The organism is Mucilaginibacter sp. cycad4 (assembly GCF_034263275.1).
Taxonomy (GTDB): domain Bacteria; phylum Bacteroidota; class Bacteroidia; order Sphingobacteriales; family Sphingobacteriaceae; genus Mucilaginibacter.
The window spans coordinates 4,439,535-4,900,907 of record NZ_CP139559.1 but is presented as its reverse complement, the minus strand read 5'-3'; the positions used below and the strand labels follow the sequence as shown (position 1 = coordinate 4,900,907).

The following is a 461,373-nucleotide window of genomic DNA, read 5'->3' as shown; positions in this document are numbered from 1 at the left end:
TCATACAAACAGGCCTGGGATTTGGTTAACCACATGAACGATGGTTTTAAACAGCCATTGGTAATTTCAAAAAGAGGGGGAAAGGGTGGTGGAGTAGCCTTGCTTACACCATTCGGACTGGAAATTATCGGGGAGTTTAAAGATCTGCAGCAGAAATTTCTTCAGTTTTTAGAATCAAATAGCAAAAAGTAAAAGTTTTTCTTGTTTTATCATCAACGAATCAAAATTCAGCATTGATAGCGGATTGATTTATCGAATCTATTCTGCATTTTTGCGTTATGTTTTTTAAAATATAACGATAATTATCATATGAAGAAACAATTACCCATTTTAGTTCTGTTTTTTAGTGTTTTAATAATGTTTGGTCCTGATATAGCTGCTGCTCAATCAGCAGATACCGGCAAACGTGTTTTTAATCTCGGGCAGGTAAATATCGTTGGCCTAAAAGACAGCGTAAGATCAAGCAAGCTCAATATCCACACCCTTAATCTGTATAACCGGTATGATGTTTCTCATGCGTTGAACCTGTTACCTGGTGTTATCCTAACAGCCGTTGGCCCAAGAAACGAATCGGCCATTAATGTACGTGGTTTTGATATCAGGCAGGTCCCGGTTTACCTTGATGGTGTGCCGCTTTATGTGCCTTACGATGGCTATGTAGACCTTGCGCGGTACAATACCTTCAACTTATCGGAAATCAACGTATCAAAAGGATATTCATCGGTACTGTTTGGCCCGAATGCCGAAGGCGGCGCTATCAACCTCATCAGTCGTAAATCAGTAAAGTCATTTGAATTGAATGCTGTTGCCGGCTACCTGAGCGGTGGCTACCGGCTCAATACCAACATAGGCGGAACTTTTGGCAAGTTTTATTACCAGGTATCGGCTTCACAATTAAAACGCGACTACTTTCCATTATCATCAAAGTTTATACCCGTTAAAAATGAAGATGGCGGTCACCGTGATAACTCATATAGTAATGATGTTGACCTGAGCGGAAAAATTGGTTTTACCCCTACAGCGTCACAGGAATATGCAATAGGTTATACCTATCATCATGGTACAAAAGGTACACCTGTTTATGCTGGCGATGATACACAAAACTCATTATTTAAAAGCCCGCGTTACTGGAAATGGCCAAACTGGGACACTCGCGGCTTGTACCTGTTAAGCAACAACAAGATCAACAGTACCAACGTGATCAAAAGCCGTTGGTATTATGACCAATTTAAGAACGAGATTGACAGTTATGATAACGCATCATACAACACCATAACCAAACCCTACGCTTTCAGAAGTATTTATGACGATTATACTTTAGGCGGCAACGTAACATTTGAAAATACCGACCTCAAGAATAACAACTTCAGTGTGGCAGCCCATTTTAAGCAGGATGTGCACCGGGAGCATAACATAGGCGAGCCGACCCGCCGCGATGCTGATAACAATTTTTACATAGGTGCCGAAGATACTTACCATATAACATCAGCCTTAAAGGTAAACGCAGGCGTAGCCTATAACGACAGGCGCAGCACCCAGGCACAACAATATACCAATAGCACTATAAGCGATTTGCCGGCTAATAGCAACGGCGCCTGGAATGTTCAGGGCTTGATACAATATGATATTGACAATGCCAACTCTTTAAGCTTTTCGGTAGCACGTAAAACCAGGTTCGCGACTATTAAAGACCGCTATTCCTTTAAATTTGGCACTGCCATTCCTAACCCGGATTTGAAAGCAGAAGACGCACTGAATTATGACTTGAGCTATCACTCGCTCATTGGCGGCAAACTTTCGGTGCAGGCATCTGGTTTTTACAGCAAGATCAACAATAGTATCCAAACAGTAAATAACGTAGCAGTTGATCCGGTGACTAAAACTAATCAATCGCAGGTGCAGAATGTTGGCCGTGCTGAATACTATGGTGCCGAGTTTGCAGTTGGTTATCCTATTATTCGGCAGCTAAGGGTTGACGCTAATTACACTTTGATAGTGCGCAATAACCTTTCGGCCCCGCAGATCCGTTTTACTGATGTGCCAAAAAACAAGGTTTTTGCATCCTTGCAATATTCGCCGCTTGCCAAGTTGTATATCCTGGCATCTGAAGAGTATAACTCAAAAAGGTACAGCACCAGCTACGGTACAATCTCCGGAGCGTTTTATTTAACCAATGTAAAAGCACATATCACATTAGTTAAAGGGTTTGCTGTTGAAGGCGGTGTTAACAACCTTTTCGACAGGAATTACACATTGGTTGAAGGCTACCCGGAAATAGGCAGAAATTACTTTGCCAACGTGATTTTTAACTACTAATTTTAAGGTACAACAGTTAATCCCACGTCATTGCGAGGTACGAAGCAATCCCCGATTAGCAGATCCGCCCTGTATAGTTTGGGATTGCTGCGTACCTGGCAACGACGGTTTTGTAAAATCAACGTGAAAAATAATCGAAAGGCAAAGCATAAACTACCATTTTTCCTGCGCAAGGGCAAAGTCTGGTTCGTGCTTTGCCTTTTACTTATTGTTGCCGGTTTAACAGCATATACCGGCACCGGGCCGGTTGTCCCCATGGGCGATTATGTATTTAATTACCCTGCCAATTTCGGCAATCGCATCAATGTACCTGCCAATAATCCCACCACGCAGCAGGGTGTTTATTTAGGTCGTTTACTTTTTTACGAACCTAAACTATCCGCAACCAACACTATATCGTGTGGCAGTTGTCACCAGCAATCAAAAGCATTTACTGATGGCCGGGCTTTAAGCGTAGGTGTTAATAATGGATTGGCAACACGTAATTCCATGTCGCTGGCTAACCTGCTATGGACCCGTAAATTCTTTTGGGATGGCCGGGCTGCCAGTTTGGAAGAGCAGGCTGCTTTTCCGCTGACCAACCCGCATGAAATGGGGCAATCCATACAGGTGTCTGTACAAAAACTGAGCAACACCAAGCTATATCCCACCCTTTTTAAAATTGTTTATGGCGATAGTACCATAACCGGCGAACGTATAGTAAAAGCAATTTCGCAATTTGAGCGGACATTGATTTCGGCGGATTCGCGTTATGATCGCTATCTGCGCAATGCTTATAAACCAACCAGCGATGAACTGAAAGGAATGGAGCTTTTTAACCGGGGCCCTGATCCGGAAAAAGGGATCCGCGGCGCTAATTGTACTCATTGCCACGGCGGACCAAAAACCTATCTCGAGCTTTTTCATAATAACGGCCTTGATAGCATTTCAAAAGATGAAGGCATGGCCGCGTTTACCGGCTTGGTTACCGATAGGGGCCGTTTTAAAGTACCAACACTGCGTAATATTGCCTTAACTGCACCGTATATGCACGACGGTCGTTTTAAAACACTTGATGAAGTTGTAGACCATTACAGCGAACATATTAAGCAATCGGTATCGCTAAGTGCTTTTTTACAGGGCGAATCAAACGAAGTTGGAGGGCATTCGCTGAAACTGTTGCCTGAAGAAAAAAAACAACTGATAGCCTTTCTGAATATGCTTACCGATTCTACCTTTATAACCGATAAGCGGTTTGCAGATCCGCATCAGTCAACAAAAAATTAAACATCATACACATGAAAAAATATACCCTTATATTGTTGTTACTGATAGCCGGTTTAGCGACCCGGGCCCAAACAAAAGAAGCAGTAGTAAAAGTAACCGGAGAAGTAACAAATCCGCTAACCATTGGCAGGGCGGATCTGCAACAATACAAGCAAACAACAGTAACCCGTAAAGATCGCGATGGAAAAGACCATACTTATTTGGGCGTGACAGTATCTGAAATATTAGCAAAAGCAGGTGTTACTTTAGGCCCCGAATTACGCGGCGAAAACCTGGCTAAATACCTTTTAGTAGAAGCCAGTGACGGTTACCAGGTGCTATTTGCCCTCGCCGAACTGGACAAGGGTTTTACCGACCGTGCCATCATTCTTGCTGATAAAATTGATGGACAGCCCTTAGCCCCGGCTGACGGCCCCTTCCGCATTATTGTTCAGGATGAAAAGAAGCCGGCACGTTGTATAAAACAGGTAACTGCAATGAAGGTTATGTTTGCGAAGTAGAATGTGTAGGGGCAATCTATTTGAAAATAATAGAGAAAAATTTATACACGAATGTCGTGTAAACGAACGACAATTAATCGAATTATACGAATTTGGAATTATTGCCAAATTATCGTGGTCATTAAGAAGTAATCCTATTAAATGGATTGATAAGCAGCACCAGAGGTGCTAAAGGTTTGTAGAAAATAAAATAAAAGGATTTTTTTAGTGTGCCAGAGGTCAATGTCATTAAGTTAAGGGTTAATAAGCTGGTTTAAAGTTAGAATAAGTTCGGTGTTTACTATTTGTTTGCCTGTTTTTTCTGACTCGTGGAAAGGTTCTATCTTTTCTCACGGGCAATATATCTCTGATAAAATGTTTGTGTAATACCTCTAAAATGTGATCGGCATTATTGTCGTTGAAAATAGCCACTAAATTAATCTTTAACTTTCCAAAGGACTTATTTTTATTCACTTTCATGGGATATTTTCTATTTATCAGATTATTATCTACCGATGCTTGAGCATCTTTTATTAAAACAGCATGTAGGTTGGTCATGAATACAGTTGCATAAAAGTCCTGCTCAACCGATTCAACGGTTAGGCCGCTGAAAGCTTCCAATTGCAGGATATTTTTCTGAATCGATATATTAGTTTCTACGCCCCATCTCAAAAAGTAAAGCGCCTTAAATTCACTATTGGGATAACCTTCTTCTTCCCAAAGATTGGTTACCAGCACCTCTACCGCGTTTTCCAGTTCTACCCGTACCAATCTCAGTTTTAATAATGTTTTATTGGTTGTGATAAACCCACTCTCTTTTAATGATTTGATAGCTGTAGTTACAGGGGCTAAGTAAACAATGGCCGTGTGTTTACCTCCTGCTATGAAATCCTTTATCATATTCTGATCATTCTTTCCCCTGATGACAAATTTGATTTCCTCTTCAGCCCACAGATGCAAGGCAAACATCTTATAACTGCAAAAATTCCGGTCATAAATAACCAGCATATCTTTTTTCAGTTGTTCTATCGCATCATAAGCCATTGGTACCTCACCATAACGATAAGGCATGATCCGGGACATCAGAACAAGCTCATTCAGCACGTCATAGTGGTAAAATGTCTTTGCTTGTACGAAACACCCACTCTGATTGCTTGCACCTCCAAAATAATTGCTTAGCACAGGTGTGTTTACTAAACTGACGTTAGAACCATCTGCGGAAACTACCCGAAAACCCTTCCAACGTTTTATATCCCCCTGCTTCGCATGATGGTAATAACTGCTTAATAGAACATTGTTCCACCAGTAAAAGAAAGATGCTTTTAATTTTATACGTTGTTGGGTAAAGGCGCTTACTGAGCAGGGACTCTGACCTCCTAATTCTTCAAAAAACTTTTCAAGTTCTATGCTAAGTGTTTTCTTACAGAGCTTAACTATAAGTAAAACAAGTCGTTCAAAGGGGAGTTTTCTATTTCGGGTGAAGTCTTTTTCAGACTTTCTGAAATTATTCAACAGAGGTTCGTTCTGGACAATTAAAGAAACAAAGCTTTTTAGTTCGGAAATAATTTTTATTCCTATTTTTATCTCGGTCCTGGCCATTAAGGTTGTAGTGGTGTTTTGTGTTTTAGTCGATTCAAAACTACTTACTACAATCCTTTTTATTCCCTTTTTCTTCCTTAAGAATACTAACCCTCAACTATTTTCCCTTAACTTAATGACATTGGCCAGAGGTACACGACGTCAGCGCACTGAATCTCTGGCACAATTAATTTACTCCACCTCTTCCATCAGGGTGTTGAACATCACAAACTTTTCGTTGAATTTTTCCTGGTGGGTAGCCTGGAACTTGTGCAGGTGGTTCATGTAAAACTGCTGAAAATGATCAATGCTATCTGCATTGTACTGGATGCAATAAGTAACCCCTTCATTAGGCGAATCAATAACAGTCAGGATGCGGTACGAGCTGAAATGCCCGGTAGCCATTATAGCCGGAATATGGATGGTTTTGATATAGTTAAGCCATTCGTCGTGAATGCTTTCGTCAATTATTATGGTATCGTTGTATACAATCATGCTGTAAAATTAGTTATTTAAGTTGATTGAGTGAGTAGTTGATTAGGTGAATGGTTGGCCGACTCAAAGTAATTAGAAAACCACTCTCTACTTAACTTAATCAACTACTCACTAAACTTAAGACGCATCCGGTTTATCGCCCCTTAACAATCTGAAACGTTTACGGGCTTCATTGATCCAGAGGCTGCCTGGGTAATCGGTTATGATTTTCTGGTAGTAGTTTTTAGCTGTGGTTTTATCATTTAACCTGTTTTCATAAATATCGCCTAACATAAATACGGCATCGTCGGCCCACAGGTCGGCAGGGTGTTGTTCAAGTATCTTTTTCAGCAGGGGCACCGCGCCGGCATAATCTTTTTGCTGGATCAGAATGCGCGATTTCGACATCATGATATCATCTTCTAAAGCATTATTGGGGAACTTTTTGCCAATGCTGTCCAGTATCATTACTGCTTTTTCTGTGTTTTGGGCAAAGATCTGAAGATCGGCCCGGGCGTACATTTTAAGCGCCGCCCCGCTGCTATCGGCAGCAAGATTATCCTGGATCAGCAACAGCAGGTTAAGCGCATCGTTTGCTATTAACTGCGACGTTGCAACTTTTAGCACATCCAATTGCCCTTTTGCCCAGGTAAAATCACCTGTATAATAGGCCATTTTCGCATTTCTGAATAAAGCATCCTGCCCGATGGCAGTGGCCGGAAAATCCTTTTCAACCTGACTGTAAAGCAGGGTAGCTTCCCATGGCTGGTTGTTGAGCAGGTAAATGTCTCCTAAATCGAGTTTGCAATCGGCTAACAGGGTAGGCCTGATATCGCTGATTTTTGTCGCATCTTCCAGCAGTTTTTGGGCATCCTTTAGTTTGTGCAGTTTAAAAGCCTGCAGGTTGGCCAGCTTTTGCATAGCGAAAGCAGTACTGCTGTTGCGGCCAAATTCGGTAAGCAGATCGTTATAATCCTTTTCAAGTCCAAGTAAATCTTCGGGCAGGTATTTGCCAGATGTTACTTTCAGATTTTTAGTGTTGATTAACTCAATCTTTGACGGGATGTATAAGGACGTTGTTTTTCCTTTGCTGATAATGTATTCATACCCGCGGATGGCTTCGTCATAAGCTTCGTTGCCAATAAAAGTACGGCACAGCTCATAAATGCTGTTACCATCATCGTTTTGCCGGCGGCTCAGGGCCAGCGCCTGGTTTAGGGCCAGGTCAAACTCTTTTTGCTGCAGGTATTGCCAGGTGAGCAGATCGGCATAGATGGTTTGTTGCGGATCTTTCTGAATGCGCCTCAGCAAAGCTGTTTTAAGCATATCATAATCAGCACTACCCTCGTATACGTTTGAAAAAGCATTTTCGGCCTGGTTTATGAAATTGGGGTTTTGAGGTAAAAAGTTCAGGTATTCGTCGGTGAGTGATATTTTGTCGCGCTTAAAACGGTAAAGGTTAATAAGCTCATAAGTAAACATGTTATCATTTTTAAGCAGTTTCCGTCCCTGCTGAAAAATTTTGATCGCATAATCAATATTAGCGCTTTGGTAAAATTGTGATGCTAAGGCTGATATCTCGCCCTGATCGGCAGGGAGACTTTTGATCAGGTCATCATAAATAGCGTCAGCCTTGCCCATATTGCCCTGCTGCGTATAAATATTGCCCAGCATTATAGCATATTGGTGGTCATCAGGATGGCGGCGGATCAGCTTTTTAGTGATGCTTTCGGCTTCGTCAAATTTCTTAAGATTGAGCAGTGTATTTACGTATACACTGTAATAATTTTCGTTGTTTTGCTTGTATAGTTTTTGGTAAATTTCGAGTGCTTTTTGCGGTTCGCCATTTGCGTTGTATTGCTTGGCCAGCAGCAGCTCATTGTCCTGCGCAAGCAGCCGTGTGCTAAAGCAAAAAGCAAGAATAATAACAATATATAAAGCCCTCATCTGTTCAAAAATAATCAATTAATAGGATTGATTAAGCTGGTTTACCGTATTATTTATATAACGGCATATAAGGGTAAAATTGTAGTGACATCTTGATAACATCGAACTTATTTATCTAATTTGACTCAATTAATAAAATAGGGTAATTGTAGCTATGCTTGGCCGGGTCAGATTTTTTCTTATTGTGAGTTGCATCATCGCCTTCTTTTCCTGCAACAGGAACAAGATAAGGCAAATTCCTATTATTGACTTTTTTAAAACACCCGAAAGAAGTTTCTACCGCATTTCACCCGATGGTAAATATGTATCATACCTAAAGCCATTTAAGGACAAACAGAATATTTTTATACAATCATTAGCCGATGGTAAGGAGCGGATGGTTACCCAATTTGAGGATTACTCTATCCGCGGTGATTATTTCTGGACCTATAATAACCAGCTTGTTTTTTCGCAGGACCTGATAGCTACCGATTCGGTAAAGATGTACGCTTTTGATGTAGCTACCGACAAAAGTCGCACTATATTATCGCTTGGCAACGTGAGGATAGGCCTGGTTAACCGCAACCGGCAGCAGCCCGATATCATCACCATTAAAACCAATGAACGTGATCCAGGCAATTTTGACGTTTACCGGCTTAACGTAAAAACAGGCGAAATGAAGACTTACCTGCTCAACCCGGGTAATATTACCGAATGGTTTGCCGATGCCGATGGCAGGATCAGGTTGGAAAGGGCATCAGACGGGGTTAATGAAACCATTTTATTTCGCCCGGATGAGGATAAACCTTTTAAGCCCATTATCGAAAATAATTTTAAGAATGCAGTAAAACCCATAGCTTTTACCGGAGTTAAAAATTACTTCTATGCACTCTCAAACGTAAACCGCGACAAGATGGCCCTGGTTGAGATCAATGCCGAGGATGGCAAAGAAGAGCGGACAATTTTTAGCTGCAGCAAAGCGGACATTACCAGTTTTGAATACTCAAAAAATAAGCGCCGGATAGAGTTTACCGGATGGGATGAATCTATGCCGCGCAAGCATTTTCTTGCGGCTGATGTTGAGCAAATGTACAAAACCATTCAGCAACAGCTTAAGGATAATGAGATCAGGGTGGTTGATCGCGATAGTTCGGAGAACAAATTTATATTGAATACCTATACCGACCGTAACCCCGGCTCGTATTATCTTTTTGAAAAAAACAGTGGTAAGCTAACCAAGTTAAGCGACATAAACTCGAGCCTGGTGCCCGCAGAACTGTGTGCTATGAAGCCTATATCATACCATGCACGTGATGGCTTGCTGATAAATGGTTATTTAACCCTGCCCCGGGGTAACAAAAGTGAAAACTACCCGGTAGTAGTGATGCCGCATGACGGCCCGTGGGGACGGGATACTTGGGGATATGATGACCAGGTGCAGTTTTTAGCCAATCGTGGTTATGCAGTTTTCCAGGTTAACTACCGCGGTTCAACAGGATATGGAAAAGCATTCCGTAGTGCGGGCTATAAACAGGTAGGCGGCAAAATCCAGGATGATATTACCGATGGGGTACACTGGCTCATCGATACTAAAGTTGCAAATCCTAAAAAGATTGCCATTTTTGGCGGTCGTTTTGGTGGTTTTTCGGCACTTTACGGCGTTTCATTTCATCCGGAGTTATATAACTGCGCCGTAGTTCAATACGGGCTTATTAACTTTTTTACCTATATCAAAGACGCCCCGCCATTTGTTAAGCCATATTTAAAAATGACTTACGAAATGGTTGGTAACCCTGAAACAGACGCCGACCAGTTAAGGGCAATCTCACCGGTTTTTCATACCGATAAAATTAAGGTGCCTTTAATCATATTCCAGGGTGCTAAAGACCAGCGGGCAAATATCAGTGAGCTTAACCAGTTTGTGCGCGAGCTGCGCAAGCGGAACGTTGATGTGAAATACTTTTTAAAACCCAATGAACGTGCATATTTCAGGAGCGAACATAACCGTATGGAAATGTATGCCGAAATAGAGAAGTTTTTGGATAAGAATATGCGGGTTAAACCATAAAGCCGATATGGCAGTACAGAAAAACGCTTACCGGCAAAATTTTACGCTGATCACCATATTCCTGGTGTTCATATCCATAACTTTTGTGGTGGCCCTGTTTATATCTTATAATCTCACTGCCAAGTATGTTGAAAATGAGTTTGCCTCAAAAAAGGTAGAGGTATTGGAACAAACCATTAAACCTTATTATGAGTTTTTTCAGAATAAGATCCCTGAGATAACCTCATACCAGGGTTTTCTTGACTCGGCATCGGCAGGTAAATATGCAGCCTCTGTTTTTCATGATTATAATTTTGTGCGCCGGGTTGTCTTTTATGATGCCCTCATTGGCGGCACAACTACTATGACCGTACGCAAAAATAATTTGAATATAGCTGCTAAGGCGGTTTATCAGTATTGGCACGTTAACGATAAGGTTTACGGGGCCGAGCAGCGGCGAACGGTCAATGAAGATGATTTCAGGGAGATGGCCATTAAGCTGAGTAATTATATCGCTTTTTCAGATACGTCACGTGTATCAAGCCAGGATGAACTTTTTAAGGCTTTTTGGGATGTGAAACCCGACAAGATAAGTTATACCAACGTGCTGCGGCGCGAAGATGTACGTATTTATCGTGACATGCAAATGCTGGGTAACAGCAAAGGGGCTTCATACAAGCAAAACATGATGACCTTTTACCTCGACCCATACCTGATGAAGGTAAAAAATACGCACCCCGAGCTGTACGAAAATGTATCCATCCAGCCTGTAGTGTATGATCCTATTGACAGTGAGGGCGATAAACTGATAACGGAAGTACCATTGCCGGTTGCTTTTTCTGATTATAAGCTGTTTTTCAGTTCGGCGCAGGGGTATTTAACTGCCGAGATTAACCGCCGCTTTATGCCCATTGGAGCTATAGTACTGTTAATGACCCTGTTTTTAATGCTGATAGGATGGCTTATTTACCGCAACCTGAACGTGAATATGAAGCTGTTTAAGCTTCAGTATGATTTTATTAACAACTTTACTCATGAGTTTAAGACTCCTGTAAGTGTAATTAAGATAGCCGGATCAAACTTGCGCAGCGATGGTGAGCTTACCGAAAGGCAGCGCCGCCATTATGGTAAAATACTGGATGAAGAAGCTGATAAGCTGAACGAGCTGATGAATAAACTGCTTTCGTTTACCCAAATTGAAAATAAATCCATTACCCTTAAACAGGAAGAAATTGATATAGAGAACTTTATTAGCCGGTATATTGATACCTTTAAAATAAAGTATGCTGATTTTAATATTAAATTTAAAATCAATAAGGTTGAAACTTTTTATACCGATCCGGTATTATTAGGGAGTGTTTTTCAAAATCTTATTGAAAATGCATACAAGTATTCGCACCCTCAGCAAAAGGAGTTGTTCATCAATATTTCACAGGAAAAACGCAATATTGTGTTTTCATTTGCTGATAAGGGGATAGGGATACCAAAAAATGAACTGAATAACGTTTTTAAGAAGTTTTACAGGATAGAGAACCAATACAATCAAAACGGGAGCGTTGGCCTGGGTTTGGCATTTTGTAAAGAACTGGTTAATTTTATGAACGGCGATATAACTGTTTACAGTAAGGTTAACGAAGGCTCGGAATTTTTAGTTACGCTTCCATACGAACATTAAGATATGAACAAAGAAATTAAAATAGCGCTGGTTGAAGATGATGAGAACCTGCGTTTCCTGGTTGCAGAGCGTTTGCAGTCGGAAGGTTACAAAGTACTGGAAGCCGGCAACGGTAATGAAGCTGAAGCCATGATACTGGCCGAACAGCCTGACATTGTATTGCTTGACTGGATGCTGCCCGGTAAGCCCGGCTCGGAAGTTTGCGCAAATATCCGCGAAAAAGGTTTTGATAGCCTCATCATCATGATGACCGCCAAAGCCCAGGATGTTGATAAAATAGAGGCTTATAACTTTGGGGTATCTGATTATATCACCAAGCCTTATAATATGGACGTGCTGGTGGCCATGATTGAAAATAAGATCAAGTTTTCCCTGAATAGCGAAAAGCCAGAATCATACCGTTTTGCCAACATGGAGCACCTGCCCAACACGCACCTCCTCATTCGCGACGGAAGGAAGATCGAGCTGACCATTCTCGAAAACAGGATCCTCCTTTACTTCCTTAAAAACAAGAACAAGGTAATAAACCGCGAGGAACTGATGATGGAAGTTTGGGGCTACAACGCTGACGTAAATACCCGCACATTGGATATGCACATCGTTCGCCTGCGTAAAAAGATAGAAACCAATGCCGATTCGCCGCAGTATTTACAAACCGTAAGAGGCATTGGGTATAAGTTTGTTTATAACCAGTAATCGACAATAATCTAAAATACCCGTCATTACGAGTACCCATCACCGTCCCATCAGGGTCTCTCGGAGAGGACCCTGATATATACGTCATGCCGGTTCGCTGTTCTTATTATCCTGGTAGATGTGTCTTGTCCTGAAATGAGTTTACACAAAAATAAACTACATGGAAAAGATCATTATTGATGGAAAAGGACATTATTCACTTGAATTTAAGCATTCAGTTATCAAAGAGTATTTGGCTGGCAGTGTTAGTCAAAAGGCGTTGTTGAGGAAATATGATATCAAGATACATAGTGGCATAACGCGTTGGATGCAGAAGTTAGGTTATGCAGAAGTTTCGGAAAAAGACAGATATTTGTCATCAGTAAAACCACTATCCTTGCCCGCAAAGAAGCCCCATAAAGATCCGCCTACAGGTGCCTTGTCGCAAGAACAACAACGCATCAAAGAACTCGAACGTCAGCTTGAAGATGAGCAGCTTCGCAGTGAAATGTACAAGCGTATGATCGAGATTGCTGAACGTGATCTTAATATTCCTATCCGAAAAAAGTCGGATACCAAGTGATCCATGAGATGAAAGACATGTATACAAGGATCAGCCTTGTACGATTATGTCGGTTACTTGGTATTACCCGTCAGGCCTATTATCAGCACTTTTGGCAACAAGAAGCATCTGGAATAGAGGATACACTTATATTGCAGGAGGTTGTCAGCATTCGCCAAGACCACCGGGCAATGGGTGGCAGGAAGCTTTATGAAAAGCTGCACCCTTTTTTGCTTGATCATGGCATTAAAATGGGACGGGATGCACTGTTCGACCTGTTGTCAGCTAATGGACTGTTAGTAAAGAAACGCCGCAGGCGGCATGTGACGACCTGGTCGGGTCACCGGTTCAACAGATGGCCGAATATCATACGCAGCCTGGAGGTCGTCAGGCCTAACCAACTGTGGGTAAGCGATATCACCTACTGGAAAGTAAAAGAAGAACATTTGTACATCAGTTTGATAACGGACGCTTATTCGCACAAAGTAGTTGGCTATCATTTGGCTGATACCTTAGAAACGATCGAAACGATACAGGCCTTGAAAATGGCTTTAAAAGACCTGCCTGAACAATTGCCGGAGGCACTTATACATCACTCGGACCGGGGAGTGCAATATTGCACAGAAAGCTATGTAAAGCTATTACAGGACAGATACATCAAGATCAGTATGACCGAGAACGGTGACCCATTAGAGAATGCCGTTGCTGAACGAATGAACGGCATTCTTAAAGAAGAATATCTTAAGCATCACCGGCCTGAGAATAAGCAACAAGCAAAACAATTACTGGATAGAGCTATCGAGTTGTATAACAAACACCGGCCACACTTCAGTATCGGTCTGCTAACGCCCCAACATGTGCATGATAAAAGCTTGCTACCTCAAAAATTGTGGAAGAACTATTATCGCAAAAACACTAACATTGTAAACGTATCACAGGACATCACTACACTTGTAAATACATAACAGGACTATCTCATAAAATGTAAACTTTTTTTAGGACGAGACAATGTTTAGAAGGCGGTGTCCCTCAGGGTCCTCTGCGAGAGACCCTGAGGGACAGGACGCACATAATATCGGCTACTTACAATCATGTCATTATAAGAAACGAAGCAATCCTCATGGAGCAGAGCGGTAATGCAAATCCTCTCTGTAAAGTAGGGGATTGCTTTGCTTCTCGCAATGACGCTTGAAAGGAAGGGTCAAGCTTTCTCATACACCCTCGCCACAATAAAATCTCCAAAGAAGGTTTTATCTTCAATTACACTGTATCCTGCGGCATCAAAATGCTTTTCAATGGCGGGCAACCTGCTGGCTTCTATCCCGCAAAGCAACCTGAAAAAAACAAACATGCTTTTGAGCAACACATTTTGCCACCAATGGCCGGTAAGCTGAAAATCGGCATTGAGCCAGAGGCGGCCGGGTTTAAGCAGGTGATGCAAATGATCGAAAACATTATCCACGGTTTCATCCACAAAATTATCGAACAAAAAAGGGGTGATTACGACATCGAAGTCAGGTGGCAGCTTTACGTTTTCAACAGCGTCGTTTATAAACGCAACTTCATTTTGGCCGGTTTGCCTTTTTTGCGAGAGGCTAATCATATTGGTCGAAATTTCAACATAAGTGACGTTTAAACCTGCCGGGTGTATTTTGGCAAGCTCTTCCAGGATCCAACCGGTGCCGCCGCCAACTATGAGTATTTTACTTTCCGGCCGAATAAAGCCTAATAAATAAACTTGCGCGGTTATCAACGCTTTGCCATAAACTATTCTTGAAAGCCGGTCATAAAACCATGCCGAGTTATTATAATTGGCAGCCATGGTTTAGTGAAGAAAATATTTAACAGCGTTAAATACTACTACAATTACATACTGTAAAATCAGTACGCCATCCATGTAAAAAAAATAATAGTACTCGTTTTTTTCCCAGGCTGATCTGAAGATGAGCCAGCCCGTAAGGAACATGGTAAGTGTGAGTGCAAAGAAATCAAGGCTAAAGCCATTTTGCCTGAACAGGAACATGAGCACAATGTAGCCGGTGAGCAATACCTGGCAAAACAGATAAGCATTTTTTTCGCCCCAAACTACCGGGATGGTCTTTAGGCCCACTTTACGATCGTCGAAAAGGTCCCGGATATCAAAGGGAATGGTCAGCGCTCCTATAAACAAAAAACGTTTGGCTATGAGTATGGTAGTATCGCGCATGGTGATGTCGGTGAGATGGTTATGTATCGACTCTAATACCGGGAATAATACACAACTCATTGTCCAGACCAGGGTTATTAAAAAGGGCTTTAAACCTGGAATGTTTCGTAAGCCAAACTTGTGATCGCCTACACTAAACAAGGGCAAACCATAGCCAAATGATAAAACGCTGAGAAATATAAGCAGGATCTTTGATTCGGTAGTAATGATAAAGAAAAGTGGGATCAGTGACAGCAGCGAAACAATCGTAAAGGTTACCATCAACCTGTAATGTGCAAAAAACCAGCGTACCCTTCTATAAGGCGATCTTTGCGGCTTGGCCGGCCTGGTGATCAGGATACAAAAATTGTAAATACCCAGTGTTGAAGTGAATAACAAACCCAAAACAGGAAACACTGGCTTTGATCCTATTAAATGAAAGGTAAGTAAAGCTTGTGCTACAGCACAAAGCGACATGAAAATATTACTGAAGAGCAGGAAATCTAAAACTGGTTGTAATAATTTCTTCATCGGTAATGACTGCCGGCCCGTGTCTGATCGTTTAGGAAATGGGTTGCGAAGGATCGATGCCGGCTTTTAGTGTAAATATCGTAATCTCCGGCAATATTCCAACTCTACCGGTTAAACCAACAAAACCAAAGCCTACATTTACATATAATTGTTGTTTGTTTTCCTGGTAATGGCCAGCCCATTCGTTATAAACGTATTTTATAGGGCTATATTGAAAATGTTCGGTACGCACACCAAACTGCATGCCATGAGTATGCCCGGCAAACATCGCATCAATTTGTGGGTACTTAGGTAATACCTCGGCCCGCCAATGCGATGGATCGTGCGAGAGCAGGAGTTTTACCGGCAGGTCATCGGTGTTTTTTACAGCGAGGTCCATGCGGCCGTATTTTGGGAAGCGGCTGTATTCGCTCCAGTTTTCGATACCTAAGATTCCTATTTCCTCTCCATCAATTTTGAGGCGGCGGTTTTCGTTCATGAGCAGGTTCCAACCCATATTTTTGTGGGTGGCTATCAGGTCATCATGGTTTTTCTTTTTATCTGCCAGGGAATTCCAATCGCCGTAGTCGCCATAATCATGATTGCCAAGGGTTGAGAAAACACCAAGGGGAGCTTTTACTTTAGTGAAAATACCCTGGTAGCTGGTCATTTCTGAGGCCTCGTCGTTAACCAGGTCGCCGGTAAAAAATATCAGGTCGGTTTTTTCTTTCAGCAGCATTTCAACACCGCCGAGCACGGCTTTTTTATTATAAAAGCTGCCTGAATGAATATCCGAGATCTGCCCGATCCTTAAGCCATCAAAGGCCTTTGGCAGATTAGGCAGATAGATAGTTTGATACAGTACATGATAATCATACGACCCTCTGGGCATGGCCATTTTAATAGCAGCCAATGGAACAGCTGCGGCAAGTAAACCTGCTTTTAGAAGAAACTCGGAACGGGGAATGGCATCTGTGTTGGCAGCAGGTTCTTTATTAGCGGCAGCGGCAGGAGCAGTTTTCTTCCGTTTTAGAATAATTTTTCGCCTGATATCATCGGCAAAAATGAATAGTATAAAAGTGAATTTACAGATGAGCAGGATAAATGTTATCAGCAAACAGGCAGCACGTACTCCCGTGCCTGCTATGGTAATATAACCGGCAGTTAAAAGCGCGGCTACACATAAAGCCGAAAAGCCCCAATAAAAAATGGCGAATGCTTTTGATCGAAGCAGTCGCCATTTTTTGAATGCGCCGCGGATGCCGTATAAAACGTACCGGTCGGCCAGCAGCTCAATTATAATCCAGAATAATATACTCAGCGCTTTAAAGATCATATAGCGCAATATATTTAGTATCGGTCGTCGTCAATATCAAGGTCATCGTCATCGGGCTGCAAGTTAAATAAACTGTTAAACATATCCGAAAACGCGAAACCATTATCCAGGAAACCTTTGTTCAATTGTGAAAACTCCGACAGGCCGTGAAGTACAAATTCCATCAGCAGCAATTGCTGGCTTTCGCCCAAACGCGGGTGGATCTTTTTTACCAGGTCTTTCAGCCCAACAACCTCTTCCAGGGCTTTTTTGTATTCCTGCATAGGCATATCATCAACCAAAGCTACATTGTTGCCATCGCCAAACCAGTTAATGATAGCTGCATATGGGTTAGGGGCTTTGGCTTTCTTAGCCTTTTCGGGGTCAGGGAAAAATGATAGCAGTAAGCTTTTGATGGCTTTACCTATCAGTATGTTGGCCACTTTACCCGGCCCTTCCAGCTCACCCTCATAAACCAACTCAATTTTACCGGTAATGGCAGGGATTACACCCAAAAAGTCGGTAATGCGCACAAACGTGGTTTTTTCGTGGTTGATGATCATCCTGCGCTCCGCATTACTGATCAGGTTTTCATAGGCCGAAATAGTTAAACGTGCCGAGACGCCCGATTTTTTGTCGATGTATTCGGAGTTACGCGCTTCAAAAGCAATCTGTTCAACCAGGTTTTTCACCAAACCATCTGCCTCAATAGCGATACGCTGATCATCTGTAAGGGATGCTTCCTGTTGGGTGATCTTGCGTGAAATCTCAACCGAACGCGGGTAATGCGTTAAAATCTGGCTCTCAATGCGGTCTTTAAGCGGTGTTACTATCGAACCACGGTTGGTATAATCTTCAGGGTTAGCGGTAAACACAAACTGGATATCCAATGGTAAGCGCAGTTTAAAACCGCGGATCTGGATATCTTTTTCCTGAAGGATATTGAACAGCGATACCTGGATGCGCGCCTGTAGATCGGGCAGCTCATTGATCACGAAAATGCCGCGGTGTGCACGAGGGATCAAACCGAAGTGGATCACACGCTCGTCCGAATAGGTTAATTTTAAAGTAGCAGCCTTGATAGGGTCAACGTCACCAATTAAATCGGCTACGGTAACATCAGGTGTAGCCAGCTTTTCGGTATAACGCTCAGAGCGGTGGATCCAGCCGATAGGGGTATCGTCACCTTTTTGGGTGATGATGCTATGACCGTACCACGAGATAGGGTTATAAGGATCGTCAAACAATTCAGATCCCTCAATATAAGGAATATACTCATCAAGCAGGTTAACCAGCAAACGGGCAATACGGGTTTTTGCCTGGCCGCGTAAGCCTAACAGTAAAATATTGTGACGGGACAGGATAGCAGTTTGCAGATCAGGGATAACAGTATCTTCAAATCCGATGATGCCCTCAAAGCCGCCTTCGCGCTTTTTAAGCTGTTCAATAAGGTTGGCACGTAATTCGTCTTTAACCGAACGGCTCTTGTAGCCTGTTTGCTTTAACTGGCCGAGGGTTTTTATATCTAATAATTTGCTCATTTTTTAAATTTGGAAATTTGATGATTTGAAAATTTGAAAATGGAAGAATTAAAACATCTTCAAATTTTCAAATTGGCCAATCGTCAAATAATAGTATTTATCTGACTGTCTTCCTTCTATTCCTGATATAATCCTCAAAAATGTACTCACCAAGACCGTTAAGGGAACTGTAAAATGCTTTGCCACCATTTGTTTCTGTGAATTTACGCACAAACTGTTGCAAGTATGGGTCTTTAGCTATCATGAATGTGGTGATAGGTATTTTTAACCGTTTACATTGGGCAGCCATGTTAAGGGTTTTGTTAACCACTTTCCTGTCCAAACCAATGCTGTTTTTATAATACCTGGTGCCTTCCTTTAAGCAGGTAGGCTTACCATCGGTGATCATAAAAATTTGCTTGTTGTGCGTTTTACGGCGACGGAGCAGATCGGTAGCCAGTTCCAAACCCGCATAGGTATTGGTATGGTAAGGGCCAACCTGTAAGTAAGGTAAATCCTGCAGGGTTATAGGCCATGCATCGTTGCCAAAAACAACAATATCCAGCGTATCCTTAGGGTATTTGGTGCGGATAAGCTCGGCAAGGGCCATGGCTACTTTTTTGGCTGGGGTGATCCTGTCTTCGCCGTAAAGAATCATGGAGTGCGAAATATCGATCATGAGCACGGTTGAAGTAAGGGTTTTGTAGTCCATTTCCTCTACTTCAAGATCGCGTTCGGTCATCATAAAATCGCCAATACCGTGATTAACCTGGGCGTTGTGGATAGATTGTGTCATGTCTATCTGATCCAGGCTGTCGCCAAATTCAAACTCGCGGCGCTCGGCATTTTTTTCATCGCCCTGGCCTGATTGGGGTGAGCGGTGATTGCCTTTGCCCGATTTTTTTAGCTTGCCGAAGATCTCTTCCAGCGCCGACTGCCTGATGCTTTGCTCTGTTTTTGCCGTGATCTTGAACTCGCCGTTTTGATTGTCTTCATCAAGATAGCCTTTTTGCTTCAGCTCGTCGATGAAATCGCCCATGCCATAATCATCGTTGGTAAGGTTATACTGTTTATCGAGTTCGTTAAGCCAGGCTAAAGCTTCGCCTGCATCGCCCGATGTATAATTGAGCAATTCGAGGAATAATTTCAGTAATTCATCAAATCCGCCTTTAGGGATTTGATTGGGCTTAAATTTGGAAAATCCAAAACCGCGCATATTTTGTCCTTTCTGTACATAAAGGAACGGAATATTTTTAGGAAAAGTTTCGCTGCGGAAGTGATAAAATAAATTGTTAGTTAAGTATGACAATTAGATTTTTGATTTCGGATGTTCAATTTCGGATTTAAAAAAGTCATTTTCCACTTTGAAAATAAATTCGAAATTGAACATCCGAGATCCGAATTTCTAAATATACGCCAAACTATTCAGCAGTTCAGGAGGATATACCGGGTTGGCACCACGCTGGCTGGCTACGTATGAGCCAACAGAACAGGCCCTGTCAACCACTTGCTGCATAGGTTTGCCCGAAAGTAAGCCGGCTACAAAAGTTGCCAGGAATGCATCGCCTGCACCTACGGTATCGGCTACTTTTACGGGGCAGCCGGGACTGTCATAAAATTCATGATCGTGCCATACCAGCGCGCCATGTTCGCCGCGGGTTACACAAATGGTTTGACTATGATATTTGGAACGGAACTCGCCGATTTGATCGCGTAGGGAAGCACTGCTGCCACCTATGAGCAGGTTGGCTTCTTCTTCGTTCATTTTCACTACATCGGCCCGGGCAACCAATGTTTCAATAGTTGATAATGTATAATGCGGCGGGCGAAGGTTAACATCAAATACTTTTAACGCCGGGGTTTCATCAAGCAGGTTTAACAATGTTTCGCGGGTAGTAGCGGTACGGCAGGCTAAACTGCCAAATACAATGGCCCTGGCTGCCTGAGCCGCTTTCGTAAGCGCGGCCGATGGTTCAATATTGTCCCATGAAACAGGTTGGGGAATGATATAAGTGGCGGTGTTATTTTCATCAAGCTGCACGGTAACTTCACAGGTTGGAAATTCATCATCCTGCTGTATCAGGTCCGAATACAGGTCATTGCTTTTTAAAAAGCCTATTAGTGCATCGCCCGAATTATCCATACCCACCGAACTCGCAAACGCTGTTTTTACACCTTGCTGCACCAGATGCCGGGCTACGTTCATGGGGGCACCGCCGGCCTTTTTTCCGTCGCCAAAAGCATCCCATAAAACTTCGCCGAAGCTCAATACCTGATTTCCCATAGTTAATTTGTTTTTTTATCGCCGGTGAAACCCAAATATAATGTAATAAGTTGGATTTTGTTTTTTTGTTGAAAGCAGGATTTTATTGATTTTTCGGATTAATGGATTTACTTTGCCAATGTAACATCAGGTAATCCATTAATCGGCCAAATCGTGGTTCAGAAAATTGTATATCTTTATTATATGAAAAGAATGTTGCTGAGTTTTATGTTTATGCTTGCCGCCGCGTGTTGCTTTGCGCAGAGCAGGCAAGCCATTCTGAAAGTAATGCACACACAGGAAGAGACCTGGAACCGGGGCGATATAGAAGGGTTTATGCAAACCTACTGGAAATCAGACTCGCTGGTTTTTGTAGGTAAAACCGCGCCTGTTTACGGCTGGCAAACAACCCTTGATCATTACAAGCAAACTTATCCGGATAAGGCCGCCATGGGGCAGCTTAGTTTCAATATTATACAGCTAAAGGTATTGGATGCAACCAATGCCTTTGTTTTGGGTGGATGGAAACTAACCCGAGAAAAAGATACGCCTGGTGGCTATTTTACGTTGTGGTTCAGGAAAATCAAAGGCGAATGGAAAATAGTTTGTGATCATACGTCGTGAGTGAGATTAGTAGTTGGAGATAAGGAATTATATGAAGATTTGGAAGCTTAAGGGACGAGCGGTTCCCTTCTCGAAAAGGGAATCGCACAAACCATTGCTTTAATTTAATACTACTGCATGAAGAGAGGTTTGGTAATAGGGAAGTTTTTGCCGCTGCACATAGGGCATATGGCTTTAATTGATTATGCCCTTGCACATTGTGATGAATTGGAAGTTGTTATTGGAGCCAGTGATGATGAGCCGATTCCGGGCGAGGTGAGGCTGGAATGGCTTAAGCAAACATATGCAGGCAACAATAAGGTTAAGCCGATATTATTAAGTTATGACGAGGCCATGCTAACAGGCCACGCCGAATCGATAGAAAACATGTCGCGCCTTTGGGCCAGCTATCTTAAAAAGAGCCTGCCACCCATTGATGTAATATTTGCATCCGAATCATATGGCGCATATATGGGCCGGTTTTTAGATTGCGAAAGCGTTATTTACGAAGAGCCCTGTAAAATTGTACCCGTACCGGCGGCAAAGATCAGGGAGGAGCCGGCTTCATACTGGCATCTTTTGCCTGATGCGGTTCAGGATTACTATAAAAACCAGGCTGAATAATTCTGGCGGCAGTATTTACAGCTATTATTCCCGGTCAATCCTTAACAAGCCAGTCCCGCTTAAAATCAGATGGGTTTTTGCCAACTATTTTATTAAAGAGCTTATTAAAATATGATAAGCTTTCAAATCCTACAGCGTAACAGGTTTCAGTAACGTTTTTATCCTGCATGAGCAGGTTTTTGGCTACATCAACACGGTATTGGTTCACGAAATCGGTGAAGGTCATTTTAGTTTGTTTTTTAAAATAGCGGCAAAAGGCTGCTGTGGTAAAGTTCACTTTAGCCGCCACTACATTTACATCGGGTTTAAGATTGTAATTGCTGCCGATATATTCATAAACGGCCCCCATCCTGATCTTATCTTTTAAAAAGAACTGCAGGTTCGGTTCGTCATTGTTTAAAATCGTAAATTCTTTTGAACCGGCCAGGATATTAAAGATTTCCATTAATCCCAATAATTGCTGAAAAGAATCCATACCAGGTAAAAGTTTCAGTTTTCGCATTGCCGTAGTCCTGGTATCGCCATAAAAAGCAATACCGTTGGCGGCCTTTTTGAAAAGCTGCTCAATGGCCGAAAATTCGGGAGTGATGCCTATTGCAGTTCCCATGAAATCTTCTTTTAGCTGCACCACTATCTGGTGATATTCGCTCCGCAGCCGGTAATCAAAGTTGAGGTGGGGCAGGTTACTGCCTATAAGTACCAGGTCATGTTGGGTATATCCTGAGATATGTGAACCTACGTGCCTGATCCCTGCATCGGCCTCCACATAAACCAATTCATATTCGGGGTGATAATGCCAAAGAAAAGTGTTGCGAAGCCGGGGCGAAAAGAGTTTGAACGATTTACCAGGTTCAAAATTAATCTTCTCTAACTGGATCTTATCCATGCTATATTGAGCATTAAGTTTAGTAAAGGTAAATAAAATGATCAATGTAGAGCAAATTTTGGTCATTGTACAGGATAATCCATCTTCCATGCCAACCTAAATTTGAGTTATAAATCAAAAAGAAAATGATGAAGACCGAAAATGCAACCATGACCATGGCAACCACGCCGGCGAATGCACATAAAGAGATCCCCGGTAATCCGTCGACCGCTAAATCAAGCCAGATCCGCCTGAATGAACGCCTTAACAATGAACCGCTAAAAGTGCTTAGCGAGGCCGATTGGCAATTTTGGATAGAGAATGGTTACGTGATCATCAAAAATGCAGTGCCTAAGGTGCAAGCTGAAAAATTAGCTAATTATCTATGGCAATATGAAGATAAGGATGCCAATGATACAAGTACCTGGTATAAAAGGCCCAATGCGCAAATGCAAATGAGTGAGCTGAACAACACCGGCATGGTTGAAATTTATAACCAGCAGTTTATGTGGGATAACCGGCAATATCCTAAAGTACATGCTGCTTTTGCCGATATCTGGGGTACCGAAAAGCTATGGGTAACTATTGACAGGGCCAATCTGAATTTTCCGCTACGGCCCGGCTTTGAGTATAAAGGTTTTATTCACTGGGATTACGACCCGGAAACCAAACCTCAAAATGTGCAGGGCGTTTTGGCTCTTGCCGATCAGACTGATGAAAACATGGGTGGCTTTCAATGTATCCCGGAACTATATCGTACATACGATACCTGGAAATTAACCCAACCCGGAGGTAGGGATCATTATAAGCCTGATACCACCGGTTTTGAAATCGTAAAAGTAAAACTGGAAGCAGGTGACCTGCTGATATTTAACAGTTTGCAGCCGCATGGTATAAGACCTAATACCAGTACAGATAAAGTGCGTATTGCGCAGTATATATCCATGATGCCCGCCCAGGAAGATAATGAAGAGCTGAGGCAATGGCGCATTAACAGCTGGCAAAGCCGTGAGGCCATGCAGGGCTACGCTTTTCCGGGCGATCCGCTGGAACGGGAAAAGAAAAATCCGGTTGCTGATCTTAGCGACCTGGGTAAAAAGCTTTTGGGATTGGAGAGGTGGTAGTTATTCCGGTTCAATTATTCCCCCGTGCGGATGTCCTCATGTGCATTTGCAAAGCAGGCCGGCCGTGAGGACACGGCCTTCGGGGAAGAAATAAAAAAAGCGATGGATTTTATCCATCGTTTTCAATCTTGACTTAAGGCTTCCGACTCAAAAAGGTTTCCCCGCAGCCAACTCCCGGTTAGCCCATTTAACGGCAAGGCCTTCGCGGTATTTAGCATATTTGCCTTTAAATACCATTTTTAGTGCGCTGTCAACCCCGCCTTTGATGGCCAGATTGTACAGGCTTGCCGCTTTACGGCTTATGCTGGCATCCCATGCGCGAAGGCTTAAAGAGTATGAACCATCAACATATTTCATCCAATGCCAATAGCCGGTGGGCATAAACAGTGTATCGCCATGCTCCAGGAAAACTTCAATGCCTTCTACACCGTCAAGCGCCGGGAACTTTTTAACATCAGGGTTTAATACATCATAATCCTCCAAAGCATACGTTGCATTAGGGATACAGTACAGGCGGCGTTTCCACTTGTTTTCAAACAGGATCACATGCTTACGACCTCCAAAATGAGTGTGGAAAATATGCGGAAGATCGATATCGTAATGTAAAAAGGTAACCGAGTTTGAACCGCCGAAAAACATGGCCGGCATGCTTTCCAAAAAGCCGCCCATCAAGTCCTTGGGTAATACGATATCATCCAAAAGCTGTGGCGCTTGTTTAAATATGTTAAAGAAAAAGATCCTTAACTCGGTTGGTTTACTGCGGATGAGGTCTATATATTCATCAAAGGGCATTTCAGTTGCCGACGAATTGATGGGTTTTGAAGGATCGGCCTTTGAGTTATCATACAGTGGCACTACTTTATTGCCAACAACCTGCTTTAAATATTCGGGTGTCCATTTTTCGCGGGCGGGCCAGCTTTTGGTGAGCCCCTTGATAACCAGCGGGCGACGAGGGTCTAAATAATTCTTCTTAAAGTCTTCGGGAGAAATATTTTCAACCGTATCGATCGGGTTAAGAATGAAGCACATAAATGTTTTATTACTTTAGGGGGGATTACGCTAATTTTAAAATAAAGTTACAATATTGTTTCTTACTTGTTTAAAAGCATTCAAAATAACGAAATAAACCCCAAAGTAGTATAATTATATCTTCAATATTATGGTCTGCCTGCAACAAGGGCATTATTGGCACGTTTGATAGCCAGGTTCTCTTTCCAATCCATATAATCCTTTTTAAAGCGGGCTTTCATCATGTTATCAAACTTGCGCTGTACTGTTAAGTTATACAGGCTTTTAGCTTTTATAGACCATGACTTATCCCAGGCACGCAAGGAAATGGAAAACGAACCCGTGAGGTATTTCATCCAGTGCCAGTAACCGGTTGGCATAAACAGGGTATCGCCATGCTCTAAAATTGCTTCCTGTCCCTGAATGCCGTCAAGTGCCGGGAATTTAGTGAAATCCGGCTTTTCAATGTCATAATCTTCCAATGCATAGGTGGCAAATGGAATGCAATACAGGCGTTCTGTCCATTTCTGATCGAACAGCATTACATGTTTGCGGCCATTAAAATGTGTATGGAAAATGTGTGCAAGGTCGATGTCGTAATGTAAAAATGTTACGGAACCGGCGCCTCCAAAAAACATATTAGGGTATTTATCCAGAAAACCGCCCATTAAATCAGAGGGGGAACGGTAATCTTCCAGCAGTTTTGGGGCATGCTTAATTGGGTCGAACAGGAAAATTCTTAAATCGGTGGGCTGTTTTTGAATAAGATCAATATAATCGCCGAACTTCATTTCGCTGGCCGAGGCGTTGATAGCTTTGGAAGGATCGGCCTTTGAACTATTATAAAGCGGAACGGTTTTATCTCCAACTACCTCTTTCAGGTATTCAAAAGTCCATTTTTGCAGGGCGGGCCAGCGTTCAGTCGCTTTGCGGATAATAAGCGGTTTGCGCGGATTTAAGTAATTGTTAACAAAATCCTCCTTGCTTATATTGTCTACACTGTCAATAGGTGTAAGCGTTATACTCATTTCTACAAATTAATTAACGAGCAAAATTAATTCTTTGTAAATAATATGTAAACGATTTGTACCGATTTTGAAATTATGCTGACAGTTGTATTTTAATGACGTATGAAGCTGCAGTGGCAGCAGGAAGTGCGCTTGCAGTTTTCGCGGTGTGTAATCAAAAAAGAATATTTTGACTACCTCCCTCTGACCAGTGTACTGCTTGTACAACTGCCACTGCATATTGCAGCTGTCTTAATTAGGTTTCAAAACCGCATTAACCACCTGGATAAGGCCGTTGCTTTGGGCAACATCGGCTATGGTGATGAATGACTTGCCGCCTTTTTCGTCAACAAGATAAAGTTTTGCACCCTGCGACATCACAGTAAGCGTGCCACCGCTCAGTGTGTTAAGCTCCAGTTTGCCTTTACCTTCTTTTACTTTGGTTAGCAGATCGGCCGAGCTCAATTTACCGGGTACTACATGATAAGTAAGCAGTTTAATAAGATTAGCCTTGCTTGCGGGTTTCATCAGGTTGTCAACGGTGCCTGCGGGAAGCTGCGCGAAAGCCTCATTAGTAGGTGCAAAAACAGTATACGGACCGGCTGCTGATAGAGTAGGCGCCAACCCGGCAGATTTAATAGCGTTTACCAGCGTAGTATGGTCTTTTGAGCCGGATGCATTTTGTACGATATTTTTAGCGGGCGACATAACAGTACCGCCCACAGTTTTTTGGGCGAAAGCTTTTGGGGCTATGGTAATAGCTATAAACGATAAAGCGATAATAAGTACTTTTTTCATAATTGCAGGTATATAAAACAATACGATTTGATAAATATAAACAGTTTTTAAAACCATTTTGCTTTGTAACAAAGTACTGACTGTAAAAAACCTCAAAGGTTTAGAAAAATAATCCGGAGGCTATATGATCAGCATACAGTTTTCCTGTTGCACTAAGATAAATAACATTATCTTTTTGTATAATCCATTCCCTGTCGAAATATTCAGAGGCAGCTTTGAGTAATTCGTCTGATGCACCTTTGGCTATCTGGTTGAGCCTGGCTAAATCAAGTCCCCAAATGGTGCGTAATGAGGTCATGATATATTCGTTCAGGCGGTTAGCTTCGGTTAGCTCCTCGGTTTCGGCCAATAGTTTTCCGGTTTCAAGCGCCTGCATATATTTCGCGTTGTTAGCGATGTTCCACTGCCGGGTATCGCCGTTATAAGAATGGGCCGAAGGGCCGATGCCTAAATATTTTACCCCTTTCCAGTAGTTAGAATTATGGCGGGAGTATTGACCGGGCTTGCAAAAGTTGGAGATTTCATAATGTTCAAACCCGTGTGCCTGCATGGCATCCATGAGCACCGTAAATTGCTCGGCGCTTTGTTGCTCGTTCATGGGGGGCTGTTTTTTTTTGCTGATAAAAGCCGCCAGCGCGGTTTGAGGTTCAACCGTCATAGAGTAGGTGGATACATGCGGAACGTTAAGCTCAAACACATTATCCAGGTTTTGCTTCCATTTGATATCACTAAGCATGGGATAGCCGTAGATCAGGTCGACGGTAATGTTTTCAAACCCGGCGTCCTGGGCCCGCTTTACAGATGATTCGGCTTCCTGGCCGCGGTGTACACGGTTCATCCAAACCAGGTCCTCATCAAAAAACGACTGGATCCCTATGCTGAAGCGGTTAACCGGCGTTTGTCTAAGGGCTTTTAGTTTGTCGGGTTTCAGGTCATCGGGGTTAGCCTCCAGCGTTATTTCGGCCGCGGATGATACGGTATGGAGTTCGGTAACCGCATTGATGATCCTGCTTATTTCATCGCCATCAAAAACAGAAGGGGTGCCGCCGCCAAAGTAAATGGTTTCGATGGTTTCACCGTTGAGGTAACCTTTTTGCAGTTTGATTTCACTGATCAAAGCACGCAGCATTTCATCTTTGTACTTTAACGATGTGCTGAAATGGAAGTCGCAATAATGGCAAGCTTGCTTGCAAAAGGGGATATGGATGTAAATGCCGGCCATGCGGCAAAGGTAATGCAATTATATTTTTTTGAATAAGGCGGGTTTAGTACAATCGGGATTTCGATTAATCGTGGATGAATAAAATGCCGGGCAGAGGCTTAAAATAAATTCAAAAAATATGAATTCATAAAATTCTGGTTCAGATAATTACCCTACTTTTGCAAAAATAATAAGCCCTGTTTTAAGCTTTGAGGATACATTTGGTTGTTTGGTGCTGCCTGCTTTTTTTGTTGAATTGTGCTGCCGCCTTTGCGCAACAGGATTCAACGGTGGCTGATACGCCTTTAAAATCACCTGTACGCGCTTTCCGCCCCGGTAATTCGGTGCTTGATTCGGTGGCAAACGCCATGCAAAACAGGGATAAATTTATCGCCGACTCTGTTGCTATGCGTTACCTCAGGGTGCCCGATGCAGCCATGCGTGCTGAATATGCCGATAGCGTTTTTGCCCGCGAATTGTACCATGGCTACGGCTTTCTTGACCTTCATTCCCGGTCAAAGAGTAGGGTAATGGAGGGGCATAACCGCCCCTCGCGTGATCCCTGGGTTATAGTGATCATTGTTGCCATGCTGTTATATACAGCCATCCTTAACCTTGCCCTGAGTAAGGATGTAAGTAACGTATTTACCTCTTTTTACAGCAAACGCGTACTTTCAATAGCCGGCAAAGAAGAGAGCCCGGTTAGTTCGTGGGCCTTCCTGGGCTTGTTTTTGTTATTTTGCGCTACGTTCGGTTTGTTTTTATATCAACTGGCTGCGTACAAAGGTGTTTATTATAAAATAGCAGGAAGCGGCCTGTTTACTTTTCTTACCATCGTTATTATTGTATTATTTTCGCTTAAGTTTTTAATACTCAAGTTTTTAGGATTTGTGTTTGATATTAATAAGCTGGTGAGCGAATACCTTAATATCCTGCATCTTACCTATTTTAACATTGCGTTTGTTTTTTTACCGGTGGTTATTTGTTTTAGTCTCCTTGGCGCGCAATACATTCCGGTATTACTTACAGCTACACTTATTATAATCATCATAATTTTTATATGGCAATACATCAGGAGCAGCGTAAATATAATTTCTACCATTCGATTTCATAAGTTTTATTTATTTACGTATCTTTGTGCCCTCGAAATTTGCCCTGTTTTGATTTTAATAAAGGCATTGAATATTAAAATTTAGGTTATTAAAAGCACTGAATTGGAAGATAGAAAGAAAAAGGTTAAAAGCATACTGGTTACTTTGCCTAAGCCCGAAAATGATAAAAATCCTTACGCCGAGCTGGCTAAAAAGCTTAACCTGAAAATTGATTTCAGATCATTTATTCATGTTGAGGGTGTGCCTGCAAAGGATTTCAGAAAAGAGAAGATCAACTTAGCCGATTTTAGCGCTGTGATCTTTACCAGTCGTAATTCGGCCGATCATTTTTTCCGCATATGCGAGGAGATGCGCTTTGAGGTGCCTGTTGAAATGAAATACTTTTGCCTTTCAGAAACCATAGCGCTTTATCTTCAAAAGTATATTCAGTACCGTAAACGTAAGATCTTTTTTGGCAAGCAAACGGCTGCCGATCTGGCAGAGGTGTTGAAAAAGCATTCGTCCGAAAAGTTCCTTTACCCATGCTCGGATGTTGCTGCTGAGGAAACCCAGCGCTTTTTGTTAGAGAACGGTTATAACTTTACCCCTGCAGTGCTTTTCCGCACGGTTTGTAGCGATCTTTCTGATCTCGCCGATGTGTTTTATGATGTTATCGCATTTTTTAGCCCATCGAGCATTCAGTCCCTGTATAAAAACTTTCCCGATTTTAAACAAAATAATACCCGGATAGCCGCTTTTGGGGCAACTACTCACAAGGCAGTGCTTGAGGCCGGCTTGATTTTGGATATACCTGCTCCAACCCCTGGTGCGCCATCAATGACAATGGCTATTGAGCAGTATGTTAAGCTTGTAAATAAGTAAATTAGAAATTTATTTAACCTGGCTGCAACTTTTTGCAGTATTTAACCGTATAACCGCTAACTAATTGTCATATTAACAATTGGTTAGCGGTTTGTTAATTATATAGCGTTTTGTGCGGTATTGAGAAGATAAGTGCACAGTTTATCGATTCATGAAGCCAAATTATCGTTTTTTATAGCTTACATTGCATAAAATGTAATATATTCGGACGTTGCATTGTGTTATAGTTATATAACTGATTTTGAATTGTAAAATGAAGCAGATCTACTTTTTAATAGTTGTTTTAGCAGGTGGTGTATTAAGTGGTTGTGGCCGCGGAGGTGGTGACCGGGGAGAAGTTGTAGGGGTTCCTGCAAGATCATTCAGGGCCGAAGTGCCTTACGGAATGGTTTATATTCCGGGTGGCAGTTTCCTCATGGGGCAAACTGATCAGGATGTAACCTTTGCCCAGATAGCCCAAACTAAACAGGTTACTGTTTCTCCGTTTTTTATGGATCAAACCGAAACCAGCAACAGTCAGTATAAAATGTTTGTGAACTGGGTCCGCGATTCAATAGCCATTACCAATTATATCAACGATAATAAGTATTTCATTCAGCCCAAAGGTGGCGCCGGTAATAATAATGGCGGTAAAAAATTCATCAACTGGGATTTTGTAAAGAAAAACCCTATCTGGAGCAGCAAAGGCAACCAGGCAAACAATACTCAAAAATTGCAGGGTATGTACTACCAGGGCGATGACCGTGTGTTTGACCGCAATGAGGTTGACGTGCGCTTACTTAAATATAACTACGCTTTGTTTACCCTGCGCGATGCTGCGGATCATCATAACGATAAAACAAAACATCGTTCCGATTTCATTGTTCGAGATACCGTAGCGGTATATCCGGATACGCTTGTTTGGTTAAGCGATTTTTCATATGCTGCTAATGAGCCTATGGTTGAAAGTTATTTTTCACATCCTGCATTCCGTAACTACCCTGTTGTAGGGGTAACCTGGCGGCAGGCGAGAGCTTACAGCGTATGGCGTACCCGCTATAATGACGCTTATAAAGATAAACGCCATTTACCTCACCGTGCACCTTACAGCTTGCCTACAGAAGCTGAGTTTGAATACGCGGCACGCGGCGGCAGAATTGGAACTGATTATCCGTGGGGAGGGCCATATATTAAAAATGCAAAAGGCTGCTTATTGGCAAACTTTAAGCCCGGGCGTGGTAACTATACTGATGATGGCGGCGCTTATACTGTGCCGGTCCGTTCATATTTCCCTAACGATTATGGCTTGTATAATATGGCAGGTAACGTAGCCGAATGGACATTATCTGCTTTTGACGAATCAGCGTCGACATTTGTGCATGACCTTGCACCAACATTTAACTACGAAGCCAAATCTACCGACCCCGAAATATTGAAACGTAAAGTTGTACGCGGCGGCTCATGGAAAGATATTGGATATTTTCTTCAAAACTCAACCCGAACCTACGAATATCAGGATACCGCTAAATCATATATCGGTTTCCGCTGCGTTACCAAGTATTTGGGACGCGACATTACAGATAAACGCTAATTAAAAATTAGTTAACTCAAGCAAATCAAATTAAAAAATAAAAGTTTACTTCTGAATTATTATGGCTGGAAAGAAAAAACCTTACGGAATAGGCAACATCGTATCATGGGGTGCTACTGTGGTGATTATAGGGTTGATGTTTAAGATTTTGCATTGGCCCGGTGCTACTTACTGGATAGCAGGGGGACTTATAACCGAGGCTATACTGTTTTTTATATTAGGGTTTCAGAGAGAAGATAAAGAAATTAACTGGGCACGTGTATATCCTGAATTAAATGAGGATTTTCAGGGCGAACTTCCAAAAGCAACTGTAAGAGGCGGTGGTAATGCAGGCCCTTCAACAACTGCTGCCTTGGATAAAATGATGGAAGATGCAAAAATTGGCCCCGAACTGGTACGGAGCCTTGGCGACGGTTTACGTACATTTGGTGATAAGGTAGCCGCTATATCACGCGTAACCGATGCGGGGGAAGCTACTGTAGCTTTTACAAGCAAAGTTAAAGATGCAACTGCAAGCTATGAAAAACTAAGTGTTTCTTTTGAAAAGGCATCGGCTAACTTAACAGAAATGGCTAATTCAAATGTTGATTCAAAAGCTTACCATGACCAGGTTACCCAATTAGCTAAAAACCTGTCGGCACTTAACGCGGTTTACGAATTGGAATTACAGGATTCAAGCGCGCACTTAAAATCAATGAATAAATTTTACCAAAACCTTTCGCTTACCATGAACAACTTTAATGAATCAATGGATGATTCAAAACAGTTTAAGGAAGAGGTAGGGCGTTTGGCTAAAAACCTGGCATCATTAAACGCCATTTATGGTAACATGCTTACAGCTATGAACCAGCCGCGTGTTTAATATAATTAATTAATTGATTACCAGAAAAGATTTATAATAGATGGCCGGAGGTAAGGAAACCCCAAGACAGCGAATGATAGGTATACTATACCTGGTACTATTGGGCCTCATTGCCCTTAACGTACCGGATAGCCTGTTGGACGCGTTTAAGAATATTACAAACAGTTTAGATGCATCAACCAGAAATGTTAATACTGGCTTGCAAAACACATATAGCGCTTTTGAGGCTACAAAATTGAAGGAGCAAGCTGAAAGGGCGAAACCAATTTATGATAAGGCTAAACAGGCAAGTGCTATAGCTGCAGAACTAAATACCTACATTGAACAGCTGAAAGCAAAGCTGATTCAGGAAGGCGGCGGGATTAACCCCGAAATTGATGACGTTGATGCCCGTGATAACCTGGACATATCGCCCCGTATCATGATCAATCAGAGAAATGGCGAAAAGCTGAAAGCTAAAATTGATGAAACCCGCCAAAGGTTATTGGTAGCCTTAGGTAAAGACAGCGTAGGCGTACAGTTTTCACTGAATACCGTAGCTCCTAAACCGCATGGTGATGTTAGAAAATCATGGCAGGAAGCTAACTTTGGCGATGGTATACCTTTAGGCGCGGCCCTCACTACTTTAGCCAAAATTGAAGCTGATAACAAAAACGCCGAAAACGAAGTAGTTAAGAAATTATTAGGTAAAATTGATCAGGCACAGGTTACGCTTGATAAATTCAGTGCAGTAGTGGTGGCTCCAAGCAGCTATGTGATAGCCGGACAACCATACACTGCCCAGATTTTTTTAACTGCTTACGATTCAAAATCAAACCCTGATATTACTGTTAATGGCAGCAGGGTATCTGTTACCGATGGTAAGGGTAATTATACCATTACAGCAAGCGGCGAAGGAAAGCATACTATAGATGGTTTTATCACGGTTAAAAATAACACAACCGGTAAAAATGATTCTTATCCTTTTAAGCAGGAGTACACGGTTGCAAGGCCTTCGGCAGTTATTTCTCCTGATAAAATGAACGTACTTTATATCGGCGTACCAAATCCTATTTCAGTATCTGCGCCTGGTGTAGCAGCCAGCGACTTAAACGTGCATTTTAGCGGCGCCGGTTCTCTTAGCGGTTCGGGCGGGCATTATACGGCTACGGTAAGCAGCATAGGCAGAGCTACGATTTCTGTTAGCGGTGCCAAAGGAGCGGTATTAGGCTCAACGGAGTTCCGTATCAAAAGGATCCCTGACCCTAAGCCGCAGTTTGCAGGTAAAAGCGGTGGTAACACCAGTTCGGCCAATATCAGGGCACAAGACCGGCTTTTTGCCCAGTTGGATAACTTTGACTTTGATGCTAAATTTAATGTAACGCACTTTACTATGCTGGTTGTAAAGCCGCGCCAGGACGCCATTATTTTATCAGGCTCGGGCGGTGAATTAACCGGTGCTATGCATAGTGCTTTAAATACGGTTACACCAGGAACTACTGTTATATTTAAGGATATCGTTGCGGTAGGTCCTGACCATTCACCACGGTCGCTTGACCCGATTGTATTATCCGCAAATTAAACGCGTATGAAAAAGAGAATTTTAGTTGTTATCCTGTGTTTGGCTTGTGTAAGCGCTTATGCGCAAAAAAAACGCGCCAAAAGACCGCCGGCAAAAAAAACAACCACCGCCAGGCAAACAACTCAGAAACCTGTACAGGTTCAGCCAGATAATGTTACCAGCCAGCAGCCCCTTGATACTGCAAGTAAAATTGCTGCAAAACCTTTTGACAGGCCGCTTGATGGATATTACAAAAAGAGCAATATCTTAAACGCCAAGGTTACCCCGTATCCTAACCTGCGTGAAAACGATGTGGCATTTGCCAAACGCGTTTGGCGCGAAATTGATGTACGTGAAAAGATGAACCAGTACCTGGCTTCGCCAAAGGGCCGTTTAATTGATGTATTGCTTGATGCCATTGCCAGGGGCGAGCTTACTGCATATGACCCAACCCCGGGTAAAAAGGATGATCCCAATGGCGATGGTTTTACTACTCCGTTAACAGGTGCACAGGCCCGCGGCCGTTTAGCATCTGACAGCAGCGTGGTTGAAAAGCGCGATAAGGATAACAACGTTATATCATCTACCCTTGTTGCGGGTGATTTTAACCCGGATAGCGTACTTAAATTCCGTATTAAAGAAGATTGGATCTTTGACAAACAACGTTCGGTATTTGAGCCCCGGATTATAGGGATTGCCCCGTTGGTTAAACCTAAAGGTACGGGCACACTTGACATTGATTTTCAGCCTGCTTTTTGGATTTATTTTCCCGAAGCACGCCCGATACTTGCAACCAAAGAGGTAGTTAGCCGTAACAGCGATGCAACCGGCTTAAGCTTTGACGACGTGTTTATAAAACGCATCTTTACCAGTTACATCGTAAAAGAAAGTAACGACAAAGATGAGCGTATAAAAGATTACGCCCAGGGTATTGATAAGCTTTACGAATCAGAAAGGGTTAAAAAGTCCCTGCTTGACTGGGAGCTTAACCTTTGGCAGTATTAAAAAAATTAAAATATGATTTACAAAACAGGCGATGAATTTTCATCGCCTGTTTTGTTTTAAAAGCAGTTTGCCCCCAAAAGCGCAAAGATTTTTTCTTAGCGCCTTTGTTTTTTGCGGGCTTGTTTAGCAATGGACATTTGATAGGACGACTATTATTGTTTGTCCTTCCTGCATATGCGATTTTCACCTCAGGCCTGACCAACCGCTTAATGCTTTCTACCAACTCCCCCCAAATTCCGACGAACACCTGAAACAAGGATAAATAAGGCGTTTTTAGGGTTCGCCGAGTGCTTTTAAGGCTTTGTCTATATATATCAGCAGCTGGTATAACACTTTTTAGCGATCAAAATATATGTTGTTCATTTGATCATTGAAAATAACAACACAACATAATTAAAAACATTAAAACCTTACGATCATGAAAACCTCAATAAAACTATCAGCCTTATTTGTATTATTAACCGCAGGTGTATTTGCTACTACAGCAGCTAAAGCTACCGAAGGTACTATCGATGTTACCCCTAAAGCCAAAGAAGTTGTAACCTTTAAAGCACTTGACCATGACCGCGGCATCAAAATAGACTTTGCAAAATCAGAAAGCGGAAAATCATTTGTAAGGGTTTACAATAAAGATAATGAGCTTTTATTAAAGGACTTTGTGCCAAGCAAAACTGACGTAAGCAAAGGCTACGTATTAACCGGTTTGGAAGACGGTGACTACACCATGGAGATCACTACAAATAACCAGGTAGTTAAAAAATCAATCCACGTTTACCAGGATGGGGATCAAAAATCATTTTTTATAGCCCAATAATAAAATTACTCTCTCATCATATAAATAAGGCCTGGTTCAATGAACCGGGCCTTTGTAATTAAAGCTGTTCAACTTCTGCTCCTGTATTAAAATACGCCAATATGGCTTTGGCCTGTTTAAGGTTTACCACTTCAAGCAGCATTTCCTCGTTAGCTTCGCGGATCTTTTTTACCGATTTAAAGTATTTAAGCAGCTTTTCGGCCGTGGTTTTGCCTATGCCCTCAATTAGCTCAAGCTCGGTTACCAATGTGCCTTTATCGCGTTTTTTACGGTGAAAAGTAATGCCAAAACGGTGTGCCTCATCGCGCAGGTGCTGGATCACTTTAAGCGTTTCCGACTTTTTGTCGAGATACATTGGGTACTGGTCGTTAGGGTAGTAAAGTTCCTCCAGGCGTTTGGCAATACCTATAACGGTTACCTTTTTATCTATACCCAATAACTTAAGGCTGTGCATAGCCGATGATAACTGGCCTTTGCCTCCGTCAATCACAATCAGTTGCGGCAGTTCAGTTCCTTCATCCAGTATGCGGCGGTAACGGCGGTGTACGGCTTCTTCCATCGTGGCAAAGTCGTTAGGGCCTTCAACGGTTTTAACGTTAAAATGGCGGTAGTCCTTTTTGGAGGGTTTACCATCTTTGAATACCACAATGGCCGATACCGGGTATTTACCCTGGAAGTTGGAGTTATCGAAACATTCTATATGGCGCGGCAGCTGGTTCATGCGCAGATCTTTCATCATCTGCGTAAGCAACCGTTCGGTGCGGATCTCGGGGTTCAGTTTCTCGTACTGGTCAATCTTTTCCTTTTTAAAGAACTGCACATTCTTTTGCGAAAGGTCAAGCAATTTGCGTTTTTCGCCCAGTTTAGGCACCGTGAATTTGATGTTTGGGTGGTCTTCCAGATCAATATCAAATGGTACGATGATTTCCTTGCTATCGCTGTTATAACGGCTCCTGAACTCAGATATAGCCAGCGTGAGCAATTCCTCATCGCTTTCATCAAGCCGTTTTTTCAGCTCGATGGTTTGCGTTTGAATGATAGTACCGTTCATAACCTTCAAAAAGTTTACAAAGGCCAGTTTCTCTTCAGATGCAATGCTGAATACATCTACATCCGTAATAGAAGAGTTAACAACGGTTGATTTACTCTGATAATTTTCCAGCAGTTCAAACTTCCGTTTTAGCCGGTGAGCAAGTTCAAAATTCATTTCCATAGCAGCAGCTTCCATCTCGCTTTTTAATCTGCGGAGCACTGCGCCGATTTTCCCGTTCAGGATATCCTTGATCTCTTCAATGCTGTTATCGTAATCATCTTCCGTCTGGAAATTTTGGCAGGGGCCTTTACAATTGCCCAGTTGGTATTCCAGGCAAACCTTAAACTTGCCCTTGTCAATGTTTTCGCGGGTAAGCTGCAGGTTACAGGTACGCAGGGGATAGGTTTCCCTGATCAATCCTAAAATGTTATGCATCATGCTCACCGATGCGTATGGGCCAAGATATTTGGATCCGTCTTTGATGATGCGGCGGGTCCAGAAAATACGCGGGTAATTTTCGTTTTTAATGATAATCCATGGGTAGGTTTTATCATCCTTCAGCATTACGTTGTAGCGCGGCTGATGCTTTTTGATCATGCTGTTTTCCAGCAGCCAGGCATCAACCTCAGTATCAACGATAGTGAAAGTTATAGCGCGGATCTTGGATACCAACACCCGTGTTTTAGCATTGATATGGATATCCTGGTTAAAATATGAACCAACGCGATTACGCAGGTCTTTGGCCTTGCCAATATATATCAGTTCCTGCTCACTATCCCAGTACTGGTAAACCCCGGGTTTGTGAGGGATGTTTTTTAAAGCTGCTCTATAATCGAATTTCTCGCTCACTGAATTATTGGTTTTAAAACGTCAGAAATTTCCTCACTGAAAAGGAAACATTTCTCTAAAACGTCATTGCGAGGAACGAAGCAATCCCAAACTTTACAGAGAGGCTCTGCTAATCGGGGATTGCTTCGTTCCTCGCAATGACGATGGGCATTAACCCTTGAATAAAAATAATTAAAATCCTAATTTCTTATCCACCTCGGTAGTTCCCTGTTGTTGCTGATTGTAGGCTCCGCAATCCAGTATGATGCTTACACCATTTGCAGGGGCATCAAAATCAACATTCTTTTTAATACCTAAAGCTGCATTGGCATATACCTTTTTCATATACATGGCAAATATCGGCAGGGCACTGTTGGCACCTTCGCCCAAACGCGTGCTCTGGAAGGCAATGTCACGATCTTCGCAACCTGTCCATAAGCCGGTAACCAGTTGTGGGGTTATACCTATAAACCAACCGTCTGAATTGTTTTGTGTTGTACCTGTTTTACCGCCGATGGGGTTGCGCAAACCATATTTGTAGCTTAGTCTTGAGCCGGTACCATCTTCAATAACACCTTTAAGCATATAGGTCATTACATAGGCCGTTTGCGGGTTCATGGCTTGTACTACGCGCGGAGTATGGGTATACAGCACGTTCCCGTTTTTATCTTCAATGCGTAAAATATAAGTAGGCTCCGTCCACAGGCCATGATTGGCAAAGGCAGAGTAAGCGGCCGTCATCTCAAAAACAGAGGCATCAAACGTGCCCAGGCAAATTGACGGATAAGGCGGAACAGCGCTTGTGATACCCATTTTCTTGATCAGGTCAACAACTGGCTCAGGCTTAACCTCGCCCATAACGTGAGCGGTAACCCAGTTTTGTGAGTGCGCCAGGGCCTGCCTTAAAGTAATAAAGCCCGGCAAAGTTTCGGATGGCGATGAGCGCGGGCACCATGGCGCGCCATAACCACGAATGGTATCTGGCACGTTGTTAATTTTCATACATGGCGAGTACCCGTTATCAATAGCTACAGCATAGGTAAACGGTTTGGCTGTAGAACCCACCTGGCGTGTGCCGTTCTTTACCTGGTCGTACTTAAAATGCTCGAAGTTGGTACCGCCAACCCAGGCTTTAACATAGCCGGTTGTAGGATCCATACTCATAAGGGCGTTGCGGAGCAGCATTTTGCTGTAAATGATCGAATCGATAGGCCGCATCAGGGTATCGATACTGCCATGCCAGGTAAACAGGTTGATGGTAGTCTTAGTCTTGAAGTTTTCTTCAATTTCCTCGTCAGATTTTTCCTGTTGTTTCAGTTGTTTGTACCTGTCAGATTTTTGCATGCCCTGGTCAAGCAAAAATTTAAAGTTGTGGATGCTTTTGTATAGGTTGCGGCCGTGCCAGTGATTATTGAACTGAGCCTGCAGGTCTTTCATATAATCACGCTGCGCATCCTCGGCATATTGCTGCATGGTGGCATCAATGGTGGTATATATTTTTAAGCCGTCGCGGTCAAGATCGTAAGGTGAGCCATCAGGACGGTTAATGTTTTGTTCTTTAAAGATCTTTTGAAGCTCTTTCTTCAATACCGAACGGAAGTAAGGAGCAAGGCCGTCAAAATGATTGTTCTGGTGAAAATCAAGACCAAGGGGCTTGCGTTTATATTCTTCAACCTGGCCTTCGCTCAGGTAATTTTGTTCGGCCATACGGTTTAGCACCAGGTTGCGCCTTCTAAGTGCATTATCCGGGTGGCGGATAGGCGAATAAATGCCGGGGCCGTTAACCATACCTATTAACAGGGCGGCCTGATCGGGTGTTAGTTTATCGGGCGTAGTGTTAAAATAAGTACGTGCGGCCGATTTGATACCATAAGTGTTGTAAGCGCCAAAGTCAACCGTGTTAAGGTACATGGTCAGGATCTCTTCTTTGGTATAATGACGTTCAAGTTTAACGGCCGTCACCCATTCCTGTAGTTTTTGAATGATCCGCTTAAAGGGATTGGCAGATCGCTCTGAAAAAAGGTTAAGCGCCAGCTGTTGTGTTATGGTACTGCCGCCCTGCTTTTGCCCGATGAGCAAATGCGCGAAAATGGTAAAGCTTCGGCCAAAGTCAATACCCGAATGGTCATAAAAACGTTTATCCTCGGTAGCAACCAAAGCGTTAATCACGTTTGGCGATAGCTCGCGGTAAGTAACATTCGAACGGTTTTGAATATAATAAGTACCCAATACCTGCTTGTCAGACGAGATTATCTCTGTAGCCTGGTTGCTCTTGGGGTTTTCCAGATCGCGGAACGAAGGCAGCTGGCCAAACACATCAAAAATAGTGAGTGTTATCATCATAACCACAAAAGCGAAAAGGGCAAGCACAATACGCCATATGTACCAGTTGTATCTTCTTATATCGGCAGGCTGGAGTTGATTTTTCGAGTTAAACCTTGTGTTAGTGGTTCTCATTTTTTAATAAAATTTCTGATAGTAGTCAAAATAACTATCCAATATACTTTGGGTTGCTAATTTATCCAGATTTTCTTTGGTAATGATAAAAAAGCTGTATTTATCCTTTGGAACCTTCATAATATCAGGTAGCAGGGGTACAATGGTACGTGCATAATCCTTAGCATCGGCAAGGCTGTAAAAACGGCCAACGTATATCAGCTGGTTATTTTCGCCAACGCTTTTAACGTGGTGGATCACTTCGCTGCGGGTGTATCGCGTACGGTTAAACTGCCCTACTCCAAAACGTGTGGAAGCCAGATTAGTTGTACCGCTGGATACATTTATCACAAAGTAATAGTTGCTGCTGTCGCGCTTGCTGAATATATAGTTTACAGCGGGCGTATTGCTGATGGCTGCAGTATGAACTGCGGCCACCGTATCTGTTTGCTTTGGCGCAGGCTGTGTGGCTATATCCCGCGAAGTATCCGGCATTTGATGCTGCGGTAAAGGGATCTGGCCTGCAGCAAGTTGTTTGGGCTGTTGGGTTATTGCCTGCTGAATTTGTGGTGCCGATGTTTTAGCTCCTGCTATTACACGCGTGTCCCGTTCGGGCAGGCGCTCCTGGGGAGTTACGTTTTGCGCCGATGGCGTATATGGCGGACGGTATTCTGTTTGTTTTTGATATGCCACCGGTGGGGTAAAAGGAATCTCGTTAGGATCATCATTAAATAATACCACCGGGCGGGCGGCTATTTCGGCCTTGTTCGAATCGATATAAGCAAGATGCTGGTTAACCAGTGGGGCAATAAGCTTATCCTGCGGATATTTTGCGGCGATTAACTGCAGATCTGCCTGAAAGGGAGGGAGCTTCTCCATATGCCCGGCAGCGATGGCCTTCAGATAATACAGTTGAGCAGCATACCGGTTGTCAGGATATTTATTCAGGAGACCATTAGCTTTCTCAATCACCTTGGTGTATTGCTTTTGAGCATACTGATCGTATACTTCGTTATAAAAGCCGTTAAATTCAGCATCTACATCGGCCAGTTTGCGGGCGTAGTCCGGATCGAGAATAACTTTAGCAAAGATACTTTCGGGGTATTCTTTAAGCAGCCTGTTTTTGTAATCATTTGATTTTGCCACGTCTATATCTGCATAAAGCCTGTACAGGTTATAATAAACTGAAGGCTTATCACTGCTTTGAGGAAAGCGTGTAAGCAGGGTTTCATAACTGGTAATAGCTTCCTTTTTATCTTCCAATACATCGCGATAAAAATTAGCCATTTCAAAATAGGCGTTATAGATCCTGAAGTTTGATTGCTGCAACAGGGCAGGAGTGAGGGGCAGGTTTTTAACAAGGTCCTGCCGGAAGGCACCAGCCGATACATTAGCAGTATTATAGGCAGCGCTGCCAACAGGCGCGTCCGGATCATTAACTTGTGAGTCCATACCCACTGCAGCAGTTGGTACGCCTGTGTTTGAACGCCTGCTGCGGCGCCAGTTATCCTCCAGCTTACGATTGCCCCATAAACGCTTAAAGTCATTATATCCCTGGCTTACGGCGCTGTTATTGTAAAAGTAAAAAGTACTGCCGCTGTTTTTATTTGGGGAAGATGAATTATTATTCCTGTCGAAGGTAGTTGGCATAGCGCCGTTATTGACATTGGCTGCAGCCCCGGTGCCGGCTTCTAAAGCGGCCTGTTGCTGCTGGCGTGTTTTACGGGCTACCATTTCATCTATACGGGCATCACGGGTTTTCTCATCCAAAGCGGCAAGCATTTGCAGGGTATCCTCGCGCGAGATGGTTTCAAGCAGACGGGTAAGGATCTGCAGGTTATCGGCCTTTTTGCGGATGATCCGGTACCCCGGGTAATTTATTGACAAGTTATTAAGGGTACTATCATAATAAAGCCTGGCACTTGCATAGTCGGCCTTATTTTTAAAGTTAATATCGGCAATGCGCAGGTAGGAGAGACCTTTTTGGTTTTGATTTTTGGTGCTTACCCGCACCGATTTCTTGTGGCTTTTCAGGGCGTTGTCGATCTCTCCCGCTTTAAACTGCTGCTCACCAATCTGGTAATAGATTTGGTCGTAAAAATCAGTATTGTCTTCATTTTTAAGCAGGGCGCGTAACAGATCGATCTTACTGGCCTTAACCCCGTTTTGATTGTCGCGGATGCGGATCCGGTTAAGGTTGGCATTAAAGGCCATTTCAAAACTGGCGTTGCTTTTAACTATCCGGGTATAGCTTTCATAGGCGTCGGCTGGCTTAAGGTTAAGCTCTTGTAATTGGCCCAGGATAAATATCCAGCGGAGTTTAAGATTGCTGATATAGCTGTATTTAATGGCCAGTTTAGCCATCTCTTCAGCTTCGGCATAGTTTTGGGTTAGGATATCATATTGCAGTTTGGTAGCATAAACATCGGCAGTAACATTTTTTTTAGGATTGATATCCTGCACTGCCGAGTCGATTACCAGTTTGGCTAAAGACAACTGGTTAAGGTACATAAGCCCGCGGGCCTTCCATACCAAAGCTTCCTGTTTTAGATTGGCTTGCTTGCCGAATGACCTGGTTACATAATTACAATACTCAACAGCATCAAAATAATTTGCTTGCAGGTAGCGCGATTTGCCCAGTACCAGGTAAGCATCACCTAAATAATGGCTTTGTTCCTTAATGCTGATAATCTTGTTGGCTTTTACGATGGCGTCCTCTAGGTCCTTATCGGGCGTGCCGGTTTGTACAGTAGTATCGGGGTAAACATTTAGCAATTCACTATAGGCATCAGGAAAGGATGCCGCGTAGCTTTCCTGCTTAAGCCTTAAAATTTCATTGGCATTAAACAGTATATTATAGTGAGCAGTGAGGTTTTGCATGGTGCGGTTAAAACCGCTTTGTTTTTCAAGCGAACAACCGGCCGCTACCAGTACAAGTGCAGACAGTAAAAAAATGCTGATGTTTGATTTATAGGATGATGATAATCGCCTCAATGCAATACTGTAGTTAAAAAGCCTTGCTAAAATAGCAAAGATTATGCAATAGGTTTAATAAATTTGCGCATGCCCGAAAATGAACAAAATAACGAAGATGAGGTAGGTAAGCCTTTAAGCGCTTATGCTAAATACAGCAGCATCGGTTTTCAGATGGTGGTTATCATAGGCATTTTTACCTTTGCAGGCTATAAGATTGATGAAGCCGGCAAGCATGATGTAAAATGGGCTACTGCCATCCTTGCCCTTGTCGGGGTATTTATTGCTTTGTTCATCGTTATCAGATCAGTTAAAAATTGAAACTATTTACCGCAATTTTATCGTTCCTGCTGTTTGCTGTTATCATAGCTGTACCGCCATTGCTGTTAAGTAAATCAAGCCATGCCGCCTGGCTCGATCCTCATTTCTGGATGATATTTGCTTTTATAACCGGGCTCACGTTTCTAACTATCATTTCGATATTGATCGTAACCAAAATTAACAAGGAGATATATGCTCAAACCTTCCTCGGGGCAACCATGATCAAGCTTTTGACCTGCATGTTTTTTTGCCTGTTTTTTTTAGTTAAAATCAAAGTAAATGGGGTGATATTTATTGCTAATTTTTTTTACGTATATTTCTTTAATCTCGCCTTTGAAATTTACGGTTTGTTACGTACCTTGCGCAACCAAAAATTAAAGTAAAAATCTCTCTGCTAATGGATTTTAGCCATATTTTGAACTCAAAAAAAATCACCTTAGGTATCATTTTAAGCGTTTTTTCGCTGTTTGTAACGTTAAATGCTAACGCTGTACAAGAAAAAAATGAGTCATCAACAACTGTTGAAAGTAAAGAAAAGGAAAAGTTTGACCCTAATGAAGCCATCCTTGAGCACATTGCCGATTCGCACTATTTTCATATAGGTGGTAAGGTTGCTATTGGTTTGCCCGTTATACTTTATACAAACGGCGGACTGGAAGTGTTTTCGGCTTCAGAATTTGAGCATGGTGAAAAAGCCCACCAGGGTAAATACCACAATTATGCTTTAATTAAGGATAAGATTAAAGTTGTTGGCGCCGATGGTACAACTATTGATGAAACCGCAAAGATCTTTGATCTGTCAATTACCCGCAACGTGTTCTCCATGTGGATGTCGGTAATATTGCTGATCATCATATTTGTTAGCGTGGCAGGCTCATACAAAAAACGTGTGGGTAAAGCGCCTAAGGGTTTGCAATCATTATTGGAGCCACTTATCCTGTTTATCCGTGATGAGGTAGCGCTTCCAAACATTGGTTACAAGTACGCTAAATTTATGCCGCTGCTATTGACTATGTTTTTCTTTATCCTGATCAATAACCTGATTGGTATGATCCCGATTTTTCCCGGAGGTTCAAACCTTACAGGTAATATCGCGGTAACGATGGTGCTTGCGGTTATTACCCTTATCGTGGTTAACTTTAATGGTAACAAATATTACTGGAAGCACATTTTTGCTCCGGATGTTCCATTTTGGTTATATCCGATCATGTGGATTGTTGAGCTTGCCGGTATCATTTCAAAGCCTTTTGCGTTAATGGTGCGTTTGTTTGCAAACATCATGGCGGGCCACGTTATCGTATTGGCATTAATCTCTTTGATTTTCATATTCCAGACACTTTGGGTATCACCGGTATCAATAGCCTTTGCTTTGTTTATCGATGTGCTTGAGTTGCTGGTAGCTTTCCTGCAGGCTTTCATCTTTACAATGCTTACTGCGTTGTTTATAGGCAGTGCTGTTGAGGAGCATCATCATTAATAATTTGTAATTAATAATAACACTATATTCATTTAAATTTAAAAACAATGGTTGGAAGTATTGCTGCATTAGGTGCAGGTTTAGCAGTTATCGGTGCAGGTATTGGTATCGGTCAAATCGGTGGTAAAGCGATGGAAGGTATCTCTCGTCAGCCGGAAGCTGCTTCAAAAATTCAGACTGCCATGATCATCGCTGCCGCACTTGTTGAAGGTGTTGCTCTTTTCGGTGTGATCGTTGCACTTTTGGGTAACAAATAATTTTACCCGAAAAAAAATAAAAACCGGGTGGTGTAACGGTTGGTTACACACCGGTTTTTACTTAAATGAATAATGTTAATTAGAACTATAGTCACAACAATAATATAAAAGATGGATTTAGTAATGCCTGATTGGGGTTTGGTTGTATGGACATCCGTAACCTTTTTATTCTTACTTATTTTACTGAGGGCATTTGCCTGGAAACCGATCATGGCTGCCATTGGCGATCGTGAGCGTTCAATTGAAGATGCTTTATTAAAAGCAGAAGCTGCCAAAGAGGAAATGAGCCGTTTAACCAATGAAAACGAATCATTGATTAAACAAGCCCGTGCCGAGCGTGACCTGATCCTGTCTGAAGCCCGAAAAGCCAAAGAGCAAATAGTATCTGATGCTAAAGAGCTTGCACACAAAGAAGGCGCACGTATGATTGAGCTTGCCCGTGTTGAAATTAACAACCAGAAAGCTATCGCTTTGGCCGATGTTAAAAACCAGGTAGCTACCTTATCATTAGAAATTGCCGAGAAGATCCTTCGCAGGCAATTTGAAGATCAACAGCAGCAAGACGAGTTGGTAAGCCAGTTATTAAAAGAAGTGAAGTTGTAAGGATTTCGGATTTGGGATGCTCGATTTCGGATTTATTTTCCGGTTCAGACACCCCGCGTCAATCTCCTTATTCAAATTAAAAATTCCGAAATCGAAAATTCGAAATCCGAAATAAAAGAACATGTCAGAAATCACGGTAGCAACCAGGTATGCCAAATCGATCATTGATCTTGCACAGGAACAAGGAATTGTTTCAGAGATCAAAGCCGATATGGACCTTTTCTTAAAAACCCTGAAGGGAAGCCCCGAACTGGTAGCAGTATTGGCTAATCCAATTGTATCTCACTCTAAAAAGATCAAGATCCTTGATGAGATATTTTTAAATAAGGTTAACAAAGCTACTATCGCTTTCTTTAAGCTAATGGTTAACAAAGGCCGCGGCGAAGTATTATACTTTACCGCCGGTGAGTACATTAACCTGTACAATGTTAAAAATCATATTACTAAAGCTAAGATAACATCGGCTACTGCGCTTTCTGAAGCTAATAAAGCAACATTGGTTGCCGAATTACAACAGTCAGTTGGCGGTACAGTTGTACTGGAAACCAAAGTTGACCCGGCATTGATCGGCGGCTTTGTGTTAACTATAGGCGACAGGCAGGTTGATACCAGCATTGCTGCAAGCCTGAAAAAAATGAAAAAGGAATTTGCTGTTCAGGCATAATTAATAAGTATTAAAAGTAAAACTCTAAATAAATTTTAAACAATGGTAGAGGTAAGACCAGACGAAGTATCAGCAATTTTGCGTCAGCAGTTGGCCGGCTTCAAGTCAGAATCTGAATTAGAAGAAGTGGGTACTGTACTCCAGGTGGGTGACGGTATCGCACGCGTTTATGGATTAACTAAAGTACAGTCGGGTGAGTTGGTTGAGTTTGGCACAGGATTGCAAGGCATCGTACTTAACCTTGAAGAAGATAACGTGGGTGTGGTATTGTTAGGTAAATCTGACGATATTAAAGAAGGTGATACCGTTAAACGTACCAACAGGATTGCATCAATCAACGTAGGCGAAGGTATGCTTGGCCGTGTTGTTGATACCTTAGGTGCCCCTATTGATGGTAAAGGCCCAATCACTGGTCAAACCTATGAGATGCCGCTTGAGCGTAAAGCTCCGGGCGTAATCTACCGTCAGCCGGTAACCGAGCCATTGCAAACCGGTATCAAAGCTATCGACGCGATGATCCCTATCGGCCGTGGCCAGCGTGAGTTGGTTATCGGTGACCGTCAAACCGGTAAAACTGCGGTTTGTATCGATACCATCATCAATCAAAAAGAATTTTACGATGCAGGTAAACCTGTTATCTGTATATATGTAGCCTGCGGACAAAAAGCATCAACTGTTGCTAACATCGTTCGTACGCTTGAAGAGAATGGCGCTATGCCTTACTCTATCGTAGTTGCCGCTAACGCTTCAGACTCTGCTACCATGCAGTTCTTTGCTCCGTTTGCAGGCGCTGCTATCGGCGAGTACTTCCGTGATACAGGTCGCCCTGCTTTGATCATCTATGATGACTTGTCAAAACAGGCGGTTGCTTACCGTGAGGTATCGTTGTTATTACGTCGTCCACCGGGCCGTGAGGCTTATCCGGGTGACGTATTTTACCTGCACAGCCGTTTATTAGAGCGTGCCGCTAAGATCAATTCAAATGATTCTATCGCACAGCAAATGAATGACCTTCCTGAGTCTATCAGGGGCATCGTTAAAGGCGGCGGTTCATTAACAGCGCTTCCGATCATTGAAACACAAGCAGGTGACGTATCTGCATACATCCCAACTAACGTAATTTCGATTACTGACGGTCAGATCTTCCTGGAGTCGAACTTGTTCAACGCGGGTGTTCGTCCGGCTATCAACGTAGGTATTTCGGTATCACGTGTAGGTGGTAACGCACAGATCAAATCAATGAAGAAAGTTGCCGGAACCTTGAAACTTGACCAGGCACAGTTCCGTGAACTTGAGGCTTTCTCAAAATTCGGTTCAGACCTTGACGCTTCAACCAAAAACGTGTTAGACAAAGGTATCCGTAACGTAGAGATCCTTAAACAAGGTCAATATTCGCCGGTAACCGTTGAAAAACAAGTTGCTATCATTTACTTAGGTACTAAAAACCTGATGCGTAATGTACCTGTAAACAAGGTAAGGGAATTTGAAACAGAATTTACCGACCAGTTAGAAGCACGTCACCCGGAAGTTTTAGCTGCCCTTAAAGCAGGTAAATTTGACGACCAGCTTACCGGCGTACTGGAAACAGTGGCTAAAGAACTGGCAGGAAGGTATTAATTTTAGATATGAGATGTTAGATGTGAGATTTGAGAATTCCTCGAATCTTACATTTGGCAGATTAAATTAGATATAGAGAGGAGTAGGAGTATTTGAGATTTATCTCAAATCTCATATCTCAAATCTCACATCTCAATAAAGAATGGCTAATTTAAAAGAAGTAAGAAACAGGATCAAATCTGTATCATCAACCCAGCAGATAACCAAGGCTATGAAAATGGTTTCGGCTGCTAAGTTGAAACGTGCTACCAACGCTATTATTCAGCTGCGCCCTTACGCAAGTAAGTTAAAGGACCTGCTGGCTAATTTATCTGCAAGTTTGGAGGATAATACTTCTCCTTACCTTCAGGAGCGTGAGCCTGTGCGTGTATTGGTGGTTGTGGTATCATCAAACCGTGGTTTGGCCGGTGCTTTTAACGCTAACGTTATTAAAACTGCCAATAACCTGATTGCCGAAAAATATCCTAAACAGCTTGCTGCGGGTAACGTTTCGATTGTTGCTATCGGTAAAAAAAGCCAGGAATTTTATCAAAGGCGCAAGTACAATGTAATTGGTAATAATAACGACCTGTACCTTGACCTTAACTTTGAAAATACTTCAAAAATTACTGAGGCTATTATGCAAGGTTTTGTTAACGGCGATTACGACCGTGTAGAACTGGTGTATAACCATTTCCGTAACGCGGCTGTGCAGTACCTTGTTACTGAACAATTGTTGCCTGTACCAAAAGCTGAGAAAAAAGAAGAGGTTAAGGCAGCTAACGTTGATTACATTCTGGAGCCATCACAACAGGAAATTGTTGAGCAACTGATCCCTAAAAATATCAAGATCCAACTATACCGCGCTGTGTTGGATTCAAATGCATCTGAACATGGTGCCCGTATGACAGCGATGGATAAAGCAACCGAAAATGCCGGTGAACTTTTGAAATCATTGAAACTATCATACAACCAGGCCCGTCAGGCAGCTATCACTACCGAGCTTACCGAGATCGTGAGTGGTGCAGCAGCCCTTTCAGGCGGCAATTAAGTTTAAAATACTTTTATATAGAAAAGGCTTTCCGGGAGGAGGGCCTTTTTTGTTGGGGGGATTTATTAATGTCTGTGGTCGCTTAACGATTATAATTAGGCTAATAAGGATACTTACCTTCGCGTTTAAGTTGTTCTTTGTATTCTTCTAAAAGTTGTTGATCTCTGCCAGCATTTTTGTATGCATCAGGGTCATTTAGATATTTTTCTATATTAAAGTTAGGTGATGAAAAAGTCATTACTTCGTAATGCCTATCAATTAAAAGACTATGTAAATTGATCACTGCATTTACAAATAATTCTCGTGACGTAAAATCTCGTAATGTCTTTCCTTGAGGTAATTTCGCATTAAAGCTTTTACAGATATCAGATACTTTAGGCTCCATAAATGAAAATTTAAAATGAAAATTATGGGCAAATTTGTTTCGAATATTCTTAATCATATTCAATTCATGCTTTTCATCTTTTGTGATATATCCAAGAACGTAACATATATTTATTCGTGCGCTAAAAGTATTCAAACCTCCATTTGCCCCTTCGAGCATATTATCAGTTACTTCGTCCTTTCTTAGTAATTCTGATAAAATCTCTTTAAGCTTAACTTCAAAAAAGGTGGCGGCAAAAATAGAAGCTCCTCTATCTGATTCTTCATTTAGTTCGGTAATGAAATTATCATATCGCTTTTGATTCTCAACGTGCAATTCTCTTGTGAGCTTCTCAAGTTCATCTTTATTCATCGTGGCGGTTGTTTGAAATTACTCTAGATTATGCTCTTCGCCCTTTAAAAACGTCCCGTCTGCTTTGGCAAGTATTAAGTCATAAATCATGTTTCCAAAGAACGCAGGATAGAAAAGGCCGTAGATTAATTTATCAATTTTAATAGCGAAATTTGGGTGCTTTTTTATGATCATTGATAATGTTGGGTCTGCTCTAAGTTACGACTATTATCAATATGCCCAATGGCTTCAGCTTACTATATCATTCTGCCTTTACCAAGCTCACTCAGTTTAATTCTGGTTAACCCTTCGTTTTCGCCCATTAATCAAACTAACTACAGCATACGGTAAAATCACAAAAACTGGTCGAAGTTTAGCTCATTTACTGGTTGAAGTTTAGCGATAGCGTAACTTCGACCTAAACTGTAGTAAGCATTTTGCTTGCGAAATATTGTTGCATTAGGTTTTAGATGATTAGTTTAAATTCTATTGTCGCCTATAAAGTTAAGCTGAAAGCTTAACGCAGTTTAGGAGCCCTTTCAGGCGGTAACTAAGTTTAAAATACTTTTATATAGAAAAGGCTTTCCGGGAGGAGAGCCTTTTTTGTTGTCTGAACCTTGATTATTAGACACTGGTCGAAGTTTAGCGATAGCGTAACTTCGTCCTAAAATGAAGCAAGCATTCTGCTTGCGAAACCAATTACCTAAATCTATATTCGTATCAATTGGCCACAAATACATTTTCTATGAACATGATCAACTTTACTTTGTAAGCTTTGCCACGGTAAACTGGATAGACGTTTTTGTGCGACGAATTTACTGCGACATCGTAGTTGATAGCCTTAAATATTGCATAGAAAATAAAGGACTGGAATTATATGCCTGGTGTATCATGTCGAGCCATGTTCATTTGATTATTAGCACAGAAAGAGGTAATTTATCTGATATCTTACGCGATTTGAAAAGGCACACATCCAAAACAATTTTGAAAGCCATTGCAGAAAACATTCAGGAGAGTAGGCGCGATTGGTTATTATGGATGTTTGAGCGCGCCGGGAAACGTAATGCCAACAATGAGCAATATCAATTTTGGCAGCAAAATAATCATCCCGTGGAATTGTCAACGCACCAAATGCTCATACAACGGTTGGATTATCTGCACAATAATCCGGTTGAATCGGGTGCAGTTGAATATCCGCCTGAATATTTGTATAGCAGTGCTAAGGATTACTATTTGGATCGGGGTGGCTTATTGCCGGTTATTTGGTTAAGCTGAAAGCTTAACCGGTTTTAGGACGAAGTTACGCTGCGCTAAACTTCGACCAGTGTGGATGTTAGGCCTGGCTAATGCTTGGGTATTCATTGCCTTGTTGATGGCTTTATGGATGCTGTACCGCTATTACAAGCGTAAACACCCGGTTTGGTTCGCCGGCGGCATAAAATCATAAAAACTTTGTCGCTTTTTCGGTAAACATTTCTATTTTTGCGCAAACATTAAAAATCGGTACCATGGAATCAATGGAAAATGCTAACGCAGAAGGTCACTACAAATTATTAACTGTAGCTATTATTATCGGTATAGTAGGTGTTTACCTGCGTTTTGCCGGCGATGCCAATTCAGGCTTCATGTACACTTCTATCTCGAATGTTATCATGATCATTGGTATCCTGATTGCTTTGAAATGCGTTTTCTCAATCATGAAGTAATCCCGCAACAGGGAAATTGATATAAAAAAGCGCCTTCATTTTGAAGACGCTTTTTTTGTGCCTTTATTTGGGGTGATATCCCGAGTCATTCAGGAGCTTTTGGGCATCCTTATCGGCCATCAGTTGAGGCAGCGTAACGTCAGGGTGCTTATCCATATATTTTCTTACTATTTGCCAGCCTGTCCAAACGGCAAGCTTTGGTGCCGATTCATTCTTTTCGCCAAGGCCGGGAGTAAAAGGAGCTTCGGTAAGGTATTTCTGAATTTTCTGGTAGTCGGTTTCGTACAGCAGGTTTTGTTCTAAAAAGTATCCCCAGATCTTACCTTCAAATTCATTGCACCATTTTAATTGTTCTGTAGTATAGCGGATCTTGGTGCTATCAGCCATATCGGGCAGCACCCTGTCCATAAAATACATGATCTTGCCGTTATAGATCATTTTATTAAGAAGTGCCTTGTCATTGTCATCTTCCGGGAACATATCCTCGCGTGCCATACCTTCAACTACCCGTGGTGTAATATTATCGGGGGTAAACCACCTGGAAATGTAATGCGGAAAGGTGTTGGTAAGTGAAGGGTAAAAACGCGAATCCGCACCCAGGAAAAGATCTATCCCTACGCCAAAATATCCATCACCAATAGCAGTTTGTGCCTGGAAGCCCGAAATATAGGCATATACCTTTGGCAGGGATTTTTGAGGGTAATAATATTTAATGTATTTAAATGCTTCCGTAAGGCTGGCATTCTGCTGGTCCATATTAGGAAAAGCAGCATCGGCATCGTGTTTCAGGTCATTATAGGCTTTGCCGGCAAATACCTGGTGTAAAGCTTTAAAATAGGTGGTATCCTTAGTCCCGCCAACCTGTAAAATGCGTTCAATAAAATCGGGATAAAAATTGCCATACTGTTTTTGCAGGTACGCAGCCTGTAAAGCCATTGGTTTGCTGCGCATGGCATCAAAGTCATGGTCGAACCGCTCAATTTTAACATCAACATTGATATTGCTTACATCAATTTTTTTGTTGCGGGTACAGCCGCTTAATATCAGGGCGATGGAAAAAATTAAGTAAATTTGCTTTGCTATATACCGGGTAGGGTTCATCTTTATCCTTTAGGCAAAAGTAATTTTATTTGCATAATGTTGCTACTATTGTTAAGTCAATAGTCGGTAGCCCTAAGTCGAAAGCCGCATTTTTTGACTTTGGACTAAAGACTTGCGGCTTAAGACTAAATATACACATACTATGAAAATCGCGTTAGCACAACTTAACTATCACGTAGGTAATTTTGAATCGAACACTAATAAAATCATCGATCATATCATCAAGGCAAAAAATCATGGCGCCGACCTGGTGGTATTTGCCGAGCTATGCGTTTGCGGTTATCCCTCACGTGATTTTTTGGAGTTTGATGAATTTATAGGCTTGTGCGATGAAGCAGCTAAAAAGATAGCCGAAGTATGTGTGGGTATAGCCTGTATCATAGGCCTGCCAACTCCTAACCATAAAACCGAAGGGAAGGACCTGAGCAACTCGGCTTATTTTATTGAAAATGGCGAGGTGAAAGCCGTAGTAAACAAGGCCCTGCTGCCTAATTACGATGTGTTTGATGAGTATCGCTATTTTGAGCCGTCGACCGAGTTTAACTGTATCGAGTTTAAAGGCAAGCGTATAGCCCTTACTATTTGTGAAGATTTGTGGAATACCATCGAGAACCCGCTGTATATTACCCGCCCAATGGATACCCTCATTCATCAGGGCCCGCATATTATGATCAATATAGCTGCGTCTCCATTTGCTTATAACCACGATGAGGAGCGTATCGAGATCCTGAGTGATAATGCCAGTCGTTATAAACTGCCTTTGCTATATGTTAACCATGTAGGAGCTCAAACCGAATTGATATTTGACGGAGGTTCGCTGATATTTGATAATACCGGCAAGCTGATTGACGAAATGCCTTATTTTGAGGAGAGCATGGCTTACTACACTCTGAATGATGATAATACATTAACTTTTGATCACCCCACAACAATAAAAACCGAGCGCCCAGGCGATATCGAACAGATTTACCAGGGGATTATCCTGGGCATTCGTGATTATTTTTATAAATCGGGCTTTAAGCAGGCAATTTTAGGCTTGTCAGGTGGCATTGATTCAGCCGTAGTATGTGCTTTGGCTGCTGAAGCCCTCGGTCCGCAAAATGTGATGGCTGTGTTGCTGCCTTCACGCTTTTCAACAGATCATTCATTGAAAGATGCGCAGGATTTGGTCGATAACCTTGGTTGCAAGCACGAAATAGTGCCCATTAAAAGCATTACCGAAGCGTTTGAAACAGCGTTAAATCCGCAGTTTGATGGCTTGCCTTTTAATATCGCGGAGGAAAACATCCAATCGCGCAGCAGGGCTGTTTTATTAATGGCAATGTGCAATAAGTTCGGATATATTTTGCTGAACACCAGCAACAAAAGCGAAGCTGCCGTAGGTTACGGTACTTTGTATGGCGATATGTGCGGCGGTCTCTCTGTTATTGGCGATGTTTACAAAACCCAGGTTTTTGAGCTTGCGCGATACATTAACCGCGATAAGGAGATCATACCGATCAATTCCATCGTTAAACCGCCATCGGCCGAGTTAAGACCCGATCAAAAAGATACCGACTCATTACCCGAATACGATGTGCTTGACAAGATCCTGGCCGAGTATATCGAAAATCGTTGCTCATCGGCCGAAATTATCAGGATGGGGTATGACGAGGCAACCGTTCGCCGGGTTATCAAGCTTACTAATTCGGCCGAGCATAAGCGTTACCAAACACCACCTATTTTAAGGGTATCGCCAAAAGCATTTGGCATGGGCCGCAGGATGCCTATTGTAGGTAAATACCTGTCGTGACAGCTAAAATTTCACTCTTTAATTGTCAAGTTTACGAATATTGTAAAGCATTGGTTGTTTTGTTTTAGTTGAGGTTGATTTTTCTTAAAATTGCCTATCTTTCAAACCAATGATCAAACTTTACACAATTATTTCTTTTGGCTTTTTGCTGTTGTTTGCAGCAGGCGGTGCTATGGCCCAACAGCCTTTGATAAGCGAAAAGAACAGGCTTCAGCTTAACGACATTTCGCAGCAATCACTCACCAGCTATAAAGCATCGCATAACAGGGCACTCTCTTTGGCTGCAACACATGGATGGACATTATCCCGCCGTACTAAAAATGGGAACCTCGTTACCCTGCAAGGGGTTAATAAATTAGGTTTCCCTGTATATCTTATTACGCATAACAATACTACCGCGGCAGCCACTACAGGTACTAATACTCTGCAGCCCGGTGGTTCATTAGGTTTGAACTTATCAGGATCATCAGATTTTTTAACCAACAAACTGGCTATATGGGATGGCGGCGCGGTTTACAAAGCGCACCAGGAATTTGCGGGTAAAACCATCACCCTAAAAACTACCGAACCGGTAAATGACCATTCATCGCATGTGGCCGGTACCATGATAGCCAAAGGTATTTACGCACCGGCCAAGGGCATGTCATTTGGGGCAACAACGCTTCAGTCATATGATTTTAATAATGACGAAGCCACCATGAGTGCCGCTGCTGCCAATCTTTTACTTTCCAATCACTCATACGGGGTAGTAACAGGTTGGGATTACAACGATTCGGCCGGCCGCTGGGAGTGGAATGGTTTACCGGGCGACACAGTAGATTATAACTTTGGTTTCTATGATTCAAAAACAGCCAACTGGGATAAAATAGCTTATACCGCCCCATATTACCTCATTGTTGAATCGGCAGGTAACGAGCGTACAAGTAATGGCCCGGCGGTAGGCGAAACCTACTACGGTTACAAAAGCAAAACCGATCAAACTTTTGTGAACAAAGGCGCGCGCCCTGCAGGGATCAGTAATAATGATAGCTATGATATTATAAGCACCAGCGGCAACGCCAAAAACATACTTACCGTAGGTGCCGTTTACCCGCTATTGTACGGGCCTAAAAACCGGAGCGATGTAGCCATCGCGCCTTTCAGCAGTTGGGGGCCAACAGATGATGGCCGTATCAAACCCGATATTGTGGGGGATGGTGTTAACGTACTTTCGGTAGGGGTTGATAATACTACCTCATACGCTACTTTATCAGGCACTTCAATGGCTGCCCCTAATGTTACAGGTTCGCTTTATTTGCTGCAGGAGTATTATGCCAAACAAAACGGAGGTACATTCATGCGGTCGGCTACATTGAAAGGCCTGGTTTGCCATACAGCTTTTGATGCCGGTAATGTCGGCCCCGATTATATTTACGGCTGGGGATTACTTAACATGACCGAAGCTGCACAAGCCATAACCAATAATGGCGGTAAAAGCATAGTAAGTGAAAAAACACTTACACAAGGCCAAACACAAACCTATAACGTAATAGCATCCGGTAACCGCTTACTTGCCGCAACCATATCATGGACAGACCCGCAAGGCACGGCAACTACCGAGGGCGTGATCAACAGCCGCACTCCTAAATTGGTGAACGATCTCGATATCAGGGTAAGCGACGGTACAACAACTTTTACTCCCTGGGTACTTGACCCGAATAAGCCTGGATTTGCTGCAACTAAAGGGGATAACATCAGGGATAATATTGAACAGGTATATATCCCTAATTCGGTTCCCGGAAGGGCTTATACCATTACGGTATCACATAAAGGAACCTTGTCATCCGGGTCACAGGCGTATTCGCTTATTGTTACCGGGGTTGGGGGGACTACTTACTGCGCTTCGGCCCTGCTGTCAAATGCCGATTCAAGGGTTGATAATTTAAAACTGGCCAATATTGATAATACCCCGGCTGCAGGCTGCACAAGCTATTCGGACTACACCAATCTTACCGTACAGCTTGAGCAGGCTAAAACGTACCCCTTGGGCATCACCCTTGGCACTTGCGGCAATAATTTTAATAAAGCTGCAAAGGTATTCATTGACTGGAATGCCAACGGTGTTTTTGAAGATAATGAACTGGCTGCAACAACCGGGATCATTAACGGAACCGGCACTTATAATACCAACATCACCGTGCCGGGAACAGTAACTGCCGGTGCTTATAGCCTGATGCGGATTGTACTTACTGAAACCGGCGATGCAGCAACCATTAAAGCCTGCGGCAGCTATGCCAAAGGCGAAACCCAGGATTACCGGGTGCAATTTTTGCAAACCAGTATTGACGCAGGCGTAATTTCAATTGTTAGCCCCGGCAGCAGCGGTTCGTGCTCGGCAAGTACGCCTGTTACGGTGAGGCTTAAAAATTTTGGCAACGCGGCCATAAACAATATCCCGGTAACAGTTACCATTACCAATGCCAATAATGTTACAACTACTTATAACGAAATCTATAAGGCATCATTGCCGGCATTGGCCGAGGATAACTTTACCTTTAGCCAGGAGTTTAACGCGATTGCCGGGGCATCCTATACCATTACTGCAACCAGTAAACTTGCCGGCGACCCGGTTAGCAGCAATAACTCGGTTACAGCCAATATCGTTGTTAATTCGCCGGCAACCATTGGCGACCTGAGTGCTTATTATTGTTCCACTACCAATCAATACGAATTATTTGGCACTGGTGATGGTACTGTATTATGGTATCAGAATGCAACTGATGAATTGCCGATAGCGGCCGGCAGTGAAGCGTTAACAACCCAGGCGCCGGTTAATAGTACTTACTATGCAGGCGTTAATGATTTTAGCGGGACAATCGGCCCTGCTGCTAAAAGCGTATTTACAGCCGGCGGCTATAACCAGTTTACCCCTTATATAACCGTAAATACTAAGGTGCCGGTATTAATTAAGAGCGCACGCCTTTACATTGGTAATTCGGGCAAAATAACATTTAATGTATCCAACGCTAACGGTCAAATAGTATCGTCAACTACTATAAATGCTGTTGCTACCCGCACAACACCGCTTGCAGGCGCACAACCCGATGATCCTAACGATCAGGGACAGGTGTATGATTTAAACCTTTCATTACCGGCCGCCGGCGATTACCAGATCTCGGTTGATTTTGCCGACCAGGCCACTATATATCGTAACAACGGCGGGGTAACAGGTTATCCGTTTAAGATCGGTAATATATTTAGCATTACCGGCAACAGCGCTACTGCAACCAATGGCGATACTACGGCTTATAAAGGTTTCTATTATTACTTTTATGATATGAAGGTGCAAAGCCTTGGTTGTGCATCTGCCACGCGTAAAGCAGTAACGTTGAGCAAGCCGCTTATTACCCAAACCAATAACATCCTTAACTCAAACTTTACCGATGGCAACCAGTGGCTGTTAAATGGCACTGTAATAAGCGGAGCTACCGCTGCAACTTATAACCCGGTACAAAGCGGAAAATACCAGGTGCAGGTTACCCTGGCCAATGGTTGTGTGGCGCAATCGGATAATTACGTTTATGCACGCGAAGGTGGGGCTGGAAATAAAAACGAAATTGGATTAAGCGTGTTCCCTGTACCGGTAAGTGCCGATTTAAACGTAGTATTTGCAGCCAAAGAAGCCACTACGATGAAACTATCCCTGGTTAATGCCTTAGGCGAAGCCGTTTACCAGGGCGGGCAGCAAAATATTGATCAGGGTAATTACAGTACTATTTTGAATGTGAGCAGGCAAACGCCGGGAGTATATGTGCTTAGGGTGTTGCTTGGCCAGAAGGTCTATTCGCAAAAAGTTATCATCACCCGTTAGGCAGGTGATGATAGCTCTTTTTATTTTTTAGAAGGTATATTTTATGCCCAGTCCGGGTGCGATATCAAAAAATGGCCCTCTTGCCAGTTCAAGTCGCGGGTTAAGGTCAAGGCTGATAGCAATTGGCGCCGTAGGAATAACATATTCCAAACCGATAACAGCATCGGCACCTATAAGGATGTGTTTGCCGTTGTAGTATTCGTCGTCGCCGCCAAAACGTTTGTAGTAGCCATTGCCTACCGAACCAAGGTGACCGCCAAAGCCGTAATAGAAGCTTAGTTTATCAACATTAAAGGCTTGCTGGTTTAATTCATATAAACCGGTTAATACCACGCCATGGTCGCGGATGCCTAAGATGCCTTCAAGCGCGGTGCCTTTATCCATAAAATATTTAATAGAGGGGCCAACTTCGTATGCGCCAAATTTTAAACCTACTGCTGTTTTATAGTCTTGAGCCTGTGAGTTTTTGCTGATAAATAAAAAGGATACGGAAAGTAATAAAAGGTACGTTAGTTTTTTCATGCAGATGAATTTAATGATTGACAATAATGTAGCTGTAACAAAAAAGTGACCAGCTTGTTTAGCTCGATTTTAAGCTTTTTTATTTCATGCAAATAAACGCCAGAATTGCCTTTTTATGGTATCAGCGTATAAAAAACATTATCCTTTAGTTTGTATTGATTTGGTTTTCAGTAGAAAAGAATGGTTTCGGATTGTTAAATTAAGTAACCAAATAAGTTATTTTAGTGAAAATTAAATCGCTGTAATGACTATAAACTACCCTAAAATAAGTAATCCGAAATGCCAGGTACTGTTTTTATCCGTAATATTTTTTGTTTTATGGGGATGCGCACCAAAGCAGCTCGGGCTCAACAATAGTGGCCAATACCGCAACGGAATGGTGGTTTGTGCATATCCTGATGCCGCGCAGGTTGGGCTTGATATATTGAAAAAGGGAGGCAATGCGGTTGATGCTGCGGTAGCGGTGCAATTTGCTTTGGCAGTCACTTTACCCGAGGCCGGGAATATAGGCGGTGGCGGTTTTATGGTTTACCGCGCCTGTGATGGTAAAACAAGCACGCTCGATTTTAGGGAAAAAGGCCCGGGTGCCGCTAATGTTAACATGTATCTTGATTCGGCCGGAAATGTGATACCCAATATGAGTTTGTATACCCACAAAGCATCAGGGGTGCCGGGATCGGTAGACGGCATGGTTGAAGCTCATCGTAAATACGGCAAACTGAAATGGGCCGATTTGGTTGAGCCTGCCATTAAACTTGCCCGCAGCGGTTTTAAAATAACCAAACATTTGGCCAGCGACCTCAATCGTACTGCCGAACAATTTAAAAAACTAAACCCGGGTAAAAATTATTTGGTAAAGGATGGGGAATGGAAGGAAGGTGATTTATTGGTACAGGAAGATCTTGCCAAAACATTTGAACAGATCCGGGATAAAGGCCGGGATGGTTTTTATGAGGGCCCGGTTGCCGATTTGATCATTGCCGAAATGAAACAGGGTGACGGCCTCATCACCAAAGCCGATCTCAAAAGCTATCATGCCGTTTGGCGTGATGCGCTCGTTGGTAAATATAAGGACTACAAGATCATCACTATGCCGCCGCCCTCAAGCGGAGGGATTGCTTTATTGCAATTGCTGAAATCGGTTGAGCCTTATCCGCTGAAACGGTGGGGCTATAACCAGGACTCTACTATCAGATTAATTGTTGAAACCGAGCGTCGGGTATATGCCGATCGCTCCAAATATCTTGGCGACCCGGATTTTTATAAAGTGCCGGTTGATAGCCTGCTCCAGCCGGCCTATATCACATCGCGTATGAAAAGCTTTAGCTGGGATGCTGCTACGCCAAGTACCAGTATCCAACCAGGCTCATTTGTTGGTTATGAAAGCGACCAGACCACGCATTACTCCATTGTGGACAGGGACGGCAATGCGGTATCCGTTACCACTACCTTGAATGACAGTTTTGGCTCAAAGATCTTTGTAGGCGGGGCGGGCTTTTTGCTGAATAATGAGATGGATGATTTTAGCTCCAAGCCAGGTGTGCCAAACATGTACGGCCTTATCGGTGGCAAAGCTAACAGCATTCAGCCCGGCAAGCGGATGTTATCGTCCATGACACCCACCATTGTTGAAAAGGACAGCAAACTGTTTATGGTGGTAGGAACCCCCGGCGGCTCAACTATTATTACCTCTGTTTTCCAAACCATACTCAACGTAATTGAATTTAACCAGAACATGCAGCAGGCTGTTGCTTCAAAACGTTTCCATAGCCAGTGGCTGCCCGACGAAGTAACTATTGAAAAGGACGGTGTTGACAGCACTACAGCCGGTAAGCTACAAAGCAAAGGATATAAGATTGTGCCCACACAATCTATTGGTCGTGTTGATGCTATTCTCAAAACCCAATGGGGCTATTACGAAGGCGGAGCTGACCCGAGAGGGGATGATACTAAATTAGGTTTTTAAGACTTAAGTTCTGAGTTTAAAGTCCTAAGTTTTAATTGGTGTCTTTTGCTTTGATTACTGTTCCAAACTTAGAATTTAAGACTTTGGGCTTAGAACTTAAATTTGCGTAATCAATAAGCATTTCTTACGTTTGGTATGCATGCATAACAATGTAAAACACCAGGAAACCATTGACTATTTTATAAAGATAGTGTGGCAAACCATGGCTAACCGTTACAACCAGCTGGTTACTGAGTTTGGCTTTACACAATCAATAGGTTACCTGCTTATTAATATCGACGAAAAGGAAGGCACCACCGTATCGCAGGCTGCTGCCTTGCTGGGGCTTAAATCAACCAGCTTGTCGCGTATGCTTAGTCAGCTGGAAACCACCGGGCTTATATATCGCGAAAGCAACGAAGGAGATAAGCGATCTGTTAAAATTTACCTCACCGCGCTGGGTAAAGAAAAGCGCCACCAGGCCCGCGTAATAGTACGGCAGTTCAATAATTACCTGGATGCCAACATCAGCGAAGCGGATAAACAACATCTCATTGAAACCCTTAAAAAGCTGAACAAGCTTACGGTTAACTATAAACCCTGATTGGTCATTTTGCTTCGCGTCATTGCGCTGCGCTGTCATTTACTCCGTGTCATTGCACTGTGCAGTCATTAAGTCATTTACTTCGCGTCATTGGGGGATTTGCCTGATGTTATGGAATGAACAACAATGACTTAATGACGTGAAATAAATGACTGCGCAGCAAAATGACATCTGTACACTTTTACTTAAAATTGAACGTTTTAGCTTCGAAATATCCCTTGTTGGGTGTTTTGGACGGGGCTTGCTTTTTATTAATTGTTAAAAAGTGTTAAGCTGCCGTTTTTCTATTTTAAAAGAATAAATTTGCCTTTTGAATTGATGAACAGGATTCTGATAGTTTTATTGCTTTTAGGCGTTATTGCAGGCGGTTGTGTCAAATCATCTGTTAGCCCGTTAGTACAATATAACAAACAAAAAGAAATTGACAGTACTATCATAGCTGATTACCTGGCTGCTAATAGCACATTGAAAGCTAAAAAGATAGACACAACGGGTGTTTATTATATAGTAAACGACGGAGAAGAAGGTACCGGCAATGTACTTTATACCAGTTCGACACAGGTTACAGTTGGGTTTACCGGTAAAATCCTAACATCAGGTTTTGTGTTTGCCCAAACGGATCAGTTTCACCCTACCTATATATTGGGGGGGGTAATAAAAGGCTGGCAGTTAGGTATCCCGCAAATCAAACCGGGAGGTAAGGTTCGGTTGCTGATCCCATCGCGTTATGCCTATGGACCATATGCGCAGGATTCGATACATTTGCCGGCAAATTCGGTACTTGATTTTCAAATTCAGCTGTATGGCGTAACCAATTAACAAAGCCTGATCAAACGGACAATATAAGCCAGTAAAGCAAAATGCTTTAGGCGGTTAAAAAGACAAATTATAATAAATGAAACAAACTATTTTTACGCTCTTAGTACTTATCTCTATAGGCCTTATATCATGCCGGAAAGACAGGAACGATCCGGACATCAAGCAATATGACGAAACCCAGATCAAGAATTACATAGCAGCAAACAGCATCACAGGTATGCTGCGTGATACAACCGACGGTGATACAACCGGTATTTACTACAAGATCCTTTCGCAAGGCCGCGGTACACCGATGGATTACTCTGATCAGATCTCATTTGTATTTACAATACGAACACTCGATGGCAAGTTTATCTCCGTTGACTCGCTTAATGCAAACCATTATTACGGTTATTTGGGCCATGTTAGCAGTTCGCTGCCCAAAGGCTTACAGATAGCTATCCACAACCTGATAAAATATAAGGGTACAGCAGCAAGGGTGATCATACCTTCACATTTGGCTTATGGCGTTAACGGTTACGGATCAGGCAGCTCAAGTAATGCCAATACCCACATCGGCGGTAACCAGAGTTTGGATTACTATATCAACGTGGTTTCAAACCAGGAGGTTTATGATGATGCTATCATTAAAAATTATATCAAAACTAAAGGACTTACCGGGTTTGTGCCTACCGCCGACGGCGTATATGTAAAAGTAGTTACCCCCGGTACAGGTGTTGGTGACGCGATTACTGACGGCTCCAATTTTACCTGTACATATTCGGGCAAATATTTAAATGATGTTGTATTTGGCAGCACCACTACAGATGGCAATACTATCTCTTCGTTCACAGTTGATGCCGGACTTAGAGTTGGGGTTAAAGAAGCATTGACCGGGCAAACTGCAGGAGCGGCTGTATCAATGATTATACCCTCAAGGTTTGGTTATGGGACTGCGGGTAGCTCACCGATAGGCTCCAATGTTGTGCTTTATTTTGATTTTACAATAGCTACAGTTACTAATTAATATTACTTAGCCAGCGCTTTTTAAACGCCCGCTAAACACCGGTCACGAGCTTTGCTGTGATCAACGATAGGTTTTGGATATTTGCTGAATTTATCAATGTTCTGGATATTATTATTTAATAATAAATAATATTTTTTTATCTTTGCTTGAAAAAAGCATGAAAAATATGAAAAAGATTTATTTATTTCTATTATTTGCCTTGATATCAGGATTATCTAACACTGTAAAGGCTCAGACAAAGGTAACTATTTACCAGTATTATAATGCAACACATCACAAGCACTTTTATACTAACAACCTAAACGAGCTTGGCCCTAATGGTAGTGGAGGGTTTGTTTATCAAGGTTCTATCGGACAGTTGTATGCGGAATTCCGGAATAGCCCTACCGATCAGACTGTTTATAGATTTGTTAATCCAAATACAGGAGCGCATTATTACACCATTCATGTTAATACATTTCCTTCAGGATTTTCATTAGAAGGCGTTCTTGGATATATATATGGTACTCCATTTGCGGCTCCTCAACGTTCAGTAAAAGAGTCTTATAGTTCAACTTATCAAGATTATTATTACTCACCTAATGACGGTGCACCTACAGGTTATATATTGAACGGTGAAGCTTTTAAAATATATTAAAAATATTACTTAGCCAGCGCATTTTTAAACGCTGCTAAACACCTGTCGCGCGCTTTGCCGTGATCAACAATGGGTTTTGGATATTTGCTGAAATCGGCATATTCCGGAACCCATTTTTTTATGTATTGAAGCCCGGGGTCGAACTTTTTGGTTTGGGCTTCCGGATTAAAGATCCTGAAGTATGGTGCAGCATCTGTACCTGACCCGGCCGCCCATTGCCAGCCTCCTACATTACTGGCCATTTCGTAATCCAGCAGTTTACGGGCAAAATAACGTTCACCCCATCGCCAGTCAATCAGCAGGTCTTTACTTAAAAAGCTTGCCACTATCATGCGCACACGGTTGTGCATAAAACCTGTTGCATTTAACTCACGCATCCCCGCATCAACAATTGGGAAACCGGTTTGGCCTTTGCACCAGGCCTCAAATTGTTTTTCATCATTTACCCAATGGATGCGATCATACTCCGGCCTGAAAGCATGATTTATAGTATGCGGAAAATGATGTAATATCATCATATAAAACTCCCGCCAGATGAGCTCATTAAGCCAGGTTTTATCATGATAACTGTAAGCTGTACCCGCCAGCTCACGGATGCTTACCGTACCAAAGCGCAAGTGCATACCAATATGTGAGGTGCCTTTAACGGCCGGAAAATCGCGCTGTTCCTTGTAGCCGTTAATTATGCTTTCGTAATCTTTATCCGGCAGAAGGGTATTGCTTTTTTCAAAGCCAAAAGATTTTAACGAGGGTATAGGTAACGCGCGGGTTTTATACAGGTTTTTTAAATACCTTTTTGTGGGGTAGGGTTTTAAATAAAACGGTTTTAGCGCACCGTGCCATTTACGCTGGTACGGCGTGTAAACAGTATAGGGTTTGCCGTCATCTTTCACCACTTCATCCTTTTCAAATATGACCTGGTCTTTATAGGTTTTGAAGGAGATGTCATGCTTCTCAAGTTTTACGCGTACCTCATTATCGCGTTTAATAGCATAGGGTTCATAGTCATGGTTGGTATAAACTTCGGCAATATTATATTCTTTGATGAGCTTATCCCAGGCATCTACGGCTTTGTGGTGTAATACCAGGAGGCTGCTACTGTGCTTATGAAGTTGGGTACTTAAGCTTTCTATGGTTTGATGAATGAACGTAACCCGGGCATCGTCTTTGTCTTCAAGTTGATCCAATATTTCTTTATCGAAAATAAAAACAGGTAAAACCGGATTGCCGCTTTTGAGGGCATGATAAAGCCCTGCATTATCATCAAGCCGCAAATCGCGGCGGAACCAGAATAACGTTACCGGTGTTTTATGATCCATATATCGCACTTAAAGCGGCCTCCAGGTTAGTAAATTTAAATTTGAACCCGGCGTTCTCAATTTTTTGTGCCGATACTTTGGTGCTGCCCAATACAATGCTGCTCATTTCACCCAATAAAAGTTTGAGCACAAAGCCCGGTACATTTGGCGCCCACAATGGTTTATGTAATTGTTTGGCCACAGCCTGGGTTAATTGCTTATTGGTAACAGGGTTTGGCGCAACCATATTATAAACACCGTCAAGGTCTTTATTCCCGATCGCTAAAAGGTACATATCCACCACGTCCTGCCAGTGGATCCAGGGCACCCATTGTTTACCGCTGCCAATGGGTGAACCAACAAATAATTTAATGGGTTGCGTGAGTGTCGGCAAGGCCCCGCCATCTTTATCCAGCACAACCCCGGTACGGAATTTCAAAACCCGCATACCCAGCTTTTCGCCCTCATCAACAGCAGCTTCCCATAATACACAGCATTGAGATATAAAGTCGTCGGTAGGTGCATTGGTTTCATACATCAGCTCATCGCCCCGGTCGCTATAATACCCAACTCCCGATGCGGAAATTACCGATGTAACCTGGTGCTGTTTACGTTTCAGCAAATCATACACCATTCCAATTGATTTTACGCGGCTATCTATCAGGTCATTTTTGCGGGCATCTGTCCACCGTTTTTCGGCAATGCCTGAGCCGGCCAGGTGCACGATGGTATCAACCCCCTCTATGCAATGCTCATCAATAATACCGTTGTTAATATCCCATATAAAGGTTTTTACCTTATCATTATTACCCGCCCTGCGGCTTAAATGACTTATGGTATAACCCTTAGCCAGTAAAGCTTTGGTAAGGTGCCCGCCTAATAATCCCGATCCGCCGGTTAATAATATACTTCGTGTCATTTTACTTTGTGTCATTATGCTACGCGTCATTTGCTTTGCGTCATTTACTTCGTGTCATTATGCTGCTGTCATGCTCAAAAATGACTTAATGATTAATGACATGAGGTAAATGATGGGCAGCACAATGATTCAATGACCTTTTTCTGTATAATTAACAATTTCCTTTGCCATGCCGTTAAATATAAACAGGTGAAAGGGCCACATGGCATACCAGTAAATGCGTCCCCACAAACCGCTGGGCCTAAAGGTAGCTACCTGGCTTAAACTTTGTTTACCGTGTCGTTCAATTATTTTAAATTCAAGCCAGGCTTCGCCGGGTAGTTTCATTTCGGCGTATAACAGCAGGCGTTTATTCTCCCGGTCGGCTAATAAAACCCGCCAAAAATCAATCACATCACCCGGACTTATATGAATATTGCTGGTGCGTCCCCTGCGTGAGCCAACACCACCGAAGATCTTATCCAGGAACCCGCGGATGTTCCAGATCCAGTCCCAGTAATACCAGCCACGGTTACCGCCTATGGAGAGTACGTTGGTGAACACTTCAGCAGCCGGGCGTTCAAAGGGCATTTTTACCTTATATTCCTGGGTGCCGTTCTGAGGTACTTTGATCTGGTCCATAAAGCCCGGATTAAGATAGCCCTGGTTAAAAGCATCTTTCCAGCTTGACACAATGGAGTTTTGCTCGATCTTGACAAAGGCAAGCTCAAGGCATTCTTTATAAGTCAGGCACTTTCGCGGTACTACATTATCAATGCTATGATCGTGCATTATAGTTTCGTTCTTCATGCTGTTCACCAGGCTTTGGGCAAGGGTATAGCTTGTTGAGGTAACAAAGTACAGCCAGTATGATGATATTTTGGGTGACAGGAAAGGTATGGTAATCATATACCTTTTCAGCTTACGTACCTTGGCATAGGTAAGCATCATTTGTTTAAAAGAAAGAATATCGGGCCCGCCTATATCAAAAGTTTTATTGAACGATTTTTCGATCAGCATTACCCCTTCCAGGTAGCCCAGCACATCGCGGATGCCAATTGGCTGGCATTTGGTGTTCACCCAGCGCGGTACTGTCATAACCGGAAGTTTTTCGGTAAGATCGCGAATGATCTCGAACGAGGCGCTGCCCGAACCAATGATAATTGCTGCCCGCAAAACAGTTAATGCTGCTTTGCCTTCTTTCAGCACATCCTCCACATGCCGTCGCGATTCCAGATGGCGCGAGAGGTTGCCGTCGTTGGTTATCCCGCTTAAAAATATGGTTTGTTTGCAGCTGGTTTTATCAAGAGCCCGTACAAAGTTATGCGCGGAAAGGGCTTCGAGCGCGGCAAAATCCTGCGTTTGCGCCATGGAATGCACCAGGTAATAGGCTGCATCAAGATCTTCGGGAAATGCTTCTATATTTGATTCTTTAAGCAGATCGCCCGTAATGAGGGTGACCTGTCCGCTAAAATCGCTGTGCTCATGGAAACGCCGTTTATCACGTACCAGGCAAACTACGTCATGGCCTTTCTCCAGCAAAACCGGGATAAGCCTCGTACCAATATAGCCGTTTGCACCAGCAAGTAAAACCTTCATGCTTAGTGAAACAACAAAAAAGGCAGGCGGTTTTAAACAACCGGGCCTGCCTTATAATATGTTTGTAAAATGTTAACGCTATATATTTACGCTGTCAACTACCACCACTTTACTGCATAGCGGTTTGGCATATTCTTCGGCAAAGATGATGTGGGTAGGGTCAACCTGGTAAGCCTCCTGGGCTTTGGGCGAATCAAATAAGATCAATAGTGATAAATCATATGAACGGTCGATCACATCGCGGTTGGTATCGGCTGGCACGCCGATATGTATATCGCGGATGTACGGAATAGGGAGGAGGATGTTAAGCCCTTCAATCAGTTTATCTTTATCGGCTTTGTTTTTTAACCAAAAATGTACGTGGTGGACGAATGTGTTTTGTAGTATTGGCATGGAGGTCAGTATTGTTATATTATAAAATCTTTAAACACCTTTATTAGCTAATTCATAAGCTTCTAAAGGAGCTAGATCATTGTAAATTAATCCAATTATCCCTGGAAGGGAATTGTCCATAACTATTATATTAAACTTTATTAGGTTGTCAACCATTTCCAAATCAGGTTGAATCTTATTATATACCAAACTGGTTTTATATCTAATCTCCCCTGTTTCAAAATCCAACTCGAAATTACCTAAATATTGATCAAAATTTAATCGTGTCAATAATTCAGCCATTTGAATCTTTTTGTTGTCCGGGCAATCACTTCCAACTATCGACAGGAAGATAAATCCACCGTGTGTCTCATCGTTAAAATAACCGGCATGGCACTCAAAACTTCCATTTTCACCATTAATAGTAATATTTAATTTAGTTTCGTCATCTACATACGAGTACTTCCAGTTCTGTTGCTCGAAATATGATTTAAGTAATTCAAGCATGTTTTTTAAGATTAAATTTAGATTTCTTTATACTTGTTACTGCGGCCACATCATATTTGCTTTTATGAGAATCATTAACCGATAAAAATATAAGTCTGAAAGAATCGCTATTCAACGTTTTTTCAATTAAAGTTCTACTTTTTTTTCTGTTATCCACTCGAGTTCGGGTTCGATGGCTATTTATTAAAAAAACGGATGCGTTAGATAAATAAATATTTTCTTGCTTCTTGTTCAGAAGGAATAGCACTATCTTATCAAAACTTGGGCAATCCGCTTTATCAAAATAATCATTTTTATTAGGATAGTATTTATCCGGTACAGTTTCCAAATGGTTGATCTTATAGTTGTTTATATTGTTATTAGCTATATCGGTAAAGTAATATGTACCTCTAACTGCATTTTGAAACAATTGGAGATAGGTTATGCGTTTCTGTATAAACTCTAAAATGTCCTTTGATCTTATTTGGAAAATGATCCATCTATTATATTGTTCTATTCTGTCGACCCAGTCGAATAAATATAAATAGCCGTTTCTTACATCTTCAAATAATGATAGTACTGGACCATCTAAATTTACAAGATCCCCAATTCTTATCAAGGAATTATTTAAGTTGCTATGACTATAATATTGTGTTAATTGTGCCATCTTCTGCAAAAATATTTATTCTGCTTTCAATTTTATTTGCGAGGTCAATTCCTGTATACTCGTGAAAAGTAAAATGACCATTCGTTGAATTAGGTTCATCTCCTAACCCATCATTCTCAATTTTGATAATAGCAATTTGAGTGCCTTTATCATTTTTAAAAATTTCTTTTAAAGAATCTCTTTTTTGTTTGTTATACAATAATCTATATCTATTTAAAGCGTTTTCAGGTGTATCGAAAAAAGAAAGACCATATCCCATGCAAAGCTTGTCAGAGTCGTCTAATAACCTTTGGGGTGGTTCCGTGATTAAATTTACTGGTTTAAAATCATTTTCGTTTCCATCTAAACTAACCCATCGGCTATAATTTCCCGAAATTTCTTTAAATGCGCTGGACGGGCAATCCGAATAATTATCTAAAAACTGTTTGTATTTAAGTATTTTATTTAACATTTACCTTTGGCATTCCTTTTATTTTGCTTAAATATAAGAAAATCTATTATAATCGATAAGATCCTTGGACTGCCAACTGTTTAATATTCCAGCATCACATGCGGCTTAAAAGTATCCGTTTTAACCTCGGCCTTCAGCTCGTGCAAGATATTATATAAACCAAAGTTTGTACGGTTTACATAAATAAAGTGCTTTACGCCGCGGGCCTGTTTAAACTCCGGCATTTTAGAAATACGCTCACCAAAGCCATACAACTGATCAAAAAACGCTGTCTGGCTAAAATCAAAGATATCGGTAATATACGGCAGGGCGAACAGGCTGATCATCTCTTTATACTGGGTATAATAAAATTCGATCTGCGACGGGGTATCACCCTTGTGGATCATATCCAGCTGACGGAATGCCTTAATGGTTTCTTCCTTATTATCCAGTAAATTAGTTGAAGTAAGGGAGAAGAATGGATAATAAAAATCTTCGGGCATTTCCTTAATACAGCCAAAATCAATAACGCCCAGTTTGCCTTCTGGCGTAATCATGAAATTGCCGGGATGCGGGTCGGCATGTACAGCGCGGAGCTCATGTTGCTGAAAGTTGTAGAAATCCCATAAGGCCTGGCCTATTTGATTGCGCAATTCCTGCGATGGATTGGTGGCTAAAAACTCTTTCAGGTGTTTGCCTTCCAGCCAGTCCATCGTAATGATACGCTTGCTGCTTAGCTCCGGGTAATATTTAGGGAAAATAACATTATTAAGATTGGCACAGGCATTGGAAAACTCAACAGAGCGGCGAACTTCCAGCTCATAGTCGGTTTCTTCCAGCAGACGCTCTTCAACCTCTTTCATGTATACATCCAGCTCTTTTTCGCTCATGCCCAGCATCCTGAAGGCAAAAGGCTTTACCAGTTTCAGGTCAGACGAGATTGAATCGCCTACACCAGGGTACTGGATCTTAACAGCAAGCTTTTTGCCGTTTAATTCCGCCTGGTGAACCTGACCTATTGATGCCGCATTGGTTGAACGGATATTGAACTTGTCAAAAATCTGATCCGGGTTTTTACCGAAATACTTTCTGAATGTTTGCACAATAAGCGGCCCTGAAAGCGGCGGCGCATTGTATTGCGATTGGGTGAATTTATCAACATAAGCCTGCGGCAGCAGGTTTTTATCCATGCTGAGCATTTGCGCTACCTTGAGAGCGCTGCCTTTAAGTTCACTTAATGATTGATAAATATCAGCAGCATTATCCTCGTTCAACTCCGATTTATCCAGATCAGGGTTGAATAGCTTTTTGGAGTAATGCTTAATATAGTTGCCGCCAATTTTAATGCCTGTTTTTACAAATTTGGCCGACCGCTGTACTTTAGTAGTAGGTATGCTATTTTGTTCAGGAGCCCCCTCTAAATCTCCCCCGGAAGGGGAGATTTTATCTTTATCTGTCATAATCTTAAAATCCCATCTTATCTTTTATCCCGCCGTTCTGTACCAAAAACTTCCCGTACTCAAAAAGGTTGTCGATAGGCGAACGCTGGAAAAGATCAAAGGTTACATTAATGCCTTTTTCAATAGCCTCATCAGTTTTTTCAAAGCCTGCCGAATTATCGTTGATCCAGAAGTTAAGCACAAATACGAACTGGATCCATAAAGCATCTTTATATTTTTTGGAGAAGTATTTACGGTCGCTTAGTTCTGTGCTTTCAATTCCTTCCTTCAAAATCTCATCTGCAAAGCCCTCAAAAATGTCCTTCAGCGGGCTGAATACCCTGGGTGTTGTAAAACCTTTAGGTTGCTTTTTGATGCTGTAAACCGCAAAGCTGCGGCTGCTTTTCAGCAGCTCAAAAAAGCCGTAAAAAAATGATAAAGCTTTTTCGCGCGCTGTGTAGCCTTCCCAAACTTCCTGGGCGCGGATCTCGGCCAGTGTTTTGGTTGCAAAACCAGCCCAGATGCCCTGTTCAACCGCCTCAAATGAGCCATAGAACTGGTAAAATTCGGCCTCGCTCATTTCATTTTGTTTAGCGAAGATATAAACCGATTTAGGCTGCTCGCCTTCGGTCAACACATAATCAATATACGCGTTCTGGATGCTTTCGATAGTTGCCATGTTGATTGGGATTTAATATGCTTCACCTAAATCCTCTCCAGGGGAGAGGTCTTTTGAATTGATAATTAATGCTAAACAGCCTCATCTAAATTTTTTACTCCCTCTCCAAAGGAGAGGGCCGGGGGAAGTTTACAAAAACTGCTCCATCACCTGTTGCAGCTGCCTGGCCTGCACCACACCGCTTTGGCGCCATTTGCTTTGCCCTTTTTGAAAAATCATAAGCGTAGGTACGCTTTGTATGCGGTAAGCACTGGCTGCTGCAGGGTTTTTGTCGATATCTATTTTGATGATCTTTACCCTATCACCTAACGCTGTTTTAACATCGTGCAGTATAGGCGGCATCATTTTGCAAGGCCCGCACCACTCGGCCGAAAAATCGACCAGCACCGGTGTTTCTGATGCTATTATTTCCTGGAAATTTGCCATAAGTATTTTTGCTAAAGTTCATGGTTCATGGATGATAGTTCATAGTTTTCAGGTTGTTGCTACCGAAGTCTGTTAATTACTATTAATCATTACTATGAACTATGATCCATGAACTAAACGCTACTCAAATTTAACCATTAACTCGTTTAAAGGTTTAGTGTATTAATGATGAACCCTCATCTATGAGTTATATTTACTTTATGCAAACAAAACTGAGCACTTACCTATTCCTGGTGTTCCTTGTACTGCCTTTTGCGGGTTTAGCCCAGGATGCTGTTATACCGCTTTGGCCAAACGGAACGCCGGGCTTTGAAAACCGCCGCAACGAGCCCGAACAAGCTAAGGATTATTGGGTTAAAAATATTCACAACCCATCACTTACTGTTTTCCTGCCGCCGAAGGGTAAAGCCAGTGGCGCCGCGGTGGTGATATGCCCCGGCGGCGGCCATCGCTTGCTGGTATACACCGCCGAGGGTGTTGATCCTGCCAAATACCTTAACACTTTGGGCGTTACGGTTTTTGTGCTGAAATATCGTTTGGGCAGGGATACGCTGTCGCCATACAAAATTGATGTACATGCCAGGCAGGATGGCTATAGGGCCATGCGGCTGGTACGCAGTAAAGCAGCCGAATATGGATTGGATACAAACCGCATAGGGATGATGGGTTTTTCGGCAGGCGGCGAGGTGGTTGATATGGTTGCTTATGGCGAGGGTAAAGGGAACCCGGGAGCTCCCGATCCGGTCGACAGGTTAAATGCCCGCCCCTCGTTTTTGATCCAGATTTATCCGGGCCCGCTTTATATTCCCGATAAATTATCCCATGATGCCCCGCCGGTGTTTTTGTTAGCCGCGAATGATGATGTCTGCTGTTCGCCATCGGTAGTAAAACTATTGCAGTGTTACCGCGAAGCAAAAATACCGGTTGAGGTGCATATTTACACCCAGGGCGATCACGGCTTTAATATGGGTTACCGTTCAAAGCTGCAAAGCATTAGCACCTGGCCCCAGCGTATGGCCGACTGGCTGAGCGATAATAATTACCTGCACCCTGCACCCGCTAAAAGGATGAAACTTCATTAGGTACACGCAGAAAATAGAATTATAAAAAAGAGAGGCATATGCATGACTTAACAGCATAGCCTCTTCTTTTAACAATAGCCCTTATTGTACCCCTACGTTCGGGACTAATGTATCTTGTAACAGCTTTCGGTAAAAGCTGTGCGTTTTGATGCGGCGTAAACTACGCGGTTATGCAGCTGATAGCCACTGATGATGCTTTTCATCATCCGCTCCAGGATTACGCCTGTCTGGTTATCAATTACGTATACGCCGTTGGTATTGCTATTGGTATAACCGCCGGTAATTGCGCTTTCAAAAACAACTGTGATTGTTTTGTCAGTAAGTTTATCTACCCAAAAAGTGTTTTTAGTTTTTTGTCCGTTCACAGTTGTTGAATCGACCCAGGTATAGCCGGGTTTAAGCGATTGGGTTACTACAAAATCGGCCAGCAACCCAAGGGTTGTGCCTTTTGCAATTTGCTCCTGCTGCAAACCGGTAAAGGCTGTCAGTGTATCATTTGTAAATTGAAGCGCCGGATCGGTAACATCAGTTACGATTCCATTTTTATTGATGCTTACCGAAGCCACTTTACCGGCAATGTTGTTTAAGGCCTTTGCTATTACCGAGCTGTCATTAGCTGGCCTGTCTGAACTATACTCCAATTTTTTGCCCATGGCATCAACCGTATCGGCAATATGTTTAGTGGTAACTGCAAGGTTAAAGCCCTGGCCTGTAGCGTCAATAACATCATACACTTTGGTAGTTGATGAAAAGCTGTTGATGTTAAATTGTTGATCGCCGCGCTGCAGTACGGTGTTTGAACTTAAAAAGGCAGTGCGCTGAAACTGATCGCCTTTTTTAAAGGTAAATGTGCGGTGGGCCGTTTGCGCGTTGCTTAAAGCAGATATGCCCGTAAGCAGTACGGCTAAAATGGTCTTAAGCTTTGATATTTGTGGTTTCATGTAATTTTAGTTTAAATGAGGACAAGTTTTTTAATCCACGGCAGTTAAATTTAACTGCCATGGATTGATCCTGATTAATGCAACGGTTTTAAACCCGGTATCGGCGGCACCGGCGGTATTGGAGGTACCGGCGGAATAGGCGGCACTGGTGGTATCGGTGGTACCGGCGGAATAGGCGGCACCGGTGCTATCGGTGGTACTGGTGGAATAGGCGGCACCGGTGGTATTGGAGGTACCGGCGGAATAGGCGGCACCGGCGGTATCGGTGGTACTGGTGGAATAGGCGGCACCGGCGTTATCGGCGGCACCGGCGGTATTGGTGGTACCGGTGGAATTGGCGGCACTGGTGGTATCGGTGGTACCGGAGGAATAGGTGGCACTGGTGGTATCGGCGGTACTGGCGGAATTGGCGGCGGTACATTCCAATCCGATTGATTGTTTCTGCCTTGTGCAGAGGCCCGTTGGTTGCTTATGACCAAAGTTGCGGACGCGACTAATGCTGCTATGATTATCTTCTTCATAGATTTATGTGTTTTAATGAAATAATTAATGCTTTTGCTGAGAACGAGTTATCGTCGGTTTAGGGAGAGCGGGTAACCGATAGAGAATACCATATTGGCCTTGTTATTTGTATACCGTGTAAGGTTTGCAACCCCTACCGCTAAACTTAAAGGCGCAGGGAATGGCCTGATCCCTGCCGAAATACCAAGGTTCATGCCGGTCCATTCGGCATTTACATTTACATGCTGGATAAGCTCATAGGATATGCTGCCAAACACAGCGGTGCCATGTTTCCCTCTGCCCGCAGCAATATCTTTCGGGCTTTTTTCATAAAACCTGCCGTTGCCAATACCGATTGTGTAACTAAGCCTTGAACAGCCTGGTGTTAATGATTTAATAGTTTGCACAGCATGGCTTACAGCCATATAAAAGGTTGAGCCTGATGCATCTGACTGTCTTTTATTTGCAAATACCTGCAATGCGCCGGCCGAGATACTTGTACCCGTAAATAATTTGCGGCTCACAATAAAATTTCCTGAAAAGTCAGTGAACTTGTGTACATCGGTCATATTTAAACTGGCAGCAAAGTTTACCGCTTTTGCAGGGTTACCAACGCATACGCCTGCCGATGTAATCAGATCGGCTTTGTTATCACTATATACTTCGGGATAAGCGGCGCCAAGACCGCCGAAAAGATAAGTGCCGTATCCACCAAAACCTGATGGTATTAAAATGCCGCCGGGGGCATCGCTGGGGTAAAGCTCACTTTGCGCTTGTGTTGTTTGCCGGGTAGTTTGAGGTACAGGCGCCAGGAAATCATCTATTTTTTGCGTAAGCTCTTTTTCGAACTGGTTTTGACTGAAAGCGGCTTGTGCACTTAAACATAGTGCAGTAACAACACAGCCAATAAGTATCCGCATATTGGTTTTGCAAATCATATTAGTAAACAGGTTAGGTAATGGTATTAATGATTGTAGTAAACAGATCAATACTATCCGGCAACGATCTAATGTAGGTAATTTACCTGCAAAAAAACAACGGACAGTTTTTTGTTTTTCAGATAAAATAACCTGTTGAACAACAGGTTTAGGATGACAGTCATAATAAAATTTAACGTACTGCTGTTTGCAGGCGTTACATCAGAGGTACATAATTGTGGCTTTTTCATTGTGGTTTGGATTGTTTTTATATCACAAGTTTACGGAGCCACAGGTGGGTTTACAATACAAAGCAGTTTGTATTTTGAGCTGATTGTGTTGGGAGAATTTTACTGAGATGTTTTTTTCGGGAGATGCAAAGCAATAACGCCCTCTTACATTTTGTGTAAGGAGGCGTTACGAAAATTTCTAAATGGTGATCCTGGTTATTTCTTTTCATCCAATACAACCCACCTGTTTACAGTGTTATTCAATCCTTCGATGGCGATTTTATAAAATTTAGAAGGCATATTTTTAACATCAGCCAATACATGCTCATTGGTAACAGGCACGGTAGCTAACAGTTTATAATCGTCGGCCTTACCTTCTTTAAAAGTATTATCGGCTGCTACCCAAATCTTAACGCTGCCTTTAGGATCAAGCGCTTTCCAGGTGATATCCAAAGAGCCCTGTATATAATTAGCTGCAGGCTCTGCTACTGATAGCGGACCGATAAGAGAAATTCCGTCCATCTCACGTTGTTGTACTTCGGGTACTTTTACATTTAAAAAACTATTGATAGAAGGCGTTATATCAACAATGCCCGGCGTATAGAATTTAGCATAGTTATTAAGCGGACGGTAGCTGGTAACCATCCAGGTTGAGCGCTGGCGGGTGCTTTGACCACCGTGGTTTTTACCGGTTGCTTCGTCGCGGCCATGATCTGTTGTGATAAAAATCAGCCAGTCTTCCTTAAAATGTTGCTTCCGGTATCGTATTGCCGCCCAGATCTTGCCTACCTGGGCATCCATTTTTTCAATGGCATCATAATATTGCGGGCTATCGCCATATTTATGTCCCATATCGTCGGTATATTCCAGGTATACCCATGAAAGGTCGGGAGCTTTATCTTTAATACAATCTGCTGCTGAGGCTGCTACCTGCTCATCTATCAGGTGCATATAATTCCCGGCCTTATCATGCGGAAATTTAACGGTATCCAGTTCATACCCGTCATAAGCATAATCGGGATTAATATTGCCCGCTTCGGGCAGTTTATCGCCGATCAGCTTGGTGCGGTTATCTGTCCAGCTGCTAAATACGGCTGTCTTTTTGTTGGGATAGGCGTTTTTAAACATCCTGAATATATTCCAGTAATTATAGTTTGGTGCCTTAATGTCGTTGCCCCAAACGTTGTGTTTGTTAACCCAGGTAGCTGTAAGCAAACTGTTGTAGCCATTGGCCGATATGGTTGGCGTTTGTGAATAACCACCTTTTTCGCCGCCAACATGTGCACGAAGATAAGTGCCCTGTTTGGCTATCAGTTTCAGGTTAGGGGTATTCAATTTTTCAATAACATCTGCTGGGATGCCATCGGCAATGATAAAAACTGCTTTGCGGGTTTGAGCGGCGGTGTTCAGCCCGGCCGATAACAATAAGGCAAAAGCTGCGGTTTTAAGTAAGTTTCGCATCGGTATAAGTAAGTATTTTAAAGGGCTAAACTACGGTGTTTTAAAAGCACAGGCGTTAAAAAATTGTTATACTTTTTATCGGCCTGTAAATTTTTAACGTGCTGTAGCGTAAGTGATTTACAAACCGTAATATAATAATAAACCTATCAGCTATGATGCGCAAATTGACCTTACTTTGCCTTGGAATTTTAGCAATAACCGCCTGTAAAAAGGGAGGTGTAAGCCCGGTTAACAAGGACCCGGGTAAGGACCTGGTGCTTTCCGCAACCGAACAACAACAGGTTGGGCCGGGTAATGCTTTTACCTTAAAGCTGTTCAACGCTAATGTAAATAGCCTTGCTGCTGATAAAAACCTCATCATTTCACCATTAAGTGTAAGTTTTGCAATTGGCATGACCAGTAACGGCGCCAGCGGGCAAACCCTTACAGATATCCGCAAAACAATGGAGTTTAGCAGTTTTACAGAAGACCAGGTTAACAGTTACTATCATAATCTCATCACAAATCTCCCCGATCTCGATCCGAATACTACATTTAAAATAGCCAATTCCATTTGGTACGCCGATAATTTTACAGTGCTGCCGGCATTCCTGAAAACCAATGCCGATTTTTATAATGCCGATGTGAAAGCCCTCAATTTTAGCAATGAATCGGCATCGTTAAATACCATTAACGGTTGGGTAAGCCAGCAAACTAACAGCAAGATCCCAAAGATCATCGATAAAATTTCGGATGGGGCCCGGATGTACCTCATCAATGCCATTTACTTTAAAAGTACATGGAAAACCCGCTTTGATGCGAAGCAAACCTTCAAGGCGCCATTTCACCTGTCAAATGGTGGCACTGTACAAGCTGATTTTATGACCAATAACCATGCTGAGCTTAAAAGCATGTATTATAATGGAACAAATGTAGTTGAACTGCCTTACAGCAACAGTAAATACAGCATGATATTGATGATGCCTGATGAGGACATAAAAACCTTTGTCCTTGGCCTTGATTCAACTAAATGGAATTTACTGTTGGGTAAGCTCACCGCCGATAAATCGGACATTACCATGCCAAAGTTTAAATTTAGTTATGATGTTACGCTGAATGATATTTTAAAATCATTAGGTATGAGTATAGCGTTTAGTGATATGGCCGATTTTACCCGGATTAACGCAGCAGGCGGCCTTAGTATTAGTGAAGTAAAACATAAAGCTTATATTGACGTAAATGAAGATGGCACCGAAGCTGCGGCAGTAACATCTGTTGGTGTGGGTACTACGGCGGCGGCTCCTACCCATGTTTTTAATAAACCTTTCATTTTTGCCATAAGAGAAATGAAAACAGGGCTGATACTATTTGCAGGGATAGTGAATGACCCGACCAAAAGCGAATAGTATTATAAAATATAATCTGATGGATTCAAGCTATATAAAATAAAAAGCGGGAGCATGTACTCCCGCTTTTTATTTGGCCTTTACTTTATTGCCTTTAGCCTCGTGAGTTAATTCAACCATGCCTAAAGCCTCCATCAGGGGCGGAACATACATGGCAAACCTGCCGCGCAGACCTTTCTTTAATCCATACCAACCGCCAACCGGATTTGTTTCCGAACGGCCCCAGGCCTCAACTGTGCCTTCCTTGGCGGGTTTTTGCTCGTCGGCACTACCAAGTTCCATCCAATCACCGTGGGCGGTTAACATAGCATGCAGATCTGCCAGGCAGCGATAATCATAGTGAAGTACCGTTTTGCCAACGGTACATACCAATATGGGCTTACCATCTTTGGTATCCAGATGCATGGTATAGTCTGAAGTTAATGGTGGCGTTTTCAATGCCATCGGGTTTTCTTTTGTTCCGATATTGTTTTCCATATCGCAATTGAAGTTTATATTGCAAATTAAGGTTTTGTATGTTAATAAATACTACGCACTTGAATTTGAGATGAGTCAATCGGCTTGTATGCTTTACTTTTTCAATTCTTCCTCTTCCGCCAACAAAACATCGGCAGTAGTAAATCCTTCCAGCTTTTTAGCAGGCGAACCATCGGCATAAAAAAAGAACAGGGTTGGGGTGGCCCTAATGGGATATTGCTCCTTTAACTTTTTACCGTCCCTGCTATCTATATCAATAGCCACATTAACTACATTTGGGTTATAAGCCTCACCTAATTCCTGTTTAATCAATACTTCCTGCTCCATTTGTTTACAGGTTGGGCACCATGATGCATGAGCAAATACAAACAGTGGTTTGTTTTCGGCTTTGGCCAATGCCTGCGCATCTGCAAGCGAAATAGTTTTAAAATTGATACCCTGTTGGGAGCTAAGTCTTGGTTTGTACCTGGGGGTACATGATGCGAGGCTAATTACCAAGGTAACCAAAAACACCAATAATATTTGAGCTGATTTTTTCATTTGATTTTTATTTAACTGCATTTGTGCTGCAATGAGTTTATAGGCCTGCACCAGGCCCGTCATTAATAGGGTTAATCCCAATACCCAGTTGATGAGGTTATGCTGCGTTTTAAGTATGTCCATCAGGTAATTACCTGTAAGGGCATAAATAGTAAATGACAACAACGTGCCGGTACTGATGGCTACGATAAAAATGTTGTAAGCGGCGGCGTCGTTGTTTAACACTTTGCGGCTTTTTAAAACGGCTGTCCAGCCCATCCAAAAGGGTAAATGAAGCGGGTTAAGCAGGCTTAGCAATAAGCCCGAATAAAAAGGGTGGATCCCTGCAAAAGGCAGCACATCCTGGAAATTACGCATGCGGAACGCTGCCTCGAGGGTTTTATAAGCCAGCATCAATATAACGATGCAAAATACTATACTTAATATTTTGAACAGCTTTTTTAAACGAACAAGATGCTCAATCGCTACCAGGGCTATCCGAACGATCACTACCTCAACTAAAATAGCAGCAAAGCCAAACCAGGCAGCCCCGGCAAAATCACCGTTGAGGGCAAAGTTAGCCACGTTGGTATTTAATATACCAATGGGCAGCGCCCCAACAAAGCTAATGCTGAATGCTACCCAAAATAGTTTTAACTGCTTCAACATGCTCATGATACCAGTTTTAAGTATTCGGTGTTATTTTTAAGCATGGTGACGCCCTGTTTATAAGTCATATAATTAATGCCTTTGTGTTGTTTATTAAGTTTGCTTACGCGATAAAGGAGCTTCCAATGCCTGATGATCTCGTACCAGGCGAAGAATATAGAATGTTTGGGATCGTAAATATGGGTTGGTTCGCTGCCGGCACCGTTCAGTTCTATGATGGATAGATTTTCGCCCCGGCTTAGCTCAGCCCATGTGTTATACATTACATCCAGCCGGCCAAAATAAAACCCCGGGACCTGGCGGCATATGTCATCTATCGCCTCCGTCAATTCATCGGTAATAAGGTGGCTAAGGTCAATGAATTTAGCACCCCGGGCATGGTTACCATAAGGCACCAGCGTTTTTGATTGGCCAATAGGCAAAACCTGTTTCAGTTTATCACCATAGGCGTTTATCAATACCGGCAATTGCAGCAGGTAGCGGGGTTCTTTAACAATAAGCTCCATCATGGTATGTTTGCCATTGCCGGTAAGGGTCAAAAACTCTTTGCCAACTATACCGGTTACATGGCCTCTGGCTTCGCCGGGCAAGCGGCAGTAAAATATTCCCACTTCGCTTTTGTAGTTAATATATTCCTGCACCAGGAAATCAACCCTGATCTGTTGGGTGTATTCCAGTAATTCGGCTTCGTTATGTACAAGTTTAACCTGTACGCCCCTGCCACCAATATCCGGTTTGGCAATTAAGGGGAAGCCGAAATTTTTATCTTCTATGACCGATTTGATCTGCCCGAAATCTGTTCCTGTTTTAAAGAGGATGGTTTTTGGATAATATTGTTGAGGGATGAGGTTATAGATATTGGCTTTGCTTTCCAACGTAAAACCACCATTTTCAATCAGCGGGTTGGCCGTGCTGAAAAAGAAAAACGAACGCGCCTTAAAACTCAACCAAAACCAATAAAACATGATAGGTGCGTAAAACATATTGAGCGACCAGTATTCCCAGTTGAAAAGCCTGATTAAAAATCTTCTTAAACCAAAAAAGCGCGGCAATGCAACAGGCTTATTGTTATTAGCTTCTATAGCAAGATCATGCACATATTCATTGCCATCCCTCAAATCATGATAAGTCATGGTGATGTTTTGCGGACTGACGTTGATGTTGGTAACGCTTACCGTTTTCATTTTACCCCCCCGGTTTATTACCAATGCATCGTTATCATCACCTTCGCCTGCATAATGGTGAAAGTGCATGATCTCTTCCACCGTATCCCGATTGGCCGATTTATGCCAGTTATTAAACCAATTAATACGTTTGGCAGCCGCTATTTCATCATACAAAGTAACCGACGACCAGATATGTGCTTCCTTGCCATCCAACAAGCTGATGTGTTTTCGCTCACCATCCCATCGGCACTCATGTAGCTTACCAAAGCTGTAAAGCACTATAGTGAAAGGTTCAACACCTTGAAGTAGATAGCTTTTATAAAAAAGGTATGGATCTTCGGCATTGATGATATCCATCAAAACCAGGCCACGGCTTGTTTTATAGAGCGGCATGGCCTTATGTTTTACAAAGGCACCGTTTAGCAGAACAACGGTATCGCCATTGTTTTTTGTGGCTATCCAGCTGCCATTACGGTCGGCATCTTTAGGATACAGCAGCGTGTAATTGCCATTTTGGTACTTACGGGGTGCTATGGCCTGGCCCCGGTTAACATTTTCATCGCGGTTGGAGGTAAGCTGGAACCCGGTTTTTGTGGGGATATAGGTTACTGTGCACATGCCTTACGGTACTTAAGTGTTGACGCGGCGACACCAAATTCATCAGGAATAACTACATCAGATATGGCGTTTACCCCAATACGGATCAGGGCCATATGATGAACGGTATGTTCCAGGTTGTAAACCAGTTCGCGGTAGTAATTTGAAAATACCTGTGCCGAATGTGCTTCGCTTTCGCCGTATTCGGCTTGCAGTATTAATTCTTTATCTGGCTTTTGAATGTTTGCCTCCACCTGGCGAATGGTTGTGATAGCGAAATCTCTATCAGCTTCAATGGCTTTATTGCGGATGCGTTTATCATAATCAACCATGCCGGTTTCGTAACCTTTATTCAGCTCAATAAAAAACTCAAGAATATGACGGGTGTGCTGGCCGATACTTGATTGCGACAGCAGCTTTACCGGTTGGGTGTATTGTAAAGGACTTAATTCGTCAATTACATATTGTAGTTGCTCCAACAGATTGGAGATAGGTTCTTTCAATTGCATAATGCTAATTATTAGCAGTGGTTTTTGATTTTATTAATGAAGAAAAGGGATAAGGTTTAAAACCTCTTTCCTGAAAATGTAAAGTAGTATGGCTGATGTTGTAAACACAATAGTTGCCAGTATAAAAAGCTGACCGCCATCCTCCTGTACTACGATGCCCAGTTTGGTAAGATGAAAAAATATAGCGCCGGCCATCAGACCAACAGCTATCAAGGCGCCTATGCCGGTAGTGCGGGGGATAATGATCAGTATGGCGGCTACCAGTTCCATGCTGCCAATGCCAATCCTGCCCCAGGGCTCCATACCCAGTTTGGTAAATATGTAAACCGACTCGGGCGCGGCGGTGAATTTGAAAAACAAGGTTTGCAGCATGATGATTGCTGCTGCAAGGCGCAGCGCCCAAACCAGTATATTAAATTGTGTGTAAGTCATGATATTGAGTGGTGTGTGTTCTGAAATTATGCTTGTATCGGGATCTCCTGTTTTTGCCTCAATTGAATGGCCGCCATAACAATATCCCTGGCCACCTCTGCTTTGCTTTTAAGCGGATAGGCCTGGAACAGGAAATCGCGGTTAATGATGGTGATCTTGTTGGTATCATGCCCAAATGTTGCGCCTTCGTCCTGTACAGAATTGAGCACCACCAAATCGAGATTTTTACTGTAGAGTTTTTTGAGGGCGTTTTGCTCCTCATCGTTAGTTTCAAGGGCGAAGCCGATTGATACCTGATCATTACGCTTGATCTTCCCAAACTCAAAGGCGATATCGACATTTTTAACCATTGGCAGGTTAAACTCATGGGCCGACTTTTTCATTTTTTGAGCGTGTACCTGTGCCGGTTTATAGTCGGCCACTGCTGCGGCGAAGATTGTAATTTGAGCTACATGGAAATATTGTTGACAGGCCGCATACATTTCATCAGCCGAGTTAACATGGATAACTCTGAGGCAGCTGTGAGATAAACTGATGTTTACCGGCCCGGAAACTAAAATCACCTCAAAGCCCTGATCTAAAAAAGCCCCGGCAATGGCATAACCCATTTTGCCCGACGAATGGTTGCTGATGAAACGTACCGGATCAATGGCTTCGCGGGTGGGGCCGGCGGTGATCAGTACTATAGGTTTGTTTGGAGTTTTCATTTGGTTACGGTGGTGATTTTTTTTTCCGTGGAAGCATGGGCTTTGTGAGATTCCCCTCTTGGGAGCAGGGCTGTTGCATTCTAATTTAATAGTTGTTTTAACCTGTTGATATCGTTGCAAACAAGCCTTTGCGCTTGTGCAAGGTTTGGGTAATCATTTATTCTAAATACATTAATAACTATGTTTCTGAACACAGAAGTATTTTCAGGCGCATTGGATGTTCTAATTCGTGAAGCGTCTTCGTTAAATGTCACGTCCTTTACCCAATGAAGACTGTTTTCTATACTCCAATGGCTTTTAATACCATGGCAGAATGTTTGCGCATTACCGATTAAGCTACTGATGAAAAAGGCGTATTCTTCCCGGATACGTCCTTTTTCTTTTACCCAGCGATGCACTTTAATAAGTTGGCTTACCCCAGCCCATGTGTTACTGATTTCCTCTGTTCCCGGGTACACCCAAACCGTTCTACGTTCTATTCGCCCTTTGTTTTTCAACAACTCAACAAACTTACTACAAACCATTGCCTCGTCCGATGTAATGGTTTCGATCTTTTTGTAAAGGTTCTTTTGATTCTTCTTCACACCTATTATATAATTGTTATCTGTATCAATAATAGCCTCTACCGTTTTTTTTGACAATGTAATGCGTCAAGTGTAAACGTTACCCCCTGTAATCCTAAACTGGAAATAAGCTGCTGAACTACAGAGATTTCACTTTGTTTTGAGTTGTCAACTAAACCATGGCCAACGACTTGATTACTCCTGCTACTATACAGGCTTACCAGGCTTACAAATCGTTGTTTGTCAAGGGAATAATCGCTCATCGTCCCTTTCATTGCCTTACCATCTATATGTAGCCATTCATTTTTAGACAAATCAATATGCTGACTGGCCCATTTATGGAAACTCTCATTTAAGCTGTTAAAGTCTAAATCTTGTATTACACGTCTTATAGTATAAAAGCTTGGAAGGCGGGCTTTATTAGGCTGAAAGAAGGCCAAAAGATCGACTTCATTCCGCTTTATAAAATCACCCATCGAACGATAGCCATGATAACCGCTCATTGTACTCATTAACACAAGCAACAGAATGAAAGTCTGGTCATGTCGCTGGCCTGCCTTTCGCCTTATATCCGGTAACTCTGATAAATACGCTAATATGCTCTTATCCATCCTAACTTTTTTGACCTCAAGTTAACTTATAATATTTAGAATGCAACAGCCCTGCTCTTGGGAGGGGCGGGGTGTTTGTTCACTTGCGTTTTTGTCGCTTGCATAACACACCCCTGCTACCGCTCTTTGGCTTCCGCGCCCCTCTCAAGAGGGGAGTTTTTTATCTTTTACTTTTGTCCCTTTACTTCAGGCCATTTCTCATCAGCCGTTTTAATGAGGTTTGCCTGGTCTTTGGTCCACAGTTCTTTCACCTTATCGTTGTAGTTGAAATAAAGCTTGTCGTTCAATACAGTCCAGGTATCAGTTTGGGTTGGGGCTTTGTGTCCTTGTGAGGTACCATAAGCGCAGTAACCGCCATACTGGGGGGCATACTTTTCAGGGTCGGCTTTAAAAGCTTCGAGGTTTTCATTACTGGAAAAAAACCAGGTAGCATCTTTCCATTTATATTGAAATTTATCTGAGCCTTTTACCGGTTTTGATTCTGTGAAAAAGGCAACCGGGTCATAGCCTTTAATAGCCTTACCACCGGGGGCAAATATTTCTGATTGCTGGGCATAGGCCTGAACTGCGGTAACAAATGCAAGTACCGCGATAATTAAGAAACGTTTCATTTTTATGGTTTTAGATTGGTTTATAATTGATTATTGAAGACTGATCAGCGGATTATTTTAACCCAGTTGGCATCGGCTTTGGCTTTCAGATTGGCCTCGTCCTTGTTCCATGATTTTTTGGTGTTATTAAAAAACTTATTGTAAAACACGTACAGTTTACCATCAACAAGTTTGAAAGTTCCGGGGTCTATCTCTACCTTTTGGCCGGTAGCGCCCATAGCATAAGCACACCAGCCGCCGTATTGCGGTTCATATTTGGCGGGGTTAGCTTTAAACAGATCCCTATCCTGCGTGGACGCGAAGTAATAAGTAACGCCATCGTTAGTAAGGGAGATCTCTTTTTTGCCCTCAACGGCTTTTTGCTGGGTGAAGTAGGCAACCGGGTCGTAGCCTTCAATAGCCAAGCCCGTTTTATCTAAATTGAAGTGTTTTTTGCGAACGTTTGTCTGGCTTTGTGCCGAAGCGATACTTACAACAAATACAATGACTAATAATAAATTGAATAATTTTTTCATGATTGTGTTAAACTTGATGTTTGATTTTTCCTCCTTTGTCGGGATAGATCATCAAACCTTACAGCGAATCAGAAAAAATATTAACCGGGGGGCGAATGGAATTTATAAGAGAGGCAGAACGAATATAACTTGTTGTTTGCCAGCTGTTTTTTCGGGTATTGGCTGATGTTAGCTCTGAAGTTTGTCTATTTTACTTTGTATAATGGCAGTATCGGCAGGTGTTTTTATCAGCGTTAGTGCTTTCTCAAAGTTGAGTTTTGCCTGTTCATTGTCAATGCCGGTGTATAGTTCGCCAAGCAGGGTGTAGTAAAACTGGTTGCCGGTGAGTTTTAATTTTTCGGCTTCAATAATGGCTTCTTCGGGGCTGTTGGCTTTGGCAAGCGCAAAGGTGCGGTTGAGTGCTGCTACAGGTGAGTATGCTACTTGCAGCAGGCGGTTATAAAGCTGCAGTATGTTTTCCCATTTTTGTTTGGAATCGGCTTTTTGGGTATGCCAGTAGGCTATACTGGCTTCAATGTGGTATTTTGATAATTGAGTGCCGGTTGTGGCAAGGTTTAAATAAAAGGCACCTTTGGCTATCAGGTCATAGTTCCAAAGGTTTGTATCCTGATCGTCATATAAAATTAACCCGCCGTTTTGATCTGTGCGGGCCTTAAACCTCGAGGAATGAAAATACATGAGCGAAAGCAATGCATTAACCGGCGGTTTGTTGGTGCCTTCGTTTTCAATAAGCATATGGCAAAGGCGCATGGCCTCAAAGCAAAGATCTTTACGCAAAATTTGGTTATCACTAACCGAATAATAGCCCTCGCTAAACAGCAGGTAAATAGTAGTAAGCACGTTTTCGAGCCGGTTATCAATTTCAGCCGGACCGAGCATTTCGATTTTTATTTTTTCGTTGCGGATCTTTTCCTTAGCCCTGAACAGGCGTTTGTTAATGGTTTCTTTATTGGTAAGGAAAGCTTCAGCCACTTCATCAATTCCGAAACCGCAAAGGATGCGTAATGAAAGCCCGATCTGTGCCTCGGGTGGGATGGCAGGATGGCAAATGGCAAACATCATCTGCAGCTGGCTGTCGGTGATATTTTGGGGCGAAAGGTCGATTTCCGGTTCATAGGTCTCCGCGGTTCGTATTTCCGGGGATACCTTGCTTTCAAAAATGGTATTGCGCTGTAAATGGTTTTTTGCCCTGTTTTTGGCTACGTTATAAAGCCAGGCGGTTGGGTTAGGCGGAATGCCTTTATAACTCCAGGCCTGAGCTGCAGTGAGGAAAGTGTCGCTGGCAATATCCTCGGCAGTTTCCATCTGATCAAACCCAAAGCGGCGGCATAGCACCGACACTATTTTACGATATTCGGTGCGAAATAGGTGGGGGATGATTTCGGGGTTTTGCATAGGTTTTCAAATTTTGAGCGTAGGCTCTCAAATAGGTCCATCGTTGTAAGCGAAGCGTGGCAACCGCATACTACAGGGTGGCCAGGCACGCATGCGATCACCACACTTTCGCTCAATGGCAATGATGTTATGAATGGCATTTATCCTTAATGCACGCCATCGTTCTTTGCAACTTTCCGTACCTCAACGGTATTACCATCACCCTGCAAAACAGGGCAGCCTTTGGCAAACTCCACAGCTTCTTCAACCGATTCGGCTTTTACAGTGAAGAAACCGCCTATCGTTTCTTTGATCTCGCCGAAGGGGCCGTTGGTAACTACGCCGCCGTGGCCTACTATTTTGGCATCGGCAAAGGGCAGACCGGTACCGCTAACAAATTTATTTTGGGCGGCAATGCCGCCAATCCAGTCCATAGTTTGTTTCATCCAAATTTGGATCTGTTCGGGAGAAGCTATTTTATTGCCATCCTCGTGCCTGAAAATTAAAACGAATTCGTCCATCTTTTTAAATTTTAAAGGTTAATAAATATATGAATTACACCTCTATATCAAATGAGAATGGGAGAATAGGACAGGGCGGGAATATTTATTTCGAATTTGAGATGTTCGATTTTGAAATTTTTCTGAACCGGGTAATTTCAAAAATCAGAAAGTTTATGTGATATGGATAATCGCTTTTTAAATTCTTCAAAACTAATGGTTCGCCCTTCGGCAATATCTATCTGACTTTTAGCAATCCTTTCCAAAATCCACAATGGTAAAATTTTATAAACCAAAAAAGACCATCGCTTACGCAAATGGTCTTTTTATTTTTTGATCCCACACCTTTCAGTGGGCCGGTCGTCTATCAAACTTTGATCTCAACCTCAACACCGCTTGGCAATTCAAGCTTCATCAGTGCATCTACAGTTTTTGAGTTAGAGCTGTAAATGTCTAATAAGCGCTTGTATGAGCAAAGTTGGAATTGCTCACGTGCTTTTTTGTTTACGTGTGGTGAACGTAATACGGTGAAGATTTTCTTTTCGGTTGGTAACGGAAGTGGTCCGCTAACTACAGCGCCAGTTGGCTTTACTGTTTTTACGATTTTCTCAGCAGATTTATCTACCAGGTTGTAATCGTAAGATTTTAATTTGATCCTGATTCTTTGGCTCATCTTGATTTTTGTTTTTGTGATTTCATCGATTAAGATGATTTCACCGATTTGATTTTAATCACCCTAAGAGCTATTTATTAGGATGACCGATTATTGTTGTATTTGAAAATTTGGTAATTTGAAGATCTGAAAATTAAAAAAAAGCATCTTCAAAATTTCAAATCACCGAATCTTCAAATTAAATTACGCGTTTTGAGCAGCTTTTTTGCCTTTTGCTTTAGCTACTACTTCGTCCTGTACGTTGCGTGGTGCTTCAGCATAGTGATCAAACTCCATGGTTGAAGTAGCACGGCCAGAAGTGATAGTACGTAACTGGGTTACATAACCAAACATTTCTGAAAGTGGTACAGTTGCTTTAATAACCTGTGCACCGGCACGTGAATCCATACCTAAAAGCTGGCCACGACGACGGTTCATGTCACCGATTACATCACCCATGTTTTCTTCAGGGGTAAGGATCTCGATTTTCATGATCGGCTCAAGTAATACCGGTTTACATTTTGGCAATGCCTCACGGTAAGCCATCTTAGCAGCTAACTCGAAAGATAGCGCGTCCGAATCGACTGCGTGGAATGAACCATCAATTAAACGTACTTTTAAGCTTGTTAACGGATAGCCGGCCAATACACCATTTACCATTGAAGCTTCGAAGCCTTTTTGTACAGATGGGATAAACTCACGAGGGATTGAACCACCGCTAATTTCATTCACAAACTGTAAGCCTTCTTTACCTTCATCGTTAGGTGAAAGAATAACCTGGATATCAGCAAATTTACCACGGCCACCGGTTTGTTTCTTATATGTTTCGCGATGTTGGATAGTACCTGTGATAGATTCTTTGTAAGCTACTTGTGGAGCACCCTGGTTAACCTCAACTTTAAACTCACGTTTTAAGCGGTCCATGATGATATCTAAGTGAAGCTCACCCATACCTGAAATTACAGTCTGGCCGGTTTCTTCGTCAGAGTTTACACGGAAGGTTGGATCCTCTTCGGCTAATTTACCTAAAGCCATACCTAATTTATCAACGTCGGCCTGAGTTTTAGGCTCAATCGCTAAGCCGATAACCGGTTCAGGGAAGTTCATTGACTCCAGGATGATCGGGTGTTTCTCGTCGCAAAGGGTATCACCTGTTTTGATATCTTTAAAGCCTACTACCGCAGCAATATCACCTGCACCTACGTTAGGGATAGGGTTTTGCTTGTTAGCATGCATCTGGAAGATACGAGAGATACGCTCTTTGTTATCTGAACGCATGTTGTGAACGTATGAACCGGCTTCAAGGTTACCTGAGTAAACACGGATAAAGCACAAACGACCTACGAACGGATCGGTTGCAATTTTAAATGCTAAAGCTGCAAATGGCTCTTTAACATCCGGTTTACGTAAAATCTCTTCGCCTGTATCAGGGTTAGTACCAACAATACCTTCAACATCCATAGGTGATGGCAATAATTCCATCACATAGTCAAGCATGGTTTGTACACCTTTGTTTTTGAATGATGAACCGCAAACCATAGGAACGATCTTAGCGTCCAAAACTGCTTTACGTAAAGCGTCAAGCACTTCACGCTCAGTGATAGTTTCAGGAGCATCAAAGAATTTTTCCATCAGGCTTTCGTCATACTCAGCTACTGATTCCAATAATTTCTCTCTCCACTCGGTAGCTTCTTCAAGCATATCATCAGGGATAGGCACTTCAGTAAAGGTCATACCTTTATCATGCTCATTCCAAACGATACCTCTCCAGTTGATCAGGTCAACAACACCTTTAAAGTGTTCTTCGGCACCGATAGGTAACTGAAGCGGAACAGCGTTGCTGCCCAACATGCTTTTAACCTGTTTAACAACGTTTAAGAAATCGGCACCAGAACGGTCCATCTTATTAACGAAACCGATACGGGCAACGTTATAGTTGTTAGCAAGTCTCCAGTTTGTTTCAGATTGAGGCTCAACACCGTCAACCGCGCTGAAAAGGAACACCAAACCGTCAAGTACACGTAATGAACGGTTTACCTCTACGGTAAAGTCCACGTGACCCGGGGTATCAATGATGTTCATATGATAGTTGTGGCCCCTGTATTTCCAGTTAACGGTAGTAGCAGCAGAGGTGATGGTAATACCACGTTCCTGCTCCTGCGCCATCCAGTCCATAGTTGCGGCACCTTCGTGTACTTCACCAATTTTGTGGCTTACACCAGCATAGTAAAGGATACGCTCGGTAGTGGTAGTTTTACCAGCATCAATGTGTGCGGCAATACCTATGTTTCTTGTATATCTTAGATCTCTTGACATGTTAATTATTGAGTTATTGAATTATTGAATTAGTGATTTCAATGAATTATGAGAGTTAATTGATAACTCACTTTTATTAGTATCACTGATTTTTACCAGATGAATTGGCGAAATAATGAATTACTGATTAGCATAATGTTACCTAATCAATAATTCACTAATTCAATAATTCGCTAATTAGAATCTAAAGTGTGAGAACGCTTTGTTGGCTTCAGCCATTTTGTGCGTATCTTCTTTCTTCTTAACAGCAGCACCTTCGCCTTTTGCAGCAGAAATGATTTCACCGGCTAATTTTTCCATCATGGTTTTTTCACCACGACGACGGGCATAGCTGATCAACCATTTCATACCTAAAGCTACCTTACGCTCAGGACGAACCTCGGTAGGTACCTGGAAGTTAGCACCACCTACACGGCGGCTTTTTACTTCAACAGCAGGCATTACGTTGTTTAAAGCTTTTTTCCAGGTTTCTAAACCGTTTTCGCTTGTTTTTTTCTCAACAATATCAACGGCGTTGTAAAATATAGCGTATGCGGTAGATTTTTTACCATCATACATCATGTTGTTTACAAACCTTGTTACCAAAGTATCATTGAACTTTGGATCAGGAAGGATAATTCTCTTTTTTGGTTTTGACTTTCTCATTGCTTTCTATCCTCCTTAATTATTTCTTTTTACCTTTTGTTGGCGCTGCTGCTACCTGACCTGGTTTAGGACGTTTGGTACCATATTTTGAACGACGCTGGTTACGGCCGGCTACACCTGATGTATCCAGTGCACCACGGATGATGTGGTAACGTACACCTGGTAAGTCTTTAACACGACCACCGCGGATCAAAACGATAGAGTGCTCCTGTAAGTTGTGACCTTCACCTGGGATGTAAGCGTTTACTTCTTTTCCGTTGGTTAAGCGCACACGGGCAACTTTACGCATTGCTGAGTTTGGTTTTTTAGGGGTAGTGGTGTACACACGGGTGCACACGCCTCTTCGCTGTGGACAGCTGTCCAACGCTGGTGACTTACTCTTGTCAACCAGAGCTACTCTACCTTTTCTAACTAATTGCTGAATAGTAGGCATTTCTTGCTTTTTTGTCTAATAATTTTATCCCGCATTTCGGGACTGCAAAAGTACGAACATTATTTTTGATTTTCAAGTAGTTGTGTGAAAGTTTTTTTGAGGGGAAGAAGTTGAGGGTGTGATGATTAAAAATTTGTTTTTAGTGAGGGGAACTGTCTGAACTTGAATTTATGGAATGGAGGAATTAGCAGAATATAAAGTAAATTCAATAAATTCTAATAATTTGTTTAATTCGAGTTCAGACAAAAACAAACTAACCTTTAATCTCCAACCTCCAATCACTAATGGGGGCAATGCCTTCGGCCCGGGCTGTACGTTCATACGCCTGCAGGCTTAGCGCTCATTGGCCGGTATCCACTTCCATCCCTATTGCAGGTATTTACGTAATAAAAAGGGCCGGTTACCGATGTGACCTGGTTTAGGAAACAGCGGGCCGGCCCGTAATACTTTATATAATTATTTAATCAGGGAACTTATTCTTTTACCTTGTTCCAGGTATCGCGGTTAAAAGCCAGTACTTTGACGGGGTTGCCGCTTGCATCTTTAGTGAATTTTAAGGGAAAGCCAAAGGCTTGATTTAAAAACAGCACATCTGATAGAGGCTTAAAATTGATCTCCTTGCCATCCCATGATTGCTTAAGCGTTAAACCATCGGGTATAGCGGTGATGGTCAGAAAAAGATCAGCCCTTTCGTCTGATTGGTATTTGCCTGCTAAAACTTTTATTTGCTCGGGTTGCAGCTGTATTTCTTTAGGAGGGGTATAGCTTTTGATCTTTGTCCATATTTGCCTGCCGCCTAAAGTGATCTGGGCTATTTCACCAGCCTCATTTTTTGAAAATACAACCGGGATCTTTTCATCTCCGTCATCATCTAAGAACTCAAACTCAAGATCTGATTTGCGGGTTAAAGTTAGTTTTTGATCTCCCCCCAGCTGTTGTGCAACTAATTTATCGCCATCAGTAACTACTTTGTAAACCCTGAACTCATTTTCTTTTTGCTGATAAATACCCTCAAAAGCTTTAAGCGGAATTTCAGCGGTGATGGCCATGACATGTTTGGCCGGAGCGGCGTTAATTGGTTTAAGAGCAATACTGTTTGTTAAGGTAAATACTGCAATAAATGCTATCTGCCATTTATTATAGTTGAAGATTTTTTTCAGGCCGGTCATTTTTAACAGGTTTATGATGTATGACTCAAACTTAGGAAAAAAGATTTATACAAACCAAATTTAATCAAAATAAAGTTCTGTTATTATTGTATAATGTAATATTTAATTTGTTTTTGTTGTGTATAACCAAATCTTTCGAAATAAAATATCGAAATGAATGCTGGGGATGATCAAGCAAAAAGAGCACCGTTAAAATCCGGCGCCCTCTTTCATCACTCACTAAAACTACTTATAGAAAACTTAAATTAATAGCCGCGGTCGCGATAATGACCGTGGTCGTCACCGTTATGGTAACCATTATTATAACCGTTGTTATATCCGTTACGGTACCTGTGGTGGTGGCCGTATCCTTCACGTACCACGCAACCTGAGGTTACGGATACTACTGCTGATATTAATAGTGCCAAAGCAACAAATTTCCTTTTCATGGTGTAAAAATCTTTAATGCATCATCTATATTGAAGATGTACACATATATGACTGATTTAAATAGAAAAGGATTAATTGGGGTTACTTATTACATTTTTTTTGAATAATTGAGAATAGGTTTCTCAATTATGGTATAAAATAAAGCAGCAAAACATACACAGGCTGATATGGTAAGGCCGAAAAGGACTACCGGATTTGATAAATGAGCTTTGGCAAATTTCAAAAAGAAAAATATAGTTATTGTATGAGTGAGGTATAATGAGTAGGAGATATTACCCAAAAACAGCAAGGGCCTGTAGGGCTTTTTATTAAATAAAAGGATAATTAGTGTAGTAGCAAACGGCAGTATACCGGTTATGATAGAAACTTGCCAAACAACAATGGCGCAAAAAGCTGTAAGATAGATTACTGTGGTTTGCAGCCTGATTTTACCGATCACACACATGAATCCAATATAGCCTGCTGCAAAATCATACCAATACGTAAATACCAAATTACGTACATTTAGTCTGGCGAACATACATATTATACTTATGCCGCAAACTATCAGGATGGAAACTGCAGGCTTGCAGCGCGTTAATAACGAAAAGAACAGGCCCAACAAAATGTAATATTGAAATTCAATTGCTAAAGTCCAAAAGATGGGCGAATACCAGCTGTAATCTTTAAACAACGCAGCAATATGAAATATATTTACCGCAAATTGTTTGATGTTAAAGCTTTGCCAGGGCACAATACCTAATATGAAAAGCAGGGCAATAGTTGCCCAATAAGGGGGCTCAATCCTGAATAACCTTTTTAAGATGAAGTGCGGAAACCCGGAAAGGGTGTAATTGAGCTTACTTAATGAATAAGGAAGAACAAAACCGGATATCACAAAAAATATCGAAACACCGAGTTGCCCGCTCATGAACAGCTGTTTAACAAGTGGACTATATGTTTCAGTATTCATTATGTAATAATGAGTACCGCATACACCTAATGCAGCTAATCCCCGTAATAAAACAATACTTTCTATCTTCCCCTGATATTTAAACACTCCCGAATATCTGATAAATATTTTTGTAATAAAAGGGGGAAATTATATTGAAAAACAAATGGGAAAGTTTGGCTTTGATGGCAATAATAAATTTAATATGCTATCCCGTTAACGGTTTTGGTTATTATATATTGATAGTTTCCCTATACTCCTGCTGAATGATAAGCAAACAATTAGCACACAAACACCCCTCATACAGTTCACTTACATGCTGCACTTCGTTAATAGTAAGCTGCACGGTACTGCACTGGCATTTGGTGAATGAATTGGCTTTACATTCAAAAGGAACCTGGCAGCGTTCGCAACGGATGATTTCGTGTTTGGTCATTTGTTTTTAAGTCCGGAAGCCGGCATGTCCGCAAGTCCGAAAGATGGAGCTGCAAAAGCCGATAGTCAAAAATATCAATTAAACACAAATTGAATGTCAACGAAATCCCACTAAAAACGAAAAAGCCCATAAACCGAAGTTTAAGGGCTCTAAAAATTATCTTACCGACTTACGGACTTCCGACTTAAGCAGAGCAAGTCACGCAGCCTTCTTCCATTGAACAGGTTGGGCCTGCCGGAATTTCGTCGGCAACGGCATCAACAACGGCCGGGATAACCGGATCCATGTTTTTACCCCCCTGGTTTTCAACCGTAAATTTAACCGCTTGCGATGCTGCTTGTGTACGCAGGTAGTACATACCTGTTTTTAGGCCTTTTTTCCAAGCGTAGAAATGCATTGAAGTAAGTTTTGAAGCATTTGGCGAGTTGATGAACAGGTTTAATGATTGCGACTGGCAAATGTATGCACCCCTGTCGGCAGCCATATCAATAATACTGCGCATTTTGATCTCCCAAACAGTTTTGTACAATGCTTTGATATCAGCAGGGATCTCAGGGATCTCCTGGATTGAACCGTTAGCGCTGATGATCTTATCTTTCATGCTGGTGCTCCAAAGGCCAAGGTTAACCAGATCGCGCAGCAGGTATTTATTTACCACGATGAACTCACCGCTTAATACACGGCGGGTGTAAATGTTTGATGTATATGGCTCAAAGCACTCGTTGTTACCCAGGATCTGCGATGTTGAAGCAGTTGGCATAGGCGCAACTAATAAGGAGTTACGTACGCCATGGTTCATTACATCTAAACGCAGGTTTTCCCAATCCCAGCGACCGCTTTCTGGTTTTACTCCCCAAAGGTCGAATTGGAATTTACCTTGCGACAATGGTGAGCCCTTGAATGTTTCATAAGCACCATCTTTAATGGCCATATCTTTTGAAGCTGTCATTGCTGCAAAGTAGATGGTTTCAAAGATCTCGATGTTCAGTTTTTTAGCTTCTTCGCTTTCAAACGGCATACGCAACTGGATGAAAGTATCAGCCAAACCTTGCACACCTAAACCGATAGGGCGGTGACGTAAGTTTGAGTATTCAGCTTCTTTAACCGGGTAGTAGTTACCGTCAATGATCCGGTTAAGGTTGATGGTGGCCTGGTAAGTTACTTCATATAGTTTATCATGATCAAACGTGCCGTTGTTGATGTAACGCGGCAATGCTAATGATGCCAGGTTACAAACAGCTACTTCGTTTGCGTCGGTATACTCAATGATCTCGGTGCAGAGGTTTGAGCTTTTAATGGTACCCAGGTTTTGCTGGTTTGATTTACCATTGGCAGCATCCTTATATAATAAGTATGGCGTACCGGTTTCAACCTGTGCATCTAATACTGCAAACCACAATTCCTGTGCTTTTACCACGCGGCGCTGACGGCCTTCTTTTTCGTATTTGGTGTAAAGTTCTTCAAATTCCTTACCCCAGCAATCGGCCAGGCCGGGTGCTTCATGCGGACAGAATAAGCTCCAGTCTTCATTGGCTTCAACACGCTGCATGAACAGGTCAGATACCCAAAGGGCATAGAACAAATCGCGGGCACGCATCTCTTCCTTACCATGGTTTTTACGCAGATCAAGGAATTCAAAGATATCGGCATGCCATGGCTCTAAATAAACAGCGAAAGCGCCTTTACGTTTACCACCGCCCTGGTCAACATAACGTGCAGTATCATTAAATACGCGCAGCATTGGAATGATACCATTGCTGGTGCCATTAGTGCCGCTGATGTATGAGCCTGTAGCTCTCACATTGTGGATGCTTAAGCCGATACCGCCTGCGCTTTGCGAAATTTTAGCAGTTTGTTTTAATGTATCATAGATACCCTCAATGCTGTCATCCTTCATGGTTAACAGGAAGCATGATGACATTTGTGGTTTTGGTGTGCCTGCATTAAACAAGGTTGGTGTAGCATGTGTAAACCAGCGCTCGCTCATTAAGTGGTAAGTTTTGATAGCGCTTTCAATATCGTGCTTGTGGATCCCTACCGATACACGCATGAACAGGTGCTGAGGACGCTCGGCAATTTTGCCGTCTATTTTTAACAGGTATGATTTTTCAAGGGTTTTAAAGCCGAAGTAATCAAAACCAAAGTCGCGGTCATAAATGATGGTGCTGTCAAGCAGTTCAGCATTTTCCTGGATCACTTCCCACACATCATCGGCAATAAGCGATGCATCTTTACCCGTTTTCTTGTCAACATATTCATGCAGGAGGCGCATGGTTTCAGAAAACGACTTGATGGTGTTTTTGTGCAGGTTTGATACCGCAATGCGCGATGCAAGCAAAGCATAATCAGGGTGCTTGGTGGTTAATGAAGCGGCAGTTTCGGCGGCGAGGTTATCCAGCTCGGAGGTGGTTACGCCGTCAAATAAACCTTCAATTACCTTTTTAGCTACATCAATAGGGTCAACTAATTGAAACCCGTAGCACAGTTTTTCAATACGCGCGGTGATCTTGTCAAATTTTACGGACTCTCTTCTACCGTCTCTTTTTATTACGAACATTTTGCCCCTCCTTTTGCCCCGTTAAAAGCGAAGCTTTTTTAGTTAATATTATAGTGATTTGATTATTTTCTGAACCTTGATTTTCCTGATTTGAGGATTGACCTGAAATTGAAGCTGCTAACTAATCTCTGATCTCTAACCTCTCTCCCTAAAAATCATCATCAAGCGAAAAGCTTTTGCTTTCGGCCGATGCGTTTAATACACCACTTTTTTGATAATCGCCAACGCGTTTTTCAAAAAAGTTGGTTTTGCCCTGCAGCGATATCATTTCCATGAAATCGAACGGATTGGTTGCGTTGTAAAATTTGTCGTAACCAAGCTCGCTTAGCCACCTGTCGGCCACAAATTCAATGTACTGGCTCATCAGTTTGGCGTTCATTCCTATCAGGTTAACCGGCAGTGCGTCGGTTACAAATTCTTTTTCAATTTCAACTGCGTCGGTAATGATCCTGGTAACCTGTTCCTGCGGCAGTTTGTTTTCGAGCATGCCATATAATAAGCAGGCAAATTCGCAGTGCGAGCCTTCATCACGCGAGATCAGCTCATTGCTGAAAGTCAGGCCTGGCATCAAGCCGCGTTTTTTAAGCCAGAATATAGAGCAGAAGCTACCGGAAAAGAAGATTCCTTCTACCGCTGCGAAAGCCACTAAACGTTCGGCAAAATTGCCGTTGTTGATCCATTTCAATGCCCACTCCGCTTTTTTACCTACGCATGGCACAGTTTCAATGGCGTGGAAAAGACGGTCTTTTTCGGTTGGATCTTTTACATAGGTATCTATAAGCAGTGCATAGGTTTCAGAGTGGATGTTTTCCATCATGATCTGGAAACCGTAAAAGCAACGTGCTTCGGGTAATTGTACTTCGCTCATGAAGTTTACCGCCAGGTTTTCGTTCACAATACCGTCACTTGCAGCAAAAAATGCAAGTATGTGTGAAATGAAATGTTTTTCACCCGAATTAAGATTTTCCCAGTGTTTAAGGTCGTCCGAAAGGTCGATTTCCTCAGCGGTCCAGAAGCTGGCTTCCGCTTTTTTATACATCTCCCAAATTGCGGGATACTTAATGGGAAGGATAACAAACCGGTCCTTGTTTTCCCGTAGTAATAATTCGTTTTCCAAACTCATTGGTGTCTACTTTATTAGTTTCTTTCTTCAATCAGGTATTCAGACACGAAAGCAAGCCCTACTTTTCAATAAAGCTTTAAATTTTGATGCCTTCGGATTTACTCCTTAGCAACTGTATTGTGTAACTTTCTGACAGCCAGTTATTTAATTAGAAGTTGACGAATGCGTCTGGCTGCCGGCTGAACGCCTTTTTATTACCTTGCTGAGCAAAGTTAATGTTTGAGTTGTGTAGTTGTGAATGATAGTTTTTCACAAACCCCCGAGTTATCCACACTTTATCGGCACTTGTTATATTGATGAAAAATTAATGGACTTGAAAACAGCTGATTAAAAATTTGATTGAAATTTGCAGGCCTTTATACTTGCGGATTACGATAATTTAACATTATAAATTACTTGACTTAACACCGACAATTATTGCCAATAATGAAATGCTTTTACTTGCAGCAGGTATCAATATTTAAATGCGAAATTAAAAGGTTGCTGCAGGCCGGTATGTGGAAAACAATTACGCCCGTTAATCATAAACTAACGGATGTATTCCTTAAAGTTGTGCGATTTATTTTACTTCCTCAACCGGAACAAATTTCATTGATACTGAATTTACACAATGGCGGGTGTTTTTCGGGGTCATGTATTCACCTTCAAACACATGGCCCAGATGTGCACCACAGTTAGCACACAGGATCTCTACCCTGCGGCCATCAGCGTCTACCTCGCGGCGAACAGCTCCTTCAATTTCATCGTCAAAACTTGGCCAGCCGCAAAACGATTCAAACTTATCTTCCGATCGGTACAACGGCGCATCGCAGCGTTTGCAAACGTATAAACCTTGCGCCTTATTGTTCAATAAAGAGCCGGTGAACGGCCTTTCGGTACCTTTGTATAATATTACCCTTTCTTCATCGGGTGTTAATTGATTGTATTCCATTATAATTATTGATTTATTGAGTTAGTGCGTTAGTGAATTTGCCTTGTTTCACTTATATAAAGATACGACAAATTGAGGCGATGTAATGTTTTGCCGGTTGATGTTTACACTGGTTTGACGGGGAAAACAAGTTAACTGCCGCGGGCTTTCAGCCCGTGGTTAAGCATGCTTTCAGCTTTCAGCTGACGTGATGTAAGCTGAAAGCTTACCGGTAATACCCACGGGCTGGAAGCCCGCGGTAGAGGAGGAGTTCAATGTCCCGCGTCCAGTTTTTTTAACAGCTCAAGGCCTTTATTCCATTCACCATAACCTGCTGATACATTGATATGGCCGGCATCGCCGATATTTACTATCTCACTTCCCCAACTGTCTGCAAATAACAAGGCTCGTTCCCTGCTTACATAGAAATCATTATTGCTAACTACGGTTATTGATTTGAATGGTAGCTTGCCTAATGACATCGGCGTAAAACCACTTGTGCCGGTTGGATAGCTATCCGCTTCGGTATCACTCGGCGCAACCAGTAATACACCCTTTATTCCAATGTTATATTGCTTTGCCCACGAGGCTATGGCAGCACAAGCCAGGCTGTGACCAACTAAGATTACGTTTTCCGGATCATAGCGGTTTACATAATCATTTATAGTTTTTATCCAATCGCTGCAAATCGGCGTGTCCCAATCCTGTTGTTCAATACGGGTAAAATTGAACTGCTTTTCCCAAATGCTTTGCCAGTGTTGCGGGTCTGAATTACCCAATCCCGGGTGTATAAGAATATCAGCGTTGAAAGTCATAATTTCAGTAAGATGTTTAATAACCTCATAATTGAATGTTCAATAATATGATATGGATTTTTAAATAGTTGCCCGTAGGCCAAAGTAGCTAAGCTCCCCCTTTAGGAAGCTGGGGGGCTTCAGCAATTTGTTTGATCACTTCATTCCTCTTCACTAACAATCGTGTCATGTAGTTAGACAGGAACAGAAAGTTCACCGCTTCTCCAAATATTCCACCCGGCGATTCAAAAGTAAAAATATCCCGCATCATGGTTTGGTTAAGGATAGGATAAAAATAATGCTCATGTGTAAAGCTTTTGAAAGCACCCTCAACCTGGATATCGGTAAAGTAATTTGGATATTCCATTTCGGTGATCTTTGAGGTAAGGTTTTGCCATATGCCGAAATGCTTTGCCCTCCAGGTAACGGTTTCGCCAAGCCCGATCAGGCCGCTCGTTCGACCGGCAATAGCCCGTTCGCCGGTATGACTTGTTGATTCCACATGCACATCAATATTGCGGGCAATATCAAAAACTTTTTCAACCGGAGCATTAATATGGGTAGCAAGTAAAATTTGTGACGGCATGTGGTATAAAAAAGGCTATTGAATAACAACAGCCTAAATATAATATTACGCTTTGCAAATAATCAGCGTAATCATCAAAATCAAAAAACAATCAACGGTTAAAATTCCGCATTCTTAGGGAACCTTGGGAAAGGGATCACATCACGGATATTTCCCATGCCCGTAACAAATAGTACCAAACGCTCAAACCCTAAACCAAAGCCGGCATGCGGACAAGAGCCGAAACGGCGGGTATCCAGGTACCACCACAGTTCTTCGGTAGGGATGCCCATTTCGTTCATACGCTGTTCAAGCTTGTCTAAACGTTCCTCGCGCTGTGAGCCGCCAACGATTTCGCCGATGCCCGGGAACAGGATATCCATGGCGCGTACGGTTTTGCCGTCGTCGTTCTGGCGCATGTAAAACGCCTTGATCTCTTTAGGATAATCAGTGAGGATCACCGGCTTTTTGAAATGCTTTTCAACCAGGTAACGCTCATGCTCGCTTTGCAGATCGGTACCCCATCCTTCAACCGGGTAAACAAACTTTTTCTTTTTGTTCGGGGTCGATTCTTTCAGGATGTCGATGGCTTTGGTATAAGTGAGGCGCTCGAAATCGTTATTTAAGCAGAATTGCAATTTTTCAAGCAGTGTCATTTCTGAGCGCTCGTTTTGCGGTTTGGTTTTTTCCTCTTCAGTTAAGCGCTGGGTTAAAAACTCGATGTCATCAGCATTTTTATCCAAAGCGTATTTGATCACATATTTCAACATGTCCTCGGCAAGGTCCATGTTGTCAACCAAATCGTTAAAGGCAACTTCGGGCTCAATCATCCAAAACTCGGCCAGGTGACGTGTCGTATTTGAATTTTCAGCACGGAAAGTTGGGCCGAACGTATAAATATCGCTCAGGGCCATAGCACCAAGTTCACCTTCCAACTGGCCAGATACGGTTAAGTTAGTAGCGCGGCCAAAAAAGTCCTGCTTGAAATCAATCTCGCCGGTATCAGTTTTGGGGATGTTGTCCAGGTCGAAGTTGGTTACGTGGAATGTTTCGCCGGCACCTTCCGCATCTGAGGCGGTAATTACAGGTGTATGCAGATAAACAAAGCCGCGCTCCTGGAAAAACTGGTGCACCGCGAAGGCCAGGCTGTTACGCACCCTGAAAATGGCGCCGAATGTACTGGTACGGAAACGCAGGTGGGCGTTCTCCCTCAAAAACTCAAGGCTATGCTTTTTTGGTTGGATGGGATACTTTTCAGGATCGCTGTCGCCTAAAATCTCAATCTCGGTTGCTACAACTTCAACAGTTTGGCCTTTGCCTAAAGATGCAATGAGTTTACCTTCAACACTTAGTGCTGCCCCAACGGTAATGCGTTTAAGTAAAGCCGGGTCGGTGTTTTCAAAGTCAACAACGATCTGGATGTTATTATTAGTTGAGCCATCATTCAAAGCAATAAAACGATTTGAACGGAATGCACGCACCCATCCTTTAACTGTTACATCAATTTCGGTTTGCTGGCTTTGCAGCAATGCTTTGATCTTAGTTCGCTGACTCATATTATGTATAATTTTTAGAGTCGCAAAAATACAATTAATTATGAAAGCGCACTTTGAAACATGAGCTAAAAAACACAGTGCCGGTTACAATATGAAAAGGAAATATCGGAGGAGAAGGGGAAGCGGGAAAATGAAAACCTGTAAAATTAAAAACACAGCCGGGAACGTCTAAGTTCCCGGCCATTTCTTTTTACGCTTACTTGCCTGATACCATAATGGTGTCACGACGGTTTAAGCTTGGCGCCGCCTGACCGCCAACCATAATCGTGTCTTTGGTTTTATTCACCGACTGATTAAGGCTTTTTTTAGTGCTAATGCTATCCTGTTTAGGAGCAACACTATTTTTTTGACAGCCCGCCAGTAACATGAATGATACTGAGGCGATTAATAATAGAGCTTTTTTCATAAAACAAATTTACAACTAATACGAATAATAAATTCGCTAAGTTACAAAATACGAAAGTTAATACTTGAGTGTTACTTTAAACTTGCCTTCGCTAAAAAAAATCTTATCCGGATGGCTTCCAGGAGAACTATCGCTTACTTTCAGGAATTTGAGCTCAAAAAATCCCTGTAATATCTTATCGGTTTGATTATATGAAATTATAGTTACTGAACTAAGATGAGTAGGGTCGGCAACATAATGGCCCGAATGTGTACCTGACTTTGTAATAAGGTAATAATTTTCGTTGGCTTTGAGGGTGTAGTATCCAACGCCATCAAACACAATTTTAAAACCAACCTGCTCTTCTTCGCCCGCAATGTTACTTTTGGCCGATACAGTAATAGTATCGCCGAGGATATTTGAACCCGCAGGATCGGCCTCCCATTTAGTATTATTTTTTTGCGCAAGTATAAAATCAGGAGCAACCGGAAAATTGCAGCAATCCTTCTTTTTGCAGGCCGAAAAAAGGAGGGCCACGGCTAACATAAACCAGGTATATTTCATTACTTCGGCGATGACAGGTTAACTAATTGTACAGGTAATATAAAGGTATTTAAAAGTAAGGCATATTATGCAGGCTTTCAGTAAGTTTGCCGCTCATTTAATTTTTTGCCCATGAACCCCAGATTGAGCCTTGTTATTGGCATTTTATGCATCTCTTTCTCGCCGATATTTGTAAAGCTTGCCGGGGTATCGCCAATTGGTTCGGCATTTTACAGGGTGTTTGTGGCATGGGTTTGCCTGGCGCCCTTTTGCATAATTAAAAGGAAACTTAAGGTAGATAAAAAACAGCTGTTGATATCTATAGCCGCAGGCATGGTTTTCGCCCTTGATATTGCCGTATGGAATATTTCGCTGTTAAAGATCAGCGCTACCGTATCAACCCTTATTGCCAACCTGGCCCCGGTATGGGTGGGTTTGATGAGCTTCCTGTTTTTAAGAAAGCGGTCGGGCCTGTTATTCTGGATAGGTACGCTTATTGCCATCGCCGGTATGGTTGTTTTGGTAGGTTATGAACACATTTTGCACATGGAGCTTAATGCCGGCATACTGCTGGCCATACTTGCCAGCTTTTTTTATGCCACTTATATCATGATCACCAAAAATATTATGGCAGGTATTGATGTGTTTAGCTTTATGTTTTACAGTATGCTTAGCGCCAGTATTTTTTTATTGATGATCAATGGATATATGCATAACGATATTGTTCATCTGTCGTTAAAAGTGTGGCTTTGCTTTGTTGGTATGGGGCTTATTTGCCAGTTAGCAGGCTGGCTAACCATCAATTACTCGTTACGTTACCTGGAACCAACCAGGGTTTCCATTGCGTTATTGAGCCAAACGGTTTTTGCCGGGTTACTTGCTGCTTTTTTACTTCATGAGCGCCTAGGTTTTAATGAGATTGTTGGCAGCGTCATTGTTTTGGGAGGGATAGCTGTAACTTTTTTAAAGCCAGGTAAAAAACCAGCTAATATCATTTAAAATAGTTTTCCTGTAGTAAACTCTATATCTTTGCTATTCATGAACATTATCACCAGGCGAACGATTCTTTATTACATCAACGAATATCCGCTTGCAGCAAACTCTTTAAAAAACTGGTATGAAGAGATTTCAAAATCCGACTTTAGCAGTTTTAATGAGTTGAAAAATGTTTATGGTAATGCAAGCATCATAGCAAATAACAGGGTTATTTTTAATATAAAAGGGAACTCTTTCAGGCTTATTGTATCATTTAACTTTGAGGTGCAAACTTTATATGTTATATGGTTTGGCACCCATAAAGAATATGATAAAGTGGATGCAGCAAATGTCAGGTATTTTAAAGGCCCGGGAAAGTTATAAAAACATACAAGCAAATGAATTGGAAGGTTTTAAAAACAGAGGATGAATATGATGTAGCTCTTGAAAGGACTATTGAAATATTTCACACCGAAAAAGGTTCTCCTGAATTTGAGGAGCTGGAACTTCTTTTGTTATTGGTGAAAGATTATGAAGACCGGCATTACCCCATACCCGATCCGGATCCGCTTGAGGTGATTAAGCTTAAGTTAGAAGAAAAGGGCCTGAAGCAAAAAGATCTTGAACATATCATTGGGTCAAAAGGATATGTATCACAGGTGTTATCCGGTAAAAAAGAACTTACGCTAAAAATGGTTAAGGGACTGCACCGTTATTTAGGGATATCTGCGGATATACTTTTAGCCGACAGATAATTATAATTCAAAATATTCATGATTCAAAAATCCACTATCGACCGTATTATGGAAGCCACCGACATTGTGGAGGTGATAGGGGAATTTGTGCAGTTAAAAAAGCGCGGGGCTAACTACGTAGGCCTTTCGCCTTTTGCAAATGAGCGTACCCCATCATTCACGGTGTCGCCGGCAAAAGGTATTTTTAAAGATTTCTCGACGGGAAAAGGCGGTTCGGCGGTTACGTTTTTGATGGAGCTGGAAAAATTCAGCTATCCAGAAGCCCTGAAATGGCTGGCCAAAAAGTATGGGATTGAAGTTGAGGAAACCGTTGAGGCTCCTGAAAATAGGGAGGAAGAGCTTCGCCGGGAAAGCCTGATGATCGTATCTGCCTTTGCCGCTAAGTTTTTCCATGAAACCATGCTCGAAACCGAAGAAGGGCAAAGCATTGGTCTCAGTTACTTTAAAGAACGAGGTTTTACTGCCGAAACCATCAAGAAATTTGAGTTAGGCTATTCACCCGATCAGTGGGAAGCTTTTACAGGTGCTGCCATCAGGAATGGCTATAAAGAGCAGTTTTTGGTGGAAAGCGGCTTATCTGTAAAACGCGATAACGGGGCTTTGTTTGACCGGTACCGCGGCCGGGTGATGTTTCCCATCCATAGCTTTACCGGCAGGGTAATTGGCTTTGGCGGCCGTACGCTAAAAAAAGATAAGAACGTAGCTAAATACGTTAACTCGCCCGAGTCGGAGATCTACCATAAATCAAACGTACTTTACGGGCTTTATTTTGCTAAAAAGGCCATTCGTGAGCATGACAACTGTTACCTGGTAGAAGGTTATGCCGATGTACTTTCGGTGCACCAGGCAGGGGTTGAAAATGTGGTGGCTTCATCGGGAACATCGCTTACAACCGAGCAGATTAAGCTTATCGCCCGTTTTACCAAAAACATCACCATATTATATGATGGCGACGCGGCCGGGATCAAAGCATCGCTGCGTGGTTTGGATATGATCCTGGAGGAAGGCCTTAACGTAAAAGTGGTGCTTTTCCCGGATGGGCATGATCCGGATTCGTTTGTACAGTCGAAAGGTTCAAGTGCTTTCAAAAAACATATCGAGGAAAATAAAAAAGACTTTATCCTCTATAAAACCCAGATCCTGCTCAAAGAAGTTGGAAACGACCCGATAAAGAAAGCCGACGTAATCCGTGAAGTTGTTGAAAGTATTGCCAAGATTCCTGACAGCATTAAGGCATCGGTATTTATAAAAGAGTGTAGCGGTTTATTACAGATAGACGAGCGCGCCCTTTTATCCGAGCTTAATAAAATGCGTACGGCCAAGGCTAAAAAGGACGAGCAGCAGCGTCAACAACAAAATAACAGGTTTTCGGAAATGCCCGATGAACCTCATTTTTTTGATGAGCCCGTTGAGCCGGAACAGCCTGCTGTTAAGGAGGAAACCTCGCAGGAAAAGGAAATAGTGCGCCTGCTGTTGCTTTACGGCAATAAGATTATTGACTGGGACGGAAATTCAAATACGTATATAGGCCCATTCATTATTGCCGAATTAAGTGATGTTAACTTTGACAATGCCATTTGTAAGTTGATCGTTGACATTTACAGAAGCGAAGTGGAAAATGGCAACCTGCCGGATGATGCCACATTTATTCATCACGCCGATAAAGATATTGTTAACCTTACAGTAGATATATTGGCGACCAAGTACAGTTTGAGCGAAAACTGGTACGAGATGCACAAAATTAAGGTTAACGAGGAGCAGGAAAATATGAGGGCCACCATATTGGGCGGAATATTTCACCTTAAGCTTCATAAAGTTAAAAAGATATTAGATGAAGTTGTGTCCGAACTGAAAACGGCGCAGAGTGCTGAGGACCAGGATAATCTTCAAATAAAATACATCCGCATGAAAAAGGTGGAGAAATCAATATCAGATTTTTTAGGCACTGTAATTACCCGGTAATGGCGCAGCACCTCGAACTTGGTCGCACCGGCGAAGCATTAGCCAAAACCCACCTCGAAAAAGCGGGCTACGAGATCATTGATGAAAACTGGACTTACGGAAAAGCCGAGATAGATCTTATTGCTTATAAAGACAAGGTTATTATATTTACCGAAGTAAAAACCCGTACGGGCAACAGCTTTGGCGAACCAGAAGATTTTGTTGATAACCGTAAACAAAAACTGCTGGCCGAGGCCGCCGATGAATACATTTACCTCATGAACCACCAGGGCGAAGTGCGGTTTGATATTATCGCCATATTGTTTGACCGTAGCGGAAATTATATACTAAACCATATAGAAGATGCGTTTTGGCCTTCGGCCACATAACACTTATGAATAACAAACTAAAGCTATTTTTTGCCGGCCTTGCCTTAACGGCTTTGGGCTATGGCTGTAAACACAAACCTGATAGCTCGGCTACAGACTATACCATAACCCCCGATGCAGGCGCTAACTATAAAGCCGGCGATAAGATCGACATCAAAGTAGGCTATCCCACAGGCAGTAAAGTTGACTCGGTGGTTTACCTGCTCGATTCGGCAAAGATCACTTCCAGTAAGGATACTGCGGGCATCAGCCTTAAAACAGATACCATTGGTTTAGGGATCAGGATGATCACCGCTAAGGTTTATGCAGATGGTAAAAGCAATGAGGTAACAACAAACATCCTTTTACTGGCTGCAAAAGCCCCGGCCAGGTATACTTATAAAGTAGAGAAGGTTTTTCCGCATGATACCGCTGCCTATACAGAAGGTTTACAATATACTGATGGCGTTTTATATGAAAGCCTTGGCGAAAAAGGACATTCGTCCATTCGTAAGGTTGATTTAAATACAGGAAAGGTATTGCAGGAAACCAAACTGGACACGCAATATTTTGGTGAAGGTCTTTCGGTTGCTGGCGATAAAGTGATACAATTAACCTATAGAGAAAAAGTAGGCTTTGTATATGATAAAAATACCTTGAAGGTACTTAACAACTTCACCAACAATGTTGGCCCTGAAGGCTGGGGGATGTGTTATGACGGTAATAAGTTGTACATGGATGACAGTACCAATCGTCTTTGGTTTCTTGATAAAAAGAACTACCGTCCAATAGGCCATGTTGATGTATGTGACGATAAACAACAGATAGATTCGATAAACGAACTGGAATATATTAATGGTAAAATATACGCCAATGTTTATCAAACTGATAACATACTGGTGATCAATCCTAAAACCGGAGCGGTTGAGCAGGTGATTGATATGAAGGAGATCTATCCGGTAGCCAGCCGTCCGAAAGACAGGGATTGGGATAATAATGTATTGAACGGGATAGCTTGGGATGCAAAAGGTCAGCGCCTGTTTGTTACCGGCAAAAAATGGCCGCATTTGTACCAGGTGAAGTTTGTGCCGGCTCCTTAAGCTCCGCCCCCCTGAAGCTACTGTGTGTACACATCTTTTAAATTCTATCAATAATTGAAAAAAATGTCATTTCGAACGAACCTGGTGGGAGAATTCGCGCGCAGGGGTGAGGAGAAATCTTCTACGCCCTGCTTTTATAAGTATGATTGTAGAGCCTGATGTAGAAGATTTCTCTTTCGCCCCACTTCTTAGCCCGCCCCTGCTCAATCGAAATGACATTTTCTTTTATTTAAAAGATGTGTACACACTGTAGCCCCTGAAGGGGGAATTATAGCTTGAAATGATATTTTAATAAATAGTAATGGCCCGGAATTTCCGGGCCATTACTATTTATTAACGCTACCGCGGGTTTAGCGGTAGTGTAACTCGTGAGAATCATACGGTAAGCTTTCAGCTTACATTCCATCAGCTGAAAGCTGAAACCATATTAAACCACGGGCTACAAGCCCGCGGCAGCTATAGCACATCAAATAATTGGCTTCAGCCGAAATCTGCGCCAGAAAATCTACCCGATTAGTTCTTTGATTTTATATCTAAATAATATCTTTAAGCAATTAATTTATTCCTAACCTAATCATTTAAACATGTTTCAAAATTTGTTTTCTTTTGAAGGCCGCATCCGCAGAACGGAATACGGCATCAGCGCAATTATTTATCTTATTTGTTATTTGGTAATAGTAGGCCTTTCAGAAGCGGGTAGTGGCATAGGGGCCTTACCAATTCTTGGTTTCATTCCGCTGCTTTGGTTCTTTTGGTCGCAGGGCGCAAAGCGCTGCCACGATTTGGGCAACTCCGGCTGGTACCAGATCATTCCATTTTATTTTTTGTGGCTTTTGTTTAAGGAAGGCGATTTAGGCGAAAATGAGTATGGCGATAACCCTAAAGGCTTAGGGCCCTCATTTGATCCGGCCGATTATCAAAGCCCTTTCCCTCCACCGCAAACTCAGGCAACAGAAAGTTATTCAGAAACAAAAGAATAATGTTTCAGCATAACTTCCTGACAATCATATATAGGAAGCGTTTGGCTGTAGTCATCAACTGAAAGCTGAAGTTGTATTTACCCGCGGGCTGCAAGCCCGCGGCAGTGACTTAAACAACAAACGCCCGGGTTTTCCGGGCGTTTGTTGTTTTTAATATAAAACTCCCCCTTTAGGGGGCCGGGGGGCTATTACCTCCACGCTTTATACTGATTGATCAAGCCATTAGTTGATGAATCATGGCTGCTGATCTCTGCATTGTCTTTTAGTTCAGGAAGGATTTTGCCGGCAAGCTGTTTGCCAAGCTCAACACCCCATTGATCAAAACTGTAGATATTCCAGATGATACCCTGGGTAAAAATCTTGTGCTCATATGCGGCTATCAGCGCACCTAAAGTATACGGGGTAATCTTTTTAATCAGGAATGAGTTTGTTGGGCGGTTGCCTTCAAACACTTTAAAAGGAGCGATTTTAGCAATCTCTTCGTCCGATTTTCCGGCTGCTTTCAACTCTTCAATAACTACTTCTTCGGTTTTGCCGTTCATTAAAGCTTCGGTTTGAGCAAAGAAGTTTGAAAGCAGCATGTTGTGGTGTTCACCCAGCGGATTGTGTGATTGTGCCGGGGCAATGAAATCGGCCGGGATCAGTTTGGTGCCCTGGTGAATCAATTGATAAAAGGCATGCTGGCCGTTTGTGCCCGGCTCGCCCCAAATGATCGGACCGGTTGAGTAGTCAACATCTTCACCATTACGGTCGACATGTTTACCATTACTTTCCATATCGCCTTGCTGGAAATAGGCAGAGAAGCGGTGCAGGTATTGATCATAAGGCAAAATAACATTAGTTTCGGCCTCAAAGAAGTTGTTATACCAAATGCCGATCAAACCCATAATAACCGGAATGTTTTGATCAAACTCGGCAGATTTGAAATGATTGTCGGTAGCGTGGGCGCCGGCAAGCAGATCGGCAAAGTTTTCAAAGCCAATGCTCAGGGCAATTGATAAACCGATAGCGCTCCATAAAGAGTAACGGCCGCCAACCCAATCCCAAAACTCAAACATGTTTTTGGTATCGATACCAAATTTTTCAACGGCTGCCGCATTGGTTGAAAGTGCCGCGAAATGTTTAGCAACATCGGCCTCAGTAGCACCGCTGGCCAGGAACCAGTCGCGTGCGCTGTGGGCGTTGCCCATAGTTTCCTGGGTGGTGAAAGTTTTTGAAGCTACCAGGAACAGGGTGGTCTCAGGATCAACCGCTTTCAGGGTTTCAACTATATGTGTGCCATCCACGTTACTTACAAAGTGGAGGTTCAAATGATTTTTGTATGCTTTTAATGCTTCGGTAACCATTACCGGGCCAAGGTCTGAGCCGCCGATACCAATATTCACCACATCAGTAATAGCTTTACCGGTATAACCTTTCCACTCGCCTGAGATAATAGCTTCGCTGAACGATTTCATCTGCTCAAGCACTTTATTTACATCAGGCATAACATCTTTACCATCAACATAAATAGGGGTGTTGCTGCGGTTACGCAATGCAATGTGTAATACCGGCCGGCCTTCCGTAACGTTAATTTTTTCGCCTGAATACATGGCGTCTATAGCCTCTTTTAGTGAACATTCTTTGGCCAGTTGGATCAATAAGGCGATGGTTTCGTCATCGATACGGTTCTTTGAATAATCAAGCAGGATATCCTCAAACTGGATCGAGAATTTATTAAAGCGCTGGTCGTCAGCATCAAACATTTCCTTCAGGTTTTTTGATACAATATCAATGTAATGATCTGTAAGATATTTGTAAGCCTGGGTTGTTGTAAAATCAGTAGTTGGCAGCATAATTGTGTTGTTTTTCAACAAAAGTAAAAAGTTAATTGTTAGATAGTCATTAAATAAATTATTAGCCTGTCTTAGTGTTGTTTAAACACTGCGAGCATAGTGTTTATTTTACACTTGAAAATTATGAGAATTACAAAAGAATTACAAATATATTTTGAAGTTTAAAATTTTTATTTAATATATTTGTGTCGGTGGTAATCAAATGAGGTATTTATCATCAATTTGTAAATTTACTTTAAAAGCACGTATTACTATGTTCGAAAAACTGTTTTTGCTTGTAAAGGATAACGCCGGGACGGCCGTTATCAACAACCCGGTGATCCCTGCTAAATATCATGAGGCGGTGATCAATGAAGCTTCAAGTTCAATCATTGAAGTATTAAAAGGCCAGCTTGAAAGCGGCAAGGTGAAGGAACTTATAAAGTACTTCCAGTTTTCGGGTAGTTACAACAATTCATTAGTATCGAGCATAACAAACCGCTTTGCCAATAAGCTTAACACTTTTTACAGTATCGATCCGGCGCATGCTTTAGAAGCTGCAAAGGCCTTGATCCCAACTGTAATGAATGAGTTGATTAAGGAAACAAAAAGCGGTGAAGCCAAGGAATTTGCTTTGGGCACCATGTTAACTAAACTGAACGGTAACCGTACCGATCTGAACCCGCTTGTGAACGACCTGATGGTTGCCTAACATACTATTACATCTGCCTAATGAACGGGCCTGCCGATTGTTAAACAATTTGCAGGCCTTTTTATTTATGGCAATTTTTCAAATTATATATATTTGCCGCATGACTAAAGAACAAGTTCAGGATTTAAGGGATAGAGTAACTTCCCTGAGGAGGCATCTTTGACATTGATAAGAAGCTGGAATTATTGCAGGCAGAACAGGAAATAACCATTGGTCCGCATTTTTGGGATCACCCTAAAGAAGCCGAAAAGGTACTGGCATCCATCAAAGTGAAAAAAGTATGGACAGATGCCTTTCAAAAAGTGGTTGCTGCTGTTGAGGACACCGGTGTGCTTTTTGAATTTTACCAGGGCGGTGATGCTACCGAGGCCGAAATGCAGGAACAATATAATGCAGCTATAAAAGCAGTTGAAGAGCTTGAGTTTAAAAACATGCTCTCGGCCGAAGAAGATCAGCTGAATGCCGTACTCCAGATTACGGCTGGTGCCGGTGGTACCGAAAGCTGCGACTGGGCCGGTATGCTCATGCGTATGTACATTATGTGGGGCGAAAAGAACGGCTATAAAGTAACCGAGCAGGATTATCAGGAAGGTGACGTAGCCGGCGTAAAAACTGTTACGTTACAGTTGGAAGGTGAATTTGCCTACGGCTATTTAAAGGGTGAAAATGGCGTACACCGTTTGGTGCGCGTATCTCCTTTTGATGCTAATGCCAAGCGTCATACTTCGTTCGCCTCTGTATATGTTTACCCCTTGGTTGACGATACTATTGAAATTGAGGTAAACCCTGCCGATATTGAATTTGAAACCTTTCGCTCAGGCGGTGCCGGTGGTCAAAACGTGAATAAGGTAGAAACTGCCGTACGTTTATACCACAAGCCATCGGGTATCATCATTAAAAACCAGGAATCGCGGTCACAATTACAGAATAAAGATAATGCTATCCGCTTGCTGAAATCGCAGTTGTACGAAATTGAGATGCGCAAACGTATGGAACTAACCAATGCAATCGAGGGTAATAAAAAGAAGATAGAGTGGGGCTCACAGATCCGTAACTATGTTTTACACCCATATAAACTGGTAAAAGACCTGCGTACCGATCATGAAACTTCAAACGCCGCAGCAGTGCTCGACGGTGATTTGGATGATTTCCTGAAAGCTTACCTGATGGAATTTGGCGGGCCAAAGACGTAAAGAAATAAAATATTAAGGTCATGCCGAATTTATTTCGGCATCCCACACGGACGCTATCCCGGCAGTATGGCGCAGACTATGCAAGGGGGATCCTGAAACAAGTTCAGGATGACGGTATGATATAAAAACCGGAGTTATCTTAAATGATACTCCGTTTTTTGTTTTTGGGGGATTAATTGTATTTTGGACACATCCAATTTGTCTTTTAAAAATATGAAAACCATTTTATCTGCCTTTGTATTGACCACTATAACATTTGCCTGCTATGCCCAGGAAAAGCCAATGCCGCTTTATCCTAATGGTGTTCCTAACTCAAAAAAAGCTCCGGCAGCCTATGTTGAAAAAACTGATAACAGAAGCTGGATCTCAATGGTGACGGAGCCAACATTAACGCCATACCTGCCCGAAAAAGGTAAAGCTAACGGCGCGGCAATTGTTGTTTGTCCCGGCGGAGGGTATTCCGGATTGGCTTCGGATCATGAAGGCAAGGCCGTAGCCCAGGCGTTTGCCAATATTGGTGTAACCGCTTTTGTTTTAAAGTACCGTTTACCAAGTGATGATATCATGGCCGATAAGTCCATCGGCCCGTTACAGGATGCTCAAATGGCTATATATACGGTACGCAAAAACGCTGCGGAATGGAATATCAATCCGTCCAAAATAGGTATTATCGGTTTCTCGGCCGGTGGGCACCTGGCTTCAACCGAAGGAACACATTTTGATAAACCGGTTATTGACGTTAAAGAAAATATCAGCGTACGCCCCGATTTTATGATGCTGATCTATCCTGTAATTTCTTTTGGCGAGTATGCTCATGTTGGCTCAAGGGAAAACCTGGTAGGTAAAAACCCTTCAGCCGCACAACTTGATCTTTATTCAAATGAGAAACAAATAACAGCCAATACCCCACCTGCATTTTTAGTTCATGCTGAGGATGACACCGTAGTGCCGGTGCAAAACAGCCTTTTGTTTTATGATGCGCTGTTAAAAAATAAAGTGAAGGCAGAGATGCACCTTTTTCAGGAGGGCGGCCATGGTTTTGGGATGAATAATTCTAAAAATAAAGGCAAATGGTTTGAATGGGCCGCATCATGGCTTGAAGAGAATGGTTTTTTAGGCGGAAAGTAATTGAGAATAACTAATTTTCTTCTGCTGTAAAAACAGTAAGCTGATTTTATTGTTGAGGTAAACAGTCTTTTTTGAAAAGCACAAAGTTCGACCTTAATGATGATTTTATGTTGAAAAAAATACTGTTAGCAGCGTTGCTCGTTGCGGGTGCCTGCTTTGATGTTAATGCACAATCCATTAAATACAAAAGTGTATCCAATCAGGATCTTACTTATGTTTTAAATAACCTGCAAAAGCGTTATGTGTATACCGATCATAAAACGCTTAACATAGCGGTATACCTCGTGGCGGATCAGCAGGGTGATGTTGATGCCCCGGCTGATTGTAAAACACCCGGTTCTATTTACATAGCGGTATCTGAAGTTAAACCTCAACCCCAACAATACGTTTACAAACTGAACCCGGTCTGCGACCCTAAATTCGTCAACTGGATCAAATCAAAAAAGATGTATAAGATAGCATTCAGCTACGGGGCAGCGGTGAAAAGGAAAACAACGACGGTTGGGATTACGTTGAAGAAGCTGGTGGTGGAGTAAATTTGTTGGCGACAATACAAAAATGCTTAACAGTCTCTTAAATTACATGATAGAACCAAAAACCCGTAGCTGAAAAACCACTTTTGCTTATAATATAAGATACAACACTATTTACTTCCGGGTCTTCGTCTAAAACGAGTTCCTCGGTATCCAATCTGTAATCATAACGTACTCGATATAGGGTTGCCCCGTTAAAGCTATTTGTACATCATCCGACTGATCTGTGGTGATAAAAATCAATGGATATCTTCTCCATATATATCCAATGACTTTGCTTGACAGTAATATTGAAGCTACTTTTTCATCATCATCTTCGCAATATGATACCTCATATCCCTTGCTGCCTAAATGTTCGAGGCAGTAAAAGAACTCATATATGCTCCAAAGAACATCATCTTTGCTTATGGCTTTTTTAACAATGTTTGTTATATTTTGCATTATATCGAACAAGTGAATTTAACTAATATCCATTATCCCAACAATATTATCTCCTCCAAAAGTGAAAATTGAATGCCCTTTCAGGTTTAGTTCATCGCCCTTTTTTAAGCCATTGGGCAAATCGACGGCTAAAATCGCATTATAGTCAATTTCTATTTCAGTTTGGTTGCCGGCATGTTTAAACGACCTTATGATTTGCTCCCGGCGTTCAAAAAGCTTAGTTGCCTGTTCGGCCTGAACTTTGAATGCTTCTGTACCGTCAAGTTCCATATTTACATCACCATTTGATATATTTTGAAATTTAACGGATGGGGCAAGGTTTTTAATCATGCCTTCAACATCAAAGTTGTTATAGGCCTTTACATAATTGCTAATGATAAGTTCACGTTGCTGCATATGCTAAAGTTAATAATTATAGGATGGATTTAAGACGAGGCTGTATCATAAATCAAATTGCCCCCCCCCGGTGCTGTGTTAGCTATGAATTGAAATTTAGCCGATAATATTTATACAAAAGGGGGTTAACATATTTTCCAGGGAAAATGCACTCAATTAACTGATTATTAGATATGTAAGTGAATGCTAACCCTGAATTATGTTAACCCTGTTAACCCCCTTTTTGTCAGTAGAGTCAACCCCAAACTATATATATCGCTTAAGTATCCGGATAAGTCAAAAAAAAGCTGTATCACAATTTAGGATACAGCCTCGTTTGCATAGCTTTATAAAATGCCAGAGTGGGGAGCCGCAATCTGAATAATCTATTTAATCATCCCCAAATTCTGTACATAAGCCCCGCCAACAGGCAACATAAACCCGTTAATAGTTACCTGGTGGCGTTCTATCTTATCAATTTTACTTACAGCAGCAATAAACGAACGATGAATGCGAATGAATTTTTCGGCTGGCAGCAGCGCTTCCACCTCGGTAATGGTCATGCGGGTGAGTACCTTGCTATCCTTCAAAATAAAATTTACATAATTGCCGGTAGCCTCCAGGTGATAGATGTCGTCGAAATTAACGCGTACCTGCTCATAGCCGGTTTTTAGGAAAATGTAATCCTTAACATCGGCAGTGTTCCTGAAGTTGTAAAGTTCGTAGGCTTTGTTACAGGCTTTCATGAAGCGGGTAAGCGCGAATGGCTTCAACAGGTAGTCTACAGCATCAAGCTCGAAGCTGGTAACGGCGTGCTCGGTATAGGCGGTAGTAAAGATCACCAGCGGTTTTTTGTTAAGGCAGGTTAACAGGTCGATGCCAGAAATATCGGGCATCTTAATATCCAGGAAAAGCAAGTCTACAGGTTCACGTTGCAGGTAATCCATCGCCTTAAAAGCATCAGTAAATTCGGCCTTCAAATCAAGGAAGGGCACCTTTGCAGCATGCGAGCGAATCACATCAAGTGCTATGGGTTCGTCATCAATGGCTATGGCGGTAATCAAAACTTATTGCAGTTGTATAGTTAAATGTATGAAAAAATCTTTGGCACTTTCGCGAATCACCAGTTCATGTTTATTTGGATATAAAAGTACCAGCCGTTGTTTAACATTCTCCAGGCCTACACCATTGTTATATTTTTCGGTATCGTTGGCAATTTTAGGGTGGATGCTGTTATGCACATCAAAATAAAGTGTACTCTCTTTGGTTTGCAGGCTGATATTGATATGTGATGGTTCGCGTAAGCTGATGCCATGTTTAAATGCGTTTTCAATAAATGGGATCAATAGCATCGGGGCAATTTGCAGGGCGTTTACGTGATCTTCAATTTGCAGTACGATGCTGATATCCGGCGACGTTTGGGTGCGCAATTTTTGCAGGGCGATGTAGTTGTTCAGGTAATCGATCTCGCGCACCAGCAGGATCTTTTCCTGCATGTTTTCCTGCAGCATAAAGCGCATCATATCGCCCAGGCGCTGGATCCCCTCGGCTGTACGTTCGGAGTTTTCCTGCAAGGCAGTTCCGTAAAGGGTATTCAACGCGTTAAACAGAAAGTGCGGATTGATCTGTGAGCGAAGAAAATCCAGATCGGCAGTGGAGCGGCCAAGAGCAGTTTTTAGATAGGTGATTTCCTGGTTGCCGGACATTTTTCGTTTGTAAACTATCCAGGCAAAAGGGGCTGTGATAAGCAGTTGTATGCCGCAATTAAAACCGCCGATAATAAATGTCGGCTCTGATTGTTCAAATATCAAGCTTGTTAAAATGCCTATTGGTATACTGATCAGCAACATTACACCTGCAACTTTGAGCAGATATCTGAAAATGCCGCTATTTTTGGCCAGCGTTTGTGGTATTAAACTATAAAAAGACAAGGCATAAACGCCTATGGCTACAGGCGCAATAATCACAAAAGTAGTGATCAGATCAACCGGGAAATCGGCAAGTGCCATCATGAATGCGATGATCATGAAAATCACAATCGCGATAATACAATCGTGGGTAAGCACACGGTATTTGGCTTGTATTTTATCCACATTACTTAACAGGAAATTTGCCGAATACTTGATCATGCTGTAAAAAGTAAGCATCATCATTACCCATAAAGCATACAATACATTTGTTTTGAAAACGAGGTTATATACATAGTCGGCAGATTTGTGGTAAAAAAGGTAGCCCTTTAACCATGTATCGGTTATACCGAATAACCCCCAAAGGGCAACAAGCAGGGCTGCTGCCAAAATAATATTCCAGGCAATTCGTTTTTTTTCGGCCAGGGCAGGAACGATAACGAAGTTCCAAAGTAAAAAGGCGCCACAATACCCCGTATATCTAAATATTTGCGGAAAAAAGTAAAATTTAGAGTAGGAGTAATGCAGATGGTAGTTGTTGAACATGTACCTGTATGGGGTCCATATTTCTTTGTAATTACTGTCGGCAACTTTAGTTAACAGCAAAATAACAGCAAAAGTATAAATAGTGGCTGCGGCCCAAAATTCAATTTTGCCAAGGTTCAGGTTCTTTTTTAGCAGATTGTTCATAGTGTTTTGAATTATGCCCGCAAGGTATAATGCACAATACTACTGAATAAATAAATGGGATGAAATACAGGATCGGTGGGATAAAGAGCCCCCTAACCCCCTAAAGGGGGAACAATGGTTGACATTTAGGGGTAAAATACCTTGCAAATCAAAAGCACCCCTTTTAGGGGGCGGGGGGGGCATCATCCATAATTTGGAGCAATTCATTCAACTCCCTTACCTTTTCGGCCGAGCCAAGATTTTCATAAGCGCTGATAAGATTACGGAGCACCCGTTTAATGATATCGGTATTGGAGCAGGGCTCGTAAAACTGTTTGTCAAATTTAAGGTTAAGCTGTTTCAGGAACATATCCACATCGCGCCTGCCGAACAAAAAACCTTTGTTAAAGGCGTTAATGTAAAACAGGATGCCGCTTTCAAACTCGCTCTGCATGCTTTCGTCAAGATAGGCGAGGATAAAATGCTGGGGCAGGTTAACGCCATAAACCGGGATATCCAGTTTTTGCGCTATGATGGAATAGATGATGGCTAACGAGATCTGGTTACCTTTTTTGGTTTCCAGCACCTGGCTCAAAAAACTGTTTTGCGGATCGAGGTGATTGGCAGTGTTGCCGCTGAAACCGTAGATATTGTAAAATACATGGTTGATGAGTTTGATCTGTTCTTTCGGACTGGCCTCATTCATCATTTGGATCCATATGTCACGTTTTATGGCTTCTATCTGGTTGATTACCTTTTGCTCATCAAGGTCGGGGTATTGATACCGGTTAATGATCAGGATGCCCTGCAACAAATCGAACGCGCCGCTTTGGTTCCAAAGTTTTAAATCGTTTTTAAGGTTGCTGAACTGAATCTCATGCACCAGGTTAGCTATGCGTTCCTGCTGGATAGGGTCAAAAGCCTGTTCAAAGGCCGATTCGAGATAAGTAATTGCCTCTGCCCCATATGAAAATAATTTGTTATACACATGCTCAAAGATCTCGCTGTCCGGATCATCCAGCAGGCGAATCAATGAATTTACTTCAGTTGGATTTATCATACGCTGTAACGCTAAAATACTAAACCTTTTTTATTTTTACAGCGATGTATAATATAAGGTACGGGCTCAGTTATTTGCTGCACCGGTTTAAGGCCAACAACAGGCATGGCGTACACTCACCATTTGTTTACAAGCTGATTGATACGGTTATTTACGATTATCGCGACCAAAAAGTGTACCGGGAAATTGAAAAGATACTCCACAAACAACATCCTGACAAGCGCGTGATAAAAACCATGCCGCTTAAAGTTTACAAATTGATTTACCGGTTTGCTGTTTATTTTAAGCCCGCAACTGTTTTTTTTGCTGATCATGACGATTATATTATACCATTGATAGTTGGCAACGCTGTCCCCAAGGCTGAGATCACCGATATAAAGGATTCCGCAGGATCCCGACAGGCTGACATGATTTTGGTAGACGCTGCCAGGCATGATGCAACAGAATGCCTGGAAAAAGTAATACCCAATATTAATGATGATACGGTACTGATCTTTTCAGGGATCCATTGCACACAAAATACAAAACGGGCCTGGGAGCGGGTAAAGACTGACAAGCGGGTAAGGGTAACTATTGACCTGTTTTATATCGGCCTGGTATTTTTTAAGCCGGGGATGAGTAAGGAAGATTTTAGGGTGAGGTATTAACCGTTGGTTAGTTCATGGTTAGTAGATCATGGTTCATGGCCGAAGTGCGTTGTATTAAATCACTCAATCCATTTACGATAGGGAGTTTGCCATGAACTATGAACCATCAACTATGAACTCAAAGATCAAAACGACTGACCCAATCCAATATAAAAGCCGGTTAATCTTTTCTCGTTAGGGATCTTCTGACCTACGCCATAATCAATACGTACGGCAAGCCCTTTTTCAACATCAAAAAAATAACGGATGCCACCACCATAGTTTGGCTTTAGTTCGGAAGCGCTGAAGCTGCTTTTAAAAACCTCGCCGCCGCCAACAAAACCTGCAAAGCCTATGCGATTGCTGAGACGGTAACGGAGTTCGGCCTGGCCGGCTAACATATTCCTGTCACGAAAGCGCCCGTTATAATAACCCCGCATGAGCTCATCGCTACCTAAACCAGGCAATAAATAAAACGGCGAAGTGCTGCCGGTAAGGCTTTGTTCCTGTACATCGAGGCCGAGCACCCATTTAGGTGCCAGCAAAAAAAACTGCGAATATTCGATGTTGAAGAAGCCGCCTTTATAATCGTTATTGCCAAACATGCCGTGTATAGCCTGAAAATAGGCGTTTACAATGAGCCCTTTGGTGGTGTAAGTATTATTATTCCTATTATCGAATGTGATGGTTGGGCCTATGTAGGCGCTTGGTCCGCCGCCATGGTCTTCAACGCGAGGGTCGGTATAAAATATGCCTGTTTTATCATCATCCTTGAATTTGTAATCCCAGGCGCCACCTATTATACCGGCGTACAGGTTATTCGAGATCTTTTTTTCGGCAGTAAAATTCACCTTGAACCGTTTTTGACCAATCCTGTCGGAGTTAGCCCTTAATGTATTGTTACCGATGCCATAAAAATTAAAAGGAAAATTGATGTAGCCAATGCCGGCTGTTAGGTGATAATCGTTCCCGGGTGTCCAGTAGCTGGTAGTAAGGCTTAAACGGCTCTGACCTTTTGTGGTAATAGAGGCATATCCAAAAACATTGGATACCCGTGTATTGAGTTTTGAAGTATCGGTATAAAAAGAAAGGAGGCCTGCGCCGCCAACCTCCAGCCCGGTTTCGGGGGCCGAACTTAAAACGGGTAAAATAACAAAGCTGCTTTTGCGCGTGGTGTCTTTATCAAAATACATCCGCTTCACAACGCGGGATATTTGTGAAAAGGCACTGGTTGAAAGAGCGCAGATCAGTATTAAGGTAACAAGTTTCTTCATAGATATTTGCGTTGGCTAATATAATCCATTTTGCTTTATAAGGTTATGTGGACAGTATTTTAAAAATAATGATGACAATACAAGGAGGGGTAGGGGATGGGGGACGTTAATTTTCGAGATGAAATGGTTATAAAAAGATAAAGTTCCATTTAAAATCCAATTTAACTAAAATGTCTACTTTTGCGGCTGAAATTTATTGAAATATTATGAGCACTACAAGAGGACCTATTTCGCAGTTTATTGAAAGAAATTATCTGCACTTTAACGCCGCGGCATTAATGGATGCAGCTAAAGGCTATGAAACACACCTTGAAGAAGGCGGTAAAATGATGGTAACCTTAGCAGGGGCCATGAGTACAGCCGAGCTGGGTATTTCACTGGCTGAGATGATCCGCCAGGATAAAATTGCTATTATATCATGTACAGGCGCCAATTTGGAAGAGGATATCATGAATCTTGTAGCGCACTCACATTACAAAAGGGTACCTAATTACCGCGACCTGAGCCCTCAGGAAGAATGGGATTTACTCGAAAATCACTATAACCGTGTTACAGATACTTGTATCCCGGAAGAGGAAGCTTTCCGTCGTTTGCAAAAACATATCCACAAGATCTGGAAAGATGCTGATGACAGCGGCGAGCGCTATTTCCCTCACGAGTACATGTACAAAATATTATTGAGCGGTGAATTGGAGCAATACTATGAAATTGATCCTAAAAACTCATGGATGCTTGCCGCGGCTGAAAAGAACCTGCCTATCGTTGTACCAGGCTGGGAAGATTCGACCATGGGCAACATCTTTGCTTCATATGTTATTAAAGGCGAGCTTAAAGCGTCAACCATGAAAAGCGGTATCGAATACATGGCATGGCTGGCCGACTGGTATACTAAAAACTCGTCGGGCAAAGGCATCGGCTTTTTCCAGATAGGTGGTGGTATAGCCGGCGACTTCCCGATATGCGTTGTGCCGATGCTTTACCAGGATATGGAGATGCATGATGTTCCTTTCTGGAGCTACTTCTGCCAGATCTCCGATTCAACTACCTCATACGGTTCATACTCGGGCGCAGTTCCAAACGAAAAAATAACCTGGGGCAAGCTTGACATCCACACGCCTAAGTTTATAGTAGAGAGTGATGCAACCATTGTTGCACCGCTTATTTTTGCCTGGTTATTAAAACAATAGATAAAATTTTATAATTAAAGTTGGATAATAATTATTCCCCAAAAATGTCAAATGACATTAATATGCATTTAGCAGCGTTTAAACGCAGTTTTTTGTCTATTTAGAACGATTATAAATTATAGGTTGGTGTCATTTATGTGTCACCGATAGTGTATAAAATTATACTTTTGTGCCTGTAATTATCCGATGAAACATACATCTTACAACAGTTTCAATCATTAATATAAAAATTATTTAGCATAAATACACTGTATGAGAAGTTTCTCATTGATTCTTAAACAATTCTCAAGGTCGGTTTTACTGATTGCCGGGTTTGCTTTTTGGAGTTTATCAACTGCGTACGCGCAAACTGACGCTGCTAAAGGCGAGGCCATTTTCAAATCAAAATGTACTACCTGTCACAAAATCGACACCCGTTTAATTGGTCCGGCATTAGGCCCGCAGCTTACTCAAGAAACCGACGATAAATATCTTATCCAGTGGATTCAGAATAACCAGGCGCTGATTGCTGCTAAAAACCCTAAGGCACTCAAAATTTATAACGAGTACAACCAGTCGGGCATGACCGTTTTCGCTGATCTTAGCGATGCCGATGTAGGTAATATCTTAACCTATGTTCGTACTACCTGGAAAGACATGCAGGCTAAGCCGGCAGGTGGCGGGGCAAATGGCGCTACATCTGTTAAAGTTGAAAGCGGCCCGAGCGATATGGTTGTTTTCGGTTTGATCGGTATCATCGTTATCGCCTTCATCGTTATCCTGGTATTGAACAGGGTAGTAGGTTCTTTAGAGCGCATCCTGCTTAAAAACAAAGACCTTATTATTGAGGACGAAATTGTTACTCCGGAAGGTGCTGTAGCGGTTGACGCTAAAAAGGAATTTATTACCAAAATCCTTAAAAACAAAAAACTGGTATTCTTTATATTGGTTGCAGGTACTGTTGCTATGTGCAGCTGGGGTTGGGTTACTTTATGGAACACCAACGTTCACCAGGGTTACCAGCCGGTGCAGCCAATTAAATACTCGCACGAGTTACACGCAGGTATCATGAAAATTGATTGCCAGTACTGCCACACAGGTGCATACAAGTCAAAAAATGCTTCTATCCCTTCATTAAACGTGTGTATGAACTGCCACAAGGTTGTTAAAACCGAGTCGGAAGAGATCCATAAGATCTATGATGCCTTGGGTTACGATCCAAAAACTCAGAAGTATGACAGCACTGCAGCTAAACCAATTCAGTGGGTACGTATCCACAACCTGCCCGACTTAGCTTACTTTAACCACTCTCAACACGTAAAAGTTGGCGGTATTAAATGTCAGCAGTGCCATGGTCCGGTACAGGAAATGAAAGAGGTTTACCAATACTCTCCGCTTACCATGAAGTGGTGTATCCAGTGCCACAAACGTACCGAAGTTAACGGTAAAGGCAATGCTTACTATGACAGCATCCTGGCTGCACACGATAAGATCAAGAAAGGTGAGAAAGTTACAGCCGCCGTGTTAGGTGGTATCGAGTGCGGTAAGTGTCACTATTAATAAAAAGAATTTAGCATTACAGTTTATACAGCTTAAATGGACAGCAATAAAAAATACTGGAAAGGTTTAGAAGAACTAAACAGAACACCAGAATTTGTTGAGAAAAATAAGAACGAATTTGCAGAGCCAATTCCTATCGAGGAAGTGCTTAGCGGATCTGGTTTATCAGCTAAAACTCCCCGCCGCGACTTTTTAAAGGCGCTTGGCTTTGGTGTTGGAGCAGTTACATTGGCGGCTTGTCAGAAAGTGCCGGTGCATAAATCAATTCCATACCTGATCAAACCTGAAGAGGTTACCCCAGGTGTGGCTAACTACTACTCTTCAAGCTACGAAGGTCAGGCTATTTTGGTTAAAACCCGCGAAGGCCGACCTATCAAAGTTGAAGGTAACCCTAACGACGTGTTTTCAAAAGGCGGTTTAAGCGCACAAGCCCAGGCTTCAGTACTTGACCTGTATGATGTTAACCGTTTAAAAGATCCTAAATTAAAAGGTAACGAAGCTGGTTGGGCCGAGGTTGATGCTTATGTAATGAAAGAGCTTGCAGCTGTTGCTGCAGCAGGTAAAGGCATCCGTTTGGTTACTTCAACTGTATACAGCCCTTCAACTTTAGCAGTTATTGCCGAATTCATCGCTAAATACCCTACTACAAAACATATCAATTATGATGCGGTTTCATATACCGGTATCATCCAGGCCAATCAAAACAGTTTTGGTAAAGCAGTATTGCCTCACTACAACTTTGATAAAGCCGATGTAATTGTAAGTTTCGGTGCGGATTTCTTAGGTACCTGGATCTCTGGCGAAGAATTTACCCGCCAGTATGTTTCAAACCGTAACAGCAAATCTCTGGCAAACAAAAAGATGTCGCGCCACATTCAGTTTGAAACTGGTATGAGCTTAACCGGTACTAACGCCGATGCCCGCATCACTACCAAACCATCAGAAATTGGTGTTGCATTAATAAATCTTTATAACGCTATATCAGGTACTACTTTACCGGGTTCAAAAGCAACCGGCAGCAAAAAAGTTGATACCGCTATCCAGTTAGCCGCCAAAGAATTGGTTGCTGCTAAAGGCAAAGCGTTAGTTGTTTCGGGTTCAAACGATGTTGCTACACAAGTGTTGGTTAATGCTATCAACTCCTTATTAGGCAGCTACGGTACTACCATCGATTTGGATAACCCATCAAAACAATATGCCGGTAACGACGCTGCATTTGTTGAGTTTGTAAGTGAAGTAAAACGCGGTGATGTTGGTGCAGTATTATTCCTGAACGCTAACCCTGCATATGATTACTATAAAAACGATGAGTTTAAAGCAGCGCTTAAAAACGTTCGTTTAACTGTATCATTTGCAGATCATGCTGATGAAACAGCTTTATTAGCTACCGTTAATGCCCCAAATCACCATTATTTGGAAACATGGGGTGATGCAAACGCTGTTGAAGGTTACTACACTGTAATTCAGCCAACCATTAACCCGGTTTATAATACCCGCCAGGCCGAGCACAGCTTATTGGTTTGGATGGAAAACCCAATAAAAGATTATTACACTTACGTACGCAAAACCTGGGATTCAGGTTTGTTGGCAAAAGGTGGCCTGTCTGGTCAAAAAGGATGGGAAACCCTGTTGCAAACAGGTATGGTGATAGTTGCTCCTGTAGCGGCGGCGGCTTACAGCTTTAGCCTTGATCTTGCCGGTGTAACTCAAAAAATATTAACCCAGAGCAAAGCTGTTGCAGCTGATGGTGACAAATTTGAATTGCAGCTTTATGTTAGCCAGGCTATAGGTGATGGTAAACGTGCCAACAATCCATGGTTGCAGGAACTTCCTGATCCGGTTTCAAAAGTTACCTGGGATAACTTTGCTGCTATGTCAATTTCTGATATGAAGAAATTGAAACTGGAAGAAGGTGATGTGATTAAGATCGATGCTAACGGTTATTCAGTTGAGTTACCGGTATTGGCTCAGCCTGGTCAAACACAGGGAACTTTATCAGTAGCTGTAGGTTATGGACGTACAAATGCTGGTCCGGTTGGTAACAATGTTGGTAAAAATGCCTTCCCTTTCTTTAGCTTAAGCAATGGTACTTTCCAAACTGCTGCTGTAGCTTCATTCAAGTCGGCCGGTTACAAATCACCGCTTGCGCAAACACAAACCCACCACTCGTACGAGGGCAGAAGCGTGATCCGCGAGGCAACTTTTGTTGAATACAAAAAGAACCCTGCAGCAGGCAGCGGTAATGAGCACGGCCGTAAAGATTATAATGGCGAATCACTTTGGGATAACCATGACCGCCCAGTTTACGATTGGGTAATGGCTATCGACCTTAACGCTTGTACCGGTTGCGGTGCTTGTGTGGTTGCATGTTCTGCAGAAAATAACATCCCGGTTGTAGGTAAAGATGAGGTTTCACGTCGTCGTGAAATGCACTGGATCCGTATCGACCGTTACTATAGCTACAATGACCATGGCAACAGCGAAGAAGCAGTTACCAAAGAGAAGGAAATTGATAAGCTTGAGAACTTTGACAATGTATCGGTTGTTCACCAGCCAATGCTTTGCCAGCACTGTGACCACGCACCTTGTGAAACAGTATGCCCGGTATTAGCTACCGTTCACTCGTCTGAAGGTTTAAACCACATGGCTTACAACCGTTGCGTAGGTACACGTTATTGCGCTAACAACTGTCCGTTCAAAGTACGCCGCTTTAACTGGTTCAACTACTGGAATGACGCACGTTTTGATAACTACCTGCAAGGCGAACATACACAATTAGTACTTAACCCTGACGTGGTTACACGTTTCCGTGGGGTTATGGAAAAATGCTCAATGTGTATCCAGCGTATCCAGGCCGGTAAACTGAAAGCTAAAATTGAGAAACGTCCGCTTAAAGACGGCGAAATCAAAATGGCTTGTCAGCAAACATGTTCAGCTAACGCTATCGTGTTCGGTAACAGGAATGATCCTAACTCTGAAGTTTCAAAAGCACTTGCAAGTGAAAGAACTTACTACGTGCTTGAAGAACTTAACGTACAACCAGGTATTGGTTACCAGACAAAAGTTAGAAATTTGATTGAAACTGAAGCTCAGGCATAAATTTTTATATACAGAGATTAAGATATATGGCATCTCATAGTGAATCAATAATAAGGGAACCGTTAATTACGGGTAAGGACATCACGTATGGAAAAATTACGGATGATGTATTACGCCCTGTAGAAAATATGCCGGGTAAGGCCTGGTGGATCGGTTTTAGTGTAGCCTCGCTTGGCGCCTCGCTTTGGGTTTTCGCAATCAGCTGGACTTTTTGGTTCGGTTTGGGCGAATGGGGCTTAAACAAAACAGTAGGATGGGCATGGGATATTACCGGTTTCGTATGGTGGGTAGGTATCGGTCACGCCGGTACGCTGATCTCGGCGGTATTGTTGCTGTTCCGTCAAAACTGGCGTAACTCCATCAACCGCTCGGCCGAAGCGATGACAATCTTTGCGGTAATTTGTGCGGCCACTTATATCGCCGCTCACATGGGCCGCCCATGGATGGCCGTTTATTCATTACCGTTGCCAAACCAGTACGGTTCTTTATGGGTAAACTGGAACTCACCGCTTATCTGGGACGTATTTGCGATCTCAACTTACTTCTCGGTTTCATTGGTATTTTGGTACACAGGTTTATTACCTGACATCGCTACTATCCGTGACCGTGCGCAAGGTATCCGCCGCAGGATCTATTCAGTACTATCATTCGGCTGGACAGGTTCAGTTAAAACCTGGCAGCGTTTTGAAACAGTATCGCTGATCCTGGCAGGTGTTTCAACCCCACTGGTACTTTCGGTACATACCATCGTATCAATGGACTTTGCAACTTCACTGGAACCGGGATGGCACACCACCATCTTCCCTCCATACTTCGTTGCAGGTGCGATCTTCTCAGGTTTCGCCATGGTACAAACCCTGTTGCTTATTGCACGTAAGGTTTTAGGCCTGGAAAACTATATCACCATGTTTCACATCGAATCGATGAACAAGATCATCATGTTAACCGGTTCGATTGTAGGTGTGGCTTACTTAACAGAGTTGTTCATCGCTTTCTACTCACAAAACGAGTATGAGCAATATGCTTTCGCAAATCGTATCGCCGGTCCGTACTGGTGGGCTTACTGGAGCATGATGACTTGTAACGTAATTACCCCGCAGCTGTTCTGGTTCAAGAAGATCCGTACCAATATTCCGTTGTCATGGGTATTATCAATCGTGGTTAACATCGGTATGTGGTTTGAGCGTTTCGTAATTATCGTTACCTCACTGCACCGCGACTTTATACCTTCAAGCTGGGCTATGTTCTATCCAACCTGGGTTGACGTAAGCGTGTTCATCGGTTCAATAGGTGTATTCTTTACCATGTTCCTGTTATTCATCAGGGTATTGCCTTCAGTAGCTATGGCCGAGGTTAAATTGCTGCTGAAAAGCTCAAGCGAGCAGGCTAAGAAGAAACTTATGGAAGAAGGCCATGTTGTACCTGCCGAAGCTGAATTTTATATCGCTTCGCTGGAGAAATTTGATAGTGTTGAACAGTCTGAATACTTAAAAGCATAATACTAATGAGTAGCACTAAATATATATTAGGCGTTTTTGATGATCCCGATGATATGATGCATGGGATTGATAAGCTGCAAAAGAACAGCGTACCTATTTATGACGTTTATACGCCTATGCCAATCCACGGTATTGAGGCTAAATTAAACATTAAAGATTCGCGCCTTGGTTATGCAGCATTTATGTTCGGTTGTTTAGGTGGTACTATCATGTTCAGCATGGTTTACTATATGCTGGTTCATGACTGGCCTATCAACATCGGTGGTAAAAACTTTTTTGCTATCCCCGATTTTATCCCGGTTACATTTGAGTGGACTGTATTGTGGACCTCATTCGGTATGACATTTACTTTCTTCTTTGCAAGCCACCTGTTCCCGGGCCGGGCGCCAAGGGTAATGGACCTGCGTGCAACTGATGATAAATTTGTAATAGCAATTAATGCTAAAGGGAATATTCCTCACGACGATATCACTAATTTACTAAAAGAAGCGGGCGCTACAGAAGTTAAGCATAACGACAGAAAATATGTTAGCTATGAATAAAATTAAAATATTAGGAACTATAGTTACTATTATCGCTGCTTCGATAGTTTTTACATCGTGCAAGGATAAAAGGAGTACCGGCTGGGAGTATGCACCTAATATGTACGAGCATTTAGCATACGATCCGGATCAGAAAAATAATAATTTCAAAGATGGTAAAACCGCTCAGTTGCCTCCTGCCGGAACTATACCGGTTGGCTTTACCAAATTTGATTATCCAAATACCAAAGAGGGTTATGAATTAGCCAGTGTTGAGGTTAAATCTGTCCTGGCTCAAACCCAGGCTAACTATGCTGAAGGTAAGATCTTGTTCGAGCATTTCTGCTCTCCTTGCCACGGTGTTAATGGTCAGGGTGATGGCTTAGTGGTACAGCATGGTTATCCGGCCCCTCCATCATATTCAAAAGGCCAGTCATCACGCGGTGGTAACATGAAAGACCTTACAGACGGTAAAATTTATCATACCATTACTTACGGTGTAAATGCTATGGGTTCATACGCTTCTCAGCTTGCTCCCGAAGAACGCTGGAAAGTGATCATGTATGTTCACCATTTACAAACCTTATAAGAAAAAGATATTAATGAAGACTCATAATAATTTTGACGGGCAATACGAATTTGTCGGCAAAGCCAAAACATGGAGCTTGATATGCATCGTGATTGGTTTGGTTGCCATACTTGGTGGCTTTGCGCTTGGCTATACCGAGCGTACATTTGCCAACCTGTTGCTGATGGCCTATTACTTTGCTGCGGTTTGTATGTGCGGAATTTTCTTTTGTGCCGTACAGTACGCAGCGCAAGCCGGCTGGTCTGCATCGATGATCAGGATCCCTCAGGCTTTCGGAAAAGTTCTTTGGATTGCTGCGATTATACTTATTGTAATAGTTGTCGCAGGGTTTTCATTAACGCATACAGTAGCCAACGAAGAAGGTAAAGAGGTTGTGGCCCCTTACTTATATAAAATTTGGGCCGCTGTAGGTGTTACTGATCCGCATAGTGAAAATTACAATGCTGTTATCGCAGGTAAAGCCGGGTACATGAATAAAGTTGGATTTATAATCCGTTTGATTTGTTTCCTCGGTTCATATTGTGTATTCGGTTGGTTATTGGCCAAATACTCAGAAGCAGAAGACGATTTGGGTGGTATGTTCTACTACAAAAAGAGCTTTAACATGTCATGCCTGTTCCTGGTTATCTTTGGATTTACTACGCCGATATATGCTTTTGATACGATCATGTCATTAGAGGCAGAGTGGTTCTCGACCATGTTTGGCTGGTATAACTTTGCTGCCATGTGGGTAAGCGGGTTGTCTGTTATTACACTGGTATTGATCAGGTTGAAACGGATCGGTTACTTTGAGTGGGTTACTGAAGACCATATGCACAGCTTAACCAAACTGATCTTCGGGTTCTCGATTTTCTGGACTTACGTTTGGTTTGCACAGTTCCTGTTGATCTACTATGCCAACATCCCTGAAGAAACCGTTTACTTCTTTAAGAGGTGGGAGCCTGAGTTTAAACCATGGTTTTGGCTTAACATTATCATCAACTTCCTTACCCCTTTATTAGTGTTGATGTCCCGTGATTCTAAACGTATTTATCGTACAGTAGAGATTATGTGTATCATCCTGATTGTTGGTCACTGGCTTGATTACTTTATGATGATTATGCCTGGTACTGTTGGCCCTACTTCATCATGGTTAACTGAAATCAGTTGGATTGAAGTAGGTGTATTTTTAGGCTTCGGAGGTTTATTTACCTTCACAGCAATGACGGCCTTAACCAAGTTTAAGTCGCTCGTTCCTAAAAAACACCCGTTCTTACAGGAAAGCCTTCATCATCACATATAATAATTATTACATTTGCACCAAAATACAGAATACCAAACAGCTTACTAAAATGGGATTCAGAAAACTAATAAATTCTAAAAAACTACTATCGTTCTTCGCTGTGTTTATGCTACTTGGCACAAACCTGCTGATGGCGCAAACTGAGGCCGCCGGTGCGGCTCCGGGTCAGGAAGAGGCTCCTAAGGTTGACTGGACCGGGGTGGCATATTATGTAGCTATCTTTTTCCTGATCTGCTTAGGTGTTGCTATCGTTGGCAAAATCCTTAAGATATATGACCTTACCTTGAAAATGCAGGGCAAAAAAGGTTTGAAATGGAATAACGTAATGGCCGTAATCTGCATCATTTTCCTTGTTCTTGGTCTTTACGGGGCTTATTGGTCGTTTACCGAGCAAGGCAGTATGACCTTACCGGAAGCCGCTTCGGCCCATGGGGTTAAAATAGATGAGATGTTTACCGTCACTACTGTTTTAACAATGATAGTATTTTTTGTTACCCAGATCCTGCTGTTTACATTCCTGTTCCAATACCGTCATTCTGATAAACGCCGCGCACACTTCCTGCCACACAATAATACCATTGAAAAGGTTTGGACAATTGCACCGGCCATTGTGCTGACTATCCTGGTTGTGTTTGGTTTCTTTACCTGGCAGAAGATCATGAACAGTGAAAATCTTAAAGATGATATCAATATCGATGTAACCGGTCACCAGTTTGCCTGGGAATTGCGTTATCCTGGTAAAGATGGTGTATTAGGCCCTAAGGATTTCCGTTTGGTTACAGGTGCTAACCTGTTAGGTGTTAACTTTAAAAAGAAAAGTAGCTTTGATGATTTAAGGGTTGATACCATGTACCTGCCCGTTAATAAATCAATCAGGTTGAATATACTTGCCCAGGATGTGATCCATAGCGTTTATATGCCTCATTTCAGGGTTCAATTGAACGCGGTACCCGGCTTACCAACCTTCTTTAAATTTACCCCTACTATTACTACCGCAGAAATGCGCACCAAATTAGACGACCCTAAATTTGAATATACCCTTTACTGCAACAAAATATGCGGTGGAAGCCACTACAACATGCAAAAAGTTGTACGTGTTGTTTCAGAAGCCGAATATCAGTCATGGCTGTCAAGGCAAAAGCCTTATCTCAATGATGCTTTAAGAAAAGAGCTTCATTTTGCGGCAGCAAACAACGAGCAAAGCGGTGCTTCAACAAATAGGTTAGCGTTAAATAATTAATAAAGATAAGAAATAGAGATATGTCAACATTAGCAGTTCACGACCACGCAGGAGCCCACCACGACGAACACGGTCACGAACACCACCATGACCAATCATTCCTGTCTAAATACGTATTTAGCATGGACCACAAGATGATTGCCAAGCAATTCCTGATTACAGGTATTACTATGGCGGTTATCGCAATGATTTTGTCAATCCTGTTTAGGATCCAGCTTGCTTACCCTGATAAAACATTCCCGCTGTTAACTACCTTGTTAGGCCGTTTTGCTCCTAACGGACGTATCAGCCCCGATTTTTACCTTGCGTTGGTTACCATACACGGTACCATCATGGTATTCTTTGTATTAACTGCAGGCTTGAGCGGTACCTTTGCCAACTTACTGATCCCATTGCAGGTAGGTGCGCGTGATATGGCTTCACCGTTCATGAACATGCTTTCATACTGGTTCTTCTTTTTGGCCAGCGTTATCATGTTGTCATCGTTCTTTGTACAAAAAGGCCCGGCCAGCGGTGGCTGGACGATATACCCTCCATTATCAGCATTGCCTAAAGCGATGCCGGGTTCAGGCGAGGGTATGACCTTGTGGTTGATCAGTATGGTATTGTTCGTAGCGTCATCACTAATGGGTGGTATCAACTACGTGAGTACTGTATTGAACATGCGTACAAAAGGAATGGACCTTTGGAAAATGCCTTTAACTATCTGGGCTTTATTCCTTACTGCAATATTGGGTATCCTTGCATTCCCGGTTTTAGTAGCCGGTGTTGTATTGCTGATATTTGATCGCAGCGTTGGTACAAGCTTCTATTTATCTGATATCGTGTTAAACGGCGTACAGCAACCATTTGAAGGTGGTAGCCCGATCCTGTTCCAGCACTTATTCTGGTTCCTGGGTCACCCGGAAGTATATATCGTAATCATGCCTGCGATGGGGATCTCATCAGAGGTGATGTCGGTAAATTCACGCAAGCCGATCTTCGGTTACCATGCGATGGTTTACTCTTTGATCGGTATCACCGTATTATCGTTCATTGTATGGGGCCACCATATGTTTGTTACCGGTATGAATCCTTTCCTGGGCGGTGTGTTCATGATCACTACGTTGATCATCGCAGTACCATCTGCTGTAAAAACATTTAACTGGTTAGCTACACTTTGGCGCGGTAATATCAGGTTTACGCCTGCTATGCTTTTTGCTATCGGTATGGTGTCGTTCTTTATCTCTGGTGGTTTAACAGGTATTTTCCTGGGTAACGCTGCTTTGGATATCAATTTACACGATACTTACTTTGTGGTTGCCCACTTCCACCTTGTAATGGGTTCTGCAGCTATATTTGGCATGCTTGCCGGTGTTTACCACTGGTTCCCTAAAATGTTCGGCCGTATGATGGACGAAAAATTAGGTTACCTGCACTTCTGGTTAACATTTATCTGTGCTTACCTGGTATTTTTCCCAATGCACTTTATGGGTCTTGACGGTGTACCACGCAGGTACTATGCCTTCACCGAATTTGCTTCAATGCAAAAATGGTTAACCATAAATACATTCGTTACCTGGGCTGCTATTATCGCTGCGCTTACACAATTTGGTTTCCTTTATAACTTCTTTGTATCCATATTCAAAGGACAAAAAGCAACTCAAAATCCATGGGAATCAAATACCCTGGAATGGACTACACCTGTTGAGCACCTGCATGGTAACTGGCCGGGTGAAATCCCAACTGTTTACCGTTGGCCATATGATTACAGCAAACCGGGAGCCGAAGAGGATTACATCCCTCAAACTGTTCCTTACTCGCAAACAATGAGTTCAAACCTTCCTCATGATTTCGAAGATAATCCTGCAGGTTTGGAGGAACTTAATAAGTTTACAAGTACGCTGAAAGCAAACGAACAAGTAAAATAAATTAATACTTATCTGATCTTTTAGGGTACCATCCTAATTTGAAGATTTGAAAATGTGGAAAATTTGAAAATCGATATTTTCAAATCAATAAATTTTCAAATCTTCAAATTCAGAATAGGTACCCTAAATTTTTAGAAACATTTAGATGAGCACAGCCGCAAAAAATAGGTTTCAAAAGATCAATATTACAATCATTGTTCTGCTGTTTGTTTTGATTCTTGCCGGTGGTGTTGTACGTAGCTCAGGTTCAGGTATGGGGTGCCCCGACTGGCCAAAGTGTTTCGGAAGGTATATACCGCCTACTGATATTAGTGATCTGCCCAAAGATTATAAACAGAAGTACGTAGCCAAGCGCGTTGAAAAGAACCAGCGTTTTGCAAAAACACTTGATGTATTCGGGTACAGTGATCTGGCGAAAAGAATCCGCGAAGACCGTTCTATCCTTGTGCCTGAGGAGTTTAACGCAGGCAAAACATGGACTGAATATATAAACCGCCTTATCGGTGCTTTATCGGGCCTTTTCCTCCTGCTTTCGGTGGTATTCTCTTTCAGCTATTGGGAAACGGATAAAAGAATAGCTATCCTGAGTATTTTCAACCTGGTACTTGTTGGTTTCCAGGCCTGGTTAGGCTCAATTGTAGTATCAACTAATTTAATTGCCTGGATAGTTACCGTACATATGCTTTTGGCACTGGCCATTTTAGCAATTTGTATTTACACCTATCATGTGGCAAAAATCTCAGGAAAGAGCACTTCGGGTGCGTCACCTTTGGTTTACATTATAACGCTTGCGGCACTGTTTGTAAGTATTCTGCAGATTGCCTTTGGTACTGAAGTACGTGAAAAGATTGACGCTGTCGCCAATCATTTTCAGGGAGGTTACCGTAAAGATTGGATCACTAATGCCGGCGAAATTTTTCAGCATCACAGGGATGTGGCCGTTTTGGTGCTGGTGCTTAATGTGGCTTTATTTGTTTTGATCCGCAGGGGCTTTAACAGGCATTCAATCCAGCAGCAGCTGATGAGCTTTACTTTTTTAATGATCACGCTGCAAATAGTTACCGGGATTTTATTGTCATATCTTGCTTTACCGCCGATAGCCCAGGCTGCACATATAGTATTGGCGAGTTTAATATTTGGGGCTCAATTTTATTTGCTTTTGAATTTATTTAATGGTGTTAAGAGTAGGGAGGTAAGCAGATGAAATGGGCTGATTTTTCAAAACTAATTAAAACGAGACTTACCTCTTTGGTAGTGTTTTCGGCGTCAATATCATTTTTAATTGGAAGCCGCGCAAATGGATATATCGTTTGGGTTGATTGGGTAAAGCTTATTATAGGCGGTTTCCTGGTTACATCGGCAGCCAATGCTTTTAACGAGATCATCGAAAAAGATCTGGATAAGCTGATGAAGCGCACTATGGACCGGCCAATCCCTTCAGGAAAAATGACTACGGGGCAGGCATTGGTATTAGGCTTAGGCATGGGCATGGCCGGTACTTACTTGTTAGGTAGCTTAAACCTGCTGACCGGCTTACTATCTGTATTTTCGATTTTATTATATGCGTTTGCGTACACACCTTTGAAACGCAAGTCGGGTATAGCAGCGGTTTTTGTTGGTGCTATCCCTGGGGCATTACCACCACTTATTGGTTATGTGGCGTCTCAGCCGCATAGTCATAATCAGGAATACGGACACATTGACCAGATAGCTTTGATCCTGTTTTCCATTCAGTTTATCTGGCAGTTTGTTCATTTTTGGGCTATTGCCTGGGTTTTGGATGATGATTACAAACTGGCAGGTTTTCGCTTGCTGCCATCTGGTAAAAGAGATTTAACAAGTGCGGTAATTACGTTTATATTTGCCGTTGTTTTAGTACCTGTGAGTTTATTGCCAACCTTTTATGGTTACGGTGGTTACTGGGTAGGCGGTGTATCATTGATATGCAGCTTGATATTTTTATACCAGTCATTTATGTTGCTGCGTACCCGGCAGATCCCCGAGGCGCGTAAATTAATGTTCGGCTCGTTTTTTTACCTGCCGTTAGTTCAGATAATGTTTTTAGTTGATTTTATAGTTAAGTGAGATGATGGCAAGGATGGAACAAGATAACGACAGGCTTAACCTTGGTGCCAAAAAGTTTAATATGTGGATCTTTATATTCACATCGTTTATGCTTTTTGCGGCTTTTACCAGTGGTTTTATCGTTTATTCGGGCGGTAGCGGCCACGGTTTAAACGTGATCATGCCCCAATCGTTTTTGTATAGTACTATTGTTATTGTATTAAGCAGCGGCGCCTTGTTTTTGGCCTCGCGGGCTGCTAAGGCGTTGCAATTTGATAAGCAGAAGCTGTATTTATGGATCACATTAGGTTTAGGACTGGCATTTTTTGCCTTACAGATCTACGCCTGCTATGTGTTAACCTACAAAATGCAGATCTATTTTGTTGATCCTAACGCTTCACGTTCCTTTGTTTACGTTTTTGTCGGCGCGCATTTAATACACATTTTTGCCGCCTTGTTATTGCTAATAAATACACTTATAGGTACATACCGTAATATCCCCCAGGTAAAGAACATGTTTAAGATGGAATTAACTTCCATTTTCTGGCATTTTCTCGATATTATATGGATTTATCTCTATGTTTTTTTACTTTTGAATCATAATTAATACACCCATAGATTAGTACAGATGAGTACAACAGTTTCACAAATTGACGAAGTAAAAACTTCGCCCTGGTCGGGAGGAAGATCCCCGTTCAACGTGGAGTACGGAAAAATAATGATGTGGTTTTTCCTCCTTTCGGATGCTTTCACCTTTTCATCATTGTTGATATCCTACGGCTCATTACGTTTCAGCGCGAGCGTATGGCCTGGTGCAGATAAGGTTTTCCAATCGGTACCTGGTGTAGTTGATAGCGGTTACCCATTGGTTTTCGTGGGGATCATGACCTTTATCCTCATTGCAAGTTCTGTTACTATGGTATTGGCTGTAGAGGCTGGCCATCGTAACTCAAAAAAGGAAGTTATTGGGTGGATGATTGCTACTATTATTGGTGGTTTCATGTTCCTGGGTTGCCAGGCTTTAGAGTGGAGTCACTTGCACCACGAAGGTTTTTGGTGGGGCAGCGTTCCTCCGGCAGAAGAGCTGAAGCATTTGTTTACGGGGGGTACCGAAGCAGTACAGCACATGACCTCGCAGGAGTTTGCTAACCTGTTCTTTACTATTACGGGTTTCCATGGTTTTCACGTATTTACCGGGGTTATCATTAATATCATCATCACCGTTAACGTGCTAATGGGTACTTACGAAAAACGCGGAAGCTACCTGATGGTCGAAAAAGTTGGTCTTTACTGGCACTTTGTAGACCTTGTTTGGGTATTCGTATTTACATTCTTTTACTTAGTTTAAAAATATTTACATATGTCAACAGAATCACACGAAGTTCATCATGATGGTGAACACGAAACCATGACCAAGGGTAGAATCTGGAAAGTGTTCTTTATATTGTTAGGTATCACCATTATCGAGTTCGTTATAGCACTTGTATGCGTGCCGAGGAATATACTTCCAATACAATATGCAAATCCCGTTTATATTGTTTTAACCCTGCTTAAAGCGTTTTATATAGTTGCATACTTTATGCACTTAAAATTTGAGAAAATGGGCCTTATATTGTCAATAGCAATTCCGGTAATATTTATAATCGGTTTAATCCTTGTACTTACAAACGAAAGCCACCACTGGGTTGACCTGAGGTAATGAACAAGGCTTCTATATTAAAAAAGATCCTGATCCTGGTGCTCATTTTAGCAGTACCAGGATTTTTATATTATTTACTTACCGCTAAAGGTAAAAACAGGTACAAGCCGCTCGCGGTTTTCGGACCTAAGGTGGTTGCCAAAACAGGCCATAAGTTTCACGGCGAGTACATTCCGGATACCATTTATCATACTATTCCTGATTTTAACCTGACCGACCAGGAAGGAAAACCGGTTACGCTGACGACGCTGAAAGGAAAGATCTTTGTAATTAACTTCTTTTATAAAAACTGCCCTACCGTTTGCCAAACCATCAATAAAAACATGAGCTGGCTGGTGGGTACTTACTATAAAAACAAGATGGTTTATTTTTTAACCATCAGCATAGATCCTGAACGTGATACCCCCGGGGTACTTAATAAATACCTGCAAACATTTAAGCCCGAATCAAATCGATGGCTGATGTGCAGCGGCGATACCTCATCTGTTTACAACTTTGCCCGTAACGGTTTGTATGTTAATGCTGCAAAAGCTGGTGATGACTTTGTTTACAGCGACGACTTTGTACTGGTTGATCAGGAACATCGCATCCGGGGCTACTACAAGGCAGCGGTAACACCCGAGGTAAACCGTCTTAATGACGAAATAAAAGTTTTGATAGCCGAAGAACTTCGTAAAGTTGATAAGGCTCTATATTAATTAGCCATGAGCGATAAATTTATAATCCGCTTTGTAGCGGTTGTTACCATAGTTGTAATAGCACTTGTTGTTCTTTTAAACAGGCATCTTATCCCAGGCCCGCAGGTAGCCCCTGCTTTTACACCTTATCTGCCAATGCTTAATGCTGTGTTGAATGGTACCTGTACTATATTACTGCTTTTTTCACTTTACTATATTAAACAAGGTAATATAACCATACACAAGCGGCTTAATATTATTACATTTTGCCTTTCAGCGCTTTTTCTGGCTTCCTATGTATTATTCCATTACCTGATGCGTAATGAAATTGTTTACGGAGATCTTAATGGCGACGGATATCTGTCGGATGCAGAAAGAGCTTCGGCGGGTTCTTTACGTACAATATACTTAGCCATTTTGACGCCCCATATTATACTTGCCGCAGCCGTTTTACCGTTAATATTATTGAGTTTTCACCGCGGGCTGCAAATGCAGGTTGAAAAACACCGTAAGCTGGTACGCTGGGCATTCCCTATCTGGCTGTATGTTACCGCCAGCGGGGTTGTGGTTTATTTAATGATTCGCCCATATTATCATTTTTAATTTATAATTGGTTAAATTTGTACTTATGAAACAAGGTTTTAAAGTTATCCTTTTTGTAATGGCCCTTGGCTTTATGCTGATTACCCGCCAGCCTGTGAAAGCCCAGTGCGCACAATGCGCTGCTACGGTTGAAACCAATGCGCAAAGCGGTAGTTCAAAAACAAGGGGGTTAAATAACGGCATCCTGTTTTTATTGGGTGCGCCTTATTTTGTTGTTGCTTTAGGTGGTTATATCTGGTATAAAAAATACCGTCGTAAAGATGTAAAGCTTGATATGCGCAGCGAAAAACTTAACCTGAATTAATTAAGCAGGGCTGCGGGGCAGTCGGTGGCCAATTCATTAAAACACTATAAGATCTTTTATCGTGTCCCAAACACCAAAGTCATGGGCTATGCTTAAATGTAAATGTCCGCGCTGCAGGCGGGGTGATATGTTTAAGGGAAGTCCTTACAGTTTCTCCAACAAAATAAATCTTAACTGCCCTCACTGTAATCTTTTTTTTGAGATAGAGCCTGGTTATTTTTACGCGGCAATGTATGTGAGCTATGCGCTAAATGTTGGCGAGGCCCTTGGGATAGCGTGGCTTACCTACCTGGTTACCCATAACCAGGATTCGCCGTGGTTATATCTTGGCGCTATAATTTTAGGCTGTTTTGTGCTTGCTCCCGTAAATTTCAGATATTCGCGTGTGTTTTTGTTGTATTGGTTATCACCCAAAATACATTACCAAAGCTATTTAGATACCGATGATATACCAGGAAAGTCTTGACTTTTTAAAAGAACTCGCTGAGAATAATAACCGTGAATGGTTTGCTGTAAACAAGGAGTGCTATGAAAAGGCCCGTGAAAATGTAATTGATTTTACAGCGAAAGTGCTTGACAGTGTACGTAAAATTGAGGCGGGCATGGATGAGAATCTTGATGCCAAAAAATGTGTGATGAGGATTTACCGCGACATCCGTTTCAGTAAAAATAAAGCGCCTTACAAAAATAATTTCGGGGTAAGCTTACCAACCTCGGGCTTAAAGGGTGGTGGTGTTGAATATTACCTGCACATCCAGCCAGGCAATTCATTTATCGGTGGTGGGTACTGGATGCCAGAAGCACCTCACCTGAAAGCCATTCGCCAGGAAATTGATTATAACGCAAACGATCTGAAAAGGATCATTGACAATAAGGATTTTGTAAAACTGTTTGGCGATTTCCGGAAGCAGGAGCAACTTAAATCCGTGCCGAAGGGATACGAGCCGGATAATGAAAATATCGACCTGCTGAAGCTTAAAAGCTTTATAGCCTGGCATAAGCTGGAAGATAAGGAGCTTACTGCGGCAGGATCTGAAAAGTTGGTTGCTGATGTTTGTGGCATGATCCACCCGCTTAATGTATTTTTAAAGAACGCCCTGGCTTAACACAATATATAACCCTCAATATACAATGAAAATTAGATATACATTTTTAGCCGTTGCTGTATGTTTAACAATGTACTCATGCAAGGTAATGTCTCCAAAAGCATACAAAAGCCTTGTTGCCGAACGCGACTCATTAGCTAACCGTACAACAAATTTGGAAGGACAGCTTGCACAACTACAAGCGGATACAGCCCGTCTTCACCGCCAGCTTGCCGATTTGCGTAATAACAACAATGTGCTGAACAGTAACCTGGATGCAACATCATCAAAAGCTAACGAATTAGCTGCACAAACCAGTAAGCTGGCCGCCGATCTGAAAAAACGTGAAGCCCGCTTAAAGGAAGTGGAGGATATTTTGAAGAAACGCGATGAGGCTACCAACGCCCTGAAAGATAAATTGCAGAAGGCATTATTAGGCTTTCAGCAAAGTGGTTTAACAGTTGATATCAGAAATGGCAAGGTTTATGTGTCATTAACAGATAAGCTATTATTCCCATCGGGCAGTATTATTATTGATGATAAAGGAAAGGCCGCATTGAAGCAACTTGCAGCAGTATTGAATAAGGAACCGGATATTAATATGGCAGTTGAAGGTCATACGGATGATAAGAAAGTGAAGAACCTTGGCCAGATTAAGGACAACTGGGATTTGAGCGTTTTACGCGCTACCTCGGTAACCCGTTACCTGACCGAAACAGAAAATGTTGACCCGCACAGGCTTACTGCAACAGGTAAGAGCGAGTTTCAACCGATAGACGCTAATGCTACCGACGAGGCCCGCGCAAAGAACAGGCGAATAGAGATCGTGCTTACTCCTAAGCTCGATGAATTATATAACCTGATCACTAAATAATGAAGAGGCTCCCGGCTAACCGCCGGGAGTTTTTTTGTTTTAGATGTTTTGCTTTCTATTATCATCAGGCTATTGATATTTATATAGAGTCTATTAATAATTTTCACATAAGGATTGTAAATTGTCTTGATAATCAAATTGTTATCTTTAAGCTTTGTGCATTATGCTTTTTGCTTTTATATAATATATTCATTGCCGTTGGTTTTAACCAACGGTAACAAAACTGAAAAGTCTTGGCTTTAGCCCAATTAAACAAGCGGATTTGGGCTGAAGCCGTCTTGTAGTTGCTTAGTATTCCGTTGGTTAAAACCAACGGCAATGATGTTTTATCTATCCGCAAACAATATTCATTCATTTTTTAACAGCCTCTATAAGATTCCAAAATAAAATTTGCATTTATATAAGCACTTATATAAATTGCATAATGAATTTATATCAAAGCCTGGGGCATTTGGTTTTAGGTAGCCGTTTAAGGCGGTTGAGCGAAGCCTTTTTGTCTGAAATTAATCGTGCCTATAAAACCGCCGGTATCGATTTTGATGCCAGCTGGTTCCCCATATTTTATTTGCTGTCGAAAACCGATGCTTTATCCATTAAAGAATTAAGCGAGCAGATAGAAGTTTCACATCCGGCTGCCAGTCAGCTAATCACCAACCTGAAGAAACGAAGCCTGGTTAGTACCGATGCCTGTACCGACGACGGCAGACGGCAATTGGTTACACTTACAACTGAAGGTCGTGAGTTGTTAAAGCAGGTGATGCCTGTTTGGGATGCAATAAGCTTGTCAATGGCCGAACTTGTGGCCGCAGATGCAACCGCACAAGAATTATTGCCGGCAATAAGCGCGCTTGAAAACGTTTTCAGACAAACTAAACTGGCCGATAATATCGTTGAAAAACTGAATGCAAATTTAAAACCAGCCGGCAATGACTAATACATTTAATTACGGCACCGACCACCTCACTATAGGTATTTGCCTTGATATAGCAGCAGGCAAAACCAGGGGCATCATTAATAACGAAGCCGCAGACATGATCCAATCCTCATGGCGCGAGGTGGAAAAGATTGTGCACAGCCACCACCCGGTTTATGGAATCAATACTGGTTTTGGCCCGCTATGCGATACCCGGATTTCGGAGGAGGATACCAGTTTGCTGCAAAGTAATATCCTTAAAAGCCATAGTGTAGGTGTGGGGAAACCTATTCCGCAGGAAATAGCCAAACTAATGATGATCACCAAAGTGCATGCTTTGGCGCAAGGCTATTCGGGTATAGCACTTATTACGCTTGAGCGGATCATCTGGCATATCGACAATGATATCATCCCTGTTGTGCCTGAAAAAGGTTCGGTAGGCGCTTCAGGCGATCTGGCTCCTTTATCGCACCTGTTTTTACCGTTGATTGGTTTGGGAGAAGTATTTGAGAACGGGGAACGGCAACCTGCCTCGAAGTTATTAAACAAACATGGTTTACAGCCCTTATTGCTCGGCCCGAAAGAAGGCCTTGCCCTTATCAACGGTACGCAATTCATCCTTTCATTCGCTATAAAGGCTGTACAAAGGTTTGATGATGCCCTGAACCGCGCTGATCTGATCGGTGCCATGTCCTTAGAAGGGTTGATGGGTTCTATTCGTCCCTTTGATGAGCGGCTGCACCAGATCCGCCCCTTTAAGGGCACAAGGATGGTAGCACATCGCTTGTTTACTCTGCTGGATGGCTCGGAAATTAATTCCTCGCATATCAATTGCGACAGGGTACAGGATCCATATTCGTTACGTTGTATGCCGCAGGTTCATGGTGCATCGCGTAATGCATGGTTGCACCTGAAAGAACTTACCGAGATTGAACTCAATTCTGTTACAGATAACCCGGTTATTTTTAATGCTGATGATACCATCAGCGGCGGCAATTTCCATGGGCAGCCCCTGGCTTTGCCGCTTGATTATGCAACCACGGCAGCTGCCGAGATAGGTAATATTGCCGACAGGCGTTGCTACCTGATGAGCGAAGGCAGGTATGGTTTGCCTAAATTGCTTACGCATGATGCCGGGCTTAACTCGGGCTTAATGATTCCGCAGTATACTACGGCAGCCCTTGTTACTGAAAATAAAACCCTGTGTTTCCCTGCCAGTGCTGATAGTGTACCTACCTCGCTGGGGCAGGAAGATCATGTATCCATGGGCTCCATTAGCGGGCGCAAGCTGCACCAGGTAATAGATAATATTGAATACATCCAGGCTATAGAGCTGCTTTACGCAGCCCAGGCCATGGATTTCCGCAGGCCGTTAAAATCAACCCCGGTTATTGAAGCCTGCCATGAACTGGTAAGGCAGCATGTGGCGTTTATACAGGATGATCGTGTTTTTGCCAATGATATTAACAGCCTCCACAATTTGATTACAAGTGGCTCTCTGCTTCAAACCGCAGGTGAAGCTGCCATTGCTCACCAAATAGATTTAAGTCATGACGAGTTCGGAATTTATTAACACCTACGCAAACCACCCGGTATATAAAGCGCCGCGTGGCATGCAGCTTCATGCCAAGAGCTGGCAAACCGAAGCCCCGCTCAGGATGCTGCTTAACAACCTTGACGGGCAGGTAGCCGAAAATCCCGATGAATTAGTAGTTTACGGTGGTATTGGCCAGGCAGCCCGTAACCCGGAAGCGCTCCGTAAAATTATTGAACTGCTGCTGGAACTGGACGAATACCACTCATTGCTGATCCAGTCGGGTAAACCGGTGGGGATCATCCGCAGTCACCCCGAAGCGCCAAGGGTTTTGATAGCCAACAGTAACCTCGTACCCGCATGGGCCAACTGGGAACATTTTAATGAGCTGCGCGAAAAGGGATTGATGATGTACGGGCAGATGACCGCCGGTAGCTGGATCTACATAGGTACACAGGGCATTTTGCAGGGTACCTATGAAACTTTTGTGGAATGTGGCAATCAGCATTTTAACGGCGATTTGTCAGGTAAACTCATTGTAAGCGCTGGTTTAGGTGGGATGGGCGGCGCTCAGCCATTGGCGGCAACCATGGCAGGAGCTGTATTTTTAGGTGCCGATGTTGATGCATCCCGGATTCAGAAACGGGTTGATACGAAATATATCGACCGGATCGCCCACTCGTACGATGAAGCTATTGCCTGGATAAAAGAAGCCATCGCAAAAAAAGAAATACTTTCGGTAGGTTTGGTAAGCGATGCAGGTGACTTGCTTGAAAAGCTACTGAGCGACAATATCATTCCTGATATGCTTACCGATCAAACTTCGGCACATGACCCTTTAAATGGGTATATCCCCAATGATCTGTCATTAAACGAGGCGGCGGCTTTAAGGAAAGACGATGCTGTGGAGTACAAACGGCGTTCGCTTAAAAGTATGGCAAGACATGTAGGCTTGATGCTGGAGTTGCAAAAAAGGGGGGCAATTACTTTTGATTATGGCAACAACTTACGCGAGTTTGCCCGGCAGGGTGGCGAGACTGATGCATTTAACTTCCCGGGTTTTACACCGGCCTATATCCGTCCGCTGTTTTGTGAAGGTAAAGGGCCCTTTAGGTGGGTAGCATTATCCGGCGATCCGGAAGATATTTATACTACGGATCAGGCGTTGATCGAAGCCTTCCCCGAAAATAAACCATTAATCACCTGGCTTAAAAAGGCAAGGGAGAAAATAGCATTTCAGGGCCTTCCTGCCCGCATTTGCTGGCTGGGCATGGACGAGCGAGAAAAGGCCGGACTGATATTTAACGAACTTGTAGCATCAGGCAAAGTAAAAGGCCCGATAGTAATTGGTCGTGATCATTTAGATTGCGGCTCGGTAGCATCACCCAACCGCGAAACAGAGGCTATGATTGACGGTTCAGACGCAGTATCCGACTGGCCGCTACTTAACCTGATGGCTAACGCCTCGGGCGGTGCAACCTGGATTTCGTTCCACCACGGCGGCGGTGTAGGTATGGGTTATTCCCAGCACGCCGGCATGGTAGTACTGGCCGATGGTTCCCATCGCGCAGCCACCTGTTTAAAAAGGGTGCTGTATAATGACCCGGCCATGGGGATCTTTAGACATACTGATGCAGGGTATGATAAAGCTGCTGAATGGGCGGATAAGTTTGGGTTAAAAGTGTGGTAAAGTACAAAATATAAAAGCGGCATTGCGAGGTACGAAGCAATCCCCAAAAAGCAGAGCAACTATAAAGGGTACTCTGTACAGTTTGGGATTGCTTCGTACCTCGCAATGACGGTCTAAGATAGAACAATGAAAAAACTAATAGGTCCGTTTACACAGATATTGCCTTTAACTGGGCTCCCGCTTAAGGGGGCTATTAATGATGAGCAATTGCACGTAATAACCAACGGTGGCGTGCTGATTGAAGACGGTGTTATGTTAGCTGTTGATGATTTTGAAAAGCTCCGCAAAAATTATCCATCGGTGCAAATAGAAGAGATTACCGGCGATCATGTATTGCTGCCCGGCTTTGTGGATTGCCATACGCATATTTGTTTCGCCGGCAGCCGGGCTAAGGATTATGCCATGCGCAATGCAGGTAAAAGTTACCTGGAAATTGCGGCCTCGGGTGGGGGGATCTGGGATTCGGTTACACAAACCCGCGCGGCTACTGAAGCCGAATTAAGCGGCCTGTTATTGCAGCACATTAATCGCCATTTGCGAGAGGGGGTAACTACTATCGAAGTAAAAAGCGGCTACGGATTGTCAGTGATGGAAGAGCTAAAACAGCTTAAAGCTATCCGGCAGGCGGCTGATAAAACACGTGCCCATATCGTACCAACTTGCCTTGCTGCACACATCAAACCTAAAGATTTTGACGGTGCTGAAAGTGAGTATCTGAAATATCTGTTAAACGATCTGTTACCTAAAATAAAGCAGCAAGGCCTGGCAAACAGGGTTGATATTTTTATTGAACAAAGCGCATTTAATACCCGCGATGCCCTGTTTTACCTGAGTAAAGCCAGGCAAATGGGTTTTGAAGCGACTGTTCATGCCGATCAGTTTACAACCGGTGGCAGTGAGATTGCCATTAAAGCAAGAGCTGCTTCGGCCGATCACCTGGAAGCCAGCGGCGATTATGAGATAAAATTATTAGCTAATTCAGATACCGTTGCTGTAACTTTACCCGGTGCTTCATTGGGTTTGGGGATGGGTTATGCGCCAGCCCGGAAGTTGCTTGATGCCGGAGCCTGCCACGCTATAGCCAGCGACTGGAACCCCGGCTCGGCGCCAATGGGTGATTTGCTGATGCAGGCCTCGGTAATGGCTGCTGCTGAAAAGCTAAGTACTGCCGAAGTATTTGCAGGCTTAACCTATCGCGCAGCACAAGCGTTAAAACTAAATGACCGCGGAATTTTAACCAAGGGCAAGCTTGCCGATATGCAGGCTTATCCATGTAACGATTACCGTGAGATATTATATCACCAGGGAAAGCTAAAACCGGCTCTCTTTTGGACGGCAGACCATTAACATGAATGATTTTGTGATCTCGTTGATTATCTAAAAAAAACTAACCTCTGATCTCTCCAATGAAACTAATAGAATGCGTACCCAATTTTAGCGAAGGTGTAAACCTTGATATCATTAAACAGATAACAGATGAAGTTGAGTCTGTTGAAGGCGTAAGGTTACTGAATGTTGATCCAGGCAAGGCTACTAACCGTACTGTAGTGACCTTTGTTGGCGAACCGGGGAAAGTAATTGAAGCTGCATATCGTGCCATGAAAAGAGCCGGTGAGCTGATTGATATGAGCAGGCAAAAAGGAGAGCACCCGAGGATGGGTGCAACAGATGTTTGTCCGCTGATACCGATCAGCAACATTACGATGGAGGAAACTGCCGAATATGCAATAAAGCTGGCCAAACGGGTAGGAGAGGAATTGCAGATCCCGGTTTATTTGTACGAGGCTGCACAGCCTGACAAAAGCAGGAGTAACCTGTCAGTGATCCGTGCGGGTGAATATGAAGGTTTTTTTAAGAAGATCAAACAACCGGGATGGGCTCCCGATTTCGGCCCGGCGGAAAATGATGTTAAACGTGGAGCAACTGTTATTGGAGCCCGTGATTTTCTGGTGGCTTATAACGTTAACCTGAACACAACATCTGTTCGAAGGGCAAATTCTATTGCCTTTGATGTGCGTGAGGCCGGTCGCACCCTGCGTGAGGGTGACCCTGTCAACGGCAAAATAGTGTATGATGAAAATGGCAAAGCCAAAACCATCCCCGGTTCTTTAAAGGCCGTAAAAGCTATTGGTTGGTTTATTGAAGAATATGGCGTTGCCCAAATCTCGATGAATTTGACCAATATCAATATCACCCCGGTTCATAAGGCATTTGATGAAGTATGTGATAAAGCTGCTGCACGCGGCATCAGGGTAACCGGCAGTGAGCTGGTTGGATTGATTCCATTAAAAGCGATGCTTGACGCGGGTAGGTACTTTTTGGAAAAGCAGCAACGCTCGGTAGGTGTAAGCGAAAAGGAACTGATCAGGATCGCCATTAAATCGATGGGATTGGATGAGCTTTCGCCTTTTAAGCCCGAAGAGCGGATCATTGAATATTTATTGAAAGACAAAGCCGACAGTAAACTCATTAACATGAGCCTAACCGACCTGGCCGATGAAACCGCCAGTGAAAGTCCGGCACCGGGCGGCGGTTCTATCTCGGCGGCTGTTGGTGCTTTGGGAGCGTCGCTGGCTACCATGGTGGCTAACCTTAGTTCGCACAAAAAAGGATGGGATAACCGCTGGCAGGAATTTAGCGACTGGGCGCAAAAAGGTCAGCAATTTAAAAATGAACTGATGGCATTAGTTGATCTGGATACTACAGCCTTTAACCAGATCATGCAGGCGTTCGCGCTTCCAAAATCAAATGACGAGGAAAAAGCCATCCGCGATAAAGCTGTTCAGGATGCTACCCGTTATGCTATTGAAATCCCTTTTAAAGTAATGGAAGCCGCTTTGGAGAGCATGGAGGTAATTAAAGCAATGACGCTAACCGGCAACCCCAATTCGATAACCGACGCAGGTGTGGCCGCCCTTTGTGCCCGTACAGCTGTATTAGGCGCATTCATGAATGTAAAGATCAACGCCTCAGGTTACAAGGATAAAGGCTATGTAATTGATATTATTTACCGCGGAAATGAAATTGAACGAAAAGCCATAGTGCTTGAAGCGGAGATCATTGAGTTGGTGAACGGGAAGATAGGGTTGGGATAGGCGGCCTTATAAAGGGCGTAAGGGCCTCTCCAAAACGTCATTGCGAGGTACGAAGCAATCGCGAACTATACAGGGCGGACCTGCAAATCGGGGATTGCTTCGTACCTCGCAATGACGGTAAGGTTGAAATTTAGTGGGTCACACCAAATATTCCTAATGGCGCAAGTGTTGTGTGACTGACTGTGGGAATGCTCACTTGTGCCTGGTAAGCTCTTTCTGGGAGGGCTGATGATTTGTAAGAAGCACAAGTCATCTGCCCTCAATCCATCGCACAAGACTTGCGCCAGAAACGGAATGTCTTGTCCTAAAATAGGTTTACACAACAGTAAACAAAAATGGAAAGATATTCAAAAGTGTATGGCAGCAAATGGCAAAGCCAGTACAGCGAGGAGTTTAAGCGTAAAGTTTGTCAAGAATATTTAGAAGGTCAGGAAAGCCGAACAACGATTGAAAGGAAATACAAATTAGGCAATAGCCGTATTGCGTTTTGGCTCAAATCATTCGGATTGGAGATGAAGAAAACAATTTATGTATCTTCGAATGATATGCCAACCAAGAAAGATCAGGATGTCCCGGCCGAAAACAGCGCATCAATTAAGTTATTAAAAAAGCAACTTGAAGATGCATTGCTGGAGAAGGAGCTTTATCGTAAAATGATAGAAGTGGCCGAAAGAGATCTTAAGATCAATATCCGAAAAAAGTCCGATACCAAGTAATCCGTGAGATTAAAGACAGCTACCCTGGGATGAGCCTGGTGAAGTGCTGTTGTTTACTTGGAGTTACCCGGCAGGCCTATTACCAGCATTTTTGGGAGACAGAAGCGATAAGCTTTGAGCAGGAAATATTATTAAATGAGGTCCGGGCAATAAGGGCCATACATCCGATTATTGGCGGTAAAAAACTCTATGTTTTGCTGCAGCCTTTTTTGCTTGAGCACCGGATAAAAATGGGCAGGGATGCGCTTTTTGATCTGCTTGCTGCTCACTACTTGTTAGTTAGAAAGAAAAGGCGGCGCATACATACTACTCAATCTTTTCATTGGCTAAGAAAATATCCTAATTGCATAAGAGAAATTATTCCGACTAAAGTGAACGAAATATGGGTGTCAGATATCACTTACTACAGGACAAAGAAGGGATTCGTTTATATCAGTTTTATAACGGATGCCTATAGTAAAAAGATCGTCGGCTATCATGCCGCTGATACACTGGATGCAGTTCACACACTTAGTGCTTTACAAATGGCCATTAAAGAAAGTGACCAGCCTTTGACTGGCTTAATACATCATTCAGACAGAGGTGTTCAGTACTGTAGCTATGATTATGTAAAGCTATTACAGGACAATGAAATAATCATCAGCATGACCGAAAACGGAGACCCTTTAGAGAACGCAGTAGCGGAACGGATAAATGGAATAATGAAACAGGAGTACCTGGAACATCATATACTTAATGATAAAAACCAGGTTATGGAACTTTTAGCTAAGTCTGTAAACACTTATAATAAGCTAAGGCCTCACATGAGTTGCAATATGCTTACACCTGAGATCGTACATCAAAATAACCTATCTGTACAGCGAAATTGGAAAAGTTATTATAATTCAAAAAATGTCAATCTGTAAACCTATTTTAGGACTAATCAATAATGTAAACCTATAGCAGGATTAATCAATTAAACTGTAAACTTATTTTAGGACGATACAGAAATAATTCAGTCGGAAGTCTAAGTCGGGAGTCGGAAAAGCTTAAAAACATTTGGACTTTCCGACTTCGGACCTCCGGACTTTAATCACACCAAATACTCAAACAAAGTCTGATCCTTATTCAATTCAATAACATTGAAGCGGTGCGCATGCATACGCTGCAGCAAAGCCGGATAATCTTCGGCATTTTTTAGCTCAATACCTACCAGCGCAGGGCCGTTTTCCTTCTCATTCTTTTTGATGAACTCGAAGCGGGTAATATCATCACCAGGCCCTAATACGCTATTCACAAACAATTTCAAAGCACCCGGACGCTGCGGGAAACGAACGATGAAGTAATGTTTCAGGCCTTCGTATAGCAGTGATTTTTCCTTGATCTCCTGCATGCGGGCAATATCGTTATTGCCACCGCTGATGATACAAACTACCTTTTTACCCTTGATCTGCTCTCTGCAAGCGTCAAGCGCTGCTACAGATAGCGCACCGGCAGGTTCAACTACAATGGCATCCTCGTTATACAATTTAAGTATGGTGGTACAAATTTTACCTTCGGGCACCAGCAGCATATCGTTCAGGATGTCTTTGCAGATTTCGTAAGTTAACGCGCCAACACGTTTAACAGCCGCACCATCAACAAAACGGTCTATCTCATCTAATGTAATGGGTTTGCCGTGATTTATGGCGCCCAACATTGATGGGGCCCCTTCAGGTTCAACACCTATCAGGTAAATGTTTGGGTTGTTATTTTTAAGATAAGTGCCTGTACCGGAAGCAAAGCCGCCGCCGCCGATGGGCATAATCGCGACTTCAGCATCTGGCAGGTCCTGCAGTATTTCAACACCTACGGTTCCCTGGCCTTCAATAACGCGGTAGTCATCAAAAGGAGGGATAAAGGTCATCTGGTTTTTTTCGGTATAGGCGAGGGCTTCGGCCAGGCAGTCATCAAAAGTATCGCCGGTGAGCACAATCTCTATATTGCCGTTACCAAACATGGCGGTTTGTTTAACCTTTTGTTTGGGGGTAATTTCGGGCATAAAAATTACGCCTTTAATGTTTTTTTTGTTGCACGAAAAGGCAACGCCCTGGGCATGGTTACCCGCGCTTGCGCAAACCACACCGCGGCTTAACTCATCGTCAGTAAGCTGACTGATCATGTTATAAGCTCCGCGCAGCTTATAGGAGCGAACAACCTGCAGATCTTCGCGTTTTAAATAAACCTCACACTCGTATTTTGCCGAAAGACCGGCGTTGTATTGCAGCGGGGTACGTTTCACAACGTCTTTTATCCGCTGGTATGCAGCTTCAAAATCAAGCTGGCTTTTGGTATCAGTTTCCATTGTTAGTTTTTTACCAGTCGGTGTGCCATAAGGCCTTGCAAATCCTGGTCATTTATGTCAAGCTTACTATCAGCAAGCGTTAAAAAGTTATTGTAAACAAAAGCAAGTTCTTCCTTATCCAGCGTATATCCTAAACGCTCCAGATGGAATTTCAGAGCATGCCTGCCGCTGCGCGCGGTTAGCACTATTGTGGCGCTCGGAAAGCCTACATCTTCAGGACGAATTATCTCGTAGTTTTCGCGCATTTTCAGGAAGCCGTCCTGGTGAATACCTGAACTGTGCGCAAAGGCATTTGCACCTACAATAGCTTTATTAGGCTGTACCGGCATCCGCATTTGCGTGCGGATCATCTGGCTCAACTCATAGAATTTTTTAGAGTCGATTTGAGTATGTAAGCCCAGGGTATGATGCGTTTTCAGGATCATCACTACTTCTTCTATAGAAGTGTTACCTGCGCGTTCGCCAATACCGTTGATCGTACCTTCGATCTGGCGGGCGCCGTTCTGTAGACCGGCGATAGAGTTGGCGGTGGCCAAACCAAGGTCGTTATGGCAATGAACCGAGATAATAGCCTTGTCAATATTTTTAACGTTCTCTTTCAGGAATTTGATCTTGCTGCCATACTGGTCGGGCAGGCAATAGCCATTGGTATCCGGAATGTTCACTACGGTAGCACCGGCTGCGATAACGGCTTCAACCATTTGCGCCAGGTAAACCACATCTGCACGACCGGCATCTTCAGCATAAAACTCGATATCCTCAACCGATTTTTTAGCGTATTTAACGGCTTCAACGGCACGCTCCAAAATTTCTTCGCGGGTGCTGTTGAATTTATGTTTGATGTGCATATCAGACGAACCGATACCCGTATGGATACGCGGGCGTTTTGCATATTGCAGAGATGCTGCAGCTGCATCGATGTCGCCTTTGTTGGCACGGGTAAGTGCGCAAACAGTTGGCTCTTTTACAGCTTTTGAAATTTCAACTACGCTCTGGAAGTCGCCCGGACTTGAAACCGGGAAACCTGCCTCAATGATATCCACGCCCAGTAGTTCCAGTTCCTTAGCTATCTCAATCTTTTCGGGTGTTGTTAACTGGCAACCCGGTACCTGCTCGCCATCGCGAAGCGTGGTATCAAAAACATAAACGCGGTTGGGATCGTGTAACATATCGTTTTATTTAGATTTGAGATGTCAGATATGAGATTTGAGACTCATTACCTTACATCGGTTATATTATTTTTTGTTTTTTACAAGCGAGGATTCAAGCTAAGAAAAAAATCTCAAATCTCACGTCTCGTATCTATTTTTTAACGGCAATAAATCTTAGCCTTTTGTAATCGGCATACCATTGGCCGCCCTCGTTATAAAAAGGTTCAAGCTTTTTGGTGATCTCGGCCAGGATTTGTTGCTTTTCATCCTCGGGGATACCATCTAAAAATTGTGCTCCAAACATGGTTATCCATTTGGCTACACCCTGATCACCGTCCTGCAATGGGGTTTTACGGTCATAGTGAACAACGTAAGTAACCCTGAAACCATGCTCTTCCAGTTTGGTGGCATATTCGCCAACGGAAGGAAAATACCATACTTTGATATCGGCTTTTTCATTGTAACCATGATTGTGCAGCACCAGTTTGGTGGCCTCAATCAAACGTTCAACATTACCTTTGCCACCCATTTCGGCAACAAACCTGCCACCTTGTTTAAGACTGTTGGCTACGCTATGGATAGCACCGTTGGCGTCAAGCACCCAATGAAGGGCCGCGTTTGAAAACACTGCGTCATACTTTTCTTCCGTGTGAAAATCAGCCGCGTTCTCTACTGCAAAATCAACATCCGGGTAAAGCTGTTTAGCCTGTGCTATCATTTCGGGCGAATAATCGGTGCCTTTAACGATAGCGCCTTTGTCCTGTATTTGTTTAGTTAAATGGCCGGTACCACAACCCAGGTCAAGGATGCGCTCACCTGGTTTCACATCCAGCAACTCCAGCACATCCTCTCCGTATTTAAATACAAAGGCGTGCTTTTGGTCGTATAAATCAGCGTTCCATTTCATGTTTTATATGATTACACCGATGCCTTTTGATTGCACCGATTTTGTTTTGCAGGGATATAACCAATGAATTATGATTTCACCTGTTCTGTCATGTCCTGAAAAAAGTAGACATTATTGTTGTTTATTTGAGCTGTTAATAAGTCGGAAACTCGAAGAGTTTTCGACTTATTAACAGCTTTTCTTTTTTTGCTTCTTTTTTTCTTTTAAAAGATGCGTTTCTTTTGTTAATAACTTATGCAGCCATGTGTATCTGCTGCGGTGTTGCCAGGTTTAAGGACCAATGCGGCCTGTTCATATTATATGAGTTTATAGCCTCTTTTACTGCCCTAAGTGCATCCTTTTCGGAAGTGAATGTACTATCAAGACCATATTCTTGTTTTAAGATTCCATTCACCCGTTCCGCCATGGCATTTTCGTAGCAATGGTTCTCTTCTGTCATGCTGATACCGATTTTAGCCTTTTTTAACAGTTTTGTATAATCATTGCTGCAATACTGGATTCCCCGGTCTGAATGATGGATCAGGCTATCCGTAAACTGTCGTTGCCGGATAGCCATTTGAAGGCTACGGATAGCCCCCGCAATTCTAAGACTATCTGACAAATGCCAGCCTACCACTTTTCGCGAAAACGCGTCTGTGATCAAAAACAGGTATACAAAGTCTTTTGATGTACGAATATAGGTAATATCAGATACCCAACACTGATGAGCACTGGTAAGCTGTCTATCCTTCATTAGGTTCCTGTAGACCCTGAAGCGATGATAAGAATCTGTCGTAGAAACATATTTACGGCGTCTTTTTACCAATAGCTTATGCCGGCCCAACAACTCAAAGAACATATCCCTACCCATCCGTATTCCTGCTTTAGTTATATCTTTCTTTAGCAGAAAGTATAACTTCTTGCCTCCCAGACGCGGATGGTTCCTGCGAACCTCATGTACCAATGATAAGATAACTGTCTCATTTAATGCTTTTCTGTCTGCAGCAGATACCGCTTTATAGTAACCACTCCGGCTTACTTCAAAATAGCGGCATAACTCATTTAATCTGTATTTTGACCGGAGCGCTCCGATACTTGACCGCCAAACTTTTTTTTTAAATCCTCCCCGTATAGTTTGCCTGCCTGCTTGACTACCTCTTCTGCGCAATCCCGCGCCAGGTAAGCATCTGCCAAAGCCAGCTTTAACTTTTTAACTTCCTGTTCTAATTCTAATAACCGACCCTTCTCTGCTTTCGTTTCCACTCTGATTACCTTGTTTTGTAAATATTGTTTACCTAATGCACCAAGCCATCTGCTTACTGTCTCTGCTCCACCGATCCCGTAGCGACGGCTTGCTTCTGTCAGGCTCAGACCTTCTTCTTCTATCTCCCTGACTACTTTTTGTTTAAAGCTAATACTGTACCGAACTACTCTTACGCTACTTCTTGTCATGTTTCCTGCCTTTTTGTTAACCTTTTTTTGTCAACCTATTTCAGGACAGGACATTCTTGCCTAATCTCTAACCTCCGGGCTCTAATCTCTACCTACAAATATTCCAGCACTTTTTGGCCCATTGCCGTAGTGCCTAAAATTTTGGCTTTGTCGGTATTCGCATCAGCGATATCGCCTGTGCGGTAGCCTTCTTTAAGCGTTTTGTCAATAGCATCAGTTATCTTTTTAGCTTCGTCTTTTAAGCCGAAACTAATTTCAAGCATTAAAGCTACGGATAATATCGATGCCAGCGGATTTGCTTTATCCTGACCGGCAATGTCATGTGCTGAACCATGGATAGGCTCGAAAAATCCTGTGCCATCACCTACCGAAGCTGAAGCAAGCATGCCCATCGAACCTGCGATTTGTGATGCTTCGTCGGTAAGGATATCGCCAAAAAGGTTAGCGGTTAATACCACATCAAACTTTTTAGGATTTTTAACCAGCTGCATGGCCGCGTTATCAATAAACATGTGCTCGGTTTCAACCTCAGGATATTGTTTAGCAATTTCCTGTACAACCTCGCGCCATAAGCGTGATGCTTCCAGTACGTTGGCCTTATCAACGGAGCAAAGTCTTTTACCGCGTACACGTGCTGCTTCGTAGGCTTTGATAGCAATACGTTCAACTTCATAACGTGAATAGATCATCAGATCGGAAGCGGTGTTGCGGTCTTCGCTGCGTTTTTTCTCGCCGAAGTAAACGTCGCCGGTTAATTCGCGGAAGAAAAGGATATCTGTACCTTTCAATATTTCGGGCTTAAGGCTCGATGCATCCAAAAGCTCATCAAACAACATAATAGGGCGCAGGTTGGCATATAAACCAAGCTCTTTACGGATCTTTAATAATCCCTGCTCCGGACGCACTTTGGCCGATGGATCGTTATCATATTTGATGTGACCGATAGCGCCAAACAGGATAGCATCGCTTGCTTTAGCCTTAGCCAGTGTTTCGTCGGGCAGCGGATTTCCGGTTGCTTCGATGCCTGCATGGCCCATCAGGGCTTCATCAAAAGAAAACTCATGGCCATAATCCTGACCGATTTTTTCTAAAACTGCTTTACCCCAGGTGGTAACCTCAGGGCCTATCCCGTCTCCGGGTATTACTAATATGTGTTTTTTAATTCCCATAAGCCCCCTAACCCCCTAAAGGGGGAATTTATTTTGTTTATTTTTTAGTTCCTCTTACTTCTTTTAGTTTCATGACCATTTGCTCGGCTTCGTTTTCTACCCAGTCGGTATATTCATTAATAGCCAGCAAGCGCGATTCATCATCGATATAGCCTTCTTCAACCATTTGTTTTGATTGCGCTACCTTGGCCCAGATGCCCGCTTTGCCTTCAAAGTTGTATTCGCCTTTTTGGTAAACCTCATCGGCATTAAATACTTCGATACTGGTAAAACCTGCTTCCTGCAAATATCCGTGCAGGTCTTCGGCAATATGGTTGTTCATACCTGCATCACCTCTCCACCTTAAAAAGGTAGCATAAAAACGCTGCATACTTGCGGGCGGTTGCGGCCGCCATTGCAAAGCCTCATGATTATAATCCAAAATGGATACTGTACCACCAGGTTTCAGCAGCGAATACATTTTTTTCAAAGCCTCAACCGGATTGCTCAGCCACTGTAATACCCTTGCCGATACAATAAGGTCGTACTTTTCTTCCGGCTCAAAGCTGAACAGATCAATATAGATCAACTCCATGTTTTTTACCGAAGCATAAGTTTCCTTGCCGCTCTGGATAAAATATTCGGTGTTATCAATGCCCGTTACATGACCGCTTTCACCAACTAATGCAGCTATATCTTTAGAGATAGCGCCCGTACCACAACCCACATCCAGCACCTTCAGGCCCGGCTTAAGCAGGGGAGCGAGGGTAGCATAATCATTCGCTAAACTCCGTTCGTCGAATAATTTGGCTGTACCTTTACCTTCTCTCTGAATGTGCTTGTTTGTTGTTGTCATTACGTTACTCTGTCATTTAGCTGCGCTCTCATTAGGTCATTGAGTCATTTTTTGATCTCTCTTACCTTTTGCCTTTAACCTTTCGCCTTTTACCTCGTCCCTTCAAATTCCGCTATTTCATCCTTTTTGCTCAGGATGTAGTCGATATCGTCATAGCCGTTGGTCATGCAGGCTTTTTTGTAGGGGTTAACCTCAAAGCTTTCCTGTTCGCCTGTTGCTACAATTTTGATGAACTGGTCAACCAGGTCGATCTCTACTACCGCGTGTTCATCGGCATAAACAGCATCGAAGATCTTCTTTAAAAAGCCTTCGCTTACCTGCACCGGTAGCAGGCCATTGTTAAGCGCGTTGCCTTTAAAAATATCGGCGAAGAAGCTGCTCACCACGGCATCAAAGCCATAATCGGCAATGGCCCAGGCAGCATGCTCACGGCTACTGCCGCAACCGAAGTTTTTACCGGCAACCAGGATCTTACCGCTATAGTTTGGGTTGTTAAGCACGAAATCCTGTTTAGGATTATCATCGCCATCAAAACGCCAGTCGCGGAATAAGTTATTACCAAAACCATCGCGGGTAGTGGCCTTCAAAAACCTTGCAGGGATAATTTGATCCGTATCGATGTTCTCGATAGGCAAAGGCACTACGCTGGTTTGAATGTGTTTAAATATTTTAGTTGCCATCTGAATCAGAATTTACAGAATTTAAGAATTTACAGAATGCTTGTATGTTGCAAAATGCGTTGAATCTTAAATTCGGCTTTTTTGTTATTCAATTTATTTTAATGTTATATTTTGGATTGAAGATCAGCTTATATTGAAGGCTTTGACTGCCAAAGTTTATCAATAGGCCGATAGGAAAATCATAGGCGGCTGTATAATTTTTCGCTTGCGCCAGATGCACATCCTCCAAATTAATGAGTGCTTTTATTTCTACCGACAGTTTACCTTCAATTACAAAATCAGCCCTTCTTTTTCCAACCTCGATCCCGTCATAATATATAGGATGTTCGAGTTCTCTTATATAGCTTATTCCTGCTTTTCCAAGTTCGATTGCTAAACACTTTTGATATATCACTTCCTGAAATCCGTTCCCTAATGTGTTATGAACTCTCATTGCACATCCAATGATCTTGTAGGTGAGTTCATCTTTTTCCATTTGGGATTAATTAGATATCTGCAGCGTTATTTTATTTATTCTGTTAATTCTCTAATTCTGATTCAAACAACATTGTCCTGATATCAGTAACCACACCCGTAATTGCACTTGCAGCAGCCGTTAGCGGACTGGCAAGGAATGTGCGGCTGTTGGGCCCTTGTCTTCCTTCAAAGTTTCTGTTTGAGGTCGATACGCAATATTTGCCTGCGGGGATTTTGTCCTCGTTCATGCCAAGGCATGCGCTGCAGCCAGGTTCGCGAAGCGGGAAACCTGCGGCATCAAATATTTTGTCCAGTCCTTCGGCAATGGCCTGTTGCTGTACTTGTTTGGAGCCTGGTACTACCCATACGGTAACATTATCGGCTTTGTGTTTGCCTTTTACAAACTCGGCTACCTGGCGCAGGTCTTCAATGCGCGAGTTGGTGCAGCTGCCGATGAACACATAATCAATTGGTTTACCCAATAGTGTTTCATCATCATGCAGGCCCATGTAGTCGAGGGCTTTTTTGTATGATCCCTGCTCTTTGGCTTCAAATGAAGCAGTTTCAGGAACGTGTTGTGTAACACCGATGCCCATACCCGGATTAGTTCCGTAGGTGATCATCGGTTCAATATCTTCGGCTTTAAAGGATAATACTTCATCAAAAGCTGCATCAGCATCAGAGTATAAAGTTTTCCAGTAAGCTACGGCCTTATCCCAGTCTTCGCCTTTAGGGGCAAACTCGCGGCCTTTTACGTATTCAATAGTTGTTTCGTCGGGCGCAATTAAACCGCAACGGGCACCCATTTCGATGCTCATGTTGCAGATGGTCATGCGGCCTTCCATGCTCAGTGAGCGAATGGTGTCGCCGGCGTATTCAACCGCGTAACCTGTGCCGCCTGCGGCCGAGATCTGCGCGATGATGTAAAGGATAATATCCTTTGCGCCTACGCCTTTTTGCAATTTGCCGTTCACTTCAATCTTCATCCTTTTAGGGCGCGATTGCAGTAAACATTGTGTGGCCAGTACCTGCTCAACCTGCGATGTACCTATACCAAACGCAATAGCACCAAAAGCGCCATGGGTTGAAGTATGGCTGTCGCCGCAAACATATGTACCGCCGGGACGGGTGATGCCCAGCTCGGGGCCTATAACGTGAACGATACCCTGGTATGGATGGCCCAAGCCGTAAAGCTCAATGCCGAATGCCGCACAGTTTTTTGTGAGCATATCAACCTGGTAGCGTGAAAGTTCTTCTTTAATGGGGAGGTGCTGATCAATGGTTGGAACGTTGTGATCGGCAGTGGCCACTGTTTGTTTTGGCCTAAAAACGGGTAAACCTCTTGTACGCAAACCATCAAATGCCTGCGGACTGGTTACCTCGTGAATGAAATGTGTATCGATATACAAAATATCCGGAAAGCCCTCATTGCTGCTGACGACGTGTGCATCCCAGATCTTATCAAATAATGTTTGTCCCATGGTATTATTTTCTTTAGTAACGTCATTGCGAGGAACGAAGCAATCCCCGATTAGCAGATCCGATCTGTAAAGTTTGGGATTGCTTCGTGCCTCGCAATGACGTGTTGGTGAGTTTTATTTTAAGGCTTTCGCCTTTAACCTTTCGGCTTTCACCTAATTTATTACGCTTCTACAACCTGGTTTTCAGGGCGTAGGCTGCGTACTGTTTTGCCTGCTTGCCATAATTCGCTTTCGCGTAATTCTTTCAGTTCGGCATCCAGTTTTTCGCGGTAATCTGGCTGGCTGTTTGAATCAATTGAACGTTGTGATTCTTTACCTGTAGCAACGCTTTCGTAAAGCTCTTCAAATACAGGTTTAGTAGCATCACGGAATTTTTTCCACCAGTCAAGCGCGCCGCGTTGAGCAGTAGTTGAACAGTTTGCATACATCCAGTCCATACCGTTTTCAGCAACAAGCGGCATTAATGATTGGGTAAGCTCTTCAACGGTTTCGTTAAATGCTTCAGATGGTGAGTGACCATTGCTGCGCAATACTTCGTACTGAGCGGCAAAGATACCCTGAACACAGCCCATCAAAGTACCACGCTCGCCGGTTAAATCGCTGTAAACTTCTTTTTTGAAGTTAGTTTCGAACAGGTAACCGCTACCTACGGCAATACCTAAAGCGATAACACGCTCAAATGCTTTACCTGTAGCATCCTGGAAGATAGCGTAGCTTGAGTTTAAGCCACGGCCTTGCAGGAACATACGGCGTAATGAAGTACCTGAACCTTTAGGGGCAACCAGGAATACGTCGACATCAGCAGGAGGGATGATACCTGTTTGCTCGTTGAAAGTGATACCAAAGCCATGAGAGAAATAAAGGGCTTTGCCTGGAGTTAAATGTTTTTTAACAGTTGGCCACAACGCGATTTGGGCTGCATCGCTCAATAAGTAGCAAATTACAGTTCCTTTTTCTAAAGCTTCTTCAATTTCAAAAAGGGTTTCGCCCGGTACAAAGCCATCGCTGATAGCTTTATCCCATGTTTTGGTGCCTTTACGCTGACCAACAATTACGTTGATACCATTGTCCTTTTGGTTCAATGCCTGACCCGGACCTTGTACGCCATAGCCAATTACCGCTACAACTTCATCTTTTAATACTTCCTGAGCTTTTGATAAAGGGAACTCTTCGCGGGTTACTACGTTTTCTTCAGTGCCGCCGAAATTTAGTTTTGCCATTGTTTTTTGATTTTTGGGATTTCACCGATTGATGGTGATCTCGCCGATTTTATTGTATGAGTAATTTAACTTTCTTTTCTTTTATTCCCGTCATTGCGAGGTACGAAGCAATCCCCGATTTGCAGATCCGCTCTGTATAGTTTGGGGTTGCTTCGTACCTCGCAATGACGTTTTTTAGCTTTCGGCTTTCAGCCTTAAGCCTTAAGCTTTGCGCTTTACATCGTAAACACCTTCTGTCCCTGGTTCAGATATTCGTTTTCAATCACGTCCTCACCTGGTTCAAGCCTTTCAAACTCGCGGAGCTTGCGATTAAAGCCATCGCTGTCTTTAATGATAGCAACACGTGCGCTGCGTACAAACTCTATGAGGCCGTAAGGCTGTAAAATGTTGATCAGGTTATCTGTTTCCTCGCGGTGACCGGTGGTTTCAAACACGGTATAGTCCTTACGGATCACTACCGCGCGGGCACCGTTTTCGCGTAATAAACGTTCAACACTAACCTTTTCAGCAATTACATCGGTTGATACCTTATATAACGCTAATTCCTGCCATATCACATCTTCGTTGGTGTGATAATATACTTTTAATACTTCTACCTGCTTTTCAATCTGGCGGGTAAGCTTACGCACCACATCTTCCGACTCGTTGATCACGATATTGAAGCGGTGAATACTGTCAATCTCCGATGGAGAGGTATTCAGGCTGTCGATATTGATTTTTCGGCGTGTAAATATAATAGCTATCCGGCTTAATAAGCCAATTTGGTTTTCTGTATAAACCGTTATGTTAAATTCCTGTTTTTCTTCTGGTTCGCTCATGACTTTGTCTTTTTGTTCCCCCTTTAGGGGGTTAGGGGGCGTTTTACTTTAACCTGATCTCGCTTACACTACATCCTTGTGGTACCATTGGGAACACATTGTTCTCCTTGGTTACCATTACTTCTAAAAGGAATGATCCCGGTGTGCTCAGCATTTCGTTTAATGCTGTAGTTAAATCGGCACGGTCATCAATCAGTTTGCCGGGGATGCGGTATGCAGCAGCCAATGCCACAAAATCGGGGCTTTGAATATCAACAAACGAATAACGGCGCTGGTTGAACAGTTCCTGCCATTGCCTTACCATGCCCAGGAAACGGTTGTTAAGGATAACAATCTTTACATCAACACCGCTTTGCATAATGGTACCCAATTCCTGGCAGGTCATCTGGAAGCCACCATCACCAATAATAGCTACTACAGTACGGTTTGGCGCGCCAAATTTGGCGCCGATAGCGGCTGGGAGCGCAAAGCCCATAGTACCAAGGCCACCGCTGGTTACGTTACTGCGGGTGTTATTAAACTGCGCGTAACGGCAGGCTACCATCTGGTGCTGACCTACGTCGGTAACGATAACAGCTTCACCTTTGGTGATCTCGTTAAGCTGTTTGATCACCTCGCCCATGGTCATTTCCGGGGTGGTTGGGTTAAGCTCGTTATGAATAACTGCTTCAACTTCCTGTTTGGTGTAGTCGTTAAATTTGGCAAGCCATTCAGGGTATTCTTTCTTTGCGATGGCTGCGGTTAGCAATGGCAATGTTTCCTTGCAATCGCCCCAAACAGGTACGGTTGATTTTACGTTTTTGTCGATCTCAGCCGGGTCAATATCCAAATGAACTACTTTAGCTTGTTTGGCATATTTGTCCAGGCGACCGGTTACGCGATCATCAAAACGCATACCTATGGCAATCAGCACATCGCAATCGTTAGTTAAAACGTTAGGGCCATAGTTACCATGCATACCTAACATACCAACGTTTTGAGGATGATCTGTAGGGATTGCGCCGGCGCCAAGGATAGTCCATGCTGCAGGGATGCCGCTTTTTTCAACAAAAGCTTTAAACTCCTGCTCGGCACTACCTAAAATAACACCCTGACCAAACAGGATGAACGGCTTTTTAGCATTGTTGATCAAAGCAGCAGCTTCGTCAATGTATTGCGTACGAACAATAGGTTTTGGCCTGTAGCTACGGATATGATCGCAAGGTTTGTAGCCTGCAAAGTCAAACAGCTGGATCTGCGCGTTTTTGGTAATGTCGATCAATACCGGGCCGGGCCTGCCGCTGCGTGCAATGTAAAATGCTTTGGCAATAACCTCGGGAATTTCGGTAGCATCAGTTACCTGGTAATTCCATTTGGTAACCGGAGTAGTAATGTTGATCACATCAGTTTCCTGGAAGGCATCGGTACCTAAAAGGTGAGCGAATACCTGCCCGGTGATACAAACAAGCGGTGTGCTATCAATCTGGGCATCGGCCAGGCCTGTTACCAGGTTAGTAGCGCCGGGACCGCTGGTAGCAAATACTACGCCCACTTTGCCCGATGTACGCGCATAACCCTGACCGGCATGAATACCGCCCTGTTCATGACGCACCAGTATGTGGTTTAATTTATCATTGTAATCAAACAAAGCATCATAAATGGGCATGATGGCGCCACCTGGGTAACCAAAAATGGTATCGGTACCTTCGGCTATCAATGCTTCCAATAATGCTACCGATCCGGAAACCTGTACGGTCTCGGTGGCAGCGGGTGCGGTTAGTGTTTCTTGTGCAACTTCCATACCTGTAATTTTTTATATTTATAGCCCTTTTTAGGGGCTAAATTGATTTTACGCTATTTCTCTCTAATTTGCTAAAATGAACGCGTAAAGCTTGTGTTCACTTTATTCATGGCAGTTTTTTACGGCCATTTTGTTCAATGTTCTTATTCGTCGGTAACGCAGCCTTCGGCAGCGGTAGTTACGTTTTTAGCGTAACGGTATAACACACCCTTGGTAACCTTCAGCGCCGGTTTTTGCCATGCGGCACGACGTGCGGCTATTTCTTCTTGCGGTAGCGAAACGTTTATAGTATTGGCAACAGCATCAATATGAATTATATCATCATCTTTTACCATCGCTATAAAACCACCATCGTAAGCCTCGGGTGTGATGTGACCGACGACGAAGCCATGCGTACCGCCACTAAAGCGTCCATCTGTAATTAATGCTACCGAACTACCCAAACCGGCACCGAATATAGCTGAGGTTGGTTTCAGCATTTCCGGCATGCCCGGCGCGCCTTTAGGACCTACGTTGCGGATCACCACAACATCGCCTTTTTTAACACGGCCGCTCTGGATGCCTGCAATCAGTTCAAACTCGCCGTCAAATACACGGGCAGGGCCTGTGAAACGCTCACCTTCTTTACCGCTGATCTTGGCAACGCTGCCGCCTTCGGCAAGGTTTCCGTATAGGATTTGTAGGTGGCCTGTAGCTTTGATCGGGTTTTCAACAGGTTTAATGATTTTTTGAGTTTCAAACTCCAGTGCCGGAACTTCGGCAAGGTTTTCGGCAATGGTTTTGCCGGTAACGGTAAGGCAGCTTCCATCTAACCAGCCCTGCTCCAAACAGTATTTCATTACAGCCGGAACACCGCCAATGTTGTGCAGGTCTTCCATCATGTATTTACCGCTTGGCTTCATATCGGCCAGTACCGGGATACGGTTACTTACCGCCTGAAAATCATCCTGAGTTAATTTAACGTCAACGCTTTTGGCCATTGCAATCAGGTGCAATACCGCGTTGGTTGAACCGCCTAATACCATAATCACAACAATAGCATTTTCAAATGCCGCGCGGGTCATGATGTCTGATGGTTTAATATCTTTCTCTAACAATACCTTAATGGCTTTACCGGCCGCAAGGCATTCTGCTTTTTTATCTTCGCTTAATGCCGGGTTTGATGACGAGTACGGCAAGCTCATACCCAATGCCTCAATAGCGGCAGCCATGGTATTGGCTGTATAGATACCACCGCAGGCACCCGCGCTTGGACAGGCATTTTTAATAACGCCCATAAAATCAACGTCATCTATCTGGCCGGCAATCTTTTTGCCCAAAGCCTCAAATGCCGAAACGATGTTCAGGTCTTCACCTTTCCAATGACCGGGTTTAATAGTACCGCCGTAAACCATGATCGACGGGCGGTTTAAACGGCCCATAGCCATGATGGAGCCCGGCATATTTTTATCGCAGCCCGGCAGGGTAATCAAGCCATCATAATACTGAGCGCCGGTTACAGCCTCAATTGAATCGGCAATGATATCACGGCTCACTAATGAGTAACGCATGCCTTCGGTACCGTTGCTCATGCCATCACTTACGCCAATGGTGTGGAAAATCAAACCTACCATGTCTTCATCCCAGATACCTTGTTTAACCAGTTTAGCCAAGTCGTTAAGGTGCATGTTGCAAGTATTGCCATCGTAGCCCATACTGGCCACGCCGACCTGTGCTTTGCGCATATCGTCGTCGGTTAAGCCGATCCCGTAAAGCATAGCCTGTGCGGCCGGCTGCGTTGGGTCTTGGGTAAAGGTTTTGCTATACTTGTTCAATTCTATAGCGTTGGTGGTATCTGATGATGAACTCATTTTATTAGATATGTAGACAGTGTTAGTATTTAATTTTGTCGATGATACTGGTTTACTTGGTATCGAAAATCAATATATGTAAGGTAGCTATCGCGTCATGTAATAGCAATAGTCGCCACTGATTTTTTGAAATAAGTATTTTATTTTAATTATTTGTGTTTTGTAAAATTTAATTCTGTAATTTTTATTTATAAAGATATAAAATTTTTAATGAAATATACCAAAGTTCAAAACGGTATTTGGTATGTTTTTTATGCATGCATAGTAAGTTGTCGATTTTCTGCCTGAAATGGGAGGAAGGGTGGTTATGATTGAAAATAGAGGCCCATTTATAAAGGTGTGTACACGATTAAGAGTGAATGCTTAAACTTATATCTGCAATCAAAATCACCCAACAAAAAAAGCGCCCGGATAATCATACCCGGGCGCTTTATATAAATTTTATAAAGTAGCGCCTATTTGTGCTGAATACCTTCGGCCAAAACAGTTACTTTATTGTTCAATGCTTCAACAACACCGCCTTTAATAAAAAACACTTCTTCTTTAGCTGCACCACCGCGTACGGTAAGTTTGCCATCCTGAAGGGTGGAAATGATAGGGGCGTGGTTGTTCAGTATTTCAAATAATCCCAAAGCACCAGGTAAGGTTACCGAGGTGGCCTCGCCTTCGTAAACTTTTTTATCGGGAGTAAGAATTTCTAATGTCATGCTTTTTGAGATTCAAGATTTAAGAACCAAGAAGCAGGGTTTTCCTGTTCTTGATTCTTGAATCTTATTTTCTTGCTTCTTATTAAGCGTTAGCTTCAGCCAACAGCTTTTTGCCTTTTTCGATAGCGTCGTCGATGTTACCAACTAAGTTGAAAGCTGCTTCAGGATATTCGTCAACTTCACCGTCCATGATCATGTTGAAACCTTTGATGGTATCTTTAATGTCAACCAATACACCTTTTAAACCGGTGAACTGCTCGGCAACGTGGAACGGCTGTGACAAGAAACGCTGAACACGACGGGCGCGTGATACAACTAACTTATCTTCTTCAGAAAGCTCGTCCATACCAAGGATGGCGATGATGTCCTGAAGCTCTTTGTATCGTTGTAAAGTTTCTTTAACGCGTTGAGCTGTATTGTAGTGCTCATCACCTAAAACAGCTGGGCTAAGGATACGTGAGGTTGAATCCAATGGATCCACCGCAGGGTAAATACCAAGCTCGGCAATTTTACGTGAAAGTACGGTAGTAGCATCTAAGTGGGCGAAGGTTGTAGCCGGCGCCGGGTCGGTCAAGTCATCCGCAGGTACGTAAACGGCCTGTACAGATGTGATTGAACCCCGTTTGGTTGAAGTGATACGCTCCTGCATGGTACCCATCTCAGTTGCCAGTGTTGGCTGGTAACCTACTGCTGATGGCATACGGCCTAATAGCGCTGATACCTCTGAACCTGCCTGGGTAAAGCGGAAGATGTTGTCGATAAAGAAAAGGATATCACGGCCTTTACCATCTTCATCGCCATCACGGAAATACTCGGCAATAGTTAAGCCTGAAAGGGCCACACGTGCACGTGCACCAGGAGGCTCGTTCATCTGACCGAACACAAATGTTGCTTTTGAATCTTTCATGGCTTCGGTATCTACTTTAGATAGGTCCCAGCCGCCTTCTTCCATCGAATGCATGAAAGCGTCGCCATATTTTATAATGCCTGATTCAAGCATCTCACGTAAAAGGTCATTACCTTCACGTGTACGCTCACCAACACCTGCAAATACAGATAAACCTGCATAAGCTTTAGCGATGTTGTTGATCAGTTCCTGGATCAATACTGTTTTACCTACACCGGCACCACCAAATAAACCAATTTTACCACCTTTTGCATAAGGCTCTAAAAGGTCGATAACTTTGATACCTGTAAAAAGTACTTCAGTTTCGGTAGACAGGTCTTCAAACCTTGGAGGGGTTGCGTGAATAGGGCGACCATTTGATTTGTCAAGATCAGGGATACCGTCGATAGCATCACCTACCACGTTAAATACGCGGCCTTTGATATTATCGCCTACCGGCATTTTGATAGCAGCTTCGGTATCTAAAACCTTCATTCCGCGCAACAAGCCGTCGGTCGAGTCCATCGCGATAGCACGTACACGATCTTCGCCTAAGTGCTGCTGAACTTCTAAAATAACTTTCTGACCATTGTCTTTCGTGATCTCTAACGCGTCATAAATTTTAGGCAAATGAGCGTCATCAGCGAAACTTACGTCAACTACCGGACCAATGATCCTTGAAATTTTTCCAATGTTTGGCATATATAACCTGGTGTTTTTTAAAAAATGCTTTTACTGAACAGCCACATACATCATTTGTTACAGGAATGTATAAGATGCTATTTCAGAGGCGCAAAGTTAAGATTTCTATCCAATTATTTAAATAGTGTACCAAGTTTTTTAAAGGATAATTTCAACATTGTTAATTGTTTGCCTTTATTGCACAAAAGTCAATACAATTTTGCCTGTATGAGTATTACTTTCCATCAGTTTATGAGCTTCGGCAGCATCGCCGGCATCGAAAGTTTTATACACTATGGGCCTGATTTTTCCTGATGATAGCAATGGCCATATTTTTTGTTCGAGGTTTTGGGCGATAGTTGCTTTGAAAGCTGTTTCTCTGCTGCGTAACATCGATCCGGTAATAATCAGTCTTTTTGCCATCACTTTGCCCAGGTCAAGCTGTACTTCACGGCCATTCATAGCATTGATCATCACCAGGCGCCCTTCAACCGCCAACGAATCTATATTGCCCGGCAGATAATCGCCGCCTATCATATCTAATATTACATTAACACCCTTACTGTTAGTTATTGTTTTAATCTCTTCCTTAAAGTCGGTTGTTTTATAATTGATAGCTTTATCAGCACCTATTTGTTCACAAAAGCTGCATTTATCATTTGAGCTGGCCGTTACATAAACAGTACTGCCCAATGCTTTGGCCATTTGAATAGCCGTAACACCTATACCACTTGATCCACCATGCACCAATAACGATTCACCATGTTTAAGGGCAGCGCGATCAAAAACATTGCTCCATACAGTGAAAAATGTTTCGGGGAGAGAGGCTGCTTCAGGATAGCTTAAGTTTGAAGGAATAGGGAGGCATTGGCCTTCGGGCGCTTTACAATATTCGGCATAACCACCGCCGGTAACCAGTGCGCAAACCTTGTCGCCGATTTTCCAGCGGGAAACTGCTTCGCCAACTTCGGCAATGGTACCGGCCACCTCCAGCCCAGGAATATCCACAGATGCACCGGCAGGCGGCGGATAATTTCCCTTGCGTTGAAATACATCGGGCCGGTTAATGCCCGCTGCCATTACTTTTATTAGCACTTCATCGGGTGCGATAAGCGGCTTTGGCCTGTCGGCAAGCTGCAAAACCCCGGGGCCGCCGGGTTGGGTGATCACTATTGCTTTCATGGATATAACGTTGTTAGCTAAGTTAGGACGAAATAATTTGCATTGAAAATTTTCTGGCGCAAGTATGACAGGGGGATTGGAGTGGTGGCTACTTGTGACTTTCTACGGATATTGCAATTAAGGGTTTTTAAGATATAGCTATGAGTTAAATGTTAATTTCATAAGGCAATAAAAAGACCGTAGCTATCCATCATCTCCATGTCGAAATTGTAACAAGTGGCATTTGCTTTATTTGGCCTGCCTCTCATACTTGCCGGGCCGGAAGTCAATCAACTAGTCCCCGCTCCTCAAACTCTCCACCGGGTTAGCTGTTGCCGCCCTGAACGATTGCAAGCTAATGGTAGCAAAAGCAATAAGCACAGCCCCAGTACCTGCCAGTATCAGTACCCACCAATTAATATTCTGTCGATAGGCAAAGCCCTGCAACCATTTATTCATGATTATCCAGGCCAAAGGGGTAGCTATGACAAACGATACAATCACCAGTTTTATAAAATCTTTCGATAACATACTTACAATACCTGTGATACTTGCACCTAATACTTTACGAATGCCGATCTCCCGGTTGCGCTGCTCGGCAGCGTAAGCTGTAAGGCCAAACAAACCGAGGCAGGCAATTATAATGGCTAAACCTGTAAACGTTATAAAAAGCTGCCCCATGCGCTGTTCTGTACGATACAGCGCATCAAAATCGGCATCCATAAATGAATAGTCGAAATGTTCGTTAGAGGCAATGGTTTTCCATGTTTTTTCTATTTGTGCCATCAGGGCAGGCAGGTTATGGGTATTTACGCGGATGCTTAAGCGCGCCAGCCAATCGTTATCCAGTGTCATCACCAATGGTGTTACGTTATCCCGTAGCGAACTGAAATTGAAATCTTTTACCACGCCAATTACATGATATTTTTTTATGTTATCTCCCGTGCCGGTTGTTATGGTTTTATCAATCGGATTATCGCCATAGCCAAATACTTTAGCTGCGGTTTCATTGATCACCATAGCTGTTGAATCCGTTTTAAACTCCCCCGAGAACCCGCGGCCGGTCTTTATCTGCATGCCCATGGTGTTAATGTAATCTTCATCTATTTTCCAGAACTGGGTTGACTGGCCCTCCTTTTTTTCACCGGGAGATACATAGTTTAATACCTTGTTATTGGCGGTAGGCAGAAAACTGGTTAGCGTTGCATTCGCAACTCCAGGCAGCTGTTTAATATGCTGTTTTAGCAATTCGGGGTGCTCTAATGTATTAACATTATTAAGGATAAGCACCTGGTTTCGGTTAAAACCAAGATCTTTATTCTGGATATAATTAAGCTGGTTATAGATAACCAAAGTGCCAATCACCAGAAATATTGAAATCGAAAATTGGAAAACCACCAACATACTGCGGAAAGCCCCACCCTTGAAACCAGTTGAGATCTTCCCCTTTAAAACATTGATTGGTTGAAAAGCTGAAAGGAAAAATGCAGGGTATGAACCAGCCAAAACTCCAACTATAATAACAATACTTAATAAAGCAGGCAATAGCCAGGTTGCAGTTTGTGTATTTATGACTAATTGTTTATTTGATAAATGATTGAATAAGGGTAGTAAAGCCCAGGCTACCAGCACTGCTATAATGGCCGCCGCAAATGTCACGATCAGTGATTCGGCAAGGAACTGGAAAATGAGGTGGATGCGGGATGAGCCTAACACTTTACGTACACCAACCTCACGAGCGCGATTGGCCGAACGTGCTGTAGACAGGTTCATGAAATTGATGCAGGCCAGCAGCAAGATGAAAACCGCCACCGCTGCAAAAATGTAAACGTACTGACTATTGCCGTTCGCTCCCAGTTCCATCACCCGGTTTGATTTAAGGTGGATATCTGTTACCGGCATCAGGCTCAGCTTAAAATAATTGCCGCCTGCTGTAAATTTGCTGTAGTTCATGGTGCTTGAACCTTTTAACCCTTCCTGCATCGCCGCGTTAAGCTTTGATTCGAGGCGGTTGATGTTTGCGTTGGGTTTAAGCAAGGCATAGGTAGCAAAGGCTGTTAACCTGTTCCATGGGGCATTATTGTCAATAGGGCCTGCCGCCAGCAAAAAGTTTGCCTTAAAATGTGATTGTACCGGGATATCCTTCATTACCCCGGTTATTTTGAGCGATGTGCCGCTGGTTACTAAAAACAAAGTTTGCCCTACAACATTGGTGTGGTTAAAATATTTTTTAGCCATCGACTCGGCAATAACCACTGTGTTAGGTTCCTTTAAAGCTGTTTTCGGATCACCTGAAAGTAAGGGTAGGGTAAATACATCAAAGATATTGGGTTCGCTATAAAATGTAGCGCCGTCTTCGCGCACAATTTCATCGCCTTTTTTAAAGCGAATGTTTAGGGCGGGGGTGATACGTACCGCCGTTTCAACCTCAGGGCATTCGGTTTTTAAGACATTGGCAACCGGGATAGCCGTTGTGGCATATTCAGTTAGTGTACCACTGAACTTTAGATCGGTATTTACCCGATAAATTCTTTCGTGTTTGGTATTGTAACGATCATAGCTCAGCTCATCGATTACGTAAAATGTAATAAGCAGGCAAATGGCCAGTCCCAATGCCAAGCCTAAAATATTGATGAAAGTAAAGCCCTTGTTTTTTAGCAGGCTACGCAACGCAGTTTTAAAATAGTTCCTGATCATAGCATAAAAGGTTTATGCTATAAAGTTAAAACTAATCTTTTAGTTATAAAGCAATGTTAACTAATTTTTTAGTTTTATTGAACCGCCGACCTCAAAACGCAGGACAATGCTTATATCAACATCTCAATGTTAAAAAATGACAAGCTTGTATTTAACTCGTTTTATTTTTATTCATTTGTTAAAAAACAATACTATGTCATTACAGATTGGCCAGCCGGCCCCTCAGTTCATTTTAATTTCATCAGCATTAAAAAGCGTTTCACTGGCCGATTTTAAAGGCCGTAAGGTAATTATCCACTTTTTCCCTTTGGCTTTTACAGGTGTTTGTACAACGCAGCTTTGTACTATGCGCGATAGCTTTGGGTACTATGACGGTTTAAACGCTACTATATTGGGCATCTCTGTTGACTCGCCTTTTACTTTAGGCAAGTTTAAAGAAGAGAACAATTACCAGTTTGATCTCCTTTCTGATTTTAATAAGGAAGTATCAACAGCTTACGGCGCAATTTATGATCAGTTTGTGATGGGCCTTAAAGGTGTATCAAAACGTGCTGCCTTTGTAATTGATGAAGAGCAGAATATCATTTATGCCGAGGTGCTTGAAGATGCCGGTCAACTGCCAAATTTTGAGGCCATTGCCGAAATTGTAAAATAATTTTGAATAAAAGTTTGCAGCGAAAGTTTAAAAATCTATCTTTGCATTCCATTTCGGAAAGCACTCGTAGCTCAATTGGATAGAGCATCTGACTACGGATCAGAAGGTTAGGGGTTCGACTCCCTTCGAGTGCACAACAAAGCACCGCAGCCCGGGATTTTTCCACCGCTGGTGCAAATTAACTGTAAGCCTTTCTGTTGTATTACCGAAAGGCTTTTAATTTATCAAGAGCATGCTAAATCTGGTTTTGTTTGGCCCTCCCGGAGCCGGGAAAGGTACTCAGTCGAAAAAACTTATTGAGAAATACGATTTGATCCACCTTTCAACCGGAGATTTGTTACGTGGTGAAATTGCACAGGGCACAGCCCTCGGCCTGGAAGCTAAAAAGCTGATGGATGATGGTAAACTGGTTCCTGATGAAGTAGTTATCGGCATGATCAGTAATAAGCTTGATGCCAACAAGGAAGCCAAAGGTTTTATTTTCGATGGTTTTCCGCGTACAGTTGCACAAGCCGAAGCTTTGGATCAACTACTTGAATCAAAAGAATCGGCAATTTCAGGCATGATCGCGTTAGAAGTTGGCGATGATGAGCTGGAGCGCCGCCTGCTGGAGCGCGGTAAGGAATCCGGAAGACCGGATGATGCCAACCCCGAAGTAATTCGCAAACGCATTAAAGAATACAATGATAAAACTGCTCCGGTAGCAGGTTTTTATCAAAAGCAAGATAAGTTTACAAGCATTAACGGTGTAGGCTCGGTTGATGAGATATTCGACGCTATTGTTGGTGTAAACGAATCATATAGCTAATAGTCTGTCCAAAAGTCTTCAGTCCGGAAGTCAGTAAAGTCCGCAGGTTAGGAAGATTAAATTCTTAACTTTCGGACTTTACTGACTTTCGGGCTTTCCGTCTAAATCAAAAATTATGTCGCAGGGTTCCAATTTTGTTGATTATGTGAAGATCTGTTGCCGCTCTGGCCACGGAGGTGCTGGTTCTGCCCATTTGCACCGTGATATATTAACTTCAAAAGGCGGCCCCGATGGCGGCGACGGCGGCAGGGGAGGTCATGTTATTGTTAAAGGAAACTCCCAGCTGTGGACTATGCTGCACCTCAAATACCGCAAACACGTAATTGCCGGCGACGGCGATTCGGGTGGCAGCTCACTGCGTTCGGGCAAAACCGGCCGCGACGAAATATTGGAAGTACCCCTCGGTACAACCGTACGAAGTGCCGAAACAGGCGAAGTGCTTTTTGAGATAACCAAAGACGGCGAAACCAAGATCCTGACTCCCGGCGGCCGCGGTGGTTTGGGTAACTGGCATTTTAAAACATCAACCCAGCAAACCCCCCGCTTTGCCCAGCCCGGCGAAGATGGCCGTGAGGACTGGAACATCCTTGAACTTAAAGTGCTGGCCGATGTTGGTTTGGTAGGTTTCCCTAACGCGGGTAAATCAACCCTGCTTTCGGTAGTATCGGCTGCCAAGCCCGAAATTGCCGATTACGCGTTTACCACCCTGGTACCCAATTTGGGTATCGTATCATATCGTGGCGGGCGTTCATTTGTAATGGCCGATATTCCGGGCATTATTGAAGGCGCGTCGCAGGGGAAAGGTTTAGGATTTAGATTTTTGAGGCATATTGAGCGTAATTCGGTATTGCTGTTTATGGTACCTGCAGATACATCCCGCAGTATAAAAGAAGAATACAGCATCCTGCTGCATGAGCTTGAAGAATACAACCCCGAACTGATGCACAAGCCCCGCGTACTGGCCATCACCAAAACTGATATGCTTGACGATGAGCTGCAGGCCGAAATGAAAAAGGAGATCCCGGATGGAATCCCCTCTATATTTATATCATCTGTGGCTCAGAAAAATATCGATCAGCTAAAAGACCTGCTCTGGAAAGAAATCAATGCCGGCGTTATTTAGCCTCCCACAAAATATAGTCATTACTAAGCATCGTCATTTTAAAGCCGCTATAGCCAGGAAAGCATTTGCGCATGATAGTTGATTTTGGACCGATGTAATCTGCGGGCAAAACTATAAACAGCGGCCCGGCGTGGCCTTTGTATACATAATCATCGTAATCAATAGACACTTCAGCGCCAATGGTCTCAACAGTTATAGTACGGTTGCGTTCAATTTCCAGGCTCAGATCAGGGCTGTTAAATACAAAAATGGCATTGGTATTTTGCTTATCCAGGTTACGGATATAGTTTAATGATTGCTGATCGATAAATAACTGTGCTATCCCCGAATATCCCCTTGCGCTTATATTTTTATTTTGAAAGTAGCTTGGCACAAAGTATTTGTAGCTTGAGTAAGCTATTACAAAACATATAAAATAAAACAGGTATTTATAACCAGTTTGCAATCTGCTTACCAGGTAAATGATGCCGGGTGCGGCGATAAGCCCGATGAGCCTCAAATGCCTTGCTTCATAAGAAATGTTGGCCTGCCTTAAAAATGATTGTCCGAAAAACAGCACCGATACCACATAAAAAACCACCAGTAGCAGCGCATAATTTTTGTGAGGCGCCTTTTTTACAATAAACCAAATCAGTAAAATACTTAATACAGCACAGATCAGCACAATTATCACCCCCCAAAAATAAGTAAACATGGGAGGGTCATCATGAAATAAAAGGCCGTTTGTAAGGTCATCTATCGAAAAAGCGGTTAATATTGGCGAGGCCAAAGGAAAGCCAAAAGTTTCCCAAGCCAGCTTTATGCTTCCGGTTATCGATGACGGGTTAGCGCCTTTTGAGAGATAAAAATGATAGATCATAAATAAGGATAATACCGCAGGGATCCCTATCCATATGCCATTTTTTATCCAGCCAATGATGTCTTTTGTCCCCATTGAAAACCTAAGCCATAAAAAACAGCAGGTGGCGGCATACATCCATAAAAATGACGATTTGCAAATGAAGCCTAATATTCCACCTATAAAGAGAAATACGGCCAGTTTCCAGTTAGTTTTTTCAATGGCTATGCATCCGTATAAAAACCAGCCGGTGTATCCAAAAAGCAGCACCTCGCCGCCATTGTAAAATACATAAGGCGTAAAAAAGGACAACTGAATTACGACGAACAGTACGCTTAAAGCCGAGATCATTGGTGTAAACCCTGCTCTTTTAAAGAAATAGTAAAAGCCGAAAATGCCTGATAACGAAAATAGCAGGGTTGCTATTGAAGAAGCGCGACCGGTGTTGACGCCGAAGATAAGCTTAAAAAAGTAAGGTACCAGGTATTGCCCCGGCGACCACCAGAATAAAGGGATCCGTTTAGCAACAGGCGAAATAATAGGTATGCTTAATGCCGACGATTTTTTTGCCGATCAGGAAGTGTTATCAGCAGTGGCACAGGCATTTTCAAACAGTGATGCGGGGATCGTTTACGGAAACCTTGATTATATAAATTCTTCAGGGAAAATTATTCGTAAATGGAAAAGTCGCAGTTGTGGAAAAAATTCCTTTAACCGTGGTTTTATGCCCCCGCACCCTACCTTTTATTGCAAGCGCATTTTGTTTGACAAATACGGTTTTTATAGCCTTGAATACGGTTCCGCAGCGGATTACGAATTAATGGCGAGGTTTATGCATAAATGGCAGGTAAGGAGCTTTCATCTAAACAAGGTTATGGTTAAAATGAAACTCGGCGGGATAAGTAACAGCAATTTAAAGAACCGGGTTAAGGCATGGTCGTTTGATTTGAAAGCAATGCGTGAAAATAATGTGCTTTTACCGGTTTTAGCTGTTGTGTTGAAACCACTAAGGAAAATCTTTCAATTTCTTTAATTTTTAGTTAACCTTTTGTGTTTCATACCGTATAAGTATTTATAAATGAATAAGCCGGTCACTAACACATTTATAGCATATGCTTGAATTTCTACGCTCTTATCATTTTGTTTATAATGTGCTGATAGTTGTATTTTCAACCCTGGTAACATTACTTTGTATCCCCTCAATTTTACATGTTGCACGTGCCCGCCATTTATATGATGATGTCGGCCATTTCAGGAAGCAGCATGATCATGGTATTCCCCGTTTGGGTGGCGTGGCTATTTTTGTAAGCTTTACTATTACAGCCTTGTTATTTAGTATTATTGATAAATCGCTGCCAATTAGTTACCTGCTTACTGCATGTATTATTTTGTTTGCAATGGGATTAAAGGATGATCTTTCGGGGGTTAATTCCAGTACCAAGTTCATGATACAATTTGTGGTTGCCGCTATACTCGTTATCCCCGGAAATATCCGCATCAGCAGCATGTACGGGGTTTTTAATATTTCGGCCTTACCATATATCCCCAGCGTGATATTATCAATTCTGGTTATTATGCTTATCATCAACTCGTTTAACCTTATTGATGGTATTGATGGGCTTGCAGCAACTACAGGTATCATTGCTAACAGCACTTTTGCGGCACTTTTTATTTATATGAACCAGTATGAGCTTGCAGCAATTTCACTTGCTATGGTTGGGGCTGTAGTTGGATTTTTGCGTTTTAACATAACTCCTGCTAAAATATTTATGGGCGATACCGGTGCTCTGCTTATTGGCCTGATATCGGCAGTAATGGCTATTAAGTTTATTGAGCTGAGTAAGGTTTCAACTGTTAAACTGCCTTTTATATATACAGCTCCCGCCTTAATTGTAGCAGTACTTATAGGCCCTGTTTTTGACACGCTCAGGGTTTTCACTATCCGGATCCTGAACAGAAAATCTCCCTTTGATGCAGATCGCAACCACATCCACCATCGTATGTTAAAAATGGGCTTAACGCATTTGCAAACTACCCTTGTTTTAGCATGCCTGAACCTTGTTTCTATAGTGATGGTATTGATGTTGGGTAGTTTAAATAACTCCTGGCTTATTGTTCTTATATTTTTATTGTCGATATCTTTTAATGGGATAATCACTTATTTTATTCGTTCAAAAAAAAGCCAAGCTCTTACAATCCGCAATTGAAAACTAATTGTAAACTACAGGTAGTAATACAGTAAATAAACAAATTAACCATCCATCTTCATTAACTTTGATGCTTTATTCCAGCATACAATGAAGATAGTTATAAACGGGTTTGGCCGCATCGGCCGCATATTTTTAAGGAATATTTTATTGCACCCCGAAATACAGGTGGTGGCTATAAATGACCTTACCGACACACAAACCCTTGCACATTTATTTAAATATGATTCTGTTCACCGGGGTTTTAAGGGCAAGGTGGGTTTTGATGATAACAGTCTTGTTATAAACGGTAACCACATACGGGTGTTTGCCGAACGCGACCCGCTTAACCTGCCCTGGAAAGCAATGGATATTGATATGGTAATAGAATCTACCGGTAAATTTACCTCTAAACAAAGTGCCGAAGCACATCTAACGGCCGGGGCACGGCAGGTTATTATATCGGCGCCATCAGCCGATAAAAATGTACCGACTGTAGTGCTTGCCGTAAACGACGGGCAGGTTGACCTGCAATCGCCTGTGCTGTCAAACGCATCATGTACAACTAATAATGTTGCGGCAATGGTAAAAATATTAGATGAAAACTGGGGCATCATTGATGGTTACATTACAACCGTTCATTCCATGACCGGCGATCAAAACCTGCATGATGCGCCTCATAAGGATTTAAGGCGGGCAAGGGCCGCATCGGCTTCCATTATACCAACCACCACAGGCGCTGCTAAAGCCATTACCGCTATATTTCCGCATTTGGAAGGCCGTTTGGGCGGAGCAGGAATCCGTGTACCGGTACTTAACGGCTCATTAACTGATTTTACCTGCAGCCTGAAAAAGCAGCCTACCATAGCTCAAATTAATGAAGCCTTTAAGCAAGCCGCTGAAGGACCAATGAAAAATGTATTAGAGTATACCGAAGATCCTATTGTATCAACCGACATATTGGATAACCCCCACAGCTGCATTTTTGACGCCAAACTAACCTCCATAGTGGGCGGCCTTGTAAAAGTTGTTGGCTGGTATGATAATGAAATGGGCTACAGCAGCCGGCTGGCCGATTTGGTGGTGCGAATAGCCGAACTTAAAAAGCAACCTGCCTAAACGGTAGCACAAGTTGTTTTCTGTATAGTTTGAATGGCTGACGGATATGCGAAATAAAGCGTTGCTGCCGTAATTTTAACAGGATTAAAATTTCCTGTTCCATGAATTTTTCCAATTTTGCAGCATGATCAGGTTTATAAAAGTTGATGAGCTGCTACATGTGCGTAATGAGGTGCTGCGCGAAGGCAGGCTCACTCTTGATGAATGCCGTTTCCCATCAGATAATAATTCCGGCAATTTTCACCTTGGCTATTTTGTTGATGATGAACTGGCTTGTATAGCTTCGTTTCATCCGCAAGGTTATGGTGAATTTAATGGTACCGGTTACCAGCTCCGGGGCATGGCCACAACCGAAAAATACCGGGGGAAAGGCTTCGGCAATCAGTTGGTTAATTTTGCTTTGGTATACCTGCGGGGGCAAAAAGCAGATTACCTGTGGTGCAATGCCCGTAAAAAAGCGATACGCTTTTACAGCAGCCTTGGCTTCGAGATTGTTTCGCCCGAGTTTGAGGTCCCTGGTATAGGGCCCCACCATGTAATGTATGTTAAAATAAGATGAAATTTAGGCGGATTGAAACAGCTTTTTTCGTTTTTCGTTAATTATTTTGAATTAAAATGCTCAATTTGCGCCCGTTCATTACAAATGACCCTTTAATAGATATGAAAACAGTAGATCAAATTAGTTTTGCCGGGAAAAAAGCCCTCATCAGGGTTGATTTTAACGTGCCTCTTGACGAGAATTACAATATTACCGACGATAACCGCATGACGGCAGCTTTGCCAACCATAAAAAAAATATTGAAAGATGGCGGTAAAGTTATCCTGATGTCGCACTTAGGCAGACCGAAAGATGGCCCTACAGAAAAATATTCATTAAAACATATCGTATCTCATTTATCTGACCTGCTTGGTCAGCAGGTTCAGTTTGCTGATGATTGCATTGGCGAGCAGGCTGTTGAAAAAGCGAAGGCACTTGGTAACGGCGAGGTTTTATTGTTAGAGAACCTTCGTTTTTATAAAGAAGAAGAAAAAGGGGATGTTGCCTTTGCCGAAAAGCTGTCGAAATTAGGTGATGTTTATGTGAACGATGCTTTTGGTACTGCTCACCGCGCGCACGCTTCAACTGCTATTATTGCTCAGTTTTTCCCGGATGCCAAATATTTTGGTTACCTGATGGCAGCCGAATTAAACAATGCCGAAAAGATCCTGAACAATGCACCTAAGCCTTTTACGGCTATTATGGGCGGTTCGAAGGTATCGGATAAAATTGAGCTTATTGAAAAATTGCTTGAGAAAGTTGATAACCTGATCATCGGCGGTGGTATGGCTTACACATTTGCTAAGGCCGATGGCGGTTCAATAGGTACCTCACTGGTTGAGCTTGATAAGCTTGACCTGGCTACCAGCCTGGTGCAAAAAGCTAAAGATAAGGGCGTAAAGTTATTATTGCCCTTAGATAACGTTATTGCTGATGCTTTTTCAAACGATGCTAATACTGATGTTGCTAAAACCGGCGAGATAAAAGACAACTGGATGGGTCTGGATATCGGTCCTGAAACGGTTGCTTTATTCAGCAAAGTGGTAGAGGAATCAAAAACCATTTTATGGAACGGCCCGATGGGGGTTTTTGAAATGGAGAAATTTTTAGGTGGAACCAAAGCTATTGCCGAGGCTGTAGCTAAAGCTACAGAAAACGGAGCTTTCTCGCTGATCGGCGGTGGCGACTCTGCAGCGGCAGTAGCCAAATTTGGCATGACCGATGAGGTAAGCTATGTATCAACCGGTGGTGGTGCTTTACTTGAGTACATGGAAGGTAAAGAATTGCCAGGTGTAAAAGCGATAAACGAATAATTGTTATCACAATATTAAAAAGGTCCGGTTGATGAACAGCCGGACCTTTTTTGCGTTAAGCTGATATTTAATATAATTTATTTGAAAACTAATATAACTATCCGCCCATTTAATGAAACCGACCGGAAACGGCTTCGGGAAATCTATCTTCTTAGCCGGATACAAGCATTTTATTGGTGTGATACTGAACAGTTTCATATCGCTGATTTTGACATTCACACGCAGGATGAAGAGGTATGGGTAGCGACATTTGGAGAGGAAATATCAGGCTTTATTGCAATTTGGACTCAAGATTCATTTATACATCACCTATATGTTGATGCCGTTTACCGCGCTAAAGGGATAGGAAAAGCGTTACTTGCTACTGCTATCACAAATTACCCTAAGCCCCTCAAATTAAAATGCCTTGTAAAAAATGAGTTTGCATTTGCTTTTTACAAGGCAATGGATTGGCAAGTTATAGGTAAGGGTGATGACGAGCTTGGAGATTATTATTTGATGGAGTGCGGATAGGTTTGGAATAGTGTTGATTGCTGTGTCACTTAAAAGCTTTAACTTTATTTAAAAACAGAGCGATGTCGAAAGCAATCATAAGATATAAGAAGCCTGAAACTTTAAAGATTTTGAAAGCCTTGGCTGAATATTTTGATTTTTAAATCTCTGAACCAAAAGAGGTGGACTTCGGGATAAATGGCATACCTTTTATTCCTGCTGATAAATCTGCTGGCGTCTCTGAATTAGGAAAAATCTTTTCTGGTAAAAATTTCGATGCGGCTGAACTAAGGAAAAAGCCGTGGCAGCAAAGAAAATAATTGGTTGCTTAAAATAATGTTTATATTGCTAATAAGGGGGTGTTTCCAAATCGGAAACGCCCCCTTGTATTTTATTGGATCTTAACCGAAGTTACCACGTCATTAGCGTTAGGCGATAATGTAGTAAAATTAGCTGTGTTTGAGGTTCGTATCCAGGATGTGCCTGTAGAGTTGTTGCCTGAGTACATAGTTACTGTCCAGCCCGTTGGGATTTTTACCGATGAAGCCCAATTATCCACGAAACCGTAGGCCTGCAATTGGGCAAGGGTATACGTGCCTTTAGGGATGGCGCTTGTAACTGTGCCCGCGTAATTGATGTCCTGGTAAAAAGTTACCCCTGTAGCACTTGTACCTGTATAAACTGTAGGCTTACCGTATAAAGCGTTGGATACGCTCGAAAGATAAGTGTGCACATCTGTATTAGGTAAGTTATAGGACAGATAGATGCCGTAATTGTTGTTTACTGTTTGAGTAGCCAGCGACGCCGCGGTTGATGAACTGGTGCTTTGAATATCAATAGCGGCCGGGCCAAGGTTGGCAGCGGTTAGTCCCGGAACATTCGGGACAGAATAAGTGCCATAAATGGCGTTCCAGCTATAGTTAACCTTTGAGCCCACAGTTACACCATTATAACTTAGCCTTGACGCCGCCGGGCCGTAAAAGTAAAACGAAATTATTTTGGTAGGCATCAGGTTACGCAGGGCAGTAACCAGGTAAACAAATGAGCTTGAGTTAGGTTGACCGGTGCCATTGGTGCCGTAGTCGGCATATTCATCATCAAAGTCGATTCCATCCAACCCGTAGGTGGTAACAGCATTGCTTAGCAGCTGGGCAAAATCATTAGCTGCAGCCTGGGTTGGGAAATTGCTGATGCCGGCACCCTGGTGGTTGCCTAAAATTGATAATAGTACTTTAATACCTTTAGCCTGTAAACTTTGTATATAGGTAGCTTTATTGTTGAGTACGTTGGTTACCTGCGGATTAAAATAAAGTTCGGCCTTTTGAGTTGTAGTGTTGTAGTTGATGTTTGCTGCAAATATGATACCGATATCAAAAAGCTGTTCCCCGGTTGAGAGTGTGTAATTCCCCACATTTCGGATATCATTATTGTTAACCTCTACATAGCAAACACTCTTTGGGCCGGTTACACCAATAGCATCGGTATGCAGTTTTGTTGATGAAGCACCATTTGGATCGGGAGGTGCAGGCGCATGGTCTTTTTTACAGGCTGCGGTAATCAGTAAAGCAACCCCTAATAAAGTGGTAAGGGATTTGGTTAATAATTGATTAAAGTTTGTTCTCATAATTTGGTGTGTTTGTTAAATTGTTTATAAAAGATAAATTGTTTTAGCATAATTGGTTTGCATAAAGCCAGCCCATGGCATAGCCAGGGTATAATCACTATCTCTTAAAAAAATGGTTTAAATATTTAGGTTACCGGGCGCTTTAGGTTCTCGCAACGGCATTATATCGGTTCAAGGTATTAGACCATTAAACGTGGACGATTGCCTACAGGTTTTAATTATTATTTTATAAAAATTTTCTCGGGGTTAATAAGAGTGTTTTTAACACTTAATTTTAACTACAACAAAAACCTTTATTCTGCAACAAAAAACGGGGCTTTAATTAAATTCCGGCATTGTTAGTTGCCCATTTTATTTTATTCGGTTACATTTGATTGACTGACAAAAATTTATGAAGAAAAATTTACTTTTCGCTTTCTGCCTTTTGCTTTCGGCATCAGGCCTTTATGCGCAACCTAAAGCGCCCGATGCTGATTACATCAAAGCCAATTACCAGAAATATGAATATCAGGTCCCGATGCGGGATGGTAAAAAGCTTTTTACCTCGGTATATGTGCCAAAGGATCAATCTAAAAAATATCCTTTCATGATGGACCGGACTCCCTACAGCGTGGCACCGTATGGCACCGAACTGTATAAAGGCAGCCTTGGCCCATCGTCGTTATTTACGCATGACGGTTACATTTTTGTTTACCAGGATGTACGCGGCCGCTGGATGAGTGAAGGCCTTTACGAGGAAATGACCCCCGAAAAAGAAGATCATAAAACCAATAAGGATGTTGACGAGGGCACCGATACTTATGATACCATCGATTGGCTGCTGAAAAATATCCCTAACAACAATGGTAAGGTAGGGGTATGGGGTATTTCATATCCCGGCTTTTATACTACTACTGCTTTGCTAAGCCGTCACCCGGCCTTGGTAGCTGCATCGCCTCAGGCCCCGATTGCCGATCTGTATCGTGACGATGCTTTTCATAACGGCGCGTTTATGCTGGTTGCCAACTTTGGTTTTTATCCCGGCTTTACCAATAGGCAGGATGATAAACCAACTCAACGCCGCGGTGCAAGGTTTGATGCCGGTACGGAGGATGGGTATGACTTTTTCCTGAAAATGGGCTCGGTTAAAAATTCAAACACTAAATATTATAAAGATACCATTCGCCTTTGGAACGAAATGCTTGATCACCCTAATTATGACCAGCATTGGAAAGATCGTAATGTGCTTTATCATCTTCATGATATAAAAACAGCAGTACTGGTAACCGGCGGCTGGTACGATGCTGAGGATCTTTATGGTGCAATCAATACCTATAAAACCCTGGTAAAAGAAAACCCTAAAACCCCGGTTTATTTTACTATGGGGCCGTGGGTACACGGCGGCTGGGCACGCGGTGATGGCGATCACCTGGGCGATGTTGGTTTCGGTGGCCCCACCGGCCCGTTCTATCGCGAAAAAATCGAGTTTGCTTTCTTTAGTCACTATTTAAAAGGTGCTGCTGATTTTGACCTGAAGCCGGTGTCAACCTTCGAAACCGGCGTTAATCAATGGAAAACCTATAATACCTGGCCTCCGAAAGAATCGGCAGAAAAAAAACTGTACCTGCTGCCAGGAGGTAAGTTATCTTTCACTGCTCCTGCAGCTATTGCCAATACTTTTGATGAATTTATATCTGACCCTAACAAGCCGGTACCATTCATCAACAGCATTGATATGGACATGAAACGCGAATACATGACTGCCGATCAGCGGTTTGCATCGCAGCGCCCGGATGTGCTTACTTATGAAACGGATGTTTTAGATAATGATGTAACCATTGCGGGTAATATCTGGGCTAACCTTAAAGTATCAACTACCGGCACCGATGCTGATTGGGTAGTTAAAGTGATTGATGTTTATCCCGATTCTACAAAAAACACCAAATGGGCAGGTAAGGATGTTTACCTGAGCGGCTATCAGCAAATGGTGCGCAGCGAGGCCATGCGCGGCAAGTTTCGTAATGGTTTTGACAAGCCCGAGCCTTTTGTGCCCGGCAAAGTAACCCCGGTAAATTTTGAATTACAGGATATATTGCACACCTTCAAAAAAGGGCACCGTATGATGGTGCAGGTGCAAAGTACCTGGTTCCCGCTTATTGACAGGAACACCCAGCAGTTTCAGGATATTATGAAAGCTAAAGATACCGACTTTAAAAAAGCCACGCATAAGGTTTATACCTCAAAGGCTAATCCAAGTTATTTAAAGGTTAGGGTTGTTGAATAACAGATTTTGTTATATAAACGTAACGGCCTCATGTAATTACATGGGGCTGTTGCGTTTTATAGAGGATTGACGTACTGGTTATTAATTAAACCTGTTACCATGCATAAATATATTTTTCTGTTCCTGTTAGCTGCAGCTTTTTTTAGCTGTAAAAAGCACGGGCAGCAAACAGGTTGCCCCAGCCGGGCCTGCACTGCTGATTTTGCTTCACTAACTGTGAATTTTGTTAATGAGGATGGGCAGATGGCATTTGGAAAAGATATAACAGCTATAAACTTGCGTACCCATCTGGCAATAATTGCCAAAAGAAACGGCGGACCACCTTCACCAACTGTAGGGCCCCATTTATATACTATAGCTACTGATAATAATAAAAGCGAGTTTTCAACTGAGGGCGACGATGTTGAACTCACTGTAACTAATGTGGAAACAGGTGTTACCCAAACCATAGCGTTTAAAATTTCAGGTGGATGTAATTGTCATATTAATAAATTATCCGGTCCTATTCAAATAGTTCTTAATTAGTTCGATTTCTTTCCTTTAATAAAAGGCCGCACAACATTTGGATGTGCGGCCTTTTTGTATTACATCTTATTTAAACTAATTATAAATAAAAGTTGCAAAAAGAAGTTCTTTTTTTACTTTTGCGCTTAATTAGACTTAATCTAAATAGAATGGCAAACGACCTTTACTCTTCTCTGCGCATAATCACTTTTTTAATTTTATTTCTGTTTTCAAATATCCTGATCCTGAAAGCTGATGAGGAAGGCAATAACGGCAAAATAACCGGTGTTGTTAAAACCAGCGATGATAAACCGGCTTCGTTTGTAAATGTTGCTATTAAAGGATTAAACAAAAGCACTATCACAACGGATAACGGATCATTCGCTTTCAATAATGTTAAGCCGGGTACCTACACCCTGGTTACTTCATACGTTGGCACAAAAACGGAGGCACAAACCGTAACGGTTTATGCAAATAAAACAACTACAGTATCCTTTAAACTTAATGAAAGCTCGGCCCAGTTAGATGAGGTTGTAGTTTCTTCTACAAAAACCATTAATCGTAAAAAGTTAAGCATCGGCAAAATGAACGTATCGCCAATGGACCTGCCGCAAAGCGTTACCGTAATAGGCCGCGATGTGCTTGATCAGCAGCAATCATTGCGTTTAAGTGATGTTATCAAAAACGTGAACGGCGTATACCTGTACAGCGGCAGGGGCAATACCCAGGAAACATTTGGTGCCCGCGGTTATAATTTTGGAAGTAACAATATATTTAAAAATGGCTTTAGGGTAAACTCGGGTGTTGTGCCCGAGATTAGCTCATTGGAGCGTGTAGAAATATTAAAAGGCAGCGCCGCGTTATTATACGGGAACGTTGCACCCGGTGGCATCCTGAACATGGTAACCAAAAAACCTTTATTTGAACAGGGTGGCCAGGTATCCATGACCTATGGCAGCTATGATCTTTACCGCCCTTCGTTTGATGTTTACGGCCCTATATCTTCCAAATTAGCTTATCGCGTAAATGGTACCTATGAAAATGCCAAAAGCTTTCGTGATAATGTAAAATCAGAAAAGGAGTATATCAATCCTTCCTTCCTGTACAAAATAAGTGATAAAACAACCTTAATTGTTGAAGGTGATTATCTGAATTACGACTTCACTCCCGATTTTGGAACCGGGCAGATCAATAACGTTATTGCCAAAGTTCCACGCAATAGGTATCTTGGTGCATCTTGGTCAACCGGAAACACTAAGCAAACTACGGCTACAGCAACCATTAACCATCAGCTCAATAGTCTTTGGAAGTTAAGCGGCGGGGTTTCATACCAACACTTTAACCGCTCATACCAAACAACCGAGCGGGTATTACCAGATGCCAATGGAGACTGGGGCCGTACGCTAAACAGGGCCAAAACACTTGAGGATTATTACACAGGGCAGTTCAATATTACCGGTCAGTTTAATACAGGTACCATAAAGCATAATATATTGGCTGGTGTGGATGCCGATTGGTACAGGAACACGGCGTATACCTATGTTGCTACTGTAAAAGGAGTTTCAAGCTACCTTGATCAAAACAACACTTTTCAATCTGTAGTATATGACAAGATCAATATTTTTGATTTAAGTAAATATACGCTGCGGACCGATAAGCCTACAATGAATCCACTTTACAGTATTTTAACGCCAACCAACCGTTTCGGAACATATTTTAACGATTTGATCAGCGTGTCTGAAAAAGTGAAAGTATTGGCCGGTGTACGTTGGTCATACCAATACGCTTCACCAACGTCAGTTACAAATTATGGTTCATCTGCCGATAAGGCAAAAGGTAAAGAGGATAAAGCTTTTTCGCCAAGGGTAGGTATAGTTTATAAACCAATAGCTAACACAGCCTTGTTCGCAAGCTACTCCAATTCTTTTGTAACGAATACAGGTACCGATATCAATAACAACCCGCTTGATCCCTCAATGATTGACCAATACGAAGCTGGCGTTAAAAATGATTTCCTGAACGGCAACCTGTCGGTAAACGTAACTGCCTACCGCATTAAAAATAATAATCTGGCCCAAACTGCACCATTCCAGGCCGATGGTGTTACGCCAAATATCAATACTAATATCAAAGTGCTAAGCGGTGAAACAAGGAGTGATGGTGTGGAGCTTGATATCGCAGGTCATCCAGGAAAAGGTCTGGATGTATTGGCAGGCTATAGCTACACCAATGCCAAATACACTAAAACAGGAACTGCAGTTGGCAGTAATATAGCAGGGCAGCCATTATTGAACACACCAAAGCATACGGCTAACACCAGCGTATTTTATACTTTTTACAACGGCAATTTAAAAGGGTTTAAAGTAGGTGCATCCGTTTATTACCTGGGCGATCGTGTTGCGGGCAATGCCAATACTGTAGGTCAAACACAAACTATATCAAGGTTAGTTAATGTGCCGGGCTTTACAACGGTTGATGCTTCGGTAGGTTATACTTATAAAAAGATTTCTATCATTGGTAAGATCTCTAATATTGGCAATGTGCTTAATTACAATGTGCACGAAAACTATAGCATCAACCCCATACCGCCAAGGCAGTTCTTAACTACGTTGAGTTATAAATTTTAAATAATTAAAACTAACCGGGCATGTTTACATGCCCGGTTTTTATGCTTATAACAACCGATGAAAGTATTTTTCCGCACCATACACCTTTATTTGAGCCTGGCAGCCGGGGTGATTATTTTCTGTTCGTGTTTAACGGGCACAATGCTGGTTTTTGAAAAAGAAATTCAACAGTCGTTGCATCCGCAGCGGTATTTTGTAAAACCGCAGAATAAAAGGTTGCCGCTGGCTACTTTAACGGCAGGTGTGTTAAAACAGATCCCTAAATCAAAGCTGGCGACGGTTATGGTTTATGATGATCCGGAACGTTCGGTTGAAGTGGGGCTTATTGTACCCGAAATGAGAGATAAGAAACCGGTTGGCGCCTCAAAAGCAGAAAAGCATGCCGGAGCTCATGGAAAAAAAGATGCCAAAGCAAAAGATACCGAACGCTCAAACCTTACAGCTTTTGTAAACCCATATACCGGTCAAATAGTTGATCAGTTTAACCGCAGGCAAACATTCCTTTATTCGGTAGAAATGTTTCATCGTTATCTGTTAGGCGGGAAAAATAGTGTAGGCGATTGGGTAATCAGTATTTCAACGCTGTTTTTCCTGGGGATACTGATTACAGGTGTGATACTTTGGTGGCCTAAAACCAAGGCAATTATGAAGCAGCGGCTTAAAATAAAATGGGATGGCAGCGGTAAACGTCTCACGCACGACCTGCATATCGTTACCGGCTTTTATACTTCTATATTTTTGATCATTATTTGTGCTTCGGGCCTGGTTATGACTTTTAAGTGGGCAAATAATACCTTGTTTTTCCTTACCAACTCAAAAGTTGTTGGCAAAGAAGATATCAAAGCCCCGCTTTCGGTTTATCAACCAGCGGGTACCGCTATATCACCCGAAACGGCTGTTAGCGCGTTGGGTGATAAAATAACCGATGTCGAAAATTACACTATCCGTTATCCGCGGGACACGGCGGCGGTTTATACTTTCAACGTGCTTAAAAAAGGTTCAGTTGAACTGGCCACTGATATTTATTATGTAGATCAGTACAGCGGCAAGGTTGCCGGCTCAGTTTTGTATGCTGATAAAAGCCTTGGGCAGCGTATCCGAGGCGTTATTAAACCTATTCATACAGGCTCCATTTATGGCTGGCCCACGCAGGTCTTAGCTTTTATCATCACTTTAGTTTCGCTTATTTTCCCGGTAACGGGTGTTATGATGTGGTTTAACCGCATCCGTAAAAAGAAGAAAAAACCGGCTTCTCGTCCTCGTCGTATGGATGTTGTCACAGCTTAGATAAATCAGATCTTTCATGGGACTATAGTCAACTTAAGCGAATTGGAATAGTACTTTCAAATCCCCTTTCGTGAGTTTAAGTTTAGCCATAAATATTATGCCTGTTTGATCGGCAAGGTGGATTGTTTTACCCCTCCGGGGCAATGGAAAGTTGGAGGTGTTAATCTATTACAAACCTTTCGCACCTCTGGTGCACCCACCTTTGAGCTATTATCTATTAAAAATCCGTTTACCAGTAATCAATTCCCCAACCGCTTAATATACAAAATATTAATGCCGGTATCAGCTTATAAAATTGCCGGGTCAATGAAGAGGACGATTTGCCGTAAATAGTTTTTCTCCCACCTTGTTGTATCTCATTATTTATAGTGGAGTTGTATTGTAACAGCCTGTCTATTACTGGGTTTTGCTTGTATGGGGTCTTTTGTATTTTTGCCAAAAATATAAAACAGTCTACGCTAAAAATTGTTGAAAACTTTTAGTGGGGGAAAGTGGTAAGAAGTGGTAAAAGTATTTACTTTTACGTTACAAAATTGCCCAAGTCATACAATGTCGTTTTTAACCGGTGAATTTGAGTGTAAACTTGATCCTAAATTTAGGATGATGATCCCGGCTGGCCTTAAAAAAAAGCTTCCTGAGCTGGAAGCTGAAGGCCTGGTGATCAATCGCGGGTTTGAAAAATACCTTGTCATATACACTAAAAAGGAATGGGATAAACGACTTGAAGAATTGAGCAAACTTAATGAATACGAAGAGGATAATATAGCCTTTATACGATATTTTACCCGTGGCGCCACTGAGCTTATGCCTGATGCCGCCGGGCGGGTATTATTGCCAAAATTCCTGTTGGAGTATGCGGGTATAAAAGGTGATGTGGTGCTGGCTTGCCAGTTAAACAAAATTGAGGTTTGGGATGCTGAAGCGCATCGTAAGCTGATGGATGATGAGCCAAAAAGCTTTAGCGCATTGGCAAAAAAAGTAATGGGTGGTAAAAGTAAGGAGCAGGAATGAGTGAGTACCATGTACCGGTAATGCTGAAGGAATGCATTGATGGGCTGAATATTGATCCGGATGGTACTTATGTGGATGTGACTTTTGGTGGTGGCGGGCATTCGCGGGAGATTTTGAAGCATTTGGGCCCCAAAGGCAGGCTGATCGCTTTTGATCAGGATGCCGATGCGCAGCAAAATATAATTGATGATGAGCGTTTTGTTTTTGTAGACCAGAATTTCAGGTACCTCAAAAACTTTTGCCGTTTACATGGGGCTATACCCGTAAATGGCATTCTGGCCGATTTGGGTGTGTCATCGCACCAGTTTGATGAGGCCGACCGCGGGTTTTCCATCCGGTTTGATGCCGAGTTGGATATGCGCATGAACCAGTTGGGCGAGCTGACTGCTAAGGATGTGGTAAATAATTATCCGGCTGCCGAGCTGCACCGGATCTTTGGCATTTACGGAGAAATTCAAAATGCAAAATCGCTGGCCGAAACCATTGCAACTGCAAGGTTAAATACATCGATAGTGACCATTGCCGATCTCAAAAATGTGATCAGTAACCGCATCCCGAAGGGAAAAGAAAATAAATACCTGGCACAGGTGTTTCAGGCATTAAGGATAGAGGTTAACCAGGAGCTGGAGGCATTGAAAGATTTTTTGATGCAGTCGGCCGAGGTTTTAGGTGTTGGCGGCAGGCTGGTGGTGATGTCGTATCACTCGTTAGAAGACAGGTTGGTGAAAAACTTCATCGCCAAAGGTAAGTTCAGCGGCGAGCTGGAGAAAGACCTTTATGGAAATGATAATAAACCGCTTGATGCTGTAAGCCGCGGGGCTATAACAGCATCGGCAGAGGAGGTAACTAATAATAACAGGGCACGGAGCGCTAAATTAAGAATAGCTGTAAAAAAATGACCAATCGTTTACGTACAGAAATTCAGGAGGAAGAAGAGGTTGAGGAAGTAATTGAGGATAGGCCTGCAAGGGAATTACCTGATAACTTTTTTACGCAACTTTTTACCAAAGGTTTTCTCACTACCGAGAGGGCTACCAGCGCTTTGCCTTTTGTTTTGTTTTTGGCTTTTTTGGGTATGGTGTACATTGGTAATATGCACTATGCCGAAAAATCGGTGCGTGAAATTGACGCGCTTACCAAAGAAGTTAAGGAATTGGGCTGGGATTATAAATCGACTAAGGCCGATATGGCCTATAAAAGTACGCTTACCGAAGTGGCCAGGCGTGCGGATACACTGGGCCTGAGTCAATCAGTTGACCCGCCCGGAAAAATAACAGTGAAGGAGGTATCTGATGGGAATTAGAACTAACATACTGGCCAGGGTTTATTTAGCCTTCGGGCTTGTTTTGCTTTTGGCTATTGCCGTTGTGGTTCAGCTTTGCCGCCTGCAGTTTGTACAAGGTGATAAGTGGAAGGCTATGGCATCTGATCTTTCGGCACAATACCAAACTGTTGAAGCCGCAAGGGGTAATATTTTTTCTGTTGATGGGAGTTTGTTAGCTACCTCGGTACCGGAATATGAGCTGCACATGGATATGCTGGCAGGCGGTATAGCCTCGGATACAGCTTTCAATAATAATATCGACCTGCTGGCTGCTAAGCTATCAGGTATGTTTGGTGACAGATCGGCAAGGGAATATTCGCGCGTGTTTCGTGAGGCCCGCAGGGATAGCTCACGTTATTTGCTCATCAGGCGTAAGGTATCATACCAGGATCTGAAAAAGATCCGCCAGTTCCCGGTATTTAACATGGGTAAATACAAAGGCGGGTTGATCGTTATTCAAAAAAATAAACGGATCCTGCCGTTCCAGTCACTGGCTGCCCGTACTATCGGTTACAAAAACGAAAACGTAAAGAATGCGGTAGGTTTGGAAGGCGCTTATGCATCGTACATCAATGGGGAAAGCGGCCGGCGTTTAATGCAGCGCATCCCCGGTGGTATCTGGATGCCGGTTGACGACGATGATGAAATAGCACCTAAAGATGGTGCTGATATTATTTCAACCATCAACGTAAACTTCCAGGATGTGGCACAGGATGCATTGAAAAAACAACTGGTTAAAAGCGCCGCCGATCATGGTTGCGTGGTGCTGATGGAAGTATCAACCGGCGAGATCCGGGCGATTGCCAATTATACCCGCACTAAAGAAGGTGATTACAGGGAGCAGATGAACTATGCTATCAGCAACGCTATCGATCCGGGATCGACCTTTAAACTGGCATCGTACATGACCATGCTCGATCAGCATAAGATTGATACCAGTACCATAATTAATGCAGAAGGCGGCCGGTATAAATTTCCGAAAGGGCCAACCATTACCGATACCGAGCATGATAACTACGAAATGTCGGTAAGGCGCGCTTTTGAAGAGTCATCAAATGTGGCGGCGGCAAAATTGGTTGATAAATTTTACCATAATAACCCATGGCAATACATCAATAAGCTGTATAGCTATCACCTGAATGAAAAGCTTGGCCTGCAAATTCCGGGCGAAGGCAGGCCGGTGATTAAAAATCCATCAAACCGGAGCTGGAATAAAAATTACAGTTTGCCCGAGATGGCTTATGGTTATGAAATGAATATTACGCCGCTGCAAATGCTGGCTTATTATAATTCGGTGGCCAATAATGGTAAAATGATAGCCCCGTTGCTGGTTCGTGAGATCAGAAGGCTGGGTAACCCTATTGAGCAGTTCCAGGCCAGGGTGATCAATGAGCAGGTATGTTCGGAAGCTACGCTGGGTAAGGTACGTGGCATGCTGGAAGGTGTTGTACTTAACGGTACCGGCAAAAATGTTATTAAAAACAAGCTTTACAGCGTGGCCGGCAAAACCGGTACGGCGCAGGTAGCTAACGGAACCAAGGGTTATAAGGATAAAAAATATCAGGCCTCATTTTGCGGTTATTTCCCGGCCGATCGTCCTAAGTATTCGATGATCGTGGTGATCAATAACCCAACCCAGGGTGATTATTTGGCAGCCAAAGTTGCTGGTCCGGTGTTCAGGGAAGTAGCCGACAGGGTTTATGCCAATGATCTGGATATTAACCAAAGCTCACAGGCACATTATGTAGGTAATACGATTATGCCGCAGGTAAAACAGGGCAATATGAAAGCTCTGAAAAAAGTTTATTCAAAACTGGGCGTTAAACCTTTGTATGCATCGGCCAGTAGCACGGTTGATACCAGCAACGGGATCCCGTTTGAGGAAGTAAAATATAAAAACGGCACCGTGCCATCGGTAACAGGCATGGGGCTTAGCGATGCATTATATGTAATGGGTAACGCCGGTTATAAAGTAACTGTACGCGGAAGCGGTATAGTTACCAATCAGTCAGTTACCGGAGGGAGTGCAATACCAAAAGGATCACGAATATTAATAGAGTTGCAATGAGGTATTTAAGCGATATAATTGATGGACTGGCCTTCACTGAGTTGCAGGGAAGCGCCGATGTGGAGATAACGGCAATTGCTTTTGATTCGAGGGCGGTGATTCCCGGGTCGATGTTTGTTGCTGTAAAGGGAACCCTTGTAGACGGGCATGATTATATTGACCAGGCCATTAAAAAGGGCGCCGTAGCAGTAATTTGTGAAGACCTTCCGGCTCATACTACGGGCGAAGTCGATTTCCTGATGGTTGCCGATTCGGCTGTAGCCTTAGGTATTGTAGCTGCCAATTTTTATGATAACCCGTCGGCTAAGTTAAAGCTGGTTGGTATAACGGGTACTAATGGCAAAACAACTATTGCTACGCTGCTTTATCAGCTTTTCCGCGATTTGGGGTATAAATGCGGCTTGCTGTCGACAGTCGAAAATCAGATTAACGGCAAAGTGATCCCATCCACCCATACTACGCCCGATCCGGTGGAGTTGAACAGTCTGCTTGCGGAAATGGTGGATAGCGGTTGTGATTACTGCTTTATGGAGGTGAGCTCGCACGCCATTTCACAAAGACGTATTGAGCGTCTGGTTTTTGCGGGAGGAGTATTTACCAATTTAACGCATGATCATTTAGACTATCATAAAACTTTCCTGAGGTATTTGAATGCCAAGAAGGAATTTTTTGACGGCTTGTCTAAAGATGCGTTCGCGCTTACCAACAGCGATGATAAGAATGGTAACGTGATGTTGCAAAATACATCGGCACATAAAAAAAGCTATGGCCTTAAAACCATGGCCGATTATAAAGCCCGCATCCTGGAAAATCAGTTTAGCGGCCTGCTGCTGCAAATTGATGGCGAGGAAGTGTGGTTTAAGATGGTGGGTACATTCAATGCCTATAACCTGTTGGGCGTGTATGCTACCGCGATGCTGCTGGAGCAGGATAAAGCCAAAGTGCTTACCAGCCTGAGCAAGCTGACCGGTGCAGAGGGTCGCTTTGAATACATAACCGCCCCTAACAAGGTGGTAGGTATAGTTGACTACGCCCATACGCCGGATGCTGTGCAGAATGTGCTGAGCACTATTCACGATATCCGTAAAGGAAATGAAAAGGTGATCACCGTAATTGGCTGCGGAGGCGACAGGGATAAAACCAAACGCCCGATCATGGCCAAAACGGCTTGCGAATGGAGTGATAAAGTTATCCTGACATCAGATAATCCGCGTACCGAGGACCCTGCGCAGATCATCAGGGAAATGGAAGAAGGTGTCGATCCGGCATTTAAAAGGCATACAGTAAGTATCATCGACAGGCATGAGGCTATTAAAACAGCTTGCATGCTGGCTAATCCCGGTGATATTATCCTGGTTGCAGGCAAAGGCCACGAAAAGTACCAGGAAATAAACGGAGTGAAAAATCACTTCGACGATATGGAAGAACTGGAGAACCGGTTTAAGGATTTGGTTTGAAGATGTGCAGATTTCAGATGTGCAATTTGATATAAGAAGTTAAAAATAAACCTGGTTGAGAAAACAATCAGCAAAAGAGAGAAGAAAGCAATGTTGTATTATCTGTTTAACTATTTAGACAAAAATTACAGTATCCCGGGGGCTGGGGTGTTTCAATACCTCACCTTCCGGATGGCGCTTGCTGTAATTACATCGTTGCTGATCACTACGGTATATGGCCGTCGTTTGATCGATTACCTGCGATTTAAACAAGTTGGTGAAACGGTAAGGAATTTAGGTCTTGAAGGGCAAATGCAAAAATCAGGTACCCCAACTATGGGAGGTATCATCATTTTGTTAGGTATCCTGGTACCAACATTGTTGTTTGCCAAGCTGAGTAATGTGTATGTGATCCTGATGATTGTAACTACGGTTTGGCTGGGCGCTATTGGCTTTTTGGACGACTACATTAAAGTATTTAAAAAGAACAAAGAAGGTTTAGCAGGTAAGTTCAAGATCATTGGCCAGGTTGGGTTATCGCTTATTGTAGGGTGGACAATGTATTTCAACAGCAACATCATCATCAGGCAGGAAGTGGTTTTGCCGGTAAAGGATGATGCCCCGGTTGAGTTTCACATGAAGCGTAACGTTCCGGTTTATACCCAGGATGTGCACTCCACCAAAACAACCATGCCTTTTTATAAAAATAACGAGTTTGATTATGCCAAGGTTTTAAAGTTTTTAGGTTCGGGTTATGAGCAATACGCGCTGGTGGTGTTCCTGTTTTTCGTGATCCTCATTATCACGTTCATATCCAACGGGGCAAACATCACAGATGGCATCGACGGCCTGGCGACGGGTACCTCTGCTATCATCGGCATTACGCTGGCTATACTGGCCTATGTATCGGGTAACACGGTTATTGCCGATTACCTGAACATCATGTACATCCCCAATTCGGGCGAGCTGGTAATTTTTGCCGGTGCTTTTGTGGGAGCGTGCGTAGGCTTTTTGTGGTACAACTCATACCCGGCACAGGTGTTTATGGGCGATACCGGCAGTTTGGCCATAGGCGGTATCATAGCCGTGTTCGCTATCATGATTCGCAAAGAGCTGATGCTGCCATTGTTATGTGGGATTTTCCTGATAGAGAATTTTTCAGTGATTATACAGGTATCATGGTTTAAGTACACCAAAAAGAAATTTGGCGAAGGCAGGCGTGTGTTCCTGATGGCGCCGCTGCATCATCACTACCAGAAAAAAGGGTTCCATGAAGCAAAGATAGTTACCCGATTCTGGATCATATGTATCATACTGGCTATAGTGACGGTGATAACGTTGAAGCTCCGTTAAGAAATAGAAGCAAGAAGTCAAGAGTCAGGAGACAAGAAAGAGGCTGGTGATTGGAGATTAGAAATTAGAAAAAATGGAATCGGTGAAATCAAAAAATCATCGGTGGAATCAAAGAAATAAAAATGAATCAGGACAATAAAATATCAAACCAATCAACTCCCTCTCCTCTGGAGGGGGCCGGGGTGAGGTTAGTCATCCTTGGTGCCGGCGAAAGCGGTGTTGGGGCGGCATACCTTGCCCAACAGCAGGGCTTTGATGTTTTTGTGTCGGATTTTGGGGGCATTGCAGATAACTATAAAAAGCAACTCGAAGATTGGAAGATCCCTTTTGAAGAGAAGCAACATACGGAAGAACTGATATTAAATGCTGCTGAAGTGATCAAAAGCCCCGGGATTCCGGATAAGGCGCCAATCATAAAAAAACTGCACGAAAAAGGGATTCCGGTAATATCGGAAATTGAGTTTGCCGGGAGGTACACTGACGCTAAGATCATCGGTATAACCGGTTCAAACGGTAAAACTACTACTACCAGTTTAACCTATCACATTTTAAAAAATGCGGGGATGAATGTTGGTTTGGCAGGTAACATAGGTAAAAGCTTTGCCTACCAGGTAGCTACAGAAAAGTTTGACTGGTATGTGCTGGAGTTGAGCAGCTTTATGCTGGATGATATGTTCAACTTTAAAGTTGACATAGCCGTATTGTTAAACATCACGCCTGATCATTTAGACAGGTATGATTATAAATTGGAAAACTATGCGGCATCCAAATTCAGGATAGCGCAGAACCAAACGGCAGCCGATTATTTTATTTATTGTGCCGATGATCCTGAAACCATCAAAGGCATGAGGGAACGAACGTTCGGGGCGCAATTGCTGCCATTTTCCATACAGCAAAAAATTGAACCGGGAGCATACCTCGATGAAAACGACAATATTGTCATAAACACAAAACAAGAACATTTTACAATGTCAATTCAAGAACTGGCCCTGCAAGGCAAACACAACATTTACAACTCCATGGCATCGGGTATTGTAGCAAAGGTGTTGGAGCTGCGCAACGCAACGATGAGGGAGAGCATGGGCAGCTTTAAAAGTATTGAACACCGGCTGGAGTTTGTTGCCAATATATCGGGCATCCGCTTCATTAACGATTCAAAAGCTACCAACGTTAACTCAACCTGGTACGCTTTGGAAAGCATGACCAGCGATGTGGTTTTGATTTTGGGTGGTGTTGACAAAGGAAATGATTACGGTATGCTTACGGACCTGGTTAGGCAAAAAGTAAAAGCCATTGTGTGTTTAGGCAAGGATAACAAACGGATCCATGATGCTTTTGAAGATGATGTTGACCTTATTGTAAATACAGCATCGGCCCAGGAAGCGGCCCAGGTGGCTTACCACCTGGCAACCAAAGGTGATACCGTGTTACTATCCCCGGCCTGCGCCAGCTTCGATCTGTTCAAAAACTACGAAGACCGCGGCAGGCAGTTTAAGGAGGCAGTGAAGGAATTATAAGCCCCACCCAACCCTCCCCGGAAGGGAGGGCTTTAGATGAGGCTGAAATGGAATGAAAATGAAATAATGAATTAAACAGAAAGTCTCCCCTTCCGGGGGGAGATTTAGAGGAGGCTCGGTTTATATGCATAGGATATTAAACAATACAAAAGGAGATCGCTGGATATGGCTCATAGTCATATTGCTTTCTGTTATATCCTTGTTGGCGGTATATAGCTCGGTTGGTACGCTGGCATTTAAGCAGGGCAAAGGCGCGGAGATCATTTTGATGAAGCACGTGTTTATGATGATCGGCGGTATCGCCATCATGTACTTTTCGCATAAACTCGATTACCGCTATTACGCGGGGATCTCTAAATTGCTGATGATCATTACCGTACCCTTGTTATTGTATACTTTGTTTTTTGGTGCACACATTAACGGTGCAAGCAGGTGGATCCCCATACCCGGAACAGGCTTAAGCTTTCAAACTTCGGATTTGGCAAAACTTGCACTTATTACTTACCTGGCCCGTTCATTATCGCGCAAGCAGGAAAATATAAAAGATGTTAAGCAATCGTTTATACCCATCATGGGAGCGGTGTGCCTGGTATTTGCCCTTATTGGCCCGGCCAACTTATCAACTGGGTTAATGTTGTTTGGTGTAAGTATCCTGTTGCTCATTATTGGCCGCATCAGTATCAAGCAAATTGCTGTAGTATGCCTGGCAGGCGCGGTATTACTTGCAGGTATGTTAACCTTCGGCGGCAGGAAAGGAACGCACGCATCGAGGGTGAAAGTTTTTCTTCATCCGGAGCTTGCAGATAAAGATCAGCTTTTCCAGGCTAATCATGCAAAAATAGCCATAGCATCGGGCGGGGTATTTGGCAAAGGTCCGGGCAACAGTACCGAAAAAAATTATTTGCCTGAGGCGTTTTCAGATGAGATCTATGCCATCATTATTGAAGAGTACGGCTTGGTGGGAGGAGTAGCATTGGTGGGTATTTACCTGTTCTTGCTGTACAGGTGTATCAAAATAGTAACTAAAGCACCAAAGGCATTTGGGGCTTTGCTGGCTTGTGGCTTAAGCTTCAGTTTGGCTATACAGGCATTTGCAAATATGGCGGTAGCAGTAGGTTTAGGTCCGGTAACGGGTGTGCCGCTGCCCTTTGTGAGTATGGGGGGTACATCAATATTGTTTACCAGTGTGGCCTTTGGTATTATACTTTCGGTAAGCAAGGATATAGAAGAACCTAAAAAGAAGAAAGAGAAGGAGACAGATAACAGCGGGCCTAATAAAATTATTGTAGGGGAGATCAGTGTGGCGTAGTCGGCCCCTACCCCCTAAAGGGGGAACGATGGCGGATAGAGTAAAAACACAAATGGAAAACAAAAGCAAGGATATGAAAGACGCAACTCAAAAACACCCCCTTCAGGGGGCGGGGGGGGCGTCGCTGCGTATTATCATAAGCGGTGGCGGAACAGGAGGACATATCTTCCCGGCTATCTCTATTGCCAATGCTTTAAAAAATATTGATCCCAATACCGAGATCCTGTTTGTAGGCGCCAACGGACGTATGGAGATGGAAAAAGTGCCGGCGGCAGGGTATAAGATCATCGGGCTGGATATCCAGGGGATTCAGCGTGGCTCTATCGTTAAAAACCTGATGTTCCCCATTAAACTTGCCAATAGTGTGCGTAAAGCCATTAAGATCATTAAAGATTTTAAGCCCGATGCTGCTGTAGGTGTTGGCGGATATGCTTCGGGGCCGTTGTTGTATGCTGCATCGTTAAAAAATATTCCGTACCTCATACAGGAGCAAAACTCCTATGCTGGTATTACTAATAAATGGTTAGGTAAACATGCCAAAAAGATCTGTGTTGCTTTTGACGGGATGGAGAAATTTTTCCCTGCAGATAAGATCATCAAAACCGGTAATCCTATCCGCAAGGATGCGGTGAATATTGCCGGCAAACACATGCAGGCTTTGGAGTTGTATCATCTTTCGGCCTTTAAAAAAACGATACTGATAACAGGGGGAAGCCTTGGGGCGCGTACGCTGAATAACAGTATCATGAACGGTATTGATAAACTGCTGGCTGCCGATGTACAGGTAATATGGCAAACCGGCAAGTTTTATTATAAAAGCATCATTGAAAAGCTGGGTGAAAATTACCATCCCGATCTGCAGATCAGGGAGTTTTTAACCCGGATGGATTTGGCTTATGCCGCCGCCGATATTATTATATCAAGGGCTGGAGCCGGTACTATTGCCGAACTGTGTGCTATTAAAAAGCCGGTGATCCTGGTGCCTTCGCCAAATGTGGCCGAAGATCATCAAACTAAAAACGCTTTAGCCCTGGTGCATGAAAACGCAGCTGTTTTTGTGGCCGACCGTGATGCCGAAGCAAAATTGGTTGACAGGGCACTTGAATTATTGGAAGATCGCGACCTGCAAAAAAAATTGAGCAATAACATTGGTAAAATGGCCATGCCAAATGCCGATGAAGTTATAGCAAAGGAACTTATCCAAATAATAAGTAACAATTAGAATGATGGTCCTCCTCTTCCAAAGGGAGGAGGGCCTTTTTAAACAAATTAAAAATGGAACTGCACGATATAAAACGAGTTTATCTCATAGGCATAGGCGGCATCGGTATGAGCGGCCTGGCACGCTATTTCCATCATTTGGGTTGTATTGTTTGCGGATATGATAAAACGTCGACTGATTTAACTAACCAGTTGCACAACGAGGGGATCCAGGTTGTTTTTGAAGACCACCCGGATTACATCCCCATGAGTTTTCAAAAGCCCTGCAGCGATACGCTTATTATTTATACGCCCGCTGTGCCAAAGGATTCGCACATCGTTAACTATTTCAAAAATCAGGGCTTTGAGCTGTTCAAGCGTTCGCAGGTTTTAGGGCTGATCAGCAAAAGCTCATACACCATAGCAGTGGCTGGTACGCATGGTAAAACCACCACATCAACCATGGTGGCGCACTTGCTTAAAGCTTCGGGTAATGATTGCTCGGCATTTTTAGGTGGTATTTCGTCAAACTACCAAACCAACGTGCTGTATGGCAAAAACAATGTAATGGTAGTTGAGGCCGATGAGTATGACCGCTCATTCCTTACCTTATACCCGGATGTTGCTATCATCACCTCGATGGATGCCGATCACCTGGATATCTATGGTGACCATGCACATCTTACTGAGTCGTTCAAATTATTTGCTTCGCAGATAAAACCGGGCGGTACACTGGTGCATAAAAAAGGTTTGCCTTTGGATAGCGGTTATACTTACGCATTTGAAGACGAAACCGCCGATGCCCATGCATCAAACGTCCGAATTATTGACGGTGATTTTTATTTTGATTACAACAGTGTTGCGGTAAATATTGGCGATATAAAAATGGGCATAGCAGGTACCCACAACGTGGAGAATGCTGTTGCAGCCATTGAAGCAGTGTTAAAACTGGATATTGCCCCGGCTGATATCAAAGAAGCTCTGGCATCATTTAAAGGGGTTAAACGCCGGTTTGAATACATTGTTAAAACACCGGAGCATATCTATATTGATGACTATGCACATCATCCTGAAGAACTGAGGGCTTGTATTTCATCAATTAAAAGGTTGTACCCGGCTAAAAAGTTGACGGCCATTTTTCAGCCTCATCTGTATACCCGCACCCGCGACTTTGCCGATGGCTTTGCCGAAGTGCTGGATATGGTTGATGAACTGATATTGCTGGAGATCTATCCTGCACGCGAATTACCGATAGAAGGAGTTAACTCGCAGATGCTGCTTAACCGTATGCAACTGCAAAATAAGAGAATTTTGAGCAAGGAAGCCGCCGTAGCTGCAGTAGCTGCCGAAAAGCCCGAATTATTGTTAACGGTAGGAGCCGGTGATATTGATACGCTGGTGCAGCCATTAAAACAAGTATTAAGCAATGAATAAAAAACTCATTTGGAAGCGCCTGCTGATAGGTTGTGCCTGGGTAATAAGCCTGGGTGGCCTGGTAGTGCTCATGAGTTTTATTGAAACAAAAAAAGCGGGTGTAAAGTGTACCTCGGTAAATGTAAGCATCCCTGGCGGTCAATATTTTATTGATAAGCAGGAGGTTGATCATATTATTGAAGTAACCAGTCACTCATTGGTAGGCAGGCCTATCGAGAATATTAACATCCAGGAACTGGAGGATAAGCTGAAAGCTAACCCCTTTATTGAGTTTGCCAAGGTTTATACCGAAATGGACGGTGTGCTGAGGGTTGAAGTAAGCCAGCGCCAGCCGATATTGCGGATTATGAACCATTATGATATGGATTTTTATGTAGATCAAAACGGCTTAAAGATTCCGCTGTCATCAAACTTTACCGCGAGGGTATTGGTAGCTAATGGTTTTATTGAAGAGCTGTTTACCAACAGGGTTGATTCCTTGCATACGCGCCTGGCTAAAGATCTGTTTAAAACTGCGGATTATATCCGTAAGGATTCGCTTTGGGATGCGCAAATAGCACAGATGTATGTGAACAGCGAGCGTGAGATAGAACTGATCCCGAGGGTGGGGAATCAAAGGATCCTGATCGGTAATGCAGATTCGCTTAATGTAAAACTGAATAACCTGCAGGCTTTTTACAAGCAGGTGCTGCCAAAAGTAGGCTGGGATACCTATAAAATGATTAATGTAAAATATACCAACCAGGTTATCGGTATAAAAAATGAAAATATAAAAGCTGATTCGGCAAAAGCGGCTAAAGCCGCCAAACAGGATTCGCTTAAAACGAAAAGGGACTCATCTCAAATTAAATTGTAATATGGACAAAAGCTCAACTCAGGAAAAAAGTTCGCCAATTGTAGTAGGATTGGATATCGGAACTACCAAGATCTGTGCCATTGTTGGGCGCAGGAGCAGGAACGGGAAGATTGAGGTTTTAGGGATTGGCAAAGCCGAATCTGCCGGTGTAACGCGCGGCGTGGTTTCAAATATAGATAAAACAGTACAGGGCATTCACCAGGCGGTGGATGTGGCGGGCTCGCAATCAAATGTGGAGATCAGGGTAGTGAACGTGGGTATTGCCGGTCAGCACATCAAAAGCCTGCAGCACCGTGGTTTAATTACCCGCCGCGATTTGCAGTCAGAGATCAGCCGTAAGGATATTGACAAGCTGATTGAGGATATGTACAACCTGGTAATGCCCCCGGGCGAAGAGATCATCCATGTATTGCCGCAGGAGTTTACGGTGGATAATGAGCCGGGAATTAAAGATCCGATAGGCATGGCGGGCGTTAGGCTTGAGGCTAACTTCCATATTATATCGGGCCAGGTAACTGCTATCAAAAATATTGTTAAATGTGTTAACAAGGCCAGCCTGGAAAGCCAGGAACTGATCCTTGAACCGCTGGCTTCTTCAGAATCTGTTTTGAGCGAAGAAGAAAAAGAAGCCGGCGTAGTATTGGTTGATATCGGTGGCGGTACTACCGACGTAGCTATTTTTCACGAAGGCATTATCCGCCATACAGCCGTTATCCCTTTTGGCGGTAACAGCGTAACCGAGGATATTCGCGAAGGCTGTTCAGTAATGCGCAACATTGCCGAGCAATTGAAAGTAAGGTTTGGATCAGCTCTGGCCGACGAGAACAAGGAAAATGAGATTGTATGCGTTCCGGGCTTACGCGGCCGTGAGCCAAAAGAAATTTCGGTAAAAAACCTGGCTTACGTGATCCAGGCGCGCATGGAAGAGATTGTGGAGCATGTTTACTACGAGATCAAATCATCAGGCTACGAGAAAAAGCTGATAGCGGGGATCGTCATAACAGGCGGCGGTGCGCAGCTGAAACACTTACGCCAATTGGTGGAGTTTGTTACCGGTTTGGATTGCCGCGTGGGTTATCCTACAGAGCACCTCGCCAAAAACGAAGTGCTGCCAAAAAACACGTACGAAGAATTGCAGAGCCCAACTTTTGCTACCGGTATTGGTTTGCTCATTAAAGGTATCCAGAAAATGGAGTACATGAATGAAGCAATCCCCGCCGAAGTAAAGGCTAAGCCCAAATACGATGCTAAAACTAAAGAAGGGGGCTTGTTAGACAGGCTGCTGAAAAAAAGCATCACATTTATTAAGGATGACATTAAGGATGAGGACTTTCTGAAATAATAATTATTCACAAGGGTTAAACTTATTCACATTGCTCACAAATGTGGATAAACCTTGTTGAAAAAGTGTTATTATTACGATGGTAAAATCTAATGTTGGGTTGATTTACATATAGCTGAAAACGAAGATTATGCATTTTGAAATGTTAAAAGAAAAATCGTCGATCATCAAGGTAATTGGTGTTGGCGGTGGTGGTGGTAACGCGGTAAACCATATGTACAGGCAAGGAATTACCGGTGTTGATTTTATAATCTGCAACACGGATGCCCAGGCATTGGAGCTGAGCCCTATACCTAACAAGGTGCAGTTGGGTGCCAGCTTAACCGAGGGCATGGGTGCAGGCTCAATACCCGAAGTTGGCAAAAATTCGGCTATTGAAAATATCGACGATATTAAACAGATGTTGGGCGTTAATACCAAAATGCTGTTTATTACAGCTGGTATGGGCGGCGGCACGGGTACAGGCGCAAGCCCTATCATTGCCAAAGCAGCGCGCGAAATGGATATATTAACGGTGGGCATCATTACAACGCCTTTTTCTTTTGAAGGCAAACGCCGTAAAATGCAGGCTGATGCCGGTTTGGAAGAACTGCGCAAATATGTCGATTCATTCCTGGTGATCTCGAACGACAGGCTGCGCCAGATTTTTGGTAACCTGACCATGAGCTCGGCATTTGCACAGGCTGATAATATATTGACCACGGCTGCGAAAGGTATTGCCGAGATCATTACTTTACCGGGCTATATCAACGTCGACTTTAAAGATGTGCGCACGGTGATGAAGGATAGCGGTGTATCTATCATGGGCAGCTTTACTGCCGATGGCGAAAACCGTGCCTTGAAAGCCGTTGAGGGCGCATTGGCATCGCCATTATTGAAAGATAATGAAATTGAAGGTGCAAGGTATATTTTGCTTAACATCAGCTCGGGCCTTAAAGAGGTTACCATGGATGAGATCAGCGTAATTACTGATTACATCCAGGAAGAAGCCGGCTTAGCTGCCGACCTGATCTGGGGTAACTGTATCGACGAAAACCTGGGTGAGCAATTATCAGTAACTATAATTGCTACCGGTTTCCAAACTAAGGATGAACGCGAAAAGGAAAACAGCAACAAAAAAATAGTTTCGATGCTGGTTCCCGAAGAACCTCAGCAGGCGAGGCCGGTTAACGAATTTATTAAACCGGTTAAGGTTGATGCTCCGGCCGAGCCTTATGCTAAAGCTCCTAAAGAAGATGCTAAACAAGCTGGGTTGTTTGATATGTTTGCCGGCAGTCGCCAGGAAGAACCCGCTATAGTTAGGCATAGCCTGATGCACGAGGAGGAGCCTGAAGCCGATAATGAGCCGGATACTGCCGGGTTCACTTTTAAAATGAGCGAGCCGGTTAGTTATGAGCAGCCTGTAAGGGAGCAGCCACGTATGCCGGAGCCGGAACCAGAGCCCGCCCCTATACCGCAAGCAGTTGTTGGTGCTGATGATAACAAAACCAACGAATCAATTGAAGAGCAGCTGAAAAAATCGCGCGAGCGGATCATGAGGCTAAAAGACCTGAGTATGAAACTACGTACCGGCAATATCCAGGAGTTAGAGAATGTACCTGCCTACAAGCGCAAAGAAATAGCGTTGCAGGATACCCCGGCATCTGACGAAAGCCAGATCTCCCGTTTTTCCCTGATGCAGGATAGTGAAGGCAACGTAGAGATCAGGAATAATAACTCTTATTTGCACGGTAACGCTGATTGAGAGAATCAAGACTTTTAGAGTCAAGAGGCAAGATAAAAAGAAGAACCACAACTATGAATGGGAGATCAACGAGGAACTAATCTGAAGTTGATTTCCCTTTTTTATTGAAGTCAGGGAAGCTGTTTGAAAGCAAAAAAAAAACGTCATTGCGAGGAACGAAGCAATCCCAAACTATACAGAGCGGACTTCCAAATCGGGGATTGCTTCGTTCCTCGCAATGGCGGGTTGAGATTAGTCGTCTTATTTCCAGGTTCTTTCTTCTTGACTTCTTATGTCTTGAATCTTGCTGTCTTGGTTCTTTCTTCTTGATTTCTTGACTCTCTTCTCCTTAAGTTATAAGCTATTCTAAAAAGTTATAGCTATTGTTTAAAGGTGTTTTAACGGCTATATTTGCATTTAAATTTATAAAAACAATTCATTTTGGATTTATTTGATAAAATAACAAAAAGCTTGGGTGGGCCGATAGGTCAGCACCAGAAGTGGTCGCATGGTTATTTTTCTTTTCCTAAGCTGGAAGGTGAGATAGGCCCGCACATGGAGTTTAAGGGAAAAGAGCATTTGGTGTGGAGCCTTAACAATTACCTTGGCTTGGCTAACCATCCCGAAGTAAGGCAGGCCGATGCGCAAGCCGCTGCTGACTATGGTATGGCTTATCCGATGGGGGCAAGGATGATGTCGGGTAACTCAATCCACCACGAAGAGCTGGAAAACAACCTCGCGGCTTTTGTTGGCAAGCAATCTGCCTTTTTGCTTAATTATGGCTACCAGGGTATGGTATCTATCATTGATGCACTGGTTGACAGGAACGATGTTATTGTTTATGATGCCGAATCGCACGCTTGTATAATTGACGGCGTACGTTTACATATGGGTAAACGTTTTGTTTACCAACATAATGATATTGAAAGCTGTGAAAAACAGCTGGAGCGCGCAACTCGCTTAACTGAGCAAACCGGCGGTGGGATCTTGCTAATTACCGAAGGCGTTTTTGGTATGTCGGGCGCACAGGGTAAACTTAAACAAGTTGCCGAGCTTAAAAAGAAATTCAACTTCCGTTTATTGGTTGATGATGCGCATGGTTTTGGTACCATGGGTAAAACCGGTGCAGGTACGCATGAAGAGCAGGATTGTATGGATGAAGTGGATGTGTACTTCGCTACTTTCGCTAAATCAATGGCCGGTATTGGCGCTTTTGTTGCTGCCGATCAGGATATTCTCCATTACCTGCGTTACAATATGCGTTCGCAAACTTTTGCCAAAGCGTTGCCTATGCCAATGGTGTTGGGCTTAAAAAAGCGTTTCGAAATGCTGAAAACCCAGCCTGAGCTTCGCGAAAAATTATGGCAGATTGCCAATGCTTTACAGCAAGGTTTACGGGAACGTGGTTTTGACCTTGGCGTTTCAAACACCATGGTAACCCCGGTATTTTTAAAAGGTGATCTTTTTGAAGCCACCGCTCTAACCCGCGACTTGCGTGAGAACTACGGTATTTTCTGTTCAATAGTTGTGTACCCGGTTATTCCTAAGGGTTTAATTGTACTAAGACTGATCCCAACAGCAGCTCATAGTTTGGAGGATGTACAGCGTACCCTCGATGCTTACAGCGCTATCGGCGAAAAACTGAAAGCAGGTTATTACAAAGAGAATAAACTGGAGATTGCTTAACTGCAAATCTGGTAAATAATATAGATAGCCCCGGAGATGATCCGGGGCTTTTTTTGTGTTTTAGGATTTGATGTAGAGACGCATCACATGCGTCTCCTGTTTGCAAAGCCACTACAGCGAATAAATGCGCGGTTGCTTGTCCTCCGGGAGACGCATGTGATGCGTCTCCACGTTGCGAATGCGACACAAAAACCTTGATAAAACGTTTTCTAAATTATTTTAGCAAGCTTTTTTGTTTAACTAAAACCCTTTTCTATTTTTACGGCTACCATATCAAAACCATGAAATTAACCAGACGACATTTTATAAAAATTAACAGCGTTGCAGCTGCCGGTATCGGTTTGGGTGTAACTCCTGTATTCGCCTCGGCTTTGGCCCCTGCTTTCGAAAGCCAGCGCCCAAAACTGGCCGATCGTAAGTTCACCAGCAAGGCTGTTGAAGCCATCATAAAAAAAGTTAAGGCCGATATTAAAGATCCTGAAGTTGCCTGGCTTTTTGAAAACTGCTATCCCAATACTTTAGATACTACGGTAAACTATTCTGAAAGGGATGGTAAGCCCGATACTTTCGTGATCACCGGCGATATTAACGCTATGTGGATGCGCGATTCATCGGCGCAGGTTTGGCCGTACTTGCCCCTGATCAAAAATGACCCGGCGCTTAAAAAGCTGATTCAGGGAGTATTGAGCCGTCAGGCTAAATGCGTGATCATTGACCCCTATGCCAATGCCTTTAATGAAGGCCCAACCGGCAGTGAATGGGACAGCGACCGCACTACCATGAAGCCCGAACTGCACGAGCGCAAATGGGAGATCGATTCACTTTGTTATCCTGTAAGGTTAGCTTATAATTATTGGAAAATTAGCGGCGACAGCAGTTTCTTCGACGAAAACTGGCAAAAAGCCGGCAAGATCATCCTGGCTACTTTTAAAGAGCAGCAACGTAAGGATGGCAAAGGGCCATACTTTTTCCAGCGTAAAACCGAGACACAAAGTGATACCGCACCAAACAGAGGCTATGGTAACCCCGTTAAACCCGTTGGTTTGATCTGCTCTATCTTCCGTCCGTCGGATGATGCTACCATTTATCCATTCCTGATCCCGTCAAACTACTTCGCGGTAGCAAGCTTAAATCAGATGGCCGAAATGTATAGCACTATAGGTCATGATAACACTACTGCTGATGCATGTAAAGCTTTGGCTAACGAAGTTCAGGCAGCACTTAAACAATATGCCGTAGGCCAGCACCCGAAATTTGGCCAGGTTATTCCGTTTGAGGTTGATGGTTATGGAAACCAGTTGTTCATGGATGATTCAAATGTACCAAGTCTGCTGGCTTTGCCTTACCTTGATTCGGTAAAGGTTGATGATCCGTTGTATCAAAGTACCCGTAAGTTTGTGTTAAGTGATAGTAACCCTTACTACTTTAAAGGCACAGCGGCCGAAGGGATCGGCGGCCCGCACGTAGGTATTGGTTACATATGGCCAATGGCAATCATTATGCGTGGCATCACATCAACCGATAAAGCAGAGATTGTACAGTGTATTAAATGGCTAAAAAGCACTCATGCCGGTACAGGTTTCATGCATGAATCCTTTAATAAGGACGATGCTAAGGACTTTACCCGTAAATGGTTTGCCTGGGCCAACACTTTATTTGGCGAATTGATATTAAAAGTGCATGAGCACTACCCTGATATACTGCAGCAGACTTTTTAAACCCGCTAAATATATTAATACTTAATAGTATTTAAATACTACATTTAGGTTGTATGGATTGCTGTAAATATTATTTATAATAAATTATAATTTGTATTTTAATTATTAATCAAACTTATTTTAAAGTATAAGTTTGATTTGAACTTTTTAATAGAAAATAAGTAAAAGCTAATAAAGAAGAAAAGGTGAAAATGTGGAAAAAAACCACTGTCAAGGCCGTATTTTTTGGCTTGAAAAATTTTTAATTAACGAAAAACATTTTAGCTTAGCTTAATTAAAACAATAAACCTCAAAATTTAAAAGGAGTAATTAAATGAAAAAATTTACTGAAGTAAAAGAGCTTGTAGCAGCTTTAGAGGCCGACGCCGACAAATTCTACAATAAAGGAAACAGCGCTGCCGGTACACGTGTACGTAAAGGCATGCAGGATCTTAAAAACCTGGCACAGGCAATCCGCCTTGAAGTTCAGGAGGCTAAGAATAAAGAGGCTTAGTAAGATTTTTATCATCTTATTCCAATAAAAAACCCGGTCCATGGACTGGGTTTTTTATTTATCGAAAGTTTTGAAAAGGATAACTTGGAAAATGTGTTACAGGGGGTATGAAAAAACGTCATTGCGAGGTACGAAGCAATCCCCGATTTGAAGAGCGGCTAAATAAGTCTGCCCTGTATAGTTTGGGATTGCTTCGTACCCACAATGACACTTTTATTCTTTATAAGGTTACGCCTTAACCGCCACAGGAGCCAGCTTTTTAAGCTCGCCCGCAATTGCATTCGCAGTTTTTTCGCTTACTTGCACCAGTGGCAATCTTACCGTATCGCCGCAGATGCCTAATTGCTTTAAAGCGGTTTTAACACCTGCAGGGCTGCCTTCGGTAAACATCAAACGGGTGAACTCTATCAGGCTAAAGTGTGCGGCATGTGCGCCTTTGTAATCGTTATCAAGCAAATGCCTTACCATGTCAGATAGCTGGCGCGGCAAAGCGTTACCGATAACCGATATTGCACCAACTCCGCCCAAAGCCATCATGGGCAAAGTAACCGGATCATCGCCTGAAATAAACAGGAAATCCTCGGGTTTGTCGCGCATCAACTGGTTAAACAAATCGAAATTGCCTGACGCTTCTTTAATGCCGATGATATTTTTAAACTCCTTTGCCAGGCGTACGGTTGTTTCTGCACTAACAGTACTGCCTGTGCGGCTTGGTACGTTATATAGTATTATCGGCAATTTGCTGTTTTGAGCTATTGCTTTATAATGCTGATAAATACCCTCCTGGGTAGGTTTGTTATAATGCGGACTTGCCGAAAGTATAGCATCATAACCATCAATATCAAATGATTTTATTTGCTCAACAACTTCATGAGTATTATTACCGCCTATACCGGCTACCAGGCCAACGCGTTTATTTACAACTTCGGCAGTAAAAGCCCAAACTTGCTTTCGTTCAGCCTCGCTCAATGTGGCGCTTTCGCCGGTTGTACCTAACGATACCAGGTATTCCACCCCGCCATCAATCAAATGTTCAATCAGGTTTCTCAACCCGTCGTAGTCAATTTGACCATCCGCATGAAAAGGGGTCACCATAGCTACCCCTGTTCCGTAAAATATATTCATGAGTAAAATTAAAAGGATGCTAATATAGTGATTAGTGATTGGAGATTAGCGGTTTGGCAGATGTTTATTTTTTGAAAAAGTGCCTTGGTTTTGTTTAAAGTTAGATTTTGGGTAATTGGGGTGTTTGATCTGGATAGATTGAAGTCTACATTTAAATACTTGGCTAATGCAAAGTTGCCTTGAGGACACGGCAACGGGGGGAGGTATGTATGTTGTTTTGCCGCAAGTGTTGTGCTCTTTTGGCGCAAGTGTTGTGCGGCTGATTGTGGGTGGTTCACTTGTGACTTTTTAGTACAATAATATTCAAATCCGAAATCGAACATCCCACTTCCGAAGTCAATAATGGCGTTGCCTGCGGCCGGGCTTTCCGCTCATACTGCACGGGCATTAGCCATAAGGCCGGTAGCCGCTACAATCCTAACGCAAAAAAGTCAAAAAAATAAAACAAACATTCCTATTAGTCATTGGCCTGTAACCTCAAATCACCCCAACCAATGATCCGCCCTTTTCCCCCAGTTTATCCACTGTTTTTTCTACTTCGGGTACACGTTCAAGCACAGGCGCGTGATGTGGTTTTATCCGGGCATCAATAATCAGCGGACCTTTGCAGCCCCAGTGTTTGTGCTCGGTGAAGCTGCCTACACCGTAAATATCATGCGAAGGGTTGCTGCGGGTAAAGGTTACCCATACAAAATTATTGATGGTTTGAGCGGCGAAACCGGCATCATCGCAAAGTACTATCAGTGGTAAACCGCTTAAATCTTCATCCTGCAAATGATATTCAATTATGCTGATGATGTTATCGATATCCTTATGATTTACATGTTTTGGTACCTCAACCATTAACACGCCCGGCATGGCCATTTTGTAGCCTGTGATAGGGCGGGGGAGATTGAACCAGTCAGGCAGTTCTGCCCAAAGCTCACGTTTAATATCGCCGGCAACGGTGATAGCTACTTTACTGCCCGAGTTTAGGCCGCTGCCACTATAGTCGAGTGTATCAATGGTGGTGTTGGTGTGAAAATGCAGGTCGCGGGTAAGGTCAATCCTTTGTAAGATGTGTTTCAGGAAGCCGCCGATATCATTTACATTAAGTTTGGGATCATCCTCCTGCGCCGCAATAAACAGGTACTTGGCAAGGCTCAGCTGGCCTTTGCCCAATATGTGGTTAGCTATAGTTACTATCTCCTGTGGTTTTCGCTCTTTGAGGTAGGGGGTGTAACGTTCGCTGCCAATAGCGAAAAGGAGCGGATGTACACCTGCTGCATCAACAGCGTTAACGGCATGCAGGCCCGGAATTTCTTTGGGAATAGCTGATCCTGTAATTTCATGGATCAAAGCTCCGAAACTGGTATCTTCCTGCGGCGGGCGGCCCACCACGGTGAAAGACCATACGGCATCTTTGCGATGATAAACGTTATGCACCTTCATCAGCGGGAAGGGGTGCACCAGGCTGTAATAACCCAGGTGATCGCCAAAAGGCCCTTCGGGTTTATTTTCGTGCGGCATAACGGTTCCTGTGATCACAAAATCAGCGTCGGCCGAAATGCAGAAACCCTCATCGTCATAAAAATAGCGGAAGCGACGGTTGCCCAATGCGCCGGCAAAAGTCATTTCAGATAAGCCTTCGGGCAGAGGCATTACAGCTGCTACGGGATGTGCGGGTGGCCCACCCACAAAGATGCTCACCTTTAATGGCTGCCCTTTGGCATTGGCTTTGGTTTGATGCACGCCAATCCCCCGGTGGATCTGGTAATGTAAACCAATCTCCTGGTTTTGTATATAGTCGTTACCGGCCAGCTGAATGCGGTACATGCCCAGGTTGGCATTCATGATGCCCGGTTTGTCGGCATCTTCGGTATAAACCTGCGGCATGGTAACAAATGGGCCGCCATCCATGGGCCAGTTCACAATTTGCGGGATATCGCTGATGTTGCATTTACCAAATTTGATTGGCGCACCCGCGCCGCTTTTCATAGGTAATGCCGAAAGGGCCGTTAGGCCAACGCCGGCGTATTTAAAAGGATTTTTTATGGCCTTTATCGGGTCATTTTTGATATCAACCAAAACCTTGATCTTTTCAAGCGTATCCCTGAAAATGAATTTCGATCTGCCGAGCGTGCCAAACAGGTTGGATACGGTGGGGAACTTGCTTCCTTTTACGTTCTCAAATAATATGGCAGGGCCTTCGTTTTCAAATACACGCAGGTGTATGGCTGCCATTTGCAGGTAAGGATCAACTTGTTCCTTAACGCGTATTAAGTGACCGTTTTTTTCGAGATCGGCAATGCAGGCTTGTAAATTTGAGTACCCCATGCAGCGAAATTAAGGTTTTTTGTTGTTCATTTGATTTCGGATGTTCGACTTTGGATTTTTGCCGAATGAAACTATTAGAACACCCTCATCAAATGATTGTCATAACAAACAGTAATTGCTCATTAACATAAACCATGACTTAACAACCAATGCGCTAATGATAAAATCATTACTTTAGCCGGTAAATATTAATTACCCTATGTCGGTAACAGTACTAACGCTTATTATACTTGTTGGGTCATATTTGGCGGGTTTGCTGGGCTCGTTAACCGGGTTGGGCGGCGGAGTTGTCATTATTCCGCTGCTTACTATTTTACTTGGGGTTGATATTCAGTACGCTATCGGGGCCTCACTGATCTCGGTTATTGCCACATCATCGGGCTCGGCAGCGGCTTACGTTAAAGAAGGGATCACCAATATCAGGCTTGGTATGTTCCTGGAGATTGCTACAACGGCAGGGGCTATGGTTGGCGCACTGATAGCGGTTTATATCCCTACAAATTTTATAGCGGTATTATTTGGAGTGATCCTGATCCTCTCTGCGATAATGTCGTTACGTAAAAAATCGCAACAAATCCATCAGCAAAAAAGTGTGCTCGCCGAAAAGCTGAAATTAAACGGCAGTTTCCCCGGTCCGGCGGGTGAGGTTACTTATTCGGTAAGGAACGTAGGCGGCGGCTTTTTCATGATGCTTTTTGCCGGCGTGATATCAGGCCTGCTGGGCATAGGCTCGGGGGCGCTGAAAGTTTTGGCGATGGATGGCGTTATGCGGATCCCTTTTAAGGTATCAACTACCACCAGTAATTTTATGATAGGAGTTACTGCTGCTGCAAGTGCAGTGGTTTACCTGCAACGGGGGTACATTGATCCCGGACTTTCCATGCCGGTAGCCATAGGGGTTTTATTAGGTGCATTAAGCGGATCAAAAATATTAGTACATACCTCATCGTCTGGATGGCTGCGTGTGGTTTTTGCCGTGGTGGTTACGTTTTTAGCATCGCAAATGATATATAAAGGAATTACAGGGACTATATAGTCATTACATTAAGGTCATTAGGTCATTGCGTTATTAAGTCATTTTGTATGGCGCAGCTAATAAAGCTCACCGATTTGAAAAATCAAACAATGACTTAATGATTAATGACTCAATGACTTTTCAAAATGACCTAATGATATAAAATGAGCAAGTTTAAAGATACCGATATGCAGGCCGTAATAGGCTGGATACTGCGCGCAGGGGTGCTGGTATCAATGAGTGTTATTTTTATTGGCGGGGTTATTTATCTGTACCGGCATGGTCAAACCCATGTTGATTATAGCAAGTTTGTTGGTGTGCCCGATTTTGTGAGTAATCCTGGTGGCATTATACATGGTATTTTTACGTTACGCGGCCGGGCAATTATACAGGCCGGGATAATTTTGCTGATAGCTACGCCGGTTATAAGGGTGTTGTTTTCGGCCATTGGCTTTGTTATGGAAAAGGATTACCTGTACACGGCTATCACTGTATTTGTACTGCTTATTATTTTAACCAGTATGATAAGCGGTCACGCAGGCTGATATTTTAAAAACTTTTTTGTATTTAATATAGTATATATAATAAATGCAACGACGTACAGTACAATCATCGGCTTTAAGCAGTGTTGGCTATGATCCGGACGCCCGCATCCTTGAGCTCGAATTTCGGGAAAATGGCGGTGTGTGGCAGTATTTCGATTTTCCTTTATCTGCCTATAACAGGTTTATTAACTCCGATTCGCTTGGTCATTTCTTTGTTACCCGTATAAAGGGTAAATATTCCGAGTTAAAGGTTAGGTACGCCCATCATTAATTTCCGGTGCGGCGGCGCTCATCATCATTTCCCGTATTGCGTTTATTGGCCGATTTAACTGTGCTTTTGCCAAAGCGGTAACTAAAGTTAAGCCTTACAATGCGCGTATCGCGCTTATTTACCTCCGAAAGATCAATGTTTTGATAGCTGGCATGGTTGCGCCCCCTGTCGGTATTAAATACATCGTTCAGTGCTAATTTAATAGTGGCCCGCTTATCTAATATTTGCTTGCTGATACCCGCATTTACCGAATAGCTTGCTTTTAGTTCATTAATGCCGTAAATGGTGGGGGTTTCATACCTGCCCGATATTTCGCCAAGTAATGTACCGGTGATGGTAAAATTTTGTGTGCTGCCAAAAATAATATCCTGCTTGCCCCTGTCAAAATTCCCGTTTTGCGCGTAAGCTTTGTAACGTACGTAAATAGCATCAAGGTTAAAACTGGCCGACCACCACCTGGTAAATTGCACCGGCGCGTAAAATGAAGCTCCGTAAACAAAGATCTGCCCAAAATTTTTGCGGATAGTTATATTAACCTTGGTCGAATCGTTTTGCTGATATACCGGAAAGTCATATGCATTATTAGTAACGGTATAATACAGCTCGGTTGAGAAGGTTTGATTATAAGTATGGGAGATCTGTATGGTGTTGGTGTATTCCGGCTTTAACTGCGGGTTGCCGGCACGATAATCGTACAGGTCGGTATAGTATAAAAATGGATTGATATCTTCATAAAGCGGCCTGTGAATGCCACGGTTATAACCAATACCAATGATATTCTTTTTATCGGCCTCATAACTTATCTGTACCTGCGGAAAAAGGTTAAAATAATTATTGGTATTTATCGCCGGTACCCCCTCATTTAATCCCCATGATTTGCCGGCTGCATGAGTGTTTTCGGCACGTAGGCCTGCCGTAATATCCCATTTACCTATTTTATTTACATAATTGATATACCCCGCGCTCACCGCTTCGGTATAAAGGAACCTGTTGCTGAAACTGGCGTCGGCCTTATATAGATTATTTATTTTGGGGCCAAAAATGAGGTTATTATTGCTGCGGGCGTTGTTATATTTAATGCCTGCCTCCAATCGTGAGGTTTTGTTTAATGGGTTAACAAAATCAAATTTTGATGTCAAGATGTGGATATCTGACGGCGAAAGGTTTTCCAATTCAAGATCATCACGATAAATATTGCCCGCAGGGTTAAAAAAGCTATTGGTGATAAACTCATTCGAGTGGCGGGTGTAGGTTGAATAGTTACCATCTACCGAGATACTGCGGCCGCTTTTATCCAGCACCGCGTTATAATTGATATTGTAGTTTAAATAGCTGCTGCCCCTGTCAAGGTTTGAACGTGCCCTGATTATCGAATCGAGTTGATTTTGATTGCTGATATACAGGTCGTTGTGCTTTATAAAATCATCACTCCTGATAATACCGCTTACCAGAAAGCCAATAGTTTGCTTTGGGTTGATGGTATAATCGGCCCCTATTTTAAAGTTGTGGTTAGTGGTTTTTTGGATATTGTTATAATCAACATCGTAATTGCTCAGGATATCGTTATAAGTAATATTACGGTTGGTTGTAATAGTGCGTGTGCCTTTATTATTATCGTAAGTGTAATTGCCAAAAATATTAAGCTTACTGGTGCGGTTGTTGAAAACAATGCCGGCAGTGCTTTTATAATATTTACCATAACCCGCCATGGCAGTAACCGTACCGTTGGTACCCAGGTTTTTACCTTTTTTTAAGATGATGTTGATGATACCTCCGCCCGATGCATCATATTTGGCTGATGGGCTGCTGATCATTTCAACCTGGTCGATAGTGCTGCTTTGCATACTGCGGAGCAGGCTGGTAAGGTCATCGCCGGTAAGGTTGGTAGGTTTGCCGTCGATGGTTATTAATGCCGCTTGCCTGCCGTTAATACTCAAAGTTTCGTTGCTGTTAACCCTTACCCCGGGTGATTGCCTCAGAATATCAAAGGCCGAATTTCCTTCGGCCAGGATGCTGTTTTGTACACTTAATACAATTCGGCCGGGCTTTACCTCTATATAAGGTTTCCGGGCAACTACTTTAACTTCCTGCAGCTGGTTATCTGAAAGTTTTAAAGCAATATCACTGGCAGTTATTATTTGACCGGCAGTAACTTTATACGGCCCGGTATAAACTTTTACGTATCCTATTTTACTGATAAGTATTAAATAGCTGTCGGGCTGCAGCCCGGTAAATTCAAACTGGCCGTTTTTATTTACCAGGTTTGATTTTAATATAGAGGAGTCGGCAGCGGTAAGCAGAACGGCCGTAGCTGCATCGGCAGGCTGGTTATTTTCGGTTAAAACTTTACCCCGTATTATTGACGATTTTGTTTGGGCGAACGAAATACAATACCCTCCTGCCAGGAATGCAAAAAATAAGCCTGCTATTAAAACCCTCATTAATTAGTAGTAGTGTAGAAATTTGCTATAGTTTAAAAGATTATAAAAATGTACCGCAATATAATACAATATATATAAAATTATATGTATTGTATTGGTATTTTAACTATATAATATAAAAGAATGTTGCAACATTAGTATGGATTGTGCAGGATAAAAGGTTTTACATTACTACTATCAAATATTGTTTACAAAAAAGCATGCAATGGTATAAATAAACAAAACAACCTGATTTTTTCTTTATTTTCGGCCTCAATACATCATTGCACTGTATATTGACCATTATAACATGAAAAAATTTTGCCTGTTTATATTAGTTACCTGTTTTGCAGGGAATTTATTTGCACAAATGCCTCCGGCCAATTATGCTACGGCTTTAAATAAATTTAAACAGCTATACAATAATAATCAGCCGGATAGCGTGTACAGCATGTTTAGTCCCGAAATGAAGAAGGCACTTACAGAAGCCGATTTCAAGAGTACTACTGTTCAGCTAAAAACACAATTAGGATCGCTTGTTCAAGCCGATCTTTCAAACTATGAAACGCCTATAGCCCAATATAAAGCTACATTTCAAAAAGGGGTCTTCCTATTAAACCTGTCGTTAAATGCCGATAATAAATTTACAGGGCTTTCATTAACGCCATATAAAGCAGAAAATGCTGCCACTGCATCAGCTCCGGCTGGAAGCACAACCTTAACAACCGATCCTTCTTTAACAGAGTCGCCTGTAACCGTTAAAACTTTATTGGGTTCAATATCAGGAACGCTGGCTATGCCGAAAGATGCCAATGGTAAAGTGCCACTGGTATTGATTATTGCCGGTTCGGGGCCTACGGACAGGGATGGTAATAGCCCTAAACTGGGGCTTCACGCCAACGTTTATAAAATGATCGCTAATGAGCTGGGTAAAAAAGGCATAGCATCACTCCGTTACGATAAACGCCTGGTTGGGCAAAGCACTACTTCCATTAAGGAAAACGAGATCAGGTTTGAAGATTATGTGGAGGATGCCGCCGCGTTGCTTAACATGTTTACTGCAGATGAGCGTTTTTCACGGGTAATTATACTTGGTCACAGTGAAGGCTCATTGGTGGGCATGATGGCTGCTTTTGATGAGCCTATAAAAGGCTTCATATCGGTAGCCGGTGCCGGCGATTCGGCCGATAAGATCCTGACAGAGCAAATGAAATCGCAGCCCGCGTTTATATCAGATGGGTTTAACCGCATGCTGGATAGCCTGAAGCGGGGTAAAACAACCGATAATATCGACCCTGCATTATATTTTATAGCCAGGCCAAGTATTCAGAAATACCTCATGTCATGGTTCAGGTATAATCCGCAGCGCGAGATCAGGAAAGTGAAAGCACCAATATTGATCATCCAGGGAACAACTGATTTACAGGTAACTGTTGGCGATGCCGAAAAGTTGAAAAAAGCAAAATCTGACGCTATACTTGATATTATCCCTAACATGAACCATGTGCTGAAAGAAGCTCCGGCAGATAAGGAAAAGAACAAGGCAACCTACAACGAGCCCGATCTGCCGCTGAAACCGGAGTTTGTTATGGCGATAACTAATTTTGTGCTCAAGACAACGAAATAATAATCACCGTCATTGCGAGGAACGAAGCAATCCCCGATTTACAGAGTAGCTATTCGAGTTCGCCCTGTATAGTTTGGGATTGCTTCGTTCCTCGCAATGACGGGAATTTGATTTTACGGGGAGGTATATAACTATGATTAATGATTACATCACCACGCCCCCAGTAACCTCCTGATCACAATGATCTCGGCTATATGATAAGCATTATGATCAGCTGCCTGTAGTGCTTCGCGAAGGATGGTTTGCCCATCGCCATGCGGGATCTTCTTATAAAGATCCTGGGTTTTTACCAAATCAATCAGCGCTTCTAAGTCGTCATAAATTTGTTTAAGTGAATTATCCCAGGCTTTATCATCTTTTGGGGCAAGTTCTTTGGGCCAGTAATCGTCCGGCCAGTTTGGTGATTCATGGCTGCTATCTTTGCTAAACTCCAGCATATCCCATTGGGCTATCCGGATATGCTCAACCAGTTGCCAAATAGTATAGGGAAGTTTATCAATTTTAACTCCGCGAAAATCAGGTGGTAAACCATCAAGTGTTTTTTTCAGATCGGCGTGGGCATTGCCACCTTGCAGTAAATGAATTATCTCATCAATTAAAATCTGGTGTTCATTATTCATAGGTAAATCAAATGTTTTTTAAGGTAACAAATTCGTCGCCGGTTTGATTTATTTGGCTTAAATGTTTTAAGTTTATGCTTCATTGTAAAACTCATCAGTTGTGGTCAGAAACATATTCTTAAAATTAGCACTCGCCGTTGTTTTATTCATGGTTGCCTTTACCGGCTGTAAAAAAGATGGGGGCAGCGGCACCGGCCCATTGTTAGGGAAGGATGATGAAGCTTTTATTAAATATGAAAATACCTTTCTGGATAACTTCTGGAAATTAAATCCTGATTGGGCTACATCTGCGGGTTATCATAAATATGACAGCCTGATGGTGCTTCCAAACGAGCAAAGCCGCGATAAACTGGTAACTTTTGCTAAATACCAGGTTGATTCGTTAAGCCGCTTTGAGGTAAATACCTTGTCTGAAGCTAATAAGATAGATTACAAGATTCTTCAAAACCAGTTGGAATACCTGCAATGGCAGGTGCGCCAGTTAAAACAATACGAGTGGGACCCATCGTCATACAATGTTATCGGTACGTTTGCTTATATTTTGAATGAGCATTATGAACCTTTGCCTAAACGCTTACGCCATTTTTACCAGCGGATGTCGTTTATTCCGCAATATTATAAAGATGCCCAAAAACAGATCAAAAACCCGGTGACGGAGCTCACCAGCTTAGCTATTGAGCAAAACCTGGGAGGGCTTGATGTAATAGGAAAAGATTTTGCCGATTCGCTTAAGAAAACCAATATCCCCAAAGCTGAGCAAAAGCAAATGACCGACAGGGCCGCCCAAAGCGTTGTGGCTATTAAAGCTTACGCAGACTGGCTTAAAGCACTTAAAAACGATCATCCAAGAAGTTTTAGATTGGGTAAAGATCTGTATGAGGATAAATTTAAATACGAAATAGTAGCTACCAATACTGCCGAAAAAATTTACAATGCCGCGGTGGAACGGAAAAAATTTATCCACCGTGAAATGGCTAAGATCAGCAAGCAGCTTTGGTCGAAATACTTTGGCAAACAGGCTGCGCCTGCCGATAGCTTGTTAATGATAAGCCAGCTGATAGACACCTTATCATCAAAACATGTTAAGCCGGAAGATTTTCAATCGTCAATTGAACAGCTGATACCTAAGCTGAACGCCTTTGTTAAAGCTAAAGACCTGTTAACGCTTGATCCGTCGAAACCATTGATCATTCGTAAAGAACCTGGTTATATGGCAGGTGTGGCGGGAGCATCTATGAGCGGCCCGGGCCCGTATGATAAAAATGGTAACTCATACTATAACGTAGGCAGCCTGGCCGGCTGGAGTAAGGAGAAGGCCGAAAGCTACCTGCGCGAATACAATAATTATATTTTACAGATCCTGAGCATTCACGAAGCTGTGCCGGGGCATTATGTACAGGGCGTATACTCCAATAAAGCTCCAAGTATCATTAAAGCGGTGTTTGGTAACGGCGCCATGGCCGAGGGTTGGGCGGTATACACTGAGCAAATGATGCTCGAGAACGGCTTTGGTAATAACGAGCCCGAAATGATGTTGATGTGGTACAAATGGAACCTGCGTTCGGTTTGTAATACCATTTTGGATTATAGTGTGCACAGCGGCAGCATGACCAAAGATGAAGCTATCAAACTGTTAACCCGTGAAGCCTTCCAGCAGCAGGCCGAAGCCGATGGTAAATGGAAGCGTGTTAGCGTAACCAGTGTTCAGCTAACCAGTTATTATACCGGTTACAAAGAGATCATCGATTTGAGAGATGCCTATAAAATAAAAATGGGTGATAAGTATAAACTGAAAGAGTTTAACGAAAAGTTTTTGAGTTACGGCAGTGCCCCGGTTAAGTTTATAAGGGAAGCTATGCTGGCCAAAACCAGCGGAAATTAATTGATAGTCCATAGGGGTAAACTCATGGACTATGAACCATGAGTTTATTTCCCATGAACTATCAAAATCTTTTTATTAACAGCTTACGCGTAATGATTTTTTATCTGGTGCTCAAGCTGGGCCATGATGTTTTTCTTCAGCTTGCCCTTGTAGCAGGTGCAGCCATCCTTATCCAGGTTAAGTTCTGCAATTACCTTACCCTGGTAAACCACGCGGAAATTTCCTGCTTCGTTGGGTAAAATTGCCAAAATACGTTCATCTTCTCCCGAAAAATTGATTAGCACATGAAACTGGTGCTGTGGCATAAATGCTATCTGCTGTAACATAAAAACCTCTCTTTCCGCTAAATAGGTGTGTGAAAAAATTAAAGAGCCGAGCGCAGTATAAAGTTAACGAATTTGTTTTTAATTAATTGTTAGGAATTTTGAGTTTTTTTCATGAGATATTATAATATATTTAGCACTTACATATCACAGATCATGAAGAAAATTTTGACGGCCGGTTTACTGGCTATAGTGGCAGTAACCGGTTATGCGCAAAAGGTAAAACCGGCTTTAAAGTTAATTAAAGGCAATAGTTATTATTTATCTACCGCAGCACACTCCGTTGTAAAGCAAACCATAAACGGGCAGGTTAATAATATCGATATGACCATTGACGGCAAAATGTCATTCAAAGTGTTAAATGCCGATGATTCCCTTTATTACATGGAGGTTAACTATACCAAAGTGGGAATGAAAATGCAACTGCCTACCGGTAATGTAGCTTTTGACTCTGATAATAAGGATACTACAAATATTATGGCCAGGGTCATGTCGGGCATAACCAATAAACCATTTACGGCAACGCTAACCAAAAGCGGCCGGATCAGATCAATAGAGAACGCCGAAAATATGATCACAACTATGATAGATGGTTTTAAGGAGGTGCCAGCTGCACAAAAAGAACAGTTAAAGACGCAGTTAACCCAATCGTTTGGTTCAGGGGCGCTTAAAAGCAATCTGGAAATGGCTATGTCGGTGCTGCCCGAAACGGCTGTGGCAAAAAATGATAAATGGACAATTAAAAATAACCTGGAGGGTGCTATGAGTGCTAAGATTGTATCCGTTTATCAGTTGGTTGATATTACGCCGCAAAGCTATGTGATCCATGGAAATGCCACACTTGAAACTGATAATACAGCGGGCTATAAAACCGTCAGTAATATGCCCATGAAATACAATATGAAAGGTACTATGACAGCCGATGTTGTTGTTGACAAGGCTACCGGCTGGATCTCCAGTTCAAAATTAAAGCAAAACATTGATGGCACTGTCGAGATAAAAGATAATCCCAAGGTTCCGGGCGGTTTAACATTCCCTATGAGTGTTACCAGCGAAACATCAAGTACTGATCATTAATAAGTATAAAGCTAAAAGCAGAATACACAAAGCTTAAAACTAATAATTTGATTATCAATGTAATTTGCGGAGCTTATCTAAAGCTTATTAATGAACTCTATATACAATTACATAAAAACCTGCCGCTAACCGGCAGGTTTTTATGCTTATAAAGGGTGTTTTACAATACCCAGGTGCCTTCCAGATAAAGCTTATACCGTGTTGGCTGAAACTCGCCATAAGCAAAAACGGCAATGGTATTTTGTTTTTTTGCGTAGTATAAACGGAGCCTTTCGCTGCCCTTGTATAAATTAAGAAAGTCGGCATTAAAACCGCCGGTTCTTACAATGGTTTCAAAGTCATCCGGGGTAATTACCTTACGCAGATCTTCAAAATTGTTATTGGCAAAATCACTGAACTTTATGTCACCGGCAGGCAGAGCAAATGATTTATGCACAGCCTCAGCTTCGTCTCCATCAAACAACAATGACTTTGTTATTTCATATTTTGTGATCATATTTTAATATTATCGCTTTTTTATTGTTTTACTTCTTCTATGTAACCGCCTGTCTTGAGGTCGTTAACAGTAGCAGGCACTTCATACTGGATACCTAAACCCGGTTTGCCAAACCATGGAATGATCTTCCCTTGCCTCACTTTGGCTATCGCTTTCAAAACTTTATAAATTTTGTAGGGCTTGGTCAATGTATTATCGGGCAGGGCACGTTTTGGGAAAGGTACACCTTTTGGTGATAAAAATGTGCCCTTATCCTGGAAAGTACCGGTAGAATCGGTATAACCTCCGTAACGGTCAACCAATACGCCTTTTTTAAGCGTAATGATAACGAGGTTTACAGCTCCGCGGTTTGGAGGCCAGCCGCCGTTAAGGTTGTTAGCGGTAAAGAATTTTTCAAGTGCATCCCATTTTTCTGTTTTCCAAAGCAGCCAGGCCGAATCTGCAAGGGCTTTTTTGGTGCTGTCGGCAAAATCAGCTACAGAGCTTTTAAAGTCATCATAAGTAATGCCCCGAACAGGAAGTTTGTGGTGGTTTGCAGCAGGGTCGTGTGCATGCTTTAGTGGTTTTGTTTGCGCTGTTGCCAAAAAGGGCGTCAGGAATACTGAGAGGATCAGGATTTTTAGTGTTTTCATTCGATGTAGTTTTTTGTTTGATAAATCTACTACGTGCCCTGCGTTTATGAAAGAGATTTATCATATTTATTTTATTGGTATTATATACGATATCATATAACCCCAAGCCAATGTTATCGCTTATGATGAAATTTTTACGAAATAATCGAATTACACTAATTTCAAATTTATGCAATTGAAAAATTCGTGTAATTCGATTAATTGTGGAAAATAATTCGTGTGAAAATTTCTTACTGCGGTTTTTTCAACACATTGAATTATTTTAGAAACGATTTTCCTGGTATTTACCTCAGTAAAAAAATGGAATAAAGGAAATTATTACCTTCGTACCTATGTCATCAGCTGAAGCAAAAAAACAAATAGAGGCATTAACAGCCGAACTTAAACAGCATAACTACAATTACTATGTGCTGGCCATGCCAACCATTTCTGATTTTGATTTTGATAAAAAACTGGAGTTGCTTAACAAACTCGAAAAAGAATACCCGGATTTTGCTGACCCTGATTCGCCCACGCAAAAGGTAGGCGGGGATATTACCAAGGAGTTTGTAACCATCAGGCACCGGTGGCCGATGCTGTCATTAGGCAATACCTATAATGAACAGGAACTGCTTGATTTTGACCAGCGGATCCGCAAAGCGATTGGCGATAATTTTGAATACGTATGTGAGCTTAAGTTTGATGGTTTGAGTATGAGCCTCACTTATGAAGACGGTAAACTGGTACGGGCCGTTACCCGCGGCGATGGTGTACAGGGCGACGAGGTAACCACCAATATTAAAACCATTCATACCATCCCTAAGCGCCTGCATGGCGAAGGCTATCCGGCTTATTTTGATATCCGCGGTGAAGTGTTCATGCACCGCAAGGCTTTTGACAGGTTGAATAACGAACGGATTGAAAGCGGAGAGGTGCCTTATGCCAACCCCCGCAATTTTGCGTCGGGTACAGTAAAAATGCAGGATTCGGCCGAGGTAGCTAAACGCCCGCTTGATTGTTTCCTTTACTTTTTATACACCGAAAAAACTGTATTTAAAACCCATTGGGAAAGCCTGCAGGCTGTTAAAACCTGGGGCTTCCATACCAATGAGCATAGCGAGCTTTGCCCGGATATTAATTGCGTACTGGAGTTCATTAATAAATGGGATAAGGAACGTTTTAACCTGAGCTATGATATTGACGGCATAGTTATTAAAGTAAATAACTACTCACAGCAGCAGGAGCTTGGCTTCACGGCCAAATCGCCGCGCTGGGCCATATCTTACAAGTTTAAGGCCGAGAGGGTGGAGACCGAACTGCTTGAGGTGACTTACCAGGTGGGCCGTACCGGCGCAGTTACCCCGGTAGCTAACTTAAAACCTGTGCTGCTTGCCGGTACTACGGTAAAGCGGGCAACGCTGCATAATGCTAATGAGATCATCCGCCTGGATTTGCATGAGGGTGATACCGTTTTTGTTGAAAAAGGCGGTGAAATCATCCCCAAGATCATCAGCGTAAACCCCGAAAAACGGAAGGCCGATGCATTGCCCGTTGTTTACCGTACCACCTGCCCTGCCTGCGACACACCACTTGAACGCAAGGAAGGTGAAGCCGCGTTTTATTGCCCTAATGATGAAGGCTGCCCGCCTCAGATTGTTGGGAAGATGCAGCATTTCATCGGTCGTAAGGCTATGAATATTGATGGTTTGGGTGATGAAACCATCGAAACCTTATACAGCAAAGGATTTATAAGCCACATCAGCGATATCTATGAGCTGCATGCCCATGCTGCCGAATTGAAACAATTGGGCCGTTTTGGCGAAAAATCGATCAATAATATGCTTGATGGTATTGAAGCCTCTAAAAAAATGCCTTTTGAAAAAGTGCTGTTTGGTTTGGGCATCCGTTATGTAGGCGAAACCGTTGCCCGTAAGCTGGCCTTCCATTTTAAATCGATAGATAAATTAATGGAAGCATCGGTTGAAGAACTTACGGCTGCCGAAGAGATAGGCGAACGGATAGCGCAAAGTATAACCGAATATTTTGCGGGTGATATCCATCGCCAGGAAATACAAAAACTAAGGGAGCAGGGCCTAAAATTTATTGCCCAGGAAAAAGAAGTTGTACTGGCCAGTGAAAAACTTGCCGGGATGAACTTTATTATATCGGGAACGTTCGGGAACTTTTCGCGTGATGAGCTGAAAGATATCATTGAGCAAAACGGCGGCAAGATATTGAGCAGTATATCGGCCAAACTTAATTACCTGGTTGCAGGCGAAAATATGGGGCCTGCAAAGCTGGAAAAGGCTAATAAACTTAATATCCCGATTATTAGTGATGATGAGCTGATAGAACTGATAAAATAAAAACTCCAGGTTTGTTTATTTTATTTATTGGTGCGGAATTTTTATTTTTTGACTCAGAAATTACGTTATTTGTACTACCGAAAGGGACCCCATAATTAATTAAACGTACTAATGTTCGAGTAATTTACTATGGAAAAATTTATACAAATACAAGCGAGTATTTTTTGTGAACCCTGCAAGGAATGTGGAGAGCGACCGGTTATTCAGCAGGTTAAATCTAATTTTATTGTCAGGTGCCCTAAAAGCAAATCGCATTATCAAACAAAGCCGGGCCTGGTTGATATTAAGGATTGGAATATCAAAAATAAGCCACATCCGCCTCTTGGCAGTAAAGACACGTCAAAGCAAAAGGCATCCTAACCGGTTGCCTTTTTACATTATTTAACAATTCGGCACTGTAACAATCAATTAATAAGTTTCATCTTAGCATAAACATCTGCTAAATGAAGCCAGCCTTAGTTGCGTTATTTTTACTACTCAATCTTTCCTTATATGCCCAGCAATTCAGCATTAGCGGTAAAATAATCAACCAGGAAGGTAAGCCTGTTCCTTTTGCATCCGTATTTATAAAAAATACCACTACAGGGGTATCTGCCAACAGTGAGGGAACATACCTGCTGCGTTTAAATGGCGGCAGGCAGGAAATTCAATATAAGGCAGTTGGTTATGCCCAGCAAAGCAAAATTGTTAATCTTACTGTTAACCAGGTCATAAACATCAGCCTGCAAACAGAAACTTACCAGCTTAAGGATGTTACCGTGCATGCAGGCGGCGAAGACCCTGCCTATGCCATTATGCGCAAGGCTATTAAAACACGAAAAACCTATCTTAACGAAGTTAAAGCCTATACCTGCGATATCTACATCAAAGGCTTGCAAAAGCTATTAGCTGCTCCAAAAACTTTCATGGGTTTTGATGTGCAAAAGGCCACCAGTGAAGCCGGGCTCGATTCAAACCGCCGTGGGATAGTTTATCTTTCTGAGTCGGAATCAAAATATAGTTTTATCAGGCCGGATAAGGTGCATGAGGAGCAGGTATCATCAAAAGTATCGGGCCGTAACCGTGCGTTCAGCTTTAACCGGGCATCGGATATGGCGGTTAATTTTTACCAGAACTATGAAACATGGCAGGGCATAAGCAACCGTCCGCTGGTGTCGCCGGTAGCCGACAACGCCATGTTTTATTATAACTACAAATACATTGGCACTTCGGTTGAAAACGGTGAAACAATTAACAAGATCCAGGTGATCCCAAAGCGGGCGCACGACCCATGTTTTGAAGGTTATATTTATATTTTGGATGATAGCTGGCGCATTTACGGGCTGCAGCTTTATATCACCAAAAAGGCTAACATCAATTTTGTTGATACCCTTAAAATTAATCAGCAGTTTTTTCCGGTGAGCGAAAAGACTTGGATGACTTCCTCTGTTAAATTTGAATTTACAGGAGGTTTGTTCGGATTTAAATTAGGTGGTTACTTTATTTCGATCTATAAAAACTATAACCTCGACCCTGCACTAAACAAAGCTGATTTTAACGAAGTTCTCCGGATTACCAAAGGTACGGGTAAAGATTCGGCTTATTGGAGCCAGGCCCGGCCTATTCCGCTTACCGGCGAAGAGATCACCGATTACAGCAATAAAGAAAAGCTTGCCAAAAGGCGCGAATCAAAAGAGTACCTCGACTCGCTTGATAAGGCCAATAATAAATTCAAACCTGTAAACCTTCTGTTTACAGGTATCAATACACGTAACCGCTATAAAAAGGAATATTTTCACTATGATCCTATCGTCGGCTCCTTGCTTTATAACACGGTTGAGGGCTTGGCCATTGATTATGGCGCATCATACAGTAAGCTGGTGGATACAGTCAATAACCGTTATTTTATGCTGAAAGGCAAACTGCGATATGGTTTTTCCAATCATTTGTTCAATGCTTCGGCGGGTGTGGCTATCCCGGTACTGCAACGGTTTACGCTGGGTTTGAGCGGAGGTTCGGATGTGGTTGACCTGAATAACCAGGCTCCCATGTCGGCCTTTGTGAATACAGTTCACAGCCTGCTTGCGCAGCAGAATTTTAAAAAACTGTATCAAAAGCAATTTGCATCTGCATTGCTTTCGGGCAGGGTGACCGGTGGTTTGCGCGGCAGCGCATCGGTTGAGTGGGCTAATCGTAAATCGTTGCTAAACACGGCATCATTCAGTGTTTTTGACCCGCATGCTCACCAGTTTACATCCAATAACCCAATGGATCCTGATCATAACACACTGCTGTTTGCCGAAAATCAGTCGCTCACCGTAAACTTGCAGGCCAGTTATGATTTTAGTGACAAGTATGAAACCTATCCCTCGGGCAGGCGCTATCTGCCATCCAAATATCCAACCATCAGTTTAAACTACACTAAAGGCATCAGCAATGTATTAGGCTCGGATGTTAATTACGATAAGATCAGCGCTGAAGTTTCCAAAGCGGATATCAGCATGGGTTTTTATGGTAGCAGCTCATTCTTTATAGGGGCCGGTAAATCCCTGAATGCTAAAAACGTATTCTTTCCCGATTATTTTCACTTTGCAGGTAACGAGGTGCTTTCATATAAACCAAGGTTAAACCGCTTCCTGCTATTGGATTACTACGATTTCAGCACGCCTGATAAATATCTTGAAGGGCATTTTGAACACAACTTTTCGGGTTTCATCACCAATAAAATACCGCTTATCCGCAAGTTTAAACTACAGGAAATTGTCGATGTAAATTACCTGTACACCCCCGCGCTTAAAAATTATACCGAACTTGGTTTCGGTTTGCAATATCTTAATATCCGTTTGATGTATGGCGTATCATACAATGGAGGCAGCGAAGCAAAATCGGCAGTAAGGCTGGGGATAAGCTTATAATATGCTAATTATTAATTGCACTTAATATGGTGTAGATATTAGTAATACTGTATATTTGGTTTACTATTGTGCCTGAACATATCATCAACTTGAACCTTTTACTAAAAAGAGCTGCATTGCTGTTTAGTGTTATACTTTTAACTTTTGTTAAAGTGTATGGACAGCAGTTTTATGCCGCTACCGACCAGGGAATTTTACAGCAAGTAACCATTACATCTAACGGGCCGGTTTCTAAAAATGTTAGCGGCTGTGGGTCGGGTTACTTTTCAATTGCACTTTGGGGAAATAAGATCTATTATACCTCGGCTTTCGGTGGATTGAGTGTAGCTGATATAACCGGAGGTAATGCCCCCCAGGTAACTAATTGCCAGTATTTGGCGTCGGTGCCCCCCGTAAATTCAATGACGGTTGATAAAAACGGGATCCTGTACATGGCCAACTCGAACTCGCTGTACAAACTCGATCCTAAAAATCCTGTGCTTGTTAACCTGGGAATTATGCCGTACGGGGCTTCTGGCGATCTTGTATTCTATAACGATAAGCTATATATGGCAAGTTATAACGGCATTGTTGAAGTTTCCCTCGATGATCTGTCTCAAAGTAAATTAGTTATACCTATTACAGACCGGGTTGTATATGGTTTAACATCGGTAGCTTCCAGGGGGGCCGTAACGGTATATGCTATTGATGTAAACAATAACAGGTCGGAGCTTATAGAGCTCGATCTGAAAAATATGCTCATAAAAGGTACTGCCGGTTCGGTGTCTTATGTTGTTTATGATGCCGGCAGTACTGTTGAAACGGGTGAAATACCGGTAATTAAGCTTCAAAGCATCGATGTAACGCGGGAGTGCAATGTGGTGAATAAAGGGCGGGCCGAAATTATTTGCGCCCCGCATGGGAATCAATATACCTACAAACTTAATACCGGAGAAAGTAACACCACCGGTATTTTCGATAACCTGCCTCCTGGTAATTACAAGGTTACTATTACATCAAATGGCGGTGAAGAGCCTAAAATATCTCCATTTACTATTCCTGATTTTTCGCTACAAGACCCCGTTGTTACTTTTAATACAACAAATCCCGTATGTGATATTGCGGGCTCGATTAAATTGGAAACAAACGCCGATAAAGCGTTGTACCGGGTAAGGTATAACAATGCGCTTTACTCCATTGACCATGTTTTTACAGATTTAATCCCGGGTGTTTACCACTTTTCGGTTTTAACACAAAGCGGCTGTTTGCTTTACGAAAAAGATTGTACCCTTGTACAGGATGTATGCCCGCCAATTGTTGTAAATGACATTGTCATCAAACCCGAATGCGATTTTTACGGCGAAGCAAGTGTCACGGTGCTCACAGCAGATCATCCGGATAATTATACGTACAGCTTAAACGGTATAAGCAATACCACTGGTGTTTTTAACAGGATGCTACCGGGTACCTATCAATTAGTCATAGCTTCATCTGGGGGGGCAAGGATTGAAACACAAGTTATCGTGCCCGATTTTAGTTTGATCAGGCCGTATGTAGCATATACTGCTAAAAACGCAATTTGCACATTAGCCGGGCAGGTAAAGTTTAACGCCTATGTAGAAGGTATAGCGGTCGGCTCTGTTAAGCATGGTAACCAAAATTATACACCCGATGAACCAATAAGGGGCCTTAGCGCCGGCACTAACCATTTTACACTGCTGGATAAGCAAGGTTGTATCATTACCGAATTGGATATTACGATAATGCAGGATCCATGTGAGCCGGTTACGTTTTTTAATACTTTTACACCCAACGGAGATGGTGCAAACGATTTATTCAGGCCTAATCAAAGCAGTAATCCCATAGCGTATAAACTCACCGTTTATAATCGGCTGGGCCAGCAGCTATTTGAGTCGGAAAGTATATATGATGGTTGGAATGGGAATTATAACGGGAAACCCGTGCCTACAGGCGTTTACTACTGGTTGTGCAACTATACCATGGGCGATGGACAAGTTGAAGTTCAAAAAGGGCATGTAACCTTGCTGAGGTAGCTTAAATGTATTTGATTACTTCGGCTTAGCCTGTTTTTCCGTGATCAGTGTCGACGCGTACCGATATTATAACCGGGGCAAAAAATCAGCGAAATCAATGTAATCAAAAATCACCACCCTCAAATTCAAATCAACGGTTTACCTTTGCTACATGATCAAGAATATTTTTCTCTGCTTAATAATCATGCTTGTGGCTTTTGGCTGCGCTAAGAAAAACGTACCGCATTATACCATATCAAGAGTAACCAAATCAGATACTGCCACCCAATTAACCGTTAAAATAGATGGCAGGCTTAAATGGGCCGAACTGCTGAGCATCACCTCACAAATTAAGGCCGACAGCGCGAAGCTGAGCAACCTGCAGCTTAACTTTTTGCTTCCCGGTCATAACGATAAAAGTACCGGTGCTAATACCTTTTATGCTGTAGCCCGCTACCCGCAAGGGGATAAAGTTACTATGCAGGATACCACTAAAGATGCCGATGGCAACACAGTTAGGCTAAATATATTGGGTATCTCGCCCGAAAAAGCAAAATACCTGCTTGGCTTAAATCCTGCCGATCTGGACGGAAAAAATATTATAGGCAGGTTTGTTGATGATAATAATCATACTGTTATTGTTCCGTTTACTGATATGGCAGGCGGTAAAAAAGAGACTTATATTATTGAGCTTGACACCACAGGCACTGTGGTATCCCGTACCATTCCCCTTATGGATAATCGCGATGGCATTGAAAAGCTGCATGTTAGCCAGGCTGGTGATTATATTACCATAAAAGACAGCGTGCTTACCCAATACGCTGCACATGACATGGGGTTGCCTTATAATAGTATTAAAGCTGGTATTTAATTGCCGGTTTGTAAATATGCCAAAATCACCACAGGCTTAATTTCGTGTTAAAAAATTAAGGATAAGCGGTTAAATCATTCACTTGTTTGAGATTATACCGATATATTTATAGTGTTAAAAATATTGTAAATATATGAACCGAAATTTTATCAAAATTTTTGCATTAAGCGTGGCCGCGGTTTTTAGTGCCTGCATGGCTACTGCTCAAACCCGGTTGCCCGAAGGCTACTTCCTTAAAACATTGCCAAACGGCCTGGATGTGCTGGTTATTGAAAACAGCAAAGTGCCTTTAACTACCATTGAAATAGCTGTAAAAAACGGTGCCTATACCGAAGGGCCGGAGTTCAGCGGCCTGTCGCACCTTTTTGAGCACATGTTTTTTAAAGCCAATAAGGATTATCCAACTCAGGAGAAGTTTTTAAAACGTACGCAGGAGCTTGGCGCCATCTGGAATGGCACCACCAATACCGAGCGCGTAAATTACTATTTCACTTTTGACAGAGATAGCCTTAAAGCCGGTTTAAAATTCATGAACGCGGCTATCCGTTTCCCTATTTACCGCGAGGAAGATATGAAGAAGGAGCGCCCTGTGGTTGACGGCGAGTTTCAGCGTGCCGAAAGCGACCCGGGTTTCCAGCTTTGGTACGGTATGCAGCAAAAGCTTTGGGGCGATCTCATCACCCGTAAAAACCCTATCGGTGTCCACGAAGTGATCAACACGGCTACACCCGAAAAAATGATGATCATTAAGGATAAATATTACTTCCCTAACAACAGCTTGCTAACTATTTGCGGCGATGTTAAGCATGATAACGCTTTTGCCCTTGCCGAAAGCATTTTTGGCGACTGGGCCAACAGCGGTTTCGACCCACAAACCAAATTCCCAATCCCGGCATTTAAGCCTTTAACCAAGCCCGAGTATTTTGTTAAGGAAACAACCATTGCCCAAACGCCTTACATGGAGTTTACCTGGCAAGGCCCGTCTTATCCAACAGATTCGGCAGGAACTGTTGCTGCCGATGTGTTTTCGACCATTGTGGGTTTAAACTCGTCTAAATTACAGCAGGCGTTGGTTGACAAAGGTTTGGCCAGCGGTGTTTATGTAAATTATACTACCAGCCGTTATGTGGGCCCTATCGACATATTTGTAGTGCCTAACCCTAATAAGCTGAAAGAATGCTATACCGAACTGATGAACCAGGTAAGCATGTGGAATAAGGCCGACTATTTTACCGACGAGCAAATGGCTACGGCTAAAGCTATCCTGCACCGTAATGATATTCATGCCAAAGAAAAGCCATCATCGCTGCCAAGCCAGATCAGCTACCAGTGGTGCAGCACCTCGTTTAATTTTTATACCGACCTGGATGCCAACTATCAGAAAGTTACCCGGGCCGATATCAAAAAATATCTGGAGACTTACGTAATTGGCAAGCCTTATGCTGCCGGTTTGATCATAGCGCCTGAGTTAAACAAAACAGTAAACGCGGCTTCATTTTTTGCAGCTAAGTAATTTAAAACTACCTCATCATGATGAAAAAATATATAATTGCCCTGCTGGTAGCAGCGGCTATAGGGAATACAGCGAAGGCGCAAAAACAGGCCTATGAAACCACGGTAGATGGTGTAAAGGTTATTGTACAGCCAAGCGGCAACGATATTGTGGAAGTGCAAACCATTATAAAAGGTGGTGTGCAAAACTACCCGGCTACCAAAGCTGGTATCGAATCATTGGCGATGAGCGCCCTTACCGAGTGCGGCACTTTAAAGCACGATAAAAACAGCTTTAAAGATGAACTGGATAAAGTAAGTGCTACCGTTTACGGCAGCAGCAACAAAAACTATTCGGTAGTGCGGATGAACTGCATTAAAGGCGACTTTGATATTGTTTGGCCCCTGTATGTTGAGGCGATAACCCAACCAAAATTTGATGAAAAGGAATTTGCCCGCATTAAACAGGATGCCATCAATAATATTAAACAGGAAGATTCACAGCCCGATAATGCCATTGATAAATATGCCGATAAAGTAGCCTTTGCCGGTACCAACTACGCTAAAGACCCAAGCGGAACCGTAGCTATTGTTACCGCCCTAACCCCTGCCGAAACAAAGGCTTATTATCAGTCGGTACTGACCAAATCTCGCATGGTAATTGTTGTAGTTGCTGATCTTGATCAGGCTGCTATTGAAGCTAAAGTAAAGGGCATGCTGAGTAGTATTAAGCAAGGTGCGGCTTTCGCGTTTAAAAAATCTACTTTCAGGGCCGACAAAAACAGTATCAATGTTGAAAAACGTGATTTGGCTACCAATTATGTAGAAGGTATTGCCAGCGGTCCTGCGGCCGGTACGCCCGATTTTAACGCTTTTAACGTAGCCATGCGCATCTTCTCAAACATGCACTTTTTAGAGGTTCGTACCAATAACGGTTTATCATACGCCCCGCAGGCCTGGTTTAGCGCAGGTCAAACATCAACTGCCAAGTTCTCTGTTTCAACAACAGAGCCTGATAAATACATAGCTGTGTTTGATAAGCTGGTTGATAAAATTAAACGCGAAGGTTTTAAACCCGAGGATGTAGCTGACATGAAGGTTACTTACCTTACTGGTTTCTACTACAAAAATGAAACCAACAGCGCCCAGGCATCATCAATAGCAGCAAACGAAGTATTGCATGATAACTGGAAACGTTCGTTAACCCTGGTTGATGATGTGAAGAAATTAACACCCGATGATGTAAGCAATGCCTTCCGCAAGTACATCAACAATATTGTATGGGTATACCAGGGCGATCCTAAAAAAGTAAACCAATTGCTGTATATCAACGGTACACTCCATAATGGCGACAACCCGGTGATGCACTAATTTTTTTAGGTAAAAGGTTAAAGGCGAAAGGTAAAAGGTAGCGCATCTGTGTTAATCTTTTACCTTTCGCCATTTTTGTTTTTCGGCTTTTACCTTTCACCTTTCGCCTCATCTTCCGGTAACACCGCTTTTTTTCTGGTTTTAGTCCAGCCGGCCCCTTTGGGCCTGGTGGGCACGGTATCGCCAAGCAGCTTGCCCCAGGGTTTGAGGGTGTCAATTCTGTCAAATATGATCTTGAGCACGGCTATGAACGGGATAGAAAGGAACATACCTGATAAGCCCCAAAGCATGTTACCCAATAATACTACTACAATTGACATCAGCGCATTGATCTGCACTTTTGAGGATACAATACGCGGCACCAGGATATTATTATCAATAAACTGGATAACCAGGTAGGCTATGATCACTCCTACCTGTGTAGTGTAACCATCTTTGGTAACTGTTGCCATGAGCACGGGGAGGGATATAGCTATAATGCCTCCAAGGTAAGGCAACAGGTTAAGGATAGCACCTATAACACCTATCAGGATGCCATACTTAACACCCAGTAATACCAGGGCCAGCGAGTTCATGGCAGCAACTATCAGCATTTCGATCAATAAGCCCTGGATATAGCTCTGTATGGCCGATTTGGTTTCTTTCAAAACATCAGCAACCTGCCTGGAGTTTTCTTCAGAAAATACTTCGTAAATGAAATTGAGGAGCAGGGTTTTGTAAAACAATACTAGGAAAACATAAACAGGTACCACAAATATCAACCCGAACGTGCTTAACACGTTACCCAGTGTACGGCCTACCAGTGCCTGGCTGTTATCCATAGCATCTTTAATAAGCTGGTCCTGCTTTTGGATAGGGTAGTTGAAAGTGGCAGCTATCCAGTCTTTAAAGGTAATGAACATCTCACCAAATTTCTTTTTTAACATAGGCAGCGAGTCGCCGAACTGGATGATTTGGGTAGAAAGGAAATAGAACAACCCTGCCAGCAAAATAGCGCCAAGCAGCATAGCCAGGCATATAGCTACTATTTTGGGTACTTTATGTTCCTGTAGCCAGTTGCTTACCGGGTTAAGCAAAATGGCAACAAAAGCGGCAAAGGCAAGCGGGATCATAACATCTGCCAGTTGGGCAAACACATAAACCAATAATATCAATCCAAAAAGTATAACAGTACTTTTAAGGTAAAAGGGGTATTCTTTAACAGCAGGCATAGATGCAGGATTTTACACTGAAAGGAACAAGATAAGCAATTGTTTGCTTTGCAGGTAATTGAGTGAGAGAACGAGGTTGGAACACAAGCGGTAATCAGGTAATTGACACTACTGCTACTGTAAACTGCCAACTACTGCAACGTCACCACTTTATACAAAATCCACCCATCAGTTTCGTAGGCGCGTTTGTAGTTTACACCGCCGTTGAGGCGGCGGATTTCGGGGATGTATTTGTCGCTGAGCTGGGTGTAGCCGGTAAAGGGGTTTTTGGGGGTGGCTACCAGGATATAGTCGTCATATTTATAGGGAGTTTCGATTGCCGATAAAAAGCTGTCGAGTTGGTAGGGCAGGGTTAGTTTTTTAATGTTATTGGTAAAGGCCACAATGGGGTATGATACTGCATCGTCCACGAGGATGTGCGTACCATCGGGCAGGCTGTTGATGTAGGCTGCCATTTCTCTGCTTTCACTTTGATCGGTATTAGGCTGCAGGCTGTTAAGGGTGTTGATGAAGCGGCGCTCGTCGGTTATGAGCGAGTGGGTTAAAAAGGTGTAGCCGGTGTACAATTGCAGCACAATCACAAAGGCAAGGCCCAGTTTAACGGCCAGCTTATTTTTAATGGTATGTACTTTAAATATGATACACAGCAGGGCCACAAATAAAAATATAAGGTAGTACTGGTAGGTGAGAAACAGTTTATCGTACTTAATGTGCAAAAACTCTACAAAGGCAAACAGGGTGAGTACGGTTAGCACGTGGTAAGTACTTTCGCGCAGCAGGTACAGGCCAAATAGTATCAGCGGGCAAAAATAAATAACCCTTAATGATACCAGGATGCTGAGTTCGGGCAGCTGGTAGTTTACGGCGGTAACGGTGGTATCGTAATTCAGCTTGTCGACCAGTACGTTCCAGGTGGCCAGCGGGCTTTCCATAAAGTAGTTGTAGTCGCTGGCGTGGGTTTGGTTAAGCAGCTTGTAGCAAATAAGCGATACCACGGGCAGGATAAACAGGATGATATAAATGGCGAAGGTTTTATTGATAAGTTTACGCCTTAACGATGGACTGTTAAAGCTCATGAACAGCCTGAAAATGGATTCCTTTTCGCCCAAATTAAGGCTGGCCAGCGTGATAGACAGCACCAGCGGAATAAAGAACAGCGTGAGCCAGATGAAGCGGTAATCGCAAAAGATGAGCGTTACCAAACACATACTGGCTATGGATACGTGGAACGTGGTGTTTGAGCGGTAAAACTTAAGCAGGTTAAGGAAAAACAGGTACACAAAGGTTACCACCAGGTAAATGGCTTTGCCCGAGCAGGCCATGTAAATGATACCGGGATGCAGCACAAACAGCACGGCTACCATTATGAGGTAAAAATCGTCCTTAACCCTGATCAGGAACGAGCGCGAAATAACGTAGAAAAAGCCTGCCGTACCAAGTGCCGATGCTATTACGGGTGCCAGGTAACTGTTTATTGTCGAAAAAATAAAGGTGGAGTAAAAAGGCAGCAGTGGGGCGGTTAAGCCCATTACTTTAAGGCGGTTGCCCAGGCCCTCGAACACGATCTTTGTTTTTTCGATATAAAAAAGGCTCTCCTGGTTATAATAGCCTAAGTGGTTAAGGTATATGCCGATAACAAGGTACCAGGCTGCCAGCACCAGGGTAAAAATAAACAGGTATGTACTTTTGGCAATTTTCATTTAATAACGTTTGTGGGGTTATTAACCTTACTTAAACCGTGGTTGGTTTTTTCCCAGTAAAACGGATTGGTAATAAGCTGGTACAGGCCCATATAGGCTGCTACCGAGTGCATAAGCCAGTAAACGGGGTTGGCTATGGCAAACAAAATGAGCTCGAAATAGCGGCGTTTAAATACGGCCATCATATTGATATAGATCATGAGGATGTTGCCCACCATGAGGTTAAATATCGACATGAACAGCACCCAATCCGGAAACAAATTCCTGATGGTTGAAAAATCAAATATGAGATAACAGATAAAGATGATGAGCAGCACCGGGTAAATCAGGAATGTTGCCGATGTGGCGCCGATGAAAAAGTTAAAGCCCAGGAAACCGCGCCAGCCTACTTTACGCCACAGGGCCACGGGGTTGCGCATGTGTACCAGGTAGGTTTGCATGTAGCCCTTGATCCAGCGCGAGCGCTGACGGATCCAGTTCCAGAAATTGTTGTTGGCCTCCTCATAGGTGGTGGAGTTTACGATGGCTACCTTATAGCCTTTGGCATAGGCGCGTACGCCAAGGTCGGCATCTTCGGTTACGTTAAATGGGTCCCAGGCGCCAAGCTCAATCAGCACGTCCATTTTAAAGTGATTGCTGGTGCCGCCAAGCGGGATGGGGATATCCAGCGTATCCAAACCGGGCAGCATATAATCAAACCAGTACGAATACTCGAGGGTGAACATCCGGGTAAGGAAATTCTCGTTGCGGTTAAAGTAGTTGAGCGCGCTTTGGATGCAGATATAATTTTCGGGCAGCTTGTTAAACAGGGCCACCACTTTTTTAAGCTGATCGGTGTCGGGGATATCCTCGGCATCGTAAATGGTGAGGTATTGCCCCCTTGAAAAATGCAGGCCATAATTACAGGCCTTCGGCTTGGTTTTGGGCATATGAAAAGGCACCACAATAACTTCAAACACGGCGGGGAAATCGAGGTTTTTTACAGCGTTTAATGTTTTATCATCATCCTCTTCAATAAGCAGTTTGATATCCAGCTGCTCGCGCGGATAATCGAGGCTTTGCAGGTTCCAGATTAGTTTTTTGATCAGCTTATCTTCCTTGTAAACGGGCAGTAGAATGGTGTATACCGGTAGCTCATCGTTTACAATAACCCGCAGATCGTTTTTGGTAACGGCCTGGTGCAGTTCGAACCGCGAACCAACCAGCGCCAGGAACAGCTTAAAGATAATAGCCACCAAAAAAAACGAACTGATAACCAGGTTAATGCCAATAGATACGGTTTTAAAATTGAGGAACAGGCCAACGGCCGTAAGGCCCCACAAAATAAATATAAAAGCAAGCTGCGGCGCGGTGAACGTTGTTGAGGCCGAGCTTTTAGGGTCGCGCTTAAGGAGTTCGAAAACCGATGCCTTAACATATTTTTGCCCGGTAAGCTTGTGGCTTAACCAGGTGATCTCCAAATCGGATGCTACGATAACTTCGGGTTCCAGGTCATAAGTAAATCTTACAAAATCAAGGAAGAGGGTGTTGCTTGGGTCGGCCATGATGGTAACCACCTTATTGTTTTCGATGCGCAGGGGCAGGCCCAGCTGGTCGTTGGCAAACTTAAGGTCAACCTGGTCGAGGATCTTTTGGTCAAAGGCTTCGTTGCGGATTTCGGCAAACTGATAGCCTGCGTTGCCTAATGAGCGTTCATAGTTTTTGCGGGAAACATAGCCGAAGTTGAGAGCTATTTTAAGGTATGACATACCCGATCTTTCCGAAAAAGCATGGATCTTTTCCTGGCCGGCCAGCGAAATAAACCCGTCGGCAACCAAAATATCAGGAATTGAAATACTCAATGTATCCATATTAGGTGTTTTAAAAGCTGAAAGAACCTCACCCCCCGCCCTCTCCAAAGGAGAGGGAGCTTTTTTTTAGTTCTCTCCAAAGGAGAGGATTTTAGCTTCATTTTTCTTAAAACCCTCTCCTTTGGAGAAGACTTAACTTCATTTTTCTTAAAACCCTCTCCTTTGGAGAGGGCAGGGTGAGGTATTAATCGTTAAACAGATCCTGCGATTTTTGAACTTTTGAACGAACATATAGGAACGAAAGCAGGATCAGGATCAGGATGCCTAACAAAATGTACAGGTTATAGCTGTCCCAGAAACGGGTAAGGCCGCTCTTGGTATCAATGTACTCCAGGTTTTCGCTCGATTTGTTGATGTTGAACAGGTATTTATTAGAGTTAACATCAGAGATACAAACGTTGCTTGATAGGGTTGAAAGCTGCTCGGTAATGGATTTGGATACCGACAGGAAAGCTTCGGAAACATGCGTGCCTGTAGCAGTAAGCACCAGGGTAGCATTGTTGCTTACGCCGTAAAAGATTTGCGCCAGGCCGTTTGATACCGTATCCGAAAGCTCATAAACCGGTCTGTTATTATCGGTATTATACAGCCTGAAGTTGCGGTCAAATTGGATGGGGGCATCGCGAAATTCCTTAAGCACTTTATCATCTTTTGATAGCAGGGCTATGATATTGTATTGCTTCAGGTCAGTTGGCTTCAAATCTTTTGAGTAAACAAACTCGGGGAAGTTATTGGCGTTGATGTTATTGTTAAGCTCATAAATGATCTCGCCCATAGCACCGGCAGCATATTTGGCATATTGCTCGCTTACTACAATTTTGGTAGTGCCGTTGTTAAAGGCCTCGGGATACTGGTAAAAGCTCAGGTCGCTGGTGATGAAAGGGTTTTTTGATTCGAGGTATGATTTGTCAACGTCAACCTCGGCAAAAAAGTTGGTGAAGCTATTGCGGCAGTTGCCGTTGGTAGGGTAAAACCTGAATTCGGCCTCCAGCGTATTGTATTTGTGGTGCTGGTAACGGTTAATGGTAATAGAGCTGTTCAGCTTGCCCGATGCATCCAGCTTTTCGCTGCTGATGAGCAAACCATTAAGGTATATGTTGAAGAAACCGCGGTCGCCGGGGGCAAGGCCGCTGTAATTGGCAATAAAACGGATCTCCACCTCTTTAGGGGTGAAACTGAAATCACTGTTTTTAAAGCTGTAAGCGCTCTTTAACGAACCAATGCCCGATAGGAAGTCGCTCACGCCGCCAATTTGCTTTAAGGACAGCTTTGAGCGGTTTTCATCGATGGTTTTAAAGAAGGTGTTCTCGGCCTTGTTGATCAGCAGGTAATCGCCATAGGTTGAGTTAAGGATGTTCATGTTACCGAGGGCGGTAATAGCCTTTTCATAGCCTGTATCATCGCCGCCGGTAACAAACAGTACCTCTTTAGGTGATTGCTCCTGTGTTACGGTTTTTACGGGCACAAGCCGGCCTTTTACATCAACCATGTGCACAATGGTATCTGTGAGCAGGCTTACTGATTTATGCAGGTAAAATAAGCCCTGCGCATTTTGCGGGGTAACTTTTACCAACGCGCGAGCATCGGCAGGTAATTTATCAATGGCACCTACCCTGATGTAGTTACGGACGCTGTCGGGCAGTTTGCTTTCTTCATAAACGGCAATTGAACGGGTTTGGGTCTTTTTTAACCTTGAATAAGCCCAGGCTACAGCCTTAAGGTCATGCAGGCTTGGGTTTGATGGATAAACGATAGCTTTTTTTGAATCGAAGCAGTTGCTGATATTTACGTTATCAAAAAAGTTTTTATTGCTTTTAACCAGCGATAAGTATGAGTAGTTTTTGATCTTTAACCACATAGCCGGGTTATCGAGGTCTTTACACTCATCATCAGTAATGGTAAGCAGTGTTTTGATCTGCACCTTCAGGAATTTGTCGGCAGTCAGATCGGCGCGGCTCAGGTTAAGGGTGATCTTCTGGATTGAATCGGGCCCCAAACGGCTGCTGTATGCCGGTTTGTTGTTAATAACCAGGTTAATGTATGAATGCGATTTTATCAATGCCTGCGATGGTTCAAAAAATAAAACCAGTTTACTGCCATTCATTTCAATCAAAGGGGTGATCTTGAAGTAAAATGAAATAGCACCGCTCATGCCGTATACCACGTCATCCTCATGGCCGTAGGCTTTAAAGGATGCAATGCTGTTGCCCTGAGCCTGCGAAGCCGTGCTGAATAATAGGATAAAGGCTAATAAGGTAAAAAACTTATTCATTGATATAAATATTAATTTATTACGTAAAATTCTACTCTGAAATAATTGCCGTTGTCATCGCTGCGGTAGCTGAGCTCGCCGCCCATTTCCTTTGTCATCAGTTTGGCAATTGATAAGCCAAGGCCTAAACGGCTTTCGGTAACACCCGATGTATCGTTAAGTGTTTTAAGCTTGTTAAACATCATTTCCAGCTCCTGCTGGCCTATGGCTATACCTTCGTCAATAATTTCGAAAACAAACCGCTGGCGCTGTAAGCTGGTTACTACCTTAATGCTGTTATTGGTTTGCGAAAACTTAATGGCGTTTGATAACAGGTTCTGAAACACCTGGCCTGCAAATACTTTATCGAGCCTTACGTTGAGGGGCAGCTTCAGGATATTATCAACCAGGTGGATGTTTTTCATGAGGGCTGTTTCATACAGGCCTCTAAAAACATGCATCACTTCAACGTTGATATCAAAGATCTCCATATTGAATTTCATATCCGGCGATTCGATCTCCTTAACATCCATCAGCTTATTAAGCATATACTGCATCTTGTCGGCCGATTCGGAGATATAGCCCACAAATTCTTTCTGATCGGTACTGAGCCTGAAATCCTCTTCCTTGATCATGTTATTGCTCATTACAATAGAGCCGATGAGGTTTTTAAGGTCGTGCCCGGCAATGTTGATAAAGCTGTTCTTTTGGTTGTCGAGCTTGCGTAGCTGCTCATACTGGAGGTCGATGAGGTTGTTTTTTTCATTGATATCCTTATTTTGCTGTTTAAGCTGCTCGTTTGATTTTTCGATCATGATCTGTGCGCGTACTTCACGCTGGATCACCTTATAACGGGCCCCGGGTATTAAACAGGAGATTCCCGCGATGATAAAAAAGATCTGCCCGCCGTTGCTTAAAACCAGGTCGAGGTTGTATTCGCTTAGCAGGTTAAAGAAAATGGCAAGCAGCAATAGGGCCATTAAGGTTTGGATGATGGAGTTTAAGGGCTCCCAAAACACCTGGAGGTTAAAAAACAATAGAGTGGTAGCAAACAGCATAAAGTAAATAGTCAGGAACTGAATGTTTACCAGGTTGCATAATATAGCGGCCGTTACCGAAAGCATAAAAAAACTGATATGCAATAATATGCGGTAACTAAATTGTTTATGCTGAAAATAACTGAACAGGCCGTATATAATAAGGATAGTTATAATGCGGATAATAAAGAACTGCAGCCAGTAGTTTGTAGCGTAAATAAAATCAACGATACTAAAAAGAGGGTACAGAAATATAATTGTCCAGATTATATTATTGGTTTGATACCATGCTTTTTTGGAGGTCTCTCTAATTAATTCTTCGTTGGTAATTTGAACAAACATTATTTGTTATCTTGAATTGTAATTAAAAATTAAGGCCGCTGTTTAAATTAATTCCGTTAAATATTGATAGACAAAAATATTCGTTATACGATAATTCAAACAGGTTTGTTGTTACTGCTGCTAACAGTAATCATTACTGTTGCAAAAAGCCGTCCAATTCCCCGGCAAGTTCGGGCACCCGCTTTTAAACAGGCCCAAAGTTTAAACAAGGGCATCAGTATTTCATGGCCTGAGCAAACCCGGAACGAAAGCTCACTGGCCCAAAACGCCATTTAAAAATCCGATTTTATGCTGCTCAAAAAGTTGGGGTTTAAAAGTACAATGCTATCGTGGCTTTTACTTCCTTTGGTCCTTAAAATAACAGCGCAGCTGTTTACCTTTATAGATAAAGTTGTTAAGCAATGCGATATTACGGATTGAGGCAGGTGATAGATTATCATTATGGCAGGTTAAGCGACAATAATTATCTCACAGAAACACCGCAAATAATTGATTTGTGGCTAAAATTAGCTAAAAAGTATAAAAGCACAAGTTATTATAACCTGTTTTTTGAGGTGTATAATGAGCCGTCCCATATTAACCCCAAAGTGTGGAAAGATGCCGCATATAATATTGCTACGGCTACCCGTAAAGTTGATAGGCAACGAACCCTGGTAGCAGGTGCATCAAACTATAGCAGCATCTACGAGCTAAGCAGGTTTGAAAGGCCTGCCGATGATAATATCATTTATACTTTTCACTCCTACGAGCCTTTCTTTTTTACCCATCAGGGGGCAGCCGGGTGGGTGGCCAGGTTGCAACCACCGGGGTATCATTTCCATACAATGCGGAAAATTTTCCTGCACTTAATCAAAAAGCAAAAAATACCTCCGGCAAAAGCAACTACAGTATGTAACGCGCGATGGCAACGAACAATCCATAAATGATAAACTGCAAATTGTAAAAAAACGGGCTCTGAAATATGATGGGCTATCATTTGCGGTGAGTACGGCGTTTACAATAAATATGCCGATGCGGATAATCGTTGCCGTTATATCAAGGCTGTTCGCCATGCTTTAAAAAAGCTTGATATCCCAGGCATGATTTGGGATTATAACAGTAATTTTTCGCTGTTTAATGGTACGCCGGCGATGGAGAATTTGCCCTTGAGTATGAGGGAAGCAATTAGCCCAATCACAGTGAAATTTTAAAACATTATGTTACAAATTTAGTTACCTTTGCTGATTAACATACCTGTTTTTATGGAATTTTTTGTAGAAAAGCGCAGAGAAGTAATGGTGCACATTGAAAAGTTCATGTTAGAAAAAATACATGAATATTTAAAGCCCATTGATACCATCTGGCAGCCATCTGATTTTTTGCCCGATTCTTCCAGAGAATCATTTTTCAGCGAAATTAAAGAACTACAGGAAAGTGCCGCAGGTTTATCCTACGACCTGATTGCCGTTTTAATTGGTGATACCATTACCGAGGAGGCTTTGCCAACTTATGAATCGTGGTTAACCATGGTGCAGGGTGTATCAGACGATGAAGAGGGCGGCTGGATGAAATGGACCCGCCACTGGACCGGTGAAGAAAACCGTCATGGCGACCTGCTTAATAAATACCTGTATCTATCGGGCCGTGTTAATATGCGCATGATGGAGATCTCGACCCAATACCTGATAGCCGATGGGTTTGATATCGGTACCGGCCATGATCCTTACCGTAACTTTATATATACTTCTTTCCAGGAGCTGGCAACCAATGTATCGCACCGTCGTGTTGCCTCACAGGCCAAGAAATACGGCGATCCGCTGCTTTCGAAAATGTGCGGTGTTATCGCATCAGATGAAGCACGTCACGCTAAAGCTTACAAATATTTTATCGAAAAAATATTTGAGGTAGATCCGAGCGAGGCCATGGTAGCTTTTGAGGATATGATGCGCAAAAAGATCGTAATGCCTGCCCACTTCCTGCGTGAGGTTGGTTTAAAGGTTGGTCAAACTTTTGGCCACTTTACCGATGCTGCCCAGCGTTTGGGTATTTACACGGCTATCGACTATGTTGATATCCTGAAAGAGCTTTTGACCGACTGGCATATCGAAAGTATAACCGGTTTGGACGAAGCCGGCGAAAAGGCCCGCGATTATGTTGTGAACCTTCCGGCCCGCTTACTGCGTGTAGCCGAACGCATGAAAAACCCAATGCTTGAGTATAAGTTTACCTGGATTAACGGTTGATTTTTAAATAAGGTTTATATCAGAGCGTCATTGCGAGGTACGAAGCAATCGCGAACTGTACAGAGCGGATCTGCAAATCGGAGATTGCTTCGTACCTCGCAATGACGCTTTTTTTATCAGCGTAATTCAATTCGCGTTATTCTTCCCGCTCTATCTTATACCCCGGCTTTTTATACCCATCAGCTACATAGTTTTCAGGGATCTGGATATGGCTTCCATCGCGCACAGCTGTAAAATGCGGTGACATGATCTCCATGCCTGCTTCATTAAATTTATCCTGTATGTTTTGGTACAGTGCTGAATAGATTACGGCCATTTTGCCGGGCTGATCGGTATAAGCGTTGATCTGGTAACTCACATTAAAATCATTCAAAGCGGTTTGCAGTACAAATGGTTTTGGATTGGCAAGGATCCCGTCTGTTGCTTCGGCAGCGTTAATGAGCAGGTTATGAATGGTTTCCCATGGGGCATCATAGCCAATAGTGACACTGGTGTTCAGTATCAAACCCAAAGTTTTTGACGATGAGGTATAGTTAACCGTAGCACCGCTTAAAATGGTAGCGTTGGGGACAGTTACGTCTTCGTTTTTAATGGTGCGTACGCGTGTAACCAGCAGGTTTTTCTCAATTACATCACCCGTAATTTCACCAACCTTTATGCGGTCGCCAATTTTAAAGGGGCGCATATAGGTGAGCACAATGCCCGATACCATATTGGCAATAGCCGATGACGAGCCCAGCGAAAACAGCACGCCTATAAACACTGTAACCCCCTGGAATACTTTGGATTGAGAGCCAGGTAGATAAGGAAATATCACCACAAACATAAATGCGTACATCAGCACACGAATGATGTTATAAGTTGGGATAGCCCATTCAGGATAAAAGCCTTTTAAAGCGATAGCCCCGTTAGCTATTTCGTTAGCTATAAATTTTACCAGTTTTACAATGTACCGGGTAACCAAATAAATAACCGTTATGGTAAGCAGGTTGGGTATAAAGCGAACAATGGCCAGCAGGATGCTTTTCAACGGGTCGACCACAAAGCCGATCAACTGTGTGGCAATAGGCTGCGAAGAAGGGAAAATATAAAACAATACCGGCAAAGCCAGGTAAACCAGCAGCAGGATAATGAGTAACCGGCCAACATTGATAAGCCCGCTGATAAAAGGAAGCAGGCGTGAGGCATAGGCTACAGGCGCCCCTTTGGCCGCCAGTTTTTCGACGCGGTGTTCCCAGCCCAGTATAATTTTTAATTTTATCCACCTAAAACCCTTGTTAACAACCCAGATCAGTAAAATCAGTAAAATAATAACCGCCACAGCTTCGAGCACGTTGGTGATTAATTGTTTAGGGCTGTTGCTTTCAAAAACATTGCCCAGCTTATTTTTTAGTATCGCCAGATAACTTGCTGCCAGTTGTGGCCGGTTCAGTTCGGAATAAGAAGCATCGGTATTATTAACGCCCATGATCATCTGCCCGTTGTAAGTTATTATCGATACGGAGGTATCGTTTTTAAGTGTTAACGAATCCGGGTTAAAATCTATCCGGCTCATCAGGGCCTCAATACGCCTGGTAACAATCCCGGCACGTTCTTTAGGATCAAACAATCCCTGCGGGGCGTAAAATTTAAACAGGGTATCCCGGTTAATGATCACCGGTTCGCCCTTTTTTTCAGGAAGTTTTTGTGCCTGTGTAGTAAATGCAGCAAACAGGAAAAGGATAAGCAAGCTATAAATTTTAGGCATAGGGATGTTTTTCTGTTAAAGCTAAAAAATATTTGGCGGAAATAAGAAGCTGTTTAAAGTTGATGAATATCGTTTACAGGTAGATAAAACTTCATTGCCGTTGGTTTTAACCAACGGAATAATGAGTAGCGATAAAAGGGCTTCAGCCCAAATCGGCTTGCATAATTGGGGCTAAAGCCAGGACTTTTTAGCTTTTTACCGTTGGTTAAAACCAACGGCAATGAATATATTGCATTTTTAAACTGCTTAATGCTTTAGAACTATCGGCTATTTAACAAATGGAACAGAAATCATGTCCTTGCGAACGAAGCAACCGCACATGAATAGCGCTTTGTATAACAAGCGATTGCTTCTTCGTTTCTCTTCGCAACGATATTATTCTTTAGTAAATCAAAGCTTTTTACTTACCCCTCCTGCACCAAATCGGTACCAAGGTTATCGGCAATTTTGCTGAAAAGATCGTTCAGGATCGACTCGACAGTGAGGGAATTTACATCATCAACATAATGTTCATTACGGGTGATCCAAAGCTCGTTACCGTTAATTGCAATGCTGAACAGCGCGCCTTCATAAACAGCAGGCAACGAAATTTCAACTGCCTCACCTTTGCGTTCAATCGTGAAATTTAACTCGCTTTTCCGTTGTTCCTGAAACAATGGGTTAAGTTTTTCGTGCAGTAACAGGTATAGCTGGTTAAGGTCGGTATCGGTATGGAGGGTGATGATTTTCATAATTTGGTATATTAGCGATGTATTATTAGTACAAAGTTGAAGGAAGGATTGTTTGAAAGATGATTATATCAGGGATACCAGGGAAAAATCTAAAAAAGAGTGTTTTACTGTTTCTGTTGGTTACCTGCGCATCCCTTGCCCGGGCACAGCAGGCAACACACCGCGATAGTGTTATCAAAGCCGCCCGCGTCGATGCCAAAAACTTCAGGCTGGACGATGCTACCTGGAAAAAGTATCACCATAAATTGCCATATACTTCCGACTATTTTAAACCACAAGCTTCTGGCTTAAAAGATACAACTTTGCTCAGCGATTCGGTATATGTCGATGCATATCGGCAGGCTGCCTTTAAAAGAAACAAGCATAGGCATACGCCATGGCATTATGTATTGGTTGGCGGAGGTATAGCTGCTGGCCTGGTGGTGGTTGCGGTGGCAGGGATCATTATATTTATTGCGCCGACGATGTGATAGGCGGGCGGATTTATCCCGCTAATATTCCGATAACATAGATTTTTAAATACAAACATCACCATATATGAACTACAAATTATTAGGCCGCTCGGGCCTTAAAGTTTCCGAATTATGCCTGGGTGCTATGGGCTTCGGTACAGAAGGCGGCTGGGGCGCCGAAAAGGATGCCAGCTTTGCCATTATGGATGCCTTTGCCGATGCGGGTGGCAATTTCATTGATACAGCCAATGTGTACAAGCTGGGTACCAGCGAGAAGATCATCGGTGAGTACCTGAGCAATCGTGACCGCGATTATTTTGTGTTGGCTACCAAATACACGCTGAAGGATAATACCACCAATCCTAATGCATCGGGCAATAACCGCAAAAACATGATGCGGAGTGTTGAAGAAAGCCTTAAACGCCTTAAAACTGATTTTATTGATGTGCTGTACCTGCATATTTGGGATAATATTACGCCAATTGACGAGGTATTGCGCGGGTTGGACGACCTGATCAAGCAAGGCAAGGTAGCCTACGCCGCCATCAGTGATACACCCGCCTGGGTAGTATCAAAAGGGAACACCCTTGCCGAGCTGATGGGCTGGAGCCAGTTCATCGCTTTACAGGTGGAGTATAGCCTGCTGGCCCGCACCGCCGAGCGCGAGCTGATCCCGATGGCAAAACATTATGGAATGACGGTTACCCCCTGGGCCCCGCTGGCCGGTGGTGCTTTGACAGGCAAATACCTCCGTGGCGAACAGGGACGTGTAAAACCCGAAAGCAATCGCCGTAACAACAGGGCACAAAGCATTACCGAAGCGGTTGTTGCCATTGCCGCCGAATTAGGTGTATCCGAAAGTCATGTTGCCCTGCAATGGATGATGGACAGGGATTTCAGTTGTATCCCCATTGTAGGTGCTACCAAAATTGATCAGCTAAATGATAACCTGAAAGCAATAGATACAAAATTAACCCCCGAACATTTTAAAAAGCTTAACGAAGTAAGCGCGATTGAGTTAGGTTTCCCCGGCGATTTTTTTAATGAGGATGCCGTGAAAATGAACAGTTTTGGTGGGTTTTATGATAGGGTTGAAAAAAGGTAGCGTTCATTTTATAATAAAACGAATTGTCATTTCGATTGAGCGGGGGATGGCCTGTGGGGTGGTGCGAGAGGAGATCTTATACGCGATGCAAAGCGAACTACCCAGGGCGCATAAGATCCTCACCCCCGCTCTTTCCCAATCAGTTCATCGAAATGACAATTTAATATTTATTGATACCCCCAGCCTAAAACCGCTTCAAATAATTTTTACTGATCAGCTCGCCATACATGATCCCGCTGTGCTGGTCCATAGCAAACCAGGGTGTATCATATTTTAGCACCTGGATATTTTGGGCCGGCATAAAACTCTGCGCCAGTAAAAACTGCTTTTGATGAGCAGCGTTCTCCACCACATCAAGCACAATAAAACAATGTCCCGGTGAGCCTCCACGGATAAACACATCGCCTGGTTTTACGTCGTTGGAATTAGTTACCGTTTTTAACTCCTTTTGGAGGGACAGGGTTCCCGCGTAGCTGAAGACCAGGTTCATGTAATTTAGAAACGCATTGTATGAATAATCGGGTTTGGCTTTCAATACCCAGTGATCATTTTTGTAGCGATAGCCTTTTGCATAATGCGCATAGTCGCATTTAAAACCACTGGTGAAGTTGAAAGAAATTTCATTGTATTTTTTTTGCTGATAAAGGTATTCGCCGCGTAAGCGCATTACAGCATCGGCGCATTGCTGCAGGTCCTGGTTGCCTACGCTCATGTCAATAACCGCAGCGGTGTAAACATCGGTGCGGGCAATGTCGCCTTTATAAGTTTTGGTTGGCGTGCCCGCCGGTTTTAACGGTAAAGCCTGCAACCATGCCCCGAAACTACCGGGTGAAACCATTATACGCTGATAGCCTGCCGGCACTGCGAATCTTTTAATCACGTTATCCGGAGGAGCAATATTAATATTCAAAAGCAAGAGCAGGCAGGTGATCAGGATTTTCATAACGTTTTGGCTTTTTTTAGCTGTTCGTAAGGGTTATAAGGTACGGGGATGCCATCTACCAGTTTATATGCTGAAAAATGCAGGTGGGTAGGTGAACGTTTTTTATAGGCATTGTAACCTGTACGACCTACTTCAGCTATTTTTTGGCCTTGCTTAACGTAAGTACCGGGCTTTACAAAAATGGAATTGTTATGCGCATAGTAGCTGAATATCCTTGTTGCCGGATGATAGATCCAGATAAATTTGCCACCACGCATGTTGCTATTCGGTTCCCATTGATTGGTACAGGCAATAATCCAGCCATCGTCAACTGCAATAACATCAACCGGTTTTTGAGTATGGTCATCAATGCAATCCTGGTTGCGGTCGTTGATGAAAATATCGTGCGCAGGATGGGCACCATGTTTGTTGCCATCAAGGTAGGTATAACCTTTATCAAAGTAACCATTACCATGAGTACCGCCGATGGCGTTGCTATTGTATCCTTTTAAAGGGAATATCCATTGCGTTTTTGGAATGATCCGCTCGGCACGTATCATTTCCAGCATGTTAATTCGTTTTAATAGCGTTTCAAATTGCTTTTGAGCTTCCGGTTTTTTGACGCCTCCGTTTAAAACCAGGGTATTAAAATCATTGAATTTGGTAAAAGCAGAAGTATCCCCCTGGGCAATGACTCCGGAACTCATCAACAAAAAAGAAAAAAACAGGATAAGTTTTTGCATAAAGTTTGTGGTCAGTAAGTAGTTTCAAGATTTAAAACGCGTCATTGCGAGGAACGAAGCAATCCCCGATTAGCAGATCCGCTCTGTACAGTTCGCGATTGCTTCGTGCCTCGCAATGACGATTCTTAATTTTATGCTTTTGATATTAACTAATAAGTCGCCAAAATATTATCCTATCCTGATATCATATTTGGCAAGCAGGCCCGGCAAGCCATGAAGCGAAAACTTCGCTTTTTTGATGATATTATCATCCGGATCGATAATGAAATTAAAGGATGTGCTTAAGTCGGCGTTTTTAAGGATTGTACGACTAAAGAAAGCGTTTTTGAGGTTACAGTTATTAAATTTACAATCGCTCAGGTCGGCCTCGGTCAAGTCGGTTTCAATCATGGAGCAATCGGTGTAGGTAGCCTTCTTGTTCTTCTTTTTATAAAACACAGCATTGTCCAAAATACAATCCTCAAAATGTACCTCAAATAAAAAATCATTGGCCTTGCCAAAGTTTATGCCGCTTAATTTACAATGTTTAAAGCGGATGTTCTGCAGTCCGGTATTGCCTAATTCAACAAGGAGCATGTTGCAGGTATCAAATTGGCAGTCGACAAAAGTAACGCCCGTAAGGTGGGCATGGGCAAAATCACAGTTGATGAATTTACAGTTTTCATAAGTGGTGCCGTTGAGTTGTGCGGCGGTTATTTTGGTAAAAGTTTGGTCTTCGAAGAGTAGCGTTTGCATAGTGCAAATGTAAAGGTTAAAGGGAATAGGATGGTTTCCAGTTTCTTTAAATTAAAAAAAGGTGTCATTTTGAAACCCTTGGAGGGTGGGAACGAGCGAGGAAAGGCTGAGGAATCTTATACGCCCTGTATAGCCTTTTGGCAGAGTATAGGGGATTTCTCTGTCGTCCCAACGCACAAATCATCCCACGCTCCCTCGAAATGACATTTTATTAGAGACCTTCCCATCACTGGCACAGCTATTGTTTTAATCAACCTGCATCAAAACTAAACGCCATGAAAGCATTAAAAATAAAACTGGCCATCATGTTACTGGGATTAACAATGAGCGCGACTGCACCTGTGTTGGCGCAATCATCCAAAGATACTTCATCATCAACTACCAAGGCTAATGGGGCAGGTGCCGGGAATGGGTCGAGCCAGGGTGCACCGGGCGCAGCTACGGTATCAGGCACCGGAACGGGTACTTTGCAGGACAGTGACAAAGCCAGCGTGCCCAGCGGCGACGCCGGTGTAAAGCAAAGTACCGACCAAAAAGCTGTAAACCCATCGCAGATAAGCGGGTATTGGATCCTTGGGGTATTCAGCTTTATCGGTCTTATAGCACTCATTCTTCTCCGGAGAACCAGGAAGACCAATCATAATTAATTAACCTCAATGATCTTAACAGCCCATGGCTCCAGTTTTAAATCGCCGTTTTTGCTGATGTTATCGCCTGATAGCAACTCTTTTCCATTATTATAAGGATAAGTCAGACCGGTTTCTTTTGCCGAATAATTAAAATAATAATGAACCCTTTTGCCAGCCTGGTTTACACCCTGTTTGGTGATAACAGGCCATGCTATCTGCTGATCTGCTCCCCATAAGCCAACTTTTTTTACGGCATCAGCTAATAATTTATCAGTAACAGCGCTGGTTGTTAAACAGCCTATGTATGTTGCAAGGCCCCTGCCATAGGGGTTTTCGGTAATGGCTGCATACTTACCCCAAACCGGGTGATCATAATAAGCTAATACTTTTGCGGTAGTAGGGGTAATGAGCTCCATCCAGGTATTCAGTTTTTTGTCTTCGGGTTTCAGGTTCCAGTCATCGGCTTTTAATGAAACGTTGCTCGGCTCGGTGAATTGGCTATAGTAAATTCCACAGGCTTCGTCAATAATGCCTGGCTGATGGGTGGTGCGTACCTTCACATTTTCGTCGGCGAAACCGCTTTTGAAGGTATAAATGATATGCCCGCCGTTTTTAACATAAGTGTTTAAGCGCTTTAACAAACTATCCGGTGCCGCGTATAGCAGGGGAACTATCAGCAGTTTATAATCTTCAATATTTTTACTTGTCGGGTCTACAAAATCACAGCCCACGTTCATGTGATACAGGCCATCATAAAACTGGCGCAATACATCATTGTAGCCCGTGCGTGTTCCCCAGCCAAAACCGAAAGCTTTAAAGCCGGTAAGGGCTTCATTACTAAATAAGATAGCTACATCGTTTTTCTTTTTCAGGTTGATGAGTTTGGCGCTTAACCTGTCGAAATCTTTGCCGATGGTTTTGGCTTCGTCATAAACCGGGTTGGGTTCAAAATCATGACTTAACAAACCTTTCCAGTAAGTTTCGGCCGAATTATGGATGGAGTGCCATGGCCAGTAACTCACCATATTTGCACCCGATGCCAAATGACTAAAAGCCTGTAACCTCAACTGCCCGGGGTAAGGTACCCATTGCGGAAAGCCCTGGGCTTCGGTTTCGATAGTAAGATAGTTTTTGCCTCCTTTCATTGATCGGGCTACATCGCCGCCAAAGGAGATCTCTACGCCGGTAAGCTTGTCCTGGCTGGGGTGGTAAATATCTATCCCGGCAATGTCTAATGCTTTGGCCGCTGCAAAATGATCAACATCAGGCTGGATGCCGAACGAATAGCCGTGCCATTCCAGGTCGAAGTTTTGAGTAATGAACTGGTCGGGGCGTTTGTATTCGCGCACAATAGCGGCCTGCCATGCTAAATAATCAGTAACCAATTGGCGTTGAAATTTGGCAAACTCGGATGAAAGGCTGCCGTTAATCGTGTTGACCATCGACGGAAAATCGTCCCAGTTATTGATCCGGTTGCTCCAGTAATCGAGCCCGAAGATGTGGTTGATGTTATCAAGCGTTTTATATTTGGCCTTCATGTAATTCACAAACAGAGCCTGCACGTTTGGCCCTGCCGTACTGTACGATTTGGTTTCGTTATCTACCTGGTAACCTATCACGGCCTTGTTATCTTTCACGTGTTCCATGATTTTCCGGATAACACGCTCGGCATAAAAACGGTAATCTTTATTGGTGATATCCATATTTTGCCGCGGCCCGTATTGGTTTTGGCCCGATGGGGTGATAGCTAAGATCTCGGGATGTTTTTTTACCATCCAGGTAGGTACGGCATAGGTTGGCGTACCTACAATAACATGGATCCCCGCTTTTTGCATAGCGTTTAAAACCCTGTCGATATGGGTAAAATCAAAAACACCATCCTGTGGTTCCTCCGTGCTCCAGGTCGATTCGGCAATGCGTACCACGTTGATGCCGCAGGCTTTCATCATTTGCACGTCCTTTTCCAGCCTTTCATAAGGCATGTACTCATCATAATAAGCTACGCCGTAAAGCAGCTTATCCATTTTAGGATATTGCGCGAAAGCAGATGCAATAAAAAGTAATTGCATGACAAAGAACAGCAGGGATTTCTTGTTCATAAAAGCGATATTTAGGATAACTGGCTTGTGCTGATGAAAGTACGAATTAATTGTGTTTTTAACACACAATAATAAAATATTTTACGATGTGAAACAGATGTAGTAGTACACAAAACTTTTATTGCTGTTTAAAAACTGATATTAGCGCCTGTTGTAATACCATTATAACCTGTTAATCTGCTTATGAAAATAGTAACCCGCAACCTGTTGATCCTGGTATTTTTTTGTATTGTATTCAATGTAAGTGCGCAACAAAAGCGCCTCACTTATTGTAATCCGCTTAACCTTGATTACGGCTATACGCCCTTCGAAACTTTTGCAAGCTGGGGCAAACACCGCGCCACAGCCGACCCGACTATGACTTTATTTAAAGGTAAGTATTACCTGTTTTCGACAAATCAGTTTGGTTATTGGTGGAGCGATGACATGCTGAACTGGAATTTTGTATACCGCAAATTTGTTCGGCCTTACAATGAAGTAAAAGGAGATGAGCTTTGTGCGCCGGCTACCCTGGTTTTAGGCGATAGCTTATTGGTGATCGGATCGACCTATAATAAAGATTTTACCCTGTGGATGAGCACCAACCCCACTCATGACGATTGGAAAGCTGCCAAAGATTATTTTAAAGTAGGCGCCTGGGACCCGGGTATGTTTGCTGACGATGACGGCCGGGTTTATATCTACCACGGCTCCAGTAATACTTTGCCGCTTTACGGGCAGGAGATAGACAGGCATACCTTTGAGCCCATCGGCCCTAAAAAGGAAATGGTAAAGCTCAACCCCGAAGAGCACGGCTGGGAGCGTTTTGGCGAGCATAATGATAACGTATTCCTGTTACCCTTTATTGAAGGCTCATGGATGAACAAGTATAAAGGGAAGTATTACCTGCAATTTGGTGCACCGGGTACCGAGCAAAGCGGCTACGGGGATGGCGTTTTTGTGGGCGATCATCCGCTTGGCCCATTCATCTATCAAAAACATAACCCTTTCTCGTACAAACCCGGAGGCTTTGCCAAAGGGGCGGGGCATGGGGCTACCTGGGCCGATAAGTATGGCAATTACTGGCACATCAGCACCATGGGTATCTCGGTTAAAAATAACTTTGAACGACGTATTGGCTTTTGGCCTGCCGGGTTTGACAAAGATGGTGTACTGTACAGCAACACCGCCTACGGCGATTACCCGCATTATTTACCCAGGGGCCCGGAAGACCACCTGAAAAGTAATTTTACCGGCTGGATGATCCTCAACTACAATAAACCCGTAGAGGTTTCATCTACCCTCGGTGCTTATGCAGCTAACAACGCGGTTGATGAGGATATTAAAACTTACTGGAGCGCCAAAACAGCCAATAAAGGCGAATGGCTTAAAACTGATCTTGGCGAAGCAAGCATCGTAAATGCAATCCAAATAAATTACGCCGATCAGGATGCCGAATTTTTAGGTAAATCACAGGGCGTTTATCATCAGTATATTATCTATTCATCACTCAACGGCAAAACATGGCAACCGCTTATCGACAAAAGTAAAAACCGCAAAGATGTGCCGCACGATTACATCGAACTAAAAACCCCGGCCAAAGCCCGTTACATAAAAATGGTTAACCTGCATATGCCTACTGGCAAGTTTGCATTATCTGGCTTAAGGGTATTTGGTAAGGGCGCAGGTGCGGGGCCCGATACTGTTCAAAACCTGATAGTACTCAGGGGCGATAGTGAGCGCCGCAATGCCTGGCTTAAATGGAAGCCAAACGATAATGCTACAGGCTACACCATTTACTTCGGCATAGCGCCCGATAAGTTGTACAACAGCATGATGGTTTACGGCCGTAACGAATACTATTTTAACGGGATGGATAAAAGCCTGCCATATTACTTCCGGATAGAAGCATTTAATGAAAATGGTATTTCGGCAAGTACAAAAATTGTAAAGGTGGAATAGTTGTTGCCGGTTTTTATATAACTTGTGCCGATGCTGAAAACAACATACATCCTCATAATAGCCTTATTTTTATTTCAAGGTGTCCGTGCACAGTCCGACAGCACCCTGAAAAAATCGCCAATAAAAACATTGAGCGATAAACGGTTTACCCAATTAATTAGCGGTGAGTATTTGTTTGATGATATTGAACAGGTAGCCAGGCTCAACCATTATCCCATGCCGGATGCTGCACTGAAGTTTAAAAAAGAGCTGAGCCTGAGCCCGGTACAAATTACAAAGATCAGCGCCATTACTGCCGAACTGCACCGCAAAAGGGTAGAGATGGGCAATTTTATTGTTACCAATGAAACCACGCTTGATAAACTAATGAAAAAAGGCACGGATAACGGTAGTATTATTTTTTACGCTAACCGCTCGGGTTTGTATTACGGAGAGCTCAGGAATGCCATTTTGCAGGCTTGTTTAAGTACCGGCAATGCACTGGCCCCACAGCAAATCACGAAGTTGGAAACACTCACTGCTCATAATTGAAAATATCCCGTTTGATTTGCTTAATTTAGCGCCTCCAAATAAAGTGTATGAAGATTACGTTTGATTTTGAAAAACCACTGGCTGAGTTACAGCAGCAAATTGAAAAGGTGAAGCAGGTTGAAGACAAGAATAAGCTGGATATGTCTGCAACTATAGCCGAACTGGAAGGTAAGCTGGAAGACGCCAAAAAAGATATATATTCCAACCTTACAGGCTGGCAAAAAGTACAAATTTCGCGTCACCCGGAAAGGCCTTATACTTTGCAGTATATTGAGCTGATGTGCGATGATTTCATCGAGCTGCATGGCGACCGTACTGTTGGCGATGATAAAGCGATTATCGGCGGTTTTGGTACGCTGAATGGTCAAACGGTAATGTTTATCGGTCACCAGAAAGGCCGTAACACCAAAGAGCGCCAGTACCGCAACTTCGGTATGGCTAACCCCGAGGGTTACCGTAAAGCCTTAAGGCTGATGAAAATGGCTGAAAAATTTAACAAGCCTGTAGTTACCCTGATTGATACACCGGGAGCATTCCCTGGCTTAGAGGCCGAAGAGCGCGGACAAGGTGAAGCCATTGCCCGTAACCTGCTTGAAATGGCAGTGCTGAAAGTGCCGGTGATTTGTGTTATTATTGGCGAGGGTGCATCGGGCGGTGCATTGGGTATTGGCATTGGCGATAAGGTGCTGATGCTGGATAACTCCTGGTATTCGGTGATCTCGCCCGAAAACTGCTCAACCATCCTTTGGAAAACCTGGGAAAACAAAGAGCGGGCTGCCGAAGTGCTTAAACTAACTTCGACAGAAATGTTCAAGAACAAGTTGATTGACGGTGTAATTAAAGAACCACTTGGCGGTGCCCACCAGGACCCGGTTGCTATGGCAGATATCCTGAAAAAACAATTATTAAAAGACCTGAAAACCCTTAAAGAGCGCAATATCGATGAGCTTGTTGCCGAGCGTATTGATAAGTTTTGCTCAATGGGTGTGGTTAATGAATAACAAAGAGGTATCGCGATGCAATAGCTAAACCATATTAAGCGCTCGTTGCAAACGAGCGCAAGAAATAAAAGAGCTGCCTGTGAGGGGGCTCTTTTTGTTTCAACATCTACTAACATCTTGCACTCGTTTGCAACGAGTGCTTAACATGGGCTTACGTTTGTAACGTAAGCAAACTAAAATTTTACTGAGATAAAGCCCCTCTCCAATAAAATCACCTCCAATAATCCCTGCTCTCCCGCATAGTTAATTGCTGAACTATAAATATAATGTTCAGGATGGCTTACAATTTCTGCCCGTACGGGGTTATCATGAATATAATCCAGCTTTTGAAATAGTATTTCTTCCCGGTCGCACTCGATAGAATGATATCCATCTTGCCATACTTTATATTCTTGTATCCGATCGTCAAATCTTGCATTATACTGAAACCGGTATAACATCCAATCCCGGCGACTCTCATTTTCCTCTTTTATTAATTTGATGATTTGCTTGTTAGTATGTTTTTTAAAATCACGTATAATATCAGATAACCGTGCGGGGAGTTTTGCCGATATCAGCAGATGAAGATGATTGGTCATTAGGCAAAAAGCGTATACTTCTAATCCCTTGTTTTGCTGGCAATAGAGGAGTGAATCAATAATAAGTTGTTTGTAAGCAGGGCGGATAAAAATATCAACCCAATCAACTATTGTAAATGTTACAAAATGGATCTCTTCATGGTTTCTAACTCTGTATTGGTGCGACATTGTTGATAAGGGTTTAGGCTAAATTAATGATCGTGCGATACAATCGCAAAACCATGTTAAGCGCTCGTTGCAAACGAGCGCAAGAAAATAGCTACGAGATTGCTTCGTCGTTCCTCCTCGCAATGACATGGTTTTTGTTTATTCGCAGTGTTGCTTTCATCTTCCCAATAACCTTGTAGCTTCAAACAAGCGCAAGGAAGAATTAAAATTAATCCACCCTATAATAGTCGCAAATGCCCCGCACATAAAAGTTAGTTTTGATAGTAACTTTGGTCGTCCAATAAATATTTCATCATGAAGACTGAAAAATCAGAAAGCCCATTTGGCAAATTGGGCAACCCTGCTCAGCGTGCGCTGGCCAATGCGGGTATTACATCATTGCTTGAATTATCGAAACTTACCGAGAAAGAGTTTTTGCATTTGCACGGTGTGGGCAAAAGTTCGGTGCCGGTGGTGAAGGAGAAAATGAAAGAAAAAGGTTTAGGCTTTAAAGAATAAATAAGTGAATCCCTGTGCCTTCCCGCACAGGGATCTTAAAGCTTACAGTATATAATATACGTCGGCTTTAGCGGCGGCAGGTTGTACTGCTGCCTTTTCACTCTCATGTTTATCGTTAAGCATCTGCTTTAAGTCGCGTTCAATGGCTTGCGATATGGCAGTTGTTGGGGTATCTGTTGGTTTGTTTTCAAATGGGTCTTGCAGGTGGATAGCCATTTTTTCAACTAATAAAAATGCTGCTGCTATAGCTATGATCAGCGGCACTTCAAACATGCCGAAGAATTCGATGAGGCCAAATGGCAGCAGTATGATGAACAGGTACAGGCAAAAGTGGATGTATAAACTGTAAGTAACCGGGAATACTGTGTTTTTGATCCGCTCGCATTTGCCCATAGCATCGCACAGCCGGTTAAGCGTGCCGTCTATCTGCACCTGCTGATAATCATTCAACCATCCGTTTTTATAAGCCAGCTTTAGGTCGAGCCCGTGTAGTTTTAGCAGGCTGTTGGGCATGTTTGTAAAACGATGGGTGAATTTCACTTCTTCGTCAACCAGCAGGTGGGCGTTTTTGGCATATGGATCTTGCTTGCGTAATGATTGGCTTAAGCCATAGCACCATGCTATCTGCCTGTAAACAAACCTTTTTTTGAAACCTTCTATTTCTTCACATACAGCGTTATCGCCATCTAAAAAAGTGATCAACTCACGGACAAGCGATCTTGAATCGTTCACGATAGCCCCCCAAATGCTCCGGGCTTCCCACCAGCGGTCATAGGCCTGGTTTGAACGGAAGGCCAGCAACAACGATATGATGGTAGCCAGTATGGCCGGAACGGCGATTGGGATTGAAATGCGGTACTCGGGGAAAAAACGATGGAATAAGGCTATAGATACCGCGTACCCGGCAACCAGTAAAAGCCCATTCTTAATTTTCCCTACCACATATTTTACCGGGATATTTTCTTTCAATAGCATAGATTATGTTTTAAATGAATTTGATAAATATTAAACTTCCAGTAATTCGTGTTCGGTTTGGGTTTTAAGCACAGTTAAAGGCTGTTTAACTGCGGCTTTAAAGGTGATTATTTTGTACCTGCTCCGCTCCATTAGTATGGTGGGATCAAAGCTGTTTGGTGTTAACCTTTGGTAGTTGTGATTTTCGGGCATAGCTATCAGGTTGGTTTCTTTTGTTTCGAGATAGTTTTTAAACACAGCTACGGTGTTACCGTAAAAAAAGTCGGGCGTGATGCTGATGATCTGATCCGGGTAATCGGATTTAAGCATGGTACAACCTGCATAGAATTCATCGCTGATAAGCTGGTATTCCCTGCTGCGACGGGACAGCAATAACAGATCGGACATTGAATCTGACAGTTGCAGAAAATGAACGAGCGATATATTTAATTTTTCGTTCGGATAGCGCTCTGCTAAAACAGGTATAATGTTCAGAGATAATAAAGTGAAATCAGATGGGATGATGATGTTCAGTGTTTTCATGATGATACCTTTTTATGTTTACTACTGTTGTTTGTTGATACAATAGTCGGTACCAGGCATTAAAGCGGTTTAAGAAAGAGATTAGAATTTGATTAGAGTTTGCATGAAGAAGGTCATGCTGAACTTGTTTCAGCACCTCACTTGCTAAGTGGCCATGCAAGGGGTTGGGCGAGTGGGGTCCCGAAATAAATTCGGGATGACGGCGAAGAAGTTTTTAACTCTTCTCCCCACGATAAACCGGCAGCATCACCCGGATCTCGGTGCCTTGTCCCTCTTTTGAAACAATGCCGATATTGCCTTTGTGCAGCCTCACAATATTCAGCGCAAGTGGAAGCCCTACACCATGCCCTTCGTATTTGCCTGTGTTGGATGCGCGGAAAAACGGTTCGAAGATATGCTGAACATCGCCTTCGGGTATGCCTATGCCCTGATCCTTGACGCTGAAAATAATGCTGTTATTTTCAGCATACACTTTAAGCGTCACCGGCTTGTTTTCGGAATATTTACAGGCATTAAGGCCAATATTACTTATGGCCAGTTTAAGCAAGTTGATGTTACCCTGGGTTACCAAACTATCCACATCATCGGGCAGTGATGAAAAATCAATGCTGAGGTTATTTGTTGGGATGATATGATCAACAGCTTCCTTAACCATAAACGCCAGCTCATCGGCTCTGATTTGTTCCCAATTTTGTTTTTTGCCGTCGAACCCGCTTTGTGCCAGGCCCAATAAGCTGGTAATAATATCCTGCAGGCTTTGTGTGCCTGTTAGGATCTCTTTAAGGTTTTTATGCAGATCGGCCCCTGGCTGATCCAGATTTTTGAGCGAAAGTTCAGCCTCGCCTTTTATGATAGCCAGTGGGGTGCGCAGCTCGTGCGATGCATTACTGATAAAGTTGTTCTGCGTTTCAAAGGCTGTTTCCAGCCTGTCGAGCATGTTGTTGAAAGTTTGGGTAAGTTCGGCTATCTCATCTTTTCCGCTATAATCCTCCAAACGCAAATGCAGGTTGCTGGCCGTAATGGTATTTACCTTTTTAATAATGCTGCGTACCGGCTTAAAGGTATGGTATGAAAACCGGCGACCAATGAGATACACGATCAATATCGAGATCAGGAAACTGATTATCAGCACCTGCTCAAGATCATTCAGCTCACTAAGGCCCGATGGGTTGGTTGCCGAAACTACTATAATAGCATCCCCCTCCGGAAAGTGGAAGATATTGCCGGCGTAAAATACATTATCGGCTTTAAACCTTGATTTTCCGTTGGCGATGATGTTATTTATTAGTTGGCGCGGAACGCCTTTCACTGTTTTGCCTTTGGTATAAATGTCGGGTTTAATGATGTATTGCTTTTCGGCTATGAGGCGTTCCAGATATCGCTGACGTATTTCCCGGTACATGCCAAGGCTGTCGCGATCATTCAGGTGATGGATCTGGGAGGAGATGTTTACACGGGTCTCAAGTCGTTTATAAAAATCATCGAAGGTAAACTGGTGTACAAAATAAAAAATAGCGCTGCTGAATATCAATATTACCGACACTGTTAGCACCAGGAACAGCAGCGCTACTTTTTTCTGAATGGTCATGCGGCGTTGTGTTTTAAAATGTAGCCCATGCCAATAACAGTATGGATCAGCTTATTATCAAAATCTTTATCTACTTTTTTGCGCAGGTAATTAATGTATACATCCACTACGTTGGTGCCCATATTAAAATCAATATTCCAAACATGTTCCAGAATCTCGATACGGCTGAGCATATGATTTTTGTTTTTAGCCAGAAACTCCAACAGGCGATATTCGGTAGCAGTAAGCTCTATGGTTTTGTTGCCTCTTTTTACCGATTTTTCGTCGGCATTAATCACTAAATCGCCCACCTGTATAACATTTGGTGGTTGTGCCAGGTTTGTGTTGCGGCGCGCCAGCGTACGAATGCGGGCGTTAAGCTCGGCCAGGCTAAAGGGTTTTACCATGTAATCATCAGCACCGCTATCCAAACCTACTACTATATTTTCGGTAGTGCCAAGCGCGGTAAGCATTAATATGGCTGCCTGCTGGTTGGCCTGCCGCAACCTGCGGCAAATTTCAATGCCATTGATGCCTGGCAGCATAATATCCAGAATAATCAATTGAAAATCCATTTTGGTGGCCATCTCCAGCCCGGTCGTGCCATCGAGGGCAACACTTAGCTCGTGGCCTTCGGCGGTGAGGTCGCGCTGGATAATGGATACCAGTTTGGGTTCATCTTCTATGAGCAGGATCTTCATTGCGGCAAATATAAATTACACGTAGTATAAACAATAAATAACGGTGATGTTTTAATTGACTATATAACCAGGGTCCTCATTGCTTTGTACCTACTCATAACAAGTTGCAGAACCAAGACTTACGAAGTTTTGGAAACTTCGTAAGTCCTCACCCGTCGGTCACTGGTCGAAGTTTAGCGACAGCGTAACTTCGACCTAAAACGCTGGACGCATTCTGCTTCCGTGACTCAGGTTAAAATGTTTATTTCAAATAGCAATTTAGACGAGGACTCTCAAGCTAAAAGCTTGAGCAATTTTAGGACGAAGTTACGCTGTCGCTAAACTTCGACCAGATCTCGTTATAAATAAAATGCCCGCGGTGAGCGGGCATTTTATTTATATCAAAAAAGAGGAATTTATCGCTTCCCGGCCACCCCAAATTTCTTTTCAAAGCCGCTCAGCTGCGCGCTGAATTTGTTGAACAATTGCGGCTGTTTGTATTGTTTGCTAAACTCAACCAATCCGCCTAATATTTGCATTGAATATTGCAGATCACGGTTTTCGAGATTGGTTTCGCCTTTTTGAAACAGGGCATAGCTGTAATCGAGCTGGTTGTTTACATAGTCATCAACAAGATTAGCCAGCTTATTGCCCAATTGAATATCATTTAAGCGGTAAGCATTTTCTATCATGTAGTACTTACGTACCGCTATCTCTAACGAGTTGATGGTTGTTGGCATTACCTCGTCATATTTTTTAAGCACTTTACGGGCCGAATCTGGTTTGCCTGCTTTTGCCAGGTCATCGGCCAGGGTTGAGTAAAGCCTGGTGATGAGTGGGTAAAACATCGTCATTGACTCATGATCAAGATAGCTGGCGTTTTTCATGTTGCCCCACCGGTACCTGGTCATCATGTTGTCGTACATTTTACCGGTGTTGCTGGCTTCAAGCGGCCCAACGGCTGTATCCGGTTTTAAGGGCAGCAGGCGATAAGCAAAACCTTCGTTGTACATGTATTTATCTAAACCAATCATGTTGCTGTTAGGCACAGTAACCGAAAAATAAATCGGGCGTTTCCAGTTGTTATGGCTGAGGATATCCATCATCGCCAGCACATCCTTGGTAACGTAACGACCGTTAAATGTCCAGTCCATTTCCGGGGCTATTTTATCTTTATCGGCAGTTGGTACAGTGCCGGTTTTAATTACTTCATCAGCATTAACCGTAAGTTTGAATTTATTGGTTGGCAGGTAATTGGCAACGTCGCCGTTGTTATACTCAACCATGGCTTCTTTTTTATCAGAGGTGATGAAATCGAAAACATCTTTCAGTTCGGTAGCCCCCGGGATTTTCTGATCGCTAAAGTAGATCACATCGCGCACGCCCGGTTTAAATTTATCATTAGGCATACTGATCGGCAATGGCTCCGATTCGTTCATCTTGTTTTTCATACCGCGGATATACCAATCGGTACCCAGCAGGCTCAGGTTTACGATACGCACATCGGGGCGCACGTTTTCAACTTCCTGTATGTACCAAAGCGGGTAAGTATCATTATCGCCATAAGTAAATAAAATGGCATTTGGCGCGCACGAGTTCAGGTAGTTATAAGCCATATCATGCGGGGTAAGCTTGGTTGAACGGTCATGATCGTCCCACTCCTGGTTAGCCATCAATAATGGAGCGGCTAACAAGCAAACTACTGTAGAGATAATGGCGCTAACTTTTGCATTCAGTTTTTTGCTTAACACATCGGCAATGCCTATCACGCCCAAACCAATCCATATGGCAAAGGCATAAAAGGAGCCAGCGTAAGCATAATCACGCTCACGCGGCTGCAGCGGGTCCTGGTTAAGATAAAGTACGATGGCTAAACCTGTACAAACAAACAGGATGGCGACAACACCGGCTTCGCGCTGGTTGCGCGCAAAGTGAAACACCGCACCAAATAAGCCTATGATAAGCGGTAAAAAGAACAGGCGGTTATAGCTTTTGCTTTGGGTAACCGAATAGGGCAGGGGTTTGCTGAAATTCCATCCGCTGATCCATTCGCCATCGGCGCCTGAATTTAAGCTTTGGCCGTCGAGATCATTGGCACGGCCCGCAAAGTTCCACAGGAAATAGCGGGTATACATTTGATTGATCTGCCATTTGGCAAAAAAACTAATGTTTGAGCCAAAGGTGGGGTGTTCGTTTTCGCCGAGGCCTGTCCATTCGCGGTAAAACTCCGGGTGACCGGGCTTATCGCTAAACATCCGCGGGAATATGGTATTGCGGTCGTAAACGGTATTCAGTTTTTTACCGGCAACTTCGTATTTGGTTGCCCCGCGACGGTAAATATTAGCACCTTCGGTTTGTGCCGTAGCTTCCGAATCGAAAAACTGGCCGTATAATAAAGGGGTATCACCGTATTGGTCGCGGTTAAGGTAGCTATTCAGCGCGAATGCATTTTCCGGATCGCTGTTGTTAAGGTTAGGGTTAGCTTTTGCACGGACAACAATCATCACAAACGAGCTGTAACCAAACAATATGAACAGCAGGCAGATCAGGAAGCTGTTGAGTGCGAAGCGTTTTTCGCGGATCTTTATTACATACTCCAGCAGCGCTAAAACAGCTACAGCCACTATCAGGCCAATAATACCGCCGCTTATGCCTAATATCAAAACAAAGCATGAGGCCGCTAAAATTATGGCCGGTTTAACCGGGTTAATGGTATAGTAAATGCCTGCAACAATGGTAATAATGAGCAGAACAAAAAATACAACCGCCCCGCTGCCAAAACCCATACCCAGGGTATTTACAAAAAGCAGGTCGGAAAAAGCCGCGCCTTTTACAGTATATTGTATAACGCCCCAAAGCACAAATGCCAGTGCAACAACGCTTGCCAAAAAGGTAAGCAGCGTGCCTTTTGTAGTAACATTTTTTACCCTGCGGAAATAGATCACCAGGCCGATGGCCGGGATCACCAGCAGGTTTAATAAGTGGATCCCTATAGAAAGCCCCATTACATAGGCAATAAAAACTATCCACCTGTCGGCATGAGGCTCGTCGGCATGAGCGTCCCACTTTAATATTGCCCAAAATACTATGGCGGTACAAAGTGATGATTGTGCGTAAACTTCCGATTCAACTGCCGAAAACCAGAAGGTATCCGACCATGCATAGGCTAATGCGCCTACAAGGCCCGAGCCTATGATCAGGATGAGATTAGTAATGTTGAGTTGTTCCTGCGTTTTAACCAGTAGTTTTTTGGCGAGGGCTGTAATGGTCCAAAACAGGAACATAATGGTAGCGCCGCTGGCCAGTGCCGATGCCATGTTGGCCCAATAGGCTACTTTGGTTCTATCGCCCATGGATAGCAGGGTAAATACCTTGCCTATAATGGTAAATAAAGGAGCACCGGGCTGGTGGGCTACCTGCAGCCGGTAAATACAGGCTATAAATTCGCCGCAGTCCCAAAAGCTTGATGATGGCTCAAGGGTTAAAATGTAAGTTACCGTAGCAATGATAAAGGCTACCCAGCCAAATATATTGTTGAGTTTTTTGTAATTCATGTTCGGATGCTATCTAAAAAACAGGTGTAAAGCAGCCGAAAATAATAAAACTATTGGGATGTTGCCATTAAAACCGTGGTTTTAACGCGTAATTGCAATGTATTTGGTTGTGTTTAAGCGATTAATGAATTATTTTAAAATTCTGTTTTGAGAGTTGAAAATTCGTCTTATATTTGCATTCCTTTTCGGGGAGTAATACAAACCAAAGGAGATTGCCTGATAGTATAATGGTAGTACGACGGTTTTTGGTACCGTTTGTCTAGGTTCGAATCCTGGTCGGGCAACAATAGAAATTTCGGATTTCGGATTTTCAATTTCGGATTTTATCTGGTTGAGAATTGAAATCCGAATTGTGTTTTATAACGGTTGTATTTGTAAAAGTTCAACGGTAGAGGACAGGTAAAATCCGAAATCGAACATCCCAAATCCAAAATCAAAATGCCCTTACAATTTAACCCGGTTAAATTATTTGCAGGATCAGGCTCGCAGGATCTTGCGCATCTTATAGCTGATGCTTACGGTCGTGAGTTAGGTGAAGTTGTGATATCGCGTTTTAGCGATGGTGAATACCAGCCGCATTTTAATGAATCTGTACGGGGATCTGATGTTTTCCTGATCCAGTCAACCCACCAGCCTACCGATAATTTAATGGAATTACTGATGATGATTGATGCCGCCCGCCGTGCTTCTGCTCATTATGTAAATGCCGTTATCCCTTATTTTGGTCTGGCCCGGCAAGACAGGAAAGATAAGCCTCGTGTTGCCATTGGTGCAAAGCTTGTGGCCAACTTGTTGGTTGCAGCCGGCATTAACCGAATCATGACTATGGATTTGCACGCAGCGCAGATCCAGGGATTTTTTGATGTTCCGGTTGATCACCTGGATGCCTCTATCATTTTTGTGCCTTACATTAAAAGCCTTGGTTTAGGTCACCTTACTATTGCGTCGCCGGACATGGGCGGTTCATACAGGGCCAGGAGTTTTGCCAAATTCTTTAATGCCGAAGTGGTAATTTGCGATAAGCGCCGTAAACGTGCCAACGAAATTGAAGCCATGACACTGATAGGCGATGTTACCGATCAGGACATTGTACTGATTGATGACATTTGCGATACCGCGGGTACATTGGCAAAAGCCGCCGGATTGATCATGGAGCGTGGTGCACGCAGCGTACGCGCAGTTTGTACACACCCGGTATTATCGGGTAAGGCCTATGAAACTATAGAAAACTCGGCTTTAACCGAACTGATAGTTACCGATACGATACCGCTTAAACAACAAAGCCCGAAAATTAAGGTGCTTTCAACCGCCGAACTGTTTGCAAAAGCCATAAGCAATGTAAACGAGCATGGTTCGATAAGTACTTTGTTTAAGGTGGATTAAGCCCCTCCTAAATCCTCCCCGGTTGGGAGGACCTGGAAAGGTTTGAAGTAGAATTAAAATATCCTTACAAAAGCCCCTCTCTTCCGGAGAGGGGTTGGGGTGAGGCTTAAATAATAAACAAATAAAAATAAATGAAATCAATTGCTATTAGCGGTTCTCTAAGAGAGAACGTAGGGAAAAGAGACGCGAAAGAGCTGCGTTACAATGGCTTAGTGCCTGCAGTTCTTTATGGTGGTGCTACACAAACCCACTTTGCAGTGTCCGCAGCTGATTTGAGAGCCGTAGTTTACACTCCGGTTGTTCATTTCATCGATCTGGAAATTGCCGGTGTTAAATCACAAGCGATCATCCAGGACATCCAGTTCCACCCACTAACTGAAAAAATCACTCACGTTGACTTTTTATTGTTAGATGAGAAAAAACCTATCACCATCGAGATCCCAGTTAAATTAACCGGCACTTCTCCTGGTGTTAAAGTAGGTGGTAAACTGGTTCAGAAATTAAGGAAACTGCGTATCAAAGCGCTTCCTAAAGATCATCTTGATGCTATTGAAGTAAGCATCGAATCTCTTGAAGTTGGTAAATCAGTAAAAGTATCTGATATTAAATTAGATAACTTAGTGATCACCAATGCTAAAGAAGACACTATTGTTTCTGTAACCACCTCACGTGCATTACGTCAGGCAGAACAGGAAGCAGCTTCAGGCAAAAAATAAGCCCCCAGCCCCCTAAAGGGGGAGTAAGAGGTAAAAAGGAAAACAGCGGTAGAGTAATTTCTATCGCTGTTTTTGTTTAAGCAATAAATAATATCTTCGCATAAAATTTTAATAATCATTCGGAAGTTATCTGAAATAAAAATAAAAACGTCATTGCGAGGTACGAAGCAATCCCAAACTATACAGGGCGGATCTGCAAATCGGGGATTGCTTCGTACCTCGCAATGACGCTGGTTTTATTTGTTTTTGGATAGCTTTTCAGTGTCCCCTTTAGAGGGTAGAGGGCTTATGAAATATTTAATAGTAGGTTTAGGAAATATCGGTCCGGAGTATGCTGATACCCGGCATAATATCGGTTTTATGGTGTTGGATGAATTGGCTAAACAGGAGGGGGCAAGGTTTCAAAACTCGCGTTTGGCTTACTATACCGAGGTATCGCACAAAGGCCGCACCCTGTGCCTTGTTAAACCAACTACCTACATGAACCTGAGCGGCAAAGCCCTTAACCATTGGATGAAGGACTTGAAGATCCCTATTGAAAATGTATTGGTTATTGTAGATGACATCGCCCTGCCACTGGGTACCCTTCGCCTTAAACCGAAAGGCAGCGCCGCAGGCCATAACGGGCTTAAACATATCGAAGCTACCCTCGGCCATAATAACTACGCCCGTTTGCGTTTTGGCGTAAGCGATAACTACCCTAAAGGCAGGCAGGTTGATTATGTGCTGAGCGGTTTTGATGAAGATGAGAAACCCGAACTCCCGGCATTGATAGACCGATCGATAGAGATGATCAAAAGTTTTGCCACCATAGGTACCGAACTTACCATGACGCGCTATAATAAGTAACATGGCTGTTACAAACTAATAAATTAGTTAAAATTTCGTTTGAATTTCAATTCGTGTTGTAACACACGGGTGTGTACTTACGTCTTGTAAACCTAAATAACCTTATGAAACAAATCCTGTTAACGGTACTTTGCTGTTACTTTTCTACGCTCTTATTTGCTCAAACAAAAACTACCGCCGCGCCAGCTGTACCCAATATTATTGTAAAAGGTAGCATCATTGATTCTGCTAATAACAAGCCAATGGGGTATGTTACTGTCGCGCTGCAGGATGCCGCCACCAAAGCCCCGGTAAAAAGCACGCTGGCTAAAGATGACGGCAGTTTTGAACTCAAAGCGCCCGAAGGGAAAACTTACCAGTTGGTAGCTGTTTTTATTGGCTATACTACTAAAACTCTCCCCGTAAAACTTACAAACAATACATTTAATGCAGGCCGGGTCCTGCTCTCTGCATCGAGCAAGCAATTAAAAGAAGTTACCGTGACTGCGGTGAGGCCGGTGATGAAACAGGAGGTTGACCGCCTGAGCTATGATGTGCAAGCCGACCCGGAAAGCAAATCAATTACTGCTTTGGATATGATCCGTAAAGTGCCCTTGTTATCGGTTGACGGAAGCGATAATATCAAGTTGAGAGGCAATGATAATTATAAGATCCTGATCAACGGAAAAGAGTCGGCCATGATGGCTAAGAACCCATCGGATGTGTTGAAATCTATGCCGGCTGCCAATATCGAAAAGATAGAAGTGATCACGACGCCGCCTGCAAAATATGATGCAGAAGGTTTAGCAGGGATCATCAATATCATCACCAAAAAGAATGCAGACCAGGGCTATAACGTAAGTCTCAACACCGGCTACAACAATGTTTTTGGCGAACGTGGGAATGTGAACGTAACCGTAAAGCAGGGTAAATTTGGTTTCGCGGGGTATGCAGGCTATAATCACAGGCCGGTACAAACTTCATCGTTTGAAAACATCACCAATTTTTATCATCCTAAATCATCACTTAACCAAACCGGTACAAGAGGCAATGGAGCCAACAATGTATATGCCAGCGGCGAGCTGAGCTATGAAGTAGATACGCTTAACCTCATTACAGGGATGTATGATTTTTATAATGGGAAAGGTAAGCAACAAAATAACCAGGTTACCAATATTGTCGATAGTGCTGATGCTGTTACCCAGTTTTATCGCTTATTTAATTCGGGCAATAGTACATTTCATGGTGCAGACGCCGGCTTGAACTACCAGCTGGGATTTAAAAATCATAAAGATCAGTTATTAACGGTATCATATAAGTACAACAATAACAATAACGATCAAAACAACAATGCTACATCAGGCGCCGATAAAATTGGTGTCCCGCCCCCGGCAGATTATAAGCAGTACAATAAATCCGGTTCAAAACAGCACGCCTTTCAGTTAGATTATATCCAGCCGGCAAAGGTATTGACACTTGAGGCCGGCGGTAAAGTTATTTTGAGGAACAACTTTAGTAATTTCCATACCGATACTTTAACACAGCCAGGTGTTTACCAAACTAATGACAGCCAAACCAACGATTTTACTTACAAGCAGGACGTTTACAGTTTGTATAACTCTTATTCGATAAAGCTTGCCAAATGGGCCTTTAAAGGAGGTCTGCGTTTAGAACATACTACCGTTAACGCCGATTTTTCGACCACAAACAGCACTGTTCACCAGGATTATAATAACCTCATTCCCTCGGTATCTATTCAAAAAAGCTTAAAAAGCAGCAGCCTTACGCTGGGCTTTACGCAGCGTATCCAACGCCCGGGCATCTACCAGTTAAACCCTTTTACTGATCGTACAAACCCGCAATATGTCAATATGGGTAATCCTAATTTGAAGGCGGCAGTTACTAATAATTTTGAGCTGGGATACAGCAACTTTGCCAAAGGTTCTATTAACCTGAGCACCAATTATTCGTTTGCCAATAATACGGTACAAAACCTGGCGCGGGTTGATTCGGCCGGAGTGACTACCAACACTTATGATAACGTGGGTTCCAATAAAAACTGGGGTTTTGACGCAAATATCAATTATCCTATAACCTCCAAACTGAACGTAAACATTAATGCCGAATTGTTATTTGTTTGGCTTAAGGGATATTATAACGGTTCGCTTTATAAAAACAGCGGTAACCAGGGTCACATTTTTACTTATACCAGCTACAAGTTTGATGGCGGCTATCGTGCAGGACTTAACATTGGTTATGATAGCCGTTATGTGTTGCTGCAGGGAAAGGATAATTATTATTTCTTCAGTTCAATCAGCGGCACCAAAACCATGTTTAAAGAAAAGGCCACACTATCAGTAAATGTTAATAATCCATTTAAAAAATTCAACAAACTCGATTTCTATACCAAAACGCCCGACTTTGATACTTACACCGCTAACAACAACTTTTATCGCACCATTAACGTGAGCCTGAGCTACAAATTTGGCAGGCTTAACAGTAGCATAAAGAAAAATCAACGTGGTATTAATAATGATGATACCAGCAGCGGAAGCCGCAATTAATAACCTGAGTAACTAATCCGTTACCCGGCCGTGGCAAACGTTAAAAAGTGTTAAACGCATACTTTTTGCTGTCACACCCGGGTATCTTAAACGTCTTATGACCAAAATCGCAATTATGAAACAATTTTTACTAACAGTGCTCTGCTGTTTTGTCACGGGCATGGCCATGGCCCAGGCTGCTGCACCGGTTGCTGTTGAAAATATAACAGTTAAAGGTACTGTGATCGATTCTGCAACCAACAAGCCATTGGGGTATGGCACAGTAGCGCTGCAGGATGCCGCAACCAAAACCCCGGTGAAGAGTACCCTTGCTAAAGACGATGGTAGCTTTGAGCTAAAAGCCCCCGAAGGCAAAACCTATCAATTGGTAGTAGCTTCTGTGGGATATGCAACCAAAGTGCTCCCTGTAAAAATAAATGGTAAAGCGTTTGACGCAGGGCGGATCCTGGTAGCAGCATCAAGCAAACAATTGAACGAAGTAACCATTACCGCCGTAAAGCCCGTAATGAAGCAGGAGGTTGACCGCCTCAGTTACGACGTTACCGCCGACCCGGAAAGCAAGGCGGTATCGGCATTGGATATGATGCGCAAGGTGCCGCTTTTAGCTGTCGACGGTGACGATAACATCAAGTTAAAAGGCAGCGGTAAATACAAGATCCTGATCAACGGAAAAGAATCGGCGCTGATGGCTAAAAACCCGTCGGACGTGCTAAAGGCTATGCCGGCCACCAATATCGAAAAAATTGAGGTGATCACCACACCGCCGGCAAAGTATGACGCGGAGGGTTTGGCAGGTATCATCAATATCATCACTAAAAAGAACGCCGACCAGGGCTATAACGGCAGCGTCAATTTGCGTTATAACAGCGTTTGGGGGCCTGGCTATAACCTCAACATGACTGCCAAGCAAGGGAAGTTTGGGGTTTCCGGCTATGCAGGTTTTGGCACCCAAAGGCGTAATACCAATACCTCAACCACAAAACAAACTTTCTTTAATCCCGAATCGGAGATATTGCAAACCGGAAGTAACTCATTTGGCGGTAAGTATCGCTACGCCAATGCCGAACTAAGCTATGAGATAGATACTTTGAACCTGCTCACCGGTTCATTTGAATTTTTTCACGGCGAGTTTGATCAGGACGGGTCACAACGTTCGGCCCAGACAAATGCCGCCGGTACGCTTACCCAGGGCTATAACCTGTTAAGCAATAGCTATAATCACGATCAGGGACTTGATGCATCCATCAACTATCAGTTAGGGTTTAAAGGGCATAAGGATGAGTTGCTTACGTTATCGTATAAATACAGCTACGGACCGAGCAAGAATTTTACCGATAACCAGTTTTCGGACAGGGTTAATTATTACAATGCCCTTCAGCCCGATTTCAGGCAGTATAATAATGCCGGTAACCGCGAACATACCTTCCAGTTAGATTATGCTTATCCCTTAAAAAAAATCAGTATAGAGGCTGGTGGTAAAGTGATCCTGCGTAACAATTTCAGCGATTACAGGCGTGAGGACAAAGATTCAACCAGTTCGGTGTATAATGTAAACACAACTCAAACAGGCGCATTTGATTATCACCAGGATGTGTACAGCGCTTATAACTCGTACCAGTTAAAGTTTGATAAATGGACAGGGAAGGCGGGCTTACGTTTGGAACATACGCAGGTAAATGCCGTGTTTACAGGTACGCCGCTTGATAAAAACTATAATAATTTTATCCCATCGGTGTCTGTTCAGCGCTCAATGAAAAGCAGCAGTATTAGTTTGGGCTTCACCCAGCGCATCCAGAGACCGGGCATTTACCAGCTGAACCCTTTTATCGATAAATCGAACCCTAAATTCATCAGTACCGGTAACCCCGATCTGAAACCTGAATTGAACAATACCTTTGAACTGAACTATAGCAATTTTTCAAAAGGATCTGTTAATGTTGGTTTAAGCTATGCGTTCTCTAACAATGCTATCCAAAATGTAACCAGCTTAGTTCAAAACAATATGGGCGATCATATTGATACAGTTACCTTTACAACTTATCAAAATTTGGGCAGTAACCGGTCGCTGGGGTTAAACCTTAATACCAATTATTCTATCACTAAAAAGTTTACTGTTAATATCAACGGGCAAATTTCGCACGTATGGTTAAAAGGCACTTATAATGGCCAGTTTTATAAAAACGATGGTTACACCGGAAATGCTTTCGCCAATATTGGTTATAAGTTTGATGGTGGCTATCGTATTGGCCTCGATGCCGGTTTCTTCAGCGGTGATGTTACTTTACAGGGTAAATCGAGCAATTTTATTTATAACTCCTATGTGGTTTCGAAAGAACTCCTGAATAAGAAAATGACTATATCATTAGTAGCCAACAATCCGTACAGCAAGTACCGTACTTTCCGGTCGACCACCCACACGGTTGATTTTGACCAGGAATCGTTATATCATAACCGCTACAGGCATTTCGCTATCAGACTGAATTATAAATTCGGTAAACTGAGCAGCGATATTAAAAAGAACCAACGCGGTATTAACAATGATGATACCAAAAGCGGCGGCAAAAGCAATGGCGGTGGCAATGGTTAATTGCTGATGGATATTTGTTTAGGAGGGGCGCGTAATTGCGCCTTTTTTTGTTTTGTATCGCCTCTTTGTAAAAGAACAACGGACTTGCAATAGTGTATGCTCTGGATATATCCAAAACCGTAAATTTACCCCATGAAAGTTTACGGAATAACCAATTGCAATACAGTAAAAAAAGCCCTCGACTGGCTTAAAGAAAATAAAGTAGCTTATGATTTCCAGGATTTTAAAAAGCTGGGCGTAAGTACCGAAAAGCTGCAGGAATGGGATACTAAAGCAGGCTATGAAAAGTTCCTGAACAAACAAGGCCTCACCTGGAAGCAACTTGACCCCATAGTTAAAGAAAGCATCAAAACCAATACTGATGCACTGCAATTATTACAGCAAAAAACCAGCATGATTAAACGCCCGGTTATTGAGGATAATGGTTTCCTTTTTTTCGGCTTTGATGAAAAGATTTATGCCGATCATTTTTTGGGGAAGTAGGGATGTCTCTGGGGATATTCTAAGATCCATTTCATATTAATGATGCAATGAAATGGATCTTAGGAATGGTTTAGTACAATACTAAGCCATTTTAACTTCGATATTAACGAGGCTGTATTGCTTAAATTATCGTTTTTTCTTGAACAGGGCCTTAAATAATAACTTAATTAGGCCTTTTCTGTTTTCGGTAGTATTAAATATATACTGGGTTTTATTAACTTTTAAATAGTTAAGTTTTTGGCCATTATAATTTGGTTCAGCTTTTTCGCCTGTTGCAATGTTGGTTAAATTGTGTCTTAAGAAAAGTTCATCAGTAACCATATTGCTTAGCATTGGTGTATAATAATAACAATCCTCAAAAAAGTAATGTGTTACCTGTGACCATCTTGATGAATCCGCTTTCAAAACTGGCATACCTCCATGTAATATATTGCTCGACCAAATTAAAACATCTCCCTTTTTTGCATGAAATACTTTCTTTTCAAATGAATTTACTTCTATTATTTCTTCTATAAAGTCCTCATATTCTTTGTAGTCGCCGTAGTTGTTGCTATCAGCACTTGCTTTGATTTGAGAAAAATTGTATTCGGGCAGCCGGTGTGAGCCAGGATAATAGAATAATGGACCATTTTCTTCTGTTATGTCCTCCAACGCAACCCATACACCGCACATGAATTTTGCAGGTAATGAACTAAAGTGTATAGTATCCGAATGAGCCCTTTGTTGTGTTCCTACACTAAAATTTAATGTTTGAAACGGGATCGGTTTTCTGCAGTAAAACAATTCCAGTAGTTTAAGAACAGGAGGATAAGAAGCTAAGTCACGGCACGCCTCTGAAACCTCCCAAAAGTCCTGAACCCTTTGTTTATCACGATAATTTTTTAATGGAAAATTGGCGTCAAAGGCTTTTTTTTCAGTTTCTTGTTGAACTTTATCAATCAAGCTTGCAGGGAAAAAGTTGCTTAACGTTGTAAAGCCATTTTCATGATAATCGATGCATAAGTTTTTTTCTTCAGCGGTCAGGTTTTTCGTCTCCAGGATCTTGTAAAAAAATGGGGATTCAATCCATGGGTAATTTGATGTTATCATAAGTAATAAGGGTAGCTATTTAATAAGCCGAGTTTTTCGTTTACTAATGCACAAACGTAAACATAAAACATAAAGTATGTATTGGAATGCTGATATTTTTAATCTACCTGATATATAGGCTTTAAGCATGGCTTTAATTATTTAATAACTCCGTAACAATCGTTTTACCAACGCTTTGCATCTGCCTAATTTGTAGTATACTTGTTCCTTTACGCAATTTATTTGACTGAACATGAAACTAAAACTGATGGCAGGTTGCAGCCTTGCCTTTATGTTGGCCGCAAGCGTGGGTTATGCCCAGCAGCCAGCGCCTACCACCTCTACCACACCCGCCGGTTCTGTTTACGATTATCACGAAACTTTTGGTCCTGGGTTTTACACTAAAAATGGTACCGAATTTCGCGCGGCAAGCGGTGAGCCTGGTGCTAAATACTGGCAAAACCGTGCCGATTATCAATTGAACGCCAAACTGAACGATCAAACCAACGAAATTACCGGTTCGGAAGTTTTAACTTATACCAACAACAGTCCGCAAACATTAGGTTTCATGTGGATGCAGCTTGATCAAAACTTATTTAAGCTTGATTCAAGAGGTACAGCCATCGTTCCCCCAGCCGGTAGCCGTAATTGGGGTCGCGGCGAAGCATTTGATGCCGGTTACAAAATTAAATCGGTAAAGGTTGCCGGCCAGAAAGGCGAATATGTTGATGTTAAATTCCTGATCACCGATACCAGGATGCAGGTTTTCCTTCCGAAGGAGATTGCAGCCAACGGCGGCCAGGCAAAGCTGAAAATCGAGTATTCATTCGTTTCTCCAAATTACGGATCTGACCGTATGGGCTACCTGCAAACCCAAAACGGTAAAGTATATACCATTGCGCAATGGTACCCGCGCGTATGTGTGTATGATGATGTGATGGGCTGGAACACCCTGCCGTACAGCGGCCCGGGCGAGTTTTACCTGGAATATGGTGACTTCGACCTGAATATTACAGCTCCTGCAAACCATATCGTAGTAGCCTCGGGCGAATTATTGAACCCACAGGAGGTATATACACCTGAGCAATTGAAACGCTGGGCAGCCGCCGAAAAAAGCGAAAGCACAGTGATCATCCGTTCGGCCACCGAAGTTACCGATCCCAAATCACGCCCGGCAGGTAAAACCCAGTTAACCTGGCATTTTAAAATTAAAAATGCCCGTGATGCTTCATGGGCTTCGTCAGCTGCATTTATTGTTGATGCCGCCAAAATGGATTTGCCAAGCGGTAAAAAATCAACTGCAATATCAGCCTACCCGGTTGAAAGCGATGGCAACGACGCATGGGGCCGCTCAACTGAATATGTTAAAAAATCTATTGAGTATAACTCGTCAAAATGGTTTGAGTACCCTTATCCTGCGGCTACAGCTGTTGCCGGTATTGTAGGCGGTATGGAATATCCGGGTATTGTATTCTGCGGAGCAAAAGCAAAAAAGGCAAGTCTGTGGGGTGTTAACGATCACGAGTTTGGCCACACCTGGTTCCCGATGATCGTAGGTTCAAACGAACGTATGTACGGCTGGATGGATGAAGGTTTTAACACTTTCATCAACACACTGTCTACCGCCAACTTCAATAATGGGGAATACAAAGGCACCCGTGTACCTGATATGCATGCTACAGGCGCTTTCTTTACCAGGCCCGATCTTGAGCCTATCATGAGCCAGCCGGCCAACCTGAAAGAAAGAAATACAGGTACTTTGCTTTACTCAAAACCAAGTGCCGGTTTAGTATTGTTGCGTGAGCAGATCTTAGGCCCTGAGCGTTTTGATTTCGCGTTTAAAACTTATATCAACCGCTGGGCATTTAAACACCCAACACCTGACGATTTTTTCCGTACCATTGAAAACGCGGCAGGCGAAAACCTGCAATGGTTTTGGAGAGGCTGGTTCCTGAACGACTGGCGCCTGGATGTTGCTGTAAGCGATGTGAAATATGTTGACAATGATCCAACCAAAGGCTCGCTGATCACCTTAGATAACCTGGGTAAAATGGCAATGCCGGTTATCCTGGAGATCAAAACCAAAGGCGGTAAAGTTGACCGTATAAAATTACCGGTTGAAATTTGGGAGCGTTACGCTTCATGGACATTCAAATATCCATCAATAGAAGAAATTGAATCAGTTACTTACGATCCGGACAAAGTATTGCCTGATTACAACCAGGACAATAACGTTTGGAAGAAATAGTGCCCCTCTAAATCTCCCCTAAAGGGGAGACTTAAAAGAAACGGCGACAAGTTTAGCTTGCCGCCGTTTTTGTTTTTTGAACCTTGTGCAGGTTTAAGCAGCGTCTAACGCATAAACCTGCATTACGGCTTCACAGTTTTTTCGTAAATTGCATCCACAATAAACTGAAACCATGGGACAGATTGTAATTGTTGCCTACAAACCTAAACCTGGCAAAGAAGAAGCACTAAAACAATTAATGCAAACACATTTGCCGCGCCTTAAACAAGAGGGGCTAGTAACTGAACGCGAATCCATCATCATGGAAGCGACCGATGGAACTATCATAGAGGTTTTTGAATGGCTAAGCGCTGAAGCCATTGCGAACGCGCATAGTAACAAAGCCGTGCAGCAAATGTGGGCTGAATATGCTGAGGTATGTGATTATGCTCCGCTGAATACTTTGAACGAGGCCAGTGATATGTTTGCCGGTTTTAAGCCTGTTAATTAAAAAGGATCTCTGTGCCCCTTACTTTAAATACAGATCAAAAAGCTGCATTCAAGGCAATCCAAAAATTTCTTGATCATCCGGCTGCTGATGTTTTCGTGCTGAAGGGTTATGCCGGTACAGGTAAAACCTTTTTAATGCAGCACATTGCACAATGGCTGAAGGAAAAGGAAAAGAAATTTTGCATGCTGGCAGCAACAGGCAGGGCGGCTACAGTTTTAAGGGGCAAAACAGGCTTTTCCGCCTCAACAGTTCACAGCGAATTATATAATTTTGACAAGATAGACGGTCTTGATGAAGAAACCCTGGCCGAAAGTTCAGGGGCTGGTATCGCCGGACAAATGACCCTGCAGTTTTTAACCCGCCCGGCAGATAGCGAAACCACCATTTATATTGTTGACGAGGCGTCGATGCTTTCGGGGGCACCGACCGAGGGAAATAATATCGCTGTTTTTGGGTCAGGTATCCTGTTGCAGGATTTTTTCCAGGTAGCCAGTAAAAGCAAGATCATTTTTGTTGGCGATCCCTGCCAGCTGCCGCCCGTAGGGCAAGCGTTTAGCCCGGCGTTAGACATTGATTGGCTGGCTAAACAGCAGCGTTTTCCGGTGTCAGTTAAGCTCTCAAAAATAGAACGCAATAAAGATGATAACGATATATTGGTTTTAGCAGGAGCTATCCGCGCCATGACCGAAAGCCGGGAACGGATCAAATTTCCTAAGATCCCGGCATCAAACCTTAACAATGTGAAGCTGCATACTACAGATGATGCTATGTTTAGCCTGTATGCAGCTAATTATAAAGCGGCTGGCCCCAATAGCTGCCTGGCCATAGCGCGGAGCAACAAAAAAGTACAAATGATAAACCGGGATATGCGCCGCGAGCTTTTTGGTTCGGGGTATGTGCCGTTGCAGGTTGGCGATGTGCTGCTGGTAACACAAAATAACTATTCGGTGCCGTTAACAAACGGAGACTTTGTTATCGTAAATGAGCTTGAAGAGGTGCAGCAAAAGCTCGGTATGAAATTCCAAAAAGTGCTGGTTACCGCGCTGGCCTCCGGGAAAGAGTTTAAGATGCTGCTTTCGTTAGATACACTTGAAAGTTTAAAGGGTAACCTCACCAACGAACAAGCCAAAGCGCTGATGATTGATTTTAACAATCAGATGAAGGCAAAAGGATATCATCAAAAGAGCGAACCATATAAAGAAGCCATGCGTGAAGATCCTTATCTCAATTGCCTCAAAGTTTCGTACGGTTACGCAGTTACCTGCCATAAAGCGCAAGGCGGCGAGTGGAACAATGTTTACCTGTTTTTAGATAAAAGCATGTACGGCGCATCCTACTATGAACTTTGCAAATGGTGGTACACCGCCGTTACCCGTGCAAAAGATGAATTGAATTTGGTGAATGACTGGTGGATTTCGTAGGAAGAGCTGTTCAGAAGAGATAAAAAAAGTAGGCTTGTGCGATTCCCTCCCTGGGAGCTACAGTGTGTACACATCTTTTAAATAAAAGAAAATGTCATTTCGATTGAGCAGGGGCGGGCTAAGAAGTGGGGCGAAAGAGAAATCTTCTACATCAGGCTCTACAATCATACTTATAAAATAAAAGCAGGGCGTAGAAGATTTCTCCTCACCCCCTGCGCGAATTCTCCCACCAGGTTCGTTCGAAATGACATTTTTTTCAATTATTGATAGAATTTAAAAGATGTGTACACACAGTAGCCCTGGGAGGGTGTAGAGAGGGGTTTCGTCGATATGCCTGTTGAGTGGCAAAGCGCACGTTCCCTCAGGGTCTCTCGCAGATTTAGGTTAACCCACAAAATTTTCCAACCTTATAATTTCAACACGGCACCTACGGAGTCGAAAAACATGCTCGTTTAGGGCTATAAACACGTGGCCCCGCTGGGGCCGGCAATATTTTATAATATAATCAGCATGGATGGTGTGCTATACGGCCTCAGAGAGGCCACGTGTTTATAGACAAAATTTAAAGAGATATTGGACTCCAGCGGAGTCTCGTAATCGTAAACTTGCTTTTCAACAACTACTTAGTGCACGTTTAGATTTTGTGGGTTAACTTAAACTCGCAGAGGACCCTGAGGTTCACCGCGTTCTAAATATCTATCAGGATACTCAGAACGGCGAATCAGCTTGGCGTATACCTCAGGGTCCTCTGCGAGAGACCCTGATGGGACGTTGATATGCTGTCTCGTCCTAAAAAAAGTTTACATTTTATGAGATAGTCCTGTTATGTATTTACAAGTGTAGTGATGTCCTGTGATACGTTTACAATGTTAGTGTTTTTGCGATAATAGTTCTTCCACAATTTTTGAGGTAGCAAGCTTTTATCATGCACATGTTGGGGCGTTAGCAGACCGATACTGAAGTGTGGCCGGTGTTTGTTATACAACTCGATAGCTCTATCCAGTAATTGTTTTGCTTGTTGCTTATTCTCAGGCCGGTGATGCTTAAGATATTCTTCTTTAAGAATGCCGTTCATTCGTTCAGCAACGGCATTCTCTAATGGGTCACCGTTCTCGGTCATACTGATCTTGATGTATCTGTCCTGTAATAGCTTTACATAGCTTTCTGTGCAATATTGCACTCCCCGGTCCGAGTGATGTATAAGTGCCTCCGGCAATTGTTCAGGCAGGTCTTTTAAAGCCATTTTCAAGGCCTGTATCGTTTCGATCGTTTCTAAGGTATCAGCCAAATGATAGCCAACTACTTTGTGCGAATAAGCGTCCGTTATCAAACTGATGTACAAATGTTCTTCTTTTACTTTCCAGTAGGTGATATCGCTTACCCACAGTTGGTTAGGCCTGACGACCTCCAGGCTGCGTATGATATTCGGCCATCTGTTGAACCGGTGACCCGACCAGGTCGTCACATGCCGCCTGCGGCGTTTCTTTACTAACAGTCCATTAGCTGACAACAGGTCGAACAGTGCATCCCGTCCCATTTTAATGCCATGATCAAGCAAAAAAGGGTGCAGCTTTTCATAAAGCTTCCTGCCACCCATTGCCCGGTGGTCTTGGCGAATGCTGACAACCTCCTGCAATATAAGTGTATCCTCTATTCCAGATGCTTCTTGTTGCCAAAAGTGCTGATAATAGGCCTGACGGGTAATACCAAGTAACCGACATAATCGTACAAGGCTGATCCTTGTATACATGTCTTTCATCTCATGGATCACTTGGTATCCGACTTTTTTCGGATAGGAATATTAAGATCACGTTCAGCAATCTCGATCATACGCTTGTACATTTCACTGCGAAGCTGCTCATCTTCAAGCTGACGTTCGAGTTCTTTGATGCGTTGTTGTTCTTGCGACAAGGCACCTGTAGGCGGATCTTTATGGGGCTTCTTTGCGGGCAAGGATAGTGGTTTTACTGATGACAAATATCTGTCTTTTTCCGGAACTTCTGCATAACCTAACTTCTGCATCCAACGCGTTATGCCACTATGTATCTTGATATCATATTTCCTCAACAACGCCTTTTGACTAACACTGCCAGCCAAATACTCTTTGATAACTGAATGCTTAAATTCAAGTGAATAATGTCCTTTTCCATCAATAATGATCTTTTCCATGTAGTTTATTTTTGTGTAAACTCATTTCAGGACAAGACATGCCTCCGTGCGGTTGCCGCGCTGCGGTCGCAATTGACATGATTTTTGACCCACAAGCTTAATTATCTCTTAAAGTCCATCACCCCATCTGCAACCGTTCATTCTTCAATTTTTTCTGAACATCCTGCTTATAATTACGGCCGATAGGCAGTTCATGCCCGGCAACGTCCATGCTGTAGGCATAGAAAGAATCTATTTTGTTGAGCGCTACTATAAACGACCGGTGAATGCGTACGAACCGGCTCTCGGGCAGCATCTCTTCAAGCAGGCTGATCTTTTGACGGGTGATATGAACCTGGTTGTTTACGGCCACTACTTTAACATAATCGCGCAGGCTTTCTATCCATAAAATATCATTGATATTCACCTTGATGGTTTTACGATCTACCTTCAAATAAATGAACGTATGTGTATCGCTTACTGGCTCTTCGTGAGTAATAACAGGTTTGCCTTTATGCTCGTTCAATTGATAGATCTTATCTACCGCACGTAGAAAACGCTCGAAAGAGATTGGCTTTAACAGATAATCAACCGCGTTCAGCTCAAAACCATCAAGCGCGTATTCGCTATGGGCGGTAGTGAAAATGACTTTAGGCGGATTTTTAAGGTTTTTTAACAGATCAGTCCCTTTTATTCCGGGCATCTGGATATCGAGGAACATCAGATCGATAGGTTTTTGTTGCAACAGGCGAAATGCTTCAATACCGTCATTGCAGGTAGCGGTAACCTCCATTTCGCTAAAACGCGCGAGATAGTTTTTCAACACCTCAATGGCATGTGGTTCATCGTCAACTATAAGTGTGCGGATTTTCATGCGGTTACCATTTGTTGTGCAGCAGATTGTTTTATGATTTTCAGGTCGAGGTCAAGTGCCACAAAAAAGGTATCTTCTTCGTTTACGATCTTCAGGCGCGAGTTGTGAGGGTAAAGCAGGTTAAGCCTTTTGGTAACATTCTTTAACCCGATATGCCCGGGTGTATCGCCCACCTCAACCGGGTGCTCAGGCTTGCTGTTGGCCACTTTAAGCTTAAAGTGGTTTACCGTAACGCTGATATCAATGTTGATCCAGGTGGCGCCAACCTGTTCGCTGGTGCCATGTTTAAAGGCGTTTTCAATAAACGGCAATATCAGCAACGGCGCTATGGTTTTATCTTTTAAATTACCGGTGATGGTAAAGTTGATATCAATGCGCTCTTCATAGCGAAGTTTTTCGAGCTTTACATACTGCTGCATCATAAACACTTCCTTCTCCAATGAAACCTCATTATCCGAGCATTCATAAAGCATATACCGCAATAGGTCCGACAGGCCAATAATGGCCTGCGGCGATTTTGGTGAGTTATTGAGGCTTAAAGAGTAAAGGTTATTAAGCGTATTAAATAAAAAATGCGGATGTACCTGGGCTTTCAGTGCATTGAGTTCGGCTTCGAGGGCAGCCTGTTTACGCTCGTACCACATTTTAAATAGTTTGATAGCCAAAACAAAACCCGTGAACAGGTTGGTGCCTTTAAAGGAGTTTACCAGGCTTTGTCCGTCCATTAGTTGCTCAAAAAACGGGCGATGGGTAGATGCTATATAATCCGCATCAGTTACGTGCATCACCCGGATCAGGTATGGGGCAACAAAAAAGATCCCGATTGTACGGCTTATGAACATACACGCAAAAACAAGCGGTATCAGCATCAGGAAGAACATCACATACCGCTTTTCAAAAACATACCTAGGCACCAACCAGTAGGCAATGGCATAGTAGTAAGCAATTTGAATGGGCATGTACAAAAGGTTATTACGAAACGATACCCAAAAATTAGTTTGGAAAGAATAAAGCGTCGTGATGAAAAACGATACGATCACCCAAAATATCACGTGCTGCCAGAAGCGTGGCAGCTTAACATTATTGAGCATCAGATCGAAACCATTATTCATATAGCTAATTTACTGCAAAACAGTTTAATTGAATTGCTTTTAAGATGAATTGCGACAAACTGCAATCATTTGATGACGAACTACAAAAATTAAACTACTCCGGTATCTTTTTGAGGTTGAATGTTTATTCATCGTGTTATAACGCTGTTTATCTTAATTGAGGGGTAGTGCGCCTATGTTGTTTTCATAACATTTTATAAGCCTTTAATTTTAGTTCATAAATTAAAAATAAGGCCATGAAAAAGTTAATTATCACAATTTGTATCCTGGCATTTGCAGCAGCTGCAGTGCAGGCTCAGAATAAAATAGCAAACGCACACGGTTTTTGGGTGGTTGAACATAACATTAATTTGCCCCGCGTACAAACCATTAAGTTTTATAACGATAACAATAAGCTGATATACGAGGAAACAGTTTACAGCAAACTCAACATTAAAAAGAAAAAGACCCGCCTGGCGCTTGATCAGGTCCTTGATAGGTTGAACGAGCGCACAGCTTATATCGAAAATAAGAACCTCGTAATGCTGAGCCTTAATTTAAGGAATTAAGATTTTTTTAAATATACGTTTAAGAAACCGGTTGCCAACGCGAGGTATGGCGCCGGTTTATTTTTTGTAGGAAATTCTTTTCCGTTCCCGTCAGCAGGTAAGCTTCGGGTGAAAGCGGGCAGAACAATGGTGGCCTTGAGCGCAGGAAAGGGCATAGCAAGTTTTTGCAGAAGGGAGGGGAAAGTGCGAGCGCAGCAGGGCAAAATAATTGCAGCCCGTGGTTCTGTCCGGTTTGCAGGGCAAAGGCCTGTGCGGCAAAGAAGCCTCCCTGCTGACTTGACTTTTTGGTTACTTTTGTGTCAAGACAAAAGTAACAGCCACTCCGCGGCGATTGAGCGGGCCGATGATGTTATGTACAACTAAAGCATATTCTTACCCTTAATCGGAAGTTTGGTAACGAGTTTTCTACTAATATTCCAGATACTTTTCCACCCTTACCGCCACAAAATCCCCTTCAGTATATTTTCCTGTCTCTTCACTCAAAACCCGGAGAATAATACCGCCATGCTCAAGGATCAGATCCTCATAAAAACCTTTAAACAGTACCTGCTTAACACCCCAGCTTTTTACTGCGGCTATCAGCTTTATTTTGATCTGCTCAGGATAGATAACGGCATATTCCTTTGATGTCTCAATACCGCAAAGGTGTGCTTCATGGGCAGTAAGTACATTGCAGTTGCTCAAAAGTTGGGCTGTATAAAGATATTTAGGGTGCTTGTATAATGATTTAGGTGCCCCGTGCTCCACTATTTCGCCTTTATTAAGTACGATAAGTTCATCGGCCATGGACAGCACTTCGGCTGGGTCGTGTGATACCATGATCACAGTTAATCCTGTTTCTTTAACTATCTGCCTGATATCATGCTGTAAGCCTTCCCTGAATGAAGTGTCAACCTGGTTAAACGGTTCGTCGAGCAGTAATACCTGCGGATGGGTGATGATGGCCCGGGCAATGGCTACGCGCTGTTTTTCGCCGCCGCTTAGGTCGGCTACACGCTTATCGGCCATGGCAAGCATGTTCAATTGTCTAAGTACCCTTTCGGTTTTCTCCTGTTTGGCTTTAAGATTGGTAGCAGGGAGCATAGCTGCTACGTTATCCCAAACTTTGGCAAACAGGTTAAGATCATCGGTATGCTGGGTTACCATTTTCATGGCATCATGACCGGGGATCAGCTTTTCTTCAGGTCCCCAAATGCGTTCGCCTTTAAAGTAAACAGTACCTTCATCGGGAGAAAGCAGACCGTATAACAACCGGAGTAAAGTGCTTTTACCACTGCCGCTTTCGCCGATTATAGCTGTGATCTTGCCCGGCTCAATGACCAGTCCGGTTTTTTTTACACCGGCCTGTTGTTTTCCCGGGTATATTTTACTTACTGCAACTGCCTGCAAAAAAGGAATCTCTGACATCAGGGGCAAAGATAAACGTTTGAACCATGATTTGCCTGATTTAAGGATTATTGGATAGAGCAGGTCATCTATCTATCTACTTATCTATCATGGTAATCCCTGAATCCTGAAAATCATGGTTCAGAATCATGGTTCTGTTTAAAAGCCAAACGTCAAGCCAAACGAGAAGTTCCTCAACCCTTTTTGATCGGGACTGTTCTCAAACATATCGTTGAAGTAATACTTGGCGTACAGGCCCATGATGCCGTAACCCATGCGCACAAATACACCTTTGCGCAGTTTCGCAAAATGATAGTCGTCATTGAATTTCTGTTTGCCGTTTTCGTCACTGATCTGTTTTACACGCCCGTTAAGCAAGATGCCAATCTCCGGTCCGGCAACCAGCCTGAAGTAATTCCCCCGGTCGTCTTCGTGGCTGCGGTAATAAAATGACAGGGGAATCCGCAGATAACTTGATGAAAAGCGGTTTTTGCTGAAGTGGATACTATCCTGAACGTAGGTAAGCACGGGTGCGTTACGCTGTATGGTGATATCGTTACGGAGGCGGATATGTGTCCAGTCGAAACCGCCGGATACGTAAATTTTGAAGGAGCTGTTAAAGCGGTAGCCAAACTGCAGCACATCAAAACCAAAGTTGCTGGTTTTCCACTGGCGATAGCTCAGGAACTTGTTTTTGCTTGACAAGGTAAAGCTGCCGTTATCAATCAAAGTAGCAAAGCCAAGGTCGATCCTTGAAAAGGTTACCCCGAATGAAAAGCCCGGTGCTTTATGTGCGTGATAGGCGGTATCAGGTCCGTTACTGTTAATGTTTACCTGCGGCACATCATCGCCAAAGCCAAGTTTTACCTTAACATGCTTGTTATGGGTGGTGGTAGTATCCGTGGTGTTTTTTGCAGAGTCTGCAGGGGTGCTTTGAGCAAAAACAAAGCCCGCGGCAAAACATATGATGATGGTAAAAATAAGGCGTTTCATATTGTTGTGGTATATCTATCGTTCGCTAAAATATTATTTATCTTTCTCTTTTTTTACTTTAATGAAGCCCAGGTTTAAGCCGGTAATGGTGGCGTCATCTTCGTCGGTATTGCTAAATTCAATCACTTTGTCTTTACGTTTGTCAACCGCTGCTATCACTACGTTAAAAACATCACCGAGGCTGCGGATGCGATGTTTTTTAACAGGTTTGGCAGTTGCCGGGACAGATTGGGCAAGTGTTTGCGCTATCAATACAGGCTGTACTTTTTCGCTGTTAATAATGGCTGATTTTGGGCTGATCCTTGTTGCTGTATCCGGGGCATCGGTTTTAACAACATGATAATCTACGGCAGGGGCATTTGCCAATAAGGGCTCATCTGCATGGGCAGCTGCAGGTGGTTGGGCAGTAACTACGGGCTGTTGTACAAATGGTGTCAAATTGGGTTTAGTTTTATTAACGTGCGCTATATTGTTAACAGGAGCTATAACCGGATTTGCAGGCACTTTGTTTTGAGCCGGGGCCGGAGGTACCACGGGCTCAACTTTAACGGCAACAGACGGTTTTACCGTTTCATGCGTTTTAACTATCTCGGTTGAATGATGCTGGCCATTGTCCTTAACCGGTTGTTTCGGAATAAACAGGATGCCGGCTGTTATCAGCAATACAATTCCCGCTGCTGCGCTCAGCAGGAGCAATAATGTTCTTTTGCGCTTATCGCCGTTTAGTTCGGAGCTGATGCCCTGCCATACACCGGCCGATGGTTGTATCTCCAGGTCATCAAGCTTTTGTTGAAACAGCCTGTCCAGCTCCTTATCCTGCATATCCATAACTTTTGCCCTCCATTTTAGCAATTTGTTCTTTCAAAATTGTACGTGCCCTTGATAACTGCGATTTAGAGGCACCCTCGGTAATGCCCACGATTTCTGCAATCTCTTTGTGCGAGTAACCTTCCAGCGCATAAAGGTTAAACACGATCCGGTAACCCGGTGCTAATTGTTGTATCATGCCCATCAGCACTTTTGCATCCAGGTTGGCCGCAGCTATCGGGTTAACAGATGGCTCATGCCCGGCTTCGTCAATCTCCACCATCTGCATCATTTTATGATGCTTGCGGTAATATTCAATTGAACTGTGTACCATAATGCGCCTAACCCAGCCCTCGAATGATCCGTGGCCCCGGTAGTCATCCATTTTTTTGAAAACCCTTATAAAGCCATTCTGCAACATATCTTCGGCCTCCATGCGGTCGGCGGCGTAGCGCATACACACCCCCAGCATTTTTGAGGCGAACTGTTTATAAAGCAGTTCCTGTGCCTTCCGCTCGCCTGCCCGGCAGCGGTCTATCAATTGGTGAATGGTATATTTAGGTTCCAAAAACATCATTTATAAGTAAGATGGTATAGTGATGTAAATGGTTGCATGGGGATGTAAATAATTTGACAAATAGTTTCCCCTGTAGGAAGACGGGTTATAGGTGAATGTAAGAAAAAGTATTTTATTTGACTATTTTTGTGTATATTTATTAAAATTTATGTGTATGAGAACGAACGTTGATATTAATGATGAGCTAATAGCAAAGGCTCAGAAACTGGGTAATATAAAGACAAAGAAAGCTGTAATTGAAGAAGCTTTGAGATTATATGTTACAATTGAAAATCAAAAGAAGCTTGCTGAATTATGGGGGAAAGTCGAACTTGATGATAAGGCTTTTGAATAATGGATATTATTCTGGTAGATACGTCCGTATGGGTCAACTTTTTTAAAGGAATTGAAACAGATTCAAGCAAGTTTTTGAGGAACAACCTGGCAAATATCATAGTGGCAACCTGTCCTACAATAATGCAGGAGATATTACAAGGTGTAGTTTCAGATGCCGAAGTGAAGAAAATTAAATCTTATTTCGATAGCATGACTAAATTAAAAGGAGATCCCTATGTAACTGCTACTGAAGCTGCAAGCCTATATCGGGATTTAAGAAAAAGAGGTGTTACTGTACGCAAACCAAACGATTGTCTGATTGCAGTTTACGCAATAAGGAACAAAGTAACTCTTTTAAATGATGATAGGGATTTTTATTTTATTGCAGCACATTCACCTTTAAAAGTGATGAACTTTAATTAAGATTCTTTCTTCTCCCTATACCGCTTATAGATCTTCACGGCAATCATCAATATCACCCCTAAAGAAATTATCCCAACTACACCGAATACCCAGCTCAAAGCATCCTTTTTTACAGCAAGAAAAACGATGGCAAACAGGAAAACGGTAGCGAGCTCATTCCAAAGGCGTAGCTGGCTCGAAGTCCATTTGAAAACACCATTGCGCATTTGCTTGATTTTGGATTCGCAAATGTGGTGATAGCCCACCAGGCCAAATACAAAAGCTAATTTGATATGCAGCCAAGGCATTTTTAACCATACAGGGCTTAAGTACAACATGGTGCAGCCTGCCAGTATGGTAAGCAACATAGATGGCTTGGCTATCACGTTCCACAGCCTGCTTTCCATGATCTCAAATTGTTTGGAAAGTATGGTACGTTCCGGCTCGGGTTTATCCTGTGCTTCGGTGTGATAGATAAACAAGCGCACAATATAAAACAGCCCCGCCATCCAGCAGACTACAAAAATGATGTGTATGGCGAGAACGTATTGGTACATTAGCCCCCCGGCCCCCTAAAGGGGCAGTTTTAAATCGTTTCTATTATTGTTATCCCTCCGTTACTCCCCCTTTAGGGGGCTGGGGGGCTAATATTCTTTTATCACTTCTACCGCGTACTTCACGTTATCAAACGGGATATCAGGCATAATGCCGTGACCCAAGTTGAAGACGAAGCCGTTTTCGCCTTTCATACGGTCGAACAGGCGGTAGATGCGTTCTTTAATTACTTTTTTATCAGCATAAAGAATATGCGGATCAAGATTACCCTGTACCGCTATGCCTGCCGGTAAGCGTTTTTTGATATCTAACAGATCAACATTCCAGTCTATCGAAATTACATCCGGCTTAGCCTCGGCCATCAGTGGTGCAAAAACAGAACTTCCTTTGCAGAACGAGATCACCGGGATATCTTTACGGTTCAGCTTGCTGATGATCTCCGCAATATAACGGTGGCTAAATTCTTTATAATCATCCCATGCCAAAGCCTGCGCCCAGCTGTCAAAGATCTGTACCGCATTTACGCCCGCAGCAATCTGCATGTTCAGATAATCTGCAGTAACAGTTGCTATTTTTGATAGCAGCTGATGGGCCATTTCCGGCTCATTGTGCAGCATCAGCTTGGTGCGTTTAAAATCTTTTGATGATCCGCCTTCAACCAAATAGCTCATTACGGTAAACGGCGCTCCTGCAAAACCTATCAACGGGATGCGGCCGGCAAGACGCTGCTGAATTACTTTGATGGCATCGCCAACGTATTGCAGTTTATCCAACACATCAGTTTGTAATGCATCAACATCTGCCTGTGTACGTACGGGATTAGCAAACAGCGGACCAACACCTGCGTTAAAGCTCAGGTCGCCGCCCATGGCTTCGCCGGTTACCAGGATATCTGAAAACAGGATAGCGCCGTCGATGCCTAACAGGTCGACAGGCAGCATGGTAACATCGGCAGCAATCTCCGGTGTTTTGCACATTTCAAGGAACGAGTATTTGTTTTTAATGTCCCAATACTCTTTCATAAAGCGGCCCGCCTGCCTCATCATCCAAACCGGGGGGCGTTCTGTTTGCTCCGAAAATGCCGCTTTTATTAATAACGAATCTCTCATATTTTGTGGAGAGGCCGGAGGCCTCAGAGTCAAGAAGTCAAGAATCAAGATGCAAGAAGGAAATCTCGTCCCCTCTTGACTCTTGTTGTCTTGTCTCTTGACTCTAATTGTCCTGTCTCTTAATCTTATTTTACTGTCTCGCGACTTTCTTGTCTTGACTCCTGACTCTTAAAGTCTTGTCTCTTTTTTCAACTCCTGCTGAAGTCGGCTTATCACTTCCCTCATTTTGGCAGTTATTTTTTCTTTATGCTGCTCGGTTAATTGTAAGTAGGCTTTGGCTTTTTCAAAATTACCACGCCTGATGCTGATATTGGCCACGCTAACAAGTGCGGCTACATGATCATTAACCGAACGTAAGGGATATTGTGCCGCTATTTCATAGTGCATTTCTGCCCCTTCAAAATCCTGCTTTTGCAAGCATAAGCCACCGTATATAAATTCATAATATCCCCGGCGGTTTTTGCTGAGCCATTCGGGTTTCATGATCTCATTTAACGAAGCAGCGGTTTTATCATAATCCTTTACATGAAAATGTTTGGATGCTACAACTAACGTGCCCTGCCTGAAATAATCCCAGATGAGCAGGATGATCATCATTACTGCTACTGCTGCAAGCTCATAAATACGGAAATACACCAGTACACCTAACGACAGCAGAAAAATAAACGCAATGAATATACGTGTCCTGTTACTGAACATTAATGCTGGTTATCGGTAAATTTATAGCCTACGCCACGGATAGAGTGAAAATAAACCGGGTTTTTAGGATCTGGTTCAAAATACTTACGGAAGGTTAGGATGAAGTTATCGATAGTACGGGTTGACGGATAAACGTCATAGTTCCAAACGGTTTCCAGGATCTGCTCGCGCGATACAGCATCATTACGACGCTCAATCAACAATTTAAGCAGCATGGTTTCCTTTTTGGTAAGTGCGGTAATGGAGCCATCTTCATTAACCAGTTCAAACGAGTTAAAATGAATGGTTTTATCGCCTATTTTGTAGCTGTTAAACTCTTTCAGGTCTTCACCTTTCAGGCTGCGTTTTACCAGGTTGTTCACCCTTAAAATAAGCTCTTCAAGGTTAAACGGTTTGGTAAGATAATCATCAGCACCTTTTTTTAAGCCCGAGATCTTGTCCTCGTTGGTGTTTTTAGCCGTAAGGAACATGATAGGTACTTCGGTATTTTCAAGCCTGATGGTTTCGGCTACTACAAAGCCGTCAATCTCGGGCATCATTACGTCAAGTATCACGAGGTTAAAGCGTTCTTCTTTAAACAACTGTAAAGCTTTTTTTCCGTTTTTAGCCGGAGTTACCTTATAGCCTTCCAGCTCAAGGTTAAGCTTAATTGCTTCTAACAAATGCTCTTCGTCTTCGGCCAATAAAATTCTTTTTTTGTTGGGCATATTATTCATGTCTTAATTTAGGTTAATCCAAATGTAACTTCAAAAATACTACCAGCCGGGCGGTTGTCCTTAACCCTGATGCTGGCCTGGTGTTTATCCAACACCTCCTTAACAATATAAAGGCCCAGTCCGGTACCTTTGGTGTTACGGGTTTCTTCGCTGCCTACGCGGTAAAAACGCTCAAATATGCGGGTTTTTTCCTCGTCGGCAATACCAATGCCATGATCGGCTACCTGTAAATAAACTTTATCGTCTTTTGAGAACAGCTTTACCCCAACAGACGAGCAGGGGCTTGAATATTTTACAGCGTTTTCAATTAAATTGGTTACCACTGATGTAAGGGCAAACTTATCACCAATAATCTCCACCTTTGGCTCAATCTCAGCCTCGATGATCTGCTGGTTGCAATCGCATTTGGAGATCTGTAGGCGGTTAACAATACTGTCGACCAAAACCGAAAGGTTAAAGCTGGCCTTAGGAAAGCTGTATGAGCGGTTCTCTATTTTAGATGCAAGCAGCATGTTTTCAACCATGTCGTCCAGACGCTCCACATCGTTCAATGATTTCTCAATAAAATCAAGAAGCTGTTCTTTGGTCAGATGGCGTTTCTGAATAGTTTGCAGCAGGATCTTGATAGAAGCCAGCGGTGATTTCAGCTCATGCGTTACCGAAAGCAGGAAATTCTTTTTTTGCTCCTGCAGTCGGCGCTCTTTATTGAAAGAACGGTGCAGGTTGATAGCGCCAATCAGAAACACGGCCACAAACATGGCCCCTTCGCCCAGGATCATACCGGTACGGCGTGGTTGCAGCGTAACCAGCATATAGCCCCACCATACCAGTTCGGCAACGGCATAGGTGATGAGCGCGTAAAAAATAACGAATGACTTTTTCATAAACCCCCTCTAAATCTCCCCCGAAAGGGGAGACTTTCTATGATTATTTTAATGCCACCTCGCAATAGTCCTCCCCTTTGGGGAGGGTTGGGCGGGGTTATTTACTATTGAATACCAGATCCAAACTATCAAATATAGCACGTTTTGTTTTCTCCAGGTCGGTTTTGGTATGGGCTGATGATATAAAGCCAACCTCATAACCCGACGGGCCTAAATAAATGCCCCTGTTCAGCAACTCGCGGTGGAACTTTTTGAATTTCTCCATGCTTGATGCATCAATATCTTCGGCTTTACGAATATACTCTTTATCTGTAAAAGCAAACCAAAATATGGAGCCTATACCAAACACCTTAAATTTATAATTGCGGGCAGCGGCAAAACGCTGGATAGCTTCTACGAACTCTTCTGTTTTATTGTTCAGGTCGCGGTAAAAGCCCATGCGTAAAAGCTCGCTGAGCTGGGCAATACCGGCGCCCATAGCAACCGGGTTACCTGATAAGGTACCTGCCTGGTAAACCGAACCCTCGGGCGAGATATTACTCATGATAGCTGCCGATGAACCATACGCACCAACCGGCATGCCGCCGCCAATAATTTTACCGTAAGTAATGATATCAGGTTTAATTTGATAGTAGCCGGCAGCACCCTCAAAACCTACACGGAAACCGGAGATCACCTCGTCAAAAATAAGCATGGTGCCGTTTTGTGTACAAACGTCGCGCAGGTATTGCAGGTATTCTTTTTCCTGTAAAAGCAAACCGTTATTGGCCGGCACGGGCTCAATGATCACCGCTGCAATCTGATCTTTAAATTCTTCAAAAGCTTTAGCTAAAGCCTCTTTATCGTTAAGCGCCACTACGATAGTTTCGTCGGCAACTGATTTAGGGACACCGGCTGATGAGGTTTCGCCAAAGGTTACCAGGCCTGAGCCTGCTTTTACCAATAAAGCATCGGCATGACCATGATAGCAGCCTTCAAATTTCAGGATCTTATCGCGTTTAGTATAGCCTCTTGCCAACCTAATAGCCGACATTACGGCTTCGGTGCCTGAGCTTACAAAACGGATTTTTTCAATAAATTTATTGTTTTTCAGGATCAGTTCGGCCAGCTCATTTTCTAAAGCAGTAGGTGCTCCGAAGCTCATGCCGTTTTGCATAACCTCTATAACCTTTTCCCTTACTTTGGCATTGTTATGACCGAGGATCAGTGGTCCCCATGAGCAGCAGTAGTCGATAAACTCGTTACCATCAGCATCCCAGATATGGCTGCCGTCGCCTTTTTGAATAAACAGCGGCGTACCATAAACTGATTTAAAAGCCCTCACAGGCGAGTTAACCCCACCCGGAAAATACGTTTGCGCCTTAGCATAAAGCTCCGCCGATTTTTCACGACTGATATCGGGCCTGCCCGTAGTATTTACCGGTTCATCCTCTGCTGAAAACATCTTTTTTATTGAATCGAACATATTGTAAGCTTAAAGCTAATTTTATCAAAGCCGTCATTGCGAGGGACGAAGCAATCGCGAACTATACAGGGCGAACCTGCCAATCGGGGATTGCTTCGTGCCTTATAATGACGGTTGTTTTATATTTTGGTTTTTCCTAATCTCTTATCTCTAACCTCTGACCACCGGTTATTTCCTAACCTCTTATCTCCAACCTCTAATCACTACCCTACAACCATTTATTCTCCAAAACCTCTTTGGCATGATAAGTTAAAATAGCTGTTGCGCCGGCACGGCGGATGCTGGTAAGCACCTCGGTAATGGCACGCTGCTCATTTAACCAGCCGCGTTGTATAGCGGCTTTGATCATGGCATACTCGCCGCTTACGTTATAGGCGGCGACAGGTAGTTCGGTATTATCTTTTATCAGTTTAATAACGTCAAGGTAGGGCAGGGCCGGTTTCACCATCAAAAAGTCGGCGCCTTCCAGTTCATCCAGTTCGGCTTCAATCAGGGCTTCGCGCTGGTTGGCCGGGTTCATCTGGTAAGTTTTTTTATCGCCAAACTTTGGTGCAGAATTTAACGCATCCCTGAACGGGCCGTAAAACGCGCTCGCGTATTTAGCCGAGTATGACATGATGGATACATTGGTAAAACCATTATCATCAAGCACATTGCGGATATAACCTACGCGACCATCCATCATATCCGATGGGGCAATGATATCGGCTCCCGATTGTGCATGAGCCAGGGCCATTTTACCCAAAACGTCCAACGTTTCGTCGTTCAAGATCACGCCATTTTCCACAATGCCGTCGTGGCCGTCGCTGCTGTATGGGTCCATTGCCACGTCGGTAATAACACAGGCTTCCGGGAAATTTTTCTTTACCTCGCGGATAGCGCGCAGGTACAAACTTTCATCGCGGTAGCTTTCGGTAGCAAATTTGTCCTTCAGTTCTTCGGCAATATTGGGGAACAGGTCGAAAGAGTTAAGCCCCAGTTTAAGGCAGCTCTCAATTTCGCGCAGCAGGTTATCGATAGAATAACGATAGATACCCGGCATTGATGCCACTTCACTTTTCTGGTTAACGCCATCAATAATAAACAGCGGGAAAATCAGGTTAGCAGCGCTAACATGCGTTTCCTGCACCATCTGGCGGATCACTTCACTTTTGCGGTTCCTTCTTGGTCGTTGTAACATATGCCCCCCAACCCCCCTAAAGGGGGAGTTTTCTATTTTAATTTATTAATATTTCAGTTATATGTACGCCTTATCCGCTTACTCCCCTTTAGGGGGTCGGGGGGCGACTTATAACCCAAACACGGCCTCTGCCAGCCCAACTTCGTCGGGTGAGTAGGGGAGCGTGTATTTTACACCCATTTCATCAAATTTTTTGCCGGTTGATTTACCAATGGCCACTACCTTTTGGTAGGGATCAAGCAGGTTATCGGCAAAGTAAGCCTCCACGTTTGATGGACTGGTAAACACCATCACATCAGCGCCGCTGGCTTCCACATCTTCTTCCAATACAGTTTCATAAACCGGTAGGTCGATAATTTTGGTATCGGCAGATAAGCCTTGTTGGATACTCCTCATGGGGCTTTCCGCTCCGGGGAACAGTACTATCTTACCGTTGGCCAGCTTGGCAAATTCTTCAGCCACTTCGGCGGTATCGGTGCCTTCGCCCACATAGTCGGTAAAGTGGCCTTTGCGGCGCAGCATTTCTTCACTGCCGCTGCCCATTACCCCAAATTTTACCTTTTTAGGGAATTGCGGGTTGAGCTGGAAAAAATATTCAACAGCGTTTTTGCTGGAGAAGAATACCCAATCAATATTTTTTAAGATATAGGAATCGAAGCGGGTGATCACGGGAACGGTACGGATCAATGAACGGTCTTCTATTTGAATGCCATGTTTTTCAAGTGCTTTGCGGAAATAACTTTGCTCACCAAGTTCACGCGAAATAAACACGCTTGCAGGGTGTTTACGGCCTTTGGCAAATTTGGCTACTACTTTTTCTGCCAGCCCTTCGGTGGTTGATGTTTCTAAAAACAGCCTGTCCGGAAACTGGTCACCTTCATCAGCCTTAGAGGTAAACACCTGGAAAAGGCCATCTTCCCTGCGGCAGTAACAGCCCAAAGGCAGGTGGCAGCCGCCGCCAAATAATTTCAATACGGTACGCTCAACAGCAAGCTCTTCGGCTACATCAGTATGATGTAAAGCCTGCAGTGCGTCAAAAAGTTCGTGATCTGTTTCGCGGATCTGGATAGCTAATGCGCCTTGTGCAGGTGCGGGGATCAGCTCAACCGGGGTGATCTCTTCCACATGAAACTCGCTCAGGTCGAGGCCTAAACGGGTAACACCGGCTTTGGCCAGCATAATGGCATCATATTTTTCATCGCGCAGCTTACCTATGCGGGTAGGCACGTTGCCGCGCAGGTCTTCAATTTCAAGGTCGGGGCGGTGGGCCAGTAACTGGGCTTTACGACGGTTTGATGAGGTACCCACAATAGCTCCGTATTTAACAGACAGCTTTTGGTGCACATCAACACAATCCTTCAAGATCAACAACAGTTCAGCCGGGTCTTCCCGTTCTGAAACTGCTGCGATGATGAGTCCCGGAGGATTTTCAGTTGGCAGGTCCTTATGTGAGTGGACCGCAATATCAATGGTGCCGGCTATTAATTCTTCTTCTAATTCTTTGGTAAAAAAGCCTTTACCCTCCAGCTTATCAAAGCTGAGGTTCAGGATCCGGTCGCCCTGGGTTTTAATGATCTTTAACTCGGCGGTAATGTTAATGGCAGCGAGGCTGTCTTTAACGAAATTGGCCTGCCATAAAGCCAATTCACTGCCACGGGTTCCTATAATCAGTTTTCTGTCCAAAAGAATGAATGTTTGCAGCTGCAAATTTAATTTTTTATGCCGATGATAAGGTACACCAACTTAATGAATTATTGTTAATTGCAACAAAATGACTGTAATGTGTGGCTTTAGCGCTGTGCAAATATGTCTTTATATCGGATACATAGTAAGCGGGCCACAAGCCGGGAGGCTTGCGGCAGCAGTATCTTTATATATCGTTATCATTGTAACAAAGTGGGTGTCCCAATTTTTTGATTCCCGAAAAAAAATTGGAAAAAGCCCGGCGCTTCTTTTTCCTGAAAATAGGAATGTTCCATTTTTTGAGAGTGAAACAGTGAAACGGGTTTAAAATGCTATTGTTTGATATTCAGTATTTTAAGTTTTTACACGAAACATGTTTAATGTGTTGATAATCAGTATTTAAAACTTCTTGGAGTGTTTGTTTGGTGTTTCAGGGTTGCTGAAGATAGGGGCTGATTTTTAAGTTGATTTTTATACGTTTTTTGAGAGTTTTTTAAATCGCCGCGGCTGTTTGAATTGGATGGTGACAAAATGCTGCCACCATTGGTTAAAGCAGGGATGCTTAGTTTTGTGGCGTTCTCTGTATATGACGAAGCTACGCTTCGTCAGCCCGATCCGTCCTGGTTAGGAAAGCGAGATTGCAAATGAAATTTAAAATACCATCTGTCTGCTTCCGCACGGTTACTGTCCGTAAACGGACGATGTGTATGTTTTTTTAACAATATTACTATTTGATATACAGTTAATTATGGTGGTGGTATAATTTTGGTAAAACAGCCGGGTAATAGGTAAGGATGACATATCCTATGCTAAAAACCGGTTTCTGATTTATCATTAACACTAAACTTAAACACTTATGCTAAAGATCAACCTCGTACTCGCTTTAAGGAATATTTTTCGCAACAAATTGTATACGGGCATAAATATTATCGGGCTTGGTATAGCAAGTGCGTTTTGTATATTGGTTTATCTGCATTTAAAAAACGAACAATCGTTTGATAAATTTCACAATGATGCAGGACAGTTATACAGGGTTGAAGAAACAGGTATAAGTGGCCCGGCTGAAGATGATAAAAAGAGCAAAAGTTTTTTTTCGTTTTTAACAAAAGAAGAGGATGAGGAGAATACAGTAGTCACCCCGCCTGTTTTAGGGCCCGACCTAAAGCGAAATTTTCCCGAGGTTGAGCGCACTATAAGGTTTGATGGCTATTATAAGCCGATTATTAAAGTAGGCAACCAGAACTTTCAGGAAGATGGACATACGCTAACGTTTGTTGACGCCGATTTTTTTAAGGTGTTTAATTATCCCCTGCTGCAGGGCGACCCTGAAACTGTATTGTCGGGCCACAACCAGGCAGTGATCAGTGAGCGTTTGGCAAAAAAATATTTTGGCAATGCCGATCCCATCGGTAAAACAGTGATGGTCCCCGGAGATTCTATACCGGTGCCGGTAAGTATTGTCGGTTTGATGAAGGATTTTCCCGCCAACTCCAGCATGCAGTTTGATATGGTGATGCCGCTTACTTCAATGGACGGTTATACTGAAAAAATGAAGAACGGGCTTAACACATTTAGTGAAATACTCATCATAAAGCTGAAAAGAGGAACTGATATAACACGTTTTCAACATAAACTGGATGCTTTTTCCAAAAACTATTTTAAGCCATTACAGGAGGTTGCTCAAAGCCTGGCACCAGAAACTAAAGTGCCTGGCACCTACATTCGTTTAAGGCCATTTACCGATGCGCATTATAATAGCGGCGGTGCCTGGAACCACTACAGCAACTTGAAAAATATTTACCAGCTGGTATGCCTCGCGGTACTTATTTTGGTAATAGCTTGCTTTAATTATGTATTACTTACCCTTACTAATGCGGTTTCACGTTCGCAGGATGTGGGTGTGCGCAAAACCATTGGCGCAGGCCGTGTGCAAATTATATTCCAGTATTACACCCAAACACAGGTGCTGGCATTTATTTCGGTAGCGGCGGGTTTTTTGCTGGCCGTTATAGCTATTCCCTTCTTTAACCATATTACCGGGGCAAGTATTTCGTTAAACAATTTTTCGTTTGCCGACCTGGCTGTATTATTAACAGCGTTGAGCCTGGCGCTTGGTGTACTGGCCGGGATCTATCCGGCTTATGCCATGTCGGGCTTGAAACCGTTAAATATTATGCGCGGTTTTTCGGCTTATCGGATAAGCCCCATATTATCCAAAAGTCTCATAGTGGTACAATTTGGCGTTTGTGTGGTACTGGTACTATCATCGCTCATTATCAATAAGCAAATGCGTTTTGTTAACCAAACCGAAATGGGATTTGATAAAGACCAGGTGGTGATGATTGAAAACCCATATGCATTTACAAGTAAGCAACAAGCTGATGGTTTACAGCGTCAACTTTACCATTGGGCAGATACCCAGCCTTTTATGGCCGGTACTGTTGCCACTTCATTTTTATTTGGCGGCTGCAATATCAATACACATACGGTTAACGGAGCTAAAGTGCAGATTGATCATTTGAATGCCGATTTTGATTACTTTAAATTCAATAAAATACCTATAGTGCTGGGCAGGGATTTTTCGCGCGATATAGCAAGCGACAGTGCATCGTTTGAATTAACCGAGGCGCAGAAGAAACCAGAAGGGACTAAATTGAGGCATAATACTATTATTAATCAAACACTGTACAATTTGCTTGGTAAGCCCGCCTTAAATGTTTATAACCCGACCATTGGCGGGGTGATTATTGGTGTTTGTAAAGACTATCACAACCGTGACCTTACGCAGGCTATAAAGCCCGGCTATCATACTGTTAACCGCGGGCGTAATTTTTATATCTGGTTTAGGATCAAGCCGCATCAAAGCATCCCGCTGGCAATGGAAAAGCTAAAAAAGGAATGGAATGGCCTTACAAACAACCTGCCGCTCAATTATAGTTTTTTGGATGAAAAAGTTGCCGAAAGCTATGAGGCTTATTTAAAGTGGATGACCACCATAACTACATCATGCGCCATCGCTATTATTTTGGCTTGCCTCGGGCTGTTTGGCCTGTCGGGCCTTACTACTATTAACCGTACAAAAGAAATTGGGATCCGTAAGGTATTAGGCGCATCGGTAAGCAGCCTGTTTTTGCAGCTTAACCGTGGTACTATATACCTGGCCGCCGGTGCATTTGTAATAGCAGCCCCTTTAGCCTGGTATTTAGCCAACGAGTGGCTGCAAAACTTTGCATATCGTATTAAGCCGGATTGGCTGTTGTTAACCGAAGGCGCGATAATATCCATACCAACAGCTCTTATAGCGGTAAGCTATCACACATTGAAAGCTGCCAGGGCAAATCCGGTAGATAGTTTGAGAAATGAATAAGGAGGTTATAAAAACTCAGCAATATGAGCATAGCGGATAAATAGATGGAAAAACAAAACATCCCTTTTTATTGAACAATGGCTGTTTTTATCAAATTAAAACAGGTTACCAGCCTACCTCTCCGCCATCTTTAAAAAATTTTGCGGTAACATGCGGTTGGGATTGGGTTGCCAGCTTCACAATAGGTAGGGCACCTTGTTTGGCAGTTTTTGCCCCCTGAAATTGATTAAGACCGGTAGCTGTATATCCCGGTGTAACACTATTAACACTAATACCGGTATCATAAAGCTCATTTGCCAGCATTACCGTAAAAGCGTTTAAGGCTGTTTTTGACGAACCGTAGGCGTGGTATTTAGCCCGGTTGGAATTTCGTTCCGCAGCGGTGTGCACAGCGAGGGAGCCGGTTTCACTGGAAACGTTGATGATAGCCCCCTGGCCTGATTTTTTTAGCAGCGGCAGAAACTCCTGTGTGGTTTGAACTGCACCAAAAAAATTGGTGTCGAATATCCTGCGCAGGTTTTCGATAGAAACAGCAGCGAGGTTTTGAGGCTGGTCGCCGGCAATTCCCGCATTGTTTATTAAAATATCTAACGAACCAATTTTAACCTCCAATTCCGCTCTCGCCCCACGCACACTATTGATATCGGCCACATCTATTACTATAGTTTCTACATTAGTTATGCCCAACTCTTTCAACTGCCTGACTGCTTCAAGCCCGTTTTCCTGATCCCTGCTGCCTAAATAAACATAACAATTTAGTTGTGCCAATTGCCTGGCGGTTTCAAAGCCGATCCCTTTATTTGCCCCGGTGATTAATACTGTTTTCATAGTGAGATTTTTGATCGTGTTTTTCAGTAATTTTAGCTGAAAATGTAAAGACAAAAAAATATAATTGATTTATAAACCGCAATGCACAATCAATTGCAGTTATTGGATTATTCATGGGTTGGGAGAATGCCGGGTGCTAAAAATTTCTGGTTCAAACCCGTACAATCCAATGTTCGCTTTTATTACAATAGCTTTGCTTGTGAAATATTATTTTATTGTATATCAATAAATTATAAAGTTGGAATAGCCTTTGAAACAATTATTGTAACTTGACCGCATACAGCTTCCATATCACCCCTTATGACCTGACGTTTTTGGCTGCGATATTTATCGGGTTTACTTTTAGCCTGCTGTTATGGTTTACCAAAAGCATTAACCTTATTGCAAACCGTTTTCTGTCCCTTGCCATGCTAACCATTATTTTATGGCTGGCCTGGGTATTGGGCAAAAGCATTGGGCTGGGTGCTTACTTCCCGCATTGGAGCCGGCTGCCGCTTCAATTTTCGCTGGCACTGGGCCCGTTCATCTATTTTTACGTGCTTAAGATAACCCGGCCGGGCTATAAATTACGTCGCACACATCTGCTGCACTTTATCCCCTTGTTGCTGCAACATGGCATTTTTGTATTGGAGATTAGGCAAAGCATAAGCACCGGCGCGGCAACCTATCATACACCGGTATTTGGGCAAACGGGCCTGATACTGAATATAGCGGCTTTCATTTCGGTGGTCGCCTATTTGTATATTTCCTTCGGGCTGATTGAAAGTTATTACCAACAGTTGAAATTCAATAACGTAAATGACCGCTATCGCAACCAAATGCGCTGGCTGGCCCGGTTAATCAAAGCCTTTGGTTTTTTATGGTTATTATGGCTGCCCTATGCTGCTGCAGATTTTTTTTATTTCCATTACCCGTTAGGAATCTACGCATACTATCCCTTGTATTTGCTGTTAGCGGGAATGATGATCTGGATAGCGGCTACAGCCCATTCAAAACCAGGAACCTCGGTTATTGAGCAGGCCTCTCCTGTTTCGAAAGCACCGGTTTCGGCGGAGCTCAGGCAAAAGGGAACCTGGCTCAGGAAGGCTATGGAGGCTAACCGGTATTACCAGGATGCAGAGCTGAATTTGACCTCGCTTGCCGAAAAGCTTGGGCTCACCGTTCATGAGCTATCCCGGATCATCAATGTGGCGCTCAAAAAAAACTTTAACGATTTTATCAATGAATATCGCGTTGCGGAAGTAATCAGGAAAATGCAGGACCCCGCTTTTGCCCATATAACCTTGCTTGGCATAGCACTGGAGTCGGGGTTTAATTCAAAATCCTCCTTTAACCGCATTTTTAAACAAATGACAGGTAAAAGTCCGGCGGAATATAAAAGCGGGCCCCAAAAAGAGTTCCCAAGTTATAACTTAAGACGACACACCCAGTTTGCAGGGGTAATTTCGAAGCATGAAGCCACAATCACGTGGTCTTCCGGGAAATTAAACCGCAGCTATATGTTCAAAAATTATTTTAAAATCGCGTGGCGCAATATCACCCGCCACCAAAGTTACTCGGCCATTAATGTAGCAGGGCTGGCGGTGGGCATTGCGGCCTGCCTGCTGATATTTGTAGTTGTTCAATATGAGTTGAGCTTTGATACGTATCAGCCCGGTTATAAAAGTACCTATCGCATCGTTACTAAAAAAGACAGGGAAGGCAATATCAGGTATAGTGCCGGGATCTCAACACCTGCTGTAGATGCTTTTCGCCTTTATTTTCCGCAGGCTGTTGTTGCAGGCATCAATGCCATTTACGGAAGCCAGATCGTTGCTCCGGCTGCTGACGGCAATCCGGCGGGCGCTAAGAAATTTATAGAGGACACCGGCATTATGTTCGCCGAACCCCAGCTTTTCGATATTTTTTCAGCAACATGGCTCGCCGGCAGTGCATCGGCGTTGAAAGATCCTAATATGGTGGTGATAGATAAAAGCAGCGCCATAAAATATTTTGGTAGCTGGCATTCGGCGGTAGGAAAAACGCTCAGGATGGACAACCTGTTAACGCTAAAGGTGGCAGGTGTGATACAGGATGTCCCCCCAAATACCGACCTCCCGTTTAAAGTGCTGGTATCATACATTACCTGGAAGCAGAATGCCAAAAGCTATCATTATTCATATACCTGGGACGAAACAAGCAGTGACTGCCAGGTGTATATAAAATTTCCGGCGAATGTGCTGCAAAGCACAATTGAAAGTCAAATGCTCAGTTTTTCCGAAAAGCAATTTAATAGTAATAATAAACGCACTGCCAGAAAAAGATATGCTGTAGCACAGCCCTTATCAACTATCCACTTTGATACCAGCTTTGGCGGTACGCTGGGCGATCACGTAACAAGCAGGTCCACACTGCGTACCCTGTCGCTTATCGCAGTGCTGATCATTGTTATGGCATCTATCAATTTCATTAATCTTTCAACGGCGCAATCTGTCGGCCGCTCCAAAGAGGTGGGTATCCGGAAAGTATTGGGGAGCAGCCGCGGGCAATTAATGGGCCTGGTGATGTGCGAAACGGCTATTATCGTGCTGTTTTCGGCAGGGCTTGCTATATGTGTGGCCGAAATAGCTTTACCATTACTCAAACATATTGCCAGCGTTCCGGATAGCATTGGATTGTTTAATCCTGGCATATTGCTTTGCCTGGCCTGCGTAATAATTGCTGTGATCCTGCTTTCGGGAATATACCCGGCAATTATCGTGTCGGGGTTTAAACCTGTCCAGGCGCTGAAAAACAAAATTAATTCTGCCGCGGTAGGTGGCATATCGCTCCGCCGTGTGTTGGTAGTTACCCAGTTTGCCATTTCACAGCTGCTGATTATTGGAACGGTAATCGCCGTTAAACAAATGGATTTTGTAAACAACGCCGATCTTGGATTTAATAAGGAAGCCGTATTGGCTATACCATGCCCCGCCGATAGCGTAGGTTTATCGCGATTGAACAGCTTTAAACAACAGGTACTCACATTGCCGGGTGTAAAGGCAGCGAGCTTTTCGGCTGATGCGCCATCGTCGTCGCATAACAATTCAAGCAATTTCTTTTTCAATCATTCAGAAAAAGATCCGGGCTTTGATGTTTTTATGAAAGTGGCCGATGCGGATTACTTTAAAACATTTGACCTCAGGTTTATAGCGGGTAAAGCTTATCGCGCCAGCGATACCGCGCGCGAACTGGTGGTTAATGAAACCCTGGTGCGCAAACTCGGCATTAAACGCGCCGACGATGCTTTGGGTAAAACTATCACCTTCGACAGTTACGGAAACCTGCCTATAACAGGCGTTGTTGCCGATTTTAAAACAAACTCCATGCGCGAAGAAATTAAACCGTTGGTCATGTACCCCTCAAAACAATTAGAGCAGCAAATAGCGGTAAAAATTGAAAGCCGAAGACTTGCCAAAACGGCAGCATTGGTGCAAAGTGCCTGGGAAAAGAAATATCCCGAATATGCCTACACCGGCTTTTTTGTTGACGAAAGCATTGCCAAATTTTATGAACAGGAAAACCAGCTCGAACTGATTTATAAAGTATTTGCGCTTATCGCGATTTTTATCTCCTGCCTTGGCTTGTATGGCCTGGTATCATTTATGGCGGTACAGCGTACCAGGGAGGTAGGGATCCGGAAGATTTTAGGCGCATCAATAAGCAGTATTGTTTACCTGTTTTCGAAGGAGTTTTTAGTGCTTATGGTAGTGGCATTTGTGATTGGTGCGCCCCTTGCCTGGTACCTGATGAACGGATGGCTGCAAACTTTCGCCTATCGTATTTCGCCGGGCTTATGGGTTTTTGTGGCAGCCATTACAACCTCGTTATTGATAGGCTGGTTTACTGTAGGTTATAAAGCTTTAAAAGCCGCACTGGCAAATCCTGTAAATAGTTTGCGCAATGAATGATTTGGTTGCCATTTTGCCAAAGCCAACCAGCAAAAACGCACACCGGTTGTAACGTTTCCGTACGGTATTTATAAAGTTATATATGTAACTGCTTTATTATAAATTGGTTAATTATATGGCATGGATTTTTGGATGGCATATTAACATTTACATCAGCGCCATGTTCAAAACATATTTTAAACTTGCTTACCGAAATATAATAAGAGATAAAGCCTATTCTATTATCAATATATCGGGTTTGGCTATAGGCCTTGCCGCGAGTATCCTGATTTTGCTTTGGGTGCAAAATGAATTAAGCTACGATAAATTCCATAGAAATGCGGGGCAGATCTATCGGATCGACAGCGATTTCGGCGACTCTAAAACCGCGGCAAGCTCGGCCGGGATGCCTTTTGGATTGAAGGCGGAAATACCTGCTGTTAAGAATGCGGCCCGGCTATACCCGGGCTTTCCTTCCATCCTGTTTGAAACAGGTAACAAGAAATTTCAGGAAGAGCATGTGTTTTATGCCGATCCGGGTTTTATGGAAATGTTTTCTTATCCTTTAATAAAGGGCGACCGTGCTACAGCCTTGAATAAGGCGAATGGCGTTTTAATAACAGAAGATATCGCTACAAAATACTTCGGGAAAGAAGATCCGATTGGTAAGGTAATCCGAAAAGATAACAAAGAGAATTTGATGGTAACAGGCGTTATGGCCAATATCCCCGCCAACTCCGATCTGCAGTTTGATATCCTGCTTCCGATGGCTTTAATAGCTCAAACCAATAACGATCTGAAAAATAATATCTGGGATAATTTTAACTTTTTTGGTTACGTTCAATTCGATAAGAGTTTTGATCCCTCTGCTGCTAACATCGCCAGACTGGAAACCCAAATCGGTCAGATTTTTCATAAACATAGCCCCGATACCAAGGCTACTTTCAAATTACAGCCTTTGACCAAAATACACCTGGATCCTGAAAGATCAGGAGATTCGCCGGGACATGGCAATGCACAATACGTAAGTATCTTTTTTGTAATCGCTATATTGATATTGATTGTAGCTTGTATCAATTTTATGAACCTGGCTACCGCGCGTTCGGCACGCAGGGCCAAAGAAATAGGCTTACGTAAAGTTGCGGGAGCTGTTCGCGGACAATTGGTGCTGCAGTTTTTAAGCGAGTCGATATTTATCTCTTTTCTTTCCCTGTTACTTGCAATTGTTATTGTCCGGATGTTTTTGCCGGTATTTAATGATCTGGCCAACAGGAAACTCATCATCGATATGTCTGATGCCAGGCTTTGGTTAAGTCTTATTAGTATTGCGTTAATAACCGGTCTTATCTCGGGGAGCTATCCGGCACTATTTCTATCAGGTTTTAACCCGGTTAAGGTGCTCAAGGGTAATGTAAAATCAATGGGCGGTAATTTGTTTTTCCGTAATACCCTTGTCGTGGTTCAGTTTATGGTATCTATTGTATTGCTGGTGGGCACGGTAGTTATCTATAATCAGCTTAAATTTATCAGGGACCGGAACCCGGGTTTTGAAAAGGCCAATCTTTTATATATGCCAATGACAGGCGAGATCTGGCATAAGCAGGAGGCTTTGAAAAATATGTTAAGGCAAACCTCAATGACAAGCGATTTTACCACAATTACCGATTTGCCGACTGAACTTGGTGGCTGGACACTCAATGTGCAGTGGAACGGTAAAGACCCGCGTTCGCAGCTGTCAATCCCGGTAATGGCTGCCGATGAAGATTTCACGCATACATTCAGAATGAAGTTAGCCGCCGGCCGAAGCTTTTCGGCAGCATTTAAAACCGACTCGAATAATTATATGGTTAACGAAAAAATGGCGAGCGTTATGGGCCTTACCGCCAGCACTGCCATAGGCAAACCATTAACAGTTTGGGGCAATAAAGGGACTATTGTTGGGGTTATAAAAGACTTTAATTTTAAGCCCGTTCAGCAAACCATTGAACCACTGGTTATACCTTTTAATAAAATAGGCGGTTATGTGGTAATCAGGACTTTACCCGGAAAAACCAATGCTACTATAAAGGCACTGGCAGCTATGAGCCAGGCGCTCAATCCTGCTTATCCTTTTAAATTTGATTTCATTGATCAGGACTTATCCAATCTTTATAAAGGCGAGCAGCAAATGGGTAACATCTTTAACCTTTTTGCAGGTTTGGGCATTTTTATTTCATGCCTGGGTTTATATGGTTTATCTGCTTTTATGGCCGAGCAGCGTACCAAGGAGATTGGCGTACGCAAAGTATTAGGTGCATCGGTATTAAACCTGGTTTATTTACTATCCTCGGGGATTACGAGATTGATTCTCATCGCCATAATTATAGCCGTCCCGCTTTCATGGTATGCAGTGAATAGCTGGCTATCGGGTTTTGCTTATCATATCAATGCTGGCTGGCTGGTGTTTTTCATAGCTTCTGTAGCCGCATTGGGTATTGCCTGGGTCACGGTTAGTTATGAATCTGTAAAAGCCGCGACCGTTAACCCGATTAAGAGTTTGAGAACGGAGTGATAGGGGAATGTTTTTCACCCCCCTTTGCGAGTTTAACGCCCCATCAGGGTCTCTCACAGAGGATCCTGATGTATACGCCATGCTGATTCGCTGTTTTAAATATCCGGTTAGACGATTAGCGCCCGGCGAACCTCAGGGTCCTCTGCGAGAGACCCTGATGGGACGTTGATATGCTGTCTCGTCCTAAAAAAAGTTTACATTTTATGAGATAGTCCTGTTATGTATTTACAAGTGTAGTGATGTCCTGTGATACGTTTACAATGTTAGTGTTTTTGCGATAATAGTTCTTCCACAATTTTTGAGGTAGCAAGCTTTTATCATGCACATGTTGGGGCGTTAGCAGACCGATACTGAAGTGTGGCCGGTGTTTGTTATACAACTCGATAGCTCTATCCAGTAATTGTTTTGCTTGTTGCTTATTCTCAGGCCGGTGATGCTTAAGATATTCTTCTTTAAGAATGCCGTTCATTCGTTCAGCAACGGCATTCTCTAATGGGTCACCGTTCTCGGTCATACTGATCTTGATGTATCTGTCCTGTAATAGCTTTACATAGCTTTCTGTGCAATATTGCACTCCCCGGTCCGAGTGATGTATAAGTGCCTCCGGCAATTGTTCAGGCAGGTCTTTTAAAGCCATTTTCAAGGCCTGTATCGTTTCGATCGTTTCTAAGGTATCAGCCAAATGATAGCCAACTACTTTGTGCGAATAAGCGTCCGTTATCAAACTGATGTACAAATGTTCTTCTTTTACTTTCCAGTAGGTGATATCGCTTACCCACAGTTGGTTAGTCCTGACGACCTCCAGGCTGCGTATGATATTCGGCCATCTGTTGAACCGGTGACCCGACCAGGTCGTCACATGCCGCCTGCGGCGTTTCTTTACTAACAGTCCATTAGCTGACAACAGGTCGAACAGTGCATCCCGTCCCATTTTAATGCCATGATCAAGCAAAAAAGGGTGCAGCTTTTCATAAAGCTTCCTGCCACCCATTGCCCGGTGGTCTTGGCGAATGCTGACAACCTCCTGCAATATAAGTGTATCCTCTATTCCAGATGCTTCTTGTTGCCAAAAGTGCTGATAATAGGCCTGACGGGTAATACCAAGTAACCGACATAATCGTACAAGGCTGATCCTTGTATACATGTCTTTCATCTCATGGATCACTTGGTATCCGACTTTTTTCGGATAGGAATATTAAGATCACGTTCAGCAATCTCGATCATACGCTTGTACATTTCACTGCGAAGCTGCTCATCTTCAAGCTGACGTTCGAGTTCTTTGATGCGTTGTTGTTCTTGCGACAAGGCACCTGTAGGCGGATCTTTATGGGGCTTCTTTGCGGGCAAGGATAGTGGTTTTACTGATGACAAATATCTGTCTTTTTCCGGAACTTCTGCATAACCTAACTTCTGCATCCAACGCGTTATGCCACTATGTATCTTGATATCATATTTCCTCAACAACGCCTTTTGACTAACACTGCCAGCCAAATACTCTTTGATAACTGAATGCTTAAATTCAAGTGAATAATGTCCTTTTCCATCAATAATGATCTTTTCCATGTAGTTTATTTTTGTGTAAACTCATTTCAGGACAAGACAAAGAGTTTAAAAACGGAGTCATGGGGGATGTTTATTTTAACCGATCGAAGTCGCGATTAGTTAAACCTCGATCGGTTGATAATAAATGATAACAGCTGTAGCCACCTCTTTTTAACGCAGCATGGCCAGCATCTCACCATTGGGCAGCTCCCGCGAAGCATAGTGCAGGCTGAGCTCATGGTTGCCGTTCTTTTTTTCCAGTTGCTGTAACTCTTTTACAGGGATGGTCATAGCAAAATCAGAAGCATCGGCAAAGGCCCACTTCTTCAGCGTGTTTCCTTTTTCATCCTGTAGGGTAAGGCTGCGGCCAGTGCCAGGGCCTTTCATCCGGCAGTGGGTATACTTAATGCGCAGCTCGTCGCTTTCATTTGCTTTATCCAGTTTCAGCACCCTTAAACTTACCGGCTGGTTCACATACTGCTTTAGGATGAGTTTGTTGTTCAGGTAGATCTCGTAACCGTCCAACCCAAATTTGTTAGTGAAACCAAATGCAGCGAAGCTCAATGTGATCAGCGTAAATAACCCTATAAACGCCTGATAGAATTTGATGTGTTTCATGATCATAAGTTTTAAATGAAATCCCTGGTTCTTTGTACAATATTAAACGAACCGGGAACCATGCAGAAAATTAGTAGACCAACAACCTGAATAATAGACATTAGCTTTTTTATCTTTATATTCCTCTACTATTTGTGCTGTTTGTCGATATAATTTTGCAGGCCAAATGCTTTTGGTTTCCTTTATTGCTCAATGCTAATGAAACATCAAAATGGATGCGCTGGATAAACCAATCTCGCTGCCGTTTTTAAAACGCAGTACTACCCTAAGGCATGCCCTGATGCATGGAGCTTACTGGGTGCTGATCACAGGTTTTTTCATTTATGAGAAAAGATACCTCATATACAAAGCCAGCATGCCTTATTTTGTAGCCTGCGTGGCCGGTCGCATTGTACTGCTCATTATTATAGCCTATCTTAACCTGCAATACTTTTTGCCCCGGTACCTGTTAAGGAAGCGGTACCTTGCTTATTTTACGGCAATCATCCTGTCGGTAATTGGATATTTAGCCACCCAAAGCCTGTTTGATTTTTATTTGTATGGATATGTAGTAGGGCCGATGCGCAACAGTAACCTGTTAGAATCATTATCCTATAACTTTTTTAGCACCTTATGGTACCTGGGGTTAATGCTGGCGCTCAAGTTAAGTATGGATTGGTATGGTCAGCAATTGACCATTCAGAAGATCACCGTAGAAAAACTGAACGCCGAAGTTAACTTTCTCAGGGCGCAGGTAAATCCGCATTTCCTGTTTAATATCCTCAATAACCTGTATGCACTAACACTTAAAAAATCAGAGCTTGCCCCGGATGTAGTGCTTAAGCTATCAGAAATGATGGAATATATGCTGTACGACAGTACCGGCGAAAAGGTGCCTTTGGAAAAAGAGATCAGCTATCTTAATAACTACATGGAACTGGAGCGGCTGAGGTTTAGCGGGGAAGCTGCCATTGACCTGAATATTAATGCCGAGCTGAACGGACACGAAATTGCCCCGCTGCTGTTGCTGCCCCTGGTTGAAAATGCTTTTAAACACGGACTGGGCAGGCAAACTAAAAGCGGCTGGCTCAAGGTGGATGTCGATCTGAAACAGTCAAGATTGGAGGTTATCATAGAAAATGCCAAGCCAGCATCGGTAGTTAATAATTGTAAAGGAGGAATAGGGCTCGACAATTTGCGAAAGCGCCTCGACCTGCTTTATCCGGCCAGGCATACGCTGCAACTGGAAGATAGAAAAGATGCTTTTTGGGTTAAACTGGTGATTGAATTGTAAGAACGGATTTAATATGGAAGCGATGCTGAAATTTGTGGTAGTAGATGATGAGCCGCTTGCGCTTGAAATATTAGACGATTACCTGAAAAGAATTGACCATGTGCATTCGGTGTTCCTGTTCAGCAACGCGGGTGATGCTTTATATCATTTAAAAGATCACCATGCTGATGTATTACTGCTGGATATCGAGATGCCGGAAATGACAGGGATCCAATTTCTGAAAACACTGCCCGATCCTCCGCTGACTGTTTTTACTACAGCCTACCGCAACTACGCCTTTGAAGGTTATGAACTGGGTGTAATTGATTTTTTGCTGAAACCGATATCTTTTAAGCGTTTCGGGCAGGCCATTGACAAGATCAGGGAGTTCCTGTCCCTGAAAGCACAATATGACCATGCAGAAGATCTTTCGGCGGATAAAAGCACCGATTTTATTTTTGTTAAAAGCGGTGTACAGCGTATCAAACTTTATTTTAACGAGGTTACGCACATTCAGGGATTAAAAGATTATGCCATCATTTATACCCATACAGAAAAGATCCTGTTAAAAGGTTCTATCAAAGCGATGTTGGATATTTTCCCGCAGAAGCGTTTTATCCGGGTGCATAAATCTTTTATTGTATCCGTTAATAAGATTACCCGTTTGGAAAGTAACCGCATTATTTTGAATGGACATGAAATTCCGATAGGGCGGAATTTTAAGGATGATTTGGAGCTGGTGTTAGCGGGGAAATGAGTCGCTGTTTGATTTCGTTAACTGGTTGAAGTTTAGCGAAGCGTAACTTCGGCCAGTTAATGGAAATCGCACAATCTCTCGCTTTTTTTATTTCCTCCGGACAATTATGGTGACAGCACCAACAACGGCGGGGCTAAACTTCGATCAGTGACGAATTAAACAAATTGTTTGAATTTGTTTAGTTTAATAATCGTTGGGTAATTCTTAAATTCAATGAATTCGGTTCAGATAAAAGCAAGCATGCTGTTAATCCTCAAATTCTGTAAATTCTGATTCAGAGAGTTTTAGTTTTCATTGATCAATATATCCTTCGCCATGATCATGGGTACGCTGATATATTTTTTCTCCATGTAGTTGATCACTTTTTCCAGGATCTCGCGCGATTGTTCGTCCAGGCCCTGTACCTCGTCGGCAAAAACAGAATTGATAGCGGTGTTGCGGATCTCCTTGATCTTTTCAGGAACCTGGCGCATAGCTACCTCGATACGGCGCTGTTTAAGCTGCTGTACAAATTCGGCAATGTTTTGCTCAATAATAGCTTCGGCATGTACCAGTTCGTGGTAACGCTCCTGCAGGTTCTTTTTGGCAACCTCGTTAAGCGAGTGCACTTCGATAAAGTTAACCGGGAATTGTTCCAGTACTTCGGGGGCGGTATCGTTAGGAATGGCAAGGTCGACAATGGTTTTCCTGCCGGTTTCGCCGTTTAGCAGCGATTGGTAAATTTCGGTGGTAATGATTGGTTCAACTGCTGATGTGCAGGTAATAATGGCATCAAAACCTTTTTTATAGGTTTTCAAAGCTTCGAGGTCAAAGGCTTCACCGCCCAGGTCGGCAGCTAATTTTTCGGCATTGGCCACCGTACGGTTAAACACCGCGAAGTTTGAAAATTTATGTTTTTGAAGATATTTGGAGATGTTGCGGTTGGTTTCGCCTGCGCCGATGATGAGGATGCGGGCATTTGAGCAAAGATTAAGGTCTTTCAATTTGCGATAAGCCAGCGACACAACCGAAATTGGGTTTTTGGAGATGTTGGTATGCGTATAAACTTCCTTGGCTGTTTTAACCACGCAGTTCATGATCATGCGCATGGCATCGCCGGTTAGGCCGGCCTCTTTGCAATGTTCATATGCTTTGCGTAACTGGGCCAGGATCTCCTTTTCACCCACGATCAAACTCTCTAACGAACATGAAGTACGCAACAGATGTACCATGGCTTCCTGGTCTTCATAAATAGACGCGCTATCCATAAAAGTGCTCAGTGAATCGTGGCAAAGCTCTGTGTTAAAGGCTTCTATGAACTTTTTGGCAAAGTCCTTATCAACCGATTGCGGTGTGGTCATCACAAATTCCACACGGTTGCAGGTAGCCAGATAGAAGATTTCGGGAATATTAAACTGCTCTTTAACCTGCGCAAGTTTATCTGTCAGATTTTCCTGGCAAACCACCAATCTACCCAATTCCTTCAGTTCAATCTGTTTGTGCGTAAAAGCTATTACCTTTAGATACTTCAAAGCAGTTTTAAAATTTGACCGAACAAAAGTATCACTATTCGGCACATGCAATGTCAACACTTTGTCAAACAGGATTATTTGGAATGGTTATAAATTACAAAAATGGCTTGTTTTGCAGTATTTAAACTGTTTTATGATACGTATGACAAAATATTTGTAAATTAAAACATGGATAAGTATAAAAAAATAAGCCTGGTAATACTCGTGGCGTTTTACGTACTTGCAGGCCTTAATCACTTCCGCGACCCCGACTTCTATTATGCCGTAATGCCCAATAATTTGCTTTACCCCGAGGCTGTTAACATACTGGCCGGGATTGCTGAAATTTCATTGGGATTACTGCTCATTTGGCCTAAAACACGGTACTGGGCAGCCTGGGGAATTGTTTTAATGCTGATAGCTTTTTTACAGATTCACGTAAGCATGGCATTTAAAGCCCCGATGAAACTAAACTCCATGACAGTTGCACCCTTTTTAGCGTGGCTGCGTTTGGCCTTACAGTTTGTACTGATCTACTGGGCCTGGTGGCATACAACCGATCGGAAGAAGATAGTTTAAACCAAAATGGGCTTTGCCTGTTGGGGAGATGGGGCAGGGCGATGAGCTGACTCACCCGGCCGACGCTTCGCCATCCTCTCTACGCTGTTAGCGTAAAGAGGGGGAGAGAAAATAAAAAAGTACCCCCCTCTTTGCGAAGCAGAGAGGGGGACGAGCGCAGCGATGTCGGGGTGAGTAAACGCCGCTCAGCCTAAAACACTGATACAACAAATGATATATGGATCTGCAAAGTATTGAAATGCGTAACCTGGAGGTACAGGACTACCAGGAGCTGAAAAAATCAATGAAATCGGCCTATATGGATATGGACGAGGACTATTGGGATGCCAATTCTATCCGCCGGCTCATCAAGATATTCCCCGAAGGGCAGATCTGTATTACCGTTAATGATATGGTTGTGGGCTGCGCGCTGGCTATTATTGTTGACTATCAGAAATTTGGCGATAACCATACCTACAAACAAATAACCGGCGACAGTACCTTTAAAACCCATAACGATAAGGGTGATGTGTTGTATGGGATCGACGTGTTTATCCACCCCAAATACCGCGGCTTGCGCCTCGCCCGCAGGCTTTATGATGCCCGCAAGGCCCTTTGCGAAAAGCTGAACCTGAAAAGCATCATCGCGGGTGGCCGGATCCCCAACTACCAAAAATTTCAGAACGAGCTTACGCCCCGGCAGTATATTGATAAGGTGAAGTATAAGGAGATATATGATCCTACCTTATCGTTTCAGCTCTCTAATGATTTTCACGTACGTAAGGTGCTGAGGAATTATCTGCCCGAGGATAGCCGCTCCAAAGGTTTTGCCACGCTTATTGAATGGAATAATGTGTACTACGAAGAGGTAAGTGATGTTATCAATCATAAAACAGTAGTACGCATTGGCCTGGTGCAGTGGCAAATGCGCTCATACAGCAACATCAGTGAACTCATGAAGCATGCCGAATATTTTGTTGATGCCGTGAGCGATTACCAGGCAGATTTTATCCTGTTCCCCGAGCTGTTCAATACACCGCTGATGGCCGATTATAACCACATGGATTCGGCCAAGGCCATGCGTGAGCTGGCTAAATATACCCAACCTATTATCGAGGAGTTTTCAAAACTGGCTGTATCCTACAACGTGAACATCATTGCGGGCAGCATGCCTTATATTTTTGAGGAGTCGTTGTATAATGTATCATACCTGTTCAGGCGGAACGGCAGTATGGAGGAGGTTTACAAAATTCACCCAACCCCGGCCGAAATCAGCTCATGGGGCATGCGCGGCGGCGATGAAGTGAAAGTGTTTGATACTGATTGCGGTAAAGTAGGTATCCTGATCTGTTACGACGTCGAGTTCCCGGAACTTTCGCGTATCCTGGCCGGCCAGGATATGCAGATCTTATTTGTGCCCTTCCTTACGGATACCCAAAACGGTTACAACCGGGTTAAGTTTTGCGCCCAGGCCCGTGCTGTAGAAAATGAATGTTATGTGGCTATTGCAGGCTGCGTAGGCAACCTGCCTAATGTAAATAATATGGGTATCAGCTATGCACAATCGGCAGTATTCACACCTTCGGATTTTGGTTTCCCGACAAACGGCATTCAATCCGAAGCTACGCCAAATACCGAAATGATTGTTATTGCCGATGTTGACCTGTCATTGCTTGATGAGCTGCATGAGTACGGCAGTGTTCAAAATATCAAAGACCGGCGTACGGATTTGTATAATATTACTTTTAATGGGAAGAGGGTGTAGGACTTAATTTTAAAAGTATAATAAGAAGCGTCATTGCGAGGTACGAAGCAATCCCAAACTGTACGGAGAAACTTGCATAGCCGCTCTGCAAATCGGGGATTGCTTCGTACCTCGCAATGACGCTTTTTTTGTTAAAATACTTGCCAAAGGAATACTGATGATCGCCAAATGATAGCCTAACATTCCCCCCCAATAATACTAAATTAGCCGCCATGATCAGGAAAGATAATTTCACCCTTCCCGGCGCCAAAGGGCGGCCTATGCTTATTGATGTTACCTATAATGATGTTTTTAAAAATGCACCATTGGCAATTTTTGCCCATGGCTTTAAAGGGTTTAAAGATTGGGGTACACATGATCTTTTGGCCCGGTACTTTGCCGAAAAGGGTTTCCGTTTCCTGAAATTTAACTTTTCGCACAATGGCACTACGCCCGCCAATCCCTTAGACTTTGCCGATCTGACCGCTTTTGCCGATAACACCGTCTCTATCGAACTGGAAGATCTGGATACCATCATTGATTTTGCCTGCAGCGGGGCAAGCATGCCTATGGCCAATGGTGTATACCTCATCGGGCATAGCATGGGCGGTGGTGTAAGCATCATCAAAACTGCTGAAGATGCGCGGATCAAAAAGCTGGTAACTATGGCCTCTATATCCGGTTTCCGGAACTTATGGCCTAAGCAAATAGAACAGCAATGGCGCTTGCAGAGTGTTTTTTATTTTGAGAATAAACGTACCGGGCAGCAAATGCCTGTTAAATCAACACTGCTTGATGACCTGGACAAGCACCCGCTCAGACTGGACATTATCAGGCAGGCAAGTTTCATAACGCAGCCATGGCTCATCGTTCATGGCGATGCAGACCCAACGGTGCCTGTAAGTCATTCACAGCAATTGCATGAAGCTAATCCCGCTGCAGAATATGTGGTGCAAAAAGGCGCTGATCATACTTTTGGTGGCGAACACCCTTTTGCGGGAGATGCTTTGCCGGCCCAGCTTGTTGAGTTTTGTGATACGGCAATATCATTCTTAAGTAAATAAAAGCGTAAGGCTTTCAACCATTCGTAACTTTTTTGCTTTAGTTATATCATACCTGACATAAGTACTATAATTGCTGTTATGAGTTTACCCGGATCGCGTAAAAAAGGACGAAAATATCAAAATACCATACCTACTGATGAGGCCGGCTTTGGCAAAATGATCCCAATTTTGAGGGAATACATAAAAAACAAGGCGGAGAATACGCCTAAAAAAACTTTAGGCCCTTTTAAAACGAATCTATCGGTTTACAATACACCGCCCGCATCGGGTTTGCGCATTACCTGGATTGGCCATTCCAGTATCCTGATAGAGATTGATGGCAAGCGCATCCTTACCGACCCGGTTTGGAGCGACAGGGTTTCGTTTTCGCAATCATTTGGGCCAAAGCGGTTTTTTAAACCACCGATAGCTCTGGAGGATCTGCCTCTGCTGGATGCCGTTATCCAGTCGCATGATCATTATGACCATTTGGATAAAGCTACCATTAAATTTTTTGCTGATAAAAACATCCCCTTTTTCTGTTCAATAGGGGTAGCACAGTATTTAACCGACTGGGGTATGGCAGCCAACTTTATCACCGAAATGGACTGGGGCGACAGCGCTATGATCGGTAATGAAATTGTGCTTACGGCTACTCCCTCGCGCCATTTTTCGGGCAGGGGAATTATCGGAAGAAACGAAACGCTTTGGTCGTCGTTTGTGATCAAAGGCCCTGAGCATAATATTTATTTTGGTGCCGATTCCGGATACTCACCTGAGTTTAAGGCGATAGGGGATGCTTTTGGTCCGTTTGATTTGACCATGCTCGAGATAGGTGCATACGGAAAATTCTGGCCGGATATTCACATGGGGCCGGATAACGCCTCAAACGCCCATCTCGATCTGAAGGGAAAACTGATGATGCCGATTCATTACGGCACCTTTAACCTGGCCCCGCATGCCTGGTATGAGCCTGTTGAGTGGCTTGTGCCTATGGCAAAACAAAAGCACATCGATTTATTTGTACCCAAACCCGGCGAACCAACTGAAGTAAAAGGTGCCTATAATTCTGAATGGTGGAAGGAATATTTATCTTAGGAGAATATTTCACCAAGCGTCATTGCGAGGTACGAAGCAATCCCCGATTTGTAGGTCCGCCCTGTATAGTTCGCGATTGCTTCGTGCCTCGCAATGACGTTGTTATTTATAATCCATGTCCGAATCCTACATATTAGTCATCAACGGTAAACCCGAAGGGCCTTTTACCATTCCGGAGCTCAAAGCCCGCGGCATTAAACCCGGTGATTTTGTTAAAACTGACGATATGGTGGATTATAAAGAGGCCCAGGAAATTGCCGAACTACGGGAACTGTTTGGCTTTGCACGCCCTAAACTGCTCATGCAATATTACGGCAGCTTTGATCAGCGCTGGCTGGCTTCGGCGCTGGATTGGTTTATCCTGTTTGGTGTGTTCGTTTTACTTGCGGCAATGGCAGTGTTCCTGTTCATTACGGATAAGCAGGCGCGCATATATACTTCTATCGGCATTGTTGTTTTTACGCCTATTGGCAAATTTATTTATCATGTGGTAATGGAAAGCTCAGTTAAGCAGGCCACTTATGGTAAGCAAATGCTCAAAATAAAAGTGGTTGATATGGACGGCAACCGGATCACTGTTGCCAGAGCCATAGGCCGAAACCTGGCTAAAATATTTTCGGTATTAACTTTTTTTATCGGCTACCTGATAGCGTTTTTTAATAAGCAGCAGCAGTGTTTACATGATATGATTGCGGGGACTTTGGTGATTAAGGAGAGGTTGGTGTGATTTTACTTAAAATATCGTTTGGTGTGTAGCACCCGGTAAATTGTGATCTTGCTCTTGCTTTCTTTGTAATGTATCCCGTAAGGGAAACGATATAATGGCGCTATTCTGATTCCCCTGTATCTTACTTGAAATAGCTGAGGCGTATTTTCGATGAATTGCATCGTTTCGAAAAACTCTTTAAAGAACTTGTCAGTGATAGTAGGAAGAATTTCGTTGTAATAATCCTGAATATCTTCCAAATCTTTTTCAGCTTCAGCCCTGAAAATAAGCTCCCTGATCATTTAGCTTGAAACTTGTCTTTAATATGTTGAAGCGAAACATATTTAGCGTCGCCTTTGTCTTCCTCCTCTAACATCGAATCTATCATCGTTTTATACTCGTCGGTTAATTCAAGATTAATATGATGTTGATGCAGCAAATTTTCGTATTCGCTTATCGGGATAATTACAGCGGTTTTTTTACCTTTTTCATTAGTGATGAATTGAGTTGCCATATTCAAATTTAGTGAATATTGTTTGTATTTGATAAGAGGTGAAAGTGCATTTAACCCAAACATTACAGCCTTTAAACATTACAACTTCCTCCCATCAAACAACTTTTGTATTTTTGTAATCTAATTTCCATCATTGATGAATACTGATGCTGTTAAAGTGCTGCCCGGCCGTTATTGTAATTCGTTAACCGAATATTCACGCTTTGTTACCCGCGAGGTTAATATTGGCGATGTGCCTATGGGCGGGAATAATCCAATCCGCATACAAAGCATGACCACTACCGACACCATGGATACCATTGGTACGGTTGAGCAGTCCATCCGCATGGTTGATGCCGGTTGCGAGTATGTGCGCATTACAGCGCCAAGCATCAAGGAGGCCCAGAACCTGGCCGAAATTAAAAAGCAACTTCGAGCACGTGGTTATACCGTGCCGCTGGTTGCCGATATCCACTTTACCCCAAACGCCGCCGAGGTGGCTGCCCGTATAGTTGAAAAAGTGCGTGTAAACCCCGGCAATTATGCCGATAAAAAGAAATTCGACCAGATAGACTATACCCACCTGGAATACCAGGGTGAACTGGAACGCATTTTTCAGAAATTTACCCCCCTTGTAAAAGTTTGTAAAGAGTATGGCACGGCTATGCGTATAGGCACCAATCACGGTTCGCTGAGTGACAGGATCATGAGCCGTTACGGCGATACCCCGCAGGGCATGGTTGAATCGGCTATGGAATTTATGCGGATGTGCGAGCAGTTGAATTTTTATAACCTCGTGATCTCCATGAAATCGAGCAATCCGCAGGTGATGGTGCAGGCTTACCGTTTGCTGGTGGAAACCATGGTTGCTGAAGGGATGAACTACCCGCTGCATTTAGGTGTAACCGAAGCCGGCGACGGTGAAGACGGGCGCATCAAATCTGCCGTAGGTATTGGTACATTATTGGAGGATGGCCTTGGCGATACCGTGCGTGTATCCCTTACCGAAGAACCCGAAGCCGAAGCTCCTGTTGCTATTGAGCTGGTGAAGCGCTATACACAGCGGAGAAGCCTCACCCCAAACCCCTCTTTGGGGGAGAGGGACTTAATAGAAAATGTCTCTCCAACCGGGGGAGATTTAGAGGGGACTCATTCGCCTTATTCATATAAAAAACGCGAAACCTACGAGGCCAATGCCTTTATCGGCGGGCATTTGGTGCCGAGGGTGGTTGTCGATCTGTCAAAAAAGAACCTCAAAGATCCGGCGGTATTGAACGAGGCTGGCTACCTGTACGCGCCGCTGCTGGATAAATATAACATGGCCGAGCAATCGGTTGATTTTGTTTACCTGGCGGATGAATTACCTTCATTTACTTTACCGGGCAACTTAAAACAGTTGTATAGCTATAGTACCTGGCTTAAACTGACCGATAAAACCAACTGCCATCCGGTATTTACTTTGCAGGAATACATCGGCGATGTTGATCGTTCGTCAAAACTAAACCTGGTGCGTTTAAAACCTGTTGATATTGATTCGGATGCATTCGGATCTATTCAGCTGGATAATTCGCTGGTACTGGTACTCGAAACGGATGCATTACACGGTATGGCCGAGCAGCGTTCTTTCTTCTTTAAAATGGAAGAACTGGGGCTTGATGTGCCGGTGATTGTTAAGAGAAGCTACGGCAGCCTCACCCCAAACCCCTCTCCGGGGGAGAGGGGCTTTGAAGAAAAAGTCTCCCCAACCGGGGGAGATTTAGAGGGGGCTACTACCTTACTACAACTCTACGCCTCTACCGATCTTGGCGCATTATTAGTTGACGGTTTTGGTGATGGCATCTGGATTGATGCACCTGAGCTACCTACAAATGTTATTACCTCTACCGCTTTTGGTATTTTGCAGGCTACGCGCTCACGCATTTCCAAAACAGAATATATTTCCTGCCCAAGCTGCGGGCGTACTTTGTTCGACCTGATGGTTACCACCCAGATGATCAGGAGCCGTACCAGTCACCTTAAAGGTTTGAAGATTGGTATCATGGGCTGTATCGTAAATGGCCCCGGCGAAATGGCCGATGCCGATTATGGGTATGTAGGCTCAGGAACAGATAAAATTACCCTTTACCGTGGTAAAGAAGCTGTGAAGAAAAATATCAGCTCGGCCAATGCACTTGATGAATTGATCAATATCATTAAAGGCGATGGTAATTGGATTGATGCCGTGCAGGAGTAATTGTCTGAACCAGGATTAAACTGATTAGCCGGATTTAAGGATTTTAATGTCCTCTAACGTCCCATCAGGGTCTCTCGCAGAGGACCCTGATGTATACGCCATCAGTAGCTTTGTATTCTTGGTGAATATTTAGAACGTGTTTAAAATCTACAGTTCTGAATGTTGTGGTAGGTATTTGGAACATGGTGAACCTCAGGGTCTTAGGTTAATCCACAAAATTCCAAACTTAATTTCAACACGAGGCACCTACGGAGCCGAAAAACATGCTCGTTTATGGCTATAAACACGTGACCCCGCTGGGGCCGGCAATATTTTATAATCAGCATTAATGTTTGTCTCGTCCTAAAAAAAGTTTACATTTTATGAGATAGTCCTGTTATGTATTTACAAGTGTAGTGATGTCCTGTGATACGTTTACAATGTTAGTGTTTTTGCGATAATAGTTCTTCCACAATTTTTGAGGTAGCAAGCTTTTATCATGCACATGTTGGGGCGTTAGCAGACCGATACTGAAGTGTGGCCGGTGTTTGTTATACAACTCGATAGCTCTATCCAGTAATTGTTTTGCTTGTTGCTTATTCTCAGGCCGGTGATGCTTAAGATATTCTTCTTTAAGAATGCCGTTCATTCGTTCAGCAACGGCATTCTCTAATGGGTCACCGTTCTCGGTCATACTGATCTTGATGTATCTGTCCTGTAATAGCTTTACATAGCTTTCTGTGCAATATTGCACTCCCCGGTCCGAGTGATGTATAAGTGCCTCCGGCAATTGTTCAGGCAGGTCTTTTAAAGCCATTTTCAAGGCCTGTATCGTTTCGATCGTTTCTAAGGTATCAGCCAAATGATAGCCAACTACTTTGTGCGAATAAGCGTCCGTTATCAAACTGATGTACAAATGTTCTTCTTTTACTTTCCAGTAGGTGATATCGCTTACCCACAGTTGGTTAGGCCTGACGACCTCCAGGCTGCGTATGATATTCGGCCATCTGTTGAACCGGTGACCCGACCAGGTCGTCACATGCCGCCTGCGGCGTTTCTTTACTAACAGTCCATTAGCTGACAACAGGTCGAACAGTGCATCCCGTCCCATTTTAATGCCATGATCAAGCAAAAAAGGGTGCAGCTTTTCATAAAGCTTCCTGCCACCCATTGCCCGGTGGTCTTGGCGAATGCTGACAACCTCCTGCAATATAAGTGTATCCTCTATTCCAGATGCTTCTTGTTGCCAAAAGTGCTGATAATAGGCCTGACGGGTAATACCAAGTAACCGACATAATCGTACAAGGCTGATCCTTGTATACATGTCTTTCATCTCATGGATCACTTGGTATCCGACTTTTTTCGGATAGGAATATTAAGATCACGTTCAGCAATCTCGATCATACGCTTGTACATTTCACTGCGAAGCTGCTCATCTTCAAGCTGACGTTCGAGTTCTTTGATGCGTTGTTGTTCTTGCGACAAGGCACCTGTAGGCGGATCTTTATGGGGCTTCTTTGCGGGCAAGGATAGTGGTTTTACTGATGACAAATATCTGTCTTTTTCCGAAACTTCTGCATAACCTAACTTCTGCATCCAACGCGTTATGCCACTATGTATCTTGATATCATATTTCCTCAACAACGCCTTTTGACTAACACTGCCAGCCAAATACTCTTTGATAACTGAATGCTTAAATTCAAGTGAATAATGTCCTTTTCCATCAATAATGATCTTTTCCATGTAGTTTATTTTTGTGTAAACTCATTTCAGGACAAGACAGTTCCCTGAGAGTTTATAACATATAGCTTTCAGGGAACATTAAGTTTGACTATTCACCTGTACATCCGGAGAATCCATAAATCCAAAAAATCCTGGTTCAGAAAAATGACTAAATGACCAATGACCCAATGACTTCTTAAAGCAAATCAAATCCTATATCTTTCCTAAAATACATACCGTCATAATAAATCCGGCTTGCATCGGCAGTAGCCTGTTGCAGGGCGCTGAATATATCATCCTGTACGGTGGTGATAGCCAGCACACGTCCGCCTGTAGTTATTACGTCATTGCCATTCATAGCAGTACCTGCGTGGAACACGATAGAATCGCGCACGTTTTCGGTACCGGTGATCACTTTATTCTTCAGGTATTCACCGGGATATCCGCCGGCCACCATTACTACAGTGGCGGCAGTTTTAGGGCTGATGATGATTTCTTTTTCGTTCAGGTTCCCTTCGGCAACGCCTGACAGCAGATCAACAAAGTCTGAATCTATGCGGCGCATTACGCTTTCCGTTTCAGGGTCGCCCATGCGGCAGTTGTATTCAATTACCCATGGCTCGCCGTTGCTGTTCATCAGGCCAATAAAAATGAAGCCTTTATAAGGGACGCCATCTTTCTTTAAGCCTTCAATAGTAGGGATAATTACGCGGTCCTCTACCTTTTTCATATAAGCAGCATCGGCAAATGGTACCGGAGATATTGAACCCATACCACCGGTATTTAAACCTGTATCACCCTCGCCAATACGTTTATAATCTTTTGCTTCAGGTAAAATTTTATAGCTGTTACCATCGGTCATTACAAAAACCGATAGCTCAATGCCTGTTAAAAATTGCTCAACAACTACGCGAGAGCTTGCTTCGCCAAATTTGGCATCGGCCAGCATGGCGGTAAGCTCGGTTTGTGCTTCCTCTAAAGTAAGGCAGATCAGTACGCCTTTGCCGGCTGCGAGTCCGTCGGCTTTCAGCACCACCGGTAAGCCGGCTGTAGCTAAATAAGTAAGGCCATCCTGCAGGGTATCTTTGGTGAAAGTTTTGTAAGCAGCAGTTGGGATATTATGCTTCTCCATAAACTGTTTGGAGAAATCTTTACTGCCCTCTAACTGGGCACCTTCCTGCTGCGGACCGACAACCGGGATATTTTTCAATTGCTCGTCGGCCAGGAAAAAATCATGAACGCCCTTTACCAGCGGCTCTTCGGGGCCAACCAATACCAGGTTGATATCCTCTTTTAAAACAAGCGCTTTAATGCCTTCAAAATCGGTAACCTTAATATTTACGTTTGTACCGTACTGGGTGGTACCGGCATTGCCGGGGGCAATAAAAAGTTTTTCGCAATGAGCGCTTTGGGCTATTTTCCAGGCGAAGGCACTTTCCCTTCCGCCCGAACCAAGAATCAGGATGTTCATGCGGCAAAGATAGTTTTTTTAACAAGCCTTTAATACTATATATGAGGCTACTTGTGTTATAAGTAGTAAATTTACCCCATGGCCCGTAGACTCGAAAAGTTTGAAAAGCTCCCGGTATACCAAAAATCGCAGGAATTATTTGACCTGGCAGATGTGATTGCCGAATCATTAAAAGAAGACAGCATGAAAGAACACCTGGCGATACAGATGTGCAGCAATGCCGCCCTCATCCAGGCAAAAATAGCTGGTGCCGAAGGCGGCAGCTTATATTCGCTGCGGATGCAAAATGCTGTGCTCATTAAACTGGCAGTGCAGGATATGTTTAATGCCGTATCTTTTGCATCAATGGTGAAAATTAATGAAGAGGACTATGTGCAGTTGATGAGGGAAAAGGTAGAAGAGTTTCGCCTTGTTTTTGTGGAGTGGATCAGGGGATTTGATAAAAGCTATGATATTCCGGATAACTGGGCCATCCGCTTTGATACCAGCACACCCGAGCAGGAAAAGATGGAAGAGCTGATGTTTGATGAAGACCGCTTTTTCGGCGAATTTAACGAGGATGACGAAGACATGGGCAACTTCGATGATTTTGACGATGAAGACGAACATGATGAAAAGGACGACGACAAAAGCAGCGATGATAAATAGCAGCACAATGCCATTAATCTGATTTTGGATATCGAATTTTCGATTTGTTATAAAAACAAAAAGAGCTGAAGAAAATCCTTCAACTCTTTTTGTTTTTTAGCTTCAGGCTTTCCGCCTTCCGCTCTTTTTCAGCTTCAGGCTTTCGCCTTCGGCTCAAATTAGCAGTATTGTTCAAATGCGTCAATCAGGTTGTCGGCAATCATTTGTGCCGGGCGGCCTTCTATCTGGTAGCGCTCAATCATATGCACCAGTTTACCATCTTTAAACAGTGCCATAGCAGGTGATGATGGCGGGTAAGGCAGCATATAATTACGCGCAGTATCAACAGCTTCTTTTTCCATGCCTGCAAAAACGGTTACCAGCTTATCAGGATGTTTGCCGTTTGCAGCGGCAATTTTAGCAGCCGGGCGTGCGTTTGCCGCAGCACAGCCACATACCGAGTTAACCATTACAAATACTGTACCTTCGCTTTCAATAGCGCTTTTTACAGCATCGGCATCTTTTAATTCTTCAAAACCAACCCTGGTCAGATCTTCCCGCATCGGGGCCACTAAATATTCCGGATACATCATTTCTTTTTTGCTTTACAATAAAATCAGTGTTACAAAAATAAGAAATGATACTTGGTTTACGTTTATAAAAACTGAATAATAACAATTGGTTGACGATTAACGTAGAAGGCTATTTCATTGATAACCTGTTTACATACATTTAATATTGTTTTATTAACAGTAATTTTTAACTTGCGTACCCTAACTTATTTGAATTTGATGAAACCTAAAACATCTGATATTAGCACTGTTGTTATCATCAACAAAAATCAACAGCATACTAAATCATTACAAATAAAAACCAAGCACCTTAACAGGCTTAAACATTATGCGTGGAGCATAGCAGCTGTTGTTGCGGCACTTGGTGGTTTGGTATTTTACCTGCATCGTGAAAACGCTGCGCAGGAGGCCGAAAACCAGCAGTTACAGGCGCAGATAACTAAACTTAAAGGCACCATGCCGGTGGTTAAAGCAGAGGTAAATACCCAGGGTACTGCCCAGTCGTACATTCAATCTATCGAGGTTAAACTTAAAACTATAAACGAGTATTTGAAAAGGCGCGGCCTTAAAGGTTTTACTGTAAAAGGTACAGGGGGCGATGGCAACAGAGAAGGTGTAAAACTACCCGATACCGAGGCTTACAGCCTGTATGATGACTACCTTAAACATTTAACAAGTACCATTGCGTTTACGCCCATGGGTTACCCGAGGATCAGCTCGTTTACCTCATTTTTTGGTTACAGGAGCGATCCTTTTGATTCGGAGCATGCCGAGTTTCACCCTGGTATTGATTTTAAAGGTAACCGCGGCGATGCAGTAAAATGCACGGCCAGCGGCAAAGTTGTTTTTGCAGGATGGGCCGGTGGTTATGGTAAATGCGTCAGGATTCAGCACATCAACAACCTGGAGACCCTGTACGGCCACCTTTCAAAAATTGAAGTAAAGGTGGGGCAGGAGGTTACAGTTGGCGATAACATAGGTAAGGTGGGATCAACCGGGCATTCAACGGGTGCACACCTGCACTATGAAGTACGTAAAAACGGGAAACCGATTAATCCGGTAAATTTTTTAACCCTGAATAAATAAGTTCTGAGTCGGAAGTCTTAAGTCCGGAGTCGAAGTTGACCACGGATTTATTATGACGCCAGATTTAGACTATCGACTTCGGACTTAGAACTTAAGACTTTAAAAACATGGCTATTTTCTCCAAAAAAGATAAGGTTGCGCTCGATTTGCAGGCAATATCAACACTCATTAGTGAAGGCAGTGTATTAGAAGGCAACCTGAAAGCCCCGGCTTTTGCACGTATTGACGGATTGGTTAACGGTGATGTAATAGTTGATGAGGGCCTGATCCTGGGCGAAAAAGGAGAAGTTAAGGGGAATATAAGTACCAAAGAAATATTTGTTTATGGCAGGGTAATGGGTGATATTAATACCTCTTCCCTTGAAATAAAAGCTACAGGCCGTATAACCGGCGATATTAAAACCCAGAACCTATCCGTTGAAAATGGCGGAGTTTATAACGGCAACCTGACAATGCAGCAGGGGGAGAAGCAAAAGCAGTTGCAGGCATAGATAGCTTATACGTTTTGCTGCTAAATAGCACAATTGCCCGTTCTTGTCAGTGAAAACCAAACATTTCATTTTCACAAGGATATAAGTTAACTTTGCACTCTCAAAAATAAAATCGATATGTCATCAGTAGAAACTGCATTCGTTAAATACAAAGTAAAAGATCTGTCGCTGGCAGAGTGGGGCCGGAAGGAAATTGAACTGGCTGAGGCTGAGATGCCTGGCCTAATGGCTTTACGTAAAGAGTACGGCCCGAGCCAGCCGCTTAAAGGCGCAAGGATTGCCGGTTGTTTGCACATGACCATCCAAACCGCTGTTTTAATTGAAACCCTGATTGCGCTTGGTGCCGAAGTTACCTGGTCGTCATGTAATATATTCTCAACCCAGGATCATGCTGCCGCCGCTATTGCCGCCGCCGGTATTTCTGTTTATGCCTGGAAAGGCATGAATGCCGAAGAGTTTGACTGGTGCATTGAACAAACTTTATTTTTTGGCGAAGACCGCCAGCCGCTTAACATGATCCTTGATGATGGCGGTGATTTAACCAACATGGTATTGGATAAATACCCTGAGCTGGTTGCTGCAATCAAAGGTTTATCAGAAGAAACTACTACCGGTGTACACCGCTTATATGAGCGCGTGAAAGCAGGAACCCTGCCAATGCCTGCTATTAACGTTAACGATTCGGTTACCAAATCAAAATTTGATAACAAATATGGCTGCCGCGAGTCACTGGTTGACGCTATCCGCCGTGCAACCGACGTGATGATGGCCGGTAAAGTGGCTGTTGTTTGCGGGTATGGCGACGTAGGTAAAGGTTCGGCAGATTCATTACGCAACTCCGGTGTACGTGTTATTGTTACCGAAATTGACCCAATCTGTGCTTTACAGGCTGCAATGGAAGGTTTTGAAGTTAAAAAACTAAGCACTGCCATTACTGAAGCTGATATCGTGGTTACTGCTACAGGCAACAAAAACATTGTTCGCGAGCAGCACTTTCGTGCATTGAAAGATAAAGCTATCGTTTGTAACATAGGTCACTTTGATAATGAAATTGACATGGCCTGGTTAAACGGTACTTATGGCAATACCAAAGTTGAGATTAAACCACAGGTTGATAAATATACCATTGAAGGCAAAGACGTTATTGTGTTAGCCGAAGGCCGTTTGGTTAACTTAGGCTGCGCTACCGGTCACCCAAGCTTTGTAATGAGCAACTCGTTCACCAACCAAACTTTAGCTCAATTAGAGCTTTGGACAAACGGTGCGGCTTACGAAAACAAAGTTTACACCCTGCCAAAACACCTGGACGAAAAAGTAGCCCGCCTGCACCTTGCAAAAATTGGTGTTGAGCTGGAAGTACTTGACCAGGATCAGGCTGAGTACATCGGCGTAACTGTTGAAGGTCCGTTTAAACCGGAGTATTACCGTTATTAATCTTTTTAGGTTAAAGTATATTTTAGGTTAAAGGAAAGGCGAAAGCTGAAAGGTTTTTGCTTTGAAAATATGAGAGGCTGTATCACATGGTGATGCGGCCTTTTTTGATTTATAGATATTTTCATGGTTAAGTTCGATGAGCTATCCCGGGCATAATATGATCAGCCGTTTTAGAACTCGCGGTTGAGGCGTGCTTTTACATGTGAATAACCGCGCAAACACTGAGCGCGTCACTACAATTGCACAATATGTTTTTTACATAATTAAGTAATATTTATGTGTCCGTAACTATTTATTGTTCGTCATTTGCTAATATTGACAATCGATTACAATGTGTGATCTGTACACATTTATACCTATGTTATGCGTAAATTATTTACTCTATTACTCCTTATTATTGCATTTTCGGCCCGGAGCCAAACCACGGGCGATTTTTCGGGCACTGTTACCGATAGCAAGGGCCAGCCTGTTGCGGGCGCTACAGTGTACCTGCTCAATACCAACTACCAAACCAGTGCCGACAGGAGCGGGAAGTTTATTTTAAAAAATATAACTGCCGGGAAATATACCCTGCACATCAGCGCTATTGGCTATGCGGCTAAAAACATACCGGTAAATATGATCGGTACCAGCCGCCCGGTAACAATTCAGTTGAATGATGCCAGCAACCAGTTGGATGAGGTTACGGTATCAGCGCAAAAAACCGAAGAACAGGCACAACGCGTGCCATTCAGCATTTCAACGCTCTCGGCCAAACAAATCCAGGATTACAGGCTTTGGGACCTGAAAGACCTTACCGCCATTGTGCCTAACTTAAATTCAGGAGCCCCCGGCGATGGGCGTACCGTTACCGGCATCCGCGGTATTGTCACCACATCATATGACCCTGCCGTTGCAACCTATGTCGATGGCGTAAACCAATACGGCCTGGACACTTATATCCCTCAACTGCTGGATGTGGATAGGATAGAAGTGCTTCGCGGCCCGCAGGGAACGCTTTATGGCCGTAATGCTACAGGCGGCGTTATCAATGTGATCACTAAACAGCCATCAAATACCCTGAGCGGTTTTGCCGGTGTTGATGTAGGTAATTATAACCAGCAACGTTATACCCTGGGTATCAAAGCCCCTCTGGTAAAAGATAAATTGTATTTAGGCGTAGCCGGAATCTATTCGGGCTTTAATGGTTTTTACACCAATGCCTTTAACAATACCCACTTTGATAAGCAGCACTATTTTTTGGGTAACTATTACCTGAAGTTTTTGGCTACTTCAAAGCTTGCTTTCACCCTAAATGTAAAAAACTACAACAACCGCAACAACGGCGCGTTCACTTTAGCCGGTTCGCCTGACGATGCTTTAAGTCATCCTTTTGAGGTTAACCAGAATGCTACCACCAAAATGGTTGATAATACTTTTCAATCGTCATTAACCGCCAATTACAGCGGCAATGATTTTAATTTTACCTCTCAAACATCTTACCAGGTAAACAATCGTTACTATACCACACCTATTGATGGCGACTTTTCGCCTATTGACGCCGTATCTATCGTAAACAATTATGGCGGCAAATGGAATAAAGTAAAGACCACTATCCAGGAGTTCCGCTTTACCTCGCCGGCTTCATCTGCCTCAAAACTGAAATGGGCAGCCGGTACTTATGGGTTTTATCACTATGCGCCAAACAGGCAGGGCACTTATTTTGGAGATGACGCAGCCGCTGTTGGTTCGCCGATGACTGATTTTACCAGTATCAATACCAATACCGACCGGAACTATGGCATCGCTGTTTACGGACAGGCTACTTATGCCGTGAATGAGCAGTTTGATATTACTGCTGGTTTGCGTTATGATTACGAGCATAAAAAGGAAAACGTAATGGGCGAATTTTTACCAAACGGCGGCGAGTCGGTGGTTACCCGTTCGGATACTTCGTCAACGGCACATTACAAAGCCTTTACGCCTAAAGTGAGCCTGGCTTACCATGTATCGGCACACAATAACCTGTTTGCTACTTACAGTCGCGGTTTCCGCGCGGGCGGCATTACCGAACTGGGTTCTGATCCTTCATCTCCGCCGCTTTATTCTTTCAAACCAGAGTACAGCAACAACTATGAGATTGGTTCAAAAAACGACTTTTTAGATAATCGCCTCCGTGTAAATGTAACCGCGTTTTATACCCGCGTTACTGACGCCCAGGTGCCTACCCTGATATTGCCCGATGCTATCACCGTTACCAAAAATGCGGGCAAGCTAAGCAGCAAAGGTATTGAGGCCGAAATTAACGCTACCCCAATTAAAGGCCTGGAGTTTGATTATAATTTTGGTTATACCCACGCCCGTTATACCACTTTAGTAGTTGGCAGCAATGGTGAAGAAGTGAATTTAAAAGGGAACAAGCAAATTTATACACCTAACATCACCAGTATGCTGGCCCTGCAATATGGCTATGACCTGGGCGGTCCGCTTAAAACAAAGCTGATTGCCCGCGGGGAGTGGCGCTACCTTGGCGATCAATATTTCGACCTGGCTAACCAGATTGAGCAAAAAGGTTATAATAAGTTTAATGCAAGGGTAGGTGTAAGCACTAAAAGGTTCGGCTTGTTTTTCTGGGAAAGCAATATCGCCAACAAAAAATATATTGATTATGCCTATGATTTCGGCGCAACACACTTAGGCAACCCACGGACTTACGGGGTATCGTTGAATACTACTTTTTAATTTCAATTTATTATAGAAAAATGTCATTTCGACGAACATGCGAAGGCAGTGCGGCAGCGAGAGGAGAAATCTCCTATGATGAAAATAATCTAAAGCAAGGCTGATATTCCAGAATTGGGTTAATAGATTTTTTATAAAGTTATAATTTATAAATAATTAAGCAAAGCGTTGCCATGTTTTCTTAACTTTCCTTTGCAGATCAGAAGAGGAAACAGGCTCTGCTGAGGAGCAACCTGCCAGCAATATGATCCGCCGAATTAGATAAAAGAAGTCTCTGTAACAGGAGACTTTTTTATTGTCTATCTTTTTCGCCCATGGCTAAGAAAACCTTCACCGACTTTTAGTGATGTTAATGCATCGATAAACAACAATCAATCTCCTATAAGCGGACACCATAACGGGCCGCAGCATCGCGTTTAAATTATTAGATAAAATGATAACCGTAGTCTTATACAAGCAGACACCTCAAAAGGGCTGCGGATTTCTCATTCCGGTTTATCATCAGATAACAAAACAGATTGTTTTATCCTGCATTATTAGTTCTATATTATTGCACTACAGCTATTACATACGGAGCCTCGTTCTTCATCACATAACGGATCCGGTTGAGGATTTTTTTAGCTATCCTGATGATGGCATTATTCTTTTTCATCCGCTTGCAATAATCGTTAAATGCCATTGTCATAGCCGGATCGGTACGTATAACTGTCCAACTGGCTTCAATAAGTTTTTCCCTGAGCTGGTGATTGGCCCTTCTGGTCAGGCCTGATACTTTTTCCTTGTCCCCGGTACTGTGAGTATTTGGCACAAGGCCAACATAATCGCATAAAGCGTCAAGTGATTTAAACCGGTTAACATCTCCCACCTCTGTTACAAACCATAAAGCGGTGATCTCACCCACGCCTGGAATTGTCCGGATCAGGGTTATTCTTTTCTTATACCGTTCCTGTTTGGACAGGATGCGAACTTGCCTGGTTGCAGCCAGCACCATATCCCGGGCCTGCTGGTAGCCCTGTAGCTTCAGGTCAAGTGCTGTCCTCGCCGATGGATTCAGTGACAGTTCTTTAAGCCAACGGGTAAAAACATTAGACCAATACCGGCTCTCTGATTCACCGAATGTTATCCCCTGGAAGTTAAGCCATCCCCGGATCCTGTTTTTATAACGCGTCTGGTCTTTTACCATCTGATTATAAGTGCGGATGATATCCCTGTCATCCTGTTGTTCAATGCCGGGAATAAAAATACCAGTGAGCTGACCTTTACTCAAGGCCTGACCCAATTTCCGGCAATCTACAAGGTCTGATTTGCGTTGCTTTTCCTTGCCTGTAGTCGGAACATCAGCCGGGTTAACCACGATGCAGTTAATCCCCGCCTCGTTAAATTTCCGCTGATGGAAGAAACCACAAAAGCCTGCCTCGTAAACAACATGATAATCCGCTAAAGGGTAATTGCGCTTCAGGTAAGCACTTAATTCTTCTGCCGATGGATTTTGCGAAAACGTCTTCAGTTCCATCTGCTCACTCCGGATATTCACCTTCCATGACTTTTTATGAACATCTATGCCTGCAAAAATCTTTTGTCCGCTAAAATCTAATTGTGTAACTTGTTTCATGAGTTCTTGATTTAAAGTGTTTGTTCTTAGTTTTCACTTTAATCTACAACCTTTTTTTCAAGAACTCTTCTTTAACTAATTCATGCATACGATCTTATACACCTTGCTTTAAAGCTATGCACGGCGTATAAGATCTCTCTTTCGCCCCGAAACACATACCTGCCCGGCTCCATCGAAATGACATTTTTATTTTCACAAATGGTTATTTAGCCTTACTATATCCCGGATATTTTTTGTTTATTCATTTAAAATCTGATTTATACAAAATTACCATCATCATGAAAAAGAATATCCTGCCGCTGCTCATTGCTATTATAAGCATTGCTATTACTTTCCCTGCACACTCGCAGGTTATTACCAAATATGGCGATAATGTAAGTACCCTTGATGGTATCATGAAAGCTTATTACGGTGTAGTCTCCGTTAAAAAAGGGGAGAAGATAAGCTACGAGCGTGATAGCCTGCTGCATATTGCCAATGTTCATGTTGGTGCAGGTTATACCGATAAACAAGGCAAACAACAGTTCAGCTATATGACGCTGAAGGAATACCACAAACTGGCCGATCCATCATTGTCAAAAAATGGTTTTGACGAGCGGGAGATAGCCCGACGGGTTGAAAAGTTTGGCAGTATTTACCACGTGTGGAGCACCTACGAATCGCGCAACACAGCCAACGGGCCGGTAACCGAACGCGGTATCAATAGCATTGAATTGTTTAACGACGGTACCCGCTTCTGGATCCTGGCGTGGTTTTATGATGGGGAACGGAAGGATAACCCGATACCGGCGGAGTATTTGAAGTAGGGTTTTGGTTCATAGTTGATAGATCATGGTTCATGTTTTTTGGGATTTCGTTTATCGTAGGGGCTATGGCCATAAAAAGATACGGTGCATCTACTATGAACTATCTGCTATGAACCATTAACTATAAGCTGTTACTATGATCTATGAACCATCCACCATGAACAACTATCATCTATGAACAGAAACAAAAAACTACTAACTTCACCGCCCTGAAATCATATACTTTAATTATGAAATTATTAGAAGGAAAAACCGCGTTGGTTACCGGCGCGTCAAAAGGAATAGGCCGTAAGATTGCCGAAAAATTTGCCGAGCATGGCGCTAACGTAGCTTTCACTTATTTGTCGTCTGTTGAAAAAGGCCAGGCCCTTGAGCAGGAGCTGCAAAACTTCGGCACTAAAATAAAAGGTTACCGGTCTGATGCTTCCAAATTTGATGAGGCTGATAAACTGATCACTGATATTGTTGCTGATTTTGGTACGCTTGATATTGTGGTTAATAACGCTGGTATCACCAAAGACGGTTTGCTGATGCGCATGACTGAGGAGAACTGGGACGAAGTGCTTGACGTAAACCTGAAATCGATATTTAACGTTACCAAGGCTGCCTCAAAAATCATGATGAAAAACCGCAAAGGTGTATTCATTAACATGAGCTCGGTTGTTGGTGTGCAGGGCAATGCCGGCCAGGCTAATTATGCCGCTTCAAAAGCAGGGATCATTGGTTTCTCTAAATCGATTGCTAAAGAGCTTGGCTCACGTAATATCCGTACCAACGTGGTTGCCCCGGGCTTTATCCGCACCGAAATGACCGAAGTGCTTGACCCTAAAGTTGTAGAAGGCTGGGCAGCAGGCATCCCGCTTAAGCGTGCCGGCGAAACGGAAGACGTAGCCAATGCCTGTGTATTCCTTGCGTCAGACATGGCCGCTTACATCACCGGACAGGTTATCCCTGTTGATGGCGGGATGTTGTAAAAATGCACCCCCTCTAAATCTCCCCAAAAAGGGGAGACTTGAAAAAACTTTTAAGCCCTCTCCTTTGGAGAGGGTTGGGTGAGGTTTAAAACTTATTCCCCTCATTTCACAATAATTTCGCATTTTGCAGGTAATGTTTATTGGGCCGGATGATCTGCGCCCTGATGATACTATAGCTACAAATGTTTTCACTTACATGGGGTTCTGTTTCGGGATGGTGGTTGCCTGCCGGCTTATTGCTGGGTTTGGCATATGCCTGGCTCATGTACCGCAAACCGGTTGACCTAAGTAAAAACTTACGCTATACACTGGCTGCTATCCGTGCGATAACCGTGTTTTTTATAACGGTGCTGCTCATGTCTCCCCTGGTAAAATCGGTTAAATATGAACCGCAAAAACCGTTAGTGCTTATTGCACAGGATAATTCATCGTCCATCAATACTTTTAAACCGGCAGGGTTTAACTCATCTGCTTTCGTTGATGGCCTGGCTAAACTGAAACAAGAGCTTGGCGATAAATATGATGTACAGGAGTTTAGTTTTGATAAAGACCTGCATCCGGGACTTTCAAAAAGTTTTAACGGTAAACAAACCGATATTGCGGGAGCCTTGCACCAGCTTAACGACAGGTTCACTAATCAAAACATCGGTGCGCTGATACTGGCTACCGATGGTTTATATAACCAGGGTAACGATCCGCAATATGATGCCCGGAATATCAAAACCAGCATTTACACTATAGCCCTTGGTGATACCACTGCCAAACGCGATCTGCTTATCGGCAATGTAAACTACAATAAAACGGCCTTTTTAGAGAATGATTTTGTGATAGAAGTGCTTGCCACTGCCTATCAAAGTAAAGGCGAAAACATGAACCTGTCGGTTACCGAAGATGGTAAACAGGTGTATGCGCAAAGTATCGCGGTAACCGGAAACGACTTTAAAAAGATCGTTCCCATAAAATTAAACGCTGCTAAGAAAGGACTCAGAAAATATAACATCAGCATTACTCCTGTAAAAAATGAGCTGTCCATCCAAAACAATACCGAAACTATTTACGTGGAAGTATTGGACGCCCGGCAAAAGGTGCTGTTGCTATATAACGGTCCGCATCCCGATTTAACGGTGATCAAGCAGGCTATCGAAACCAATAAAAACTTTGAGGTAAAGGCAAGTTCGCTTACCGATGCTGCAGCTATTAAACCGGTAGATTATAGCCTGGTGATCCTCTATCAGCTTTCGGCAGGCGAGTATTCGCCGGTGAAAAGCTTTATTGCTAAGAGTAAAACACCGGTTTGGTATATCGTTGGTTCACAAAGTAACCTGCAGGCCGTTAATAGTGAGCAAAACACGGTACACATAAGCGCAGGCCGTGCTGAAACGCAGGAGGTGATGCCCCTGCCAACCAATGATTTTACCGCTTTCACCTTGTCTGATTCGGCACGGAAAAAAATTGCTGCCTTTCCGCCATTAATAGCGCCGTTTGGCAGTTACGGAACGGCTGCTGGCAGTTCAGTTTTATTGAAACAGAAGATAGGGGCTGTCGCTACTACCTATCCTTTACTGGCCTTTGGCGATGAGGCAGGCCGACGTATTGCTGTATTAACCGGCGAAGGCCTGTGGCGTTGGCAACTGGCCGAATATCAAAATTATGGCAATCGCAACGCTACAGATGAACTGCTGAGTCAAACGGTACAGTATTTAACTGCCAACGCAAACCGTCAGCGTTTCCGCGTTTATCCGGCCCGTAATGTGTTTGACGAAGGGGAAAATGTAATCCTTAATGCCGAGCTATACAACGAAGCCCTTGAACTGATCAATACGCCCGATGTAAAGATAGAGTTGAAAAGCACTGCAGGAAAAAACTACAGCTTTCTGTTTACCCGTACCGGACAAAGCTACCAGCTTGATGCCGGCTCCCTTCCTATAGGCGAATACACCTACAATGCTTCAACACAAAATGGAAAGCAGGGGTTTAAAGCTACGGGGCAATTCACCATAAAGCCGCTCAATCTCGAAACCCGCCAAAGCGCCGCAAATCATGCACTACTCGGCACCCTGGCCAAACAAAGCGGTGGCCAAATGATCAAGCCATCGCAAGTAAGCCAACTTGCAAATCTCATCCGCCAAAATGAAAATATCAAAACGGTGGTTTATGAGGATAAGCACTACAGCGACCTGATAGATATGAAATGGCTGTTTGGGCTGATCCTGCTGCTGTTATCAACCGAGTGGTTTTTGAGGAAGAGGGAAGGGGAAGTGTAAGATAGTAGAGTCAAGACTGTGAGATGTAAGAGGCAGGAAGGGAAAGAAGCCAAAGGCGAGATAAGCGACAGATAAAAGCGGGGCCAGTGCGGTTCCCTCCCCTGGGAGGGTGTAGGGAGGGGTTTCATAAAGCGACAATAAAAAAATGGTCAAAATCATTCCATACAACCCTAATCTAAAAGCGTTAGCTCGCAAACTTCGCAAAGAAATGACTTTTGGCGAAGTACTCTTATGGAAAGAATTAAAGGAGAATAAACTATTAGGTTTCGACTTTGACCGTCAGCGTTGTATAGATAATTATATAGTAGATTTCTACTGTAAAGAACTAATGCTGGCAATTGAAATTGATGGCAGGTATCATTACAATGATGAAGCCTTGATTAAAGATGATGCCCGGCAAGCGAAATTAGAAAGCTTGGGTGTTAAATTTTTAAGGTTCGCCGAGGCGGATGTAAAAGATGATCTGCCTAATGTATTACGGGCTATTGAAGGGATGATAATTGAGATTGTGAAAGACGATGATTCGATTAAACTGCCGAAAGATTTTGATAGAACATTGTTAAAATAGCGTAGAAACCCCTCCCTACACCCTCCCAGGGGAGGGAATCGCACATGCCCACGCTTTTTAAGCCCCTATTCTTGCTGAATATTTACTTCTCCTTAGTCTCCGGGATCACCACATAAACATCCTCATTGGCTTTTTTCATGAGATACTTTTCGCGGGCAAATTTTTCCATTTGCTGGGGGTTGGTGGTCAATTCTTTAAGCTCCTTGGTCACCTGGTCGGTTTGGGCTTTGTAGAAATCGCGCTCAAGCCTTAGTTTTTTAACCTGCTGGTGGTATTGGTATTGCGAAAAAAGATCGTTCCTGTCAAAAAATATCATCCACACCACAAAAGCAATGGTAACCAGGAAAAACTTATTCTTGAAAAGATCTATAAGGCGTTTCATTGATACCGGCTGAATGATTTTCATTTAAAGCTATTTAATTTTTTCGACCGTTACAAATATGCTTATTAACTTATTAACAGGGAAATGTTTTTGGCGGGTGGTTGTTTTTATGGTGACTGGTTTATTAGGTTGATTAAGTGAGTGGTTTTTTCAAGCATTAAAAAAAAACACTCACTTAATCAACTATTTATCTATTCAACCTTCTCTATCCTCTCCTTGCGCCACTCATGCCGCTGGCCCCACCAGGCCTGCCTGATTCTGAGCGGTTACCGCCAGATTTTTTATTGCCGCCTGAGCGGTTATTACCGGCCGAACGGCTATTGCCGCCACCGCTGCCACCTGACCTGCGGTTTCCGCCACGACCACCGCCGCCACCGCGTTGACCGCCTCCTGAACCGCCTTTTTTAGGCGCTTCGTTTATTTTAGCTGCCATAGCCGCCGGACTAAGCGGATACGGGTGACCTTCCTCAATAGGGATCTGTTTGGCTATCAGCTTGTGGATATCTTTCAAAAATTCAAGCTCTTCGGCGTCGCAAAATGAAAATGCTATGCCATTGGCGCCGGCCCGGCCTGTACGGCCAATACGGTGTACATAAGTTTCGGGTACGTTTGGCAATTCGTAATTGATAACGTGTGTAAGGTCGTCGATATCAATACCACGGGCTGCAATATCAGTAGCTATAAGTACGCGGGTTGTGCGGTTTTTAAAGTTGGTTAAAGCTCGCTGCCTTGCATTTTGTGATTTATTACCATGAATAGCTTCGGCAGTGATACCTACACGGTTAAGGTCTTTAACCACTTTATCGGCACCATGTTTGGTACGGGTAAATACCAGTACCGTTTTGATATCCTTATCTTTCAGGATATGGATCAAAAGCGATTTTTTATCTCCCTTATCAACATAGTAAACTGCTTGTTGTATGGTATCAGCCGTTGATGAAACCGGGGTAACTTCAACTTTTTCGGGCTTGTTCAGGATGCTGTCGGCCAGGCTTTGGATCTCTTTTGGCATAGTGGCCGAAAAGAACAGGGTTTGCCTTTTAGCCGGTACTTTGGCAATGATCTTTTTAACATCATTAACAAAGCCCATATCCAGCATACGGTCGGCCTCATCCAGTATCAGGAATTTAACATGCTCCAGGTGAACATAACGCTGGTTCATTAAATCGAGCAAGCGGCCCGGTGTGGCTACTAAAATGTCAACACCGCGACGCAAAGCGTCAACCTGCGGGTTTTGTGATACACCGCCAAATATGACCAGGTTTTTAAGGCCGGTATGTTTGCCGTAAGCGGTAAAGCTTTCGCCAATTTGCAGGGCAAGCTCGCGGGTTGGGGTTAAAACCAAAGCTTTAATGGTTTTTTGCTCCTTGTGGGCTATCCTGTCCTGGTGTAGTAACTGCAGGGTAGGGATAGCAAAAGCCGCGGTTTTGCCGGTACCGGTTTGGGCGCAGCCCAATAAATCCTGGTGTTGTAATATAATAGGGATGGCTTGTGCCTGTATTGGGGTAGGTGTGGTATATCCCTCTGTTTTTAAAGCCTTGAGGATAGGCTCAATTAAATTTAAATTTTCGAATGACATTCTGATTGTTTGTAATATATAATGTGCTAACGCGAAAGCATAAGCGGATCTGAAGAGTTTGCTGGGCTCAAAACCGTAAGCGAACGGGTAATTAGCCGCAAAGATACGTTTTTTATTGTTAAGAAAATTTTAAGCCTTTATGAAGCAGGGGAGTAACTTGTAAATCTGAGCGGTGGTTGCCGGCAATGCAGGTGGAGTTTTTACCCTAATTTTTTCTGATTAAGCTAATTACACCAATTTCTGCTGTGTAAATGTTGATTGAAGAAGATACTGTGACTTAATATTAAATTGAATTCGTGTAATTCGAAAAAATTACAACCAGCTTGCAAATTAATTCGTGTATGATTTCTTATGCCGGAGAGGTTTCAGCGTCTGCAGCCAGTTTCTTTCTTTTAGTGTCACGGTCTTTTTGCCATGATTCCAGCAGGATGAGGCCCATGCCTATCATGATAGATACGTCGGCCACGTTGAACACGCCCGTTTGGAAGATCTTGAAATTCATATGCATAAAGTCGGTTACACTGCCGTATAGCATCCTGTCGTATAAATTACCTGCACCACCGGCAATAACCAAAACAATGCCTGTGGTGGTTAATTTACCTATCGACGGTTTTAACATGACATAAAAAACGCCAAAGGCAAGCGCCAGTAAAGGCAGTAATGATAACAGGATGAATTTCCATGGGTTTTGCAGCGAATCGCCAAGGCTTAAAAAAGCACCTGTGTTTTCGGCATGCAGTATGGTGAAAAAGTTTTTGATAACAAAAATGTTATCGCTGATGTGAATATGTTCCCTTACGTAAATTTTAGTAACCCTGTCAAGCCCAATGCTTAAAACCAATATCAGCACTATACCCAATATCCTCAAAATCCCTTTTCTGTTCATTAGTTTATTTTAACAAATTATTATAACGTAACTGCTTTGGTTTAATTATTTGGCTTTGATTGAGGGGCAAAGGTATAAAAAACCTTGAAGACGACATTAAAATGTCGTCATGTTGTTACTTGTTTCAACATCTCACTTGCTAAGCCACATGCTAAGCAAATCGCCTGCCTTTCTCATGGGGGTGCTGAAACAAGTTCAGCATGACGGCGTGGAGATGTCAGTTACCTTTAGATGCTACCGGATTTAAACAGTCGGCATGACTTTTGAAAAACAAAAAAGGCCACCTGCTTTACACAAATGGCCTTCCATATCATCAAAAGATTATTTTTTAAAGTATTTGAAATCTTTACCGATGAATTTAGCGTTAGCGCCTAATTCTTCTTCGATACGTAGCAACTGGTTGTATTTAGCGATCCTGTCTGAACGTGAAGCCGAACCGGTTTTGATCTGGCCGCAATTTAACGCAACAGCAAGGTCAGCAATGGTTGAATCTTCAGTTTCGCCCGAACGGTGGCTCATTACTGAGGTGAAACCGTTGGTTTGAGCTAAAGTAACCGCGTTGATCGTTTCGGTTAATGAACCAATCTGGTTTACTTTTACCAGGATTGAGTTAGCAATGCCTTCGCTAACACCTCTTTGTAAACGTTTGGTGTTGGTTACAAACAAATCATCACCAACTAACTGAACTTTTTTACCGATTTTATCAGTTAAAATTTTCCAGCCTTCCCAATCATCTTCGGCCATACCGTCTTCGATAGAGATAACAGGATATTTAGCTACTAATTCGGCAAGGTAATCTGCTTGTTCAGCGCTGGTGCGGATAGCACCTTTTTCGCCTTCAAATTTTGTATAGTCGTATTTACCGTCTTTGTAAAACTCAGATGCAGCACAGTCAAACGCGATGAAGATATCTTCGCCTGCTTTGTAACCAGCTTTTTCGATAGCTTTTAAAATGGTTTCAACACCATCTTCAGTACCTTCAAAAGTAGGAGCAAAGCCACCCTCGTCACCTACTGCAGTTGATAAACCGCGGTCATGTAAAATCTTTTTCAGGTTGTGGAATACTTCGGTACCCCAACGTAAAGCTTCAGAGAATGAAGGAGCGCCAACAGGCATGATCATAAATTCCTGGAAAGCGATAGGCGCGTCAGAGTGTGAGCCACCGTTAACGATGTTCATCATCGGGATTGGCAGCGTGTTAGCATTTACACCACCAATATAGCGGTATAAAGGCTGGCGGCTTTCCTGTGCAGCTGCTTTAGCTACAGCTAATGATACACCTAAAATAGCATTAGCACCAATTTTTCCTTTGTTTTCGGTACCGTCAATCTCGATCATTAAAGCGTCGATAGCATTTTGTTCAAACACATCGATACCTTTTAATTCAGGAGCTAAAATTTCATTTACATTTTCAACGGCCTTTAAAACGCCTTTGCCCATGTATTTTGATTTATCATTGTCGCGAAGCTCAACAGCTTCGTGAACGCCGGTTGATGCACCTGAAGGTACAGCAGCGCGACCAAATGCGCCATTCTCGGTTAAAACTTCTACCTCAATAGTAGGGTTACCGCGCGAATCTAAGATCTGGCGGGCATGCACATCAATTATTATGCTCATAGTGAATTGTCAGAGTGTGGTTTGAATGAATACTATTAATAACGGCGGCTAAGTTAATGCCTAAATTAGGAAAACGCAATTGAAATTTTGTATTTGTAACGATTATTGGCAATTAATGATGCGATTTAACATGAATTTAATATAGAATGGACTGTTTTTTCACGAAAACGTAGATTTTTTGAACAAGAATCGGGGCATTTTGAGATTGATTAGTGTTAAAATCGATGTGCTTTTTTATCCCGTTGTCGTGTCTTCACGACAACACGCATGATTAGTTGACCTGAGGACACCGCAACGGAGCGGATATTTGTCAGAACCGTGATTGATAGGATTAAAAGATTGCCAGGATTACGATTATTTGATGATACAATTCGGTAATCCCTGGATCTTAAAAATCATGGCCGGAATTATGGCATTGCCTTCGGCCCGGGCTCATATCTTTACATTTATAAATAAATCAGAATAAAAGGAGACACTTTGGGCCCGTGCATGACACGTACTATTACGATGTTGACGAGATAGGCTAATTCTCCTTTTTTAGCTTCTTAAAGTCTGGACAGTACCGAATGACAGGTTATGCGCCTGATCAGCTATTAATATGAGCAAAGACTGTGAAGGGTTTTTCTGATAAACAATAAATGTAAAGCATGAAGAACTTAAAGTATTCAGTAGGGATCGATGTCTCCATGAAAGATTTCGCCTGTTGTATTTCGGTCATCAATGATGAACAGGATGTCAAGGTAAAGGCTACTCACAAATTTGCCAATATTGAAAGTGGCTTTGGAGCATTATTGGAATGGGTAAAGCGCCATAAAAAAGAAGACTTACCTCTTATTTATACAATGGAAGCTACCGGCGTTTATCACGAGCAACTGGCTTGGTTTTTACACCATAAAGGTAATAGTGTAAGTATCCTTTTGCCTAATAAGGCAAAGAAACATTTGCAGGCAGACGGAATCAGGTCAAAGAACGATAAGATCGATGCCCGTGGTTTAGCCAAGGTAGGAGCTGAAAAGAAACTGGAACAATGGACGCCACCCAGCATGGAACTGTATACCTTACGCTATTATACACGACAGCATCAAAGCCTGAATGAATTTTATACAGCCACGGCCAATCAACTACATAGTATCGAGCATAGCCAGTTTAAAAACAAAGATATCATTAAACAACTCAAAAGTTCTTTAAAGCTATACGAGAAACATATGAAAGAATTGGAAAAACTGATCGCTCAATTGATCCAATCCGATCCAATTCTTAACAGGCACTACAAGAACATTTGTGCTATTAAAGGCTTAGGCTTGTTGTCCTTTGCTGTTATCGCTGCTGAAACAAACGGATTTATCCTATTTGATAACGCAGCCAGCCTGGTTAAGTATGCAGGTTACGATGTCATTGAAAATGAATCAGGTAAGCATACAGGCAGAACGAAGATATCAAAGAAAGGCAATTCAAGAATAAGGCGTATACTGCACATGCCTGCACTTTGTGCAGTAAGGGACGATCAGCCTCAATTTCAAAAACTGTTCGAACGGGTCTATGAACGGACAAGGATAAAAATGAAAGGATATGTCGCCGTGCAGAAAAAACTGCTTGTAATGATGTATTACCTATGGAAGAAAGAAGAAAAATATGATCCGGCTTTTAAAAAGGAAGTAGCCCCGGCTTTGCCTGGGGCTACACATGATGAACTTCTGAACGAAGCTCTCATTAAGCAACAAAATTAATGAAATTATATTTGGATGTAAAGACAGTACCTATCCGCTCATACTACACAGGGCCTTATCCGTCAGCTGACGGACGGTATCCGCTTCTATCGCTAATGCGAAATTGTCTGAACCATGATTTATGTGATTTGTCGGATTATCGGATTTTATTTGCATATTTCAAAAAAATCCTGCTTTCCAAAAAATCCCTCAAATCCAGGCAGAATCAACTAAATCAACGCAATCATTCCAGTCAACGGTGATTAATCGCTTGTAGTAGGTACATGCTCACGCTGTACTGCATTTTTACGCTGAATGCGGTACATGAGTATCAACATAATATTATCCTTATCGCTTTTTGCCGCTGTTGAATAGTTGTATTGATTGATCCAGCCGGCTTGTAAGATCCATGATTTATCAAACTGGTAACCTAACGCCGCCGAAACCCTGTTGCGTTCAAAATTAGGGACTTTATTGTTCAGAAACACCTCGTCAAAAGCAGAGATAAACCATGTTTTAGCCACAATTTTGGTGTTGTTTAAAGGCACAAACACGTTGAGCCTGTAACGGAAACGGTTGCGGTAGTCGCTGTTAACCCAGCGCTGTTCTACCCGGTAGCGGTGCTCAAGTTTTATGCGGTACAGAAACTGGTTGCTGGTAATTTGCTCCCAGAAACGGGTTTCGGTAGTTGTAGGGCCTTTACCAACATCCATATAATCAAAGGTAGTGTAGCGGCCTGTACCTAAAAGCGCGGTAAAGTTCCTGTCTATATCATAGCTTACACCAGCCTTAACCTCATAATATTGAAACTGGCTGAATACATTATTGGTACGGGTCTGAAACTCGGTATAACCACCCCATTTGTGGGAGCTATCGCCTGGCAAAACTACCGTAACTATGCCCCAGGTGCCTACTTTTGAATCTTGTGCCTTAACAGTAATTGAACACTTAGTTAACAAAAAGAAAACTAATGTGATGAAATTGACGGGTTTGATTGCCATTGCAGAGGTTGTTTCTGCAAATATATTTCCTAAATGTTATCTTAATGTTAATATTAACGTAGTTAATGTTAACATAATGTTAAGTTTATGCGCCTGGATTCTATTGTATTAGGGCCGAAAGCTTACGAGCTTTTAAAAACTTCATAAATCTGGATTTTGCGATTTTTCGTGCGACGGGTAAAGACACAATGGGGTTAGTGTTCAGCGGCTCGCAAATTCCTGACCCTTATCTCTAAAACTCCTGCATCTTTCCAACTACTCCCATTTAAATGTTTTCACCGCCACAGCATAAATCCCGATAAACCAGGCAAAGAGTATCAGCAGTTGATGGGTAACATCCCCCAAACCTGCGCCTTCAAAGGCTACTTTACGCATAGCGTCATTTAAATGAGTAAGCGGCAATGCTTTACTGATATACTGCAGCCAGGTAGGGAAAGCTGTGATAGAAAAGAAAGTACCGGAAAGTAAGAACTGCGGCAATGTAATAATGTTGGAAAGTGGTGGCACCGAACTTTCGTTTTTGGCAATGCCTGACACGGTAAAGCCAAAACCCATAAAAATGATCAATCCAATAGCCGAGAGCACCAGCATATTAAGTACAGTTGTAACACCGTGGATGAGCGTAAAGCCAAACATGTAATGCCCTACCAGTATAATGAATAATGAGCCCAGTAGTGAAAAAGCCAGCCTTGCAATGGCCTCGCCTAAAACAATACTATAACGCTTAACCGGTGTGGCAAAAAAACGTTTGATAACCAGCGTTAACCGTAAGCTAAGGAACACGAAAGCTGTACCAAAAACACCGCTGCTTAGTAATGAAAAACCTAACTGCCCCGGTAATATAAAGTCGATATATTTATATGGGCGACCGCTTATGGTTTCCTCTTTAAGGTCGATTAATTGGGGTACCTGAACTGTGGTGTATGATTGGATGCGCTTCAGCTCTTCTGATTGAATGCGATAAAAAATGTTATTCAGAGCCGATTTTAATACGCTGCCCTTATCGCCCGATGCCTTGCTGTATTGCACATGTACAGTCATTGATGCCGGTGGTGCAAATGGCTTAAGATCAATAATCGCATCGATATTTCCCTTTGCCAGGTTTTTGCTCATTTCATCGGCCGTTTGATCATGGATGAGGTGCATGATCTTGTTTTTTTTCAGCGCGGTATAAACGGGGTTATTGGCCGAGGTATCGCTCCCTTTGGCTACGCCTACATCAATTGACATTCCGCCCCCGCCGATATTGGCAAAAACAATAATAAATATTAACGGGAAAGCCAGCGTAAACACTACCGCCGAAGGGCTGCGTAATATCGACCGGAAACTTGCCCGGGCAATGGCCAGGGTTGCTTTTGTATTGCTGTAAGGTTTGTTCATTCTTTTATGTCATTTGCCATTAGGCGTCATTAGGTCATTGAGTCATTTTGCCTGTCGGCGTCATTGGGGCATGGAGCATTTTAGAGTGCTAACTGCAAACTCAAAACTGCATACTGGCTCCCCCTTCAGGGGGCTGGGGGCTAACCCTCCCGCCATTCTTTGCCTGTTAAATTAATGAATACATCCTCGAGGTTGGCCAGTTTTACCTGCTTTTTGCGCTCAAAGCCTGTGGCTACCAGCTCGTCGATAAAATGGTCGGGCGTGTCAATGCCGATGATGTACCCGCCGTCAACAAAGGCAACGCGGTCGCACAGTACTTCGGCTTCATCCATATAGTGGGTGGTGATCACTACGGTAGTTCCCTGATCGCGGATCTCACGGATCAAATCCCAAAGGTTACGGCGCGCCTGCGGGTCGAGGCCGGTTGTGGGTTCGTCCAAAAATATGATCCTTGGGTTATTGATGAGTGTAGTAGCAATTGAAAAACGCTGTTTTTGCCCACCCGAAAGGTCTTTATATTTCGCTTTGGCCTTATCAGTAAGGGCAACTTTTTCCAGCATCTCCATCGGTGTTTTATCAATACCGTACAGCCCCGAAAACAGTACGATCAATTCCGACAGGTTGAGGTTGGGATAATAACCGGCGGCCTGCAACTGCACGCCAATACGTTTTTTGATGCTGTCGGCGTCGGTTTCAATGTCGAAGCCATCAACAATGATGCTGCCGGAGGTTTTATCACGGAGGGTTTCGATAATTTCGAGGGTGGTTGTTTTACCGGCGCCGTTGGGGCCAAGCAGGCCGAAGATCTCGCCTTCATAAACTTCAAAACTAATGCCTTTAACGGCTGCAAAATCGCCATAGTTTTTTACCAGGTTGTTTACAGTGATGATAGGTTGTTTTGTCATGGGGTAAAAATGCATCACATTCATGAAATAACCATGAGTTTTTCGGCGAACTACAGAATTTTTGCGGTGAAAAGGGAAGTTTTCAATTAGACGTCATTGCGAGGAACCATCAGGGAAACCCTGAAAAAAAATGTGATGACGTGTGAAATATATTTCAGGGATGGTGTGTGGGCCGCGTTAGGGATGGGAGCGGATACCGTCCGTTAGCCAACGGATAATGCCTGTGCAGTATGAGCGTACAGCCCGGCCGCAGGCAACGCCCATATTATAAAAATCGTCTCCTGAAACATACTTAATAATCAATAACTTACAATCACGTCATTATAAGGAACGAAGCAATCGCGAAACTTAACAAAGCGGCTCTGCTTATGGGGGATTGCTTCGTTCCCCGCAATGACGTTTTTTATGATTTAGTGTAGTTTGCGTAGAAGTATATTAAGCAAAAGAGCCCGGATGCTTACCAACCGGGCTTATAATATTATCCGCAAAAGTTTAACGTTTCATGCTTATTTCACTTTCAGATTTCAGCACTTGCGCCGTTTTCTGTTCAATTTCATAAGCGGGCTCCTGTTTGCTGGCGTTGCGTTTAACTTTTGCGCCTTTTATAGTTTTGCTTACCGGCTTATCATGCTTTTTAACGATATGGCCTTCAGCTTGGGATTTTCCCCATTTCCAGGTTACTTCATCTCCTTTTTTCATACGCTGTGCCTTTTTAAGGTAACATGCGTGTTGGGTTATTGATTTATCAAAGATGAAATAACCATCCCTCGGGGTGCCGGGCATTATTTTATTAAATGACCAATAGAGTGAACGATAGATACGGCATGTTCCGCGGCTTTCATAACTAAATGGATCAATTGAATTGCAAGTAGAGTTTTCATGGCATTTATTTGTTGTTGTTTAGTGATCCAAAATTGCACACAAAAGGCACCTTGCCGTTAGTTTAATTAGGTAAAGCCGCTCCAACTTCCGGTAAACGGCGGTAAAATATCGGAGAAGTGCCGGTAAAAAGAAGGTATCGTCGGTAGAATTTCCGGGATTAACCGTACGGCTTAATGGGGATAGTCCCGTATTCTGCATAAAAATTCTGATGGGAGCATGCCCTTGATAAATCAATCATTTTGTTAACTTTATTCCTTAAACTATTCAATTTATCACCTAATTAATTATCACTAAATGAAAAGGACTGCCTTGTTAGTCGTGTTAATGCTGTTATGCAGCGTTATTGTAAAAGCACAATTTAAACCCCTTGCCGAAGGTGCCACCTTTGAAGAACCCGAAGAAGGTTTTGCTAAAATTCTCCAGCTTAAAAACGGTAATACCATGTTTATTCATATTACTTATAAAAAGGGGATAAACATCCGGCTGTACAATGCTGCCCACCGGGAAACTGCTGTAACGCACATTGATCCATCGTATGGTAAACTTGACTATGGCAACATCGAAGCAGCTTTTGAATTAACAGGTAACGCTGTTTTGATGATCAGTGAGGTTGATTCGCGTACGCCTATGTTATATCGCCTTGTTATTGATGGTAAAACAGGAAATTTAAAAGATGATCAGAAAATAGGTGAGCTTGCTCATGTGAGTTTTTTTGGAGGCTATGCTATGGCCTTTGGCGATGTTCCGGAGCCCCATTTTTTTGTGCGTAAAGATCCTGATAGCGATAATTATGCCGTAGTGATGTTCAATAGCTTTGAATCTGAACGGAGTAAACGTATTGAAATTGTGAGTTATAGTGCTGATAACAAGGAAACTAATAGGACGTATTACGCGTCGCCCGAAGAAAAATATAAATACCTGCGTTATGTAGATATGGCAGTTATCGGCAGCGATAAAGTTTGTGTGCTGGCTTATGGCTATAATACTAAAAGCAGTGGCGGTAAGGAGAGCGAGTTGATCCTGGCCAATCTTGATAAGGGGGCCAAAGCGGTTAGTTTTACCGAATTGGGTTTTTCAAAAGACCTGATTGTTTACGAGGGAATAACACGTTACAGCCCGGCTATAAAATCGTTAATATTAGTTGCGCTGGTTAAAGAAAAGAAAGGTGACAGGGGATATACGCCAATCCTGTCGTTCGTAAACCCGTTTGAAAAGAAGATTAACCGGTACGATCTAATCTCCCCATCGCCAAGGCTCGATCAATATTCAAAAAAGGGTTTTAGGGGATTGCCGCAAAACCTGTATCTCAATGATGACGGAACATTTTCAATTGTATCTGAAGAGATGACTGTAACCTCGGGCAGGTATGTTGCAACAACGCTTGGCGATATCGCAGTGGTTAATTATAGCAAGACAGGCGAGTTTATTAATGACTATCTTATCCGCAAGAGTCATGATTTGCTTAACGTTTATTTAAACCCTTTTTATCAGTCACTGCGTGAAGGCACAGCACAACGCCTTTCGGGTGGTAACCAGTTTAAATCGTTCGCTTTTTTGAGTGCCGGTCCCAAAAGTTTTGTTTTATTTAATGATACTGAACGCAATAACGACGCCCAGGAAAAAGGCGGTTTGGTAACCATAAAAGGTGTTAGCGGTAGTGATGGGTTCTATTATCCGCTCAACGGGCCTGATCCTATCTTGAAACGCGACTATGTTTTTGGTAATCCTGCAGGTAAACGTGATCATGACCTTGGTTTATTCTCCATATCCGATTATGACCGTAAAAACAATGTTTATGCAACCCTGAAGCTTGAAAACCAACACGGCGATAAGGGAGTGAAGGTGGTTTGGCTGCAGCCGTAAAAACAGCGAAGCCGCCTTGTTTTACTGCAAAGCGGCTTCGTGTTTTCATATGCAGATGAATATATCAACTCACCAGGTTGGCCAATGCCTGGATCACCGTCACTGTATGTTCCTGCAAGGTGATGATCACAGCAATAAGCGGATTGTAAAATGTTTTCATAATAATTTTATTTGCCGCAAATATGTGCTCTTAGCTTTTTGTTAAACAGGGATTTTAGGTGAAACGGCATAAAATGCCGGTGAATGGACTGCCGGCATAGGATAAGCGCTATCAAACCAGCTTTTACGACCAAAATCCCTGTATCCTGATCTGGCTTGAAGGATACCCCTGCAGTTTTAACAATTTGCGCAGTTCGCCCACCATGGTATGGTTGCCTGCAATGTAAAATACCGAATGCTCAAGGTTATACTGCTGTTCCATTACCCATTGGATGAGGCTGTGATGCCCGTATACATCACTACGTTCAATTGGCTTTAACGGTGATTTGAAATACTCGCCAAATAAGCCCCGGTGATTTTCATCGGCCATGACTATAGCTCCCGAAAAGCGGGTTGCAGGTAATACCATTTGCTGTAAGGCCAGCATATGCCCCATACTGCTTTCATCGCCGAGGCCTATGATGGCAGGTGTACTTGCCGGCGCGTGGCGGGTTGTACGGATCTTGAAATAATGAATTACATCACCGGCTTGTAATTGCTTTGCCCATTTACTGCCGGGGCCGCTATGAGCTGCATCAATATAAAGGGTGCAGGTGCTGGTTTCGGCATCCCAGCCGGCGGGGGTATAATCACGGTAGGTGAGGTTATCTACTTTTACTTTTATATAAGGTACTTCGTGCCAGTTTTGCATATCGGCCTGTGGCAAGTGCAGGTCGATCTCAATCATGGTCGATGGCTCCCAGTGCCTTACTTCAAGCACTCTGCCGCTATGTAAAAGCTGGTTTTCAAACAAGCGGCCGGCCTTTCTTTTTAATTTATGAAGAGTGGATGTTTCCATGGTGTATTGTTTTGATAATACAAAGAAACATTGAATTTTAGCCTCCCGAAATAGTAATTTCGGGGTAAATATTGGATTATTTACGGTGTTTGTCCCTGAACTCAAGAGGTGTGATGCAGGCCGATTTTTTAAACAGCCGGGAAAAATAGGTATGGTCATCATAGCCCAGCGCGTGAGCAATTTCTTTTACGTTGAGGCCGCTGTAATACAATAACCTTTTTGCTTCCAGCATTACTTCCTGGGTTATCCAGTAACTTACCGGGAACCCGGTGGTTTTCTTTAAAACCTCGTTAAGATATGATTCGGAAACATTAAGCATACCTGCATATGCCGAAGGGCCTTTAACTGTGCGCACATGCCTCAATAACAACTTTTTAAACTGATGCGAAATTTGTGCCGGTCGTGAAAGCTGCTTTTCGGGCGTATAAACGTTACTGAAAGTTGCTGCTGCCATGCCGGTAAATGATTGGATGAGTGATTGCAAAACCGGTAAAAAGAAAGCGTTGTTATTATCCTCACCGTTTTTTTCACGCAACAGGCAAAGGAGCTGCTGGTATTGCCTTAATTCGGTGTCATTAAGTTGATAAGGCTGTTGCAGGAAAAGCTGGTTTTCAAAAATATTACGGAAGTTGGTTGGAATATGCTGTGAATCGATGGCTACGTACCAGCCTCCTGCAATTTCATTACGCATCCGGTGGTGTACCTGTCCCGGCAGGATATAGTAAAACGTATTTTCACTAAATTGAACCTCGTTGAAATCGATCATTAATGATGCAGTGCCACTTTCAATCAAAAAAAACAGGTAATGATCATCCCGATGGGCTCCCATTGGGCCTTTTTTTGACTCTTCACCGCTTTCAAAATGCTTGATCTCAAATCCCGAATTTGTCCGCTCAATTAACTGGTGTACAGGTATGTCTTTCATTTTGTGGGTAGTAGTTGCATTTAATTATATAACGTAATCTTTAGCAGATCGGGTGCGATTTTTCACGGTTCCGGAGATTTATTTACCGCCATCTACCAGTGCATAAATCTCCTGCATATAAATGGCTTCATCCATTGCGGCATGAAAATCTTCCCATTCATCAACAGTAAAAGTAAGCTGGATATCATTGACCGGCGTACGCATTACTACGCGTTCCTGTCCGTCGGGAAAGGGAAAAGAATGGTCGCCGAAATCAAGATCGATAGCGAAGTTTTTAAACTGGACAAATTGATCGGGTGTAAAGCTAAGGATCAGGTTATGGTGCCATATAAATAGACATTGGCATTCGGAGCAGCGGCTTACTACCGACGTTCCTTTTTGGCTGAGTATTTTAGCATCGCACATAAATTCCTATAATTTAATTGGTGCCTGCTCTGCTGATTAAGTGTTTGATATAAACAACTAAACTACAGAACAGGACTTTATATTTTAAGCATTAATAATCAAACAAGTGTTAATGAGCTTGCGGACTTCCGTTTTTGCGCAGTATTAACGACAACAAAGAAATACCTTATTTAGAATAAATCCAAATAAAAATAAATAAAACTCCAAAAAGTATTCAGAATTAATTACTTTGAGTTTATTTTTTTTAACAGATAAATTATTATATCGCTAAAATTTGTGTAGCATTGCTATTGTTTAGATTGATTATTGATTGAAAAAGACCTTCGCCATAGTAATGTTAATTACCCATATGCTCAATTTGCTGGGGTACATGGCGCTTAATCAATATTTTTTTAATAGATCAAACAAAGTAATTGCCCGGCAAATTGCCCGGGGGAAATATGATACACGTGATCTTATTGAAATCAAGATAGGGCAAAACCTGCCATTTATACATGATTGGGACAGCTATGTGAATGTTTCCGGGCAGTTACAATTAGAGGGTGTATCGTACAATTATGTAAAACTCAGGGTTACCCGCGATACACTGTTCATACAGTGCATTCCCAACTATGAAACTACCAAGTTGCTGAATGAAAATGTGATCTGCGCTAAAAAGCTACACAGTAAGCCCATCAGCAAGCGTACACATGAATCATCAGAAAAAAAACTGGGCAGCGATGCAAAATATAACTGCCCTAAAATTTCATACGCTTTTATAAAACCTGCGGAGCCTGTTCAGCCTCCGGGCACATTTATTTATATCAACATTCCCGATGCCTTTGTATCCGTTGGCGGTCAGCCTCCGGAAATAACGCTTGCCTAAGTTTATACCGATAATTAATCTGCTCCCACAATCTTGATAAAAGCATGATATGCCCACAATGCGCTGTGCGTATGCATTGCTCATTCATCATTATTGTGCCGGAACAGCATCCCCCCAAATTTTTTTATTTGAATAAATGAATCCCCTTTATAAAATTTCATTATCTGTGCTATTTATATGTTGCACAGTTTTTGCCCGGGCGCAGCATAAAAGCGTTAAAGATACCCTGCAACTTGACAGTGTTATTATTAAAGAAAGCAGGCCAAAACATTTACCCAATATATCAGGTGCCAGCATTTTTGCCGGAAAAAAAACCTTTGATATTTTCCTTGACCCCGGAAAAGCAAACTTAGCTAATAACAATGCCCGTATGACGTTTGCAAAAGTGCCCGGCGTTAACATCTGGGAAATGGATGGCGCTGGTTTGCAGCTCAATATTGGTACCCGTGGTACAGACACCCACCGCTCTATCGAAACCAATATCAGGCAAAATGGCTATAATACCAATTCGGATATGTTTGGCTATCCCGAAAATCATTATAATGTGCCATTCCAGGCGGTAAGCGAAATCCAGGTAGTACGCGGTTCGGCGGCATTGCAATTTGGCAGCCAGTTTGGCGGTATGGTTAACTTCAGGCTTAAGGAAGGTGACAGCACTAAAGTGTTGGGTTTTGAAAGCGAACAATCGGCCGGTTCAAACAGGTTTTTCAATTCGTATAACGCCATAGGCGGCAAAGTGGGCAAGGTTAGCTATTATGCTTTTTACAGCGCCCGCACCGGCGACGGCTGGCGGCCTGATGCCGCTTTTAACTCCCGCGCTTACTACGCCGGCATCAAATACCAGTTTAATGATAGGGGCAGCATAGCTTTCCAGTTTTCACGGTCTGATTACAGGCAACAAATAGCAGGTGGTTTAATCGATGCACAATTTGAAGCTAACAATCGTCAGTCGACCCGTGCGCGTAATTTTTTTAATCCTGAAATTAACATCCCTGCATTGTTGTTCAATTACCGGTTTGATAAAAATACCCGGCTGGAGGTTATCTCGCATGTACTGTTTGGTCAGCGCAATAGTGTGCAGTTTATTAACACGGCCAATATACCTGATACGGTTAATACAAGCCTGAAAACGTTTAATCCGCGCCAGGTCGACCGTGATTATTATGCCGGTTTCACTACCGAAGCCCGCCTGCTGCATACTTACAAACTCGGTAATCTCAACAGCTCGTTTACTATAGGTGTAAGGTATTTTGAGGAAACTACCAAACGTAAACAAAAAGGCACAGGCACGGTAGCATCTGATTTCGACCTGGGCCTGGTTAAAGATTATGGCATCGACCTGAGGCTCCACACCTTAAACTATGCGGCCTTTGCCGAAAATATGTTCCAGGTAACGCAATCATTTACAGTTACCCCCGGTGTGCGTTTTGAGCAGGTTAATACAACTACTTCGGGAGTTATTGTAAACCGTACCGTGCCGGTAAGTTATAAGGAAAAGCGCAACTTCCCGTTATTTGGCACAGGTTTGCAATACCACCTGGCTAATGGAAGCCAGTTTTACGGGAACATTTCGCAGGCCTACCGTCCTTATATTTACGCGGCCGTTACTCCTGCAGATCAGTTAACGATCATCGATCCTAATATTAAGGACAGCAAAGGTTATGATGCTGATCTGGGTTACCGCGGTCATATCGGCACAGTATTTAGTTTTGATGTCAATGCCTTTTATGTTTATTACGGCAACAGGGCTGGTACCTTAACCCAAACCGATGCCAATAACGTAACACATCTGTACATGACCAACATTGGTAATGGTGTAGCTAAGGGCATTGAAGCTTTTACCGAAGTCTCGCTGATCCGCTCGTTTAATAAGTCGGCAGGAAGTGATCTCCGTTTGTTTAACTCGCTGTCGTACACGCATGGCCATTATACCAGTGGTTCAATAAACCAAAACGGCAAAAATGTAAGTTTGAAGGATAATCATCTTGAAGGCACTCCTGATTGGATTGACCGTGCCGGTTTAACTTTTTTAAGCGGCCATGTAAGCAGTACACTGCAATACAGCTATGTAGGGAAAAGCTTTAGTGATGCCAATAACACTACTTTTAATGTCACCGGCGCTACAGGTATAGTACCTGCCTATTGTTTGTTCGACTGGGCTTTCAATTACGGTTTCCTGAAAAATTACCACCTGACAGCCAACGTAAATAATATTTTTAATGCTAAATATTTTACACGCCGCATTAACATGTACCCGGGTCCGGGCATTTTGCCGGCTGACGGGCGTACATTTAATATTGGTTTTGGGGTGAAGATTTAAACCTCAGCCCAACCCTTCTCCTTTGGAGAGGGACTTAAAGTAATCAACAATATTTATAAAAAGTCCTCGCCTTTGGAGAGGATTTAGGTGAGGTCAACAAAATGGCCCTTCAAATTACTGGAGGGCCGTTTTATTTATACTGATAAGGATTGCTTACTTGATGTGTTTTTTTACGATCTCTGAAAGCGATGTCAGATCAAATGGCTTGGCAAGATACCCATCGGCATTACCGGCTTTGGCTATTTCTTTAATATTGCTCACTGCCGAAATAATGATCACGGGGATATGGCTGGTGGCCGGATTGTCTTTTATGCTTTTACTTAGCTGCTGGCCGTTGGCGTCACTGGCCCAATCGGTAAGCCAGTTATCAAGCAAAATTAGGTCGGGGTTAATGGTAGTAAGGGTACGCAGGATGCGGGCATTGTCGGATTGTATTACTTCATAACCTTCTTCCTCCAATACATACACCACAGTATCGCGGATATCTTTATCGTCCTCTATAACTAAAACCTTTTTGGCCATAAGCTTGATTGCTGTATACTTTATTAAAACACCTTCTTTTTGAGGCTGCTTTGTTTAAGTACATAACAATCAAATACCCGGTATTTGTTTTAGTTATAGTATTAAATAAAAAATATATTATTTAATGAAATGTTAACCAGCAACGGTATTATAACAGGCCCGGCAGCGGGGTTCATAGCTTTCCTTTTCGCCTAATAATATTTTTGAATTATCATGTACCAGGCGGTACGAGTATTGGGCCGGGTTGCCGCACCTCACGCAAACGGCCTGCAGTTTGGTTACCGACTCGGCAATGGCCATAATGGCAGGCATAGAACCGAAAGGGCGGCCCTTAAAATCCATATCCAGGCCGGCTACAATTACACGTACGCCGCGGTTGGCCAGTACGGTACATACTTCGGGGAGTTCATCGTCAAAAAATTGTGCTTCATCAACACCTATTACATGTGCATCGCTGGCTAACAGTAAAATAGCCGAAGCGCTATCAACCGGGGTAGAGGTTATTTTGCTGGCATTGTGCGAAATGATGGCATCCTCGCCATAACGGGTATCGGCTTTGGGGCTAAAAATCTCAACCTTAAGCTTGGCAATGCGGGCACGGTTAAGCCTCCTGATCAGCTCTTCGGTCTTGCCCGAAAACATTGATCCGCAGATAACCTCAATACTGCCGCCTACTTCGCTTTTACGCCTGAAAACCTCTTCGTGATATACCATTTATGACTTTTATAGTCGGCAAATATCAGAATTTAATCCTACTTTTGATAAGCATTTTCCTAACATTGAGGCCATGAAGCAAATGGATGTATTTAAAAAGATAGGTGGGATTTTAAAAGAGCTTAATGATCAATACGACTACCTTGCCGCTGATCCCAGCGAACTTAACGAGCTTGAATTAGAACTTTTTGTAGCCAACGCCCATTTTTTAAAAGACCATGCCGAAATATTGCGCCGTATCAATGAGCGCGCGGCAGCCCCGGCACTGCTTGCAGAAAAAAACCAGCCCATAGCTGAAGAACATAAACCGGTGACCCTGGTGTTACCTCCCGCCCCTGTGCCTGTAACACCTCCGCCTGCAAAGGAGGAAGCTTTGCATGAACAGCGCTTTTTTGAGCCGGTAGTACAGCAGCATGTTCCGGTGCCGGTTGATAAGATAGAACTTACCAGTGATGCTGAACCACCAGCTCCGGTGCCGTTTAACCCGGTAAAAATTGAGGTGATCAACCCCGCTCCCGAAATAAAGGAAACACCCGAACCGCAAATAAATATTGCTGCGGAAAAAGATACAGACAGTTATTCTTTTCAGCAGGAGATTCCTGAAGGCAACGGCTTTGAACTAAATTTAAATGAAGCTGATACCTGGGATGATGAAGCCGACCGGTTTGAGCAGGAAGAGTTGATAAGCCAGCTCCCCGAAAAACCAGCTGCAATTGCCCCTGCGGTTGAGCAGCTAAACCCTGCACCGGTAGTTGAACCCCTAAAGCCCGCCGACCAGCCCGTTACTGCAACGGCTCCGGCAGATACGAATAGTCAGCAGGTACTGACATTCAATCAAAGGATGATGGCCCAGAAGGCCGAGAAAGCTAACAATGCAACAAGCACCACTGCCGAGCTGCCGGTTACCGATCTTAAATCGGCCATAAACCTGAACGATAAGCTGCTTTATATAAAAGATTTGTTTAATGGTTACAGCCTGGCCTACAGCGAGGCTATTGAAATAGTAAACCGCTTTAATACCTTTGAAGAAGCCGAGCGTTTCCTGAAAACAAACTATGTAGTTAAAAACAACTGGGAAAGTAAAGCGTCAACGGCCGATAAGTTTTACGCTTTGCTGAAAAGAAGGTATCCGGCGGGGTGAAGTTTTTAGTTCATGGTTGATGGTCCATAGTTCATAGCCAAAGCGACTTGAATAATATTGCTTTTGATAGCATACCTTCAGCCTGCTTTTCTAACTTACGGACTTTCCGACCTTTCCGACTTGCGGACTAAGAGCGCTTAAATGATCCCCATCCTGTTGGAGTCGAGCTTAATGAGCACGAACAGGAGCATGGTAAAGCTTAACAGCGATGACCCTCCATAGCTGATGAATGGTAAAGGGATCCCGATAACGGGTACTACACCGATGGTCATACCGATATTGATCACCACGTGAAAAAACAGCACTGAAGCTACGCCGTAGCCGTAAATACGGGTAAAAGGCGATCGCTGCCGTTCGGCTATAACAATGACCCGCAATATCAGGAACATGAAGAGGCCTATTACCGTTAATGACCCTGCAAAGCCCCATTCTTCGCCAACGGTACAAAAAATAAAGTCGGTACTTTGCTCCGGTACAAATGAGTATTGGGTTTGTGTGCCATGTAAGTAGCCTTTACCCCAGAGTTTTCCTGAACCTATAGCTATTTTAGACTGGTTTACGTTGTAACCTTTGCCCTTTAAATCGGTAGTGATACCCAGGAGTATGTTAATACGCTCTGTTTGATGTTTCTTTAAAACGTGGGTATAGATAAATTTTACGCTGAATATAAATGCTATACAAATAGCAAGGCCAATAACCACAGTTTTGATTAACTGTCTGTTACGTTTAAACAAAAAGATAATGAAAGCAGTTATTGCAGCCAGTATCAGCACAATATATAGCGGATTGTATAATAACGATGTTACGAAAAGGGTGATAAACAAACCCGCTATAACCAGGAAGTAAGGAGAAAGCCCTTCGCGGTATAAAACAAATATTAGTGAGCAAAATACCAGTGTTGAACCGGTATCGGGCTGCAGCATGATCAGCAGCATCGGGAACCCGATAATCACGGCGGCCATTAAAAATGATTTGGGCTCGGTAACCCGGATGTTTGTGCCGCTTAAATATCGCGCAAGCAATAAACAGGTGGCAAACTTGGCAAACTCCGAAGGCTGCAGCCGGAAACCGCCGCCCATGTTAATCCAGGCTTGGTTGCCGCCTACGTTTCGGCCTATCACCAGCACCAGTATCAATAACAGCACAATCACCACGTAAAATGCCGGGGCTAAGGCTGCAATAAACCGGCTTTCGAGCAGCAATATTACAATGCCGACAACAATGGATACGCAGATGTAAATAAACTGCTTGCCGTAATTGGTAGAGGCATCAACAATACTGGAGTGATTGGCATCAAAAACTGCCGCGTGGATATTGAACCAGCCTATGGTACAAAGTATAAGGTATAAAAAAACTGTAAGCCAATCTACATTAAAAAAGAAACTCCGCTGCTGATTGCTCATGACTTGCCCGGCCTCCCGCCCGTTAATGATTTAATCCAGTTTGCAGGCTTATTGTTATAAGCTGCTTCGCGCCTTTCTTTTTTTATAGAATCGGCCTTGAATTTCTTAATTGAATCGGCCTTGAACTTTTTGATGGAATCAGCCTTTGCCGTCCTGATGCTGTCACGCCTGCGTTCTTTTTGCAGGTCTTGAGCATAAAGGCTGAGGTCGGGCAGGCGGTTGGCATTTGCATAATAGTCTACCGTAATTCCCGATTCGCGCGGTGTTACCTTGCCTTTTAAATATTTTTCAACTATAAAGCTGGCAATGGGAGCGGCCCAATGAGCACCCTCGCCCGAGTTTTCAACTACAACAGCAATCGCTATTTTAGGATTATCGCGTGGGGCGAAGGCAACAAATACTGAGTTATCCTCACCATGCGGGTTTTGCGCAGTACCGGTTTTACCGCACATAATAATATCAGGTATTTTTGACCTGCGGGCTGTGCCATTTTCAACTACCGCCTGCATCCCGTTAATAACAGGTTCAAAATATCCCGAATCTATCCCAACATAGTTTTTTTCTACGTATTCCTTTTTAATTACGTTTTTGCTACCTATAGCTTTAATTAAATGGGGTTTATAATAAAACCCGCGATTGGCAATGGTGCATTCCAGGTTAGCCATTTGTAATGGGGTTGCCAATAACTCGCCCTGGCCAATGGCCAGCGGCACGATGGTGCTTGAGCGCCAGCCGCCTTTTTTGTAAACGTTATCATAATGCAGCGGGGTGGGTACGTTGCCACGGCTTTCGGCCGGCATATCCAGGTCAAGCCGGGCGCCAAGGCCAAATTTCATAACATTATTTCGCCATGCCGCAAAATTGGCTTCTGTTCGCTTCACGCCGTATCGGTCAACAATGCGCTGAAATACCATCGAAAAATAACCGTTGCATGATTCGGCTACTGCCCGGGCCATATTTACTGTGCCGTGTGCTTCACCATGGTTACAGTGTACAATTCGGTTACCCGCCCGGTAATTACCAGTGCAATAAAAGGTTTCATTGGGGTTAATAATCCCTTCCTGTAAAGCAATAAGCGCGCTTAGTGGTTTAAATGACGAGCCAGGAGGATATTGCGCCTGAATAGGCCTGATGAAAAACGGCTTATACGGGTTATTATACATTTTGGCCAGGTTGTTGCCTCGCTGCCGGCCCACCATCAGGTTAGGATCATAAGTAGGACTGCTTACATAACACAAGATCTCGCCCGATGATGGCTCTATAGCCACAATACTGCCCAGCTTGTTTTGCATCAATTTTTCGCCAAGCCTTTGCAGGTCGATGTCTAACGATGAGGTCAGGCGCTCGCCCGAACGGGGTACGGTATCAAGCGCTCCATTGGCAAACGAGCCTTTGGGTACACCATGCGAATCAACCATTTGTATCTGTACGCCACGCTGACCGCGCAATACATTTTCATACGCTTTTTCAACACCGGTAACACCGATATAATCGCCAAGATGATAATAGCCGTTTGAGCGTTTGATGTCCCTGTCGGTAACCTCACCAATAAAACCTAAAAACTGTGCCGCTACCGAATCAGGATAGGTGCGTATAGTGCGCCGAACGATATCAAAGCCCGGAAATTCAAAAAGTTTTTCCTGCAATGAGGCATACAGCTCAACCGAAACTTGTTTTTCAAATACGGATGCTGTATTGGGCGATTGCCTTTTTGCCTTGATAAAGCGTTTGTCGAAACCCTCCTTGTCGATACCTATCATTTTGCAAAACAACAAGGTATCAAAAGGTTTTACCTCCTTGGGGTTAACGGTAACATCATAAATGGGGTCGTTTTGTACAAGGATCTTACCGTTGCGGTCGAGTATAGGTCCGCGCGCGGGATAAAGTATGGTTGTACGCCTTACGTTACTGTTGGCGTATATGGTATAGCGGTCATCAACTATCTGGATATAGTAAAGCCTTCCCAGCAGGGCTAATATGATAGCTATAAAAATACCGGTAACAACGTAGCGGCGTTCAAAAAACTTATTCATTTACGTTCTTTCCTTCTGAAAAATAGCAGGCCCGAAATTAGTATTAAAAATACGGTAAACAATGAACTCAAAACAACACGGCTTAGTGTGTATTGTATTTCAGAAAAACTAAAAACCTCTAAATTAAGCAGGAAAAAGTGGTGGAATAAAGTAAGGATCAAAGCGTAAGTAAAAAACCACCTGAAACCCATAATACTCAAAGTAGGTTCGGGCTCGTTATCAAAACCATCCTTTTGTACGGTAATACTGATGAAAAGTATGCGCACCAATGCCAGTACAACACAGGCTGCAGCATGAAGCCCCGGTGTATCGTAAAAAGCATCAATAGTGAGGCCTATCAGGAACGAGAGTACAAACAGCAGTAAGTTAGGTACTTCAAAGGGAAGCAACAGGATAAAAAGGATATAGAAATATGGGGTGGCAAGATTATAAAACGTTATGTTTTTTAGCAGGAATACCTGTATAAAAACCAAAACTATAAACCTGACAAGGTTAACAAGGATAGTCCTACTCATTTTTGTTTTGTACGGCCTCCAGTCCCGTTTGTTCACCGGCAAATTTGTTATTGACCACGTAAACGTATTGAAGCTTTGTAAAATCAACAGCTAAAGCTACCTCAACGTTGATGAGTAAACCGCCGCCTTTGGCATGCAGGTTGGTAATTTTGCCAAACGGTATACCGGTAGGGAAAAGCGAATAGCCCGAGGTAACCACTGTATCGCCAATTTTAGGTTGTGCGTTATTCTGAATATCTATCAATACTCCCCGGTGCGGATCAAGGTCATTGCCCCAAACAAATGAACCTATATCTTTTGTGCTGGCAAGCATGGCGCTAAACCGCGTATTTTTATGCAATACCGATTGAATGATAGCTAAATGCTCAGTAACAGCAATTACCTGGCCCACAACGCCTGCCCCGGTTATTACACCCATATCTTTTTGGATCCCATCCCTGCTGCCCCGGTCGATAGTGATATAGTTGCTGCGTTTATTGAATGAGTTATTGATTACTTTGGCTACAATATAAGTATACTGCTGTTTGTAAACAGTGTCGTTAACCTTGTGCTTTTCAACACTATCAACATACATAGAAACTTTGAGCTGGCCGCGAAGCTTAGCGTTTTCGCGGGCAAGGCTGTCATTGGTCCCTTTTAATGAAAGGTATTCTTTTAAGGCGTCAACCTGGCTGTACAGCGTGCCGGTTACCTTATTGGTTGAGTTAATAAAAGACGCTTTTTGAAACGAGTTGTATTTTATATATATAAGCAGCGAGCTAATCTCAAAAATCAGGAATAAAAAAAACGCGTTATACTTAGTTATAAATATCCAAAGGTTACGCATTGCTTTTCAGATTTGAAATTGGAATCAAGATAACAAGAACCAGGAAACAAGAAGGAGAGAAACAACGTTCAATTTATTTCCTTCTTGTATCTTGATTCTTACTTTCTTGCTTCTAATCTACTGCATTAAAAATTTAAAATTACCAATGTTTTTAAGGGCGGTGCCGGTTCCGCGTACTACGGCGCGAAGAGGGTCTTCGGCAACGTGAACGGGAAGTTTTGTTTTGGCAGCCACACGCTTATCCAAACCGCGTAATAATGCACCGCCACCGGTTAAGTAGATCCCGGTTTGGTAAATATCGGCCGAAAGTTCGGGCGGGGTAATTTCCAATGCTTTCAATATCGCTTCTTCAATCTTGGAGATTGATTTATCCAAACAATGCGCGATCTCGGTGTACGATACCATGATCTGTTTTGGCACACCTGTCATGAGGTCACGGCCTTGAACGGCAAAGTCGCCTGGCGGCTCGCTCAGTTCAGGAAGCGCGGCGCCAACCTCAATTTTAATTTTTTCGGCGGTACGGTCACCAATCATGATGTTATGCTGACGGCGGATATATTGAACAATGTCCGAATCAAAGTTGTCACCTGCTACGCGGATCGATTGGTCGCACACAATTCCCGATAAAGCGATAACGGCAATTTCGGTGGTACCACCACCAATATCTATGATCATGTTGCCCATGGGCTCCTCTACGTCGATACCGATACCTACAGCAGCAGCCATTGGTTCGTGGATGAGGTAAACCTCTTTAGCGCCGGCAATCTCGGCCGAGTCGCGTACGGCACGTTTCTCCACCTCGGTAATACCCGAAGGGATGCAGATCACCATACGCAGCGATGGGAAGAACCACCCCTTGCCCTGGTTAATCATTTTGATCATCCCACGGATCATGTGCTCGGCAGCGTTAAAGTCGGCAATTACGCCATCTTTAAGCGGGCGCACGGTACGGATATTATCGTGCGTTTTACCTTCCATCTGCATGGCCTGCCTGCCTATGGCAATCACTTTATTGGTTGTCCTGTCGAACGCCACGATCGAGGGTTCGTCAACAACAACTTTATCGTTATGTATAATGAGGGTATTTGCTGTACCTAAATCGATAGCAATTTCTTGTGTAAAAAAGTTAAATAAACCCATCTGGTATTTCTTTCAGTATGTTATGCAAAGTTTATAAAAATACGCTTAAATAGTTTAGCATTTTGCAAACTTAAGCGTTAAAAAATCACATTTATTGTGTTGGGTTCAGGAGAATGGTTGATTAAGCTGGATTAAGTTGATTAAGTTTTGTGTTGATTGATTAAATTAATTAAAACCTCCTCCGCAAACCAACCACTCTCCTAATCAACTTAATCAATCACTCACCAAACTCGATTAAACCAGCTCAAAATTAGTGTTTAAAGTGACGTACGCCGGTAGTTACCATAGCCAAACCTTTTTCATTGCACATAGCAATCGAAAGTTTGTCGTTAATTGAACCGCCGGGTTGTAAAATGGCAGTGATACCAGCATCGGCAGCCAATTCGGCACAATCAGGGAACGGGAAAAATGCATCAGATGCCATTACCGCTCCGTTCAGGTCAAAACCGAAGCTTTGTGCTTTAATTATCGCTTGTTTAAGCGCGTCAACCCTCGAGGTTTGGCCAACGCCACTTGCCATTAGCTGGTTATTTTTAGCAAACACTATAGTGTTTGATTTGGTATGCTTTACAATTTTGTTAGCGAAGAACAGGTCTTTCAGTTCGGCCTCTGTAGGGGCTTTTTCAGTAACCGTAGTCATTTGGGCCGGGCCTTCAATCACCGCGTCTTTATCCTGCTCAATAACGCCATTCAATAAAGTTTTGAAATGCTTAACAGGCAACTCAACCGGCTGGCGAACCAACAGGATGCGGTTCTTTTTACCTGAAAGGATCTGCACAGCTTCGTCTGTAAATGCCGGAGCGATCAACACTTCGTAGAATATCTTGTCAATCTCGGTAGCTGTTTCAGCATCGATTTCGGCATTGGCAATAATTACACCACCAAAGGCTGATACCGGATCGCAAGCCAAAGCATCGATCCATGCTTCTTTGATAAATGAACGCGAAGCTACACCGCAGGCATTGGTATGCTTAAGGATAGCGATGGTAGGCTCGGTAAACTCATCGATAATGGCAACGGCGGCATCAACATCAACCAGGTTATTGTATGAAAGCTCTTTACCGTTCAGTTTGTTGAACATGGCATCAAGGTTGCCGTAGAAAGTTCCTTTTTGGTGCGGGTTTTCACCATAGCGTAAAACCTGGCTGGTTTGGATACTTTGTTTAAATACCGGAAGTGGTTCGGCCTCGTTAAAGTAGTTAAAGATATGGGTATCATAGTTTGACGATATGTTGAATGCTTTTTGCGCAAATGAACGGCGCTGATCAATTGTAGTAACACCATCCTGCGTTTTCAGGATATTTTCCAGGCCGGCATAGTCATCTTTTGATGCTACGATCACTACATCTTTAAAGTTTTTTGCAGCTGCGCGGATCAAAGAAATACCGCCGATATCGATCTTTTCGATCACATCTTCAGCGCCAGCTCCTGATTGTACTGTTTCTTCAAAAGGGTACAGGTCGACAATTACCAAATCAATTTCAGGAATTTCATATTGCTCCAGTTGCTGTTTATCGCCATCAAAACTCCTGCGGGCTAAAATGCCACCGAAAACCTTAGGGTGCAGGGTTTTAACGCGACCACCCAGGATGGAAGGATAAGAAGTAAGGTCCTCCACCGGGATCACATTTACACCTAAATTGCGGATAAAAGTTTCGGTACCACCGGTTGAATAGATATTTACACCAAGGCGGTTTAACTCATGAATGATGGGCTCTAAATTATCTTTGTAATAAACAGAAATTAAAGCATTTTTTATTTGAACTGACTGGCTCATGTACACGCTGTTTTTTGAGCCGCAAAGGTAGTGATATTTAGTTAATTGGAGGTTAGTTAATTAGAGATAAGTTATTAGCACTTGGTACGTTATTTATCCACACTGAAATTTATGTGCCTGGCAATATTTAAAGAGCATTTGTATACGTTCAATAGGTTAATTATTGGGGTTTATTTATAAATAAATTGGTAACTTAGTATATGACTACGGTGATTATTCAATCAAATTCAGAAAAAAAGACCCGTTTGCTGATTCAGCTGGCGGAAGAGCTTGGTCTTTCTGCACAAACACAAGAGGTTAAGGATTTGGATACAATTGATGTTGCGAAAGGGATTGGAAGAAAAGCAACTGACGAAGAGTTGATCAATTATTTAAATAAAGATATTGATGAAGAAGCTATTCCGTTGGATAAAGCTTTTTCTAAATATCAATAAGCCCACCCTTGTATTTTGAACATTACCATCAAGCCTAAGGCCTTAAAGGTTATTGATGCAATAGCTGATTTTGTAGAGTCAAAAAATACACCTGGCAGTGGCGCAAGATATGCCCTTAAATTTAAAGCTGCTATAAAAAAATTGGCTGTTCCTGGTGTGCAGCATTCCATTTGTAACCATCACGTTTTAGCCGCGTTCAAATATTCATGCAGCCATTTCAATGACTGGGTTATAGCTTTTAAAATTGTTAATGGCGAATTAACAGTTTATGAAATTATACACGGATCGTTGTTGTTTTAAGACCCCTCAAAGAAATTAGATAATCCTTTAATCACTATAACTCAGCTTTTCATTTTCCTCAACAGAGCCTCGACCACCTTCGGGAAATGGTTATGCTCTAACTGCTGGCCTTTAAATTTCACTATCTCAAGGGTATCACCCGGTTCTATCTTGAATTTTGACTGGTGGATGATCTCGCCTTCGTCAAAGTTTTCGTTTACAAAGTGGATGGTGATGCCGCTTTCTTCTTCTTTATCTTCTAATATTTTGCGGTGTACATTATCGCCATACATGCCTTTGCCGCCATATTTGGGCAGCAGGGCAGGGTGCAGGTTAATGATCTTATTTGGGAATGCTTTTAATAATGATTGTGGTACAAGCCATAAAAAGCCCGCTAATACAATCAGGTCGACCTGTAAATTTTTTAACAGGCGGATAACGCCGTCGGTTTCATAAAATTCGTGGCGACTGAAAATATGCGAGGGCACTTCAAAGTTATCGGCACGCTGTAAAACGTAAGCTTGCGGGTTATTGGTAAGTATCAGTACAACTTCGGCATCGGCATTGCGTTTAAAATGCTCCATTAACTTTTGGGCGTTTGAGCCGGAACCTGAAGCGAAAATGGCAATTCTTTTTTTCATCGATAATATGTTTTTCAACGGAGATGAAGCTATAATAGTTTCATCGGGCTGATTGTTTACTTGGTATTGAAACTATTAAAATAAAACCATTTTACAATTTGAAAATACTTTATGCTATTGTGTTGAGGTTGTTTTTTGCCTGATAAACCCGTAGCGCATGATGCGTCGTTTTTTTGTTGCCGAATAGTTGGGCTCAACATCCCCTGTTTCCACTACCAGCGAATAATTACCCAAGGTAACTATTTTAGTGTTTTCAAACGGTTTTGAAGTACCGCCCGATGCTTTGGTGGTATCATTACAAACTATATCTGAAATTAAAAATAATTTATTTGCAGTAAGCGACCAGCGGCCCTTCGCAGTATCTGGTCTGCATTGAAAATTAGTATAGCTACAGGAATTATCAGCATTGAAGGTAAAAAACTGGGTATCTTCGCAAGTTTGGTTTAAGGTATCTAAGGAAACCTGGGCATCGCCCACATAATTGGTAACGGTTATAGAGGCCAGTTGCCAGTTACCTGCTAATAATCCGGGTATGTGGCTTAAGTTATCTTTCTTGCATGAATTAACAATCAGCGCAATGCTTATTAAAAACAGGAAAAACAACAGCGGAGTTCTTTTCATTTAATTAAAGGCAAAATTATAAAATATGGTTGATACCTTGCATCAGTACACAGTAATAAACGTTATAAATTAAATTTATTTCAAACTCTATGCGTGTTCCATTTGAAAAACTTAAAGCAGAATTTAAAAGAGTACTATCAGAACTTGCTTTTACTGAAGAAAAATCAGAAGTTATAGCAACAGTGTTTAGCGAAAATAGCAGAGACGGAGTTTACACCCATGGCTTAAACCGGTTCCCGGTCTTTGTTAAATATGTTAAAGATAGGCTTATAAATATTAATGCTGATCCTGTTAAGTTAACTGCCTTCGGAGCTATTGAACAATGGGACGGCAGCCTTGGCCCTGGAATATTAAATGCCCGATTTGCCATGAACAGGGCAATGGAACTTGCTGCTGAGTATGGTATTGGCTATGTGGCAATAAAAAATACCAATCATTGGATGCGTGGAGGTACGTACGGCTGGCAGGCTGCGGAAGCCGGTTTTATCAGTATTTCATTTACTAATACTATTGCTAACCTGCCACCCTGGGGTGGTATTAGTCCGCGGCTTGGTAATAACCCGTTAGTTATTGCCGTGCCCCGTAAAAACGGGCACCTTGTTTTAGATATGGCCATATCGCAATATGCTGTGGGGAAGCTAAAGCAATACAAGGCCAACAACAATGAGCCGCTTCCGCTACCGGGAGGTTATGACGATGAGGGAAAGCTTAGCACCAATGCTGCTGCTATTTTAAAATCCGAGCGATTGCTGCCTGTTGGTTTTTGGAAAGGATCGGGTTTGTCGTTGGTATTGGATGTGTTGGCTACAGTATTAAGCGGAGGTAGCTCTACCGCGAAGATCACCAAAAGTGAACATGAAACTGGTATATCGCAGGTGTTTATTTGCATCAAACCTGATAGCAGTGAGCAAACTGAAGGCCTGATCAATGAAATCATTGACTATACCAAAACCAGTTTGCCTGAATATGAAGGTGCTTCGATTTCTTATCCCGGAGAAGGAACCTTAAGAACAAGGGAAAAGAATTTAAGGGAGGGTGTTCCGGTTGATGAGGGAATATGGAATGAGGTGGTGAATATGTGATGTGTAAAATATTTTTTATCTTTGATAAAGGCTAAAAAAACGATGAAGCATAATATTTCCACTAATAGTGGCTCATTTAAAACTCATCCTACATATTCGCCCGAAGAGGTATTGGCTGCCGGCGGAACAACTGCTTTTAGCTTGAAATCTAATAAAAACACAGAGCGATTAATAAAAGCTCTTCAAAACTCTCCTGTGATAGAACCATTCACCGACGAAGAATGGAATGATTTGACAAAACAAATGGATAAGGATAAGTAATGAATTTATTACTTGATACAAACATTGTTTTAAATGTAATAAGAGCTAAGGATTTTGCCGGTATTATAAATTTTATTAATCCAAATGATGCTCGATTGTATCTTTCAGTTGTTTCAGAAGCGGAGCTTAAATCAATAGCAGTTAGAAATAATTGGGGTATTAACAGGCGTGCGTTACTTGATAGTTTTTTAGAAGAAATAAATATCATAGAGGTTAATCAGTTGTATGTAAACATCTATGCAGAAATTGATGCGTTTTCTCAAAAGTCAAATCCAGCCTTTCCTAATTATGATTTTAAAACACCGCGTAATATGGGGAAAAATGATTTGTGGATAGCATAACTTGCTGCTCTTTTAAGCTTGCAGCTTGACTGATGCTGACTTTAATCACCTTAGTAAGGTGTTTCTTGAGATAAGGCATATCAGTCACGCAGACTTTTTGAGATTCTTTTAATTAAAGCAACCGGTTAGCCTTTGGTTGGTGTTTTTACCGCAACACACAAATTAACCTACCATCATTCCCTCAAATTTTTCCCAAAACCCATCACGCGGTACCGGGGCAATAATGGCAACCGGCTCGTTTTTTACAGGGTGTACAAAAGTGAGCTTGCGGGCATGCAGGCAAATGCTTTTGCGCAGGCTGCCACGCGGGTAACCATATTTGTTATCACCGACAATAGGACAGCCCAAAGTTGAAAGCTGTACCCTGATCTGGTGCGGCCTGCCGGTTATCGGGTCAACCTCAATTAAATAGTATCCGTTTAATTCGCCAACCAATTTATAGCTCAACTCCGATCTCAAGCTGCCCTGTACTTCGCGGTCATGGGCTTTGGTTACATTTTTTTGTGAGTTTTTTACCAGCCAGTGTACCAGGGTGCCTTCTTCGGGAAATGGTTTTTTGCGCACCACTGCATAATAGGTTTTATGCATTTCGCGTGCTTTAAACATTTTGTTGATCCGGTCGAGCGCCTTGCTGGTTTTGGCAAAGAGGATCACGCCGCTTACCGGCCTGTCCAGCCGGTGTACCACACCTAAAAATGCGCCGTTAGGCTTGCTGTATTTTTCGGCGATGTATTTTTTTACTTTTTCGTCCAATGGTTCATCGCCGGTTTCATCAACCTGCACAATATCACCCGCGCGTTTATTTATGCCAATAAGGTGGTTATCCTCATAAAGAACATCCTTATCGGTAATATCGTTACTGCTATAATTAAATTCGGGGCGGGCCATTTGTTTAGTTAGTCCGGAAGTCCGAAAGTCGGGATGTCCGGAAGTTTTATTTTTAATAGCCCTCTCCTTCAGGAGAGGGTTGGGTAAGGCTTAATATTGTTCCTTCTCGTTAGGGAAACTGTTGCTTTTTACGTCGCTGTTGTAGTTTTTGATCGCGTCATGCATGATATCATACATATTGGAGTACTGGCGTAAAAAGCGGGGTTTAAAGCCTTTGTTAATGCCCAGCATATCATGAATTACCAATACCTGGCCGTCGCAATGCTGACCGGCACCGATACCTATTGTTGGGATCTGAAGGCTGTCGGATACTTCCTGAGCCAGTTTGGCCGGTATTTTTTCCAGCACTATACCAAAACAGCCGAGTTCCTGCAGTTTAAGGGCATCATCCCGCAGCTTTTGTGCTTCGGCTTCATGTTTGGCGCGCACGGTGTACGTTCCAAACTTATATATGGATTGCGGTGTAAGGCCAAGGTGCCCCATTACCGGGATGCCGGCTGTCAGGATTCGGCTAACCGATTCGGCTATTTCAACACCGCCTTCAATTTTAACGGCATGCGCACCGGCTTCCTTCATAATGCGAATGGCCGAGTTCAGCGCTTCCTTTGAGTTGCCCTGATATGATCCAAAAGGAAGATCGACAACCACCAAGGCTCGTTTTGCCGCACGTACCACCGATGATGCATGGTAGATCATCTGATCAAGTGTGATAGGCAGCGTAGTTTCGTGACCGGCCATCACATTGGAGGCCGAATCGCCAACGAGGATGATATCCGTTCCTGCTTCATCGACTATAGTAGCCATTGAATAATCATATGCGGTAAGCATAGAGATCTTTTCACCACGAACCTTCATCTCCTGGATGGTATTGGTGGTGATACGCTTTATTTCTTTATTTACAGACATTGATAAATGTTTTATCGCAGTGCAAAGGTACTTTTTGATTTCGGATTTCGGAATTTCGATTTCGGATGTTACATTTTTGATTTGCTTAAGGATTATTCCTTAATAAATAATTCCGAAATCAAAAAATAATCCAAAATTCCAATTCCGAAATCCGAAATTATTTTCTACTTTTGCGCCGTGAATCCGGAAGTTCCTTACTTCATTATTTCTATTTCTATCAGTTTTCACGGGGCTTTGAACCAGGCGATCCGATCATTTAACCCTTTCAATTTTTTTAAGCGATGAATTATTTAACCAAATTACCGGCTATATTGCTGCTTGCCGACGGCACCGTTTTTTACGGAAAAGCTGCTGGCAAAATGGGTACTACTACCGGCGAGATTTGTTTTAATACCGGCATGACCGGCTACCAGGAAATTTTTACCGACCCTTCATACTTTGGGCAAATTATGGTAACCACCAATGCGCACATTGGTAACTACGGTATTGCTAATGAAGAGGTGGAATCGGGCAGGATCCAGATTGCAGGCCTGGTTTGTAAAAATTATAACATCGCCTACAGCCGTAAACAGGCCAATGAATCGATACAGGATTATTTCCAGGAGCAAAATATAGTTGGTATCTCTGATATCGATACCCGTAAGCTTGTTCGCCATATTCGTGACAAAGGTGCCATGAATGCTATTATTTCATCAGAAATATTAGACCTGGCTGAACTGAAAGCAAAGCTTGACCTGGTACCTTCAATGGATGGCCTTGAGCTTTCATCGCAGGTATCAACCACCGAAACTTATACTTTTGGCAGCGAGGATGCTCCTTACCGTGTAGCAGTGCTTGACCTTGGTGTAAAGAAAAACATCCTGCGTAATTTTGATTCGCGCGAGGTTTATGCCAAAGTATTCCCGGCAAAAACAACCTATGCCGAAATGGAAAAGGATTTTGCCCCTACAGGCTATTTCATTTCAAACGGCCCCGGTGACCCATCGGCTATGCCATATGCGGTTGAAACCGTAAAGGAAATTTTATCAGCAGATAAACCGATGTTCGGTATTTGTTTAGGTCACCAGTTATTGGCCCTGGCCAATGATATCCCAACTCAAAAAATGTTTAACGGTCACCGCGGTTTAAACCACCCGGTAAAAAATATCATTATTAACCATTGCGAGGTTACTTCGCAAAACCACGGCTTTGGTGTAGTGCCCGAAGCTGTACGTGCTTCAGAAAAAGTGGAAATTACCCACGTAAACCTGAACGACCAATCTATCGAAGGCATTCGCGTAAAAGGTAAAAAAGCATTTTCGGTACAATATCACCCGGAATCATCACCTGGTCCGCATGATTCAAGGTATTTGTTTGATGACTTTATCAAACTGATGAAATAATTTTGATTACAGCTGTGCAGATTTTAAATGTGCAGATGCCCGAAAGCCTTTCAATTTAGTTTGGAAGGCTTTTTTATTTCCCGGGATTCCTTGTTAAATTAGCTTATTAAGTAAGCCTGTCATGAAAAAATCAATTAACCTGCTTTTAACTGCCGAAGAAAAAGCTACCCTCAGGGCCCAAAAAACTAAAATAGCCGATCTTATAAGTTTCGCCCCGGATGAAATCGCCATGATATTAAACGCGGATGCCGAACGGGCAAAAGAGATCAATGCGCTTATTGAATTTCAAAGTATTCCATCCTTAGGGATCAACTTTGCTACTGAGTTGATACAGCAGGGCTACTACTCGTTAAAACAACTGGAGGGCAAAGATCCGGTAGAATTGTTTAACGCCTTTGAACGTTATGTTGGCGCCTGGGCCGATCCCTGCGTGGAAGATTCGTATCGCTTACTGGCCCATTACATAAAACATGGCAATACCGGCAAAAGCTGGTGGGATTTCACCGCCGAACGCAAAGCCTACCGGGCACAAAACGGTTTCCCTGCAAATAGACCTGCTAAGGCGTGGTATGAGTTACCGCAATATCGTAAGGGAAAAGAGTTTGTAGGGAATAAATAAAAAAGTTCGGGAATGTGTGATTCCCTCCCTTGGGAGCTACAGTGTGTACACATCTTTTAAATAAAAGAAAATGTCATTTCGATTGAGCAGGGGCGGGCTAAGAAGTGGGGGAAAGAGAAATCTTCTACATCAGGCTCTACAATCATACTTATAAAAGCAGGGCGTAGAAGATTTCTCCTCCCCCCTGCGCGCGAATTCTCCCACCAGGTTCCTTCGGAATGACAATTCTTTCAATTATTGATAGAATTTAAAAGATGTGTACACACAGTAGCCCTTGGGAGGGTGTAGGGAGGGGTTTCTCCAGCTAAGCAATGACGTATAAACCCCTCCCTGCCACTACGCATTCCGATACACCCCTCCCGAGGGAGGGAATTAAAAAAGCATCACCCATAAAAAAACGCGAATGATTTACTCATTCGCGTTTTTGGTATAAAAACTCAGGCGGATATATCCTGGATTAGTTTAAGTATGATTGCAACAGGTTTGATTTTGAATTGTGGCGTAAGCGCATCAAAGCCTTGTCTTTCAACTGGCGAACACGCTCGCGGGTTAAATCAAATTTTTCACCTATTTCCTCTAATGAATGAGGGGCATGGCCACCAAGGCCAAAAAATAACATCAGTACTTCACGGTCACGTTCGGCAAGGATACCTAACGAGCGTTTAATTTCCTGTGATAATGAATCGGCCATTACTTCGGTATCGGTAGCAGCATCAGAGCTGGCCAATACGTCAAGCAAGGTGTTTTCTTCGCCCTGGATGAAAGGTGCGTCCATTGAAATCTGTCGACCAGCATTATTCATCGAATCGGCAATTTTATCAACCGAAATTTCCAGGTTGTCTGCAAGTTCTTCGGGTGTTGGTTGCCTTTCGTATTCCTGCTCCAGTTTTGAAGCTGCTTTGTGGATTTTGCTCAATGAACCAATTTGGTTCAAAGGTAAACGCACAATACGCGATTGCTCGGCAATGGCCGACAGGATTGACTGACGGATCCACCATACGGCATATGAAATAAATTTAAAGCCTTTAGTTTCGTCAAAGCGTTTTGCCGCTTTAATTAAACCAAGGTTTCCTTCGTTTATTAAGTCGCCCAGGGTAAGGCCCTGGTTTTGGTACTGCTTAGCAACCGATACCACAAAGCGAAGGTTTGTTTTTGTCAAACGTTCTAACGCTACCTGGTCGCCCTCACGGATCTTTTGCGCCAGGATCACTTCCTCCTCAGCTGTGATCAAATCTACCTTGCCGATATCGTGCAGGTATTTTTCGAGCGACGCCGATTCGCGGTTAGTGATTGATTGGGATATTTTAAGTTGTCTCATTTTTTAATACAGATTATTAAGCTAAAAACAGTTCAATAAGATACTTGTGCCGGGTTAAACAACCGGAGTTAAAACAGACTACATTAAACTTTGCTTCCTTCTTTATTTGTGAACCCGGGATAGTATTTATTTAAAACGAGGGTTTGCTACTGATATTATTGCTGTAAGGAGCGAGCGGTTTAAAAGTTTTTAAAATAATGTGCTAACCAATTAAATGTTTAATCAACATATTACCCTATAATGAACAGCACAAAGATAAGCATTTATTTGCTATTATAGTGTCATTTAAACACCATGAAACTAAGGTTAATGTGAAGATTTTTTGAAGTTAAACTAATCTTGTACAGGTTCGGGTGTTTGCTGGCTGTCGCCTGTCTGTTGTTCATCGTCATTTGTCTTTGTTTTTTTATGGTTCTTATTCCATTTTATCTTTATTTTGCCATCTTCCCCGTCGGTAGCAAGTATGTGTAATACTATACCGCGCATCCGCTTTTTATTACGTTTGTTATCGTCGGCTATTTTACTATCGTTTTTGGGGTTGCGCAATGGTACATCCAGTGCAATATTGGTTCCCTGCGATAAGGAATAAACCCCTTCCACATCCATATTTAACACGCTCGAATTAATTTGCATCGGGGCAATTTTGATCTTATCGCCATTGATATCAAACCGGGCTTTCAAATCGCCAAAGGTAATGTTATCCAGATCGCGGAATGGGAAGGCAAACTTGCCCACACTTTTTATCGGCGAAAAATTAACCAATGCGCCGTCTTTCAGGTTAACCACTGCAGTGCCCCTGATCGATTTAGGTACCAGGTTACCTGTATTATTAATGCCCCCCTTGATATCGGCCCGTGCCGAAAGAAAACCCCGCAGGTTATCGCTGGTAAAATCCTTTAACCCGAAGTTGTTAAACGATGCAAAGAACGTATTAGTATTCACATTGTTGATGGTGGTACTAACGGCAAAATTATTAACAGGCCCCTGCAATATCAACCCGCTCATTTTTAATGAACCGCCAGCACTTTTAAGGCTTACATTGCGCACTTTCATCGAATTGTCGGCAAGCAATATATCGGCCGTGGCATCGGTTGCCAAAAACTTTTTATAATACACCTTTGCCACGCGAAGATGAAGCTCGGCCTGGCCTTTATCAAAAGCGGTGTTCAACCGGTGGGTCATCTTCGCGTTCGCGGCCCTGCTCATGCCCTTGCTGCTGCTACTTTGCCCTCCCCGGCTATTCAGGAAGCCCAAAAACTCGCCCAAACGGATTTGCGGGCTGGTGATCTGCCATACTATCAGGATCTTTTCGGGCGCAGTGTAATACAGGTTTAAAAAGTTACTTACCTTGCCCTGCATATAAACCACGCTGCTGCCGTTTTGCATTCGGATATTGTTGATGTACAGGTCTTTATTAGTAAATTTTAACGCGATGGAGTTGTTTTTGAATATCAGGTTGCGGGGCAGGTAAGTTACATCGGCATTTTTTATATCTACATTGCCGGTAACATAAGGTTTGGTGAATTTGAAATTCACGATATCGGCCTTATAAGCCAGTTTCAGATCGGCAATTCCCCTGGTAAATTTAAGGCTTTCATCACCGATGATAGTATTAAGCTTGCTAACCGGAAAGCGCGACCTGAAAATCCCCGTAGCAACCGGTGTATTCAGGTTGTTGATAAACGCTGTATCAATAGTAAAGGGGATATTTTTATAGCTGCCGTTAAAATGATAAAGCTTTATTACTGAATTTTCATCGCCCAGGCCCTTGCCGTTAATATAGTTATTGCTGAACGTTCCGTTAAAGCTGCAATTTTCGATTATGCCCCCCTGAGTTTTCAAAACGTTATTCTTTGCTTTGGCGGTAACATAAATAGATGGATCACCGCTAAGGCCTAAAGCCCCTTTCAGGTCGCAGGTAACATCAATAGGCTTTTCCAGATCGAACATTTTGAGGCTTTTAGTAATGTTGGCTGCAAGCAGGTTAGCGGCGCTTGTCCACAAAATATTATTAACTTTTAAATTGATGGTAAACGGAGTTTCAGGCTTTTTAAGTTCAAACCTGGCAGCAACGTTGAAAGTGTTATCACCTATATTTAAGTTGTTCGGCGCTACGTTAACAACCTGCGTATCATAATTATAGCTGATATCAAAATGTCCTTTGAGCAGCCTGTTTTTCATGAAGCTCCCCTTTTTGGTATTAAAGGAAAAGCTGTTTACTATAGTATTGAGATCGATACCCGCATTCCAGGCTTTGTTGGGGTAATCCAGGTGTCCTTGTAAATTGTTAACAGCAAATTTGAAAAGCTTATAGGCGCGGCGGTCATCAACCACAAAATTTACTTTGTTTAACGAAAACCTTTTGATTTGGGTTGATGAGCTGGTTTGTTTTTCCTTCGGATCTTTTTCAACTTTAGGTTTTGTTTTAAATATGGATGTATTGCTGTAGCCGGTGCTATCAGTAAACAGGTCGATATCGGCATTGCTTATATCTATCTTATTGATCACCACTTCGCCCTTTAAAAGGGCAGAGGCGTTTACTGATACTTCAAGATCTTTGGCGGTAAGTAGTGTATGACGATGTTCGGCCCAGCGGTTATCTTTCAGTACTACATCTTTCAGCTCGACAGATACCCCCGGGAAACCTTTAAATAATGTTGGATCGATAGTGCCGATAGTTAGTGTGCCGTTCAGGTTTTTATTAAGCTCGGAGGTGATCATAGCAAGCACCTTCTGTTTATTATAATTAACATAAACAGTAAGGGCAATAAACAGAATTATAATTAAACCAATGAGCGCCCCGGCGACCTTTAAGGTTATTTTTAACCATTTTGGCATTTCAACTAATTTATTGTTAAAGCGTTATGGTTATATAATTGTTTGTATTGTAACATATAATTAACACACGGTACAGGAATAGGTAAATAAATCTGCTATAAGGTACAATATTTTAAAGGTATAATCGGCTATATCAGTATCATGGAAACAACTAATAAAATAAGGGCAATTATAACAGGCGCTACAGGTATGGTAGGCGAGGGGGTATTGCATCAATGCTTATTGAGCGATAAGGTTGAAGCTGTATTGGTGGTTAACCGTAAACCCTGCGGCGTAACACATCCTAAACTAAAGGAAATTATTCATACTGATTTTTTTAACCTCACATCCATGCAGGATCAGTTGGAAGGTTACAATGCCTGCTTTTTTTGTTTAGGCGTTTCGTCGGTAGGGATGAGCGAAGAAGCTTATTATAAAGTAACTTACCTGCTAACCATGCACATGGCCGAAATTTTGAGCCGCATTAATCCGGATATGACTTTTTGTTATGTGTCCGGTGCCGGTACCGACAGTACAGAAAAAGGCAGCAGTATGTGGGCCCGGGTAAAAGGCAAAACCGAAAACGACCTTATGAAGCTGCCCTTTAAACAGGTATTCAATTTCAGGCCCGGTTTTATGAAAAGTTTCAAGGGCGCAAAAAATACTTTGCCGTTTTATAAATACATCAGTTGGATGTACCCTATAGGCCGTCTTATTTACCCCAAAGGCTTTATTACGCTTGAGGAAGTTGGCAAAGCCATGATCAATACTGCAAATCGCGGTACCGGCCGGTGGATATTAGATGGAAAAGATATTGTTGCCATGGCGAATAGCTAACAGGTGATTTTATGATATATGGATAGTATCGTCGTAAAAATCCGATATATCGTTATTTTGATTAATGGGTTTGTTCTTAAATTGTTGTTTTACAATTATTTATGTTTTGGAGTGGAATTTGAATTAGTGTTTAGTAACATTAATCAATAACATCATTTGTGAAAATTAAACTCCGAAACAAAATGAAAACCAAATCACTGAATGCCGGCGTAAACAGCTATTTAATTGCGGCAGTTATTTTATTAGGCAGCTTGTTTGCCTTTACTTTCAACGCAGGTGCCCAGGCACCGGTTAAAAACATTGTTTTAGTGCACGGCGCCTTTGCCGATGGCTCAGGCTTTAAGGCCGTGTATAATATCCTTACCAAAAAAGGTTATAATGTTACCGTGGTGCAAAACCCGCTTACTTCTTTAAAGGATGATGTTGATGCTGCCAACCGGATCCTGGATAAACAGGATGGCCCGACGGTATTGGTAGGCCATTCTTATGGCGGCACCGTAATTACCGAAGCAGGGAATAATTCAAAAGTAGTAGCGTTAGTTTATATAGCCGCCTTTATGCCCGACAAAGGTGAAAATACTATAAAATGGGTACAGTCGGCTCCCCCGGCCCCCGAAAACGGCATTTTGCCGCCCGATGATAAAGGTTTTGTTTATTATGATAAAGCCAAGTTTCATGGTGGTTTTGCAGGCGACCTGGGCAAAGCCGAAGCCGACTTTATGTTTGCATCGCAGGGGCCAACTTCGGTTCAGTGTTTTGTTACGCCTGTTGCCGAAGCAGCATGGAAAACCAAACCAAGTTATGCTATAGTTGCTACCGAGGATAAGAGTATTGTGCCCGATGTTGAGCGTACCATGTACAAACGTGCCGGTGCAAAAATAACAGAGGTAAAAGGCAGCCACGTCATCTTCATTTCACAGCCCGAAGCTGTTGCCAAAGTAATTATTGACGCGGCAAACGGCGTTAAGTAAAAAAGTTTTTGTTATAGTTTTAAGCGGAACTGGCGATTAGCCGTTCCGCTTTTTTATTAGTTTTACATTATAGATCACTAATGGAAGCCATCGCCGTACCTGGAGCAGTTAAGGATAAACCGCAGATTAAAGCGGGCGAGATCTCTTTTGTATACTATCGGGAGCGGGGCAGCCTGCTCAGGAACCAGGTGGTTTTTAACCAGTGCGCTGTAAGCTTTGTGCTTAACGGACAAAAAGAACTTTATCGCCACGCCAATTGTACCATCATCAGGCCGGGGCAGGGATTGCTTATTCCCGAAGGTAACACCCTTATAGCGGAACATGTGGTAAACGGAACTTCAAAGGATGTGCTTTACAGCAGTTTTATCGTGTTTTTTCCGCAGCGATTGATAACCGAATTTTTTTCTAAGCATAACATCTCTACAGAAAAAACAAATAAAGATGTTTCTCCTTATGTGCTTTTTTCAAACACGGCCTATCTTAATGAATACCTGCGCGGCCTTCGGGCCTTGGTTGATGGAGGGCAGCAGCTTTCATACCCGGTAGCCCTGCACAAACTGGAAGAATTACTGCTTATTATTTATGAATTATATTCCACTCAGCTTACGGCTTTATTTGGCAATAAGCATAGCATGGCCGGTTTATCACTTCAAAAACTGGTCGAAAATAACTTGTTTAATAACCTCACCCTTGATGAGCTGGCGTTCCTGGCTAATCGTAGTTTATCGTCGTTCAAGCGCGATTTTGAAAAGGCTTACAACTTATCCCCACAAAAATATATCCGCGACAAAAAACTTGAATTGGCCTGTGCCGAACTAAAAAAAGGCAGAAAAGCCAGCGAGCTTTATAGCACATACGGCTATGAAAACCTATCAAATTTTAATACCGCTTTTAAAAAAAGGTTTGGCGTTACTCCGGCGGCCTATGGGCAGCAAGCTGTAATTTGAGCCTCTCGCACTACTATTTGAACCGATTTCAATAACAGTATGAACGCCTGCAAAGTCAATTTTGCAGAGTATTAAATACTGTTTATTATGAAAATAATTTTTTCCTTAGTTATCAGCCTTTTTGTTGTAAAGGCTGCATGTTCCCAAACGTTTACTTTGAAAAGTGCAGACCTTGGCGGACAATTTAGCAATGAATTTATTGCCGGTAATTTTGGCTGTAATGGGAACAATAAATCACCGCAGCTAAGCTGGGTAAATGCGCCCGAGGGCACCCAAAGCTTTGCCATAACCATGTATGATGCAGACGCGCCGACCGGAAGCGGATTTTGGCATTGGGTTATTGTCGATATCCCGGCAAATATTCACGAGCTAAAGCAAGGTGCAGGTGATGTAAAAAGTGGTTTGGCCCCGGAAGGTTGCCTGCAAAGTATTAATGATGTAGGTACCCCCGGTTACCAGGGCCCGTGCCCCGGTGTTGGTGAGGGCGATCACCGGTATCTTATTACAGTATATGCTTTGAAAACAACCAAACTGGGCACAACACCAGCTTCAACCGCAGCATTAACGGGTTATTTGTTGGGTAAGCAATTGTTGGCTAAGGCTTCGCTAATGGTTTATATGAAAAGATAGGCAGCCTGTTTTTAAAATCCCCTCTTGAGGGTAATAGCCCATCAAAAGGCATAATCGTGAAAGTCATTGCGTATATCGACTCACCCCGACATCGCTGCGCTCGTCACCCCTCTCTACGCAAGCGTAAAGAGGGGATTTTAATTTGTTTTTTTCTTACCCTCTTTATCCGAAGGATAGAGAGGGTGGTCCAGCGTAGCGTAGACAGGGTGAGTCAACTGTACGGCTTGTCATTTCCCGTTACTGTCTTTTTATGGGCCATTACTCTCTTGAGAGAGTGGGTGCGGCGGAATGAGTTGCTGCAGTGGTGTGTTTATGCGATTAGAATATCGAAAAACAAACACCCCCCTCTGTCCCCTTTCATGAGCTATCGTGTGTACACATCTCTAAACTTTTATCACAACTAAAAAACGTTGTCGAACGAACCCGGGGAGAGTTCGCGCTCCAGTGTGATGAGAAATCTTCTGCGCCTGCTTTTATAAGTATATGGTTGTAGAGCCTGATGTAGAAGATTTCTCTTTCGCTCCACCTCTTAACCCGCTTCTGCTCGATCGTATGACATTTTCTTTTATTTAAAAGATGGATAGCCCGAGTGTGAAAAGCATGAACCTGTAAAAGTCCGGAGGAGTATCATGTTTATAGATTCTCCGCAAATTTACTTCCTCCGGCTCCATAGAGCCACGTGTTTATAGGAAAAATGCATCCCCAATATTAGGCTCCGTAGATGTCTCCTTAGCCTTAAATTTTATAAGATAAGTGATATTATTGTCGGAAATTAAACGTTTTACCATTCCAAAACATCTAATCCGCTGTGCAAAGCTTGTTTTATATTGTTAAAACAACACTAATTATTATTTGTCTGAATAACCATTCCTGCAATCTTTTCAACAGACACTTGAACTATGTAATGACTTTTTTACAGGGTTAATGATCTTGTTAAGCCAATAATGCATTTTATCTGAATAAAATTTTAAATAAAATTTTTCTTTGTCAAAAATTAAGTGTTATTTCGACAATAATTATAAATCTTTATATGAGCAATAACCAATTAGTGATCGGGGTTGATTACGGGTCTGACTCCGTTCGCTCCGTGATAGTGAACGCGGCCAACGGAGAAGAAATAGCATCATCAGTATTTAATTACCCCCGCTGGCGCGATGGCAAGTATTGCGTACCTGCCGAAAACCAATTTCGTCAGCATCCGCAGGATTACATTGACGGGCTTAAAACCACCATTAAAGATTGTATAGCGCAGGCCGGCGGCGAGGCCATCGTAAAAAATATAAAAGGTATTTCTATTGATACCACGGGTTCAACCCCTGTAGCGGTTGATGCCACCGGAACACCGCTTGCCTTAACCCCGGGTTTTGAAAGCAACCCCAACGCCATGTTTGTATTGTGGAAAGATCATACTTCGGTTAAAGAAGCAGCGCAAATCAATGAGCATGCTACAAAATTTGATACCAATTATTTGAAATATGTTGGCGGTATCTACTCATCCGAGTGGTTTTGGGCTAAGTTATTGCATGTACTAAGGGTTGATAAAAGTGTACGCGATGCCGCTGCCTCATGGGTGGAGCATTGCGACTGGATCCCCTTCCTGTTAACCGGCGGTAATGATGTTAAGGCTATCAAACGCGGTCGCTGCTCTGCCGGGCACAAAGCCCTTTGGGCCGAAGAATTTAATGGCTTGCCCCCCGAAGAATTTTTTGTTTCCCTTGATCCAATACTGGCTGGTTTCAGGGATAAATTATATGAAGATACATACACGGCCGACGAAGCAGCCGGAAACCTCAGCAAAGGTTGGGCGGAGATATTGGGACTCTCAACCGATGTGATTGTAGGTACCGGCGCCTTTGATGCACACATGGGCGCCGTTGGCGGCCAGATTGAGCCTTATCACCTGAGCAAGGTAATGGGCACATCAACCTGCGATATCCTGGTTGCCCCAACATCAGAGATGGAAGGCAAACTGGTACGCGGCATCTGCGGACAGGTTAACGGCTCGGTTATTCCGGGTATGGCGGGCTTAGAGGCTGGTCAATCAGCCTTTGGCGATACCTATGCCTGGTTCAAGAACATCCTGGCATGGCCATTAAATAACCTGCTTTCACAATCACAGGTAATTGACGCGGCTACCGCCGAAGCGTTGAAAGAAGAAATTTCAGAAATGATCATTCCTGAACTAAGCAGGCAAGCTGCATTGTTGCCAATTGAGGAAAGCAATGAGCTGGCTATCGACTGGTTTAACGGCAGACGCACACCGGATGCTAACCAGGAATTGAAGGGCGCTATAACCGGTTTAGGTTTAGGCAGCGATGCACCACGGGTATTCCGTGCGCTGGCCGAGGCTACCTGCTTTGGTGCCAAGAGCATTGTTGATCGCTTTATCAGCGAGGGTATCCCGGTTAAAGGGATCATCGGTATCGGTGGCGTAGCTAAAAAATCACCTTTCGTGATGCAAATGATGGCCGACGTTTTGGGAATGCCTATCCGGATTCACCAGTTTAAACATACCTGTGCTTTGGGCGCTGCGATGTTTGCTGCGGTGGTTGCCGGTATCTACCCAACTATCGAAGAAGCGATGACAGCCATGGGCCGCGGCTTTGACGTGGTTTATGAGCCAAACATCGCACTGAAAGAAGTTTATCAGCAACGCTATAACCAATACAGCATATTGGGCAAGTTTGTAGCTGCCGAAGTTGCTTTGAAAAATAATCCTGAACTGCAAAACGCTTAATAAAGACATGAGTAAATATGATCATATAAGGCTTAGTGCCTATAATGCCAATATGCAGTTGCCCAAACTGGGCTTGGTGCTGTTCACTTTTGGTAACGTAAGCGCTGCCGACAGGGAATTAGGTGTATTTGCGATAAAACCAAGCGGTGTTCCTTACGAGGATTTGTCGCCGGAAAAAATGGTGATCGTTGATTTTGATGGTAACACTGTTGAAGGTGACCTTCGCCCATCAAGCGATACCAAAACGCATGCTGTACTTTATAAACACTGGGAAGGCATCAACGGTATTGTGCATACGCACTCCACCTATGGAACAGCCTGGGCGCAGTCGCAGCGGGATATCCCCATCTTCGGTACCACCCATGCCGATCATTTAACGGTTGATATTCCATGTGCCCCTCCCATGAATGATGAAATGATAAAAGGAAATTACGAGTACCAAACCGGTTTCCAGATCATGGAATGTTTTGAAGAAAAAGGGCTGGATTATAAAGAGGTTGAAATGGTATTGGTGGGTAACCACGCACCATTTACCTGGGGTAAAACCGCCGAGAAGGCAGTTTATAACAGCGCCGTACTGGAAGCCGTTGCCCAGATGGCCTACCTTACCGAGCAAATTGATAAAAGCGCCCCCCGATTAAAAGATGCGCTGATAAAAAAGCATTACGAACGCAAACACGGACCTGATTCATACTACGGACAATAAGCATGAAAAAGATAGAAACGTTTTTAGCTCCCCTCTTGAGAGGGGGCGCGGAGGAAAGGAGCGATAGCAGGGGTGTGTTATGTGAGCGGAATAGCAATAGCGACAAACACACCCCTACACCCCTCTCAAGAGGGGAATCGCACGGTCCCCGCTTTTTTAAATATTCCGTTTTTTTCCTGCTGATCTGTTTGTTCTTAACCACCCGGTTATCGGCACAGGTAGCAGCTACACCGCCAATGGGTTGGAACAGCTATAACTGTTTTGGTTCGGCAGTACATGAAGATGAAGTAAAAGCCAATGCCGATTACATGGCAGAGCATCTTAAGCAGCATGGCTGGGAGTATGTGGTAGTCGACTTTTTATGGTCGTACGATAACCCTCCGGGCAGTAACATTGGCAACCCATTCCAGTTACGTTTACAGGATGGCTCATACGTGCCATGGTTAACTATGGATAAATGGGGAAGGTTAACTCCGCAGCCAACCAAATTCCCATCTGCCTTTGGCGGCAACGGTTTTAAACCGCTGGGCGATTATATCCACAGCAAAGGTTTGAAATTTGGCATCCACGTAATGCGCGGCATCCCAAGGCAGGCCGTTTGGTCAAAATCACCGGTAAAAGGTACCAACGGCATCACTGCCGATATGGTGGCCGATACCAACTCAAAATGCCCATGGATGAACCATATGTATGGTTTGGATATGAAAAAGCCTGGCGCGCAGGAATACCTGAACTCGCTGCTGGAGCTTTATGCCTCATGGGGAGTTGATTTTATTAAGGTAGATGACCTTTCGCGCCCATATAGCAATGCCGAAGTTGAAGGTTATCAGAAGGCAATTCAGCAATGTGGCAGGCCGGTTGTGCTGAGTTTATCACCCGGTGAAACCCCGGTTGCACAGGCTGCACATGCTACCAAATATGCCAACATGTGGCGCATGGCCGATGATTTTTGGGATAACTGGAAAGAGATCCTGCATATGTTTGAGTATGCCAAAAGCTGGGAAGGCGTAAGCGGCCCCGGTCACTGGCCCGATTGTGATATGATCCAGATCGGTAAGTTGAGCAAACGTGGTCCGGTAGGGCAGGAGCGCTTTAGCCGCTTTACCGAGGATGAAGAAATTACACACATGACCTTTTGGAGCATCTTCCGTTCACCGCTGATGATAGGCGGTAACCTGCCCGAAAACCGGGATTTTGAACTGAAGCTTTTTACCAATGATGAAGTAATTGCCGTAAATCAAAAAGGATCGAACCCCAAGCAGTTATATAAAAAAGATGGCGCCATGATCTGGTATTCGCAGATCCCCGGTAGCAAGGATATTTATGCAGCCTTTTTCAATATTGGCGATGACGATAAATCCGTATCCCTGAATTTCAAAGACCTGGGCCTGAAAGGCAAAGTAACTGTACGCGATCTGTGGAAAAAGCAGGATGTTGGCCAGTATAGCTCAGGCTATCAGCAAAAAATAAGCAAACATGGTGCAGCGCTATTTAAGCTATCACCAAAAAACTAAGACTATCAATAAATCAAAATTCAATAATTCACTAACTCAATAATTCACTAATTGATATATGATCGATCTGAAAACATTTGAAGTATGGTTCATAACCGGGAGCCAGAATTTATACGGAGAAGAAACACTGAAAAAAGTTGCCGAGCACTCGCAGGAAATTGCTAAAGGTATTGATGGCGCTGCCAATATCCCTGTGCGCGTGGTGTACAAACCAGTTGTTAAATCAACCGAAGAAATCTATAACACCTTACAGCAAGCGAATGTTGCTGAAAACTGTATTGGTGTTATTGCCTGGATGCATACTTTTTCACCTGCCAAAATGTGGATCCGCGGCTTAAGTATTCTTAAAAAGCCGATGCTGCACCTGCACACTCAATATAACCGCGATATCCCATGGAGTTCGATTGATATGGATTTCATGAACCTGAACCAAAGCGCGCATGGCGACAGGGAGTTTGGTTTCATGGTATCGCGGATGCGCATGAACCGCAAGGTAGTTGTTGGTCACTGGCAGGATAGTGAAGTGTTGAAAGATATTGAAAGCTGGACCCGCGCCGCTGCCGGCTGGTACGACTGGCAAGGTGCAAAATTTGCCCGTTTTGGCGATAACATGCGCTTTGTTGCCGTAACTGATGGCGACAAAGTTGAAGCTGAACTTAAATTCGGTTTCTCGGTAAATACTTATGGTATAGGCGACCTGGTTGCTGTGATCGAGAGCATCACTGATGCTGAGGTTAATACCCTGATTGATGAATACGAAGCAACCTATACTGTTGCCGATGACCTGAAAAAAGGCGGTGCGCGTCATGCATCTGTTTATGACGCTGCTAAAATTGAGCTTGGCTTGCGCAAGTTTTTACAGGATGGCGGCTTTAAAGGTTTCAGCGATACATTTGAAGACCTGCATGGCATGATCCAGTTACCGGGCATTGCCTCACAGCGTTTAATGGCAGATGGTTACGGTTTTGCCGGTGAAGGCGACTGGAAAACTGCTGCCTTAGTACGTGCATTTAAAGTAATGGGTGCCGGCCTGCCAGGTGGTAATGCTTTCATGGAAGATTATACCTACCACTTCGACCCAAACAATGCATTGGTATTAGGCTCGCACATGCTTGAGGTGGACAGCAGCTTAGCTAACGGCAAAGCTTCGTTAGAAGTTCACGCGCTGGGCATTGGCGGCAAGGCCGATCCTGCACGTTTGGTATTTAACGTAGCCGGTGGTGCTGCGCTTAATGCATCTATAGTGGACATGGGTAACCGTTTCCGTTTAATCGTTAACGAAGTTGAAGCCATTGAGCCTGTAGAAGACCTGCCAAAACTACCTGTTGCAAGGGTACTTTGGAAACCACTGCCGGATATGAAAACTGGTTGCGCAGCCTGGATCTATGCAGGTGGTGCGCACCATACCGCCTACAGCCAAAACCTATCAGCCGAGCTGATCAATGATTTTGCTGATATGGCTGGTATCGAGTTTTTACGTATTGGTAAGGATACTAAACTTGATCAGTTCAGGAACGAGATCAGGTGGAATGATGCGGCTTATAAGTAGCCCCAGCCCCCTCTAAATCTCCCCCTGAAGGGGAGACTTGAAAAAAATAAAATATAAGATAGCCGCCGCTCGGCTGGAGCCGGGCGGCTACGTGAGATAATATAGAAACCGTCATTGCGAGGTACGAAGCAATCCCAGACTTTACAGATGGGCTTTGCATATTGGGGATTGCTTCGTACCTCGCAATGACGTGATGATGAAATTTGCGCTGTTTGCGTTAGGGAAGCGGATACCGTCCGTTAACCAACGGATAAGGCCTTGTGCAGTATGAGCGGATAGCCCGGCCGCAGGCAACGCCATTGTGAATTTGAGATTTCAGATGTGCGATTTCGGAATTTTCTGAACTCGAATTAAACGAATTAAAGAATTTATAGAATTTGCTTAGCATTCTGTTAATTCCTTAATTCTATAATTTCAGGTTCAGCGATCATCAAATGAAATAAAAAAACGAGAAGAATATAAACTAAACCACAAGCAAACTAAACTAAATTTTAAACCAAATAATGAACAAATTTTCCACTATCGATTACGTGATCTTCGTAATCTATTTTATTGTAGTTACGAGCTACGGGTACTGGGTATACAGCCGTAAAAAGATCAAAGGCGTATCTGATAGTCACGACTTTTTCCTGGCCGAGGGTTCACTTACCTGGTGGGCTATTGGTGCATCGCTGATTGCCTCAAACATATCTGCCGAGCAATTTATAGGCACCAGCGGACAGGGTTTCCAGGTTGGTTTGGCCGTTGCGGCTTACGAATGGGTTGCTGCCATTGCGCTCATTATTGTAGCAGTGTGGTTTATACCGGTATACCTTAAAAACAAGATTTTTACCATGCCGCAGTTTTTACATACGCGGTATAACGAAACAGTGAGTTTTATCATGGCCATTTTCTGGCTGTTGTTGTATGTGCTGGTTAACCTAACCTCTATACTTTACCTGGGTGCTTTGGCCATTAACAATTTAATGGGCGGCGGATACCTGCATGAGATCATTATTGCGCTTTCTATTTTTGCCTTGTTCATAACCCTTGGTGGTATGAAGGTAATTGGTTTTACCGATGTTATACAGGTGTTAGTATTGGTTGTTGGCGGTTTGGCTACCACTTATATAGCGCTTACTTTGGTGAGCGAGCATTTTGGTTTGGGTAAAGACGCCATGGCCGGCTTAAACAAAATGATGAGCGACGCACCGGAGCACTTCAAAATGATGATGGCTAAACCAAAACCAGGTGCTCCGCAGGCTGAGATCAATAAATACCTGGCCCTGCCTGGTATTGCCATGTATTTTGCCGGTCAGTGGATTGTGAACTTGAACTACTGGGGCTGTAACCAATACATTACCCAAAGGGCCTTGGGCGCTAACCTGAAAACTGCCCGTACAGGGATCCTTTTCGCAGGTTTAATGAAACTGGCCATGCCTATTATTGTGGTATTGCCGGGTATTGCTGCTTACGTATTGTACAAAAACGGCGGCTTGCAACAGGAAATGGCATCGGGTGGTCACTTCAATTCAGATAATGCTTACTCGGCTATATTGGGCTTTTTGCCAACCGGTTTAAAAGGTCTTTCGGTTGCGGCTTTAACGGCTGCTATTGTAGCTTCGCTTGCGGGTAAGGCTAATAGTATCAGTACCATTTTTACGCTTGATATCTACAAAAAACATATCAGTAAAGAAGCCAGTGAAAAGAACATGGTGCTTATAGGCAGGCTTACTATTTTGGCTGCTTTGGTGTTCTCGATCATACTTACCTGGAAAGATCTGTTGGGCATAGGCGGCGAAGGCGGCTTTACCTTTATCCAAAAATATACCGGCTTTATCAGCCCGGGGATCTTTGCCATTTTTATTTTAGGTTTCTTTTGGAAACGTACAACAGGTGCCGCGGCTATTGCCGGTATTTTAACCGGATTTGGCATGTCGGTACTGTTCAATAACTATGCGCCAAAATTGTTTGGTCACGAAACGTTGCTGTATACAGCTTTCCCTAATGGTAAGGGCGGTTATGAAATTCCGTTCCTGATTTGTATGGGGCTGTCATTCATGTTCACCATTATTGTGATGGTAGCTATCAGCCTTGCCGGACCGAAAGTTAATCCGAAAGCATTTGAAATTCCGCGCAGTATGTTCAAGGTTGAGAAATCAACCATGGCATTAATTGTAGTTACGCTTATCCTGCTCACCATGCTTTATGCTAAATTCTGGTAAGCACAATAATTTATAAAATGAAGTTTTTTATTGACACAGCCAACCTGGCACAAATTAAAGAAGCCCATGACCTGGGCGTATTAGACGGTGTTACCACCAACCCATCACTGATGGCTAAAGAAGGTATTACCGGTCACGAAAATATCATTAACCACTACAAGGCCATTTGTGAAATTACCGATGGCGATGTAAGTGCCGAAGTAATATCAACCACTTTTGACGAGATGGTTGCCGAAGGCGAGGCGCTTGCTGCTCTTCACGAGCGCATTGTAGTAAAGCTGCCTATGATAAAAGATGGCGTAAAAGCTTTAAAGTACTTTAAGCAAAAAGGTATTAAAACCAACTGCACGCTGGTGTTTTCGGCAGGGCAGGCCCTGCTGGCGGCTAAAGCGGGAGCCACTTATGTATCGCCGTTTATTGGCCGTTTGGATGATATCTCAACTGATGGCTTGCAATTGATAGAGGATATCAGGCTAATTTACGATAACTACGGTTATGAAACACAGATCCTGGCGGCTTCGGTGCGCCATGCCATGCACATTGTTAATTGTGCTAAGCTTGGAGCCGATGTAATAACCGGTCCGCTGAGTGCCATTACTGCATTACTAAAACATCCCCTTACAGATAACGGACTTGCGCAGTTCCTGGCCGACCATGCCAAGGCTGCGGGTAATTAGTTGAAATATTTGATTTTTGAATAAGAAAGTCCCGCGCGAGGCGGGCTTTTTTTAATTAAATATTTTAAGTGTTTTTTTAACAATTATAAATTAATTTTTATACATTGGTCTCGCTGATCACTAACCATCAGTTAAACCAATTTATTTGTTCCGGAAATTATAATAGTTAAACGGCAAATGCTTTAAAAAGCAAGCTAACAACCTCAAATTATGAAGAATAACAAGAATTTATTAATGATGTTAAGCTGTTCGGCAGCGCTTTTTGCGGCTTGTAACGGTAATCCAAAAGCAACTGATTCAACCGTGAAAGATTCTACTTCGGTAACTACCCAGTCTATACCTGATTCGGCAAACTTTGAGGCCGATGTACAGGGGCAAAAAGTTAAACTCTTTACACTGAAAAATAATAGCGGCGCAACAGTGGCCGTTACCAATTATGGAGGCAGGCTGGTAAGCTTACTTGTACCCGATAAAGACGGCAAAGCCACCGATGTTATTTTAGGTTATGATTCGTTGAAAAGCTATCAAAAACCAAAGGAACCGTATTTCGGCGCCATTATCGGCCGTTATGGCAACCGTATTGCCAAAGGTAAATTTACCCTTGATGGCAAAGCTTATCAGTTAGATATTAATGATGGTGTAAACACCCTGCATGGGGGCTTCAACGGCTTTTACGGAAAAGTGTTTTCGGCTAAGCAACTGAGCGCTTCGCAGCTGGAATTTACCTATATCTCAAAAGATGGTGAAGGCGGCTATCCCGGTAATTTAACTGCGACCGTAGTTTATACTCTGGGCGATGATAACGCGCTTAAAATTGAATATAAAGCTACTACCGATAAAACTACCATAGTTAATTTAACTAACCACGCATATTTTAACCTGAATGGCGCGGGCAGCCCAACCATTACCGACAACGTATTGCAAATAAATGCCGATGCGTTTTTGCCGGTAGATACCACATTGATCCCCACAGGCAAGCTGCAGCCGGTTAAAGGTACCCCGTTTGATTTTACCACTTCAAAAACTATTGGTAAAGACATTGGCACTGCCGATGAGCAACTGAAAAACGGTAAAGGTTATGACCATAACTTTGTATTGAACAAGCACGATATTAGCACCCCAATTGCTACGGTTAAAAGTACAGTTACCGGGATCACTATGGAGGTATTCACCGAAGAGCCTGGTTTGCAATTTTACTCAGGTAACTTTTTAACCGGCGAAACCAAAGATGGTAAAGGCGGCAAAGCTTATCCTTACCGTTCGGCCTTTTGTTTGGAAACCCAGCATTTTCCGGATGCGCCAAACCAGCCGGCATTTGCTTCAACTGTGTTAAAGCCAGGCCAAACTTACCATACGGTAACCATTTACAAATTTTCCAAATAATAAGCTATGTTAAAAAGAGCTTTTTTAATGCTGTGTGCTGCAGGTACTTTTACTGCAGCACATGCGCAATATACCATAGCAACCGATAAGGTAAAGGCCCATATCCAGCCTACTATGTATGGGATATTTTTTGAGGATATTAACCTCGCGGCCGATGGCGGCGTTTATGCCGAGCTGGTAAAAAACCGTTCGTTTGAGTTCAATATGCCTTTGATGGCGTGGAAAGAGCAAAAGAAAGATGGCGGCGATGGCCGCACAGAGGTAATTAACCGAGCTGTTGAACGCCCGGAGAATGCCCATTTCATTAAGAGCTATATTACTACTGATGCCGGTTTTTACGGCTTCTCGAACGAGGGTTTTCGCGGTGGAATGGGGGTTAAGGAAGGCGAAGAATACAGCTTTTCGGTGATAGCTAAACAGGAAGGTGATGCTAATGTAAAGCTGAACATTGAGTTACATGGCGATAATGATGCTATTATAGGTAAAGCAGAACTTACCCCGACCGATAAGGAATGGAACCGTTACAGCGTAAAATTTAAATCAGACGCTACCACGCAAAAAGCACAGCTGTATGTTTGGATGAGCGGAAAGGGCGTTATTGACCTGGATATGATCTCCCTGTTCCCCGAGCATACCTGGAAAAACCGCCCGGGTGGCTTGCGTGCCGACCTGGTGCAAAAACTGGCTGATCTTAAACCTGGCTTTTTACGTTTCCCCGGCGGCTGTATTGTGGAAGGCCGTGACCTTAATAACCGCTATCAGTGGAAAAAAACTATAGGTGCGGTTGATAAACGCGAGAATATCATCAATCGCTGGAATACCGAATTTAAGCACCGCCCGGCACCTGACTATTATCAAACTTTTGGTTTGGGCTTTATGGAGTATTTCATGACTGCCGAAGATATCGGTGCTTCGCCGCTACCCATCCTGAATTGCGGTATGGCTTGTGAGTTTAACACATCAGAGCTGGTACCTTTGGATAAGCTTGATCCTTATGTACAGGATGCGCTCGACCTGATTGAATTTGCCAATGGCGATGCCAGCACCAAATGGGGCAAACTGCGTACCGATCTTGGTCACCCGGCACCGTTTAATTTGAAAATGATAGGTGTAGGTAATGAGCAATGGGGACCGCAATATGTTGACCGCTGGAAAATTTTTACCAAGGCGATCAAGAGCAAATATCCAAATGTGAAAATTGTATCTGCTTTAGGGCCGTCACCGGAAGGAAAGGAATTTGATCTGTTAAACAAAACATTCCGCAGTTTGGGTGCCGATATTTTGGATGAGCATTACTATGCACCGCCAAAATGGTTCAGGGATAATGCCCGCCGCTACGATAATTATGATCGTAAAGGGCCTAAGATTTTCGCCGGTGAGTATGCCGCGCAAAGTGTTGCTACAGTGAGCCCGCAAAACAAAAATAACTGGGAATGCGCGCTTTCTGAAGCTGCGTTCATGACCGGTCTGGAGCGTAATGCCGATGTGGTGAACATGGCCTCATACGCACCGCTTTTTGCCCACGTGGAAGGCTGGCAGTGGACGCCAAACCTCATCTGGTTTGATAACCTGAAAAGCTATGCCACGCCAAATTATTATGTGCAGCAATTGTTCTCGCTTAACAAAGGCACCGATGTGGTACCGCTTACCCTGAACAACGAAGCCGTGGCCGGGCAAAATGATAGCTATGCTACCGCCTGTTTGGATAAGAACACCAATGAACTGGTGATCAAATTTGTGAATACCAGCACATCGGCACAAAATGTAAGCTTTAAAATTACAGGCTCAAAGGGCTATCAAAAGCAAGCAACTATTACTGTACTAAAAGGCGACAACAAGGATTCAGAAAACTCTTTGGCAGCGCCAACAGCAGTTAGTCCGGCTCAAAGTACCGTTGATATTTCGGGCAATACATTGAAGCTGGCAGTTGAACCTTATTCGTTTACAGTAGTCAGGCTGAAAAACAAATAACATCACTCGTGATAAAAAAAATCCTTTTATTCATTTCCTTATTGTTCCCGGGCGTTATAAGTAATGCCCAGGAACTAAGGACTGACATATCGGTACACGATCCGGTAATGACCCGGCAGGATAGTACTTATTATATCTTCTGCACGGGTAACGGGATTGCCATGTGGTCGTCGGCAGACAGGGTACATTGGAAAGCCGAGAAACCTGTTTTTGCTTCAGCGCCGCAATGGGCTGTTGATGCCATCCCCGGTTTTAAAGGGCATATCTGGGCGCCGGATATTTCTTTTTATAAAGATCAATATTACCTGTTTTATTCGGTATCGGCTTTTGGTAAAAATACCTCGGCTATAGGGGTAGCAACCAATACTACGCTGCATACCAATGATCCGGCTTATAAATGGGTTGATCATGGTAAAGTGATCCAATCTGTTCCCGGTAAAACCAACTGGAATGCTATTGACCCCAATTTAATAACCGATAACGACGGCACACCGTACCTTGTTTTTGGCTCGTTTTGGGATGGCCTTAAACTGGTGAAGCTGAATAAAGACAGGTTAAGCGTTGCGGAGAACTTGAATAACATCCCAACTATTGCCACACGCAGAAAAGCAGCATCAGAAAACCTTCCCGCTGTTGATGGTAACCCGGTTGATGCCGGTGGCAATGCCATTGAAGCCCCGTTTATTTTTAAACACGACAAATATTTTTACCTGTTTGCTTCGATAGATTATTGCTGCAAAGGGCCTAAGAGTACTTACAAAATGATCATCGGTCGCTCAAAGAAATTGAAAGGGCCGTATCTGGATAAAGATGGTATAGCCATGAACAAAGGCGGCGGCAGTATCCTGCTGGCCGGTGATAAGGATTGGTACGGTGTTGGCCATAATGGGGTAAGCACTTTTGATGGGGTGGATTATATTATCTTCCACGGCTATGACGCTTCGGACAGGGGGATTTCAAAGTTGAGGGTAGAGAAGCTGGATTGGGTTGATGGATGGCCGGTGGTGGAGAAGTAACCGATTAACGCTGTCTTTCGGGGAACACTGGTAGGAGGGGAGAATAACAAATCTAAACGTCATGCCGAACTTGTTTCGGCACCCCACGGGATAAGCGGACGGTTGCTTAGCATGGTTGCTCAGCAAGTGAGGTGTTGAAACAAGTTCAACATGACCTTGTTTGTTGCCGTGCATTCCCCGGGTTTAAGCGTCCGTGCTTGAACCAACTTTTTTAGTGAGCGCCTACGCTTACGCACCTAAAACAACCCATAACGTGAGCGTGGACGCTCACATTTTATATTATTTAAGCGCGGACGCTTGAACATGCGATAGGACAATATGAAAATATCAAAACATTTAATCGCGTTAGCCATAACTCTCGGCGGCTTAACTTCAGCCAATGCCGCAACCCGTGATACCGTCATACATGCAGATGGCAACCCCATTATTAAGCATAAGTACACTGCCGATCCGGCGGCTATGGTTTATAAGGGTAAGGTTTATCTGTATACCGGGCATGATGAGGCGGCACCGGGACACAATGGTTATACCATGCACAACTGGACCTGTTTTTCATCATCGGATATGGTAACCTGGCAGGAGCATCCTGTACCAATGAGCATCAAAGATTTTGCCTGGGCCAAGGACGATGCATGGGCATCGCAGGTAATTGAACGGAATGGTAAATTTTACTGGTATGTAGCTGTTGAACATGGCACTATTCCCGGCAAGGCAATAGGTGTGGCGGTATCTGACAGTCCGACGGGCCCGTTTAAAGATGCCCGCGGTAGTGCTTTGGTCACCAATGATATGACTAAAGCTGTAAAGCATTCATGGGATGATATTGACCCAACGGTTATTATTGATAAAGATGGGCAAGCCTACTTGTTTTGGGGCAATGGCATTTGCTACTATGCTAAATTAAAAAGCGACATGACCGAGCTCGACGGCGAGATCAAAACCATTACCCTGCCGCATTATACCGAAGCACCCTGGATCCATGAGCGCAACGGCTGGTATTATCTATCATATGCCTATGAGTTTCCCGAAAAGATAGCCTATGCCATGAGCCGGAATATTAACGGCCCATGGGAGTATAAAGGGATCATTAACGAGATTGCCGGAAACTCCAATACCAATCACCAGGCTATCATAGAGTTTAAGGGCAAATGGTATTTTATATACCATAATGGCGCGTTGGTGCCAGATGCTGGGAGTTTTCACCGCTCGGTTTGTATCGATTATTTGTATTACAATAAAGATGGCAGTATTAAAAGGGTGATCATGACAAGCGAGGGCGTGAAGCCTGCGAAGTGATGTTGGCACCGGGTAGAGCGAACTTTATTTATAAAAATAAAACGCCCTGGCTAATCTGGATTGCCCGGGCGTTTTTGTTTGTCTCGCTACCGCTCGGCTCCTGCCGAGTGCCGTTAACTTAAGGAAAAAAAGCGCGGGATTGTGCGACTCCCCTCTTGAGAGGGGCGGAGGGGTGTGTTTTTGCTTTGATAAGCTTGTAGCAGAAACACACCCCTGCCACCACTCGTTCCTCCGCGCCCCCTCTCGAGAGCAGGGCTGTTGCATTCTAATTTAATAGTTGTTTTAACCTGTTGATATCGTTGCAAACAAGCCTTTGCGCTTGTGCGAGGTTTGGGTAATCATTTATTCTAAATACATTAATAACTATGTTTCTGAACACAGAAGTATTTTCAGGCGCATTGGATGTTCTAATTCGTGAAGCGTCTTCGTTAAATGTCACGTCCTTTACCCAATGAAGACTGTTTTCTATACTCCAATGGCTTTTAATACCATGGCAGAATGTTTGCGCATTACCGATTAAGCTACTGATGAAAAAGGCGTATTCTTCCCGGATACGTCCTTTTTCTTTTACCCAGCGATGCACTTTAATAAGTTGGCTTACCCCAGCCCATGTGTTACTGATTTCCTCTGTTCCCGGGTACACCCAAACTGTTCTACGTTCTATTCGCCCTTTGTTTTTCAACAACTCAACAAACTTACTACAAACCATTGCCTCGTCCGATGTAATGGTTTCGATCTTTTTGTAAAGGTTCTTTTGATTCTTCTTCACGCCTATTATATAATTGTTATCTGTATCAATAATAGCCTCTACCGTTTTTTTTGACAATGTAATGCGTCAAGTGTAAACGTTACCCCCTGTAATCCTAAACTGGAAATAAGCTGCTGAACTACAGAGATTTCACTTTGTTTTGAGTTGTCAACTAAACCATGGCCAACGACTTGATTACTCCTGCTACTATACAAGCTTACCAGGCTTACAAATCGTTGTTTGTCAAGAGAATAATCGCTCATCGTCCCTTTCATTGCCTTACCATCTATATGTAGCCATTCATTTTTAGACAAATCAATATGCTGACTGGCCCATTTATGGAAACTCTCATTTAAGCTGTTAAAGTCTAAATCTTGTATTACACGTCTTATAGTATAAAAGCTTGGAAGGCGGGCTTTATTAGGCTGAAAGAAGGCCAAAAGATCGACTTCATTCCGCTTTATAAAATCACCCATCGAACGATAGCCATGATAACCGCTCATTGTACTCATTAACACAAGCAACAGAATGAAAGTCTGGTCATGGCGCTGGCCTGCCTTTCGCCTTATATCCGGTAACTCTGATAAATACGCTAATATGCTCTTATCCATCCTAACTTTTTTGACCTCAAGTTAACTTATAATATTTAGAATGCAACAGCCCTGCTCTCGAGAGAGGGCGCGGAGGAACGAGTGGTGGCAGGGGTGTGTTTCTGCTACAAGCTTATCAAAGCAAAAACACACCCCTCCGCCCCTCTCAAGAGGGGAGTCGCACAATCCCGAGCTTTTTTTCCTTAAGTTAACGGCACTCGGCAGGAGCCGGGCGGTGGCGCGGAACTCAGCATGGCATGGCGGATATACATTCATTTACAACTATCAACTCCCTTTCCTTTTCCTCCCGCTATAACTTGTTATGGTTACATCTGCTGTATTAGCATCCAACTCCAATACCCTTGATGATTGCGACAAATACGTTGACCCATAATAAAATTCAACATGTTTCTTGCCGCCGTTTTTAAGCATAATATCAGCATAAAAATCATCAGGCTTTAATTTAATATATCGCTTGGCAGGATTAGCGCCCGTTTTCCGGAAAACTTTAATGCTATCCTGATTTTGGGTAGCTACCAGCAAATCACCTTTAGTAGATTGTACACTTGCCAGGCCTTTACCATCGCCTGCAACATAAATGCCGCTTTGGGCAATTGACAATGGTGCAAAGCCGCCTTTTCCATTGCCTTTCATGTACAGGCCCATAAACGCATCATGCCTGCCGGTAAAAGGTTCCATGCCAAAATCGTTGCCAATCATTATTAGGTCGAGGTTGCCATCGCGGTCAATGTCTTTTGTGATCATGCCATAAACCGGTGCCATCTGAGCATCTTGCGGTAGTGCACTGATACTAAAAGTACCAGTGCCATTACCGGTGATAAGGCTGGTGTTCATATCGGTAGCTTTAAGCACAACTGCGCCTTCTTTGTCTTTTTCGGTCCACAAGTCATTCACGGTAGCGTGACCGAAGCCGCGGTAGCTTGGATATTTTTTGCGGATGGAGATCAGCTGACTGATCAGGTCATCGCGGGTGTGCATAGGGAATGGTTTCTGTGAGCCGTCCTCATCCTTCATAAAGCAAAATATCATGGCATCAAATGAGCCATTACCGTCCAGGTCTTTACCCATAATGGTCATGGGTTGCTCAAATGATGCTTTGTAATTTGAATTTTGACCAAGGTTACCGGCTACATAGTCAATATTGCCGTCATTGTTAAAATCACCGGCAACGATACTGTTCCACCAGCCTACATGGTCATCAATGCCCGATTTTATTTTGCTGAAACCATGCCCATTGTTTTTGTAGAAGGTAACAGGCATCCATTCGCCAACTACCACCAGGTCCGCCTGGCCATCCTTATCAAAATCCGACCATAGGGCATCGGTGATCATGCCGCCATGCAGCAATTCGGGGCAAAGCTGACCGGTTACATCGGTAAATTTACCACCATCGTTCCTGAGCAAATGGCTAACCGGCGATGAAGGGTAAGCCCCCGAAACGGATCTTGAACCAACAAAAAGGTCGAGGTCTCCATCGCCGTCAAAGTCAGCGGCACGGACACAAGAGCCGTTATCATACTCAACAGGCACTGCGGCGAGGTCGCGGGCAAAATGGCCTTTTTTATCGTTGATGTAAAGCCTGTCCTGTGCAGTAGTATGTCCTTTTTGAAATTCGTAACTACCGCTTGCGATGTAGAGGTCCGGGAACCCATCGCCATTAGCGTCAAACAGCAACACGCCCATGTCTTCTTCATCTTTAAAATCTTCGTGCACAAAACGATTGTTATCGATAGTAAAATGGCCGCTGGCATCCTGCATAAAAAATACGCCTTTATTTCCTGCTGATCCTCCCACAAAAATGTCATCATAGCCATTGCCATCCACATCGCCAACGGCAATAGCGGGCCCGTACTGGCTTAGCTTATGCGGCAGGGTAGGCTGTATGTTATAGTCGATAGCGTCTTTTTCCTGGTGCACGTATTTTATACCCGATTGGTTGTTAGCAGGCTGAAATACGGGAGTAATTTTGCTCTCTGCGTCAGGCGGGAAATATCCGGAGGCGCTTTTATATTGCAATGTAAGTGTTTGATTGGCTTTTACATTGGTAAGCCGCTGGGTTTTGCCATCGGGCCAGCGCACCCTTAATGAATCGACAGTAGTTGCAGCACCTATACCAAAATGCCCACGGGCATCATCCGTGCTCATGTAACCCCGGCAAGGTTGCTGGTCATAAAACTGCTGATTGCCTTTGTAATAGATCCGGATAGTTGCGCCAATGCCGCCAATGTTTTTGCTATCACCCTGCAGGGCAACGGTGAGGTAGTTATGATTTTTGGCTACCTGCGTTTTGCTATTAGCAGTGTTTTCATAAACAAAAGCGTCGTCGTCGATATTATTGATCACCAGATCAAGATCGCCGTCATTATCCAAATCCGCATAAACGCCGCCGGTTGAAAAGGTAGGTTTTACGATACCCCAATCTTTCGATTGATCTTTAAACAAATAGCCACCGGTATTTCTGAAAGCATAACTCGGTGTCTTTACAACCGGAAACGAATCGGCAGCAGCTAAAGTGGTGTTTTCTTTAACTGTACGTCCCTGGTCGTTGCTGTACAGGGCATGGTCAAGATCTGTAACGTCGCGGGGATAGCCGTTGGTGATCATCATATCACGGTAACCATCATTATCAAAATCGGCTACAAGGGGCGTCCAACTCCAGTCGGTTTGATAAACACCGGCCTGGTAAGCTATTTCGCTGTATTGGGGGTGGCCCGCGGGCGTTTGCCCCTGGTTAAGCTGCAGCACATTGCGGATGTATTGGTGCTCATATTTGAATTTGTTATTATTGATATAGGTGATGTAGTTATCGCCTACAAGCATGGTTTTTTTACGCACGTTTTCTTCGGGCAGCATCTCCAGCGATACCAGGTCGGCCTTGCCATCGTTGTTGATATCAACCATGTCTGATCCCATAACCGACCAGCCTGTATGTTTAAAATACGCTCCAGCACCATTAGTGAACGTACCGTTCTTATTGTTCACCCATAGCACATCGTTCGATATAAAGTCGTTACCTACATACACATCCGGCCAGCCATCGTTATTTACATCGCATATAGAAACCGAGTTGCCAAAGCCTTCTATCAGTATACCTGCTTCTTTGGTTACATTGGTGAAGGTACCATTGCCATTGTTGCGGTAAAGGCGGTCGTTATTCTGGGCGCTGCCATCTGTTAATTTAGGGCGATAGGCCACCGGTGTTTCTTTGCCTAAAAAGTTGGTGAGGAGGTACATGTCCGGATCGCCGTCATGATCGTAATCAAAAAATACGGCCTGGGTGCTGTAGCCGGTATCCTGCAGGCCATATGCTGCTGCCGATTCCTTGAAGGTTGGCACCCCATCTTTATTGGTTGCCTGGTTGATGAAAAGCAGGTTTTTACGATGGCTGAGATCGCTTTTAAATGATGAGCAAACGTAGATGTCCGGCCATCCATCGTTGTTAATGTCAACTACCGAAACTCCCGCGTACCAGTCACCATTGCCGGCTACACCCGCCGCATCGGTAACATCTTTAAAAGTAAGTGAGCCTTTGTTGATGTATAATTTATTGGCAACCATATTGCCGGCAAAATAAACATCGGGCAGGCCGTCATGGTTAAAATCGCCGATACCAACACCGGCACCATTGTACAGGTAGGGGTGGTTGAGGATGTTAATGCTGTCACTTTCGGTAATGGTGTTTTTAAAATCGATGCCGGTTTGTGAAGCATCAAGCAACTTAAAAAGCGTTGGGCCTGCGGATTTTTTTTGGCAGCCAACACCTAAAAAAAGTAACAATAAAGTAGATAGTTTAAACGCGTGGGGTAAACTTTTTATCATGCAGATACGGTTAATAATTGATTGATGGTTTATGCTTTGGTTAAGCTTTAACTTATTGGTTATAATGCAATAAGCCACTGTAAAGAAAACGGATTTTACAATTCCTGTTTCTGCAAATTGTATCAAAAGTTAGTTAATTACTATCGGCTCATACTTAAATATTGATTAACTGTTAGCTTTGATCTGAGCCCCTGATTTGAGGGGTAGACCAATTAAACTGATCAAGCCATTGCTGTTCATCATGATGAAGAGACTATACTTTGCACTTATCGTTATTATAACCTGCTCATCATGCGGTAAGAAAAGCTGGGAAAAACCGGCCGAAAATCCTGATTTTATACACCGGTCTATCAAAGATGTTACTGACGTGGTGCGGCATGATATTTATTCGCCGCCGGTTGCCAGCCGTATTTATGCCTATATCAGCGTAGCGGCGTATGAAGCTGCGCGAAATGGCGATAATCATTACCAATCGCTTGAAGGACAACTGAAAGGGCTCGACTCGGTACCAAAGCCTATGGCCGGAAAAAAATATTGCTTCACGTTATCGGCATCTCATGCTATTTTAACCGTTGGCAAAATCCTGGTGATGAGTGAGGGCAGGATAGAGGGCTTTCATGACAAACTGATGCAGGAGTTTAAAAATACCGGCATGCCTGATAGTGTGTATGATAATTCGATAGCATACGGTAAACTTATTGCCGACAGGATCATTAAATGGGCGGCCAAGGATAATTATAAGCATACCCGTTCGTTATCAAAATACGATGTGCAAACCGATGATGCCAGCTGGAAACCTACCCCACCGGCCTACATGAAAGGTATTGAACCGCACTGGAACGAGATTCGTCCATTTTTGCTTGATTCGGCGCAGCAATTTAAACCGGCCCATCCTTTTACCTTCAGCAACATCCCCGGCAGTAATTTCTATAAACTGGCTATGGAAGTATATGATACCGGCAAGCACCTCACCGATGATGAAGCCACCATTGCCACCTTTTGGGATGATAACCCTTTTAAGGTGAATATCAACGGCCACACCATGTTTGCCACAAAAAAGATCTCACCGGGAGGGCATTGGATCAATATCACGGCGCTGGCTTGTCGTAAGGCTAAAGCCGGTTACGTGAAAAGCTCCGAAGCTTATGCCTGTATAGCTGTAGTTATTGCAGATAGTTTTATAAACTGCTGGGACGAAAAATACCGGAGCAAAGTGATCAGGCCCGAAACCTACATTAACCAGTATATTGATCAAAGCTGGATGCCGCTGCTGCAAACGCCGCCCTTTCCCGAGTATACCAGCGGGCACAGTGTTATATCTACCGCCTCAGCAGCGGTGTTAAGCAAATTATTTGGAGATGAATTTTCATTCATTGACTCGACAGAAATGGAGTTTTCCATACCCGCGCGCAACTTCAAATCATTTAAAGCCGCGGCCGAAGAGGCCGCTATCAGCAGGTTTTATGGTGGCATCCATTATATGCCATCTATAACCAATGGTGTAGATGAGGGCGATAGGATAGGGCAGTTTGCTTTAACCAGGCTGCACACTAAGAAGTAGCAGGCAGGCTTAGCTATAGTGCTTTATTGTTTGAATGCCGGGGCTAAAGCCTGATGAGTTTCTCGATTATGTCGTTAGGGGCAACGATAATGATCTTTACTAACGGGTTATTTTCCATCACTTTGTGCCTTTGGCCGGGGGATAATTAAAGAACAATTTATAATATTAAAACAATAAAACAACCATTTGTATGAACATTTAGGTTATGAAGCCCTGAAAGTAAATAATTGATACAAATAACTGCTAAATAGTTAGGCCAATAAAAATAAAATAAGTCATTTAATCATTAACATACCATACAATCTATCATATCCTGTATGGTAAATTAAAAACACCGGCTTAAACCATGTAAATACATGATTAACCTTTTTACTATCTTTACCCGCACTTATATCCTCATTAAGGTTAGTAAAAACCACTATGAAATTAGCCATCGACCACAAAAGCCCAATTCCCCTCCATATCCAGGCTGAACAATTGCTTCGCGAACTAATCAAAGACCCAGCTTACCAGGCAGGTAAATTACTGCCCAACGAGGTTGAACTGGCTAAAAAGCTGGCTATATCCCGCACAACCCTGCGCCAGGCTATTAATAAACTTGTTTATGAAGAGTTGCTGATCCGTAAAAAAGGCTTTGGTACCAAGGTTGCCCACTCCAGGATCAGTTCAAAATCAATGAACTGGCTCAGTTTTTCGCAGGAAATGAAAGCGAGGGGCATTACCGTAAAAAACTATGAGCTGCATGTAAGCTGGGTATTTCCGGATGAAAGCACTGCCAGTTTTTTCGATATCGGTACGGAGAAAAAAATTGTAAAAATGGAACGGTTACGGGGCAGCAGCGACAACCCTTTTGTTTATTTCATATCTTATTTTCACCCGAGGATAGGCCTTACCGGCGAAGAAGATTTTAAACGCCCGCTTTATGAAATGCTTGAGGATGAATATTCTACAATAGCAAACCTGTCAAAAGAAGAGATCAGTGCTCTTGAAGCTAATAAATTTATAGCCGGCAAGCTTGAAATTGAAACCGGCAGCCCCGTATTATTCAGAAAAAGATTTGTTTACGATCAGGGCGAGCGCCCAATGGAATACAATCTTGGCTATTACAAAGCCGAAAGCTTTGTATACACAGTTGAAAGCCGCAGGACCTGATTATGAATTTAATTGATCCATAAAATCCGGTAGTAAACATCACTATAATATCTTGTGCTATGCAGTCGCAATCAATACATCTTCTTTTCCAGGTGGTTGTTTAAAAATCGTCATTGCGAATACGACGCAATCCCCGATTATCAGAGCCGCTCTGTATAGTTCGCGATAGCTTCGTACCACGCAATGACTTAATCTTAAGTTATTGACTTTTATATGTTTGTGCGGAAAGATTTTATGATATGGGCGTTCCCGTTAGCTAACGGGCCGGGCTTTCCGTTACAAGTCCTCGCTTTGCCTTCCCGCAACCTAACCCACGCTGTGGGCTTTCCACTGCAATCCTAACGCAGCCCTACGCACAATCGCTAATATTTTCTACGTCATTACGATTTTTTCCAGGGTTTCCCTGGTGGTTACCCGTATGACAATCTCATTTTTGCAATTCTATTTTTTTAACGCTTTCTCTTTACAGAAGCTTCTATGCTTCGAAAATACTGCAATTCATTGCCAATTATCCATAAACTAATCTTTATCTATAAAATAATACCAATAAAAGTAAAATTTTCATATTAAGATGACAATAAATGTAAAGAATACACGTATATTTGTAGCATCATGTGAATAGCTGACAGGCAGCGTCACCGGTTCGACTCCGGATTTACATCTCTTCTCATAATTTAGGTTTATAATTGGTTAGAACGCATTCCTGCCCATCAGGAGTGCTTCTTTTTTTATAGCTCTACCTAACGCAAAAAAGGGATCAAGCCGAATAATTACGGGATGGGATAAAAATATATAAGAATTACCGGTTTTCTGAAGCGCCCGTTAATTTAGCTTTTATATTTTGTGATCGGGGGTTTAATGCAAGTGCCTTTTTATAGCAAGTCACCGCTTTTGAACGATCACCCGTTTTTAAATATGCATCGCCTAATTGGCTAAAGGCAGTTGGCGATGCGGGATAGTTTTGGGTATTCATTTCAAGTAGACCTATAGCATTGTCCAGCGCCCCGGGCTGGGTTAATAAATACATTGCCGTGTTGCTAATATTCACTTCTGTTGGTATAACAGCATATCCATATCGTTGAGATAATTGTTGATAATGTTGCTTTACAACAGCCGCATTCAATGATTTTGGATCCATCTGCGGCAGGTCCCATTGCCTGTAAATAAATCGTAAGGCGTCATAATAGGCTTTTATAGGCTCCGTCATATGTATATCCTCAGGATAGTAAACATATTTATGGTCTAACCCCGGTATTTTATTTTGTGTTATTATAGAGTCGAATTTTAAAAGGTCGATATGAAAGGTAGATTTGTCTGATCCTCCTTCGTTCGCATCACTGTAAAAGATCATTTTATTTATTATCCGGTTGGTTTTTAGCTTCCTATCGGCAAGGTTAAGTAAATACTCTTTATCCCACCAAAATGAAGGACTTACAGCTATATAAGCACTAAACATATCCGGCTGCGTTAGCAGGCAATTGATTGTGGTGATGCCGCCAAATGAGTGTCCTGCAAAAATTCTAAAGGCCTCTGTTTTGTAGTGCGCGTCAACATACGGGATCAACTCGCTACTAATAAATTGTAAAAAATTATTGCCGCCGCCGCTTGGCTTTAACCATGAGTTTGAACTGGTGTCAGGTTTTCCGTAATAATCAATAACACTATGGGTTGGGGTAAGGTCCCTTGTGCGGTTTGTATTAGGAATCCCAACTATAATCATTTCGGGCATGACATTTACATCCCAGCGGCTCAAGTACCTGCAATATTCTGCAATCATGCTAAAATGATTATCTCCGTCAAGTATGTATAATACCGGGTAACGCCTATGAGGTAGTAGCGTATCGATGGGTGGGACATAAATATAAATTTTCCGTTCTTCCTTCAATATTTTAGACGGAAGTTTAATAATGTTTGCAGATATCGGCTTAAATGGCGGGTCGGTTTGGGCAAGTATGCCCTTAGGAAATAGCAATATCAGAAGAATATATATTAGATTATTTCTAAAATGATGTTTCAGGTAGCTTCTGTAAATCATAACGGTTGAGTTATTAGCCCGCATTGAAATTACTGCATTTATAGAGATAAAGTTTATTTATACCGCAATATTTTTATGGTTGGGAAAATATCACAAAAGTTATCCCGGCAAGATTTTAGCATGATCCGCGGGAGCCTGAAGCCAAAAGCAACCAAATTGGGTAATTAAGATAAAATTGAAAAGATATTAAAGCGCTTGCTGGGCGTCCTGTGTGGTATTATTACCTTGCTTAATATCCCGTACACATCGAAAGCCGACGTGGTTTGTTGCCGAGCGATATTCGCCTTTACCTCTTGAACCAACTATATACCTCGTACAGTACTGATCGGTACATAAAAATGAGCCGCCTCTTTGAACCTTCTTTTTTTGCCCGGGCTCCTGCGGATCTAAAGAATCAGAAGGCCCTTTGGGATTGCGTACAACTGTATTAGGATTAAAACTATTATAATAATCATTACGGTACCAGTCGGCACACCACTCCCAGGCGTTGCCGGCCATGTCATATAAGCCGTAGGCATTTGCGGGATATTTTTTTATAGGGCCAAGACCGGTTTCTCCATCTTCGGCATTGTCATGATCAGGAAAAGATCCCTGAAATGTGTTGGCCATCCAGCGCCCTTTCTGTTTTAACTGGTTGCCCCATGGGTATAACTCACCGGCTTTACCTCCCCTTGCGGCAAATTCCCATTCAGCCTCTGTGGGCAGACGTTTTCCGGCCCATTTGGCATAGGCAGCAGCATCCTCCCAGGCTACCTGTACTACCGGGTAGTTTTCTTTCCCTTTCAAGTCGGAGCCCGGCCCGAGCGGATGTTTCCAATCGGCCCCGTTTTGATACGACCACCATTGCGAAATATCATCTAATTGAACTTTCTGATGCGGAGGCGTAAAAACAACCGATCCGGCAACGAGTTTTTCGGATGGTACGCCCGGAAATTCCGCCTCGGTTGGTTTTTGTTCGGCCACGGTTACATAGCCGGTAGCTTTAACAAATTTGGCAAACTGGTTATTGGTTACCTCTGTTTTATCCATGTAAAAACCATCAACAAATACCCGGTGAACAGGCCTGGCATCATCCATAGCTTCCATACCGCCATCAGTCATGCCCGTTGGATTAACCCCACCCATGCTAAAAGTGCCGCCGGGGATCCAGGCCATATCATTATCAGCTTTATCGGCCGATGTACTGTTCACATTAACTATTGTAGGTTGAAATGCCTCGCCTCCCTGATGCATATATAAAATGCTATCCTCTTTGATCATCCCGTTTTTAGTACATGAAATGGCCGCTTTTATTTTAAAACCGGCTGCTGAGGTATAAGCTATGGGCCGGGATGTTGTACTATCAGCATCCTTTCCGTCCTCACTCTTATGATCTGCGCTGTGGCAACTCTGAAAAGCGAAAAACCATAACAGCAGAGCAAGAGCTGTCAATAGTGTAGTTCCTGAAAATGGGATAAACTTAATCTTCATCAAATCCAAACTTAATGATCTTTATGCAAAGGCAAACGCGTTTTTTGTAAAGATTATGGTAGATAATATAATTACCAGCCCCGTATCATTACTTGTATGCTGTTTTTCATACTTTTATCAATCCTGTTGTATTACAATACAACAGCCATAAAAAATGAACCGAAAACGCTTCATCTCCTCTTTAGTAACTGCCGGCGCCGCATTATCAACTTCGGGGTCATGGGCAACTACAGCTGAAATTCCTGACGCTAAAGCCCATCACAAAATCCCGCCCTATTTACAACCGGGCGACACAATAGGTATTGTTAGTCCATCGGGATATATGAGCTTAGCCGACATTATCCCATCTGTACAACTTATGCAGAGCTGGGGTTTTAAGGTTGAGATTGGCGATAACGCAGGTAAAAAGGATTTTATATACGGAGGAACGGATGAAGAGCGTGCGGCAGACCTGCAGCAAATGCTGGATAACCCGGAGATTAAAGCCATTATGTGCGCACGGGGAGGTTACGGATTGGTGAGGATCATTGACCGGCTAAATTTCAGGCAGTTTAAAAAGAAGCCGAAATGGATCATCGGCTTCAGCGACATTACCGCCCTGCATTGCCATATCAACCGAAACTTTGGTATTGCAACCCTGCATTCAAAAATGTGCAACAGTTTTCCTGATGACCGGGCAAAGGCCGACCCCATGCAGGTAGCCACCATTCAATCCATCAGGCAGGCGCTTACGGGCGAAAGTCTTAATTATTCGTCACCTGCTTGCCTGCAAAACCGCCCCGGCAAAGCCGGAGCTCCGTTGGTTGGAGGTAACCTGAGTTTGATTACAACGCTTTCGGGCACCCCGTCTGATCTGGATACGGATGGTAAGATCTTATTTGTTGAAGATACCCACGAATACCTTTACAATATCGACCGTATGTTCTGGAACCTGGAACAAAGCGGTAAACTTTCCCGCTTAGCCGGGTTAATCATAGGCGGCTTCCAGTTAAAGCCCGATATTGAAGGTGAAGAATTTGGCCATACCATTTATGATATTGTAACCGAAAAAGTAAAAGAATATACTTATCCGGTTTGCTTTGATTTTCCGGTGGGGCATCAAAAAAACAACTTTGCGCTTAAATGCGGGGTACACCATACATTTGAGGTTAATACAGAAGGAAGCACATTATATGAAAGCTAAAAGCACAAAGGTTAAAAGTAACATATTGATTATCAGTGATATTTAATTACTTTATGTAAAAAAGTCAATTAACCCTATATAAGATCAATTTAAATCCTCATAATCAATTTTTTACCATAAACACGATTAGCCTCCATCAGGCGGTGGGCCTCCTGCACAGTTTCCACACTAAGGTTGCCAATAACATTTATAGCGGGTGCATCTATTTTACCGGTGTCAATTAAGTGAGCCAGGTGATTAAGTGTATCTCCATACCAGGTGAGGTTATTTTCAATGGCAAAGGCATAGGCCGCAACATTGATAATATTGGCCCCTTTGTCAAATAAAATTTCGCGGGTGATTGATGTACTTAAAAAAGTAATATCAACATAGTTCCCGTTCATTTTTAACACGTTGGCTGCGGTTTCGGCCATAATGCCTCCTACAAGATCTACGGCATAATCAAACCGGACTCCATTATTTGCAGCGATAAGCAAATCCTTTAAATGTGGTTGATTGTAGTTAATGATCTGCCCGGCATTCAGGCCAAGGCTTTGCAGCGCCGCTATGCTTTGTTCGCTACCGGCTGTAGCTATTATGTTTGAAATACCATTTGCTTTTAATAGTTTTATGAGAAACCGGCCTACACCGCCTGCAGCACCATTGATAAAAATATGGTCAGGCGCTTCGGCCTGCATCCTGTTGAAACTGTGCCAGGCAGTAAGACCTGATGAAGGGAGCGCGGCCGCTTCTTCAAAACTGGTACTATGAGGTTTACGGCCAATCATCCGATAATCTAATGCTATTAATTCGGCATAACTTCCGTTTGATCCGCGGCTGCCTGCCAGTGTTATAACTTCATCGCCGGGTTTAAAACCGGTAACACCCGAACCTGCCTGTACGACAATACCAGAGAGCTCACGCCCCAAAACAGGTGAACGCATCAGTCTGCTTTCGCGCAGGCCTAAGCGCATCTGGTAATCAATAGGGTTAAAGGCTGCTGCTTTGATCCGTATCAGCACTTCGTCATTTTTAATCACAGGAACATCCAAATAGGTTAAACTAAAGTTGGATACATCGCCAAAACCATTCAATTGTATTGCTTTCATAAATATTGAGCTTTAAATTTGCTCAATCCAAAACTAAATACCAGGAGTTTAAATAACCCATACTCCTTTAATTGGGAGCAACTCACAAAAAAGGGAGTGCTTATACAGAATTAATTAATTTTAATAACCAGGTTACTGGCTTTCAGCTTTTATATATACTTATGATCAAGGAAAACTCATCAAACGCTGTTAATAAAGTATTCCTGTATCGGTCGTGCCGGATAAATGGTGCGCTCGATACCATTTCGGGCAGGTGGAAAGCGCTTATCGTTATTCATATCTCTGAAGGAAACGACCGGTTCAGCCTGTTGAAAGGAGCTATGCCGGGTATAACCGATCAAACATTAGGTAAGCAACTGAAAGAACTGGAGGCTTCAGGGCTGATCAGCAAAACTATAATCCCCGCAGTACCTGTACGTGTTGATTACGCTTTAACCCCCAAAGGAAAAGCGCTGCTGCCTATTTTGGCCAGCCTGTCTGAGTGGAGCGATATGTAAGGTTTTCTTATTTCAGATTTTCATCAAAATCAATAAACAGATCGGCCTTATCATTATCATAAATACCGCCTGCTATAATGCTTTGCCCGGTGGTGCCGGGATTGTTTCCCTGGCCCAGCGGCCATGAGCCTCTTGAGTTGGTAACTCCGAATCCGGCATAGGAAGCTGCCTGCAATGCAAAATCGGTGCAGTTATTTTTTGACAGATGATACTCCAACCCATCATATAAGCGGGTTAGTTTCAGGATCCTTTTAAACCGGCGTTCGGTTATAAACTTGCCCATCACCTCGTCCCATTTGTGTGCCTCGTCATTTTTAAAGGTTCCCGAGGTTTCCGGCTCCCATGGAGTGGCCGAAAATATATTGTCCTTTTTAGGATAAAATCCGAAGGAAACAGAAACTGTAGTGGAATCGGTGTTATACTTGATGAGCGTTATAAAAGTATGACCGGTATTAGCCCTCACAAATACAGTCGGCTTACCCGGCTTAGGCTGTTTTACATGAAACAAAAGTGCGTAAGCTACCGCTTTTTTGCCATCGTTAAAAGTGTTCAGGATGCGGTTGTAAGTGATCGATTTGCTCTTCTTTTCTTTTTTATCCTTTAACTGAACCGGGGTGTTTACAAATACCGAATCGTCATTTGCGTTGATTGCCAGCAAACCGCTGTTTAAATGTAACTGCCGGCCGGTTGTATCAGAAATAAGAGAATCAGGAGCAGCAGGCACAAGATCACTGCCCTCTTTTTTAGATACCATCGCTTTAAAAAAGCATTTCATAGCTAAAGGGTACAAATGCAGTTTGGCAAATACATTGGCAAGCTTGTAATATGATTTAACTTTCGCCTGGTTATAATTAGCCTCATTGGTATTGCCTGCCGATAGCTCTTTTAAATAGCCCAGCAGCTTTTTACGGCCTGCGTGGGTATCCAGCTCACTTTCCAGGTTGTTTTCAAAACCTGCATCGGTTTTATCAATAACGGGTTTACCTGATATGCCCGCAAGCAGTTTTGCCGAATAACTATCATCAATTATGCTATGGGCAGATGTATCGGGCAGCAGGTTGAACTTATCCCTTACCGAAGCCGAGAGCTGGGCCGATGAAGAAAGTACAGACAACATAGAACCCATGACTACAACGGCGCTGAATAAATATTTTATACGATGAGCGGTCATGACCAATTTTTTAAACTTGTGATAATTGTGCTACAGATATAATAACGAAGAGGGGAGCGGTTACTATTTACCGGCAACAACAATAACCTGGCTGGTTATAGCTTAAAAAACGAAAACGGGGCGGTATAGTTTTCATATCAATACAAACGTAATAACATTTTAAATAGTCTACAAGTTTAGTAGATTATTTTTATTTAAACTTGCATTGCAGATATACTCATAAAAATGATGGATCAATACGCTTTAGTTACGGGGGCCGGTAAAGGCATTGGGCGGTCAATGGCTATATTGCTGGCTCAAAAGGGATATAACCTGCTCCTGGTTTCCCGGTCGGAAAGCGATCTCCTGGCATTATCCACCCAAATAAAAGCCGGCTATAAAATTAAAGCCGGCTACCTCCCGGCTGATCTTTCAAAAACAGGCGCAGCTTTGCAGGTATTTGATTGGGTTAAAAATTTAAATGTCCCGGTATCTGTTGTGATAAACAATGCAGGGCATGGCATGTGGGGTAATTTTGATGAACTGGATTTAACCGCACAAACCGGCATGATGCAGGTTAATATGAATGCCCTTACTGAGCTCTCTTATCATTTTATCCCGCTTTTAAAATTGCAGCAGCAGGCTTTTATACTCAATGTATCCAGCACCGCGGCTTATCAGGCTGTACCAACGCTGGCTGTATATGCTGCTACCAAAGCGTTTGTTTTATCATTTAGCAGGGCTTTAAGATATGAGCTTAAAAACTCCAATGTCTCGGTAAGCTGTCTTTGTCCCGGCCCTACGGACACCGGCTTTGCCCATAGCGCAGGGATGGACGCACTGGCTGAACTGGCGGCAAAGTTTAACATGACAGCTGATGAAGTTGCGGTCATCGGGATAAAAGGAATGTTCAATAAAAAGGCCGAAATAGTCCCCGGATTTTTAAACAAGCTTTCGGCGGCAGCGGCAGTACATAGTCCTAAAAGCCTGATTGAACGCGTAACCGCCGGGCTTTACAAACACTAAAAAATATTTTTATAAATATTTGGTATGATTAACAATTTGTTTACATTTGTATTAATCTATTAAAAAGATAGAATTAATATACATTGAACAATAAGCACAACATATTATTTGCATCCCCAATGCGAATGCCCTTGATAACAGGGCTCATGTGCAGCTGTTGTCGTTAATTTCCTTAAAGGATCCGCTCCTTTCTTACACCGCCCAGGCGGTACCCCGGTGTTTACAAATTCATTTTCCAGGTACAATAATATCTTTTCCACCACATGGCAGCGTCATATCAAAAATTCACATTAGGCTCAACAATTACGGCCGAACAGCAAGCTTTTTTTAATCAGCACGGTTTTATACATTTTAAAAATTTTATTAAGCCCGAAACTGTTACCGACATCATCAACGCATCAAAGCAGGTTGAAAATTCCTGGATCAGCAACAAAACCGAAAAGGTAAACGGGGTGCCCATTAAATACGGTAAAGACCTTAACGGCTCGCCTATTGTACAGCGTTTTGCCTTTATCAATCAGCACCATCACCTGTTAGATGAATTTACAAGAGATCCACGTTTCGAGGTACTGCTTAACCTGATAGGTGAAGGTTCGCGCTTGGGAACTGATGAAAAAGACGGCATGGTTTTCAACCACTATGTAAACGGCCCCGAAAGCAGCTTTAGTAAAATGGGCTGGCATACCGATGGCCTCCGTGATATTTTTCACGGACAGAAATTAAACCCGATGCTTAACGTTGGCATCCACCTCAGCACATTAAAACCAGAAAACGGCGGTTTGCGGATCCTGCCCGGTACACATAAGCAAAACCTTTACCAGATGCTTTTCCGTAAAAAGTATTTCCTTGATCACGATACCGACGAAAATGAGGTAGCTATTATCCCTACAGCAGGCGACCTGACCATACATGACGGCCGCCTGTGGCACCGCGTGGCCCAATCAACCGTAATTGGTGAGGCAAGCCGCCGCAGGGTAATATATATCCCTATCATCGCCGGTAAATACGAGCCCAAGCATGCCGACAGCCCTACCGCCTTTTATCAACGTTTTGCAAGTATTGTTAAATAAAAATTATGTTAATTGCCTTATTCATCAGCTATCTCATCCGCACCGGTAAAATAGCGGCCCTGAGAAGTTTTTTTTCAGAGCGTGCACTGGTTAAAGTCCCCGTAAAATACACACCGAAATATTTAAGAAGAACGGTTCAGGCCTGAACTGCGCCCCGCCAGGTACTATTATAAATTATTTCCCCTGCCGCCGCTCGGTTCCAGCCGAGTGGCAGTTATTTCAAGGCCTCTGGCCTGTGTACGCCATGCCGGATTTACGCCGGCCAGAGGCCGTTTTGATAGTTGCCACTCGGCTCCAGCCGAGCGGCGGCGGATGTTTTGAGCAAGAAACTTAGGTTTTTACTTCAACCACACCGCTTGCGTAAAGGCCCCGTCAACTGCCGCATCCCAAACTTCCAATCGTACCCATCTACGCCCTTTCATATTCATCACTTTGCTGAATGTTTTTGTGCCGAAGGCCTGCGTTGAAGTAAGATCAATATGCTCACGATAAACATGTTCGCCATCTCCCGAAATGATCTCTGCAAAATTTAATGGAAATGTCCAGTTGGTTTTAAAGCTAACAATGCATTTACCATTGGCAGGGAGGGTAATGGTTTCGCCGGACGAGTGACCGTTTACCGTAAAATCCTCAATCAAAACTTCGCCGGTGGTGGAAAAGAATTTGCCCTGCTCCAGTACATCAAGCACGGGCTGCCAGCCATTTTTATATTGTGGTTGTTTGGCAAGCTTCAGGTAGTTTACGTTGAGGTGGGCATACATTTCATTTTCAGGTTCGATGCTGAACAGGTCGGCTTCAGAAAGTATTTTCTTTTTCAGGCCCCAGTTATTCATATCATCCATCAGATCGAAGATACGTTTACCCAAACGTGGCTCCGACAGATCGGCCGGTAAAGCTTTCCATGCAGCTCCCAAAAACCTGTCCGACAGGTAAAAATCTTCTTTTTTATAAGCATCCGGAAAACCGGTTGATCCTTTGGTGCGGGCATGGGCTGTCCAGGCCAAACCGTTCTCGGCTTTAAGCAGGTTGAGCATATCTGCTTTATCTCCTATATGATAAACCTTACCGTGTTCGGCATCTGTATTTTCAAAAGGTGTACCCGCTTTTCGCGACATGATCCAGTAAACCGGCTTCGGGAAAAATGCCAGCCAGTGCCCGCCGAAAAATTCATTAGGTTCTTCACCCGGTAACAGTAAAAAGTTTTTATCCGACAAACGGCTGCACTGGTCAAACAACGCTTTTAACTCCTTAAGGCGTTGCTCATCCGGGCCTTTGGGGTGGGCCGTATAATGAAACTCAGCCAAATGAACGATATTAATACCCTGCCTTTTCAGCACTTTCACAAACGATGGGCTATCCGGAACCGGCTTACCGGCCAGTACAACGCTCATGATAAATTCATTATGAAAATGGCTTGCCATAGTTTTATAACCGGGCAGGGGCTTGTAACTGTCATCATGGGTAAATAGCTTCACCTTGTTTAGCAAAGCCCCGGCCCCGTCGGTACCCAGCAGGCAAAAAAAGTTAAGCCGCTGTTTGGTCCCGGGCGGTGCATTAAACCAGGGAACAAAACGTTTATCGCCCTGTAACTCCTGCCTGATACCAAGACTGTAACCCGGAAGCAGGTTACGGTAGTTATTACCGTGCCAAACAAATTTGAGATTGAATGCTTCATCAAGCGGATAAAAATACTGGTGCGGCGCAGGGAATACGGCTATACTGCCTTTATCATTGTTGCCGATAATGGTACGGTATTTTACGGCAAGAGGCTCAGCGGTATCTGCTTGACTAATATTATCTTTTTGCAGGTGTTCATAAACATCACTGTAACTTACTGTTTTAACAGGTTGAGTTTTCGCTACCAAACCGGCATCGTACAAAATAGCTGTCGAGTCGATTTGCGTCGATACCACTGCTGCCACATTAAACATAGGCTGACCGTTATAGATGGTTATCTCCAGGTCGCCGTTAAAATTGGGGGCTTCTAATCCCGGCAGGGTAATTATAGTGCGCGAGCCTTTGCTGCTTACACTGATGGCCTTTTTATGAAAATCTACCTTATAAGAATGGTGCGGCTTCAGCGGTACTTTATCAAAAAAGATATTCCATCCGTTTTGAGAGATGAGGTCACGCTTGCCTTCTGTAAGGATAAACTGCGGATCAACATTTTCAACTACCGGTTTATAAATTCCTCTTTTACCTAATTGGATACTGCTGAACAACGGCTGATCATTTTTGAGATTTAAAACAAGCCTGCCATTGCTGTTGCCTCCTGCCGGCCAGGTTACCGTAACGTTTGCAGTACTTGCGTTTATGCTTACACCGGCGGCCGGTTTAAAATTTTTATTACCTGATCCCTGTGCCTGAACATTAAAAAAAGCCAGCGACAGTAAACCGCAAAGTACAAGGTGTTTTAATTGATGAGCCATGTTGTTTTGTTATTTGGTTACCACCGGCCAGCCATTTTGATATTTGATAGGGCTGATACACATTACCCTGCCTTTTTCCTTATGTGCTATTTCAATAGCATGATAGGCTATGAATTTGTCTCCTTTTTCATCCGTAAAAATAGAGTTATGACCCGGAGCAGTATAAACCGCGTCTTTTATTAAAATGGCGCTATTGAATGTTTGATTACTTTCGCCCAATCGAACAAACGGACCGAGCGGATTATCAGCCTTAGCTATCATCACAGCATAATTAGCCCCGGCCCCGCAGCAGTTATCGCCCGAATAGTACAGGTAACAGGTTCCATTATCATAATCGGGCCATGAACCTTCAACCAGGTTACTATAGCTTTTATCCTTCCCGGGGTAAACAACCGCGGTAGCAGATGAGCCATCAGCAAAACCCGACCAGTCATCCTTCATTTCCCTAACCCTCAGCGGTTGAAAATCCGATCCCCAGTAAAGGAAATGCTTGCCGGTTTTGGGATCGGTAAAAGCTTTAGGATCGATGCATTGAAAGCTCGGGCCTTTCATGAATGGCGTGCCCCTGTCGGTAAAAGGGCCAAGCGGGCTATCTGCATAAGCAATGCCCATCCATTTGCCTGTCAACTCATTCGGATCGGCAGAAAAGAACATGACAAACTTTTTGAGTTTGGGATCAAAGAATACATCCGGCGCCCAAAAGTTTTGGGTATTGGAAGCCCATGAAGGTTTTTGCGGCAGGGCATCGCCGGCGTAAGCCCAGTGCTCATGATCAGTTGACCAGGCCACCTGGATATTGATCATTTTACCATTGCTTCCCGGCGCCTGAGTGGCATAGGCATAGTATTTGCCGTTATACCTGATTACCGTAGGATCGGGGAAATCCCTGTCGAGCACGACATGGATGAGGCCCTTATAAGGTGCTGTTTGTTTAACAGGAGATGCCTGCTGTGCATGGCTGCAAGCACTTGCGCCACTAAGCAGCGCCAGCATCAAATATTTAAATCTCTTTTTCATAGGTCAAGTCTTTCGATGTAGAGACGCATCACATGCGTCTCCCGCGTTCAAAGCTGTCGAGCAAATCCGCTTGTCCGGAGGGAGACGCATGTGATGCGTCTCTACAAAAATCATCCGCATTTGAAATCTGCGCATTCCAACCCTACCTTCCGGTCAATTTCTTGATCAGTGTTGTTTCTTCAGGAATATAAGCCGTGCCATCTTTACGGAAAATATCATGGAACCACAATTTAGGCTCGCTGCCATCAGGTATCGGGGTGTCCCAGGCGTAAATGGTATTGGTTTTACCGCTTACAAAGCCCCAGTTTATGGCGCCTACGTTTTCTTTTTTAAGCATGGGCAATACGGTGCTGAACAGGCTGTTGCGCGGGCGGGCCATATATTCGGTACAGATTAACGGGCGGCCAATCATTTTCAAAAACTGAACAGTTTTTAGATGATCTGCCTCGGGCGAGTAATCATGGTAAGTGATCACATCTGAATTGGCTGCCTGGAATTTATTCAGGTCCTCCAGTCCCCATGACCAGATGCCTGCGCTGACAGGTTGGCTTGGGTTTACCTGCCTTGCCCATTTAAAAACGCTTTTAAGCAATGGCAAAGTCTTGTTGCCCTTGCCGGAGTTGCCAGGCTCGTTGTACAGATCCCAAAGTAAAATGCGCTTATCGTTGGCGAAATGCTTTAATACATCCTTTACATATTTTTCAAGCACGGGAGAATTTGCAGCGTTATCAGAAGCCGGCTGACCGGGGTCCTGCATCCAGCCAGAATTGTGGATTCCCGGCTTTGGAGCAGGCTGCTTACCTGTTTTGGGCTCTTTGTTCCAGCAATCATCAAAAAACACAAACATGGTTTTAACACCGTGTTTGGTTGAAATGGTTAAATACTGATCCATACGTTTTTTAAAACCTTCAGGATCCTGCTCCCAGGCCAGGTGGTGTAAGAATACACGCATAACATTCATGCCGATGCCCTGTGCATAGCCTAATTCTTTATCAATAGTTTTTGGATCGAAGGTATCTGCCTGCCACATTTCTAACTGATTGATGGCTGTGCTGGGTATAAAATCGGCACCAACCAGCCATTGCTGCTGCGCGTACCATGTTGTTGCCTTTTGCTGCGACCATACCTGCGCCGGAGCCTTCTGCTGCGCCATTACCCTCATGCCCAATGGCATTGCCAAAGCAAGGGCCAATACTTTTAATTTTGTTTGCATTTATCTGTATTTAATAGTTTTATTCCTGTTTTATTCATGAGCGTTCAGGCATCCAGGCTTGAACTACATTTGGGTAAGCGTCGACGCTTACCTGCTAATCACACGCTGCCGCTCGGCTCCAGCCGAGTGGCAATTATCCCAAGGCCTCCGGCCTTCTCCTCCAACTTCGGCGGCCAGAGGCCGCTTAATAACTGCCACTCGGCTGGAGCCGAGCGGCGGCGAGGATTTGTTTATTTACTTCTTCACCAGCCTCCCTTTTATCATCCAAACCTCCGTCCTATCCCCAAACGCGTTTGTTGAAGTAAGCGCAATTATCGTATCGTCGCTAAGCACGCACAAGGCATTCCAAAGCCCCTGTTTGTTAAGCGGTATATTAAATGGTGTTGGCACGCCTACAAAATCCTTGGCATCATTGTTACCTATCGATACCTGCATACATGACTGCTCCCAGTTATGGTTACGGTTTTGGGTGCTTTGGTACGATAATATGGTTTCGCCGCTGTGCAGTTGCCTTAAATAGGGCGCCCCTGCGTAAACAGTATCGGGCAATTTAGGAGTGAGTGCATAGGTACGTTCAGCATCATCGGCACCCACTGTTTTTTGCCAGTTTTGGTTGATATTATTCCTGATAATTGATGGCTTAAAACTCGCGCCTGCGTTATCCTCTATCGAAAACGCGATCTCTTTTTTTCCTTTCAAAAGGAGGGGGACCGGCATACCATCCCGGTGGCCGGGCCTAAAGGATGCTATTTCAGGTTCCTTTGTCCAGCTTAGGCCATTATCCTTTGATCGGAATATAGAAATATTCTGTTCGTTTGATTTAGTATAAACGCCCTCATTTGAAAAGAACAGCTGGATTTCGCCCGAAGGCAGCTGAATTTGCGATGGTTCCCAGCAGCCATCGTCAAAGTTATAACGGGCTTCATAGATCAGGCGTTCATCCGTCCATGTTTTGCCTTCATCGTAGCTTTTTTTGGTACAGATGGCAAAGTGTTTGGTGGTATCCCAACTGCCGTTAATTTTATATGGCCTTGGGTTGTACGATAACAGGATTGAACGATCCTTAAGCTCCAATACTTCCGGCACAGCCATTTCCATGCCCTTATATGAGGCGGTAACAACCTCCGGCTTCAACCATGTTTTTCCGGCGTCATTACTTTTGGTACATATAATACCGGCCTTACTTTGATAAACGCAAAGCAGGCTGCCATCCCTGAGCTGGATCATGCGTGCATAATTACCATCTTTTTCGCTTATACGGGTTAACGTAGCCTGATCCCAAACAATGGTTTTATTCATAACGGCATTGTGCTGCCCCAGGCCCATCACCGGGGCAAACACACCCATTAACCAAATGAATACCTGCCGCATAACCAATTATATTCTTTTTATTTCTGTCGATATTTTATTTTACGTCGGCCAGCCAGAAACTAAATGGCTTATCCCTGTCGCAAACCAGGGTTTCCCCGTTAAACTCCAGTTCGGCGGCATGGATAGAAGTACGCTTGGTCGAATAGCTGTAAGCGCCATCGGCATCAAGGCCACCATCTTCAAAATGCTTTTTACGACCGGGGTGGGTAAAGTAAACGATATAGGCATGGCCCTCACTTACTACTACATCGGCGTGTGCACCCGTTGGTGTATCCTCCGGCCGGTGACCGGGTTTATCCAGCACCAGGCCCTGGTGTTCCCAGGTTTTAGCGTCTTTTGAGCGATAAACCCGTTGCCCCTGCCATTCATCGGTGATCATCCAGTAATAATCTTTAAACCAAAAGATCTTTGGGCCTTCGTGTGCCCGGCCTTCAATGGCAGGCTTATCAGCTACTTTCCAGTTTACGAGATCAGTGCTTTCGGCTGTCATGGTGATGCTGCCCAGTTTTTGATCCTTATACCACATGTGCCATTTGCCATCGGGCAGTTTCATGAGTGTTGGGTCGATGATATTATGATCGGGCAAATTCAACGGACCTTCATATTTCCAGTCCCACAGGTTTTTACTGGTATAATGCACCAGGTGCGAATCGCCGCCCCACTGGCTGTACACTCCGGGGATATATACAACAAACATGTGGTATACGCCTTTGTCAAAAACCACATCGGGAGCCCAAAAGGTGTTTTTTCCTCGCTCATGCTCAAGGTTTAGCGCCCCACGATATACCCAGGTATGCCCATGATCTTTCGAGGTAGCAATACCTATGGCGGTACCATAACAAAAGGCCACTCCCGGCGATTGTACATTGGCCCGGCGCTGGGTATATAACATTGTCCATTCCTTTTCGGCTTTATTATAAACCAATACAGGGTCGGCAGCACCATCATAAATAGGGTCGCGGTATAGCGGCGATGGCGGCTGGTTTTTAACCGGGGCATCCTGTGCCACAGCAGTTAAACCAGCCATCATCAGCAAACCGCATACAATTCCTTTTATCATTGGTGTGTTCATCATTATTCGGTAACCGGGAAAGCTGAAATCCTTAACCTTGCGCCACCCATAGGTACCAGTGTAAGTTGTTTGGTGGGTTCTTCTGTCTTAACGGGACTTTGTGGTAGCACGCCACACAAACCTGTTTCATCTATCTTCCAGCCGGGCAACTGTTTTCCTTTGGCTTTCAATTCAATAGGCGCATTGGCATTGGTGAACGGATTGTTATCCTTTGGCCACGCACGATGAACGACCGTTATTGATTTTTCAGGATGTTGTTCATCTATCAGCAAGCCATAATTCCATGGTGATGCCGCGTAGATATTGTAAGATGGCCATTTTTGAGGATCGGCACCGGGCTGCCAATGGGAATCGCCCTGGGCATCTTTGGTATTATCTCCTTTAGTATACTGCTCCTCAATTTTTAGCGAATAAGTAAGCGGACCGTAACTCACACTTACGCTGTTCTTGTTTTTCGCCCACTCCTGTACTTTCAATTGCATTGGCAACTGAAGCGTTACCTTATCGCCGTTTTTCCAGCTTTTAGCCAAACGAATATAATCTCCGGTCGAAGTATTCACATCCACAGCTACACCGTTTACTTTTACCGATGCGCGCTTACACCATTCCGGTATGCGCAGGTAAAGTGGGAAATCAACTGCTTTTGGCGTATTAACCGTAAAGCTGATCTGATCCTGGAATGGGTAATGACTTGTTTCGGCAATGCTTACCGCGGTACCATTACCAACTTTTGCATTAACTTTTCCTTCGGTATAAAGCAAGGCTGCTATACCATTATCGGGAGTGGCCATCCAGCTGTTTTCGGCATAATAAACCCAGCCGGCAGCGTGGTTATGCTGACAGCAACGGCTGCCAAAAGGGTTCATCATTAAAAACGGGCCTTCATTGGCTATACCGGGATGGTGATTTTTTCCATCGCTAACCACCATGTTAGGAGCGGTTAGATAGCGCAAAGCACGATAATCGGGCATAAAGGCAGCAGGGAAGGTGTTGAAAGCAACGTCCTCACAGTTTTCGGCCCAGAAACGGTCGCCGGTATTGCCCAGCAGCATCTGGTCGGATGTCATTTGCTCAACCAAACCACAGGTTTCTACCGCCTGGCGCGGATCGTCATAACCTTTACGGGCGTTCTCATCGGCACCAAACATGCCACCTGGTACCTGTCCATAAATATTACGGATCAGTTTAAAATCATTGTAAGTAGCGTCGAGATCTTTTGGATCATGGCTTTGCAGGTAATAAGTTGCAGGCTCACGGAAACACTGGGCTACGTTAACATTATGCCAATTGGGCAGGTTATTGGCCTGGCGCCAGTCGGCGGTGTTTTTATCAAGTTTGGTAGCCAGGTCAAGCAAAAACTTATCGCCGGTGCGATTATACAGCCAGTAAACACTCAGCATATTATCGCCGCCGCGGCTGTTTTCCCAGTAATCCTTTAAAAACTTACTGTCGGGTACCGATAGCTCGTATTTAAAGTATTTGGTCATGAAAGGGATCACCCGCGGATCTTTAGTATATTCATAATATGATTGCAGGCACCACAGCATCGGCATATTAGTCCACAAATCGCGATTACCGTTACGCTCAACCGCCGGGCCGAAGTCGCCATTATCGCGCTGGTTATTCAGCACGGCGTCGATCCAGAATTTGGTTTCGGCCATCATCTTTTTATCCTTCAGCATATAGGCTATATCGGCATAGCCTTTTAACCAGTAAGGCAGCTCTTCCCAGCCATACTCGCCTTTACCTTCTTTGTTGAGCCAGGCATTATTGGTTTTTGAAAGCCATACGCTGATCTCACCCAGATTGCCAGTAAGGCCATCCCTTTGCAGTTCCATCATTTTTTTCAACCAGCCGCCGGCTTCAATACTACCGGTAGGCAATTTGGTAAAATGTTGTCTCTGCAACGGGGCACGGTTATTTATATAGAAAGCGTTCGGACTTTTGTTATCAACTGTAGTAACCGTTGTTGCTTTCAACCCCTGGGCACCTGCTGTTGCAAAGCCCGCACATATCATCGCCACGGAAAGACAAACCTCCCTGCGCATCAGTTTTATACTATTTTTTATAGTCATACGTAAAGATATTATTTCACCAGGGCCGGATCGTACAGTTTGCTGTTGGCTTTTTGTAACAATTCAACAGGCATTTTAATCACCTTGCGGTCGTAGGTCATGAAACCATTCACCTCGCCTTCCACATCTGTTGTTTGGGTATATACTGCAGCCGAAAGGCCTGCTTTGATCAGCTCTTCCAGCCTGTCGGTAAAGGTTGAATATCTTTTAAACAGGTCATCGCCGTTTTTGAAGTTTTGGTAACCCCAGTTTTTGTTGGCCTGCCAGGTATGCCCGTCAACCGGCCAGCCCAAACCGCCAAACTCGCCTAAAACCACAGCCTTTGTTTTACCAAAGATCTCCGGGCGCGGCATAGCCGGGTGCGGATAATTGTGGAGATCGACAATGTTCCCTGTGTCATAAAAATTACCTCCGCTGGCGCTGTTCACCAGGCGGGAAGGATCTTTTTTCATTGTCCACTCAGTGATCTCTACAGTTTTAAACTGGCCCCAGGCCTCGTTAAACGGAGTCCATACCACAATGCATGGGTAGTTGTATAATGAGTTCATGAGGGCGTTCCATTCTTTACGGTAATAACCTTCAGACTCGGGTGTACGCTGCTGATCGGTCGCGCGGTCAAGCACGCCGGGGCGGTTTTCCCAATGGTTGCCTAAATCGCCACTTGGCATGTCCTGCCATAAAAGCATCCCTGTTTTATCACAGTAGGTATAATAACGGGCAGGCTCAACTTTGATATGCTTACGGATCATGTTAAAGCCCATCGCCTTTAACTTATCAATATCAAAGTTCATGGCCTCGTAAGTAGGCGGGGTGTATAAGCCATCAGGCCACCAGCCCTGATCAAGCGGGCCGTATTGAAACACAAATTTGTTGTTCAGCAACATGCGCTGAATACCGTTTGCATCAGGGCCAAGCGAAATCTTGCGCATGGCAAAATAGCTGCCTACCTCATCAACGGCTTTATTATTGCGGATAACAGCAACTTTCAAATCGTATAAGAAAGGATCGGTAGTTGACCATAAATGCTGGTCTTTAATATCAAGCACGGCAATTTCGCCTGCATCAATTGTTTTTTCGGATACCAGGGTTTTGCCATTCCAGGCGCTGACCTTCAGCTTATCGCCCGGCTGGCTATTGTTAACTTCGGCCGAAACCGAGAGTGTGTGATCGTCAATGTTGGGGGTTTGTTTGGTGGCTTCGATGTGCGTTTTAGCTACGCCTTCAAGCCAAACAGTTTGCCAGATACCGGTAACCGGAGTATACCAGATCCCTTCGGGCTTTTTTACCTGTTTACCACGCGGCTGCGGCCCATCATCTGTCGGGTCCCATACGCTTACAGTAATTTCCTGTTTTGAACCGCCTTTTAAATAAGGGGTAATATTAAAGGTAAACGGATCGAAGCCGCCTTCGTGAATGCCGGCACTTTTGCCGTTTACAAATACTTCGGTACGCCAGTCAACCGCGCCAAAATGCAGCAGCACATCTTTACCTTTTAATGTTTTATTTAAGCTGATGGTTGTTTTATACCACAACATACTATCTTTACCAACCGTTTTTCCAACACCCGAAAGCGCAGATTCAACCGAGAAAGGCACTAATATCTTTCCTTCATATTTGGCAGGCCCTGTAGTTGCTTTAGGCACTATGGCATAGTTCCATAAACCGTTCAGGTTTTGCCAGTTGCTGCGTACCAATTGCGGACGCGGGTATTCGGGTAGCGGTGCCTTAGGGTCAACCTTTTCGGCCCATGGGGTAGTGATCCTGTCTTTTATCAAATGCCATTCGCCTTGCTGTGCATTGGCAGATAGATAGGTAGTAATAAAAAGAGACAGGCAAAGCGATAGTTTCTTCATCAGTTAAAATGGGGATGAGTATTATATTAATTTTAATTATGCAGGGGGATAAAAAAGGCCCCACTATACAGCGGGGCCTGATTATAAAGCTTAGTAAGTAACTTTTACCACAGGCGAGAAGATCATATCTTCCACACCGGCAACCCGAAGACCTACACGGGCAAACACATAGTTTTGTGCAGGCGTGATAGTAGGGACATTTACATTCATGCTGATACCGTTCATGCTTGTTATAGCAGAACCGGCAACTTCAGTAGCAGCAATATTATCACTGCCCGATACAAACTGGGTTTTGTTGATGTATAACACCACCGAACCTATATCTTTAGCATTGGCATCAGTTATAACTTTTTGCAAATCAAACACCGCTGTAACCACTTTATTGGCGGCAGTTATTTTGGCATTATTAATTAGGTAATAAGGCGTTACCTCAACATCCATAGTTTGGCTGCCGCTAATGGTAACCGCCACTGTATCCCTTTTTCCGGCACTTACTTCCTTCCACATAAAAGGCCCCTGGTTTGCGGGAATAGTGAATTTGTAATTACCGTTGAACAGCAGCGACGAATAGCTGCCATCCTGCTGAAAAGTACCCCTGATGGGTGCTATCTTGCCAAAGCCCGGCTGATAAAGTTCAAAAGGGACCTGGTTGTATTCAACATTTATCGCCTCGCCTTTATATGTAAGGCGGCCGGTGAGCTTTGACGCGGGCGCATCATAGTTGTCTTTCTTGCAACCCATGGCAGCAAGTAAGAGCCCTAATATGATATGATGAAATTTTATTTTCATGATGGTTAATTTATTAATACCTATTGATTTGGTTGCTTTACAATTTTAGGGTTTGCAGATAAAATATCATCACCAATTTGCGAATAATAGTTACCTACCTGGAATTTGTTGGCGCCTGTTACTGCACTTGGTTTCACTTCCTTAAAAATCCACTTACCATTATTGGCGTTACCCGGATTGTAGTATTTGTATGGCCATAAACCAAAAGGCTGTGTATTATGCTTGGTGGCGCTACCGATGTTGCTAACCAGGTCGGCAACTGACATTTGGTTACCATCCCAAACTTTGGTAGCAAGTCTCCAGCGTTTCATATCATACAAAGTGTGGCCTTCAAATGCAAGCTCAACCCTGCGCTCATGTACTATCCTGTCAAAAGTAAGTGAAGCCAAAGGAGTGGTTAGGCCGGCACGTGACCTAACCTGGTTGATATAACCAAGCGCGGTACCTGTTTGGCCAAGTTCAAAGGCAGCTTCCGCGGCGTTCAATAACACTTCGGCATAACGGTAACGGATAAAGTTAACATCGCTGCCGCGGCCGCGACGGCCCGAACCTACAGTTGGATCAAGATATTTACGTACATAGAAACCGGTTTGTGTACGGAATTCCAGGCCGTTAACCGGTCCGTCCTTACCCACTACCTGTGTTTTGCCTAATCCCGGAACGTCCTGTGTTATGGTAGCGTCACCGCTGCTGATCACCGTACCATCGCCAAGCTGGTAACCGGCGTAAACCTCCGTTCTTTTACCTTTAAATAAGCCGTTTGGTAAAAGCACGGTACCTGCAAGCCTTGCATCCCGGCCTGCAAATGCATCAAGCTGGTTAGCGTAGTATATCGGGTTGCCTGCACCATCTTTTGTTGCAATAGGCGCATAGGTATTATCCAGTTTTTCAAACGCCTCAACCAGGTTTAACGATGGATTTAAACGACCTGCATCTAAACCTTCGTCAGATATAGAGAATGGCTGATCGTTAGTGGTAAATCCATGTACTTTACCACCGTTAGCTTTAAAGTCCTCAACAAATATAGCTTCCTGGTTTACACTGCTTTTATCAAGAAAAATAGCGGCGAAGTTATCGCTCAGGTCAGGAAGTACCTTGTATAACTGGTAGCTGCCTGCGGAACCGTTAATAATTTCCTGGGCGGCGGTCAGTGCTTTGGTATAATAACCATTAGCCAGGGTTGAAGGGATCCCTACTTCGTTGCCCGGCAGCGAGGCCTGCGGTGTAGTGGCGCCATATTTTGAAATTGAACCGGCATATAACGCGGCCCTTGCCTCCATAGCTAAGGCTGCAGCTTTAGTTGCCCTTGATTTTTGATTAACATCGGCAGGGAGGATAGATTTAATAGCCTCTGCTTCGCTGATAATAAAATCATATACTTCCGATTCTTTAGCGCGCGGCCTTTGAAGCGGGGTAACATTGCCCGAATAATCATAAGCCAACGGATCGGTAATTAAGGGAACGCCACCCATACGCTTAACCATCTCAAAATAATAGTTAGCGCGTAAAAAACGGGCCTCGGCAATAAAGCGGGCCTTATCGCCATCGGTAAGTTTGGTTGCCGCGGTTGCACGTTGTATAAAAAGGTTCAGGTCGCGGATGTAACCATAATCCCATATAGCCCATTCACCGTAGCCCCAGCCTGTACGCTGTACGAGGAAACTACTTCCATTCTCTGAAGGAAAAGCCTCGCTGAAATCAGCGAATGTACGCCATCCCGGCTCCCTGTCGCCATTTGGTGACTGAGGATATTCTCTTGAGGGATAACCATCCAGACTTGAGAAATCGCGTTGCCTGTCATAAAGATCGCCAAGGATTGAAAGTACCAGCGCGGGATCTGAAAACGCCAGATCTGTTGGCAGCACCTGTTTAGGCGGCACATCTAAAAATGAACTATCTTTTCTGCACGATCCCGCTACTACCGAGATTGCCAGCATTGTTATAATTGAAATCTTTTTCATTTGCTTTTAAACTTTAGGAATTAATTAAAAGGTTAAATTAACGCCGAAGTTGAGTACCTTACTTTGCGGAAACTGCAAACCATTATCATCGGTAGTTTCCGGATCAACGCCATACTGTTTCAGGTTATCAAATGAAAACATGTTGTACGCGTTAACATAAAATCTCGCTCTCCTTATCTTTACTTTCTTAAGCATATTAGCCGGTAATGAATAGCCCAGCTCTAAAGTCCTGGCCCTTAAATACCTTACACTATGCAGCCAGAAAGTTGAGTTACGCTGGCCGTTTAGCTCGTAATCGCTATGTCCAAAACCTGGGTTCACCCTATTGGCGGGATATTTACCCGGTACCCACGGACTGTTTACATCAAATGCATCCTGGCGGTGCCATCTATCTTCAAATATGGCGTTCAGGTTACCATTATTCTGGAATGCCCAGCGGGTTTCATAATTCTGGAACCATGTATAACCTGCACCACCTGAAAAATCAGCATGAAAATCAAAGCCTTTATAAGCAGCACCAACTGTAAAACCAAAGTTGATATTAGGCTGTGTACCATAACCGAAACCTATAGGGCGCTCGTCATACTGGTCAATTTTACCATCGCCATTCTGATCTTTATACATCAAATCGCCTGGTAATAAGGTACGGTTACCTTTGCCATCGTTGTTGATGGTATAGTTGTTGATCTGCTCCTGCGATGTAAACTGGCCAAGCACCTGGTAACCCCAGTCAATGTGTGAATACCTGTTCTGGGTTGAGTTACGGTATTGATCCCATGAGTTAAAGAATAGCGGATTATAGCTTTGCAGGTTTTTTTGGCGGGTGTAACCAAAGTTGCCGCCTATGTTATAGCTTGCTTTGCCAATTTTGCCGTTATAGTTAAGCGAGATCTCAAAACCACGTTGCGAATCGCTGCTCGCATTTTCCTGAGGTAACGAGTAACCTATTTCAATAGGTACCACAACATCATTTTTAGTACCTAACAAGCCGGTACGTTTACGATAGAAATAATCGATAGTACCATTCAGTGTACTGTTAAACAAGCTGAAATCGGCAGCAACATCGGTGATTTTACTTTTCAGCCATGAGATACGGGTTACGGGGATCCCTTTATCCCTTGAAGTGATAACCGCGTTACCATCAAAAATATAAGTACCCTGGTTGTAGTTGTACCCTGGCAAATAAGCGTATGGGGCCACAATAGGATTAGCTGAATTTCCCGGGTCGCGGTCATCACCTAACACACCGTATGAACCACGGAATTTCAAATCACTCAGGATACTGTTTTCACCTAATAGTTTTTTCATGAAACCTTCCTGTGTGATACGCCATCCGGCAGACACACCAGGGAAATAACCAACACGTTTATCAGGGGCAAACAGGTATGATGCATCCCGCCTTGCTGATGCTTCTAAATAATATCGGTTATCATAGTTATAGTTTACACGACCGATATAACCGATACGGGTTTCGGTATTATCGCTATCCTGGTATTGATCGGCTGTTGGGAAGTAGATCAATGGCAGGTTATTTGAAATTGGCGAAGCATGGATCCAGTTACGCAAGTGCCTTAACTCAATACGTTCAGAAACAAACGTAGCGCCAATGGTATGTTTACCAAAGCTGTTGTTGTAATTGATCTGCCATTGGTAAGTTTTGGCAAATTCTTTACGCTGCTCACGCTCACGCCATGGGTTGGTACTGCCACCGGTTACGTCATAAGTATCGGTAGCGGGCCTGTAGGTATACGCATTATAGGTATACTCCTGGTTATTAAGCAAATAATCGGCAATGTAGTATGAATATAAGCCTCTTACGTTTAAACCTTTCACACCCGGTATTTGATATTCAACACCAAAGTTGCTTTGAAGCACACGCCAATCGCTGTGATAAAGCCCTGAAAGCTTTTTGTTAAGAAAGGCATAGTTTGATTCGGTGTGGCCGATATCATTAAGGTATGCCGGATTATCATTAGCATAAGGGCGCTCAAGCGGCGTATTCCTTAAAACGGCAAAACGGGCAAGAAAGTAATCGTCGCCACCCGGTACACCAGGATTTTCGCGGGTTTCAATACGCCCGTTAATGTCCAGGCTTACTTTTAAACCATTGGCCACTTTAACCGAAACGTTCGACTGGATATTTGAGCGGTTAAATTTATACTCTTTACCTAATTGCGAGTTTTGATAAAGGTTAGTTGCCGAAACATAATAGTTAACCCTGTCGTTACCGCCGGTAAAATTGGCATTCACTGAGTTTTGAGGGGCGTTGTTATTGCTTTTCAAAACATAATCGCGCCAGTTAAAACTTTGATAGCCTTTTTCGGTACCGGCTTTATATTTATCAAGCTCGGCCTGGGTAATGCTGGTTGAACCGTTGCTGTTAACCTCGGCATCAGCGCGGTAACGCATGTAATCATATGAATTGGTTAACACGTTAGGGAACCTGTACCAGTTTTGATAACCGGTGTATGCATCAATATTGATGCGGGCATCACCGTTGCCTTTTTTTGTAGTTACCACCACTACACCGTTAGCCGCACGTACACCATAAATAGCTGCCGAAGCGTCTTTCAACACCGAGATACTCTCTACGTCGTTAGGGGCAAGGTTGTTGAACTGGCCTTCATCCTGCTGGATCCCGTCAATTACATATAAAGGCGTACCCATGTTACGGATCTGGATACTGGCGCTGGCACCCGGCCGGCCTTCAGACATCCTGAACGTTACCCCCGGAATTTTACCTGCCAAACCTGTACTTACCGTTGAACCGGCATGTACGCGATCGAGGTCTTTACTGGTAACAGTAGAGATGGCACCCGTGATAGATGCCTTCTTTTGCGTACCGTAACCTGTAACAACCACCTCCTGTAAAGCCGAGTTTGTTGCACGTAAACGCACTTTTACGGCTGTTTGGCCGTTTAATGGTAATTCGAGTGTCGTAAAACCGATGTAAGTAAAAACCAAAGTGCTGTTTGCACCTGGTACGTTAATGCTGAAATTGCCCTGTGCATCGGTTGTGGTGCCACCCTGTGTGCCCTGTACCCGTACGGCTACGCCGGTAAGTACCTGGCCGGTGGTGTCAACCACGTTGCCTGTTACCTTAATTTTATTTTGCGCGGATGCACTAAACGAAAAAAGGAAACCGGTCATGATGAAAAAAGCGATTAGCATTACTTTCGGGCCCCACTTGCTGGGCGGCCACTGCACATGAGGGTTTCCCCCATGCCTGAGTAGTAAAAATTTTCTCATAAATGATCTATTAATTGGTTAAGTTTTGATTTTAAAAATGTACAATTGACATATCTAAAATCATGTTGTAAAGAAAAAGGATTTTGGCCCCGGCGCTTAACCAAATCATATCAATACTTAGTCAAAAAGTATCAATTTTCGGGAGAGGGGAAACGCTGCAACAGATTGGCTACATTTGCGTTAAGCTGATTATTTTGAAACCACTATACATATTTCTATTATTTTTTACGGTATCATGCGGTATTTGCAATGCCCAGACCTACTACTTCAAGCATTACCAGGTTGAACATGGGTTATCGCATAATACCGTTTACTGCAGCATGCAGGACAGGCGCGGCTTTTTGTGGTTTGGCACTAAGGACGGCCTTAACCGTTTTGACGGTTATACCTTTAAAACATTCAGGCATAACCCTGCGAATAAGAGCACCATATCCAACAACATGGTGCATACCCTGTGCCTTGATAAAGAAGGTACGCTTTGGATAGGTACCGATGAGGGCCTTGATAAGTATGATCCCCTGTCAGAAACATTTGTACATATCAATACAGGAAACATTAACGGTGTGCGCAGTATCACCTTTGATGAGCATAATAACTGCTGGTTTGTAGCCGGGGCTTCATTAATAAGGTATAATACCAAAACCGGCGAAAAAACTGATTACTGGCCTTCGCAGCATTTTGAGGCTACATCTGTTGTGATCATTAATGGTACAGTATGGGCATCTTCTTCTATGGGCGCAATGGAGAAACTTGACCTGGCGAGCCGCACTTTTACTGCTTACAATGTGTTTAAGCCAACAGATAAAGTTACATCAAGGTTTATTGAGAAGATTTATTATGCCGCTAACAACAAAATATTTGTAGGTACCAACAGTCATGGTTTTAAGGAGTTTGATGCTGAAACCTACACCTATAAGGACCTGCTTAACTACAACCCGGATAAAACGGCTGTTTACGTGCGCGATTTTTTAAAATACAGCGATACCGAATACTGGATAGCCACAGAATCGGGCGTGTTCATTTATGATTCGGTAAAAGGGACATTCCTTAATCTCAGAAAGCATTTCAATGACCCTTATTCTATATCGGATAATGCCGTTTACTGCCTCTGGAAAGATTCGGAAGGCGGTGTTTGGGCAGGCACCTACTTTGGCGGCCTCAATTATTATCCTAAACAGTATTCAACCTTTAACAAATTTTACCCAGACACCGAGCCAAATTCCCTTAAAGGAAACGTGGTGCGCGAAATTACCAAAGACATGTACGGTAACCTGTGGATGGGGACCGAAGATAACGGATTAAACAAATTAGCCCCTGATAATACCTGGACCCATTATAATCCCGGCGGAAGCGCCAGCATCTCCAACACTAACATCCACGGTATATTAGCCTTAGGCAATGAACTGTTTGTAGGTACTTTTGAACGGGGACTGGATATCATGAACATTAAAACCGGCAAGGTTGGGCGCGTTTACCTGGCCGGTAACCGAAATAATGACCTTAAAAGCAACTTTATAATTTGCTTTTGTAAAACCCGCAGCGGGCTCATTTTTGTTGGTACTACCAGGGGCATTTACAGGTATAATTTGGCAAGCAAGGATTTTACCATTATAGATAAACTACCCCCATATGATTTCATTTACGCCATAACCGAAGACCATACTGGCAAAATATGGGTTGGCACAGTACGGGATGGTATTTATTGCTACAACCCTGCAAACAATACAAGCACTAAGCTAAACTATCGTTACCCCGTTAAAAATGTGCTTAACACCACCACAGTTAATGGCGTTTTTGAGGATAGCAACCACAAATTATGGTTTGCTACCGAAGGTTTGGGTTTATGGAGATACGATCCCGACGCCGATAGCTATAAGTTTTATGACACCAGTAACGGCTTTCCGAGCAATTACATTTTCAGGCTGGAAGAAGACAGCCATAAAAACCTATGGATCAGCACTACCCGGGGGCTGGTTTGCTTTAACGATAATACCGGAAGCATCAAAATTTATACAAAAGCCAACGGTTTGTTAAGTGATCAGTTTAACTACAACTCATCTTTTAAAGATGCCGACGGCACCATGTATTTTGGTTGTGTACGCGGTATGGTTAGCTTTAACCCTGCCAGTTTTAAGCAAAATTACTTTATAGCCCCGGTTTATATAACCGGTTTCCAGGTGCACAATAAAGAGATTTCTGTTAACGGTGCCGATTCATTATTAAAACAATCTATCATCACCACAAAAAAAATCAACCTTAATTATAACCAATCCTCATTTAGTATTGATTTTGCGGCGCTGAGTTTTCCATCGCCCGAAATGACCCAATATAAATACATGATGAAAGGTTTGGATAAAGGCTGGACCGAACTTAAACGCAACCGTAAGGTTTATTTTACGCAACTACAGCCTGGTCATTACACCTTTGTAGTAAAAGCGGCAAATAACAATGGTATCTGGACCCAAAAAGAAACAAGTATTGAAATTGATATAGCGCCTCCTTTTTGGGAAAGCGTTTGGGCATACATTGCTTACTGCCTGTTATTTTTACTAACAGGTTATTACCTGCTCAGAAGCTACCACCATAAAACCCGCGAGAAAAATAAGCGCATTATCGAAACCCTTGAAAATGATAAGGAAAAACAGATCTATAATGCCAAGATTGAATTTTTCACTAATGTGGCCCATGAAATCCGTACGCCGCTAACGCTTATTAAAGGGCCTATGGAAAAAGTGATCAGGCGGGCAGAGCATGTTCCGGATATTCAAAACAACCTGAAGATCATGGAAAAAAATACCAACCGGCTGCTTGACCTTACCAACCAGCTGCTTGACTTCAGAAAAACCGAAACCAACGGCTTTAGCCTCAGCTTTGTTAAAACCGATATTATGGATTTGCTTGCCGATACCTTTTTGCGGTTTAAGCCCATGGCCGAACAAAAGAACCTCAGCTACACCTTTATACATCCGGTTAAAACGGTTTATGCCTATGTCGATATCGAAGCGTTTACCAAAATCATAAGTAACCTCATCAATAATGCCATCAAATACAGCACATCTGTTGTTGAGATCGAACTGCTTGACCATCCGGTTAACGACCCTACCTTTACCATTGAAATAAGGAATAACGGGCACTTGATCCCTTACGAAATGCGCGAAAAGATCTTTGAGCCTTTCTTCAGGATGAAAGGCTCGGAAAAGCAAATTGGCACCGGGATAGGGCTTTCTTTATCGCGCTCGTTAGCCGAATTGCATAAAGGCTTATTGGTGTTGAATAAATCTATTAACGATTTTAATATATTTAACCTTACTTTGCCTGTTCACCAGGAAAAAGAATTCGACCTTCATATTACCCCCGATGAATATGAGCAGGCAGACCTAAGTAACAGAGAGGAGATTATTGACTTTATGAAACCAGTTATACTTTTAGTGGATGATAACCCTGAAATACTTGATTTTATTTCGGATGATCTGAGCGACAAATATTCGGTTATTAAAGCCCTTAACGGACAGGAAGCACTGGATATGATAGGCATAGAGAACATTCAGCTTATTATAAGCGACGTAATGATGCCGGGAATAGACGGGTTTGAGCTATGTAAAACCATTAAAACCAATTTCGATTACAGCCATATCCCTATTATATTACTAACCGCTAAAAATACCCTGCAAAGTAAAATTGAAGGACTGGAAGTTGGTGCCGATGCGTATATCGAAAAACCATTTTCGCCCGAGCATTTACAGGTACAGATAGCTAACCTGCTTATCAACCGCAATAAGATAAAAGAGCATTTTGCAAGCTCACCATTGGCGCATATCAAGTCGATGGCTTATTCAAAACCTGATGAAAGCTTTTTGGATAAGCTAAACGGTGTTATCTACAAAAACATCCAGAATGCCGAGCTTGATGTTGAGCAGATAGCCAATCTCATGAATATGAGTAAGCCAACGCTATACCGCAAGGTTAAAGCTATATCCAACCTTACTATTAACGAGCTGATTAACATCACCCGTTTAAAAGCAGCGGCGCAATTACTGGAAGAAGGTGATTATAAAATTTACGAAGTAGCCAACATGGTAGGTTACAGTTCTCAATCACACCTCGGCCGTAATTTCCTGAAACAGTTTGGTACTACACCAACAGAATACCAGCAGGCTAAGCGGAATAAGGTGAAACAGGTTTAATTTTATCGGGATCAACTTTTAGCTTATTTTAACTAAAATCAACAGGAATGGCCTTTATATAATAAAGAGAACGTCCGGGGTGTAATCCATTCAGTTATAAGCTACAAACCTTTTGCACTGGCGTACATATAGCCTATGCTAACAACACTCTATTGTTCCGGAGAGGCAAAACAACCTCCTTTTTACAATTCTTGTTTCTTACGGAAGCCCCTGACCCCTATAAGCGGGCGACTTAATCATGCGGACAACAATATTTAAAAAAATAACGTAGAACTGCCGGTTCTGTACAATAAGGACCGGTTGATTATCAAAACTCTTTCAGATTTATAAATGGGAAATAACAATTACTTACTAAGTATGATAGCTGGTATGCTGGTAATATCATGCTTTGCGTGTTCAAAAAGTATAAACAAAATTGAGAAACCGGCAAGTTCAATTCCGGAGCAGGATGCGAAACTGCAAAGTTTAAAAACCAAACCAGTATCTAACTATACTTATACCGTTAAAACTACCGAGTGGATGGTTGACGGGACAAATATCCCTGCAGGTGCTACAATATACATCCCCGCCGGTGAAAGGGGGGCTTTGCTGCTCAAAAACTTTAAAGGTACAGCCGCCGCGCCCATCTTAATTGTTAACCAGGGCGGCAGGGTGTCATTCACTGTAGAAACTACAGCCTCGTACGCATTTAAGACACAAAACTGCCAGTACTTTAAGGTGATGGGAAATGGGGTTTCTTCAATTAAATATGGGTTTGATGTAAATGGCGGCAACATTGGTATGACGATGGATTACCTGAGCTCGGATTTTGAAATCGCAAATGTTGAGGTTCGTAACAGCGGGTTTGCGGGGATCATGGCGAAAACCGATCCATCATGCGACGCTGCAACCTGGCGGGGCAATTTTACCATGACTAATGTAACAATTCATGACAATTACGTTCACAAAACAGGAGGAGAAGGCCTTTATATAGGAAATTCTTTTTATCAGAATGGCGTTTCAACTTCCTGCGGTACAGTTTTACCTCATGATATCGTGAATGCCAGGATCTACAAAAACCTTGTTGACTCTACCGGTGCCGAAGGGATCCAGGTTGGCAGTGCTACGTCGGGATGCATGATCTATAGTAACACCGTTAAAAATCCGGGAATAAGTCCGTTTGCTTCCTATCAAAATAATGGTATCCAAATAGGAGAAGGTACCGGCGGCCAATGTTATAACAACCTGGTTAAGAATGCACCCGGCAATGGTATTATTGTTCTTGGCCTTGGGGACAACCAGGTGTTCAATAATTATATTATAGATTCAAAAGCCTACGGTATTTTTGCGGATTCACGGTATACTCCCGGTCCTGATTTTCAGTTTATCAATAATACCATTGTGGGCTCCGTTTTAGGAGGCATAAAGTTAAACTCCGAAACTATCCCCATGAATACCGTTATTAATAATGCTATCATACAATCGGCATCTGTACAGCCGATAATCGTAAAAAGCAGCAGCGTTAAACTTACCGAATCAAGTAATTATGTAAACACTGATGTAAGCGTTTGCGGGTTTGTAGATTATAATGGGGATGATTTTCATTTACAATCGTCGTCACCGCTTATTGATCAGGGGGCAAACGTTTTATCATACGGTGTAAAGTTTGATTATTACGGTACTGTACGCCCATCGGGTACTGCTTTTGATATTGGAGCTACTGAGTATTAATTTATTGCATATTTAAACAGGTGTTTCTTACCTGCAGGCAAAAAACATGATAACTGTAAAAACAAAAAGGGACGGCAACACTGCCATCCCTTTTTGTTTTTGACTAAAGTCTTAGCCTTAAGCTTTGGGCGTTCGGCTTTTAGCGCTGATATAAAATTATGGGCTTACTATCATGCGTAATGGCACCAGATTGTTGATCTGAACATAGTAAACGCCTGTCATGTATGATCGGGTTAACTGAACACCCAGGTTGCCGCCAAAACCACGATACCTGCCGCTTTGCATAACCTTGCCAAAATTATCCCGGATAACCAGGCTGATCTCTTTCTGCTCCAGGTCGGGCGTTAGTTTAATATTGAAACTGCCCGCAGCCACCGGATTTGGATAGATAACATTATTTGGAATGATACCGATAGGCGTGTTACTATCCTGTACAATACCGGTCTTTTGACCTATGGTCGAAGCCAGCGAATTGCCGCTGGGCAATGTTGGTTCTGTTCCATAAATCAGCTGATCTTTATAATAAACGGTGATGTGGTTGTTGAGCGCCATAGCAGCTTTGGCAGCAAACGAATAATCATTTGCTTCGTTAAATGCCGACCAATCTGTTTTATTTACCTGGTATTGAATGTTACCTGTATTACTTAAGGGGTAAAGTGAACCGGCCGACGGATCGACGGTTAATTCAAGATAAGTGTCCGCTCCGGTTAAAGCGGGGCTTAAAGTAACAAACCGGTTATTGATCTTGCTGTTGCCCAGTTTAGCATAACCAACAGAAAAGTTCAATCCGGCTGTGCCTTCGCGGCTAAACCAGTAACGAACGGAAAGATCGCTGTAATTGACAGGTACGTTCCCGGTATTGTTAAACACCAGGTAGGTACTGATCGTATTTCCGGAAGTGCCCTGGTTCTGGTTTTGATAAGATACAGTAAAGGCTGCTGTGGCTGCAACTGTGGCAGGCTCGGTACCGTAAATCAACTGCCCGTTGCGGTAAAGGGTGATATGGCTGTTTGCAGCATAACTTCCGGTGTAAGGCAGATAAGAATAATCATCGGCCTCCGAAAAGTTTGACCAGTCCTGGTTGGCAAATCTTGACTGAATAACCCCGGAATTACTGCCAGCGTTGAGCTTTCCGCTTGTTGGGAAAGCATATTCAATATAGCCAAGGGCCCCTGTGTGCGGGTCGGGTAACTGAACGTATTTCATGGTAACGTTATTGTTCCCCATTTGGGCATAATCAATCCATGAATTGATCCCGGCATAATTTTCTGCTGTAAACCAGTACCTCATAGTCAGCTCGTTTAAATTAATGGCGACAGAATCCTGGTTAACAATTTTCAAAAATGGCTTAATGAGATTGTTTACAGGCTGGTTGTTATCTCCGTCAGAAGATTGTACCTGGACATTGTACGGCAATACCTTGAAGGTTTTGCTTAAGGCCGTTGTGTCAAAACGAGCGTTGCCACCCTGTTGTGCTGTGATAGCGCTGCTGCCTGCGCCTACAATATGCAGCTTGTTATTGACGACCGTAGCTACGTTTAAGTTTGAGCTGGTATAAACAACCGGAAGCCCGGAAGTAGATGTTGCACTCAGGCTGACATCTGCATCGCCTGGCCTGCTTAGCGGTAACGCGGCAAAACTGATGCTTTGGCTCAGCTTGTTAACGGTTAGCGTTTGTGTAACCGGTGGGGCTGGAAGGTAACTGGCATCCCCGCCCTGCGAAGCAGTGATCACAGCTGTACCTGAACCGGTAATATGCAGCTTTCCATCAATTATCTGAACTACTGTACTGTCCGAACTGCTATAGCTTAGGGCAAGACCTGAACTGGCTGTGGCCCCGGCCACAAAATCACTGTCTGCAACTGTCTTTGCCGGTATGGCATTAAACGTGATGGTTTGTGCTTTTTTACCGATGGTGAGACTTTGATTGATCGGGGTAGCTGCTTTGAAGCTGGTGTTCCCGGGCTGGGATGCAGTGATGGTTGCGGTGCCTGCTGCCTTGATGTGGATGGCGCCATTAATTACGCTGGCAACGGTAGTATCTGAACTGCTGTATGAAACTGCCAAACCTGATGAAGCTGTTGCCGGGGGCACAAAGTCTGCGTCGCCAAATGTTTTTACGTTGAGGGAGGCGAAGGTTATTGTTTGGTCGCCCAACACATCGGCAGCAATTTCGGTGCTGCTTAGCGCCCTGCCATAGATCTTGAAATTATCAATGGAGCCTTTAAACATCGGATCGGCAAACTGCGATTTGCCCAGGTAATTTTGTGTGGTGCTCCCGAGCGCCGATGGCTTGATGGTAATGTTTGTTGAAGAGGCAACTGATGTGCCATTTACATAAAGCGTAGTGGTATTGCCTGCCCGCGTTACTGCCAGGTATGTCCAGGTATTTAGCGGGAAGGTATAGTTGTAGTTGATATTCTGTTCTGCAGCCGAGCCGTTTTTAGTAGCGTAACGAATGGTTGATTGTCCATTAGTAACACTGGCCTGCACGGTAAGAAACATGTATTGGGTAGTGCTTGAGCCAAAGTCAAAAACACGCATCCAGGTACTTATGGCGTCCATCCGTACCCAGGCAGATATGGTAAAATCGTTAAGTGTACTGAAAATGCCGGCAGGCAATGCTGCATAAGCATTTGCCGAGCCGTCAAGCAGCAGTGACCCCGCATATTTACCGGTACCACGACTTGCTGTTGCCGCGAGCGCGGCATGATTAGCACCCCAGGCATCAATACCTTTGCTGCCGCTTACCTCATCAAATTGGTAAAAGTCGCGTTGCCCGGTATTGGGTTTAGCAACTACTTCTGTGCTTTTTGCACCTTCGCCGGTGCTGTCTGCAGGGGTTACCACATAAAAATAGGTAGCACCATTGCTTACGTTACTGTCGGTGAAGGTAAGGTTGCTTACTGAGCCAAGGGTAGTATATGGCCCGCCGGAAGTTGCTGAACGTTTAACGTTATAACTGTACCCGGGAAGCGATTGCCATTCAAGGGTGTTTTTGGCATCACCCGCGGCAACTGCCAAAGAGTTTACAGCGCTGCCAAGTACCGTAAGTATCAGTGTTGAAGTACCGGTGGTGCTGCCGTTACCTGCCGACAAGCTGACGTTAAAGGTGCCTGATTCGGTTGGTGTTCCTGAAATTTTGCCTGATAAAGAATCAATTTGTAACCCTGCCGGCAATCCGCTGGCCGAAAAGTGGTTAGGCGATTTAATCCCGGTCACAATGTAAGTCATCGGTTTTCCTATCAGTGTGGTATCCGTTGGGGCGCTGGTGATAATTACCGGCAATGGCCGGTCGTCCAGGAGCACAACGTCATTGCCCGTGCCGCCTTTATAGCTAATGCGAAGCGTGAAATTACCAACTGTTAGCGGAGCAAGTTCCGGCAAGCCTTTAAATGTACCGGATATTGCCGCGCTTCCGGTGTTATCAATAATGGTAAACGAACTTCCCTGGGCCAGGCTGGTCGAGTCGATAGCTGTGATCTGTAGTTTGGGCTGGTTAACTAAATTAACAACGGCTGTGCTTACCTTATCGCTGGTGGCCGAGCTTGTGCTTAACTCTACTTTATAAGTAGCATCGGCATTCATGGTGAGGGTGCCTACTTTTAGGGTGCCGATGGCCTGGTTGCCGGGTGCCAGTACCGCACCTGTACCTGAACCGGTACCGATAGTAGCCGATGATGTACTTTTCCCGCCGCCGCCAAATGTGCCGGCCACAGCAACCACCGGACTGGTGAATGTACCGCTGTTAGGGTCATTATTAAGCAAATACGTGCCATTCTTTATCGTTGTTGTTCCTGAATAAGCCTGGTTACCGCTGGATATAAGAACAGCCGTACCAACTTTTTCTACATTCATGGTCCCGGTCATGGTGCCGCTATAATTCGTTGAGATATTTAATGCACCTATACTGATGGTTGGGCTGCCGCCTCCGTCTGTACGGATAGCTCCCCTGCCTGCCAATGAGCCGAAACTGATGGTGCCGGTTGGGAACATAATTCCCTGGCAATCATTGCCATTGGCGTCAAGGTTCCATGATGCATTTGCGCTGCCTGATTGCGGTACTTCAAATCTCAAGCGTAAATTTCCGCTGCGCAGCTTGGAAACAAAGTATCCGGTAAAGCTGCTGTTATCTGCAAACAAGTGCAGCCCGGCATACGTATTTCCATCCTGAATGATAGTGCCGCTTCCGGTAAGCCGGCCATATAAATTAATAGCATTAGTAGTTTGATAAAAATAGCTGGTTTTTCCGGCAGCAATCTCAATATCGTTGTATAAGGTAGCATCGCCATTTGCCGAAAAAAGCGCCCCACCGTTCATGGTTATCTTTCCGGTACCGAGAGGGCCTGATGTAGGAGCGGATGGTACTCCTGTACTTGTTCCTGATATTTCAATTCCATATATCGGCGGCCAGCTTTGCCCGTTTCCGTTAAGCGTTGTACCTCCGGAGTAGGTGTTGCTGCCCCCCATGTAAAGAAACCCTATACCATTTTTAAGCAAGCTGCCGGTGCCGGTGATTTGCCCGGTTAAAGCTACTGTACCATTAAAACCCGGAGTATTTACATTGAGCAGCGTGTCAAGCGTTATCGGCATCTTCAGGGTTTGATAAGCTGTGCTGTTATTAACCAGGTCATTCCGCAAATGAATTGCCGCACCGTCAATCGTATAACTGTTAGCGTTTGCGTTAAACTGTATCCTGGAAGCTACGAGGTTTTGAATATCGTTGGTCAGTACTGTGTCTGCACTATTCTGAAAGCTAATAATTGCGGGATTAACCGGTGTCGCGTTTTCCTGCCAGTTGCTGGCCAGGGTAAGCGAGTCGGACTCGGGCTGCTGGCTCCAGGTTGAAGAACTTGATCCGGGTACGCCAAATGTTTCGGCCGAGTTGGAGCTTTCTTTGGTTTGGCCCACAGCTGAAACTACATAATAGTAAGGGCTTCCGTTGCTTACATTCAGATCCGCATACGCAGTAGTTGAAACATTGGCTACAGTAGTATAAGGGCCGCCGCTTATGGTAGCGCGTTTTACATTATAAGTAGCTGCTCCCAAAGCGCTGTTCCAACTCAAGTCAACCTCGTTGCTTTTATTAACAGCTGTAGGCTGCGCAGGGGCTGCCGGGGGCACAGATGAAAAAATAACATTTGAGTTGCCGCTTTCCAATGTTCCGGCAAGCGCGGTCACTACATAATAATTGTTTACCTCGGGTACCGGGCTGGCATCAACATATGATGTGTTGGTTATACCTGATTGTATAGTGGTAAACGGCCCGGTGGATGACGACGACCGTTTTACCGAATAGCTGGTAGCATTGGCTGAAGCTACCCAGGTAAGATTAATTTGTGTAGCGTTAACAACCGTTGCCGCAGCCGAAGCCGGTGCTGCCGGTGCCTGGTTATTGATTACATTCAGCATGAGGGTTGCCGTACCGGTGCCGCTGGCATTAGTGGCGGCTATGGTAATTTCGCTTTGCCCTAATGCGGTAGGCGTGCCCGAGATAATACCGGTAACCGCATCAATGCTAAGCCCTGCCGGCAAGCCGCCGGCACTATAAGAAGATGCATTAGCACTGGCTACGATGTTATAACTGAAAGGCGCACTACTGGTAGCTGTGGCTGTGGTAGCACTGCTAATCTCCGGAGATCCGGCAGGTGCGGATTGACTATAAGCCACATTACTGAACGTAGCGGTATTTAGTGCCGAGTTATTGCTGGAAAGGGTGTAAAATCCGGCATACAAATCAGTGGGGAAACCTGTTGCAGAGTACCAGCAACCAAGATTGGTCCAGCTAATACCATCCTGCGAATGGTATGTAAATATGCGGGTGCCTACGCGCTCAATTTTTAACCACCAGGGCGCTTTGGGTTGGTAGTGGTTTCCGGCACCGCCTGTTGCTTTAAGGAAAATATCATAAAAAGCCGAACCAGGCGCCAGCGATTGGCGTAACATGACGCCGCAACCACCTGTATTTAACGACATATTTTCAACTTTTACCACCAGGCCGGCATCGCCGCTAATTTTCTTAAAATTAAAGCTGAAAGCATTACTGGTGGAAGTTCCGGCACCGTTAAGTGTCCAAACCCCGTTATTGTAGGAGGCGCTGCCCGCCAATCCGGTATTACCGATATCTATATTGGTTAGGTTGCTCACCGGCTGTACATGATCGGCAGGATAATATACCTGGGGCAACTTAACCGCGGTAGATGTATCCGATGATTTCAGGTATAGGAAATTGCCGCCGGCCGGAGAATAATAGCTGGTACCCGGTTGCATTAATGCAGCCCTCATCCTGTCGGTATTAGGGGTAGGTATCCCCTTACGCACATTATAAGCACTATAAATAAGGTTAGTCATATCGCCGGCCCTTGCTCCGGGCTGAATCCCCCAACCGGTCCAAAAACTTGCATATCCTCCCAACGGGATAAAGGTCATTGTTGCCCCGTCAAAAGCGTATTTATGATACAGCTCACCGATAGCCAATACCCGGTTATCCAACTCGGCAAACATATCGGCCCCCTGCTTGTAGGCAACTTCTGCGCCCCAGGCCAGTGCTGCTGCCTGCACGCGCCAATGGTCGTCGCGGCCCGAATCTCCTACTTCGCCGCCAGGCAATGAATTGCGCATACCTCCTCCGGCATCCATCCGGTACACTTCCACCGCCTGGTTAAACCGGGTGGCATCATCACAAAAAACCGATGCGGCAAGGGCTATTTTTAACTGAAGAGCGCCTTTGTTCGCGTCGCGCAAGGGACTAGGTACCCAGGAAGTCGGAAATAAAACATTGGCAAAATAATTTTTTACGTGCTGTGTGTTGGCTGCTGTCCAACCGGGAAAAGTAGAGCGAAGGATTTCAGCACCAACACCCCAATATTGGGCATAATCGCCAATATCCAGCATAGATTCTCCACCGCCCCATGTAGTATTGGTTACCGCCCAGCTATCAAGCAGGTTAGTAGCTTTGCGGGCATAAGTAGAATCGCCTGTAAACCACCACATCCAGGCCAGGTTGTGAACGGCCTGCATGTCTTCAATCCAGGCGCTGTTGTTTAGGTTCGGTGCCCTTGTAACTGTTGCAAAAGGCCCCTTTTGCCCATAGCCCAATTGTGAATGCGAGTCGTTTTTAAACGCATTATAACCGGATAGCCATGGTTCGCGGCTAATGTTGGCTTTCAATTGATCCAAATCGGCCCGGTTAAAGGCCACACCGGGATGGACGAACGTTTGGGCGCTGACGCTCATCGTCACCAACACCGACAGTGAAAACAACAGCAGCCCCGTCCGGAGGCGTTGCCCTGTCAAATAATTACAAAGCGTAAAAAGTTTTTTCATGGTTTAATTGTTTAGGTAAACATATTTACTGCCGTTCCGGTATGTTTGGAAGTCGTGTAAGGACGTGGAACAAAACAGTTTTATAATCGGACACACCAAAGACAACGACTGCTGTAAATGATACTCACAGCAACATGGTGTTTTTTGAAATTTTTATGTCAGGCTTTCGGCCTTAAAGCGCTCGGAATAAGCTTCTTTGAAATAGGAGCTAAGGTTGGGAGAAGAAGATGGTAACAGCCGCCGTAGCGTACCAGGGGGTACATTTTGTTAGTCCCCCCCGCTACTTTAAAATAATGTTTGTTATTTCGTTTCTGTTGCAGGTTAATTTGCCATCAGTTAATTTGAGTTCGGCTACCTGTAAGCTGCTGCGTTGTTTGTCATATTTGGTGGTATTACCGGCTACTGCGCCATCGCCGGGATGTACAAAATAAAAGATATAGGCCCGGCCCGCGGGTGTTACAATTACATCGCAATGATGGCCAATGGCGCCATCGTCATTACCGTTGCCGGGTGTTGCCAGGAGATCACCGCCCGGTTGGCGGGCCCAGTTTTCCAGATCGTTTGAAGAATAAACGGCAAGCCCTTTCCAAACATCAGTGATCATCCAATATTTGTTTTTCCACCTGAAAACTTTCGGCCCTTCGCCGGGCTGGTCGAACACCGCTTTCCGGCCGTCGGTCCAGTGGTACAGGTCACGGCTATCAGCAAAAAAGATCGATTTACGGTCTGTTTCGTTATTATACCACATGCGCCAGGTGCCATCAGGTAATTGCAATACACATGGATCTATTACCTTTTCATTCACCAGTTTTAGGGTCGATTCATATTTCCAGTTCAGCAGGTTTTTGCTGGTAAGATGGATGATGACGCGAGGATGGTTCCAATTGGTGAAAATGCCGGGAACATAAGTAAGGTACATGTGGTACAATCCCTGATGATCAATCACTTCCGGAGCCCAAAAAGTATATCCTGGGTCCGGGCGATAGCCTATATCTGCAGTATCACGGTATTTCCAGTTGGCTCCATCTTCAGATTCGGCAATGCCAATGCGGGTGCCGTGTACCCAGGCAACACCATGAATGGTGGTATCATTTGCCCTGCGGTTAGTATAAAGCATAAACCATTTCTTTTCGCTGCGGTTCCAGATTACGGTTGGATCGGCGGCCCCATCATATACAGGGTCGCGAAATAACGGCTTGGGAGCAGGTACTCCCTGGTTGTTTTGAGCAAATACACCTGCAAGAGGTGTGCAGCAGATAAAGAATAATACAAGGTGTTTTGCAATTGCAATTTTCAATTTCATCTTCATAATTGACCAAACGGGAGTTGTTTAATTATTGCTGCCCTGGCTTTGCTTAAATTCATTTCGCTGATGATGCCCTTCTTACATTTATCCCGCTCAATCCTTGCGCAGAAATTGGGTCCCATCCACATGTTCACCCACAAATATATTAGCCATATCGCTCGTTTTATAAAAGCCGGGTTTGCCCGGCATCTTATCAAATATCAGGGTGCCATTTATCTTCAGGTTTTCAAATATAATATTCCTGATGCCGCGTTTGTCATCGTAGCCGGCTATTACAGACATATTTGCCCGCTTCCCGTTATAATTGACATTTCTGAACAATATGTTCTCAATGCCCAGCCCGGGAGAGGTGTTGTATTTCCGGTTATACATCACCCTTAAATTAAACAGTTGTCCCTTGCGGATATCCTCAATCTCCACGTTTTCAAAACTGGCGTTCCTGATCAGGTTGCTGTCGCCGGCATTAAGTGATATGCAGCCCTGGTAATCAAGCTGGTTTTCATTATGGTCAAGTACAGTCATATTCTGAACCCGGATATTCTGTAAAGTGTCAGGGTGTTCAGTATCGCCATGGGTGCCTATCAGCAGGGGGTGGGCTACATCTGCCCATAAAACGGCGTTATCAACTGTAATGTCAGAGGTGTTGCCGTAATAGTTCCAGCGGTGACCATAAATAGCAATACAATCGTCAGAGTTTCGCATATAGATGTGATCGATCTTAATATCCTGGCTGCAAAAGATATCGATACCATCGGCATTGCCACCGGCGCTAAAAGCTTTGAAATTGCTTATTTTTACATGCTTCGATTCGCCCATCAAAATAGAATAACCCGTTGGTATTTCAATGATCCCATCAACAGTAATATTATTACTGTATTGGATGATCAAATGGTCATTCCTCAATTTTGAGAGCGTTCCTGTAGTATTTTGGGATATAACGCTGTCGCCCTGCACCGGGTGCTGTGTAAGGATTCCGCGGCCGCAAATTCTAACGTTCTCTGCATGATCTATAACAAATGAGCCTTCAACAATAGCGCCGCCGGCCACATAGACGGTTTTACCCGAGGGGATCACCATCCGGCCGATTTTATGGATGCCCGGGCCGAAGTAAAGTGTTTGCGCATCGTTTTTTACAGGATGGCTGCTTTCTATGGGGTTTGCAAAAATCTGCAGGTTTTCAAAAATATTTCCGTTTACCTCTAATGAAACATATTGCGACGAGCTTAATTCAAATTCCACAACGTTGCCTTTAACCTCGGGCTTAATACCATAGGCAGCAGGCCTGATCCTTACATCTTTAATATTCCCCTGGTTTAGCTTAACGCGCAACCTCACCGAACCGGAACAATCAAAATAAGTAAAGGCTGTTTTTTTAATAATACGTTGCGTGTCAAAACGGGCAGCAACATCGGCGGTATATACATCTACGGGCCGCCAGGTGCCTTTGCCCTGCTGCACATCCACCTTGATTGTATGATTGACCAAGTTACTTTCGGGTGCTTTATAAGTTATGATTTCTGCCTTGACTGTTTTTAATAAAAATACGACTGCACATGTCAGCACCAGGAATTTGTTCATAGAAGTTTTAATAGTGTATAGAGAAAAGACAATAAAGGCGGATTCCCATACTCAATAAAAAAACTATATGGAAAAAATAGCGGTATTTGCCGGGGTGGATGTGCCCAAATGTGGGGCGCCTTGAACCAGGGAGGTCGCTTTTAAATAATTGTGGTTATCAAATTTTTCGCTTATCCGCTTTTAATTCTTCTACAATGTTTTAAACGCGATTCCCCTGTAACCTTGAACGATTTGAACTAAATCATTGATCCTTTTGAGTATATTTTATGCCATTGCTTGTCTTTACTATTGTTGTCGCCCCGTATTCGGCATTATTGATGATTGTATTAGTTTGACTTAAGGAGGATCCAGCTTTGGGCGAAATGAAAAAAAAATTGGCTTTGAAGGATATTGCTGCTGCATTAAAAGTGTCAGAAGCATCTGTTTCCTACGTGCTTAATGGCAAGGCGAGGCAATATGGCATCAGCGTGGCGCTGGAAAATAAGATACTGAGGTTTGTAGAAAAGGTAGGTTACCGGCCAAACCGGCTGGCAGCCAGCCTGCGGACAGGGAAAAGTAAAACAGTGGGAATGATTGTGGAAGATATCAGCGATCCTTTTTTCTCCGCAATTGCAAGGGTTGTGGAAGAGCATATCTATAAAGAAGATTACCGTGTTATTTATGGCAGTTCTGAAAACTCTACCGTTATTGCCCGTGACCTGCTTCAAACTTTTAAAAACTACCAGGTGGATGGGTACATTCTGGCGCCTACAGCCGGTTTGGAAGAAGATATTAACCAGCTTGTAAACGAAGGTTACCCGGTGGTGGTATTTGACCGCGCTTCACCGGATCTGCAATGTTCTAAAGTACTTGTCGATAATTTTCGCGGCAGCGAGGCTGCTGTTTTACATTTGATAGATAACGGCTTCCGTAACATTGCCATGGTTACACTTGCAGCCGGTCAGGATCAAATGAATGAACGTGTAAACGGTTACCTGGCAGCCCTCCAAAAACATGAGCTGCCGCCTATCCTAAAAGAAATTATTTATAATGAAGATCCACACAAAACGGTCCAGAACCTTAAAAATCTGCTGAAAAGCAAAAAGGATATAGATGCCATTTTTTTTGCAACCAACTATCTCGCCTTAAGCGGCCTGCAGGCCCTGAAGGAATCAGGACTGGTAATTACCAAAGATATCGGTGTTGCTGTATTTGATGATATTAACAATTTTGCTCTTTTTAACCCTGCTATAACTGCTGTGGCCCAGCCTATAACGGAGATCGGGCTCAGGGTTACCAAAATTTTATTGGAAGAGCTTCAGGATAACCATATAATCGATTCGCAAAATATTTTATTGAAAACCAAACTGGTCGTCAGGGATTCATCTGCAAGGTTACCGGTGTAATTTATCCGAAATAAAAAAAATGAAAAAAAATGAGTATCAAACCTGCCTGGGGTTGTCTTTGTTATAACTCTCCCCTAATAAACCGTTCGGTTTTAGTTAAGTTGGTTATAATAAGGCTTCTGAAAGGAAGCCCTTTTTGTTAAAGATAAATAGCAGGGAATATTGAGGGAAATGATTGATTGGGGTGCAGGTATATTACATGCCCATTATTTGTCAGATAATTATATTTTTGTTTTGAATAAAATGTTACAGGGTGCAGACACGATAGTGTATCGATTTATGAAAAAAAAGCGAAACGGAGCGGAACCCTTAGAGCTATTTCAGATAAAAAATCCGAAAGCAGACGAACAAGCGATCAAGAAAAGCTGGAATTCAATTGTTCAGAAAATAAATCAGGAACCTAAAAAGAAACGTCAGGAATAATATTAAACCTGATTGGGCAGTTTTGAAGCAAAACCAATGCTTCGCGGCATGTATACTAAAATTGAGCAATCTTCAACAACCGGTATCCTCCTGTATGCGGCCATTTAAAACAGCCGCACGGTGGTGTTGTGTAATTATTTTTGGAGCGCTTATGTTCAATAGCGGAGTTGCAGCGCTTGCTTTACCCAATATTCAACGGCTTGGCCTTAAAGACGGGCTTTCCAATAGCGAAGTGCGGTGCATTTTCCAGGATCATTCAGGCTATATGTGGTTTGGCACTTATGATGGCTTAAACCGTTTTGATGGATATGACTTCCGTATTTACCGTAATCAGCCCGAAAATCAACATTCAATTATTCATAATTTTATTAATTGTATTGCAGAGGATGCCGCCAATAATTTATGGGTAGGTACGCGCCAGGGCATAAGTATCTTAAACCCGGTAACCGAAGAGTTTTCTCCGGCATATGTGATTTTGGCCGGCAAAGAAACGCCCGTTACATCCTTTATCAGGGATATCAAAACAGACCGTTCGGGGCGTATCTTCATTGCCACCCTCTCCAACGGCCTCATCGTTATGGATAAAGGAAAACGAACTGGCCGTGTTATACCATACTATAATAACGGAAAAGCTGTACAGAGTTACAATGTTGGCGCATTGTACGTGGGGCCCGGCAACCAGGCCTATGTGCTGATCAGCGCCGCCGGCCTTTTCAAATACGATGCCGTACACGGTACTTTGAGGTTACTGAACACGTCGGTTACCGGAGCTACCTGTATTTATCCCGAAGGCAATGGCTTATGGGTAGGCACAACCCAGGGCCTGCACCATTATGATTTCGGAACAGGGCGATATGACCGCCTTTTTGATGAAGTTACGGGCCCCTTCAAATCGGGCCGTATAACAAGCCTGCAAACCATGCCCGATAGTACCCTTTGGGTGAGTACCGACGGCGGCGGGATCCAGATCCTGGATAAGAGACGCAACAAGATCAGCTATCTGCCCGCAGGGAGCGATGAACACTCACTTTCAAGCGATGCTGTTTATGCCTTATTTTTAGACCGGGAAGGCAGAAAGTGGATCGGTACGTTGCGGGGGGGAATTAATGTTATTGATGAGGTAAAGGAACGTTTTATAAATATCAGGCATAATGATCTGAACGCCAATAGCCTTATCAGTAGCTTTGTTAAATCCTTATATGAAGCCCCTGATGGCAGGTTGTGGATAGGTACCGATGGCGGGGGATTGAGCATTTGGGACCGGCAGGCACATCGCTTTATTAATTTTCGCCATGATGCCTCACAGCCAGGCACCCTGAGCTCAAACTTTGTAACCAGCATTGCCGGGGATAGCGAAGGCAGGACCTGGATTGCCACTTATGGAGGCGGTATTAACCTGTACCAGCCGGGCTCCAATACATTCACTACATTTCGGGGCGTAGACAGGCAGGGAGTTGCTAACCGCATAGTGTTCTGGTGCCTATACCGGGACCATTCAGAGAATCTTTGGGCCAGCGGTTTACAGGACGGGCTGTTTCTATATGATAAGCACAATAATCAATTCCGGTTGTATGATGCAGCATTGACCAATATCCTGTCTATGGGCGAAGACCGTTTTGGAAACCTTTGGGCAGGAAATTTCGAAGGTGTTTATAAGATTGATCTAAAAAACAATGCATATAAGTTTTATCCGATAGGTAAAGCGGTAAGATCAATGCAGAAAGCAGACAACGGCGACATGTGGCTGGGTACAGAGGCTGGTTTGTTGTATTTTTCGGCATCCGGGGAAAAAGTAATTCACCGCTATACCACCAGTAACGGGCTTAGTAATAATACTGTGCTGGCCATTTTGGAAGATGCGCAAAAGCATTTGTGGCTGAGCACTTACAACGGGCTTTGCCGCTTTGATCCTAAAACTGTTAGTTTTACCAATTTTTTTGAAAGTGATGGCCTGGCAAGTAACGAATTTAACTTTAATGCGGCGCTAAGGCTCAATAATGGTCAGCTTGCGTTTGGGGGCATCAATGGTGTTACGATGTTTTATCCGCAGGCAATCCTGCCCCTGCATGATGCTCCCAACATTGCCATAACTGATATTAAAATTAATAATAAACCAATAAGCACCTATCCGGACTATGTTAAAACGGATGCCGGTAATGTTATCCGGTTGTTAGAGGTTCCTTACGATCTGGCATCAGTAGCCGTAAGTTTTGCTGCTATCGAATTTACCGCACAGGATAGGATCGGTTATCGTTATATGCTCCAGGGCTGGGACAGGGGATGGGTTTATGCAGGGCGGCAGCGTAATGCGCTTTATACCCGCTTAGCCCCCGGTACGTATACATTGAAAATTAACTGTACCAACGCCGAGGGCCAATGGATCGGCCGTGAAATCCATCTTCATATCATTATTTTGCCTCCCTGGTATCGTACCATCTGGGCATACCTGATTTATGCAATGTTGCTTGCGGGAGTTGTTTACTGGTATCTGCGTTATAGGTTCAGGGAAACGCGGCTTAGATATGAGGTGCAACTGGCTAACGCCGCTGCTGCACACCAGCGAGACCTGCAGGAAAAGGAACGCGAATTGAATGACCGGCGCGTAGAGTTTTTTACCGGTGTTTCTCATGAATTTCGTACGCCTCTTTCACTCATCATCAATCCGGTGAGGGATTTGCTTGCAAAAATTGGTCCCGAGAACCGTGCGGAGCTTAATATCGTTTATCGTAATTCAAGGCGCCTGTTAAGCCTTGTTGATCAGCTGCTGCTGTTTCGTAAGGCCGATGCTGGCTCCGGGATCCTGCAAATTGCGCCGATGGACATTACCCTTGTTTGCCGGGAAGTGTTTTTGTGTTTTGTGCAGCAGGCCAGGCTTTCGGGTATCAGCTTTGAATTAAACGTGCCGGAAGAGCCGGTGCTGATTTACGGAGACAGGGAAAAGGTTGAAATTATCCTGTTTAATCTTATATCCAATGCAATTAAATATACGCCGGCCGGGAAAGCCGTTTGCGTTGGCCTGCAATCGGGCGCAGATGAGGTGGTGATCAATGTGATTGATAATGGTCCGGGAATATCTCCGGAAGCGGGAAAACATATCTTCGAAAAGTTTTACAGGTCAAATGCGCATGGCCAGGCGGCAAAAGGGGGCTTTGGTATCGGCTTATTCCTGGCCCGCCAGTTTACCAAAGATCACGGCGGCTCATTAATGTTTGAAAGTGAGCCTGGCAAAGGTTCTGATTTTTGTTTAACCCTGTTAAAAGGCACAGCTCATTATCCGCCGGATGTGGCAGCAGCAGCCGATGCTGCTGATTTATCGCCCTTGCTCCGCGAAATGGTAGAAGACCAGCCGGCTATTGCTGAAGCCGGTCAAATGAATGATCTTGATTTTGAAGCTGATAAGATTTTTACCGACAAACAAAGGGTTTTGGTTATTGATGATGATAGCGAGATCCGGGCTTACATTTGTTCCATTCTTGAAAGCCGTTACAGGGTTTACGAGGCAGATAATGGCTTGGCCGGTTTACAGAAAGCGAAAGAAAAACAACCCGATCTCATTATCTGCGACGTAATGATGCCGGGTTTAAATGGCATTGAACTTTGCTCAACCATTAAACAGGACCAGCAATTGAGCCATATCCCGATGATTTTGCTAACAGCCAGCTCATCAGCCGAAAATAAGATCAAAGGCCTGGAAAGCGGCGCCGACGACTATATTTCCAAACCTTTTGATAAGGACGTGCTGGTAGCGCGTATTGCCAATCTGCTGCAAAACAGGAGTAACCTTCAAAGCTATTTTTATAATACAATTACCCTGAAATCGGTTAACGTCACTATTTCGGATGAGTATAAGCACTTCCTGGAAAAATGTATCGAAATTGTTGAGCAGCACATTACTGATGAGAATTTCAACATCAAAATACTGGCTTCAGAGATCGGCATGAGCCATTCAAATCTTTACCGCAAAATTAAGTCGCTGTCTGGTCATACTGTCAATAGCTTCATACGCTACATACGCCTCAGAAAGGCGGCTGAGCTGTTGATCCAGTCGGATATGAATGTCAATGAAGTAGCCATTGAAACAGGCTTTAACAGTATCAAATACTTCCGCGATCAGTTTTTTAAACTGTTTGGCGCTAACCCATCAGATTTTCTTAAGCAAAAAAGACCCGTATTTAAGAAAAGAAAAAACATAATTAATTGATATTTAGCTATTTGTGTGTATTCTTTCCATTGCTTAATCAATTGAGTAAATTGATAAATTGCCGAATTTATACCACATAAATGACCAATTTGAGTCCCATCTGCTGAATAAAATCTATTCATATTAGCTTATATAAACCAGTTATTAGAACCGCAGGCAAACTTACTTAATCGATTATGTAAATCGGTTTTCAGCTTAGGTTCCTAAAGTCGGTAACGGCCAGTTTAAAGAGAAACCAGTTTTTAAAGCCAATATGAACAATTGTAACCAGCTAACTACATGGTGGGAAGAAGCCCTCCAGGGAAATGTCAAATCTTTTGGCAGGATACATGACGAACTGTATTCCGGTTTGTATTTCTACCTCTATAAAATTATCAAAGATGAGGCTACAGCCCAGGACGTTTTACAGGAACTGTTTATAAAAATGTGGGAGCGGAGGATAACATTTGGACCTATCAGAAATGTTAAATACTATTTCTTTAAATCAGCGCGGTCACTTGCCATTAATTTTTTAAAGGCCTCCCGGCCCGAGTTTGTAGGCTTATCCGCAAGTCATGATATCGATATTGTTTTTTCGAGGGAAGATGTGCTTGTTTTGGAAGAAACCGGGAGAGAAGTGGAGCACATGCTTGCCCTTGCCTTGAATACCTTGCCAAGGCGCCAAAAGGAGATGATCTTTTTAAGATATTTTGACAATTGGAATTACGATCAGATTGCTGAGGTAACGGGTTTACAATATCAGTCGGTTGTTAACCATGTACACCGGGGAATCAATCAACTGCGTATTAAACTTTCTGAAGGCAGCAAGATAGCCACAACAGAATTGGTGCTTTCATAAAAACGATTTCCTGACTTTTAAAAAACACTGAATGATTAAAACGATACTTTTAAAAAGAATAACTATTTCTGTCGTGGCTTTGCTGTTTGCGGGCAAATTGTATGCACAGCATCAAAAAAGCATAAATCCGGGAGAAGTTTGGCCCGATAACCGGGGAGAACATATCCAGGCGCATGGCGGGGGGATTATAAAAATAAAGAACACATACTACTGGTACGGCGAAGAACGACGGCGGGGACTGGATTCAAATAAACGTTATGTTAGTTGTTATACATCAAAAGACCTGACTAACTGGACATTCAAAGGCGATGTTGTTCAAATGACCGATCCTGAAAACCTGGGGCAGCGCTGGATCCTGGAAAGGCCCAAAGTTTTCTACAGCAAAAAGAGCCGGCAATATGTAATGTATTTCCATCTTGACAATGCAACCTATAAGTTTGCCCGGGTTGGCATCGCCGTAAGCGACCGCCCTGATGGTAATTTTAAATACCTGAAAAGCTTCAGGCCCCTGGGGCACGAAAGCCGGGACATTGGCCAGTTTATAGACGATGACGGCACGCCATATCTTGTTTTCGAAGACCGTCCGCTCGGGTTTCATATTGTTCGCCTCTCGGAAGATTGCCTTAGTATTGACCGGGAGATGTGCCTGATAGCCGAACATATGGAAGGTGGGGCCATAGTGCATTATAATGGCCTTTATTACGCCATAGGCTCTGCGCTTACCGGCTGGAGGCCAAACCCCAATCGCTATGCCACAGCAAAGACCCTGGAAGGCCCATGGTCGGAGTTTAAAGACATTGCGCCGAAGGAAGAAAATACTTATGGTTCGCAATCTACACTATTGCTTAAAGTTAGCGGGAAGAAGGGTACCACAGTATTGTTTCTCGGAGATATCTGGAAACCGAAAGAACAATGGGATTCCCGTTATTTATGGATGCCTGTCCAGATCGGAGATGGAAAGCTCTGGCTTCCTGAGCCTGCTTCGTTTAAGATCGATGTTAAAAACGGCACTGTAAATTAATCGGCTTTTTTGGGGTACAATTCATAAGGTTAGTTAATAGATTAAGGGGCAGCGATGCCCCTTTTTCCGTTCCATCAGGGTTTATTGCAGATTTAAATTAACCTATAAAATCAGCTCATAAAGGCAACATGTCTTGTTGGGGCTTCACATTTATCTAATCCTGACACCGTGCTTGAACTACGCTTTTTTTTGACCGACAAAGTTGATATATGTTAATGCCACCTGATTTCTATTGATTTTGTTACAATTAAGCTGATGATATGGGTCCCTGATTTAATAATGTATTAATATTGGTGGTCTACTTTTACCGGCATATCATTGTCTTATGTCACCAAAAAAAATGCTATGCCTAATCGTTTTGCTGCTTATCTGCAGCAGGTTCGTTCAGGCACAAGATCTTGCCGCTATTGAAAATAAACGGGTAAAATTGCCCAACGGGTGGTCATTAACGCCTGTTGGCAAGAGCCTGCCCCTGGGCGATCTGCCGCTGAATATCGCTGTAAGCAAAAGCCATCATTATGCTGCGGTTACCAATAATGGCCAGAGTGTTCAAACCATTCAGCTTTTAGACGCACGTACAGATCGTGAACTGGACAAAGTGTTGATCAGTAAAGCCTGGGGTGGCCTGGTTTTCAGTGCAGACGAGCAATCGCTCTACGCCTCGGGCGGTGACAATAACTGGATTATTCGCTATGCCATCAATAACGATAAGCTGCTGGCAGCTGATACCATAAAACTGGGCGAAGCATGGAGCAAAAAGCCCAATTCGGCATCCATTTCACCTGCCGGGCTGGCGCTTGACGATAAGCGCGGTGTTTTATACGTTGTTACCAAACTGGATAATAGCCTGTACCTTATCGATCTCAAAACAAAAACCGTTATTCAGCAGGTTAAATTGGGCACAGAGGCCTATACCTGCCTGTTATCGCCCGATATGTCAAAATTGTACATCAGTCTTTGGGGGGGCGATAAAGTAGCCATATTTGATACAAAGGAAAATAAACTCACAGATGCCATTGCGGTAGGGGATAATCCCAATGACCTGTGCATTTCCCGAAATGGAAAATACCTGTACGTAGCTAACGCCAACGACAATACGGTATCGGTAATTGATGTGCGCAAAAATAAAGTACTGGAAACCCTGAACACGGCAGTATCGCCTACGCCGCTTAGCGGAACAACCAGTAACTCGGTAGCCCTGAGTAAGGATGGTAAAACATTATACATTGCTAATGCCGATAATAACTGCCTGGCTGTGTTTAACGTAACAAAACCGGGTGCCAGTCAGTCGCTTGGTTTTGTGCCTACGGGCTGGTATCCCAGCGTTGTGCGTGTTATAGATGATAAATTGTACGTAGCCAATGCTAAAGGCTTTTCGTCGCTGCCCAATCCGCATGGGCCTAACCCGGCAGCCAAAAGTCAAACCGTTGTACTGCATGGAGGCGACCCATTCAGGCCAGCACGTACGGAGTATATCGGCGGCGGCTTATTAATGGGGACTTTGAGCATTATTCCCACGCCAACAGAAAAGCAGCTGACGGTTTATTCGCAGGCAGTAGTTCATAATACACCTTACCACCGGGAACAGGAAACAGGGGCTTACAGCGAAGAGGGCAATCCCATTCCGGCTAAAGTAGGAGCTGCATCGCCAATAAAGTATGTTTTTTATGTTATCCAGGAAAACCGGACGTATGACCAGGTACTGTCAGACATGCCGAAGGGCAATGGCGATACCAGCCTGCTGCTGTTTGGCAAACGGATTACGCCCAATCACCATGCTTTGGCCGAAAACTTTGTGCTGCTGGATAATTTTTATGTAGATGGCGAGGTTAGCGCCGACGGGCATAACTGGAGCCTGGGTGCTTATGCTACTGATTATATGGAAAAAAACTGGCCTACCAGCTATGGCGGCCGCGGCCCGGGTGCAGTTGGCCTCACCGCAAAAAATAAGCTCTACATCTGGGACCAGGCCAACCGGTTCAATGTAACTTTCCGTACTTATGGCGAATTTATCAATGCCGATAACACGCCCCAGATACCTGTCTTGAAAGATCATTTTACAAAAGCCTATCCCACTCGCGACCTGCGTGACCCTGATACCCTGCGGTACCAGGCCTGGGAACATGACTTTGACTCGCTGATGCGTAACAATGCATTGCCGCGGCTAAATACCATACGGATGCTATCAGACCATACCGAGGGCACCACCCCGGGCAGGCCTACACCTTTTGCTCATGTGGCGGATAATGATCTTGCCGTTGGCCGGTTAGTGGAGCATATCAGCAAAAGCCCGATATGGGAAAACAGCGTGATTTTTATACTGGAAGATGATGCACAGAATGGTCCCGATCACGTTGACGCCCATCGTTCGCCTGCATACATGGCCGGGGGATTTGTAAAACGCAACTTTGTTGACCATACCATGTATTCCACGTCATCTGTGCTGCGTACCATCGAGCTGATTCTCGGCCTGCCGCCTATGACCCAGTATGATGCATCGGCTACAGCCATGTGGCGTTGTTTTAATAAAGTGCCCGATACCAAACCATTTAACAGCCTCCGTTCAAATATTAACCTTAATGAACTTAACCCTAAAGGCACAAAGCTTGCAGCAATGGCCAGGGGGCTTGATTTTTCGGCCGTTGACCGTGTACCAGATGAGATCATGAACAAAATGATATGGAAAGCCATTAAAGGAGAAAATGCAATTGTGCCCACGCCGGTACGGGCAGCCTTTGTAAAGGCCGTTCAAAAAGCAGACGATGACGATTAGTATAAGAAAAGCCTGATAAGGATGAATGAAAAATTGTCCGGTCATTTTTATCAGGCTTCCCGTCTCATCAGGAGCTTCGAAGGTTTGAATTAACTCATAAAAATGAGCCGTATTTTACTGCAAAGTGTATCGGTTTGCCCTTTTGCGCCAGATTTGCCTGTTATTGATCTTATGTTCGGCCCCGGAGGGCAACTATGCATCATGTACCTCACCTTGGATCTGCGCCTTGGTGATAGGTTAACTTAAAGCTTCAGAAGTTCCGATGGAACTGTAGGGTTAGTCCCCGCTTCAACAATTTCTGAAAAATATTTTTCATCAGTTTCCTCTCCCCCAAAACCATTCTATTTCAACTAAACCTATAATTCATACCCAATACCAAACCGTTCTTGATTTGCAGGCTTTTACGGGCAAACCAATCTCATTTTTTATACGTTATTTTGCTAATAACCAATTATAAATGTATGGATGCTTTGTTAACCGATACCCCGTCAACAGGTGGGTATGATTTTGCTATGAACGAAAATCAGCAAATGGTTGGCCAGATGGCCAAAGACTTTGCCGAACGTTATATTAAACCTCATGTAATGGAATGGGACGAGGCCCAGATTTTTCCTATCGACTTATTTAAACAATTGGGTGAGCTTGGCATGATGGGTGTTTTTGTGCCCGAGCAATACGGAGGCTCCGGTTTCGGCTATTTTGAATATGTAACCGTGATCAGTGAAATAGCCAAAGTTTGCGGTGCTATAGGTTTATCGGTTGCTGCCCATAATTCGCTTTGTACGGGGCATATCCTTGCTTTTGGCAATGAAGAGCAAAAACTTAAATGGCTGCCCAAACTGGCCACTGCCGAATGGCTTGGCGCCTGGGGACTAACCGAAGCCAATACCGGATCGGACGCGCTGGGTATGAACACTACCGCGGTTTTGGACGGCGAGCATTACGTGGTGAACGGCTCAAAAAACTGGATAACCCACGGTAAATCGGGCGATGTGGCGGTAGTGATGGTGCGTACCGGGAATAAAGGCGATTCGCACGGGATCTCGGCACTGGTTATTGAAAAAGGTACACCGGGTTTTACCCATGGCAAAAAAGAAAATAAGCTGGGCATGCGTGCTTCAGAAACTACCGAACTTATTTTTGATAACTGCCGTGTACCAAAGGAAAATTTGCTGGGTATTGAAGGAGAGGGTTTTAAGCAGGCTATGAAAGTTTTGGACGGCGGCAGGATCTCGATAGCAGCCCTTTCATTAGGGATTGCAAAAGGTGCTTTTGAAGCGGCTGTTGCTTATGCCAAAGAGCGCCGCCAGTTTGGACAGCCCATTGGTAATTTCCAGGGGATAGCATTTAAACTGGCCAATATGGCTACCGAAATTGAAGCAGCCGAACTGCTGATAATGCAGGCTGCTGATTTGAAAAACCGCCACCTGCCGGTCACAAAACAATCGGCCATGGCCAAATATTTTGCCTCTGAAACAGCGGTGCGCACAGCTACCGAGGCTGTACAGATCTTCGGTGGGTATGGTTATACCAAGGATTTCCCTGTCGAGAAGTTTTATCGCGATGCCAAACTTTGTACCATAGGCGAAGGTACGAGCGAGATCCAGAAGATAGTAATTAGCAGGGAAGTGTTGAAAGGATAGGCGAAGCCAGGCTATTCTGCCTGTTATTATTGAATTTTAAAAGACGTTTTAATATGAGAAGCTCTTTAATCATATTAAACATATTTTGTGTAGAGATGCATTTGATGCTTCTCTACACAAAATATCAATGTTTTTAAACAGTCGCTTACAATTCAAATTTGGATAAGCCTACAAACTCCTGGATCCGGGCGGCTATTTCTTCTTCACTAAGGTTTCTTAATCTTTCTGAGCCAAATTTTTCAACACAGAATGAGGCCAGAGCCGAGCCAAAAATGATGGCGTTTTTCATGTTGTTAAAGTTAACGGTGCCTACTTTGGCCATATAGCCAATAAAACCACCGGCAAAAGTATCGCCCGCACCTGTGGGGTCAAATACTTCGGCCAATGGAAGGGCGGGGGCACTAAAGATCTTATCTTCATGGAACAACAATGCACCATGCTCGCCTTTTTTAATGATGATGTATTTAGGGCCCATGGTTAATATTTTGCGGGCGGCTTTAACCAATGAGAATTCGCCGGATAATTGGCGGGCTTCGGCATCGTTAATGGTTAGCACATCCACCAGTTGAATGGTTTTTAAAAGCTCATCAAGGGCAATATCCATCCAAAAGTTCATGGTGTCCATTACAATAAGCTTAGGGCGGTTTTTAAGGCGCGCTATAACTGTTTGCTGTACCTGGGGTGAAAGGTTGCCCAGCATCAGGTATTCGCAATCCTGGTAGCTATCAGGGATAATGGGATCGAAAGCTTCCAATACATTAAGCTCAGTTACCAGGGTATCGCGGCTGTTCATGTCGTTATGGTAACGTCCGCTCCAGAAAAATGATTTTTCACCCTGTTTTATCTGCAGGCCTTCGGTATTAATATTGTGCTTTTGCAGGTCCTCAATTTCGTGCTGCGGAAAATCATCGCCAACAACTGCCACAATTTTTATTTTATCATAAAAGTAAGAAGCGCCTAAACTTGCAAAGGTTGCAGAACCGCCTACTATTTTATCGGTTTTACCAAAAGGGGTTTCAATGGCATCAAACGCCACAGTGCCAATAACTAACAAACTCATGTAAAGATATTTATTTTTTTTCGCCGCAAATATTGTGAAAATTAAGGGATAATCAGTCATCTGTGCCGATTTGTGCAAAGGAAGCTTTTAAATAATTGTGATTATTGGAAGAAATCGCAGAGAGAAATTTTCACACGAATTACCTTGTAGATATGCCACAATTAATCGAATTACACGAATTAAAATTCCTTCTATATTAAAAATTCGTGTAATTCGATTAATTCGGAAAAATTAGTGTGTAAATTTTTCGCTTATCTGCTTTTAATTCTTCTACAATATTCTAAACGCGATTTCCCTGCCGATTTGTGATACCAATTTTCATTTAGGAAGACGTAATTTAAGCAGGTTTCAGAAACCTGGCGGCTGAAAAAGGGGCAAGCAGAAAAAATTACCGGCACAAAAAAATGCTATAATGTGTCTTTGGAGTTTAAATAACACAGAATCAGCGGCTAAAAAAGCCAGTGAAAAATATTTTCATTTTTTTTTAATAAAAATTGTGAAATATCCGACGAGTTTTTACCTTTGCCCCACTCCAAACCGGATTAGATTCCTGAGTAGCTCAGCCGGTTAGAGCATCTGACTGTTAATCAGAGGGTCGCTGGTTCGAGCCCAGCCTCAGGAGCCACAATGGGCAAGCACGGTAAATCGGTCGCTTGCCTTTTTTTTTTACGTGTAATTTATTGTTAATCTGATAGATAAGTTGGAATAAAAAGTCAACCTTAGCGTTTCGATGTTGCAAGTCTTCAAAAGTGAATTTTTCGGGGTACATCGAACCAATTATCTCTCTTTGTACTTTAATGCCTGAATTACAATAGATTATGTCAAGTTGCACTAATTTGGTAATTGCGTTGTCCAATAGCATTTCAACTTTTGCCGGACTTATTGCAGTAACAGGGTTTGACCACAATTTAATTATTTCGGAGGCGCAAAGAGCAATGCGTTTATATATCGAACATTATCCAATCGGTTATAATTTACTTCCTGAAAAATTTACGGGGCCTGATTTACATAGTTTGTATGAAACTATTTTAGGAAAAACACTTGACTACAGAAATTTCAGCAAACGAATTTTTGCTTTAGGAATAGTTGAAAAGCTACAGGAAACAAAAAGTATCGGCGCTCATCGGTCACCTTTTTTATATCGGTTTAATAAAGAAAAGTACGAAAAAGGTTTAGAAACGGCGTTTTAAGCTTAAATTTTCTCGATTTCCGGTGAAACGCTATTAATTTAAATGATGATCTCTAAAGTAATTTGGCGAAACCCCCGCCTCTTTTTTAAATAGTCTGGAAAAGTAAGTTGGGTTCTCAAATCCGAGCGAATAAGAGATCTCAGCGATATTCAATTTACCCTCCTTCAATAAGTTCTTTGCCTCGGTAATGATATAAAGATGGATAAGCTCAAGGGCGGTTTTTCCGGTTTCCTGCTTAAGCGAATCGCTCAGATAGCGGGAGGAAAGATTTAGTTTTTCTGCCATGAAACTTACCGTAGGAAGCCCTGATTCCAGGATTTTTTTAGTC

Annotated in this window: 388 protein-coding genes, 3 tRNA genes and 2 pseudogenes (2 of these 393 running past the window's edge); 207 read left to right on the top strand and 186 right to left on the bottom strand. The window is 43.3% G+C overall.

Annotated elements, in window-relative coordinates; all coding sequences use genetic code 11:
- The 4 genes from SNE26_RS19790 to SNE26_RS19775 form a co-directional block, all read left to right on the top strand.
- On the top strand, positions 1-192 hold the 3' portion of the coding sequence (locus tag SNE26_RS19790) for a winged helix-turn-helix domain-containing protein (protein WP_321555627.1). It extends 144 nt beyond the left edge of the window; only the last 192 of its 336 coding nucleotides appear in the window; the start codon falls outside the window, past its left edge; it ends in the stop codon at positions 190-192.
- A 117-nt stretch (positions 193-309) separates the two neighbouring features.
- Positions 310-2,316, top strand: a complete 2,007-nt coding sequence (locus tag SNE26_RS19785; RefSeq protein WP_321555626.1) for a TonB-dependent receptor plug domain-containing protein — start codon at positions 310-312, stop codon at positions 2,314-2,316.
- Between the two features lie 123 nt (positions 2,317-2,439).
- Positions 2,440-3,582 carry a cytochrome c peroxidase gene (locus tag SNE26_RS19780; RefSeq protein ID WP_321555625.1) on the top strand — a complete coding sequence of 381 codons (1,143 nt, stop codon included), beginning with the start codon at positions 2,440-2,442 and terminating at the stop codon, positions 3,580-3,582.
- 11 nt (positions 3,583-3,593) lie between these two features.
- Complete coding sequence (locus SNE26_RS19775) at positions 3,594-4,082, top strand: molybdopterin-dependent oxidoreductase (protein ID WP_321555624.1); 489 nt, start codon at positions 3,594-3,596, stop codon at positions 4,080-4,082.
- Positions 4,083-4,322: 240 nt separating this feature from the next.
- Here SNE26_RS19775 and SNE26_RS19770 read toward each other — a convergent pair whose 3' ends face one another.
- The 3 genes from SNE26_RS19770 to SNE26_RS19760 all read right to left on the bottom strand — a co-directional run bounded on the left by SNE26_RS19770 (position 4,323) and on the right by SNE26_RS19760 (position 8,060).
- Positions 4,323-5,660 carry an IS4 family transposase gene (locus tag SNE26_RS19770; RefSeq protein ID WP_321555623.1) on the bottom strand — a complete coding sequence of 446 codons (1,338 nt, stop codon included), beginning with the start codon at positions 5,658-5,660 and terminating at the stop codon, positions 4,323-4,325.
- Between the two features lie 171 nt (positions 5,661-5,831).
- Positions 5,832-6,134, bottom strand: coding sequence for a DUF4286 family protein (locus tag SNE26_RS19765; protein WP_321555622.1), 303 nt, complete (start codon positions 6,132-6,134; stop codon positions 5,832-5,834).
- 117 nt (positions 6,135-6,251) lie between these two features.
- A complete protein-coding gene (locus tag SNE26_RS19760; RefSeq protein ID WP_321555621.1) occupies positions 6,252-8,060 on the bottom strand; it encodes a tetratricopeptide repeat protein in 1,809 nt (602 codons plus the stop codon).
- 184 nt (positions 8,061-8,244) lie between these two features.
- On the opposite strand from SNE26_RS19760, the gene SNE26_RS19755 reads away from it, so the two are divergent.
- The 5 genes from SNE26_RS19755 to SNE26_RS19735 all read left to right on the top strand — a co-directional run bounded on the left by SNE26_RS19755 (position 8,245) and on the right by SNE26_RS19735 (position 13,963).
- Positions 8,245-10,107 (top strand): prolyl oligopeptidase family serine peptidase, encoded by a 1,863-nt coding sequence (locus SNE26_RS19755; RefSeq protein WP_321555620.1) that lies wholly within the window; start codon positions 8,245-8,247, stop codon positions 10,105-10,107.
- Positions 10,108-10,114: 7 nt separating this feature from the next.
- Entirely contained in the window at positions 10,115-11,761 is a 1,647-nt protein-coding gene (locus SNE26_RS19750; RefSeq protein WP_321555619.1) for a HAMP domain-containing sensor histidine kinase, read from the top strand.
- 3 nt (positions 11,762-11,764) lie between these two features.
- A complete protein-coding gene (locus SNE26_RS19745; RefSeq protein ID WP_321555618.1) occupies positions 11,765-12,457 on the top strand; it encodes a response regulator transcription factor in 693 nt (230 codons plus the stop codon).
- 160 nt (positions 12,458-12,617) lie between these two features.
- On the top strand, positions 12,618-13,019 hold the full coding sequence (locus tag SNE26_RS19740; RefSeq protein WP_321555051.1) for a hypothetical protein: 402 nt from the start codon (positions 12,618-12,620) through the stop codon (positions 13,017-13,019).
- Positions 13,020-13,027: 8 nt separating this feature from the next.
- Complete coding sequence (locus SNE26_RS19735; protein ID WP_321554647.1) at positions 13,028-13,963, top strand: IS3 family transposase; 936 nt, start codon at positions 13,028-13,030, stop codon at positions 13,961-13,963.
- A 236-nt stretch (positions 13,964-14,199) separates the two neighbouring features.
- On the opposite strand, the gene SNE26_RS19730 is transcribed toward SNE26_RS19735, so the two are convergent.
- The 6 genes from SNE26_RS19730 to SNE26_RS19705 all read right to left on the bottom strand — a co-directional run bounded on the left by SNE26_RS19730 (position 14,200) and on the right by SNE26_RS19705 (position 20,812).
- The gene (locus SNE26_RS19730; RefSeq protein ID WP_321555617.1) at positions 14,200-14,820 is read right to left on the bottom strand and encodes a class I SAM-dependent methyltransferase; all 621 of its coding nucleotides are present in this window, start codon (positions 14,818-14,820) and stop codon (positions 14,200-14,202) included.
- A 3-nt stretch (positions 14,821-14,823) separates the two neighbouring features.
- On the bottom strand, positions 14,824-15,714 hold the full coding sequence (locus SNE26_RS19725; RefSeq protein ID WP_321555616.1) for a hypothetical protein: 891 nt from the start codon (positions 15,712-15,714) through the stop codon (positions 14,824-14,826).
- 31 nt (positions 15,715-15,745) lie between these two features.
- Positions 15,746-17,029, bottom strand: a complete 1,284-nt coding sequence (locus SNE26_RS19720; protein ID WP_321555615.1) for a metallophosphoesterase — start codon at positions 17,027-17,029, stop codon at positions 15,746-15,748.
- 14 nt (positions 17,030-17,043) lie between these two features.
- On the bottom strand, positions 17,044-18,549 hold the full coding sequence (locus SNE26_RS19715; RefSeq protein WP_321555614.1) for a sigma 54-interacting transcriptional regulator: 1,506 nt from the start codon (positions 18,547-18,549) through the stop codon (positions 17,044-17,046).
- Between the two features lie 97 nt (positions 18,550-18,646).
- Positions 18,647-19,744 carry a VWA domain-containing protein gene (locus SNE26_RS19710; protein WP_110585920.1) on the bottom strand — a complete coding sequence of 366 codons (1,098 nt, stop codon included), beginning with the start codon at positions 19,742-19,744 and terminating at the stop codon, positions 18,647-18,649.
- A 189-nt stretch (positions 19,745-19,933) separates the two neighbouring features.
- Positions 19,934-20,812: a carbohydrate kinase gene (locus SNE26_RS19705; protein WP_321555613.1), complete on the bottom strand. Its 879-nt coding sequence runs from the start codon at positions 20,810-20,812 to the stop codon at positions 19,934-19,936.
- A gap of 183 nt (positions 20,813-20,995) precedes the next feature.
- On the opposite strand from SNE26_RS19705, the gene SNE26_RS19700 reads away from it, so the two are divergent.
- A complete protein-coding gene (locus SNE26_RS19700) occupies positions 20,996-21,415 on the top strand; it encodes a nuclear transport factor 2 family protein (protein WP_321555612.1) in 420 nt (139 codons plus the stop codon).
- Between the two features lie 117 nt (positions 21,416-21,532).
- Positions 21,533-22,018 (top strand): adenylyltransferase/cytidyltransferase family protein, encoded by a 486-nt coding sequence (locus tag SNE26_RS19695; protein WP_321555611.1) that lies wholly within the window; start codon positions 21,533-21,535, stop codon positions 22,016-22,018.
- A 34-nt stretch (positions 22,019-22,052) separates the two neighbouring features.
- On the opposite strand, the gene SNE26_RS19690 is transcribed toward SNE26_RS19695, so the two are convergent.
- Entirely contained in the window at positions 22,053-22,904 is an 852-nt protein-coding gene (locus SNE26_RS19690) for an AraC family transcriptional regulator (RefSeq protein ID WP_321555610.1), read from the bottom strand.
- Between the two features lie 125 nt (positions 22,905-23,029).
- On the opposite strand from SNE26_RS19690, the gene SNE26_RS19685 reads away from it, so the two are divergent.
- Positions 23,030-24,007: a phytanoyl-CoA dioxygenase family protein gene (locus SNE26_RS19685; protein WP_321555609.1), complete on the top strand. Its 978-nt coding sequence runs from the start codon at positions 23,030-23,032 to the stop codon at positions 24,005-24,007.
- A gap of 147 nt (positions 24,008-24,154) precedes the next feature.
- Here the strand turns inward: SNE26_RS19685 and SNE26_RS19680 are convergent, their stop codons facing one another.
- The 4 genes from SNE26_RS19680 to hemW all read right to left on the bottom strand — a co-directional run bounded on the left by SNE26_RS19680 (position 24,155) and on the right by hemW (position 28,042).
- Complete coding sequence (locus tag SNE26_RS19680; RefSeq protein WP_321555608.1) at positions 24,155-25,036, bottom strand: cupin-like domain-containing protein; 882 nt, start codon at positions 25,034-25,036, stop codon at positions 24,155-24,157.
- Between the two features lie 128 nt (positions 25,037-25,164).
- Positions 25,165-26,043, bottom strand: a complete 879-nt coding sequence (locus tag SNE26_RS19675) for a cupin-like domain-containing protein (protein ID WP_321555607.1) — start codon at positions 26,041-26,043, stop codon at positions 25,165-25,167.
- A gap of 231 nt (positions 26,044-26,274) precedes the next feature.
- The gene (locus SNE26_RS19670) at positions 26,275-26,820 is read right to left on the bottom strand and encodes a fasciclin domain-containing protein (RefSeq protein WP_321555606.1); all 546 of its coding nucleotides are present in this window, start codon (positions 26,818-26,820) and stop codon (positions 26,275-26,277) included.
- 100 nt (positions 26,821-26,920) lie between these two features.
- The gene (hemW, locus tag SNE26_RS19665; protein ID WP_321555605.1) at positions 26,921-28,042 is read right to left on the bottom strand and encodes a radical SAM family heme chaperone HemW; all 1,122 of its coding nucleotides are present in this window, start codon (positions 28,040-28,042) and stop codon (positions 26,921-26,923) included.
- Positions 28,043-28,230: 188 nt separating this feature from the next.
- Here hemW and SNE26_RS19660 point away from each other — a divergent pair, with 188 nt between their 5' ends.
- The 7 genes from SNE26_RS19660 (at position 28,231) to SNE26_RS19630 (ending at position 35,785) form a co-directional block, all read left to right on the top strand.
- Complete coding sequence (locus tag SNE26_RS19660; protein ID WP_321555604.1) at positions 28,231-29,217, top strand: DUF4271 domain-containing protein; 987 nt, start codon at positions 28,231-28,233, stop codon at positions 29,215-29,217.
- Positions 29,218-29,235: 18 nt separating this feature from the next.
- A complete protein-coding gene (locus SNE26_RS19655; protein WP_090530369.1) occupies positions 29,236-29,994 on the top strand; it encodes a uroporphyrinogen-III synthase in 759 nt (252 codons plus the stop codon).
- A 253-nt stretch (positions 29,995-30,247) separates the two neighbouring features.
- Positions 30,248-31,564, top strand: a complete 1,317-nt coding sequence (locus tag SNE26_RS19650) for an SUMF1/EgtB/PvdO family nonheme iron enzyme (RefSeq protein ID WP_321555603.1) — start codon at positions 30,248-30,250, stop codon at positions 31,562-31,564.
- A gap of 61 nt (positions 31,565-31,625) precedes the next feature.
- Positions 31,626-32,426, top strand: coding sequence for a gliding motility protein GldL (gldL, locus tag SNE26_RS19645; RefSeq protein ID WP_321555602.1), 801 nt, complete (start codon positions 31,626-31,628; stop codon positions 32,424-32,426).
- 40 nt (positions 32,427-32,466) lie between these two features.
- Positions 32,467-33,987, top strand: a complete 1,521-nt coding sequence (gene gldM, locus SNE26_RS19640) for a gliding motility protein GldM (protein WP_321555601.1) — start codon at positions 32,467-32,469, stop codon at positions 33,985-33,987.
- Between the two features lie 6 nt (positions 33,988-33,993).
- A complete protein-coding gene (gldN, locus tag SNE26_RS19635) occupies positions 33,994-34,971 on the top strand; it encodes a gliding motility protein GldN (RefSeq protein WP_321555600.1) in 978 nt (325 codons plus the stop codon).
- Positions 34,972-35,389: 418 nt separating this feature from the next.
- Positions 35,390-35,785 (top strand): hypothetical protein, encoded by a 396-nt coding sequence (locus SNE26_RS19630; RefSeq protein WP_321555599.1) that lies wholly within the window; start codon positions 35,390-35,392, stop codon positions 35,783-35,785.
- 58 nt (positions 35,786-35,843) lie between these two features.
- Here SNE26_RS19630 and uvrC read toward each other — a convergent pair whose 3' ends face one another.
- From uvrC to SNE26_RS19615, 3 genes are all read right to left on the bottom strand, one after another.
- Positions 35,844-37,667, bottom strand: coding sequence for an excinuclease ABC subunit UvrC (gene uvrC, locus SNE26_RS19625; protein WP_321555598.1), 1,824 nt, complete (start codon positions 37,665-37,667; stop codon positions 35,844-35,846).
- A 171-nt stretch (positions 37,668-37,838) separates the two neighbouring features.
- Positions 37,839-40,103, bottom strand: coding sequence for a transglycosylase domain-containing protein (locus SNE26_RS19620; protein ID WP_321555597.1), 2,265 nt, complete (start codon positions 40,101-40,103; stop codon positions 37,839-37,841).
- Positions 40,104-40,106: 3 nt separating this feature from the next.
- Entirely contained in the window at positions 40,107-43,076 is a 2,970-nt protein-coding gene (locus SNE26_RS19615) for a hypothetical protein (RefSeq protein WP_321555596.1), read from the bottom strand.
- A 69-nt stretch (positions 43,077-43,145) separates the two neighbouring features.
- Between SNE26_RS19615 and SNE26_RS19610 the strand changes: the two genes are divergently transcribed.
- From SNE26_RS19610 to atpG, 8 genes are all read left to right on the top strand, one after another.
- Positions 43,146-43,376, top strand: coding sequence for an AtpZ/AtpI family protein (locus tag SNE26_RS19610; protein ID WP_321555595.1), 231 nt, complete (start codon positions 43,146-43,148; stop codon positions 43,374-43,376).
- Positions 43,373-43,759 carry a hypothetical protein gene (locus tag SNE26_RS19605; RefSeq protein WP_321555594.1) on the top strand — a complete coding sequence of 129 codons (387 nt, stop codon included), beginning with the start codon at positions 43,373-43,375 and terminating at the stop codon, positions 43,757-43,759. The genes SNE26_RS19610 and SNE26_RS19605 overlap by 4 nt, the downstream gene beginning before the upstream one ends.
- 14 nt (positions 43,760-43,773) lie before the next feature.
- Positions 43,774-44,853 (top strand): F0F1 ATP synthase subunit A, encoded by a 1,080-nt coding sequence (gene atpB, locus SNE26_RS19600; RefSeq protein ID WP_321555593.1) that lies wholly within the window; start codon positions 43,774-43,776, stop codon positions 44,851-44,853.
- 47 nt (positions 44,854-44,900) lie between these two features.
- Positions 44,901-45,110: an ATP synthase F0 subunit C gene (gene atpE, locus SNE26_RS19595; protein WP_110585792.1), complete on the top strand. Its 210-nt coding sequence runs from the start codon at positions 44,901-44,903 to the stop codon at positions 45,108-45,110.
- 111 nt (positions 45,111-45,221) lie between these two features.
- Entirely contained in the window at positions 45,222-45,713 is a 492-nt protein-coding gene (gene atpF, locus SNE26_RS19590; RefSeq protein ID WP_321555592.1) for a F0F1 ATP synthase subunit B, read from the top strand.
- Positions 45,714-45,834: 121 nt separating this feature from the next.
- On the top strand, positions 45,835-46,377 hold the full coding sequence (gene atpH / locus SNE26_RS19585; protein ID WP_321555591.1) for an ATP synthase F1 subunit delta: 543 nt from the start codon (positions 45,835-45,837) through the stop codon (positions 46,375-46,377).
- A 42-nt stretch (positions 46,378-46,419) separates the two neighbouring features.
- Positions 46,420-47,994, top strand: a complete 1,575-nt coding sequence (gene atpA, locus SNE26_RS19580; RefSeq protein ID WP_321555590.1) for a F0F1 ATP synthase subunit alpha — start codon at positions 46,420-46,422, stop codon at positions 47,992-47,994.
- A 142-nt stretch (positions 47,995-48,136) separates the two neighbouring features.
- Complete coding sequence (atpG, locus tag SNE26_RS19575; protein ID WP_321555589.1) at positions 48,137-49,024, top strand: ATP synthase F1 subunit gamma; 888 nt, start codon at positions 48,137-48,139, stop codon at positions 49,022-49,024.
- Between the two features lie 100 nt (positions 49,025-49,124).
- On the opposite strand, the gene SNE26_RS19570 is transcribed toward atpG, so the two are convergent.
- Positions 49,125-49,760 carry a hypothetical protein gene (locus SNE26_RS19570; RefSeq protein WP_321555588.1) on the bottom strand — a complete coding sequence of 212 codons (636 nt, stop codon included), beginning with the start codon at positions 49,758-49,760 and terminating at the stop codon, positions 49,125-49,127.
- A 648-nt stretch (positions 49,761-50,408) separates the two neighbouring features.
- Between SNE26_RS19570 and SNE26_RS19565 the strand changes: the two genes are divergently transcribed.
- A complete protein-coding gene (locus tag SNE26_RS19565) occupies positions 50,409-51,014 on the top strand; it encodes a transposase (RefSeq protein ID WP_321555587.1) in 606 nt (201 codons plus the stop codon).
- Between the two features lie 233 nt (positions 51,015-51,247).
- The gene (locus tag SNE26_RS19560; RefSeq protein ID WP_321555586.1) at positions 51,248-51,445 is read left to right on the top strand and encodes a hypothetical protein; all 198 of its coding nucleotides are present in this window, start codon (positions 51,248-51,250) and stop codon (positions 51,443-51,445) included.
- A 63-nt stretch (positions 51,446-51,508) separates the two neighbouring features.
- Here SNE26_RS19560 and gldB read toward each other — a convergent pair whose 3' ends face one another.
- Positions 51,509-52,546, bottom strand: a complete 1,038-nt coding sequence (gldB, locus tag SNE26_RS19555) for a gliding motility lipoprotein GldB (protein WP_321555585.1) — start codon at positions 52,544-52,546, stop codon at positions 51,509-51,511.
- A gap of 142 nt (positions 52,547-52,688) precedes the next feature.
- On the opposite strand from gldB, the gene SNE26_RS19550 reads away from it, so the two are divergent.
- A complete protein-coding gene (locus SNE26_RS19550; protein WP_321555584.1) occupies positions 52,689-54,338 on the top strand; it encodes an NAD+ synthase in 1,650 nt (549 codons plus the stop codon).
- A 109-nt stretch (positions 54,339-54,447) separates the two neighbouring features.
- Complete coding sequence (locus SNE26_RS19545) at positions 54,448-58,188, top strand: S8 family serine peptidase (protein WP_321555583.1); 3,741 nt, start codon at positions 54,448-54,450, stop codon at positions 58,186-58,188.
- Between the two features lie 27 nt (positions 58,189-58,215).
- On the opposite strand, the gene SNE26_RS19540 is transcribed toward SNE26_RS19545, so the two are convergent.
- Positions 58,216-58,710, bottom strand: a complete 495-nt coding sequence (locus SNE26_RS19540) for a hypothetical protein (RefSeq protein WP_321555582.1) — start codon at positions 58,708-58,710, stop codon at positions 58,216-58,218.
- A 244-nt stretch (positions 58,711-58,954) separates the two neighbouring features.
- Here SNE26_RS19540 and ggt point away from each other — a divergent pair, with 244 nt between their 5' ends.
- The 5 genes from ggt to SNE26_RS19515 all read left to right on the top strand — a co-directional run bounded on the left by ggt (position 58,955) and on the right by SNE26_RS19515 (position 63,721).
- A complete protein-coding gene (gene ggt / locus SNE26_RS19535) occupies positions 58,955-60,676 on the top strand; it encodes a gamma-glutamyltransferase (protein WP_321555581.1) in 1,722 nt (573 codons plus the stop codon).
- 139 nt (positions 60,677-60,815) lie between these two features.
- The gene (locus SNE26_RS19530; protein WP_090530294.1) at positions 60,816-61,259 is read left to right on the top strand and encodes a MarR family winged helix-turn-helix transcriptional regulator; all 444 of its coding nucleotides are present in this window, start codon (positions 60,816-60,818) and stop codon (positions 61,257-61,259) included.
- Between the two features lie 318 nt (positions 61,260-61,577).
- Complete coding sequence (locus tag SNE26_RS19525; RefSeq protein ID WP_321555580.1) at positions 61,578-62,078, top strand: FKBP-type peptidyl-prolyl cis-trans isomerase; 501 nt, start codon at positions 61,578-61,580, stop codon at positions 62,076-62,078.
- A 76-nt stretch (positions 62,079-62,154) separates the two neighbouring features.
- Positions 62,155-63,084 carry an FKBP-type peptidyl-prolyl cis-trans isomerase gene (locus SNE26_RS19520; protein ID WP_321555579.1) on the top strand — a complete coding sequence of 310 codons (930 nt, stop codon included), beginning with the start codon at positions 62,155-62,157 and terminating at the stop codon, positions 63,082-63,084.
- 166 nt (positions 63,085-63,250) lie between these two features.
- A complete protein-coding gene (locus tag SNE26_RS19515) occupies positions 63,251-63,721 on the top strand; it encodes a hypothetical protein (protein WP_321555578.1) in 471 nt (156 codons plus the stop codon).
- A gap of 5 nt (positions 63,722-63,726) precedes the next feature.
- Here the strand turns inward: SNE26_RS19515 and SNE26_RS19510 are convergent, their stop codons facing one another.
- The 10 genes from SNE26_RS19510 to trxA form a co-directional block, all read right to left on the bottom strand.
- Complete coding sequence (locus SNE26_RS19510) at positions 63,727-65,040, bottom strand: deoxyribodipyrimidine photo-lyase (protein WP_321555577.1); 1,314 nt, start codon at positions 65,038-65,040, stop codon at positions 63,727-63,729.
- Positions 65,030-65,938: a TIGR01777 family oxidoreductase gene (locus SNE26_RS19505; RefSeq protein ID WP_321555576.1), complete on the bottom strand. Its 909-nt coding sequence runs from the start codon at positions 65,936-65,938 to the stop codon at positions 65,030-65,032. The genes SNE26_RS19510 and SNE26_RS19505 overlap by 11 nt, the downstream gene beginning before the upstream one ends.
- A gap of 129 nt (positions 65,939-66,067) precedes the next feature.
- Complete coding sequence (locus SNE26_RS19500) at positions 66,068-67,516, bottom strand: SDR family oxidoreductase (RefSeq protein WP_321555575.1); 1,449 nt, start codon at positions 67,514-67,516, stop codon at positions 66,068-66,070.
- A gap of 78 nt (positions 67,517-67,594) precedes the next feature.
- Positions 67,595-67,909 (bottom strand): Dabb family protein, encoded by a 315-nt coding sequence (locus SNE26_RS19495; RefSeq protein ID WP_321555574.1) that lies wholly within the window; start codon positions 67,907-67,909, stop codon positions 67,595-67,597.
- 30 nt (positions 67,910-67,939) lie between these two features.
- On the bottom strand, positions 67,940-68,395 hold the full coding sequence (locus tag SNE26_RS19490) for a YbjN domain-containing protein (protein ID WP_321555573.1): 456 nt from the start codon (positions 68,393-68,395) through the stop codon (positions 67,940-67,942).
- Complete coding sequence (locus tag SNE26_RS19485) at positions 68,388-69,041, bottom strand: hypothetical protein (protein ID WP_321555572.1); 654 nt, start codon at positions 69,039-69,041, stop codon at positions 68,388-68,390. The genes SNE26_RS19490 and SNE26_RS19485 overlap by 8 nt, the downstream gene beginning before the upstream one ends.
- Entirely contained in the window at positions 69,016-69,492 is a 477-nt protein-coding gene (locus tag SNE26_RS19480; protein WP_321555571.1) for a hypothetical protein, read from the bottom strand. Before SNE26_RS19480 ends, SNE26_RS19485 begins: the two co-directional genes overlap by 26 nt.
- An 80-nt stretch (positions 69,493-69,572) precedes the next feature.
- Complete coding sequence (locus SNE26_RS19475) at positions 69,573-70,931, bottom strand: AarF/ABC1/UbiB kinase family protein (protein WP_321555570.1); 1,359 nt, start codon at positions 70,929-70,931, stop codon at positions 69,573-69,575.
- A gap of 4 nt (positions 70,932-70,935) precedes the next feature.
- Positions 70,936-71,589 carry a TetR family transcriptional regulator C-terminal domain-containing protein gene (locus SNE26_RS19470; RefSeq protein ID WP_321555569.1) on the bottom strand — a complete coding sequence of 218 codons (654 nt, stop codon included), beginning with the start codon at positions 71,587-71,589 and terminating at the stop codon, positions 70,936-70,938.
- Positions 71,590-71,718: 129 nt separating this feature from the next.
- Positions 71,719-72,015: a thioredoxin gene (gene trxA / locus SNE26_RS19465; protein ID WP_321555568.1), complete on the bottom strand. Its 297-nt coding sequence runs from the start codon at positions 72,013-72,015 to the stop codon at positions 71,719-71,721.
- Between the two features lie 200 nt (positions 72,016-72,215).
- Here trxA and SNE26_RS19460 point away from each other — a divergent pair, with 200 nt between their 5' ends.
- Complete coding sequence (locus SNE26_RS19460) at positions 72,216-73,097, top strand: alpha/beta hydrolase (RefSeq protein ID WP_321555567.1); 882 nt, start codon at positions 72,216-72,218, stop codon at positions 73,095-73,097.
- 104 nt (positions 73,098-73,201) lie between these two features.
- Here the strand turns inward: SNE26_RS19460 and SNE26_RS19455 are convergent, their stop codons facing one another.
- From SNE26_RS19455 to SNE26_RS19440, 4 genes are all read right to left on the bottom strand, one after another.
- Positions 73,202-74,038, bottom strand: coding sequence for a DUF6263 family protein (locus SNE26_RS19455; RefSeq protein WP_321555566.1), 837 nt, complete (start codon positions 74,036-74,038; stop codon positions 73,202-73,204).
- A gap of 30 nt (positions 74,039-74,068) precedes the next feature.
- Entirely contained in the window at positions 74,069-74,464 is a 396-nt protein-coding gene (locus tag SNE26_RS19450; protein ID WP_321555565.1) for a hypothetical protein, read from the bottom strand.
- 143 nt (positions 74,465-74,607) lie between these two features.
- Positions 74,608-75,459, bottom strand: a complete 852-nt coding sequence (locus tag SNE26_RS19445; RefSeq protein ID WP_321555564.1) for a hypothetical protein — start codon at positions 75,457-75,459, stop codon at positions 74,608-74,610.
- Positions 75,460-75,902: 443 nt separating this feature from the next.
- Positions 75,903-77,147, bottom strand: coding sequence for an alkaline phosphatase family protein (locus tag SNE26_RS19440; RefSeq protein ID WP_321555563.1), 1,245 nt, complete (start codon positions 77,145-77,147; stop codon positions 75,903-75,905).
- Between the two features lie 152 nt (positions 77,148-77,299).
- On the opposite strand from SNE26_RS19440, the gene SNE26_RS19435 reads away from it, so the two are divergent.
- Complete coding sequence (locus SNE26_RS19435; protein WP_321555562.1) at positions 77,300-78,532, top strand: serpin family protein; 1,233 nt, start codon at positions 77,300-77,302, stop codon at positions 78,530-78,532.
- A 69-nt stretch (positions 78,533-78,601) separates the two neighbouring features.
- Here the strand turns inward: SNE26_RS19435 and SNE26_RS19430 are convergent, their stop codons facing one another.
- From SNE26_RS19430 to SNE26_RS19300, 27 genes and pseudogenes are all read right to left on the bottom strand, one after another.
- The gene (locus SNE26_RS19430) at positions 78,602-79,009 is read right to left on the bottom strand and encodes a DUF6855 family protein (protein ID WP_321555561.1); all 408 of its coding nucleotides are present in this window, start codon (positions 79,007-79,009) and stop codon (positions 78,602-78,604) included.
- Positions 79,010-79,102: 93 nt separating this feature from the next.
- Positions 79,103-80,203 carry a thioredoxin family protein gene (locus tag SNE26_RS19425; RefSeq protein WP_321555560.1) on the bottom strand — a complete coding sequence of 367 codons (1,101 nt, stop codon included), beginning with the start codon at positions 80,201-80,203 and terminating at the stop codon, positions 79,103-79,105.
- Positions 80,200-81,981, bottom strand: a complete 1,782-nt coding sequence (locus SNE26_RS19420; RefSeq protein WP_321555559.1) for an NRDE family protein — start codon at positions 81,979-81,981, stop codon at positions 80,200-80,202. Before SNE26_RS19420 ends, SNE26_RS19425 begins: the two co-directional genes overlap by 4 nt.
- Positions 81,969-82,469: a hypothetical protein gene (locus SNE26_RS19415; RefSeq protein WP_321555558.1), complete on the bottom strand. Its 501-nt coding sequence runs from the start codon at positions 82,467-82,469 to the stop codon at positions 81,969-81,971. The genes SNE26_RS19420 and SNE26_RS19415 overlap by 13 nt, the downstream gene beginning before the upstream one ends.
- A gap of 33 nt (positions 82,470-82,502) precedes the next feature.
- The gene (locus SNE26_RS19410) at positions 82,503-82,901 is read right to left on the bottom strand and encodes a DoxX family protein (RefSeq protein ID WP_321555557.1); all 399 of its coding nucleotides are present in this window, start codon (positions 82,899-82,901) and stop codon (positions 82,503-82,505) included.
- Positions 82,902-82,927: 26 nt separating this feature from the next.
- Complete coding sequence (locus SNE26_RS19405) at positions 82,928-83,608, bottom strand: phosphopantothenoylcysteine decarboxylase (RefSeq protein WP_321555556.1); 681 nt, start codon at positions 83,606-83,608, stop codon at positions 82,928-82,930.
- Between the two features lie 80 nt (positions 83,609-83,688).
- Positions 83,689-84,782, bottom strand: a pseudogene (locus tag SNE26_RS19400) (ISAs1 family transposase).
- Between the two features lie 167 nt (positions 84,783-84,949).
- Positions 84,950-85,393: a YHS domain-containing (seleno)protein gene (locus SNE26_RS19395; RefSeq protein WP_321555555.1), complete on the bottom strand. Its 444-nt coding sequence runs from the start codon at positions 85,391-85,393 to the stop codon at positions 84,950-84,952.
- 44 nt (positions 85,394-85,437) lie between these two features.
- Positions 85,438-85,908 (bottom strand): YHS domain-containing (seleno)protein, encoded by a 471-nt coding sequence (locus SNE26_RS19390; protein ID WP_321555554.1) that lies wholly within the window; start codon positions 85,906-85,908, stop codon positions 85,438-85,440.
- Between the two features lie 168 nt (positions 85,909-86,076).
- Complete coding sequence (locus tag SNE26_RS19385) at positions 86,077-87,303, bottom strand: sigma-70 family RNA polymerase sigma factor (protein WP_321555553.1); 1,227 nt, start codon at positions 87,301-87,303, stop codon at positions 86,077-86,079.
- 146 nt (positions 87,304-87,449) lie between these two features.
- Positions 87,450-87,803: a YciI family protein gene (locus tag SNE26_RS19380; RefSeq protein WP_321555552.1), complete on the bottom strand. Its 354-nt coding sequence runs from the start codon at positions 87,801-87,803 to the stop codon at positions 87,450-87,452.
- A 346-nt stretch (positions 87,804-88,149) separates the two neighbouring features.
- Positions 88,150-88,455, bottom strand: coding sequence for a 30S ribosomal protein S10 (gene rpsJ, locus SNE26_RS19375; protein WP_022830652.1), 306 nt, complete (start codon positions 88,453-88,455; stop codon positions 88,150-88,152).
- A gap of 183 nt (positions 88,456-88,638) precedes the next feature.
- Positions 88,639-90,750 carry an elongation factor G gene (gene fusA / locus SNE26_RS19370; protein WP_321555551.1) on the bottom strand — a complete coding sequence of 704 codons (2,112 nt, stop codon included), beginning with the start codon at positions 90,748-90,750 and terminating at the stop codon, positions 88,639-88,641.
- A 177-nt stretch (positions 90,751-90,927) separates the two neighbouring features.
- Positions 90,928-91,395 carry a 30S ribosomal protein S7 gene (rpsG, locus tag SNE26_RS19365; RefSeq protein WP_321555550.1) on the bottom strand — a complete coding sequence of 156 codons (468 nt, stop codon included), beginning with the start codon at positions 91,393-91,395 and terminating at the stop codon, positions 90,928-90,930.
- A 19-nt stretch (positions 91,396-91,414) separates the two neighbouring features.
- Entirely contained in the window at positions 91,415-91,828 is a 414-nt protein-coding gene (rpsL, locus tag SNE26_RS19360) for a 30S ribosomal protein S12 (RefSeq protein ID WP_073405808.1), read from the bottom strand.
- Between the two features lie 473 nt (positions 91,829-92,301).
- Positions 92,302-92,997, bottom strand: coding sequence for a hypothetical protein (locus SNE26_RS19355; protein WP_321555549.1), 696 nt, complete (start codon positions 92,995-92,997; stop codon positions 92,302-92,304).
- A 245-nt stretch (positions 92,998-93,242) separates the two neighbouring features.
- Complete coding sequence (locus SNE26_RS19350; RefSeq protein ID WP_321555548.1) at positions 93,243-93,425, bottom strand: hypothetical protein; 183 nt, start codon at positions 93,423-93,425, stop codon at positions 93,243-93,245.
- Between the two features lie 89 nt (positions 93,426-93,514).
- A complete protein-coding gene (locus tag SNE26_RS19345) occupies positions 93,515-94,465 on the bottom strand; it encodes an acyltransferase (protein WP_321555547.1) in 951 nt (316 codons plus the stop codon).
- Positions 94,466-94,589: 124 nt separating this feature from the next.
- Complete coding sequence (locus tag SNE26_RS19340) at positions 94,590-94,793, bottom strand: cysteine-rich CWC family protein (RefSeq protein WP_321555546.1); 204 nt, start codon at positions 94,791-94,793, stop codon at positions 94,590-94,592.
- Between the two features lie 184 nt (positions 94,794-94,977).
- Positions 94,978-97,350 (bottom strand): ribonucleoside-diphosphate reductase subunit alpha, encoded by a 2,373-nt coding sequence (locus SNE26_RS19335; RefSeq protein ID WP_321555545.1) that lies wholly within the window; start codon positions 97,348-97,350, stop codon positions 94,978-94,980.
- 148 nt (positions 97,351-97,498) lie between these two features.
- A complete protein-coding gene (locus SNE26_RS19330; RefSeq protein ID WP_321555544.1) occupies positions 97,499-98,473 on the bottom strand; it encodes a ribonucleoside-diphosphate reductase small subunit in 975 nt (324 codons plus the stop codon).
- Positions 98,474-99,032: 559 nt separating this feature from the next.
- Positions 99,033-99,404 (bottom strand): methionine-R-sulfoxide reductase, encoded by a 372-nt coding sequence (locus SNE26_RS19325; RefSeq protein WP_110585612.1) that lies wholly within the window; start codon positions 99,402-99,404, stop codon positions 99,033-99,035.
- 251 nt (positions 99,405-99,655) lie between these two features.
- Positions 99,656-100,198 (bottom strand): alpha/beta hydrolase, encoded by a 543-nt coding sequence (locus SNE26_RS19320; protein ID WP_321555543.1) that lies wholly within the window; start codon positions 100,196-100,198, stop codon positions 99,656-99,658.
- 88 nt (positions 100,199-100,286) lie between these two features.
- Positions 100,287-100,763, bottom strand: a complete 477-nt coding sequence (locus tag SNE26_RS19315) for an SRPBCC family protein (protein WP_321555542.1) — start codon at positions 100,761-100,763, stop codon at positions 100,287-100,289.
- Positions 100,764-100,861: 98 nt separating this feature from the next.
- Complete coding sequence (gene asnS / locus SNE26_RS19310; RefSeq protein ID WP_321555541.1) at positions 100,862-102,298, bottom strand: asparagine--tRNA ligase; 1,437 nt, start codon at positions 102,296-102,298, stop codon at positions 100,862-100,864.
- 196 nt (positions 102,299-102,494) lie between these two features.
- Complete coding sequence (locus SNE26_RS19305; RefSeq protein WP_321555540.1) at positions 102,495-102,704, bottom strand: hypothetical protein; 210 nt, start codon at positions 102,702-102,704, stop codon at positions 102,495-102,497.
- A 57-nt stretch (positions 102,705-102,761) separates the two neighbouring features.
- Entirely contained in the window at positions 102,762-103,247 is a 486-nt protein-coding gene (locus tag SNE26_RS19300; protein WP_321555539.1) for a hypothetical protein, read from the bottom strand.
- 111 nt (positions 103,248-103,358) lie between these two features.
- On the opposite strand from SNE26_RS19300, the gene SNE26_RS19295 reads away from it, so the two are divergent.
- The 7 genes from SNE26_RS19295 (at position 103,359) to SNE26_RS19265 (ending at position 109,345) form a co-directional block, all read left to right on the top strand.
- A complete protein-coding gene (locus SNE26_RS19295; protein WP_321555538.1) occupies positions 103,359-104,225 on the top strand; it encodes a DMT family transporter in 867 nt (288 codons plus the stop codon).
- A gap of 39 nt (positions 104,226-104,264) precedes the next feature.
- Positions 104,265-104,585: a type II toxin-antitoxin system HigB family toxin gene (locus SNE26_RS19290; RefSeq protein WP_321555537.1), complete on the top strand. Its 321-nt coding sequence runs from the start codon at positions 104,265-104,267 to the stop codon at positions 104,583-104,585.
- 14 nt (positions 104,586-104,599) lie between these two features.
- On the top strand, positions 104,600-104,956 hold the full coding sequence (locus SNE26_RS19285) for a helix-turn-helix domain-containing protein (protein WP_321555536.1): 357 nt from the start codon (positions 104,600-104,602) through the stop codon (positions 104,954-104,956).
- Positions 104,957-104,974: 18 nt separating this feature from the next.
- The gene (gene dnaG, locus SNE26_RS19280) at positions 104,975-106,918 is read left to right on the top strand and encodes a DNA primase (RefSeq protein ID WP_321555535.1); all 1,944 of its coding nucleotides are present in this window, start codon (positions 104,975-104,977) and stop codon (positions 106,916-106,918) included.
- Positions 106,918-107,286, top strand: a complete 369-nt coding sequence (locus SNE26_RS19275; protein ID WP_321555534.1) for a YraN family protein — start codon at positions 106,918-106,920, stop codon at positions 107,284-107,286. The genes dnaG and SNE26_RS19275 overlap by 1 nt, the downstream gene beginning before the upstream one ends.
- 5 nt (positions 107,287-107,291) lie before the next feature.
- On the top strand, positions 107,292-108,365 hold the full coding sequence (locus SNE26_RS19270) for a glutaminyl-peptide cyclotransferase (protein WP_321555533.1): 1,074 nt from the start codon (positions 107,292-107,294) through the stop codon (positions 108,363-108,365).
- Positions 108,366-108,949: 584 nt separating this feature from the next.
- The gene (locus SNE26_RS19265) at positions 108,950-109,345 is read left to right on the top strand and encodes a DUF805 domain-containing protein (RefSeq protein WP_321555532.1); all 396 of its coding nucleotides are present in this window, start codon (positions 108,950-108,952) and stop codon (positions 109,343-109,345) included.
- Between the two features lie 188 nt (positions 109,346-109,533).
- Here SNE26_RS19265 and pgi read toward each other — a convergent pair whose 3' ends face one another.
- Positions 109,534-111,180, bottom strand: coding sequence for a glucose-6-phosphate isomerase (gene pgi, locus SNE26_RS19260; RefSeq protein WP_321555531.1), 1,647 nt, complete (start codon positions 111,178-111,180; stop codon positions 109,534-109,536).
- Positions 111,181-111,433: 253 nt separating this feature from the next.
- Between pgi and SNE26_RS19255 the strand changes: the two genes are divergently transcribed.
- From SNE26_RS19255 to SNE26_RS19240, 4 genes are all read left to right on the top strand, one after another.
- Positions 111,434-111,871, top strand: a complete 438-nt coding sequence (locus tag SNE26_RS19255) for a hypothetical protein (protein ID WP_321555530.1) — start codon at positions 111,434-111,436, stop codon at positions 111,869-111,871.
- Positions 111,872-111,971: 100 nt separating this feature from the next.
- A protein-coding gene (gene prfB / locus SNE26_RS19250) for a peptide chain release factor 2 (protein ID WP_321555529.1) occupies positions 111,972-113,064 on the top strand; the annotation gives its coding sequence in 2 pieces (ribosomal slippage) (positions 111,972-112,031 and positions 112,033-113,064; 1,092 coding nt in all).
- A 213-nt stretch (positions 113,065-113,277) separates the two neighbouring features.
- Complete coding sequence (locus SNE26_RS19245; RefSeq protein ID WP_321555528.1) at positions 113,278-114,192, top strand: alpha/beta hydrolase; 915 nt, start codon at positions 113,278-113,280, stop codon at positions 114,190-114,192.
- 71 nt (positions 114,193-114,263) lie between these two features.
- The gene (locus SNE26_RS19240) at positions 114,264-114,728 is read left to right on the top strand and encodes a hypothetical protein (RefSeq protein ID WP_321555527.1); all 465 of its coding nucleotides are present in this window, start codon (positions 114,264-114,266) and stop codon (positions 114,726-114,728) included.
- Between the two features lie 456 nt (positions 114,729-115,184).
- On the opposite strand, the gene SNE26_RS19235 is transcribed toward SNE26_RS19240, so the two are convergent.
- The 4 genes from SNE26_RS19235 to SNE26_RS19220 form a co-directional block, all read right to left on the bottom strand.
- Positions 115,185-115,562 carry a nuclear transport factor 2 family protein gene (locus SNE26_RS19235; RefSeq protein WP_321555526.1) on the bottom strand — a complete coding sequence of 126 codons (378 nt, stop codon included), beginning with the start codon at positions 115,560-115,562 and terminating at the stop codon, positions 115,185-115,187.
- A 365-nt stretch (positions 115,563-115,927) separates the two neighbouring features.
- Entirely contained in the window at positions 115,928-116,605 is a 678-nt protein-coding gene (locus SNE26_RS19230; RefSeq protein WP_321555525.1) for a LytTR family DNA-binding domain-containing protein, read from the bottom strand.
- 3 nt (positions 116,606-116,608) lie between these two features.
- Entirely contained in the window at positions 116,609-118,138 is a 1,530-nt protein-coding gene (locus tag SNE26_RS19225) for a histidine kinase (RefSeq protein WP_321555524.1), read from the bottom strand.
- Between the two features lie 163 nt (positions 118,139-118,301).
- The gene (locus SNE26_RS19220; RefSeq protein WP_321555523.1) at positions 118,302-119,177 is read right to left on the bottom strand and encodes a transglutaminase-like domain-containing protein; all 876 of its coding nucleotides are present in this window, start codon (positions 119,175-119,177) and stop codon (positions 118,302-118,304) included.
- 44 nt (positions 119,178-119,221) lie between these two features.
- Here SNE26_RS19220 and SNE26_RS19215 point away from each other — a divergent pair, with 44 nt between their 5' ends.
- A complete protein-coding gene (locus SNE26_RS19215) occupies positions 119,222-119,824 on the top strand; it encodes a hypothetical protein (protein ID WP_321555522.1) in 603 nt (200 codons plus the stop codon).
- 125 nt (positions 119,825-119,949) lie between these two features.
- Here SNE26_RS19215 and SNE26_RS19210 read toward each other — a convergent pair whose 3' ends face one another.
- Positions 119,950-121,077 (bottom strand): polymerase, encoded by a 1,128-nt coding sequence (locus tag SNE26_RS19210; RefSeq protein WP_321555521.1) that lies wholly within the window; start codon positions 121,075-121,077, stop codon positions 119,950-119,952.
- A gap of 206 nt (positions 121,078-121,283) precedes the next feature.
- Here SNE26_RS19210 and SNE26_RS19205 point away from each other — a divergent pair, with 206 nt between their 5' ends.
- From SNE26_RS19205 to SNE26_RS19075, 27 genes are all read left to right on the top strand, one after another.
- Entirely contained in the window at positions 121,284-122,264 is a 981-nt protein-coding gene (locus SNE26_RS19205) for a deoxyhypusine synthase family protein (protein WP_090530168.1), read from the top strand.
- A 252-nt stretch (positions 122,265-122,516) separates the two neighbouring features.
- Positions 122,517-123,803 carry a cytochrome c3 family protein gene (locus SNE26_RS19200; protein ID WP_321555520.1) on the top strand — a complete coding sequence of 429 codons (1,287 nt, stop codon included), beginning with the start codon at positions 122,517-122,519 and terminating at the stop codon, positions 123,801-123,803.
- 36 nt (positions 123,804-123,839) lie between these two features.
- Positions 123,840-126,902 carry a TAT-variant-translocated molybdopterin oxidoreductase gene (locus SNE26_RS19195; protein ID WP_321555519.1) on the top strand — a complete coding sequence of 1,021 codons (3,063 nt, stop codon included), beginning with the start codon at positions 123,840-123,842 and terminating at the stop codon, positions 126,900-126,902.
- A gap of 26 nt (positions 126,903-126,928) precedes the next feature.
- A complete protein-coding gene (gene nrfD / locus SNE26_RS19190) occupies positions 126,929-128,401 on the top strand; it encodes an NrfD/PsrC family molybdoenzyme membrane anchor subunit (RefSeq protein ID WP_321555518.1) in 1,473 nt (490 codons plus the stop codon).
- A 5-nt stretch (positions 128,402-128,406) separates the two neighbouring features.
- Positions 128,407-128,943, top strand: a complete 537-nt coding sequence (locus SNE26_RS19185) for a DUF3341 domain-containing protein (RefSeq protein WP_321555517.1) — start codon at positions 128,407-128,409, stop codon at positions 128,941-128,943.
- Entirely contained in the window at positions 128,927-129,511 is a 585-nt protein-coding gene (locus SNE26_RS19180; RefSeq protein WP_090530154.1) for a cytochrome c, read from the top strand. The genes SNE26_RS19185 and SNE26_RS19180 overlap by 17 nt, the downstream gene beginning before the upstream one ends.
- A 13-nt stretch (positions 129,512-129,524) precedes the next feature.
- Entirely contained in the window at positions 129,525-130,793 is a 1,269-nt protein-coding gene (locus tag SNE26_RS19175) for a quinol:cytochrome C oxidoreductase (RefSeq protein ID WP_321555516.1), read from the top strand.
- A 49-nt stretch (positions 130,794-130,842) separates the two neighbouring features.
- Entirely contained in the window at positions 130,843-132,033 is a 1,191-nt protein-coding gene (locus SNE26_RS19170) for a cytochrome c oxidase subunit II (protein ID WP_321555515.1), read from the top strand.
- A 20-nt stretch (positions 132,034-132,053) separates the two neighbouring features.
- Complete coding sequence (locus SNE26_RS19165) at positions 132,054-133,943, top strand: cbb3-type cytochrome c oxidase subunit I (RefSeq protein ID WP_321555514.1); 1,890 nt, start codon at positions 132,054-132,056, stop codon at positions 133,941-133,943.
- Positions 133,944-134,088: 145 nt separating this feature from the next.
- Positions 134,089-135,147, top strand: coding sequence for a COX15/CtaA family protein (locus SNE26_RS19160; protein WP_321555513.1), 1,059 nt, complete (start codon positions 134,089-134,091; stop codon positions 135,145-135,147).
- Positions 135,144-136,028, top strand: a complete 885-nt coding sequence (gene cyoE / locus SNE26_RS19155; RefSeq protein ID WP_321555512.1) for a heme o synthase — start codon at positions 135,144-135,146, stop codon at positions 136,026-136,028. The genes SNE26_RS19160 and cyoE overlap by 4 nt, the downstream gene beginning before the upstream one ends.
- A gap of 1 nt (position 136,029) precedes the next feature.
- Positions 136,030-136,614, top strand: a complete 585-nt coding sequence (locus SNE26_RS19150) for a cytochrome c oxidase subunit 3 (protein WP_321555511.1) — start codon at positions 136,030-136,032, stop codon at positions 136,612-136,614.
- A gap of 21 nt (positions 136,615-136,635) precedes the next feature.
- Positions 136,636-137,355, top strand: a complete 720-nt coding sequence (locus SNE26_RS19145) for a cytochrome c oxidase subunit 3 (RefSeq protein WP_321555510.1) — start codon at positions 136,636-136,638, stop codon at positions 137,353-137,355.
- Positions 137,356-137,367: 12 nt separating this feature from the next.
- Complete coding sequence (locus tag SNE26_RS19140; protein ID WP_321555509.1) at positions 137,368-137,706, top strand: cytochrome C oxidase subunit IV family protein; 339 nt, start codon at positions 137,368-137,370, stop codon at positions 137,704-137,706.
- The gene (locus tag SNE26_RS19135) at positions 137,706-138,404 is read left to right on the top strand and encodes an SCO family protein (RefSeq protein WP_321555508.1); all 699 of its coding nucleotides are present in this window, start codon (positions 137,706-137,708) and stop codon (positions 138,402-138,404) included. Before SNE26_RS19140 ends, SNE26_RS19135 begins: the two co-directional genes overlap by 1 nt.
- Before the next feature lie 6 nt (positions 138,405-138,410).
- Positions 138,411-138,986 carry a DUF420 domain-containing protein gene (locus SNE26_RS19130; RefSeq protein ID WP_321555507.1) on the top strand — a complete coding sequence of 192 codons (576 nt, stop codon included), beginning with the start codon at positions 138,411-138,413 and terminating at the stop codon, positions 138,984-138,986.
- 25 nt (positions 138,987-139,011) lie between these two features.
- On the top strand, positions 139,012-139,290 hold the full coding sequence (locus tag SNE26_RS19125; RefSeq protein ID WP_321555506.1) for a hypothetical protein: 279 nt from the start codon (positions 139,012-139,014) through the stop codon (positions 139,288-139,290).
- Positions 139,291-139,525: 235 nt separating this feature from the next.
- The gene (locus SNE26_RS19120) at positions 139,526-139,756 is read left to right on the top strand and encodes a hypothetical protein (RefSeq protein WP_321555505.1); all 231 of its coding nucleotides are present in this window, start codon (positions 139,526-139,528) and stop codon (positions 139,754-139,756) included.
- A complete protein-coding gene (locus SNE26_RS19115; RefSeq protein ID WP_321555504.1) occupies positions 139,734-140,396 on the top strand; it encodes a DUF2461 domain-containing protein in 663 nt (220 codons plus the stop codon). The genes SNE26_RS19120 and SNE26_RS19115 overlap by 23 nt, the downstream gene beginning before the upstream one ends.
- Positions 140,397-140,421: 25 nt before the next feature.
- Complete coding sequence (locus SNE26_RS19110; protein WP_321555503.1) at positions 140,422-141,249, top strand: OmpA family protein; 828 nt, start codon at positions 140,422-140,424, stop codon at positions 141,247-141,249.
- Between the two features lie 424 nt (positions 141,250-141,673).
- Entirely contained in the window at positions 141,674-142,183 is a 510-nt protein-coding gene (locus SNE26_RS19105; protein WP_321555502.1) for a MarR family transcriptional regulator, read from the top strand.
- Positions 142,176-143,735: a histidine ammonia-lyase gene (gene hutH / locus SNE26_RS19100; protein WP_321555501.1), complete on the top strand. Its 1,560-nt coding sequence runs from the start codon at positions 142,176-142,178 to the stop codon at positions 143,733-143,735. The genes SNE26_RS19105 and hutH overlap by 8 nt, the downstream gene beginning before the upstream one ends.
- Positions 143,713-145,386 carry a urocanate hydratase gene (gene hutU, locus SNE26_RS19095; RefSeq protein WP_321555500.1) on the top strand — a complete coding sequence of 558 codons (1,674 nt, stop codon included), beginning with the start codon at positions 143,713-143,715 and terminating at the stop codon, positions 145,384-145,386. The genes hutH and hutU overlap by 23 nt, the downstream gene beginning before the upstream one ends.
- A 126-nt stretch (positions 145,387-145,512) precedes the next feature.
- The gene (gene hutI / locus SNE26_RS19090; protein ID WP_321555499.1) at positions 145,513-146,733 is read left to right on the top strand and encodes an imidazolonepropionase; all 1,221 of its coding nucleotides are present in this window, start codon (positions 145,513-145,515) and stop codon (positions 146,731-146,733) included.
- Positions 146,734-146,792: 59 nt separating this feature from the next.
- A complete protein-coding gene (gene ftcD, locus SNE26_RS19085) occupies positions 146,793-148,481 on the top strand; it encodes a glutamate formimidoyltransferase (protein ID WP_321555498.1) in 1,689 nt (562 codons plus the stop codon).
- A 335-nt stretch (positions 148,482-148,816) separates the two neighbouring features.
- The gene (locus SNE26_RS19080) at positions 148,817-149,197 is read left to right on the top strand and encodes a hypothetical protein (protein ID WP_321554927.1); all 381 of its coding nucleotides are present in this window, start codon (positions 148,817-148,819) and stop codon (positions 149,195-149,197) included.
- Between the two features lie 29 nt (positions 149,198-149,226).
- A complete protein-coding gene (locus tag SNE26_RS19075; protein ID WP_321554928.1) occupies positions 149,227-150,102 on the top strand; it encodes an IS3 family transposase in 876 nt (291 codons plus the stop codon).
- Positions 150,103-150,269: 167 nt separating this feature from the next.
- On the opposite strand, the gene ilvA is transcribed toward SNE26_RS19075, so the two are convergent.
- The 18 genes from ilvA to SNE26_RS18985 all read right to left on the bottom strand — a co-directional run bounded on the left by ilvA (position 150,270) and on the right by SNE26_RS18985 (position 171,430).
- Positions 150,270-151,520, bottom strand: coding sequence for a threonine ammonia-lyase IlvA (gene ilvA / locus SNE26_RS19070; RefSeq protein ID WP_321555497.1), 1,251 nt, complete (start codon positions 151,518-151,520; stop codon positions 150,270-150,272).
- Positions 151,521-151,522: 2 nt separating this feature from the next.
- On the bottom strand, positions 151,523-152,689 hold the full coding sequence (locus tag SNE26_RS19065) for a 2-isopropylmalate synthase (protein WP_321555496.1): 1,167 nt from the start codon (positions 152,687-152,689) through the stop codon (positions 151,523-151,525).
- 133 nt (positions 152,690-152,822) lie between these two features.
- Entirely contained in the window at positions 152,823-153,578 is a 756-nt protein-coding gene (locus SNE26_RS19060) for a methyltransferase domain-containing protein (RefSeq protein WP_321555495.1), read from the bottom strand.
- A gap of 232 nt (positions 153,579-153,810) precedes the next feature.
- Positions 153,811-154,725, bottom strand: a complete 915-nt coding sequence (locus SNE26_RS19055) for an IS3 family transposase (protein WP_321555494.1) — start codon at positions 154,723-154,725, stop codon at positions 153,811-153,813.
- Positions 154,620-155,009, bottom strand: a complete 390-nt coding sequence (locus tag SNE26_RS19050; protein ID WP_321555493.1) for a transposase — start codon at positions 155,007-155,009, stop codon at positions 154,620-154,622. Before SNE26_RS19050 ends, SNE26_RS19055 begins: the two co-directional genes overlap by 106 nt.
- A 92-nt stretch (positions 155,010-155,101) precedes the next feature.
- Entirely contained in the window at positions 155,102-156,172 is a 1,071-nt protein-coding gene (leuB, locus tag SNE26_RS19045) for a 3-isopropylmalate dehydrogenase (protein ID WP_321560045.1), read from the bottom strand.
- Positions 156,173-156,215: 43 nt separating this feature from the next.
- A complete protein-coding gene (locus SNE26_RS19040) occupies positions 156,216-157,013 on the bottom strand; it encodes a methyltransferase domain-containing protein (RefSeq protein ID WP_321555492.1) in 798 nt (265 codons plus the stop codon).
- 89 nt (positions 157,014-157,102) lie between these two features.
- Entirely contained in the window at positions 157,103-157,693 is a 591-nt protein-coding gene (leuD, locus tag SNE26_RS19035; protein WP_321555491.1) for a 3-isopropylmalate dehydratase small subunit, read from the bottom strand.
- Between the two features lie 88 nt (positions 157,694-157,781).
- Positions 157,782-158,168 (bottom strand): GxxExxY protein, encoded by a 387-nt coding sequence (locus SNE26_RS19030; protein WP_321555490.1) that lies wholly within the window; start codon positions 158,166-158,168, stop codon positions 157,782-157,784.
- Positions 158,169-158,211: 43 nt separating this feature from the next.
- Positions 158,212-159,630, bottom strand: coding sequence for a 3-isopropylmalate dehydratase large subunit (leuC, locus tag SNE26_RS19025; RefSeq protein WP_321555489.1), 1,419 nt, complete (start codon positions 159,628-159,630; stop codon positions 158,212-158,214).
- A 161-nt stretch (positions 159,631-159,791) separates the two neighbouring features.
- Entirely contained in the window at positions 159,792-160,850 is a 1,059-nt protein-coding gene (ilvC, locus tag SNE26_RS19020) for a ketol-acid reductoisomerase (protein WP_321555488.1), read from the bottom strand.
- Between the two features lie 215 nt (positions 160,851-161,065).
- The gene (ilvN, locus tag SNE26_RS19015; protein WP_121231791.1) at positions 161,066-161,668 is read right to left on the bottom strand and encodes an acetolactate synthase small subunit; all 603 of its coding nucleotides are present in this window, start codon (positions 161,666-161,668) and stop codon (positions 161,066-161,068) included.
- A 43-nt stretch (positions 161,669-161,711) separates the two neighbouring features.
- Complete coding sequence (gene ilvB / locus SNE26_RS19010; RefSeq protein WP_321555487.1) at positions 161,712-163,448, bottom strand: biosynthetic-type acetolactate synthase large subunit; 1,737 nt, start codon at positions 163,446-163,448, stop codon at positions 161,712-161,714.
- 143 nt (positions 163,449-163,591) lie between these two features.
- Positions 163,592-165,298 (bottom strand): dihydroxy-acid dehydratase, encoded by a 1,707-nt coding sequence (gene ilvD, locus SNE26_RS19005; RefSeq protein WP_321555486.1) that lies wholly within the window; start codon positions 165,296-165,298, stop codon positions 163,592-163,594.
- Positions 165,299-165,753: 455 nt separating this feature from the next.
- A complete protein-coding gene (atpC, locus tag SNE26_RS19000; RefSeq protein ID WP_091174059.1) occupies positions 165,754-166,005 on the bottom strand; it encodes an ATP synthase F1 subunit epsilon in 252 nt (83 codons plus the stop codon).
- An 82-nt stretch (positions 166,006-166,087) separates the two neighbouring features.
- Entirely contained in the window at positions 166,088-167,593 is a 1,506-nt protein-coding gene (gene atpD, locus SNE26_RS18995) for a F0F1 ATP synthase subunit beta (RefSeq protein ID WP_321555485.1), read from the bottom strand.
- A gap of 174 nt (positions 167,594-167,767) precedes the next feature.
- Positions 167,768-168,754: an NAD(P)H-quinone oxidoreductase gene (locus SNE26_RS18990; RefSeq protein WP_321555484.1), complete on the bottom strand. Its 987-nt coding sequence runs from the start codon at positions 168,752-168,754 to the stop codon at positions 167,768-167,770.
- A 273-nt stretch (positions 168,755-169,027) separates the two neighbouring features.
- A complete protein-coding gene (locus tag SNE26_RS18985) occupies positions 169,028-171,430 on the bottom strand; it encodes an ABC transporter permease (protein ID WP_321555483.1) in 2,403 nt (800 codons plus the stop codon).
- 193 nt (positions 171,431-171,623) lie between these two features.
- On the opposite strand from SNE26_RS18985, the gene SNE26_RS18980 reads away from it, so the two are divergent.
- The 4 genes from SNE26_RS18980 (at position 171,624) to obgE (ending at position 174,016) form a co-directional block, all read left to right on the top strand.
- Positions 171,624-172,085 (top strand): peroxiredoxin, encoded by a 462-nt coding sequence (locus SNE26_RS18980; RefSeq protein ID WP_321555482.1) that lies wholly within the window; start codon positions 171,624-171,626, stop codon positions 172,083-172,085.
- Between the two features lie 60 nt (positions 172,086-172,145).
- Positions 172,146-172,219, top strand: a tRNA-Arg gene (locus tag SNE26_RS18975).
- Positions 172,220-172,317: 98 nt separating this feature from the next.
- Positions 172,318-172,893 (top strand): adenylate kinase, encoded by a 576-nt coding sequence (locus SNE26_RS18970; RefSeq protein WP_321555481.1) that lies wholly within the window; start codon positions 172,318-172,320, stop codon positions 172,891-172,893.
- Positions 172,894-173,008: 115 nt separating this feature from the next.
- Complete coding sequence (obgE, locus tag SNE26_RS18965; protein WP_321555480.1) at positions 173,009-174,016, top strand: GTPase ObgE; 1,008 nt, start codon at positions 173,009-173,011, stop codon at positions 174,014-174,016.
- Here the strand turns inward: obgE and SNE26_RS18960 are convergent.
- On the bottom strand, positions 174,009-175,205 hold the full coding sequence (locus SNE26_RS18960; protein ID WP_321555479.1) for a hypothetical protein: 1,197 nt from the start codon (positions 175,203-175,205) through the stop codon (positions 174,009-174,011). The genes obgE and SNE26_RS18960 overlap by 8 nt on opposite strands.
- Positions 175,206-175,368: 163 nt before the next feature.
- Between SNE26_RS18960 and SNE26_RS18955 the strand changes: the two genes are divergently transcribed.
- The 7 genes from SNE26_RS18955 (at position 175,369) to SNE26_RS18925 (ending at position 180,822) form a co-directional block, all read left to right on the top strand.
- Positions 175,369-175,887, top strand: a complete 519-nt coding sequence (locus SNE26_RS18955) for a glycosyltransferase (protein WP_321560044.1) — start codon at positions 175,369-175,371, stop codon at positions 175,885-175,887.
- A 79-nt stretch (positions 175,888-175,966) separates the two neighbouring features.
- Positions 175,967-177,061, top strand: a complete 1,095-nt coding sequence (locus tag SNE26_RS18950) for an MraY family glycosyltransferase (protein WP_321555478.1) — start codon at positions 175,967-175,969, stop codon at positions 177,059-177,061.
- 90 nt (positions 177,062-177,151) lie between these two features.
- The gene (gap, locus tag SNE26_RS18945; protein ID WP_321555477.1) at positions 177,152-178,159 is read left to right on the top strand and encodes a type I glyceraldehyde-3-phosphate dehydrogenase; all 1,008 of its coding nucleotides are present in this window, start codon (positions 177,152-177,154) and stop codon (positions 178,157-178,159) included.
- Positions 178,160-178,283: 124 nt separating this feature from the next.
- On the top strand, positions 178,284-178,718 hold the full coding sequence (locus tag SNE26_RS18940; protein ID WP_321555476.1) for a GNAT family N-acetyltransferase: 435 nt from the start codon (positions 178,284-178,286) through the stop codon (positions 178,716-178,718).
- A gap of 101 nt (positions 178,719-178,819) precedes the next feature.
- On the top strand, positions 178,820-180,010 hold the full coding sequence (gene pgk, locus SNE26_RS18935) for a phosphoglycerate kinase (protein ID WP_321555475.1): 1,191 nt from the start codon (positions 178,820-178,822) through the stop codon (positions 180,008-180,010).
- An 81-nt stretch (positions 180,011-180,091) separates the two neighbouring features.
- The gene (locus SNE26_RS18930) at positions 180,092-180,523 is read left to right on the top strand and encodes a GNAT family N-acetyltransferase (protein WP_321555474.1); all 432 of its coding nucleotides are present in this window, start codon (positions 180,092-180,094) and stop codon (positions 180,521-180,523) included.
- 161 nt (positions 180,524-180,684) lie between these two features.
- On the top strand, positions 180,685-180,822 hold the full coding sequence (locus SNE26_RS18925; protein WP_321555473.1) for a hypothetical protein: 138 nt from the start codon (positions 180,685-180,687) through the stop codon (positions 180,820-180,822).
- Positions 180,823-180,893: 71 nt separating this feature from the next.
- On the opposite strand, the gene SNE26_RS18920 is transcribed toward SNE26_RS18925, so the two are convergent.
- Positions 180,894-182,126, bottom strand: a complete 1,233-nt coding sequence (locus SNE26_RS18920; protein WP_321555472.1) for an endo-beta-N-acetylglucosaminidase H — start codon at positions 182,124-182,126, stop codon at positions 180,894-180,896.
- A gap of 391 nt (positions 182,127-182,517) precedes the next feature.
- Between SNE26_RS18920 and SNE26_RS18915 the strand changes: the two genes are divergently transcribed.
- From SNE26_RS18915 to SNE26_RS18820, 20 genes are all read left to right on the top strand, one after another.
- Entirely contained in the window at positions 182,518-184,389 is a 1,872-nt protein-coding gene (locus SNE26_RS18915) for a CocE/NonD family hydrolase (RefSeq protein ID WP_321555471.1), read from the top strand.
- Positions 184,390-184,488: 99 nt separating this feature from the next.
- Positions 184,489-184,914, top strand: a complete 426-nt coding sequence (locus tag SNE26_RS18910; protein WP_321555470.1) for a hypothetical protein — start codon at positions 184,489-184,491, stop codon at positions 184,912-184,914.
- A gap of 149 nt (positions 184,915-185,063) precedes the next feature.
- A complete protein-coding gene (locus SNE26_RS18905; RefSeq protein ID WP_321555469.1) occupies positions 185,064-187,520 on the top strand; it encodes a TonB-dependent receptor in 2,457 nt (818 codons plus the stop codon).
- Between the two features lie 57 nt (positions 187,521-187,577).
- Positions 187,578-188,807, top strand: a complete 1,230-nt coding sequence (locus SNE26_RS18900; protein WP_321555468.1) for a PepSY-associated TM helix domain-containing protein — start codon at positions 187,578-187,580, stop codon at positions 188,805-188,807.
- 549 nt (positions 188,808-189,356) lie between these two features.
- Complete coding sequence (locus SNE26_RS18895) at positions 189,357-189,818, top strand: division/cell wall cluster transcriptional repressor MraZ (protein WP_321555467.1); 462 nt, start codon at positions 189,357-189,359, stop codon at positions 189,816-189,818.
- Complete coding sequence (gene rsmH / locus SNE26_RS18890; RefSeq protein WP_321555466.1) at positions 189,815-190,717, top strand: 16S rRNA (cytosine(1402)-N(4))-methyltransferase RsmH; 903 nt, start codon at positions 189,815-189,817, stop codon at positions 190,715-190,717. Before SNE26_RS18895 ends, rsmH begins: the two co-directional genes overlap by 4 nt.
- Positions 190,714-191,121 carry an FtsL-like putative cell division protein gene (locus SNE26_RS18885; RefSeq protein WP_321555465.1) on the top strand — a complete coding sequence of 136 codons (408 nt, stop codon included), beginning with the start codon at positions 190,714-190,716 and terminating at the stop codon, positions 191,119-191,121. Before rsmH ends, SNE26_RS18885 begins: the two co-directional genes overlap by 4 nt.
- Positions 191,111-193,210: a penicillin-binding protein gene (locus SNE26_RS18880; protein ID WP_321555464.1), complete on the top strand. Its 2,100-nt coding sequence runs from the start codon at positions 191,111-191,113 to the stop codon at positions 193,208-193,210. The genes SNE26_RS18885 and SNE26_RS18880 overlap by 11 nt, the downstream gene beginning before the upstream one ends.
- Positions 193,207-194,667, top strand: coding sequence for a UDP-N-acetylmuramoyl-L-alanyl-D-glutamate--2,6-diaminopimelate ligase (locus SNE26_RS18875; protein WP_321555463.1), 1,461 nt, complete (start codon positions 193,207-193,209; stop codon positions 194,665-194,667). Before SNE26_RS18880 ends, SNE26_RS18875 begins: the two co-directional genes overlap by 4 nt.
- A gap of 90 nt (positions 194,668-194,757) precedes the next feature.
- Positions 194,758-195,999: a phospho-N-acetylmuramoyl-pentapeptide-transferase gene (mraY, locus tag SNE26_RS18870; RefSeq protein ID WP_321555462.1), complete on the top strand. Its 1,242-nt coding sequence runs from the start codon at positions 194,758-194,760 to the stop codon at positions 195,997-195,999.
- 122 nt (positions 196,000-196,121) lie between these two features.
- The gene (murD, locus tag SNE26_RS18865) at positions 196,122-197,516 is read left to right on the top strand and encodes a UDP-N-acetylmuramoyl-L-alanine--D-glutamate ligase (protein ID WP_321555461.1); all 1,395 of its coding nucleotides are present in this window, start codon (positions 196,122-196,124) and stop codon (positions 197,514-197,516) included.
- Positions 197,517-197,640: 124 nt separating this feature from the next.
- Positions 197,641-198,825, top strand: a complete 1,185-nt coding sequence (locus SNE26_RS18860) for an FtsW/RodA/SpoVE family cell cycle protein (RefSeq protein ID WP_321555460.1) — start codon at positions 197,641-197,643, stop codon at positions 198,823-198,825.
- Positions 198,826-198,898: 73 nt separating this feature from the next.
- On the top strand, positions 198,899-200,047 hold the full coding sequence (gene murG / locus SNE26_RS18855) for an undecaprenyldiphospho-muramoylpentapeptide beta-N-acetylglucosaminyltransferase (protein ID WP_321560043.1): 1,149 nt from the start codon (positions 198,899-198,901) through the stop codon (positions 200,045-200,047).
- Between the two features lie 53 nt (positions 200,048-200,100).
- Complete coding sequence (gene murC / locus SNE26_RS18850) at positions 200,101-201,459, top strand: UDP-N-acetylmuramate--L-alanine ligase (RefSeq protein WP_321555459.1); 1,359 nt, start codon at positions 200,101-200,103, stop codon at positions 201,457-201,459.
- The gene (locus SNE26_RS18845) at positions 201,452-202,315 is read left to right on the top strand and encodes a cell division protein FtsQ (RefSeq protein WP_321555458.1); all 864 of its coding nucleotides are present in this window, start codon (positions 201,452-201,454) and stop codon (positions 202,313-202,315) included. The genes murC and SNE26_RS18845 overlap by 8 nt, the downstream gene beginning before the upstream one ends.
- 1 nt (position 202,316) lies before the next feature.
- Positions 202,317-203,657, top strand: coding sequence for a cell division protein FtsA (ftsA, locus tag SNE26_RS18840; protein WP_321555457.1), 1,341 nt, complete (start codon positions 202,317-202,319; stop codon positions 203,655-203,657).
- Positions 203,658-203,787: 130 nt separating this feature from the next.
- The gene (gene ftsZ, locus SNE26_RS18835; protein WP_321555456.1) at positions 203,788-205,401 is read left to right on the top strand and encodes a cell division protein FtsZ; all 1,614 of its coding nucleotides are present in this window, start codon (positions 203,788-203,790) and stop codon (positions 205,399-205,401) included.
- A 420-nt stretch (positions 205,402-205,821) separates the two neighbouring features.
- Positions 205,822-207,066, top strand: a complete 1,245-nt coding sequence (locus tag SNE26_RS18830) for an aminotransferase class I/II-fold pyridoxal phosphate-dependent enzyme (protein WP_321555455.1) — start codon at positions 205,822-205,824, stop codon at positions 207,064-207,066.
- 281 nt (positions 207,067-207,347) lie between these two features.
- Positions 207,348-208,784, top strand: coding sequence for a glycoside hydrolase family 125 protein (locus SNE26_RS18825; RefSeq protein ID WP_321555454.1), 1,437 nt, complete (start codon positions 207,348-207,350; stop codon positions 208,782-208,784).
- 313 nt (positions 208,785-209,097) lie between these two features.
- Entirely contained in the window at positions 209,098-209,277 is a 180-nt protein-coding gene (locus SNE26_RS18820; RefSeq protein WP_090529881.1) for a histone H1, read from the top strand.
- 228 nt (positions 209,278-209,505) lie between these two features.
- On the opposite strand, the gene dapA is transcribed toward SNE26_RS18820, so the two are convergent.
- The gene (gene dapA, locus SNE26_RS18815) at positions 209,506-210,402 is read right to left on the bottom strand and encodes a 4-hydroxy-tetrahydrodipicolinate synthase (RefSeq protein ID WP_321555453.1); all 897 of its coding nucleotides are present in this window, start codon (positions 210,400-210,402) and stop codon (positions 209,506-209,508) included.
- Between the two features lie 477 nt (positions 210,403-210,879).
- The gene (locus SNE26_RS18810) at positions 210,880-212,718 is read right to left on the bottom strand and encodes a UbiD family decarboxylase (protein ID WP_321555452.1); all 1,839 of its coding nucleotides are present in this window, start codon (positions 212,716-212,718) and stop codon (positions 210,880-210,882) included.
- Positions 212,719-212,917: 199 nt separating this feature from the next.
- On the opposite strand from SNE26_RS18810, the gene SNE26_RS18805 reads away from it, so the two are divergent.
- The 3 genes from SNE26_RS18805 to SNE26_RS18795 all read left to right on the top strand — a co-directional run bounded on the left by SNE26_RS18805 (position 212,918) and on the right by SNE26_RS18795 (position 214,549).
- Positions 212,918-213,754, top strand: a complete 837-nt coding sequence (locus SNE26_RS18805) for a sulfite exporter TauE/SafE family protein (protein ID WP_321555451.1) — start codon at positions 212,918-212,920, stop codon at positions 213,752-213,754.
- 143 nt (positions 213,755-213,897) lie between these two features.
- Positions 213,898-214,278: a DUF1634 domain-containing protein gene (locus SNE26_RS18800; protein ID WP_321555450.1), complete on the top strand. Its 381-nt coding sequence runs from the start codon at positions 213,898-213,900 to the stop codon at positions 214,276-214,278.
- A 43-nt stretch (positions 214,279-214,321) separates the two neighbouring features.
- Positions 214,322-214,549 carry a KTSC domain-containing protein gene (locus SNE26_RS18795; protein WP_321555449.1) on the top strand — a complete coding sequence of 76 codons (228 nt, stop codon included), beginning with the start codon at positions 214,322-214,324 and terminating at the stop codon, positions 214,547-214,549.
- Here SNE26_RS18795 and SNE26_RS18790 read toward each other — a convergent pair.
- Positions 214,546-216,990: a TonB dependent receptor gene (locus SNE26_RS18790; protein WP_321555448.1), complete on the bottom strand. Its 2,445-nt coding sequence runs from the start codon at positions 216,988-216,990 to the stop codon at positions 214,546-214,548. The two genes, SNE26_RS18795 and SNE26_RS18790, sit on opposite strands and share 4 nt — an antisense overlap.
- 289 nt (positions 216,991-217,279) lie before the next feature.
- Between SNE26_RS18790 and SNE26_RS18785 the strand changes: the two genes are divergently transcribed.
- Positions 217,280-218,596: a serine aminopeptidase domain-containing protein gene (locus SNE26_RS18785; protein ID WP_321555447.1), complete on the top strand. Its 1,317-nt coding sequence runs from the start codon at positions 217,280-217,282 to the stop codon at positions 218,594-218,596.
- 149 nt (positions 218,597-218,745) lie between these two features.
- Here the strand turns inward: SNE26_RS18785 and SNE26_RS18780 are convergent, their stop codons facing one another.
- On the bottom strand, positions 218,746-219,216 hold the full coding sequence (locus SNE26_RS18780) for a DinB family protein (RefSeq protein ID WP_321555446.1): 471 nt from the start codon (positions 219,214-219,216) through the stop codon (positions 218,746-218,748).
- A gap of 100 nt (positions 219,217-219,316) precedes the next feature.
- Between SNE26_RS18780 and SNE26_RS18775 the strand changes: the two genes are divergently transcribed.
- Positions 219,317-221,098 carry a DUF885 domain-containing protein gene (locus tag SNE26_RS18775; RefSeq protein ID WP_321555445.1) on the top strand — a complete coding sequence of 594 codons (1,782 nt, stop codon included), beginning with the start codon at positions 219,317-219,319 and terminating at the stop codon, positions 221,096-221,098.
- Positions 221,099-221,181: 83 nt separating this feature from the next.
- Here SNE26_RS18775 and SNE26_RS18770 read toward each other — a convergent pair whose 3' ends face one another.
- The gene (locus tag SNE26_RS18770; protein WP_321555444.1) at positions 221,182-221,424 is read right to left on the bottom strand and encodes a hypothetical protein; all 243 of its coding nucleotides are present in this window, start codon (positions 221,422-221,424) and stop codon (positions 221,182-221,184) included.
- A gap of 153 nt (positions 221,425-221,577) precedes the next feature.
- Here SNE26_RS18770 and SNE26_RS18765 point away from each other — a divergent pair, with 153 nt between their 5' ends.
- Positions 221,578-222,498 carry a DUF6263 family protein gene (locus SNE26_RS18765; RefSeq protein WP_321555443.1) on the top strand — a complete coding sequence of 307 codons (921 nt, stop codon included), beginning with the start codon at positions 221,578-221,580 and terminating at the stop codon, positions 222,496-222,498.
- Between the two features lie 160 nt (positions 222,499-222,658).
- Here the strand turns inward: SNE26_RS18765 and SNE26_RS18760 are convergent, their stop codons facing one another.
- Complete coding sequence (locus tag SNE26_RS18760) at positions 222,659-222,994, bottom strand: hypothetical protein (protein ID WP_321555442.1); 336 nt, start codon at positions 222,992-222,994, stop codon at positions 222,659-222,661.
- Between the two features lie 20 nt (positions 222,995-223,014).
- Positions 223,015-223,626: a TNT domain-containing protein gene (locus SNE26_RS18755; protein WP_321555441.1), complete on the bottom strand. Its 612-nt coding sequence runs from the start codon at positions 223,624-223,626 to the stop codon at positions 223,015-223,017.
- Positions 223,627-223,958: 332 nt separating this feature from the next.
- Between SNE26_RS18755 and ligA the strand changes: the two genes are divergently transcribed.
- The 6 genes from ligA (at position 223,959) to SNE26_RS18725 (ending at position 234,610) form a co-directional block, all read left to right on the top strand.
- Positions 223,959-225,971, top strand: coding sequence for an NAD-dependent DNA ligase LigA (gene ligA, locus SNE26_RS18750; RefSeq protein WP_321555440.1), 2,013 nt, complete (start codon positions 223,959-223,961; stop codon positions 225,969-225,971).
- A 443-nt stretch (positions 225,972-226,414) separates the two neighbouring features.
- Positions 226,415-228,865: a DUF5686 and carboxypeptidase regulatory-like domain-containing protein gene (locus SNE26_RS18745; protein ID WP_321555439.1), complete on the top strand. Its 2,451-nt coding sequence runs from the start codon at positions 226,415-226,417 to the stop codon at positions 228,863-228,865.
- 89 nt (positions 228,866-228,954) lie between these two features.
- A complete protein-coding gene (locus tag SNE26_RS18740) occupies positions 228,955-230,898 on the top strand; it encodes a gliding motility-associated C-terminal domain-containing protein (RefSeq protein WP_321555438.1) in 1,944 nt (647 codons plus the stop codon).
- Positions 230,899-231,049: 151 nt separating this feature from the next.
- Entirely contained in the window at positions 231,050-231,748 is a 699-nt protein-coding gene (locus tag SNE26_RS18735) for a hypothetical protein (protein ID WP_321555437.1), read from the top strand.
- A gap of 133 nt (positions 231,749-231,881) precedes the next feature.
- Positions 231,882-233,261 (top strand): pitrilysin family protein, encoded by a 1,380-nt coding sequence (locus SNE26_RS18730; protein WP_321555436.1) that lies wholly within the window; start codon positions 231,882-231,884, stop codon positions 233,259-233,261.
- Positions 233,262-233,278: 17 nt separating this feature from the next.
- Complete coding sequence (locus tag SNE26_RS18725) at positions 233,279-234,610, top strand: pitrilysin family protein (protein WP_321555435.1); 1,332 nt, start codon at positions 233,279-233,281, stop codon at positions 234,608-234,610.
- An 89-nt stretch (positions 234,611-234,699) separates the two neighbouring features.
- On the opposite strand, the gene SNE26_RS18720 is transcribed toward SNE26_RS18725, so the two are convergent.
- From SNE26_RS18720 to SNE26_RS18700, 5 genes are all read right to left on the bottom strand, one after another.
- Positions 234,700-235,821, bottom strand: a complete 1,122-nt coding sequence (locus SNE26_RS18720; protein WP_321555434.1) for an AI-2E family transporter — start codon at positions 235,819-235,821, stop codon at positions 234,700-234,702.
- Positions 235,822-235,952: 131 nt separating this feature from the next.
- Positions 235,953-237,521, bottom strand: coding sequence for a hypothetical protein (locus SNE26_RS18715; RefSeq protein ID WP_321555433.1), 1,569 nt, complete (start codon positions 237,519-237,521; stop codon positions 235,953-235,955).
- Positions 237,518-239,371 (bottom strand): glycosyltransferase family 2 protein, encoded by a 1,854-nt coding sequence (locus SNE26_RS18710; protein ID WP_321555432.1) that lies wholly within the window; start codon positions 239,369-239,371, stop codon positions 237,518-237,520. The genes SNE26_RS18715 and SNE26_RS18710 overlap by 4 nt, the downstream gene beginning before the upstream one ends.
- Before the next feature lie 184 nt (positions 239,372-239,555).
- Positions 239,556-241,643: a cellulose biosynthesis cyclic di-GMP-binding regulatory protein BcsB gene (locus tag SNE26_RS18705; protein ID WP_321555431.1), complete on the bottom strand. Its 2,088-nt coding sequence runs from the start codon at positions 241,641-241,643 to the stop codon at positions 239,556-239,558.
- Between the two features lie 11 nt (positions 241,644-241,654).
- Positions 241,655-243,001, bottom strand: coding sequence for a HAMP domain-containing sensor histidine kinase (locus SNE26_RS18700; protein ID WP_321555430.1), 1,347 nt, complete (start codon positions 242,999-243,001; stop codon positions 241,655-241,657).
- Between the two features lie 401 nt (positions 243,002-243,402).
- Between SNE26_RS18700 and SNE26_RS18695 the strand changes: the two genes are divergently transcribed.
- Together SNE26_RS18695 and SNE26_RS18690 are read left to right on the top strand one after the other, a co-directional pair.
- The gene (locus tag SNE26_RS18695) at positions 243,403-243,927 is read left to right on the top strand and encodes a cellulase family glycosylhydrolase (protein WP_321555429.1); all 525 of its coding nucleotides are present in this window, start codon (positions 243,403-243,405) and stop codon (positions 243,925-243,927) included.
- Between the two features lie 315 nt (positions 243,928-244,242).
- On the top strand, positions 244,243-245,223 hold the full coding sequence (locus tag SNE26_RS18690) for an acyl-ACP desaturase (protein ID WP_321555428.1): 981 nt from the start codon (positions 244,243-244,245) through the stop codon (positions 245,221-245,223).
- A 136-nt stretch (positions 245,224-245,359) separates the two neighbouring features.
- On the opposite strand, the gene SNE26_RS18685 is transcribed toward SNE26_RS18690, so the two are convergent.
- Positions 245,360-246,970 carry a mechanosensitive ion channel family protein gene (locus SNE26_RS18685; RefSeq protein ID WP_321555427.1) on the bottom strand — a complete coding sequence of 537 codons (1,611 nt, stop codon included), beginning with the start codon at positions 246,968-246,970 and terminating at the stop codon, positions 245,360-245,362.
- Between the two features lie 404 nt (positions 246,971-247,374).
- On the bottom strand, positions 247,375-247,701 hold the full coding sequence (locus SNE26_RS18680; protein WP_321555426.1) for a hypothetical protein: 327 nt from the start codon (positions 247,699-247,701) through the stop codon (positions 247,375-247,377).
- Positions 247,702-247,760: 59 nt separating this feature from the next.
- Here SNE26_RS18680 and SNE26_RS18675 point away from each other — a divergent pair, with 59 nt between their 5' ends.
- Entirely contained in the window at positions 247,761-248,171 is a 411-nt protein-coding gene (locus SNE26_RS18675) for a hypothetical protein (RefSeq protein ID WP_321555425.1), read from the top strand.
- Between the two features lie 67 nt (positions 248,172-248,238).
- The gene (locus SNE26_RS18670; RefSeq protein WP_321555424.1) at positions 248,239-249,258 is read left to right on the top strand and encodes an aldo/keto reductase; all 1,020 of its coding nucleotides are present in this window, start codon (positions 248,239-248,241) and stop codon (positions 249,256-249,258) included.
- A 184-nt stretch (positions 249,259-249,442) separates the two neighbouring features.
- Here SNE26_RS18670 and SNE26_RS18665 read toward each other — a convergent pair whose 3' ends face one another.
- The 3 genes from SNE26_RS18665 to SNE26_RS18655 all read right to left on the bottom strand — a co-directional run bounded on the left by SNE26_RS18665 (position 249,443) and on the right by SNE26_RS18655 (position 251,658).
- On the bottom strand, positions 249,443-250,201 hold the full coding sequence (locus SNE26_RS18665) for a DUF4846 domain-containing protein (protein ID WP_321555423.1): 759 nt from the start codon (positions 250,199-250,201) through the stop codon (positions 249,443-249,445).
- A complete protein-coding gene (locus SNE26_RS18660; protein ID WP_321555422.1) occupies positions 250,198-250,923 on the bottom strand; it encodes a M23 family metallopeptidase in 726 nt (241 codons plus the stop codon). The genes SNE26_RS18665 and SNE26_RS18660 overlap by 4 nt, the downstream gene beginning before the upstream one ends.
- Positions 250,924-251,091: 168 nt before the next feature.
- The gene (locus SNE26_RS18655; protein WP_321555421.1) at positions 251,092-251,658 is read right to left on the bottom strand and encodes a pentapeptide repeat-containing protein; all 567 of its coding nucleotides are present in this window, start codon (positions 251,656-251,658) and stop codon (positions 251,092-251,094) included.
- 275 nt (positions 251,659-251,933) lie between these two features.
- On the opposite strand from SNE26_RS18655, the gene SNE26_RS18650 reads away from it, so the two are divergent.
- The gene (locus SNE26_RS18650) at positions 251,934-252,305 is read left to right on the top strand and encodes a hypothetical protein (RefSeq protein WP_321555420.1); all 372 of its coding nucleotides are present in this window, start codon (positions 251,934-251,936) and stop codon (positions 252,303-252,305) included.
- Here the strand turns inward: SNE26_RS18650 and SNE26_RS18645 are convergent.
- Positions 252,302-254,386 (bottom strand): beta-galactosidase, encoded by a 2,085-nt coding sequence (locus tag SNE26_RS18645; protein ID WP_321555419.1) that lies wholly within the window; start codon positions 254,384-254,386, stop codon positions 252,302-252,304. The genes SNE26_RS18650 and SNE26_RS18645 overlap by 4 nt on opposite strands.
- A 183-nt stretch (positions 254,387-254,569) precedes the next feature.
- On the opposite strand from SNE26_RS18645, the gene SNE26_RS18640 reads away from it, so the two are divergent.
- The 3 genes from SNE26_RS18640 to SNE26_RS18630 are packed head-to-tail and all read left to right on the top strand — an operon-like array spanning position 254,570 to position 257,859.
- On the top strand, positions 254,570-256,327 hold the full coding sequence (locus tag SNE26_RS18640; RefSeq protein WP_321555418.1) for a discoidin domain-containing protein: 1,758 nt from the start codon (positions 254,570-254,572) through the stop codon (positions 256,325-256,327).
- 30 nt (positions 256,328-256,357) lie between these two features.
- Positions 256,358-256,858: a hypothetical protein gene (locus SNE26_RS18635; RefSeq protein ID WP_321555417.1), complete on the top strand. Its 501-nt coding sequence runs from the start codon at positions 256,358-256,360 to the stop codon at positions 256,856-256,858.
- A gap of 47 nt (positions 256,859-256,905) precedes the next feature.
- Positions 256,906-257,859 (top strand): acetyl-CoA carboxylase carboxyltransferase subunit alpha, encoded by a 954-nt coding sequence (locus SNE26_RS18630; protein WP_321555416.1) that lies wholly within the window; start codon positions 256,906-256,908, stop codon positions 257,857-257,859.
- Between the two features lie 173 nt (positions 257,860-258,032).
- Here SNE26_RS18630 and SNE26_RS18625 read toward each other — a convergent pair whose 3' ends face one another.
- On the bottom strand, positions 258,033-258,605 hold the full coding sequence (locus SNE26_RS18625) for a transposase (RefSeq protein WP_321555415.1): 573 nt from the start codon (positions 258,603-258,605) through the stop codon (positions 258,033-258,035).
- A gap of 294 nt (positions 258,606-258,899) precedes the next feature.
- On the opposite strand from SNE26_RS18625, the gene SNE26_RS18620 reads away from it, so the two are divergent.
- Positions 258,900-259,103 carry a DNA-directed RNA polymerase subunit alpha C-terminal domain-containing protein gene (locus SNE26_RS18620; RefSeq protein ID WP_321555414.1) on the top strand — a complete coding sequence of 68 codons (204 nt, stop codon included), beginning with the start codon at positions 258,900-258,902 and terminating at the stop codon, positions 259,101-259,103.
- A 42-nt stretch (positions 259,104-259,145) separates the two neighbouring features.
- Here the strand turns inward: SNE26_RS18620 and SNE26_RS18615 are convergent, their stop codons facing one another.
- The 5 genes from SNE26_RS18615 to SNE26_RS18595 form a co-directional block, all read right to left on the bottom strand.
- Complete coding sequence (locus SNE26_RS18615) at positions 259,146-260,078, bottom strand: bestrophin family ion channel (protein ID WP_321555413.1); 933 nt, start codon at positions 260,076-260,078, stop codon at positions 259,146-259,148.
- A 30-nt stretch (positions 260,079-260,108) separates the two neighbouring features.
- Entirely contained in the window at positions 260,109-260,600 is a 492-nt protein-coding gene (locus SNE26_RS18610; RefSeq protein ID WP_321555412.1) for a hypothetical protein, read from the bottom strand.
- Between the two features lie 214 nt (positions 260,601-260,814).
- Entirely contained in the window at positions 260,815-262,188 is a 1,374-nt protein-coding gene (locus SNE26_RS18605) for a HAMP domain-containing sensor histidine kinase (RefSeq protein WP_321555411.1), read from the bottom strand.
- Positions 262,185-262,868, bottom strand: a complete 684-nt coding sequence (locus tag SNE26_RS18600) for a response regulator transcription factor (RefSeq protein ID WP_321555410.1) — start codon at positions 262,866-262,868, stop codon at positions 262,185-262,187. The genes SNE26_RS18605 and SNE26_RS18600 overlap by 4 nt, the downstream gene beginning before the upstream one ends.
- Positions 262,869-263,263: 395 nt before the next feature.
- Complete coding sequence (locus SNE26_RS18595) at positions 263,264-266,401, bottom strand: DUF2723 domain-containing protein (protein ID WP_321555409.1); 3,138 nt, start codon at positions 266,399-266,401, stop codon at positions 263,264-263,266.
- A gap of 213 nt (positions 266,402-266,614) precedes the next feature.
- On the opposite strand from SNE26_RS18595, the gene SNE26_RS18590 reads away from it, so the two are divergent.
- From SNE26_RS18590 to SNE26_RS18560, 7 genes are all read left to right on the top strand, one after another.
- Positions 266,615-266,685, top strand: a tRNA-Gln gene (locus SNE26_RS18590).
- Between the two features lie 154 nt (positions 266,686-266,839).
- Positions 266,840-267,784, top strand: a complete 945-nt coding sequence (locus tag SNE26_RS18585) for a ribose-phosphate pyrophosphokinase (RefSeq protein WP_321555408.1) — start codon at positions 266,840-266,842, stop codon at positions 267,782-267,784.
- A gap of 131 nt (positions 267,785-267,915) precedes the next feature.
- The gene (locus SNE26_RS18580; protein ID WP_321555407.1) at positions 267,916-268,500 is read left to right on the top strand and encodes a 50S ribosomal protein L25/general stress protein Ctc; all 585 of its coding nucleotides are present in this window, start codon (positions 267,916-267,918) and stop codon (positions 268,498-268,500) included.
- A 288-nt stretch (positions 268,501-268,788) separates the two neighbouring features.
- Complete coding sequence (gene pth / locus SNE26_RS18575) at positions 268,789-269,349, top strand: aminoacyl-tRNA hydrolase (protein ID WP_321555406.1); 561 nt, start codon at positions 268,789-268,791, stop codon at positions 269,347-269,349.
- A 104-nt stretch (positions 269,350-269,453) separates the two neighbouring features.
- The gene (locus tag SNE26_RS18570; RefSeq protein WP_321555405.1) at positions 269,454-271,892 is read left to right on the top strand and encodes a TonB-dependent receptor domain-containing protein; all 2,439 of its coding nucleotides are present in this window, start codon (positions 269,454-269,456) and stop codon (positions 271,890-271,892) included.
- A gap of 115 nt (positions 271,893-272,007) precedes the next feature.
- Positions 272,008-274,479 carry a TonB-dependent receptor domain-containing protein gene (locus tag SNE26_RS18565; RefSeq protein WP_321555404.1) on the top strand — a complete coding sequence of 824 codons (2,472 nt, stop codon included), beginning with the start codon at positions 272,008-272,010 and terminating at the stop codon, positions 274,477-274,479.
- 132 nt (positions 274,480-274,611) lie between these two features.
- Positions 274,612-274,962 carry a Spx/MgsR family RNA polymerase-binding regulatory protein gene (locus SNE26_RS18560; RefSeq protein WP_321555403.1) on the top strand — a complete coding sequence of 117 codons (351 nt, stop codon included), beginning with the start codon at positions 274,612-274,614 and terminating at the stop codon, positions 274,960-274,962.
- A gap of 126 nt (positions 274,963-275,088) precedes the next feature.
- Here SNE26_RS18560 and SNE26_RS18555 read toward each other — a convergent pair whose 3' ends face one another.
- Positions 275,089-276,051: a phytanoyl-CoA dioxygenase family protein gene (locus SNE26_RS18555; RefSeq protein WP_321555402.1), complete on the bottom strand. Its 963-nt coding sequence runs from the start codon at positions 276,049-276,051 to the stop codon at positions 275,089-275,091.
- Positions 276,052-276,283: 232 nt separating this feature from the next.
- Here SNE26_RS18555 and SNE26_RS18550 point away from each other — a divergent pair, with 232 nt between their 5' ends.
- From SNE26_RS18550 to SNE26_RS18540, 3 genes are all read left to right on the top strand, one after another.
- Positions 276,284-278,278 carry a M1 family metallopeptidase gene (locus tag SNE26_RS18550; protein WP_321555401.1) on the top strand — a complete coding sequence of 665 codons (1,995 nt, stop codon included), beginning with the start codon at positions 276,284-276,286 and terminating at the stop codon, positions 278,276-278,278.
- Positions 278,279-278,450: 172 nt separating this feature from the next.
- Complete coding sequence (locus tag SNE26_RS18545) at positions 278,451-278,768, top strand: hypothetical protein (protein ID WP_321555400.1); 318 nt, start codon at positions 278,451-278,453, stop codon at positions 278,766-278,768.
- Positions 278,769-278,779: 11 nt separating this feature from the next.
- On the top strand, positions 278,780-280,189 hold the full coding sequence (locus SNE26_RS18540; protein WP_321555399.1) for an AAA family ATPase: 1,410 nt from the start codon (positions 278,780-278,782) through the stop codon (positions 280,187-280,189).
- Positions 280,190-281,012: 823 nt separating this feature from the next.
- Here SNE26_RS18540 and SNE26_RS18535 read toward each other — a convergent pair.
- The 4 genes from SNE26_RS18535 to SNE26_RS18520 form a co-directional block, all read right to left on the bottom strand.
- Complete coding sequence (locus SNE26_RS18535) at positions 281,013-281,948, bottom strand: IS3 family transposase (protein ID WP_321554647.1); 936 nt, start codon at positions 281,946-281,948, stop codon at positions 281,013-281,015.
- Positions 281,949-281,956: 8 nt separating this feature from the next.
- Positions 281,957-282,358, bottom strand: a complete 402-nt coding sequence (locus SNE26_RS18530; protein WP_321554648.1) for a hypothetical protein — start codon at positions 282,356-282,358, stop codon at positions 281,957-281,959.
- 118 nt (positions 282,359-282,476) lie between these two features.
- Complete coding sequence (locus tag SNE26_RS18525; protein WP_321555398.1) at positions 282,477-283,211, bottom strand: LytTR family DNA-binding domain-containing protein; 735 nt, start codon at positions 283,209-283,211, stop codon at positions 282,477-282,479.
- A complete protein-coding gene (locus SNE26_RS18520; protein WP_321555397.1) occupies positions 283,208-284,323 on the bottom strand; it encodes a histidine kinase in 1,116 nt (371 codons plus the stop codon). The genes SNE26_RS18525 and SNE26_RS18520 overlap by 4 nt, the downstream gene beginning before the upstream one ends.
- A gap of 236 nt (positions 284,324-284,559) precedes the next feature.
- Here SNE26_RS18520 and SNE26_RS18515 point away from each other — a divergent pair, with 236 nt between their 5' ends.
- Complete coding sequence (locus SNE26_RS18515; RefSeq protein WP_321555396.1) at positions 284,560-284,871, top strand: hypothetical protein; 312 nt, start codon at positions 284,560-284,562, stop codon at positions 284,869-284,871.
- A gap of 408 nt (positions 284,872-285,279) precedes the next feature.
- Here SNE26_RS18515 and SNE26_RS18510 read toward each other — a convergent pair whose 3' ends face one another.
- The 4 genes from SNE26_RS18510 to SNE26_RS18495 form a co-directional block, all read right to left on the bottom strand.
- Positions 285,280-286,278, bottom strand: a complete 999-nt coding sequence (locus tag SNE26_RS18510) for an ABC transporter ATP-binding protein (protein ID WP_321555395.1) — start codon at positions 286,276-286,278, stop codon at positions 285,280-285,282.
- 138 nt (positions 286,279-286,416) lie between these two features.
- Positions 286,417-287,250 carry an outer membrane beta-barrel protein gene (locus SNE26_RS18505; RefSeq protein ID WP_321555394.1) on the bottom strand — a complete coding sequence of 278 codons (834 nt, stop codon included), beginning with the start codon at positions 287,248-287,250 and terminating at the stop codon, positions 286,417-286,419.
- Between the two features lie 33 nt (positions 287,251-287,283).
- Positions 287,284-288,078 (bottom strand): hypothetical protein, encoded by a 795-nt coding sequence (locus tag SNE26_RS18500; RefSeq protein WP_321555393.1) that lies wholly within the window; start codon positions 288,076-288,078, stop codon positions 287,284-287,286.
- Positions 288,062-288,631, bottom strand: a complete 570-nt coding sequence (locus tag SNE26_RS18495) for an RNA polymerase sigma factor (protein WP_321560042.1) — start codon at positions 288,629-288,631, stop codon at positions 288,062-288,064. Before SNE26_RS18495 ends, SNE26_RS18500 begins: the two co-directional genes overlap by 17 nt.
- A gap of 157 nt (positions 288,632-288,788) precedes the next feature.
- On the opposite strand from SNE26_RS18495, the gene SNE26_RS18490 reads away from it, so the two are divergent.
- Both SNE26_RS18490 and SNE26_RS18485 read left to right on the top strand, forming a co-directional pair.
- Entirely contained in the window at positions 288,789-288,968 is a 180-nt protein-coding gene (locus SNE26_RS18490; RefSeq protein ID WP_321555392.1) for a type II toxin-antitoxin system VapB family antitoxin, read from the top strand.
- Entirely contained in the window at positions 288,968-289,372 is a 405-nt protein-coding gene (locus SNE26_RS18485) for a PIN domain nuclease (RefSeq protein ID WP_321555391.1), read from the top strand. Before SNE26_RS18490 ends, SNE26_RS18485 begins: the two co-directional genes overlap by 1 nt.
- Here the strand turns inward: SNE26_RS18485 and SNE26_RS18480 are convergent.
- The 8 genes from SNE26_RS18480 to hemC all read right to left on the bottom strand — a co-directional run bounded on the left by SNE26_RS18480 (position 289,369) and on the right by hemC (position 297,642).
- Positions 289,369-289,908, bottom strand: a complete 540-nt coding sequence (locus tag SNE26_RS18480; protein WP_321555390.1) for a CopD family protein — start codon at positions 289,906-289,908, stop codon at positions 289,369-289,371. The genes SNE26_RS18485 and SNE26_RS18480 overlap by 4 nt on opposite strands.
- Before the next feature lie 87 nt (positions 289,909-289,995).
- The gene (gene hemE, locus SNE26_RS18475; protein WP_321555389.1) at positions 289,996-291,015 is read right to left on the bottom strand and encodes a uroporphyrinogen decarboxylase; all 1,020 of its coding nucleotides are present in this window, start codon (positions 291,013-291,015) and stop codon (positions 289,996-289,998) included.
- 168 nt (positions 291,016-291,183) lie between these two features.
- Positions 291,184-291,714 carry a hypothetical protein gene (locus SNE26_RS18470; RefSeq protein WP_321555388.1) on the bottom strand — a complete coding sequence of 177 codons (531 nt, stop codon included), beginning with the start codon at positions 291,712-291,714 and terminating at the stop codon, positions 291,184-291,186.
- The gene (locus SNE26_RS18465; protein WP_090529686.1) at positions 291,714-292,421 is read right to left on the bottom strand and encodes a response regulator transcription factor; all 708 of its coding nucleotides are present in this window, start codon (positions 292,419-292,421) and stop codon (positions 291,714-291,716) included. The genes SNE26_RS18470 and SNE26_RS18465 overlap by 1 nt, the downstream gene beginning before the upstream one ends.
- A gap of 17 nt (positions 292,422-292,438) precedes the next feature.
- Positions 292,439-293,314 carry an ATP-binding protein gene (locus SNE26_RS18460; RefSeq protein ID WP_321555387.1) on the bottom strand — a complete coding sequence of 292 codons (876 nt, stop codon included), beginning with the start codon at positions 293,312-293,314 and terminating at the stop codon, positions 292,439-292,441.
- 97 nt (positions 293,315-293,411) lie between these two features.
- Complete coding sequence (hemL, locus tag SNE26_RS18455) at positions 293,412-294,779, bottom strand: glutamate-1-semialdehyde 2,1-aminomutase (protein WP_321555386.1); 1,368 nt, start codon at positions 294,777-294,779, stop codon at positions 293,412-293,414.
- Between the two features lie 208 nt (positions 294,780-294,987).
- A complete protein-coding gene (gene hemB, locus SNE26_RS18450; RefSeq protein ID WP_321555385.1) occupies positions 294,988-295,959 on the bottom strand; it encodes a porphobilinogen synthase in 972 nt (323 codons plus the stop codon).
- 108 nt (positions 295,960-296,067) lie between these two features.
- Complete coding sequence (gene hemC / locus SNE26_RS18445; RefSeq protein WP_321555384.1) at positions 296,068-297,642, bottom strand: hydroxymethylbilane synthase; 1,575 nt, start codon at positions 297,640-297,642, stop codon at positions 296,068-296,070.
- Positions 297,643-298,498: 856 nt separating this feature from the next.
- Between hemC and SNE26_RS18440 the strand changes: the two genes are divergently transcribed.
- Positions 298,499-301,009, top strand: coding sequence for an ABC transporter permease (locus SNE26_RS18440; protein ID WP_321555383.1), 2,511 nt, complete (start codon positions 298,499-298,501; stop codon positions 301,007-301,009).
- Between the two features lie 105 nt (positions 301,010-301,114).
- Here SNE26_RS18440 and SNE26_RS18435 read toward each other — a convergent pair whose 3' ends face one another.
- Positions 301,115-301,837, bottom strand: a complete 723-nt coding sequence (locus SNE26_RS18435; protein ID WP_321555382.1) for an SDR family NAD(P)-dependent oxidoreductase — start codon at positions 301,835-301,837, stop codon at positions 301,115-301,117.
- Positions 301,838-302,106: 269 nt separating this feature from the next.
- On the opposite strand from SNE26_RS18435, the gene SNE26_RS18430 reads away from it, so the two are divergent.
- Both SNE26_RS18430 and SNE26_RS18425 read left to right on the top strand, forming a co-directional pair.
- Positions 302,107-305,766, top strand: a complete 3,660-nt coding sequence (locus SNE26_RS18430; protein ID WP_321555381.1) for an ABC transporter permease — start codon at positions 302,107-302,109, stop codon at positions 305,764-305,766.
- Positions 305,767-305,881: 115 nt separating this feature from the next.
- A complete protein-coding gene (locus tag SNE26_RS18425; protein ID WP_321555380.1) occupies positions 305,882-308,296 on the top strand; it encodes an ABC transporter permease in 2,415 nt (804 codons plus the stop codon).
- A 217-nt stretch (positions 308,297-308,513) separates the two neighbouring features.
- On the opposite strand, the gene SNE26_RS18420 is transcribed toward SNE26_RS18425, so the two are convergent.
- From SNE26_RS18420 to SNE26_RS18410, 3 genes are all read right to left on the bottom strand, one after another.
- On the bottom strand, positions 308,514-309,449 hold the full coding sequence (locus tag SNE26_RS18420; protein ID WP_321555379.1) for an IS3 family transposase: 936 nt from the start codon (positions 309,447-309,449) through the stop codon (positions 308,514-308,516).
- A gap of 8 nt (positions 309,450-309,457) precedes the next feature.
- Positions 309,458-309,859, bottom strand: a complete 402-nt coding sequence (locus SNE26_RS18415; RefSeq protein WP_321554648.1) for a hypothetical protein — start codon at positions 309,857-309,859, stop codon at positions 309,458-309,460.
- Between the two features lie 150 nt (positions 309,860-310,009).
- A complete protein-coding gene (locus SNE26_RS18410) occupies positions 310,010-310,456 on the bottom strand; it encodes a hypothetical protein (protein ID WP_321555378.1) in 447 nt (148 codons plus the stop codon).
- A 211-nt stretch (positions 310,457-310,667) separates the two neighbouring features.
- On the opposite strand from SNE26_RS18410, the gene SNE26_RS18405 reads away from it, so the two are divergent.
- Together SNE26_RS18405 and SNE26_RS18400 are read left to right on the top strand one after the other, a co-directional pair.
- Entirely contained in the window at positions 310,668-311,729 is a 1,062-nt protein-coding gene (locus tag SNE26_RS18405; protein WP_321555377.1) for a histidine kinase, read from the top strand.
- A 13-nt stretch (positions 311,730-311,742) separates the two neighbouring features.
- Positions 311,743-312,465, top strand: coding sequence for a LytTR family DNA-binding domain-containing protein (locus SNE26_RS18400; RefSeq protein ID WP_321555376.1), 723 nt, complete (start codon positions 311,743-311,745; stop codon positions 312,463-312,465).
- 284 nt (positions 312,466-312,749) lie between these two features.
- Here the strand turns inward: SNE26_RS18400 and hemA are convergent, their stop codons facing one another.
- The gene (hemA, locus tag SNE26_RS18395; RefSeq protein WP_321555375.1) at positions 312,750-313,976 is read right to left on the bottom strand and encodes a glutamyl-tRNA reductase; all 1,227 of its coding nucleotides are present in this window, start codon (positions 313,974-313,976) and stop codon (positions 312,750-312,752) included.
- Positions 313,977-314,144: 168 nt separating this feature from the next.
- On the opposite strand from hemA, the gene SNE26_RS18390 reads away from it, so the two are divergent.
- From SNE26_RS18390 to SNE26_RS18370, 5 genes are all read left to right on the top strand, one after another.
- Positions 314,145-314,534 carry a MauE/DoxX family redox-associated membrane protein gene (locus tag SNE26_RS18390; RefSeq protein WP_321555374.1) on the top strand — a complete coding sequence of 130 codons (390 nt, stop codon included), beginning with the start codon at positions 314,145-314,147 and terminating at the stop codon, positions 314,532-314,534.
- Positions 314,535-314,751: 217 nt separating this feature from the next.
- Positions 314,752-316,278, top strand: a complete 1,527-nt coding sequence (locus SNE26_RS18385; RefSeq protein ID WP_091212816.1) for a carbon-nitrogen hydrolase family protein — start codon at positions 314,752-314,754, stop codon at positions 316,276-316,278.
- A 212-nt stretch (positions 316,279-316,490) separates the two neighbouring features.
- Positions 316,491-317,321, top strand: a complete 831-nt coding sequence (locus tag SNE26_RS18380; RefSeq protein ID WP_321555373.1) for an alpha/beta fold hydrolase — start codon at positions 316,491-316,493, stop codon at positions 317,319-317,321.
- 78 nt (positions 317,322-317,399) lie between these two features.
- The gene (locus SNE26_RS18375) at positions 317,400-318,398 is read left to right on the top strand and encodes an MBL fold metallo-hydrolase (protein ID WP_321555372.1); all 999 of its coding nucleotides are present in this window, start codon (positions 317,400-317,402) and stop codon (positions 318,396-318,398) included.
- A 115-nt stretch (positions 318,399-318,513) separates the two neighbouring features.
- The gene (locus SNE26_RS18370; RefSeq protein WP_321555371.1) at positions 318,514-319,125 is read left to right on the top strand and encodes an RDD family protein; all 612 of its coding nucleotides are present in this window, start codon (positions 318,514-318,516) and stop codon (positions 319,123-319,125) included.
- Between the two features lie 2 nt (positions 319,126-319,127).
- Here SNE26_RS18370 and SNE26_RS29565 read toward each other — a convergent pair whose 3' ends face one another.
- Positions 319,128-319,406: a type II toxin-antitoxin system RelE/ParE family toxin gene (locus tag SNE26_RS29565; RefSeq protein WP_373695583.1), complete on the bottom strand. Its 279-nt coding sequence runs from the start codon at positions 319,404-319,406 to the stop codon at positions 319,128-319,130.
- A complete protein-coding gene (locus SNE26_RS18365; RefSeq protein WP_321555370.1) occupies positions 319,403-319,618 on the bottom strand; it encodes a hypothetical protein in 216 nt (71 codons plus the stop codon). Before SNE26_RS18365 ends, SNE26_RS29565 begins: the two co-directional genes overlap by 4 nt.
- Positions 319,619-319,754: 136 nt before the next feature.
- On the opposite strand from SNE26_RS18365, the gene ispG reads away from it, so the two are divergent.
- Positions 319,755-321,830, top strand: coding sequence for a (E)-4-hydroxy-3-methylbut-2-enyl-diphosphate synthase (gene ispG, locus SNE26_RS18360; RefSeq protein ID WP_321555369.1), 2,076 nt, complete (start codon positions 319,755-319,757; stop codon positions 321,828-321,830).
- A 376-nt stretch (positions 321,831-322,206) separates the two neighbouring features.
- On the opposite strand, the gene SNE26_RS18355 is transcribed toward ispG, so the two are convergent.
- From SNE26_RS18355 to purD, 3 genes are all read right to left on the bottom strand, one after another.
- Positions 322,207-323,142 (bottom strand): IS3 family transposase, encoded by a 936-nt coding sequence (locus SNE26_RS18355; protein ID WP_321554647.1) that lies wholly within the window; start codon positions 323,140-323,142, stop codon positions 322,207-322,209.
- Positions 323,143-323,150: 8 nt separating this feature from the next.
- The gene (locus SNE26_RS18350; protein WP_321555051.1) at positions 323,151-323,552 is read right to left on the bottom strand and encodes a hypothetical protein; all 402 of its coding nucleotides are present in this window, start codon (positions 323,550-323,552) and stop codon (positions 323,151-323,153) included.
- A 175-nt stretch (positions 323,553-323,727) separates the two neighbouring features.
- Positions 323,728-325,002 carry a phosphoribosylamine--glycine ligase gene (gene purD, locus SNE26_RS18345; RefSeq protein ID WP_321555368.1) on the bottom strand — a complete coding sequence of 425 codons (1,275 nt, stop codon included), beginning with the start codon at positions 325,000-325,002 and terminating at the stop codon, positions 323,728-323,730.
- A 78-nt stretch (positions 325,003-325,080) separates the two neighbouring features.
- Between purD and SNE26_RS18340 the strand changes: the two genes are divergently transcribed.
- Positions 325,081-325,650, top strand: coding sequence for a hypothetical protein (locus SNE26_RS18340; protein ID WP_321555367.1), 570 nt, complete (start codon positions 325,081-325,083; stop codon positions 325,648-325,650).
- Between the two features lie 158 nt (positions 325,651-325,808).
- Here SNE26_RS18340 and SNE26_RS18335 read toward each other — a convergent pair whose 3' ends face one another.
- Positions 325,809-326,219 carry a BrxA/BrxB family bacilliredoxin gene (locus tag SNE26_RS18335; protein WP_321560041.1) on the bottom strand — a complete coding sequence of 137 codons (411 nt, stop codon included), beginning with the start codon at positions 326,217-326,219 and terminating at the stop codon, positions 325,809-325,811.
- A gap of 201 nt (positions 326,220-326,420) precedes the next feature.
- Between SNE26_RS18335 and SNE26_RS18330 the strand changes: the two genes are divergently transcribed.
- From SNE26_RS18330 to SNE26_RS18315, 4 genes are all read left to right on the top strand, one after another.
- The gene (locus tag SNE26_RS18330) at positions 326,421-327,287 is read left to right on the top strand and encodes a peptidoglycan DD-metalloendopeptidase family protein (protein WP_321555366.1); all 867 of its coding nucleotides are present in this window, start codon (positions 326,421-326,423) and stop codon (positions 327,285-327,287) included.
- A 107-nt stretch (positions 327,288-327,394) separates the two neighbouring features.
- Positions 327,395-327,778 (top strand): polymer-forming cytoskeletal protein, encoded by a 384-nt coding sequence (locus SNE26_RS18325; protein WP_321555365.1) that lies wholly within the window; start codon positions 327,395-327,397, stop codon positions 327,776-327,778.
- Between the two features lie 117 nt (positions 327,779-327,895).
- Positions 327,896-329,212, top strand: a complete 1,317-nt coding sequence (ahcY, locus tag SNE26_RS18320; protein WP_321555364.1) for an adenosylhomocysteinase — start codon at positions 327,896-327,898, stop codon at positions 329,210-329,212.
- Between the two features lie 363 nt (positions 329,213-329,575).
- Positions 329,576-331,933 (top strand): TonB-dependent receptor, encoded by a 2,358-nt coding sequence (locus SNE26_RS18315; protein WP_321555363.1) that lies wholly within the window; start codon positions 329,576-329,578, stop codon positions 331,931-331,933.
- Between the two features lie 547 nt (positions 331,934-332,480).
- Here the strand turns inward: SNE26_RS18315 and SNE26_RS18310 are convergent.
- On the bottom strand, positions 332,481-333,545 hold the full coding sequence (locus SNE26_RS18310; RefSeq protein ID WP_321555362.1) for an IS110 family transposase: 1,065 nt from the start codon (positions 333,543-333,545) through the stop codon (positions 332,481-332,483).
- 278 nt (positions 333,546-333,823) lie between these two features.
- On the opposite strand from SNE26_RS18310, the gene SNE26_RS18305 reads away from it, so the two are divergent.
- The 4 genes from SNE26_RS18305 (at position 333,824) to SNE26_RS18290 (ending at position 338,157) form a co-directional block, all read left to right on the top strand.
- Positions 333,824-334,351 carry a hypothetical protein gene (locus tag SNE26_RS18305; protein WP_321555361.1) on the top strand — a complete coding sequence of 176 codons (528 nt, stop codon included), beginning with the start codon at positions 333,824-333,826 and terminating at the stop codon, positions 334,349-334,351.
- 230 nt (positions 334,352-334,581) lie between these two features.
- A complete protein-coding gene (gene fabG, locus SNE26_RS18300; protein WP_321555360.1) occupies positions 334,582-335,325 on the top strand; it encodes a 3-oxoacyl-[acyl-carrier-protein] reductase in 744 nt (247 codons plus the stop codon).
- 182 nt (positions 335,326-335,507) lie between these two features.
- The gene (locus SNE26_RS18295; protein ID WP_321555359.1) at positions 335,508-337,589 is read left to right on the top strand and encodes a hypothetical protein; all 2,082 of its coding nucleotides are present in this window, start codon (positions 335,508-335,510) and stop codon (positions 337,587-337,589) included.
- Positions 337,590-337,734: 145 nt separating this feature from the next.
- Positions 337,735-338,157: a DUF559 domain-containing protein gene (locus tag SNE26_RS18290; protein WP_321555358.1), complete on the top strand. Its 423-nt coding sequence runs from the start codon at positions 337,735-337,737 to the stop codon at positions 338,155-338,157.
- Positions 338,158-338,239: 82 nt separating this feature from the next.
- Here the strand turns inward: SNE26_RS18290 and SNE26_RS18285 are convergent, their stop codons facing one another.
- From SNE26_RS18285 to eno, 4 genes are all read right to left on the bottom strand, one after another.
- The gene (locus SNE26_RS18285) at positions 338,240-338,563 is read right to left on the bottom strand and encodes a septum formation initiator family protein (protein ID WP_229701646.1); all 324 of its coding nucleotides are present in this window, start codon (positions 338,561-338,563) and stop codon (positions 338,240-338,242) included.
- A gap of 181 nt (positions 338,564-338,744) precedes the next feature.
- A complete protein-coding gene (locus SNE26_RS18280; protein ID WP_321555357.1) occupies positions 338,745-340,118 on the bottom strand; it encodes a DEAD/DEAH box helicase in 1,374 nt (457 codons plus the stop codon).
- A gap of 349 nt (positions 340,119-340,467) precedes the next feature.
- Positions 340,468-341,004 (bottom strand): signal peptidase II, encoded by a 537-nt coding sequence (lspA, locus tag SNE26_RS18275; protein WP_321555356.1) that lies wholly within the window; start codon positions 341,002-341,004, stop codon positions 340,468-340,470.
- A gap of 321 nt (positions 341,005-341,325) precedes the next feature.
- A complete protein-coding gene (gene eno / locus SNE26_RS18270; protein ID WP_119407226.1) occupies positions 341,326-342,621 on the bottom strand; it encodes a phosphopyruvate hydratase in 1,296 nt (431 codons plus the stop codon).
- A 647-nt stretch (positions 342,622-343,268) separates the two neighbouring features.
- Between eno and SNE26_RS18265 the strand changes: the two genes are divergently transcribed.
- Positions 343,269-344,348, top strand: coding sequence for an IS110 family transposase (locus SNE26_RS18265; RefSeq protein WP_321555355.1), 1,080 nt, complete (start codon positions 343,269-343,271; stop codon positions 344,346-344,348).
- A gap of 242 nt (positions 344,349-344,590) precedes the next feature.
- On the opposite strand, the gene SNE26_RS18260 is transcribed toward SNE26_RS18265, so the two are convergent.
- From SNE26_RS18260 to SNE26_RS18245, 4 genes are all read right to left on the bottom strand, one after another.
- Entirely contained in the window at positions 344,591-345,328 is a 738-nt protein-coding gene (locus SNE26_RS18260) for a DUF2490 domain-containing protein (protein ID WP_321555354.1), read from the bottom strand.
- Between the two features lie 255 nt (positions 345,329-345,583).
- Complete coding sequence (locus tag SNE26_RS18255; protein ID WP_321555353.1) at positions 345,584-346,708, bottom strand: ABC transporter permease; 1,125 nt, start codon at positions 346,706-346,708, stop codon at positions 345,584-345,586.
- Between the two features lie 140 nt (positions 346,709-346,848).
- Complete coding sequence (locus SNE26_RS18250; RefSeq protein ID WP_091165640.1) at positions 346,849-347,613, bottom strand: ABC transporter ATP-binding protein; 765 nt, start codon at positions 347,611-347,613, stop codon at positions 346,849-346,851.
- Between the two features lie 492 nt (positions 347,614-348,105).
- Positions 348,106-348,312, bottom strand: coding sequence for a DUF2945 domain-containing protein (locus SNE26_RS18245; protein ID WP_321555352.1), 207 nt, complete (start codon positions 348,310-348,312; stop codon positions 348,106-348,108).
- A gap of 477 nt (positions 348,313-348,789) precedes the next feature.
- Here SNE26_RS18245 and SNE26_RS18240 point away from each other — a divergent pair, with 477 nt between their 5' ends.
- Entirely contained in the window at positions 348,790-350,358 is a 1,569-nt protein-coding gene (locus tag SNE26_RS18240; RefSeq protein WP_321555351.1) for a hypothetical protein, read from the top strand.
- 283 nt (positions 350,359-350,641) lie between these two features.
- Here the strand turns inward: SNE26_RS18240 and SNE26_RS18235 are convergent, their stop codons facing one another.
- The 3 genes from SNE26_RS18235 to SNE26_RS18225 all read right to left on the bottom strand — a co-directional run bounded on the left by SNE26_RS18235 (position 350,642) and on the right by SNE26_RS18225 (position 352,685).
- Complete coding sequence (locus tag SNE26_RS18235; protein WP_321555350.1) at positions 350,642-351,355, bottom strand: siderophore-interacting protein; 714 nt, start codon at positions 351,353-351,355, stop codon at positions 350,642-350,644.
- A gap of 76 nt (positions 351,356-351,431) precedes the next feature.
- The gene (locus tag SNE26_RS18230) at positions 351,432-352,280 is read right to left on the bottom strand and encodes a helix-turn-helix domain-containing protein (RefSeq protein ID WP_321555349.1); all 849 of its coding nucleotides are present in this window, start codon (positions 352,278-352,280) and stop codon (positions 351,432-351,434) included.
- Between the two features lie 78 nt (positions 352,281-352,358).
- Positions 352,359-352,685, bottom strand: coding sequence for a DUF6686 family protein (locus tag SNE26_RS18225; protein WP_321555348.1), 327 nt, complete (start codon positions 352,683-352,685; stop codon positions 352,359-352,361).
- Between the two features lie 310 nt (positions 352,686-352,995).
- Between SNE26_RS18225 and SNE26_RS18220 the strand changes: the two genes are divergently transcribed.
- Positions 352,996-353,550, top strand: a complete 555-nt coding sequence (locus tag SNE26_RS18220) for a hypothetical protein (RefSeq protein WP_321555347.1) — start codon at positions 352,996-352,998, stop codon at positions 353,548-353,550.
- A gap of 166 nt (positions 353,551-353,716) precedes the next feature.
- Entirely contained in the window at positions 353,717-355,870 is a 2,154-nt protein-coding gene (locus SNE26_RS18215) for a TonB-dependent receptor domain-containing protein (protein WP_321555346.1), read from the top strand.
- Positions 355,871-356,023: 153 nt separating this feature from the next.
- Here SNE26_RS18215 and SNE26_RS18210 read toward each other — a convergent pair whose 3' ends face one another.
- Positions 356,024-356,392: a response regulator gene (locus SNE26_RS18210; RefSeq protein ID WP_321555345.1), complete on the bottom strand. Its 369-nt coding sequence runs from the start codon at positions 356,390-356,392 to the stop codon at positions 356,024-356,026.
- Between the two features lie 132 nt (positions 356,393-356,524).
- Entirely contained in the window at positions 356,525-357,106 is a 582-nt protein-coding gene (locus SNE26_RS18205; RefSeq protein WP_321555344.1) for a thymidine kinase, read from the bottom strand.
- 73 nt (positions 357,107-357,179) lie between these two features.
- On the opposite strand from SNE26_RS18205, the gene SNE26_RS18200 reads away from it, so the two are divergent.
- Positions 357,180-358,247: a hypothetical protein gene (locus SNE26_RS18200; protein ID WP_321555343.1), complete on the top strand. Its 1,068-nt coding sequence runs from the start codon at positions 357,180-357,182 to the stop codon at positions 358,245-358,247.
- A gap of 137 nt (positions 358,248-358,384) precedes the next feature.
- Here SNE26_RS18200 and rodA read toward each other — a convergent pair whose 3' ends face one another.
- From rodA to purH, 6 genes are all read right to left on the bottom strand, one after another.
- The gene (gene rodA, locus SNE26_RS18195; RefSeq protein ID WP_321555342.1) at positions 358,385-359,650 is read right to left on the bottom strand and encodes a rod shape-determining protein RodA; all 1,266 of its coding nucleotides are present in this window, start codon (positions 359,648-359,650) and stop codon (positions 358,385-358,387) included.
- Positions 359,647-361,683 carry a penicillin-binding protein 2 gene (mrdA, locus tag SNE26_RS18190; RefSeq protein WP_321555341.1) on the bottom strand — a complete coding sequence of 679 codons (2,037 nt, stop codon included), beginning with the start codon at positions 361,681-361,683 and terminating at the stop codon, positions 359,647-359,649. Before mrdA ends, rodA begins: the two co-directional genes overlap by 4 nt.
- The gene (locus SNE26_RS18185) at positions 361,680-362,198 is read right to left on the bottom strand and encodes a rod shape-determining protein MreD (protein WP_321555340.1); all 519 of its coding nucleotides are present in this window, start codon (positions 362,196-362,198) and stop codon (positions 361,680-361,682) included. The genes mrdA and SNE26_RS18185 overlap by 4 nt, the downstream gene beginning before the upstream one ends.
- Positions 362,191-363,024 (bottom strand): rod shape-determining protein MreC, encoded by an 834-nt coding sequence (gene mreC / locus SNE26_RS18180; RefSeq protein WP_321555339.1) that lies wholly within the window; start codon positions 363,022-363,024, stop codon positions 362,191-362,193. The genes SNE26_RS18185 and mreC overlap by 8 nt, the downstream gene beginning before the upstream one ends.
- A gap of 117 nt (positions 363,025-363,141) precedes the next feature.
- A complete protein-coding gene (locus tag SNE26_RS18175; protein ID WP_090528947.1) occupies positions 363,142-364,164 on the bottom strand; it encodes a rod shape-determining protein in 1,023 nt (340 codons plus the stop codon).
- 250 nt (positions 364,165-364,414) lie between these two features.
- On the bottom strand, positions 364,415-365,941 hold the full coding sequence (purH, locus tag SNE26_RS18170; RefSeq protein WP_321555338.1) for a bifunctional phosphoribosylaminoimidazolecarboxamide formyltransferase/IMP cyclohydrolase: 1,527 nt from the start codon (positions 365,939-365,941) through the stop codon (positions 364,415-364,417).
- 200 nt (positions 365,942-366,141) lie between these two features.
- On the opposite strand from purH, the gene SNE26_RS18165 reads away from it, so the two are divergent.
- The gene (locus SNE26_RS18165) at positions 366,142-366,375 is read left to right on the top strand and encodes a hypothetical protein (protein WP_321555337.1); all 234 of its coding nucleotides are present in this window, start codon (positions 366,142-366,144) and stop codon (positions 366,373-366,375) included.
- Positions 366,376-366,390: 15 nt separating this feature from the next.
- The gene (locus SNE26_RS18160) at positions 366,391-366,675 is read left to right on the top strand and encodes a type II toxin-antitoxin system RelE/ParE family toxin (RefSeq protein ID WP_321555336.1); all 285 of its coding nucleotides are present in this window, start codon (positions 366,391-366,393) and stop codon (positions 366,673-366,675) included.
- 41 nt (positions 366,676-366,716) lie between these two features.
- Here SNE26_RS18160 and purN read toward each other — a convergent pair whose 3' ends face one another.
- Together purN and SNE26_RS18150 are read right to left on the bottom strand one after the other, a co-directional pair.
- On the bottom strand, positions 366,717-367,295 hold the full coding sequence (gene purN / locus SNE26_RS18155; RefSeq protein WP_321555335.1) for a phosphoribosylglycinamide formyltransferase: 579 nt from the start codon (positions 367,293-367,295) through the stop codon (positions 366,717-366,719).
- Positions 367,296-367,409: 114 nt separating this feature from the next.
- The gene (locus tag SNE26_RS18150) at positions 367,410-367,916 is read right to left on the bottom strand and encodes a DUF5004 domain-containing protein (RefSeq protein WP_321555334.1); all 507 of its coding nucleotides are present in this window, start codon (positions 367,914-367,916) and stop codon (positions 367,410-367,412) included.
- A gap of 89 nt (positions 367,917-368,005) precedes the next feature.
- On the opposite strand from SNE26_RS18150, the gene yiaK reads away from it, so the two are divergent.
- The 3 genes from yiaK to SNE26_RS18135 are packed head-to-tail and all read left to right on the top strand — an operon-like array spanning position 368,006 to position 369,600.
- Complete coding sequence (yiaK, locus tag SNE26_RS18145) at positions 368,006-368,998, top strand: 3-dehydro-L-gulonate 2-dehydrogenase (RefSeq protein ID WP_321555333.1); 993 nt, start codon at positions 368,006-368,008, stop codon at positions 368,996-368,998.
- A 42-nt stretch (positions 368,999-369,040) separates the two neighbouring features.
- Entirely contained in the window at positions 369,041-369,259 is a 219-nt protein-coding gene (locus SNE26_RS18140) for a hypothetical protein (RefSeq protein ID WP_321555332.1), read from the top strand.
- Positions 369,259-369,600 (top strand): type II toxin-antitoxin system VapC family toxin, encoded by a 342-nt coding sequence (locus SNE26_RS18135; protein ID WP_321555331.1) that lies wholly within the window; start codon positions 369,259-369,261, stop codon positions 369,598-369,600. The genes SNE26_RS18140 and SNE26_RS18135 overlap by 1 nt, the downstream gene beginning before the upstream one ends.
- Before the next feature lie 162 nt (positions 369,601-369,762).
- Here SNE26_RS18135 and SNE26_RS18130 read toward each other — a convergent pair whose 3' ends face one another.
- Both SNE26_RS18130 and panB read right to left on the bottom strand, forming a co-directional pair.
- Positions 369,763-370,488 (bottom strand): RluA family pseudouridine synthase, encoded by a 726-nt coding sequence (locus SNE26_RS18130; RefSeq protein WP_321555330.1) that lies wholly within the window; start codon positions 370,486-370,488, stop codon positions 369,763-369,765.
- A 90-nt stretch (positions 370,489-370,578) separates the two neighbouring features.
- Positions 370,579-371,394 (bottom strand): 3-methyl-2-oxobutanoate hydroxymethyltransferase, encoded by an 816-nt coding sequence (panB, locus tag SNE26_RS18125; protein WP_321555329.1) that lies wholly within the window; start codon positions 371,392-371,394, stop codon positions 370,579-370,581.
- Positions 371,395-371,675: 281 nt separating this feature from the next.
- Between panB and carA the strand changes: the two genes are divergently transcribed.
- The gene (gene carA, locus SNE26_RS18120) at positions 371,676-372,776 is read left to right on the top strand and encodes a glutamine-hydrolyzing carbamoyl-phosphate synthase small subunit (RefSeq protein WP_321555328.1); all 1,101 of its coding nucleotides are present in this window, start codon (positions 371,676-371,678) and stop codon (positions 372,774-372,776) included.
- Positions 372,777-372,897: 121 nt separating this feature from the next.
- Positions 372,898-373,395: a helix-hairpin-helix domain-containing protein gene (locus tag SNE26_RS18115; RefSeq protein ID WP_321555327.1), complete on the top strand. Its 498-nt coding sequence runs from the start codon at positions 372,898-372,900 to the stop codon at positions 373,393-373,395.
- A 457-nt stretch (positions 373,396-373,852) separates the two neighbouring features.
- Here SNE26_RS18115 and SNE26_RS18110 read toward each other — a convergent pair whose 3' ends face one another.
- Together SNE26_RS18110 and SNE26_RS18105 are read right to left on the bottom strand one after the other, a co-directional pair.
- A complete protein-coding gene (locus SNE26_RS18110) occupies positions 373,853-374,713 on the bottom strand; it encodes an RNA polymerase sigma factor RpoD/SigA (protein WP_091165711.1) in 861 nt (286 codons plus the stop codon).
- 333 nt (positions 374,714-375,046) lie between these two features.
- Positions 375,047-377,551, bottom strand: a complete 2,505-nt coding sequence (locus SNE26_RS18105) for an AsmA-like C-terminal region-containing protein (RefSeq protein ID WP_321555326.1) — start codon at positions 377,549-377,551, stop codon at positions 375,047-375,049.
- A 141-nt stretch (positions 377,552-377,692) separates the two neighbouring features.
- Here SNE26_RS18105 and SNE26_RS18100 point away from each other — a divergent pair, with 141 nt between their 5' ends.
- The 14 genes from SNE26_RS18100 to SNE26_RS18035 all read left to right on the top strand — a co-directional run bounded on the left by SNE26_RS18100 (position 377,693) and on the right by SNE26_RS18035 (position 395,968).
- Positions 377,693-378,367: an NAD-dependent epimerase/dehydratase family protein gene (locus SNE26_RS18100; protein ID WP_321555325.1), complete on the top strand. Its 675-nt coding sequence runs from the start codon at positions 377,693-377,695 to the stop codon at positions 378,365-378,367.
- A 182-nt stretch (positions 378,368-378,549) separates the two neighbouring features.
- Complete coding sequence (locus SNE26_RS18095; RefSeq protein ID WP_321555324.1) at positions 378,550-379,338, top strand: alpha/beta hydrolase; 789 nt, start codon at positions 378,550-378,552, stop codon at positions 379,336-379,338.
- A gap of 80 nt (positions 379,339-379,418) precedes the next feature.
- Positions 379,419-380,285, top strand: a complete 867-nt coding sequence (locus SNE26_RS18090) for an AraC family transcriptional regulator (protein ID WP_321555323.1) — start codon at positions 379,419-379,421, stop codon at positions 380,283-380,285.
- An 87-nt stretch (positions 380,286-380,372) separates the two neighbouring features.
- The gene (locus SNE26_RS18085) at positions 380,373-380,915 is read left to right on the top strand and encodes a YbhB/YbcL family Raf kinase inhibitor-like protein (protein ID WP_321555322.1); all 543 of its coding nucleotides are present in this window, start codon (positions 380,373-380,375) and stop codon (positions 380,913-380,915) included.
- A gap of 1,030 nt (positions 380,916-381,945) precedes the next feature.
- Complete coding sequence (locus SNE26_RS18080) at positions 381,946-383,652, top strand: ribulokinase (protein ID WP_321555321.1); 1,707 nt, start codon at positions 381,946-381,948, stop codon at positions 383,650-383,652.
- A 7-nt stretch (positions 383,653-383,659) separates the two neighbouring features.
- Positions 383,660-384,358, top strand: coding sequence for an L-ribulose-5-phosphate 4-epimerase (locus tag SNE26_RS18075; protein ID WP_090528897.1), 699 nt, complete (start codon positions 383,660-383,662; stop codon positions 384,356-384,358).
- A 2-nt stretch (positions 384,359-384,360) separates the two neighbouring features.
- A complete protein-coding gene (locus tag SNE26_RS18070) occupies positions 384,361-385,872 on the top strand; it encodes a glycoside hydrolase family 27 protein (protein ID WP_321555320.1) in 1,512 nt (503 codons plus the stop codon).
- A 58-nt stretch (positions 385,873-385,930) separates the two neighbouring features.
- Complete coding sequence (gene araA, locus SNE26_RS18065) at positions 385,931-387,421, top strand: L-arabinose isomerase (RefSeq protein WP_321555319.1); 1,491 nt, start codon at positions 385,931-385,933, stop codon at positions 387,419-387,421.
- A gap of 503 nt (positions 387,422-387,924) precedes the next feature.
- Positions 387,925-389,625 (top strand): sodium/solute symporter, encoded by a 1,701-nt coding sequence (locus SNE26_RS18060; protein ID WP_321555318.1) that lies wholly within the window; start codon positions 387,925-387,927, stop codon positions 389,623-389,625.
- Between the two features lie 17 nt (positions 389,626-389,642).
- Positions 389,643-390,302 (top strand): fructose-6-phosphate aldolase, encoded by a 660-nt coding sequence (fsa, locus tag SNE26_RS18055; RefSeq protein ID WP_321555317.1) that lies wholly within the window; start codon positions 389,643-389,645, stop codon positions 390,300-390,302.
- 210 nt (positions 390,303-390,512) lie between these two features.
- Positions 390,513-391,685: an aldose epimerase family protein gene (locus SNE26_RS18050; RefSeq protein WP_321555316.1), complete on the top strand. Its 1,173-nt coding sequence runs from the start codon at positions 390,513-390,515 to the stop codon at positions 391,683-391,685.
- 6 nt (positions 391,686-391,691) lie between these two features.
- Positions 391,692-393,656 carry an alpha-L-arabinofuranosidase C-terminal domain-containing protein gene (locus SNE26_RS18045; RefSeq protein ID WP_321555315.1) on the top strand — a complete coding sequence of 655 codons (1,965 nt, stop codon included), beginning with the start codon at positions 391,692-391,694 and terminating at the stop codon, positions 393,654-393,656.
- Between the two features lie 8 nt (positions 393,657-393,664).
- The gene (locus SNE26_RS18040; protein WP_321555314.1) at positions 393,665-394,672 is read left to right on the top strand and encodes a family 43 glycosylhydrolase; all 1,008 of its coding nucleotides are present in this window, start codon (positions 393,665-393,667) and stop codon (positions 394,670-394,672) included.
- A gap of 318 nt (positions 394,673-394,990) precedes the next feature.
- Positions 394,991-395,968 carry a glycoside hydrolase family 43 protein gene (locus SNE26_RS18035; protein WP_321555313.1) on the top strand — a complete coding sequence of 326 codons (978 nt, stop codon included), beginning with the start codon at positions 394,991-394,993 and terminating at the stop codon, positions 395,966-395,968.
- Positions 395,969-396,233: 265 nt separating this feature from the next.
- On the opposite strand, the pseudogene SNE26_RS18030 reads toward SNE26_RS18035, so the two are convergent.
- Together SNE26_RS18030 and SNE26_RS18025 are read right to left on the bottom strand one after the other, a co-directional pair.
- Positions 396,234-397,327 (bottom strand): annotated as a pseudogene (locus SNE26_RS18030) (ISAs1 family transposase).
- A gap of 264 nt (positions 397,328-397,591) precedes the next feature.
- Positions 397,592-401,146 carry a VCBS repeat-containing protein gene (locus SNE26_RS18025; protein WP_321555312.1) on the bottom strand — a complete coding sequence of 1,185 codons (3,555 nt, stop codon included), beginning with the start codon at positions 401,144-401,146 and terminating at the stop codon, positions 397,592-397,594.
- A gap of 241 nt (positions 401,147-401,387) precedes the next feature.
- Here SNE26_RS18025 and SNE26_RS18020 point away from each other — a divergent pair, with 241 nt between their 5' ends.
- Both SNE26_RS18020 and SNE26_RS18015 read left to right on the top strand, forming a co-directional pair.
- Entirely contained in the window at positions 401,388-402,707 is a 1,320-nt protein-coding gene (locus SNE26_RS18020) for a vanadium-dependent haloperoxidase (RefSeq protein WP_321555311.1), read from the top strand.
- 420 nt (positions 402,708-403,127) lie between these two features.
- Entirely contained in the window at positions 403,128-403,859 is a 732-nt protein-coding gene (locus tag SNE26_RS18015) for a GntR family transcriptional regulator (RefSeq protein WP_321555310.1), read from the top strand.
- A gap of 799 nt (positions 403,860-404,658) precedes the next feature.
- Here the strand turns inward: SNE26_RS18015 and SNE26_RS18010 are convergent.
- Both SNE26_RS18010 and SNE26_RS18005 read right to left on the bottom strand, forming a co-directional pair.
- Positions 404,659-405,894, bottom strand: coding sequence for an alpha/beta hydrolase-fold protein (locus SNE26_RS18010; protein ID WP_321555309.1), 1,236 nt, complete (start codon positions 405,892-405,894; stop codon positions 404,659-404,661).
- A 186-nt stretch (positions 405,895-406,080) separates the two neighbouring features.
- The gene (locus tag SNE26_RS18005) at positions 406,081-407,364 is read right to left on the bottom strand and encodes a formylglycine-generating enzyme family protein (protein WP_321555308.1); all 1,284 of its coding nucleotides are present in this window, start codon (positions 407,362-407,364) and stop codon (positions 406,081-406,083) included.
- A gap of 154 nt (positions 407,365-407,518) precedes the next feature.
- Between SNE26_RS18005 and SNE26_RS18000 the strand changes: the two genes are divergently transcribed.
- Positions 407,519-408,547, top strand: coding sequence for an LD-carboxypeptidase (locus tag SNE26_RS18000; RefSeq protein WP_321555307.1), 1,029 nt, complete (start codon positions 407,519-407,521; stop codon positions 408,545-408,547).
- 89 nt (positions 408,548-408,636) lie between these two features.
- On the opposite strand, the gene SNE26_RS17995 is transcribed toward SNE26_RS18000, so the two are convergent.
- Positions 408,637-409,635, bottom strand: coding sequence for an NADP-dependent oxidoreductase (locus SNE26_RS17995; protein ID WP_321555306.1), 999 nt, complete (start codon positions 409,633-409,635; stop codon positions 408,637-408,639).
- 161 nt (positions 409,636-409,796) lie between these two features.
- Between SNE26_RS17995 and SNE26_RS17990 the strand changes: the two genes are divergently transcribed.
- Positions 409,797-410,132 carry a helix-turn-helix domain-containing protein gene (locus SNE26_RS17990; RefSeq protein WP_321555305.1) on the top strand — a complete coding sequence of 112 codons (336 nt, stop codon included), beginning with the start codon at positions 409,797-409,799 and terminating at the stop codon, positions 410,130-410,132.
- A 7-nt stretch (positions 410,133-410,139) separates the two neighbouring features.
- Here SNE26_RS17990 and SNE26_RS17985 read toward each other — a convergent pair whose 3' ends face one another.
- Positions 410,140-411,303, bottom strand: coding sequence for a hypothetical protein (locus tag SNE26_RS17985; RefSeq protein ID WP_321555304.1), 1,164 nt, complete (start codon positions 411,301-411,303; stop codon positions 410,140-410,142).
- 225 nt (positions 411,304-411,528) lie between these two features.
- On the opposite strand from SNE26_RS17985, the gene SNE26_RS17980 reads away from it, so the two are divergent.
- The 3 genes from SNE26_RS17980 (at position 411,529) to SNE26_RS17970 (ending at position 413,524) form a co-directional block, all read left to right on the top strand.
- Positions 411,529-412,308, top strand: a complete 780-nt coding sequence (locus SNE26_RS17980; protein WP_321555303.1) for an SDR family oxidoreductase — start codon at positions 411,529-411,531, stop codon at positions 412,306-412,308.
- Between the two features lie 263 nt (positions 412,309-412,571).
- On the top strand, positions 412,572-413,378 hold the full coding sequence (locus tag SNE26_RS17975) for a phytanoyl-CoA dioxygenase family protein (protein WP_321555302.1): 807 nt from the start codon (positions 412,572-412,574) through the stop codon (positions 413,376-413,378).
- A gap of 5 nt (positions 413,379-413,383) precedes the next feature.
- On the top strand, positions 413,384-413,524 hold the full coding sequence (locus tag SNE26_RS17970) for a hypothetical protein (protein WP_321555301.1): 141 nt from the start codon (positions 413,384-413,386) through the stop codon (positions 413,522-413,524).
- A 192-nt stretch (positions 413,525-413,716) separates the two neighbouring features.
- Here the strand turns inward: SNE26_RS17970 and SNE26_RS17965 are convergent, their stop codons facing one another.
- From SNE26_RS17965 to SNE26_RS17920, 10 genes are all read right to left on the bottom strand, one after another.
- Complete coding sequence (locus SNE26_RS17965; RefSeq protein WP_321555300.1) at positions 413,717-415,807, bottom strand: hypothetical protein; 2,091 nt, start codon at positions 415,805-415,807, stop codon at positions 413,717-413,719.
- Positions 415,808-415,816: 9 nt separating this feature from the next.
- The gene (locus tag SNE26_RS17960; protein ID WP_321555299.1) at positions 415,817-416,824 is read right to left on the bottom strand and encodes a glycoside hydrolase family 43 protein; all 1,008 of its coding nucleotides are present in this window, start codon (positions 416,822-416,824) and stop codon (positions 415,817-415,819) included.
- A gap of 142 nt (positions 416,825-416,966) precedes the next feature.
- Positions 416,967-418,037 carry a cellulase family glycosylhydrolase gene (locus tag SNE26_RS17955; protein WP_321555298.1) on the bottom strand — a complete coding sequence of 357 codons (1,071 nt, stop codon included), beginning with the start codon at positions 418,035-418,037 and terminating at the stop codon, positions 416,967-416,969.
- A gap of 234 nt (positions 418,038-418,271) precedes the next feature.
- Positions 418,272-419,408, bottom strand: a complete 1,137-nt coding sequence (locus SNE26_RS17950) for a sialidase family protein (RefSeq protein WP_321555297.1) — start codon at positions 419,406-419,408, stop codon at positions 418,272-418,274.
- A 34-nt stretch (positions 419,409-419,442) separates the two neighbouring features.
- Complete coding sequence (locus SNE26_RS17945) at positions 419,443-420,468, bottom strand: family 43 glycosylhydrolase (RefSeq protein WP_321555296.1); 1,026 nt, start codon at positions 420,466-420,468, stop codon at positions 419,443-419,445.
- A gap of 14 nt (positions 420,469-420,482) precedes the next feature.
- Complete coding sequence (locus SNE26_RS17940) at positions 420,483-422,555, bottom strand: beta-L-arabinofuranosidase domain-containing protein (RefSeq protein WP_321555295.1); 2,073 nt, start codon at positions 422,553-422,555, stop codon at positions 420,483-420,485.
- An 11-nt stretch (positions 422,556-422,566) separates the two neighbouring features.
- Positions 422,567-424,408: a sugar-binding domain-containing protein gene (locus tag SNE26_RS17935; RefSeq protein ID WP_321555294.1), complete on the bottom strand. Its 1,842-nt coding sequence runs from the start codon at positions 424,406-424,408 to the stop codon at positions 422,567-422,569.
- A 90-nt stretch (positions 424,409-424,498) separates the two neighbouring features.
- On the bottom strand, positions 424,499-425,197 hold the full coding sequence (locus SNE26_RS17930; RefSeq protein WP_321555293.1) for a DUF3823 domain-containing protein: 699 nt from the start codon (positions 425,195-425,197) through the stop codon (positions 424,499-424,501).
- Positions 425,198-425,217: 20 nt separating this feature from the next.
- Positions 425,218-427,158, bottom strand: coding sequence for a RagB/SusD family nutrient uptake outer membrane protein (locus SNE26_RS17925; protein WP_321555292.1), 1,941 nt, complete (start codon positions 427,156-427,158; stop codon positions 425,218-425,220).
- 24 nt (positions 427,159-427,182) lie between these two features.
- Complete coding sequence (locus tag SNE26_RS17920) at positions 427,183-430,407, bottom strand: TonB-dependent receptor (protein WP_321555291.1); 3,225 nt, start codon at positions 430,405-430,407, stop codon at positions 427,183-427,185.
- 194 nt (positions 430,408-430,601) lie between these two features.
- Between SNE26_RS17920 and SNE26_RS17915 the strand changes: the two genes are divergently transcribed.
- The gene (locus SNE26_RS17915) at positions 430,602-434,591 is read left to right on the top strand and encodes a two-component regulator propeller domain-containing protein (RefSeq protein WP_321555290.1); all 3,990 of its coding nucleotides are present in this window, start codon (positions 430,602-430,604) and stop codon (positions 434,589-434,591) included.
- 330 nt (positions 434,592-434,921) lie between these two features.
- Positions 434,922-436,301, top strand: a complete 1,380-nt coding sequence (locus SNE26_RS17910) for a right-handed parallel beta-helix repeat-containing protein (RefSeq protein WP_321555289.1) — start codon at positions 434,922-434,924, stop codon at positions 436,299-436,301.
- Positions 436,302-436,457: 156 nt separating this feature from the next.
- Here SNE26_RS17910 and SNE26_RS17905 read toward each other — a convergent pair whose 3' ends face one another.
- The 3 genes from SNE26_RS17905 to SNE26_RS17895 all read right to left on the bottom strand — a co-directional run bounded on the left by SNE26_RS17905 (position 436,458) and on the right by SNE26_RS17895 (position 446,511).
- Positions 436,458-443,627, bottom strand: coding sequence for a cellulose binding domain-containing protein (locus tag SNE26_RS17905; protein ID WP_321555288.1), 7,170 nt, complete (start codon positions 443,625-443,627; stop codon positions 436,458-436,460).
- A gap of 280 nt (positions 443,628-443,907) precedes the next feature.
- Complete coding sequence (locus SNE26_RS17900) at positions 443,908-444,930, bottom strand: family 43 glycosylhydrolase (protein WP_373695582.1); 1,023 nt, start codon at positions 444,928-444,930, stop codon at positions 443,908-443,910.
- 96 nt (positions 444,931-445,026) lie between these two features.
- Entirely contained in the window at positions 445,027-446,511 is a 1,485-nt protein-coding gene (locus SNE26_RS17895; RefSeq protein WP_321555286.1) for a glycosyl hydrolase family 28 protein, read from the bottom strand.
- Between the two features lie 362 nt (positions 446,512-446,873).
- On the opposite strand from SNE26_RS17895, the gene SNE26_RS17890 reads away from it, so the two are divergent.
- From SNE26_RS17890 to SNE26_RS17855, 8 genes are all read left to right on the top strand, one after another.
- Positions 446,874-447,896 (top strand): substrate-binding domain-containing protein, encoded by a 1,023-nt coding sequence (locus tag SNE26_RS17890; RefSeq protein ID WP_321555285.1) that lies wholly within the window; start codon positions 446,874-446,876, stop codon positions 447,894-447,896.
- Positions 447,897-448,058: 162 nt separating this feature from the next.
- Entirely contained in the window at positions 448,059-448,319 is a 261-nt protein-coding gene (locus SNE26_RS17885) for a hypothetical protein (protein WP_321555284.1), read from the top strand.
- Positions 448,320-448,470: 151 nt separating this feature from the next.
- The gene (locus SNE26_RS17880) at positions 448,471-452,520 is read left to right on the top strand and encodes a two-component regulator propeller domain-containing protein (RefSeq protein ID WP_321555283.1); all 4,050 of its coding nucleotides are present in this window, start codon (positions 448,471-448,473) and stop codon (positions 452,518-452,520) included.
- A 253-nt stretch (positions 452,521-452,773) separates the two neighbouring features.
- Positions 452,774-453,358, top strand: coding sequence for a sigma-70 family RNA polymerase sigma factor (locus tag SNE26_RS17875; protein WP_321555282.1), 585 nt, complete (start codon positions 452,774-452,776; stop codon positions 453,356-453,358).
- 31 nt (positions 453,359-453,389) lie between these two features.
- Complete coding sequence (locus tag SNE26_RS17870; protein ID WP_321555281.1) at positions 453,390-454,379, top strand: family 43 glycosylhydrolase; 990 nt, start codon at positions 453,390-453,392, stop codon at positions 454,377-454,379.
- Positions 454,380-454,704: 325 nt separating this feature from the next.
- Entirely contained in the window at positions 454,705-457,152 is a 2,448-nt protein-coding gene (locus SNE26_RS17865) for a bifunctional YncE family protein/alkaline phosphatase family protein (RefSeq protein WP_321555280.1), read from the top strand.
- A gap of 102 nt (positions 457,153-457,254) precedes the next feature.
- Positions 457,255-457,398 (top strand): hypothetical protein, encoded by a 144-nt coding sequence (locus tag SNE26_RS17860; RefSeq protein ID WP_321555279.1) that lies wholly within the window; start codon positions 457,255-457,257, stop codon positions 457,396-457,398.
- Between the two features lie 215 nt (positions 457,399-457,613).
- Positions 457,614-458,795 carry an acyl-CoA dehydrogenase family protein gene (locus SNE26_RS17855; protein WP_321555278.1) on the top strand — a complete coding sequence of 394 codons (1,182 nt, stop codon included), beginning with the start codon at positions 457,614-457,616 and terminating at the stop codon, positions 458,793-458,795.
- 145 nt (positions 458,796-458,940) lie between these two features.
- Here SNE26_RS17855 and SNE26_RS17850 read toward each other — a convergent pair whose 3' ends face one another.
- Positions 458,941-459,855, bottom strand: a complete 915-nt coding sequence (locus SNE26_RS17850) for a PfkB family carbohydrate kinase (protein ID WP_321555277.1) — start codon at positions 459,853-459,855, stop codon at positions 458,941-458,943.
- A gap of 548 nt (positions 459,856-460,403) precedes the next feature.
- On the opposite strand from SNE26_RS17850, the gene SNE26_RS17845 reads away from it, so the two are divergent.
- Together SNE26_RS17845 and SNE26_RS17840 are read left to right on the top strand one after the other, a co-directional pair.
- Positions 460,404-460,480: transfer RNA gene (locus SNE26_RS17845), tRNA-Asn, on the top strand.
- Positions 460,481-460,673: 193 nt separating this feature from the next.
- The gene (locus SNE26_RS17840; RefSeq protein ID WP_321555276.1) at positions 460,674-461,045 is read left to right on the top strand and encodes a hypothetical protein; all 372 of its coding nucleotides are present in this window, start codon (positions 460,674-460,676) and stop codon (positions 461,043-461,045) included.
- A 33-nt stretch (positions 461,046-461,078) separates the two neighbouring features.
- Here SNE26_RS17840 and SNE26_RS17835 read toward each other — a convergent pair whose 3' ends face one another.
- Positions 461,079-461,373: the end of a helix-turn-helix transcriptional regulator gene (locus SNE26_RS17835; protein ID WP_321555275.1), read on the bottom strand. The gene runs 599 nt beyond the window's last position; 295 of the gene's 894 nt are visible here — the last part of the coding sequence; its start codon lies beyond the right edge, outside the window; it ends in the stop codon at positions 461,079-461,081.

Bases quoted from the DNA above. Each gene is read 5' to 3' on its own strand.
- SNE26_RS19785 (WP_321555626.1), top strand. From the start codon at position 310: ATGAAGAAACAATTACCCATTTTAGTTCTGTTTTTTAGTGTTTTAATA.
- SNE26_RS19775 (WP_321555624.1), top strand. From the start codon at position 3,594: ATGAAAAAATATACCCTTATATTGTTGTTACTGATAGCCGGTTTAGCG.
- SNE26_RS19770 (WP_321555623.1), bottom strand. From the start codon at position 5,660: ATGGCCAGGACCGAGATAAAAATAGGAATAAAAATTATTTCCGAACTA.
- SNE26_RS19765 (WP_321555622.1), bottom strand. From the start codon at position 6,134: ATGATTGTATACAACGATACCATAATAATTGACGAAAGCATTCACGAC.
- SNE26_RS19760 (WP_321555621.1), bottom strand. From the start codon at position 8,060: ATGAGGGCTTTATATATTGTTATTATTCTTGCTTTTTGCTTTAGCACA.
- SNE26_RS19750 (WP_321555619.1), top strand. From the start codon at position 10,115: ATGGCAGTACAGAAAAACGCTTACCGGCAAAATTTTACGCTGATCACC.
- SNE26_RS19745 (WP_321555618.1), top strand. From the start codon at position 11,765: ATGAACAAAGAAATTAAAATAGCGCTGGTTGAAGATGATGAGAACCTG.
- SNE26_RS19740 (WP_321555051.1), top strand. From the start codon at position 12,618: ATGGAAAAGATCATTATTGATGGAAAAGGACATTATTCACTTGAATTT.
- SNE26_RS19735 (WP_321554647.1), top strand. From the start codon at position 13,028: ATGAAAGACATGTATACAAGGATCAGCCTTGTACGATTATGTCGGTTA.
- SNE26_RS19730 (WP_321555617.1), bottom strand. From the start codon at position 14,820: ATGGCTGCCAATTATAATAACTCGGCATGGTTTTATGACCGGCTTTCA.
- SNE26_RS19725 (WP_321555616.1), bottom strand. From the start codon at position 15,714: ATGAAGAAATTATTACAACCAGTTTTAGATTTCCTGCTCTTCAGTAAT.
- SNE26_RS19720 (WP_321555615.1), bottom strand. From the start codon at position 17,029: ATGATCTTTAAAGCGCTGAGTATATTATTCTGGATTATAATTGAGCTG.
- SNE26_RS19715 (WP_321555614.1), bottom strand. From the start codon at position 18,549: ATGAGCAAATTATTAGATATAAAAACCCTCGGCCAGTTAAAGCAAACA.
- SNE26_RS19710 (WP_110585920.1), bottom strand. From the start codon at position 19,744: ATGCGCGGTTTTGGATTTTCCAAATTTAAGCCCAATCAAATCCCTAAA.
- SNE26_RS19705 (WP_321555613.1), bottom strand. From the start codon at position 20,812: ATGGGAAATCAGGTATTGAGCTTCGGCGAAGTTTTATGGGATGCTTTT.
- SNE26_RS19700 (WP_321555612.1), top strand. From the start codon at position 20,996: ATGAAAAGAATGTTGCTGAGTTTTATGTTTATGCTTGCCGCCGCGTGT.
- SNE26_RS19695 (WP_321555611.1), top strand. From the start codon at position 21,533: ATGAAGAGAGGTTTGGTAATAGGGAAGTTTTTGCCGCTGCACATAGGG.
- SNE26_RS19690 (WP_321555610.1), bottom strand. From the start codon at position 22,904: ATGGATAAGATCCAGTTAGAGAAGATTAATTTTGAACCTGGTAAATCG.
- SNE26_RS19685 (WP_321555609.1), top strand. From the start codon at position 23,030: ATGATGAAGACCGAAAATGCAACCATGACCATGGCAACCACGCCGGCG.
- SNE26_RS19680 (WP_321555608.1), bottom strand. From the start codon at position 25,036: ATGTGCTTCATTCTTAACCCGATCGATACGGTTGAAAATATTTCTCCC.
- SNE26_RS19675 (WP_321555607.1), bottom strand. From the start codon at position 26,043: ATGAGTATAACGCTTACACCTATTGACAGTGTAGACAATATAAGCAAG.
- SNE26_RS19670 (WP_321555606.1), bottom strand. From the start codon at position 26,820: ATGAAAAAAGTACTTATTATCGCTTTATCGTTTATAGCTATTACCATA.
- hemW (WP_321555605.1), bottom strand. From the start codon at position 28,042: ATGGCCGGCATTTACATCCATATCCCCTTTTGCAAGCAAGCTTGCCAT.
- SNE26_RS19650 (WP_321555603.1), top strand. From the start codon at position 30,248: ATGAAGCAGATCTACTTTTTAATAGTTGTTTTAGCAGGTGGTGTATTA.
- gldL (WP_321555602.1), top strand. From the start codon at position 31,626: ATGGCTGGAAAGAAAAAACCTTACGGAATAGGCAACATCGTATCATGG.
- gldM (WP_321555601.1), top strand. From the start codon at position 32,467: ATGGCCGGAGGTAAGGAAACCCCAAGACAGCGAATGATAGGTATACTA.
- gldN (WP_321555600.1), top strand. From the start codon at position 33,994: ATGAAAAAGAGAATTTTAGTTGTTATCCTGTGTTTGGCTTGTGTAAGC.
- SNE26_RS19630 (WP_321555599.1), top strand. From the start codon at position 35,390: ATGAAAACCTCAATAAAACTATCAGCCTTATTTGTATTATTAACCGCA.
- SNE26_RS19620 (WP_321555597.1), bottom strand. From the start codon at position 40,103: ATGAGAACCACTAACACAAGGTTTAACTCGAAAAATCAACTCCAGCCT.
- SNE26_RS19610 (WP_321555595.1), top strand. From the start codon at position 43,146: ATGCCCGAAAATGAACAAAATAACGAAGATGAGGTAGGTAAGCCTTTA.
- atpB (WP_321555593.1), top strand. From the start codon at position 43,774: ATGGATTTTAGCCATATTTTGAACTCAAAAAAAATCACCTTAGGTATC.
- atpE (WP_110585792.1), top strand. From the start codon at position 44,901: ATGGTTGGAAGTATTGCTGCATTAGGTGCAGGTTTAGCAGTTATCGGT.
- atpF (WP_321555592.1), top strand. From the start codon at position 45,222: ATGGATTTAGTAATGCCTGATTGGGGTTTGGTTGTATGGACATCCGTA.
- atpH (WP_321555591.1), top strand. From the start codon at position 45,835: ATGTCAGAAATCACGGTAGCAACCAGGTATGCCAAATCGATCATTGAT.
- atpA (WP_321555590.1), top strand. From the start codon at position 46,420: ATGGTAGAGGTAAGACCAGACGAAGTATCAGCAATTTTGCGTCAGCAG.
- atpG (WP_321555589.1), top strand. From the start codon at position 48,137: ATGGCTAATTTAAAAGAAGTAAGAAACAGGATCAAATCTGTATCATCA.
- SNE26_RS19570 (WP_321555588.1), bottom strand. From the start codon at position 49,760: ATGAATAAAGATGAACTTGAGAAGCTCACAAGAGAATTGCACGTTGAG.
- SNE26_RS19565 (WP_321555587.1), top strand. From the start codon at position 50,409: ATGAAGCAAGCATTCTGCTTGCGAAACCAATTACCTAAATCTATATTC.
- SNE26_RS19560 (WP_321555586.1), top strand. From the start codon at position 51,248: ATGGAATCAATGGAAAATGCTAACGCAGAAGGTCACTACAAATTATTA.
- gldB (WP_321555585.1), bottom strand. From the start codon at position 52,546: ATGAACCCTACCCGGTATATAGCAAAGCAAATTTACTTAATTTTTTCC.
- SNE26_RS19550 (WP_321555584.1), top strand. From the start codon at position 52,689: ATGAAAATCGCGTTAGCACAACTTAACTATCACGTAGGTAATTTTGAA.
- SNE26_RS19545 (WP_321555583.1), top strand. From the start codon at position 54,448: ATGATCAAACTTTACACAATTATTTCTTTTGGCTTTTTGCTGTTGTTT.
- SNE26_RS19540 (WP_321555582.1), bottom strand. From the start codon at position 58,710: ATGAAAAAACTAACGTACCTTTTATTACTTTCCGTATCCTTTTTATTT.
- ggt (WP_321555581.1), top strand. From the start codon at position 58,955: ATGACTATAAACTACCCTAAAATAAGTAATCCGAAATGCCAGGTACTG.
- SNE26_RS19530 (WP_090530294.1), top strand. From the start codon at position 60,816: ATGCATAACAATGTAAAACACCAGGAAACCATTGACTATTTTATAAAG.
- SNE26_RS19525 (WP_321555580.1), top strand. From the start codon at position 61,578: ATGAACAGGATTCTGATAGTTTTATTGCTTTTAGGCGTTATTGCAGGC.
- SNE26_RS19520 (WP_321555579.1), top strand. From the start codon at position 62,155: ATGAAACAAACTATTTTTACGCTCTTAGTACTTATCTCTATAGGCCTT.
- SNE26_RS19515 (WP_321555578.1), top strand. From the start codon at position 63,251: ATGAAAAAGATTTATTTATTTCTATTATTTGCCTTGATATCAGGATTA.
- SNE26_RS19510 (WP_321555577.1), bottom strand. From the start codon at position 65,040: ATGGATCATAAAACACCGGTAACGTTATTCTGGTTCCGCCGCGATTTG.
- SNE26_RS19505 (WP_321555576.1), bottom strand. From the start codon at position 65,938: ATGACACGAAGTATATTATTAACCGGCGGATCGGGATTATTAGGCGGG.
- SNE26_RS19500 (WP_321555575.1), bottom strand. From the start codon at position 67,516: ATGAAGGTTTTACTTGCTGGTGCAAACGGCTATATTGGTACGAGGCTT.
- SNE26_RS19495 (WP_321555574.1), bottom strand. From the start codon at position 67,909: ATGCCAATACTACAAAACACATTCGTCCACCACGTACATTTTTGGTTA.
- SNE26_RS19490 (WP_321555573.1), bottom strand. From the start codon at position 68,395: ATGCTTGAATTACTTAAATCATATTTCGAGCAACAGAACTGGAAGTAC.
- SNE26_RS19485 (WP_321555572.1), bottom strand. From the start codon at position 69,041: ATGGCACAATTAACACAATATTATAGTCATAGCAACTTAAATAATTCC.
- SNE26_RS19480 (WP_321555571.1), bottom strand. From the start codon at position 69,492: ATGTTAAATAAAATACTTAAATACAAACAGTTTTTAGATAATTATTCG.
- SNE26_RS19475 (WP_321555570.1), bottom strand. From the start codon at position 70,931: ATGACAGATAAAGATAAAATCTCCCCTTCCGGGGGAGATTTAGAGGGG.
- SNE26_RS19470 (WP_321555569.1), bottom strand. From the start codon at position 71,589: ATGGCAACTATCGAAAGCATCCAGAACGCGTATATTGATTATGTGTTG.
- trxA (WP_321555568.1), bottom strand. From the start codon at position 72,015: ATGGCAAATTTCCAGGAAATAATAGCATCAGAAACACCGGTGCTGGTC.
- SNE26_RS19460 (WP_321555567.1), top strand. From the start codon at position 72,216: ATGCAAACAAAACTGAGCACTTACCTATTCCTGGTGTTCCTTGTACTG.
- SNE26_RS19455 (WP_321555566.1), bottom strand. From the start codon at position 74,038: ATGAAACCACAAATATCAAAGCTTAAGACCATTTTAGCCGTACTGCTT.
- SNE26_RS19445 (WP_321555564.1), bottom strand. From the start codon at position 75,459: ATGCGGATACTTATTGGCTGTGTTGTTACTGCACTATGTTTAAGTGCA.
- SNE26_RS19440 (WP_321555563.1), bottom strand. From the start codon at position 77,147: ATGCGAAACTTACTTAAAACCGCAGCTTTTGCCTTATTGTTATCGGCC.
- SNE26_RS19435 (WP_321555562.1), top strand. From the start codon at position 77,300: ATGATGCGCAAATTGACCTTACTTTGCCTTGGAATTTTAGCAATAACC.
- SNE26_RS19430 (WP_321555561.1), bottom strand. From the start codon at position 79,009: ATGGAAAACAATATCGGAACAAAAGAAAACCCGATGGCATTGAAAACG.
- SNE26_RS19425 (WP_321555560.1), bottom strand. From the start codon at position 80,203: ATGAGCATGTTGAAGCAGTTAAAACTATTTTGGGTAGCATTCAGCATT.
- SNE26_RS19420 (WP_321555559.1), bottom strand. From the start codon at position 81,981: ATGTGCACAGTAACCTATATCCCCACAAAAACCGGGTTCCAGCTTACC.
- SNE26_RS19415 (WP_321555558.1), bottom strand. From the start codon at position 82,469: ATGCAATTGAAAGAACCTATCTCCAATCTGTTGGAGCAACTACAATAT.
- SNE26_RS19410 (WP_321555557.1), bottom strand. From the start codon at position 82,901: ATGACTTACACACAATTTAATATACTGGTTTGGGCGCTGCGCCTTGCA.
- SNE26_RS19405 (WP_321555556.1), bottom strand. From the start codon at position 83,608: ATGAAAACTCCAAACAAACCTATAGTACTGATCACCGCCGGCCCCACC.
- SNE26_RS19395 (WP_321555555.1), bottom strand. From the start codon at position 85,393: ATGAAACGTTTCTTAATTATCGCGGTACTTGCATTTGTTACCGCAGTT.
- SNE26_RS19390 (WP_321555554.1), bottom strand. From the start codon at position 85,908: ATGAAAAAATTATTCAATTTATTATTAGTCATTGTATTTGTTGTAAGT.
- SNE26_RS19385 (WP_321555553.1), bottom strand. From the start codon at position 87,303: ATGCAAAACCCCGAAATCATCCCCCACCTATTTCGCACCGAATATCGT.
- SNE26_RS19380 (WP_321555552.1), bottom strand. From the start codon at position 87,803: ATGGACGAATTCGTTTTAATTTTCAGGCACGAGGATGGCAATAAAATA.
- rpsJ (WP_022830652.1), bottom strand. From the start codon at position 88,455: ATGAGCCAAAGAATCAGGATCAAATTAAAATCTTACGATTACAACCTG.
- fusA (WP_321555551.1), bottom strand. From the start codon at position 90,750: ATGTCAAGAGATCTAAGATATACAAGAAACATAGGTATTGCCGCACAC.
- rpsG (WP_321555550.1), bottom strand. From the start codon at position 91,395: ATGAGAAAGTCAAAACCAAAAAAGAGAATTATCCTTCCTGATCCAAAG.
- rpsL (WP_073405808.1), bottom strand. From the start codon at position 91,828: ATGCCTACTATTCAGCAATTAGTTAGAAAAGGTAGAGTAGCTCTGGTT.
- SNE26_RS19355 (WP_321555549.1), bottom strand. From the start codon at position 92,997: ATGACCGGCCTGAAAAAAATCTTCAACTATAATAAATGGCAGATAGCA.
- SNE26_RS19350 (WP_321555548.1), bottom strand. From the start codon at position 93,425: ATGAAAAGGAAATTTGTTGCTTTGGCACTATTAATATCAGCAGTAGTA.
- SNE26_RS19340 (WP_321555546.1), bottom strand. From the start codon at position 94,793: ATGACCAAACACGAAATCATCCGTTGCGAACGCTGCCAGGTTCCTTTT.
- SNE26_RS19335 (WP_321555545.1), bottom strand. From the start codon at position 97,350: ATGTTCGTAATAAAAAGAGACGGTAGAAGAGAGTCCGTAAAATTTGAC.
- SNE26_RS19330 (WP_321555544.1), bottom strand. From the start codon at position 98,473: ATGAGTTTGGAAAACGAATTATTACTACGGGAAAACAAGGACCGGTTT.
- SNE26_RS19325 (WP_110585612.1), bottom strand. From the start codon at position 99,404: ATGGAATACAATCAATTAACACCCGATGAAGAAAGGGTAATATTATAC.
- SNE26_RS19320 (WP_321555543.1), bottom strand. From the start codon at position 100,198: ATGACTTTCAACGCTGATATTCTTATACACCCGGGATTGGGTAATTCA.
- SNE26_RS19315 (WP_321555542.1), bottom strand. From the start codon at position 100,763: ATGCCGTCACAAATTTTACTTGCTACCCATATTAATGCTCCGGTTGAA.
- asnS (WP_321555541.1), bottom strand. From the start codon at position 102,298: ATGAGTCAGCGAACTAAGATCAAAGCATTGCTGCAAAGCCAGCAAACC.
- SNE26_RS19305 (WP_321555540.1), bottom strand. From the start codon at position 102,704: ATGAAAAAAGCTCTATTATTAATCGCCTCAGTATCATTCATGTTACTG.
- SNE26_RS19300 (WP_321555539.1), bottom strand. From the start codon at position 103,247: ATGAAATATACCTGGTTTATGTTAGCCGTGGCCCTCCTTTTTTCGGCC.
- SNE26_RS19295 (WP_321555538.1), top strand. From the start codon at position 103,359: ATGAACCCCAGATTGAGCCTTGTTATTGGCATTTTATGCATCTCTTTC.
- SNE26_RS19290 (WP_321555537.1), top strand. From the start codon at position 104,265: ATGAACATTATCACCAGGCGAACGATTCTTTATTACATCAACGAATAT.
- SNE26_RS19285 (WP_321555536.1), top strand. From the start codon at position 104,600: ATGAATTGGAAGGTTTTAAAAACAGAGGATGAATATGATGTAGCTCTT.
- dnaG (WP_321555535.1), top strand. From the start codon at position 104,975: ATGATTCAAAAATCCACTATCGACCGTATTATGGAAGCCACCGACATT.
- SNE26_RS19275 (WP_321555534.1), top strand. From the start codon at position 106,918: ATGGCGCAGCACCTCGAACTTGGTCGCACCGGCGAAGCATTAGCCAAA.
- SNE26_RS19270 (WP_321555533.1), top strand. From the start codon at position 107,292: ATGAATAACAAACTAAAGCTATTTTTTGCCGGCCTTGCCTTAACGGCT.
- SNE26_RS19265 (WP_321555532.1), top strand. From the start codon at position 108,950: ATGTTTCAAAATTTGTTTTCTTTTGAAGGCCGCATCCGCAGAACGGAA.
- pgi (WP_321555531.1), bottom strand. From the start codon at position 111,180: ATGCTGCCAACTACTGATTTTACAACAACCCAGGCTTACAAATATCTT.
- SNE26_RS19255 (WP_321555530.1), top strand. From the start codon at position 111,434: ATGTTCGAAAAACTGTTTTTGCTTGTAAAGGATAACGCCGGGACGGCC.
- SNE26_RS19245 (WP_321555528.1), top strand. From the start codon at position 113,278: ATGAAAACCATTTTATCTGCCTTTGTATTGACCACTATAACATTTGCC.
- SNE26_RS19235 (WP_321555526.1), bottom strand. From the start codon at position 115,562: ATGCAGCAACGTGAACTTATCATTAGCAATTATGTAAAGGCCTATAAC.
- SNE26_RS19225 (WP_321555524.1), bottom strand. From the start codon at position 118,138: ATGAACAATCTGCTAAAAAAGAACCTGAACCTTGGCAAAATTGAATTT.
- SNE26_RS19220 (WP_321555523.1), bottom strand. From the start codon at position 119,177: ATGATAAATCCAACTGAAGTAAATTCATTGATTCGCCTGCTGGATGAT.
- SNE26_RS19215 (WP_321555522.1), top strand. From the start codon at position 119,222: ATGTATAATATAAGGTACGGGCTCAGTTATTTGCTGCACCGGTTTAAG.
- SNE26_RS19210 (WP_321555521.1), bottom strand. From the start codon at position 121,077: ATGAAGAAACTTGTTACCTTAATACTGATCTGCGCTCTTTCAACCAGT.
- SNE26_RS19205 (WP_090530168.1), top strand. From the start codon at position 121,284: ATGAGCACTACAAGAGGACCTATTTCGCAGTTTATTGAAAGAAATTAT.
- SNE26_RS19200 (WP_321555520.1), top strand. From the start codon at position 122,517: ATGAGAAGTTTCTCATTGATTCTTAAACAATTCTCAAGGTCGGTTTTA.
- SNE26_RS19195 (WP_321555519.1), top strand. From the start codon at position 123,840: ATGGACAGCAATAAAAAATACTGGAAAGGTTTAGAAGAACTAAACAGA.
- nrfD (WP_321555518.1), top strand. From the start codon at position 126,929: ATGGCATCTCATAGTGAATCAATAATAAGGGAACCGTTAATTACGGGT.
- SNE26_RS19185 (WP_321555517.1), top strand. From the start codon at position 128,407: ATGAGTAGCACTAAATATATATTAGGCGTTTTTGATGATCCCGATGAT.
- SNE26_RS19180 (WP_090530154.1), top strand. From the start codon at position 128,927: ATGTTAGCTATGAATAAAATTAAAATATTAGGAACTATAGTTACTATT.
- SNE26_RS19175 (WP_321555516.1), top strand. From the start codon at position 129,525: ATGAAGACTCATAATAATTTTGACGGGCAATACGAATTTGTCGGCAAA.
- SNE26_RS19170 (WP_321555515.1), top strand. From the start codon at position 130,843: ATGGGATTCAGAAAACTAATAAATTCTAAAAAACTACTATCGTTCTTC.
- SNE26_RS19165 (WP_321555514.1), top strand. From the start codon at position 132,054: ATGTCAACATTAGCAGTTCACGACCACGCAGGAGCCCACCACGACGAA.
- SNE26_RS19160 (WP_321555513.1), top strand. From the start codon at position 134,089: ATGAGCACAGCCGCAAAAAATAGGTTTCAAAAGATCAATATTACAATC.
- cyoE (WP_321555512.1), top strand. From the start codon at position 135,144: ATGAAATGGGCTGATTTTTCAAAACTAATTAAAACGAGACTTACCTCT.
- SNE26_RS19150 (WP_321555511.1), top strand. From the start codon at position 136,030: ATGATGGCAAGGATGGAACAAGATAACGACAGGCTTAACCTTGGTGCC.
- SNE26_RS19145 (WP_321555510.1), top strand. From the start codon at position 136,636: ATGAGTACAACAGTTTCACAAATTGACGAAGTAAAAACTTCGCCCTGG.
- SNE26_RS19140 (WP_321555509.1), top strand. From the start codon at position 137,368: ATGTCAACAGAATCACACGAAGTTCATCATGATGGTGAACACGAAACC.
- SNE26_RS19135 (WP_321555508.1), top strand. From the start codon at position 137,706: ATGAACAAGGCTTCTATATTAAAAAAGATCCTGATCCTGGTGCTCATT.
- SNE26_RS19130 (WP_321555507.1), top strand. From the start codon at position 138,411: ATGAGCGATAAATTTATAATCCGCTTTGTAGCGGTTGTTACCATAGTT.
- SNE26_RS19125 (WP_321555506.1), top strand. From the start codon at position 139,012: ATGAAACAAGGTTTTAAAGTTATCCTTTTTGTAATGGCCCTTGGCTTT.
- SNE26_RS19115 (WP_321555504.1), top strand. From the start codon at position 139,734: ATGATATACCAGGAAAGTCTTGACTTTTTAAAAGAACTCGCTGAGAAT.
- SNE26_RS19110 (WP_321555503.1), top strand. From the start codon at position 140,422: ATGAAAATTAGATATACATTTTTAGCCGTTGCTGTATGTTTAACAATG.
- SNE26_RS19105 (WP_321555502.1), top strand. From the start codon at position 141,674: ATGAATTTATATCAAAGCCTGGGGCATTTGGTTTTAGGTAGCCGTTTA.
- hutH (WP_321555501.1), top strand. From the start codon at position 142,176: ATGACTAATACATTTAATTACGGCACCGACCACCTCACTATAGGTATT.
- hutU (WP_321555500.1), top strand. From the start codon at position 143,713: ATGACGAGTTCGGAATTTATTAACACCTACGCAAACCACCCGGTATAT.
- hutI (WP_321555499.1), top strand. From the start codon at position 145,513: ATGAAAAAACTAATAGGTCCGTTTACACAGATATTGCCTTTAACTGGG.
- ftcD (WP_321555498.1), top strand. From the start codon at position 146,793: ATGAAACTAATAGAATGCGTACCCAATTTTAGCGAAGGTGTAAACCTT.
- SNE26_RS19080 (WP_321554927.1), top strand. From the start codon at position 148,817: ATGGAAAGATATTCAAAAGTGTATGGCAGCAAATGGCAAAGCCAGTAC.
- SNE26_RS19075 (WP_321554928.1), top strand. From the start codon at position 149,227: ATGAGCCTGGTGAAGTGCTGTTGTTTACTTGGAGTTACCCGGCAGGCC.
- ilvA (WP_321555497.1), bottom strand. From the start codon at position 151,520: ATGGAAACTGATACCAAAAGCCAGCTTGATTTTGAAGCTGCATACCAG.
- SNE26_RS19065 (WP_321555496.1), bottom strand. From the start codon at position 152,689: ATGTTACACGATCCCAACCGCGTTTATGTTTTTGATACCACGCTTCGC.
- SNE26_RS19060 (WP_321555495.1), bottom strand. From the start codon at position 153,578: ATGAAATGGAACGCTGATTTATACGACCAAAAGCACGCCTTTGTATTT.
- SNE26_RS19050 (WP_321555493.1), bottom strand. From the start codon at position 155,009: ATGACAAGAAGTAGCGTAAGAGTAGTTCGGTACAGTATTAGCTTTAAA.
- SNE26_RS19040 (WP_321555492.1), bottom strand. From the start codon at position 157,013: ATGACAACAACAAACAAGCACATTCAGAGAGAAGGTAAAGGTACAGCC.
- leuD (WP_321555491.1), bottom strand. From the start codon at position 157,693: ATGGCAACTAAAATATTTAAACACATTCAAACCAGCGTAGTGCCTTTG.
- SNE26_RS19030 (WP_321555490.1), bottom strand. From the start codon at position 158,168: ATGGAAAAAGATGAACTCACCTACAAGATCATTGGATGTGCAATGAGA.
- leuC (WP_321555489.1), bottom strand. From the start codon at position 159,630: ATGGGACAAACATTATTTGATAAGATCTGGGATGCACACGTCGTCAGC.
- ilvC (WP_321555488.1), bottom strand. From the start codon at position 160,850: ATGGCAAAACTAAATTTCGGCGGCACTGAAGAAAACGTAGTAACCCGC.
- ilvN (WP_121231791.1), bottom strand. From the start codon at position 161,668: ATGAGCGAACCAGAAGAAAAACAGGAATTTAACATAACGGTTTATACA.
- ilvB (WP_321555487.1), bottom strand. From the start codon at position 163,448: ATGGAAGTTGCACAAGAAACACTAACCGCACCCGCTGCCACCGAGACC.
- ilvD (WP_321555486.1), bottom strand. From the start codon at position 165,298: ATGAGTTCATCATCAGATACCACCAACGCTATAGAATTGAACAAGTAT.
- atpC (WP_091174059.1), bottom strand. From the start codon at position 166,005: ATGACATTAGAAATTCTTACTCCCGATAAAAAAGTTTACGAAGGCGAG.
- atpD (WP_321555485.1), bottom strand. From the start codon at position 167,593: ATGCCAAACATTGGAAAAATTTCAAGGATCATTGGTCCGGTAGTTGAC.
- SNE26_RS18990 (WP_321555484.1), bottom strand. From the start codon at position 168,754: ATGAAAGCAATAGTGATCACCCAACCCGGCGGCCCCGGGGTTTTGCAG.
- SNE26_RS18985 (WP_321555483.1), bottom strand. From the start codon at position 171,430: ATGATCAGGAACTATTTTAAAACTGCGTTGCGTAGCCTGCTAAAAAAC.
- SNE26_RS18980 (WP_321555482.1), top strand. From the start codon at position 171,624: ATGTCATTACAGATTGGCCAGCCGGCCCCTCAGTTCATTTTAATTTCA.
- SNE26_RS18970 (WP_321555481.1), top strand. From the start codon at position 172,318: ATGCTAAATCTGGTTTTGTTTGGCCCTCCCGGAGCCGGGAAAGGTACT.
- obgE (WP_321555480.1), top strand. From the start codon at position 173,009: ATGTCGCAGGGTTCCAATTTTGTTGATTATGTGAAGATCTGTTGCCGC.
- SNE26_RS18960 (WP_321555479.1), bottom strand. From the start codon at position 175,205: ATGATCTCGGCTTTAAGCGTACTGTTCGTCGTAATTCAGTTGTCCTTT.
- SNE26_RS18950 (WP_321555478.1), top strand. From the start codon at position 175,967: ATGCTTGAATTTCTACGCTCTTATCATTTTGTTTATAATGTGCTGATA.
- gap (WP_321555477.1), top strand. From the start codon at position 177,152: ATGAAGATAGTTATAAACGGGTTTGGCCGCATCGGCCGCATATTTTTA.
- SNE26_RS18940 (WP_321555476.1), top strand. From the start codon at position 178,284: ATGATCAGGTTTATAAAAGTTGATGAGCTGCTACATGTGCGTAATGAG.
- pgk (WP_321555475.1), top strand. From the start codon at position 178,820: ATGAAAACAGTAGATCAAATTAGTTTTGCCGGGAAAAAAGCCCTCATC.
- SNE26_RS18920 (WP_321555472.1), bottom strand. From the start codon at position 182,126: ATGAGAACAAACTTTAATCAATTATTAACCAAATCCCTTACCACTTTA.
- SNE26_RS18915 (WP_321555471.1), top strand. From the start codon at position 182,518: ATGAAGAAAAATTTACTTTTCGCTTTCTGCCTTTTGCTTTCGGCATCA.
- SNE26_RS18910 (WP_321555470.1), top strand. From the start codon at position 184,489: ATGCATAAATATATTTTTCTGTTCCTGTTAGCTGCAGCTTTTTTTAGC.
- SNE26_RS18905 (WP_321555469.1), top strand. From the start codon at position 185,064: ATGGCAAACGACCTTTACTCTTCTCTGCGCATAATCACTTTTTTAATT.
- SNE26_RS18900 (WP_321555468.1), top strand. From the start codon at position 187,578: ATGAAAGTATTTTTCCGCACCATACACCTTTATTTGAGCCTGGCAGCC.
- SNE26_RS18895 (WP_321555467.1), top strand. From the start codon at position 189,357: ATGTCGTTTTTAACCGGTGAATTTGAGTGTAAACTTGATCCTAAATTT.
- rsmH (WP_321555466.1), top strand. From the start codon at position 189,815: ATGAGTGAGTACCATGTACCGGTAATGCTGAAGGAATGCATTGATGGG.
- SNE26_RS18885 (WP_321555465.1), top strand. From the start codon at position 190,714: ATGACCAATCGTTTACGTACAGAAATTCAGGAGGAAGAAGAGGTTGAG.
- SNE26_RS18880 (WP_321555464.1), top strand. From the start codon at position 191,111: ATGGGAATTAGAACTAACATACTGGCCAGGGTTTATTTAGCCTTCGGG.
- SNE26_RS18875 (WP_321555463.1), top strand. From the start codon at position 193,207: ATGAGGTATTTAAGCGATATAATTGATGGACTGGCCTTCACTGAGTTG.
- mraY (WP_321555462.1), top strand. From the start codon at position 194,758: ATGTTGTATTATCTGTTTAACTATTTAGACAAAAATTACAGTATCCCG.
- murD (WP_321555461.1), top strand. From the start codon at position 196,122: ATGAATCAGGACAATAAAATATCAAACCAATCAACTCCCTCTCCTCTG.
- SNE26_RS18860 (WP_321555460.1), top strand. From the start codon at position 197,641: ATGCATAGGATATTAAACAATACAAAAGGAGATCGCTGGATATGGCTC.
- murG (WP_321560043.1), top strand. From the start codon at position 198,899: ATGAAAGACGCAACTCAAAAACACCCCCTTCAGGGGGCGGGGGGGGCG.
- murC (WP_321555459.1), top strand. From the start codon at position 200,101: ATGGAACTGCACGATATAAAACGAGTTTATCTCATAGGCATAGGCGGC.
- SNE26_RS18845 (WP_321555458.1), top strand. From the start codon at position 201,452: ATGAATAAAAAACTCATTTGGAAGCGCCTGCTGATAGGTTGTGCCTGG.
- ftsA (WP_321555457.1), top strand. From the start codon at position 202,317: ATGGACAAAAGCTCAACTCAGGAAAAAAGTTCGCCAATTGTAGTAGGA.
- ftsZ (WP_321555456.1), top strand. From the start codon at position 203,788: ATGCATTTTGAAATGTTAAAAGAAAAATCGTCGATCATCAAGGTAATT.
- SNE26_RS18825 (WP_321555454.1), top strand. From the start codon at position 207,348: ATGAAATTAACCAGACGACATTTTATAAAAATTAACAGCGTTGCAGCT.
- SNE26_RS18820 (WP_090529881.1), top strand. From the start codon at position 209,098: ATGAAAAAATTTACTGAAGTAAAAGAGCTTGTAGCAGCTTTAGAGGCC.
- dapA (WP_321555453.1), bottom strand. From the start codon at position 210,402: ATGAATATATTTTACGGAACAGGGGTAGCTATGGTGACCCCTTTTCAT.
- SNE26_RS18810 (WP_321555452.1), bottom strand. From the start codon at position 212,718: ATGGGGTACTCAAATTTACAAGCCTGCATTGCCGATCTCGAAAAAAAC.
- SNE26_RS18805 (WP_321555451.1), top strand. From the start codon at position 212,918: ATGTCGGTAACAGTACTAACGCTTATTATACTTGTTGGGTCATATTTG.
- SNE26_RS18800 (WP_321555450.1), top strand. From the start codon at position 213,898: ATGAGCAAGTTTAAAGATACCGATATGCAGGCCGTAATAGGCTGGATA.
- SNE26_RS18795 (WP_321555449.1), top strand. From the start codon at position 214,322: ATGCAACGACGTACAGTACAATCATCGGCTTTAAGCAGTGTTGGCTAT.
- SNE26_RS18790 (WP_321555448.1), bottom strand. From the start codon at position 216,990: ATGAGGGTTTTAATAGCAGGCTTATTTTTTGCATTCCTGGCAGGAGGG.
- SNE26_RS18785 (WP_321555447.1), top strand. From the start codon at position 217,280: ATGAAAAAATTTTGCCTGTTTATATTAGTTACCTGTTTTGCAGGGAAT.
- SNE26_RS18780 (WP_321555446.1), bottom strand. From the start codon at position 219,216: ATGAATAATGAACACCAGATTTTAATTGATGAGATAATTCATTTACTG.
- SNE26_RS18770 (WP_321555444.1), bottom strand. From the start codon at position 221,424: ATGTTACAGCAGATAGCATTTATGCCACAGCACCAGTTTCATGTGCTA.
- SNE26_RS18765 (WP_321555443.1), top strand. From the start codon at position 221,578: ATGAAGAAAATTTTGACGGCCGGTTTACTGGCTATAGTGGCAGTAACC.
- SNE26_RS18760 (WP_321555442.1), bottom strand. From the start codon at position 222,994: ATGATCACAAAATATGAAATAACAAAGTCATTGTTGTTTGATGGAGAC.
- SNE26_RS18755 (WP_321555441.1), bottom strand. From the start codon at position 223,626: ATGAAAACACTAAAAATCCTGATCCTCTCAGTATTCCTGACGCCCTTT.
- ligA (WP_321555440.1), top strand. From the start codon at position 223,959: ATGTCATCAGCTGAAGCAAAAAAACAAATAGAGGCATTAACAGCCGAA.
- SNE26_RS18745 (WP_321555439.1), top strand. From the start codon at position 226,415: ATGAAGCCAGCCTTAGTTGCGTTATTTTTACTACTCAATCTTTCCTTA.
- SNE26_RS18735 (WP_321555437.1), top strand. From the start codon at position 231,050: ATGATCAAGAATATTTTTCTCTGCTTAATAATCATGCTTGTGGCTTTT.
- SNE26_RS18730 (WP_321555436.1), top strand. From the start codon at position 231,882: ATGAACCGAAATTTTATCAAAATTTTTGCATTAAGCGTGGCCGCGGTT.
- SNE26_RS18725 (WP_321555435.1), top strand. From the start codon at position 233,279: ATGATGAAAAAATATATAATTGCCCTGCTGGTAGCAGCGGCTATAGGG.
- SNE26_RS18720 (WP_321555434.1), bottom strand. From the start codon at position 235,821: ATGCCTGCTGTTAAAGAATACCCCTTTTACCTTAAAAGTACTGTTATA.
- SNE26_RS18715 (WP_321555433.1), bottom strand. From the start codon at position 237,521: ATGAAAATTGCCAAAAGTACATACCTGTTTATTTTTACCCTGGTGCTG.
- SNE26_RS18710 (WP_321555432.1), bottom strand. From the start codon at position 239,371: ATGGATACATTGAGTATTTCAATTCCTGATATTTTGGTTGCCGACGGG.
- SNE26_RS18705 (WP_321555431.1), bottom strand. From the start codon at position 241,643: ATGAATAAGTTTTTTACCTTATTAGCCTTTATCCTATTATTCAGCACG.
- SNE26_RS18700 (WP_321555430.1), bottom strand. From the start codon at position 243,001: ATGTTTGTTCAAATTACCAACGAAGAATTAATTAGAGAGACCTCCAAA.
- SNE26_RS18695 (WP_321555429.1), top strand. From the start codon at position 243,403: ATGCGATATTACGGATTGAGGCAGGTGATAGATTATCATTATGGCAGG.
- SNE26_RS18690 (WP_321555428.1), top strand. From the start codon at position 244,243: ATGGAATTTTTTGTAGAAAAGCGCAGAGAAGTAATGGTGCACATTGAA.
- SNE26_RS18685 (WP_321555427.1), bottom strand. From the start codon at position 246,970: ATGCCTAAAATTTATAGCTTGCTTATCCTTTTCCTGTTTGCTGCATTT.
- SNE26_RS18680 (WP_321555426.1), bottom strand. From the start codon at position 247,701: ATGAAAATCATCACCCTCCATACCGATACCGACCTTAACCAGCTATAC.
- SNE26_RS18675 (WP_321555425.1), top strand. From the start codon at position 247,761: ATGATTATATCAGGGATACCAGGGAAAAATCTAAAAAAGAGTGTTTTA.
- SNE26_RS18670 (WP_321555424.1), top strand. From the start codon at position 248,239: ATGAACTACAAATTATTAGGCCGCTCGGGCCTTAAAGTTTCCGAATTA.
- SNE26_RS18665 (WP_321555423.1), bottom strand. From the start codon at position 250,201: ATGAAAATCCTGATCACCTGCCTGCTCTTGCTTTTGAATATTAATATT.
- SNE26_RS18660 (WP_321555422.1), bottom strand. From the start codon at position 250,923: ATGCAAAAACTTATCCTGTTTTTTTCTTTTTTGTTGATGAGTTCCGGA.
- SNE26_RS18655 (WP_321555421.1), bottom strand. From the start codon at position 251,658: ATGCAAACGCTACTCTTCGAAGACCAAACTTTTACCAAAATAACCGCC.
- SNE26_RS18650 (WP_321555420.1), top strand. From the start codon at position 251,934: ATGAAAGCATTAAAAATAAAACTGGCCATCATGTTACTGGGATTAACA.
- SNE26_RS18645 (WP_321555419.1), bottom strand. From the start codon at position 254,386: ATGAACAAGAAATCCCTGCTGTTCTTTGTCATGCAATTACTTTTTATT.
- SNE26_RS18640 (WP_321555418.1), top strand. From the start codon at position 254,570: ATGAAAATAGTAACCCGCAACCTGTTGATCCTGGTATTTTTTTGTATT.
- SNE26_RS18635 (WP_321555417.1), top strand. From the start codon at position 256,358: ATGCTGAAAACAACATACATCCTCATAATAGCCTTATTTTTATTTCAA.
- SNE26_RS18630 (WP_321555416.1), top strand. From the start codon at position 256,906: ATGAAGATTACGTTTGATTTTGAAAAACCACTGGCTGAGTTACAGCAG.
- SNE26_RS18625 (WP_321555415.1), bottom strand. From the start codon at position 258,605: ATGTCGCACCAATACAGAGTTAGAAACCATGAAGAGATCCATTTTGTA.
- SNE26_RS18620 (WP_321555414.1), top strand. From the start codon at position 258,900: ATGAAGACTGAAAAATCAGAAAGCCCATTTGGCAAATTGGGCAACCCT.
- SNE26_RS18615 (WP_321555413.1), bottom strand. From the start codon at position 260,078: ATGCTATTGAAAGAAAATATCCCGGTAAAATATGTGGTAGGGAAAATT.
- SNE26_RS18610 (WP_321555412.1), bottom strand. From the start codon at position 260,600: ATGAAAACACTGAACATCATCATCCCATCTGATTTCACTTTATTATCT.
- SNE26_RS18605 (WP_321555411.1), bottom strand. From the start codon at position 262,188: ATGACCATTCAGAAAAAAGTAGCGCTGCTGTTCCTGGTGCTAACAGTG.
- SNE26_RS18600 (WP_321555410.1), bottom strand. From the start codon at position 262,868: ATGAAGATCCTGCTCATAGAAGATGAACCCAAACTGGTATCCATTATC.
- SNE26_RS18595 (WP_321555409.1), bottom strand. From the start codon at position 266,401: ATGAATTACAAAAAACTCAACAATATATTTGGCTGGGTAGCCTTTATC.
- SNE26_RS18585 (WP_321555408.1), top strand. From the start codon at position 266,840: ATGCCCTTACAATTTAACCCGGTTAAATTATTTGCAGGATCAGGCTCG.
- SNE26_RS18580 (WP_321555407.1), top strand. From the start codon at position 267,916: ATGAAATCAATTGCTATTAGCGGTTCTCTAAGAGAGAACGTAGGGAAA.
- pth (WP_321555406.1), top strand. From the start codon at position 268,789: ATGAAATATTTAATAGTAGGTTTAGGAAATATCGGTCCGGAGTATGCT.
- SNE26_RS18570 (WP_321555405.1), top strand. From the start codon at position 269,454: ATGAAACAAATCCTGTTAACGGTACTTTGCTGTTACTTTTCTACGCTC.
- SNE26_RS18565 (WP_321555404.1), top strand. From the start codon at position 272,008: ATGAAACAATTTTTACTAACAGTGCTCTGCTGTTTTGTCACGGGCATG.
- SNE26_RS18560 (WP_321555403.1), top strand. From the start codon at position 274,612: ATGAAAGTTTACGGAATAACCAATTGCAATACAGTAAAAAAAGCCCTC.
- SNE26_RS18555 (WP_321555402.1), bottom strand. From the start codon at position 276,051: ATGATAACATCAAATTACCCATGGATTGAATCCCCATTTTTTTACAAG.
- SNE26_RS18550 (WP_321555401.1), top strand. From the start codon at position 276,284: ATGAAACTAAAACTGATGGCAGGTTGCAGCCTTGCCTTTATGTTGGCC.
- SNE26_RS18545 (WP_321555400.1), top strand. From the start codon at position 278,451: ATGGGACAGATTGTAATTGTTGCCTACAAACCTAAACCTGGCAAAGAA.
- SNE26_RS18535 (WP_321554647.1), bottom strand. From the start codon at position 281,948: ATGAAAGACATGTATACAAGGATCAGCCTTGTACGATTATGTCGGTTA.
- SNE26_RS18530 (WP_321554648.1), bottom strand. From the start codon at position 282,358: ATGGAAAAGATCATTATTGATGGAAAAGGACATTATTCACTTGAATTT.
- SNE26_RS18525 (WP_321555398.1), bottom strand. From the start codon at position 283,211: ATGAAAATCCGCACACTTATAGTTGACGATGAACCACATGCCATTGAG.
- SNE26_RS18520 (WP_321555397.1), bottom strand. From the start codon at position 284,323: ATGAATAATGGTTTCGATCTGATGCTCAATAATGTTAAGCTGCCACGC.
- SNE26_RS18515 (WP_321555396.1), top strand. From the start codon at position 284,560: ATGAAAAAGTTAATTATCACAATTTGTATCCTGGCATTTGCAGCAGCT.
- SNE26_RS18510 (WP_321555395.1), bottom strand. From the start codon at position 286,278: ATGTCAGAGATTCCTTTTTTGCAGGCAGTTGCAGTAAGTAAAATATAC.
- SNE26_RS18505 (WP_321555394.1), bottom strand. From the start codon at position 287,250: ATGAAACGCCTTATTTTTACCATCATCATATGTTTTGCCGCGGGCTTT.
- SNE26_RS18500 (WP_321555393.1), bottom strand. From the start codon at position 288,078: ATGGATATGCAGGATAAGGAGCTGGACAGGCTGTTTCAACAAAAGCTT.
- SNE26_RS18495 (WP_321560042.1), bottom strand. From the start codon at position 288,631: ATGTTTTTGGAACCTAAATATACCATTCACCAATTGATAGACCGCTGC.
- SNE26_RS18490 (WP_321555392.1), top strand. From the start codon at position 288,789: ATGAGAACGAACGTTGATATTAATGATGAGCTAATAGCAAAGGCTCAG.
- SNE26_RS18485 (WP_321555391.1), top strand. From the start codon at position 288,968: ATGGATATTATTCTGGTAGATACGTCCGTATGGGTCAACTTTTTTAAA.
- SNE26_RS18480 (WP_321555390.1), bottom strand. From the start codon at position 289,908: ATGTACCAATACGTTCTCGCCATACACATCATTTTTGTAGTCTGCTGG.
- hemE (WP_321555389.1), bottom strand. From the start codon at position 291,015: ATGAGAGATTCGTTATTAATAAAAGCGGCATTTTCGGAGCAAACAGAA.
- SNE26_RS18470 (WP_321555388.1), bottom strand. From the start codon at position 291,714: ATGTTCAGTAACAGGACACGTATATTCATTGCGTTTATTTTTCTGCTG.
- SNE26_RS18465 (WP_090529686.1), bottom strand. From the start codon at position 292,421: ATGCCCAACAAAAAAAGAATTTTATTGGCCGAAGACGAAGAGCATTTG.
- SNE26_RS18460 (WP_321555387.1), bottom strand. From the start codon at position 293,314: ATGAAAAAGTCATTCGTTATTTTTTACGCGCTCATCACCTATGCCGTT.
- hemL (WP_321555386.1), bottom strand. From the start codon at position 294,779: ATGTTCGATTCAATAAAAAAGATGTTTTCAGCAGAGGATGAACCGGTA.
- hemB (WP_321555385.1), bottom strand. From the start codon at position 295,959: ATGTTACAACGACCAAGAAGGAACCGCAAAAGTGAAGTGATCCGCCAG.
- SNE26_RS18440 (WP_321555383.1), top strand. From the start codon at position 298,499: ATGCTAAAGATCAACCTCGTACTCGCTTTAAGGAATATTTTTCGCAAC.
- SNE26_RS18435 (WP_321555382.1), bottom strand. From the start codon at position 301,837: ATGAAAACAGTATTAATCACCGGGGCAAATAAAGGGATCGGCTTTGAA.
- SNE26_RS18425 (WP_321555380.1), top strand. From the start codon at position 305,882: ATGGCATGGATTTTTGGATGGCATATTAACATTTACATCAGCGCCATG.
- SNE26_RS18420 (WP_321555379.1), bottom strand. From the start codon at position 309,449: ATGAAAGACATGTATACAAGGATCAGCCTTGTACGATTATGTCGGTTA.
- SNE26_RS18415 (WP_321554648.1), bottom strand. From the start codon at position 309,859: ATGGAAAAGATCATTATTGATGGAAAAGGACATTATTCACTTGAATTT.
- SNE26_RS18410 (WP_321555378.1), bottom strand. From the start codon at position 310,456: ATGAAACACATCAAATTCTATCAGGCGTTTATAGGGTTATTTACGCTG.
- SNE26_RS18405 (WP_321555377.1), top strand. From the start codon at position 310,668: ATGGATGCGCTGGATAAACCAATCTCGCTGCCGTTTTTAAAACGCAGT.
- SNE26_RS18400 (WP_321555376.1), top strand. From the start codon at position 311,743: ATGGAAGCGATGCTGAAATTTGTGGTAGTAGATGATGAGCCGCTTGCG.
- SNE26_RS18390 (WP_321555374.1), top strand. From the start codon at position 314,145: ATGGATAAGTATAAAAAAATAAGCCTGGTAATACTCGTGGCGTTTTAC.
- SNE26_RS18385 (WP_091212816.1), top strand. From the start codon at position 314,752: ATGGATCTGCAAAGTATTGAAATGCGTAACCTGGAGGTACAGGACTAC.
- SNE26_RS18380 (WP_321555373.1), top strand. From the start codon at position 316,491: ATGATCAGGAAAGATAATTTCACCCTTCCCGGCGCCAAAGGGCGGCCT.
- SNE26_RS18375 (WP_321555372.1), top strand. From the start codon at position 317,400: ATGAGTTTACCCGGATCGCGTAAAAAAGGACGAAAATATCAAAATACC.
- SNE26_RS18370 (WP_321555371.1), top strand. From the start codon at position 318,514: ATGTCCGAATCCTACATATTAGTCATCAACGGTAAACCCGAAGGGCCT.
- SNE26_RS29565 (WP_373695583.1), bottom strand. From the start codon at position 319,406: ATGATCAGGGAGCTTATTTTCAGGGCTGAAGCTGAAAAAGATTTGGAA.
- SNE26_RS18365 (WP_321555370.1), bottom strand. From the start codon at position 319,618: ATGGCAACTCAATTCATCACTAATGAAAAAGGTAAAAAAACCGCTGTA.
- ispG (WP_321555369.1), top strand. From the start codon at position 319,755: ATGAATACTGATGCTGTTAAAGTGCTGCCCGGCCGTTATTGTAATTCG.
- SNE26_RS18355 (WP_321554647.1), bottom strand. From the start codon at position 323,142: ATGAAAGACATGTATACAAGGATCAGCCTTGTACGATTATGTCGGTTA.
- SNE26_RS18350 (WP_321555051.1), bottom strand. From the start codon at position 323,552: ATGGAAAAGATCATTATTGATGGAAAAGGACATTATTCACTTGAATTT.
- purD (WP_321555368.1), bottom strand. From the start codon at position 325,002: ATGAACATCCTGATTCTTGGTTCGGGCGGAAGGGAAAGTGCCTTCGCC.
- SNE26_RS18340 (WP_321555367.1), top strand. From the start codon at position 325,081: ATGGCCCGTAGACTCGAAAAGTTTGAAAAGCTCCCGGTATACCAAAAA.
- SNE26_RS18335 (WP_321560041.1), bottom strand. From the start codon at position 326,219: ATGTATCCGGAATATTTAGTGGCCCCGATGCGGGAAGATCTGACCAGG.
- SNE26_RS18330 (WP_321555366.1), top strand. From the start codon at position 326,421: ATGAAACCTAAAACATCTGATATTAGCACTGTTGTTATCATCAACAAA.
- SNE26_RS18325 (WP_321555365.1), top strand. From the start codon at position 327,395: ATGGCTATTTTCTCCAAAAAAGATAAGGTTGCGCTCGATTTGCAGGCA.
- ahcY (WP_321555364.1), top strand. From the start codon at position 327,896: ATGTCATCAGTAGAAACTGCATTCGTTAAATACAAAGTAAAAGATCTG.
- SNE26_RS18315 (WP_321555363.1), top strand. From the start codon at position 329,576: ATGCGTAAATTATTTACTCTATTACTCCTTATTATTGCATTTTCGGCC.
- SNE26_RS18310 (WP_321555362.1), bottom strand. From the start codon at position 333,545: ATGAAACAAGTTACACAATTAGATTTTAGCGGACAAAAGATTTTTGCA.
- SNE26_RS18305 (WP_321555361.1), top strand. From the start codon at position 333,824: ATGAAAAAGAATATCCTGCCGCTGCTCATTGCTATTATAAGCATTGCT.
- fabG (WP_321555360.1), top strand. From the start codon at position 334,582: ATGAAATTATTAGAAGGAAAAACCGCGTTGGTTACCGGCGCGTCAAAA.
- SNE26_RS18295 (WP_321555359.1), top strand. From the start codon at position 335,508: ATGTTTTCACTTACATGGGGTTCTGTTTCGGGATGGTGGTTGCCTGCC.
- SNE26_RS18290 (WP_321555358.1), top strand. From the start codon at position 337,735: ATGGTCAAAATCATTCCATACAACCCTAATCTAAAAGCGTTAGCTCGC.
- SNE26_RS18285 (WP_229701646.1), bottom strand. From the start codon at position 338,563: ATGAAAATCATTCAGCCGGTATCAATGAAACGCCTTATAGATCTTTTC.
- SNE26_RS18280 (WP_321555357.1), bottom strand. From the start codon at position 340,118: ATGTCATTCGAAAATTTAAATTTAATTGAGCCTATCCTCAAGGCTTTA.
- lspA (WP_321555356.1), bottom strand. From the start codon at position 341,004: ATGAACAGAAAAGGGATTTTGAGGATATTGGGTATAGTGCTGATATTG.
- eno (WP_119407226.1), bottom strand. From the start codon at position 342,621: ATGAGCATAATAATTGATGTGCATGCCCGCCAGATCTTAGATTCGCGC.
- SNE26_RS18265 (WP_321555355.1), top strand. From the start codon at position 343,269: ATGAAGAACTTAAAGTATTCAGTAGGGATCGATGTCTCCATGAAAGAT.
- SNE26_RS18260 (WP_321555354.1), bottom strand. From the start codon at position 345,328: ATGGCAATCAAACCCGTCAATTTCATCACATTAGTTTTCTTTTTGTTA.
- SNE26_RS18255 (WP_321555353.1), bottom strand. From the start codon at position 346,708: ATGAACAAACCTTACAGCAATACAAAAGCAACCCTGGCCATTGCCCGG.
- SNE26_RS18250 (WP_091165640.1), bottom strand. From the start codon at position 347,613: ATGACAAAACAACCTATCATCACTGTAAACAACCTGGTAAAAAACTAT.
- SNE26_RS18245 (WP_321555352.1), bottom strand. From the start codon at position 348,312: ATGAAAAAAGGAGATGAAGTAACCTGGAAATGGGGAAAATCCCAAGCT.
- SNE26_RS18240 (WP_321555351.1), top strand. From the start codon at position 348,790: ATGAAAAGGACTGCCTTGTTAGTCGTGTTAATGCTGTTATGCAGCGTT.
- SNE26_RS18235 (WP_321555350.1), bottom strand. From the start codon at position 351,355: ATGGAAACATCCACTCTTCATAAATTAAAAAGAAAGGCCGGCCGCTTG.
- SNE26_RS18230 (WP_321555349.1), bottom strand. From the start codon at position 352,280: ATGAAAGACATACCTGTACACCAGTTAATTGAGCGGACAAATTCGGGA.
- SNE26_RS18225 (WP_321555348.1), bottom strand. From the start codon at position 352,685: ATGTGCGATGCTAAAATACTCAGCCAAAAAGGAACGTCGGTAGTAAGC.
- SNE26_RS18210 (WP_321555345.1), bottom strand. From the start codon at position 356,392: ATGGCCAAAAAGGTTTTAGTTATAGAGGACGATAAAGATATCCGCGAT.
- SNE26_RS18205 (WP_321555344.1), bottom strand. From the start codon at position 357,106: ATGGTATATCACGAAGAGGTTTTCAGGCGTAAAAGCGAAGTAGGCGGC.
- SNE26_RS18200 (WP_321555343.1), top strand. From the start codon at position 357,180: ATGAAGCAAATGGATGTATTTAAAAAGATAGGTGGGATTTTAAAAGAG.
- rodA (WP_321555342.1), bottom strand. From the start codon at position 359,650: ATGAGCAATCAGCAGCGGAGTTTCTTTTTTAATGTAGATTGGCTTACA.
- mrdA (WP_321555341.1), bottom strand. From the start codon at position 361,683: ATGAATAAGTTTTTTGAACGCCGCTACGTTGTTACCGGTATTTTTATA.
- SNE26_RS18185 (WP_321555340.1), bottom strand. From the start codon at position 362,198: ATGAGTAGGACTATCCTTGTTAACCTTGTCAGGTTTATAGTTTTGGTT.
- mreC (WP_321555339.1), bottom strand. From the start codon at position 363,024: ATGCGTAACCTTTGGATATTTATAACTAAGTATAACGCGTTTTTTTTA.
- SNE26_RS18175 (WP_090528947.1), bottom strand. From the start codon at position 364,164: ATGGGTTTATTTAACTTTTTTACACAAGAAATTGCTATCGATTTAGGT.
- purH (WP_321555338.1), bottom strand. From the start codon at position 365,941: ATGAGCCAGTCAGTTCAAATAAAAAATGCTTTAATTTCTGTTTATTAC.
- SNE26_RS18165 (WP_321555337.1), top strand. From the start codon at position 366,142: ATGACTACGGTGATTATTCAATCAAATTCAGAAAAAAAGACCCGTTTG.
- purN (WP_321555335.1), bottom strand. From the start codon at position 367,295: ATGAAAAAAAGAATTGCCATTTTCGCTTCAGGTTCCGGCTCAAACGCC.
- SNE26_RS18150 (WP_321555334.1), bottom strand. From the start codon at position 367,916: ATGAAAAGAACTCCGCTGTTGTTTTTCCTGTTTTTAATAAGCATTGCG.
- yiaK (WP_321555333.1), top strand. From the start codon at position 368,006: ATGCGTGTTCCATTTGAAAAACTTAAAGCAGAATTTAAAAGAGTACTA.
- SNE26_RS18140 (WP_321555332.1), top strand. From the start codon at position 369,041: ATGAAGCATAATATTTCCACTAATAGTGGCTCATTTAAAACTCATCCT.
- SNE26_RS18135 (WP_321555331.1), top strand. From the start codon at position 369,259: ATGAATTTATTACTTGATACAAACATTGTTTTAAATGTAATAAGAGCT.
- SNE26_RS18130 (WP_321555330.1), bottom strand. From the start codon at position 370,488: ATGGCCCGCCCCGAATTTAATTATAGCAGTAACGATATTACCGATAAG.
- panB (WP_321555329.1), bottom strand. From the start codon at position 371,394: ATGTCTGTAAATAAAGAAATAAAGCGTATCACCACCAATACCATCCAG.
- carA (WP_321555328.1), top strand. From the start codon at position 371,676: ATGAATTATTTAACCAAATTACCGGCTATATTGCTGCTTGCCGACGGC.
- SNE26_RS18115 (WP_321555327.1), top strand. From the start codon at position 372,898: ATGAAAAAATCAATTAACCTGCTTTTAACTGCCGAAGAAAAAGCTACC.
- SNE26_RS18110 (WP_091165711.1), bottom strand. From the start codon at position 374,713: ATGAGACAACTTAAAATATCCCAATCAATCACTAACCGCGAATCGGCG.
- SNE26_RS18105 (WP_321555326.1), bottom strand. From the start codon at position 377,551: ATGCCAAAATGGTTAAAAATAACCTTAAAGGTCGCCGGGGCGCTCATT.
- SNE26_RS18100 (WP_321555325.1), top strand. From the start codon at position 377,693: ATGGAAACAACTAATAAAATAAGGGCAATTATAACAGGCGCTACAGGT.
- SNE26_RS18095 (WP_321555324.1), top strand. From the start codon at position 378,550: ATGAAAACCAAATCACTGAATGCCGGCGTAAACAGCTATTTAATTGCG.
- SNE26_RS18090 (WP_321555323.1), top strand. From the start codon at position 379,419: ATGGAAGCCATCGCCGTACCTGGAGCAGTTAAGGATAAACCGCAGATT.
- SNE26_RS18085 (WP_321555322.1), top strand. From the start codon at position 380,373: ATGAAAATAATTTTTTCCTTAGTTATCAGCCTTTTTGTTGTAAAGGCT.
- SNE26_RS18080 (WP_321555321.1), top strand. From the start codon at position 381,946: ATGAGCAATAACCAATTAGTGATCGGGGTTGATTACGGGTCTGACTCC.
- SNE26_RS18075 (WP_090528897.1), top strand. From the start codon at position 383,660: ATGAGTAAATATGATCATATAAGGCTTAGTGCCTATAATGCCAATATG.
- SNE26_RS18070 (WP_321555320.1), top strand. From the start codon at position 384,361: ATGAAAAAGATAGAAACGTTTTTAGCTCCCCTCTTGAGAGGGGGCGCG.
- araA (WP_321555319.1), top strand. From the start codon at position 385,931: ATGATCGATCTGAAAACATTTGAAGTATGGTTCATAACCGGGAGCCAG.
- SNE26_RS18060 (WP_321555318.1), top strand. From the start codon at position 387,925: ATGAACAAATTTTCCACTATCGATTACGTGATCTTCGTAATCTATTTT.
- fsa (WP_321555317.1), top strand. From the start codon at position 389,643: ATGAAGTTTTTTATTGACACAGCCAACCTGGCACAAATTAAAGAAGCC.
- SNE26_RS18050 (WP_321555316.1), top strand. From the start codon at position 390,513: ATGAAGAATAACAAGAATTTATTAATGATGTTAAGCTGTTCGGCAGCG.
- SNE26_RS18045 (WP_321555315.1), top strand. From the start codon at position 391,692: ATGTTAAAAAGAGCTTTTTTAATGCTGTGTGCTGCAGGTACTTTTACT.
- SNE26_RS18035 (WP_321555313.1), top strand. From the start codon at position 394,991: ATGAAAATATCAAAACATTTAATCGCGTTAGCCATAACTCTCGGCGGC.
- SNE26_RS18025 (WP_321555312.1), bottom strand. From the start codon at position 401,146: ATGATAAAAAGTTTACCCCACGCGTTTAAACTATCTACTTTATTGTTA.
- SNE26_RS18020 (WP_321555311.1), top strand. From the start codon at position 401,388: ATGATGAAGAGACTATACTTTGCACTTATCGTTATTATAACCTGCTCA.
- SNE26_RS18015 (WP_321555310.1), top strand. From the start codon at position 403,128: ATGAAATTAGCCATCGACCACAAAAGCCCAATTCCCCTCCATATCCAG.
- SNE26_RS18010 (WP_321555309.1), bottom strand. From the start codon at position 405,894: ATGATTTACAGAAGCTACCTGAAACATCATTTTAGAAATAATCTAATA.
- SNE26_RS18005 (WP_321555308.1), bottom strand. From the start codon at position 407,364: ATGAAGATTAAGTTTATCCCATTTTCAGGAACTACACTATTGACAGCT.
- SNE26_RS18000 (WP_321555307.1), top strand. From the start codon at position 407,519: ATGAACCGAAAACGCTTCATCTCCTCTTTAGTAACTGCCGGCGCCGCA.
- SNE26_RS17995 (WP_321555306.1), bottom strand. From the start codon at position 409,635: ATGAAAGCAATACAATTGAATGGTTTTGGCGATGTATCCAACTTTAGT.
- SNE26_RS17990 (WP_321555305.1), top strand. From the start codon at position 409,797: ATGATCAAGGAAAACTCATCAAACGCTGTTAATAAAGTATTCCTGTAT.
- SNE26_RS17985 (WP_321555304.1), bottom strand. From the start codon at position 411,303: ATGACCGCTCATCGTATAAAATATTTATTCAGCGCCGTTGTAGTCATG.
- SNE26_RS17980 (WP_321555303.1), top strand. From the start codon at position 411,529: ATGATGGATCAATACGCTTTAGTTACGGGGGCCGGTAAAGGCATTGGG.
- SNE26_RS17975 (WP_321555302.1), top strand. From the start codon at position 412,572: ATGGCAGCGTCATATCAAAAATTCACATTAGGCTCAACAATTACGGCC.
- SNE26_RS17970 (WP_321555301.1), top strand. From the start codon at position 413,384: ATGTTAATTGCCTTATTCATCAGCTATCTCATCCGCACCGGTAAAATA.
- SNE26_RS17965 (WP_321555300.1), bottom strand. From the start codon at position 415,807: ATGGCTCATCAATTAAAACACCTTGTACTTTGCGGTTTACTGTCGCTG.
- SNE26_RS17960 (WP_321555299.1), bottom strand. From the start codon at position 416,824: ATGAAAAAGAGATTTAAATATTTGATGCTGGCGCTGCTTAGTGGCGCA.
- SNE26_RS17955 (WP_321555298.1), bottom strand. From the start codon at position 418,037: ATGCAAACAAAATTAAAAGTATTGGCCCTTGCTTTGGCAATGCCATTG.
- SNE26_RS17950 (WP_321555297.1), bottom strand. From the start codon at position 419,408: ATGCGGCAGGTATTCATTTGGTTAATGGGTGTGTTTGCCCCGGTGATG.
- SNE26_RS17945 (WP_321555296.1), bottom strand. From the start codon at position 420,468: ATGATAAAAGGAATTGTATGCGGTTTGCTGATGATGGCTGGTTTAACT.
- SNE26_RS17940 (WP_321555295.1), bottom strand. From the start codon at position 422,555: ATGACTATAAAAAATAGTATAAAACTGATGCGCAGGGAGGTTTGTCTT.
- SNE26_RS17935 (WP_321555294.1), bottom strand. From the start codon at position 424,408: ATGAAGAAACTATCGCTTTGCCTGTCTCTTTTTATTACTACCTATCTA.
- SNE26_RS17930 (WP_321555293.1), bottom strand. From the start codon at position 425,197: ATGAAAATAAAATTTCATCATATCATATTAGGGCTCTTACTTGCTGCC.
- SNE26_RS17925 (WP_321555292.1), bottom strand. From the start codon at position 427,158: ATGAAAAAGATTTCAATTATAACAATGCTGGCAATCTCGGTAGTAGCG.
- SNE26_RS17920 (WP_321555291.1), bottom strand. From the start codon at position 430,407: ATGAGAAAATTTTTACTACTCAGGCATGGGGGAAACCCTCATGTGCAG.
- SNE26_RS17910 (WP_321555289.1), top strand. From the start codon at position 434,922: ATGGGAAATAACAATTACTTACTAAGTATGATAGCTGGTATGCTGGTA.
- SNE26_RS17905 (WP_321555288.1), bottom strand. From the start codon at position 443,627: ATGAAAAAACTTTTTACGCTTTGTAATTATTTGACAGGGCAACGCCTC.
- SNE26_RS17900 (WP_373695582.1), bottom strand. From the start codon at position 444,930: ATGAAATTGAAAATTGCAATTGCAAAACACCTTGTATTATTCTTTATC.
- SNE26_RS17895 (WP_321555286.1), bottom strand. From the start codon at position 446,511: ATGAACAAATTCCTGGTGCTGACATGTGCAGTCGTATTTTTATTAAAA.
- SNE26_RS17890 (WP_321555285.1), top strand. From the start codon at position 446,874: ATGAAAAAAAAATTGGCTTTGAAGGATATTGCTGCTGCATTAAAAGTG.
- SNE26_RS17880 (WP_321555283.1), top strand. From the start codon at position 448,471: ATGTTCAATAGCGGAGTTGCAGCGCTTGCTTTACCCAATATTCAACGG.
- SNE26_RS17875 (WP_321555282.1), top strand. From the start codon at position 452,774: ATGAACAATTGTAACCAGCTAACTACATGGTGGGAAGAAGCCCTCCAG.
- SNE26_RS17870 (WP_321555281.1), top strand. From the start codon at position 453,390: ATGATTAAAACGATACTTTTAAAAAGAATAACTATTTCTGTCGTGGCT.
- SNE26_RS17865 (WP_321555280.1), top strand. From the start codon at position 454,705: ATGTCACCAAAAAAAATGCTATGCCTAATCGTTTTGCTGCTTATCTGC.
- SNE26_RS17860 (WP_321555279.1), top strand. From the start codon at position 457,255: ATGAGCCGTATTTTACTGCAAAGTGTATCGGTTTGCCCTTTTGCGCCA.
- SNE26_RS17855 (WP_321555278.1), top strand. From the start codon at position 457,614: ATGGATGCTTTGTTAACCGATACCCCGTCAACAGGTGGGTATGATTTT.
- SNE26_RS17850 (WP_321555277.1), bottom strand. From the start codon at position 459,855: ATGAGTTTGTTAGTTATTGGCACTGTGGCGTTTGATGCCATTGAAACC.
- SNE26_RS17840 (WP_321555276.1), top strand. From the start codon at position 460,674: ATGTCAAGTTGCACTAATTTGGTAATTGCGTTGTCCAATAGCATTTCA.